Origin of the sequence: Bradyrhizobium erythrophlei (assembly GCF_900142985.1) — a bacterium.
In the GTDB taxonomy this organism is placed as follows: Bacteria; Pseudomonadota; Alphaproteobacteria; order Rhizobiales; family Xanthobacteraceae; genus Bradyrhizobium; species Bradyrhizobium erythrophlei_B.
Genome location: NZ_LT670849.1, coordinates 1,152,456 through 1,600,146 on the forward strand (window position 1 = coordinate 1,152,456; position 447,691 = coordinate 1,600,146).

General features: G+C 61.9%; 447 protein-coding genes, 2 tRNA genes and 4 pseudogenes (1 of these 453 running past the window's edge). 221 read left to right on the plus strand and 232 right to left on the minus strand.

Features of this window, described 5'->3' with window-relative positions; all coding sequences use genetic code 11:
• Positions 1-7 precede the first annotated feature (7 nt).
• The 9 genes from exbB (at position 8) to BUA38_RS37940 (ending at position 8,682) form a co-directional block, all read left to right on the plus strand.
• The gene (gene exbB / locus BUA38_RS05315) at positions 8-775 is read left to right on the plus strand and encodes a tonB-system energizer ExbB (RefSeq protein WP_072825844.1); all 768 of its coding nucleotides are present in this window, start codon (positions 8-10) and stop codon (positions 773-775) included.
• A 4-nt stretch (positions 776-779) separates the two neighbouring features.
• Complete coding sequence (exbD, locus tag BUA38_RS05320; RefSeq protein ID WP_072817025.1) at positions 780-1,214, plus strand: TonB system transport protein ExbD; 435 nt, start codon at positions 780-782, stop codon at positions 1,212-1,214.
• Entirely contained in the window at positions 1,211-1,933 is a 723-nt protein-coding gene (locus BUA38_RS05325) for a TonB family protein (RefSeq protein WP_072817026.1), read from the plus strand. The genes exbD and BUA38_RS05325 overlap by 4 nt, the downstream gene beginning before the upstream one ends.
• A 213-nt stretch (positions 1,934-2,146) precedes the next feature.
• Complete coding sequence (locus BUA38_RS05330) at positions 2,147-2,500, plus strand: hypothetical protein (protein WP_072817027.1); 354 nt, start codon at positions 2,147-2,149, stop codon at positions 2,498-2,500.
• Between the two features lie 152 nt (positions 2,501-2,652).
• Positions 2,653-5,190 (plus strand): TonB-dependent receptor, encoded by a 2,538-nt coding sequence (locus tag BUA38_RS05335; protein ID WP_072825845.1) that lies wholly within the window; start codon positions 2,653-2,655, stop codon positions 5,188-5,190.
• Between the two features lie 121 nt (positions 5,191-5,311).
• On the plus strand, positions 5,312-5,950 hold the full coding sequence (locus BUA38_RS05340) for a DUF1007 family protein (RefSeq protein WP_072817028.1): 639 nt from the start codon (positions 5,312-5,314) through the stop codon (positions 5,948-5,950).
• A complete protein-coding gene (locus tag BUA38_RS05345; protein ID WP_083587464.1) occupies positions 5,947-7,059 on the plus strand; it encodes a nickel/cobalt transporter in 1,113 nt (370 codons plus the stop codon). The genes BUA38_RS05340 and BUA38_RS05345 overlap by 4 nt, the downstream gene beginning before the upstream one ends.
• A gap of 360 nt (positions 7,060-7,419) precedes the next feature.
• The gene (locus tag BUA38_RS05350) at positions 7,420-8,391 is read left to right on the plus strand and encodes a CobW family GTP-binding protein (protein ID WP_072817030.1); all 972 of its coding nucleotides are present in this window, start codon (positions 7,420-7,422) and stop codon (positions 8,389-8,391) included.
• 96 nt (positions 8,392-8,487) lie between these two features.
• Positions 8,488-8,682: a hypothetical protein gene (locus tag BUA38_RS37940; protein ID WP_072825846.1), complete on the plus strand. Its 195-nt coding sequence runs from the start codon at positions 8,488-8,490 to the stop codon at positions 8,680-8,682.
• A gap of 38 nt (positions 8,683-8,720) precedes the next feature.
• On the opposite strand, the gene BUA38_RS05360 is transcribed toward BUA38_RS37940, so the two are convergent.
• The 3 genes from BUA38_RS05360 to BUA38_RS05370 all read right to left on the minus strand — a co-directional run bounded on the left by BUA38_RS05360 (position 8,721) and on the right by BUA38_RS05370 (position 11,013).
• A complete protein-coding gene (locus BUA38_RS05360; RefSeq protein WP_072817031.1) occupies positions 8,721-9,233 on the minus strand; it encodes a GNAT family N-acetyltransferase in 513 nt (170 codons plus the stop codon).
• Positions 9,234-9,432: 199 nt separating this feature from the next.
• Positions 9,433-10,413 carry a glycosyltransferase family 2 protein gene (locus BUA38_RS05365; RefSeq protein WP_072825847.1) on the minus strand — a complete coding sequence of 327 codons (981 nt, stop codon included), beginning with the start codon at positions 10,411-10,413 and terminating at the stop codon, positions 9,433-9,435.
• A gap of 120 nt (positions 10,414-10,533) precedes the next feature.
• Positions 10,534-11,013, minus strand: coding sequence for an NUDIX domain-containing protein (locus BUA38_RS05370; protein WP_156898921.1), 480 nt, complete (start codon positions 11,011-11,013; stop codon positions 10,534-10,536).
• A 107-nt stretch (positions 11,014-11,120) separates the two neighbouring features.
• On the opposite strand from BUA38_RS05370, the gene BUA38_RS05375 reads away from it, so the two are divergent.
• Positions 11,121-12,014, plus strand: a complete 894-nt coding sequence (locus BUA38_RS05375; protein ID WP_072817033.1) for a metallophosphoesterase family protein — start codon at positions 11,121-11,123, stop codon at positions 12,012-12,014.
• Between the two features lie 28 nt (positions 12,015-12,042).
• On the opposite strand, the gene BUA38_RS05380 is transcribed toward BUA38_RS05375, so the two are convergent.
• The 3 genes from BUA38_RS05380 to BUA38_RS05390 form a co-directional block, all read right to left on the minus strand.
• On the minus strand, positions 12,043-12,603 hold the full coding sequence (locus BUA38_RS05380; protein WP_072817034.1) for a hypothetical protein: 561 nt from the start codon (positions 12,601-12,603) through the stop codon (positions 12,043-12,045).
• Positions 12,604-12,790: 187 nt separating this feature from the next.
• Entirely contained in the window at positions 12,791-13,000 is a 210-nt protein-coding gene (locus tag BUA38_RS05385; protein WP_072817035.1) for a DUF4170 domain-containing protein, read from the minus strand.
• A 26-nt stretch (positions 13,001-13,026) separates the two neighbouring features.
• Positions 13,027-14,664, minus strand: a complete 1,638-nt coding sequence (locus BUA38_RS05390; protein ID WP_072817036.1) for an isocitrate lyase — start codon at positions 14,662-14,664, stop codon at positions 13,027-13,029.
• 277 nt (positions 14,665-14,941) lie between these two features.
• On the opposite strand from BUA38_RS05390, the gene BUA38_RS05395 reads away from it, so the two are divergent.
• The 3 genes from BUA38_RS05395 to BUA38_RS05405 all read left to right on the plus strand — a co-directional run bounded on the left by BUA38_RS05395 (position 14,942) and on the right by BUA38_RS05405 (position 18,040).
• The gene (locus tag BUA38_RS05395) at positions 14,942-16,387 is read left to right on the plus strand and encodes a helix-turn-helix domain-containing protein (RefSeq protein ID WP_072817037.1); all 1,446 of its coding nucleotides are present in this window, start codon (positions 14,942-14,944) and stop codon (positions 16,385-16,387) included.
• A 125-nt stretch (positions 16,388-16,512) separates the two neighbouring features.
• A complete protein-coding gene (sbmA, locus tag BUA38_RS05400) occupies positions 16,513-17,739 on the plus strand; it encodes a peptide antibiotic transporter SbmA (RefSeq protein ID WP_072817038.1) in 1,227 nt (408 codons plus the stop codon).
• A 25-nt stretch (positions 17,740-17,764) separates the two neighbouring features.
• Entirely contained in the window at positions 17,765-18,040 is a 276-nt protein-coding gene (locus BUA38_RS05405) for a hypothetical protein (protein WP_072817039.1), read from the plus strand.
• Between the two features lie 70 nt (positions 18,041-18,110).
• Here BUA38_RS05405 and BUA38_RS05410 read toward each other — a convergent pair whose 3' ends face one another.
• Both BUA38_RS05410 and BUA38_RS38725 read right to left on the minus strand, forming a co-directional pair.
• Complete coding sequence (locus tag BUA38_RS05410) at positions 18,111-18,656, minus strand: hypothetical protein (RefSeq protein WP_244553197.1); 546 nt, start codon at positions 18,654-18,656, stop codon at positions 18,111-18,113.
• 6 nt (positions 18,657-18,662) lie between these two features.
• Positions 18,663-19,001, minus strand: a pseudogene (locus BUA38_RS38725) (YXWGXW repeat-containing protein); the annotation flags it as partial.
• Between the two features lie 128 nt (positions 19,002-19,129).
• On the opposite strand from BUA38_RS38725, the gene BUA38_RS05415 reads away from it, so the two are divergent.
• The 3 genes from BUA38_RS05415 to BUA38_RS05425 all read left to right on the plus strand — a co-directional run bounded on the left by BUA38_RS05415 (position 19,130) and on the right by BUA38_RS05425 (position 22,341).
• Entirely contained in the window at positions 19,130-20,452 is a 1,323-nt protein-coding gene (locus BUA38_RS05415; RefSeq protein ID WP_083587466.1) for a lytic murein transglycosylase, read from the plus strand.
• 108 nt (positions 20,453-20,560) lie between these two features.
• Positions 20,561-21,064 carry a DUF1993 domain-containing protein gene (locus BUA38_RS05420; RefSeq protein ID WP_072817041.1) on the plus strand — a complete coding sequence of 168 codons (504 nt, stop codon included), beginning with the start codon at positions 20,561-20,563 and terminating at the stop codon, positions 21,062-21,064.
• A 179-nt stretch (positions 21,065-21,243) separates the two neighbouring features.
• Positions 21,244-22,341 carry an alkene reductase gene (locus tag BUA38_RS05425; RefSeq protein WP_072817042.1) on the plus strand — a complete coding sequence of 366 codons (1,098 nt, stop codon included), beginning with the start codon at positions 21,244-21,246 and terminating at the stop codon, positions 22,339-22,341.
• A 32-nt stretch (positions 22,342-22,373) separates the two neighbouring features.
• Here the strand turns inward: BUA38_RS05425 and BUA38_RS05430 are convergent, their stop codons facing one another.
• The 13 genes from BUA38_RS05430 to BUA38_RS05490 all read right to left on the minus strand — a co-directional run bounded on the left by BUA38_RS05430 (position 22,374) and on the right by BUA38_RS05490 (position 40,176).
• Positions 22,374-24,257, minus strand: a complete 1,884-nt coding sequence (locus BUA38_RS05430) for a CHASE2 domain-containing protein (protein WP_072817043.1) — start codon at positions 24,255-24,257, stop codon at positions 22,374-22,376.
• Between the two features lie 5 nt (positions 24,258-24,262).
• Positions 24,263-24,778, minus strand: coding sequence for a FecR domain-containing protein (locus BUA38_RS05435; protein WP_072817044.1), 516 nt, complete (start codon positions 24,776-24,778; stop codon positions 24,263-24,265).
• Between the two features lie 138 nt (positions 24,779-24,916).
• A complete protein-coding gene (locus BUA38_RS05440) occupies positions 24,917-25,351 on the minus strand; it encodes an acyl-CoA thioesterase (protein WP_072817045.1) in 435 nt (144 codons plus the stop codon).
• Positions 25,352-25,380: 29 nt separating this feature from the next.
• On the minus strand, positions 25,381-27,477 hold the full coding sequence (locus BUA38_RS05445) for a 3-hydroxyacyl-CoA dehydrogenase NAD-binding domain-containing protein (protein WP_072817046.1): 2,097 nt from the start codon (positions 27,475-27,477) through the stop codon (positions 25,381-25,383).
• Between the two features lie 9 nt (positions 27,478-27,486).
• The gene (locus BUA38_RS05450; protein WP_072817047.1) at positions 27,487-28,770 is read right to left on the minus strand and encodes an acetyl-CoA C-acetyltransferase; all 1,284 of its coding nucleotides are present in this window, start codon (positions 28,768-28,770) and stop codon (positions 27,487-27,489) included.
• On the minus strand, positions 28,770-31,037 hold the full coding sequence (locus BUA38_RS05455; RefSeq protein ID WP_072817048.1) for an acyl-CoA dehydrogenase: 2,268 nt from the start codon (positions 31,035-31,037) through the stop codon (positions 28,770-28,772). The genes BUA38_RS05450 and BUA38_RS05455 overlap by 1 nt, the downstream gene beginning before the upstream one ends.
• 197 nt (positions 31,038-31,234) lie before the next feature.
• Entirely contained in the window at positions 31,235-31,858 is a 624-nt protein-coding gene (locus BUA38_RS05460) for a flavin reductase family protein (RefSeq protein ID WP_072825849.1), read from the minus strand.
• 191 nt (positions 31,859-32,049) lie between these two features.
• A complete protein-coding gene (locus BUA38_RS05465) occupies positions 32,050-32,661 on the minus strand; it encodes a TetR/AcrR family transcriptional regulator (RefSeq protein ID WP_072817049.1) in 612 nt (203 codons plus the stop codon).
• Between the two features lie 90 nt (positions 32,662-32,751).
• On the minus strand, positions 32,752-35,889 hold the full coding sequence (locus BUA38_RS05470; RefSeq protein ID WP_072817050.1) for an efflux RND transporter permease subunit: 3,138 nt from the start codon (positions 35,887-35,889) through the stop codon (positions 32,752-32,754).
• A gap of 92 nt (positions 35,890-35,981) precedes the next feature.
• Positions 35,982-37,088, minus strand: coding sequence for an efflux RND transporter periplasmic adaptor subunit (locus BUA38_RS05475; protein ID WP_072817051.1), 1,107 nt, complete (start codon positions 37,086-37,088; stop codon positions 35,982-35,984).
• A 172-nt stretch (positions 37,089-37,260) separates the two neighbouring features.
• On the minus strand, positions 37,261-38,592 hold the full coding sequence (locus BUA38_RS05480) for an MFS transporter (RefSeq protein ID WP_072817052.1): 1,332 nt from the start codon (positions 38,590-38,592) through the stop codon (positions 37,261-37,263).
• A 103-nt stretch (positions 38,593-38,695) separates the two neighbouring features.
• Entirely contained in the window at positions 38,696-39,856 is a 1,161-nt protein-coding gene (locus BUA38_RS05485; protein WP_072817053.1) for a winged helix-turn-helix domain-containing protein, read from the minus strand.
• Positions 39,857-39,921: 65 nt separating this feature from the next.
• Positions 39,922-40,176: a hypothetical protein gene (locus BUA38_RS05490; RefSeq protein ID WP_072817054.1), complete on the minus strand. Its 255-nt coding sequence runs from the start codon at positions 40,174-40,176 to the stop codon at positions 39,922-39,924.
• Between the two features lie 358 nt (positions 40,177-40,534).
• Between BUA38_RS05490 and BUA38_RS05495 the strand changes: the two genes are divergently transcribed.
• From BUA38_RS05495 to BUA38_RS05505, 3 genes are all read left to right on the plus strand, one after another.
• Complete coding sequence (locus tag BUA38_RS05495; protein WP_072817055.1) at positions 40,535-41,254, plus strand: FecR family protein; 720 nt, start codon at positions 40,535-40,537, stop codon at positions 41,252-41,254.
• A gap of 2 nt (positions 41,255-41,256) precedes the next feature.
• A complete protein-coding gene (locus BUA38_RS05500) occupies positions 41,257-42,318 on the plus strand; it encodes a hypothetical protein (protein ID WP_072817056.1) in 1,062 nt (353 codons plus the stop codon).
• Between the two features lie 114 nt (positions 42,319-42,432).
• Positions 42,433-43,062: an OmpA family protein gene (locus BUA38_RS05505; protein WP_072817057.1), complete on the plus strand. Its 630-nt coding sequence runs from the start codon at positions 42,433-42,435 to the stop codon at positions 43,060-43,062.
• Between the two features lie 81 nt (positions 43,063-43,143).
• Here the strand turns inward: BUA38_RS05505 and BUA38_RS05510 are convergent, their stop codons facing one another.
• The 4 genes from BUA38_RS05510 to ggt all read right to left on the minus strand — a co-directional run bounded on the left by BUA38_RS05510 (position 43,144) and on the right by ggt (position 47,121).
• Positions 43,144-44,184, minus strand: a complete 1,041-nt coding sequence (locus BUA38_RS05510; protein ID WP_244553199.1) for an alpha/beta fold hydrolase — start codon at positions 44,182-44,184, stop codon at positions 43,144-43,146.
• 228 nt (positions 44,185-44,412) lie between these two features.
• Positions 44,413-44,928: a cupin domain-containing protein gene (locus BUA38_RS05515; protein WP_072817058.1), complete on the minus strand. Its 516-nt coding sequence runs from the start codon at positions 44,926-44,928 to the stop codon at positions 44,413-44,415.
• Positions 44,929-45,006: 78 nt separating this feature from the next.
• Positions 45,007-45,396 carry an FKBP-type peptidyl-prolyl cis-trans isomerase gene (locus tag BUA38_RS05520; protein ID WP_425304967.1) on the minus strand — a complete coding sequence of 130 codons (390 nt, stop codon included), beginning with the start codon at positions 45,394-45,396 and terminating at the stop codon, positions 45,007-45,009.
• A 141-nt stretch (positions 45,397-45,537) separates the two neighbouring features.
• Positions 45,538-47,121 carry a gamma-glutamyltransferase gene (ggt, locus tag BUA38_RS05525; protein ID WP_072817060.1) on the minus strand — a complete coding sequence of 528 codons (1,584 nt, stop codon included), beginning with the start codon at positions 47,119-47,121 and terminating at the stop codon, positions 45,538-45,540.
• A gap of 319 nt (positions 47,122-47,440) precedes the next feature.
• Between ggt and BUA38_RS05530 the strand changes: the two genes are divergently transcribed.
• Genes BUA38_RS05530 through hemE form a run of 3 tightly spaced genes read left to right on the plus strand, consistent with a single transcriptional unit; the run spans position 47,441 to position 49,475 of the window.
• Positions 47,441-48,211, plus strand: a complete 771-nt coding sequence (locus BUA38_RS05530) for a rhodanese-related sulfurtransferase (RefSeq protein ID WP_072817061.1) — start codon at positions 47,441-47,443, stop codon at positions 48,209-48,211.
• Positions 48,204-48,419 carry a SlyX family protein gene (locus BUA38_RS37465; protein ID WP_072817062.1) on the plus strand — a complete coding sequence of 72 codons (216 nt, stop codon included), beginning with the start codon at positions 48,204-48,206 and terminating at the stop codon, positions 48,417-48,419. The genes BUA38_RS05530 and BUA38_RS37465 overlap by 8 nt, the downstream gene beginning before the upstream one ends.
• Before the next feature lie 24 nt (positions 48,420-48,443).
• Entirely contained in the window at positions 48,444-49,475 is a 1,032-nt protein-coding gene (gene hemE / locus BUA38_RS05540) for a uroporphyrinogen decarboxylase (RefSeq protein WP_072817063.1), read from the plus strand.
• Positions 49,476-49,488: 13 nt separating this feature from the next.
• On the opposite strand, the gene hemC is transcribed toward hemE, so the two are convergent.
• The 8 genes from hemC to BUA38_RS05580 form a co-directional block, all read right to left on the minus strand.
• A complete protein-coding gene (gene hemC / locus BUA38_RS05545; protein ID WP_072817064.1) occupies positions 49,489-50,463 on the minus strand; it encodes a hydroxymethylbilane synthase in 975 nt (324 codons plus the stop codon).
• 73 nt (positions 50,464-50,536) lie between these two features.
• On the minus strand, positions 50,537-52,159 hold the full coding sequence (locus tag BUA38_RS05550) for a GMC family oxidoreductase (protein ID WP_072817065.1): 1,623 nt from the start codon (positions 52,157-52,159) through the stop codon (positions 50,537-50,539).
• Between the two features lie 133 nt (positions 52,160-52,292).
• Complete coding sequence (locus BUA38_RS05555) at positions 52,293-53,528, minus strand: virginiamycin B lyase family protein (RefSeq protein WP_083587469.1); 1,236 nt, start codon at positions 53,526-53,528, stop codon at positions 52,293-52,295.
• 163 nt (positions 53,529-53,691) lie between these two features.
• The gene (locus BUA38_RS05560) at positions 53,692-54,588 is read right to left on the minus strand and encodes a polysaccharide deacetylase family protein (protein ID WP_072817066.1); all 897 of its coding nucleotides are present in this window, start codon (positions 54,586-54,588) and stop codon (positions 53,692-53,694) included.
• A gap of 7 nt (positions 54,589-54,595) precedes the next feature.
• Positions 54,596-55,360 (minus strand): ABC transporter ATP-binding protein, encoded by a 765-nt coding sequence (locus BUA38_RS05565; RefSeq protein WP_072817067.1) that lies wholly within the window; start codon positions 55,358-55,360, stop codon positions 54,596-54,598.
• A 10-nt stretch (positions 55,361-55,370) separates the two neighbouring features.
• Complete coding sequence (locus tag BUA38_RS05570; protein WP_197685914.1) at positions 55,371-56,252, minus strand: ABC transporter permease; 882 nt, start codon at positions 56,250-56,252, stop codon at positions 55,371-55,373.
• A gap of 43 nt (positions 56,253-56,295) precedes the next feature.
• Positions 56,296-57,291 (minus strand): ABC transporter substrate-binding protein, encoded by a 996-nt coding sequence (locus BUA38_RS05575; RefSeq protein ID WP_197685915.1) that lies wholly within the window; start codon positions 57,289-57,291, stop codon positions 56,296-56,298.
• 308 nt (positions 57,292-57,599) lie between these two features.
• Complete coding sequence (locus tag BUA38_RS05580; protein ID WP_083587470.1) at positions 57,600-58,934, minus strand: amidase; 1,335 nt, start codon at positions 58,932-58,934, stop codon at positions 57,600-57,602.
• A gap of 129 nt (positions 58,935-59,063) precedes the next feature.
• Here BUA38_RS05580 and BUA38_RS05585 point away from each other — a divergent pair, with 129 nt between their 5' ends.
• Both BUA38_RS05585 and BUA38_RS05590 read left to right on the plus strand, forming a co-directional pair.
• Entirely contained in the window at positions 59,064-60,473 is a 1,410-nt protein-coding gene (locus tag BUA38_RS05585; RefSeq protein ID WP_072825854.1) for an MFS transporter, read from the plus strand.
• Positions 60,474-60,596: 123 nt separating this feature from the next.
• On the plus strand, positions 60,597-60,902 hold the full coding sequence (locus BUA38_RS05590; protein ID WP_072817069.1) for a hypothetical protein: 306 nt from the start codon (positions 60,597-60,599) through the stop codon (positions 60,900-60,902).
• A gap of 279 nt (positions 60,903-61,181) precedes the next feature.
• On the opposite strand, the gene BUA38_RS36180 is transcribed toward BUA38_RS05590, so the two are convergent.
• The gene (locus BUA38_RS36180) at positions 61,182-61,373 is read right to left on the minus strand and encodes a hypothetical protein (RefSeq protein ID WP_083587471.1); all 192 of its coding nucleotides are present in this window, start codon (positions 61,371-61,373) and stop codon (positions 61,182-61,184) included.
• 121 nt (positions 61,374-61,494) lie between these two features.
• Between BUA38_RS36180 and BUA38_RS05600 the strand changes: the two genes are divergently transcribed.
• A complete protein-coding gene (locus BUA38_RS05600; RefSeq protein ID WP_072817070.1) occupies positions 61,495-62,415 on the plus strand; it encodes a helix-turn-helix domain-containing protein in 921 nt (306 codons plus the stop codon).
• Positions 62,416-62,467: 52 nt separating this feature from the next.
• Here BUA38_RS05600 and BUA38_RS05605 read toward each other — a convergent pair whose 3' ends face one another.
• The 14 genes from BUA38_RS05605 to mnmA form a co-directional block, all read right to left on the minus strand.
• Positions 62,468-63,160, minus strand: a complete 693-nt coding sequence (locus tag BUA38_RS05605; RefSeq protein WP_072817071.1) for an orotate phosphoribosyltransferase — start codon at positions 63,158-63,160, stop codon at positions 62,468-62,470.
• Positions 63,157-64,242, minus strand: a complete 1,086-nt coding sequence (pyrC, locus tag BUA38_RS05610) for a dihydroorotase (RefSeq protein ID WP_072817072.1) — start codon at positions 64,240-64,242, stop codon at positions 63,157-63,159. The genes BUA38_RS05605 and pyrC overlap by 4 nt, the downstream gene beginning before the upstream one ends.
• The gene (locus BUA38_RS05615) at positions 64,239-65,525 is read right to left on the minus strand and encodes a Zn-dependent hydrolase (RefSeq protein ID WP_072825855.1); all 1,287 of its coding nucleotides are present in this window, start codon (positions 65,523-65,525) and stop codon (positions 64,239-64,241) included. Before BUA38_RS05615 ends, pyrC begins: the two co-directional genes overlap by 4 nt.
• Before the next feature lie 2 nt (positions 65,526-65,527).
• Positions 65,528-66,490 (minus strand): dihydroorotate dehydrogenase, encoded by a 963-nt coding sequence (locus BUA38_RS05620; RefSeq protein WP_072817073.1) that lies wholly within the window; start codon positions 66,488-66,490, stop codon positions 65,528-65,530.
• Entirely contained in the window at positions 66,487-67,353 is an 867-nt protein-coding gene (locus tag BUA38_RS05625; protein WP_083587472.1) for a dihydroorotate dehydrogenase electron transfer subunit, read from the minus strand. The genes BUA38_RS05620 and BUA38_RS05625 overlap by 4 nt, the downstream gene beginning before the upstream one ends.
• A gap of 20 nt (positions 67,354-67,373) precedes the next feature.
• Positions 67,374-68,606 carry an MFS transporter gene (locus BUA38_RS05630; protein WP_072817074.1) on the minus strand — a complete coding sequence of 411 codons (1,233 nt, stop codon included), beginning with the start codon at positions 68,604-68,606 and terminating at the stop codon, positions 67,374-67,376.
• Positions 68,607-68,863: 257 nt separating this feature from the next.
• Positions 68,864-69,811, minus strand: coding sequence for a GlxA family transcriptional regulator (locus BUA38_RS05635; protein WP_072825857.1), 948 nt, complete (start codon positions 69,809-69,811; stop codon positions 68,864-68,866).
• 237 nt (positions 69,812-70,048) lie between these two features.
• Positions 70,049-70,393: a 2Fe-2S iron-sulfur cluster-binding protein gene (locus tag BUA38_RS05640; protein ID WP_072817075.1), complete on the minus strand. Its 345-nt coding sequence runs from the start codon at positions 70,391-70,393 to the stop codon at positions 70,049-70,051.
• On the minus strand, positions 70,390-72,081 hold the full coding sequence (locus tag BUA38_RS05645) for an FAD-binding protein (RefSeq protein ID WP_244553200.1): 1,692 nt from the start codon (positions 72,079-72,081) through the stop codon (positions 70,390-70,392). The genes BUA38_RS05640 and BUA38_RS05645 overlap by 4 nt, the downstream gene beginning before the upstream one ends.
• A gap of 216 nt (positions 72,082-72,297) precedes the next feature.
• Positions 72,298-72,615 carry a hypothetical protein gene (locus BUA38_RS05650; RefSeq protein ID WP_072817077.1) on the minus strand — a complete coding sequence of 106 codons (318 nt, stop codon included), beginning with the start codon at positions 72,613-72,615 and terminating at the stop codon, positions 72,298-72,300.
• Positions 72,616-72,878: 263 nt separating this feature from the next.
• Positions 72,879-72,955 (minus strand) — tRNA-Met (locus BUA38_RS05655).
• A gap of 124 nt (positions 72,956-73,079) precedes the next feature.
• Positions 73,080-73,436 (minus strand): hypothetical protein, encoded by a 357-nt coding sequence (locus BUA38_RS05660; RefSeq protein ID WP_072817078.1) that lies wholly within the window; start codon positions 73,434-73,436, stop codon positions 73,080-73,082.
• 52 nt (positions 73,437-73,488) lie between these two features.
• Entirely contained in the window at positions 73,489-74,127 is a 639-nt protein-coding gene (locus tag BUA38_RS05665) for a class I SAM-dependent methyltransferase (protein WP_072817079.1), read from the minus strand.
• 18 nt (positions 74,128-74,145) lie between these two features.
• Positions 74,146-75,327 (minus strand): tRNA 2-thiouridine(34) synthase MnmA, encoded by a 1,182-nt coding sequence (gene mnmA / locus BUA38_RS05670; RefSeq protein ID WP_072817080.1) that lies wholly within the window; start codon positions 75,325-75,327, stop codon positions 74,146-74,148.
• A gap of 481 nt (positions 75,328-75,808) precedes the next feature.
• Between mnmA and BUA38_RS37805 the strand changes: the two genes are divergently transcribed.
• From BUA38_RS37805 to BUA38_RS05710, 8 genes are all read left to right on the plus strand, one after another.
• Positions 75,809-77,452: a flagellar hook-length control protein FliK gene (locus tag BUA38_RS37805; RefSeq protein WP_072817081.1), complete on the plus strand. Its 1,644-nt coding sequence runs from the start codon at positions 75,809-75,811 to the stop codon at positions 77,450-77,452.
• A 19-nt stretch (positions 77,453-77,471) separates the two neighbouring features.
• Positions 77,472-78,152 carry a flagellar hook assembly protein FlgD gene (locus tag BUA38_RS05680; protein WP_072817082.1) on the plus strand — a complete coding sequence of 227 codons (681 nt, stop codon included), beginning with the start codon at positions 77,472-77,474 and terminating at the stop codon, positions 78,150-78,152.
• Positions 78,153-78,369: 217 nt separating this feature from the next.
• Positions 78,370-78,645 (plus strand): DUF1153 domain-containing protein, encoded by a 276-nt coding sequence (locus tag BUA38_RS05685; RefSeq protein WP_002714638.1) that lies wholly within the window; start codon positions 78,370-78,372, stop codon positions 78,643-78,645.
• Positions 78,646-78,831: 186 nt separating this feature from the next.
• Entirely contained in the window at positions 78,832-80,454 is a 1,623-nt protein-coding gene (gene fliF, locus BUA38_RS05690) for a flagellar basal-body MS-ring/collar protein FliF (protein ID WP_072817083.1), read from the plus strand.
• A gap of 6 nt (positions 80,455-80,460) precedes the next feature.
• The gene (gene fliG / locus BUA38_RS05695) at positions 80,461-81,543 is read left to right on the plus strand and encodes a flagellar motor switch protein FliG (protein WP_072817084.1); all 1,083 of its coding nucleotides are present in this window, start codon (positions 80,461-80,463) and stop codon (positions 81,541-81,543) included.
• Complete coding sequence (locus tag BUA38_RS05700) at positions 81,543-82,160, plus strand: FliH/SctL family protein (RefSeq protein WP_072817085.1); 618 nt, start codon at positions 81,543-81,545, stop codon at positions 82,158-82,160. The genes fliG and BUA38_RS05700 overlap by 1 nt, the downstream gene beginning before the upstream one ends.
• 17 nt (positions 82,161-82,177) lie before the next feature.
• Positions 82,178-82,531, plus strand: a complete 354-nt coding sequence (fliN, locus tag BUA38_RS05705) for a flagellar motor switch protein FliN (RefSeq protein WP_072817086.1) — start codon at positions 82,178-82,180, stop codon at positions 82,529-82,531.
• A gap of 56 nt (positions 82,532-82,587) precedes the next feature.
• Positions 82,588-83,967, plus strand: coding sequence for a sigma-54 interaction domain-containing protein (locus BUA38_RS05710; protein WP_072817087.1), 1,380 nt, complete (start codon positions 82,588-82,590; stop codon positions 83,965-83,967).
• Positions 83,968-84,027: 60 nt separating this feature from the next.
• Here the strand turns inward: BUA38_RS05710 and BUA38_RS37470 are convergent, their stop codons facing one another.
• From BUA38_RS37470 to BUA38_RS05735, 7 genes are all read right to left on the minus strand, one after another.
• Positions 84,028-84,183, minus strand: coding sequence for a hypothetical protein (locus BUA38_RS37470; protein ID WP_172805985.1), 156 nt, complete (start codon positions 84,181-84,183; stop codon positions 84,028-84,030).
• Positions 84,184-84,199: 16 nt separating this feature from the next.
• The gene (locus BUA38_RS05715) at positions 84,200-84,982 is read right to left on the minus strand and encodes a MetQ/NlpA family ABC transporter substrate-binding protein (RefSeq protein WP_072825858.1); all 783 of its coding nucleotides are present in this window, start codon (positions 84,980-84,982) and stop codon (positions 84,200-84,202) included.
• Between the two features lie 31 nt (positions 84,983-85,013).
• Positions 85,014-85,679: a methionine ABC transporter permease gene (locus tag BUA38_RS05720; RefSeq protein ID WP_072817088.1), complete on the minus strand. Its 666-nt coding sequence runs from the start codon at positions 85,677-85,679 to the stop codon at positions 85,014-85,016.
• Complete coding sequence (locus BUA38_RS05725) at positions 85,669-86,763, minus strand: methionine ABC transporter ATP-binding protein (RefSeq protein WP_072817089.1); 1,095 nt, start codon at positions 86,761-86,763, stop codon at positions 85,669-85,671. The genes BUA38_RS05720 and BUA38_RS05725 overlap by 11 nt, the downstream gene beginning before the upstream one ends.
• Positions 86,764-86,870: 107 nt before the next feature.
• On the minus strand, positions 86,871-87,026 hold the full coding sequence (locus tag BUA38_RS37475) for a hypothetical protein (RefSeq protein WP_172805986.1): 156 nt from the start codon (positions 87,024-87,026) through the stop codon (positions 86,871-86,873).
• Between the two features lie 20 nt (positions 87,027-87,046).
• The gene (locus BUA38_RS05730; RefSeq protein WP_072817090.1) at positions 87,047-88,519 is read right to left on the minus strand and encodes a putative sulfate exporter family transporter; all 1,473 of its coding nucleotides are present in this window, start codon (positions 88,517-88,519) and stop codon (positions 87,047-87,049) included.
• A gap of 218 nt (positions 88,520-88,737) precedes the next feature.
• Positions 88,738-89,952 carry an LLM class flavin-dependent oxidoreductase gene (locus BUA38_RS05735; protein WP_072825859.1) on the minus strand — a complete coding sequence of 405 codons (1,215 nt, stop codon included), beginning with the start codon at positions 89,950-89,952 and terminating at the stop codon, positions 88,738-88,740.
• Between the two features lie 164 nt (positions 89,953-90,116).
• Between BUA38_RS05735 and BUA38_RS05740 the strand changes: the two genes are divergently transcribed.
• The 6 genes from BUA38_RS05740 (at position 90,117) to BUA38_RS05765 (ending at position 94,042) form a co-directional block, all read left to right on the plus strand.
• Positions 90,117-91,232 carry an ATP-dependent DNA helicase gene (locus BUA38_RS05740; protein ID WP_072817091.1) on the plus strand — a complete coding sequence of 372 codons (1,116 nt, stop codon included), beginning with the start codon at positions 90,117-90,119 and terminating at the stop codon, positions 91,230-91,232.
• Positions 91,233-91,415: 183 nt separating this feature from the next.
• A complete protein-coding gene (msrA, locus tag BUA38_RS05745; RefSeq protein WP_072817092.1) occupies positions 91,416-92,135 on the plus strand; it encodes a peptide-methionine (S)-S-oxide reductase MsrA in 720 nt (239 codons plus the stop codon).
• 26 nt (positions 92,136-92,161) lie between these two features.
• Entirely contained in the window at positions 92,162-92,572 is a 411-nt protein-coding gene (msrB, locus tag BUA38_RS05750) for a peptide-methionine (R)-S-oxide reductase MsrB (RefSeq protein WP_072817093.1), read from the plus strand.
• 118 nt (positions 92,573-92,690) lie between these two features.
• The gene (locus BUA38_RS05755; RefSeq protein WP_072817094.1) at positions 92,691-93,065 is read left to right on the plus strand and encodes a hypothetical protein; all 375 of its coding nucleotides are present in this window, start codon (positions 92,691-92,693) and stop codon (positions 93,063-93,065) included.
• 293 nt (positions 93,066-93,358) lie between these two features.
• The gene (locus tag BUA38_RS05760; RefSeq protein WP_072817095.1) at positions 93,359-93,523 is read left to right on the plus strand and encodes a DUF3309 family protein; all 165 of its coding nucleotides are present in this window, start codon (positions 93,359-93,361) and stop codon (positions 93,521-93,523) included.
• A 225-nt stretch (positions 93,524-93,748) separates the two neighbouring features.
• On the plus strand, positions 93,749-94,042 hold the full coding sequence (locus tag BUA38_RS05765) for a hypothetical protein (RefSeq protein WP_072817096.1): 294 nt from the start codon (positions 93,749-93,751) through the stop codon (positions 94,040-94,042).
• 32 nt (positions 94,043-94,074) lie between these two features.
• On the opposite strand, the gene BUA38_RS05770 is transcribed toward BUA38_RS05765, so the two are convergent.
• From BUA38_RS05770 to BUA38_RS05785, 4 genes are all read right to left on the minus strand, one after another.
• On the minus strand, positions 94,075-94,611 hold the full coding sequence (locus BUA38_RS05770; RefSeq protein WP_072817097.1) for a DUF4112 domain-containing protein: 537 nt from the start codon (positions 94,609-94,611) through the stop codon (positions 94,075-94,077).
• A gap of 66 nt (positions 94,612-94,677) precedes the next feature.
• Positions 94,678-95,106 carry a DUF5413 family protein gene (locus BUA38_RS05775; RefSeq protein ID WP_072817098.1) on the minus strand — a complete coding sequence of 143 codons (429 nt, stop codon included), beginning with the start codon at positions 95,104-95,106 and terminating at the stop codon, positions 94,678-94,680.
• A gap of 19 nt (positions 95,107-95,125) precedes the next feature.
• Positions 95,126-96,724, minus strand: a complete 1,599-nt coding sequence (locus BUA38_RS05780; RefSeq protein WP_072817099.1) for a hypothetical protein — start codon at positions 96,722-96,724, stop codon at positions 95,126-95,128.
• A 45-nt stretch (positions 96,725-96,769) separates the two neighbouring features.
• A complete protein-coding gene (locus tag BUA38_RS05785; RefSeq protein ID WP_072817100.1) occupies positions 96,770-98,062 on the minus strand; it encodes an adenylosuccinate synthase in 1,293 nt (430 codons plus the stop codon).
• A 392-nt stretch (positions 98,063-98,454) separates the two neighbouring features.
• Here BUA38_RS05785 and BUA38_RS05790 point away from each other — a divergent pair, with 392 nt between their 5' ends.
• The 3 genes from BUA38_RS05790 to BUA38_RS05800 all read left to right on the plus strand — a co-directional run bounded on the left by BUA38_RS05790 (position 98,455) and on the right by BUA38_RS05800 (position 101,478).
• Positions 98,455-99,429 carry a Bug family tripartite tricarboxylate transporter substrate binding protein gene (locus BUA38_RS05790; protein ID WP_072817101.1) on the plus strand — a complete coding sequence of 325 codons (975 nt, stop codon included), beginning with the start codon at positions 98,455-98,457 and terminating at the stop codon, positions 99,427-99,429.
• Positions 99,430-99,593: 164 nt separating this feature from the next.
• Entirely contained in the window at positions 99,594-100,529 is a 936-nt protein-coding gene (locus BUA38_RS05795; RefSeq protein ID WP_072825860.1) for a DMT family transporter, read from the plus strand.
• 13 nt (positions 100,530-100,542) lie between these two features.
• Positions 100,543-101,478 carry a DMT family transporter gene (locus BUA38_RS05800; protein WP_072817102.1) on the plus strand — a complete coding sequence of 312 codons (936 nt, stop codon included), beginning with the start codon at positions 100,543-100,545 and terminating at the stop codon, positions 101,476-101,478.
• A gap of 212 nt (positions 101,479-101,690) precedes the next feature.
• Here the strand turns inward: BUA38_RS05800 and BUA38_RS05805 are convergent, their stop codons facing one another.
• The 10 genes from BUA38_RS05805 to BUA38_RS05845 all read right to left on the minus strand — a co-directional run bounded on the left by BUA38_RS05805 (position 101,691) and on the right by BUA38_RS05845 (position 112,301).
• Positions 101,691-103,343, minus strand: coding sequence for a mucoidy inhibitor MuiA family protein (locus tag BUA38_RS05805; protein WP_072817103.1), 1,653 nt, complete (start codon positions 103,341-103,343; stop codon positions 101,691-101,693).
• Between the two features lie 235 nt (positions 103,344-103,578).
• Positions 103,579-105,168 carry a phosphoglycerate dehydrogenase gene (serA, locus tag BUA38_RS05810; RefSeq protein ID WP_072825861.1) on the minus strand — a complete coding sequence of 530 codons (1,590 nt, stop codon included), beginning with the start codon at positions 105,166-105,168 and terminating at the stop codon, positions 103,579-103,581.
• A 139-nt stretch (positions 105,169-105,307) separates the two neighbouring features.
• A complete protein-coding gene (locus BUA38_RS05815) occupies positions 105,308-106,480 on the minus strand; it encodes a phosphoserine transaminase (protein ID WP_072817104.1) in 1,173 nt (390 codons plus the stop codon).
• 119 nt (positions 106,481-106,599) lie between these two features.
• A complete protein-coding gene (locus tag BUA38_RS05820; RefSeq protein ID WP_072817105.1) occupies positions 106,600-106,809 on the minus strand; it encodes a hypothetical protein in 210 nt (69 codons plus the stop codon).
• Between the two features lie 230 nt (positions 106,810-107,039).
• A complete protein-coding gene (locus tag BUA38_RS38595; RefSeq protein WP_338076337.1) occupies positions 107,040-107,213 on the minus strand; it encodes a hypothetical protein in 174 nt (57 codons plus the stop codon).
• Between the two features lie 104 nt (positions 107,214-107,317).
• Positions 107,318-107,857, minus strand: a complete 540-nt coding sequence (locus BUA38_RS05825) for a hypothetical protein (RefSeq protein ID WP_338076338.1) — start codon at positions 107,855-107,857, stop codon at positions 107,318-107,320.
• 220 nt (positions 107,858-108,077) lie between these two features.
• The gene (locus BUA38_RS05830) at positions 108,078-108,911 is read right to left on the minus strand and encodes an outer membrane protein (protein ID WP_072817106.1); all 834 of its coding nucleotides are present in this window, start codon (positions 108,909-108,911) and stop codon (positions 108,078-108,080) included.
• A gap of 216 nt (positions 108,912-109,127) precedes the next feature.
• Entirely contained in the window at positions 109,128-110,381 is a 1,254-nt protein-coding gene (locus BUA38_RS05835; RefSeq protein WP_072817107.1) for an MFS transporter, read from the minus strand.
• A 187-nt stretch (positions 110,382-110,568) separates the two neighbouring features.
• Complete coding sequence (glmM, locus tag BUA38_RS05840) at positions 110,569-111,912, minus strand: phosphoglucosamine mutase (protein WP_072817108.1); 1,344 nt, start codon at positions 111,910-111,912, stop codon at positions 110,569-110,571.
• A 209-nt stretch (positions 111,913-112,121) separates the two neighbouring features.
• Entirely contained in the window at positions 112,122-112,301 is a 180-nt protein-coding gene (locus BUA38_RS05845) for a hypothetical protein (RefSeq protein WP_072817109.1), read from the minus strand.
• Between the two features lie 94 nt (positions 112,302-112,395).
• Between BUA38_RS05845 and BUA38_RS05850 the strand changes: the two genes are divergently transcribed.
• A complete protein-coding gene (locus tag BUA38_RS05850) occupies positions 112,396-113,532 on the plus strand; it encodes an alpha-hydroxy acid oxidase (RefSeq protein WP_072825862.1) in 1,137 nt (378 codons plus the stop codon).
• A gap of 137 nt (positions 113,533-113,669) precedes the next feature.
• Here the strand turns inward: BUA38_RS05850 and BUA38_RS05855 are convergent, their stop codons facing one another.
• The 8 genes from BUA38_RS05855 to BUA38_RS05890 form a co-directional block, all read right to left on the minus strand.
• Positions 113,670-114,302 (minus strand): hypothetical protein, encoded by a 633-nt coding sequence (locus BUA38_RS05855; protein ID WP_072817110.1) that lies wholly within the window; start codon positions 114,300-114,302, stop codon positions 113,670-113,672.
• Positions 114,303-114,414: 112 nt separating this feature from the next.
• Positions 114,415-114,993 carry a hypothetical protein gene (locus BUA38_RS05860; protein WP_072825863.1) on the minus strand — a complete coding sequence of 193 codons (579 nt, stop codon included), beginning with the start codon at positions 114,991-114,993 and terminating at the stop codon, positions 114,415-114,417.
• Positions 114,994-115,141: 148 nt separating this feature from the next.
• The gene (locus BUA38_RS05865; RefSeq protein WP_072817111.1) at positions 115,142-115,987 is read right to left on the minus strand and encodes a shikimate dehydrogenase; all 846 of its coding nucleotides are present in this window, start codon (positions 115,985-115,987) and stop codon (positions 115,142-115,144) included.
• Between the two features lie 94 nt (positions 115,988-116,081).
• Positions 116,082-117,827, minus strand: a complete 1,746-nt coding sequence (locus BUA38_RS05870; RefSeq protein WP_072817112.1) for a SulP family inorganic anion transporter — start codon at positions 117,825-117,827, stop codon at positions 116,082-116,084.
• Positions 117,828-117,901: 74 nt separating this feature from the next.
• Positions 117,902-118,168, minus strand: a complete 267-nt coding sequence (locus tag BUA38_RS05875; RefSeq protein WP_072817113.1) for a helix-turn-helix domain-containing protein — start codon at positions 118,166-118,168, stop codon at positions 117,902-117,904.
• 149 nt (positions 118,169-118,317) lie between these two features.
• On the minus strand, positions 118,318-120,366 hold the full coding sequence (locus BUA38_RS05880; RefSeq protein WP_072817114.1) for an elongation factor G: 2,049 nt from the start codon (positions 120,364-120,366) through the stop codon (positions 118,318-118,320).
• A gap of 174 nt (positions 120,367-120,540) precedes the next feature.
• Complete coding sequence (locus BUA38_RS05885) at positions 120,541-121,017, minus strand: DUF992 domain-containing protein (protein ID WP_072817115.1); 477 nt, start codon at positions 121,015-121,017, stop codon at positions 120,541-120,543.
• 189 nt (positions 121,018-121,206) lie between these two features.
• The gene (locus BUA38_RS05890) at positions 121,207-122,409 is read right to left on the minus strand and encodes a pyridoxal phosphate-dependent aminotransferase (protein ID WP_072825864.1); all 1,203 of its coding nucleotides are present in this window, start codon (positions 122,407-122,409) and stop codon (positions 121,207-121,209) included.
• A gap of 219 nt (positions 122,410-122,628) precedes the next feature.
• Here BUA38_RS05890 and BUA38_RS05895 point away from each other — a divergent pair, with 219 nt between their 5' ends.
• The 3 genes from BUA38_RS05895 to BUA38_RS37480 all read left to right on the plus strand — a co-directional run bounded on the left by BUA38_RS05895 (position 122,629) and on the right by BUA38_RS37480 (position 125,150).
• The gene (locus BUA38_RS05895; protein WP_072817116.1) at positions 122,629-123,882 is read left to right on the plus strand and encodes a glycosyltransferase family 87 protein; all 1,254 of its coding nucleotides are present in this window, start codon (positions 122,629-122,631) and stop codon (positions 123,880-123,882) included.
• 249 nt (positions 123,883-124,131) lie between these two features.
• Positions 124,132-124,791 (plus strand): glutathione S-transferase family protein, encoded by a 660-nt coding sequence (locus tag BUA38_RS05900; protein ID WP_072817117.1) that lies wholly within the window; start codon positions 124,132-124,134, stop codon positions 124,789-124,791.
• Between the two features lie 182 nt (positions 124,792-124,973).
• Positions 124,974-125,150 (plus strand): hypothetical protein, encoded by a 177-nt coding sequence (locus BUA38_RS37480; RefSeq protein ID WP_172805987.1) that lies wholly within the window; start codon positions 124,974-124,976, stop codon positions 125,148-125,150.
• Between the two features lie 204 nt (positions 125,151-125,354).
• Here BUA38_RS37480 and BUA38_RS05905 read toward each other — a convergent pair whose 3' ends face one another.
• The gene (locus BUA38_RS05905; RefSeq protein WP_244553201.1) at positions 125,355-125,648 is read right to left on the minus strand and encodes a DMT family protein; all 294 of its coding nucleotides are present in this window, start codon (positions 125,646-125,648) and stop codon (positions 125,355-125,357) included.
• A gap of 445 nt (positions 125,649-126,093) precedes the next feature.
• Between BUA38_RS05905 and BUA38_RS05910 the strand changes: the two genes are divergently transcribed.
• The gene (locus BUA38_RS05910; protein ID WP_072825866.1) at positions 126,094-126,909 is read left to right on the plus strand and encodes a PAS-domain containing protein; all 816 of its coding nucleotides are present in this window, start codon (positions 126,094-126,096) and stop codon (positions 126,907-126,909) included.
• A gap of 76 nt (positions 126,910-126,985) precedes the next feature.
• Here BUA38_RS05910 and BUA38_RS05915 read toward each other — a convergent pair whose 3' ends face one another.
• From BUA38_RS05915 to BUA38_RS05930, 4 genes are all read right to left on the minus strand, one after another.
• Positions 126,986-128,488, minus strand: coding sequence for an efflux transporter outer membrane subunit (locus BUA38_RS05915; RefSeq protein ID WP_072817118.1), 1,503 nt, complete (start codon positions 128,486-128,488; stop codon positions 126,986-126,988).
• 3 nt (positions 128,489-128,491) lie between these two features.
• The gene (locus BUA38_RS05920) at positions 128,492-129,721 is read right to left on the minus strand and encodes an HlyD family secretion protein (protein WP_197685916.1); all 1,230 of its coding nucleotides are present in this window, start codon (positions 129,719-129,721) and stop codon (positions 128,492-128,494) included.
• An 8-nt stretch (positions 129,722-129,729) separates the two neighbouring features.
• Positions 129,730-131,280: an MFS transporter gene (locus BUA38_RS05925; RefSeq protein WP_197685917.1), complete on the minus strand. Its 1,551-nt coding sequence runs from the start codon at positions 131,278-131,280 to the stop codon at positions 129,730-129,732.
• Between the two features lie 194 nt (positions 131,281-131,474).
• A complete protein-coding gene (locus tag BUA38_RS05930; RefSeq protein ID WP_072817119.1) occupies positions 131,475-131,810 on the minus strand; it encodes a hypothetical protein in 336 nt (111 codons plus the stop codon).
• A gap of 248 nt (positions 131,811-132,058) precedes the next feature.
• Here BUA38_RS05930 and BUA38_RS05935 point away from each other — a divergent pair, with 248 nt between their 5' ends.
• The 3 genes from BUA38_RS05935 to BUA38_RS05945 all read left to right on the plus strand — a co-directional run bounded on the left by BUA38_RS05935 (position 132,059) and on the right by BUA38_RS05945 (position 136,843).
• On the plus strand, positions 132,059-134,935 hold the full coding sequence (locus tag BUA38_RS05935; RefSeq protein WP_172805988.1) for an ATP-binding protein: 2,877 nt from the start codon (positions 132,059-132,061) through the stop codon (positions 134,933-134,935).
• A gap of 137 nt (positions 134,936-135,072) precedes the next feature.
• Positions 135,073-135,534, plus strand: coding sequence for a GNAT family N-acetyltransferase (locus BUA38_RS05940; protein ID WP_072825870.1), 462 nt, complete (start codon positions 135,073-135,075; stop codon positions 135,532-135,534).
• 367 nt (positions 135,535-135,901) lie between these two features.
• A complete protein-coding gene (locus tag BUA38_RS05945; RefSeq protein WP_072817120.1) occupies positions 135,902-136,843 on the plus strand; it encodes an aldo/keto reductase in 942 nt (313 codons plus the stop codon).
• A 192-nt stretch (positions 136,844-137,035) separates the two neighbouring features.
• On the opposite strand, the gene BUA38_RS05955 is transcribed toward BUA38_RS05945, so the two are convergent.
• On the minus strand, positions 137,036-138,544 hold the full coding sequence (locus BUA38_RS05955) for a PLP-dependent aminotransferase family protein (protein WP_072817122.1): 1,509 nt from the start codon (positions 138,542-138,544) through the stop codon (positions 137,036-137,038).
• Positions 138,545-138,710: 166 nt separating this feature from the next.
• Here BUA38_RS05955 and BUA38_RS05960 point away from each other — a divergent pair, with 166 nt between their 5' ends.
• The 7 genes from BUA38_RS05960 to BUA38_RS05990 all read left to right on the plus strand — a co-directional run bounded on the left by BUA38_RS05960 (position 138,711) and on the right by BUA38_RS05990 (position 145,588).
• A complete protein-coding gene (locus BUA38_RS05960) occupies positions 138,711-139,241 on the plus strand; it encodes a CinA family protein (RefSeq protein WP_083587475.1) in 531 nt (176 codons plus the stop codon).
• On the plus strand, positions 139,238-140,242 hold the full coding sequence (locus tag BUA38_RS05965) for a CobW family GTP-binding protein (protein WP_072817123.1): 1,005 nt from the start codon (positions 139,238-139,240) through the stop codon (positions 140,240-140,242). Before BUA38_RS05960 ends, BUA38_RS05965 begins: the two co-directional genes overlap by 4 nt.
• Positions 140,243-140,365: 123 nt before the next feature.
• A complete protein-coding gene (locus tag BUA38_RS05970) occupies positions 140,366-141,097 on the plus strand; it encodes an orotidine 5'-phosphate decarboxylase / HUMPS family protein (RefSeq protein WP_072825872.1) in 732 nt (243 codons plus the stop codon).
• A 2-nt stretch (positions 141,098-141,099) separates the two neighbouring features.
• Positions 141,100-142,560 (plus strand): aldehyde dehydrogenase family protein, encoded by a 1,461-nt coding sequence (locus BUA38_RS05975; RefSeq protein WP_172805989.1) that lies wholly within the window; start codon positions 141,100-141,102, stop codon positions 142,558-142,560.
• Positions 142,561-142,699: 139 nt separating this feature from the next.
• On the plus strand, positions 142,700-143,956 hold the full coding sequence (locus BUA38_RS05980) for a metal-dependent hydrolase family protein (protein ID WP_072817125.1): 1,257 nt from the start codon (positions 142,700-142,702) through the stop codon (positions 143,954-143,956).
• 18 nt (positions 143,957-143,974) lie between these two features.
• The gene (gene nadC / locus BUA38_RS05985) at positions 143,975-144,865 is read left to right on the plus strand and encodes a carboxylating nicotinate-nucleotide diphosphorylase (RefSeq protein WP_072817126.1); all 891 of its coding nucleotides are present in this window, start codon (positions 143,975-143,977) and stop codon (positions 144,863-144,865) included.
• A 54-nt stretch (positions 144,866-144,919) separates the two neighbouring features.
• Positions 144,920-145,588, plus strand: a complete 669-nt coding sequence (locus BUA38_RS05990) for a pyrimidine 5'-nucleotidase (RefSeq protein ID WP_172805990.1) — start codon at positions 144,920-144,922, stop codon at positions 145,586-145,588.
• Positions 145,589-145,731: 143 nt separating this feature from the next.
• Here BUA38_RS05990 and BUA38_RS05995 read toward each other — a convergent pair whose 3' ends face one another.
• Together BUA38_RS05995 and BUA38_RS06000 are read right to left on the minus strand one after the other, a co-directional pair.
• Entirely contained in the window at positions 145,732-146,925 is a 1,194-nt protein-coding gene (locus BUA38_RS05995; RefSeq protein WP_072817127.1) for an efflux RND transporter periplasmic adaptor subunit, read from the minus strand.
• A gap of 17 nt (positions 146,926-146,942) precedes the next feature.
• Positions 146,943-150,119, minus strand: a complete 3,177-nt coding sequence (locus tag BUA38_RS06000; protein ID WP_072817128.1) for an efflux RND transporter permease subunit — start codon at positions 150,117-150,119, stop codon at positions 146,943-146,945.
• Between the two features lie 155 nt (positions 150,120-150,274).
• On the opposite strand from BUA38_RS06000, the gene BUA38_RS06005 reads away from it, so the two are divergent.
• Positions 150,275-151,255 carry a LysR family transcriptional regulator gene (locus BUA38_RS06005; protein WP_156898407.1) on the plus strand — a complete coding sequence of 327 codons (981 nt, stop codon included), beginning with the start codon at positions 150,275-150,277 and terminating at the stop codon, positions 151,253-151,255.
• A 256-nt stretch (positions 151,256-151,511) separates the two neighbouring features.
• Here the strand turns inward: BUA38_RS06005 and BUA38_RS06010 are convergent, their stop codons facing one another.
• From BUA38_RS06010 to BUA38_RS06020, 3 genes are all read right to left on the minus strand, one after another.
• Positions 151,512-151,991, minus strand: coding sequence for an EF-hand domain-containing protein (locus BUA38_RS06010; RefSeq protein WP_156898408.1), 480 nt, complete (start codon positions 151,989-151,991; stop codon positions 151,512-151,514).
• 351 nt (positions 151,992-152,342) lie between these two features.
• Complete coding sequence (locus BUA38_RS06015) at positions 152,343-153,314, minus strand: hypothetical protein (protein ID WP_156898409.1); 972 nt, start codon at positions 153,312-153,314, stop codon at positions 152,343-152,345.
• A gap of 23 nt (positions 153,315-153,337) precedes the next feature.
• The gene (locus BUA38_RS06020) at positions 153,338-153,574 is read right to left on the minus strand and encodes a hypothetical protein (protein ID WP_072817132.1); all 237 of its coding nucleotides are present in this window, start codon (positions 153,572-153,574) and stop codon (positions 153,338-153,340) included.
• A 136-nt stretch (positions 153,575-153,710) separates the two neighbouring features.
• Here BUA38_RS06020 and BUA38_RS06025 point away from each other — a divergent pair, with 136 nt between their 5' ends.
• A complete protein-coding gene (locus BUA38_RS06025) occupies positions 153,711-153,950 on the plus strand; it encodes a hypothetical protein (RefSeq protein WP_072817133.1) in 240 nt (79 codons plus the stop codon).
• The gene (locus tag BUA38_RS06030; RefSeq protein ID WP_072817134.1) at positions 153,943-154,137 is read left to right on the plus strand and encodes a hypothetical protein; all 195 of its coding nucleotides are present in this window, start codon (positions 153,943-153,945) and stop codon (positions 154,135-154,137) included. The genes BUA38_RS06025 and BUA38_RS06030 overlap by 8 nt, the downstream gene beginning before the upstream one ends.
• A 6-nt stretch (positions 154,138-154,143) precedes the next feature.
• Here BUA38_RS06030 and pgm read toward each other — a convergent pair whose 3' ends face one another.
• The gene (gene pgm / locus BUA38_RS06035; RefSeq protein WP_072817135.1) at positions 154,144-155,790 is read right to left on the minus strand and encodes a phosphoglucomutase (alpha-D-glucose-1,6-bisphosphate-dependent); all 1,647 of its coding nucleotides are present in this window, start codon (positions 155,788-155,790) and stop codon (positions 154,144-154,146) included.
• A 134-nt stretch (positions 155,791-155,924) separates the two neighbouring features.
• On the opposite strand from pgm, the gene uvrB reads away from it, so the two are divergent.
• Positions 155,925-158,831 (plus strand): excinuclease ABC subunit UvrB, encoded by a 2,907-nt coding sequence (gene uvrB / locus BUA38_RS06040; RefSeq protein WP_072817136.1) that lies wholly within the window; start codon positions 155,925-155,927, stop codon positions 158,829-158,831.
• Positions 158,832-158,848: 17 nt separating this feature from the next.
• Here the strand turns inward: uvrB and BUA38_RS06045 are convergent, their stop codons facing one another.
• Both BUA38_RS06045 and BUA38_RS38430 read right to left on the minus strand, forming a co-directional pair.
• Entirely contained in the window at positions 158,849-159,604 is a 756-nt protein-coding gene (locus tag BUA38_RS06045) for an SDR family oxidoreductase (RefSeq protein WP_072817137.1), read from the minus strand.
• Positions 159,605-159,787: 183 nt separating this feature from the next.
• Positions 159,788-160,096, minus strand: a complete 309-nt coding sequence (locus BUA38_RS38430) for an SEC-C metal-binding domain-containing protein (RefSeq protein ID WP_276328159.1) — start codon at positions 160,094-160,096, stop codon at positions 159,788-159,790.
• Positions 160,097-160,225: 129 nt separating this feature from the next.
• On the opposite strand from BUA38_RS38430, the gene BUA38_RS06055 reads away from it, so the two are divergent.
• Positions 160,226-161,620 (plus strand): WG repeat-containing protein, encoded by a 1,395-nt coding sequence (locus BUA38_RS06055; RefSeq protein WP_172805991.1) that lies wholly within the window; start codon positions 160,226-160,228, stop codon positions 161,618-161,620.
• Between the two features lie 150 nt (positions 161,621-161,770).
• Here the strand turns inward: BUA38_RS06055 and BUA38_RS06060 are convergent, their stop codons facing one another.
• From BUA38_RS06060 to BUA38_RS06070, 3 genes are all read right to left on the minus strand, one after another.
• A complete protein-coding gene (locus BUA38_RS06060) occupies positions 161,771-162,757 on the minus strand; it encodes a Dyp-type peroxidase (RefSeq protein ID WP_072817139.1) in 987 nt (328 codons plus the stop codon).
• A gap of 29 nt (positions 162,758-162,786) precedes the next feature.
• Entirely contained in the window at positions 162,787-163,245 is a 459-nt protein-coding gene (locus BUA38_RS06065) for a YybH family protein (RefSeq protein ID WP_072817140.1), read from the minus strand.
• A gap of 182 nt (positions 163,246-163,427) precedes the next feature.
• Positions 163,428-165,650 carry a caspase family protein gene (locus tag BUA38_RS06070; RefSeq protein ID WP_072817141.1) on the minus strand — a complete coding sequence of 741 codons (2,223 nt, stop codon included), beginning with the start codon at positions 165,648-165,650 and terminating at the stop codon, positions 163,428-163,430.
• 366 nt (positions 165,651-166,016) lie between these two features.
• On the opposite strand from BUA38_RS06070, the gene BUA38_RS06075 reads away from it, so the two are divergent.
• Positions 166,017-166,298, plus strand: coding sequence for a hypothetical protein (locus tag BUA38_RS06075; RefSeq protein WP_072817142.1), 282 nt, complete (start codon positions 166,017-166,019; stop codon positions 166,296-166,298).
• Positions 166,299-167,061: 763 nt separating this feature from the next.
• Here the strand turns inward: BUA38_RS06075 and BUA38_RS06080 are convergent.
• From BUA38_RS06080 to BUA38_RS06090, 3 genes are all read right to left on the minus strand, one after another.
• Positions 167,062-167,361 carry a hypothetical protein gene (locus tag BUA38_RS06080; RefSeq protein WP_156898410.1) on the minus strand — a complete coding sequence of 100 codons (300 nt, stop codon included), beginning with the start codon at positions 167,359-167,361 and terminating at the stop codon, positions 167,062-167,064.
• Between the two features lie 175 nt (positions 167,362-167,536).
• Positions 167,537-167,764: a hypothetical protein gene (locus tag BUA38_RS06085; protein ID WP_072825875.1), complete on the minus strand. Its 228-nt coding sequence runs from the start codon at positions 167,762-167,764 to the stop codon at positions 167,537-167,539.
• 79 nt (positions 167,765-167,843) lie between these two features.
• Complete coding sequence (locus BUA38_RS06090) at positions 167,844-168,956, minus strand: alpha/beta fold hydrolase (RefSeq protein WP_072817144.1); 1,113 nt, start codon at positions 168,954-168,956, stop codon at positions 167,844-167,846.
• 221 nt (positions 168,957-169,177) lie between these two features.
• On the opposite strand from BUA38_RS06090, the gene BUA38_RS06095 reads away from it, so the two are divergent.
• The 5 genes from BUA38_RS06095 (at position 169,178) to BUA38_RS37485 (ending at position 171,970) form a co-directional block, all read left to right on the plus strand.
• Positions 169,178-169,447: a hypothetical protein gene (locus BUA38_RS06095; protein ID WP_072817145.1), complete on the plus strand. Its 270-nt coding sequence runs from the start codon at positions 169,178-169,180 to the stop codon at positions 169,445-169,447.
• Positions 169,448-169,628: 181 nt separating this feature from the next.
• Positions 169,629-170,063, plus strand: a complete 435-nt coding sequence (locus BUA38_RS06100) for a nuclear transport factor 2 family protein (RefSeq protein WP_072817146.1) — start codon at positions 169,629-169,631, stop codon at positions 170,061-170,063.
• An 89-nt stretch (positions 170,064-170,152) separates the two neighbouring features.
• Positions 170,153-171,118 (plus strand): hypothetical protein, encoded by a 966-nt coding sequence (locus BUA38_RS06105; RefSeq protein ID WP_072825876.1) that lies wholly within the window; start codon positions 170,153-170,155, stop codon positions 171,116-171,118.
• Positions 171,119-171,266: 148 nt separating this feature from the next.
• Positions 171,267-171,686: a hypothetical protein gene (locus tag BUA38_RS06110; protein WP_072817147.1), complete on the plus strand. Its 420-nt coding sequence runs from the start codon at positions 171,267-171,269 to the stop codon at positions 171,684-171,686.
• Positions 171,687-171,832: 146 nt separating this feature from the next.
• Positions 171,833-171,970 carry a hypothetical protein gene (locus BUA38_RS37485; RefSeq protein WP_172805992.1) on the plus strand — a complete coding sequence of 46 codons (138 nt, stop codon included), beginning with the start codon at positions 171,833-171,835 and terminating at the stop codon, positions 171,968-171,970.
• A 63-nt stretch (positions 171,971-172,033) separates the two neighbouring features.
• Here BUA38_RS37485 and BUA38_RS37490 read toward each other — a convergent pair whose 3' ends face one another.
• The 3 genes from BUA38_RS37490 to BUA38_RS06125 all read right to left on the minus strand — a co-directional run bounded on the left by BUA38_RS37490 (position 172,034) and on the right by BUA38_RS06125 (position 173,212).
• Positions 172,034-172,177, minus strand: coding sequence for a hypothetical protein (locus BUA38_RS37490; protein ID WP_172805993.1), 144 nt, complete (start codon positions 172,175-172,177; stop codon positions 172,034-172,036).
• An 81-nt stretch (positions 172,178-172,258) separates the two neighbouring features.
• Positions 172,259-172,741, minus strand: a complete 483-nt coding sequence (locus BUA38_RS06120) for a MaoC family dehydratase (protein ID WP_072817149.1) — start codon at positions 172,739-172,741, stop codon at positions 172,259-172,261.
• A 12-nt stretch (positions 172,742-172,753) separates the two neighbouring features.
• Positions 172,754-173,212 carry a MaoC family dehydratase gene (locus BUA38_RS06125; RefSeq protein ID WP_072825877.1) on the minus strand — a complete coding sequence of 153 codons (459 nt, stop codon included), beginning with the start codon at positions 173,210-173,212 and terminating at the stop codon, positions 172,754-172,756.
• A 170-nt stretch (positions 173,213-173,382) separates the two neighbouring features.
• Here BUA38_RS06125 and BUA38_RS06130 point away from each other — a divergent pair, with 170 nt between their 5' ends.
• Positions 173,383-173,676, plus strand: coding sequence for a DUF4282 domain-containing protein (locus BUA38_RS06130; protein WP_072817150.1), 294 nt, complete (start codon positions 173,383-173,385; stop codon positions 173,674-173,676).
• Positions 173,677-173,685: 9 nt separating this feature from the next.
• Here BUA38_RS06130 and ychF read toward each other — a convergent pair whose 3' ends face one another.
• From ychF to BUA38_RS06145, 3 genes are read right to left on the minus strand one after another with little or no spacing between them, the layout of a single operon-like run.
• Entirely contained in the window at positions 173,686-174,783 is a 1,098-nt protein-coding gene (gene ychF / locus BUA38_RS06135; RefSeq protein ID WP_072817151.1) for a redox-regulated ATPase YchF, read from the minus strand.
• A gap of 29 nt (positions 174,784-174,812) precedes the next feature.
• Positions 174,813-175,430 (minus strand): aminoacyl-tRNA hydrolase, encoded by a 618-nt coding sequence (pth, locus tag BUA38_RS06140; protein ID WP_072817152.1) that lies wholly within the window; start codon positions 175,428-175,430, stop codon positions 174,813-174,815.
• Between the two features lie 21 nt (positions 175,431-175,451).
• Positions 175,452-176,195: a 50S ribosomal protein L25/general stress protein Ctc gene (locus BUA38_RS06145; RefSeq protein WP_072817153.1), complete on the minus strand. Its 744-nt coding sequence runs from the start codon at positions 176,193-176,195 to the stop codon at positions 175,452-175,454.
• 803 nt (positions 176,196-176,998) lie between these two features.
• On the opposite strand from BUA38_RS06145, the gene BUA38_RS06150 reads away from it, so the two are divergent.
• Positions 176,999-177,949 carry an IS110 family transposase gene (locus tag BUA38_RS06150; RefSeq protein WP_156898411.1) on the plus strand — a complete coding sequence of 317 codons (951 nt, stop codon included), beginning with the start codon at positions 176,999-177,001 and terminating at the stop codon, positions 177,947-177,949.
• On the opposite strand, the gene BUA38_RS06155 is transcribed toward BUA38_RS06150, so the two are convergent.
• From BUA38_RS06155 to BUA38_RS06185, 8 genes and pseudogenes are all read right to left on the minus strand, one after another.
• Positions 177,897-178,805 carry a DUF4238 domain-containing protein gene (locus BUA38_RS06155; protein WP_072817154.1) on the minus strand — a complete coding sequence of 303 codons (909 nt, stop codon included), beginning with the start codon at positions 178,803-178,805 and terminating at the stop codon, positions 177,897-177,899. The two genes, BUA38_RS06150 and BUA38_RS06155, sit on opposite strands and share 53 nt — an antisense overlap.
• A 36-nt stretch (positions 178,806-178,841) precedes the next feature.
• On the minus strand, positions 178,842-179,762 hold the full coding sequence (locus BUA38_RS06160) for a DUF4238 domain-containing protein (RefSeq protein ID WP_072817155.1): 921 nt from the start codon (positions 179,760-179,762) through the stop codon (positions 178,842-178,844).
• 128 nt (positions 179,763-179,890) lie between these two features.
• Positions 179,891-181,141, minus strand: a complete 1,251-nt coding sequence (locus BUA38_RS06165) for an adenylate/guanylate cyclase domain-containing protein (RefSeq protein WP_072817156.1) — start codon at positions 181,139-181,141, stop codon at positions 179,891-179,893.
• Complete coding sequence (locus BUA38_RS06170) at positions 181,138-181,527, minus strand: response regulator (protein WP_072817157.1); 390 nt, start codon at positions 181,525-181,527, stop codon at positions 181,138-181,140. The genes BUA38_RS06165 and BUA38_RS06170 overlap by 4 nt, the downstream gene beginning before the upstream one ends.
• The gene (locus BUA38_RS06175) at positions 181,524-184,031 is read right to left on the minus strand and encodes a GAF domain-containing protein (protein ID WP_425304968.1); all 2,508 of its coding nucleotides are present in this window, start codon (positions 184,029-184,031) and stop codon (positions 181,524-181,526) included. The genes BUA38_RS06170 and BUA38_RS06175 overlap by 4 nt, the downstream gene beginning before the upstream one ends.
• A gap of 30 nt (positions 184,032-184,061) precedes the next feature.
• Positions 184,062-185,165: pseudogene (locus BUA38_RS38730) on the minus strand (GAF domain-containing protein); the annotation flags it as partial.
• A 267-nt stretch (positions 185,166-185,432) separates the two neighbouring features.
• A complete protein-coding gene (locus BUA38_RS06180) occupies positions 185,433-186,032 on the minus strand; it encodes a YdeI/OmpD-associated family protein (protein ID WP_072817158.1) in 600 nt (199 codons plus the stop codon).
• Between the two features lie 40 nt (positions 186,033-186,072).
• Complete coding sequence (locus BUA38_RS06185; protein WP_072817159.1) at positions 186,073-186,330, minus strand: accessory factor UbiK family protein; 258 nt, start codon at positions 186,328-186,330, stop codon at positions 186,073-186,075.
• 173 nt (positions 186,331-186,503) lie between these two features.
• On the opposite strand from BUA38_RS06185, the gene lgt reads away from it, so the two are divergent.
• From lgt to BUA38_RS06210, 5 genes are all read left to right on the plus strand, one after another.
• Positions 186,504-187,343, plus strand: coding sequence for a prolipoprotein diacylglyceryl transferase (lgt, locus tag BUA38_RS06190; RefSeq protein WP_072817160.1), 840 nt, complete (start codon positions 186,504-186,506; stop codon positions 187,341-187,343).
• An 8-nt stretch (positions 187,344-187,351) separates the two neighbouring features.
• On the plus strand, positions 187,352-188,485 hold the full coding sequence (locus BUA38_RS06195; protein WP_072817161.1) for a class I SAM-dependent methyltransferase: 1,134 nt from the start codon (positions 187,352-187,354) through the stop codon (positions 188,483-188,485).
• Positions 188,486-188,663: 178 nt separating this feature from the next.
• Positions 188,664-189,413, plus strand: a complete 750-nt coding sequence (gene pgeF, locus BUA38_RS06200; RefSeq protein WP_072825880.1) for a peptidoglycan editing factor PgeF — start codon at positions 188,664-188,666, stop codon at positions 189,411-189,413.
• Positions 189,414-189,520: 107 nt separating this feature from the next.
• A complete protein-coding gene (locus BUA38_RS06205; RefSeq protein ID WP_072817162.1) occupies positions 189,521-190,159 on the plus strand; it encodes a hypothetical protein in 639 nt (212 codons plus the stop codon).
• 160 nt (positions 190,160-190,319) lie between these two features.
• Positions 190,320-191,273: a ribose-phosphate pyrophosphokinase gene (locus tag BUA38_RS06210; protein ID WP_072817163.1), complete on the plus strand. Its 954-nt coding sequence runs from the start codon at positions 190,320-190,322 to the stop codon at positions 191,271-191,273.
• 40 nt (positions 191,274-191,313) lie between these two features.
• Here BUA38_RS06210 and BUA38_RS06215 read toward each other — a convergent pair whose 3' ends face one another.
• Both BUA38_RS06215 and BUA38_RS06220 read right to left on the minus strand, forming a co-directional pair.
• On the minus strand, positions 191,314-191,727 hold the full coding sequence (locus BUA38_RS06215; RefSeq protein WP_072817164.1) for a hypothetical protein: 414 nt from the start codon (positions 191,725-191,727) through the stop codon (positions 191,314-191,316).
• A gap of 177 nt (positions 191,728-191,904) precedes the next feature.
• Positions 191,905-192,426, minus strand: coding sequence for a 6,7-dimethyl-8-ribityllumazine synthase (locus tag BUA38_RS06220; protein WP_072825881.1), 522 nt, complete (start codon positions 192,424-192,426; stop codon positions 191,905-191,907).
• A gap of 432 nt (positions 192,427-192,858) precedes the next feature.
• On the opposite strand from BUA38_RS06220, the gene BUA38_RS06225 reads away from it, so the two are divergent.
• Together BUA38_RS06225 and proC are read left to right on the plus strand one after the other, a co-directional pair.
• The gene (locus BUA38_RS06225; RefSeq protein ID WP_072817165.1) at positions 192,859-193,359 is read left to right on the plus strand and encodes a YbjN domain-containing protein; all 501 of its coding nucleotides are present in this window, start codon (positions 192,859-192,861) and stop codon (positions 193,357-193,359) included.
• A 221-nt stretch (positions 193,360-193,580) separates the two neighbouring features.
• Positions 193,581-194,426, plus strand: a complete 846-nt coding sequence (gene proC / locus BUA38_RS06230) for a pyrroline-5-carboxylate reductase (RefSeq protein ID WP_072817166.1) — start codon at positions 193,581-193,583, stop codon at positions 194,424-194,426.
• A 158-nt stretch (positions 194,427-194,584) separates the two neighbouring features.
• Here the strand turns inward: proC and BUA38_RS06235 are convergent, their stop codons facing one another.
• The 4 genes from BUA38_RS06235 to BUA38_RS06250 all read right to left on the minus strand — a co-directional run bounded on the left by BUA38_RS06235 (position 194,585) and on the right by BUA38_RS06250 (position 198,136).
• Positions 194,585-194,980, minus strand: coding sequence for a thioesterase family protein (locus BUA38_RS06235; RefSeq protein WP_072817167.1), 396 nt, complete (start codon positions 194,978-194,980; stop codon positions 194,585-194,587).
• 15 nt (positions 194,981-194,995) lie between these two features.
• A complete protein-coding gene (locus BUA38_RS06240; protein ID WP_007596840.1) occupies positions 194,996-195,199 on the minus strand; it encodes a tautomerase family protein in 204 nt (67 codons plus the stop codon).
• A gap of 164 nt (positions 195,200-195,363) precedes the next feature.
• Positions 195,364-196,860 carry a histidine--tRNA ligase gene (gene hisS / locus BUA38_RS06245; RefSeq protein WP_072825882.1) on the minus strand — a complete coding sequence of 499 codons (1,497 nt, stop codon included), beginning with the start codon at positions 196,858-196,860 and terminating at the stop codon, positions 195,364-195,366.
• A 196-nt stretch (positions 196,861-197,056) separates the two neighbouring features.
• Positions 197,057-198,136: a branched-chain amino acid aminotransferase gene (locus tag BUA38_RS06250; RefSeq protein ID WP_072817168.1), complete on the minus strand. Its 1,080-nt coding sequence runs from the start codon at positions 198,134-198,136 to the stop codon at positions 197,057-197,059.
• Positions 198,137-198,633: 497 nt separating this feature from the next.
• On the opposite strand from BUA38_RS06250, the gene BUA38_RS06255 reads away from it, so the two are divergent.
• Genes BUA38_RS06255 through BUA38_RS06265 form a run of 3 tightly spaced genes read left to right on the plus strand, consistent with a single transcriptional unit; the run spans position 198,634 to position 201,312 of the window.
• The gene (locus tag BUA38_RS06255; protein WP_072817169.1) at positions 198,634-199,179 is read left to right on the plus strand and encodes a MarR family winged helix-turn-helix transcriptional regulator; all 546 of its coding nucleotides are present in this window, start codon (positions 198,634-198,636) and stop codon (positions 199,177-199,179) included.
• 11 nt (positions 199,180-199,190) lie between these two features.
• The gene (locus BUA38_RS06260; protein WP_072817170.1) at positions 199,191-199,913 is read left to right on the plus strand and encodes a response regulator; all 723 of its coding nucleotides are present in this window, start codon (positions 199,191-199,193) and stop codon (positions 199,911-199,913) included.
• Between the two features lie 10 nt (positions 199,914-199,923).
• Complete coding sequence (locus BUA38_RS06265) at positions 199,924-201,312, plus strand: ATP-binding protein (RefSeq protein WP_072817171.1); 1,389 nt, start codon at positions 199,924-199,926, stop codon at positions 201,310-201,312.
• A gap of 106 nt (positions 201,313-201,418) precedes the next feature.
• Here the strand turns inward: BUA38_RS06265 and BUA38_RS06270 are convergent, their stop codons facing one another.
• Together BUA38_RS06270 and BUA38_RS06275 are read right to left on the minus strand one after the other, a co-directional pair.
• On the minus strand, positions 201,419-201,961 hold the full coding sequence (locus tag BUA38_RS06270; RefSeq protein ID WP_072817172.1) for a DUF3617 domain-containing protein: 543 nt from the start codon (positions 201,959-201,961) through the stop codon (positions 201,419-201,421).
• Between the two features lie 38 nt (positions 201,962-201,999).
• Positions 202,000-202,290: a hypothetical protein gene (locus tag BUA38_RS06275; RefSeq protein ID WP_072817173.1), complete on the minus strand. Its 291-nt coding sequence runs from the start codon at positions 202,288-202,290 to the stop codon at positions 202,000-202,002.
• Positions 202,291-202,454: 164 nt separating this feature from the next.
• Between BUA38_RS06275 and BUA38_RS06280 the strand changes: the two genes are divergently transcribed.
• From BUA38_RS06280 to BUA38_RS06295, 4 genes are all read left to right on the plus strand, one after another.
• Positions 202,455-202,925, plus strand: a complete 471-nt coding sequence (locus BUA38_RS06280) for a hypothetical protein (RefSeq protein ID WP_072825883.1) — start codon at positions 202,455-202,457, stop codon at positions 202,923-202,925.
• A 141-nt stretch (positions 202,926-203,066) separates the two neighbouring features.
• The gene (locus tag BUA38_RS06285; protein ID WP_072817174.1) at positions 203,067-203,774 is read left to right on the plus strand and encodes a ribonuclease T2 family protein; all 708 of its coding nucleotides are present in this window, start codon (positions 203,067-203,069) and stop codon (positions 203,772-203,774) included.
• A gap of 88 nt (positions 203,775-203,862) precedes the next feature.
• Positions 203,863-204,726 carry a 23S rRNA (adenine(2030)-N(6))-methyltransferase RlmJ gene (locus BUA38_RS06290; RefSeq protein ID WP_072817175.1) on the plus strand — a complete coding sequence of 288 codons (864 nt, stop codon included), beginning with the start codon at positions 203,863-203,865 and terminating at the stop codon, positions 204,724-204,726.
• A gap of 258 nt (positions 204,727-204,984) precedes the next feature.
• Positions 204,985-205,200 (plus strand): cold-shock protein, encoded by a 216-nt coding sequence (locus tag BUA38_RS06295; protein ID WP_027581161.1) that lies wholly within the window; start codon positions 204,985-204,987, stop codon positions 205,198-205,200.
• 60 nt (positions 205,201-205,260) lie between these two features.
• Here BUA38_RS06295 and BUA38_RS06300 read toward each other — a convergent pair whose 3' ends face one another.
• Entirely contained in the window at positions 205,261-205,884 is a 624-nt protein-coding gene (locus BUA38_RS06300) for an outer membrane protein (RefSeq protein ID WP_072817176.1), read from the minus strand.
• A 282-nt stretch (positions 205,885-206,166) separates the two neighbouring features.
• On the opposite strand from BUA38_RS06300, the gene uvrC reads away from it, so the two are divergent.
• From uvrC to BUA38_RS06340, 8 genes are all read left to right on the plus strand, one after another.
• Positions 206,167-208,275, plus strand: a complete 2,109-nt coding sequence (gene uvrC, locus BUA38_RS06305) for an excinuclease ABC subunit UvrC (RefSeq protein WP_083587480.1) — start codon at positions 206,167-206,169, stop codon at positions 208,273-208,275.
• A gap of 68 nt (positions 208,276-208,343) precedes the next feature.
• Positions 208,344-208,961, plus strand: coding sequence for a CDP-diacylglycerol--glycerol-3-phosphate 3-phosphatidyltransferase (pgsA, locus tag BUA38_RS06310; protein ID WP_072817177.1), 618 nt, complete (start codon positions 208,344-208,346; stop codon positions 208,959-208,961).
• Positions 208,958-209,209: a molybdopterin converting factor subunit 1 gene (moaD, locus tag BUA38_RS06315; RefSeq protein WP_072817178.1), complete on the plus strand. Its 252-nt coding sequence runs from the start codon at positions 208,958-208,960 to the stop codon at positions 209,207-209,209. Before pgsA ends, moaD begins: the two co-directional genes overlap by 4 nt.
• A gap of 4 nt (positions 209,210-209,213) precedes the next feature.
• A complete protein-coding gene (locus BUA38_RS06320; protein WP_072817179.1) occupies positions 209,214-209,681 on the plus strand; it encodes a molybdenum cofactor biosynthesis protein MoaE in 468 nt (155 codons plus the stop codon).
• Positions 209,681-210,667, plus strand: coding sequence for a 50S ribosomal protein L3 N(5)-glutamine methyltransferase (gene prmB / locus BUA38_RS06325; protein ID WP_072817180.1), 987 nt, complete (start codon positions 209,681-209,683; stop codon positions 210,665-210,667). The genes BUA38_RS06320 and prmB overlap by 1 nt, the downstream gene beginning before the upstream one ends.
• Before the next feature lie 95 nt (positions 210,668-210,762).
• Positions 210,763-212,109 carry an aspartate aminotransferase family protein gene (locus BUA38_RS06330; protein ID WP_072817181.1) on the plus strand — a complete coding sequence of 449 codons (1,347 nt, stop codon included), beginning with the start codon at positions 210,763-210,765 and terminating at the stop codon, positions 212,107-212,109.
• Positions 212,110-212,319: 210 nt separating this feature from the next.
• Positions 212,320-213,774 carry an EAL domain-containing protein gene (locus BUA38_RS06335; RefSeq protein ID WP_072817182.1) on the plus strand — a complete coding sequence of 485 codons (1,455 nt, stop codon included), beginning with the start codon at positions 212,320-212,322 and terminating at the stop codon, positions 213,772-213,774.
• Between the two features lie 12 nt (positions 213,775-213,786).
• Positions 213,787-214,641, plus strand: a complete 855-nt coding sequence (locus BUA38_RS06340) for a TIGR01459 family HAD-type hydrolase (protein WP_072817183.1) — start codon at positions 213,787-213,789, stop codon at positions 214,639-214,641.
• Positions 214,642-214,957: 316 nt separating this feature from the next.
• Here BUA38_RS06340 and BUA38_RS06345 read toward each other — a convergent pair whose 3' ends face one another.
• A complete protein-coding gene (locus tag BUA38_RS06345) occupies positions 214,958-215,353 on the minus strand; it encodes a response regulator (protein ID WP_072817184.1) in 396 nt (131 codons plus the stop codon).
• Between the two features lie 211 nt (positions 215,354-215,564).
• Here BUA38_RS06345 and BUA38_RS06350 point away from each other — a divergent pair, with 211 nt between their 5' ends.
• From BUA38_RS06350 to mutL, 8 genes are all read left to right on the plus strand, one after another.
• Positions 215,565-216,542: a bifunctional riboflavin kinase/FAD synthetase gene (locus BUA38_RS06350; RefSeq protein WP_072817185.1), complete on the plus strand. Its 978-nt coding sequence runs from the start codon at positions 215,565-215,567 to the stop codon at positions 216,540-216,542.
• A gap of 166 nt (positions 216,543-216,708) precedes the next feature.
• Positions 216,709-219,708 carry an isoleucine--tRNA ligase gene (gene ileS, locus BUA38_RS06355; RefSeq protein ID WP_072817186.1) on the plus strand — a complete coding sequence of 1,000 codons (3,000 nt, stop codon included), beginning with the start codon at positions 216,709-216,711 and terminating at the stop codon, positions 219,706-219,708.
• Positions 219,681-220,202, plus strand: a complete 522-nt coding sequence (lspA, locus tag BUA38_RS06360; protein ID WP_072825885.1) for a signal peptidase II — start codon at positions 219,681-219,683, stop codon at positions 220,200-220,202. The genes ileS and lspA overlap by 28 nt, the downstream gene beginning before the upstream one ends.
• Before the next feature lie 97 nt (positions 220,203-220,299).
• The gene (locus BUA38_RS06365) at positions 220,300-221,076 is read left to right on the plus strand and encodes a hypothetical protein (protein ID WP_072817187.1); all 777 of its coding nucleotides are present in this window, start codon (positions 220,300-220,302) and stop codon (positions 221,074-221,076) included.
• A 170-nt stretch (positions 221,077-221,246) separates the two neighbouring features.
• Positions 221,247-222,626 (plus strand): M16 family metallopeptidase, encoded by a 1,380-nt coding sequence (locus tag BUA38_RS06370; protein ID WP_072817188.1) that lies wholly within the window; start codon positions 221,247-221,249, stop codon positions 222,624-222,626.
• The gene (locus BUA38_RS06375) at positions 222,623-223,981 is read left to right on the plus strand and encodes a M16 family metallopeptidase (protein ID WP_072817189.1); all 1,359 of its coding nucleotides are present in this window, start codon (positions 222,623-222,625) and stop codon (positions 223,979-223,981) included. Before BUA38_RS06370 ends, BUA38_RS06375 begins: the two co-directional genes overlap by 4 nt.
• A gap of 93 nt (positions 223,982-224,074) precedes the next feature.
• On the plus strand, positions 224,075-224,494 hold the full coding sequence (gene arfB / locus BUA38_RS06380) for an alternative ribosome rescue aminoacyl-tRNA hydrolase ArfB (RefSeq protein WP_072817190.1): 420 nt from the start codon (positions 224,075-224,077) through the stop codon (positions 224,492-224,494).
• Positions 224,495-224,579: 85 nt separating this feature from the next.
• The gene (gene mutL / locus BUA38_RS06385) at positions 224,580-226,406 is read left to right on the plus strand and encodes a DNA mismatch repair endonuclease MutL (RefSeq protein WP_072817191.1); all 1,827 of its coding nucleotides are present in this window, start codon (positions 224,580-224,582) and stop codon (positions 226,404-226,406) included.
• Between the two features lie 3 nt (positions 226,407-226,409).
• On the opposite strand, the gene rsmD is transcribed toward mutL, so the two are convergent.
• Together rsmD and BUA38_RS06395 are read right to left on the minus strand one after the other, a co-directional pair.
• Positions 226,410-226,964 (minus strand): 16S rRNA (guanine(966)-N(2))-methyltransferase RsmD, encoded by a 555-nt coding sequence (gene rsmD / locus BUA38_RS06390; protein ID WP_072817192.1) that lies wholly within the window; start codon positions 226,962-226,964, stop codon positions 226,410-226,412.
• Between the two features lie 3 nt (positions 226,965-226,967).
• Positions 226,968-229,112, minus strand: coding sequence for a pseudouridine synthase (locus BUA38_RS06395; protein WP_072817193.1), 2,145 nt, complete (start codon positions 229,110-229,112; stop codon positions 226,968-226,970).
• 120 nt (positions 229,113-229,232) lie between these two features.
• On the opposite strand from BUA38_RS06395, the gene BUA38_RS06400 reads away from it, so the two are divergent.
• Positions 229,233-229,691 (plus strand): nucleoside deaminase, encoded by a 459-nt coding sequence (locus tag BUA38_RS06400; protein WP_072817194.1) that lies wholly within the window; start codon positions 229,233-229,235, stop codon positions 229,689-229,691.
• 5 nt (positions 229,692-229,696) lie between these two features.
• On the opposite strand, the gene BUA38_RS06405 is transcribed toward BUA38_RS06400, so the two are convergent.
• The 5 genes from BUA38_RS06405 to BUA38_RS06425 all read right to left on the minus strand — a co-directional run bounded on the left by BUA38_RS06405 (position 229,697) and on the right by BUA38_RS06425 (position 233,866).
• Positions 229,697-230,602 (minus strand): alpha/beta fold hydrolase, encoded by a 906-nt coding sequence (locus BUA38_RS06405; RefSeq protein WP_072817195.1) that lies wholly within the window; start codon positions 230,600-230,602, stop codon positions 229,697-229,699.
• Between the two features lie 31 nt (positions 230,603-230,633).
• Positions 230,634-231,917 (minus strand): phosphoribosylamine--glycine ligase, encoded by a 1,284-nt coding sequence (purD, locus tag BUA38_RS06410; RefSeq protein ID WP_072817196.1) that lies wholly within the window; start codon positions 231,915-231,917, stop codon positions 230,634-230,636.
• Between the two features lie 81 nt (positions 231,918-231,998).
• Positions 231,999-232,304: a winged helix-turn-helix domain-containing protein gene (locus BUA38_RS06415; protein ID WP_072817197.1), complete on the minus strand. Its 306-nt coding sequence runs from the start codon at positions 232,302-232,304 to the stop codon at positions 231,999-232,001.
• 3 nt (positions 232,305-232,307) lie between these two features.
• Positions 232,308-232,868 carry a hypothetical protein gene (locus tag BUA38_RS06420; RefSeq protein WP_072817198.1) on the minus strand — a complete coding sequence of 187 codons (561 nt, stop codon included), beginning with the start codon at positions 232,866-232,868 and terminating at the stop codon, positions 232,308-232,310.
• Positions 232,865-233,866, minus strand: coding sequence for an alpha/beta hydrolase (locus tag BUA38_RS06425; protein WP_072817199.1), 1,002 nt, complete (start codon positions 233,864-233,866; stop codon positions 232,865-232,867). The genes BUA38_RS06420 and BUA38_RS06425 overlap by 4 nt, the downstream gene beginning before the upstream one ends.
• A gap of 135 nt (positions 233,867-234,001) precedes the next feature.
• On the opposite strand from BUA38_RS06425, the gene xseA reads away from it, so the two are divergent.
• Positions 234,002-235,606 carry an exodeoxyribonuclease VII large subunit gene (gene xseA, locus BUA38_RS06430; RefSeq protein ID WP_072817200.1) on the plus strand — a complete coding sequence of 535 codons (1,605 nt, stop codon included), beginning with the start codon at positions 234,002-234,004 and terminating at the stop codon, positions 235,604-235,606.
• A gap of 24 nt (positions 235,607-235,630) precedes the next feature.
• Here the strand turns inward: xseA and BUA38_RS06435 are convergent, their stop codons facing one another.
• Positions 235,631-236,467, minus strand: a complete 837-nt coding sequence (locus tag BUA38_RS06435; RefSeq protein WP_072817201.1) for a dienelactone hydrolase family protein — start codon at positions 236,465-236,467, stop codon at positions 235,631-235,633.
• A 181-nt stretch (positions 236,468-236,648) separates the two neighbouring features.
• Between BUA38_RS06435 and BUA38_RS06440 the strand changes: the two genes are divergently transcribed.
• A complete protein-coding gene (locus BUA38_RS06440) occupies positions 236,649-236,870 on the plus strand; it encodes a DUF2093 domain-containing protein (RefSeq protein WP_072817202.1) in 222 nt (73 codons plus the stop codon).
• A gap of 85 nt (positions 236,871-236,955) precedes the next feature.
• Here the strand turns inward: BUA38_RS06440 and lpxK are convergent, their stop codons facing one another.
• Genes lpxK through BUA38_RS06470 form a run of 6 tightly spaced genes read right to left on the minus strand, consistent with a single transcriptional unit; the run spans position 236,956 to position 242,502 of the window.
• Positions 236,956-237,981, minus strand: coding sequence for a tetraacyldisaccharide 4'-kinase (gene lpxK / locus BUA38_RS06445; protein ID WP_072817203.1), 1,026 nt, complete (start codon positions 237,979-237,981; stop codon positions 236,956-236,958).
• Positions 237,974-239,278 (minus strand): 3-deoxy-D-manno-octulosonic acid transferase, encoded by a 1,305-nt coding sequence (locus BUA38_RS06450; protein WP_072817204.1) that lies wholly within the window; start codon positions 239,276-239,278, stop codon positions 237,974-237,976. Before BUA38_RS06450 ends, lpxK begins: the two co-directional genes overlap by 8 nt.
• On the minus strand, positions 239,278-239,988 hold the full coding sequence (locus tag BUA38_RS06455; RefSeq protein ID WP_072817205.1) for a lysophospholipid acyltransferase family protein: 711 nt from the start codon (positions 239,986-239,988) through the stop codon (positions 239,278-239,280). Before BUA38_RS06455 ends, BUA38_RS06450 begins: the two co-directional genes overlap by 1 nt.
• The gene (locus BUA38_RS06460) at positions 239,985-240,233 is read right to left on the minus strand and encodes a DUF4170 domain-containing protein (RefSeq protein ID WP_072817206.1); all 249 of its coding nucleotides are present in this window, start codon (positions 240,231-240,233) and stop codon (positions 239,985-239,987) included. Before BUA38_RS06460 ends, BUA38_RS06455 begins: the two co-directional genes overlap by 4 nt.
• Positions 240,234-240,293: 60 nt before the next feature.
• Positions 240,294-241,115: a 3'(2'),5'-bisphosphate nucleotidase CysQ gene (locus BUA38_RS06465; protein ID WP_072817207.1), complete on the minus strand. Its 822-nt coding sequence runs from the start codon at positions 241,113-241,115 to the stop codon at positions 240,294-240,296.
• Positions 241,102-242,502 carry a TldD/PmbA family protein gene (locus BUA38_RS06470; protein ID WP_072825886.1) on the minus strand — a complete coding sequence of 467 codons (1,401 nt, stop codon included), beginning with the start codon at positions 242,500-242,502 and terminating at the stop codon, positions 241,102-241,104. The genes BUA38_RS06465 and BUA38_RS06470 overlap by 14 nt, the downstream gene beginning before the upstream one ends.
• 309 nt (positions 242,503-242,811) lie before the next feature.
• On the opposite strand from BUA38_RS06470, the gene BUA38_RS06475 reads away from it, so the two are divergent.
• A complete protein-coding gene (locus BUA38_RS06475; RefSeq protein ID WP_072825887.1) occupies positions 242,812-243,333 on the plus strand; it encodes a DUF6101 family protein in 522 nt (173 codons plus the stop codon).
• Between the two features lie 166 nt (positions 243,334-243,499).
• Here BUA38_RS06475 and ubiA read toward each other — a convergent pair whose 3' ends face one another.
• Both ubiA and BUA38_RS06485 read right to left on the minus strand, forming a co-directional pair.
• Positions 243,500-244,432, minus strand: a complete 933-nt coding sequence (ubiA, locus tag BUA38_RS06480; RefSeq protein ID WP_072817208.1) for a 4-hydroxybenzoate octaprenyltransferase — start codon at positions 244,430-244,432, stop codon at positions 243,500-243,502.
• Between the two features lie 49 nt (positions 244,433-244,481).
• The gene (locus BUA38_RS06485; protein ID WP_072817209.1) at positions 244,482-245,177 is read right to left on the minus strand and encodes a hypothetical protein; all 696 of its coding nucleotides are present in this window, start codon (positions 245,175-245,177) and stop codon (positions 244,482-244,484) included.
• A gap of 223 nt (positions 245,178-245,400) precedes the next feature.
• On the opposite strand from BUA38_RS06485, the gene BUA38_RS06490 reads away from it, so the two are divergent.
• From BUA38_RS06490 to BUA38_RS06515, 6 genes are all read left to right on the plus strand, one after another.
• The gene (locus tag BUA38_RS06490) at positions 245,401-246,174 is read left to right on the plus strand and encodes a 16S rRNA (uracil(1498)-N(3))-methyltransferase (protein ID WP_072817210.1); all 774 of its coding nucleotides are present in this window, start codon (positions 245,401-245,403) and stop codon (positions 246,172-246,174) included.
• A gap of 183 nt (positions 246,175-246,357) precedes the next feature.
• The gene (locus BUA38_RS06495; protein WP_072817211.1) at positions 246,358-247,551 is read left to right on the plus strand and encodes an ATP phosphoribosyltransferase regulatory subunit; all 1,194 of its coding nucleotides are present in this window, start codon (positions 246,358-246,360) and stop codon (positions 247,549-247,551) included.
• A complete protein-coding gene (gene hisG / locus BUA38_RS06500; RefSeq protein ID WP_072817212.1) occupies positions 247,548-248,525 on the plus strand; it encodes an ATP phosphoribosyltransferase in 978 nt (325 codons plus the stop codon). The genes BUA38_RS06495 and hisG overlap by 4 nt, the downstream gene beginning before the upstream one ends.
• 118 nt (positions 248,526-248,643) lie before the next feature.
• Complete coding sequence (locus tag BUA38_RS06505; protein ID WP_072817213.1) at positions 248,644-249,690, plus strand: glycosyltransferase family 2 protein; 1,047 nt, start codon at positions 248,644-248,646, stop codon at positions 249,688-249,690.
• Positions 249,687-250,517 (plus strand): ChbG/HpnK family deacetylase, encoded by an 831-nt coding sequence (locus tag BUA38_RS06510; protein ID WP_072817214.1) that lies wholly within the window; start codon positions 249,687-249,689, stop codon positions 250,515-250,517. Before BUA38_RS06505 ends, BUA38_RS06510 begins: the two co-directional genes overlap by 4 nt.
• A gap of 196 nt (positions 250,518-250,713) precedes the next feature.
• Positions 250,714-251,559 (plus strand): DUF2076 domain-containing protein, encoded by an 846-nt coding sequence (locus tag BUA38_RS06515; RefSeq protein ID WP_072817215.1) that lies wholly within the window; start codon positions 250,714-250,716, stop codon positions 251,557-251,559.
• 73 nt (positions 251,560-251,632) lie between these two features.
• Here BUA38_RS06515 and BUA38_RS06520 read toward each other — a convergent pair whose 3' ends face one another.
• Complete coding sequence (locus BUA38_RS06520) at positions 251,633-252,445, minus strand: L,D-transpeptidase (RefSeq protein ID WP_072817216.1); 813 nt, start codon at positions 252,443-252,445, stop codon at positions 251,633-251,635.
• Positions 252,446-252,735: 290 nt separating this feature from the next.
• Between BUA38_RS06520 and BUA38_RS06525 the strand changes: the two genes are divergently transcribed.
• Positions 252,736-253,506: a protein phosphatase CheZ gene (locus BUA38_RS06525; protein WP_072817217.1), complete on the plus strand. Its 771-nt coding sequence runs from the start codon at positions 252,736-252,738 to the stop codon at positions 253,504-253,506.
• 172 nt (positions 253,507-253,678) lie between these two features.
• Here the strand turns inward: BUA38_RS06525 and BUA38_RS06530 are convergent, their stop codons facing one another.
• Positions 253,679-254,194: a hypothetical protein gene (locus tag BUA38_RS06530; protein ID WP_072817218.1), complete on the minus strand. Its 516-nt coding sequence runs from the start codon at positions 254,192-254,194 to the stop codon at positions 253,679-253,681.
• Between the two features lie 326 nt (positions 254,195-254,520).
• On the opposite strand from BUA38_RS06530, the gene BUA38_RS06535 reads away from it, so the two are divergent.
• From BUA38_RS06535 to BUA38_RS06545, 3 genes are all read left to right on the plus strand, one after another.
• Entirely contained in the window at positions 254,521-254,817 is a 297-nt protein-coding gene (locus tag BUA38_RS06535; RefSeq protein ID WP_072817219.1) for a co-chaperone GroES, read from the plus strand.
• 171 nt (positions 254,818-254,988) lie between these two features.
• Complete coding sequence (gene groL, locus BUA38_RS06540) at positions 254,989-256,623, plus strand: chaperonin GroEL (protein ID WP_072817220.1); 1,635 nt, start codon at positions 254,989-254,991, stop codon at positions 256,621-256,623.
• Positions 256,624-256,765: 142 nt separating this feature from the next.
• A complete protein-coding gene (locus tag BUA38_RS06545; RefSeq protein WP_072825888.1) occupies positions 256,766-257,962 on the plus strand; it encodes a hypothetical protein in 1,197 nt (398 codons plus the stop codon).
• An 8-nt stretch (positions 257,963-257,970) separates the two neighbouring features.
• Here the strand turns inward: BUA38_RS06545 and BUA38_RS06550 are convergent, their stop codons facing one another.
• Together BUA38_RS06550 and BUA38_RS06555 are read right to left on the minus strand one after the other, a co-directional pair.
• Complete coding sequence (locus BUA38_RS06550) at positions 257,971-258,381, minus strand: META domain-containing protein (RefSeq protein WP_083587482.1); 411 nt, start codon at positions 258,379-258,381, stop codon at positions 257,971-257,973.
• 136 nt (positions 258,382-258,517) lie between these two features.
• Positions 258,518-260,182: an L-lactate permease gene (locus BUA38_RS06555; RefSeq protein ID WP_072817221.1), complete on the minus strand. Its 1,665-nt coding sequence runs from the start codon at positions 260,180-260,182 to the stop codon at positions 258,518-258,520.
• A gap of 379 nt (positions 260,183-260,561) precedes the next feature.
• Between BUA38_RS06555 and BUA38_RS06560 the strand changes: the two genes are divergently transcribed.
• Entirely contained in the window at positions 260,562-262,307 is a 1,746-nt protein-coding gene (locus tag BUA38_RS06560) for an ABC transporter ATP-binding protein/permease (RefSeq protein ID WP_072817222.1), read from the plus strand.
• 20 nt (positions 262,308-262,327) lie between these two features.
• Here BUA38_RS06560 and BUA38_RS06565 read toward each other — a convergent pair whose 3' ends face one another.
• From BUA38_RS06565 to BUA38_RS06585, 5 genes are all read right to left on the minus strand, one after another.
• A complete protein-coding gene (locus BUA38_RS06565) occupies positions 262,328-263,305 on the minus strand; it encodes a TorF family putative porin (RefSeq protein WP_156898415.1) in 978 nt (325 codons plus the stop codon).
• A gap of 295 nt (positions 263,306-263,600) precedes the next feature.
• The gene (locus tag BUA38_RS36515) at positions 263,601-263,972 is read right to left on the minus strand and encodes a hypothetical protein (RefSeq protein WP_072817223.1); all 372 of its coding nucleotides are present in this window, start codon (positions 263,970-263,972) and stop codon (positions 263,601-263,603) included.
• Between the two features lie 28 nt (positions 263,973-264,000).
• Positions 264,001-265,359: a glycolate oxidase subunit GlcF gene (gene glcF / locus BUA38_RS06575; protein WP_072817224.1), complete on the minus strand. Its 1,359-nt coding sequence runs from the start codon at positions 265,357-265,359 to the stop codon at positions 264,001-264,003.
• Complete coding sequence (locus BUA38_RS06580; protein WP_072825891.1) at positions 265,356-266,588, minus strand: FAD-binding protein; 1,233 nt, start codon at positions 266,586-266,588, stop codon at positions 265,356-265,358. Before BUA38_RS06580 ends, glcF begins: the two co-directional genes overlap by 4 nt.
• Before the next feature lie 11 nt (positions 266,589-266,599).
• Entirely contained in the window at positions 266,600-268,093 is a 1,494-nt protein-coding gene (locus BUA38_RS06585; protein ID WP_072817225.1) for an FAD-linked oxidase C-terminal domain-containing protein, read from the minus strand.
• A gap of 257 nt (positions 268,094-268,350) precedes the next feature.
• On the opposite strand from BUA38_RS06585, the gene cycA reads away from it, so the two are divergent.
• Complete coding sequence (gene cycA / locus BUA38_RS06590; RefSeq protein WP_072817226.1) at positions 268,351-268,743, plus strand: cytochrome c-550 CycA; 393 nt, start codon at positions 268,351-268,353, stop codon at positions 268,741-268,743.
• A gap of 80 nt (positions 268,744-268,823) precedes the next feature.
• Here the strand turns inward: cycA and BUA38_RS06595 are convergent, their stop codons facing one another.
• Positions 268,824-269,786, minus strand: coding sequence for an alpha/beta fold hydrolase (locus BUA38_RS06595; RefSeq protein ID WP_072817227.1), 963 nt, complete (start codon positions 269,784-269,786; stop codon positions 268,824-268,826).
• A gap of 293 nt (positions 269,787-270,079) precedes the next feature.
• Here BUA38_RS06595 and BUA38_RS06600 point away from each other — a divergent pair, with 293 nt between their 5' ends.
• A complete protein-coding gene (locus tag BUA38_RS06600) occupies positions 270,080-270,262 on the plus strand; it encodes a hypothetical protein (protein ID WP_072817228.1) in 183 nt (60 codons plus the stop codon).
• A 28-nt stretch (positions 270,263-270,290) separates the two neighbouring features.
• Here the strand turns inward: BUA38_RS06600 and BUA38_RS06605 are convergent, their stop codons facing one another.
• Complete coding sequence (locus tag BUA38_RS06605) at positions 270,291-270,908, minus strand: tetratricopeptide repeat protein (protein WP_072817229.1); 618 nt, start codon at positions 270,906-270,908, stop codon at positions 270,291-270,293.
• 148 nt (positions 270,909-271,056) lie between these two features.
• Positions 271,057-271,182, minus strand: coding sequence for a type B 50S ribosomal protein L36 (gene ykgO, locus BUA38_RS06610; RefSeq protein ID WP_002713372.1), 126 nt, complete (start codon positions 271,180-271,182; stop codon positions 271,057-271,059).
• A 305-nt stretch (positions 271,183-271,487) separates the two neighbouring features.
• Here ykgO and BUA38_RS06615 point away from each other — a divergent pair, with 305 nt between their 5' ends.
• Positions 271,488-272,372, plus strand: coding sequence for an amidohydrolase family protein (locus BUA38_RS06615; RefSeq protein ID WP_072825892.1), 885 nt, complete (start codon positions 271,488-271,490; stop codon positions 272,370-272,372).
• Between the two features lie 9 nt (positions 272,373-272,381).
• Here BUA38_RS06615 and BUA38_RS06620 read toward each other — a convergent pair whose 3' ends face one another.
• Positions 272,382-273,257 (minus strand): LysR substrate-binding domain-containing protein, encoded by an 876-nt coding sequence (locus BUA38_RS06620; protein WP_072825893.1) that lies wholly within the window; start codon positions 273,255-273,257, stop codon positions 272,382-272,384.
• A 163-nt stretch (positions 273,258-273,420) separates the two neighbouring features.
• On the opposite strand from BUA38_RS06620, the gene BUA38_RS06625 reads away from it, so the two are divergent.
• The 4 genes from BUA38_RS06625 to BUA38_RS06640 all read left to right on the plus strand — a co-directional run bounded on the left by BUA38_RS06625 (position 273,421) and on the right by BUA38_RS06640 (position 276,672).
• Positions 273,421-273,741: a DUF485 domain-containing protein gene (locus tag BUA38_RS06625; protein WP_072817230.1), complete on the plus strand. Its 321-nt coding sequence runs from the start codon at positions 273,421-273,423 to the stop codon at positions 273,739-273,741.
• Positions 273,738-275,261, plus strand: coding sequence for a solute symporter family protein (locus BUA38_RS06630; protein ID WP_072817231.1), 1,524 nt, complete (start codon positions 273,738-273,740; stop codon positions 275,259-275,261). The genes BUA38_RS06625 and BUA38_RS06630 overlap by 4 nt, the downstream gene beginning before the upstream one ends.
• 43 nt (positions 275,262-275,304) lie before the next feature.
• Positions 275,305-276,045 carry a haloacid dehalogenase type II gene (locus BUA38_RS06635; protein ID WP_072825894.1) on the plus strand — a complete coding sequence of 247 codons (741 nt, stop codon included), beginning with the start codon at positions 275,305-275,307 and terminating at the stop codon, positions 276,043-276,045.
• A gap of 171 nt (positions 276,046-276,216) precedes the next feature.
• Positions 276,217-276,672, plus strand: coding sequence for a YbaK/EbsC family protein (locus BUA38_RS06640; RefSeq protein WP_072817232.1), 456 nt, complete (start codon positions 276,217-276,219; stop codon positions 276,670-276,672).
• A 5-nt stretch (positions 276,673-276,677) separates the two neighbouring features.
• Here BUA38_RS06640 and BUA38_RS06645 read toward each other — a convergent pair whose 3' ends face one another.
• The 3 genes from BUA38_RS06645 to BUA38_RS06655 all read right to left on the minus strand — a co-directional run bounded on the left by BUA38_RS06645 (position 276,678) and on the right by BUA38_RS06655 (position 279,142).
• On the minus strand, positions 276,678-277,040 hold the full coding sequence (locus BUA38_RS06645) for a hypothetical protein (RefSeq protein WP_425304946.1): 363 nt from the start codon (positions 277,038-277,040) through the stop codon (positions 276,678-276,680).
• A gap of 76 nt (positions 277,041-277,116) precedes the next feature.
• Positions 277,117-278,106 (minus strand): tripartite tricarboxylate transporter substrate binding protein, encoded by a 990-nt coding sequence (locus BUA38_RS06650; RefSeq protein WP_072817233.1) that lies wholly within the window; start codon positions 278,104-278,106, stop codon positions 277,117-277,119.
• Between the two features lie 109 nt (positions 278,107-278,215).
• Entirely contained in the window at positions 278,216-279,142 is a 927-nt protein-coding gene (locus BUA38_RS06655; RefSeq protein WP_072817234.1) for a LysR family transcriptional regulator, read from the minus strand.
• 116 nt (positions 279,143-279,258) lie between these two features.
• Between BUA38_RS06655 and BUA38_RS06660 the strand changes: the two genes are divergently transcribed.
• Both BUA38_RS06660 and wrbA read left to right on the plus strand, forming a co-directional pair.
• Entirely contained in the window at positions 279,259-279,957 is a 699-nt protein-coding gene (locus tag BUA38_RS06660; protein ID WP_072817235.1) for a pirin family protein, read from the plus strand.
• Positions 279,958-280,044: 87 nt separating this feature from the next.
• Entirely contained in the window at positions 280,045-280,644 is a 600-nt protein-coding gene (gene wrbA, locus BUA38_RS06665) for an NAD(P)H:quinone oxidoreductase (RefSeq protein ID WP_072817236.1), read from the plus strand.
• Positions 280,645-280,707: 63 nt separating this feature from the next.
• On the opposite strand, the gene BUA38_RS06670 is transcribed toward wrbA, so the two are convergent.
• Positions 280,708-281,934, minus strand: a complete 1,227-nt coding sequence (locus BUA38_RS06670) for an acyltransferase family protein (RefSeq protein WP_172805994.1) — start codon at positions 281,932-281,934, stop codon at positions 280,708-280,710.
• A 1-nt stretch (position 281,935) separates the two neighbouring features.
• Positions 281,936-283,093 carry a GNAT family N-acetyltransferase gene (locus tag BUA38_RS06675; RefSeq protein WP_072817238.1) on the minus strand — a complete coding sequence of 386 codons (1,158 nt, stop codon included), beginning with the start codon at positions 283,091-283,093 and terminating at the stop codon, positions 281,936-281,938.
• 325 nt (positions 283,094-283,418) lie between these two features.
• On the opposite strand from BUA38_RS06675, the gene BUA38_RS06680 reads away from it, so the two are divergent.
• Positions 283,419-284,510 carry a glycosyltransferase gene (locus tag BUA38_RS06680; protein ID WP_156898416.1) on the plus strand — a complete coding sequence of 364 codons (1,092 nt, stop codon included), beginning with the start codon at positions 283,419-283,421 and terminating at the stop codon, positions 284,508-284,510.
• A gap of 21 nt (positions 284,511-284,531) precedes the next feature.
• On the opposite strand, the gene BUA38_RS06685 is transcribed toward BUA38_RS06680, so the two are convergent.
• Genes BUA38_RS06685 through BUA38_RS06695 form a run of 3 tightly spaced genes read right to left on the minus strand, consistent with a single transcriptional unit; the run spans position 284,532 to position 288,007 of the window.
• A complete protein-coding gene (locus BUA38_RS06685) occupies positions 284,532-285,857 on the minus strand; it encodes an O-antigen ligase family protein (RefSeq protein ID WP_172805995.1) in 1,326 nt (441 codons plus the stop codon).
• Positions 285,854-286,876: a glycosyltransferase family 2 protein gene (locus tag BUA38_RS06690; RefSeq protein WP_072817239.1), complete on the minus strand. Its 1,023-nt coding sequence runs from the start codon at positions 286,874-286,876 to the stop codon at positions 285,854-285,856. The genes BUA38_RS06685 and BUA38_RS06690 overlap by 4 nt, the downstream gene beginning before the upstream one ends.
• Before the next feature lie 33 nt (positions 286,877-286,909).
• A complete protein-coding gene (locus BUA38_RS06695; RefSeq protein WP_072817240.1) occupies positions 286,910-288,007 on the minus strand; it encodes an endo-1,4-beta-xylanase in 1,098 nt (365 codons plus the stop codon).
• Between the two features lie 238 nt (positions 288,008-288,245).
• On the opposite strand from BUA38_RS06695, the gene BUA38_RS06700 reads away from it, so the two are divergent.
• The 4 genes from BUA38_RS06700 to BUA38_RS06715 all read left to right on the plus strand — a co-directional run bounded on the left by BUA38_RS06700 (position 288,246) and on the right by BUA38_RS06715 (position 293,950).
• Complete coding sequence (locus BUA38_RS06700) at positions 288,246-289,181, plus strand: DUF6492 family protein (RefSeq protein WP_072825898.1); 936 nt, start codon at positions 288,246-288,248, stop codon at positions 289,179-289,181.
• The gene (locus BUA38_RS06705) at positions 289,178-290,674 is read left to right on the plus strand and encodes a lipopolysaccharide biosynthesis protein (protein WP_072817241.1); all 1,497 of its coding nucleotides are present in this window, start codon (positions 289,178-289,180) and stop codon (positions 290,672-290,674) included. Before BUA38_RS06700 ends, BUA38_RS06705 begins: the two co-directional genes overlap by 4 nt.
• Positions 290,675-290,886: 212 nt before the next feature.
• Positions 290,887-293,148 (plus strand): exopolysaccharide transport family protein, encoded by a 2,262-nt coding sequence (locus BUA38_RS06710; protein ID WP_072817242.1) that lies wholly within the window; start codon positions 290,887-290,889, stop codon positions 293,146-293,148.
• On the plus strand, positions 293,141-293,950 hold the full coding sequence (locus tag BUA38_RS06715; RefSeq protein ID WP_072825899.1) for a WecB/TagA/CpsF family glycosyltransferase: 810 nt from the start codon (positions 293,141-293,143) through the stop codon (positions 293,948-293,950). The genes BUA38_RS06710 and BUA38_RS06715 overlap by 8 nt, the downstream gene beginning before the upstream one ends.
• 18 nt (positions 293,951-293,968) lie before the next feature.
• Here the strand turns inward: BUA38_RS06715 and BUA38_RS06720 are convergent, their stop codons facing one another.
• The 4 genes from BUA38_RS06720 to BUA38_RS06735 all read right to left on the minus strand — a co-directional run bounded on the left by BUA38_RS06720 (position 293,969) and on the right by BUA38_RS06735 (position 297,515).
• Positions 293,969-295,249: a TRAP transporter large permease gene (locus BUA38_RS06720; RefSeq protein WP_072817243.1), complete on the minus strand. Its 1,281-nt coding sequence runs from the start codon at positions 295,247-295,249 to the stop codon at positions 293,969-293,971.
• Positions 295,250-295,267: 18 nt separating this feature from the next.
• Entirely contained in the window at positions 295,268-295,840 is a 573-nt protein-coding gene (locus BUA38_RS06725) for a TRAP transporter small permease (protein ID WP_072817244.1), read from the minus strand.
• A 1-nt stretch (position 295,841) separates the two neighbouring features.
• Positions 295,842-296,873, minus strand: coding sequence for a TRAP transporter substrate-binding protein DctP (gene dctP / locus BUA38_RS06730; protein WP_156898417.1), 1,032 nt, complete (start codon positions 296,871-296,873; stop codon positions 295,842-295,844).
• 264 nt (positions 296,874-297,137) lie between these two features.
• The gene (locus BUA38_RS06735; protein ID WP_072817246.1) at positions 297,138-297,515 is read right to left on the minus strand and encodes a hypothetical protein; all 378 of its coding nucleotides are present in this window, start codon (positions 297,513-297,515) and stop codon (positions 297,138-297,140) included.
• Positions 297,516-298,215: 700 nt separating this feature from the next.
• Between BUA38_RS06735 and BUA38_RS06740 the strand changes: the two genes are divergently transcribed.
• Positions 298,216-299,178, plus strand: a complete 963-nt coding sequence (locus tag BUA38_RS06740) for an IS110 family transposase (protein ID WP_156898418.1) — start codon at positions 298,216-298,218, stop codon at positions 299,176-299,178.
• A 224-nt stretch (positions 299,179-299,402) separates the two neighbouring features.
• On the opposite strand, the gene BUA38_RS06745 is transcribed toward BUA38_RS06740, so the two are convergent.
• From BUA38_RS06745 to BUA38_RS38735, 3 genes are all read right to left on the minus strand, one after another.
• Positions 299,403-299,633: a DUF2171 domain-containing protein gene (locus BUA38_RS06745; protein ID WP_072817247.1), complete on the minus strand. Its 231-nt coding sequence runs from the start codon at positions 299,631-299,633 to the stop codon at positions 299,403-299,405.
• A 59-nt stretch (positions 299,634-299,692) separates the two neighbouring features.
• Positions 299,693-300,202: a ferritin-like domain-containing protein gene (locus BUA38_RS06750; RefSeq protein WP_072817248.1), complete on the minus strand. Its 510-nt coding sequence runs from the start codon at positions 300,200-300,202 to the stop codon at positions 299,693-299,695.
• A gap of 99 nt (positions 300,203-300,301) precedes the next feature.
• Positions 300,302-300,427 (minus strand): hypothetical protein, encoded by a 126-nt coding sequence (locus BUA38_RS38735; RefSeq protein WP_425304947.1) that lies wholly within the window; start codon positions 300,425-300,427, stop codon positions 300,302-300,304.
• 445 nt (positions 300,428-300,872) lie between these two features.
• Between BUA38_RS38735 and BUA38_RS06765 the strand changes: the two genes are divergently transcribed.
• From BUA38_RS06765 to BUA38_RS06775, 3 genes are all read left to right on the plus strand, one after another.
• Entirely contained in the window at positions 300,873-301,589 is a 717-nt protein-coding gene (locus tag BUA38_RS06765; RefSeq protein ID WP_425304969.1) for an ABC transporter permease, read from the plus strand.
• Positions 301,586-302,413: a substrate-binding domain-containing protein gene (locus BUA38_RS06770; protein WP_072817249.1), complete on the plus strand. Its 828-nt coding sequence runs from the start codon at positions 301,586-301,588 to the stop codon at positions 302,411-302,413. Before BUA38_RS06765 ends, BUA38_RS06770 begins: the two co-directional genes overlap by 4 nt.
• Before the next feature lie 93 nt (positions 302,414-302,506).
• Positions 302,507-303,010, plus strand: a complete 504-nt coding sequence (locus tag BUA38_RS06775; RefSeq protein WP_072817250.1) for a hypothetical protein — start codon at positions 302,507-302,509, stop codon at positions 303,008-303,010.
• 69 nt (positions 303,011-303,079) lie between these two features.
• Here the strand turns inward: BUA38_RS06775 and BUA38_RS06780 are convergent, their stop codons facing one another.
• Entirely contained in the window at positions 303,080-304,567 is a 1,488-nt protein-coding gene (locus BUA38_RS06780) for an aldehyde dehydrogenase family protein (RefSeq protein WP_072825902.1), read from the minus strand.
• 117 nt (positions 304,568-304,684) lie between these two features.
• Between BUA38_RS06780 and BUA38_RS06785 the strand changes: the two genes are divergently transcribed.
• A complete protein-coding gene (locus BUA38_RS06785; protein ID WP_072817251.1) occupies positions 304,685-305,770 on the plus strand; it encodes a substrate-binding domain-containing protein in 1,086 nt (361 codons plus the stop codon).
• Positions 305,771-305,816: 46 nt separating this feature from the next.
• Here the strand turns inward: BUA38_RS06785 and BUA38_RS06790 are convergent, their stop codons facing one another.
• Positions 305,817-306,128: an HU family DNA-binding protein gene (locus BUA38_RS06790; protein ID WP_072817252.1), complete on the minus strand. Its 312-nt coding sequence runs from the start codon at positions 306,126-306,128 to the stop codon at positions 305,817-305,819.
• Positions 306,129-306,373: 245 nt separating this feature from the next.
• Between BUA38_RS06790 and BUA38_RS06795 the strand changes: the two genes are divergently transcribed.
• The gene (locus tag BUA38_RS06795; protein WP_072817253.1) at positions 306,374-306,754 is read left to right on the plus strand and encodes a hypothetical protein; all 381 of its coding nucleotides are present in this window, start codon (positions 306,374-306,376) and stop codon (positions 306,752-306,754) included.
• Between the two features lie 27 nt (positions 306,755-306,781).
• On the opposite strand, the gene BUA38_RS06800 is transcribed toward BUA38_RS06795, so the two are convergent.
• The 6 genes from BUA38_RS06800 to solA form a co-directional block, all read right to left on the minus strand.
• A complete protein-coding gene (locus tag BUA38_RS06800; RefSeq protein WP_083587933.1) occupies positions 306,782-307,387 on the minus strand; it encodes an outer membrane beta-barrel protein in 606 nt (201 codons plus the stop codon).
• Positions 307,388-307,588: 201 nt separating this feature from the next.
• Positions 307,589-308,341: an amino acid ABC transporter ATP-binding protein gene (locus BUA38_RS06805; protein ID WP_072817255.1), complete on the minus strand. Its 753-nt coding sequence runs from the start codon at positions 308,339-308,341 to the stop codon at positions 307,589-307,591.
• Positions 308,342-308,351: 10 nt separating this feature from the next.
• Positions 308,352-309,197 carry an amino acid ABC transporter permease gene (locus tag BUA38_RS06810; protein ID WP_072817256.1) on the minus strand — a complete coding sequence of 282 codons (846 nt, stop codon included), beginning with the start codon at positions 309,195-309,197 and terminating at the stop codon, positions 308,352-308,354.
• The gene (locus tag BUA38_RS06815; RefSeq protein ID WP_072817257.1) at positions 309,194-309,940 is read right to left on the minus strand and encodes an amino acid ABC transporter permease; all 747 of its coding nucleotides are present in this window, start codon (positions 309,938-309,940) and stop codon (positions 309,194-309,196) included. Before BUA38_RS06815 ends, BUA38_RS06810 begins: the two co-directional genes overlap by 4 nt.
• A 30-nt stretch (positions 309,941-309,970) precedes the next feature.
• Complete coding sequence (locus BUA38_RS06820; RefSeq protein ID WP_072817258.1) at positions 309,971-310,786, minus strand: transporter substrate-binding domain-containing protein; 816 nt, start codon at positions 310,784-310,786, stop codon at positions 309,971-309,973.
• A gap of 24 nt (positions 310,787-310,810) precedes the next feature.
• Positions 310,811-311,977, minus strand: coding sequence for an N-methyl-L-tryptophan oxidase (gene solA, locus BUA38_RS06825; protein WP_072817259.1), 1,167 nt, complete (start codon positions 311,975-311,977; stop codon positions 310,811-310,813).
• 129 nt (positions 311,978-312,106) lie between these two features.
• Between solA and BUA38_RS06830 the strand changes: the two genes are divergently transcribed.
• On the plus strand, positions 312,107-313,063 hold the full coding sequence (locus BUA38_RS06830) for a LysR family transcriptional regulator (RefSeq protein ID WP_072817260.1): 957 nt from the start codon (positions 312,107-312,109) through the stop codon (positions 313,061-313,063).
• Positions 313,064-313,078: 15 nt separating this feature from the next.
• Here BUA38_RS06830 and BUA38_RS06835 read toward each other — a convergent pair whose 3' ends face one another.
• Complete coding sequence (locus tag BUA38_RS06835; RefSeq protein WP_072817261.1) at positions 313,079-313,549, minus strand: Lrp/AsnC family transcriptional regulator; 471 nt, start codon at positions 313,547-313,549, stop codon at positions 313,079-313,081.
• A gap of 142 nt (positions 313,550-313,691) precedes the next feature.
• Here BUA38_RS06835 and BUA38_RS06840 point away from each other — a divergent pair, with 142 nt between their 5' ends.
• Complete coding sequence (locus tag BUA38_RS06840; protein ID WP_072817262.1) at positions 313,692-314,711, plus strand: 1-aminocyclopropane-1-carboxylate deaminase; 1,020 nt, start codon at positions 313,692-313,694, stop codon at positions 314,709-314,711.
• Positions 314,712-314,726: 15 nt separating this feature from the next.
• Here the strand turns inward: BUA38_RS06840 and BUA38_RS06845 are convergent, their stop codons facing one another.
• A complete protein-coding gene (locus BUA38_RS06845) occupies positions 314,727-315,869 on the minus strand; it encodes an FAD-dependent monooxygenase (protein WP_072817263.1) in 1,143 nt (380 codons plus the stop codon).
• Between the two features lie 448 nt (positions 315,870-316,317).
• On the opposite strand from BUA38_RS06845, the gene BUA38_RS06850 reads away from it, so the two are divergent.
• From BUA38_RS06850 to BUA38_RS06875, 6 genes are all read left to right on the plus strand, one after another.
• The gene (locus BUA38_RS06850; RefSeq protein WP_083587485.1) at positions 316,318-317,634 is read left to right on the plus strand and encodes a dicarboxylate/amino acid:cation symporter; all 1,317 of its coding nucleotides are present in this window, start codon (positions 316,318-316,320) and stop codon (positions 317,632-317,634) included.
• A 20-nt stretch (positions 317,635-317,654) separates the two neighbouring features.
• Positions 317,655-318,590, plus strand: coding sequence for a LysR substrate-binding domain-containing protein (locus BUA38_RS06855; RefSeq protein ID WP_083587486.1), 936 nt, complete (start codon positions 317,655-317,657; stop codon positions 318,588-318,590).
• Between the two features lie 247 nt (positions 318,591-318,837).
• Complete coding sequence (locus BUA38_RS06860; RefSeq protein WP_072817264.1) at positions 318,838-319,047, plus strand: cold-shock protein; 210 nt, start codon at positions 318,838-318,840, stop codon at positions 319,045-319,047.
• A 96-nt stretch (positions 319,048-319,143) separates the two neighbouring features.
• Positions 319,144-319,386: a transcriptional regulator gene (locus BUA38_RS06865; RefSeq protein WP_072817265.1), complete on the plus strand. Its 243-nt coding sequence runs from the start codon at positions 319,144-319,146 to the stop codon at positions 319,384-319,386.
• A 73-nt stretch (positions 319,387-319,459) separates the two neighbouring features.
• Complete coding sequence (locus BUA38_RS06870) at positions 319,460-319,696, plus strand: hypothetical protein (protein WP_244553204.1); 237 nt, start codon at positions 319,460-319,462, stop codon at positions 319,694-319,696.
• Positions 319,697-319,734: 38 nt separating this feature from the next.
• Positions 319,735-319,905 carry a hypothetical protein gene (locus BUA38_RS06875; protein ID WP_156898420.1) on the plus strand — a complete coding sequence of 57 codons (171 nt, stop codon included), beginning with the start codon at positions 319,735-319,737 and terminating at the stop codon, positions 319,903-319,905.
• A gap of 108 nt (positions 319,906-320,013) precedes the next feature.
• Here the strand turns inward: BUA38_RS06875 and BUA38_RS36520 are convergent, their stop codons facing one another.
• Positions 320,014-320,187: a DUF3606 domain-containing protein gene (locus BUA38_RS36520; RefSeq protein WP_156898421.1), complete on the minus strand. Its 174-nt coding sequence runs from the start codon at positions 320,185-320,187 to the stop codon at positions 320,014-320,016.
• Between the two features lie 517 nt (positions 320,188-320,704).
• Between BUA38_RS36520 and BUA38_RS06885 the strand changes: the two genes are divergently transcribed.
• From BUA38_RS06885 to BUA38_RS06910, 5 genes and pseudogenes are all read left to right on the plus strand, one after another.
• Complete coding sequence (locus BUA38_RS06885; protein WP_072817267.1) at positions 320,705-321,277, plus strand: flavin reductase family protein; 573 nt, start codon at positions 320,705-320,707, stop codon at positions 321,275-321,277.
• A gap of 199 nt (positions 321,278-321,476) precedes the next feature.
• Complete coding sequence (locus BUA38_RS06890; protein ID WP_072817268.1) at positions 321,477-322,910, plus strand: FAD/NAD(P)-binding protein; 1,434 nt, start codon at positions 321,477-321,479, stop codon at positions 322,908-322,910.
• A gap of 324 nt (positions 322,911-323,234) precedes the next feature.
• Positions 323,235-324,184: pseudogene (epsC, locus tag BUA38_RS06895) on the plus strand (serine O-acetyltransferase EpsC).
• Positions 324,185-324,463: 279 nt separating this feature from the next.
• On the plus strand, positions 324,464-325,408 hold the full coding sequence (locus BUA38_RS06905; protein ID WP_072817271.1) for a metallophosphoesterase family protein: 945 nt from the start codon (positions 324,464-324,466) through the stop codon (positions 325,406-325,408).
• A gap of 297 nt (positions 325,409-325,705) precedes the next feature.
• A complete protein-coding gene (locus tag BUA38_RS06910; RefSeq protein ID WP_072817272.1) occupies positions 325,706-326,668 on the plus strand; it encodes a substrate-binding domain-containing protein in 963 nt (320 codons plus the stop codon).
• A 168-nt stretch (positions 326,669-326,836) separates the two neighbouring features.
• Here BUA38_RS06910 and BUA38_RS06915 read toward each other — a convergent pair whose 3' ends face one another.
• From BUA38_RS06915 to BUA38_RS06925, 3 genes are all read right to left on the minus strand, one after another.
• Positions 326,837-328,060, minus strand: coding sequence for a M20/M25/M40 family metallo-hydrolase (locus tag BUA38_RS06915; protein ID WP_197685918.1), 1,224 nt, complete (start codon positions 328,058-328,060; stop codon positions 326,837-326,839).
• A gap of 274 nt (positions 328,061-328,334) precedes the next feature.
• Complete coding sequence (locus BUA38_RS38440) at positions 328,335-328,796, minus strand: cytochrome c (protein ID WP_338076342.1); 462 nt, start codon at positions 328,794-328,796, stop codon at positions 328,335-328,337.
• 4 nt (positions 328,797-328,800) lie between these two features.
• The gene (locus BUA38_RS06925; RefSeq protein WP_072825905.1) at positions 328,801-330,399 is read right to left on the minus strand and encodes an NAD(P)/FAD-dependent oxidoreductase; all 1,599 of its coding nucleotides are present in this window, start codon (positions 330,397-330,399) and stop codon (positions 328,801-328,803) included.
• A gap of 342 nt (positions 330,400-330,741) precedes the next feature.
• Here BUA38_RS06925 and BUA38_RS06930 point away from each other — a divergent pair, with 342 nt between their 5' ends.
• Entirely contained in the window at positions 330,742-331,503 is a 762-nt protein-coding gene (locus BUA38_RS06930) for an HD domain-containing protein (RefSeq protein WP_197685919.1), read from the plus strand.
• 467 nt (positions 331,504-331,970) lie between these two features.
• Here BUA38_RS06930 and BUA38_RS06935 read toward each other — a convergent pair whose 3' ends face one another.
• On the minus strand, positions 331,971-332,177 hold the full coding sequence (locus tag BUA38_RS06935; protein WP_156898422.1) for a hypothetical protein: 207 nt from the start codon (positions 332,175-332,177) through the stop codon (positions 331,971-331,973).
• 352 nt (positions 332,178-332,529) lie between these two features.
• Between BUA38_RS06935 and BUA38_RS36525 the strand changes: the two genes are divergently transcribed.
• Positions 332,530-332,685, plus strand: a complete 156-nt coding sequence (locus BUA38_RS36525) for a hypothetical protein (RefSeq protein WP_156898423.1) — start codon at positions 332,530-332,532, stop codon at positions 332,683-332,685.
• 48 nt (positions 332,686-332,733) lie between these two features.
• On the opposite strand, the gene BUA38_RS06940 is transcribed toward BUA38_RS36525, so the two are convergent.
• From BUA38_RS06940 to BUA38_RS06960, 5 genes are all read right to left on the minus strand, one after another.
• A complete protein-coding gene (locus BUA38_RS06940; RefSeq protein ID WP_072817277.1) occupies positions 332,734-333,696 on the minus strand; it encodes a GlxA family transcriptional regulator in 963 nt (320 codons plus the stop codon).
• A 74-nt stretch (positions 333,697-333,770) separates the two neighbouring features.
• Positions 333,771-335,231, minus strand: coding sequence for a catalase (locus tag BUA38_RS06945; RefSeq protein ID WP_072817278.1), 1,461 nt, complete (start codon positions 335,229-335,231; stop codon positions 333,771-333,773).
• A gap of 92 nt (positions 335,232-335,323) precedes the next feature.
• A complete protein-coding gene (locus BUA38_RS06950; protein WP_244553206.1) occupies positions 335,324-336,310 on the minus strand; it encodes an agmatinase in 987 nt (328 codons plus the stop codon).
• A gap of 53 nt (positions 336,311-336,363) precedes the next feature.
• On the minus strand, positions 336,364-337,005 hold the full coding sequence (locus BUA38_RS06955) for a glutathione S-transferase family protein (RefSeq protein ID WP_072817279.1): 642 nt from the start codon (positions 337,003-337,005) through the stop codon (positions 336,364-336,366).
• A 309-nt stretch (positions 337,006-337,314) separates the two neighbouring features.
• Positions 337,315-337,533 carry a hypothetical protein gene (locus tag BUA38_RS06960; RefSeq protein WP_072817280.1) on the minus strand — a complete coding sequence of 73 codons (219 nt, stop codon included), beginning with the start codon at positions 337,531-337,533 and terminating at the stop codon, positions 337,315-337,317.
• Between the two features lie 288 nt (positions 337,534-337,821).
• Here BUA38_RS06960 and BUA38_RS06965 point away from each other — a divergent pair, with 288 nt between their 5' ends.
• Positions 337,822-338,475 (plus strand): MEDS domain-containing protein, encoded by a 654-nt coding sequence (locus BUA38_RS06965; protein ID WP_072825907.1) that lies wholly within the window; start codon positions 337,822-337,824, stop codon positions 338,473-338,475.
• Positions 338,476-338,480: 5 nt separating this feature from the next.
• Positions 338,481-340,262 (plus strand): sensor histidine kinase, encoded by a 1,782-nt coding sequence (locus tag BUA38_RS06970; protein ID WP_072817281.1) that lies wholly within the window; start codon positions 338,481-338,483, stop codon positions 340,260-340,262.
• Between the two features lie 79 nt (positions 340,263-340,341).
• On the opposite strand, the gene BUA38_RS06975 is transcribed toward BUA38_RS06970, so the two are convergent.
• Genes BUA38_RS06975 through BUA38_RS06985 form a run of 3 tightly spaced genes read right to left on the minus strand, consistent with a single transcriptional unit; the run spans position 340,342 to position 345,646 of the window.
• Entirely contained in the window at positions 340,342-341,151 is an 810-nt protein-coding gene (locus BUA38_RS06975; RefSeq protein ID WP_072817282.1) for a hypothetical protein, read from the minus strand.
• A gap of 41 nt (positions 341,152-341,192) precedes the next feature.
• Positions 341,193-342,467: an efflux RND transporter periplasmic adaptor subunit gene (locus BUA38_RS06980; protein ID WP_083587487.1), complete on the minus strand. Its 1,275-nt coding sequence runs from the start codon at positions 342,465-342,467 to the stop codon at positions 341,193-341,195.
• Positions 342,464-345,646: an efflux RND transporter permease subunit gene (locus BUA38_RS06985; RefSeq protein ID WP_072817283.1), complete on the minus strand. Its 3,183-nt coding sequence runs from the start codon at positions 345,644-345,646 to the stop codon at positions 342,464-342,466. Before BUA38_RS06985 ends, BUA38_RS06980 begins: the two co-directional genes overlap by 4 nt.
• Positions 345,647-346,074: 428 nt before the next feature.
• On the opposite strand from BUA38_RS06985, the gene BUA38_RS06990 reads away from it, so the two are divergent.
• Complete coding sequence (locus BUA38_RS06990) at positions 346,075-346,389, plus strand: hypothetical protein (protein WP_072817284.1); 315 nt, start codon at positions 346,075-346,077, stop codon at positions 346,387-346,389.
• 173 nt (positions 346,390-346,562) lie between these two features.
• Here the strand turns inward: BUA38_RS06990 and BUA38_RS37960 are convergent, their stop codons facing one another.
• Entirely contained in the window at positions 346,563-346,952 is a 390-nt protein-coding gene (locus BUA38_RS37960; RefSeq protein WP_244553359.1) for a hypothetical protein, read from the minus strand.
• Here BUA38_RS37960 and BUA38_RS37965 point away from each other — a divergent pair.
• Positions 346,947-347,225 (plus strand): helix-turn-helix transcriptional regulator, encoded by a 279-nt coding sequence (locus tag BUA38_RS37965; protein ID WP_244553287.1) that lies wholly within the window; start codon positions 346,947-346,949, stop codon positions 347,223-347,225. The two genes, BUA38_RS37960 and BUA38_RS37965, sit on opposite strands and share 6 nt — an antisense overlap.
• A gap of 33 nt (positions 347,226-347,258) precedes the next feature.
• The gene (locus BUA38_RS07000) at positions 347,259-347,834 is read left to right on the plus strand and encodes an NADPH-dependent FMN reductase (RefSeq protein ID WP_072817286.1); all 576 of its coding nucleotides are present in this window, start codon (positions 347,259-347,261) and stop codon (positions 347,832-347,834) included.
• Between the two features lie 17 nt (positions 347,835-347,851).
• Here the strand turns inward: BUA38_RS07000 and BUA38_RS07005 are convergent, their stop codons facing one another.
• Both BUA38_RS07005 and BUA38_RS07010 read right to left on the minus strand, forming a co-directional pair.
• Positions 347,852-348,259 (minus strand): thioesterase family protein, encoded by a 408-nt coding sequence (locus BUA38_RS07005; protein WP_072817287.1) that lies wholly within the window; start codon positions 348,257-348,259, stop codon positions 347,852-347,854.
• A complete protein-coding gene (locus tag BUA38_RS07010) occupies positions 348,256-350,562 on the minus strand; it encodes an FdhF/YdeP family oxidoreductase (RefSeq protein ID WP_072817288.1) in 2,307 nt (768 codons plus the stop codon). The genes BUA38_RS07005 and BUA38_RS07010 overlap by 4 nt, the downstream gene beginning before the upstream one ends.
• A 243-nt stretch (positions 350,563-350,805) precedes the next feature.
• Between BUA38_RS07010 and BUA38_RS07015 the strand changes: the two genes are divergently transcribed.
• The 5 genes from BUA38_RS07015 to BUA38_RS07035 all read left to right on the plus strand — a co-directional run bounded on the left by BUA38_RS07015 (position 350,806) and on the right by BUA38_RS07035 (position 355,971).
• Positions 350,806-352,053 carry an oxalate decarboxylase family bicupin gene (locus BUA38_RS07015; RefSeq protein WP_072817289.1) on the plus strand — a complete coding sequence of 416 codons (1,248 nt, stop codon included), beginning with the start codon at positions 350,806-350,808 and terminating at the stop codon, positions 352,051-352,053.
• Between the two features lie 154 nt (positions 352,054-352,207).
• Positions 352,208-352,672 (plus strand): DUF2231 domain-containing protein, encoded by a 465-nt coding sequence (locus tag BUA38_RS07020; RefSeq protein WP_083587488.1) that lies wholly within the window; start codon positions 352,208-352,210, stop codon positions 352,670-352,672.
• A complete protein-coding gene (locus BUA38_RS07025; protein WP_083587489.1) occupies positions 352,669-354,030 on the plus strand; it encodes a PQQ-dependent sugar dehydrogenase in 1,362 nt (453 codons plus the stop codon). Before BUA38_RS07020 ends, BUA38_RS07025 begins: the two co-directional genes overlap by 4 nt.
• Positions 354,031-354,146: 116 nt before the next feature.
• Positions 354,147-355,421 carry a sulfite dehydrogenase gene (gene soxC, locus BUA38_RS07030; RefSeq protein WP_072817291.1) on the plus strand — a complete coding sequence of 425 codons (1,275 nt, stop codon included), beginning with the start codon at positions 354,147-354,149 and terminating at the stop codon, positions 355,419-355,421.
• The gene (locus tag BUA38_RS07035; RefSeq protein WP_072817292.1) at positions 355,405-355,971 is read left to right on the plus strand and encodes a c-type cytochrome; all 567 of its coding nucleotides are present in this window, start codon (positions 355,405-355,407) and stop codon (positions 355,969-355,971) included. The genes soxC and BUA38_RS07035 overlap by 17 nt, the downstream gene beginning before the upstream one ends.
• Before the next feature lie 31 nt (positions 355,972-356,002).
• Here BUA38_RS07035 and BUA38_RS07040 read toward each other — a convergent pair whose 3' ends face one another.
• From BUA38_RS07040 to BUA38_RS07050, 3 genes are all read right to left on the minus strand, one after another.
• The gene (locus tag BUA38_RS07040; RefSeq protein WP_072817293.1) at positions 356,003-357,406 is read right to left on the minus strand and encodes an ATP-binding protein; all 1,404 of its coding nucleotides are present in this window, start codon (positions 357,404-357,406) and stop codon (positions 356,003-356,005) included.
• 9 nt (positions 357,407-357,415) lie between these two features.
• Positions 357,416-358,102: a response regulator transcription factor gene (locus tag BUA38_RS07045; RefSeq protein ID WP_072817294.1), complete on the minus strand. Its 687-nt coding sequence runs from the start codon at positions 358,100-358,102 to the stop codon at positions 357,416-357,418.
• A gap of 92 nt (positions 358,103-358,194) precedes the next feature.
• Positions 358,195-358,611, minus strand: coding sequence for a hypothetical protein (locus BUA38_RS07050; RefSeq protein ID WP_072817295.1), 417 nt, complete (start codon positions 358,609-358,611; stop codon positions 358,195-358,197).
• 520 nt (positions 358,612-359,131) lie between these two features.
• Here BUA38_RS07050 and BUA38_RS07055 point away from each other — a divergent pair.
• Genes BUA38_RS07055 through BUA38_RS36530 form a run of 3 tightly spaced genes read left to right on the plus strand, consistent with a single transcriptional unit; the run spans position 359,132 to position 361,475 of the window.
• Positions 359,132-360,157: an aldo/keto reductase gene (locus BUA38_RS07055; RefSeq protein WP_276328160.1), complete on the plus strand. Its 1,026-nt coding sequence runs from the start codon at positions 359,132-359,134 to the stop codon at positions 360,155-360,157.
• A 20-nt stretch (positions 360,158-360,177) separates the two neighbouring features.
• A complete protein-coding gene (locus BUA38_RS07060; RefSeq protein ID WP_072817296.1) occupies positions 360,178-360,582 on the plus strand; it encodes a cupin domain-containing protein in 405 nt (134 codons plus the stop codon).
• Between the two features lie 17 nt (positions 360,583-360,599).
• Positions 360,600-361,475 carry a hypothetical protein gene (locus BUA38_RS36530; RefSeq protein WP_156898424.1) on the plus strand — a complete coding sequence of 292 codons (876 nt, stop codon included), beginning with the start codon at positions 360,600-360,602 and terminating at the stop codon, positions 361,473-361,475.
• A gap of 12 nt (positions 361,476-361,487) precedes the next feature.
• On the opposite strand, the gene BUA38_RS07070 is transcribed toward BUA38_RS36530, so the two are convergent.
• Together BUA38_RS07070 and BUA38_RS07075 are read right to left on the minus strand one after the other, a co-directional pair.
• Positions 361,488-361,703: a hypothetical protein gene (locus BUA38_RS07070; protein ID WP_072817298.1), complete on the minus strand. Its 216-nt coding sequence runs from the start codon at positions 361,701-361,703 to the stop codon at positions 361,488-361,490.
• Between the two features lie 332 nt (positions 361,704-362,035).
• The gene (locus tag BUA38_RS07075) at positions 362,036-362,434 is read right to left on the minus strand and encodes a hypothetical protein (protein ID WP_072817299.1); all 399 of its coding nucleotides are present in this window, start codon (positions 362,432-362,434) and stop codon (positions 362,036-362,038) included.
• Between BUA38_RS07075 and BUA38_RS07080 the strand changes: the two genes are divergently transcribed.
• From BUA38_RS07080 to BUA38_RS07090, 3 genes are all read left to right on the plus strand, one after another.
• Entirely contained in the window at positions 362,433-363,617 is a 1,185-nt protein-coding gene (locus tag BUA38_RS07080; RefSeq protein WP_072817300.1) for an efflux RND transporter periplasmic adaptor subunit, read from the plus strand. The two genes, BUA38_RS07075 and BUA38_RS07080, sit on opposite strands and share 2 nt — an antisense overlap.
• Positions 363,614-366,715 (plus strand): efflux RND transporter permease subunit, encoded by a 3,102-nt coding sequence (locus tag BUA38_RS07085; protein WP_072817301.1) that lies wholly within the window; start codon positions 363,614-363,616, stop codon positions 366,713-366,715. Before BUA38_RS07080 ends, BUA38_RS07085 begins: the two co-directional genes overlap by 4 nt.
• 114 nt (positions 366,716-366,829) lie before the next feature.
• A complete protein-coding gene (locus BUA38_RS07090; RefSeq protein ID WP_072817302.1) occupies positions 366,830-367,114 on the plus strand; it encodes a DUF2158 domain-containing protein in 285 nt (94 codons plus the stop codon).
• A 203-nt stretch (positions 367,115-367,317) separates the two neighbouring features.
• Here BUA38_RS07090 and BUA38_RS07095 read toward each other — a convergent pair whose 3' ends face one another.
• From BUA38_RS07095 to BUA38_RS36195, 6 genes are all read right to left on the minus strand, one after another.
• The gene (locus BUA38_RS07095; RefSeq protein WP_156898425.1) at positions 367,318-368,787 is read right to left on the minus strand and encodes a cytochrome-c peroxidase; all 1,470 of its coding nucleotides are present in this window, start codon (positions 368,785-368,787) and stop codon (positions 367,318-367,320) included.
• Positions 368,788-368,811: 24 nt separating this feature from the next.
• Positions 368,812-369,207 carry a hypothetical protein gene (locus BUA38_RS07100; protein ID WP_072817303.1) on the minus strand — a complete coding sequence of 132 codons (396 nt, stop codon included), beginning with the start codon at positions 369,205-369,207 and terminating at the stop codon, positions 368,812-368,814.
• A 44-nt stretch (positions 369,208-369,251) separates the two neighbouring features.
• The gene (locus BUA38_RS07105; RefSeq protein ID WP_156898426.1) at positions 369,252-369,440 is read right to left on the minus strand and encodes a hypothetical protein; all 189 of its coding nucleotides are present in this window, start codon (positions 369,438-369,440) and stop codon (positions 369,252-369,254) included.
• A gap of 145 nt (positions 369,441-369,585) precedes the next feature.
• Complete coding sequence (locus tag BUA38_RS07110; RefSeq protein ID WP_156898427.1) at positions 369,586-369,825, minus strand: hypothetical protein; 240 nt, start codon at positions 369,823-369,825, stop codon at positions 369,586-369,588.
• Positions 369,826-369,984: 159 nt separating this feature from the next.
• Entirely contained in the window at positions 369,985-370,707 is a 723-nt protein-coding gene (locus tag BUA38_RS07115; RefSeq protein ID WP_072817306.1) for a winged helix-turn-helix domain-containing protein, read from the minus strand.
• A gap of 49 nt (positions 370,708-370,756) precedes the next feature.
• Positions 370,757-370,996 (minus strand): hypothetical protein, encoded by a 240-nt coding sequence (locus tag BUA38_RS36195; RefSeq protein WP_083587493.1) that lies wholly within the window; start codon positions 370,994-370,996, stop codon positions 370,757-370,759.
• A gap of 453 nt (positions 370,997-371,449) precedes the next feature.
• Between BUA38_RS36195 and BUA38_RS07120 the strand changes: the two genes are divergently transcribed.
• The 5 genes from BUA38_RS07120 (at position 371,450) to BUA38_RS07140 (ending at position 377,091) form a co-directional block, all read left to right on the plus strand.
• The gene (locus BUA38_RS07120) at positions 371,450-374,170 is read left to right on the plus strand and encodes a PAS domain-containing protein (protein WP_083587494.1); all 2,721 of its coding nucleotides are present in this window, start codon (positions 371,450-371,452) and stop codon (positions 374,168-374,170) included.
• Positions 374,170-374,826, plus strand: a complete 657-nt coding sequence (locus BUA38_RS07125) for a response regulator transcription factor (protein WP_072817308.1) — start codon at positions 374,170-374,172, stop codon at positions 374,824-374,826. The genes BUA38_RS07120 and BUA38_RS07125 overlap by 1 nt, the downstream gene beginning before the upstream one ends.
• Before the next feature lie 166 nt (positions 374,827-374,992).
• Positions 374,993-376,222: a molybdopterin-dependent oxidoreductase gene (locus BUA38_RS07130; protein WP_072817309.1), complete on the plus strand. Its 1,230-nt coding sequence runs from the start codon at positions 374,993-374,995 to the stop codon at positions 376,220-376,222.
• A gap of 12 nt (positions 376,223-376,234) precedes the next feature.
• On the plus strand, positions 376,235-376,564 hold the full coding sequence (locus tag BUA38_RS07135; RefSeq protein ID WP_072817310.1) for a sulfite:cytochrome C oxidoreductase subunit b precursor: 330 nt from the start codon (positions 376,235-376,237) through the stop codon (positions 376,562-376,564).
• A gap of 155 nt (positions 376,565-376,719) precedes the next feature.
• Complete coding sequence (locus tag BUA38_RS07140) at positions 376,720-377,091, plus strand: response regulator transcription factor (RefSeq protein ID WP_425304970.1); 372 nt, start codon at positions 376,720-376,722, stop codon at positions 377,089-377,091.
• Here the strand turns inward: BUA38_RS07140 and BUA38_RS07145 are convergent.
• Positions 377,088-377,405 (minus strand): helix-turn-helix domain-containing protein, encoded by a 318-nt coding sequence (locus tag BUA38_RS07145; RefSeq protein WP_172805996.1) that lies wholly within the window; start codon positions 377,403-377,405, stop codon positions 377,088-377,090. The two genes, BUA38_RS07140 and BUA38_RS07145, sit on opposite strands and share 4 nt — an antisense overlap.
• Before the next feature lie 210 nt (positions 377,406-377,615).
• Entirely contained in the window at positions 377,616-377,855 is a 240-nt protein-coding gene (locus BUA38_RS07150) for a hypothetical protein (protein WP_072817313.1), read from the minus strand.
• 387 nt (positions 377,856-378,242) lie between these two features.
• Here BUA38_RS07150 and BUA38_RS07155 point away from each other — a divergent pair, with 387 nt between their 5' ends.
• Entirely contained in the window at positions 378,243-379,256 is a 1,014-nt protein-coding gene (locus BUA38_RS07155) for an NAD(P)-dependent oxidoreductase (RefSeq protein ID WP_083587939.1), read from the plus strand.
• A gap of 164 nt (positions 379,257-379,420) precedes the next feature.
• Here BUA38_RS07155 and rpoH (BUA38_RS07160) read toward each other — a convergent pair whose 3' ends face one another.
• Complete coding sequence (gene rpoH, locus BUA38_RS07160; RefSeq protein ID WP_425304971.1) at positions 379,421-380,317, minus strand: RNA polymerase sigma factor RpoH; 897 nt, start codon at positions 380,315-380,317, stop codon at positions 379,421-379,423.
• Between the two features lie 512 nt (positions 380,318-380,829).
• On the opposite strand from rpoH (BUA38_RS07160), the gene BUA38_RS36535 reads away from it, so the two are divergent.
• Positions 380,830-381,090 carry a hypothetical protein gene (locus tag BUA38_RS36535; RefSeq protein ID WP_156898428.1) on the plus strand — a complete coding sequence of 87 codons (261 nt, stop codon included), beginning with the start codon at positions 380,830-380,832 and terminating at the stop codon, positions 381,088-381,090.
• Positions 381,091-381,184: 94 nt separating this feature from the next.
• On the opposite strand, the gene BUA38_RS07165 is transcribed toward BUA38_RS36535, so the two are convergent.
• Positions 381,185-381,775 carry a DUF4142 domain-containing protein gene (locus BUA38_RS07165; RefSeq protein WP_072817314.1) on the minus strand — a complete coding sequence of 197 codons (591 nt, stop codon included), beginning with the start codon at positions 381,773-381,775 and terminating at the stop codon, positions 381,185-381,187.
• Between the two features lie 276 nt (positions 381,776-382,051).
• Between BUA38_RS07165 and hemA the strand changes: the two genes are divergently transcribed.
• The 7 genes from hemA to BUA38_RS07200 all read left to right on the plus strand — a co-directional run bounded on the left by hemA (position 382,052) and on the right by BUA38_RS07200 (position 389,038).
• The gene (gene hemA / locus BUA38_RS07170; RefSeq protein ID WP_072817315.1) at positions 382,052-383,284 is read left to right on the plus strand and encodes a 5-aminolevulinate synthase; all 1,233 of its coding nucleotides are present in this window, start codon (positions 382,052-382,054) and stop codon (positions 383,282-383,284) included.
• Between the two features lie 21 nt (positions 383,285-383,305).
• A complete protein-coding gene (locus BUA38_RS07175) occupies positions 383,306-384,727 on the plus strand; it encodes a cytochrome ubiquinol oxidase subunit I (RefSeq protein WP_072817316.1) in 1,422 nt (473 codons plus the stop codon).
• Positions 384,728-384,732: 5 nt separating this feature from the next.
• Positions 384,733-385,740, plus strand: a complete 1,008-nt coding sequence (gene cydB, locus BUA38_RS07180; protein WP_072817317.1) for a cytochrome d ubiquinol oxidase subunit II — start codon at positions 384,733-384,735, stop codon at positions 385,738-385,740.
• A complete protein-coding gene (locus BUA38_RS07185; RefSeq protein WP_072817318.1) occupies positions 385,740-385,880 on the plus strand; it encodes a DUF2474 domain-containing protein in 141 nt (46 codons plus the stop codon). The genes cydB and BUA38_RS07185 overlap by 1 nt, the downstream gene beginning before the upstream one ends.
• Positions 385,881-386,577: 697 nt before the next feature.
• Positions 386,578-387,678: a catalase family peroxidase gene (locus BUA38_RS07190; RefSeq protein ID WP_072817319.1), complete on the plus strand. Its 1,101-nt coding sequence runs from the start codon at positions 386,578-386,580 to the stop codon at positions 387,676-387,678.
• Entirely contained in the window at positions 387,675-388,220 is a 546-nt protein-coding gene (locus BUA38_RS07195; protein WP_072817320.1) for a cytochrome b, read from the plus strand. Before BUA38_RS07190 ends, BUA38_RS07195 begins: the two co-directional genes overlap by 4 nt.
• 35 nt (positions 388,221-388,255) lie before the next feature.
• Positions 388,256-389,038, plus strand: a complete 783-nt coding sequence (locus BUA38_RS07200; RefSeq protein WP_072817321.1) for a transcriptional initiation protein Tat — start codon at positions 388,256-388,258, stop codon at positions 389,036-389,038.
• Positions 389,039-389,224: 186 nt separating this feature from the next.
• Here BUA38_RS07200 and BUA38_RS36540 read toward each other — a convergent pair.
• Positions 389,225-389,380, minus strand: a pseudogene (locus BUA38_RS36540) (HU family DNA-binding protein); the annotation flags it as partial.
• Positions 389,381-389,725: 345 nt separating this feature from the next.
• Positions 389,726-389,974 carry a hypothetical protein gene (locus BUA38_RS36545; RefSeq protein ID WP_156898430.1) on the minus strand — a complete coding sequence of 83 codons (249 nt, stop codon included), beginning with the start codon at positions 389,972-389,974 and terminating at the stop codon, positions 389,726-389,728.
• Positions 389,975-390,434: 460 nt separating this feature from the next.
• Between BUA38_RS36545 and BUA38_RS07205 the strand changes: the two genes are divergently transcribed.
• From BUA38_RS07205 to BUA38_RS07215, 3 genes are all read left to right on the plus strand, one after another.
• Positions 390,435-390,659, plus strand: coding sequence for a hypothetical protein (locus BUA38_RS07205; RefSeq protein ID WP_156898431.1), 225 nt, complete (start codon positions 390,435-390,437; stop codon positions 390,657-390,659).
• Between the two features lie 118 nt (positions 390,660-390,777).
• Complete coding sequence (locus BUA38_RS07210; protein ID WP_072817323.1) at positions 390,778-391,056, plus strand: hypothetical protein; 279 nt, start codon at positions 390,778-390,780, stop codon at positions 391,054-391,056.
• A 360-nt stretch (positions 391,057-391,416) separates the two neighbouring features.
• Entirely contained in the window at positions 391,417-391,902 is a 486-nt protein-coding gene (locus BUA38_RS07215) for a hypothetical protein (RefSeq protein WP_072817324.1), read from the plus strand.
• 111 nt (positions 391,903-392,013) lie between these two features.
• Here BUA38_RS07215 and BUA38_RS07220 read toward each other — a convergent pair whose 3' ends face one another.
• Complete coding sequence (locus BUA38_RS07220; RefSeq protein ID WP_072817325.1) at positions 392,014-394,794, minus strand: UPF0182 family protein; 2,781 nt, start codon at positions 394,792-394,794, stop codon at positions 392,014-392,016.
• A gap of 325 nt (positions 394,795-395,119) precedes the next feature.
• Here BUA38_RS07220 and BUA38_RS07225 point away from each other — a divergent pair, with 325 nt between their 5' ends.
• The 4 genes from BUA38_RS07225 (at position 395,120) to BUA38_RS07240 (ending at position 397,534) form a co-directional block, all read left to right on the plus strand.
• Positions 395,120-395,386, plus strand: a complete 267-nt coding sequence (locus tag BUA38_RS07225; protein ID WP_072817326.1) for a hypothetical protein — start codon at positions 395,120-395,122, stop codon at positions 395,384-395,386.
• 100 nt (positions 395,387-395,486) lie between these two features.
• Complete coding sequence (locus tag BUA38_RS07230) at positions 395,487-396,281, plus strand: hypothetical protein (protein ID WP_156898432.1); 795 nt, start codon at positions 395,487-395,489, stop codon at positions 396,279-396,281.
• Complete coding sequence (locus BUA38_RS07235) at positions 396,278-396,511, plus strand: hypothetical protein (RefSeq protein ID WP_072817328.1); 234 nt, start codon at positions 396,278-396,280, stop codon at positions 396,509-396,511. The genes BUA38_RS07230 and BUA38_RS07235 overlap by 4 nt, the downstream gene beginning before the upstream one ends.
• Positions 396,512-396,523: 12 nt before the next feature.
• A complete protein-coding gene (locus BUA38_RS07240; RefSeq protein ID WP_072817329.1) occupies positions 396,524-397,534 on the plus strand; it encodes a hypothetical protein in 1,011 nt (336 codons plus the stop codon).
• A 78-nt stretch (positions 397,535-397,612) separates the two neighbouring features.
• Here BUA38_RS07240 and BUA38_RS07245 read toward each other — a convergent pair whose 3' ends face one another.
• Positions 397,613-398,494: a hypothetical protein gene (locus BUA38_RS07245; RefSeq protein ID WP_072817330.1), complete on the minus strand. Its 882-nt coding sequence runs from the start codon at positions 398,492-398,494 to the stop codon at positions 397,613-397,615.
• 536 nt (positions 398,495-399,030) lie between these two features.
• Between BUA38_RS07245 and BUA38_RS07250 the strand changes: the two genes are divergently transcribed.
• The 6 genes from BUA38_RS07250 to BUA38_RS07275 all read left to right on the plus strand — a co-directional run bounded on the left by BUA38_RS07250 (position 399,031) and on the right by BUA38_RS07275 (position 403,475).
• A complete protein-coding gene (locus BUA38_RS07250) occupies positions 399,031-399,792 on the plus strand; it encodes a hypothetical protein (RefSeq protein ID WP_072817331.1) in 762 nt (253 codons plus the stop codon).
• A gap of 173 nt (positions 399,793-399,965) precedes the next feature.
• Positions 399,966-401,255, plus strand: a complete 1,290-nt coding sequence (locus tag BUA38_RS07255) for a hypothetical protein (RefSeq protein WP_072817332.1) — start codon at positions 399,966-399,968, stop codon at positions 401,253-401,255.
• A gap of 126 nt (positions 401,256-401,381) precedes the next feature.
• Entirely contained in the window at positions 401,382-401,990 is a 609-nt protein-coding gene (locus tag BUA38_RS07260; protein WP_156898433.1) for a hypothetical protein, read from the plus strand.
• 38 nt (positions 401,991-402,028) lie between these two features.
• Positions 402,029-402,643 carry a hypothetical protein gene (locus tag BUA38_RS36550; protein WP_156898434.1) on the plus strand — a complete coding sequence of 205 codons (615 nt, stop codon included), beginning with the start codon at positions 402,029-402,031 and terminating at the stop codon, positions 402,641-402,643.
• On the plus strand, positions 402,640-403,098 hold the full coding sequence (locus BUA38_RS07270; RefSeq protein ID WP_083587498.1) for a DUF5681 domain-containing protein: 459 nt from the start codon (positions 402,640-402,642) through the stop codon (positions 403,096-403,098). The genes BUA38_RS36550 and BUA38_RS07270 overlap by 4 nt, the downstream gene beginning before the upstream one ends.
• Positions 403,095-403,475 carry a hypothetical protein gene (locus BUA38_RS07275; protein WP_072817335.1) on the plus strand — a complete coding sequence of 127 codons (381 nt, stop codon included), beginning with the start codon at positions 403,095-403,097 and terminating at the stop codon, positions 403,473-403,475. Before BUA38_RS07270 ends, BUA38_RS07275 begins: the two co-directional genes overlap by 4 nt.
• A 334-nt stretch (positions 403,476-403,809) precedes the next feature.
• Here the strand turns inward: BUA38_RS07275 and BUA38_RS07280 are convergent, their stop codons facing one another.
• Entirely contained in the window at positions 403,810-405,531 is a 1,722-nt protein-coding gene (locus BUA38_RS07280) for an arylsulfatase (RefSeq protein WP_083587499.1), read from the minus strand.
• A 461-nt stretch (positions 405,532-405,992) separates the two neighbouring features.
• On the opposite strand from BUA38_RS07280, the gene BUA38_RS07285 reads away from it, so the two are divergent.
• The 6 genes from BUA38_RS07285 (at position 405,993) to BUA38_RS07310 (ending at position 409,603) form a co-directional block, all read left to right on the plus strand.
• A complete protein-coding gene (locus BUA38_RS07285) occupies positions 405,993-406,538 on the plus strand; it encodes a recombinase family protein (RefSeq protein ID WP_072817336.1) in 546 nt (181 codons plus the stop codon).
• Between the two features lie 95 nt (positions 406,539-406,633).
• Positions 406,634-406,987, plus strand: coding sequence for an HNH endonuclease (locus BUA38_RS38740; protein ID WP_072817337.1), 354 nt, complete (start codon positions 406,634-406,636; stop codon positions 406,985-406,987).
• A 152-nt stretch (positions 406,988-407,139) separates the two neighbouring features.
• Positions 407,140-407,514 (plus strand): hypothetical protein, encoded by a 375-nt coding sequence (locus BUA38_RS07295; protein WP_072817338.1) that lies wholly within the window; start codon positions 407,140-407,142, stop codon positions 407,512-407,514.
• Positions 407,511-407,681 carry a hypothetical protein gene (locus BUA38_RS36555; protein WP_156898435.1) on the plus strand — a complete coding sequence of 57 codons (171 nt, stop codon included), beginning with the start codon at positions 407,511-407,513 and terminating at the stop codon, positions 407,679-407,681. Before BUA38_RS07295 ends, BUA38_RS36555 begins: the two co-directional genes overlap by 4 nt.
• Positions 407,678-407,896 (plus strand): hypothetical protein, encoded by a 219-nt coding sequence (locus tag BUA38_RS07300; RefSeq protein WP_072817339.1) that lies wholly within the window; start codon positions 407,678-407,680, stop codon positions 407,894-407,896. Before BUA38_RS36555 ends, BUA38_RS07300 begins: the two co-directional genes overlap by 4 nt.
• 606 nt (positions 407,897-408,502) lie before the next feature.
• A complete protein-coding gene (locus BUA38_RS07310) occupies positions 408,503-409,603 on the plus strand; it encodes a tyrosine-type recombinase/integrase (RefSeq protein ID WP_244553207.1) in 1,101 nt (366 codons plus the stop codon).
• Between the two features lie 9 nt (positions 409,604-409,612).
• Here the strand turns inward: BUA38_RS07310 and BUA38_RS07315 are convergent.
• Positions 409,613-409,687, minus strand: a tRNA-Glu gene (locus BUA38_RS07315).
• Positions 409,688-409,842: 155 nt separating this feature from the next.
• The gene (locus tag BUA38_RS07320; protein WP_072817340.1) at positions 409,843-410,175 is read right to left on the minus strand and encodes a hypothetical protein; all 333 of its coding nucleotides are present in this window, start codon (positions 410,173-410,175) and stop codon (positions 409,843-409,845) included.
• A 55-nt stretch (positions 410,176-410,230) separates the two neighbouring features.
• On the opposite strand from BUA38_RS07320, the gene BUA38_RS07325 reads away from it, so the two are divergent.
• The 3 genes from BUA38_RS07325 to BUA38_RS07335 all read left to right on the plus strand — a co-directional run bounded on the left by BUA38_RS07325 (position 410,231) and on the right by BUA38_RS07335 (position 412,985).
• Entirely contained in the window at positions 410,231-411,211 is a 981-nt protein-coding gene (locus BUA38_RS07325) for an RluA family pseudouridine synthase (protein WP_072825917.1), read from the plus strand.
• A 216-nt stretch (positions 411,212-411,427) separates the two neighbouring features.
• Entirely contained in the window at positions 411,428-412,333 is a 906-nt protein-coding gene (gene rpoH, locus BUA38_RS07330; protein WP_072817341.1) for an RNA polymerase sigma factor RpoH, read from the plus strand.
• Between the two features lie 298 nt (positions 412,334-412,631).
• Positions 412,632-412,985: a hypothetical protein gene (locus BUA38_RS07335; protein WP_072817342.1), complete on the plus strand. Its 354-nt coding sequence runs from the start codon at positions 412,632-412,634 to the stop codon at positions 412,983-412,985.
• An 8-nt stretch (positions 412,986-412,993) separates the two neighbouring features.
• Here BUA38_RS07335 and BUA38_RS07340 read toward each other — a convergent pair whose 3' ends face one another.
• Together BUA38_RS07340 and BUA38_RS07345 are read right to left on the minus strand one after the other, a co-directional pair.
• A complete protein-coding gene (locus BUA38_RS07340; RefSeq protein WP_072817343.1) occupies positions 412,994-413,614 on the minus strand; it encodes a peptidoglycan recognition protein family protein in 621 nt (206 codons plus the stop codon).
• A 46-nt stretch (positions 413,615-413,660) separates the two neighbouring features.
• On the minus strand, positions 413,661-414,866 hold the full coding sequence (locus BUA38_RS07345) for a GGDEF domain-containing protein (RefSeq protein ID WP_072817344.1): 1,206 nt from the start codon (positions 414,864-414,866) through the stop codon (positions 413,661-413,663).
• A gap of 852 nt (positions 414,867-415,718) precedes the next feature.
• Here BUA38_RS07345 and BUA38_RS07350 point away from each other — a divergent pair.
• Positions 415,719-416,561 carry an SDR family NAD(P)-dependent oxidoreductase gene (locus BUA38_RS07350; RefSeq protein WP_072817345.1) on the plus strand — a complete coding sequence of 281 codons (843 nt, stop codon included), beginning with the start codon at positions 415,719-415,721 and terminating at the stop codon, positions 416,559-416,561.
• Between the two features lie 133 nt (positions 416,562-416,694).
• Here the strand turns inward: BUA38_RS07350 and BUA38_RS07355 are convergent, their stop codons facing one another.
• The 5 genes from BUA38_RS07355 to BUA38_RS07375 all read right to left on the minus strand — a co-directional run bounded on the left by BUA38_RS07355 (position 416,695) and on the right by BUA38_RS07375 (position 420,796).
• Positions 416,695-417,306 (minus strand): LysE family translocator, encoded by a 612-nt coding sequence (locus BUA38_RS07355; protein WP_072817346.1) that lies wholly within the window; start codon positions 417,304-417,306, stop codon positions 416,695-416,697.
• A gap of 1 nt (position 417,307) precedes the next feature.
• Positions 417,308-418,114, minus strand: coding sequence for a lytic murein transglycosylase (locus tag BUA38_RS07360; RefSeq protein WP_072817347.1), 807 nt, complete (start codon positions 418,112-418,114; stop codon positions 417,308-417,310).
• Positions 418,115-418,241: 127 nt separating this feature from the next.
• Positions 418,242-419,030, minus strand: a complete 789-nt coding sequence (locus BUA38_RS07365; protein WP_072825918.1) for a lytic murein transglycosylase — start codon at positions 419,028-419,030, stop codon at positions 418,242-418,244.
• 158 nt (positions 419,031-419,188) lie between these two features.
• Entirely contained in the window at positions 419,189-420,073 is an 885-nt protein-coding gene (locus BUA38_RS07370) for an alpha/beta fold hydrolase (protein WP_244553208.1), read from the minus strand.
• Positions 420,074-420,103: 30 nt separating this feature from the next.
• Positions 420,104-420,796 carry an alpha/beta fold hydrolase gene (locus BUA38_RS07375; protein ID WP_072817349.1) on the minus strand — a complete coding sequence of 231 codons (693 nt, stop codon included), beginning with the start codon at positions 420,794-420,796 and terminating at the stop codon, positions 420,104-420,106.
• Between the two features lie 140 nt (positions 420,797-420,936).
• On the opposite strand from BUA38_RS07375, the gene BUA38_RS07380 reads away from it, so the two are divergent.
• Positions 420,937-421,563, plus strand: a complete 627-nt coding sequence (locus BUA38_RS07380) for a CGNR zinc finger domain-containing protein (RefSeq protein ID WP_072817350.1) — start codon at positions 420,937-420,939, stop codon at positions 421,561-421,563.
• A gap of 41 nt (positions 421,564-421,604) precedes the next feature.
• Entirely contained in the window at positions 421,605-422,288 is a 684-nt protein-coding gene (locus tag BUA38_RS07385; RefSeq protein ID WP_072817351.1) for a haloacid dehalogenase type II, read from the plus strand.
• A 10-nt stretch (positions 422,289-422,298) separates the two neighbouring features.
• Here the strand turns inward: BUA38_RS07385 and BUA38_RS07390 are convergent, their stop codons facing one another.
• From BUA38_RS07390 to BUA38_RS07405, 4 genes are all read right to left on the minus strand, one after another.
• Positions 422,299-422,694 (minus strand): cupin domain-containing protein, encoded by a 396-nt coding sequence (locus tag BUA38_RS07390; protein WP_156898436.1) that lies wholly within the window; start codon positions 422,692-422,694, stop codon positions 422,299-422,301.
• 156 nt (positions 422,695-422,850) lie between these two features.
• Positions 422,851-424,476, minus strand: coding sequence for a L,D-transpeptidase (locus tag BUA38_RS07395; protein ID WP_072817352.1), 1,626 nt, complete (start codon positions 424,474-424,476; stop codon positions 422,851-422,853).
• Positions 424,477-424,730: 254 nt separating this feature from the next.
• Positions 424,731-424,940, minus strand: a complete 210-nt coding sequence (locus tag BUA38_RS07400; RefSeq protein WP_244553209.1) for a hypothetical protein — start codon at positions 424,938-424,940, stop codon at positions 424,731-424,733.
• A 116-nt stretch (positions 424,941-425,056) separates the two neighbouring features.
• The gene (locus tag BUA38_RS07405) at positions 425,057-426,001 is read right to left on the minus strand and encodes an AEC family transporter (protein WP_072817353.1); all 945 of its coding nucleotides are present in this window, start codon (positions 425,999-426,001) and stop codon (positions 425,057-425,059) included.
• Between the two features lie 84 nt (positions 426,002-426,085).
• On the opposite strand from BUA38_RS07405, the gene BUA38_RS07410 reads away from it, so the two are divergent.
• The 7 genes from BUA38_RS07410 (at position 426,086) to BUA38_RS07440 (ending at position 431,077) form a co-directional block, all read left to right on the plus strand.
• A complete protein-coding gene (locus tag BUA38_RS07410; protein ID WP_072817354.1) occupies positions 426,086-426,790 on the plus strand; it encodes a hypothetical protein in 705 nt (234 codons plus the stop codon).
• Positions 426,791-426,863: 73 nt separating this feature from the next.
• Entirely contained in the window at positions 426,864-427,100 is a 237-nt protein-coding gene (locus BUA38_RS07415; RefSeq protein WP_072825921.1) for a hypothetical protein, read from the plus strand.
• Between the two features lie 112 nt (positions 427,101-427,212).
• Positions 427,213-427,437 (plus strand): hypothetical protein, encoded by a 225-nt coding sequence (locus BUA38_RS07420; RefSeq protein ID WP_072817355.1) that lies wholly within the window; start codon positions 427,213-427,215, stop codon positions 427,435-427,437.
• 143 nt (positions 427,438-427,580) lie between these two features.
• Positions 427,581-428,111, plus strand: a complete 531-nt coding sequence (locus BUA38_RS07425; protein WP_072817356.1) for a hypothetical protein — start codon at positions 427,581-427,583, stop codon at positions 428,109-428,111.
• 172 nt (positions 428,112-428,283) lie between these two features.
• Positions 428,284-429,117, plus strand: a complete 834-nt coding sequence (locus tag BUA38_RS07430; protein ID WP_072817357.1) for a DnaJ domain-containing protein — start codon at positions 428,284-428,286, stop codon at positions 429,115-429,117.
• 411 nt (positions 429,118-429,528) lie between these two features.
• A complete protein-coding gene (locus BUA38_RS07435; RefSeq protein ID WP_172805997.1) occupies positions 429,529-430,146 on the plus strand; it encodes a TetR/AcrR family transcriptional regulator in 618 nt (205 codons plus the stop codon).
• Between the two features lie 70 nt (positions 430,147-430,216).
• Positions 430,217-431,077, plus strand: coding sequence for a DMT family transporter (locus BUA38_RS07440; RefSeq protein WP_072817359.1), 861 nt, complete (start codon positions 430,217-430,219; stop codon positions 431,075-431,077).
• 78 nt (positions 431,078-431,155) lie between these two features.
• Here the strand turns inward: BUA38_RS07440 and rpoD are convergent, their stop codons facing one another.
• The 5 genes from rpoD to BUA38_RS07465 form a co-directional block, all read right to left on the minus strand.
• The gene (rpoD, locus tag BUA38_RS07445; protein ID WP_072817360.1) at positions 431,156-433,315 is read right to left on the minus strand and encodes an RNA polymerase sigma factor RpoD; all 2,160 of its coding nucleotides are present in this window, start codon (positions 433,313-433,315) and stop codon (positions 431,156-431,158) included.
• 385 nt (positions 433,316-433,700) lie between these two features.
• Positions 433,701-435,701, minus strand: a complete 2,001-nt coding sequence (gene dnaG, locus BUA38_RS07450) for a DNA primase (RefSeq protein WP_072817361.1) — start codon at positions 435,699-435,701, stop codon at positions 433,701-433,703.
• A gap of 152 nt (positions 435,702-435,853) precedes the next feature.
• Positions 435,854-436,246 (minus strand): gamma-glutamylcyclotransferase family protein, encoded by a 393-nt coding sequence (locus BUA38_RS07455; RefSeq protein WP_072817362.1) that lies wholly within the window; start codon positions 436,244-436,246, stop codon positions 435,854-435,856.
• A 3-nt stretch (positions 436,247-436,249) separates the two neighbouring features.
• Entirely contained in the window at positions 436,250-437,062 is an 813-nt protein-coding gene (locus BUA38_RS07460) for a transglutaminase-like domain-containing protein (RefSeq protein ID WP_072825922.1), read from the minus strand.
• Between the two features lie 48 nt (positions 437,063-437,110).
• On the minus strand, positions 437,111-437,995 hold the full coding sequence (locus BUA38_RS07465) for a transglutaminase family protein (RefSeq protein ID WP_072817363.1): 885 nt from the start codon (positions 437,993-437,995) through the stop codon (positions 437,111-437,113).
• A 104-nt stretch (positions 437,996-438,099) separates the two neighbouring features.
• On the opposite strand from BUA38_RS07465, the gene BUA38_RS07470 reads away from it, so the two are divergent.
• Positions 438,100-438,909, plus strand: coding sequence for an N-formylglutamate amidohydrolase (locus tag BUA38_RS07470; RefSeq protein ID WP_072817364.1), 810 nt, complete (start codon positions 438,100-438,102; stop codon positions 438,907-438,909).
• Position 438,910: 1 nt separating this feature from the next.
• Here the strand turns inward: BUA38_RS07470 and BUA38_RS07475 are convergent, their stop codons facing one another.
• Together BUA38_RS07475 and BUA38_RS07480 are read right to left on the minus strand one after the other, a co-directional pair.
• Entirely contained in the window at positions 438,911-439,525 is a 615-nt protein-coding gene (locus BUA38_RS07475; protein ID WP_072817365.1) for a LysE family translocator, read from the minus strand.
• Positions 439,526-439,646: 121 nt separating this feature from the next.
• Positions 439,647-441,104: an LVIVD repeat-containing protein gene (locus tag BUA38_RS07480; RefSeq protein ID WP_072817366.1), complete on the minus strand. Its 1,458-nt coding sequence runs from the start codon at positions 441,102-441,104 to the stop codon at positions 439,647-439,649.
• A gap of 130 nt (positions 441,105-441,234) precedes the next feature.
• Between BUA38_RS07480 and BUA38_RS07485 the strand changes: the two genes are divergently transcribed.
• From BUA38_RS07485 to BUA38_RS07505, 5 genes are read left to right on the plus strand one after another with little or no spacing between them, the layout of a single operon-like run.
• Positions 441,235-441,549 (plus strand): ArsR/SmtB family transcription factor, encoded by a 315-nt coding sequence (locus tag BUA38_RS07485; RefSeq protein ID WP_072825923.1) that lies wholly within the window; start codon positions 441,235-441,237, stop codon positions 441,547-441,549.
• The gene (locus BUA38_RS07490) at positions 441,542-442,012 is read left to right on the plus strand and encodes an SRPBCC family protein (RefSeq protein WP_072817367.1); all 471 of its coding nucleotides are present in this window, start codon (positions 441,542-441,544) and stop codon (positions 442,010-442,012) included. The genes BUA38_RS07485 and BUA38_RS07490 overlap by 8 nt, the downstream gene beginning before the upstream one ends.
• Entirely contained in the window at positions 442,005-442,466 is a 462-nt protein-coding gene (locus BUA38_RS07495) for an SRPBCC family protein (protein WP_072817368.1), read from the plus strand. The genes BUA38_RS07490 and BUA38_RS07495 overlap by 8 nt, the downstream gene beginning before the upstream one ends.
• A 24-nt stretch (positions 442,467-442,490) precedes the next feature.
• Complete coding sequence (locus BUA38_RS07500) at positions 442,491-442,955, plus strand: SRPBCC family protein (RefSeq protein ID WP_072817369.1); 465 nt, start codon at positions 442,491-442,493, stop codon at positions 442,953-442,955.
• Between the two features lie 9 nt (positions 442,956-442,964).
• The gene (locus BUA38_RS07505; RefSeq protein ID WP_072817370.1) at positions 442,965-443,477 is read left to right on the plus strand and encodes an SRPBCC family protein; all 513 of its coding nucleotides are present in this window, start codon (positions 442,965-442,967) and stop codon (positions 443,475-443,477) included.
• 25 nt (positions 443,478-443,502) lie between these two features.
• On the opposite strand, the gene mntR is transcribed toward BUA38_RS07505, so the two are convergent.
• Positions 443,503-443,967: a manganese-binding transcriptional regulator MntR gene (gene mntR, locus BUA38_RS07510; protein WP_072817371.1), complete on the minus strand. Its 465-nt coding sequence runs from the start codon at positions 443,965-443,967 to the stop codon at positions 443,503-443,505.
• A 343-nt stretch (positions 443,968-444,310) separates the two neighbouring features.
• On the opposite strand from mntR, the gene BUA38_RS07515 reads away from it, so the two are divergent.
• The 3 genes from BUA38_RS07515 to BUA38_RS07525 form a co-directional block, all read left to right on the plus strand.
• Positions 444,311-446,386, plus strand: coding sequence for a carbohydrate porin (locus BUA38_RS07515; RefSeq protein WP_338076344.1), 2,076 nt, complete (start codon positions 444,311-444,313; stop codon positions 446,384-446,386).
• A 68-nt stretch (positions 446,387-446,454) separates the two neighbouring features.
• The gene (locus BUA38_RS07520; protein WP_072817373.1) at positions 446,455-447,285 is read left to right on the plus strand and encodes a hypothetical protein; all 831 of its coding nucleotides are present in this window, start codon (positions 446,455-446,457) and stop codon (positions 447,283-447,285) included.
• A 111-nt stretch (positions 447,286-447,396) separates the two neighbouring features.
• Positions 447,397-447,691 carry the 5' end (the start) of a substrate-binding domain-containing protein gene (locus BUA38_RS07525; RefSeq protein WP_244553210.1) on the plus strand. The gene runs 407 nt beyond the window's last position, so 295 of the gene's 702 nt are visible here — the first part of the coding sequence; its start codon is at positions 447,397-447,399; the stop codon falls past the right edge of the window.

Below are 447,691 nucleotides of genomic sequence, written 5' to 3' on the forward strand. Positions count from 1 at the left end.
TTGGCTGATGCCCGGGATCGTTGCCAGCACTTTCGCGGCGGCCGCCATGCTCCCGTCGCCCGCGCTTGCCCAGGAGCCCAATCCGCTACTACCGCACAACCTGTCGCCGTGGGGCATGTTCCTCGGCGCCGACGTCGTGGTGAAGACCGTCATGATCGGACTCGCCTTCGCCTCGCTCGTGACCTGGACGGTTTGGCTCGCCAAGACCATCGAACTCCAGGCCGCGAAAAATCTCGCGCGCCGTCGTCTTGCAATGCTGGAGCGTGGCGGCAGTCTTTCAGACGCGGTGCGCACCTGTGAGACGAAACGGGATGCTGTCGCGCAGCTGATCACCTCCACCGCACGCGAAGCCGAGCTGTCCGATGGTATCATCGACGACGGCTTCAAGGAGCGCGTGGCGTTGCGGCTGGAGCGCGTCGAAGCGGCGATGGCGCGACAGTTGTCGCGCGGCGTCGGCATCCTTGCCACCATCGGCGCGACCGCGCCCTTCGTCGGCCTGTTCGGTACGGTGTGGGGCATCATGAATTCGTTCATCGGCATTTCCGAATCCCACACCACCAATCTCGCGGTGGTGGCGCCTGGCATCGCGGAAGCCTTGCTTGCGACCGCGTTCGGCCTTGTCGCTGCGATCCCGGCGGTCGTGATCTATAACCATCTCGCCCGCGTGATTGCCGGCTACCGTATCCTGCTCGGCGACGCATCCGCGCAACTGCTGCTGATAGTCAGCCGCGGTCAACTGCGCGCTGCGGCGACGTTACCACGGGCCGCGGAGTAAGCGGATGGCTCTGCACGTTTCCTCAGGTCGAAATAGCGATGATCTCGATGTGCTGCACGAGATCAACGTCACCCCGTTCATCGACGTCATACTGGTTCTATTGATCATCTTCATGGTTGCAGCACCGCTCGCAACCGTCGACATCGGCGTCAACCTGCCTGCCTCGACCGCGCCCGAGCAGCCGCGGCCGGACAAGCCGGTGTTCGTCACCATCAAGCCGGACGCGTCGATTGCGATCGGGGAGACCATCGTGCCGCGCGGCGAGCTTCCGGGCGCGCTCGATGCCGCCACCAACAGTCACAAGGACCAGACGATCTTCGTCCGCGGCGACAAATCCATCAGCTACGGCGAGCTGATGGAGGTGATGAACGTCCTGCGCGACGCGGGCTATCTGAAGCTCGCGCTGGTCGGTCTCGAGGCACCGGCGGCAAAGCAATGAACGCGTTCGCGCTATATCTGCCGGAAAGGCATGGCGTTTCCCGATGGATGCTCGCCGGCGTGACCATCCTGGCGGCGCACGCGGCCGTCATTGGCACGATCGCATTTTGGTATGCACGCCAGCCTGTCGAACCGAACATCCTCCCGGCGATCGCCGTGACGCTGGCGCCGGTGGAAGCCTCCTCGCCCACGATCCAGGATCAGGACATCGCCGTCGGGCCGACCATGCAACAGGCGGAAGCGACGCCGAAGGAAGAGCGCAAGGTCGAGGAAAAGCCACTGGAGCAGGTGGTGCAGCCGCCACCGCCGCCGCAACAGGCGGAGGTCACGCTGCCACAGCAGGAGCAGAAGCTTGAGAAGCCGGAGCCAATGCCCGTGGCCCCTGCACCCGAGACGCGCGCGCTGCCGAAGAATGCGCGCATCGGCGAGTTCACCGAAGCCGGCTCGAACGCCTATAACGCGCTGGTGTTCGGTCATTTGCAGCGGTTCAAGCGCTATCCGATGGCAGCGCATGGTGCCGCCGGCACCGTGCTGGTGCGATTCGCGTTGAACCGCGCAGGCGAGGTGATTTCTACCGAAGTGTCGAAATCCTCAGGCAACGACGTGCTCGACCACGAGGCTCTGGACATCCTGCGTCGTGCCAGTCCGTTCCCGCCATTCCCCGCCGCCAAGCCGGGTACACGAGATAGTTACATCGCGCCGGTGAACTTCGCGCGGTAGCGACCCTTCAATGGCACGGTGCTGGTCCTAGCGGAGGACGTTGATTGCAGTTCGCGTCACCGCACGTTGCGAGAATCACACAGACCAGTGAATTCCGTCGACCGGCAGATCGGCCTCAATTGACGCCGCGCAACATTCCCTGCGATGTTACAAAGTGACGCCGGAAAGGGCGGAGATGCCTCGGCTTTCTGACGGCACAAGGTGCGTATCGGCATGAAGTGGTTCCGATCGAACGTCAAATATGGAGCGCGAGCTGCGCTGTTTGCGCTCGCCGTCCAGCTTGGGCTTTCGTTTGGCCATTTCCATCCGATTGCGGCGCAGGCTGCGCCGCTTATCCAATCTACCCAGCAACTTCCGCCGCCGAGCCAGGATTCGGATCGGCATCCGGATGATGTTTGCGCGATCTGCACCGTGGTCGCCTTGGCAAGTACGGCCATGCCGTCACCGCCGCCGGCCCTGCCGATCCCGCAAGCTTTCGAACTTGCGCATCCGCCGATAGCTGCAACGTTCGTTCATCCGCGCTCCGCGCGCACGGCCTTTCAATCACGCGCACCTCCCGTCGCCTGACACTGACTTGAACGCTTTCTGAAAGGACTGGCCATTCGTTCGTGGCCAATCCCGAGGAAGAAGAAGCAATCAGTCCGTCGCAAGCCGGCGGCAGGCCTTTCGAATTCGCGCATCGCGACGAATTCGTTCGCGGCCTTGTTGGGATAGGAACAATGCCAGTAGCAAGACCCGTATTTATCAGACGTATCCTCGCCTCGGGGATAGCCTCGTTCGTGATCTGCGGCCTCGCCGAGACGGCGCGATCGCAGACGGCGGAGCCATCACCTGCGCCCTCGCAGGCCCCGGCACCCGCGGAGAATGCGCCGCCGGCACCTTCGGCAAATGCACCCGCCACGGTGCTGCCGCAGACCAACGTCCAGGCGCCCAAGCAAGCGGCCAAGCCGGCAAGGCAGAAGCCGCGCACAATAGCCCGTGAGGTCGCCCCCTCAGCACCAGCGCAAGCGCCGCTCTCCCCCGCGGCGCAGGCTGCCGCTCAGTTGGCCGCAAAAAATGCGGTCTTCGACCAGGCGCGTGGGAACATCTTCACGACTGTCGGCACGAACTCCAACACGATCGGTCACGACACGATCCAGGATCTGCCGCTGGGCGCCAACCAGTCGGTCGAGCAATTGCTGCTGCAAGCCCCCGGCGTTTCACAGGATTCGGCCGCCAGTGGCTCGCTTCACATCCGCAATGAGCACGCCAACCTGCAATATCGGATCAATGGGGTGCTGCTGCCCGACGGCGTTACCGGCTTCGGCAGCATTTTCGACACCAGCTTCATCGGCAGCATCTCGCTGGTCACTGGCGCCCTGCCGGCCGAGTATGGACTGCGCACGTCCGGCCTCGTCGACATCAAGACCCGCACCGATCTGTTCAATAATAGCGGCAGCGTCGGATTCTATGGCGGCAGCCATGGGACCATTCAGCCGAGCATCGAATACGGCGGCACGTTCGGAAGCACCTGCCCCACGACCACGACGACGAGCGCGCTGACATACAAGGCGCCGACCGCCGCCGCCGATTGCTTCGCCGGCGTCCAGTACTACTTCACCGGCCGCTATCTCCAGAACACGGTGGGAATTGAAAATCCGACGCCCGCCTACAATGCGATTCACGATTTCACACAGCAGGAAAGAGGTTTCGCCTATATGTCCGCAATCATCGACCCGACCACGCGGGTCAGTCTGATCGCGGGAACGGCAATCAACAACTTTCAGATTCCCAACAATCCCGGCCAGCCGATCGGACAAAACGGATTTGTCACTAACGCATTCGGCGTGACCAGTTTCAACTCGGCCGCGCTCAACGAAAACCAGGTCGAAAGGACTCACTTCAGCGTGCTGTCAGTGCAAAAGTCGGTCGACGGTTTCGACGGGCAATTGTCCTATTTCACCCGTTACAACGAGTTGCGCTTCACGCCCGATCCGATCGGCGATCTCCTGCTCAACGGCATCGCTTCGAATGTCGGCCGCATCTCCTACACCAACGGTATCCAGGGCGACGGCTCCTATAAGCTCAACGATTCACACACCCTCCGCGCCGGCTTCTCCGTCAGCGCCGAGCAGGCGTCCGTCAGCAATACGTCGCTGGTCGAGCCCTGCATTGCCTGCGACGGCTCCGATAACGGCAATCCTTTCGGCATCACCGACAACGTCTCCAAACTCGGGTGGCTCGCCGGGGTCTATGTTCAGGACGAGTGGAAGGTGACCGACAAGTTCACCATCAACGCCGGCTTGCGCTTCGACCAAATGGAGCAATTCGTCAGCGCCAACCAGTTCAGTCCACGGTTGAGCTTTACCTACAAGCCGTTCGAGGACACCACTCTGCACGCCGGCTACGCCCGCTATTTCACCCCGCCGGTGCTGGTGGAAGCGGCGCCGGCCAATATCGCCCTGTTCAACAATACGACCGGCGCGTCGTCTCCTGGTGCCTTGGTCGACCCGGTCCTGCCGGAGCGCTCGGATTACTTCGATGCCGGCGTCGATCAGAAACTCAGATTCGGATGCGGCTCAGATCCGAAAAGCTGTTCGACTCTCGAGCTCGGTGTCGATGCTTATTACAAATTTGCGCATGATCTGATCGACAACGGCCAGTTCGGACAAGCCCTCGTGCTGAGCGCCTTCAACTATGCCCGCGGCTACAATGAAGGCATCGAATTCAAAACGAAGTTCACCAGCGGCAATTTCCAGGCCTATGGCAACGTCGCCGTGGCACAGCAGCGAGCTACCGATCCGGTATCGAACCAGTTTCTGTTCGACAACACGGTTCCGCTTGCCGACCTCGGCGGCTTGACCCGACTACAATACGTCCAGACCCACTTCGTCTACACCGACCACAACCAGTTCGTGACGGCGTCAGCCGGCGCCGTCTATTCGTTCTGCGGTCGACCCGCCACCGCGGCTGAAGCCTTTGGCGATAACGGAATGTCGTGGTGCGGCGTCAAACTAAGCGCTGACATGATCTATGGCAGCGGCCTGCGCGCCGGCGATGCCAATATCGATACGGTGCCGAGCTATACGCAGGTCAATCTTGGCATCAAGCGCGAATTCCTGCTGCCGAACGATCCGAAGCCGATGACGATTCGCTTCGACGTCGTCAACCTGTTCGACAAGATCTACGAAATCAGGGATGGCTCCGGCATCGGCGTGTTCGCGCCGCAGTTCGGACCGCGTCGCGGCTTCTTCCTCGGTATTTCGAAAAAGATATGAGGTGCGCCGGGCCCGAAGTGGCCGGATTGGCGGGCAGTCTCCCAAGACCCGGCCTTTTGGCCATTGATATCAGCCTTACGGCGCTGCATTCGCAGCGCTGTAAGGTGGTGTAGATGCCTTCATGCTGCGTCTTCTTCATCTGCTATCGGTTTTGACGGCGCTCGCCCTCGGAGCAGGCTCCGCTCGGGCCCATCCCCACGTCTGGGTCACCTTCCACAGCGAGATTCTGTACGCAGCCGACGGCAGCATGACAGGTGTCCGCCACGCTTGGACCTTCGACGACATGTTTTCCGCCTACGCGCTTCAGGGCATCCCCCATGGGAAGAAGGGGCAGTACACGCGGGAAGAGTTGGCCTCGCTCGCCCAAACAAACGTGGAATCGCTGAAAGAGTATGGCTATTTCACCTTTGCGCGCGCCGACGGCAAGAAGCTGAGGTTTTCGGATCCCGTCGACTACTGGCTCGAATACAAGAACGCTACCCTCACCTTGCATTTCACTCTGCCGTTGAAGGAGGCTGCCACGGCCAAGGCCATGCAGATCGAGGTCTACGATCCCACAATCTTCGTTGATTTCGAGTTTGCCAAGGACAAGCCGGTCACCTTGAGCGGCGCACCGCAATGCCTGTTGACCTATGATTTGCCACACCAGCCGACACCGGCGGAACAGTTGCGGCTGAGTCAGCTCGATAGCAACCCGCTCGGCATATCCAGCACCTATGGAGAAATCTTCGCCAACAAGATCTTGGTGAAGTGCCCATGACCAGATCATGCTGTGTTGTCTTGACCGTACTGGTGGCGGTTCTCGTCGTCTGTTCAATCGATGTCGTATCGGCACAGGCCGCGCCATTCGGACCCCCTCATCCTGCCGGTGACATGTCGGCATCCGGCCTCACGGGCTGGGTCTTTGCCCAGCAAGCGGCCTTCGATCGTTCGCTGTCGGGCTTCATCCGGGCGAGCAAGGAGGATGGAGCCGCGATGTGGGGACTCTTCGGCACCTCGTTTCTTTATGGCGTCTTTCACGCCGTGGGCCCGGGGCACGGCAAGGCCGTAATCTCCTCTTACCTCGTCGCCAACGAAGAGACCTGGCGTCGCGGCGTTGTCATGTCATTCGCGTCGGCGGGCATCCAATCCCTCGTTGCCATCGTCGTGGTGGCCATCGCCGCGGTTCTTCTCGGCGCGACGGCGAAGACGATCGGGCTGACCGTTCATCTCGTCGAGATCGTCAGCTATGGTCTGGTCATCCTGATCGGCCTGCGGCTTTTCTACGTCAAAGGCCGCGGCTTTCTCCTCGCCTGCCGCGAACTGGCGTGGATTCCGGCGCCCGCCCTCGCTGTCACGTCAGGACGCGGTAGCAAGATCCTTCCGCTTCTGACTCCGCGCCTCGGCGCGATGACCGTGCGTGGCGGGCAATGCCTGGTCAATGGATGCGCCGGTCACGAGCACGGCTTTCACTGCCACGACGACCATCACGAGTCGGCTTGGGGCCACGCCCACGGGCCAGACCCCGCTGAGCTTGCCGGCGCGGGTGGCTGGCGCCGAGGGCTCTCGGCGGTGGTCGCGGTTGGATTGCGGCCGTGTTCCGGCGCGATCATCGTCCTCATCTTCGCGCTGACCCAAGACCTGTTCTGGACGGGCGTCGGCGCCACCTTGATCATGGGGCTTGGCACAGCGGTGACTGTTGCAGCGATCGCAACGCTCGCAATGAGTGCGCGGCAGATCGCAAGCCGCGTCGCCGAGGCCCGGGCCGGATTCGGCATGCTCATTTTGAGAGCTATCGAGGTCGGCGCCGCGGCGCTCATAGTCACGTTCGGCACATTGTTGTTGGCAGGTTACATGGCCAGCGAACAACTCTGGATGTTTACGGGATAGAGATGATGGGCAATCAGCGGACTGCGGGGTTGGTCAAAGATCCACGGGCGGCCATAGCCGTCGATCGAGATATAAAGGGAGCCAGCCTCATCATCCGCCTAGGCGATCGGAGCTGACGGAACCGACGCTTTGCATTGCGTGCCAAACGACATTTGGGTTTTCCGCACAAGATATGTAATGTTATAACATAACTATCAACTGCGAGGCCCCATGTCCGCTGCGGCCGGTCCGGCCCAATACCGTCACAAGAGCGGACCTGCGCGCGGGCCTGCCGCCCATTCCCGGGAAGATGACGCAAGGGGTGCCCGCTGCGAACCGCGGCCGCCAAAACTTCTGACCCCCTAATATAAGGACTCGCCCATGCCTGAACCTGCGACGCAGATTCCCGTCACGGTCCTGACCGGCTATCTCGGCTCGGGGAAAACCACGCTGCTCAACCGCATCCTCACCGAGACACACGGCAAGCGGTTTGCCGTGATCGTCAATGAATTCGGCGAGGTCGGTATCGACAACGATCTCATCGTCGAAGCCGATGAGGAAATCTTCGAAATGAACAATGGCTGCATCTGCTGCACGGTTCGCGGCGACCTTATTCGTATCGTCGCAGGGCTGATGCGGCGTAGCCGCTCGTTCGACGGCATCGTGGTCGAGACCACGGGGCTTGCTGATCCCGCGCCGGTAGCACAGACATTCTTTGTCGACGATGAGGTCCGCCGCAAGACCAAGCTCGATGCCATTATCACCGTGACCGACGCCAGACATCTTCTCGAGCAGATCGACCGGGCCCCGGAAGTCCAAGAACAACTTGCGTTTGCCGATGTCGTTCTGGTCAACAAGGTCGATCTTGTCGATGAGAGCGGCCTGGCCAAGGTCGAACATCGGATCCGCAGGATCAATCCCTACGCGTCGATCCGCAGGACTGAGCGCTGTGGCATCGACCTCGGCCGGATACTCGGGCGAGACGCTTTCAGCCTCGATCGTATCCTCGATATCGAGCCGGGATTTCTCACCGAGGAGCATGCTCACGAGCACGACGACGAGATTGCCAGCCTATCACTGGTCGCCGACGAGCCGATGGATCCCGCGAGGTTCGTCTCATGGATTCAGGATACCACTCAACGTTACGGCACAGACATCCTGCGCATGAAGGGTATTATCGCAATGGCTGAAGATGACCGGCGATTTGTCGTGCAGGGTGTCCACATGCTGATTGAGGGCGGCAGTCAGCGCGCATGGAAGAAAAACGAAGCGCCCCAAACACGGCTCGTCTTCATCGGCCGCGGTCTCCCAGTGGACCATCTGAAGCAAGGATTTGAGGCCTGCCGCGCCTAATCGACGGCACGGGGGCTCATGGCAATCCAGTAAATGGGCGCCCTCTCGGCCCGCGTCTATTCATTGAACGCATCTACAAACAAGGTTGGAATGCCCATGGGCAACATCGTGCGACTTGTTCCAAAATCTGAGATTGAGCGGGCTCGTTCAATTCGAGAGGCTCGCGCAATATACGACAGTATATTCCCGCCGACCGATGTTGTTGGCGAGCGGCCAGATGGTCGCGTCAGCCAAGGGACGCAGTCGGACCGAAAGGGCTTGCTTTCTCGAGAAGAAACGGTCGGACAATAGCGAGATTTCGATCTTTGCTACCGTCTCCGATCCAACTTCTATTTGGCGGAGGCCCAGTCCGGGCGGATCGCGCCGGAGACGCCGTTGAATGCGCCATCGACGAGTTCGGCAACCAAAAGGCGGCTGTAGTCGACCGGTCCGGGCATGGTCGCCCGGCCCTGCGGCACCGTCTTGAAGCCGGCCCGGCTGTAATAGGCTTCGTCACCGACAAGGAGCACCAGGCGGTGCCCCTTGGCTTTCGCATCATGGAGCGCACGTTCCAGCAGCGCACGCCCGACCCCCCGGCTGCGAAACGGCGGTTCGACCGTCAGCGGCCCCAGCAACAACGCCTTGGTCTCGCCGACAACGACGGGCAATTGCCGCACCGAGCCTACCAACAGCGTCCCGATCCGGGCCGTGAACGACAGATCGAGCAAATGATCGACGTGTTCGCGGATCCGGTAGGCGCTCAGCACAAAGCGGCCGGGACCGAAGGTACGCTCATGCAAGCGCTCGATCGCCTGCGCATCGTTTGCGGTTTCGGCCAGGATGGTCAAAGAGAGATCGCTCATCCAGTGCCCACTTTCCGAAGTTCGTGCACCACTTCCGCGCCCACCTTTGACGAACTTCGGAAAGTTATGGGCACTGGCAAATTAACGAATTCTAGTACCGCTTTATCGATCTGAAGTCCCTGATCGAACTCGCCGCTTGTGGTGCAGGGACTTCAGATCGGCGGTACTGGGCAGTTTCAACTTCGAATGGGAGGGCCCGTCAAGTCTTCTCGAGCGGAGCCTGGGCCAGATAGGCCAACAGCTTCATTTCCCGGCGCCCGCGCGTCACGGTGTCGAGCACGAGGCCGGAGGCGACCGAAAGCATCGCCAGAACCATCAAGCCCATCGACAGAACCGCGGTCGGCAGGCGGGGAACGACGCCCAGTTCCAGGTAGGTGACGAATACGGGAATCGCGAGACTGACCGAAACGAGCCCGATGAAACCACCAATCGCCGTGAAAAAGCCCAGCGGCTTTTCCGAGCGATAGAGCTTCAGGATGGTGGAGAGAATCCGGAATCCGTCGCGCCAGGTGTTGAGTTTGCTGACCGAGCCCTCCGGCCGCGCGAAATACGGCGTTTCGATCTCGGCCGTCGGCAGCGCCAATTCCAGCGCATGCACGCTCAATTCGGTCTCGATCTCGAAGCCGTCTGACAGCACCGGGAACGATTTGACAAACCGGCGCGAGAACACCCGATAGCCGGAAAGAATATCCTTGAACGCCTTGCCGAACACCGCGGCCAGAAAGCTCGTCAGAAGCCAGTTGCCGGTGCGGTGACCGGGCCGCCAGGCCGCCTGCGCCTGGTCGACCCGCAGACCGACCACCATGTCGAGATGTTCCGACGCCAGCATGTCGATCATTTTCGGCACACTTGCGGCATCGTAGGTCGCATCGCCATCGACCAGCACGTAGATGTCGGCATCGATGTCGGCGAACATGCGCCGCACGACATGGCCTTTGCCCTGGCGGCGTTCGCTGCGCACCGTGGCTCCGGCATCGCGGGCAACCGCGACCGTGCGATCGGTTGAATTGTTGTCGTAGACGTAGATCGCGGCCGAAGGCAGCGCCTTCTGGAAATCGGCGACCACGGTTGCGACCGCGGCCTCCTCGTTGAAGCATGGCACGAGCACCGCGACACGCGGCTCCGCCGGCTGGGCTTGCGGAAATTCGGACCTGGCGAATTCCGCCAAGGCCTGCGCCATTCCGGCCAGATCGCCGCGAGGCTTTTCAGGGCGCTTGGGTTGCGATACGGCGCTCATTGGCAAATCCTTAACGACCGTTAGGGTTTTGCCCGATGATACGGACGTACCTGCTAACGTTCTCTAACGCCAGGTCCGGATTTGCGGCTTGTTTTCGATTACTTCCGCGATCCGCAGCCGTGTTCCCGTCGTGGTGTCCGGCGGCAGGGCCTGCGTTTCGAAAAAGCCGCAATCGATGATCTCGCGATTCGGCGCCGGCTTGCGGTCCTGACTGAAATGACGAACCACATAGACGGCGACATGATCGCGCCTGGAAACGTGGCTGTTCAGATAGACACCGAACAGCGCCGGCTCGCCGACAAGTTCGATCCGCCCCTCCTCTGCCAATTCGCGCTTCAGCGCCTCACGCAGGGTCTCTCCGGTTTCCACCCCGCCGCCCGGCAGATGCCAGCCGCTGACATAGCTGTGCTTGATCAGAAACACGCGATTTTCGCCGTCAAGCACGACGGCGCGCACGCCGAGCGTCATGCCCCTCGCAAAGCGCCAGTAAAAATGAAACAGCTGCCGCAGCGCCGGTTCAAGACATATTCGCAGGCGCTGCATTGTCGTCGTCACGGCCATCCTTGCTCGTCAAATATTACGTTTGATCCTTGCATCCTCGCTGACAGCTTGCCAATACATTCGCCGAGCCAGTGGAGTAGATACCGTAAATGGCCGCCTTCACCGTCGCCCACGTATCGGACCCGCACCTTCCGCCGCTGCCGGAGCCGCGGCTTGCCGAACTCATGGGCAAGCGCGTGTTCGGCTATCTCAACTGGACCCGCAACCGCCACCGGTATCACCGTCGCGAAGTGCTTGATGTCCTGATGTCCGATCTACAGGCGCAGGTGCCGGATCACATCGCGGTCACCGGCGACCTCGTCAATCTGGCGCTGGAGGCCGAGTTTGCTCCGGCGAAAGCCTGGCTCGAGAGCGTCGGCCCGCCGGAAAAGGTGACCGTCGTTCCCGGCAATCACGATGCCTATGTTCGTCCGACCAGCCATCGATTTACGGAGGCGTGGCAAAGCTATCTCTCCGGCGACACGGCGCCGGATCATGGCGCGATCTTTCCGTCGTTGCGCCGGCGCGGCCCGCTGGCCCTGATCGGTGTCTCCACCGCGGTCCCAACGCCGCCCTTGATGGCGACGGGGTGGCTCGGAAAAGGCCAGATCGAAGCGCTTGAGCGCCTGCTTGCAAGCCTCGCGTCCGAGGCTGCCTTTCGCATTCTCCTGATTCACCATCCGCTGCGCTCCAGCGCGCGCGCCAAGCGCCTGACCGATGCGCCGGAATTGCTGGCGCTGCTGAAACAACACGGCGTCGATCTCGTGCTGCACGGCCACGATCACGTACATTCGACGATATGGGTGGAGGGACCGAATGGCTCGCCGATACCGGCGGTCGGCGTGCCGTCGGCGTCGGCGCGCGCCCATGGCCATTATCCCGATGCGGCCTACAACCTGTTCTCGATCGCGCGCGACGGCGATGGATGGCGCTGCCGGCAAATGGTGCGCGGTGTCAACGAAGCGCTTCAGGTCAAGGAAATCAGGCGCGTCCAGCTCCTGTAGAGCCGCGCACCTGGTTCTCGATAACCAATCAGAAGCTGCTCAGGCTCGCAATCAGCGCGAGGCAAAACAGCGCGAGCGCGCCGAATACAAAGCCGAGCGCGAATGGCCAGAACCGGCTGCGGCGCGGCTTTTCGGCCGAGACCGGAGCCAGCGCGACCGCCGGGGTCGCAACCAGCGCATGTTCGCGCTCCACCATGCGGCGCGCGACATAGTCGGTGACGGCATCGACGATGGCCGGCACGTCGTGGGATTCGGCGATCACGATGCGGCCGAAGCGCGTGTCCTGCACGAAGCGATAGGCGCGCTTGTCGCGGCCCATCAGAACGTGGGCAACCACGTCGATCCACAGCCGCGGCGTCTCGCCCTGGCTGATGCCGCGGTCGAACAAATCGACGCTATCGGGAATTTGTGCAAACAGCGGGTCCAGCGCTTCGCTCAGGATTTCGAGCCGCGCCACTTCTGCGTCCCGCAGGTCAACGACGACGCCGGTGCGATCGGCCGCTTCGATCCGCGCCTTGCGGAGCGCATCGCGCAGCCGCGTCGGTCGTGCTTCGTCAGCCTCTGCTCCGATATTTTGTGCCTCTGCCATCGCCTTCACGTCCCGTCCTGATCGCGCGCCCCCGCGGAAACTGCCGTTAACCTATCAGTAACCCTGCCATCCGCAAAGAGCCGTTGGTTCCCAATGGCTTATGGTCCCCTGAAAACGAACGCGGCCCCCGTCACCCCGAAGGGTGAGGAGGCCGCGCCCGTCCTTGGACGTCTTCTTAAAGAAACGATCAGGCCATCACGCGGGCGGGCTCTTCCACGATGGAGAAGCGCACGCCGGCCTTGTGGCGATTCTCTTCGGAGACTTCACGCCAACAATCCTCAGCCTCCTTACGGCTCTTGAACGGACCTTTGACCTGCGCCGAGCCTTCCACGAGCTTGTGGAAATTCATCGAGCCGAACTCGCCGCCGATCACCCAGAAATTGCTGCCTTTGGTCATTGTCAGTCTCCTGTCGCTGTCGCGCGTTAGCCGAACTGGTTCATCGTGTTATGGACGCCACCCGCCTTCAGGGCAGCTTCGCCGGCGAAGTACTCCTTGTGATCGTCGCCGATGTCGGAGCCAGCCATGTTCTGATGCTTGACGCAGGCGATGCCCTGACGGATCTCGGCGCGCTGGACATTCTTCACATAGCCGAGCATGCCCTGCTCGCCGAAATATTCCCTCGCCAGATTGTCGGTCGAGAGCGCCGCCGTGTGATAGGTCGGCAACGTGATCAGATGATGGAAGATTCCGGCGCGCTTGGCTGAGTCCGCCTGGAAGGTGCGGATACGCTCGTCGGCTTCCTTTGCCAGCGGCGTGTCGTCATATTCCGCCTTCATCAGTTCGGCACGATTGTACTTGCTGACGTCCTGGCCGGCTTCCTTCATGGCATCGTAGACCTGCCAACGGAAATTCAGCGTCCAGTTGAACGACGGCGAGTTGTTGTAGGCCAGCTTCGCGTTCGGGATCACCTTGCGGATCCGGTCGACCATCTTGGCGATCTGCTCGATATGCGGCTTCTCGGTTTCGATCCACAACAGGTCGGCGCCGTTCTGCAACGATGTGATGCAGTCCAGCACGCAGCGATCTTCGCCGGTGCCCGGGCGGAATTGATAGAGGTTGCTGGGCAACCGTTTGGGGCGCATCATCTTGCCGTGACGGTTGATGATGACATCGCCGTTGCGGGCATTGTCGGCCGTCACTTCCTCGCAATCGAGGAAGCTGTTGTACTGGTCACCGATGTCGCCGGGCTTGTGGCTCACGGCGATCTGTTGCGTGAGGCCGGCGCCGAGCGAGTCGGTGCGGGTCACGACGACGCCGTCTTCGACGCCCAGTTCGAGGAATGCGTGGCGACAGGCCCGAATCTTCGCAAGGAAGACCTCGTGCGGCACGGTCACCTTGCCGTCCTGATGTCCGCACTGCTTTTCGTCCGAGACCTGGTTTTCGATCTGGAGAGCGCAAGCGCCCGCTTCGATCATCTTCTTGGCGAGCAGATAGGTCGCTTCCGCGTTGCCGAAGCCGGCATCGATGTCGGCGATAACGGGGACGACATGGGTCTGGAAGCTGTCGATCTTCTCGATCAGCGCCTTCTCCTTCGCCTTGTCGCCTTCCTTGCGGGCGGCATCGAGCGCGCGGAAGACGTTGCTCAACTCGCGCGAGTCGGCCTGACGCAGGAAGGTATAGAGCTCTTCGATCAGGGCCGGCACCGAGGTCTTCTCGTGCATCGACTGGTCGGGCAGCGGTCCGAACTCCGAGCGCAGTGCTGCGATCATCCAGCCGGACAAATACAGGTAGCGGCGCTCGGTGGTGCCGAAGTGCTTCTTGACCGAGATCAGCTTCTGCTGGGCGATGAAGCCATGCCAGCAGCCCAGCGACTGGGTGTACTTGGTGGGGTCGCCGTCATAGGCGGCCATGTCGGCCCGCATCAGCGCCGCGGTGTAGCGGGCGACGTCGAGGCCAGTCTTGAAGCGGTTCTGCAGGCGCATGCGCGCCACCGCCTCGGCCGTCACCCCGTTCCAGGTCGGCTGGGTGTCGAGAAGCGCCTGGGCCGCCTCGATCTCGCTCTGATACGAAGCCGGTCCCTGGAGAGCCTGATTGCCGATCCCGCGTGGCTGATAGTTCATCTGCGTAATCCTTTCGGTGGCGACGTAACGAGGTGTCACCTCTCGCGACATTCTTGACAATGCATTGCGAAATGCGTGTCAGGAGATAAACGCGAAACTCCCGAATTCGTAAATATGGCTTGATTTTGAATGGTGATGTCATGTAACACATATACCTGTGGTATAAGTCATTTTGTAACTTTTGTCACAAAACGACGTTTGGGACGCCTTTCGCGTGTAAAATTCCAGACAAGCGGCCCGACTTCGCTGGAAGTGCGGCCGCTACCAGGACGAGGCCATGCCTGTGGATTCCGGAAAGAAACTGTTTGTCGGTCCCCGCTTCCGGCGGATCCGTCAGCAACTGGGGCTGTCGCAGACCCAGATCGCCGAAGGCCTCGGAATCTCGCCGAGCTACATCAATCTGATCGAGCGGAACCAGCGCCCGGTCACGGCGCAGATCCTGCTGCGCCTTGCGGAAGCCTATGATCTCGACCTGCGCGACCTCGCGACCGCCGACGAGGACCGTTTCTTCGCCGAACTGAACGAGATCTTTTCCGATCCGCTGTTCCGGCAGATCGAGCTTCCGAAACAGGAATTGCGCGACCTCGCCGAACTCTGCCCCGGCGTGACGCACGCGCTGCAACGGCTCTATGCGGCCTATACCGAAGCACGCCGCGGCGAGACCATGGTCGCAGCCCAAATGGCCGACCGCGACGAAGGCGCGCGCTTTGAGGCCAATCCGATCGAGCGCGTACGCGACCTGATCGAGGCCAACCGCAACTATTTTCCCGAACTCGAGACCGCGGCGGAAAACCTGCGTGACGAACTCAACGTGCCGGCAGAAGAACTGTTTGCCGCGCTCTCGGCGCGCTTGCGGGAAAAGCATTCGATTCTCACCCGCATCATGCCGGTCGACGTCATGCGCGAGACGCTTCGCCGCTTCGATCGCCATCGCCGGCAACTTCTGATCTCCGAGCTCGTCGACAGCCCCGGGCGTTCGTTTCAGCTCGCCTTTCAGATCGGGCTTACCGAGTGCGCCGGCACGATCGAGACCATCATCGGCCGTGCCGGACCGCTGGACGATGCGCCGCGCCGGCTCTACCGCATCACGCTTGCGAATTATTTCGCAGCCGCCGCGATGATGCCGTATCAGCTGTTTCAAACGGCGGCTGAAGCGCTCGGCTACGATCTCAACGTGCTGTCGCAGCGCTTCAACGCCGGCTTCGAGCAGGTCTGTCATCGCCTGACCACCTTGCAGCGGCCCAACGCGCGCGGCGTGCCGTTCTTCATGCTGCGCGTCGACAATGCCGGCAATGTTTCAAAACGATTTTCTTCCGGCACCTTCCCGTTCTCGAAATTCGGCGGCACCTGTCCGCTGTGGAACGTGCATTCCACCTTCGACACGCCGGACCGCCTGCTGAGCCAGGTGATCGAATTGCCCGACGGCACGCGCTACTTTTCCATCGCGCAAACGGTGCGTCGCCCCGCGGCACCCTACGCGCAGGCACAGCCGCGTTTTGCGATCGGGCTGGGCTGCGAAATCCGGCACGCGACAAAGCTGGTTTATGCGAGCGGGCTCAATCTCGACACCTCGGAAGGCGCGCCGATCGGCGTCAATTGCCGGCTGTGTGAACGCGAGAATTGCAGCCAGCGCGCCGAGCCGCCGATCACCCGCACCCTGATCCTGGACGAGAACACGCGGCGTATGTCGTCGTTTGTCTTCTCCAACGCGCGGGAGTTGTGAGGCCATCGGCCCCAACGCGGCAACATCCGCTGGCAATCGTGGCAACGGTTGGCTAATCCGACGGAACCGTTATGGTGTCCCACGCCTTTTCCATTTCTTAGCCATCGAAAATCGGATACCCCGACATGCTCGTTTCGTTTTTTCCTCGCCCGAGGCTGTTCTTTTGGTCGGCCGTGATCTGGATCGCGCTAGCGATGGCGCTTTGGTACGGCTATGCGAGCAATCTGGTACCGGCGAAGGAGCCCGAAATCATTGGGGTGGCGCGGTTCTGGTCGGCGCCACAGCTGTGGTTCGATTTCTATTTCGCGCTTAGCGCCGCAACATTTGCCGGCCTCTGGATGATGCTTTCGCCGCATCCCTGGGCCCGCTGGTCGATTCTCGGCTCGGCGCTGATCCTGTTCACGTCTTACTTTCAGGTCCAGACCAGCGTGGCCCTGAACGAGTGGCGCGGACCATTTTATAACCTGGTCCAAAACGCGCTGACGCCCGCAACAAAAGGTACCGTCACGCGCGAAGAGTTGTACACCGGAACTCTGACGTTCTTCGCCATCGCCACGGTCTACATCGTGGTCGCCGTGCTGACGCGATTTTTCACTCAACATTACGTGTTCCGCTGGCGCACCGCGATGAACGATTATTATGTCGCGAACTGGCAGCGGCTGCGCACCATCGAGGGTGCCTCGCAACGCGTGCAGGAAGACACCATGCGGTTTGCAACCATCCTGGAAAGCCTGGGTGGCAACCTGATCGACTCAGTCTTGACGCTGATCGCCTTCCTGCCAGTGCTGTTAGTGTTATCAAAGAGCGTCACCGAACTGCCGCTGGTCGGCACCGTTCCTTATCCGCTTGTGATTGCTGCGGTGCTGTGGTCGGTGTTCGGCACCGGCCTTCTTGCGCTGATTGGAATTCGCTTGCCTGGAATCGAATTTCACAATCAACGGGTCGAAGCCGCTTACCGCAAAGAACTGGTGCTCGGCGAAGACGATACAGCACGCGCCGAGCCGCCGACACTGGCAGCACTGTTCGCCAATGTCCGCCGCAACTATTTCTGGCTTTATCTGAATTACGTGTACTTCAATGTCGGCCGCTACTTTTATCTTCAGACTGACGCCATTTTCCCGACCGTGCTTCTCGTGCCGACCATCATCGCCGGTACAATTACGCTCGGCCTGTATCAGCAGATCCTGGGTGCATTCAGGGAGGTGCGGCAGTCGTTCCAGTATCTCGTCAATTCCTGGAGCACCATTGTCGACCTGATCTCGATCCAAAAGCGGCTGCGCGCCTTCGAGGCGACGCTTCACGGCGACCCATTGCCGCCGATCGAGTCGGAGGCCGAGCCGCAGTCATTGTAGGGACCTTCGAACGGAGGAAATTTCGATGAGAAAGCAAATCCTCGCGACCGCGGCCGTGCTGGTGCTTGCCATCGGTGCAACGACCAGCGCCATGGCCTCCAGCCACAAGGCCGGGCATGGCGCCCGTCACGCCAGAAATTCCCACACCGTCCGCAACGCTGAGAGTTGGCGGCAAGGCGATACGAGCTACCGCGGTGGCTTCATCGACCTCGGCCCGCTCGGCATCACGGCCGCTTGCGGCTCCTATCGCTCCAAACACTATTGCGGCCAGGGCTATTCCGTGTCCGCCTGGTCCTATTGAGAGCCGTCCCGGATTTCTGAAATTACAAAAGCCCGCCCGAGAACATGGCCATGCCATCTCGCTCTGTGGATCATTTCATTCCGCCGCCGCTGAGCGCACGCGCGTCATTGTTGGCACGTTGGCTGCTGCGCGTGACGCCGGGACCTGCGAATACAGCTCCGTGAGATGTTGCGGCAAGGCCCGGTTCACCGCCGTTGAGCTTCGAATAAAGCGAACGATCTTTCGCCGCCATGTCAAAATGTGCCTGCTGCTCCGCCGTAGGTGCTAGATGCGTGCCGCGAGCCAGCATCTCCTGCTCCGGAGTCGGTCGCGCCTTCGCGCCGCGCTTGCCGCCATTGAAACTCACGTGCACAGCATCGTCGTCGTGTGCAACAGGCTGATTGTAGTCGTGAGCGATTCTGAGAGATCCAAAATTGTTGACGGCGCTATTATAGAAGAACGAACCGTTGTCCCAGCGACCGCCCTGGTATCCATTACCCCCGTAGCCGTAGCCGTAATCGATGCCTCCATAAAAGCCGACCGCCTCGGCCCAATAACCGTCGTGAAAAACATAACCGTCATCGACGCGGCTCCAGTACGGCGGCGTCCAAAGCAACCCCGCGCGCGGCGGCTTCACCCACGTTCCGGGTACCCAATAATAATCGCGAATATCGTCGCGCCGGGCCCAAAAGCCGGGCATCCAGAGATAGCCCTCTTCGGGGATGGCCGGTTGGGCATAGGAGGGAAGCGGTGGCGGCGTTGACGTAACCATGTGCGCCGAGTTCGGCGGACGCGGCTGAAAGTGCGGAGGCACTTGCAAAAATCCGGGGTTCGGAAAATTCGAATCCGCCATTGAATTCGCGGATTGTGCCAACGCACAAGGTCCGCTTATCAGGGAGAGCGAAACCAGACCGGCCGCCAACTTGCGCATATCTTGTCCGACCATCACACGCGGCGCCGTGTATTGGGGCGCACCGAGCATAACGTGCCTTTGACGCTTCCGTTTGAGCGCCCGCTCCTAAAATAATTTTGAACCATAGAAGCAGCGGCGCTCGAACGGTGCTACTGGAATAACTTCCAAACAGCGCCATTAACGGTATTTCTATGCAAATGTCTTCAAGGCCTTCCTTCCTGCTCTGCACAATCGGGCTTGTGATTCTTGCAAAGGCGGCATGGGCGCAAGACGCCTTGCAGGGATTCTCCGCGCCGCCACGCACCGCACCAATACGCGCCGCGCCCGTTCCGCGCGCCGCCAGTTGCCATAACGGCGCGAGCTTCGACCGTTTTCTCGCCGATCTGAAACAACAGGCGCTCGCCGCGGGCGTCTCGCAGCGCGCGATCGGCGAAGCCTCACCCTACCTCGTCTACGACCAGGGCATCGTCAATCGCGACCGCGGCCAGCGCGTGTTCGGTCAGGTCTTCACCGAGTTCTCCGGCCGCATGGCCGCGCCCTACCGCATGCAGCAGGGCCAGGCGCACATCAAAACCTATGCCGCTGCGTTTGCGCGCGCCGAGAAGGAATATGGCGTGCCGCCGGCCGTGATCGCGGCGTTCTGGGGACTTGAAAGCGATTTCGGCGCCAACATGGGCAACCTGCCGACGCTGCGCTCGCTGGTGTCGCTCGCCTACGATTGCCGGCGCACCGAGCGTTTCGCGGGCGAGACCATCGCGGCGCTCAAGATTGTCGATCGCGGCGATCTCTCGCCCGGTGAAATGATCGGCTCCTGGGCCGGTGAACTCGGCCAGACGCAATTTCTGCCAACGCATTATTTCAACTATGCCGTGGATTACGGCGGCCGGCGCAATCTGCTCAGCAGCCCTGAGGACGTGATCGGTTCGACGGCGAACTATATCGCCACCGGACTGAAATGGCGGCGCGGCGAACCCTGGTTGCAGGAAGTCCGCGTGACGACATCAGCGAATTTCCCGTGGGATCAGGCCGACCTTACGATTCGTCTGCCGCGCTCGAAATGGGCGCAGCTTGGCGTCAAATATCCGGATGGCCGGCCGCTGCCCGACGACGATATGCCGGCCTCGCTGCTTCTGCCGATGGGCCGCAACGGGCCGGCGTTCCTCGCCTATGCCAATTTCGCCGCCTACACCGAATGGAATAACTCGCTGATCTATTCGACGACCGCCGGCTATCTCGCCACCCGCATCGCGGGTGCGCCACCGATGCTGCGGCCGAGCGCGCCGGTGGCGCAGTTGCCTGTGAACGAATTGCGCGAGCTACAGCAATTGTTGGTGCGCGCAGGCTATGACGTCGGCAAGATCGACGGCGTGATGGGTCAGCAGAGCCGCAGTGCCGTGAAGGCGATGCAAATGAAGTTCGGCCTCCCGGCAGACTCCTGGCCGACGGCCGAATTGCTGGCGCGGATGCGGGGGCCCCGTGCGCAGCCCGCGACGGCCGCGTCTATGCCGCTGCCAAGATAATATCTGGCCAGGTTTTGGCTCGAAGAGAGTTGTAATATTCCAAGGGTCATCCCATCTGTGGCACACGCCGTTCGGCGCCAGAAAATCCATGCCACGAAAGAGCATCACATGTCCTTTTACGACGCCTCCGTCCCCGCATTCCTCCAGATCCTCGGCAGCCTGTCGGGCATTCTCGCCAAAGCGGAGGCGCACTGCGCCGCAAAAAACATCCAGCCCGACGTGCTGTTGAGCGCGCGGCTCTATCCGGACATGCTGCCGCTGTCGAAGCAGATCCAGCTGGCGTGCGATTTCTCGGCCAAGGGCTGCGCCCGCCTCGCCCACGTCGACGTGCCCTCGACGCCCGATACCGAGAAGACGTTCGGCGAATTGCGCCAGCGGCTGGCCAACACCATCGACTACATCAAGAAATTCACCCCGGCCCAGTTTGAAGGCGGCAACAGCAAAGAGGTCACCTTCCCGATCGGCGCCGACAAAACCCTGACGCTGAAAGGCCAGGAATTCCTCAACCGCTTTGCCTTCCCGAATTTCTACTTCCATGCCTCGATCGCCCACGGCATCCTGCGCCACAATGGTGTCGAGATCGGCAAGCGCGATTTTCTTGGCGTCGCTTGACCGAGTGATCTCTGCCAAAAAGGGCGCCGGAAGAAGAATGGATGTGTCTTCCGGAGCCTGTTTCAAGCAAATCATACCGTCTAGCGATTTCGTGATCGTGGTCGGCTTGCCATGGCCTGCCGCAATGCACACGTCGAGTTGATTCCCGCCGCTCCTCTTAACCCTCCGAGATCACCCAAATGAGCACGTCCAAACTTCTCGAACCGTTCAAGCTTGGTCCGATCACGCTTCCCAACCGCTTTGCCATGGCCCCTTTGACCCGTAACCGCGCCGTGGCAGGCTTGGTGCCCAATGCGCTCGCGATTGAATATTATGGACAGCGGGCCTCCGCCGGACTGCTGATCTCGGAAGCCACACAAGTCTCGCAGCAGGGCCAGGGCTACCAGGACACGCCCGGCATTTATTCGAAAGAGCAGATTGCCGGATGGCGCAAGGTCACCGACCGCGTGCACGCCAAGGGCGGTCATATCTTCCTTCAGCTCTGGCATGTCGGCCGCATCTCCCACACCTCGCTTCAACCGAAAGGCGGCGCGCCGGTTGCCCCGTCGGCGATCCGCGCCAATACCAAGACCTTCGTCGGCGGCACCTTTGCCGACGTATCCGAGCCGCGGGCGCTCGAATTGTCCGAAATTCCCGGCATCATCGATGACTTCAAAAAAGGTGCAGCGAATGCGATCGCAGCCGGCTTCGATGGCGTCGAGATCCATGGTGCCAACGGATACCTGCTCGATCAGTTCGCCAAGGACGGCGCCAACAAGCGCACTGATGCTTACGGCGGTTCGATTGAGAACCGCGCGAAGCTGATGTTAGAGGTGTCCAAGGCGGTGGTCGCTGAGGTCGGCGCCGAGCGCACCGGCATCCGCATCTCTCCGGTGACGCCGGCCAACGACGTCTCCGACTCCAATCCGCAGCCGCTGTTCGACCACATCGTCGACCACCTCAATGTGCTGAAGCTCGTCTATATCCACGTCATCGAAGGCGCGACCGGCGGCCCGCGCGACGTCGCACCGTTCGACTATCGCTCGTTGCGCAACCGTTTCAAGGGCGCCTACATCGCCAACAACGGTTACGACTTCGAACTCGCCAACAAGGTACTGTCGGCCAACGAGGCGGACCTGATCGCCTTCGGGAAGCTGTTCATTTCCAATCCGGATCTCGTCGAGCGTTTCAAGCGCGGTGCGTCGCTCAATGCGTTCGACAAGAACACCTTCTATGGCGGCGGCGCCAAGGGATATACGGATTATCCGGCGCTCGAATCCGCCGACGCTGCGGAGTGACATAAAAAATCGGGGCCAGCGTCTGGCATTGTCTATGCCGGCTGGTCCCGATTGCCGCTTGTGCTGCGCCATAGCCAGATCACAAGAGATCCGGAGCGACCGCGAATCCGGGTTTCTTCCGGCCCAACCAGATCACCTGACTTGAACAAGGCGCAGTCTCGCCCCGAGGCGCGAAGCAATTCGTCGCTCACCGCAAGTTCCGCGCCGTGACTTGCCGCCACTTCCATCAGCCGGCTCGCCACGTTGACGGTGTCTCCTGTCGCCGTGATGTGTTGATAACTTCTGCCGCCGAGCCTCGAGGCAACGATCAAACCGAAATGACCGCCGACCTTGAATCCAAGATTCGACGGGGTCGTAAGCCGCAGCGAGACGAGCCAGAGCCCGACGCTGTTGCAAAGGTTCACCGCACACTGCGCCGCCCTCGCCGCATCGTCCGTTGCCGGCGCAGGCAAGCCGAACAAGATCATCGCACCATCGCCTTGAAAACTGGTGATCATGCCGCCGCAGGCGATTGCTTCCCGGTCGACGATAGCGTGAAATTCTTTCAACAGATCGCGCGTTCTGTCCGGACCGAGCGCTTCACTCAGTGATGTGAAGCCGGACAGATCGACAAAGACGATCGCCGCATTCTGGCGTACCGGCTCTGCGAGAAAGTTCGGATCCCGAGCGAGCCAGTTCTGGATGGCGGGCGCCTGAAACTGTTCCAGCAATTCGTTCCTGGCCGCAAAATATTGCGCCTGGCGCCTCCCCGACCACAGTTGCAGCGATGCGAAAAGAACCACCGGTACCGCGGCAGCGGCGACGGGGACAGCCGCGCTCATAACGATACCGGACGAAAATGCCAGGAAATTCCCCGCGGCCCAGTTCAGACCGACGACGGCTGCGAGAATAAGCCCCACAGCACTGCGCCGCCAGGCAAGCAGCCCGACAAGAATCGCCGGAAACAAGACAGCAACAATGCCGTCCGCAATCCGAACCGAACGGTCCCGCAACGGACCATCGCCGGCGAGCAAGTGGGTGATCGCCGTCGAGATGACTTCCACGCCCGGCATCAACCGGTCAAATGGGCTGGAAAAGAAATCGCTGCCGCCGCTGACGGTCGCGCCCACAACGACGATCCGGTTTCGAATATCATCGGCCGATATCTCGCCGGCGAGCACGGATGCCGCGCTCACAGTCCGGATCGTCCGCCGCGGCCCATAGAATGTAATGGGCAAGGTATGATCGAGATCCGTCGATACCGAACGTTGCCCCAACGTCAGACGGTCCGGCTCAATGGTGGGTTCTCGTCCGACGGCCAGCGCGGCGACGCGCAACGGAAACGACAGCTCGACCCTGTCAGCCGTGCGAAACAGCATCGGAACGGATCGGGGCGTACCAGCCTGGTCGGTCGCCACGTTGACGACGCCGATACTGGCATGATCGGCGAATCTCTTCAGCGGCAGCAGGAATCTTTCAGCCGCCGGCAACCGGGCAAGAGGTCCCTCGTCCTGTTCTGAAGAGATCGACTGCGTAGCTTCCGGAAAGATCGCAGCAGCAGCAATGACGGCCGGGCGCACCGATAGCGATTTCGCCAGAGCCTCATCGGCATCCGCCGCGCCGTTGTCGACCAGAAGCAGATCGACGGCGATGACCTTTGGTTCAAGCCGTGCGATCGCTTCAACGATCCTGGCAAGGTCGGTTCGGGGCAGCGGGTAAAGCCCGCGTAACTTCACGATGTCGTCGTCGATGGCGACAATGGTCACAAGATCAGGCGGCACCCTTTTGCCACGGGCGAGCGTCCTGATATCGATCGTTGCGGAGTCGATCCGATCAAGAAATCGCAGGCCTCCGCGGCTGTGCTCGAAATAGATGCCAAACCCCCAGATCGCTGCCAACGCCACGGCAATCAAAGTCTGGAGATGGCGGCCGGTCATCTGACCTATTGTCCGAGCCGCGCCAACAATGCCGAGGCACGCGCAGGCGCCCAGCGCTTCACCGCTAGCGGGTTTCCCGGCTCGACGTCCACGCCTTCGCCAGCCCGCAAGGTCACGCCACGACTGCCGCTTCTCCTGGTAACGCCGACTTGTCCGTGGACGACGAAGACCGAAGACTTGTCGCCGTTGACGTCGACGGCCCACTTCGTGCCGCGGACTGCCGCGATTGCCTGCGGGGTAATGACCTGAAACATGTTTCCGCCTGACTTCGGCGGGACCTCGACCAACAACGCCTTGCCATCCAGTTCGACCGCATCCACGCGGCCTTGACGGCCGCGGTGCAAGGTATAGTGCGCGCCATTTTCAGCGACGATCGTAATCCCTCCGTCGCAATGCAACGTTTGCGTCATACCCGGCGAGTTTTCCGAGGAGCAGCCCTGATCGGCTTGTTGTGCGGCGGCAATGTCAATTGAGGCTAGCGCACAAGCGAGCACAACAACTCCCGCCTTGAATCCTTTCATGAAAAGTCCTCCTGACTCCAACTTTACAATACAGGGGATCGAACGCCTATTCTGCCACGTTGTCATGGACACGGGTAAGGGAAAGCGCGGTGCGCGATGCGGCGGAGAAGCGCAGAAAACGAACCTGAAACGGTGCAACTACGCCGGCACCGGCGGTGGCGCCTGCTGCACAACATGCGGGTGACCGTCATCGTCGATCGCGACATAGGTGAAATTGCCATCAGTCACCAGGATCGACTGCATCTCCTTGCGGCGAAGCACCCAGGCCTCGAGATGCACCGTGATCGACGTATGGCCGATCTTTACCAGATTGGCGTGCACGGAAACGAGATCGCCGACGTAGACGGGTTTACGGAAATTCATCGCTTCGATCGCAACCGTCACCGTGCGCGATTTCGCGATTTTTGAGGCGAACACACCGCCGCCAACATCCATCTGGCTGAGCAGCCAGCCGCCGAAAATATCGCCGTTCTGGTTGGTATCGGCCGGCATGGCCAGCGTACGGATGCAGAGATCGCCGCACGGCTCGATCTCGGTGACGGGCGGGGCGTGGACGGCTTGGGAATCGGTCATGTCGGAGATGGCTCGCTAGCGAATCTAGATTATTTGAAACTATCCCACCCCGCATCCGGGGTGAACCGGCCGCCGAATTTCGCGGCCAATTTCTGCAACGTCGAGGCCACGTCCGCCGCGCCGCGCGTCCGCGCGTAGTTCAATGGACCGCCGCGGAACGGTGCATAGCCCGTGCCGAAGATCATGGCGCCGTCGACCATGTCGGCATCGTCGACAATCCCTTCGCGCAGGCAGGCGACGCAGACGTTCGACATCGGCAGGATCAGCCGGTCGATCATTTCCGCATCCGGCTCGGCCGTGCCCGAGGACGCTTGCGGCTTGTCGGCCTTGCCGTCCTTCCACACGTAGAAGCCCTTGCCCGTCTTGCGGCCAAGCTCGCCCTTGGTGACCTTGTCGCGCAGCCATGCCGGCGTCGGCGGCAGCAGGTCACCGAACTTCGAGCGCAGCATGTCGCCGACGGCAAGGCAAATATCGAGCCCGACCTGATCGGCCAACTCAATTGGCCCCATTGGCATGCCGAACTTCTCCGCCGCCCGATCGATGGTGACCTTGTCGACCTTCTCGTCGAGCAACACCATCGCTTCCAGCATGTAGGGCGTCAGCGCGCGATTGACGACAAAACCCGGCGAACTCTTGACCGGAAGCGGCAGGCGATCGATCGCGCCGACAAAGGCCAATGCCTCCTTCAAGAGTTGCGGATCGGTGCCATCATGGCTGACGACCTCGACCAGTTGCAGCCGCGACACCGGATTGAAGAAGTGCAGGCCGAGCAACCGCCCGGGTTTTGCCAGTGTCGTGCGCAAATCCTGGAGCGGAATGCTCGACGTGTTGGTGGCAAGAATCGCGCCCGCCTTCATCCGCGGCTCGACGCCGGCATAGACCTTCTGCTTCAGCTCGAGCTTTTCCGGCACCGCTTCGATGATGAGGTCCGCCGTACGTACACCCTCCCCGTCGAGATCCGGTACCAGCCGATCGAGCGCGTCGCGAACGTCAGTGCGCTTGCGAATGATCTTGCCGAACAGATCCGCCGCACGCTTGATCGCGCCCGCGATCGGTTCCGGCTTCATGTCGGCGAGCGTGGCCTTTAATCCTTGATTGGCGCACCAGGCCGCGATATCGCCACCCATGGCGCCGGCGCCGATGACATGCACATGTTCGATTCCGTTGCCGGAGCCGGCATGCTTCTTCATCTGGTCGCGCAGGAAGAACACCCGGATCAGGTTCTGCGCCGTCGGCGTCACCATCAGATGCGCGAACGAGCTCTTCTCCGCCGCCAGCATCGCGGCCTTGTTGCCGCCGTGCTTCTCCCAGAGATCGATCAGGCCGTAAGGCGCAGGATAGTGCTCCGCCGGGGCACTCTTCGCCGCTTCGCTACGCATGCGTGAAGCGAGAAAGCCGCGCACGGGACCTGAATTCAGCACCGTGTTGAGCAAGCCGGGCTTGGCGCGCTTGAGCCGGCCAAACACGGCGTCCTTCACCGCATTGCGGACGTGCCGTTCTTCCGTCACGGCATCGACGAGGCCGAGCGACTTGGCCCGGCGCGCATCGATGGTCTTGCCGGTGAGCATCAGCGTCATCGCCTGCATCGGATTGATGAGTTCGGTGAAGCGCGCGGTGCCGCCGAGGCCGGGATGAAGTCCGAGCATGACCTCCGGGAAACCGAAGCGGGCATCCGAAATGGCGATGCGCGCCTGACAAGCCAGCGCGACTTCCAGCCCGCCGCCGAGGCAAAAGCCGTGGATCACGGCCAGGGTCGGAAACTTCACCGCCTCGATCCGGTCGATCACCGCATGCGCGCGCGAAATCTGCGCCTCGACTGCCGCTGCGTCGCTCGCGCCGCGGAATTCGTTGACGTCCGCACCGGCGATGAAGCCGGAGGTTTTCGCGGAACGGATGACCAGCCCGGTCGGCCGTTCGCTTTCGAGCGCCGCCAACACCGTATCGAACTCGGTCAATACGTCGGCTGACAACGTATTGGCACTGGCGCCTTCGCGGTCGAACAGCAACCACGCAACACCATCCGTGTCGCGTGTCAGCTTGAAATGGCGATAGGGCCCGCTTGCGACGGGCTTCGGGCCGAGCTCCAGCACGCGATCGGCGAGTACGTCGAGGATTTTGCTTTCCATGACGTCCCCTTACACCGTCTCGATCAACATGGCGCCGCCCTGCCCGCCGCCGATACATTCGGTCGCAATACCGCGTTTGGTGCCGAGCCGCTTCATCGCATTGACGAGGTGCAGCACGATGCGGTTGCCGCTGGTTCCGACGGGATGACCAAGGCTGATGGCGCCGCCGTCAACGTTGAGCTTGCTCTGATCGATCTGCCCCGCGGCGCCGTCGAGGCCTAAAACCTCGCGGCAGAACTTGTCGTCATTCCACGCCGCCAGACATCCCAGCACCTGCGTGGCGAAAGCTTCATTCAATTCCCAGGTCTCGATATCGCCGAGCGCGAGCTTGTTTCGCTTCAGGAGTTCAGTCGCGGACATGACCGGCCCCAACCCCATGATCGATGGATCGAGCGCCGCCCAATGGCTGTCGACGATCACGGCCTTTGGCGTGAGGCCATGCTTTTTCACCGCTTCTTCCGAAGCAAGGATGGTCCAGGACGCGCCGTCGGTGATCTGCGAGGAATTGCCGGCGGTGACCTGGCCCCAAGGCCGCTCGAACACCGGCTTGAGGGTGGCGAGTTTTTCCGGCGTGGAATCCGGCCGCACGCCGTCATCGTGATCGTAGAACTTGCCGTCGCGTGCGAACGCCGTTTCGACCTCGCCCTTGAGGAAGCCGCTCTCTTGCGCATGCGCCAGCCGCTTGTGGCTTTCGGCGGCATAGGCGTCCGACTGTTCGCGCGTGATGCCGAAGAGATGGCCCACGACTTCCGCCGTCTGGCCCATGTTCAGCTCAGTAATCGGATCGGTCAGCCCGCGCTCAAGGCCGATGATCGGCTTGAAATAAGAGGGCCGCGTTTTGGCGATCGCAGCCAGCTTCGCCAGGATTCCCTTGGCGGTCGCAAGCCCGGCAAACCAGCGAACGCCGGCTTGCGGCCATACCAGCGGCGCGTAACTCAGCGCCTCGGTCCCGCCGGCCAGGATCATCTCCGAGATGCCTTCGCGGATGTAGCGATAGGCGGTGTCGATCGATTGCATGCCGCTTCCGCAATTGATCTGCACGGTGAAAGCCACCATCCGCTCGCCCATGCCGAGCCGAAGTGCGGCGACCCGCGCCGGGTTCATCTCGTCGGCGATGACGTTGACGCAGCCGAGGATGACTTGATCAAAGGCATCGGGCGCGAAAGGCTGTCGCGCCAGCAGCGGCCGGCCGCATTGAACGGCGAGATCGACCGGCGTGAAAGGTCCGGGACCCGTGCGTGCCTTCAGGAACGGCGTCCGGCTGCCGTCGACAATAAAGACCGGTCGCGCCATCAGCTTGCCGCCCTCTGCTCACCCAGCTCCTGAAAGAACTGGCGCACGTTCGGCTTCTTGTAGATCGGCGACAAGGCCTCCGGCGCGAAGTCATCGACCTCGATCACCTTCGCAGCCGCCTCGTGTGCGGCCTGGAGCTGTTCGCCCTCGACTTGCGTAATGACGCCGCGTTTCACCGCTTCCTGCCAATCGTGCAGATGCGCCGCACGCATGCGCTTGGAGATCTCCTCGGCGGCGGTGACGAGAAGGAACGCCTTCTCCAGCCGCGCCACGCCACCGTCGTCGTCGACATGGGCGAGATCCGGCGTCAGCCGGTCGCGCACCGCGGACGGTTCCAGCACAAGCTGGGCGCATTCATGCACCACGCGGTCGGACGGCCCGAGCACGCGCGCACCGAACGGCTGAACAACAAACTTCAGGATGATCGCCACGAACCGATTGGGCAGGTTCGCCAGAATTTCCGCAAAGCGGTTCTCGATGGTGCGGAAGCCGCTCGCCATGCACCATTCGAGCGCGGCGAAATCGGCCGTCTGCCGTCCCTCGTCCTGCCAGCGCTTGAGCGCCGCCGAGAGAAGATACAGTTCGGACAGGATGTCGCCAAAGCGCGCCGAGAGCATTTCCTTGCGTTTGAGCGCGCCGCCGAGCGTCAGCAACGCCATGTCGGCGCAAAGCGCAAACGCCGACGAATAGCCCGAAAGCTGGCGATAGAATTGCGTCGCATCGCCGGCATCGGGCGCCGGCGCGAACATCCCGCCGGTCCAGCTGCGGCCGAGAGCGCGGAACAGCGTGACCACGCTGTGCCCGACATGTTTCCAGAATGCGTCATCGAACGCATCCAGGCCCTTGGCGCGGTCCTGCTCGCCGAGCGCATTCATTTCCAGCAGGAGATACGGATGGGCGCGGATCGCGCCCTGCCCGAATACGATCAGGTTACGGGTGAGGATATTGGCGCCCTCCACCGTGATGCCGACCGGCACCGAGCGATAGAGATTGCCGAGGTAGTTCTGCGGCCCGTCGATCACGGCCTTGCCGCCGTGGATATCCATGGCGTCGTCGATCGCAATCCGCATGCGCTCGGTCGCTTGCAGCTTCATGATGCCGGAAATCACCGCTGGATGATGACCCTCGTTCAGCGCCGCGCAGGTCAGCCGCCGCGCGCCATCGAGCAGGTAAGCGGTACCCGCGATACGCGCGAGCGGCTCCTCGATGCCTTCGAACTTGCTGATCGAAATACCGAACTGCTCGCGGATGCGCGCATAGGCGCCGGTGGTGCGCGCCGCGTAGGCAGCACCTGCCGCCGACAGCGACGGCAACGAAATGCCGCGGCCGGCGGCAAGCGCCGTCATCAGCATCTTCCAGCCCTGACCGAGGCGTTCTTTTCCGCCGATGATATAGTCAAGCGGGATGAAGACGTCCTTGCCCCAGTTCGGGCCGTTCTGAAACACCTGCATCGCCGGCAAATGACGATGTCCGATGGAGACGCCCGGAAGCTCGGTCGGGATCAGCGCAACCGTGATGCCGAGCTCTTCCTCGGTGCCTACGAGATGATCGGGGTCATAGGCCTTGAACGCGAGTCCCAGCAAGGTCGCGACCGGACCCAACGTGATATAGCGCTTGTGCCAGTTGAGACGAAGGCCAGTAACCTCCTTGCCATCGAACGTGCCCTTGCAGATCACGCCACTGTCGACCATCGAGGCCGCATCGGAGCCCGCCTCCGGGCTGGTCAGGCCGAAGCAGGGAATGTCGCGGCCATCGGCCAATCGCGGCAGCCAGCGTTCCTGCTGGTCCCTGGTGCCGAAGCGCATCAGGAGTTCGCCGGGCCCGAGCGAGTTCGGCACCATCACCGTGACGGCGGCGACCAGCGACCGCGACGACAGCTTGCGCACCACTTCGGAATGCGCATAAGGCGAAAAGCCCAAGCCCCCGTGTTCCTTCGGAATAATCATCCCGAAGAACCTATTCTGCTTGATGAAGTCCCAGACCTCGGGCGGCAGGTCGCGCCATTCCCAGTTGATCTTCCAGTCGTCGAGCATCGCGCAGAGCTCGTCGACCGGACCATGGAGGAAAGCCTGCTCCTCGGCCGTCAGCGTCGCCGGCGCCTGCTTCAGCAGTTTCGACCAGTCGGGATTGCCGGTGAAAAGGTCCGCATCCCACCAGACGTCGCCCGCCTCCAGCGCCTCGCGCTCGGTGTCGGACATCGACGGCAAGACCCCGCGCGCCCAGGAGAATATCGGCTTGGTGATGAAATCGCGGCGAAAGGAGCTCATGGCGATGTCCTCAGATATCGGCGGCGCGGGCCGTAATTCTAACTGAATAAACCGGATTCGGGTGAACAGTTCGCCCCGAAAAAAGGACAAATTGATGCGGCGCCATCGGAACGAATATTTACGTTCTTGGCCGGAAACACCGGTTTTTATTGGGCTTTAGCGTTGCGATTCACTGAATGTACGGTCGGAGGAAGACCTCAATCCGGCCGCGTCATCTCGAACATCGCGTCCTCGCGAATCTCGAAATAATCGCCCCTGCGGCCCGCGCGTACGATGGGGTGAGCGAGCGCGGTCTGGTAGACGCCGTCCCGGATCATGGCCTTGTCGATGTGGACGGCAACGACCTCGCCCAGCGTCAGCCAGGCATCGGCCAGCCTGCCGTCGGCCCGCTGCAACTGAATCACCTGGGTCAGCTTGCATTCGAACGAAACCGGGCTTTCGGCGACGCGCGGCACGTTGACGATCTTGCACGGCGCAGGCGTCAGGCCGGCGATCGAGAACTCGTCGACCTCGCGGGCGACGTGGGCTGCGGTCGCATTCATCTGCTTCGCCAGATCCCTGGTGGCAAGATTCCAGACGAACTCGCCGGTTTCCCGGATGTTATTGACGCTGTCTTTCCACGAGGTCGAGGAAAAGCCGATGATCGGCGGCACGTAGCAGAAGCCGTTGAAAAAACTGTACGGCGCCAGATTGACGTTGCCCTTGCCGTCGCGCGATGAAATCCAGCCGATCGGCCGCGGCGCGACGATGGCGTTGAACGGATCGTGCTTGAGGCCGTGGCCATTCTTCGGCTCGTAATAGTGCAGATCTTTTTCGGTCACTTGTTTCCCCTCAATGGTCATCGCTGCAAGCAACGTACCCCTTCATCATGGCCGGGCGTAGCCGTTCGAAGAACGGCGTCGCTTCCGCTCGCCTATGCCCCGGCCATCCACGTCTTTGTCTCGAACGCAAAGAAAGCAAGACGTGGATCACCGGGTCAAGCCCGGTGATGACGCCGGATAGACCGGCGTTCTCACGAATGCTTGCGCGTGGCCAGCCCGACCAGCAGGAAATCGATCATCTGCTCGATCGGCGCGTGGGGCTTGGGCTTGTTGACGGCCTGGGCAATCATCTGCGGATGAAAATAACCCATCATGCCCTGGCAGATGCACAGGGCGGTTAACGGCACATCCTGCGCCTCGAATTCGCCAGAGGCGACACCTTGCGCGACCACGCCGGCGATGGATTCGACGACGGTCTGCATATGCGCAACACAGACCTCCCAGCTCTCTTCCATCGCGATCTCGACCATCTCATGCAGCTTGGAATCGCCGACAAAGCGCTCCGAGTTCATGCGATGGATCGTGGACAACAACTCCCGCAAACGCGGCGTTGCGGGGCCGGGCTTCGCCATGATGGCCTGGGCGGCCACCTCCACCTCGCCCATCAGGATGCGGGCGACGCCCTCATGGATCGCCTTCTTCGAATCGAAGAAGCGATACACATTGGCCGGGCTCATATGCAGCGCCTTGGCGATGTCGCCGACGGTGGTCTTCTGGTAGCCGAGTTCGCGGAACAGGCGTTCCGCCACCACGAGAATCCGCTCTCTCGTGTCCGGCTCCATCGTTTCGGTAATCAGCGTCATATCTCTACTCAGTCCAGCCTGCTCGGTTCGAGCAGGCCCATTTTGCAAACGCCCTCAAAGCGCCGATGTTCAATCATTGCCGATGTTCAATCATTCAGCCGCAGCTAATGGAAATACCGGCTGGACGTTGTCCTGGTGCTGCAGCGCGAGGCCAACATGAACGCTTCCGCCGCTTTCTTCAAGGCTTTTGCGGAACCACAGTGCATAGAGGCCCGGCAGATACAGCAAGGTCAGGAAGGTCGCAACGAACAGCCCTCCCATGATCGTGATGGCCATCGGCCCCCAAAACGCCGAGCGCGACAGCGGAATCATTGCCAGAATCGCAGCGAGCGCCGTCAGCACCACCGGCCTGGCACGCCGGACGGTGGCTTCGATGATGGCCTCGCGCCGGGTCAGGCCGTCGGCGACGTCGCTCTCGATCTGATCGACCAGGATCACGGCATTGCGCATGATCATGCCGGCGAGCGCGATCAGGCCGAGCAGCGCCACGAAGCCAAAGGGCTGGTTGGCGACGTTCAAGCCCAACGAAGCACCGACGATGCCGAGCGGCGCGGTCAGAAACACCAGGAACAGGCGCGAGAAGCTCTGCAACTGGATCATCAGAAGCGTCAGCATCACGATCACCATCAGCGGAAACAGCACGAAGATCGAGGCGTTGCCCTTCTCGGATTCCTCGAACGCGCCGCCCGGCTCGATGCGGTAGGCCGGCTCGAGGTGGTCGCGGATCTCCTTGAGCTGCGGCCAGATCTGGTTGGTCACGTCAGGCGCTTGCACGCCGTCGACGACCTCGGCACGCACCGTGATCGCCATGTCGCGGTTGCGCCGCCAGATGATCGGCTCCTCGTGGGAGTATTCGATCTTGGCGATTTGCGTCAGCGGCACCGCCACGCCGTTGCGCGAGGTCACGGTGAGATCGCCGACATGGCCGAGATCGAGCCGCTCCGACGGGACGGCGCGCGCCACCACGTCGACCTTCTCGATGCCGTCACGCACGGTCGTCACCGGTACGCCCGAGATCAGCATCGCGAGCGCCTGCGAGACGTCCTGCGGCGTCAGGCCAAGCGCACGGGCGCGATCCTGATCGACGACGAGCTTGAGATACGGCGACTGTTCGTTCCAGTCGAGTTGCGCTTCCCGGATATTTTTGTTCTGCCCGACGATGTCGCGCACCTTGTAGGCGATATCGCGCACGACCTGCGGATCGGGTCCGATCACGCGGAACTGGACCGGGAAGCCGACCGGCGGACCGAAATTGAAGCGGTCGACGCGCACGCGCGCTTCCGACAGATCGCCCTCTTCCGCCGCCTGCTCGATCTTCGCCTTGATCCGCTCGCGCGCCTCCACATTCTTGGCGACGATCACGATCTCGGCGAATGCCTCGTTCGGGAGCTGCGGGTTTAATCCGAGCCAGAAACGCGGCGAGCCCTGGCCGACATAGGACGTATAGGTCGCGATGTCCTTGTCGTCCTTGAGCAGCTCTTCGGCCTTCTTCACCGACTTTTCAGTCACGTTAAAGGCGGTGCCTTCCGGCAGACGGAGCTGCAAAAACAGTTCGGGGCGCTCCGACAGCGGAAAGAACTGCTGCTGGACGTGACCGAACGCAACGATCGAGAGCACGAAGACGCCGGCGGTCGCAAGCACGGTCTTGACCCGGTGGTCGACGCACCACTGGATGACGCGGCGCAAGCCACGGTACATCCGCGTGTCGTAGATCGCATGCGGATCGTGATTCTGATGCAGCCTGATGTTCGGCAGCAGCTTGACGCCGATATAGGGCGTGAAGATCACCGCGACGAACCAGGAGGCGACCAGCGCGATCGCCACGATCCAGAAAATGCCGCCGGCATATTCGCCGACCGCCGAATTGGCGAAGCCGATCGGCAGGAAGCCCGCGGCGGTGACCAGCGTGCCTGTCAGCATCGGAAAGGCCGTCGATTCCCAGGCAAAGGACGCCGCACGGATGCGGTCCCAGCCCTGCTCCATCTTCACCACCATCATCTCGACCGCGATGATGGCGTCGTCGACCAGAAGGCCGAGCGCGATGATCAGGGCGCCGAGCGTGATACGATGCAGGTCGAGCGACATCGCGTCCATCACGATGAACACGATGGCGAGCACCAGCGGCACCGAGGCCGCCACCACGATACCGGTACGCCATCCGAGGGCGAGGAAGCTGACAAACAGCACGATCGCGAGCGCTTCGACAAAGGAATGCACGAATTCGCTGACGGCATGCTCGACCACTTCCGGCTGATCGGCGATGCGGTCGACGTTGATACCCTGCGGCACTGCTTTCATGAATTCATTGGTCGCGGCCGTCACTTCCTTGCCGAGTTCGAGGATGTTGGCTCCCTTGGCCGTGACCACGCCGACGCCGATGGCGGGCTTGCCTTCCTGGCGCACGACAAAGCTCGGCGGATCGACAAAGCCGTGGTTGACGGTTGCGATATCGCCCAGGCGGAATACGCGGCCGTTGCTTTCGACCGGCGTCTCCGCGACCGCCTTGGCGCCATCGAGCGCGCCGGTGACGCGCAGCGGCACGCGTTGCGACGACGTCTCGACCGTACCAGCCGGCACCACGTTGTTCTGTTTGGCGAGCGAATCGAACAGTGCCTGCGGCGTGATGCCAAGCGTGGCGAGTTTCGCGTGTGAAAACTCAACGAAGATCTTTTCGTCCTGCGTGCCGTAGATATCGACCTTGGTCACGCCGGTGACTTTCAGGAGGCGCTGACGCAGGCCTTCGGCGGCCTTCTTGAGCTGGGCGTAATCGGCGCCGTCGCTGGTCATCATGTAGAGGATGGAATCGACGTCGGAGAATTCGTCGTTGACGACCGGCCCGAGCAGGCCTGCGGGCAACTGGCCCTGCACGTCGACGAGCTTCTTGCGCAACAGATAGAACAGGTACGGCACGTCCTTTGGCGGCGTGGAATCGCGGAAGGTGACTTGCAACGCGGTGAAGCCGGGCTTGGAATAGGTCTGCACCTTTTCGAAATAGGGCAGTTCCTGCATCTTCTTCTCGATGGGATCGGCGACCTGTTCCTGGATCTCCTTGGTGGTGGCGCCCGGCCAGAACGCCGAAACGTTCACCACCTTCACCGTGAAGAAGGGGTCCTCGGCCCGGCCGAGCTTCTGGTAGGAGAAGAACCCGGCGACGCCCAATGCGACGATCAGGAACAACACCAGCGCGGGATGACTGACCGCCCAGGCCGACAGGTTGAAGCGCTTCATCGGACTCTCCAATGCCTTATCTTTATTTTCGTCAATCTCGAGATTCCGGGTTCGCTCGCTGATGGCTCGCGCCCCGGAATGACCGTGAAAAATCAGAACGACAAGGACGATACGACCCGGACCTTCTGGCTCGGATCAAGCTTCTGCACGCCGAGCGTGACGATCTTCGCGCCCTCGTCGACGCCGCTGGCGATGATGACGCAATGGCTGTCGTACGACTTCACGACGACCGGCCTTAGGGAAATTGCGCCCTTGTCGTCGACGACGTAGAGCGAGGGATCGCCGCCCTGGTTGTACAGCGCCGACAACGGCAGCCGCGCCACGCGGTCGGACTGCGGATCGGACAGCGTCAATGTCGCGGTCATGCCGAGCGAGACGCTGTCTCCCGCCTCCGGCAGCGAAAACTTGGCAAGATAGGTTCGTGTCGCGGGATCGGCCGAGGGTGCGACCTCGCGCAGTTTTGCGGCATACGTCTTCCCGGCGTCCGACCACAGCGCGACCGTGGCAACGCCCGACTTGGCACGACTGAGAAGCGTCTCGGGGATCGCGACGACCGCTTCCTTCTCGCCAAGCCGGGCGACACGGACCGAGGCCTGGCCCGCGGCAACCACCTGGCCGGGCTCGATCGACGTCGCAGTGACAACACCACGGGTGTCCGCCACCAACGTTGCATAGGAAAGAGAGTTCTTGGTCAGTTCGACCGAGCGCTCGGCGCGATTGAGCCGCGCGCGGGCCTCGTCGCCTGCCGCCTTGGCGGAATCGAGCGTTGCATCGGTGGCCCAACCCTTGGCGCGGAGATCCTTGGCGCGCTGTTCAGCGGCGCCGGCCTGGGCCAGCACGCCGGTCGCAGCGCTGAATTCCGCCTCGGCCTGCTCGGCCTGCAATTTCAGATCGACTTCATCGAGCGTGGCGAGCGGCTGGCCGACATCGACCGTCTGGCCAACCTCGACCAGCCGCTTCGCCACTTTCCCCGCGACGCGAAAACCCATGTCGGTTTCGATCCGGGGCCTGATCGTTCCGACAAAGCTGCGCTCGGGGGATTGGGATTCATAATGGACGGTGGCGACCAAGACCGGCCGCGATTCCGCAGGCTTTTCAGCTACCGCGTTGTTGCAGCCGCCCAGGGCCACCGCCACGGCCGCCAGTGAAATTCCAGCTAAGAGCCTGGAATAGCTAGAAAAAATCCAACCAACCAGCATCACGCGCTCCTCTTGGCTCTCAGCCTGTGAGGAGTATCGATTGGTAACTGATAAAAGTCAATATTCGTTAGTCATCAGGAAAGCGTGATCGTTAACTCCGAATAACCGGTTCGGTGACCCCGAGCAGGCCGGTAGGGGGCAAGCGCCCCTTGGGACGCCTTAACGGAATTGACTAGGAAGCCTTCACCGAATTGGCGAACTCGGTCTTGCTCTCCTGGCCGCTGAGGAACACCAGAAGGCCGCCGATCAAGGGCAACACGGCGAGAACCAGTAGTCCGTTCTGGGTGTTGCCGGTTGCCTGCGTCACCCAGCCGATCAGGTACGGCCCACCGAAGCCCGCGAGGTTGCCGATCGAGTTGATCAGCGCGATCGCGCCCGCAGCCGCTGTCCCGGAAAGCCACGCGGTCGGCAACGTCCAGAACACGCCGAAGGTGCAGAACACCCCGACGGCGGCGATCGTCAGCACCGCTACGGTCGTGGAGGCGTCAAGGATGTAGCCAGACGCCGCCAAGGCGAGCGCGGTGAGCAGAAGCGGCGCGCCGACATGGACAACACGTTCCCGCGTAGCATCCGAATGCCGCGCCCAGAGAATCATCGCAATCGTGCCGAACAGATAAGGGATCGCGGTGACGAAGCCGGTCTGCGCATTCGTCAAGCCGAACGCCTTCACGATCTGCGGCAGCCAGAATTGCATGCCATAGAGCGCGCCGACGAAGCCGAAATAGACCAGGCTCAGCATGATCACTTTCGGCGACGACAAGGCCTCGCCCAGCGTCATATGTTTCGCGGCCTGCTTGGCGGTCGTTTCCGCATTGAGTTTTGCGGCAAGCCAGGACTTCTGCTCGGGCGAAAGCCAATTGGCGTGTTCAGGCCTGTCCGTGAGATAGAACCAAGTGACAATGCCGAGCAAAATCGAAGGAACACCTTCGATGATGAACAGCCACTGCCAGCCCTTGAGGCCCATCGCGCCGTCGAGCCCGAGCAGCAATCCCGACACCGGCGCGCCGATGACGGTCGAAACGGGAACGGCGATGGCGAAGGCGGCCAGAAAACGCGCACGATACTCGGCCGGATACCAATAGGTGAGATAGAGGATGATGCCGGGGAAGAAGCCGGCTTCGGCAACGCCGAGCAGGAAGCGCAGAATGTAAAAGCTCCACTCGCCGCTGACGGTCGCCATCAGCGCCGAGATGATGCCCCAGGTCACCATGATGCGGGCGATCCAGCGGCTGGCGCCGAACTTCTCCAGCGCAAGATTGCTCGGCACCTCGAAAATGAAATAGCCGAAGAAAAAGATGCCGGCGCCCCAGGCAAAGATCGTGGGCGAGAATTTCAGTTCCGCGTTCATGGTCAGCGCGGCGAAGCCGAGATTGACGCGGTCGAGGTAGGAAAAGAAATAGGCCAGCACCAGAAACGGAATCAGCCGCCACGAGATCGTGCGGATGGTCGATCGCTCCAGTTCGCTTGCGTTCGCACCGGTGACGCCTTGAGATGCGGCAGCCATGGATAGTCTCCCCCGAAATTATTGTTTTGTGCGTTTAGGCCCACGCCTCCCATACCATTCACCGCTCTCGCGCGGAATAGCCGAGCCGGGTAGCCGCAATGCCTCACTCGCCGAGCTGAAAACGCTCGAAGCGGTGCAGTTCTTCCTCGATTTTCCGCTTCAACTCCTTGCGTGGGCCCCTCGTGGCGCTCCCCACCCAATTCCATTTCTGCAACAGCAATTTCCCGTTCTGGCGATCGGTCTTGAGATCGAGCGCCGCCACGATGGCGTCCCCAACCAGGACCGGCAGCGCGAAATAGCCGAAGCGGCGTTTCTCCTTCGGCACATAGGCTTCGAAAAAATGCTCATAGCCGAAAATCAGCTGCGTTCGCTTGCGCTGGATAATCAAGGGATCGAACGGGGAAAGAACATGCACGCGCTCGCCGACGCCGTTCACGACGGTCTCGAGCGTCGCGGGCTCCGCCCAATGCTCCTGCTTGCCGGCGCCTTCCAGCGCGACGGCAACGAGCTCCTTGCGGCGAACGCGGGCCTCGATCAAACGCCGCACCGCCGCTTTGCTCGGCGCATCGAGATGGCAGATGGAATCGAGGCTGACCAGCCCCTGCGCGCGGAGGCCGCGATCCAGCAGATATCCGGAGATTTCGCGCGTTGATGCTGCTTTCGGCAACCGGTCCCAGCCAAAGTGCCGGTCCATCAGGTCATAGGTCTTGAGCATGCCGTTGCGCTCGGAGATGGTGACCCGCCCCTCATAAAAGGCGAGTTGCAGCGCCCGCTTCGACGGCTTGCGGCTTGCCCACGCATGCACCTTCTCGACCAGCACATCATCCTCGATGTCGCGAATGGTCAGTGCGCCGTCCTTCTTCAGAAGCCGCATCACCTTGCGCAAATCGGCGGGCTTTACCTCCTTGAACCATTTGTGCCCCTCGCGCCGATGCAGCTTCATCGCCGGAATAAAAAACCGGAAATCCTTCGCCGGCACGTAAGCCAGCGCGTGGGTCCAGTATTCGAACACGCTTTTGTCGATGCTCTGGGCGTGACGCAGATCGGTCCTGCGATAAGCGGGAATGCGGTTCCACAGAATATGATGGTGGCAGCGCTCGATCACATGGATGGTGTCGATCTGCACATAACCGAGATGCTCGACCGCCGCGGCCGTGGCTCGCGGGCCCTCGCCGAACGGCGCCTCGGAATCAAGCCGCTGGGCACGCAGCCAGATCGCTCTGGCGGCGGCTTTGGTCATCGGTATTGGCTTGTCGGCGGGCATAACCCAGCAACTTAACGGGATTCGCACATCTCAGGCAGGCCTTTTGGTCCGAAAGCTCTGGCGGCTCAGGGCTTGGCGCGATCGCCGATGCTGCCCGTCGCCGTCTCGGCGTCGCACACCGCCTTGCCGCGTTGCGGCGCCTTGCACCGGTAAACGCTGCCCGTGAGCCGATCGATCAGCCACACATTGTCTTCAAGCCCGCTTTCCATGCCGATGAAGCGCGTGCCCACGGCCGTCACCAGCGTCGACAGCAGGATTGCGGTCGCAATGATCGCCGAACCAACCAGCACGGCCGCGGAGGTTCCCGTCTGCCCTGGCATGGTCGGGCGATGCCCCTGATATTCGTTTGGCTTCTTTTGGGTCGGAAACAGAGACAGTTGATGGTACTCGCAGCATTCGCAGTCGCAGACCGGCCATCTTTAGAAACCCATCTGGCCAATTTTTTGTTCGCACCTCGGCGAACAAGCGACAGCTTTGCGATCCAGACATCAACTCCCGCTGAGCTTCGCAAGAGTCCAAGTCTTTTTCGCAATAGTCCAAGTTTTTTTTTGCTTCCTGGATTTGAACTGAAAGCGACGCGGCCATCACTAATTGTCGGTGTCGTAGCACGTCGCTTGTGACAAATATGCCACATGGACTGCTGCATGCGGGACAACGAAAGCGGCAGACACAACACAGATGAATTGGCGCCAGCGTGTTTTCCTCTTTTCGGTCCTGTTGCCCTTTGCGGGACTAGCCCTCAATCCAGCCCAGGCGCAGACCCGCGTCGGTGAAGCGGTTCTCGTGCAAAACCAGGTTGCCCGTGTCGCGGGCTCGCTGACCATGCCCATCGCCGTCGGCGACGGCCTCATGCGCGACGAGACCGTGCGTACCGGCACGGAGAGCGCGGCCAAGCTCGTGATGGCCGACAGCACCAATCTTTCGATCGGTCCCAATGCCTCGATCACGCTCGACCGCACGGTCTTCAACGACGAGCGTTCCTATCGCGAGATCGCCATCAAGCTCGCAACGGGTGCGTTTCGTTTCGTCACGGGCCACTCCGAGAAGGCGGCCTACACGATCAAAACGCCGATCGCGAGCATCGGCGTACGCGGCACCGTTCTCGATATTCTGTCGCAGCGGGGCAAGACCACCGTGGTGCTGCAGGAAGGCGCCTCGCGCGTTTGCGCCATCGGCGGCGCCTGCATTGAACTGACGAATCCGGGCGATACCGCCACCATCACGTCGACCGGCAATGGCGGCAAGACCACGATCAAGAAATCCGACTCCTCGAGCTGGACGTTCGCCGGGAACTGCACGGCGGCGCCGGGGCTTTGCAGCGTGACACAATTTGCCGAAGCCGCTCCGCCGCCCGTCGACAGCGGCCCCGTCGAAACCAGCGCGCTGTGTGGACGCTGACGATGGCCGCATCCCCACGCAAATTCGACGCCAGGATCTTCGTCGCCGCGGTGCTTTCCGGCGTTTCCCTCCAGGTGCTGATGCTTCCGCCGGCGGCAAAGGCCGCGGGGTACTGCCTCAACAACGGAGAAGGCCCCTGCTACAATGATTCAGGTTCCAGCAGCGGTTCGATCAAAGGGGTCGTCGATCAGCGCTTCAACCAGATCATCACCAACCGTGTGCTCGGCACCGTGTTGCTCGGCGTCAACGAACAGATCAATTGCAGCGACTGCGTGAGCGCGTTCGGCTCCGCCGGGTCGTTCTCGGCCGGCATTCACGGCCGCAAGGAAATCACGAATAACCTGTCGCTTCTGGCAGGCCTCGCCTATACCCAATACGGCGAGAGCGGATACAAGGTGACCGATGCGCCGATCGGTGCTTTCGCGTTGCGCTACGATTTCACGGATTGGGGCTCCTCGCGACCGTTCTTCGATGTCGGCACCATCCTGACGCCCTTCGAAAAGGTCAGCTACAGCCGCAGCTACAGTTACACGACAGCTTTCGGCCCCGCTGCGCCGCCAAGCATTGCGCTGCAGAGCTCGACCAATGCCAGCGAATATAGCGTGTACGGACGGGCCGGCTGGATCACCCGGCTATCGCCACGCGACGAACTCGCCGCGTCCGTCGAGGTCTGGCAGTTGTGGCAAAGCGTGAGTGGCTACAGCGATCCGAACGCCGCTTCCAATGCATTCAGCGCGAACGTCGCGGGCGGCACCGACCGAACCAATCTGGCCAAGATCGGCGCGCAGTGGACGCATCTGTTCGGCGACAATATCGAAACCAATATCAACGGCGGGTTTGTGCAGTCGTTCGCAAACCACTCCGGCCTCGTTGCCACTGTTACCGGCGAGGATGGTCTGGTGGCGCCCACAATCGGAAACCAGAGCTGGTTCGAATATGGCGGCCGGGTTGGATTCCGCATCACCAAGGGCTGGGTCGCCGATCTTTTTGTCAACGGCACGTTAGGGCCGCAACCCGTCGGCAACACGATTCACGGCGGCGTCGGGCTGCGCGTGAATTATTGAATCGTCGGCGATATCGGTCCTCGATCGCTTGCGTGAAGTGAATCACGTGATTGGAATTGAACCTCTCCTGCCGTCGGAGCATCCAACCGAACGTAATGGCGAGGATCAAAACCCATGAACGGCTTTCCCGGAATTTCCCGCAGCTTGGCGATCGCATTCGGCGCCGCGCTGATGACGGCAGGCACGGCGCTTGCGGCTGACGTCTTCGCGGAGCAGATCGTCAATGCGCTGCAACCGACGACACTGACCCGCAGCCTTTCGGCCGACCGGCCCGATCCCGCGGTCCAGACCCGGGAAGACAGCTTCATCAATAGCGTTCGCAACCGGAAAACCCGCTCGCTTTCGCTGGGCGAGCGCGACGGGATTGCGGAACTTGCGGCTGCAAAGCCCAAGATCGATCTCGATATCCAGTTTGAATATAATTCTGCGAAGATCAGCCAGGCCTCGCTGCCCGCCGTACAGGAACTCGGCAAGGCGCTTTCAAATCCGGCGTTCAAAGGCTCGACCTTTGTGGTGGCCGGTCACACCGACGCCATCGGCGGCGAAAGCTTCAATCAGGATCTTTCCGAACGCCGCGCCGATACGATCAAACAATATCTCAGCGCGAAGTTCGGCATCGCCGGGAGCGATCTCGTCGCCGTCGGCTATGGCAAGACCCGGTTGAAAGACCCCAACGCGCCGGCCGCGGCCGTCAACCGCCGCGTTCAGGTCGTCAATCTCACCGGGCAAACCGCATCCAAATAATCGACGCCGTCCAATTGCCGCCCACAAGAAAAATGGCCGGGCAAAGCCCGGCCATCAGTCAAAACCTGGATCGTCTTGTTATTATGTCGAGATCGGCGTTGGCATGGTCAGGAACGCCTTGGTCGCGTGCCAGAACAACTGCCGGTTCGTGGCCAGCACAACCGAGTGCGCCACGCCGGGCAGGATGATCAATTGGCGATCGCCGTTGGGCAATTGTCCGTAGAAATCCTGCAGGTCCGCAACGGTAGAATTTCCGTCATATTGACCGCTGATCACCAGCGTCGGCACGACGACCTTCTTGGGATCGACCTGCGGCATCTTGGACGTCATATCGAGGTAGGTGCCGGTCGGAACCTGATCGCCGAACGGCATCTCGGCGTCGGCCAACGCCTCGACAGCGGCGAGTTCGCTGGTGCCCGGCTTGTCGCGGGTGGCGATCGAGCGGATCATCTCGCGATCACGCTTGCGCATGTTGTGCGTGCGATAATAGTCGAGCTGCTCGGCACGCTTGACAAGGGTCGGTGCACCATCGCCCTTGTAAGTGAAAGCGGCAAGCACCAGACGATCGACGCGGTCGGGTTGGACTTCCGCAAAAGCGCCTGCACGGATCGCGCCAGCGGATTCACCGAGGAAGTGATACTTCTGCCGTCCGGTTTCCTTGGAGAGGACGTCGAGCGCAGCCTTGAGATCTTCGACACCGCTCTTGATGTCGGAATTGCCGGAGGTCCGGCCCGACTTGCCGTAGTTCTCGTGATCCATGGTCCAGCAATCGAAGCCGTAACGAGCGAACTCGTCCATCACGGAGTATTCGCCGCCACCTTTGACGTGAATATCGAAGCAGCGCGATGTCACCGACGAGCCATGCACGAAGAACAGCACCGGCTTGGAAGGCTCGCCGGCTTTCGGCGCGCCAACGCGCTTGCGGAACATCCACAACGGCACGTCGCCCTTCTTCGCCCAATATTCGCTGCTCCAGATCTCGCCGCCTTCGGTGGCAGCGCTCGCGCTTGGCGCGGGCAGCGTCGCCGACAGGCTTCCCGCGACAAGGCCGAGGCCGGCGCCCTTCATCAGGGTGCGCCGTCCGAGCGGTTGATTGACGAGTTGGTCGTTGGATTGCGTCACGATTCCTCTCCGAAGTTTTTGATCTTTGAATTTGGTCTTTGAATTTGATCTTGGAATTTGTATCGCGAAGTGCGGTGATGCGATTTTCATCTAATGAAATCGCATACTTATGAATCCATCAGCAATCTAGCAGACAGCTGAAAGCGCCGGAAGCTATTCCGCGCTGCGGAGCATGGCCGCAGCTTCGCCGCGCGGTAACGACGTCGTGTTTGACCGACGGTCCAGGCGTTAACTGGCGTTGGGATCGCGGTGCACGGGATCGACCCACAGCACCTTTTCCGGCTTCTCGACCGGCTCGATGTCGAGGTTGATCGCGACCGCCTCGCCGTCGCTGCGCACCAGCACGCACTCCAGCGCCTCATCGGGACTGGCGTTGATTTCCTGATGCGGCACGTAAGGCGGCACGAAAATGAAATCGCCGGGATTGGCTTCGGCGGTGAATTCGAGATGATCGCCCCAGCGCATCCGCGCCTTGCCCTTGACGACGTAGATGATGCTCTCGAGGTGACCGTGATGATGCGCGCCGGTCTTGGCGTCCGGCTTGATGGTGACGGTGCCGGCCCACAGTTTCTGGGCGCCGACGCGGGCAAAATTGATCGCGGCCTTGCGGTCCATGCCGGCGGTCGAAGGCACGTTGGGATCAAGCTGATTACCGGGAATGACGCGAACGCCATCGTGCTTCCAGCGGCTCTCGCCGTGGTGATGTGAATGCCCAGAATGGTCGTGATCGTGCGATTTCGACATGTGGGTGCCTTCCGGTTAAATCCCTGGCAAAAACGCTGGCCGAAAACCGCCGCCGCTACCTGAGCGACCGCGGGCGCGTCAGCCCTTCACGTTGAGCAATTCGACGTCGAAGATCAGGGTCGCATTCGGCGGAATGACGCCGCCAGCGCCGCGCGCGCCATAGCCGAGCTCGGGCGGAATGATCAGGGTGCGCTTGCCGCCGACCTTCATCGACGCAACGCCTTCATCCCAGCCGGCGATCACCTTGCGCTGTCCGACCGGAAATTCCAGCGGATCGTTGCGGTCGACCGAAGAGTCGAATTTCTTGCCCTTCTGGCCATCCTGATAGAGCCAGCCGGTGTAATGTACGACGCAGATCTGGCCGGGCTTGGGCGTCGCGCCGGTACCAACCTTGGTGTCGATGATCTGAAGTCCTGAAGCTGTGGTCATGGCTTTTCCCGGGGTTTGCGCCATCGCCGATGTCGGCATCGAGACTGCCGATACGGTCAGAACCGTCAACGCAATGGCGGCCAAAGTGGAAAACGTCGTGCGCATGGTGGCTTACCTTTTCAAAACGATCGGGCGCCTGTCTATCCCAACGCCCCCCGCAAGACCAGCGGGGTCGATCCTTTAATAGCCGAGCGCGCAGCCGTCCTTGCGGGGATCGGAGCCGCCGGTCAGCGTTCCCTTCTCCCAGTCGATCCAGATCGCCTGACCGCCGCCGAGCGGAGGAATAACCTTGGTGGTCTGGTGCCCGAGCTTCTGCAGGCCCGCGACGATCTCCGCCGGCACGCCGTCTTCAAGCTGATAGACGCCTTCGTAATGCAGGCCGCGCGGCATATCGATCGCCTCCTGCACATCGCACCCGTAGTCCACGACGTTGGTCAGCACGTGGGTCTGGCCGACCGGCTGGTACTGACCGCCCATCACGCCGTACGGCATGACCGCGCGGCCGCCTTTGGTCGCCAGCGCCGGCATGATCGTGTGCAGCGGACGCTTGCCAGGCGCGATGCAGTTCGGATGGCCGGGCTCGACGCGGAAGCCGGCGCCGCGATTCTGGAACAGGATGCCGGTCTTGTTGGAGACGATGGCGGAAGCCCAGGAATGGGCGACCGAGTTGATAAACGAACAGACGTTACGGTCCTTGTCGACCACGGTGATGTAGACCGTCGACGGATTCATCGGCGGTGACACCTTCGGCAGGTCCAGCATCCGGTCCATGCGGATCTTGCCGACATATTCGTCGGCGTAACTCTTCAGGATGCCGGCGACATCGACGTTGGCGAAAGCAGGATCGGCGATGTTTTGCTCGCGCATCATGTAGGCGACGCGCGCGGCCTCAGCCTCGAGATGGAAACGCTCGATGCTCATTGGCGCGAATTTCGTGAGATCGAAGTGCGAGAGAATGTTCAGCATCACCAGCATGGTGATGCCCGGTCCGTTCGGCGGGCACTGCCAGACATCGAGACCTTTATACATGGTGCCGATCGGCACAGTGGTTTCGGTCTTGTGGGCGGCGAAGTCTTCCAGGGTGTGCAGACCACCAGCGGCCCGCAGGGTCTCGACCATGTCTTCAGCAATCGCGCCCTTGTAGAAGGCGTCAGGTCCGCCCTTGGCGATGGCGCGCAGTGTCTTGCCAAGCTCCGGCTGCCTGATGACGTCGCCCGCGACGGCTGCCTTGCCATGCGGCAGCAGATAGCGCTCGGTGTTGATGCCCTTCTTCAGCTTCTCGAACCCGTTCTTCCAGTCGAAGGCAATACGGGGCGCAACGACATAGCCTTCTTCGGCAGCCTTGATCGCGGGCTGGAACAAAGTGTCGAAGCCAAACTTGCCGTGGTCGCGCAGGATCGTCGCCCAGAAATCGATCGCACCGGGAATGGTGACCGCGTGCGCCGAGGTCAGCGGGATCCCCTTCATGTTGCGCTCGAGATACCACTCGGCCGTCGCTGCCTTCGGCGCGCGGCCGGAGCCGTTATAGGCAACGATCTTGCCCTCGCCTTTCGGCTGGATCAGCGCGAAGCCGTCACCACCAATGCCGGTCGATTGCGGTTCGATCACCGCCAGCAGCGCGGAAGCCGCGATCGCCGCGTCCGCCGCGGTTCCTCCGGCTTTCAGCACCTCGATGGCCGCAAGCGCCGCCTGTGGGTGGGATGTGGCCACCATGGCGTTCTGGGAATGGACCGTCGACCGGCCGGCGAGATGGAAATTTCTCATAAGAAATGGCTCACTTTGTCGCTAGTTAAGCTGATTTCCGGGGTTTGATTTGGGGGTTACTTGGCATACTCAATGCCACCTGCGCAATGCTAGATGATGCATATGTCGAGGGTCACCCCTGCCCTTCGCAACCACCCCCTGGCTGGTGGAGTGGATTTGACATTCGCCACCACCCGCCGCGAACTCGCGACGCGAATGTCAAATCCGAAAACTCCACCAGTAACCTATATTTGCTAGTGGTCCTTTTGATTCTAACATTCGCAAAAGTGCCAGCTGAGAAGGAATGCGAATGTTAGAATCGGACCACTAGACCGCCAACATGCCAACCAAGGTAGCCGCCTTTTACCAATTCGCATCCCTGCCGGACTTCCGCGAACTGCGCGAGCCGCTGCGGACGCTGTGCGCCGATCTCGCGCTCAAGGGCAGCGTGCTGCTGGCGCATGAGGGGATCAACGGCACGCTTGCCGGCGGGCCTGAGGCGATCGACGAGTTCGTTGCCGCGCTGCGCCACAGCGATCTGTTTGGCGGCCGCCTCGACCATCTGGAGCTCAAATTCTCCAACGCGGCGTCTATGCCGTTCGGCCGCCTCAAGATCCGGCTGAAAAAGGAGATCGTCACGTTTGGCGATGAGTCCGCCGATCCGACGCGGCAGGTCGGCACTTATGTGGAGCCTCGTGACTGGAACCAACTGATCGGTTCTCCCGATACGGTGCTCATCGACACACGCAACGCGTTCGAGGTTGCGATCGGCACCTTCGAAGGCGCCACAGATCCGGCGATTGCAAGCTTCGGCAAGTTCAAGGATTTCGCCGCCCACCATCTCGATCCGGCGCGACATCGAAAGATCGCGATGTTCTGCACCGGTGGCATCCGCTGCGAAAAGGCTTCGAGCTATCTGCTCGCGCGGGGTTTTACCGAGGTCTATCACCTCAAGGGCGGCATCCTGAATTATCTCGAACATGTTCCCGAGGGTGAAAGCCGCTGGCGCGGCGAGTGTTTCGTCTTCGACGAGCGCGTCGCGCTTGGTCACGGCTTGCGCGAGCGTCCCGCGGAGCTGGAAAGCCAAACGGAGCTCGAAAGCAGTGAGTGACCTCAAAGCACTCGGCGAACGCATCGATCTCCTGGAGTCGCGGCTGGCGTTTCAGGATGATACCATCGAGACGCTGAACAAGACCGTCACCGAGCAATGGACGAAAATCGACGCGCTGACGCGCCAGCTTGTGGCTCTCCGCGAACGGTTGCAGGAAGCCGAAAGCCAGGTGCCACGGCCGGCGAACGAACCGCCGCCGCATTACTGAGAACACAAACGAGTGTCTGTGACGATGACAAAACCATTCCTGGAAGTGCTCTCCGGCCACAGACAAGCGGTGCCGCCGATCTGGATGATGCGGCAAGCCGGGCGCTATCTGCCGGAATATCGCGAGTTGCGGGCAAAAGCCGGCAGCTTCCTCGATCTGTGTTTCACGCCGGAATATGCGGCCGAGGTCACGCTTCAGCCGATCCGCCGTTTCAACTTCGACGCCGCCATCATCTTTTCCGATATTCTCGTCATTCCCCATGCGCTCGGCCGCTCCGTGCGGTTTGAGGTTGGCGAAGGGCCGCGGCTCGATCCGCTGGATACGCCAGACAAGATCGCAACACTGGCACCGCGCGCCGATTTCACCAAATTGGAACCGGTGTTCGAGGCGCTACGTCGCGTCCGGCGCGAGCTCAACGACAAGACGGCGTTGATCGGTTTCTGCGGCGCGCCGTGGACCGTCGCGACCTACATGGTCGCAGGCCAGGGCACGCCGGATCAGGCGCCGGCGCGCATGCTGGCCTATCGTCATCCCGAGGCGTTCGAAAAGATCATCGACACGCTGGTCGAGAACTCCATTCCGTACCTCGTCGGCCAACTCAAGGCCGGCGCCGATGCCGTGCAGATTTTCGACACTTGGGCCGGGGTATTGCCTCCGCGGGAGTTCGCGCGCTGGTCGGTCGAGCCGACGCGCCGCATCGTCCAAGGCGTGCGTCAGCAAATTGCCGATGCGAAGATCATCGGCTTTCCCAGAGGCGCAGGCGCCCTGCTGCCAGGTTACGTGGAGACGACCGGTATCGATGGCGTCAGCATCGACTGGGCGGCGGAGCCCGCGCTGATCCGCGAGCGCGTGCAGAGTCGCATTGCGATTCAAGGCAACCTCGACCCGCTGGCGTTGATCACAGGCGGCGCTGCGCTTGATCGCGCCATCGACGATGTCCTGGAAAATTACGCGAGCGGGCGGCTGATCTTCAATCTCGGCCACGGAATCTTGCCGGAAACGCCGATCGCGCATGTCGAGCAGATGATCAAGCGCGTGCGCGCTTACAAAGGCTAGCGATCACTTCAGATCACTTGGGCCGGCTGCGCTCGATAATGTCGGCTGCGCCCTTTGCCAGCAACTCCAATCCGACCGCACGGCCGAGTTCGCGCGGCCGATCGGCGTGCCCCTGACGCGACACCTCGATGAAGCGCTTGCCGTCTTCGTCGAGCACCGACGCCGTCAACGACATCTGGTGCCCCGTGACGGTGGCAAATCCCGCAATCGGGGAATTGCAATGGCCGTTGAGCACCCATAGCACCTCGCGTTCGGCATCGGCGCAGCGGCGCGCGGCGAGGTCGTCGATTTTCGCGAGGATACTTCGCGTCGGCCAATCATCCGCGGAGCATTCCACCGCGACGATCCCCTGCCCCGCGGCCGGCAGCATTTCGGTGACCTGAAATTCGTAAGCGATGCGGTTCGCAAGGCCCACGCGTTCGAGGCCCGAGCGCGCCATGATCAGCGCATCCGCAGGTCCCACCGCGCCGCCATCGGCAAGCCGCTGTTTCTCCAGGCGGTCGAGCTTGCGCACCCGGGTATCGGCGGCGCCGCGATAGTGGATCACCTCGATCCCGGGGAAGAGCCGACGCGCATAGGCGGCGCGGCGCACCGCGTTGGTGCCGATCTTGAAGCCCTTGCCGTGCGAAGCTCTCAATTCGTCGAGCGAGAGTCCCGCCCGCAACACCAGCACGTCGGTCGCGGGATCGCGCGCCAGCGTGGCCCCGATCACAAGTCCCGGCGTGTCTTCATTGCCCGGCATGTCCTTGAGCGAATGCATCGCCGCCTGCAATTCGCCTGATCGGACCGCATTGCGGATTTCGGCGACAAAGGCTCCGCCCTTGCCGCCATGGGGCAACAGCTTGCCGGTCTGATCGGTATCGCCTGATGTTTCGAACTTGACGATCTCGACATCGATGCCGGGAACGGCGGCCGAAAGCTGCCGCGCAATGGCCTCGGTCTGGGCCAGGGCCATGGAGCTCTTGCGCGTGCCGATCCGCAGTCGCATTGAAGTCGTTCTCGCTGTCTCGCTGCCGCCGATGCAATAGCACCCGCCCGGTATCGTGACTAGTGGACCACCGCTAGCGTGCGTCCTGCAAGATCATGTCGGAGACTTTTTCGGCGATCATGATGACCGGCGCGTTGGTGTTGCCCGAGACGAGATCCGGCATCACGGAGGCATCGACCACGCGCAAGCCGTCGATCCCGCGCACGCGAAGCTTTTGGTCGACGACGGCGAGCGGATCGTTCCCCATCCGGCAGGTCGAGGTCGGATGATAGATGGTAGAGCCGCGGGCGCGGCAATAGGCCAGCAATGCCTCGTCACTCGTGATCTTGTCGCCGGGATCGACCTCCTCGACGGTGTAAGGCTTGAGCGCAGGCGCATGCAAAATCTTGCGCAGGATCTTCAGGCCCTCGACATTGGTGGTGCGGTCGACTTCACTGGCGAGATAATTGATCCGGATTTCCGGAGGCGCGGCCGGATCCGCGCTTCTGATCCTGATCGAACCGCGGCTCTCGGGCCGCAATTGACAGACCGATGCCGTGAAGCCGGAAAACGGATGCAGCTTTTCACCCATCTTGTCGGTCGAGAACGGCAGGAAGTGAATCTGGATATCGGGCGAGGCCAGTCTTGGATTGGTCCTGAAAAACGCGCCCGACGTGCCGGCGGCGATCGTTAGCGGTCCTGTGCGGAACGCGAAGTAGCGCAACCCGGTCATCATCTTGCGGACGGGGTTATTGACGATGTCGTTCAGCGTAATCGCCTGCGAACAGCGCATCACCACGCGAACCTGCAGATGATCCTGCAAGTCACTGCCGACGCCAGGCGCATCCAGCACAACATCAATGCCGTGCTGGCGCAACAGCTCCGATGGCCCGACGCCCGAAAGCTGCAACAGCTGCGGCGAGTTGAACGCGCCGCCCGAAACCAGAACTTCCTTGCGGGCGCGCGCGGTCCGCGGAACTCCCGCGGCGCGATAGGACACGCCGACGGCGCGGCGTCCTTCGAACAGAATTCGCTCGGCAAGCGCCGAAGTCTCGATGTGCAGGTTTTGCCGCGCCTTTGCCGGACGAAGATAGGCGACCGCCGCGCTTGCGCGCCGTCCATCCCTGGTCGTGGTCTGGAAGAAGCCCGCGCCTTCCTGCGTGGCGCCGTTGAAGTCATCATTTCGGGGGATGCCGGCCTGCACGGCGGCATCGACGAACGCCTCCGACAGCGGATCGGCGTGACGCCAGTCCGAGACCGGCAACGGCCCGCCGGCGCCGTGAAAGTCGTTGGCGCCGCGCGTCTGATCCTCGGCCTTCCTGAAATAAGGCAGTACGTCGTCGTAGCCCCAGCCGAGATTGCCGTGCTGGCGCCAGCGATCGTAGTCTTCGTGCTGGCCGCGGACATAGAGCAGCCCGTTGATCGAACTCGATCCACCCAGCACCTTGCCGCGCGGCTGAAACACGTTGCGTCCATTGAGCCCGGGCTCCGGCTCGGTCTGGTACATCCAGTTGACGGCTTTTTCCTTGAACAGCCGGCCATAGCCGAGCGGGATGTGAATCCAGAGATGCTTATCCTCCGGGCCGGCCTCGAGCAGCAGCACTGAAGACTTGCCGTCGGCCGTCAGGCGATTGGCAAGCACACATCCGGCCGAGCCCGCGCCGACAACGATGTAATCGAATTCGAGGTGGTCAGAGCCTGACGCAGTGTTGTTCATGTCTTTTTCTTCGCCAGATCCATGCGGGAAAGCGGACGAGGGAGGCGAAGGATAACTTCACTGGATCGTCAGTCAATCAACGAGCCATGCGACCGGTACGCACACTCCTAGCGATGCGCGAGGCACCGAATGCCTATTTGATCTGCACCATGCCCACCTGGTTGACGAGACTGTTGGCCATCACCGGGTTGCCGTCAGGCGTAACCGACATGTTGCGCACGATGTCCCCGCCGCCGGGAATGGCCCAGCTCTGGAATTTTTCCGTCGCCGGATCGAACCGAACGATGGTGTTGGGCTTGGCGTTGGATTCGCTGTACCAGACCGCTCCCTTGGTGAAGACCATGCCATAGGGTTCGGACTTCGGGCCGCTTGGCGATGGCCACTCCTTGACCGCACCAGTCGCCAGATCAAGCTTGCCGATATATCCACGCGCGAAATCGGCGTACCACACTGCGCCATCGGGGCCGATCGCCAGTCGCCGCGGCCGGGCGGCCGCATCGGGCAGCGTGTATTCCTTGATCGCCATCGAATCGGGATCGATGGTGGCAACCTTGTTGGTGCCGAACTCGACGAGCACGGGCACGCCTTGCGCGTTGATCACGAGCCCATAGGGGCGCGACTTCGGGGTCGGTGACGTCACGAGCTTGATGTTACCGGTAGCGGGATCGAGCCGACCGATCAGATTGGCCTGCTGCACCGTGAACCAGAGAATCCCCTTCTGATCGAAATTGAGGGTGTGCGGATCCTTCGCGTTCGGGTCAGGCAGCCGATATTCGGTGACGATCCCGGTCTTCGGATCGAGTTTGCCGATCAGTCCGGCAAGATTTCCCGTGAACCAGATGTTGCCCTCCTTGTCGTCGACGAGACCATGCGGACCGGTGAAAGGCGATTTCAGCGTATACTCGCTGATCGCACCGGTCTTCGGATTGACCCGGCCGAGCTTATTGGCCAGTTGGGCCGCCCACCAAACCGAGCCATCGCGGGCGCCGAGTGGATCGTGCGGACGCGCGCCTTGGGTCGGCACGTCCCACATCTTGATGTCGACCTTTGCGGGACCATCGATGATGACCGCTTCCGGACGCTTGCGCTCCGGAAAATTCTTCATGAGGTAGTCGGACACAGTGCCCCACTCCTCGGCGGGAACCGGTGCATCCATATTCTGCATCATGCGCACGACAGTCAGCCAGCCCTCGGGGGTATAGCCGCCGCGAACACGGTTGATGTCATGACAGTTGTTGCAGGTGTCGACAAACCGTTGCTTGCCCGGGCCCTCCGGCCATTCCTTTGCGGTGTATTGCGCGTGCGCGGCCGACGATGCGAGCACAACCGTTGCGGACAGAAGGATAACCAGTTTGGCATGCGCCATCATGTTCGACTTCTCCCATTGCCCGCTTCAGCCGGGCGTCTTGATTAATTGAAACCAGCTAAGCCTCAGGCTATTCAGCCCGTCAAGCGCGGCCAATGGCGTTATAGCTGCGGGCCGTCGACGGCGGCATTCGAATTCGACCATGTGAAATTCGGACCGATTTGCGTCAGCGTGAACCATGCGCGGACTTGGGTGCAGGCTCGACCGCAGCGTACCAGTCGGCCAACTGGCTGCCGGTAAAGAAACCGACATCGGCTGAAGCGCTTAGCAGATCCAGCATGCGATCGAGCTCATGGATGCGATGCGGCACCGATATCAGATGCGGGTGCAAGCCGATGGCGAGCACGATCGCGCTGTCGCGGCATTCAGTTTCGAAGCGACGCAGCGTGAATTCCAGACGCCTCGCCATCTCGCCGGTCGCGTGCCGCTCGATCGCGTAGATGATGGAGTCGTTGACTTCAAGGTTGTACGGCATCGCAATCAAGTGGCCCGAAGTTGTCCCCATCCATGATGGCCGGTCATCGACGACCCAATCGCAAACGTAATCGACGCCCTGGCGCTTGAGGATGTCAGGCGTGTCGACGGTCTCGCGAAGACCTGGCGACAGCCAGCCGCGCGGACGCCGCCCGGTAAAGTCGGCGATCTTGTCGAGGCTCGCCGCGATGACCGCCCCCTCGCCGCCTTCGACATGGTTGATCGCCTTCTGGTGCATGCCGTGGCCGATGAATTCCCAGCCCGCATCGCGCATCGCCTTGGACGCTTCCGGATAGGCATCGATCACACCGGCATTGAAGCTCGTGGAAGCCGGCAAGCCACGCGATGCAAATGCTTTCAGGATGCGGGGAAGCCCGGCGCGCATGCCGTAATCGGCCCAGGAAAAATTCGGCACGTCGGGCACGGTCTCGCGGCCATGCGGCGGCGTGACGATCGTACGCGGCATCGGCTGGTCGAATTGCCAGTTCTCCACGTTGACGACGAGATGCACGAGAATTCGTTTGCCGGCGAGCGGCGGCAACGGCGCGCGCGCCGACGACAACACATAGGGAATGCGCGGATTTGCCATCCATACCTCAAACGGGAGCGGCGCTGACCTTCATGTCGGACATGATGCGCGCTTTGTAAGCCACGAATTCCGCGCTGGTGAGGCTCGCGATCGAACGCGGACGCGGCAGCGTGATCGGAATGGTGCGGATGATCCGGCCGGGCCGCGCCGACATCACGCAGATCCGGTCCGACAGCAGGATCGCCTCATCGATATCGTGGGTGACAAACAACACCGTCGTGCCGAGCGATTGCCAGACGTCGAGCAGCAATTGCTGCATCGACAATCGCGTCTGCGCATCGAGCGCGCCGAACGGCTCGTCCATCAGGAGCGCTTTCGGCGACATCGCCAGCACCCGTGCAATGCCGACGCGCTGGCGCATGCCGCCGGACAATTGCACCGGTAACGCATCGGCAAAGGATTCCAGGCCCACCACCTTCAGCAGGTTGCGCGCTTTGGATTCGTAGTCGGCGCGCGAGACGCCCTGAACCTGCGGCCCGAAAATCACGTTTTGCCACACGGTGAGCCAGGGAAAGAGTGCTGCTTCCTGAAACACCACGCCGCGGTCCGGCCCCGGCCGCGTCACGGTCTTGCCGTCGAACAACAACGTGCCTTCGGTCGTTTTCTCGAAGCCCGCGAGCAAATTGAGCAGGGTTGATTTTCCGCAGCCGGAAGGTCCAAGCAGCGCGACGAACTCGCCCTCGCCGATCGCGAGATTGATGCCGTCGAGCGCGCGGACTTCGGACTGGCCGGAGAAGGTTTTCGATACGCTTTCGAACGCAATCGTGCCCATCGTTACACCATCACGACTGGAATGATTGCAGGCGCCGCCATGCCAGCACCCATTTCTCGATGCCAAGAATGACGCGATCGCTGATCAGGCCGAGCAGACCGATGGTCGCCATGTCGGCAATCACGACATCCATTCGCCCGACATAATAGGCGTCCCACAGCACGTAGCCGAGACCGGATTTCACCGCGACCATTTCGGCGACGATGACCGCGGTCCAGGCGATGCCGAGCCCGATCCTAAGGCCTGTAAAGATCGACGGCAGCGAAGCCGGCAACACCACACGCCGCAGAATGGTCCATCTTCCCGCGCCCATCATCATCGCGGCACGGACGAGATTGCGCTCGATGTCGCGCGCGCCCTGCGCGGTATTGACCACGATCGGATAGAACGCGCCGAGCGCGATCAAGAACACTGCGCCCATGTCACGGATACCGAACACGGCGATCGAAAACGGCAACCATGCCGTAATCGGAATCGGGCGCAGCAGTTGCACGGTCGGATCGAGCGCGCCGGATGCGATCCGGTTCCAGCCGATCGCAAGCCCGACCGGCACCGCGACCAGGATCGCGGCGAGAAACCCCTTGCCGACCCGCTCGGCGGAGAACAGCAGATTGGTCAGCCAGGTCCCGCTATAGGGGTTGAGGCTCAGTCCGCTGTTCGAACCGAACGCCCACACCTTCCACGCCTGCCAGACCCGATCCGGCGTCGGCAGCACCCCGCCGAACAGCGAACCGCCGTTGCCTGCCCATTGCCAGAGCAGGATCACCAACACCGGAAGAATGATGGCGAGCAGGATTTGCCTCAAGCTTCTGCGGCCGGCAGGCGACAGCATCAACCGGCTCGAGGCAGACGATGCCGACCGTGAAGCCATCGGTCCGGTCGAGATCGACATCCGCAAAAATCCTTAAAAGCCCCGCGCAGCGTTGCCGCTGCCGTTACCTGCCCAAAGCCTTGTCGACGAACGAGCCATCCCAATGCGCATCGATCTCGCCCGAAACGTCCTTCTGGATCACGCCAAGATCGGCAAAGCCCTTGGCTTGACGCTTGATCTGATCGGGAGAAATGACCTCGCCGAGCTTGATGATCTTCGCGGCCTGCGCCGAGACATCTGGCGCGAGCCCGGTCAGCTTCGCATAGGCATCACCAAAGGCTGCGGGCGATTTGGTGAGTTCCTCTTCCTTGGCGAGGTAAGCCCAGACGAAGCGCTCGAGCGCGCCGCGCTTGCCGTCGATCGCCTGCTTGGTGGCCATGAACATGCCAAGCTCGGCGCCGACGGCTTTCGATGAGCCGTATTCGAGGTCCTTGGCGAAATATCCGTAGCCTTCCATCACCGGGATCGACTCAAACGGCTCCCAGGTCACGAGACCATCGACCTCGCCCTTTTTCAGAGCCTGGTCGAAATTGGCGCCGCCGCCCTGAATGTTGATGGCCTCGAAGCTGTTATAGGGAACGTTGTTTTCGACCAGCGTCGCGGCAAACTGAAACCAGACCGCCGAGCCCGGTGCGATCGCGATCTTCTTGCCTTTCAGGTCAGCCCAGTTGTCGAACTTCACGCCGTTGCGGCCGATCACATATTTGGGCGAGGAGCCGACCCCCATCAGCCCGACCACATTGGTCGAGCCCTGCGCCAGCGAGATCGCGAGATCGGCGGGCCCGACAGAAGCGACATCGAGAGAGCCCGCCAGCAGCGCCGTCCGCGCATCGGCATAGCGGACGAACTCGACCAGCTTGAGAGTGACGCCGAGCTTCTTCAATTCGTCGGCGACCAGAATGATGGGCGCCAGATGGCCGACCTTCACATAGCCGACGGTCAGTTCGACCGGCGGCGTCAATGGTGCCGGCTCGGGGCTGACGGCTTTCGCCGCCGTGGACAGTGATCCGATCGCCGCAACGGCGAACAAGAGCCCAGCAATCTGCTTCAATATCCGCACGATCTGCCTCCGTTTCGATCAGCCGTCGATCAAGCCATGGCCGCGACGTCACAAGCCGCAAATACAAGCAAAGACTGCACCAGATCACGTCTGTTGTGCAACGAGGCCAAACTCCGCTGGAAACTCATATTTGCGAGTGGCCCCATGATTCCAACATTCGCAAAGGTACCAGTTGAGAAGGGGTGCGAATGTTAGAATCGACGGACCACTAGCAAATATAGGATTCTGGTGAAGTTTAGGATTTGACATTCGCTTGGCGAGCCCGCGGCCAGGTAGGTAGCGAATGTCAAATCCACTTCACTAGCGCATCATGGCTCGCCGGCAATGTCGGAGGCGACAGCTGTCGGCACGCGCCCGTGCCAGTCGGTGCGTTCCTGCAACCCGATGGCAACCTGAAGCAACATGCCTTCGCTTCCCGGCCGTCCGATCAGCTGCAGACCGACTGGCATGCCGGTGCTGTCGAAGCCCGCGGGAACCGCCAAGGCAGGCAGGCCAAGATAATTGACAAAGCGCGTAAAACGGCTGAGCGCGTACAGCACGCGCGGATTGAAACGAGCGGACGCTGGATCGACCTCGCTCACGACAGGCGTTCTGATCGGCATGACCGGTAAGACGGCAACCTGATCCTCGCCCAGGCCGCACAAGATAAATTGATCGCGAAGCGCATCACGCGCGGCGATCGCGGCTGCAAGCTCGCTATCGGTAATCACGAGACCTTTGCTGATCCGCTTGCGCAACATGGCATCGATCGCAGGATCGTCAGCGCGCGCGCGATGCTCACGCGCGGCTTCCGCCAGCAGGACCGTGAGGGCATGAAGGTCGGCTTCCTCGGAGAAGCCATCGGTCTCCTCGATCCGCATGCCGCCCTCCGCCAGCACGCTCACGGCGCCACGGCAAACGCCGGCGATCTCGGCGTCGCTGGCCTCGAACGCATCCCGCAACAGGACCGCTCGCGGAAGATTCTCGATATTGGTGACCGGATCGCCCGAGACAACGGGCCACAGCAGCGCGAGATCCGCAGCGCTTCGCGCGAAAATTCCAAAGGTGTCGAGGCTCGGCGCCAATGCCATCGCGCCATCCAGCGGGATCTTGCCGTGGCCCGGCTTGAGCGCTGTGATGCCGCAGCAATGCGCGGGGATGCGCACCGAACCGCCGGTGTCCGAACCAAGCGCGGCAAAGCAGCAGCCGGCCGCGACCAGAATGGCGGAGCCGGTCGATGAGCCGCCGGGGATCGCGTCGAACCGCCAAGGATTGAGCGCGCGGCGTCGCGCCATGCCCGAAGGCTCGTAGGCCAGTTCCGTCATCGTCGACGCGCCGATGAGGCTCGCACCCGCCAGATCGAGACGATCGATCACCGAAGCGCGGGGCAGCGCCGGTGCTTGCGGCGCGGAACATCCCCAGGAAGGCCGGCTGCGTCCGGTCGCAAACATGTCCTTGGCGACATAAGGCAGACCCGCGAGCGGCCCCTCACGCACCGGCTCGGCGTGATAGATGTGTTCGACCGCGTGCAGCACGCGGCCGAGATGAGCCAATCGCCGGCGGCATTGTTCGAGGGCCGCCATCCGGCCAAGCTCGGAAAGCGAACTCCAGTCCGGCAGCCGAGCAGCCGATGTGGACGAAGCCGATATGGACGGCAATGTCATGGTTTCGGGCCCATCCCCTTCGTGCGCGCTTCTTGGAACTCCCGATATATGAGAGCGTCAATTGTCTGATACCGTGGCGCGCTGAACATTCGATAGCACGAGGCCCGTCGAGGCGTGAAGTCGGACGATATGAATCTTCCTCACGACGGCTTGGCCCAACCGCAACGCGGCTGGGCCATCCTGACGATTGCGATCGGCCTGATCATGTCGGTCATGGACGGCGCGATTGCCAACGTGGCGCTGCCGACGATTGCGCGCGACCTGCATGCGAGCCCCGCTTTTTCGATCTGGATCGTCAACGGTTATCAGCTTGCGATCACGATCTCGCTGCTGCCACTGGCCTCGCTTGGCGAAATCGTCGGCTACCGCCGCGTCTATATTGCGGGGCTGCTGCTGTTCACGATCGCCTCGCTGTTTTGCGTAGCTGCAAACACGCTGACGCTATTGACGATCGCGCGCATTTTGCAGGGGTTCGGCGCCGCCGGCATCATGAGCGTCAATATGGCGCTGGTCCGGCACACCTATCCGCGCGCGATGCTCGGTCGCGGGATCGGCATCAACGCCATGGTGGTCGCGGTTTCCGCCGCCGCTGGACCTACGATTGCTGCCGGCATTCTCGCGGTCGGGCCGTGGCCGTATTTGTTTGCGATCAACATTCCGCTCGGTCTCGTCGCGCTCGTCCTCGGCATCAAATATCTGCCGCACACTAGGCCGGCAGGCCACGACTTCGACTGGAAAAGCGCGGTGCTCAGCGCCCTGACCTTTGGTTTGGGACTGGCTGCAATCGACAGCATCGGCCACGGCGAAGACGCCGCCATTGCGCTTGGCGAGTTCGGCGGCGCTGTCATCGCGGGCGTTCTTCTGGTGCGTGAACAGAAACACATGGCTTCGCCGCTGCTCCCGCTCGACCTGCTGCGCATTCCGATTTTTGCGCTCTCGATTGCGACCTCGATCGCTTCGTTCTGCGGGCAGATGCTGGCCTTCGTGGCGCTGCCCTTCTATCTCGAAAGCCGGTTCGGCTATTCGGACGTCGAGATCGGACTTCTGATCACGCCATGGCCGATTGCGGTTGCCTTTGCCGCACCGCTGGCAGGACGTCTGGTCGAACACTATCCGGCCGGGCTTCTCGGCGGCATTGGACTGCTGTTGTTCGCGCTCGGGCTCGGCGCGCTCGCGATGCTGCCGACGCATCCTTCCCTGTTCGACGTGACCTGGCGGATGGCGCTCGCCGGTGCAGGGTTCGGCCTGTTCCAGACTCCGAACAACCGCACCATGATCGCGGCCGCCCCGCGCGAGCGAAGTGGCGGCGCCAGCGGCATGCTCGGCACCGCGCGCCTGCTCGGACAGACCATCGGCGCCGCGCTGGTATCGCTGTTCATCGCGCGCTTTGCGCTCGACGGCGCCCGGATCGCACTGTTCGCCGCAGTCGGGTTTGCCATCGCGGGCGCCATCGTGAGCACGCTCCGGCTGTCGCAGGCCGGCGCACGGGGCGCCGAATATGTGCGGGTCAAGGAGGACCAGCGGATGAAGGGCGAATAGGCCGGCTTTTGCGGCCAGGTGAGCCGCGTATAATTTTATAAACCAGTCTCAAATTTTGTTGCTGGCGCGCCTCGTGCGCGATATAGACAATCGCTTTCTTCGCGTCTCGAAAAGGAAAGCACCATGGGCGAGCTCCACGACTGGCTGTCGCAGCAACATCACGGGCTGAAGACCTACAAGGCCTTCCGACAGACCCTGATCGACCGCGTGTCTTCCGACGCCCAACACCGCGCGCTTTACCGTCTGCTCGCCGGACTGACCGAAGAGTATATCGCGCGCTATGACGCTGAGGCCGTCCCGGTCGAGGTCGCCGATCAGACCTACCGACATATGCTGGAGATCGTCGCCACGGCGGAAAAGGCACTGACCGCGTCAGCGCAGCAGCAGATTCAGATTTTGAATGAACTCGCCGCCGCCAAGCTCGTGTGACGCTTTAACGCCGCTCATTCAATCTTGGACCTGAGGTCCTTGGCCCACATTCCGGCGCCGCAGCCGGCCTCGCCCGCTTCCGCGGATTCGTAGAAAATCCTTGCATAAACAGGGATTTCGCGATAGAAGTGGTTGTTTCTTCTCGAGCTTCCGACGAGGAAACAACATGGTTGAGTTACATAGCTGGCTGTCGCATCAGCACCCCGGTCTCAAGACCTACGTCGCGCTTCAGCAAAAGACGAACGAACTGGCGCAGTCCGATGCGGAGCACCGCGCGGTCTACAAGCTGCTGTCCTCGATCCCTTCATCGCCTCGTTTGACGAGGAGCCGCTTCCGGCCGGCGTCGCCGAGACCACCTTCCAGCGGCTGCTCGCCGTCGTGCGCGACGCCGACAACGCCATCTCGCTGGCTCCGGATCAACAGATCGATGCGCTCAACAAGATCGCGTCCGTCGACCTCCTCTGAGCGCATTCACTGCCTGCGGCAGTTTTCAGTTGATCCCGCCGTAGGCAGCGAATTAGCGCTTCCCTGAGCGCCGAAAATCATGTACGCCTCTGTCTCAAATATGAGACGAAACCAGACAGAGGCAAAAATGAGCGCGACCAGCAACCGCTTTGCCGAAATCGGTGAAAGGCTCCGTGCCTACCGGATGGGGCGCGGGCTCGCGGCGGAGCAGGTCGCCGAACGCCTCGGGGTGTCGCGCGCCGCGGTTTACCGGATCGAGGCCGGCGAGGTCGTCAAGATCGAGACGCTCGATCGGCTCGCCGGCGTGCTCGAAACCTCCATCGGCTCCCTGCTCGGCCTCGGCGTCGAATACTACGCCAACGCCATCAGCTATTTCGAACGGATGCGGCAGATCGAGGAGAAGTCCGAGCAGGTCATCGCGCACTTCCCGCCGCTCTCCTACCTTCTGACCTCGGACGATTACGGCCGCCAGCTCAAGCAAACGCTGATCGAAGCCGCTCCGTCTTATGCCGAAGACGGCAAGGACTACGAGGCCGAGATCGACACCATCATCGCGGTGCTCGACGAGCGCAAAAACGCCCGCGACCGCCGGCACCTCAGCGTGGTCAATTTCGTCAACATGCCGGAGATCGAGCGCTGGTTGAAACTCGGCCTGGTCGGACGCTTCGACTTAGCCCCGAATGAAATCGTCGAACGGCGTCTCGCCGCGCGCGCCGAGGTCGAGCATTTGATCAAATTGATCGAGCAGGAACCGATGGGCATCCAGATCGGCCTGATCGAAGAGCCGCTGCCGAACATCACGTTCCAGCTGTTCCGTACCTCCGAGCGCACGCTTCTGGGCTTGAGCCCGTTCCGTCTCGGCGGAGAATTGCCGAACATCCGCACCGGCGTCGCCATGCTGACGGCGGACGAAGAACCCGTCCGTCTTTATGAGCAGCTGGTCGAGAAGTTGTGGCGGCGCGCCCATAAGGGACGCGAGGCCGCGCATCAATTGCGCATGATCCTGGAACGCTCGGCGATGCGGTCGCCGGCGCGAAAAGCATCTTGAGTTCGAGGGAAGGACCTTCCTCACCTCTCCCCGCCGGGGAGAGGTGAAAGATCTAACTTCTGGCCGAAAGCTTCGAACGGCCGCCATGCCGCGTCGACCAGGCGACCGGATCGGCGAGGAAACGTTCGACTTCGCTGCGATCCTGCACTGAGACGCTGTCGGCTGCCGGCGAGCGCAGGATATCGGCCCAGGTCGCGAGCGGATGCAACGACAAACCGGCTTGCGCCAGCCGCTCGGCCGCGCCGGGAAAGACGTCGTGATAGAAAACCGTCAGGACGTGCTCGACGTCAGCGCCCGCCGCGCGGAGTCCACGTGCGAAGTTGAGCTTGCTGCCGCCGTCGGTGGTGAGGTCGTCGACCAGCAGCACCCTCAGTCCATCGACATCGCCGCCTTCGACCTGCGCATTGCGGCCGATGCCGAGCGGACGCTTGCGCACGTATCGCATCTTCACATTCAGCCTGTCGGCAAGCCACGCCGCGAAGGGGATGCCCGCGGTCTCCGCACCCGCGACCGCATCGATCGAGGCTTGCGGCAACACCGCGCTCACATAGCGGACCGCGAGTTGCGTCACCGCCTGGCGCAGCGCGGGATCACCGAGAATGACGCGGACGTCGACATAGACCGGGCTCGCCCAGCCTGCCGCCAGAATAAACGGTTGCTGCCGGCTGACATGGATGGCGCCGCCCTCGAACAGCAGCCGCGCGACTTCGCCGCCGATCTCCTGCCGGATTGCTTGATCGCTCATGGCCTCACCTCTCCGACCGACCATGGCAGCGTTTGCCCGCCCTGAAACACCACGACTTCGGTGTCTTCGACGGCGACGGCGGCCATCACGGGAGACTCGCGCCGCTCCAGCGTAATCGCGCCGCTGTTGAGTTCGAGACCGTAGAACTTAGCGCCGTCGACGGAGGCAAAGCTCTCGAAGCGATCGAGCGCGCCCTCCTCGTCGAATACCTGCACATAGGTCTGCAACGCGGTGGCGCCACCGAACACGCCGGCCGAGCAGCATTCCGCTTCCTTGGCGGTGCGGCGATGCGGCGCGGTATCGGTGCCGATGAAGAAGCAGGCGTCGCCCGACGTCACTGCTTTCCGCAAAGCGAGGCGATGGTGCTCGCGCTTGGCGACCGGCAGACAATAAAGGTGCGGACGCAGGCCGCCCTGAAACAGTGACGTGCGATTGATCACGAGGTGATGTGGCGTGATCGTTCCGGCCGTATTTGAGCGATGGGCGCGCACGATATCGACGGTCTCCGCCGTCGTGACGTGCTCGATCACGACTTTCAGGCCCTCATGACGCTTTCGCATCGGCAACAGGCTCTGTTCCATGAACACGGCTTCGCGGTCGAAAATATCCACGGCCGGATCGGTCGCTTCGCCATGGATCAAGACCGGCATGCCGATCTTTTCCATCCGCTCCAGCACCGGCGCGAGCGCCGGAATGCTGGTCACGCCGTGATGCGCGTTGGTGGTGGCGCCGGCGGGATAGAGTTTTGCCGCGACCCAGACGTGATCTCTGAATCCTCTCTCGATCTCATCCGCTGAGGTCGCGTCGGTGAGATAACATGTCATCAGCGGCTGGAAGTCGGATGTCGCGGCGCGCGCCGCCAAAATCCGCTCGCGATAGGCTTTTGCCGCCGCAACTGATGTCACCGGCGGCACCAGATTGGGCATGATGATGCCGCGCGCGAATTGCGCTGAAGTGAACGGGAGCACCGCCGTAAGCATCGCGCCATCGCGCAAGTGAACGTGAAAATCATCGGGCCTGCGGATCGTGATGCTGTCGACCCGTTTGGGTGCAGCCTTGTTGAACAGTTCAGTCACGCTCATTGGACGGCCTCTTCGATCGCAGCCCGCATTACCGCGATTCCCGCGACAAAATCATCCAGATTCATCGCCTCTTTCGGGTTATGCGAGCCATTTTCGTTGCGGACGAATACCATGGCGCTGGGAACTCCGGCATTGGCAAATACCGCCGCGTCATGCCCGGCCCCGCTTGGTATCTCTTCGTCCGGCAGACCGAGCCCCTGCGCCGCCTGCCGCAGCCGCCGTACCCACTCACCATCCATCGTCGCGGGTGCCGACTCCAGCCGGCGGTCGAAAGAGAATTCCACACCACGCTCTTCGGCGATCAGATTGCATTCGGAACGGAACAGGTCGTAGAAGCCTTCGAGCGTCTCCTTGCTCTGGCTGCGCACCTCGAAGCTGAACGACACCTTGCCGGGAATGCGCGCGATCGCGTGTTCGGCCGGATCGGTGCCGAAAACACCCGAGGTCACGACCACGTCGCGCCCGCGTTCCAGCAGCGTACGCCAATGACGATCGAGGTGCATCATCAATTCGGCCACCGCAAACACGGCGTCGTGCCGCAGCCAGCGCGGCACCGCGCCGGAGTGTCCGGCCTCGCCAATGCATTCGACCGTCCGATGCCGTACATTGCCTCTGATGCCGGTGACGATGCCGACCGGTAGGTCGCGCGCCATCAGCACCGGGCCTTGCTCGATATGCAGCTCGACCCAGGCCGCAACGCGTTTGGCGTCGAGCAGCGGCTCGCCTTTTTCGATGCGCGCGACATCGGCGCCGACATCGCGCATGCAATCGCCAAGCGTGCGGCCGTCGCGGTCCCTCACCTTCAAATCTTCCGCGGTGAGTTTTCCGAACAGCGCCAGCGACCCCATATAGGCCTTGCCGAAGCGTGAACTCTCTTCGCCGCGCAGGCCAAACAGTTTTAGGGTGCGCCGGGGCACAACCTTGTCGCGCTTCAGACGCGCGAGCACGGCAAGGCCCGCGACGACGCCGGCCGCGCCATCGAAATTGCCACCCTGCGGGACCGAATCCAGATGCGAGCCGCAAGCCAAAAACGGCAGGTCCGGTTCGCTGCCGGCAAGTGTCACGACCAGATTGGCGCCTGCATCGCGGCTGGTCTCGAGGCCGAATTCACGCGCCTTGGCCTCGACGATATCCAGCGCCCTTGACTCACGCCCGCTGTAGCTTTCGCGTGTGATGCCGACGTCGTCGAACGACGCCTCGCGAAGCGCGTCAAACAACTCAGCGGCGAGCGCACGGTCCTGCGCATCGCCGGTGAAGACGTTGCGGTGTTGGGTCTCCTGCATCGTCATGTCGGCGGACTGAGCCAGGCGAGATCCTGATCGTCAGCCTCCTCGATCACGACGCCATGAACGAGATCGGTCACGCTCTTGATCTCGCGTTGCAGGCAAAACATCTCGATGCCGTCGATGATGCTGACCATCGCCGCCGGTTGCAGGAAGGTCGCCGTTCCGACCTGCACGGCCGTGGCGCCGGCGAGCATGTATTCGATTGCATCTTCGGCCGACGAAATTCCGCCGCAGCCGATGATTGGAATCTTGACCGCCTTGGCGCATTGAAACACCTGCCGCACGACGATCGGCTTGATCGCGGGGCCCGACAGGCCACCCATGATGTTGCCAAGGCACGGCTTGAAACTCTTCAGGTCGATCGCCATCGACAAGAACGTATTGGCGACGACGACCGCATCCGCCCCCGCGCCCTCCGCCGCCTTCGCGACTTCGGCAATGTCGCCCGTGTTCGGCGTGAGCTTGACCCAGAGCGGGAGCTTGGTCGCGGCGCGCAACTGCCGCGTGACTTTTTCAGCCGACTCCGCGCGCATCGCAAAGGCCTTGCCGTCCTCCTCGATGTTCGGACAGGAGATATTGGCCTCGATCGCCGAGACTCCCGGCAACGACAATTCGGACGCAAGACCGGCGAACCCCTCCGCCGTCGGCGCCGAAATACTGACGACCAGCGGCGGTTCATAGGCCACATATTGCGGAATGATTTTCTCGATGAAATGCGGCACGCCCTTGGAGGGAATTCCGATGGCGTTGATCAGGCTGCCCGGCCGCTCGACTACGCGCGGCAAGGGATTGCCTGCGCGCAACTCCCGCGTGACCGTCTTGGTCACGAAGGCGCCAAGACGGTTGAAGTCGATCACCTTGTCGAGGCCTTCTGCGAAGGTGCCCGATGCCGGCATCACCGGGTTGCGCAGTATGACGCCGCCGACATTGACGGAGAGATCGATTGAAAACGGCTTGATCATGGCAGCGCCTCCAACAGATCGAACACGGGCCCATCCCAGCAGACCCTGCGGTTGACGATTTCGCCGCCGACATTGAAGTCGCGGACGCAGCAGTAACAAAGCCCGATGCCGCAGGCCATTTGCTGCTCCATCGCCACCTGGCCCGGAAGGCCGAACTCGATGGCCAGCCGCTGTTGCACCCGCATCAGCCGGCTCGATCCGCAGGTGAAGAAGGCATCGCATTTTCCTGCCGCGATCAGGCCGCGGAGGATGCGTTCGACATTGCCGGGTCCGCTGGTCTGTTCCGAGTCCGTGACCGGCACGACGTCGGCGCCGTTGCTCTTGAAGAGATCGACCGACACCAGCAATTCGGGCCGTCGCGCGCTGAAAATCGCGGTGACCTTGGTGCCACTCGCTTTGGCAGCTTTCGCGAGTGGCGCGAGGGTGGCCAGGCCGGCGCCGCGCCCCACCGCCACGATGTGCCGCCATCTGGAATCGAGCGTGAAGCCGACCCCGAGCGGTCCCATGATGTCGAGCGTGCCGCCAGGCGGGATCAAATCCAGCCCGCGCGTTCCCGCACCCGTCACCTTGTACAGGAACTCGACCTGGCGCTTTACGGGATCGGCGCCGTAGAGGCTCATCGGACGCCGCAGGAACGGCTGTTCACCGGCCGGGTGCGGACAGAGCAATTGAAAAAATTGCCCGGGCTGCGCCGCGGCGGCGATCTCGCTGCAATCAACGACGAGATGACGATACTCGGCGTTGACCGCGGTGTTGGCGGCGACCCTGGCGACCTCGGCAACGATGCTGGGCTTCCAGGGCGCGCGGGATGCAGGCGGCGTTACCGCCGGCTGCATCGGCACAGTTGGGTGATCGAGCGACATGACAGCCTCCGATCAAAACATCAGGTGAGCTGGGCGCCGCGGCGCTCAGGGATCAAGAGCCACATCGCCAGGATGTCGAGCACGTAAAGCGCGGCAAGCCCGGCAATCGCGGTCTCGAACGAATAAGCCGTCGCAATCGCGCCCACCACGACGGGACCGAACCCGCCGACACCGCGGCCGATATTGAACAGCACGTTCTGCGCCGTGGCACGCGCCGCGGTCGGGAACAACTCGCTGATCAGTGCTCCGTAGCCGCCGAGCATGCCGTTGACGAAGAAGCCCATGATCGCGCCAACGACGAGCAACTGAATCGGATCGGTCAGGCGTGAATAAACCAGCACCATGACCGCAGCACCCAGCATGTAGGCGAAGAACGCCGGCCGGCGGCCGATGCGATCGGCAATATGGCCGAACATGAAGATGCCGAGCGCCATGCCGGCCAGCGTCACGCAGGTCCACATCGCCGACTGCGTCAGCGCGAAGCCGAAGCGGGTCGACAGATAATTCGGCAGCCAGATCATCACGCCGTAGTAGCCGAAGTTCTGAACCGAACAGAGGATGACCATGCCGAGGCTGAGCTTGGCGGTTTCACCGTCCTTCACGAGCAGGTGCAGCGCCGACTCTTTCGGCCGGTCCTTCGACTTCTCCACGAAGACTTCGGGCTCGTGCAGCGAGGCGCGGATGAAATAGGCCGCTACGGCCGGAAAGACGCCGACGGCGAACATGCCGCGCCATCCGATCACCGGCAAAAGCAAAGGCGTAGCGATGGCTGCAGCGAGCACGCCCAACTGCCAGCCCAAGCCGACATAGGATGAAGCACGGGCGCGCTTCGATGCCGGCCAGGCTTCGGCGACCAGCGCCATGCCGATGCCGAATTCACCACCAAGGCCGACGCCGGCGAGGGTGCGATAGAACAGAAGATCCCAATACCCTTGCGCGAACGCACAAAGACCGGTGAACACCGCGAACACGACGATGGTCCAGGTCAGGACGCGCACGCGCCCGAGACGATCCGACAGCATGCCGAAGCCGATGCCGCCAATCACCGCGCCAATCAGCGTGGCGGTCACCAGCGACGCCGATTGCGCCTGCGACAGACCGAGATCGGCTGCGATCGTTCGCAGCATGAAGCCGAGAATAAGAAGATCGAATCCGTCCATCGCATAGCCGAGCCCCGAACCCGCCAGCGCCTTCCATGCATTACTGTCGACGGTCGTTGGCACGCTATCCGCGTGGTCTGCCGTGATACTCATGTGTGACCCCTCCTCGTTTGAATTCCCCGACAAAAGGAAGATTGTCACAAGCTCGTATCAATTACAATATTAATCTCAAAAATTATACTACAAACTCGTATCTATCTGATATTAAATAAGTTATATTCGTATCAATAATGAGATTTGGTCACCAAATGAGCCGAATTCCAACCCCGATTGGAGAAATGAGATCGAAAAGCGATGCCTGCACGCAAGCCGCGCTTCGAGGCCGGCAGGGCCTATCGGCCCCAGCGCATTTACGCCGATCGCGCGACGCGGCGCAGCGACTGCGGCGGTTGCCCGAACGCGCGCATGAAGGCGCGGCGCATTCGTTCCGGATCGCCAAATCCGGTGCTGCGCGCAATTTCCTCGATCGGTTCGCCGATATCCTCGACCCTGCTCTTGGCCGCTTCGATGCGCAGCTTTTCGATGGCCTTGGCTGGCGTCATTCCGATTTCGGCGATGAAGGCCCGGGTAAAATGGCGCGCACTCATGTGGGCCTGCTCGGCCATTCGTTCGACCGTCAGCGGCTGATCGAGCCGTTCGCGCGCCCAGGAAAGCAGCGGCTTGAAGCGTCCGGTCGGCGCCTTTAATTCAAGCAGCATTGAAAATTGCGACTGTCCGCCCGAGCGGCGATGATAGACGACGAGTTGCCGCGCGGTTTCCCTGGCGATTTCCTCGCCGTGATCCTCGGCCACCATCGCCAGCGCCAGATCGATGCCGGCGCTGATGCCGGCCGACGTCCAGACGTTGTCGTCCTTGACGAAGATGCGATCTGGCTCCAGCCGCACCTTGGGAAACGCGGCGAGGAAATCTGCCGTCCGTCCCCAATGGGTGGTGGCGCGGCGGCCGTCGAGCAACCCGGCCGACGCCAGAACATAGGCGCCCGAACAGACGCTCGCGATCCTTCGCACCCGGCGCGCTGCGGTCTTCAGAAAAGTCAGCGTCGGTTCGGACACCATCGCGGCCGAGATCCCCTCGCCGCCGGCGACGATCAGGATATCCAGCGCGCGCGCATCCTTGACGCCCTGCGCCATCATTTCCACACCGGAAGAACTCCGGACCAGGCCAGCGTTGAGCGCCAGCGGCTTGATGGTCGTCCGCCGGCCGGCGAAGCGGCTCGCGACTTCGAACACCGAAATCGGGCCGGCCGCATCGAGCAACTGAAAATCCGGAAATATCAGGATTCCGATCGTACGGCCCATCGCGGTCCTCCTGCGTTCGACGTCCATGTCCTGAAAAGGCCCATGTCCTAAAACGAGGGAATTATGCCATTTATGACACAAAGCCAAGCATGCTTGAAGGACGGCTGTCAACTGAGCGCAGCATTCGAAGGAGCCGAACGATCAGACCGCCGCGCGACAGGCTCAACAGAGTAACGAGGTGAAGGAAAATGCGACGAGTCCGGCTCGTCATTGAGTGTCGCGAGAGCGCTCAGCCCATCATTTTCGCCGCAGAGGCCGCTCGAGCCGTTCGTCAGGTGGCGCGATTTCGGTCACGAGATCGCGGATCAGCGCCTTTTTCGGCAAGGGCGCGAGCGTGGTCGTTCCTTCCTTCAGGCGCGCGGTGCAGGCGTATTCCACCTCGCCGTCGATCAGCATCATGCATTCCTTGCAGGCGTTGGCATTGATGCAGGAAAAACGAAAGGCGAGCGACGGGTCGCGATCGCGGCGAACCATCCGCAAGCCGTCGAGCACGGACTGACCAGGCTCGAACGCGACCTCGAAGGTCTCGACGCGGGATGTCACGTCGGGCTCGCCGCGCTGAATGGAGAGCAAGGCTTTCATGCGGCGGCCTTCTCTTTCGCGGTTTTGATGTCCAGTCCGCGGTCCGTCATCGCCACAATCTGGTTGAGCTGCCAGGCATCATCGAGACCAAGATGATCCTCGCGCTGATGTGCGCCGCGGCTCTCGGTGCGCGACAGCGCCGGCAATGCCACGGCCTGCGCCACCAGCAGCATGCTTCGCAGATCGAGCCAGTCGATCAGCACGGGATCGAAGCTACCCGACGACGAAACCAGCGGCCGGTCTCCAAGATCGCGCGTCATTTCTGCGAGACGATCGATCGCGATACGGAGCTTATCTTCTGTGCGAAACGGTCCGACATAATCCGCCATCAGGGATTGCAGTGCGACGATGCTGGCGGCGACGTTCGGCGCGTCCCGCTGCTCGGCGCTGCGGAGAAAGTCGACGGCGGAGTTGGCCGCGTCCAACGACGGTATTGGCCGCTGCTTTGCTTTCAGCGCGGCACGATGACCGGCAAGCGCACCGAACACGAAACTTTCCGTGATGGCGTTTCCTGAAAGACGGTTGGCGCCGTTAGCGCCGCCGATCGCCTCACCGCAGGCGAAGAGACCCGCGATACCCGTCTCGAGCGTTTCGCCCACACGGATTCCGCCCATATGGTAATGCGCAATCGGCGCCACTTCGATCGGCTGATGCGCAAGATCGATGCCGTTGGCGGCGAGCCGGTCGACCACGGGGCCGAACGCGCGGCGTATTTCCTCCGGCGGCACATGCTGGAAGCTGAGATAGGCGCCGCCCGCCGGCGTGCCGCGTCCGGCCTCGACTTCCTTGGTGATGGCGTAAGTCGCAAGGTCGCGCGTCAGCACGTAGCGGCCGTCGCTGCGCGTGTCACGGGTGGCATAGTCGCTCTCGAATTCTCGCATTTCGGCGTTCAGCAGCTTGCCGCCGAGCTTGTAACGGAAAGGATCCCACATGATCGGGTCCATGCCAACGAGCCGCGGCGCAAGGTGACCGATCGGGAAAAACTGCACGAACTCCATGTCGATCAGCTCGGCGCCGGCGCGAAGCGCGAGCGCATAACCGTCGCCACCCATATTGGACGAAGCGCTGTTGCGGCGATAAAGCCTCGTCAGTCCGCCGGTCGCGATCACGACGGCCTTTGCGGCAATCGGGACGATGCGGCCGCTCGAAACGTGAAGCGCAGTGGCGCCGCAGGCTTCGCCGTCGCGGACGGTGATATCCGTGATCAAGAGGTCGCCGATCCGGCGAACGCCGTTGGCGTCGTTCAGTTGGGCGCGAAGGGTTTTCGACACCGCGGGTCCGGTCGACAGAAAATCCACATAGACGCAGCGCGGGCGGTCGTGACCGGGGGCCTGAACCTGCTTGATATGGCCATCTTCGCGGGCCCAGCCGACTTTCCAGTCGTCCATCTCGCGGATGCGCCGCGGACCGTCCTCGCAAAGGATGGCGGCAAGCTTCTCGTCGCAGAGGCCGCGGCCAGCGGCCAGCGTATCGGCCAGATGATGTTCCCAATGATCCGGCGTCTGCTCACCAAGCGCGACGGCGACCGTCATCTGCGCCATGACCGTGGCACCGCCACGGCCGATCAGGCTGCGGTCGGCCAGGATCACATCCGCGCCAGCCTTCGCAGCTTCGAGCGCGGCATACATCCCTGCCCCACCCGCACCGATCACGAGAACGTCGGTTTCAAGAGGGGTCGTTATTTCCAACGGCAAACTCCAATCCTTTGCGGCATTTTTCGTGGGGCATTTTCAACGATGAACCGAAGCCCGCCCAATTGAGAAAATACGTCAAAATAAAAGCACAGATCGCGGCCGTGTGGCGAACACAAAAAGAGGCCGCCCAACGGGCGGCCTCTCGCATCCAGTCGAGGCGTGACGACTATCACTCGGTCCAGTGCTCGCCCTGCGAAGCGCGAGGATGCGTCAACAGCCTCGGCAAATACCGCTGATCTTCGAGTCGATCCGAATGTTTTCGTTCTGGATTTCGGTGTCGATACGCCGGCTGTCTTGCGGTTCGAAGTTGGCGCCGACGGTTCCGCCGGACGAATTCGCGGTTCCCGGACGGTTGGTGCCAGGCGGCGAAATGTGTGCTTGATCGGAAGCGATGCCGGTCGTCGTTCGTGTGCCGGTCGAAGGAGCTCCGCCTCCCGGACTTCCACTCGTCTGGGCGAATGCAAGCGGCGAATAGAGCAGCACGCCGATCATCAGTGTTTTTGCCAGGACTGTTTTTTGCTTTTGCATGACGGTCCTCCCGATAAATCTCGCGCGGCTTCGCTGGTGCGAGCCACCTTCTCTCGACCAACGAAAATACAAGAATGCCGGTTCCGCGGCGGACGGCAGCCACCGTCACATGTGCGAGATGAACCGCCGGAAGCGTCGCTGGTTTCGCGCAACCCGCGCGCGTCGTTTGTGGTGCGGCCGATGCTTCCGATTTCGATGCGACGACAGATCGTTTGGCGGAATCGAGAATGGAAGACGTTCGGAGGCTGAAATGCGGAGAAACTTGGTAGCGGGGGAGGGACTCGAACCCCCGACCCCAGGATTATGATTCCCGTGCTCTAGCCAGCTGAGCTACCCCGCCACGGCGCAGGCAACGCGGACATTATATATGGACCGCAGTCGCTGAGCGCGCGGCATATAAGAAGTAGCTCCCTGCCCTGTCAAGCAAAGCCCGAATTCGACCGGAAATACCTGACGCAGCGGGACTATTTCGGCCGGACATTCGGGTTGCCGCCGGGGCTTCCGGGCGGCGGAATCACGGGCGTGTTGCCGGCATTGGGCGGCGTCGGCGCACGGATTTCCGGGTCAATGCCCGGCGGCGGACACAACACGCCGTCGGATCTGGCAAGCTTGTCGCCCAGCGGCTCGGCTGCCTGCCCGGTGGTGGTGCCCGGTTCGCTGTTGAAGCGCCGCATGGCCGATTTGGCGTTCGGCGCGCAGTCGTCGGCTGAGGCGGTCGCCGTCGGCGCCGGTGGCGTCGTTGCGGTAGGCGGCGCCTGCGCCGCCGCGCCCTGCACAGAAGCCATCAACACGAATGTGAAAAGAAGCGCATGTCTGGTCATGCAACGAAAACGAACGTCGCGAACGCTGGTTCCGTGCGCCGACGGTAACGCTTCAGGTTTTCCGATAACGGATCAGAGAGAAATGTCCCATCGGCGGCATCGGACGGCGTTCGGTGAGGACAACACCGCCATGTTTGGCCGCCCAGTTCACGAGCCGGTCCCACGGAAATTCCGGCCGCCAGCCGAGCCTGCGGGCGAGCGGCGCAAAGGCGAGCTCGAAGGCGCGGCGCGGGCCGCTTTCGGCGCCGATGTGGTTGACCAGGATCAGTTCGCCGCCCGGTTTCAACACCCGGATAAAGTCGTCGAGCGTTCCTTCCGGATCAGGAACCGCGGTGATGACGTATTGCGCGACCACCGCATCGAACGAAGAATCCGCAAACGCCAGATTCTTGGCGTCCATCACCGCGAGCGTCTCGACGTTCTTCAGGCGAAGCGACCGCACGCGCTGCTGAGCCTTGCGCAACATCGGCTCGGAAATGTCGACGCCGCAGATCTTCGTGGTCGCGGCATAGTCGGACAACGACAGGCCGGTGCCGACGCCGACGTCAAGAACCCGGCCGCCGATCCGATCAGCTTCCGCAATGGTCGATTGCCGGCCCTGGTCGAAGACTTTGCCGAACACGAGGTCATAGACCGGCGCCCAGCGGCCATAAGCCTTCGCGACCCCCTCGCGGTCGATATCTGACGCCATTCCCCCGCCCTGAGTTTTTTATCCGCGCACAGTCTCGACGACCGGAACTGCCCTCGACGTCTTCGCCTTGGCGCTGGCACTTTGAATGAAGCCGCCGCCGAGCACGCGCGCACGGCCCGAAGGCGCATCGTAGAACACACAGGCCTGGCCCGGCGACACGCCCTCCTCACCGGCGACGAGATCGACCGCGTAGCCGTCATCGGTGGCACGCAGCCACGCCGGCTGCGGCGGACGCGTCGAACGAACGCGCACGAAAATCTCAAGGCCCGCACCGACCGCGCGATCGAGCGGACCGTCGCCGATCCAGTTCACTTCGCGCAACGAGATGCGGTCCATGCGCAGCGCCTCGCGCGGACCGACGACGACGCGGCGGTGCGCTGCGTCAAGCTTCACCACGTAAAGCGGCGCGCCCGACGCAATCCCGAGGCCGCGGCGTTGGCCGACGGTGAAATGAATAATGCCCTGATGGGTCCCGATGACGTTGCCGTCGAGGTCGACGATATCGCCGGGTTCGATCGCATTCGGCCGCAGACGGCCGATTACATCGGTGTAGCGGCCGCTCGGCACGAAGCAGATATCCTGGCTGTCATGCTTGTCGGCGACCTCGAGGCCGAAGCGGCGCGCCAGTTCGCGCGTCTCGGGCTTGGTCATGTCACCGAGCGGAAAGCGCAGATACTGAAGCTGCTCGCGGGTGGTCGCAAACAGGAAGTAGCTCTGGTCGCGATCGCTATCTGCGGCACAAATGAGTGCACGCTCTCCATCCGCCAATTCGCGCGAGGCAACATAGTGCCCGGTCGCCAGCACGGAGGCGCCGAGTTCGCGCGCGGTCTCCATCAAATCGCGAAACTTGATCGATCGGTTGCACTCGATGCAGGGAACGGGCGTCTCGCCCGAGGCGTAGCTCTCGGCGAAGTTATCGATCACCGACTGGCGAAATCGGCTCTCGTAATCGAGCACATAATGCGGGATGCCGATCCGCTCGGCGACATTGCGCGCGTCGTGAATGTCCTGCCCGGCGCAGCAGGCGCCCTTGCGGTGGGTCGCCGCGCCGTGATCGTAGAGCTGCAAGGTTATGCCGACGACATCGTAGCCCTGCGACTTCAGCAGCGCCGCCGTCACCGAGGAATCGACGCCGCCCGACATCGCGACGACCACGCGGGTGTCCTGGGGACGGCCTTCGAGATTCAGACTGTTGCGCATGGTCTTAAGTCACCAACTTGGCGCTACTAGTGTCCCGGTTCTGACATTCGTACGCGGCCGCTGCGGGTTCTTTTACGAATGTCAGAACCAAAGGGACACTGGCAAATATGGGTTTTGAGTGGAGTTTCGGATTTGGCATTCGCTATAAGAACTCGCGGCAACAGGATATCGAATGCCAAATCCACTCCACTCCCGCCACTAGGTCAGAGGCGTCGGGGCGTTCTTTCCTGAGGCCTCACCCTCGGGGCGGCCGGAAAGCTGCACTTTAATATAGGCCGCGATGGCGCGAAGCAATCACACGGTCCCCATGCGCATATGGGACGGCAAATCTTGCCGCCGGGCAGAAAAGATGGGGCCGCGGGCGTCCCCAATCAAATCCAATCAATTATCAAGATATTGAAATATATCATGTTTTTAAAAATTACGGGGTGGCCCGGTCCTTGCTGACCTCTCGGTTAAGTTTCTCGTCGGAGGCCGTCCAGTGGTCAGTGCTACCCCAGATTCCGCAGCCGCAGCCAATGCCGCGTTCCAGGCCGCGCCTGCCTGGCTGACGCGCGCCAATACGCCGCCGGCCAACGATCTTTTTGCGGGTCTGGTCAACCAGAACACCCAAACCGGCTCCGCGGCGACCTTGCCGCCCCCTCCTCCGCCGCAGCCCCAGAACAACGCGGCTAACCAACCGCTTCCGCCCGCCAACAACGCTTCGAACAGCAACGCCAACAACAACGCGGCCGCGGCTAACAACAATGCGCCGCCTCCGCCGCCAGCTAACGGCAATTCCAATAACAACGCGGCAAATTCCAACCAGCCGTCTGACGCCAACAATGCCGGTTCCGGCACGACGGCGAACGCGAACGGCGCGACGACCGGCAGCACGAGCCAGTCGTCGTCGACGGCCTCGTCCGACTCGACGCCATCGACCGATACGAAGTCCAAGGACACAGCGACCGACACGGGTTCGACCGCGATCGACGCCACCCTTCTGGCGCAACAGGCCGCTAGCACCGCGACCACTCCGGTCGCCGTAGCGGTTCCGACATCCGTTCCTTCCACCAATGCGCCGCCGCCGGCAACGCCGACCTCCGGTGGCCCGACCGCGCCGCTTGCGATTGCCGCTGCCGCGATCGCGGCGAGTTCCCAACCGCTCGCATCGCCGGCCGGACCAACCACACCGGACAAGACCGATCCCGGCACCGCGTCCACCACGACACCGGACAACGGTGCAACCGCCAAGACCGCGGCCGTTTCCGCCATCACCTTCACGACCACCCTCCAGGCAGGAAGCACGACGTCTGCGGACACAACCGCCGTCACAGCGGCAGTGGCCGCCACCACCCCGGTCACGCCGAAGACACCGCAAGCCAAAGCTCAGGCTACGACGACCGACGCTTCCGCAAAAACGTCAGTGACGACCGACCCTACCGCGCCCGGCACGACGACTGATCCCGGCCAGAATGCCGCTGCAACTTCGACCACCGGCAAGCAGGAGACGGCGAACGTCGCCATTCAGGCTGCGGCCGCGGATGCCGGTACCCCGGCGCCCGCCGCGCGCGATCACGCCGCTGCAAACGTTGCGCACTCTGCGACGGCGGATGTGCCCGACGTCAATAGCCAGGCGGCCGGCACGTTTACCCCGCAGTTCAATTCGACGTCAGCCGTTGGTTCGGCGAACAATTTGACGGTGACATCGGCGGCCAATGGCGCGGTGCCCTTGAGCGGCGTCGCCATCGAAATTGCCGCCAACGTCAAGAGCGGCAAGAGCAGTTTTGAAATCCGTCTCGATCCCGCCGATCTCGGCCGGATCGACGTCCGGGTCCAGATCGATCAGAACGGTCAGGTCACCTCGCACCTGACGGTCGAGAAGCCGGAAACGCTGTCGATGCTGCGCCAGGACGCGCCGCAATTGCAGCAGGCACTGAACGATGCGGGCCTGAAGACCGACAGCGGCGGTCTTCAGTTCAGCCTGCGCGACCAGTCTTCATCCGGCCAGAACAGCGGCAACGACAGCAATCCCAACGCCCAACGGCTGATCATCAGTGACGAGGACGCGGTTCCTGCCGCCGTCGCGGGCCGCAGCTATGGCCGTTCGCTCGGATCGAGCGGCGGCGTCGACATCAGAGTGTAAAGAGTTTGAGGAGAATGACATGACTGTTGTTTCAGGAACGACCCCGCAGACCTCATCATCCAGCTCGAGTTCGACGGCGAACTCCGCCAACGCGCTCGCCAACCAGCAGATCGCCGGCAACTTCCAGAGCTTCCTGCAACTCCTGACGACCCAGTTGCAGAATCAGAACCCGCTCAGCCCGCTCGACACCAACCAGTTCACCCAGCAGCTGGTCGAGTTCGCCGGCGTCCAGCAGCAAATCAATACCAACGATTCGCTGTCCACGCTGGTGTCGCTGCAACAAACCGCGCAGTCGAGCCAGGCGCTGGAATTCGTCGGCAAGACGGCCGTGGTCAAGGGCAGCACCACATCGCTCACCAGCAGCAAAGCGGCCTGGGGGCTCAACATCGCCTCCGCCTCGACGGTCACCATCAATATTACCAACAGCTCGGGCGCGACCGTCTACACCAGCAGCATCAACGCCAACGCCGGCAACAACCAGACCTTCACCTGGAACGGGCTTGGCACCGACGGCACCCAGCAGCCCGACGGCTCCTACACGCTCACGGCGACGGGCAAGGACTCCACCGGCAACTCGGTTGGGGTCTCAACCGAAATCCAGGGCGTGGTCTCGTCGGTCGACCTCACGCAGTCGCCGCCGCTGTTGTCGATCGGCGGCCAGACTTTCACGGTCAACCAGGTCCAGAGCATCGTGAACTAGCGCGAAAACGAGGGCATAGAGCCCATCGCGACCCTCTCGCAGGCGTTTTGCGGCCTAACATCCGGTTAACAAACGCCGGATGGGGCCGCATTCGTGCGTCTGCACCTGGCATTTTCAAGGAGATTCGTATTGGAGCCTTGGGTTTAGGCAAATTTTAAGTCGCCGGGCGTAGTTTGTTTAGCGTGAGTTTCAGTGGTTTAGAGTTTGTGAGTACGCCATGACAGAGCCTCATCGCCCGAGGGTAAAATACGTCATCGGGCCCGACGGCAGTCCGCTGACGATTGCGGATCTGCCCGCTCCGGGAACCAAGCGATGGGTGATCCGTCGCAAGGCCGAAGTCGTTGCCGCGGTTCGCGGCGGCCTGCTCTCCCTTGAGGAGGCCTGCAGCCGCTATACGTTGACCGTCGACGAATTCCTGTCCTGGCAGTTCTCGATCGACCAGCATGGTCTTGCGGGACTGCGGACCACCCGAATCCAGCAATATCGCCAATAATCTTCGGCCCGAAGCGGCCATTGATCGGATTTAACGAAAATCGGCCTCGCGCTGCGAAGCCGATTTTTGCCGCTTCGAACTTTCACGTCGGCCATTTACCTTTGTTAACCATATCGAAACCATACCGTAGGCAATAATTGCCCAGTGGTCCGATCCCTGATGGGACCGATCTGAGGGGCGGTTGGTTTGCAGAGTCTCGTAAGCTTTCTGAGGGGCTTGGGCGCTTCGCGGCTGATGGCGATGGTGGCGGTGACAACCGCCCTGCTCGGCTTCTTCGCGTTCGTCATCATGCGCGTCACCACGCCGCAGATGACGACGCTTTTCACCGACCTCAGCCTTGAAGACTCCAACGCGGTTATCAAGGACCTGGAACGGCAAGCCATTCCCTTCGAGATCCGCAATGACGGCGCCGTGATCATGGTGCCAAAGGACAAGGTCACGCGGCTGCGCATGAAACTGGCCGAGGGCGGCCTGCCCAAGGGCGGCGGCGTCGGCTACGAGATCTTCGACAAATCGGACGCGCTGGGCACCACGAGTTTCGTCCAGAACATCAATCATTTGCGCGCGCTGGAGGGCGAACTCGCACGCACGATCCGCGCCATCGATCGCGTCCAGGCCGCCCGCGTCCACCTGGTATTGCCGGAGCGGCCGCTGTTTGCGCGCGAAACCCCCGAACCTTCGGCCTCGATCGTCGTGCGCGTCCGCGGCGCGCTCGAAGCTCAACAGATCAGGGCGATCCGGCATCTCGTCGCCTCCGCCGTCAACGGCTTGAAGCCGCAGCGGGTCTCGATCATCGACGAAGCCGGCCAGTTGCTTGCCGATGGCGCCGGCGGCGAACAGGACAATACGGTCGCCGATGAGCGCCGCAACTCCTTCGAGAAACGGCTGCGCAACGAGGTCGAGGCGATCGTGTCGTCGGTGGTCGGCGCGGGCCGGGCGCGCGTCCAGCTCTCGGCGGATTTCGACTACAACAAGATCACCCAGACTTCCGACAAGTTCGATCCCGAAGGCCGTGTGTTGCGCTCGAGCCAGACCCGCGAGGAGTCCAGCGCCACCGCCGAAACCAACGGGCAGGTTACGGTCAACAACGAACTGCCGGGAAATCAGCAGAACGGCGGCGGCCCGGTCGCGCGCGACCAGAGCAAGAAGACCGAAGAGACCAACAACTACGAGATTTCGCGCACCACCAAGACCGAAGTCACCGAGGCCGGGCGGGTCAACCGCATCTCGGTCGCCGTGCTGGTCGACGGCAGCTACGCCAAGAACGACAAAGGCGAGATGGTCTACCAGGACCGCAGCAAGGAACAGCTCGACCGCATCGCAACGCTGGTGCGTTCCGCGATCGGCTTCGACCAGAAGCGCGGCGACCAGGTCGAGGTCGTCAACTTGCGATTTGCCGAATCGCCGGTGGTAGCGCCGCTCGCCGAGCCCACGGGCCTGCTCGGGATGCTGCAATTCACCAAGGACGACGTCATGTACGTCATCGAGCTCGGCGTGATGATGCTGCTCGGTCTTGTCGTGCTGTTCATGGTGATCCGCCCGCTGGTCAAGCGCATCCTCGCCGACGAAGTCATCGCGGCTGCTGCCGAAGGCGCACTGCCGGCGATTGCCGACGGCAGCGCCCAGGCTGCGCCCACCGGCAACAGCCTCGCTCCCGGTGTCAACAACACCGCTCAAATGATCGACGTGGCCCAGATCCAGGGACAGGTCCACGCCCAATCCGTTCATCGCGTCGGCGAACTCGCCGAACGCAATCCCAATGAAACTGCAGCCATTGTCCGTCAATGGCTGTCCGAACCTGCCGCGTGATCCAGAATGGCCGTATCGCAGAACAATAACACCAACGACATCACCAGCGTGATTTCCTCGCTGGCTGCGCGTCAGGCCAACAAGGTGAAGGGCGAGCCGATCGCCGGCCCGAAGCGCGCGGCCATGCTGATGCTGGCGCTCGGCGAACAATATGGCGGCAAGGTCTGGTCGCTTCTGGACGACGACGAGGTCCGCGAACTGTCGATCCATATGTCGACGCTCGGCACCGTGGAGGCCGACACCGTCGAGGACATGCTGCTCGAGTTCGTGTCTCGGATGTCGGCGTCGGGCGCGCTGATGGGCAATTTCGACGCCACCGAGCGGCTGTTGCAGCAATATCTGCCGGCCGAACGCGTGGTCGGCATCATGGACGAGATCCGCGGTCCGGCCGGCCGCAACATGTGGGAGAAGCTCTCCAACGTCCAGGAGGAGGTGCTCGCCAACTACCTCAAGAACGAATACCCGCAGACCATTGCCGTGGTGCTGTCGAAACTGAAGCCCGAGCATTCAGCGCGCGTGCTCGCGATTTTGCCCGAGGACATGGCGCTCGACGTCGTCAACCGCATGCTGAAGATGGAGGCAGTTCAGAAAGAAGTGATCGAGCGCGTCGAGCAGACGCTCCGCGTCGAATTCATGTCGAATCTTTCGCAGACCAGGCGACGCGACGCACACGAGGTGATGGCCGAAATCTTCAACAATTTCGATCGCCAGACCGAAACCCGCTTCATCACCTCGCTGGAAGAAGACAATCGCGAGGCCGCCGAGCGGATCAAGGCGCTGATGTTCACGTTCGATGATCTGATCAAGCTCGACTCCGGCTCGGCACAGACCCTGATGCGCAACGTCGACAAGGACAAGCTCGGCGTCGCGCTCAAGAGCGCCAACGAGGAAGTGCGCGGCTTCTTCCTCAGCAACATGTCCTCGCGCGCCGGCAAGATGCTGCTCGACGACATGGCTGCGATGGGCCCGGTGCGGTTGCGCGACGTCGACGAAGCGCAGGCGCTGCTCGTGAACCTCGCCAAGGATCTTGCGGCCAAGGGTGAAATCACCCTGACCAAGAACCGCGCCGACGACGAATTGGTGTACTGATGGCCGCGCCCGCAAAATTCCTGTTCGACACGGACTTCTCGGCCCCCGACTGGGCGCGCGAGCGTGCCACCGCCGCCGAGGTCGCCCAGAAGGTCGCTGCCGCCGAGGCACGCGCCTATCGCGATGGCTACGACGTCGCCCAGCGCGAGGCCAAGGCCGAAAGCGACCGCCGCGTCGCACTGGCGCTCGAGACGATCGGCGTCGCCATCAAGGGCATCGCAGCCGGCTTGTCCGGCGTCGAGCGGCGGATGGAAACCGAAGCCGTCGACGTGGCGGTCGCCGTTGCACGCAAGCTGGCGAGTGAACTCGTCGCCCGCGAGCCGCTCGGCGAGATCACCGCGCTCGTTTCCGACTGCTTCGCCCAGCTCGTGTCGACGCCTCATATCGTGGTGCGGATCAATGACGCGCTCTACGAGACGGCGCACACCCGCATCGAGACATTGGCCAAACAATGCGGTTTTGCCGGCCGGCTGGTGATCCTGGCCGAACCCGACATCCAGAACGGCGACTGCCGGATCGAGTGGGCCGATGGTGGCGTCGTTCTCGAACGCGCAGCGATCGAAGCCAAGATCAACGAACTCGTCGGGCGCTATATCGCGTCCCGCAACCAGGATTGAATGAAGAGGAATGAACCATGAGTGACACGGACACACAGGTTCCGCTCCCGGATTTGAACAGCGCCGATACGCCGGCCGTGGGCGGCGACATCGCCTACAACGAGGACGAGAACGCCGCCCGCATCGCGGCCGATCTCGAGGCCGTGTTCGACGTGCCGGTGCAGGTTTCAGCCGTCCTCGGCCGTTCCAAGATGGACGTCGGCGATCTGCTCAAGCTTGGCCCCGGCACCGTTCTCGAGCTCGACCGCCGTGTCGGCGAAGCCATCGACATTTACGTCAACAACCGCCTGGTCGCGCGCGGCGAGGTGGTGCTGGTCGAAGACAAGCTCGGCGTCACGATGACCGAAATCATCAAGGCGGAACGCAACTAGGACTTCTTGAATTAAAGAGCGCCTGAACGGCGCGAACAGACGAACAGGAGATGAGCATGCGGCTTCTTATCGTTGGCACCTTGAAAGGGCAGCTCACGACAGCGACCAAGATCGCGATGGATAACGGCGCTTCCGTCACCCATGCGGAAGACAACGAACAGGCGATGCGGGTATTGCGCGGCGGCAAGGGCGCCGACCTGCTGCTGGTCGATGTCTCGCTCGACATCCGCGACCTCGTCATGCGGCTCGAATCCGAACACATCCACGTGCCGATCGTCGCTTGCGGCATCTCCAACGATGCCCGCGCCGCGGTCGCAGCCATTCATGCCGGCGCCAAGGAATATATTCCGCTGCCGCCGGATCCGGAATTGATCGCCGCCGTCCTTGCCGCCGTCGCCAACGACTCGCGCGATCTGGTTTATCGTGACGACGCGATGGCCAAGGTCATCAAGCTGGCCCAGCAGATTGCCGGCTCCGACGCGTCCGTCATGATCACCGGCGAGTCCGGCACCGGCAAGGAAGTGGTGGCGCGTTATGTTCACACCCGCTCCAACCGCGCCAAGCGTCCGTTCATCTCGATCAACTGCGCAGCCATCCCCGAGCATCTGCTTGAGTCCGAATTGTTCGGCCACGAAAAGGGCGCGTTCACCGGCGCGGTGGCGCGACGCATCGGCAAGTTCGAGGAGGCCACCGGCGGTACGCTGCTGCTCGACGAAATCTCCGAGATGGACGTGCGGCTGCAATCCAAGTTGCTGCGCGCGATCCAGGAACGGGTGATCGACCGCGTCGGCGGCACGCGGCCCGTACCCGTCGACATTCGCATCATCGCGACCTCGAACCGCAACCTCGCCGACGCCGTGCGCGAAGGCACTTTCCGCGAGGACCTGTTGTTCCGCCTTAACGTCGTCAACCTGAAGATTCCGCCGCTTCGCGACCGGCCGGCAGATATTCTGGAACTCGCCCAGCACTTCGCCAAGAAATATTCCGACGCCAACGGCGTTCCCTTACGGCCGCTTTCGGCCGAGGCCCGCCGCGTGCTGACCACCAACCGCTGGCAGGGCAACGTCCGCGAGCTCGAAAACACCATCCATCGGTCGGTGCTGATGGCCCAGGGCGACGAGATCGGTGTCGAAGCCATCATCACGCCCGACGGCGAGCGCCTCGATGGCCCGAAGACCGCGCCGGTGGTGGCGCACGCCACCTTCGCCGCCGAACAGGTGACGCGTGCGCTGGTCGGCCGCACCGTGGCCGATGTCGAGCGCGACCTGATCCTGGAAACACTAAAGCACTGCCTCGGCAACCGGACCCACGCAGCCAATATCCTTGGCATTTCGATCCGCACGCTGCGCAACAAGCTGAACGAGTATGCCGATGGCGGCCTGCCGATCACGCCGGCCGGCGCTGGCGAAGCGCAGCGGACGGCTGCTGCCTTCTAGGATTCGCGGGCGAGATTCCGTCCGGCGCGAGGGCAACCTCGCCTGCGGATTTCCATTGACCTAACCCAGTTCCGGCGCGTCGGGTTTGCGAAAAATATGGATGGGATCGCCGGGCTCGAAGCTACGCCCGGTGAACGCGACATAAGCGTAGAGCGCAAGATAGGCGACCGCCAACGCGCCAACGGCATAAAGGGCCCAGGCCGCAGCCCGTTTCATCGGAAAACGAGGCCGCTTACCACGACGGCAGTACCGCGCCCTTGAATTTGGTCAGGACAAATTCGCGGACTTCCGGCGTGTGATAACTGTCCACCAACGTCTTGACCCACGGCTTGTCCTTATCGGCAGCGCGCACGGCAATCAAGTTGGTGTAGGGCCCCTTCGGGTCCTCGCGCAGGATCGCGTCCTTGACGGGGTCCAGACCGGCTTGCGTGGCGTAGTTCGTGTTGATGCCGGCAACATCGACGTCGTCGAGCGTTCGCGCCGTCTGTGCGGCATCGACTTCCACGATCTTGAACTTCTTCGGATTGTCGGTGATGTCGGCGATGGTCGGCTTGAAACCGACATTGGCTTTCAGCTTCAGCACGCCCTTGTCCTGCAACAAAAGCAGCACGCGGCCGCCATTGGTCGGGTCGTTCGGGATCGACAAGGTCGCGCCCTGCGGCACCGTATCCCAGCTCTTGTACTTCTTGGAATAAATTCCCATCGGGAAATTCACGGTCAGCGCGACCGTCTCGATCTTGTAGCCGCGATCGGCCTTCTGGTTGTCGAGATAAGGCTGGTTCTGGAACGAATTCGCCTGCAAGTCGCCGGCATCGAGCGCAGCGTTCGGAACCACGTAGTCCGTGAACTCGACGATCTGGATGTCGAGACCGTTCCTGGCCGCGATCGCTTTGACCGCTTCGAGGATCTGGGCGTGCGGCCCCGGCGTAACCCCGATCTTGATGGTCTCAGAGCGGGCCGGCGTGGCGAGGGCTGCGGCAGCGACCACTGAAGCCAGAAGAAAACGGAGGGACATGATCATTCGATCCTTCTTGAGAACTCACTATTCATGATTGCCGGCTGCGCTTGTCGAGACGGCGCGCGATCATTTCGCCCAGCGTCTGCACGCCCTGCACCAGCACGATCAGCACAATCACGACAGCCGCCATCACTTCCGGCATGAAACGCTGGTAGCCGTAGCGAATGCCGAGATCGCCGAGCCCGCCGCCACCGACCGCGCCCACCATGGCCGAATAGCCGAGCAGACTGACCAGCGTCAATGTGAGCGCGAGCGTCAGCGCCGGCAAGGCTTCCGGCAACAGCACCTTGCGCACGATCTGGAACGGACTGGCGCCGAAGGCGCGCGCGGCCTCGACCAACCCCTGGTCGACCTCGCGGATCGCAGCCTCGACGACGCGGGCAATGAACGGGATCGCGGCAATGGTAAGCGGCACCACCGCCGCACGGGTGCCGATCGAGGTTCCGACAAGCAAACGTGTCAGCGGCACGATGGCGACGACGAGAATGATGAACGGCGTCGAGCGCGTCGCGTTGACGATCAGGCCGAGGATGCGGTTGGCGGCCGGCGCGGCAAACAGCTCGCCGGCGCGGCTTGTCGCCAGAAAGATGCCGAGCGGAAGTCCGAACAGCGTTCCCAACAGGCCGGAGAGCCCGACCATCACAAGCGTGTCGAGCGTCGAACTCGCGATGAGCTGGAACATTTCAGGCGACATAGCCGAGGTGCTCCACCGTGTTCTGTCCCGCCGCGAGCTGCTCCATGATGCGACGCAGGTCCGCTTCGGCGGAAACCGAGATGAACAGCGACCCGAACGGACGGCCGGCGATCGTTTCCACCTGCCCGTGCAGGATGTTGACGTCGATGCCGAGATTGCGCGACAGCCGCGACAACACCGGCTGGTCGGCGTCGCCGCCGACAAAGCCGACGCGCAGCACCGCGCTATCGCCCGGCTGGCGCTGCGGCCTCAATTTCGCGGCCAGCCATTCCGGCACTTGGGCACCGCTGATTGCGCCAATGAACCGCTGCGTCGTCTCGTGGCGCGGATGGGCAAAGATCTCATACGTCGTGCCCTGTTCGACGATACGGCCGCCCTCGAGCACGGCGACGCGGTCGGCGAGCTTTTTGACGACCATCATCTCATGGGTGATGAACAGGATGGTGAGCTTGAGCTCTGCGTTGATGGTCTTGAGCAGCGCCAGAATCTGGTCGGTGGTCTCCGGATCGAGCGCAGACGTCGCTTCATCCGACAGCAAGACCCTGGGCTTGGTCGCGAGCGCGCGAGCAATGCCGACGCGCTGCTTCTGTCCGCCGGAAAGTTCAGCCGGATAGCGGTCGCGCTTGTCGGACAGTCCGACCATCGCCAGCAAGGGTTCGACGCGCTTGGCAATCGCAGCCCTGTCGAGGCCCGCGATTTCGAGCGGCAAGGCGATGTTGTCGAACGCCGTGCGCGACGACAGCAGATTGAAATGCTGGAAGATCATGCCGATCGAACGGCGGGCCTGGCGCAGGCCGCGCTCGTACAGCGCCGTGACATCGGTGCCATCCACGACTACGCGGCCGCCGCTCGGACGCTCAAGCCCGTTGACCATCCGAATGAGGGTCGATTTGCCCGCGCCGCTCTTGCCGATCACGCCGACAATCGCGCCCTCGGGCACGTCGAGATTGACATCGGAAAGCGCGACCACCTCCGCCGCGCGGTCGCGTGACGGATAGACCTTGCTGACATCGGCAAAGGCGATCAGGGGACGGGTCTGCACGTCGCTCGGCGGCGCTCCGGGTATTGGAAATGGAGCGTTCATGACAAGGTTCTGCGCGAAATTTACGGGTTAGGCCATAGCAAAATGAAACCCGCCCGGCCAGCCCCAGTAATACCAGAGGCCGCCGGGCGGACAGGCTCGGAGGAGGGTCAAAGCTTGATGGGCACGAAATGATTAACGGCGATCAGCACGACCAGAAGCACGATACCAAGGCCGAGGCTGTAGCCGATCAGCTTCTTTTCGATCGGCAGCAGCGGTTCGACTTCCACTGCGTTGAGCTCGTCTTTGAGGTTGGATGTGGGCATGCGATGGCTCTCTCTTCAGGTTAGCTGGCAAGCGGCGGCTTGAAGCCGCTGAAGAACAGCCAGGAAATCAACAAGCCCACCCAGATCACGAACCCGAACAGGCTGACGAAATAGACCGCGGCCAGCTTGCCGAAGCCCTGCTGCCAGAGCTTGCGGAAATCCGACAGCACGCCGATCGAGAAGAAGGTGAGCACGAAGAAGATGACGCGGAACACGTTGGCCTCGCCGGCCGCCGCGGGCAGCGCCTTGGCGACATCCGGCGTCGAGCCGATCGCAAGCCAGAGCGACACGGCGAACACAAGGATGAAGCCGAGAATGAACTTCGGGAAGCGCTGCCAGATCTCGCGGGGCTTCGCCCGGTCCGGTCCTTTGTCGATGTGGTTGGTCCAGATATAGCCGAGAATGAAGGCCCAGATGCCGATGAAGATATCGATGAAGATCTTCACCGTGGTCGTGGTCGCCAGAATCCAGCCCGGCTGATACTTGATGCCTTCCGCGGCCGACTTCGCCATGATCAGCGACTCGGTAATGCCGCCGCCCGCGACTGCCGCGCCATCGGTCTTGATGGCAAGACCGATCCAGGCGCCGGCCACCAGGGGCTCCTGCCACAGGAACGTTTGGGCCAGGAACGGCAGGATCAGGACTTCGACGACCGCGAAAACGACCACCAGCGAGGACACCAGGATCGGAACCGCCGGCCGCGCCCGGATCGCCCCGCCGGTGGCGATCGAAGCCGCCACGCCGCAGATCGAAATGCCCGACGCCAGCGGCACCGACCATTCGCGGCTAAAACCGAACCATTTGCGCGCGACGTAATAGATCACCGCCCAATAGATCAGATAGGCCTCGACGATGGCGGCAGCGCCGCGCAACAGCAGCGAGGAGGCAAGATTGAGGCGTCCGGCCGCGGTGACGGCAACGGTGGCGCCGAGAATGACGATCGCGATCTTGATGTAGAGCTCGGGCCGGATCGCTTCCTTCAGCCATTCGGCAAAGCGCGGAAAGAAATTGGCGATCACGATGCCGGAAAGGAGCGCGACGATGAAGCCGCCTTCATTGGTGAGCTTGAGCGACCAATCGATGCCGAATTTCTGCTGTTCGGCCGGCGTCACCGCAGCGACATAGGCGTAGCTGCCGACGATCCAGCTCGCATAGGCGATGGCAAAGACGGCGGTGAATGCGACGGCGAATTTCCGCACGTCGGCGCCAAGCGTTGCAACACCGGCGCTCAACACGATCAACAGCGACGCGTAGGTCGCGATCAGGGCTCCGCCGCCGCCGAGCCAGGCATAGGACTTGGCAAAGGGGCCGAGCGCCCTGGTGAGATCGGTATAGACCGAGGTGGTGACGGCCCAACCCAGAATGTCGGTTCCGCTGATGCTGACCAGCGCTGCGCCGAACACCAACAGACCGATGACGACGGCCAGCCAGTCCTCGGTCAATTGCGCCCGCAGCGTCAGCGGCTCGGATGCCTTGATTGCAATGTCCGACATTCCAATTCCCCAAAATGATCAGGATGGAGGGCTGAAAAGCCCTCCATTTTTCATTGTTCAGGATGATGGCGCTGGTTTGTCCTGTCGAGGACTCGAGAAAAAAAGCGATGCCCGACCTGCTGGATTACCGGCAAACGCCAGCTTTCTTCCAACGAAGCGAGGGAACTTAGGTCAATTTTCTGCCTGGCGTCAGCCGCCCGGCAGCGGAATTGGCCCCTTTATCCTGCCGCCGCCGGGGCCGGTTTTGGCGAGCCGACATTGAGGGCGAGCTTGCCGTAACGGTCGGTGAATTCAGCAGTGTCGATCTCTTCGAGCTTGAGGCTGCCTCGCATCACGCCCGCCTTCCAGGCGTCGTGCTCGGGATCATTCTGGAACTCCGGCATCACTTCCTCGGCGAACAGTTCAAGCGACTCGCAAATATGTTCATGGCTGTTCTTGCCGGCCTGGTTGAGCAGGATGACCTGATCGATGTGGGAGGTGCGGAAGCGCCGCAGCTTTTTGCGGATTGTGTCCGGTGAGCCGATGAGACCGCTGCGAAGTGCGGCTTCCTGGGCTTCGCGGTTCTCGCGCTTCCATTTGTTGTATTCGTCCCACATGTTGACGGCGCCGGGCGCGGGACGCTGGCGGTCTTGCGACGCACCGTAAAAACGCAAGGCGAACTGAAAAAACGTGGCGCCGTCGGCGCGTAGCCGTGCTTCCTCGTCCGTTTTTGCGCACATGAAGAACGACACCAGCGCCATGTTCGGATTGATCTCGTAGTCGGCGAGCTTCTTCAAGCGTTTCGTGATCGCGTTGTAATAAGCGTGCACCCAGGCATGCGCCGCGTCCGCGCTGACAAACTGAAAGCCGAGCGCGCCAAAGCCGCATTGGCCGGCGCGTTCGATGGTCGGCAGTTGCGAACAGGCCATCCATAACGGCGGATGCGGTTTCTGCACCGGCTTGGGCACCACGTTGCGCAGGGGAATGTCGAAATACTTGCCGTGGTGCTCGCTTCCGCCATCCCGAAACATCGGGAAGATCGCAGCGACAGCCTCCTCGAACACCTCCTTCTTGGTCTCCATATCGCGGCTGAACGGCTCGAGCTCCGTAATGGAGGCGCTTTCGCCCATGCCGAATTCGCAGCGGCCACGGCTCAGGAGATCGAGCACGGCAATGCGCTCGGCCACGCGCGCGGGATGATTGGTGGTGAGCTGAAAGATGCCGTGGCCAAGCCGGATGTTTCTGGTGCGCTGGCTCGCAGCCGCGAGAAAGGACTCCGGCGACGGCGAGTGCGAATATTCTTCCAGGAAATGATGCTCCACGACCCAGGCGTGGTCGTAACCGAGACGGTCGGCGGTCTCGAGCTGGGTGAGCGCATCCTGATAGAGCTTGAGCTCATCACCCGCCTGCCACGGACGCGGCAGTTGCAGCTCATAGAAGATGCCGAACTTCATGATGCCTCCCGCAGCCAATTTCATCTTTTGGGGCAGTGTAGTGCGAGCAAAACCTTAGTCCAGCCGGGGGCTTATTCCGGGAAACGGAAGCGCCTTGCGCTACCGGCATGAATGGTTAGCTTTGGCCGTGCGCCTCGAATCGGCGCTCTCCCATCCGAGCCCTCATGACCAGCTTCTCCCCGCATCAGGATGCCGCGCTCAAGGCCGTGGCGAAGTGGCTGAAGGCCAGGCCCGGCCGCAACGGAACACCGCCGGTGTTTCGCCTGTTCGGCTATGCCGGCACCGGCAAGACCACGCTGGCCCGCCATATCGCCGAAGATGTCGATGGCGAGGTGAAATTTGCCGCCTTCACCGGCAAGGCGGCGCTGGTGATGCGCAACAAGGGCTGCGACAACGCCTCCACCATTCACTCCCTGATCTACCGCGCCCGCGAATCCGGCGTCGAGCAGCCGAGCTTTGAGCTGTGGGACGATGCGCCGGCCTCGAAAGCGAAGCTGATCATCATCGACGAATGCTCGATGGTGGATGCCGAAATGGGGCGCGACCTGATGTCGTTCGATTGCCCGCTGCTGGTGCTTGGCGATCCCGCGCAATTGCCGCCGATCCAGGGCGGCGGCTTCTTTACCGACACCACGCCCGACGCGATGCTGACCGAAGTGCACCGCCAGGCGCAGGACGATCCGATCGTGCGGATGTCGATGGATATCCGGGAGGGGCGCGAACTCGAACTCGGGCGTTACGGCGAAAGCGAAATCATCTCCCGTGGCGACCTCGATCCAGACCGGGTGATGCAGGCCGATCAGGTGCTGGTCGGCCGCAACAACACGCGCCGCGCCTACAACACGCGGATGCGGCAGAAACAAAGCATCGAAGACCCCTTGCCGGTTGCCGGCGACAAGCTCGTGTGCCTGCGCAACAACCGCAAGAAAGGACTGTTCAATGGCGGCCTTTGGCGCGTGAAGTCACGCAACGCTTCAAGATCGAAGTCGCGCATCGTCAGCCTGCGCCTCGCCCCCGACGAGGAGTTCAGCCACAAGGTCACGAAAGTTTCGGTCCGCTGCGACTGCTTCGAAGGCGGGGTCGAGCAGATCCCCTGGGAACAGCGCAAACCTTACGACGAATTCGACTACGGCTACGTGCTTACCGTGCACAAGTCGCAAGGTTCGCAATGGGATGACGTGGTGTTGTTCGACGAAAGCTTTGCCTTCCAGGACAGCCGCGCCCGCTGGCTCTATACCGGGGTGACACGCGCCGCCAAACGGCTTTCGATCGTGGTGTGAGCCGTCCCGGGTTCGGCCAAAAGCCGCGCTTTTTCACGGACTCGTGTGCTTTTCGCGGTAACAGGCGGGCTTTTGCCCCGTATCTTAGACCGAGACCCCGGGCGCAAAGTCCCGTTTTGCGAACGGGCTACGCCCGCCTTAAATTATCAGCCGAAACGACCAGGAAATCAGGAGCCAGCTCCCATGACCCGCCGTCCTCTCAGCCGTTTTCCGATATATGCCGCCGCCATCGGCCTCTTGGCGATTTCCGCCATCAACCTCACGCCTTCGCTTGCCGCCGAGGAAGCCGTGACGATTCCGCCACCGGCGGTCGATGTCCAGAACGCGAGCGGTATCCAGACCGCGGTACTGGCCGGCGGTTGCTTCTGGGGCGTGCAAGGCGTGTTCCAGCACACCAAGGGTGTCGTCAATGCGGTGTCCGGCTATTCCGGAGGCATCAAGGCGAACGCCGATTATCACCTGGTCTCGACCGGCACGACCGGGCACGCCGAGTCCGTCGAGATCAAGTATGACCCGAAGAAAATCAGCTACGGCAAGATTTTGCAGATCTTCTTTTCAGTGGTGCACGATCCGACGCAGCTGAACCGTCAGGGGCCGGATACCGGCACGCAATATCGCTCGGCGATCTTCACGACGTCAGACGAGCAGAAGAAGGTCGCGGACGCCTATATCGCGCAGCTCAACTCGGCCGGCGTCTACAAGAAGCCGATCGTGACCAAGGTCGGACCGCTGCAAGCCTTCTTCGCCGCGGAGGGTTATCATCAGGATTACCTGACGCTTCACCCTAGCCAACCCTATATTGCCTATAATGACATTCCCAAGGTCGAAAACCTGAAGAAGCTTTTCGCCGAGGACTATAGCGAGAAGCCCGCTTTGGTCAGTGATATCAAGGTCACTAACTAGGAATCTCTCGCTGCAAAGGAGGTTTCATGTCTGACGCCAAGACGACGACAAAGGTCGAAAAGAGCGAAGCCGAGTGGCGCAAGGAACTGACGCCGATGCAGTATGCGGTGCTGCGCGAGAAGGCGACCGAACGGCCGTTCTCCGGCGAATACGAGCATGAGCACCGGCCGGGCACCTATGTGTGTGCCGGCTGCGGACAAACGTTGTTCGAGTCCGATGCCAAGTTCGATTCCGGCTGCGGCTGGCCGAGCTTCACCCAGCCGGCGACCGAAAGCCATGTCGACGAGGAGCGTGACGCGAGCCACGGCATGATCCGCACCGAAGTGCTGTGCTCGAGCTGCAACGGCCATCTCGGCCACGTGTTCGAGGACGGCCCGGGGCCAACCGGGTTGCGTTACTGCATCAATTCGGCGGCGCTAAAACTTCAGCCGAAATAATTTTCTTGAGCTTGCCTCGAACGCCTTTCGCGCCCCGTGCGACCAAGAGCTGGTCGCGCGGGGTTTTTCTTTGGGCCTCCCGCCGGTCTCACGCGCACAGCCTCAAGGAAATATTCAGATGCAAATTTCCAAACGTCTGCTGTTCGGCCTCACGGCAGCAGCCCTCATCATGGAGTGCCCAGTGATTCAGCCGGTTTTGGCGGCCGACAAGGTCTCCCTGTTCAAGATCATCACCGTCAAGGACGAGATCGTTATCGGGATCCCCGACGACGAACTCGCGCAACTCGACGGAAAGGACGCCGGCGGCATCGCCAAGATGCTGATCGCGAAGGGCTCGATGAGCGTCTGGCAATATGCCGTGCATAAATCGGCTGCCGGCGACCTCGAACAGGCGCCGTTGCGCAAGATCGGCCTGATGGCCTCGGACTCGTTGCGGGTCGAGCCTTATGCGTCACCGCTGAAGGTGCTTCCGATCGACGAGACCAGGAAATAACCCCTCGACTCCGCTTGTCATCTCGCGATTTCGGTTCCGGTTATGGAACCGAAAGGCAAGTGATACCGTTCTTCTTTATCCGACCGGCGGAATCCGTCCGCCGGCGGGACGTCTAGTGTTTCGATTCCGAAGTTCGTAGCATTTTTCGGGGCCACGTTTCGAACTTCGGAATCGAAAGAACACTAGAAAACCTACTATTTCTAGTGTGGCTTTTGGTTCAAAAGTCCGCATGACGAACTCGCGGCAGAAATGATGCGGACTTTTGAACCGCCACACTAGCTGGGAGGCGCGCCATGTCGCTTGGAACGATCCTCATCATTCTCGTGATCCTTTACCTGCTTGGCGGCTGGAGCGGCCGAATCGGCGGGTACGGCTACGGCCTGGGCCACTCCGGAATGGGACTTGGCGGGGTAGTTTTGGTTGTATTGCTCGTGCTGTTGCTACTGGGCAAGCTCTAGCGGCCATAAGTAGCTGTAAATAAAGATATTTTTAGTAGACTACGGGACCTCAGGACGGATTCATCATTCGTCCTGACAGGAGTCGCAATTCCTGCGGAGAGGCCTATATTAAGGTCTGTTCACAACGGAAATGACGTGTGCCGGCGCCGCCTGATTTTTGCGCCCGTGCAATCTGTTCGCGACAAAGTTCGCGTTCTCACTAAAAAAGAACAGAGGTCCCCGATCATGGCTTTCAGCTTCAACACCGCCGCCGAACTATTTCCTGCCGCCATCCGCAAGAAAAAGCGCGCGGGCTTCGCCTATCGGCGATTTGGCACCGCGGCCGAAGCCGTTCGTTTCGCGATCGAGGAATTGCCGGCGGATTCGCTGAATGGCGCCTACTTGCAGGTCGATGAGGCCCGCTTCGACCAGATGGGCATTCGTTCGCTCTATGAGAGCAAGGATTTCCCGCTGCCGCGCACGCCCCGCGCGCCCCAGCCGGCTCCCACCGACGCCAAAACGGACGACAAGGCCGCCTAAGCCTTTCACGCACGTCGATGTGACAGCCGCGGCTAACGCGGCTGCTTGTCCAGCCAGCGCCTGAGCAGGCGCACGTTGCGCATATTGGCGCGAAACAGCACGTCAAATGCGTCGCCCGCCAGCGGCACCAATCCGACGACGCCGTCGACAGCGACGTTGCCGAGCATTCGCGCGGTGACATGCCACGGCGCGCCCAGCGCGCGCGCCTCGCGTACTAGCCACAGCGAGAACGCGGTGGCCAGCACGTCGCCGACGATCGGGATCAATCTGATAACGCCGTCAACGCCGTAGCGAATCTTCGTGCCCGGCAGCATGAAGGCGATGTCGAGCAGTTTCGCCAGCGCCTCAAACCTCGCGAGACGTTGCTCCTGCGTCAGATCGCCAAACGGATTGGCGCTGGAATGGGCGAAGTCGAATTGGAATTGCCGAAACCCGCCGCGCAACGAGCTTTGCGGAATCTCGCGGCCTTCCTGATCGATCACGGGACCAGGTTTTGCCGCGCGGGATGACGCCCGCGCGGAACTAAAGCGCGCGTCTGGAGCGATGATTTCTTCGTTCGTCATGCCCATCAGATGGGAACGCGCCAGATCAGCGCAAGTGCCAATTTCAACGGGAGAACACCGGGATCAAAGCGGTCAGGAAGGCTGCGTCGCACTTACCGGAGGATCGGCGAAACGATGGGATAGCGCGGACGATACCGCGCCGGGAACGAAACCGACCAGGCCATAGAGAACGAATTGCAGCAGACCGCTGTCAGGTCCTCGCGACCCATAAAGCAATTCGGCCGAGGCAAACCCGATCAGGGCGACGATCACGACGCGCAGGGTTGGCCCAATTCGCCTGATATGCATGACGATATCATCGACGGCCCCCAACATCAGCGCCGGCAACAAGCCAAACAGGTAGGAGTACTGCAACGTTCTTGCGAACGTCGCGAACAACTGCTCCACCTCCGACGGACTCGGCGGATGGCTCCAGAATCCGGACATCACGGTGGTTGCGAGCAGAAGCAGAAACCCGCCGAGCAGCGGCCCAAGGACGCCAAAGATCACATAGCGTTTCATCTAGCGCCCTCGCCCTCGACTACTCGCCCCAGGCCGCGAAGGCGTCGTTGAAGGCGCGTTCACCCGGCGCGCCCTTCTCGATGGCGATGATGGCGCGGCGCTGGTTGACGTAGACCAGCGGCACGTCGAACCAGGAACGTTCTTTCAGCAGTTGCATGTTGCGCGAGCGGTCGGCATCGACATTCGACAAGCCGACCAGGAAGAAGCCGTCGGTGACCTTGACGGCAAGACCCGCAAGCGGCGTTCCGCGCGCCTGCTCGTTCGACTTCATCAGGATGCCGGGCACGTTGCTGACACCGCCGCCCGAGAAGTCCGGCGGCAGGATGAAGGTCAATTCGGCCGTGTGGCTCGCCGGCAGCGATGAGTCCGTGTTGCGGCGGAACGACATCGTCATCTTGAACTTGCGATCCGGAATCTCGATGTCGGCGCGCACCGCAATGTCGGCCTTCTGGTTGCCGGTGGCCTTGATTGGTTCGGTCCGCCAGACCACGGAGCCGACATACTGCTTGCCCTTCGGATCGGACGGATCCTCGTCATACAGCACCACGCGCTGCGCCACCGGCGCCACCTGATCGCTCGACGACGGCTGGCCGACGCGGTCCGGAATCTTCGGCTTGGTGCCGGGGGCGCTCGTATCCTTCGGCGCTTCGACCACGGAGGTCGGCGACGATTTGAACAAGCCACTCACGGCGCCAACGAGCGACTTGCCCCACAGGATTCCCGCGCCGATCAGGATCAGGACGATGCCGACGGCAATCGCGCTCTTGAACGGAAATATCGCCCCGCGCTTCGGCTCACGGCCGCGATCGGGCGCGATGCGCGGACGCGGCTGGGACGGCTGCGGCGGCGCATAGCGCTCCGCCTCCTCCGCCGACTCGTCGTAGGAATACGGCGCCTCGGAATCGTAGCCGCGCTCTTCCAAGACCGGTTCGAGCCGATCGAATTCCGGCGACGGCGACGGCACGTTGGCATAGCTCTTCCGCGCGGCTCGGCTGGCCTGCGCCGCGGCGCGGCCAAGATCATCCGCATCGGCCGTGATGTCGCGAAAACCGCGTACGCCCGGAGGTTCGGGCGCATTGAGATCAGGTGGGCCACGGCGCGCGCCGCCCGGCCGCGTCGGCGGCAGCTGCGGGTCCTGCATCGAAACCGGCGGCTGGCGTGGCGTGTCCGGACGAGCGTTGCGCGCCTGAAACGCATCCTGCCCGTCCGGTGCGAAGGATGGCCGGTCATTGCGGGGCACCGGCGGCGGACCCGGCTGCCGCGGGCGCGGCGACGGCGCGGCGGCCGCAGGCTCGGACAGGCGGCCGGCGGGACGCGCAGCACTGGCGCGCAGCGAATTGCTAGCTCTCGAGCCGCCGGCACGCGTCGGGTCACCACCACCACCCGATCGCGCGTCGCGCGCCCGCTGCGCCGCCTCGGATTCGACCTTGCGCACGGCCTCCTCCAGCGACAACCGCTCGCGGGTGATTTCGGACTCGCTGAGCGGCGGCTCGACGCTGCGCAGTTGCGCGATCAGCGCCGCTCGCGCCCGCTCATAGAGCGCACGACGGCTTTCGCCGGGGGCACTGGGGTCCAGTCCGGCGATGGCACGGGCGATCAGCGGGTAGTAGTCAGCCATCTCTACTCAACATGCAGCCCTTACGGTAACATTTCGTTAATCACGTTAGGCCTCGAACGGATTCTGCACGAGGATAGTATCCTCGCGTTCCGGACTTGTGGAAAGCAAGGCAACCGGACAACCCACCAGTTCTTCGACCCGGCGAACATATTTGATCGCCTGCGCCGGCAGGTCGGCCCACGAGCGCGCATTGGCGGTCGGTTCCTTCCAGCCTTCGATGGACTCATAGACCGGCTTGACCCGGGCCTGAGCGCCCTCGCCGGCCGGCAAATGATCGATTTCCTTGCCGTCGAGGAGATAGCCGGTGCAGACCTTGATGGTGTCGAAGCCGTCGAGAATATCGAGCTTGGTCAGCGCCAGCCCGTTGATGCCGCAGGTGCGCACGGTCTGGCGCACCAGCGCGGCATCGAACCAGCCGCAACGCCGCTTGCGTCCGGTGTTGACGCCGAATTCCTTGCCGCGGCGGCCGATCTCCTCGCCGATTTGGTCATGCAGTTCGGTCGGGAACGGTCCCTGGCCGACGCGGGTCGTATAGGCCTTGCAGATGCCGAGCACGTAGCCGACCGCGCCCGGGCCGAGGCCCGTCCCGGTCGCAGCTTGCGCGGCAACGGTGTTGGACGAGGTGACGTAAGGATACGTGCCGTGATCGACGTCGAGCAGCGCGCCCTGCGCGCCCTCGAACAACATGCGCTTGCCCTCGCGCCGCTTGATGTCGAGCAGCCGCCACACGGTTTCCGCATAGGGCAGAAGCTGCGGGGCCAGCGCCGTCAATTCCTTCACGATTTGCTTGCCGTCGAATTCCGGCAGATTGAGCCCGCGGCGCAGCGCATTGTGATGCGCCAGCAAGCGGTCGATCTTGTGTGGCAGCGTGTCGAGATCGGCGAGGTCCATCAGGCGGATCGCGCGCCGTCCGACCTTGTCCTCATAGGCAGGTCCAATGCCGCGGCGCGTCGTGCCGATCGCAGTGCCCGTGTTGGAAGACTCGCGAAGCGCATCAAGTTCGCGATGTAAGGGGAGGATCAGCGTGACGTTTTCGGCGACGCGCAAGTTCTCGGGGCTGATCGCAACGCCCTGGCCTTTGAGTTTCGTTACCTCATCGAGGAAGGCCTGCGGATCGAACACCACGCCGTTGCCGATCACCGCCAGCTTCGAAGGACGCAGCACGCCGGAAGGCAACAGCGCGAGCTTGTAGGTCTCGCCATTGATGACCAGCGTATGGCCGGCATTGTGGCCGCCCTGAAAGCGCACCACGATATCGGCCTGTTCCGACAACCAGTCGACAATCTTGCCTTTTCCTTCGTCGCCCCATTGGGCGCCGACCACGACGACATTCCCCATTTCGCAGCTATTCCCTCTGCAACTTTCCTTGTTCAGGCATGATCTGTTCGAAAAAATCCGGTCTCAGCCCAATGGATCACCCATCCAGGGCGTGCCGGGGCCGACCGCAAGCGAGGCCCACAACCGGATAAAGGAAGCGGGCTACCGACGCAAGCAAGAAGGCACATTTGGCCGCCTCAAGAAGGTCTATCAACCCATTGATATCCCCCAAAAATATGCGCCCTCCCAAACCTCCACCAAGGGCTGTCCTCAAGCCTTTAGCCTATTGGGGCAGGGATAAGGCAATTGACGTCCATTCCTCTCCACCTTTCGCCGCAGTCCCGCCCCCGATCGGGCAACTTGGCGCATGCTACGTTCCATCCGAGGGTCAGGTTTCGAACGGCAAGCCATTCATGCGCAGGGATTTCGGATCGGCGGTACTGGGCGGCCTGCTGGCATGCGCGATGGGCGGCGCGCTGGAGGCCGCGCCCTACCCGGACCGGCCGATCACCATCGTGGTGCCGTTCGGGAAGGGCACCACCGCCGATCTGATCGCGGCCGTTGTTGCGGAGGCAGTGTCGAAGAATACCGGCCAGAAAGTCAGCGTCGAACTCAAGCCCGGCGCCGGCGGCGGCATCGCCATGGCGCAGGTCGAGAAAGCGGCGCCCGACGGCGCGACGCTCGCCATGATCACGCAGGGCACCCACGTCTTCAACGTGAGCCTCTACAAGTCGCTGCCCTACGATCCAGACAAGATCATCCCGATCACGCCGATATCGGCCGTCTGCAACGTGATGACGGTTCATCCGACCAATCCTGCGAACACGCCACTGGAGGTCGTCGCTGCCGCCAGGGCCGCGCCCGGCCAGCTCACTTACGCTTCCGGCGGAATCGGCACGTCGCACCATCTTGGCGGCGTGCTGTTCGCTTCGATTGCCGGCGTCGATATCAAGCATGTGCCGCATCTGGTTTCGGTCGACGGCGTCAACAAAATCGTCAACGGCGAAATCACCATGGGCTTCTTCAACCTGCCGACGGTGATCGATCAGATCAAGGCCGGCAAGCTCAAGCCTCTCGCGGTGACCTCGCTCACGCGCTCCTCACATTTACCCGACGTGCCGACGTTCGATGCTTCGGGGCTCAAGGGCTACGACCTCGTCACCTGGTTCGGCTTCGGCGCACCGGCCGGTACGCCACCCGAGATCGTGCAACGGCTTCGTGATGAATTCGCGAAGGCCGCCGCCGATCCCGTCGTGAAGGCGAAACTCGACGAAGCCGGCCTCGACCCGATCGATCAACTGCAACCTTCAGAATTCGCTCGATTGATTGCGTCCGACCGCGCCAAATGGACGCCGATTATCAAAGCTGCCGCTGCTACTTCAGAATGATGAAGCCACCCAGCGCATGGTCGCGATGCGTCCAGCACCGTTGATGCAGCGCCAGAATCCGTGTCTTTGAGATAGCCGGGCGATCAATCCACCGGCCGTGCGTGTTGTGCCGCGCGGCCGGGGCCGCGGCGTCGTGATCCATGCACTGCATTACCACCGCCGCGATGTCCGCTTCCGAAGAAATCTCCGATGCTTCATCTCGCGCATGGCTTGCCAACCGGCCTTATGCGCTGCTTTCGATCGCGGCAGCATGCTGGGCCGGCAACGCCATCGTGGGCCGGCTCGCCGCGGGCCACATTCCGCCGGTGACGCTCGCCTTCCTGCGTTGGGGCCTCGGCTTTCTGATTATCCTTCCCGTATCGTGGAGGCATCTCAAGCACGACTGGCCGGCGATCCGCGCCAAGCTTGGCTTGATGACCTTCCTGTCCGTGATCGGCATCGCCGGCTTCAACACCCTGCAATACTGGGCGCTGGAATATACCGAGGCGCTGAACACGCTGCTCCTGCAATCCACCGGACCGCTGTTTGTCGCATGCTGGTCGCTGGTGCTGTTCGGAATCCGGCTGACACTGGCGCAGGCCATCGGCATTGTCGTATCGCTGACAGGCGTGCTGGTGATCCTCCTTCACGGCGATATCGCGGCGATCACAGCGATCGACTTCAACAAAGGCGACATCATCTTCCTGGTCGCGCTTCTGATCTTCGGTCTTTATTCGGTGATGTCGCTGAAGCGGCCTGCGATTCACGACCTGTCTTTTACAGCTTTCACCTTTGCCTGCGGTTCTGCGGTCCTCGTTCCGCCGCTGATCTTCGAGCTGTTTTGGCGACCGGCGATGCAACTGAACGTGACCAATCTGCTGTCGGTAATGTACGTCGCGGTGTTTCCCTCCACGATCGCCTATCTCTGTTATAATCGAAGCGTCCACCTGATCGGCGCCAACCGCGCCGCGCCGTTCTTTCATGCCGTGCCCGTGTTCGGATCGGCCATGGCAATCGTCTTTCTCGGCGAGCGGCCGCAAGTCTTCCATTTCATCGGCTTTGCGCTGGTGCTGACGGGCATCTTCGCGGCGTCACGCAAGCCATCGGCGGCGCCAGGATGAAGCGCCCCCGCCCATGACGAAGTCAGCGCCACCGCAGCGGTCTTTAGATCCCATCGGGTGGCTCAACCACCAGCCTTATCTGCTCCTGACGTTGACCCAGCTGTTCTGGGCCGGCAACATCGTGCTCGGACGTTATGTCGCCGGCCACGTGCCGCCAATGACGCTGTCCTGCATTCGATGGATCGGCGCCTGCCTGATGCTGCTGCCGTTCGCCTGGCCGCATCTCGCCAAGGACTGGCCGGCGCTGCGCCGCCGCCTCCCGCTTGTGTTTGCATTGTCGGTGACCGGATTCGCCCTCAACAACGCCCTGTCCTATTGGGCGCTGCAATTCACCCAAGCCCTCAACGCGCTGCTGCTGCAATCCGCGGGACCGCTGTTCGTGGCGCTGTGGGCGCTGACCCTGTTCGGCCTGCGCCTGACCTGGGCGCAGTTCGCCGGCATCGCGCTATCGCTGCTCGGCGTGCTCACGATCGTGCTGCGCGGCGACCTCTCGACGCTCACGTCGATCCGGCTCAATCTCGGCGACGTCATGACCACCGGCGCCCTGATCTCGTTCGGCCTGTACTCGACGCTGATGTTGCGCCGGCCGGTCACGCATCAACTGACGCTGATCTGCTTCACCATGGCCTGCGGCGCGATGCTGCTGCTGCCGCTTTCGATCTGGGAATACACCAACGGCATTCGTCTGAAGTTCGATGCGATCACGATGGTCACGCTGGTCTATGTCGTGATCTTTCCCTCGACGCTCGCTTACCTCTTCTTCAATCGCGGCATCGCGATGATCGGACCCAATCGCGCCGCGCCGTTCTTCCATCTGGTGCCGGTGTTCGGCTCGGTGATGGCGATTCTTCTGCTTGGCGAACAGCCGCAGCTGTTTCATCTCGCCGGTTACGTCATGGTGTTCGCCGGCATCGTCATCGCCTCGCGCAGGACGGCTCCGACGACATGAGCTCCAGGCGGCGAACGGGAACCTCCCGTTCGCCGCCCGTGCTTTCTTGCTCTAGTGTCCCGCTTCCGAAGTTCGTCGCATTTTGCGGAGCCACGTTTCGAACTTCGGAATCGAAAGGACACTAGCAAACTTATTGATCTAGTGTGGCTTTGGTCCAGAAGCCCGCATGACGGACTCGCGGCAGTAATGATGCGGACTTCTGAACCGCCACACTAACCGGCCGGCACCATCACGACGCCCTTGTCCTTGGGCCAGCGTACGCGCCACGCAAACGCAATTTCCTTCGCGTCGCCAGGCGTCACTTCAACAGCCCATTCCAGGACGCCGCGCTTGTCGCGCACATTGGTCGTGGTCGGCGGCGTCGTCGCAGGCAGCATCTCGACCTGGATGTCATCGTTTTCGCTGACCGGAAGCTGATCCTCGACAGCGACCCGGATCGGGAAATCATGGCCGTTGCGAATGGCGGTCTTGAACGCGCGCTCGTCGGTCTTCGAGGTCGTGACGATCAGGCCGGTGGATCCTTCGTTGCGCTTGACGACGGAACGCACGATCTTGACCTTGTCGTCGGCGCCAAACCCCAGTCGTACCTTTTCCTCCTTGCCGGCTGCCGCCATCTGGCCGCGGCCGACGAACACGCCGTCGCGGTAGATCGAGATCCGGCCCGGCAACAACGGCGCATCCTCGCCCTGGATAAAACTCGCCTCGAGAAACGCGGTCGGATCAATCACCGGAACCGAACGCACCACGAGATCGGGCGAGATCGTCGCGTCGGAAATATAGACGCTCTTGGCACCCTCGCTGGCGCCGACGCTGACGCGGCCCGGAATCCTGAACACGACCTGGAAGCCGCTGACTTCAGCCACGGCTTTTTTCTCAACGGCCTGATCGGCGAACAGACTCTGTTCCTTGGCGACGTGCGGCTGCAAGGACCGCGCGCCTGCCGGAACGCTTGAAGGGGCCGCCGCCTGGGCAACGAGCGGATACTGCACGACCAGCGGATTTAGTTCGGGCGCCTTGCCGCCGAGCGCGGTGCGCACCGTCGAAACGCTCAGCGCAACATCCGGCCAATCCTCTCCGGTTGCTTGCGTGATTTCGGCACGGCGCACCAGTTCAAGCGCGGGCTTGCGATCCTTCGCGCCGGTGTCGAGGCGGGCATCGTAGAGCGCAGTCCAGCGCGCGGCCGGCACGGTGTAGGTCACATGCAGCATGGCTTTGGCCGGCGCGTTGGCCGCGAGGCCGATTTTGACCTCAAGCTTGCTCGGCGGTCGGGTTGCGCGATCCTGTTCCAGACGGGCAATTTCCCGATCGATGTCGCGCTGCCGGCGCTGAGCTTCGCGGATAGCGGCATTCGCCGCAGCGACCTCGTCCGCGACCGCCGCAAATGCCGCGCGCCAGTCAGCCAGCGGCCTCGCCTCGCCCTTCTCGCCAATTCCCGCGGGCGAGGTTTCGGCGAAGCGCTCGGCGAATTTTCGGCGCGCCGTGGCGGCCGCAATCGCGCCGTCGAGATCGGCACGTTCATCCTTCAGCGTCTCGATACGCTTGTCGAGTTCAGGCAGATTGACCGGCGGCGCCGCGCGGGGCGAGCGGGTGTCAATCGCGCCGATGGTGAGGCCGGCATTGGCCTCGCCTTCCACCCGCAACGACGACGGGTCGAGCTTGAGCGGAAAGTCCTTCAGCACAAGCGTGGTGTCGCCGGCGGGCAGTTCGACCGTAACGACACGGGTGACACTGGCGCCGTCGGGATAAACGGTGACGGCATCAACCGCCGATGCTGCCTCGATATCGGCGGCCTCGACCCGCGCCGCGGCAAACGCCGTCAACACGATGATGCTGGTCATAACGACACGATTTACGACAAAGCCCATGATCTTCTCCTGCAAAGCCTGTGGCGCACAGCCGGTCGGATGACGTCACGACTCGTGATGAGACGCGGCAGGGAAGGAACTGGTTCGATTGGGGTTTCCGTGCGGCACGACGGCGGCGAGAACGCGGCACACGCCTGCGGCAAATTGCGTCACGCCAACAGCAGGCGACGAAGCGATCCAATCAGTCCTTCGACTTATTGGATTGCTTCGCACACGCGCGGAAAAGAGGCGCGACCTAGAACGCGAGCACCTTGGCCTGCTTCACCTGCGGCAACGCCTTGATCTTGGTGAGCACGTCTTCCGGCACCGCGCCGTCAATCTCGACCAGCGCGATGGCATCGCCGCCCTGCTTGACGCGGCCAAGATGGAAGGTCGCAATGTTGATCCTGGCGTCGCCGAGCAGGCCGGCAAAATGGCCGATGAATCCCGGCTTGTCCTCGTTGGTGATATAGATCATCGACTTGCCGAATTCGGCGTCGACCCGGATGCCCTTGATGTCGACCAGCCGTGGTTTGCCGTCGTGATAGACCGTGCCCGACACCGAGCGCTCCTGCCGCTCGGTGGCGACCTTCACGGTAATCAGGCTTTCGTAATCGCTTTGCGCGGTGCGGACGATTTCATCGACCGCCATGCCACGCTCCTTGGCGACGACTGGCGCCGAAACGACATTGATCGCGCCGAGCATCGGGCGCAACAGGCCGGCAAGCACGGCCGAGGTCAGCGCCTTGATCTTCATCTCGGCAACATGCCCCTCATAGGTGATTTCAACCTTGGCGATGCCGGTCTCGGTGAGCTGACCCGCAAACGAGCCGAGTTTTTCGGCGAGTTCGATGAACGGCTTCAGCTTGGGCGCCTCTTCCGCCGTGATCGACGGGAAATTCACGGCATTCGAGATCGCACCATGCAACAGATAGTCGGACATCTGTTCGGCGATCTGCAGCGCGACGTTCTCCTGCGCTTCGGTGGTGGCAGCGCCGAGATGCGGGGTGCAGATCACGTTGGGATGGCCGAACAGCACGTTCGACGTCGCCGGCTCCTCGACGAAAACGTCGAAGGCCGCGCCCGCCACCTGCTTGGAATTCAGCGCATCGACCAGCGCCTGCTCGTCGACCAGACCGCCGCGGGCGCAGTTGATGATGCGCACACCCTTCTTGGTCTTCGCAAGGGCAGTCGCATCGATGATATTTTTCGTCTTGTCGGTCAGCGGCGTATGCAGCGTGATGAAGTCGGCACGCTTGAGCAGTTCGTCCAGATCGACCTTCTCCACGCCGATGTCCCTGGCGCGCTCGGGCGACAGGAACGGGTCGAACGCGATCACCTTCATGCGAAGCCCCAGCGCGCGGTCGGCAACGATGGAGCCGATATTGCCGCAACCGACCACACCCAGCGTCTTGCCGGTAATTTCGACGCCCATGAAGCGGTTCTTTTCCCATTTTCCCGCTTGCGTCGACGCATCGGCCTGCGGAATTTCGCGCGCGAGCGCCAGCATCAGGGTGATCGCATGTTCGGCGGTCGTGATCGAATTGCCGAACGGCGTATTCATCACGATGATACCCTTGGCGGTGGCCGCAGGAATTTCCACATTATCGACGCCGATGCCGGCACGCCCGATCACCTTCAGCTTTGAGGCCTTCTCGATGATCTTGGCGGTCGCCTTGGTGGCGGAGCGGATCGCAAGGCCGTCATAGTCGCCGATGATGGCGGCGAGCTTCTCCTTGTCCTTGCCGAGGTTGGGCTGGAAGTCGACCTCGACGCCGCGGTCCTTGAATATCTGCACCGCGGCCGGCGACAGCGCGTCGGAAATGAGCACTTTCGGTTTTGTCATGGGTGTGACCTTCGAATATCGAGGATGCTTTCCCGGCCGAAGCGCCGCTTGGCGCGAAGAGCCGGGATCCATACTCTGAAACGGTGGTTATGGGTCCCGGCTCGCGCTACGCTTGGCCGGGACAACAGATGCAAGAGAACTACGCCGCCTTGGCCAACTGCGCCCTGGTCTCGGCGAAAGCCCAGTCGATCCACTGGGTGAGCAACGCAACATCGCTCGCCTCGATCGTGGCGCCGCACCAGATGCGCAAACCCGCCGGCGCATCGCGATGGCCCGCAAAGTCGTAACCGGCGCCTTCCTTTTCGACCAGACCGACCATCTTCTTGATGAAGTCGATCTGCGCATCGGTCGAAAGCGAAGCAACCGCGGGATCGGTCACCTTCATGCACACCGAGGTGTTGGAGCGGATGGCGGGTGTCGCGGCGAGGAAATCGATCCAGGGCGTCTTCGCCTGCCAATCCTCGAGCACCTTGAGATTCTTGTCCGCGCGCGCCATCAGCGCCTTGAGACCGCCGACCGATTTGCCCCAGTTCAATGCATCGAGATAGTCCTCAACGCACAGCATCGACGGCGTATTGATGGTCTCGCCGACAAAGATGCCTTCGTTGAGCTTGCCACCCTTGGTCATGCGGAAGATCTTCGGCAACGGCCACGCCGGCTTGTAGGTCTCGAGCCGTTCGACGGCGCGGGGCGAAAGCACCAGCATGCCATGGCCGGCCTCGCCGCCCAGCGCCTTCTGCCAGGAGAACGTCACGACATCGAGCTTGGGCCAGTCGAGCGGCTGCGCAAACGCCGCCGATGTGGCGTCGCAGATCGTAAGACCCTCGCGCCTGGCGCTGATCCAGTCGGCGTTGGGCACGCGCACGCCCGAGGTCGTGCCGTTCCAGGTGAAGATGATGTCGGAGGCCGGGTCGACCTTGGAAAGATCGGGAATATCGCCGTAGCCCACGGCAAGCTTGGTCACGTCTTTCAGCTTCAGTTGGTTGAGGATGTCGCTGGTCCAGCCCTCACCGAAGGATTCCCAGGAAAGCGCGGTGACAGGCCGCGCGCCGAGCAGCGACCACAGCGCCATTTCGACCGCGCCAGTGTCGGAAGCCGGCACGATGCCGATCCGGTAATCGGCAGGCACCCCAAGCACATCGCGCGTCAGGTCGATCGCGCGCTTGAGCTTCTCCTTGCCGATTTTCGCACGATGCGAACGGCCGAGAGCGGCGTCTTTCAGATTTTGCGGGGTCCAGCCGGGGCGCTTGGCGCAAGGGCCGGAAGAAAAATGCGGCACGAGTGGCCGCGAAGCGGGCTTCGCTACAGTCATGATCTACCCTTCCAGATAGCAAGCCTCCCGTTGGGGGGAGGTGTCCCGCCGTCGTGGATAGGGGAATCGCCCCAAATCGTCAAGAAACTTCGAGCCAGATTCCGAAGTTCGTGCGCTACTCAGTGTGGCGCAGGAACTTTAACGGGCGGCGCGGGCTCCGTGTCCGCAGGCTCGGGCTCGGCGGCCGGCTGCAGCTGCGCGTTGAGCAATTCTGCTGCATCGGTCACGAGTTGCGCGGCGCGGCGGCGGCTTCCAACTTTCAGAATGCTCTGCTCATCGGCCTGCACGACATAGTCGTCACCGATCCGGACAATGGAATAGCTCTTCATCTGACATCCCCAAGTTAGCGTGCGCCGGACAGACGCCAACTGACACGGATCGTTCCCCGGCAAAATTCCTGATGACGGGATTAGTTTATCGCGCGTTAAGGGGAAAGAACGGCGAAACGTGTTTTGCAGCATCCGCAAAGGTGCGTTCATGCTGGGGTCGAAACTGCGGCAAAAGATAAGCGCGATTCCGGCGCGGTAATCAGCGCCGAGCCGTCAGATTTCTACCGGCTTCAGAATTTGTAGCCGAGACCGGCGCGCACGGTGTTGATGTTGGTGTCGACCGTAGTTGCCAAACGGACATATTCCCACTCAGCGCGCATGAAAAGCCCAGCATAGAGGTTGATATCGATGCCGAGGCCCATGGCGTAGCCGAAGACGAAATGGCCATTGGCATTGTCGGGCAAGCTTTGCGTTAGCCTAAGGTTTGGCAGAGTAGGCGGCGGGGTGCCTACGAAATTTTCGGTGATGTCGACGGAAGCGACACGGTCGATATTGGCCTGCCCCAGGCCTACCCCGCGAACGCATAAGGCAAGAAGCTGCTGAAAGCGTAGCCGGCGCGGACACGGAGTGAGCCGAAATCCGTCACGTTCATCGACGAGCTCGATGACGCCGTGGCCGTCGAAAAATAGTTGGTGGGGAAGTTGAATGACCGTGTCTGCGAGCCACTCGACGACCCCAGGAGATTGCCGTGGGCATAACTCAGCTCGACGCCGACCAGTACGTCAGTCCACTGAAGATTATAGCCCAGATAGCCGCCGAAGGCGCTGTTGCGCGCATGAGAGGTGCCATTCAGCGGCCATTGGGAAATATTGAACTGCTGTTGCAGGTCGACATTGTTCAACAGCTTGGCGAGCAGGTCCTGACTCGAATTGGTGAAGTCCATGTCGGCGACGCCGTAGGCTGCCTGGCCGCCGATATAAAAACCCGCCCAGTTGACCGTCGGCGCTGGCGACGATGAGAGACTTCCACGAAGGAAGTCCGGCATGTCGGCCGCCTGTGCGTGCGCCGCCATTCCGAACATCGCGATCGCCAACAGCGCTCTACGCATCGAACCACTCCCATTCGCACCTGAACTCTGGCTCGATCATCGCTCGTTAACCTTAATCAATCGTTGTCGCGCCGGCTTTCTCTGCGTGATCTTCCGCAAAAAGCGAGATCAACTTTGCGCTGACGCCTCCCCCTCAGGTCGCGATCGTGCATTCGGGAAAAACAAAACGGCGCGGGAAACATCCCGCGCCGTTAAGAAGAGTTAACTGAGTTCAGTTCGATCAGCCCTTGGTGACGAGCGGCGGCACATAGGCCGGCGGGCTGTCGAGGTTCCAGCGCACGCCGAGCTTCACGTCATGCGAGGTGATGTTGTGGAACTGGAAGACGTGGCCGCCGACGGAGTTGTCAAACGCGCTGTCGACGCCGGTGGTGCCGTTGCCAAGATTGACGTAGCTGTAGCCGAGTTCGACCGCCATGTTCGGGTTGACCTTGTAGGCGAGACCGGCGTGCAGCGCCCAGGCGAAGTTCCACTGCGAACCGTTCGCGGCCGTGACCAGGCTCGGAGTCGCGCCAGCGCCGCTGTTGTTGATGCCCGTGTCGGTGAAGTTCGAGATCGCCACGCGCGCAGTACCGATGCCGGCGCCAACGTAAGGCGTGATGCACCACCAGGTGCCGAGGTCGGCATAGGCGTTGGCGAGGAACAGCCATTCGGACTTGCTGGCATTGTAGGTGTCGGCGCCGAAGCCGCCGGGGAAGCCGATCAGATCGAGCCCGTGGAAGTTGGTGCTGCCACGATACTCGCCGGTCACGTCGACGCGGAACCAGTGATTGAACTGATAGCCGGCACCGATCTGATAGATGCCGCCGGTATCAAAGCCGGTCTTTTCCTGGAACGAGGTCAGGCCGGTATAGAGCGCGGCGTTGGTGTTTCGGATGTTGTCGACGCGCTGGTTGCTGAAGCCGATATCGCCGCGCAGATACCATCCGCCGAAATCGGCGGCAGGGGGCGGGCCATAGGACATCGGCGGGGGCGCGATGGCCATATCCGCGGCGAACGCCATCGATGACAATAAAGATGCCGCGCCGGCGACAACGAAAATTTTCACACTACGCATTGGTTTCGTCCTTTTGGCCGGTGAGGCAGACGGCCCCACATCAAAACTCACGTCGGGACGATGGCACTAAATGTTTAAGCGCCGCTTAACCCTAATTTTTAAGGTTGATTTTTCGCGAACAAAATTGTCGCCGAAAGTTTCTCTGCCCCAAAACAGGCGATGGCGGCCACAATCACTAACGAATGCTTGCTGCGTTCCGCGCGCGTGAGCGAAATGTTAACGCGTATTTTGCTTCATCTTCGGCAGGAACACCGCGAGCAATCCGATCGCCGGCAGAAACGAACAGACCTGATAGACGAAGGTGATGCTGGTGTGGTCGGCAAGCTTGCCGAGCGCAGCCGCGCCGAGGCCGCCGACGCCAAACGCGACGCCAAAGAACACGCCGGAGATCATGCCGAACCGGTGCGGCACCAGTTCCTGCGCGAACACGATGATCGACGAGGTGGTCGAGGAAATGATGAGGCCGATGAAAACGGTCAACACCGCACTCGCCTCAAGCCCGGCGTAAGGCAGCGCCAGCGTGAACGGCAACGCGCCGACGATCGAGAACCAGATCACGATCTTGCGGCCGAAACGATCCCCTAACGGACCACCAAAGAACGCGCCGACCGCGTTAGCAGCCAGGAAGACGAAGAGATAGAGCTGCGCGGCTTGCGTCGAGACGCCGAAACGGTCGATCAGATAGAAGATGTAGTAGCTCGACAGGCTCGAGACGTAGAGCTGCTTCGACAGCAGCAACACGACCAGAACCAGGATCGCAATCGTGACGCCGCGCGAGCTCGGCGCATCAGGATGGCGCTCGGCGACTGAGGTCTTCTTCGCCCTGATCTGCGGGCGGTACCATTGGCCGATACGCCACAACACGACGATCGCGAGAAAGGCGATCGTCGAGAACCAGGCGATCGAGGGCTGGCCGAACGGAACGACGATCAACGCCGCAAGCACCGGCCCCATCGCGGTGCCGAAGCTGCCGCCGAGCTGAAACACCGATTGCGCAAATCCATACCGGCCGCCGGAAGCGAGCCGCGCAATGCGCGCCGACTCCGGATGGAACACCGCGGAGCCGAGACCGATCAGCGCGGCCGCGATCAGGATCACCGTGTACCGGTGCGCGACGCTGAGCAGCAACAGGCCAAAGAAGGTCGAGGACATGCCGATCGCAAGCGAGAACGGCTGCGCCTTCTTGTCGGTGAAATGACCGACCAGCGGCTGCAGCAGCGAGGCCGTGAACTGGAACGCCAGCGTGATCAGTCCGATCTGCGCGAAATCCAGCGCGTAGTTGTCCTTCAGGATCGGATACACGGATGCGATCAGGGACTGCATGGTGTCGTTGAGGAAGTGCGAGAAGCTGATGCCGGCGAGAACGACATAAGCGGGCCCCGCGACGCTCGCCTGCAGCGCAGGCGAAGCGGCGTCGACGATTACCGGCTCGGTCAGGGTTTCCTCGGAGACGACAACAGGCTTGTTCAACGACTCATTCCCGGAGACATCAATGCGGCGTGTACTGCGCAGTTCCTACGACGGCACCGTCGCATGCACCACCGCCATTAGAAAATGGCTGCGATGCACGTGGAGAATTCTGAATGAGACACTAGCGCATCACGCCGAAAAACCGACGTGCTGCGCAGCGTCCGGGGAACGCTTTGACTGCGAGGCGTTACGCCGCGGCTTGGCCGAGCGCGGAAACGATGTGATCGACCACTTCCTCGACCAGCCGGCGATCATCGCCCTCGCCCATCACGCGGATCACGGGCTCGGTGCCCGATGAACGCACCAGGAGCCGGCCGTGGCCGTTGAGGCGCTTCTCGCCGGCGTCGATCGCGGATTTGACGTCGGCATTGTCGAGCGGCTTGCCGGAACGGTAGCGCACGTTCTTGAGAATCTGCGGCAGCGGATCGAAACGGCGGCAGACTTCCGACACCGGCCGGCGAAGTTTTTGCACCACCGCCAGCACCTGAAGCGCCGCGACGAAGCCGTCGCCGGTCGTGGCGTAATCCGACAGGATGATATGGCCGGAGGGTTCGCCGCCGAGATTGTAGCCGCCGGCCAGCATCCGCTCGAGCACATAGCGATCGCCGACAGGCGTACGGAGGAGTTCGATGCCCTGCTCATTCAGGAAACGTTCGAGGCCGAGATTCGACATCACGGTGGCGACGATGCCGGGCTTGGCAAGCCGCCCGTCTTCCTTCCAGCTCTGCGCGATCACGGCGAGCAGCTGGTCGCCGTCGACCAGATGGCCGCGCTCGTCGACCAGGATCACGCGATCGGCGTCGCCGTCGAGCGCGATGCCGATATCGGCGCGCAGCTCGCGCACCTTGCGGCTCAGTGCTTCCGGCGCGGTCGAACCGCATTCCTTGTTGATGTTGAAGCCGTCGGGTTCGACGCCGATTGAAATAACGTCGGCGCCGAGCTCCCACAGCGCTTCCGGCACCACCTTGTAGGCCGCGCCGTTGGCGCAATCGACCACGACGCGCAGGCCTTCGAGCGAGAGTTCGCGCGGCAGTGTGCGCTTGGCGAATTCGATGTAGCGGTCATGCACGCCGTCGATGCGGCGGGCGCGCCCGAGGCTTGCGCTCTGCGCCAGGCGGCGGTCGAGCGATTCATCGAGCAACTGCTCGATCTGTTTCTCGACGTCGTCGGACAGTTTGAAGCCCTGCGGGCCAAACAGCTTGATACCGTTGTCTTCGAACAGGTTGTGGGATGCCGAAATCATCACGCCGAGATCGGCGCGCATCGACTTGGTGAGCATCGCGACCGCCGGCGTCGGCATCGGGCCGAGCAGGAGGACGTCCATGCCGACCGAGGTGAAGCCGGCGACCAGAGCGGTTTCGATCATGTAGCCGGAAAGCCGGGTGTCCTTGCCGATGACGACGCGATGGCGGTGCTCGCCGCGCTGAAACACCAGCCCGGCCGCCTGCCCTACCTTGAGCGCAAGCTCAGGCGTGATCAGGCCATTGGCGAGCCCGCGAATCCCGTCCGTCCCGAAATATTTACGGCTCATGCAACCCCCAGCGTCGCCCGCACCTTACTCAAGGCCATTTGCCGAGTGCCGGGCGTCAGCCCCATGCTAACGTGGGTGCCTTATAATGCCTCGCCCGCTAAAATGAGTTCAAAAAATATGATGAATGATTTCCGGCCCGGTTCCCAGCCCCGAACTTAAGTCATTGAAAACACAAAATATTACCTTGCGACGGCAAACGGGACAAGCTTTCAGCCCTTCCGCCTGACGCGACCATCCTCCCTGGAGGGCGCCGGCTGGGTGGCACTGACGGGGTCGGAACCCGGAAAGGTCTCCTCAAGCCCCTCTTCCAGTGCCTCTTCAAGTTTCTCGTCGCGCTGCTTCTTTCCGGGCTTCTTGGCGCCGGAGGACTTGGTGTGCGGTCCGGTCATGGGCAATGTCCTGCTTTATCTTGCGCTCGCGCCTCCCATGGTAGATGACAGGCGAAACGGCAAATACAATACAGGCTGGGGCCGGAATACGTCCATGAAACACATTACCTGCATCGAGGATCTGCGGCAGCGCCATATGCGGAAGGTGCCGAAGGCATTTTTCGACTATTGCGACCGCGGCTCCTATGCCGAGGAAACGCTGCGCGCCAACCGTGAAGACTTGCAGGCCATCAAGCTGCGCCAGCGCATCCTGGTCGACGTTTCAAAACGCGATACCGCGACGACCATTCTCGGCGAACCGGCGGCGCTGCCGCTGATTCTGGCGCCGGTCGGCCTGACCGGCATGCAGCACAGCGACGGCGAAATTCACGCCTGTCGCGCGGCGCATGCAGCCGGTATTCCCTACACGCTGAGCACGATGTCGATCTGCTCGATCGAGGACGTCGCCGCCAATGTCGACAAGCCGTTCTGGTTTCAGCTCTACGTCATGAAGGACCGCGGCTTCATCAAGGCGTTGATCGAACGCGCGATCGCCGCCAAATGCAGCGCGCTCGTGCTCACCGTCGATCTCCAGGTGATCGGGCAGCGCCACGCCGACATCAAGAACGGCATGACGGTGCCGCCGGAATGGTCGCTGTCGAAACTGGTCGATTTTGCTACCAAGCCGGCCTGGGTTGCCGGCGTGCTGCGTGGCAAGCGCCGCACCTTCGGCAATCTCGCCGGTCATCTCAAGGGCGCCGATGATGTCGTTGCCCTCGGCAACTGGATCTCGACGCAATTCGACACCACGCTGAACTGGAAGGATGTCGAATGGATCCGCAGCATCTGGCCGGGCAAGCTGGTGCTGAAGGGCATTCTCGACGTCGAGGATGCCAATGAGGCTGCCAAGACCGGCGCGCAGGCGCTCGTCGTGTCCAACCACGGCGGCCGCCAGCTCGACGGCGCGCCGTCATCGATCGCGGCACTGCCCGAAATCGTCGATGCGGTCGGCGACAAGATGGAAGTGATGTTCGACGGCGGCATCCGTTCGGGCCAGGACGTAGTGCGCGCCATCGCGCATGGCGCCAGGTCCTGCATGATCGGCCGCGCCTATATTCACGGCCTCGGTGCTTATGGCGGCCCCGGCGTCACCAAGGCGATCGACATCATCCGCGCCGAGCTGATGACCACCATGGGGCTGTGCGGCGTCAACACCATCGCCGAAATCGACGACCACGTGCTGGCGGTGTAGGCCGTCATTCCGGGATGGTGCGAAGCGAACAAAATTGAAAGTCAATTTTGCGCTGAGCACCAGACCCGGAATCTCGAGATCCCGGATTCGTCGCTGTCGCGACGCTCCGGGATGACGTTTTCGCCTACGCGAAAACGTCACATCGGCGGCGCAATGCCGTCGCGGCCGACGCCGATGCGGTTGGTCTCGAGCGAGCCGTCATCCTTCTTCACCGCACCGAAGATGATGATCTTGGCGCCCGGCTTGATCTCGGATTTTTCGCCGGTGACGAAAGCGACGACCGCCGTGTCCGGCGTCACCATGACCTTCTTCTCGCCGTCCTTGTACTTGACATCGATGACCTGACCGTCGGTACCGGTCACCTGTTGCGCGACCGTCGCGTTGGTCATCGTCGAGTTCGGACGCAGATCCCAGGCGCGGAATCCTTCAGCGGCGCCACGCATCGCTTCCGGGAAGATGTGGATCGCGATCGCCTTCTGGCTGCCGTCGGGTTGCGGCATGCCGGAGACGCCGATGTAACTGCCTTGCTTAATGTCCGACAGCGAGGTCTTGGCGATGCCGATGACCGTGATGTCGTCGGTGATGTTCACCTTCACATCGTTGCCCTCGCGGGTCTTGATGCCAAGCGTCTTGCCGTCGACGCTTTCGATGGTGCCGCGGATGCGGGTCGGTGTCGGCGGCTGTTGCGCCCAGGCGCTCGATGCCAGGACGGAGATGACGGCGAGCGACGCCAGAAGCGTGCTCGGCTGCCAGGAAGAAGCTTTCGGCATGATCTTTACCTCAACGGTTTGGGGCGAACGACAAAGGGGAATACCCCGCGACTGCGGGGTTATTCCGGGCGGCTGGTGTCCCCGCCCATTTACGCTGGATGGGCGGAAATCGTTACATCGGCGGCGTCAGCCCGTCGCGGCCGACGCTGATGCGGTTGGTCTCGAACGATCCGTCCGGCAACGGCTTGACGAACGCGATGATCCTGGCGCCGGCCTTGAGGTCGGCTTTTTCGCCGGGAACGTAAGTCACGACCGGCGTATCGGGACCGACGGTGACTTTTTTCTCGCCGTCCTTGTACTTGATCATCAAGGTCTGGCCGTCAGTGCCAGCCACCTGCTGCGCGACCGTCGCATTGGTCATGGTCGAGTTCGGCCGCAGATCGTAAGGCCGCGACCCCTCGCCGGTGCCGCGCATGTCTTCCGGGAAGACGTGCACCTCGACGGCATTCTGCTGGCCATCCGGGCCCGGCACCGTGGTGGTGCCGATGAACGAGCCGAGCTTGATATCGGCGAGCGCAATCTTGACGATTCCGACAACCTTCATGTCGGCGCTCATGTGCAGCTTGACATCCTCGCCGCTGCGCGACTTGACCATGATCAGATCGCCATCGACGCCTTCGATGGTGCCGCGCACCCGTGTCGGCGTCGGCGGCTGTTGCGCGATCGCGCCAAGAACGGAGGCAGCCACCATCGCGGCGGCAATCAGCGGACGGGCAAGCGTCGAACGGGACTTCAAACGGTACTTGGGCATATCGGGTCCTCCTCTTTACCCGACACCATAGCGATGGGTGCGGACGGTTCCATGATGGGCCCGCTCACAAGCTCGCGATCATTGACGGTTAAGCACCCCGCAAATCAGCCTCGACCAAGGCGCGCAGTTCGGCCGTCACCTCGGGCCGTTGACCGAACCAGAGTTCGAAACCGCGTACCGCCTGATGCAACAGCATGCCAAGTCCATCGGCCGTCTTCAGGCCCCGCGCCCGCGCGGCTTTCAAAAGCGCGGTCTCCAACGGCACATAGACGAGATCGGCCACGATCGCTTGCGGCGACAGCAGGCCCACATCGACATCGAGCGTCGGCTGGCCGTGCATGCCGAGCGAGGTCGTGTTAACCAGAAGGCCGGCGTGTGGCAGCACGTTGTTGACTTCATCCCACGAAATCGGCCGCACCGCCGCGCCGAACTGATCCGCGAGCGCCTGTGCACGCTCGTTGGTGCGGTTTGCCAGATGCACGCGCTTGATGCCGCGTTCGATCAGACCGAACACGACTGCGCGCGACGAGCCGCCGGCCCCTAACACCAGAGCCTGCTCGACTTTATCCCATCCGTTCGCGGACGCATCGAGATTGCCGACAAAACCTTCGATGTCGGTGTTGGTCGAACGCAGTTCATTGCCGTCGTACCACAGCGTGTTGGCGGCGCCGACGGCGCGCGCCCGCTCATCCGGCGTCGTCAGCGCCAGCGCGCGCTCCTTGTGCGGAATCGTGACGTTGGCGCCGACAAAGCCGTGCGCCGCGAGGCGCTGGACGAATTCCGCAAAGCCTTCCGGCGGGATCGCCTCGATGGTGTAGCCGCCCTCGATGCCGAGCTTGCGCAGCCAGTAATGATGGATCAGCGGCGAGCGCGAATGCGCCGCCGGCCATCCGAGCAGGCATGCCACGCGAGGTTTGTTGTTCGATGCCGTCATCACTCACTTCACATCGGGCAAGGCGGAGCTTGAGTCAATGCCGACGCTCAAACGCTGGCCGCAGCGGCAACCAGCGCCGACCCGGCGGCGAACGTCAGCTCGTCGCAAGAACGGTGGCCACTGACGCTTCACGCCCGCCTTTGATGTCGACAACAGCCCGCGCGATGGTCTCGCGGTAGGTGGCGCGCGAACGGGTAACGCCGTGGGTGAGGAGCGCACGCCGCACTGCCGGCGATGCGCCCGTGATGTAGAGCCGAATGCCCTGACGCGCAGCCTTGTTTGCCACCCTGCTCATCGCATTGGCCGCAGTGGAATCCAGAAACGGCACGTCCGCAAAATCGACGACAAACGCCTTGCTTGTGTCGGCGATCCCATCGAGCACCGCACCCACCGAGGAAGCGGCACCGAAGAAGAAGGCCCCGCTGATCCGGTACACCAGGATGTCGGGGTCGGCGGCGAGACGGGAATCATAGGGAACGCGATCGCCACCGGCGAAGTCGGCTCGATCGGCGGGCACCAGCGATGTATCGGCTTGTACCTCGGTCATCTCAGCCATGCGGTTAATGAACAGCGCCGCGCCAAGCGCAAATCCGACCAGAATGCCTTCGGTCAGATCGCGAAACACCGTGAGCAGGAAGGTCGCGAGAAGCACGATGGCATCACCGCGCGAGGAGCGGATCAGAAGCGCGAATTCGTGCTTCTCGGCCATGTTCCAGGCGACCACCGCGAGCACGGCCGCGAGCGCTGCCAGCGGAATGAAGCTCGCAAGCGGCGCAGCGACGAGCATAAACAGCAGCAGAAACATCGCGTGCAACATCCCGGAGAGCGGACCGCGCGCACCGGCGCGGACGTTGGTCGCGGTCCGCGCGATCGTGCCGGTGACGCAAATGCCGCCGAACAATGCCGAGCCGATATTGGCAAAGCCCTGCGCCACCAGTTCGCAATTGGATCGATGCCTGCGCCCGGTCATGCCGTCGGCCACGACAGCCGACAGCAGCGATTCGATGGCGCCGAGCAACGCAAAGGCGATTGCATCGGGCAGAACGGCCTGCGCCTTTGCAAGCGAGAACGCAGGCCACGAGGGAAGCGGCAATTGCCGGGGAATTCCGCCGAAGCGGGTGCCGATCGTCTCCACGGGAAGCGCCAATGCCCAGGTCGCCAGCGCCGCCGCGGCCACCGCGATCAAGATCCCCGGCCAGTTCGGCCGCAACCGGCGCAGGACGACGATGATGGCGATGCTGGCGGCAGCGACCGCGATTGCCGGAAAGCTGGCGGTAGGCAGCGCATGCGCCAGCGCCTCGAGTTTCGGGACGAATTCGCCCGGCTCTTTTCCTGCAAGCGTGATGCCGAGCAGGTCCTTGAGCTGGCTTGCCATGATGATGATGGCGATGCCGGAGGTGAATCCCACCGTGACCGGATAGGGAATGAACTTGATATAGGTGCCGAGCCGCAACAAGCCGGCCGCGATCAGGAACACCCCGGCCATGGCGGTCGCAAGCATCATGCCCTCGACACCGTGTCGCTCGACGGTCAGCGCTACCAGCACGATGAATGCGCCTGCGGGCCCGCCGATCTGAAACCGGCTGCCGCCGAGCAGCGACACGATGAAGCCACCTATGACGGCGGTGTACAGACCGCGGTCGGGCGTCACGCCGGAGGCAATGGCGATCGCCATCGACAGGGGAAGCGCGACGATCGCAACCGTCAGACCGGACATCACGTCGGCGCGAAAATCCGCGACGCCGTAGCCTTCACGCAGGACCGTGACCAGCTTCGGCACATAGAGTTCGGCGAAGGTCGGCTGACGCATTTGACCCGTTCGCCTGGCGACGATGCTCATATCCACTCGTTCCATTCCGATCGCACGATCGTTCGTGCGACGATGGCCAAGCAGGTCCTCGCCCGAACCTCGTGTCAGTTTCGGCGTGGCGGCCGCGGTTCCTTCAACCGCACGCCGCGTCCGCCGTCTTCGCTGCGCGCATGGTCTCCGATCAGTTCCACCCCGGCCTGGCTCAACGCGTCGACGACCTTGGTGAGGGATTCGACGACGCCGCGGACCGTGCCGACGCTCGCTTCCATCCGCTGGATGGTTGGCAGCGAAAGCCCGGCCAGGTCGGCAAGGGTTCGCTGGTCAATTCCCAAGAGCGCCCGAGCGGCCTTCATCTGGAACGACGTAATCATACGACCATATCTCAACAATTATAAATGATGTCTGAGATAATGAAAATGATGTAAAAAACATCATCTGGCAAGCAAAAAACTGACGCCAAAACAAATCCGCCGCCCCAGGGGAGCGGCGGATCGAAGTGGATAGATGCGGAAGGGCTTGGTCAGGCCGCGACGCGATGGGCGGCGATGATCTGGTCGGCCGCCTTGCCCGTTACCTCCGCCATGCGGTCGAACTGCCGGGTGAAACTGCCGGCACCGGCGGTCGCCGATCGCAGTTCCACGATCAGCTCGCCGATCTCGGCCTCCGGCATCGTGGCCCGGACACGGTCCCATCCCGCCCAGCCTTCGCGGGTGTCGAAGCCGAGAATTTGTCCGCGCCGTCCCGACAGGATGGCGTTGATCTTCGCCGTCGCATCGGTCGGACAAACAATTTCCACGACGTGGATCGGCTCCAGCAGCACCGGCTGGCATTGCGGCAACGCCTCGCTGACACCGATCCGCGCCGCGGTGCGGAACGCAAGGTCCGATGAATCCACGCTGTGGTAGGAGCCATCGGTCAACGTCACCGCAACGTCGATGACGGGAAAACCGAGCGGGCCACGCAGCAGGCCGTCGACGACGCCCTCCTCGACTGCCCCGATGTAGTTGCGCGGCACCGCGCCGCCGACAACCTTTTCGTGGAATTCGAAACCGCTGCCACGCGGCATCGGCTTGATATCGAGCACCACGTCGCCGAACTGGCCGTGGCCGCCGGACTGCTTCTTGTGCCGGCCGCGCTGCGTGATCGGCTTGCGGATGGTTTCCTGATAACCGATCGCAGGCGCGTGCGACTTGATGTTGACGCCAAAGCGGTCGCGCAGACGTTCGAGCGCGACGCGCAGATGCATCTCGCCCTGCCCCCACAATACGGTGTCGTGGGTGCGCGGGTTCTGCACCATGGTGAGCGACGGGTCCTCCTCGTTCAGGCGCAGCAAGGCCTGTCCGAGCTTGACGTCGTCCTTGCGGTCGGCAGCCGCCAGCGCGAGCGCCAGCACCGGCGACCACGGTTCGATATGGACCAACGCCTGTGGCGCGGTCTTGCCGCCCGCGAGCGTGTCGCCGGTCTTGACCGTGTCGAGCTTGCCGAGTGCCACCGTCTCGCCGGCTTCCGCAGATGCGCGCTTGTTTTCCTGACCGACATAAAGCGCCGAGACGCCCGACACCCGGCCGCTTTCGCCGGACGAAGCGTGAATGGTGGCGCCGTCGTCGAGACGTCCGGCGAGAATGCGCGCGAACGACAGCTTGCCGCCATGTTGAAGATGCACCGTCTTGAACACGTAAGCGAGCGCGTCTTTCGACGCCGTCGCGCCGAGCCGCTTCGAGGTCTCCGCGACGCCTGGCGCCTCATGCCGCAGCGCCTTCATCAGGCGCAGCACGCCGTTCTCGCGCGCGGCCGAACCGAGCAGCACCGGACAGATCTGGCCCTCGCGCAGTTCGCGGGCGAGATCGTCGAACACGGCATCGCGCGGCGGCGTGATGTCCTCGAGCAGTTGCTCCATCAGCGCATCGTCGTGATCGGCAAGCTTCTCCAGCATCGAGAAGCGCGCCTCCTTCTCGCGATCGAGGTTGCCGCCTTCCAGCGCCACGACTTCCGACGCCTTGTGCTCGCGATAGACGAAGGCGCGCTCCAGCGCCAGGTCGACAAAACCCTCGATCAAATCGCCGTTCCAGATCGGGATCTGGCGCAGCACCAGCGGGATTCGCGATGCCGGCTGCAAGGTCGAAAGTGTTTCGCGGATGCGCTTGTTGGCGCGATCGATCTTGTTGAGAAACAGAAAACGGGGAATGTTCAGCTCTTCGAACTCGCGCAGGATGATCTGAAGCTGCGGCAGTTTTTTCTCGTCGGCCTCGCAGACCACGACGGCGGCGTCGACCGCAGGGAGCACCGAACGCATGTCGTGGACGAATTCAACCGAACCCGGACAATCGATAAACGTGTAGCTGTCGCCCATGAAGCTGGTGGTGACCGCTGTCAGCGCGACACTCATCTTGTGGCGGCGGGCTTCTGCGCTTGAATCGCCGACGGACGTACCGCCGTCGACGCTGCCGGCACGCGTGGTTGCACCCGTGCGCGCCAATATCGCTTCTAAAAGTGTGGTTTTACCGCTTTGGAAAGGGCCCACCAGCGCGATGCACCGTGGACCTCGGGGACTTCTGACGTCTTGTCCCATTGCCGCCTCCTTTGTGGAGCTCGGCCCGTGATTGGGTCGGCAACGGTGTATGCTCTTCCTCCGTCAGAGATTTGGCAAGGAAGAAAATCGCTGCGGTGCATCGACCGAAGAATCGTTCCGCCGCCCCACCAGTCAGACTGGTGGCGAGGCGGCGGCGCGACAAATTATCTCTAGTTAGCGTCCCGGACGCAGTTCCAGGCTTTCCAGTCCGGCGGCGACGCTCAACCCAACCTGGCCTTGCAAGCTGAGCGGCTGCAACGCGATCGAATTGTTGGAGCCACCGACCAGAACGTTGCCGCCGGCACCGACGCCAATCGTGGCGCTGCCCTGCGCGCCGGCGTAGTTGCCGGAGATATCGCCCGGTCCGAGCTGCCGCGTCGGCGCGAACACGCCCCAGGCGAGCGCAGTCTCCGAGGTGATGCCGAGGTCGACGCCGACCTTGCGGATGGTCGCGACGTAACGGTCCTCCGGCACGCCGTCGATCCGCAGCACGCAGCCGAGATTGGTGACCGAGCCGACGATGAAGCCGATGCTGGCCCCGCCACGGCATTCGAGCACGCCGACCTGGACGCGCTCCTGGGCATTGGCGCCACCGAGCGACGCAGTCAGTGCGGCGGCGGCAACGCCGGCAAGGATGATGAGACGACGCATGAGGGAAATCTCCGACTAAAAGTGTGATGCGAGCCGAGAACGAACGCGCGCCTCGAGGGACAGGCCTAAAAGCCGAACGTCGGCTTTCTATGGCATATCTTCGGTAGCCGTTCCAGATTTTGCCGATTGGACAAGGTTAATTCCGGCTCGCGCGAGCCCCGCGCGAACCGGAAATCCCTTGAGCGTTAACTAACGCAGATTGCCGCAGAAGCGCTGGATGCGCTTGCAGGCGTCTTCGAGGTCGGAGGTCTTGGTGGCGTAGGAGATGCGGAACGCAGGGCCCAGGCCGAATGCCGATCCCTGCACCACCGCCACGCCCTCGCTTTCCAGAAGCTCGGTGACGAAGTCCTGGTCGTCGGCGAGAACCTTGCCCGACGGCGCGGTCTTGCCGATGGTGCCGGCGCAGGACGGATAGACGTAGAAGGCGCCTTCCGGCCGCGGACAGTCGATGCCCTTGGCCTGGTTGAGCATGGAGACCACGAGGTCACGCCGCTCCTTGAACACCTTGTTGTTCGCGGGAATGAAATCCTGCGGACCGTTCAGCGCCTCGACCGCAGCCCATTGCGCAATCGACGACGGGTTCGACGTCGACTGCGACTGGATGGTCGACATCGCCTTGATCAGCGGCGTCGGCCCGCCGGCGTAGCCGATGCGCCAGCCCGTCATGCAATAGGCCTTGGAGACGCCGTTCACGGTCAGCGTGCGGTCAAAGAGTTTCGGTTCGATCTGTGCCGGCGTGGTGAACACGAAGTCGTCGTAGACGAGGTGCTCGTACATGTCGTCGGTCATCACCCAGACCTGCGGATGCTTGACCAGCACGTCGGTGATCGCCTTGAGCTCGTTGCGAGTATAGGCCGCACCGGTCGGGTTCGACGGCGAGTTGAGGATGATCCACTTGGTTTTCGCTGTGATCGCCTTCTCAAGCGCTTCGGGCTGCAGCTTGAAACCATGCTCCGCCGTGCAGACGACTGGGACCGACTCGCCGCCAGCGAGCGCCACCATTTCCGGATAGCTCACCCAGTACGGCGCGGGGATGATCACCTCGTCGCCCGGATTGATGGTCGCCATCAGCGCGTTGTAGAGCACCTGCTTGCCGCCGGTGCCGACGATGATCTGGTTCGGCTTGTACGACAGGCCGTTCTCGCGCTCGAACTTGGCTGATATCGCCTGCTTGAGCTCCGGAATGCCGTCGACGGCGGTGTACTTGGTCTTGCCGGCCTCGATCGCATGGATCGCCGCAAGCTTGATGTTGGCGGGCGTGTCGAAGTCAGGCTCGCCAGCACCAAGGCCGATCACGTTGCGTCCCGCCGCTTTCAGCTCGCGCGCTTTATCCGTGACCGCGATGGTCGCGGACGGCTTCACGCGGTCGAGGGCAGCGGACAGGAAAGGCATCATGATCTCCCGGCAAACGTCGTGTGTTGAAAACAACACGACTCGATGTGAATGGATACGCAGCAACACTGAAAGGATGACAGAGTCGCAGCGTCGGACACACTAAGACCAGGCCCGGATCATCGCAAGAAGCTTCGGCAAAGACTTGCAAACTTTAGAGATCGTTAAAGCGCAACCGCTAGCCTGCCATGCGCAACATTCATAAAATTCCGCGGCAAAATGGCTCATTTCTGGCAAGGCCTGCGATCCGGCGAGTGGCTGACGGCCGAGCGCATGCGCGGTTACAGCATGATCCTGCTCGGCTTGTGCATTGTCGCGACCGTGGGCTGGATCGCCCTCTCGGACAGCTTCATCGACCGCAACGGCAAACCCATCGGCACCGATTTCTCGAGCTTCTATGCCGCCGGCTCACTGGCGCTTGAGGGCCATGCGGCCGAGGCCTATACGCCCACCGCGCACTATGCCCGCGAGCAGCGGCTGTTCGGCGAAAAGACGCCTTATTACAGCTGGAACTATCCGCCGGTGTTCCTCCTCGTCGTCACGCCGCTGGCGGCGCTCCCCTATCCGCTCGCGCTGGGCCTGTTTCAGCTGGCGGGCCTTGGGCTCTACTTTCTGGTCATCGCGGCGATCCTCGCGCCGGCGCGACGGCGCGATCCCGTCTTCGCGCGGAACTGGCTGCCGGTGGCGGCGGCCTTTCCTGCGGTCTTCATCAATCTCGGCCATGGTCAGAACGGCTTTCTGACCGCTGGCCTCCTGGGCGCCGCTCTGGTGACCTTGGAGCGGCCCATGCTCTCGGGCCTGTGTATCGGTCTGCTTTGCTACAAGCCGCAATTTGCGCTCGTGATCCCCGTTGCGCTGCTTGTCGCCGGCTGCTGGCGTGTGATCGCGTCCGCAGCGCTGACCGTGGCCGCGCTGGTTGCCGTGTCCTCGTTCTGCTTCGGCATCGACAGCTGGACAGCATTCCTGGCCTCAACCGAAACGTCGCGCAAGGTGCTGCTCGAGCAAGGCAGCGTCGGCTTCGAAAGATTGCAAAGCGCGTTTGCGGCGGTGCGGCTCTGGGGCGGCAGCGTGCCGTTGAGCTATGCCGTACAGGGCGCGGTGTCGGCGCTGGCCGTCGTGGCAACCGCGTGGGCCTGGCGCGTGTCGGACAACCGCGCGCTCAAGGCCGCGCTGCTCGTGACCGCGACCGCGCTCACCTCCCCACACATGCTGGATTACGATCTCGTCGTGCTGGCGCCGGCGCTCGCTTTCCTGACGCTGGTCATGCAGCAAGACGGCGCGCGCGATTACGATAAAAGTTTGATGGCCCTGATCTGGATCACGCCACTGATGGCGCGCAGCGCCGCCGACCTGTTCGGCATCCCGCTTGGCCTTCTCGCGATGCTCGCTTTGTTCGTGATGGTCCTGCGCCGCCTGCGCCAGCAGCGCGACAACGTCGCCAGTGGAGTGGATTTGACATTCGCTAACCCGTAGCCGCGCATTCGCGATGCGGATGTTAGAATCGGACCATCAGGTCGTTTCGACTATCGCAAGTGCGGCTATCGCAAGTGTGATCTGATTTGTTGCGCCGTGTTGGAAAGTTGTTGTCCAACGCTGCAGTGCAGTAGAGGTTTTTGATCTATTCCAGTTTCAACCCTTGCGGCGCCTTCGCATCGGCATCATTGTTTGGCCAAGTTGCGGGTGGACAAGCCGCCCGCACGAACTGGTCGAACTGTTTTCGCAATGTACAAACTCTATTCCATGCAGCGGTCCGGGAACAGCTACAAGGTGCGCCTGGCCCTTGCGTTGCTGAATGCGCCCTATCGCGCCGTCGAGATCGATATCCTGCGCGGCGAGAGCCGCACGCCGGACTTTCTCGCGAAGAATCCGAGTGGACAGGTTCCGCTGCTCGAAGTCGCCGAAGGCCGCTACCTCGCCGAATCCAACGCCATCCTCTGGTACGTTGCGCGTGGAACGCCGCTTGCGCCGGAGTCGCCGATCGAGCGGGCCGAAGCCTTGCAATGGATGTTCTTCGAACAGCACGCGCTGGAGCCTAATATCGGCGCGGCCTATTTCTGGCTCGCGCTGGTGAAGGGTGGCCGCGACCTGCAGACACATGCGCTGGAGGACTGGATGGAGCGCGGCTACGCCGCGCTTCAGGTGATGGAAAATCACCTCAAGACCCACGACTACTTCGCAGCCGGCCAGTTCACCATCGCCGACATCGCGCTCTACGGTTACACCCACGTCGCCGACCAGTGCGACTACGACCTTTCGACCTTCCCGTCCGTTCGCGCCTGGCTGAAGCGTATCGAGCAAGTCCCCGGATTTGTGCCGATGGGCTGGCAACCGGCTAGTGGAGCGGATTTGGCGTTTGTCGCGGACCTGGCCACAGGCTCGTAGAAAAAGCGGGGACGAATTGCCGGGATAATGGGTACAACGGCGTTTTCGCCCCGATTTTGCCGCTTTTGGAGCGGTCTCGCCCCAATCTCGCCAGCGAAAATTGTCACAAACCATTCAACGCGGGTGATTCGCCCGCGAGGGCGAGATTTTGGCCCGCTTTGAGATCTTAAGGATTTGGACCCATGAACCGGTCTTCAGGCGCGGCGGGCTTTAGCTGCCCGGCGGTTGCCGTGGCATCAACCGGACTGAGGGACGCGGTTGCGGCCTCGCTGGTAATTGCCTCGCTGTCGCTTTGCCTGATCGTCACCCTCACGGTGCTATCGAACAAGCTCGGCGCGGGATTGCCGCTGCCGGCATAGGCCGATTTCATTTCATCAAGCCATTTTGTTCTGTGCAGGCTTTGTAGGCTTACGCGATGATCAGCATCGCGATCGGGTGACGATGAAGAGTCCTACCGCACTGGTTACGGCGGCGCTTGTGACGGCAATCCTGGTGGCGGCGTCGTGTCTGATTGCCGCCGGGACGCGCGGCGAGGATGCGCCACGTCCCCCCGTGAGTGTGCCTCACGACCATTCGTGAAAGATGAAGTACGCGCCGAGCGCGATAAAACCGAATCCCAATCCGTGATTCCAGCCGAGCGGCTGCTTCAGATAGAGCACCGAGAAGCCGGCGAACACGATCAGCGTGATCACTTCCTGGATCGTCTTGAGCTGCGCGGCGCTATAGACCGCGCTACCCCAGCGATTGGCCGGCACCGCCAGCCAGTATTCGAAGAAGGCAATTCCCCAGCTCACAAGGATAACCGCAGGAAGCCAGTGGTCCTTGTATTTGAGATGCCCATACCAGGCGAACGTCATGAAAATATTGGATCCGAACAACATCAATATCGGCAAGACTGCCGGCGGCACGGTGGGCATGTACATCCTTTCGGGGTTTAACGGTCTGACTTGAAACCGGACGAGATCGGCAAGTCCTAACCGTCCGAAGCGAGCGTGGGTTCCAGTGTCCCGATTCCGAAGTTCGTATTATTTCGCGGCGCCACGTTTACGAACTTCGGAATCGAAAGGACACTGGAAAGTATTGATCTAGTGCGGCTCTGGTTCGGAAGTCCGCATGACGGACGTGCGGCAGCAATGATGCGGACTTCCGAACCGCCGCACTAATCAATCGGTAGCATTCGATGCAAAAAGACCGAACAGTTGTACGGAAACAATCGACGGCTTTTTAGGGTTAGCCCAAGATCCCTCGCTGACATCCAGGTATAATCCATCAAACTGGCGGCATCATTGTTGTGTGCAAATGATGCAGCTTGACTGGCGCGCCATCCTCGGACCGGCCCTCACCCTCGCGACGGCATCGACCGCGCTCGCTGCCAATCATCTCTTGTCCCATGTTCCGAACCCGGCGCCGCTGTTCGTCTGCATCGTGGCGCTCGCCGGCTCGTTCTCGGGCCTTGGTTCGAGCCTTGTCAGCGCGGTGCTGGCGCTGGTTGCGTCCGCGCTGTTTTTCTCGGGCCACGGCGTTCCGGTCGGACTCGCCGCTCCGGAAATCACCCGCCTCTCGATGCTTGCGGTCGCTGTCGTCGGCACGGCAATCCTGACCGGGCTGTTGCGAAAGCGGCTGGTCGACACGCTGGTCGGGGAGCGCCACCACCATGCCACGTCCGAGCGGCTTTCGGCGGCGCTCGATCAGGTCGATATCGGCATCGTGCTTCTGGATTCCGACACCCGCGCCGAATTCATCAACCGTGCGTTCCGCCAGTACTTTGCGTTGTCCGACGAAAAGGCCGACAGCAAGCCGCCTTTCATCGCGCTGATGTATCACGGCCGCGACACCGGCGCCTATGAAATGCCGGAAGACGAATTGAGCACCTTCATCGCGCAGCGCACCGAAATGATGCGCGTGGGCGACTCGACGCCGATCAACATCAACCTCAGCGACGGTCAGGTGCTTCGCTTCAGCTGCACGGCGTTGCCGGACGGCGGACGAATGCTGAGCTACACGCCGGTCACCGAGCTTGTTCGCCGCACCGACGACCCCGCCTATGCCGAGTACTATCGGTTGATGCGCAAAAATACCTTGCGCGGTCCGTTTCAGAATCTTCGGGCGGCCGAATAACGATGACGCCAAAACCGGATTGATCGTTTCGCCATTGCGGCTCAAGTCGGCAGATATCCCCTCCTCGCGGCGTGCCTTACTTGCCATTGTCGATCATGTTCGTTTGCATCGGCGCGCTATCTGCACCATCGGCGACGTCCGCGACCTCCCATCCTCCCCCGAGCGCGCGATAAAGATTGACCAGATCTGTTGCGATCTGCGTGTCGCTGTCGGAAAGGTCGTTCTCGCTCTGAAGTAACTGGGCTTGTGTCGCGGTGACATCCAGAAAGTTGGTCGCCCCTTCCGAGTAACGCTGCCTTGCGGCTTGCAGCGCGGTCTGATTTTCCGCAACCGAGCGGGCGATCTCGATACGCCGGCGCTGCGCTTCGCGATAGTCCGTCAGGGCGTCGTCGACTTCCTTCCAGGCGCGCAACACCGTTTCCTGGAAGAAGATAGCCGCTTCCCGCTGTCGTGCCTCGCTCAGAGCCAGGGCGCCGCGCAACCGACCGCCTTCGAAGATCGGAATCGAGAACGAAGGTCCCACCGCAAATGCGGTCGACGTCGGTGTAAACAGATTAGCAAGGTGCAGGCTTTCGAGGCTCGCGGCTCCGTTCAACGTCACGTCAGGATAGAAGTTCGCCACCGCGACACCCGTCTGCGCCGTGGCTTCGTGCAGCCGCGCCTCCGCCTCACGCACGTCCGGGCGGCGGCGTATACTCGTCCCGGGCATGCCTACGGGAACCCTGCGTGGAACGCGCGGAATGATCCGGGGGCGGCGCAACTCGGCCTCGAGCGCGCGCGGAGCCTCACCGAGCAGCAGTCCGACGGCATTGATAAGTTTGGCTTCACGAGCCCGCAGCGGTGGCACGGTTGCGGCGATCGTGGCCTGCTGGGCCCGGGCTTGTGCCATGTCGAGCGTCGTGGCGACGCCGTTGCGGAAACGCGTGTTCACAAGCTCCACATTCTCTTCGGCGAGGCCGAGATTGCGTTTCGCGATCCCAAGGCGGTTCTGTGTCCCGCGCAACAGCATGTAACTTTGTGTCAGCTCAGCGACGGTCGCGAGCGCAACACCGTGCCGGTTCTCCACCGCCGCCAAGGCATTGGCGTCCGCAGCTTCCACCGCCCGACGAACGCGGCCGAACAGGTCCAACTGCCATGATGACGTCAAGCCATCATGAAACAGGCCGTAGTCCAAAGGTGCGCCGGGTGCGGGCGTGAGCAAAGAGAGCGTGCCATTCGGACTCTGCCGATTATAAGTGGCCGATGATTGCCCTTCGATATGCGGCAGTGCCTGAGAAACCGCGACCTGGCGCTGCGCTACGCTCTGGATTACGCGCTCGGCCGCCGTCTTGAGGTCGAGGTTCTGGGCTGCCGCCCGTTCGACGAGTGATGATAGTTCGACGTCGCGGAAGCTCTTCCACCAGGCGATGTCGACCGCCCCTCGAACGGTTCGGCTGGGCACGCCTTCTCCATCCGGCGCCGGCCGTCTGTATTCTTCTCTCACCTCGGGGCTCTGATAGTCCGGACCTACGGTGCAACCGATCAGCCCGACGGCTAGTGTCGGACCCGAGAGACATCTCGCGAGACGTAAGACACGCACACCTCAGTGCCCGGTCACGCGATCGCTTGATCTGCGTTGTTCGCCCACGATGTCCTCCAGTCCCGTATGGATGGTAGTCTCGACCGATAAACCGACACGCAGGAGTTTAGCCAAGGGTTGCCCGGGCGTCACCACGATCTTGACCGGCAGTCGTTGCACGATCTTGGTGAAATTGCCGGTGGCGTTGTTGGGCGCGATGGGCGCAAAGGCGGCACCAGAGGCCGCGGGGACGCTGACCACCGTTCCCTTGAGGTCGATATCGTAGGCGTCCACATGGATGGTTACGGGCTGGCCGCCCCTGACGTGCAGCAGATCCACTTCGCGATAGTTCGCCTCGATGTAGACCTGGTCGAGCGGCACAACGGTCATCAACGTCGTGCCGGGCCCGACGTAGTTCCCGACCTGCACGGATCGCTCACCGATCATGCCGTCGATCGGCGCCCTGACCTGCGTATAGGACAGATTGAGTCTGGCCTGTTCAAGTCGAGCCTCGTCAGCTTTGACCGTAGCCTCCGTCGCAGATTTCCGTGCCCTGAATACGTCCAGTTGCTTGCGCGCGGCATCAAGCGATGCTTCAGCGCTATCCAGCGAGGCTTGATCCTGCGCCAGTGTCGTGTCGGCCTGCTGGTGCTCCTGCATGGAGCCGGCTCCCGTCGTCGCGAGGTTGCCGAAGCGGCGCGCGTTGTCTTGCGCAAAAGCCAGTTTGGCGCGCGCCGATGCGACGGCAGCCTGCTGTTCTTTGATGATCGACGGCTGGCGCGACACCGTCGCCGAGATCTCATCGAGTTGCGATCTGTCGCTTGCAACTGCCGCCTCGGCGGATGCCAATGCAGCCTCGTTGTCGCGGGGGTCGAGAGTCGCGAGCACTTGTCCGGCCTCGACGACGTCGTTGTCGTCAACCGGAACCGTGGCGATCTGACCCGAAATACGCGGTGCGATCGCGGCGTAGTGAACCATCACATAGGCATCGCTGGTCCGGATGTCCGGCCGCGGCCGGAAAATGATGAAGAGGACCATCGCGGTGAAGAGCGCTACGATGAGTCCGACCAGAAACAGTGGCCAGCGCGGCCGAGGCGCAAGAAGCTCATCGATTTCCTGCTCCACCCTGTCACGCGAAAATACATCCTTGGGACGAGATTCGTCATCGTTCCCGCGCATCGGGGCGAGGTCCGCCGTTTCGCACGCCTTCGCCTCGGCGGGTCGCATATCCAGTTCGGCTGTATCCACTTCCATGCCGGTTCCTAGTGCTTTGCAAACACGATGCGCGGCGGCATGGTGCGGATCGGCAACGTCATCACCACGACCATCAGGAACACCGTGAGTGCTCCGAGGATCAGGAAGGTGTCGCTCGCGGATAAAATTGCTACCTGCCGCTCCACGGCGTGACTGAAGGTCTCCAGGCTGTTCGGCACCCGGGGCCGACCATCGGGCATCAACGGCGGTGGATACTGCGGCAGTACGCCGTTGCTCTGGATCACCCGCCACCGGTCCTGGCCGACCTGATCGATGATGCGATCGGAATGCAGCGCGCCGCGCCAGCGACCAATCAACCCCAGGAACCAGGCGCTCGTTGCCTCGGCGAGAGCGCGCGACGTGTTGATCAGAGCGGACACGAAAGGGCCATCTGCCGGACCGGCAACAGTATTGGTGGACATCATCAGCAGCGACATGATCACCATCGGCTGACCGATCGCCTGGAGCAGCTGCCACAGATAGAACTGATCGCGATTCCAGTAGATGGTGACAAAGGAGGAGCCGATGCAGGACGAGAGAATGAATCCTAATCCGACCAGGCTGACCACGCGCGAATCGGCCCGCTTGAAATCCAGCAACAGCGCCATCGCGGGCAGCATCACGATTTGCAATACCGAGATCTCCAGCGTGATCAGGTTCGATTGCAGCGGTCTGTAACCCTGAACTTCCTGCAAGTACCGCAAGGGCACCGTCGAACCGGACTGGCCGATGATCAAAAAGAGGAATAAGCCCAGCGCACCGTAAGCGAGGTTGCGCCGGCCAAGCAGCTGCAGTTTGAGAAGCGGCAAAGGGTGAAACCACTCGTTGGCCAGGAGCAACGGGATAGCCAGGGCGCTCACCAACGCCAGAACGCAGATCAGTCTCGAGTTGAACCAGTCCAGCCGGTCCCCCTGATACAGCATGGTACTCAGGGCTCCGGTCCCGATCACCAGAAGCAGCAGGCCGCGCCAATCCAGCAGACGGAAGCGTTCGTATTGCGGCTGGTCCTGATCCAGACAATACCAGACCAGCACCCCGGCCAGCAGGCAGAGCGGAACGGCCTGCAGGAACACGAAACGCCAGTGGACGATATCCACCCAAAACGCGGTCACCGTCGCGGCCAGCGGAGGCGTGAAGGTTGCCGTTAAAGCGTAGACGGCGAGGCCGTAAAGCCGAATGCTCGGTGTGAGCACGCGGAAAGCCGTAGTCATCAGGAGGGGAACAAGCATACCTCCCGCAAGCCCCTGCAGCAGCCGCAGCGCATAAATCGCCTCGACGTTCGGACTGAACGGGATCAGAACGCTCGCGGCTCCGCACAAGGCGATCGCAAAAAGTGTCCAGCGCCTTAATGTGAAGGTCATTGCGAACCATGGCGACACTGCCATGCCGACGATCTCCGCCGACACGTACAGGCTTTCAATCCAGGTTCCAGCATCGTGACCGATGCCGAGCGCTCCCCGGACGTCTACCAATGCAATGGCCGTGACCTGATCGTTAAACTCGGAGGTCATCACCGCGATCAGGACACCGCCGAGACCGAACAAGGGCTTGATATCCACGGGATGCTCCAGCCCTTTCCGATAACCTGAGATCGATCACCGATGAGCTTGGAGCAGATGTAAGGATCGCAAACCGCCGACCTCATTAAATTCGGGTTTAACGGATGCGGCGTCTCGGCATAGCCTGCGACGGACTTGCGAACGCGACCGCACGCCACTCGAACGACCCGAGCTACACCCGAGGCAGCCGACTTCTACGCTCGCTTCGGATCGACATCGGGGGTTGATGCATCCCTCCCTGGCGACGCCTTCTTGATCAGCGCACGGGTGCGGTTGACGATGTCCCCAGTGCGCATTCCGTCCTCGATGATACAGGCGAGCAACCGCACGACTGCTTCCGTATCTATCGGATGCGCGCCGAGCAGCCGCAGAGCGGCCTCTGCGTTCATGACGATGGCGCTGATCGCCTGGTTGATTTCAGCAATCGACGCCGATAGCTGCTCTGGGGTCGCGTCGGGAGAGTTGCAATGGTGCCTCTCGGTAGACGCGGTTGCGGCAACACCAGCGGTCTCATTTACGGCACAGGGCATGGCACACCTCCTCCGAATTTAGTTGGTGTAGCCACTCTCGGAGGCCGATTCCTTAGGACCGACCTTAAGAATTCTTAAATTGCGGCATCCGTTGAGGTTGCCTGGGGCCCGGATCGCGACTAGCGCGGATGATTGCGGTGCATAGGTACCGCAGAAGGCCGGTTTCGCCAGTAGCCGGAGGCGGTAGGAGCATTGCGCGCATCACTATGAACGGCAAAACTTCAGTCTTTGTAATCCGCGAGGCTGGGGTGCCTGAAGCAAGCGCCAGTCTGGTCTATGTGTGCGATCAATGGGAGATCGACCTCGGGCGGCGGGAGCTCAGGTCGCGCGGGATTCCCGTGCCGCTCGGCGGCCGGGCCTTCGAGATCGTCACGGTCCTGGTGCAATCGGCCAGCGAGTTCGTCACCAAGGATCATATGATGGAGCGGGTGTGGCCGGGGGCCATCGTCGGCGAAGGCACACTGCACGTTCACATCTCTGCCGTACGCAAGGCGCTCGGTCCGGATCGTGGCCTGCTGAAGACCGCCTCGGGTCGTGGCTATCGCCTGCTTGGGAGCTGGACGCCTCAGCAACGTGAGACGACCGCTTCGTCGGTCCTTTCATCTCCGGTCCGCACGTCTGGAGCGCCACCGCCGAATAATTTTCCTCCGCTCATTTCACGCCTGGTCGGCCGGGCCGCTGCTGCGCAGTCTGTCCGAGACCTCGTCTCTGCCTATCGGGTGGTGACCCTGACGGGCCCTGGCGGCATCGGAAAGACCTCGCTCGCCATCAAAGCCGTCCGTTACCTGCTCACCGACTTTGAAGACGGGGCCTGGCTCTTCGAACTCGCTTCGTTGTCCGACCCGGACCTCGTGCCATCAACGGTAGCAAGCACCCTGGGGCTGAAGATCGCGGGCGAGATTTCGGCGGAATCCGTCGCTCGCGCCGTTGGCGGAAGACACATTCTGTTGGTGCTCGACAATTGCGAGCACGTTATCGACGCGGCAGCGAACCTGGCCGAGACGATCACGCGCCTATGCCCACGCACCACGATCGTGGCGACCAGCCGCGAAGTCCTGCGGATCGACGGCGAGTGCGTCTATCGCGTTCCGCCGCTCGAGGTGCCCACTTCCGGGCAAGCGGCGCCGGATTACATCATGCAATACAGCGCGGTGGAGCTGTTCGTCGCCAGGACCAAAGCGCTGAACGCCGGTTTCTCGCCGCACGCCGAAGACCTCGCATCGATTGCCGCGATCTGTCGGCACCTCGATGGCATGCCGCTCGCGATCGAGTTCGCGGCGGCTCGCGCCGCGGTTCTCAGTGTTCAAGGGGTAGCCGCCGGCTTGCGCGATCGCTTCGCGCTGTTGACGGCGGGCCGCCGCACGGCGCTTCCGCGGCACCGGACGCTGCGCGCGACGCTCGACTGGAGTTATGAGCTGCTGCCGGAAACAGAGCGGCGGTTGCTGCGGCGCCTGGCCGTATTCGCCGGCGGATTCACCGTCGATGCCGCCGTCGCCGTCATGACGGACACCGGATTCGATGCTTCGGCGGTGCTGGACGGCATCGCCAATCTCGTCGCGAAATCATGGGTCGCGCTGGACAAATCGGGCGGCAACGCCCACTGGATTCTGCTGGAGACGATCCGTGCCTACACGATCGAGAAGCTTGCCGAGCACGCAGAGGCCGACGTCGCCGCGGAACATCATGCAAGGCATTTTCGCGATCTATTCGTACCACAGGAGCGCGGCGCCAGATCGTCTTTGTCGGATGAGGACCTGGCGCGACGGGTCCGAGAGATCGACAATGTTCGCGCGGCGCTCGACTGGTCGTTCTCACCGGCCGGAGATCACGCGATTGGCATCGACCTCACAGCCGCCTATGCGCCGGCCTGGCGACACCTGTCGCTGATGAGTGAATGCCGCGAGCGATGCGAACGCGCGCTGCTCAGTCTTCAATCGGATGCGACCGCGAACACGCGTTTGCGAATGGAGCTGCAGATCGCCCTCGCGGCTTCGATCTTCATCACGATGGGCCCCCCAGATCAGGCCACAACGCTCCTGACCGAGGCACTCGAAACCGCCGAAGCGCTGAATGATCTCCATGCGCAGGCGGGCGCTCTGTCGATGCTGTCGCCCGTTTATGCCTTTCGCGGGAAATACGCTCGGGCGCTGATCGCGGCGGAGCAGATCGAGCAAATCGCCCGTCGTATTGGCGACCCGATACAACTCTTTTTACCCAATCAGCATATGGGCGCCTCGCTTTTCGTGAGCGGGAGGCCTCACGAGGCCCAGCAGTATTTTGAACGCGTTCTTCGATCTCCGGCCGCGCCGGAGGATCGCCGAGATGCGTTTTATTCTAACTCGAATGACCATGCGGTGGCCCGGGCGATGTTGGCCCGGGCGCTTTGGACGCAGGGTTTTACAGACCAGGCGCTCAATGAAGCTCGCCTTAGCCTGAAAGAGCAAGGCACAGATCACCCGCTCCGGCTTTGCCGGATACTGAATCACGGCATCTGCCGCATCGCGATGGTGGCAGGCGACTTCGCAACCGCCGATCGGGAGATCGCGCGCTTGATCGAGGTGGCCACAGGTTTGAACGCTCTCCTCTGGGAGACCGCGGGTCGCCTGCTGAAGGGGAAATTGTTGGTCGAACGCGGCGAGTTCGCGCAAGGCCTGCTGGTGTTGCGCGATGCCTTCAAGACGTGTGACCGAACCGGATGGCACATGTCATATGACGAGTTCAAGGGCGCTCTCGCGTTGGGACTTGCGGGAACGGGGTGGCTCGACGAGGCTCTCATTGCCGTGGACGACGCGATGGCGGCCGACCGCGAGGGCGCGGACGGGCGCGGCTGGTATGCCCCCGAATTGCTCCGCATCAAGGGAGAATTACTGCTCCAGAAGGCGGCGGATCAGGCCACGCTGGCGGCCGAAGATTGCTTCAACCAAGCGGCCCAAATGGCCCGCGAACAGGGCGCTTTATCCTGGGAACTGCGGACCGCGCTCAGTGTTGCGCGTTTGAGGGTGAGCCAGGGGCGCCGCCACGAGGCGAGAGCGCTGCTTGCATCGGTTTATGGTCGGTTCACCGAAGGTTTCGCGACCACGGACATGCAAGCAGCCCGCACCTTGCTTGACGGGTTGCCGCCATAACGTATGACGTTGGAAGAGGCTGCGCGAGCTAACAAGAATCGACCGTGGCTCAAGGCCTAACTTGCACGCGTTGGGCACCTCGAAAAATCGAACCAATTCAGCTAAGTTGCGAGACAACCCGTCCGATGACCAACCCCATGTCCGACTCTCTTCTTGTCCGCCCAGTCCACCGATCCGACTACGCGCGATGGTTGCCGCTGTGGGACGGATACAATGCTTTTTATGGCCGCTCGGGCGAAACCGCGCTGGCGGGCGAAATCACGGCAATGACGTGGGCGCGCTTCTTCGATGCCTATGAGCCTGTGCATGCGCTGGTCGCCGAAAGCGGCGAGCAGCTGGTGGGGCTGGTGCACTATCTCTTCCACCGTTCGACCACCGCGATCGCGCCTGTTTGTTACTTGCAGGATCTCTTCACCAGTGCTGCCGCACGCGGAAAGGGAATTGGCGGGGCGCTGATCAGCGAGGTCTACGAGCAGGCGCGCCAGGCCGGCGTGTCCCGCGTTTACTGGCAGACGCACGAGACCAACCACACCGCGCAAACGCTGTACGACAAGGTCGCCGAGCGCTCCGGCTTCATCGTCTACCGCAAGGTATTTTGATGCAGCTAGCTCTTGAGCACCTGGCGTTGCCTGGGCGTTGGCGGCCGGCGACGGCGAAAACCACAGGTTGAACAACGCCTGTGGATAAATGTCCCTGTCATGGCTGCGTTACAATGCAGGACTAGCCTTTGCCTGCGTTTGATCCGGCCCCCCGTCGACGATCTCACGCGCCCCCAGCGGTCCCCGTCAGTCGCCGCGTCTGACCGGGGCCGCACTTTTTTGTTCCACGCATCTGTTTGCCCCGGCATCGACGATTTTTGGCTTTTTGCGGCCTCTTCCGGCGCTTTTCGGCGCTTGCGCCTGCCTTGCGTCCCATCGCTTAAGGGTCAAAGATGACGCGCTTTTTCAAACGCGGACAGGATGATCCATGGAAATTCGTAACCTCGGCAGCTCGGGCCTTCGCGTCTCTGCCGTCGGTCTCGGCTGCAACAATTTCGGCCAGCGCACCGATCTCGAAACCTCGCGCAAGGTGATCCACAAGGCGATCGATCTCGGCATCACGCTGTTCGATACCGCCGACATCTATGCCGACATGGGTGGCTCCGAGACGGTGCTGGGCGTGGTCCTCGGCGACCGCCGCAAGGACATCGTGCTCGCGACCAAATTCTCCAAGCCGATGAGCAACGACGGCACCAGGCAAGGCGCCTCGCGCCGCTACATCATGTCGGCGGTCGAAGCCAGCCTGAAGCGATTGAAGACCGACTACATCGATCTCTACCAGCAACACGACTATGACCCGCTGACGCCGATCGACGAAACGCTGCGCGCGCTCGACGACCTGATCCGGCAGGGCAAGGTGCGCTATATCGGCAATTCGAACTTTCCGGCATGGCGGATCGCCGAGGCTGAGCATGTCGCCCGCGCCATGAACCTCAACCATTTCGTCTCGTGCCAGGACGAATACAGCCTCGTGGTGCGCGACATCGAAAAGGACCTGCTGCCCTGCGCGCAGGAATACAAGCTGGGATTGCTGCCGTTCTTTCCGCTGGCGAGCGGCCTCCTCACCGGCAAATACAAGCGCGGCCAGGCTGCGCCCGACGATACGCGCTTTGACAAGATACCGCGGCTGCGCGACCGCTATGTCACGCCGCGCAACGAGGAAATCGTCGAGAAGCTGCAATCTTTCGCGCAATCGCGCGGGCACTCGATGCTTGAACTCGCTTTCTCCTGGCTCGCCGCGCGGCCGCAGGTTTCAAGCGTGATCGCCGGCGCCACCCGCGTCGAGCAGATCGAGCAGAACGTCAAGGCGATCGCCTGGAAGCTGGGCACGGAAGAGATGGCGGAGATCGACAAGATCACGACGGGGTAGAATGACAGATCGCCTGGACATGCCGCCTCCCCGTCGCGTCGCCTGCTCGCGGTGCGGAACGGAGTTTTCCTGCACAGGCTCGGAAACATGCTGGTGCGCGGAAGAAGATGTCCGACTGGCGATGCCGCGCGACGAAGAGGATTGCCTGTGCCGCGAATGCCTGCGCAAAGCAGCGGCGGCGCAAGCCTCGCGCTAAGTCGGCGCCAGTGGCGCTCGCGCGAGGCTGGGGCTGGGGCGCGACACTCCGTTTGATTTCAGCGCCTCCTCGAGACGATCGATTCCGGCCTTGACCTGATCTTCCGACAACGACGCATAACCGAGCAACAGCCAGTTGGTCTCGAAATGCGATCCGTCATATTCATGCCCGCCGCCGGACTGCACGGTGTAGACGCCGATGTTCCGGGTGCGCGCAATCGCCTTGACATTGTGTGCCGGCATCAGCGACGACGGCAGCCGCCAGCCGATATGCGTGCCGGCCTCGGTACCCAACAGGTCGACGTCGCCGAAACGCTCGCGCAGCCGGCTGATCAAGGCATTGCGCCGTGAAAAGTAATGCTGCTGGCAGCGCCGCAGGTGGCGGACAAAGCCGCCGCTCTGCATGAAGCGCGCCAGCGCTGCCTGCTCGAGCCAGACCTGGCCGTTGTCGAGCAAAGCCTTGGCGGTTGCGGCGGCATCGACCAGGTGTTCGGGGAAAATCGCAAAGCCGGTACGCAGTCCCGCCCCGAGCGACTTCGAGAACGTGCCGAGATAGATCACGTGATCCGGGCTGAGCGCGGCCATCGCCGGCAGCGGCGCGCCATCGTAGCGATACTCGTTGTCGTAATCGTCCTCGATCACATAGGCGCCGGTGCGCTGCGCCCAGCGCAGGATCGTCCGCCGCCGGTCGAGCGACAGCGTCGCCCCCATCGGAAACTGATGCGACGGCGTCAGGTAGACGAGCCGCGCATCGGTGGCCGCCACCGCCGTGGCGTCGATTCCGAAACGATCGACCGCAATCGGGCGCAGCCGCATGTGGTGGCTCTCGAACAGATAAGCCGCACCCTGGTTGCAGGGATTTTCAACCGCGATCTCGTCGCCCTCGGAGGCCAGCAGGCGTAGCGCCAGATTGAGCGCCAACTGCGCGCCGGCGAGGATGACCACTTGTTCGGGGCGCGCCTGAATGCCACGGGTATTGCCAATATGCTCGGCGATGGCGACGCGCAGCGCCATCAATCCGCAGGGGTCGCCATATTCGGTGAGGTTATGCCCGGCCGATGCCAGCGACTGCATGATCAGACGCCGCCAGGTTTTCAGCGGAAAGGCACGCGGGTCGGTACGCTGGGTCCAGAAATCGATCGGAATATTCGAATTGTTGAGAATGCCGTGCTGACGCCCCGAAAACACCGGCATCCGACGCGATTCCGGATTTTCAGGGAGATCCGCGAGCCCGTCATTTTGGCCGGTATCGACGGTTTGATCCGGCAGGACGTCGGCGACGAAGGTGCCGATCATCGGCTTGGCGACGAGGTACCCCTCGTTGATCAGACGCTCATAGCCGAAGATCACGGAATTGCGTGACACCTTGAGCTGCGTGGCGAGGATGCGCGACGACGGGACCGGAGATCCCGGCCGCAGAATGCCGGTGACGATCTGCTCGCGAATGCGCGAGAAAATCTGCTCTTGCAGGCTTTCGGGGCTGTCGCGGTCGACGGTGATCAGCATATCTGCTCTCGAAATCTGGCACCCTCAGCAAAGACCAAATCGGGCCGCGCGGCAACACATTCGGGTCCAGTTCATGACCACTTGCTGGAACCACGCACCGCAGCGGTTGACTTCAAACCGGTCCGATATCAATCGTCTGCGATAACCAACGATAAGAGTGGAGCCCATGTCGTCATCCCCTCACTTCCTTAACGACAGCGAAACCATTTTTCCGGAAGAGCTGTTGGCGGCTGCGGCTGCGGCGCTCGATGCGGCGAAGAAAAAGGGCGTTCGTCTGGCAACCGCCGAAACCGTCACGGCCGGCCTCGTCAGCGCCTGCCTGACCTCGGTGTCTGGCGCCTCGCAGATCTTCGACCGGGGATATGTCCTCTACCATGAATCTGCCAAGGCGACGGGGCTGGGCGTCGCCGAAGACGTCTCCAAGCAACATGGCGCGGTCAGCGCCGAGGTGACGCAAGGCCTCGCCGAAGGTCTGTTGTCGAATTCCGGCGCGACGGTCACCGTCGCCATCACCGGCTATGCCGGTCCCGGCGGCGGCAATGCCAAAAACCCCGTCGGCACCATCTTCGTCGCCGCGGCGCGCAACGGCGTTCCGCTGCTTGCCGAGCGGCACGTCTTCCCCGGCAGCCGCGACAACGTTCGGCTTGAAGCCGTGGCGGCGGCGATCCGCCTGCTGCACCAACAGATCGACGCATGAATCGCACGCCGCTGGTTTTGCTGACGGGATTTCTCGGCGCCGGCAAAACGACGATGCTAAATACGCTGCTCGCAACGCCGGAATTTCGCGACACCGCCGTCGTCATCAACGAGGCCGGCGACGTCGGGCTCGACCATCTCCTGGTGGAGCAAGGCTCCGATTCCATCACCATGCTGGAAGGCGGATGCCTCTGTTGCCGCGCCAAGGGCGCATTGGCGCCGGCGCTGGCCAACCTGATGCGGCGCACGCGCGACGAAAGCCTACCGCCGTTCAAACGCGTCGTGGTCGAGACCAGCGGATTGTCCGATCCAGCACCCCTGCTCGAAGGCTTGATCACGGACGCTTACTTCAATCGCTTCTTTGAACTGGCGGGTGTTGTCACCGCGATCGATGCGCGCGCATTCGCGGCAACGGCCGATCGGCATCCGGAGGCGCGCATGCAAGTGGCGCTGGCCGACCGGCTGCTGCTGACCAAGACCGACCTTGCGACCTCTGGCGAGATACGAAAGGTGCAGCAAGCGCTGACCAACCTCAATCCCCACGCCCGGCAACATCTGGTGCAACCGGGAATGGCAACGATGTCGGCGTTCTGGCCTCAAGCGCTCGATCTGCCGCGAGCGCTTGCCAGGCCGAACATGATCTGCTCGCCGGAGCCCGCGGCGATCGCGTCCGCATCGCTTGTCTTTGAGGGCGCAATCGAACCGGATGCGCTGGAAGCCTGGCTCGATCACACCATCAATCTGCTCGGCCCCATGCTGCTGCGGATGAAGGCAATACTGAACGTCGCCGACACAACGCGGCCGACCGTTCTGCACGCGGTTCAGGGCCTGCTGCACCGTCCGCTCGATCTCAAGGCCTGGCCAAATGGCGATCGACAGAATCGCGTCGTCCTGATCGGTCGCGATGTCGAAGAGCAGATTCTGATGGACGCGTTGGCGCGCTTGTCGACCATCGCTAGAGCTCCGATTCAGAAGTTCGCAAAAGTCTCGCACCAGTCATAAAAGCTTCTTCGCTCGTTTCATGGGTCCAGTCGAGGCTGGTACTATCAACGCGTCACGCCGCGGACCTTGGGGATCGCGAGGCTCCCACCTAGCTTGCCGCTTCAGTTGACCAAAGAGGTTTCCATGGCAAAAAAACTCAAGGGCGATATGGGCATCGTGCCGGCGCTCGATATCGATTCCCACGAACACCTCGAACGCGTCGTGCGCGAAACCACGAAGCGCGAAGGCGTCGCCGGCTACAAGCTTGGCCTGACCTCGGTGCTGCATTTCGGCTTGCGGGAATCCGTGCGCCGCCTGCGCGACCTGACCGATTTGCCGATCATCTATGACCACCAGAAAGCCGGCCCGGACATGCCGGACATGGCGAAGAAATACACCGCGCTTTGCAAGGAAGCCGACGTCGACGGGCTGATCCTGTTTCCCGTCGCCGGCCCGACCGCGGTCGACCAGTTTGTCGGCGAAGCCATTCGTGCCGACCTGACGCCCTTTGTCGGCGGCGAAATTCCGGTGCCGGATTACGGCGTCTCCGGTGGCGGCTACATGCTGGACGATGCGCTCGATCGCATCCTGGCCCGCGCCGCGCAGAACAAGTGCGATCATTTCGTGCTGCCCGCCCACGACGTGACAAAGATCAGGCGTTGGTCGAAGTGGATCGCATCCAACGTCTCCTCACCGCTGCTGCTCCTGACAGGCTTTGGTGCGTTGGGCGGCAGCGTCGAGACTTCGTTTGCCGCGGCCGCGGCCTGCAAGCGCCGCTTCGCCATCGTCGGCCGCCTGATCACCGGCAGCCAGGCGCCCGGCGATACCGCCGCACGCATGTATGAAGAAATGCAGGCCGTGAAGCCGGCGGCATGAACATGCAGGCCACGCTCCCAACGCTTCGGCTGACGCCTTTCATCGACGGCGCGTTCGAAGCGTCCGCCGTTGCCGGCGATCCGTTGCTGGATCCGGCGACCGGCGAAGTTGTGGCAAGCGTTCAGCCGGCAAGCCGCGAACAGGCCCTGAAAGCGATTGCCGCCGCGCGCCGCGCCTTCGACGAAGGCGACTGGCCGCGGATGCCGGTGTTCGAACGTGGCCAGGTCTTGCACGCGATTGCCGACGGCATCCTGGCGCGATCGGAAGATTTTGCGCTCCTGGAAAGCGTCAATGGCGGCAAGCCGATTACGGGCGCACGCCGCGAGGTTGCGGGAGCAGCCAAGGTCTTTCATTACTATGCCGGCGCGATGGACAAGTTTTTCGGCGACACCGTTCCAGTGTCCGAGCCGCTGCTGAACTTCACGCTGCACGAGCCGCTCGGCGTCGTCGCGCAGATCACGCCATGGAATTTTCCGCTGCTGGCGGCCGCCTGGAAATTGGCGCCGGCGCTGGCGGCCGGTTGCGCCAGCCTTTTGAAGCCCTCGCCGCTGACGCCGCTCTCCACGCTGCTGCTTGCCGAAATCATCGCCGAATGCGGCGTGCCGAAAGGAATCGTCAACATCCTGCCGGGCGGCGCCGAGATCGGCCAGCTGCTGGCGACGCATGAAGCGATCGACGGCATTTCGTTCACCGGCTCGACCGCCGTCGGCAGCGAAGTGATGAAAGCCGCCGCCGGAACCGTGAAGAAGGTGGCGCTGGAACTGGGCGGCAAGAACGCCTGCATCGTGTTCGACGATGCGGACATCGTGAACGCCGCAAAAAGCGCGATCGCGGGCGCCTTCGGCAATGCCGGCCAATCCTGCTCGGCACGCTCGCGGTTTCTGGTGCAGAAATCGGCTGTGGCGCCTTTCACGGAAGCGCTGCTCGCCGAACTCGCAAAATTACGGCTCGGCTCGCCGCTCGATCCGACAACTACGCTCGGTCCGTTGATCTCACTACCGCACTGGCAACGCGTCGAGCGCTCCGTTCGCCGCGCGATGGAGGATGGCGCGAAGCTTCTGTCCGGCGGTCGTCGCCCTGACGATCTGAGAAGCGGCAATTTCTTTCTGCCGACGGTGTTCGGCGACGTCTCGCCTGACATGCCGCTCTATAGCGAAGAAGTTTTCGGCCCGGTGTGCAGCATCACGCCGTTCGAGACCGAGGCGGAGGCGATCCGCAACGCCAATGATTCCCTCTACGGATTGAACGGCTCGGTATGGTCGCGCGATATCGGACGTGCGTTGCGGACCGCAAAAGCCGTGCGCACCGGCATGATCGCCGTCAATGGATTGCCGAGCGCGAGTTCGACCAGCCTGTTCGCCCCGTTCGGCGGCTACCGGCGCTCGGGCGTGGGGCGCGAACTCGGGATGAACGCGCTGGCGTTCTACACCGAGGTGAAGACGGTCACCGTCGATCTGTCCTGAGGCAATTGGCGTCTCGACAAAGCTGCTATGGAATTGCAGATATACTGAGTGAGTGGACCCATGAATTGAACGGCCTTTGGCACTTCGCCCTGGTTTTTGGGCTGTTAGCTTTTCAAATTGGCTGCAAAGGCGTGCGGGAATGTTGACGGCGATTGTCGGTGGTACCCTGATCGATGGACTTGGCGGCGAGCCGGTTCAGCGCGGCGTTGTTGTCATCGAGGACGGGAGAATAATTGCCGCGGGATCGGAGCGAAACGTAGCAATTCCTGCCAAGGCGACGCGTCTCGACGCAGCGGGCCGCACCATCCTCCCCGGCTTCATCGATTGTCATGTTCACGGCACCTATCGTGCACGCGACATGCGGCAGCATTTGCTGAACACGCCGACCTACAATGTGCTGCGCTCGATCGACATCTTTCGCGAGACGCTGGCCTGCGGCATCACCACCGCGCGCGACATGGGCGGCGCGGATGCCGGTTTCCGTACCGCGATCGAGGAAGGCCTGATCGACGGCCCGCGGCTTTTGATCTCGCTCGGCATGATTTCCCAAACCGGCGGCCACGGCGACTACTGGGTGCCGGCGGACATGCGGATCAAGAAGCGCGCCTGGTTGCCCGATACCGTGGCCGACGGCGTCGAGGAAATCCGGCGTGTCGTGCGCGAGCTGCTGATGCGCGGCGCCGACTTCATCAAGATCTGCGCGACCGGCGGCATCACCTCCGTCACCGACAGTTGGGACGAGCCGCAATTCACCATCGAAGAAATCCGCACCGCCGTCGAAGAGGCGGCCGCCAAGCGACGCCGCGTCGCGGTCCATGCCGAAGGCATCGACGGCATCCGCAATGCCGTGCAGGCCGGTATTCATTCGCTCGAACACGGCTGGTTCATCGACGAACAGGCCGTCGACAAGATGCTCGAAATGAAAACCTGGTGGGTCCCGACGCTGGCGCTGGTGCCGCTGTCGGTGAAGAAACGCGGCAGCGACAAGTCCTGGGCCGGTCACCAGATGGGCCAGGAAGACGTCAAGGACAAAGAGATCTACGGCCGGATGCAGGAGCAGATTCCGATCTGGAAGGAGGCCGTGCGCCGCGGCGTCAGGGTGGCGATGGGCACCGACCAGTCGCACCGGCTTCTGGTCGGCGAGAACATGGTCGAACTGGAGTTCATGGTGAACTGGCTCGGCATGACGCCGATGCAGGTGATCGTGGCCTCCACCAGCAAGGCGGCCGAATGCATCGAGCGTCCCGAACTTGGCGCGCTCGCCGCCGGCAAGGCCGCCGATATTCTCGTGGTCGACGGCAATCCGCTTGACGATATTTCCGTCATGCAGAAGCGCGACAAGCTGCACCTCGTGATGAAAACCGGCAAGGCATTCACCGACAAGCTTTCTTCGTAAGTCAAAAGGATCGATCCGATGAGACTGAACCGATTCATGATCCGGCCGCTGGTCGAACAGGCATTGCGCGAGGAGCTCGGCCCGGGCGACACCACCGGCGGATTTCTCGTCGGCGACGACCCGGTCCAGACCGCGCAGATCTACGCCAAGGGCACCGGCATCGTGTGCGGCCTCCTGCTCGCCGATGAAACCATCAAGCAGATCGATCCGGAAGCGCAGATCGAATATGCGGTGCAGGACGGCGATCCGGTCGGACCCGGCACCGTGCTGTTGCGCATCAAGGCGCGCGCCTCGACCTTCTTCATCATCGAACGCAACGCGCTCGACTGGATCCAGCAGATGTCCGGCATTGCGACCAAGACCCGGCGCTACGCCGATCTGGTCAAGCACACCAAGGTGCGCGTCACCGACACCCGCAAGGGCTGGCCGGGCCTGCGCATGATCATGAAATACGCCGTGCGCGTCGGCGGCGCCCACAATCACATCTTCAGCCTCGCCAACTGCATCCTGGTCAAGGACAACCATATCAAGATCGCGGGTTCGATCACCAATGCGATCGAGACGCTGCGCGCCACCGCGCAGCACACCTTCAAGATCGAGGTGGAATGCGAGACGCTCGAAATGGTCGAGGAAGCGCTCGCTTGCGGCGTCGAGATCATCATGTTCGACAATATGGACCTCGACGAAATGAAGGCCGGCCTGAAACTCGTCAACGGCCGCGCCATGACGGAAGCCTCGGGCGGTATCAACGAGCAGACCATCGTGCCGATCGCCGAGACCGGCGTCGACATCATCTCGGTCGGCGACCTCACCCACTCGATCCGCGCGCTTGACATCAGCCTCGACGTACAGGACATCAAGCCGAGCGCGCAGCGGACCATCCGCCGGCTCAAGGAGGCCGCTCGCTAAATCGCGGTTACCTGTTTGGATCTGGATGACATTAAAGCCGGAACGCTGGCTGGCGTGCGCGAGTCATTCGCGCATGTCGATACCTGGGTGTTCGATCTCGACGACACGCTCTACCCGCGATCGGTCGACCTTCATGGCCAGATGCGGGATCGCGTCGTCACCTTCATCGCCAACCATATGAAGATCGATCGCACCGCGGCCGAAGCGGTTCATCGCGATTACTACGAACGCTTCGGATCGACCTTGCAGGCCATGGTCCAGTTGCACGGCGTTTCGCCGAACGCCTTTCTGGACTTCGTTCACCAGATCGATCTGTCGGTACTGGTGCACAACGAGGATTTGATCGGCGCGCTGCGGGCGCTGCCGGGACGCCGGATCATCTTCACCAACGCGCCCCGCGGTCACGCCACATCGGCGCTCAAGGCCATGGGCATGGCCGATCTGTTCGAGGCCATCGCCAGCATCGAAGACAGCGCGTTCATCGGCAAACCGAACCTGAGCGCCTTCTCGGGCTTTTTCGAAGCCCACGGCGTCGACCCGAAGACCGCCGCGATGTTCGAGGATCGCCCGGGCAATCTCTTGGTGCCGCACGAACTCAGCATGAAGACGGTGCTGGTGGTCGACCCCTTGTTCGAGGATGCCGATCGTGTCGCGAAGCCGGCGCATGCCGACCTCATCGTCACCGATTTGACGGGATTTTTGCGTCAACTGGTCCGCGATTAGAACCCGTACTCATAAAGCCGGCTGAAAAGTAACCCCGGGCCGCGATAGCCGGTATCCGCAGTCCAAGGTAAAGCGGGCCTCGAAGGCCGGAATTAGGCATGTCAGTTAATGACCCGAATCGGACATTGCGTGGCGCGCGCCCCTCATCTCCGGCCCGGTGTCGAGGATGACGCCGAACTCGCGGCGCGCGGCGTTTCGGCGGCAATGTGAACCCTATCGCCTTCCGTGAGGGTTTCCGGCGGATTATCGACGATCCGGTCGAACGGCGACAGGCCGGCAATGACTTCCACACTGTCACCGAAATCGCGGCCTAGCTGTACGCGTTTGATGACAATCTTGTCGTTGCTGTCGAGGGTGGCGATCTGCGTGCCCCGATTGCCGATCACAAGGGCAGTAGATGGGATTCTCACCAAATTTGCGTCGGCCGGGATTTCGAACTGCACATTGCAATAGCTGCCGGCAAGAAACTTGCCGGCTGAATTGTCGGCCTGAAGCTCGACCTGCATGCTGTGGGAAGCCGGGTTCATGGCCCCTGAAACATGCGAGAGCGTTGCATCGAATTGGACGCCCGGATATTGCGGCATCTCGAACGTCGCCCTCAGTCCCGGCTTGAGTCCGGCCGAGAGGGATTGCGGCACCTGGACGTAGATTCGAACCCGATGCAAATCGGATACCTCGAAAAGCGGCAGGCCGGAACCTCCCGAATTGATCAGCATTCCGAGTTCCACGTTTCGGGCAGTCACGACGCCGTCAAAAGGCGCTGCCAGCGTCTTGAACGATTGCATGGCTTCGAGCTGCCGGACGTTGGCCGCGTTGGCGTCGACGACCGCTTGCTTTGCTTTGGCGTCGGCGGTGGTCTGGTCCGCAAGCTGCTGCGCCACGATCTGCTTTTGCAGCAGGATGTTGTTCCGGTTCGCGGTCAGCGTTGCGATCTGCTCATTGGCCTCGACGCTCGCGAGCGTGGCTTTCGCCTGACTAAGTTGCTGATCAAGATCGGGCGCATCGATGGTGGCCAACACTTGCCCTTCCTTGACCGATGATCCGATGTCGTGGTCCCAACTCTTCACGTATCCGTTCACGCGCGCGTAAATCGCCGCCTTGTTGAAGGGTTGGATGTTGCCGGGCAGCGTCAGCATTTGATGCGGACTGCCGGGAATGGGTTGGGCAAGCGCAACGGTCGGCATCGCCTGCGCGTCGGTCCACTGTATGACTTCCTGCTTGCTCTCCGCCCGTTGCGTGAAACCATAAGCAACCACGACGGCGGCAAGCAGAACCGCGGCGGCGGCGGCCGTGACCAGGCTTCGCTTGCGGGGAGGGGTGATTTCTTCTGAGGGCATTCTGTTCTCCTCTTGATTTACGCGGCGGTTGCCGCTGCTGCCTGATGCGCGGAGCCCTGCTGGCCGCCGTGCACCAGGCTGAAGATAGTTGGCACCAAAACCAGGGTGGCGCAGGTGGCAAAGATCAGCCCACCGATCACGGCGCGGCCCAGTGGCGTGTTTTGTCCGGGTTCGATCGCCATCGGCACCATGCCAATGACCATCGCCAGCGCCGTCATCATCACGGGACGAAACCGCGCGCGACCCGCTTCGAAGGCCGCCGCGGTCGCATTGAGACCGGCCGCCATCTGGTCGCGCGCAAAGCTGATCACCAGGATGCTGTTGGCGGTCGCGACCCCCATGCACATGATGGCGCCGGTGAGCGCCGGAACGGAAAGCGTGGTTCCGGTCGCAAACAACATCCAGACGATGCCGGCCAGGGCGGTCGGCAGCGCCGTGATGATGACGAACGGATCGGCCCAGGACTGGAAGTTGATGACGATCAAAAGATAGATCAGCATAATCGCCGCTGCGAGCCCGACATAGAGCTGCTGATAGGCGCTCGTCATAGTGGTGACTTGACCGCGCAGTGTCACGCTCGCCCCACGGGGAACGTCTTGCGCGGTCGCGTGGATCGTCTTTTGAATGTCCGACGCAATGGCGCCGAGATCGCGTCCCTGTGGCGCCGCATAGATATCGATCACGGGCTGAACGTTATAGTGCGATACTACGGCGTTGCTGTTGGTCCGCTCGACACGCGCCAGTCCGCCGAGCAGCTGGGTGTTGGCGGAAGGAGAGCTAACTGGAATGTTTTTCAAGCCGCTCATGGTGTCGATGTCGCGCTGCGGGGTCTGGACCGAGACCGCATAATTGACGCCATTGGCGGGGTTCAGCCAGTAGGTCGGGGCCGATTGCGAGCTTCCCGACAGCGTCGTCAGCATGGCATTGGCGACATCCTTCTCCGAGAGGCCGCCAAGCGAGGTAAGCGAGCGGTCGACATTGACGTTAAGTGTCGGCTGCGCAAACGCCTGCTGGATGCGCGCATCGGCGATTCCTGGAATTTGCTTGACCTTCGCCAACAGCGCGTTGGCATATTTGCGGTCCGCCGCAAGGTCTCTGCCGGCCACCTGCAGGTCGATCGGCGCCGGGGCGCCGAAATTCAGGACCTGACTGACGATATCAGCGGGCAGGAAGGCGAACGTCGTGCCGGGAAACTGCCGCGGCAATTTTTCTCGCATGGTTTTGACGTAGTTGTCGGTCGGCGCATGTTTGGGTTTGAGGCTGATCAAGATGTCGGCATCGCCGATGCCGATGGTACCGGAATTATTGTACGCCATGTTGATGCCGCTGACGGTGAGCCCAATGTTGCTCACAACGCCGTCCAGTTCGGTTGGCGGAATAATGCCCTTGATCGCCGTAGCGATCCGGTCAGTGAGGGCCGCCGTCACCTCGAACCGGGTTCCCGTCGCGGCGCGAACGTGAAGTTTGATCTGGCCGCCATCCACCGCCGGGAAAAAATCCTGGCCGAGTGAGGGCGCAAGCCCGAGCGACAGCAGGCTGATGCACAGGAATCCGACGATCACCTTGATACGATTTTGCAGCGCGAGTTGCAGGAGGCCGAGATAGGCTTTGCGCAGATTTTCGAAACGACGCTCGAACCCATGCTGGAAGCGCGTAAGCGGATTGCGGCTGGGCTTTGTCTCGCCACCGTGCTCGGCCGGGCCGTGACCGTGTTGATTGCGCAGAAGATGGTTCGCCAGCGTGGGCACCAGAGTCTGTGACAGCACATAAGAGGCGGCCAGCGCAAGGATCACCGCCTCGGCGAGCGGCCGAAACAGATAACCGGCGACACCGCCAAGCCAGAACATTGGCACGAAGGCAATGGAAATGCAGAACAGCGACACGGTCGCCGGCACGATGATTTGAGACGCGCCATCGAGAATGGCTGGCTTGATCTCTTTGCCCTCTTCAAGGTGACGGTTGATATTTTCGATGGTGACAGTGGCGTCGTCGACGAGAATTCCGACGGCGAGCGCCAGACCGCCGAGCGTCATGACATTAATGGTCTCGCCGAGCAGCGACAGGCCACTCAGCGCCGCCAGGATCGCAAGCGGAATCGAGATCGTGATGATAAGGGTCGAGCGCCAGCTGCCGAGGAACAAGAGAATCATCATCCCGGTCAGCGCCGCCGCGATCACGCCTTCCCTGATCACGCTGGATACGGCGTCGGTGACGTAGACCGACTGATCCCCCACGGCCGTCAATTTCAGGCTGGCGGGAAGCGTCTGCGAGATCGACGGCAGCAGGTTCTTGACGCCATTAATGATGTCGAGCGTCGAGGTGGCGCCTGCCTTGACGATGGTCAGCAGTACGGCGCTGGCGCCGTTAACATGCACGGCGTTGGTCTGCGGCGGACTGCCGTCGTGCACATAGGCGACGTCGCGCATATAAATGACCGTGCCGTTGACGGTCTTGATGGGCAGATCGTTGAACGCTTTGACCGCTGTCGGTGAGTCGTTCAGGTTCACGGTATATTCGTAAGTGCCAATCTTCTGGGTTCCGACCGGGACGATCAGGTTCTGCAGCGAGAGCGCGTTAATGACGTCGTTCGCCGAAACCCCATATTGGTGCAGGGCCTGCTGATTGAGGTCGGCCTGGACCTGCCGCACCTTGCCGCCGAACGGAAGCGGCAGGGCTGCGCCCGGCACTGGCGCCAAGGCCGGGCGGACGAAGTTCAGCGCGTCGTCGAATATTTCGGTTTCCGACAGCTTATCGCTCGAAAGCGCAACCTGCAGAATTGGAACACTCGAGGCATTGAAGCTGAGGATCAGCGGCGGCGTGATGCCAGGGGGCATCTGCTTCAGCACCGTCTGCGACATGCCGTTGACCTGCGCCAATGCGGCGTTGATGTTCACGGTCGGCTGAAAGAAGATCTTGATGATGCCGTAATTGGCGATCGATTGGGATTCGATGTGTTCGATGTCGTTGACGGCGTTGGGCAACGAGCGCTCGTAGAACGTGACCACGCGGCCGGCCATGTCGTCGGCTGGCAGGCCGGTGTAGCTGAAAACCACGCTGACGACGGGGATGTTGATGTTTGGGAAAATGTCGGTCGGCGTCCGCAGGGCCGCCGTCGTTCCGAAAATCAGGATTAACAGCGCCATGACAACGAACGTGTACGGCCGCCGCAGCGCGAGTCGGACGATTCCAATCATGACTTTCCTCCTGCGCCAACGAGTTTGTTCGTAGTGTCCGCCAAGCGGGCGAGGCGGTTTGGACTCTGTGTCCGGTCGAGCCTTGCCTCTGGTTAAGGCGAACTGCCAGGGAGCAACTCAGACTCTAGGGTTGAGTTTGCCATTCGAAAAATGCATTGTCTTCATTTGAACATGTTAAATCTGAATATCGATGGAGCGGCAGTCGCTTGAACAAGCAAGCTCCCAAGTTAGGCGCGATCGATCTGAACCTGCTGGTGGTGTTCGACGCCCTCATGCGGGACAGATCCGTCACGCGGGCGGGACAGAGGCTGGGGCTCAGTCAGCCCGCCGTGAGCCACGCGCTGACCCGCCTGCGGCACATGCTAAAGGACGAGCTGTTTGTCCGGAGCCCAAACGGGATGATGCCGACGCCGCGAGCCGAACAGCTCGCTACGCCCATCAGAATAGCCCTGGACGGACTGCAACAGTCACTGGAGCCCACGCAGTTCGAACCGGCAACGGCGACGGCGACCTTTCGCATCGCGGTCGACAATTATGCGGCGATCGTTCTGGTGGCACCGATAGCAGAGCACATTGCGAGAAACGCTCCCGGGGTGACGCTGGATTTTCGGCCGAGCGGAACACTAAACATTCCCGATCTGCTGGATCGAAGCGAACTGCATCTGGCGATAGGTCCGCCCCGTGTCCAGGCCGAGCGGTTTTCGCTCAGGCGCTTGCTGCAGGATCAATTCGTCGTCGTGCACCGAAAGGGCCATCCGGCCGCAAGAGCACGGGAGTTCTCGACCGAAACGCTGGCAACTCTTCCGCAGCTTGAAATTTCGTCCGCTCAATTTGGCGCCGACTTTGCAGAGGCCAGCCTTGGAAAATCAAAGCCTGTCCTCAAGCCGGCGATGCGTGCGCCGTTCTTGTCAGCCGCGCAGATTCTGGCGACGTCGGACCTGGTATCGGTGTTTCCCCTGAATATCGCCAGGCACATGACAAAATCTCACGGCCTTGTTCTTCATCGGCTGTCGCGTCCGCCAAAGCCGATTGAAGCGGCCATGATTTGGCCGCGACGTCTCGACAACCAGCCAGCACATGCCTGGCTGCGCGAGCTCATCATCGGTGTCGTAGCCAATGACTTCCGTCGCACATAAGGGCAAGGCAGGCGGAAGTTTGCGAAAGCGCGGAGCTGAAAGGGTATGGCCTCCGAGTGACAAGGCCAGTTCACGACTCCCGGGCATTTGTCTGCGGCTATTGCTGTTGGCGACCTAAACGCGCGGGTTTTTTCGTCTTGAGAAATGCCGCCTCCATGTCCGCCATTGGGCCCTCAGCGGAGTTCGAAACGTGGCCCCGCAAAATGTTCCGAACTTCGGAATCGAGACACTGGCGCAGCGATTGCGAATCCGAAGCTTAGTGAAACCGGTCGCGCGGCCGTTCCTGCGGCCCGCCCGTCGGTTGCGGCGTGGTCGCGGCTTTCAGTTCTTCCGGCGTCACGCGGCAGTCGCCGTTCTTGTCGAAGCGCAGGATGAAGACGCTCGGCTTTTCGACGAACTCCTTGCGCGAGACCTTGCCGTCCTGGTTTTCGTCGAAGTAACCGAAATCGGCGTCAGCGAGACTGGGATCGGCCTTCTTGATCGAGTCGAATTCCTGCCGCGTCAGAAAGCCCTTGCGCCCCTTGTCACCGGAGACAAAGAGCTGCTCCATGAACTTCTTCCATTCGTCGCAGGTGAAGATGCCATCGTGGTTGGCATCCCAGACCGGCGGCCCGGCGTTGAGCAGCGGATCGCTACGGCCGGACTGCGCCATTACCACAGATAAGCCGAGCGCGCTGCCAACAACCAGCACCGCCAAAGTCGCGCCGATGCGAAGCGCCAAAATCCCGTCACGCAAGTTCTCGTCTCCCTGTCGTTAGACGCCAGTACCGCCGATCTGAAGTCCCTGCACCACAAGCGGCGAATTCAATCAGGGACCTTAGATCGATAAAGCGGTACTGGAATCAATAAGTTTGTGAGTAGCCCATGACTTTCCGAAGTTCGTGAAAGTGGTTGCTGCGACGGAGCACGAACTTCGGAAAGTGGGCACTAGGCGGGCGCAACAAACAGAAATAAGCCCGCCGCTTGATCCACTCTGGATCATAAAGGCGGGTTTGTCATCGACGGCGACACGCACGCTTGCGGGCAAGCTTTGGCTATTAAAAAGCTATTTCACCACCGCTGCGGCGTGATGCGGGTCACGCGGGCGTCAGTTCACGGCAGGCGTCAGCGTAGTCGTCCGCGCGTCGGTCTGGATCAGGTTCTGTTCCATACCGCGAAACACCGTCGTTGATTTCTCGGCGACCTTCCGCGTCATGCCGTCTTCGACGTCGAATTCGGCGCGCTTGTCGAACGAAAACACCATTGAACTGACGAGCCGGTTGACAAGTGCCGGCGTGACGCTGTCGCCGGAAGCGGCAAGCAAACTCCGGGCAAAGTCCCGCATGAACTCACTCAGCGCCGCGGGGTCGACGGAGGTGACGTTGACGAATTTGAGCCGGCTCCCGTCCGTATCGGCGTCGACCAGTTCGAAGCGCACGTTCGATTTCAGCGCATCGCCACCGAGCGGATTCTCCGCGGGCTTGATTACCTGCCTGAACTCGCCCGGTTTCATGCCGGTGTTTTGCGCAACGGCGAGCGTGCCGAGCACATCGAGATAAACCGTGGCGGCGCTGCCGGCATCGACCTCGACCAGTTCCGCCATCAGCTGGTCGAACAACGCCCGCGCCGCCGGACGCTGGTCGAATTGCCCGACCAGTTCGCTGGCGACGCTGCGCATCTTGTCCCTGGCCTCATCGAGATTGTCGATGCGCAACGGCTTGCCGCTGGCATCGGTGCTGGCGCGTATCACCACATTCTCCAGCACCTTCATGTAGGCACGGCGCAGCGGCACACTGCGCGCGTTGCCCTCGATGGTCGCGCCGCGATGAACGTAGGAAATGCGAAATCCATCCGCCGTCTTCTGCTCGATCGTCAGTTCAGCGCGCGTCCTCACCAGCGACGTCACGGTGCCGTCGGGCCGCACCTCTTCGCCGCGCGTCTCGGTCTCGACAATCCAGCGGCTGCCGGCTGCGGGATCGTAGACCTTTTCGGCGGCCAGGCCGGGTGTGGCGTCGAACATCGCGAGCGCCGCAACGACAACCGCAAGTGTTCTAACGCGCGCGAAAGCAGGCGTGTTCATCGCCTTATCCCCTAAATCCGTGATCAGCTGATGCGGCCGTGCGCGCGCAGCCATTTCCGGCCGTCGTCGGTGACGACGACCATGGCCTGAGAAGCGGTAGCGCCGGCGCGGGTGACATATCCGGAATCGACGGCGTCTTCCCAGATGGTGAGACGCGGACATGAGGTCCGCCAGGCCGCGATGACCTCCTGATAGGGACGCGGTTCCCGGGCAATCCACTCGACCAGGTCAAGAACCAGCGAATCCGCGGCCTCCACCATCGATTTCTCCTGTTGTGCGCCGCTTATATAGGTTTCCGGAGCCCTAACATCGAACTTCTCCCGAAAGTGTGAACCAGTTCACAGTCGTCCGGAGCGGTTCGTGGTTTGATTCCGTCTAAATCGGCGGGATGCGCGCATGACCTATAACGGCTTTAAAATCGACGCTTTTGAACTCGGCAAGGGACTTTGGCACGCCAGAATCCGGCGCGAGGACTCCGAACCCGTCGTCATCGACGGCGTCTCGTTTCCCGAACTCGAGGTCGGCTTCGCCTGGTCCGACGCCGAGGCCGCCATCGCCGACGCCAAGACCCGCATCGATTACCTCAACCGGCGATCGGTACTGCCGGAGCAAAAGCGGAGGACGGCTCATGCATGAAACCAGGACGAACTCTTCCGCCGACGTCCGATCCAACTGCCCCGATTGCGAAGGCCAGCTCCGCGTGCTGCGCGTGATCGGCGGGCGCGCGGGCGCCGAATACTGGACCATGCGCTGCACCCACTGCGGCGGCATTCACCTCGACATCGTCAACAGCTCCTCGACGACGCCGGCGCCGGCCGCCTGAAGGCCTTCAGGCGCCGAATACGCGCGCGATCGCCGACTGCGCCTCCTGCTGAATCTGGCGCAGGTGCGCTTCGCTGCGAAAACTTTCCGCGTAGATCTTGTAGACGTCTTCGGTGCCCGAGGGGCGTGCCGCGAACCAGCCGTTGTCGGCTACGACCTTGATACCGCCGAACGACTGCCCATTGCCGGGCGCAGCCGTCAGCGCCGCGATGACCCTCTCGCCGCCAAGTTCTTTCATCGCAAGCTTCTCGCCCGTCAGCGACTTGAACAGGCTCTTCTGTTGCGGCGTCGCCGGCGCATCGATCCGCGCATAGAACGGCATACAGAGTTCTTTGGTCAGCTGTTCGAACGACTGGCTTGGGTCGCGGCCGGTGCGGGCGGTGATCTCGGCAGCCAATAGCCCCATGATGACGCCGTCCTTGTCGGTGGTCCACACCGATCCGTCCTTGCGCAGGAACGAGGCCCCCGCACTCTCCTCGCCGGCAAAACCAAAGCCGCCACTGAGGAGCCCGTCGACGAACCATTTGAATCCGACCGGCGTCTCCACCACCTTGCGGCCGATCTTGCCGGCGACGCGATCGATGATGGCACTGGAGACGATGGTTTTGCCGACCGCGCTGTCCTTGCGCCATTGCGGGCGATGCTCGAACAGGAACGCGATCGCGCTTGCCAGAAAATGGTTCGGGTTCATCAGGCCGTTGGAGCGGGTGACGATGCCGTGGCGGTCGGCGTCGGTGTCGTTGGCGAAGGCGACGTCGAACCTGTCGCGCATGCCGATCAGCTGCGCCATCGCGTATGGCGAGGAGCAGTCCATCCGGATTTTGCCGTCCCAGTCGAGCGTCATGAAACGGAAGGTCGGATCGACCTCGTCGCGGATCAGCGTCGCATTCAGACCATAGCGCTCGATGATCGGCTGCCAGTAATGCACCGCCGCGCCACCGAGCGGATTGATGCCGATTTTGACCCCGGAGGATCGGATCGCCTCCATGTCTAGGACATCAGCGAGATCCGCGACATAAGGCGTGATGTAGTCGTAACGGTGCACGCATGATGCCTTGCGCGCGCGCTCATACGGCATGCGCTTGACGCCGTCGAGGTTGTTTTCGAGATAGCGGTTGGCCGCGCGCTCGATCGCGCCGGTGACATCGGTGTCGGCCGGGCCGCCATTCGGCGGGTTATATTTGAAGCCGCCGTCTTCCGGCGGATTGTGCGAGGGCGTGACCACGACGCCGTCGGCGAAACCTTCGGTGCGCCCCTTGTTGTAGGTCAGGATCGCGTGCGAAATCACCGGCGTCGGCGTGTAGCCGTTTCGGTCGTCGATCATCACCGTGACGCCATTGGCGGCGAACACTTCCAGCGCGCTCGCCAGCGCCGGCTCGGCGAGCGCATGGGTGTCGATGCCGATGAACAGCGGACCGGTCAGATTTTTCTCAGCCCGGTGATCGCACAGCGCCTGGGTGATCGCCAGAATATGGGACTCGTTGAAGGCATCGTTGAGTGCCGAGCCGCGATGGCCGGACGTGCCGAACGCCACCCGCTGCGTCGCGACCTTCGGGTCGGGCTTGCCCGCGAAATAGGCCGTCACCAGCCGCGGAATATTGGCGAGCATCGACGGCGCAACGGGTTTTCCGGCGAGCGGATGAATGTCGGGCATTGAATCCCCCAAAAATGACGTCCGGCACTTTGCGGTTTCGCGCACGTGCTGACAACTACTGACAGTGCAACAGATCGTTGAGCTGGTGGTTCCTGACCCTTTTCTCCGACCCGGACTCGTCCCATATTCCGGCCATGGCGAAGTCCCCGAATTCCCCGAAAAAACCCGGCAAAGCCCTCAAGTCGAAAGCGCCAAGTTCTAAGGCTTCGAGGCCCGAGGTGCAGCCGATCGGCCCGGCGCTTGCGGAATTGCTCAATCCGGCAATCAATCGCGGCGAAAGCGGGCTTGGTTCCTCCACCGGCTTGCAGCCGCCGCCGGACAATTCCTGGGACCGCCGCGCCGGCGGCGAAGCGGCCGCGCACCGCGCCCGCGCCTCGACCAAAGGGTTTGAGGAAACCCCGCAGGCCAACTACGGCACCGCCGCCACCATTCCGACGCTCGATCCCGAACTGGCGCGGCAGCTCGGCCTGCCGACCGCCGAGGATGACGAAGAGGCGCTGGCGCGTCCGCCGCGCAGCAAGATGGAGGCGCTCGGCGTCGCCGCCACCGCCGAGGCGCTGGAAGCGCTGATCCGCGACGGCCGGCCCGAATTTAAAGGCGACGACGGCTCGACGAAAATCTGGACGCCGCACCGCCCGCCCCGCCCAGAAAAATCCGAAGGCGGCCAGCCGTTCGTGATCAAATCTGAATATGAGCCGAAGGGCGACCAGCCCGTCGCGATCGCTGAACTGGTCGAGGGCATCACCCGCAACGACCGCACCCAGGTGCTGTTAGGGGTCACCGGCTCGGGCAAGACCTACACCATGGCCAAGGTGATCGAGGCGACGCAGCGCCCGGCGCTCATTCTGGCGCCGAACAAGACGCTCGCCGCGCAGCTTTATGGCGAGTTCAAGAATTTCTTCCCCGACAATGCGGTCGAGTATTTCGTCAGCTATTACGATTACTACCAGCCGGAAGCCTACGTCCCGCGTACCGACACCTATATCGAGAAGGATTCCTCGATCAACGAGCAGATCGACCGCATGCGCCACTCGGCGACACGCGCGCTGCTCGAGCGCGACGACGTCATCATCGTCGCCTCCGTCTCCTGCATCTACGGTATCGGCTCGGTCGAAACCTATACCGCGATGACCTTCGCGCTGAAGAAGGGCGAGCGCATCGACCAGCGTCAGCTGATCGCCGACCTCGTCGCATTGCAGTACAAACGCACCCAAGCCGATTTCACCCGCGGCACCTTCCGCGTCCGCGGCGACGTCATCGACATCTTCCCGGCGCACTATGAAGACCGCGCCTGGCGCGTGAACCTGTTCGGCGACACCGTGGAAAATATCGAGGAGTTCGATCCGCTCACCGGCCACAAGCAGGACGAGCTCGAATTCATCAAGATCTATGCCAATTCGCACTATGTAACGCCGCGCCCGACGCTGGTGCAGGCGATCAAGTCGATCAAGGGCGAGTTGAAACTGCGCCTCGACCAGCTCAACAACCAGGGACGCCTCCTGGAGGCGCAGCGGCTGGAGCAGCGCACCACTTTCGATCTCGAAATGATGGAAGCCACCGGGAGCTGCGCCGGCATCGAAAACTATTCGCGCTATCTCACCGGCCGCCGCCCCGGCGAGCCGCCGCCGACGCTGTTCGAATATGTGCCGGACAATGCGCTGGTGTTCGCCGATGAAAGCCACGTCACCGTGCCGCAGATCGGCGGCATGTTCCGCGGCGACTTCCGCCGCAAGGCGACGCTCGCCGAATACGGCTTCCGCCTGCCCTCCTGCATGGACAACCGCCCGCTGCGCTTCGAGGAATGGGACATGATGCGGCCGCAATCGGTCGCGGTGTCGGCGACGCCCGGCGGCTGGGAGCTCAATGAAAGCGGCGGCGTCTTCGTCGAACAGGTGATCCGTCCCACCGGCCTGATCGATCCTCCCGTCGATATCCGCCCCGCGCGCACGCAGGTCGACGACCTCGTCGGCGAGGTCCGCGCCACCGCGCAAAAGGGCTATCGCTCGCTGATCACGGTCCTGACCAAGCGCATGGCCGAAGACCTGACCGAATATCTGCACGAACAGGGTATTCGCGTGCGTTACATGCACAGCGATATCGACACCATCGAGCGCATCGAGATCATCCGCGATTTACGTCTCGGCGCGTTCGACGCGCTGGTCGGCATCAACCTGCTGCGCGAGGGCCTCGACATTCCCGAATGCGCGCTGGTGGCGATCCTCGACGCCGACAAGGAAGGTTTTCTGCGCAGCGAGACCTCGCTGATCCAGACCATCGGCCGTGCCGCGCGCAACGTCGACGGCCGCGTGATCCTTTATGCTGATCAGATGACGGGCTCGATGGAGCGCGCCATCGCCGAAACCAACCGCCGCCGCGAGAAGCAGGTCGAGTACAACACCGCCAACGGCATCACGCCGGAGAGCGTGAAAAAATCGATCGGCGACATCCTCAATTCGGTCTACGAACGCGACCACGTGCTGGTCGAGGTCGGCGACGGCGGCATGGCCGACGACGTGATCGCGATCGGGCACAATTTCGAGGCGGTGCTGGCCGATCTGGAAACTCGGATGCGCGAGGCCGCCGCCGACTTGAATTTCGAGGAAGCCGCGCGCCTGCGCGACGAGGTCAAGCGGCTTCGTGCGACGGAAATGGCCGTCGTCGACGACCCCACCATCAAGCAGCGTGGCGTCGCGACCAAGGCCGGCACTTACGCGGGCGCAAAGAAATATGGCGAGGCCGCGAACCTGCCGGCAGCGGCGATGAAGAAACGGGGCGGCGGCTCGCGCGAGCGCGATCCGCTGTTGCCCTCGGGCGATGAAATCCGCGGCGGCTCCAAAGTCCACAAGCCGCATCTCGACGAAATGCACGGGCCGGAATCGCTGCCCTATCGCGGCAACCGCGCGTTACCCGAAAAACCCTTCGGCGACACCAGCAAGATCTTCCAGCCAACCAACTCGCAGCAATCCGGCCCCGAGTTCGGTCCTTCCCCTCGCTCGTCCGGCGGCGCGCCGGGCAAGCGCGGCAGGTGGAAGAAGCGGTAACGTTCCAAAACAGCGGATCAGGCTGCGGCCCGTGAGCGGCGGAACCATTCGTCGAAACCGATGCGGCCAAGACGCGCTTGGCCCAACGGCACCAGCGACTGCTCCTCGACCCGGCCGCCCCAGTACAGGGCTCCGGGATCGCGAACGACTTCACGCGGGTCGCCGACAGCTTTCAGATAGCGGGCGATAATTTCGTTGAACGGCGCTCGTTCCGGGCCGGCGATTTCGACAATGCCGTTTCGCGGCGGCGCGAGCGCCACATCGGCAACGATCCCGGCAACATCATCCGCCGCGATAGGCTGGAACAGGCCGGGCGCGACCCTGACCACGTTTCCATCTGCACTCGAAGCGGCGATGGCACCGAGGAATTCCATGAACTGGGTGGCGCGGATGATGGTGTAGGGAATGCCGGAAGCCGCGATCAGTTTCTCTTGCGCAACTTTGGCGCGGAAGTAGCCGTTTTCAGACGTCCGGTCGGTTCCGACGATAGACAGCGCGACATGATGCCGGACACCGACCGCGGACTCCGCCGCGACAAGGTTACGGCCGGAGGTCTCGAAGAACTTCAGCACCGCCTTGTCTTCGAAAGAGGGCGAATTGGCGAGGTCGATCGCCACCTGCGCGCCCACCATCGCCTCGTTGAGCCCCTCGCCGGTGATCGTGTTGATCCCGTTTTTGGGCGAGGCAGCGATGACCTCGTGGCCAGCCTGGCGCAGAATAGCGCCGGTCTTCGCGCCGATCAGGCCGGTGCCGCCGATCACGACGATCTTCATGGTTGACCTCCTTTTTCGATGACAGGAATCCTTAGATAACCGGTGATCTCAAAATGGGTTCGAATGCCGAAGAAAAAAACGCGACCGGAGTACGGCTTTCGCAGAAATCGCAGGGAATGACAGCCGCGAATTCGGAAGCTTCGCGCTCCTACTCCCTGAAAGTAGTAATGGCGGTTGCTGCCGTCATACGTCCCCGACTTCAAGCAGCAGGCTTTGAAACCTGCGTCCGGAGCCGCATGGGCACAGGTCGTTGCGGCCGAGCTTTTCAGTCAACTCGACATCGCCATGGACGACGCGACGTCCACGCTTGACCTGGGTTTCTGAAGGGTAAGACTTCCGCCGCTTACGCGAGATGCTGAAAGCTGGGGAGGTTTTCGAAATCGTCGAGCTTGCGCATGACGGCCTCCATTTGAAAATGCGGCAAGATCGCCGCAGCGCTTCGCTACCATATCGCCTTTTGCGATGGAAGCGCCGACGCTCACCCCTGACCACGCCTGCACCGGCCGATGGGCATGGTTAACACCATCGCGCGACCGACGACGGCAACACGAACAAAAAATCGCAATCCGGCGGCCGAACCGTTTCGGCGCTCTCGCCGACAAAGAACTATTCGGAAAAACGATGTTTCCCATGCGCCTGATGTTCGCCATCCTTGCTGCTGCAACCCTTGTGAGTGCCACGCCTTCACTCGCGCAAACCTGCCGGCCGATGGACAATTCGGCGGTGGGTATCGACACCGGTGTGACGGACCTGATCCCGCAGCGCTGCGACGATCAGCGCAAATGCCAGATGTTCGCGATGGATGGCCGGCCGATCGGCGAGCCGGGCGACCGCGTCGTGCCGCGAACCGCGACCGCCAATGGCGTGGTCGCGGTCGAAAAGAAACAAAGTGGCTTGCAGGGCTACATGAGCGTCGACGGCGCCTGGAAGGTCGAGCCGCAGTTCAAGCAGGCGGGACCCTATTGTGAGAATCGTGCCGCCGTGCAACGCGTCGACAGTCTCTGGGTCTATCTCGACCCGAAGGGTGAGGAAGTCGGCAGCCCCCGGGATGCTGCGGAAGCCTTCACCGAGGGCCTCGGCCTCGTGACGTCTTACAAGGGCGGCCACGATTTTCGCCACGGCTACGTCGACACATCGGGCAAGGTCGTCATACCGGTTACGTTCGCCGGCGCGCGGCTGTTTTCGGAAGGCCTTGCCGCCGTGCTGGTCGACGGCAAATGGGGTTACATCGACCGCGACGGCAAGATGATCATCCCGCCGCGTTTCGCGGAGGCCGACACCTTTCACAACGGTCGCGCCGTGGTGAGCATCAGCGCGAGTTGGGGCAAGAGCGGCCTGATCGATCGCAGCGGCAAATTCGTGGTCGAGCCGCGTTACGAGCAAATCAGCAAAGTCGGTGAAAAATTCTGGAGCGTCGGTGGCATCGATCGCAGCTATCGCGGCAATGGCGAACCGCCGGCTCTCGTCCGGCTGGTCGATGCCGAGGGACACCTGGTTTCGAAGCAGGTCTACAATTCATTCGGCGCAGTGCAGGACGGGCTGATGTCGGTCTGCCGCGACGACCGTTGCGGTTTCATGGATACGTCAGGCAAACTCGTCATTCCCCTGAAATACAAAGGCGCAGGGGATTTTCAGGAGGGGCTCGCCGCGGTCACGTCGGACGGCGACAGCTACGGCTTCATCGATCGCAACGGCAAGACTGTGCTTGCGGCGCGCTACGAAAGCCTCGGACCCCACAAGGAACACTTCACCCCGGGGCCATTCGTGAATGGTCTCGCGCCCGCGGGCTGCAAGGGATCATGGGGGTTCATCGACAAAAGCGGCGCCTGGGCGATCCCGCCGGTCTATCGGTTTGCGGAATCGTTCGACAACGGCTTTGCCAGCGTCGAGGTCAGAGGCGGAACAGCGCATCTGCGCCCCGACGGCAGCGCGATCGACTTCACTCCGGCCGAAATCGACGCCGCAGCGCCGCCCACGCGTCCGTGCGGTGTGCCGCTGGCACGCGCGCCGCATTGACTGGGCTTCTCCTGCCGCCTGTCCGGATACTGCGCAGCGCGTCAGCGATGCGCTGCCAAGCCGGGGCCCAGTTTATCACCAATGGGTCCCGGCTTCGCGAAGCGGTACTACGCACCGCATCGCATCCGGGACACGGCCCTCACCAAGCTTTCACCTGTCCACCGCAAGCTTCTCCTGCGCGGCTTCAACCAGTTTTTGCAGCGTCGGACGGGCTGGCGCGAAGAACGTGGTGCCGGTATGCGGCGTCGAGAAATCGAGCAGCCGGTCATAAGCCCCCGGCGGGTCGCCGATATACATTCGCTGCAACATCTTTTCGATCACCCAGAGATACCGGGAATAGCCGATGAAGTAGGTTCCGAATTCCTGCTTGCCCGGCCGGCCGAAAGGCATGTTGTCACGCAGGATATCGAATTCGTTGCCGTCGGCGTCCGTGATGGTGGCCAGAGACTTGTGCGACTTGCGCGGCGCATCGTCATCGTCGATCTCGATATTATCGATCTTGGTGCGGCCGATGATCTCTTCCTGAAGATGAGTCGGAGTCTCTTTCCAGGCGTTCATATCGTGCAAGTACTTCTGCACGACGACATAACTGCCGCCGGCAAAGTCTCCATCCTCGTCGCCGACCAGCGCCGCGGCCGGCAGGTCGAGGCCGGTCGGATTGGCCGTCCCGTCGACAAAGCCGAGAAGATCGCGCGCATCGAAATAGCGAAAGCCTTCGACTTCGTCGACGACCGTGACGCTGGCGCCAAGATTGTCGAGCAGCATGCGTTCAAACTCGAAGCACATGTCCGCCCGTTCGGCGCGGATATGAAACAGAAGGTCGCCGGCTGTCGACGGCGCCGTGTGAACAGATCCCTTGATCGGTGCGAACGGTTTTAATTCCTGCGGCCGCCGGTCCAGACCCAGTCGATCCCAGAGATCGCGGCCAATTCCGGCAATGCATGACAGCCGGCCCGACAGATCGCGAAAGCCGACGTTCTTGACGAGATCGTCGAGCTCGCCGAGCACCGAGGCGGCTTTCGAGAGCGCCGCTTGGTCGCCACCGACAGTGACCACCAGAAACACCGCCGACGACGATAGCGGCGCATCGACGCTCTGCGCGTCGATCGGCACCCTGTCCCAATTTTTCCCGGACATCCCGAGTTTCTCCGCCTACTGGAAATAACCTACCACGCCTTCACCGGCCGGTTGGCGTGGCTTAGCTGCGGGACGCCGCGGTTGAGCGACATGTGTGAGTGGGTGCAGAGCCACCCCTGCCCATTCCTGGAGAAAATCATGGTCGCGCGTCCCGGCCGCGGGAACGGCTTGCCGTCCTCGTGATAGCCGGTCGAGGTCCAGGGCGCGATCACGATCGCGGTGCTGCCGTCGGGCGAGGCCAGCACCTGCGTCTGATCGAGCGTGAAGCGGAAGTCGGTCGTTTTCGGCCAGACGTTATTCCACTGCGTCTTGAGCCACTGGTCGAGGCCGGGGATGACGTCATTGTGGGTGCCGAAGGCGAGCACATCGGGATGAAACAGCGGCCTTGCCGAGGCGTAATCGACCTCACGCACATAGCCGGAAAAAGTCTCCAGCCAGCCGTGGAAGAATTTCGTGATCTCGGCATTCGCGATCGGCAAGGGATTCATGTGGTCTCCGTGTTCGTGCCCCGGATGCTGCGCAGCGCGCCAGCGGCGTGATGCGCTGCTGAGCCGGGGCCCACGCACTTTTAATCATGAGGTCCCAGATCTGCGAAGCGGTACCATAGCGCGTCGAAGACGCGCGTGAACGCGCTTATGGCACCGCATCGCGTCCGGGACACGAGATACCCTCAGCACTTCGGCTGATTGGGCGGACACTTCTTGGCCGGCGCCGGTGCAGGTCTAGGCGGCGGTGGCGCGGGCCGTGGGGGCGGTGGCGGCGCGGCCCTTGGCGGAGGCGGCGACGCAACCCTTGGCGGAGGCGGTGGCGCAGCCCTCGGCGGAGGCGGTGGTGGGGGCGCACGCCGCATCTCAGGCTTCGGAGGAGGAGGTGGCGGCGGTGCGCGCCTCATCTCCGGCTTCGGCGGCGGTGGTGGCGTCGACCGCGATGGAGTGGTCGTCGTCGCGCCGGATGGCGGAGGCCCACGCCTGTCGCGCTCGCGCACGTTCGGCGAGGTCGTCGGCGCAGTCGGGGTCGTCTGATTCTGCACGACCGGCGGCCGGCCGGGCCCGCTTGGTGCAACCCTCTCCTCGCGCAAATTCGGCTGGCCCGGCTGTGTCGGCGTCGTCAGCCGGTTCGGAGCCGTGTTGGTCGGCGCTGCGGTGCCGGGCGATGGCGGCGGCGCGCCCTTCTGGCCGGGAACGGGCAGCGCGTTGCTTCTTGGCAATTCCTGCCGGAATTCTCTGCCGCCCTGCGGAAGATTGGCCGGCGTTGTACCGGGCGCGGCCCGCGGGTTGATCGACGCGCTCGGCGGCGGCGGCAGCTTGCCCTGCTGGATCAGCGTGGCGCGCTGCTCGACCCGGTTGGGCAGGCTGGGACCGAGCACGCCGCTCCGTGGCCCGCCGGCCGCCGTCACGGCCGCGGGAGACGGCGTCGGATTGTTGATGACCGTGTTGATGACGGTGGTGTTGTGAATGTTGTTGAAGATGATGTTGCCCGGCGGCGACCGCACATATACCGGCGGCCGTACATAGGCCGGGAACGGCACGAAGGCCGGCCGCGGGAGAACAAACAACCCAATTCCCACGCCCACGCCGATCCCAATCGCCACGATCGGCGGGGGCAGCACCACGAAATCATCGGGCGGCGGCCCCAGGAAGTACACCGGCGGCGGCGGTGGCGGCGCGAAAGCAAATTCGGGATCGCCGAAATAAAACACCGGGCGGTCCACATAGGCGAACTCATCCGGCGGCGGCGGCGGCAGGTCGTAGTCCATCACCGGAAAGGACGGCGGCGGCTCCAGCGCCGCGGATAGATAAGAGAGACGCCGCCGCGCATCCCATGCATGCGGTCCTTGCGGATAGCGCCGCAGATACGACCAATAGGCATCGGGCGTATCGGCCAGATAGGTGCGGCGCCACGTGATCGCCTCGCGCCGCGCCGCCAGGATCGCCCTCACCCGCTTCGACAGCGGATCGCCGGCATAGGCGGCCAGAAAATCCTCGTAACCCTGCATGGTGTCGCGCGTCAGCGCGGCGGTGAACGCCTCCTGCGCACCGAGATCGCGGAGCGGCCGGGTGCGAATGGCGGCAACCTGGTCGGGTGAACCCTGCACCGGCGGCGCGTCGGGGGCGCGGTCGAAGAAGGAGAACGGCGCCTGGATCTTCTGGTCGTCCCACGGCACCTGCGCGCCCTTGCTGTTCTCGCTCACGCGCAGCCGCACGCGATCGAAGACGTCGGGCAGCGACAGTCCGCCGGTGCGGATCATTTCGGCGAGCGCTTGCGCGTAGACGCCGTAATTGCCGGTCTCGGGTGGCGCGACGGTGCCGGGCGCCGCGTTGAAGGCAATCAGCATGTTCGGCGACGCGTCCACCAGCGCGAGCCCGCCGGCAATCGGGTTGCCGCCTTCGATAAAAGGCTGCGGCCCCGCCGAATCGAGCACGATGATGCTCGCCTTGAGCGGAAGCGACGCAAGCTGGCGCGTGTAATCGCTGATCCGCAATCCCTCGATCGGGATATCGGTGTCGCGGCCGATCTTCGCATCGACCGGAATGTAGTAGTTTTCGCCGGCGAGTTGGACCACGTAGCCGGACAGATAGATCATCGCCACCGTGTCGGCGGGAGAAGCCTGGACCTTCTCCATGAAATCGCGAAAGCTGTTACGCAAGGCATCCGCATCGAGATCCCGCGCCCCGATGACATCGAATCCCGCGGCCTGAAGCGTTTGCGCGATCAGGCCCGCATCGTTGGCCGCGGTCGGAAGTGGCGCCTTTTCATAGTTGCCATCGCCTACCACCAGCGCGATGCGCTTCTCCTGCGCTGGCTGTTGCGCCGCGGCCGGACCGGCCAATCCCGCGGCCAGGGCCAGCCAAAAAAGCGGCAGAGACAAGAAAATGCTTCTTGCGCGTCGCATCACGTTTCCCCTCACTTCTCAAAGAAAGCAGCTTGAGCGGACGCTCGCTGAATGTCCCCTGAACAGACCGATATAAAGCGCATAAACGAGGCCGTTATGCGCTTCCGGCCATGTGCCCATTATCGGCCATCAAAGTCAAAGCGCCAGCAGCGCCCCGAAGGATCAGCCATGCCGGGGACGGCGGGGAGTGGGTTTCGGTTTCACACACCACCCGCCGAAAGAACGCGAGGCGATTCTTACTTGACGCTTACACGATCTCGTCTTCGCCACTGCCGACAGAGTCTACTGAGGCGCGGCGGAAGGCCCACCCTATCCGGCCCCGGCGCCCGCGTATTCGGGTTCCATCCGATTTCAAACCGGTTCCCATTGAACCTGATCGCTGCGGCGGAAAACAAAGAGATGGGCAGGGCATTCGACCACACGCATTGCAGATACGAGGTCCGTTTCATGTCATCGCTTGCTTTAAGAGAAGATATCCGCCCGGCCACTGACGCCCCCGGAATTTCAATTTCAGCCCGCGCAGCGAGCCGATCAAAGCCCGCGAACGCGTCGCTCGAAGGCATCCTGCTGTTTTCCGGAATTGGCCTCGGTCTGTTGGTCCTTGCCGCGATCTTCAGCTACCTGGAATTACCCCCGCCCTATTTCTGAAAACAGGCATTCGCAGCGCGCCCGCGATGCACTGCTGATCCGGGGCCCATAGTCATGGGATCGGCTCTGCGAAGCGGCACTGTGGCGTCCAAGACGCGCGTGAACGCGCTTGTGGCGCCGCATCGCGTCCGGGACACGAAATTCCGTTTGACATCGCTTCAACGCACACGAGGTGATTTGCCCGTCGCGCCAACATGTCGCAGACGCATTCGCTTGCGGCGTCGGGCAAATCAAAAGCATTTTTCCGCGCGTCCCGCTCTCCTCACAAGGGGCGTTTCGCGATCGTCACGGACGTTGGAAGCGGGATGCGATGGACGCTCGCGATGCGCAGACGAACGCATCGGCAGCGGATGGCGAAGTCGTGTGGTCCTGATGTCTCGACGCTGACATCAAGTTCTCAAGAAGCTGACGCTTCTCGGGAATGACGGTGGCAAGAAAGCCCGTTCACCGGGGAGAGCACGAAGGAAACCGTAAAACCACTCGCGCAGGGAATGCCGGATCGTTCGGCGAACCTGTGGTGGACTTACTCGTGTGCTTTTTCCTTTCGCACGCGAGGCTGCGGGTGAGTCTGATCACCCGGCATTCCCTGCGCCCTCTCGATACGGGGCGAGCGATATTGCGAAACCTCGGGCGTGGGACGTCGCGGGAACGCGGAGTCGCGCCCGTTAGGACAACGTCATTGCGAGGAGTGAAGCGACGAAGCAATCCAGTCTTATCCGTTTCGCTGGATCGCTTCGCTACGCTCGCGATGACGGAAAGGATTTCACCCGCCGTCGGACCCCGAGACCTTGCGGTCCGGATCCTCGTCGATCGGAGGCGGCCATGTGCCGCAGTCGAAGCTGCGGCCCATGCCGGGACAGACCGTGCGACGGAAAGACGGCGCGACCGTGCCCGTGGTCCCGACATCGTTGAAGCCGTAGCTGTTACGGTAATGATGGCTCATTCGCTGATGATGTTTTTTGATGTGCTGGCTGCTCGCTTCGGCCTCGCTCGCCGCAACGACAGCGGTCACCGCCGTCGCACAAACGGCCAACGTCAAAAGCCCGTTCCTCAAGTGGCGCATGCGCACCTCCCGCAAATCTTCAAGTCGGGGAAGGTTGAGCCGCTTCGGCACGTCTGTCGCGTAAATTTAAATTTAAGCGTTTTGCACTGCGGATGCGGGAATATTCCGCTCACCCGCTGCGGCTGTTGCTGCTGTTCCGCACGAGATTGCCGTGCGCGGCCTCGCGCCCGCGCACTTACATCCGGTTCTGGCCGTTATCCTGGCTCTGCTGCAGGCGCTGCTGCTCGTTGGCGCGATGGCGTCCGTAGAGACAACCGGCGGCCGCGCCGAGCATGCCGTGATGGCCGGCATAATGACCGGCGACGCCGCCGACCACGGCCCCCTTCAGGCAGCCCTTGGCCTCGGCGCTTCCGGCTGCGCCGGCGAACGCAACAATGACGAGCAGTGCGGTGGCAATCTTCATGACGATCATTCCCTCGCGGATTCCAGTCAGCATGTGCTGTGCTGACCGGATAATCCGCGACGGGCGTTCGAGTTCCATATCACCGCGCGGCGCCGGGCCTCACACTCTGCAGAAACGCCGCCGTTTCGCGATTCAAAAACTCCACATCGGCCGCGATCGCGCCGCCCGCGGAAGCGTGACCGGTGATGGTGCCGGGACTGATCGTCATCATCTTGACGCCGACGATATTCTTGCCAGTCTCAAGCGGCTCGAATTCCGGATTGAGCAGATCCTTGGTGCCGGTCATGATCAGGGTCTTCGCCTTGATCGAGGCCAGCGCCTTGGCGGTGTCGCCGTTGAATCCCGGCGTGGTGCCGACGTCATGACGCTCATAGGCCCAGGTCTGGTAGATCCAGTCGTTGGCATCCATCGCCTTCAGCATCGCGGTTTCCTGTTGCTCCATCCAGGGCAACGCATCCATGCCGTTCTTGAATTGCGCCGAATACATGTCCGGCGTGCGCGCCGAAATCAGATTGAGGATGTCGCGCATCAGGCGAATGCCCTTCTCCGGCGGCGCGTCGTAATTGCCGCCATTCCAGGCCGCGTCGTTCATGATCGCCTTGCGCGAGGCTTCGACCACGGCGACGCTCCAGGCCGGCGTCTTGGCCAGCGGCACCATCGCCACCAGCGCATCCATGAAATCGGGATGGCTGACGCCCCATTGCAGCGCCTGCATGCCGCCCATCGAAGGACCGACCACGGCGATGACGTGGTCGATGCCGAACTTTTCCTTCAACAGCCGGTATTGCGATTCCACCATGTCGCGCATGGCGTATTTCGGAAAGCTCATCCGCGGCTGCGATTTGGAATTGCTCGGCGACGTCGTCAGCCCGTTGCCGATCGCGTCCGTGCAGATGATGAAGTACTTGTCGGGGTCGAGCGCCTTGCCGGGCCCGATCATGAAATCGATGCGGTGGTGGTTGCCGCCGAGCGCCGTCACCATCAAAATCGCGTTGGACTTGGCGTCGTTCAGTTTGCCGTGGGTGACGTAGGAGATCGCGAAGTCCTTGATCACCTCGCCGCTTTCAAGCTTGAGGTCACCTTCACTGTAGGACTGGTGCGGCGGTTGCTGGGGCGTGTGCGCCGCGGCCGAAAACGACAACAGCAAGCCAAGTCCTGCAGCAAGGCCGGCGGCATGGATGATGCTCTTCACGCGTCTTTCCCCCTGATTGTCCGGCTTCGCGGCCGGTTGCGCGGGACGATAGACAAGCGGGTTCGCGCTGTGAAGGCTTCGAGGTTGTCGGATACCGGGATGCGGCCTTGTGGCGCGCATGTCGGGCGCTCCAGCCGGCAAACCTTCATGCCCGCCATGAACCTTCCGTGCCGTCCGCCGACTACCGAAGGGGCATCCCGCCCCCTCGGACCAGGACCATCATGAAAATCGCGCTATTCGCCCTGCTCGGCCTGATGTTGGGGGCGATCGGAGGGGCGGCGCTCGGCATCGGCGCCGGGCTGGCGTGGATCGAAGTCTTCAAAACCACGGATTTTGAAGGCTATAGCGGCATGCTGGTGTTTTTCAGCTTCATGCCGGCCGGCGCCATGATCGGCGCACTCGGCGGCGCCGCCTGGTTCGGCATCATGGCGGCGCGCGACGATGAAATCGCTGTGGAGTCCGAATCAGTGATGCATCAGGAGCGGAGGTAGGACCCTCGCAATTGTGCAATGCATAATTGCATTTGCATTTCGGCGAACTTCGACTATCTGAAAACTTCAAATTCGGTGCGGCTATGATGCGGCGTAATCAGCGTTCCAGGCACGGCGTCGCCAATGACGCCCACCAGGGCCGGCCGCTGACGAAAAAATCCAGTCGGGAAGAATTTAAGCCATGACAGAGCATAGTCTCTGGCGTTTCTCGCGTGCATTGCATCGCGCAATCAACGACCGCCAGCACGAAGACCTCGAAGCGCTGATCGACGACGATATCGACTGGGCCGTCTACGGCCCGATCGACATGTTTCCGTTCTTCGGCGCCCGCCGTGGCAAGGCCGCTGTGCTTGAGGTGATCCGCCGCGTCGCGGACAATATCCGCGTACACCGGTTCGACCGCGAGTCCATCATGCTCGGCACGGATACGGCCGCCTCGATGATGCGCTATTCGCTGACCATGCTCGACGCCAACAAGCCGATCAGCCTGCGGCTGGCGCAATTTGCTCAGTTCAAGGCCGGCAAGCTCGCCAGCATCCGCATCCTGGTCGATACCTTTGACCTGGTGGAGCAGGCGCTGGGCCATCCCATTCATCTGCCGCGCATCGCCTCTTAAGTCTAATCGGCGATCGGCCTTGCGGCGGCTTGTCCTGCACGCCACCTTTCGGCAACGATGGGATGCCATCGTTGGTGTGGGCGGGATCGATGATTTCGAAGGTCGGATACGGCTTGGCCGGGTTGCTTTTGCTGGCCGCAAACGGTTGGCCCGCTTACGCCCAGACTAATTCCCCCGATGCCAAATCTCTGCAGCTGAAATCTCTGGAAGACGTGCCTTTGCCGGCCCCTCCGAAGGTCTCGCCCTGGCCGGAGGCCGATCCGCAAGCCGAGGCGAAGCGGTCCGACGCTCCTGACATGGAGGACCCGGCTGAGGCGGCCGACGATACCGAACTCGCCGATCTCGATATCGACTGGAGCCTGCTCGACGTCGATGCTTCCACCCTGATGACGACGAACCCCAAACCGCTGCATGCCGGCCCGCGCGCGGCGTCGTCCGGCGAAATGTCGTGGTCAGCTCAGGACAAGGCCTTCGGGTCCGCGGTCTCGGTCAAGCAGCCGGTTTCGCCATTTCTGGATACACGGGTCGGCGCGGACATGACCGTTGTCCGGCAACCGCAGACCTTCGCCGAATTGCTGGCCGAGAAAGCCGCCAATGGCGGCAGCGAGCCGCAATCCTCCGGCTCGGCATGGGCCTCCGTCACTGTGCCCGGCGTTGGCTCGATCTGGGACAAGACGGCGGTTGAAGCGCGGATCGATCCGGCGCAGGACCAAGGCAAGCTCGGCACCTCCTTGAGCAAGTCGCTCCGGCTCGGCGATCAATATTCGCTGACGCTGGAGAACGGCTACAACATGACGCAGGGCTTTGCGCCGATGCCGGGCGCGGCCAGCCGCGCGACCTATGGGACGGAACAATCCGCCAAACTCGGCATCGCCGACACCGGCACCAGCTTTTCGGCCGGCCAGTCGCTTTCGACCACCGACGACAAATGGCTGCGCAAGATCGGCGCCGAACAGAAGATCGTCGGCGGCTTCAATATCTCAGGCTCGATCGCGGAAACTCCGCTCGGTATTGCGAATAAAAGCATTTCCGCCGGCTTCAAACAGAGCTGGTAGCGGTCACCGACCGGTCTCGCGAAAGCACCTTCATTGCCGCATATTGGCCGCGATGCGGTCAAAATCGGAAGCCCTGATGGACCCGTCAACATCGACGTGCGGGGGGACACCCGCGGGTCGCGACCAACGCGAAACAGGGAAGCAGCCGATGAACGCCATTCGTTCCGAGAAGATTGATTCGATCGAAGAGGACACCAACATTGACGCGGCCTCCGAAGTCGAGGCCGGCATCCGCGACTTTGTCCGCAACGACATCGCCTATCTGCGCCGTCCGGCGCCGCCGAGCATGGTCGGAGGCACCGACGTCGCCGATGCGTCCGCGGACGCCACGGTGACCAATGTCAACTCGCTGATCCAGCGCGTGGCGGGCACCTCGCTGGCCGAGATCGAGAATCTGATCTCGGAGCTCGAGAGCCTGCGTGATGTTCTCCATGCCGAAGGGCAGCGCGTTCAGCGCGAGATTTCGGGCTACGCCCAGCTCAGCCAGGCGGCGATGAAGTCGACGCGCATGATCGCCGACAACGTGGCGCAGTGGAAGCGCGCCGCGGACGGTTTGCGCAACAGCTGATCGGTTCGCCAACGATTGCGGGATTTCGGGCCGGGCATGTCCCGGCCCGACGTTTTTCGGATCACGACGTCATCATGGAACGGCGCGCCTTGAACCTTTCGGCCCCGGGTCACGACCAAGTGCAGGTAACTTTGGGGATTTCCTGCATGAAGACCGTTCGGCCCGACAACAGCGATCCGATTCCGTTGCGCGCGCAACCCCAACATGTCGGGACTATCATGATCCGCTTTGTCGGGCTGCTGCTGGCTGCGGTCGTGGTGCTGGCGCTGATCTGGAGCAGGTAGCCTACCGCTTTCGGCAGCCGCGTTTTCAGCAGGTCTTTTGCGAGTATGGTTAGCGGAAGCTGACTATCTGAACGCGACCTGCTCGCTCTCGAGCGAATAAGCGCCGTCGGCATAGCCCTTCACCACCATTCCGGTGGCGAACATCACCGCGACCGTAACGGTCGCAAAAATAAAGCCCAGCAATTTCAATCCGCGGCGGTCGGCCATGATCATCCCTCTCGTGCCCAGCATTGGTTTGACAGGCACTGGTTCATAATACGTTAGCGAGGATTTGGTTTCGCCCGCGCGCTAGGCCACACGGCTCCGCCGCGGCACGAACGCCGTCGCCAGCATTGAGAACACGAGCTCCCCCCGCTGGTTGGTTCCGCGGTGGCGCGCTTCCAGAATTCCCCATTCGGGCCGGCTTGCCGAGGTGCGCAGCGTTTCGACCTCGCTCGCAAAGCTGATCGTATCTCCCGCCAGCACCGGCTTGATCCAGCGCAATTCGCGAAAACCCGGCGATGGTCCCCAGACTGCGACCTCTTCGCCGCGGGCGATGGCTTCGCGCGCCCGGCGCTGGCTGTCATCCACGAGCAGCCTCATGCAGGCCGACCCGACATGCCACCCAGACGCCGCCAGACCGCCGAACAGCGACTTCCGCCCTTCCTCTTCATCGAGATGAAAGCGCTGCGGATCGAATTGCACCGCGAAAGCCTTGATGTTTTCGGCGGTGAACGCGAACGAGCCGAGTTCAAGCCGCTGCCCGATCTGGATGTCTTCGAAGAAATTCATCGACAAAACCTGTCAGCCCGCCGCCGCGTCGCGGCGTTCAACGATGATCGGCGACGTCATCTCGCACAGCGCCTGCCCCGCCGTATTGCTCGCGGTCATCTTGAACATCACGATGCCGGTGGTCGGACGGCTCTGCGAGACACGCGCTTCCATCACTTCGACATCGAGCGTGATGTCGTCACCGGGCCGAAACGGCGCCAGCCAGCGCAGCTCATTGACCCCCGGCGAACCCAAGGATGCGGTGCGGCCGATAAAACCATCGAACATCATGCGCATCGTGATCGAGCAAAGATGCCAGCCCGAACCGGCGAGCCCTCGGAGCATCGAACGCGAGGCGGCCGCTTCGTCGAGGTGCATGGGTTGCGGATCGAACTCGGCGGCGAAGGCGCGGACTTCCTCGGCCGTGACATGCCGCGGTCCGAAGCGGCCCAAATGGCCGAGCTTGAAGTCTTCGAAGAAAAGCTTGTTCATCTCGGGGGACATCTTGCCGAAAGCCAGATTGTGGCCGCACTTTGTGGCAATCTCAACCCAATCCACGCGCATGGCTCGCCTTCACCTTGCCCGAACCTGCGTTCGGCGCTAGCCATTTGTTGAACGAGACGGATCGTGCGAATCACATTCGACTTCCCGGGGGCAAACTGATGTTCGACTTTCAGGATCTGTTTCAGTGGGACCGCTTTATTACGCCTACGATCATCAAGACATTTTACTGGCTGGTGATCGCGCTGATCTGTCTGTTTGGCATCGCCGGCATCTTCTCAGGTTTGGCCGCAATGGCGATCAGTCCCTTCGGCGGCTTCATCCAGCTGTTGTCTTCGATCGCCAGCGTCGTCGTCGGCATCATCTTCTCGCGCATCGCGGCGGAATTCGTCCTGATCGTGTTCCGGATCAATGAACACCTCGGCGCGATCCGCGATCAGGGCACGGGCCACTAGCGAATAGCGTCAGTTGTTGAACCTGAAATGCATCACGTCGCCATCGGCGACGACGTATTCCTTGCCTTCCAGACGCAACTTTCCGCCATCACGCGCGCCGGCTTCGCCGCCAAGCGCGACGTAATCGGCGTAGGCGATCGTTTCGGCGCGAATGAATCCCTTTTCGAAATCGGTGTGAATGACGCCGGCCGCCGCCGGCGTCTTGGTGCCGCGATGGATCGTCCAGGCACGGGCTTCCTTCGGGCCGACCGTGAAATAGGTGATGAGATCGAGCAACTGGTAGCCGGCGCGGATCAGGCGGTCGAGGCCCGCTTCCTCGAGGCCCAGCGTATCGAGGAAATCCTTGCGCTCCTCGCGTGACAGCGTCGCGATTTCAGACTCGATCTTGGCCGAGATCACGACCGCAACCGCGCCTTCCTGCTTGGCACGCTCGAAGACCTGCTTCGAGAAGTTGTTGCCGTCCTTTGCCGAGGATTCTTCGACATTGCAGACGTAAAGCACGGGTTTTGAAGTCAGCAATCCCAGCATGGCGAAGGCGCGCTCTTCTTCCGCCTTGCGTTCGAGTGCACGCGCCGGCTTGCCATCGCGGAGCAACACCAGGGCGCGGTTGACGAGATCGAGCTGCTCCTTGGCATCCTTGTCGTTGCCCTTTGCCTTCTTGGCGAGGCTGTCGACGCGCTTCTCAAGGCTGTCGAGGTCGGCCAGCATCAACTCGGTCTCGATGGTGTCGATATCCGCCAGCGGCGCGATCTTGCCTTCGACATGAGTAATGTCGGAATCTTCAAAACAGCGCACGACATGCGCGATCGCGTCGGTTTCGCGGATGTTGGCAAGAAACTGATTGCCGAGCCCCTCGCCCTGCGACGCGCCACGCACCAGCCCGGCGATGTCGACAAAGGTCAGCCGCGTCGGAATGATCTGCGCGGACTTGGCGATTTCGGAAAGCTTGTCGAGCCTCGGATCCGGAACCGCGACCTCACCGACATTCGGCTCGATGGTGCAGAACGGATAGTTGGCCGCCTGCGCCGCCGCCGTTTCGGTCAGTGCATTGAACAGCGTCGATTTGCCGACATTGGGCAACCCGACGATACCGCATTTAAATCCCATTGATCTGTCCTGAAAGCCGATTGAGTGGACTAGACGGCGTCACCGTCATCCTTGTCGGAAAATCCCTCGTCGAATCCCTTGGCCTGCATCGCCAGGTGCACCTTGTTCTGGAACGTCGAATCCCTGGCCGTCGCAAGCAGGCCGGCGTTGTCTGCGATCGCGCCGCACAAGGCTTCGACCCACGGCCCGTCGGCTTTGGAGAAATCCGACAGCACGTAGCCGTGGACCAGTTCCTTGATGCCGGGGTGACCGATCCCGAGCCGCACGCGGCGATAGTCGTTGCCGATATGCGCCGAGATCGACCGCAGACCGTTGTGGCCGGCGATTCCTCCGCCGACCTTCACGCGCAGCTTGGCGGGAGGCAGTTCGAGTTCGTCCTGAAACACCACGACGTCGTCCACGCCGAGCTTGAAGAAATTCAGAGCCTCCTGAACCGCGCGGCCGGATTCGTTCATGAACGTTTCCGGGCGAAGCAGGATAACCTTCTCCTGGTCCAGCGAACCTTCCGACGTCATGCCCTGAAAGCGACGGCGCCATGGTGAGAAACCATGACGCCGCGCGATTTCGTCGACGGCCATGAAGCCGACGTTGTGGCGGTTATGCGCGTATTTCGAGCCGGGGTTGCCGAGACCAACAAACAGGCGCATGGCGCGGCATCCCGTCTCCTCTTACTTCTTCTTGTCGCCACCCGCGGGCGCCTTGGCACCCGCCGCAGGAGCGGCGCTACCTGCCGCAGGCGCAGCAGCACCGGCCGCGGGAGCGGCAGCCGCGGCACCAGCCGCAGGCGCCGCGGCACCGGCCGCGGGAGCGGCGGCCGCCGCAGCAGCAGCCTTCATTTCTTCGGCGTAGCCGGACGGCGGCACGATGGTGACGAGCGTTGCGTCTTCGCGCGTCAGCGACTTCACGCCGGCAGGCAGCTTGATGTCCGACAGATGGAGCGAGTAGCTGATCTCAAGGCCGCTGACGTCGGCCTCGACATATTGCGGGATGTTGTCGACCTTGCACTCCAGCTCGATGGTGTGGGTCACGATGTTGACGGTGCCGCCACGCTTCACGCCCGGCGAAGCTTCGGCCTTCACGATGTGCAGCGGAATGCTGACGCGGATGGTTGCGCCTTCGCCAAGCCGCAAGAAGTCCACATGCAGCGGGAAATCACGCACCGGATCGAGATGGAAGTCGCGCGGAATCACGCGGTGCTTCTTGCCTTCCAGATCGATGTCGTAAACCGTCGTCAGGAACCGGCCGGCCAGGATGCGCTGGCGCAGGTCGCGGTCATCGACCGAAATGGTCACCGGGGGCTGGTTGTTGCCATAAATCACTCCGGGCACTCTCCCGGCGCGACGCTCGGCCCGGGCGGCCCCCTTGCCGCTCTTCGGACGCGCGGTCGCCTTCAATTCCTTGACGGTCGCCATTGCGTTAAGTCCTTGTTTTCTAAAAAGTTAAAGGCCGCATCGCGGCCCGTTTCCGTCTCGCAGCAAGCCTCCAGGGGTGCGGGGGCCGCGAACGTGGCGGCGTTCTAGCCCCAAAGGGCCGAAATGACAAGGAAATGAAGCGATATTTCTCTGGCGGGCTCCCTGTGCCCCGACGGGTAGGCCGGCCCCCAAAGTTAAAGAAATCGTCCTCCGTCAGCGTATAGCCCCAGCGTTCTCGCGACGAGATTCGCCCGAGCTTTAAACCTGTCGTTGTCCCCTCGATATCGGAGGGAGCAGGGAATGCCGGGCGTTTGGCTCGCCCGCAGCCTCGTGCGCAAAAGTAAAAAGCACACGAGTAAGTACACCACAGGTTCGCCGAAACGATCCGGCATTCCCTGCGCGATGGCTTTACGACTTATTCCGCGCTCTCTCCGGCGATCGGGCTTTCTTGTCACCGTCACCCCTGAGAAGCGTCAGCTTCTTAAGAGCTTCACGCCAGCGTCGAGGCGTCAAGACCACGCGGCTTTGTCGTCCGCGACCGGCGCATTCGTCTGGTGCGCCATCCGCGGCCATCGCCTCCCGCGTCCAACGTCCGTGACGATCGCGAAACGCCCCTTGTGTCCGCAAATTTTGGCAAGATGTGCGAACGGGCGGTTGGATCAAAACCGCCCGTTGCTGGAACTGAGCCCGTAGCGCCCCAAAGGCGGCAAAACCTGTATCAGAGCGAGGGACAGCTCCGGTGTCTTCCTCAACCCGAACAGTTGCAAGGGCTTCGAGCCCGAACCGAGCAAGGAAGGGAGTGGATGATGGCACAAAATCAACTCGCTGTCGTGGGCATCGACGTCGCCAAAGACAAGGTGGACCTGTGCATTCGAGCATTGGCGGTGCGGCAGACCTGTCCGAACACCGCCCAAGGTCGCCGCAAACTGGTGGCCTGGCTTCGCAGGCACCAGGTAGGCAAGGCGGTGATGGAGGCGAGCGGCGGTTACGAGCGTGAATGGCGCAAGGTGCTGCACGATGCCGGCATCGAGGTACGGATCGTGGACCCAAAGCGGGTTCGTCACTTCGCTCAATCGGCCGGACGGCTTGCCAAGAGTGATACGATCGATGCTGAGATGATCGCCTGGTTTGCCGAGACGCCGAGCCAGACACATGATGCTGCGCAAGAGGAACTGGCGGCCCTGGTGAAAGCACGCCTAGCGCTCGTTGAGTTGAAGATCCGATTGCAAAGCCAAAGCGCACATGCCTCGCCGGGGCCGGTTCAAAAAGCACAAGCCCGCGTCTTGAAGAGTCTGGCGACCGAAATTGAAAAGCTCGAGACTGCGATCGCAGCCAAGGTCAAGGCGACACCGCACCTTGCCGAGCGTGCCGAAATTATCGAGAGCGTGCCGGGCTTTGCCGAAACGACCTCCGCGATCCTCGTTGCAGGGATGCCAGAACTCGGGCAAGTGAACGATAAGATCGCCGCCGCTTTGGTAGGCATCGCTCCTTACGACGATGACAGTGGAAAGCGCCGGGGCGAGCGCCACATCAAGGGCGGCCGCCGCTGGATCCGCAACGCCATCTACATGCCTTGCCTCGGCGCTGCCACGCAGAACAATCCAGTCGCCAAGGCCTTCTATCGCCGCCTGATCGCCAAGGGAAAGGAGCCGAAGGTGGCCCTCGTGGCCTGCATGCGCAAGCTGATCTGCATTCTCAACGTCATGATCGCTCGCCACCAGAAATGGGACACCGCTCGCTACGCACCCGCCTGATCGAGCGAACCTTTATCGCGCCCAGGCCCTCGTCTATCTGAATGAATCGCAACTGCGCGTCATCAGTCCCCCAAACGTAAGTGCGCGCCTGGCGCACAACCCTATCGTTCATGGCAGCCATCACGTCGAGCGGCTCAAGCCTCAGAAACTCCTGCTGGGACTTTTCGGTAGCGCAGGCAATGAACACATGCCTAGGCGTAATCGGCAGGCATATGTGGTTCGCACTGATCGGAAACAGATTTGAGACGACCGCCCGATCGGACGTAAGTAAGTTGTGCTGATAGTTCTTGCACTTCAGAACGCCCCAATGCATGCCGAAGAGGAGGCGTCCCATTTTAGAATCCTGCATCAGGTCCATCAAAAGACGGCCGTGCCCACGCCCCATATCATTAGTGGCATGCATCGCCTCGTATTCCTGAAATGTAGGTGGTTCGTCCTCCTTGCGAGTTTTCTCGTATATTTTCTGTACGTTGTCGCGAAGCTGCTGCTTCATATTAGCGACGGCTTCTGGATAGCCCATCATCAGGGACAGAATGAAGCGCGCCCACGAAAACCGCAGTTGAGATTTGGGAAATTCCCTCTCTTCGATAAAGCACTGAAGGGCGTCGGCGGCGAGCCCGTCGCTCGGCTTCATGTAAAGGGTCTCGACAGCATTAACGACGTATGGGTCGATATCGTCTAATGCGTACAACCCAGGCACGTACCCTGTGCCCTTCGGCGAAGTAGGCCGCGGTTTGACGGCGCGTACGGGACCTTGCCGGCTAAATTCGATCAGCCGCTTACGATCATTGGCCCACTGCTTTAAATAGAAGACGGGAATGTAGTGGTGATGTTGTCCCTCAGGCTCGTTTGTCATCTCGGAGCACAGTACCCAACCGTTCCCCGAGCCACGTTAGACAAAACGACATTCAAGCGGCGTTGACGGCCACTTTCTTCCAAGCCGTTTCTCGACAAAACGAAGCTGCCTGTCGTCGGTCCCGTATACGTACTTTCGCGCTTGTGAGGCGACACGGTCGTTAACCTGGGCGATAAGCGCGTTAGTATCTACGCGGCGGATGTTATTCTCCGTCTCTTCGTTGTTGGTGGCAACAAAGAGCATTCGCGGGCCGATCGGAATGGCCAAGTGATCGCCAGGATTCATGAGGCCGTTGGTCATCAAGATCGGTCGATCGGACGTGAGAAGCGGATAGCGTTCGCCCTTGAACGTGACGACAGACCACCGCATCGCGTTCAAACGACCTCCCATGAGCGGGCTGTCGATCACCTTTTGAATGGCGATGACGCTAGCGCGTCCAATCGGCCGGAAGTTACTCAGCGCCAGATGCTGCGCATAGGTTTCCGGGTCATCCGACTTTCTGATCTTTTGATACCGCTCTTCCGCATCTGCGGCGCTGAAGAACTGCGCGACTTCGGCCGCCAAGCGCGTGATGTGCTCTGGATTCCGAAGCATGATCGAAATGACAAACCGCGACCAAGCGCTCCGGGTATCGGTATCCCAGTTGATATTCTCGCCGGCACGTATGCGCTGTAGAACGCGCGCCGCCTGATCATCTGTTACTTTGAAGAACTGGTGCTCGATGAACTCGGATACTTCGGCATCGTTCTTCGGCACATTGTAAAGACCCCGAACGTAACTAGTCCCGTCCGGATGGGTGCGCCTCGGCTTCACTTCTTTGTGGGGCCGGCTGTATTCGCACAAGCGATCATCGTCTCCCGTCCATGCGCAAGTGCAGAGGGACGGAATGTAGTGGTGTTTTTCGCCTTCGCCTGCCGCCGCGCCGATAACAAGCTCGGCAGCGTTGAACTGAAGCACAGCACAACCTCATAGACAGGGGGCGGGGTAAGTACACAGGGATTCGCACAAGGAGTCTACGTCAGCGTCTCTGACCTATACAGTAAATTAGATCAGGACTTCGTTTCCGCTGCGGAGTCGGGGCGAGGCTACTCCAATTGAATGCGCGCGCTGTTAGCCCCGTTCAACAGCCGCCTGAGATGAAAGCCGGCCAGCGCGTCGCCGGCATGCAATCCGATCAGCGCCGCAAAGGCCGGCATCGCCGCGGCGTCTCCGGCCTCCAGCTTGGCAAAGGCGTCGCAGTATTGCGCCGTCGCCGCCCCTTCAAATGCGGCCGCCGCCAGCGGCTGGTAGGCCCGCAGCGGCTCGCTGCGCCCGCGCAACAAGAGATCGCCGACCGGCCTGCCGCGAAAAGCCTTGGTGCCGTCGGCGACCACGGCGCTGGCGCAAATGCGTGTGCCGAGAAACTTGTTGGCGGCCTCGAGCCGGGCTGCCGTGTTGATGGTATCGCCATAAGCGGTGTAGTCGAAGAAGCGGCTGCCGCCGAAATTGCCGACCAGCGCGGGGCCGGCGTGAACGCCGATCCGGGTTGCGCCGAAATTCACGCCTTTGGATTTCCAGCGCTCGCGAAACGCCTCGGCCCAGTCATCCAGGGCATGTGCGCAGGCAATGGCGCGGGCCGCATAATCCGGCTGGTCGCCCGGCGCGTTGAAGAGAATCTGGATGGCATCGCCGATGATCTTGGCGACGGTACCTTCATGCGCAAAGACGACATCGGTCATCCCGCCCACATATTCGTTGAGCAGCGTGCCGAGCACGTCGGGCGCAACATTTTCCACCAGCGACGTAAAACCGGCGATGTCGGTGAAGATCACCGCGACATCGCGCCAGTGCACCTCCATGCCGTCGCCTTCGCCGGCGGCAGCAAGCCTTGAGGCGATCTGGGGCGAGAAATAACGCGAGAGCGATGCATGCGCGCGCTCGGCCTCGGCCTGGCGGCGGCGCGCCTCGCGCATCGCCTCGACGTGACGAATGGTTTTATCGATGGTCGTTTCGAGATCGGTGAAGTCGATCGGCTTGGTCAGGAAATCGAACGCTCCGCGGTTCATCGCGGTGCGGATATTGCTCATGTCGCCATAGGCCGAGACGATGATGGTCGACTTCTTGTCTTCGGCCTCCTGCAATTTCTGCAACAAGGACAAGCCGTCCATCCGCGGCATGTTGATGTCCGAGACGACCAGATCGACATGCGGATGATTTTCGATCGACTGCAATGCCTCCACGCCGTCATGAGCAAACATGAAGCTCACCGCGCCATCGCGAATTTGCTTGCGGAACTTCTGCAAGACAAGAGCCTCAAGGTCCGGCTCATCATCGACGACGAGGATGGTCGCGGTCATGCGGGCTGCCCAAGCCGAACATCGATCTCGTGGCGCAACAACACAAAATCGATCGGTTTGGTCAACAATCCCACCGCACCGCCCTCGATCGCCTTGCGGCGCGTATCTGCATCGCCATAAGCGGTGATCATGATGACGGGAACGTCGGGCCGTTCGGCGCGCACCTTTGGCAGCATGTCGAGCCCGCTCATCCCGGGCATGTTGATGTCCGACAGGATCAGGATCAGCGACGGATCCCTGATCTCGGCGGCGCGGATCAGCGCCGCGGGCGCCGACGGCGCAAACTCCATCGTGAAGCGCCCGGATTTCAGGTCACGCCGAAATTGTTGGCGGAACAGCTCTTCGACATCCGGCTCGTCGTCAACGACGAGTATGTAAACGCTCAAGTTCGGCCTCCAGTCTGTACTGCCGCGCGAGGCAGCGTAATGATGAATTCGGTAAATGCGCCGGGTTCGGTTTCGACGTCAATCTTGCCGCCGTGCTGTTTCACGATGATGTCGTGGCTCATCGACAGGCCAAGTCCGGTTCCTTCGCCTGCGGGCTTGGTGGTGAAGAAAGGATTGAACATCTTGTCCTTGACCTCAGCCGGGATGCCGGTTCCGTTGTCGCGGATCCGGATTTCGACCTTGCTGCCGAGGTTTTTCGTGGTGGCCGTCAGCAAAGGCTCGAAACCGTCGCTAGCAGCTTCCTTGCGCTTGTTGGCTGCATAAAAGCCGTTGGAAATGAGATTGAGGAACACCCGCGTGATCTCCTGCGGGTAGAGATCGATGATTCCGGCGGATGGATCGAGGTCGCGCTGCAGTGTGATATTGAAACCGGATTTTTCGGCCCGCGCTCCGTGATAAGCGAGATTGAGGCTTTCCTCGACGATCGTATTGATGTCGGCGGGACGACGGTCGCCCGAACCTTCGCGCGAATGCAGCAGCATATTCTTGACGATCGAATCGGCGCGCTTGCCGTGTTGCACGACCTTGTCGAGGTTGCCCTTGAGCATCTGCGTGAGTTCGTCGACCTCCTCGCGCGTCTTGCCGTCGAGCTTGGCCGATTGGAGCAGATCATTGAGCTCGTCGATCAATTCGCCCGACAGGGACGAGAAATTATTGACGAAGTTAAGCGGGTTCTTGATTTCGTGCGCGATACCGGCGGTGAGCTGGCCGAGCGAAGCAAGCTTTTCGGTCTGCACCAGACGATCTTGCGCCGTGCGAAGGTCCTCCAGCGACAGCGAAAGCTCCCTGGTGCGCGCCTGGACCTCATCGAACAGCCGAACGTTTTCGATGGCGATCACGGCCTGGTCGGCGAAGGTCTGCACGAGTTCCTGCTGGCGCTGGCCAAACGGTCCAGGCTCCGGTCTTCCCAGCAACAACACGCCTTCGACCGCGCCGTCGCGCATCAGCGGCACCGCAAGCACCGCCCTGTAGGCGCCGATCGTCGGCGCGTTACCAAAATTATATTCCGCGTCGAGCTCGACGTCCGGGACGTGAACCGGCGTGCCATCCACGAAGACGCGGCCGGTGATCGTTTCGCGGCCTGGCTTGATCGGGTGGGCCTGCATGAATTCGACGAAAGCCGGCGTGCAGCCGGATTCGGCTTGCAGCCGCATCACCTCGCCGTCGCGCAGGCAAATGATGCCCAGTGACGCGCCGCACAGCGACTGCGCGGACTCGGTCAGCGTGGTAAGGACCGATTTCAGATCGAACGCCGACCGGCTGATGACCTTGAGCACGTCGGCGGTCGCGGTCTGCTGCTGCAGGGATTCGCTGAGATCGTCGGTGCGTTCGCGCAATTCGCTCAGCAGGCGGGCATTTTCAATCGCGATCACGGCCTGGCTGGCGAAGCTCGTCACCAGGTCGATCTGCTTTTCCGAGAACGCTTGCACGGTCTGCCGGAAGATGGCTAGCACGCCGACGAGTTTGTCTTCCTTCAACATCGGCACCAGCAGAACCGTCCTGGCGCCGCCGAGTTCGACAAGATCCACGATCGGCGGGAAACCGGTGAGGTACGCCGGCTCCTGCGCGACGTCGAGGATATGAACAAGTTGCCGGGTTGCGATCAACCGCCCCAGCGGATCGATCGGCGGCGGGTAGATCACGGGATTGCGTGAAAAGGTTTCCGCGAACGCTGCTGGTAAACTGAACACCGAGGCACAGCGAAGACCACCGTCTTCGTGGAGAACGAACAGATTGCCGAATTGGGCGTCGCAGATGCCGGTCGCACTGGCCAGGATCGTCTGGAATACGGGGTCGAGCTCACCGGGCGACCGACTGATGACCTTGAGTACCTCGGAGGTCGCGGTCTGGTGCCGAAGGGATTCGCTGAGATCGTCGGTGCGTTTGTGCAATTCGCCGAGCAGGCGGGCATTCTCGATGGCGATCACGGCCTGACGGCCGAAGCTTGTCACCAGATCGATCTGCTTGTCGGAGAACGCGTGAACGTTTTGCCGGAAGATGGCGATCACGCCGGCAATGTCGTTTTCCCTAAACATCGGTACGAGCAGAAGCGTGCGTGCGCCGCCGAGTTCGACCAGTTCCACAATCGGCGGAAAGCCGGTGAGGTAGGCCGGCTCTTGTTTGACGTCGACGACATGGACGAGCTGCCGGGTTTCAATCAGCCGTCCCAGCGGATCGATCGGCGGCGGGTAGATCACCGGATTACGCAGGAAGGTTTCCGCAAACGTCGGCGGCAGATTGAAGGTCGAGGTACAGCGAAAGCCGCCATCCTCGTAGAGAAGCAGCAGACCGAATTGGGCGTCACAGATTCTGGTCGCGCTGGCCAGAATGGTCTGGAACACGGGATCGAGTTCGCCGGGCGAGCGGCTGATGACCTGCAACACCTCGGAGGTCGCGGTCTGGTGTTGCAGCGATTCCTCCAAGTCGGCTGTCTTGGTCTGCACCTCGTCGAACAGGCGGGCGTTTTCGATCGCGATCACGGCCTGGTCGGCAAAGGTCTGCAGGAGTTCGATCTGACGTTGAGGGAATGGCCCGGTTTGCGAACACCCGATCACCATCACACCGACCACGGCATTGTCGCGTGTCATCGGGACGGCGAGCGTCGAGCGAATTTGGCTGATGCTCGAACCCGAACTGTCCGCATTTAGAATTGCATCCCGGATCTTGGGATCCATTTCGGGATCATCGAGGAAGCTGGTGATGCTCTGGACTTCTCCCGTCAAGATCACGCGTTCTCCGGCGGTGCCGCGACCTGCCCGTATCGGGCGTCCCCTGAACAGGCGGCTCGCTTCCGTGACGCCGGCGCCGGCGACCGCCTTGCATTCAAAGGCCTCCTCGCCGCGCAAATAGAGCAGGCCCACTTTGGCGCCGCAGAGTTTGTATGCAGCGTCGACGAGCGTATCGAGAACCGGTTGCAGGTCGAACACCGAGCGGCTGATGACCTTCAGCACATCGGCGGTCGCGGTCTGCTGTTGTAGCGATTCCGAAAGGTCGGCAGTTTTAGCCTGCACCTCGTCGAACAGGCGAACGTTCTCGATCGCAATCATGGCCTGGTCGGCAAAGGTTTGCACCAGATCGATCTGGCTTTTGCCGAAAGGGCCGGGCTCCGGCCGCGTCAGCACAATGACGCCCTCGACCTTGTCGCTCCGGAGCATCGGCACGCCGAGCGCCGCGCGAATCCTGTTCAGCGAACCCGCGGGCATCTCCATGTCCGGGTCCTCAAGCACATCGGGAATAACTTCGATCTTTCCCGATGCGATGACCCGTGAGGTCGCCGAACCGCGGCCCGCTTTCGGCGGATTCGCCGCCCAATATTGCAGGAACTCGGGCGTGGTGCTGGACGCCGCCTTCAACGGAAAGAGATCGCCGTCGCGAAGGAAGATCGAGCCCCTGTCAGCACCGCTCAACTCGACTGCGGACTTGATCAGCGTTTCGAGAACGGTCTGGAGGTCGAAGGTCGAGCGGCTGATGATCTTGAGTATGTCGGCAGTGGCGGCCTGCTGCGCAACCGACTCGTCAAGCCTGCGTTGCAGATCATCGACAACCTGCTGGGAAACCTCGGCAAGCTTATTGGTCACAATCAATGTTCCAGAGTAACGGAGATGCCGGATGTCATCTTCATTTCGCGCCTGAATACATCAAAGCATGACAGCCCGGCGCCAGCTAGAGGTAGCCGGCTCCAACTGACCAAAATGTCAGCCTCGGGCGTCTCGATCCATCATTTCGCCTGCAAAGCCCGGCGGCTACGACAATAGTCGCGCATTACGCCGCCTCGCCGAGCTTCGTCTCCAGCACGGTCCGCTAGAGACGATGGCGATCCGCATCAGGCCTCTATGACCCGCGTCCTAGCGTTTGGATTTCGACGGATGGATGGTTTCCCCGGCCGCCAGCATCGCGACGAATTTTTTGACATGCGCCGCCCGGGTTTCGGGCTTCTTCGCATTATGGATGCGGTAAAGAATCGAGTAGCGGTTGACTCGGTCGAGAGCTTCGAAAAACTTGCTCGCCTTCTTGTTCTTTGCCAGCGCCGCCCGAAGATCGTCGGGGACGTCTGCCGTGCTTTGCGGCGCATAGGCGGCTCCCCAACGCCCATCTTTTTGGGCGCGTTCGACCTCCTTCATGCCGGCAGGCAGCATCTGTCCCAGCTTGATCAATTCAAGCGCGCGGCTGCGATTTCTTTCAGACCACTTGCTGGCTTGACGGCGCGGCGTGAAGCGGACGAGCGAATACTTGTCGTCAAAGCTATCGAGCTGGCCGTCGATCCAGCCGTGACAAAGCGCGGTATCGACGGCTTCCGATTTTGAAACACTGGCAATGCCGGAGGACTTCTTCGCCAACTTGAGCCAAAGGCCCTCCGAATCCGCAGCCTCGGCTGCAAGCCAGTCATTCCAGGCCTGCTGCGATTCAAACGCAATAATGGGCCGATCGCTCTTGGTCTTCGCCATTCGACGAGAAGGACGGGTTGATCGTTTCAATCCGTCGGTGTCATGAGGCGCCGCCGAGCTTGGCTTCGAGGGCCGCAATACGTGTCTTCAGCGCCTCGTTTTCCTCACGCGCCAGACGCGCCATGTCCTTGACGGCCTCGAACTCCTCGCGCTTGACCACGTCGAGATCGCGCAGGATTTTTTCGGCCTGGTTGCGCACCACGGTATCGACCTCGCGCTTGACGCCCTGGGCGGCACCGGCCGCATCGTTCATCAAACGCCCGATCTCGTCGAAAAATCGATTGCTGGTCTGGGTCATCCCTCACCTCCGGCCGGTTTGTGCAGTCCTGCATAGATAATGGCGATCCACAGCCTGCGGTTCAAGAGCGCTCTCACTTTTGATCCTGCATTCGCAAAAGTGCCTGCCAAATCGGGATACGAATGTTAGAAGCAGGCTGTTGGTTAACAGCGCCACGAGCCCGCGACCCGCGAATGCCCTTACTCACCATCGCTTTTCCTGTCTTCGATCCCGTCGCCTTCGCGATCGGCCCGTTCGTCGTTCGCTGGTATGCGCTCGCCTATATCGGCGGCATCGTGCTCGGCTGGATCTATGCGCGCGCGCTAATCAAGAACGTAAAGTTCTGGGCCGGGCCTTCGCCGGTCACGCTCCCGCAGCTGGATGATTTCATACTGTGGGTGACGATCGGAATCATCGTCGGCGGCCGCACAGGCTATGTGCTGTTCTACAATCCGATGTTCTTCATGCAGCATCCCGCCGAGATCTTCGAACTATGGAAGGGCGGAATGTCGTTTCACGGCGGCTTTCTCGGCTGCGTCGCGGCCGTGATGCTGTTTGCGCGACGAAACAACATCTCGATCCTGTCGCTTGGCGACATCGTCACCGCGGTCGGACCGATCGGGTTGTTTCTCGGCCGGATCGCGAACTTCATCAACAGCGAGTTGTGGGGCCGCGCGGCCGATCCCACCTTGCCATGGGCGATGATATTTCCGAATGGCGGGCCAATTCCACGTCACCCGAGCCAGCTCTACGAGGCTGCGCTTGAGGGCATCGTCCTGTTCACTATTCTGGCGGTGATGATTCGGATGGGTGCGCTGAAACGCCCCGGCTTGATCCTCGGCAGCTTCATCACGATCTATGGAATTGCGCGTATTATCGGTGAGTTTTTCAGGGAGCCCGACCCACAGCTCGGATTTTTGTGGGGCGGGCTTACCATGGGCATGCTGCTTTCAGTGCCCATGATTATTGCCGGAGCTATCATTATTGCAGCGGCGCGGCGCCGAAAGGCGGCTGAAACGGTAGCGCCAATTTAGGAAATCTCGTGACGGAAACTTCCCCGCTGCTGGCGGAAATCAAGAAGCTGATCAAGTCGTCTGGCCCGATCCCGGTATGGCGTTACATGGAGCTGTGCCTGATGCATCCCCAGCACGGCTATTACCTTTCCAAGGATCCGCTCGGGCGCGAAGGCGATTTCATCACCGCGCCCGAAGTGAGCCAGATGTTCGGCGAGTTGCTCGGATTGTGGGCGGCCTCGGTGTGGAAAGCGATCGATTCACCGCCGCTGCTGCGGCTGATCGAAATCGGCCCCGGGCGCGGCACCTTGATGGCGGATGCATTGCGGGCGCTTCGTGTCCTGCCGCCGCTTTATCAGGCGTTGAGCATCCATCTGGTCGAGGTCAATCCGGTGCTGCGCGACAAGCAGAAGTCGGCGCTGTCAGGTTCGCGCAACATTACCTGGCATGACACCATCGACGACGTGCCCGACGGCCCTTCCGTGATCTTCGCCAACGAATATTTCGACGTGCTGCCGATCCATCAGGCGGTCAAGGCCGAGAACGGCTGGCATGAGCGCACGGTCGAACTCGACGATAGCGGCAAGCTCGCCTTCGGCGTGGCGAGCAATCCCATTCCGCGTTTCGACGTGCTGTTGCCCTCGTGGGTGCGTGCAGCTCCCGTCGGCGCGGTGTTCGAGTGGCGGCCGGATGCGGAAATCATGAGGATCGCAAGCCGCGTCCGCGATCAGGAAGGTGCGGCGCTCATCATCGATTATGGCCATGTCCGCAGCGATGCCGGCGATACGCTTCAGGCCATCGCCCGCCACAGCTTTGCCGACCCTCTGGAAAATCCGGGGCAGGCCGATGTGACCGCGCATGTGGACTTTCAAGCGCTGGTACGTGCCACTGAGGATCTCGGCGCTGGCGTTCACGGCCCGGTACCACAAGGTGATTTTCTCAAGCGGCTCGGGATCGAGACCCGCGCGGTGAATCTGATGGCGAAGGCGACGCGCGAGGCCTCCGAAGACGTCGCCAGCGCGCTGAAGCGGCTGGTCGGCGGCGGCCGGAGCGGCATGGGACAGATGTTCAAGGTGCTCGGCATCTCCGAGCCCAATCTCACCACGCTGGCAGGCTTCGCCGACGAGACACCTGAGGACAAGGCTGAAGCGAAAACATCATGACACTAGTGATCTGATTCTAACATTTGCACCCCGGTCTGGTTGGCGCTTTTTGCAAATGTTAGAATCAAAGGATCACTAGCAAATATCAATCTGTAGTGGAGCTTTGGATTTGACATTCGCATCAGAAGTACGCGGCCAGGAGGGAGCGAATGTCAAATCCGCTCCACTACAATCTGCCCTGCTCTCGGCCGTGCCCGGCCTGCACCATGCCTTCTTCAGCCGCGAGGGCGGCGTCTCCGAAGGAATCTACGCCGGACTGAACGGCGGCGTAGGCTCCGACGACAATCCGGCGCATGTCGCGGAAAACCGCCGTCGGATGGCAACGGCGCTGCGCGTTGCGCCGGAGCGCCTTCTCACCGTGTTCCAGATTCATTCGCCTGACGTCGTCACGGCATCAGCCCCGTGGGACACCGCGGCGCGGCCGAGAGCCGACGCCATCGTCACCCGCACCGAGGGGCTGGCGATCGGCGTCACGGCCGCCGATTGCGGCCCGATTTTGTTCGCCGATCCGAAGGCGCGCGTGATTGGCGCGGCGCATGCGGGCTGGAAGGGCGCGCTGACCGGCGTGATCGAGGCCACGGTGGAGGCGATGGAAAAACTGGGCGCCGATCGCGCCAATGTCGTCGCGGCGGTCGGGCCGCTGATCCGCCAGCAGTCCTACGAAGTCGGCAACGAATTCGTCGAGCGGTTCGTCGAGGCCGACGCGGAGAACACGCGCTACTTCGTGGCCGCGGCGCGCGAAAGCCATGCGATGTTCGATCTGGCCGGCTTTATCCGCAAGCGGCTGGAGAATGCCGGCGTGCTGTTCGTCGATGATACCGGCATCGACACTTATGCCGACGAGCGTTTTTTCAGCTACCGCCGTTCCGTGCACCGCAAGGAGGCCGATTACGGCCGCCACGTTCACGCCATAGTTCTTGAAAGCTAGGCCACGAACAGATCAAGCTCCAACGGTGAACCGAACGCGCATCGGCGTGATCGCGTCATTGCTGTGCCCTAGACGTTAATCGATTTTAACGATATCGCTCTTAGTTCATGAGCGACCTCATTTTGTCCCGCGTTTTTCGGATCGCATCCCGCCCCGCAGCAGCAGCGCTTCTGCTGATGACGGCTTGCGGCCTCGGCGGCTGCGCTGGTGGTGCGGCGAACAATTCCTTTGCGATGGCCAGCAACAGCACAAGCGGCCCGACGGTTGCGTTCGAATCCATCGACGGGCCGCCACCCCAGGTGTTCGAGCGGATGGTGAGTATGTTGGACAGCGAGTCCAAGCTGCGGAGCCTTTCGATCGTGTCCCGTGAAGGCACGGCCGCGTACCGCGTGAAGGGCTATCTCGCGGCGCAGATCAACCACGGCCGCACCACCATCGCCTGGGTGTGGGACGTCTACGACCAGAACCAGCAGCGCGCCCTTCGCCTTTCCGGCGAGGAGCCGGCCGGCAAGGCCGGCCGCGACGCCTGGGCCGCAGCGGACGACCTGGTGTTGCGCAAGATCGCACAAGCCGGCCTGGGCGGTCTGACCAGCATGATCAATGGAACTTCTCCGGCCGATGCGCCCCAGCCTGCACCGCCTGCGGCCCCCGCCAGGCGCGGGCCGGCGGTCGCCAGCGCGGACGCTTCTCCGGCGCCGCATGAGGGCGAAATCGCCGTCGGCGCCCTCGCCTATACGAGCTATTAGCCAAAGCCACGTGGAAATGGGCATTTTTGCCCGGGAAAACCGGGCGGCCGGGTTGCCAGCCGGGTTAGGCTCTTGATATCAACCCGCTATCGGAACGCGCTTTCGTAGGGTTTGCGATATGCTGAATGTAGTCTCCAGCAAGGCGCGGGGAGAAATCTCGATGTCGGCCAAGAACGGCTCGATCAAGCTTGTCGCCGGCAACTCCAATCCGGCGCTGGCGAAGGAAATCGCCAACGGGCTGAACCTGACGCTGACCAAGGCGATCGTCCGCCGCTTTGCGGACATGGAAATCTTCGTCGAAATCCAGGAAAACGTCCGCGGTTCCGACGTCTTCGTGATCCAGTCGACCTCGTTCCCGGCCAACGATCACCTGATGGAGCTCCTGATCATCACGGACGCGCTGCGCCGTGCTTCGGCGCGCCGCATCACCGCCGTCGTGCCCTACTTCGGCTACGCCCGGCAGGACCGCAAGGCCGGACCGCGCACGCCGATCTCCGCCAAGCTGGTGGCGAACCTGATCACGCATGCCGGCGCCGACCGCGTCATGACGCTCGATCTGCACGCCGGACAGATCCAGGGCTTCTTCGACATTCCGACCGACAATCTCTATGCCTCGCCTGTCATGGTGCGCGACATCCGCGAACGGTTCGACCTTGCCAATGTGATGGTGGTGTCGCCGGACGTCGGCGGCGTGGTGCGCGCCCGCGGACTGGCCAAGCGCATCAACGCCCCGCTCGCCATCATCGACAAGCGCCGCGAGCGCGCCGGCGAATCCGAGGTGATGAACGTGATCGGCGACGTTGCCGGCTATACCTGCATCTTGGTGGACGACATCGTCGACTCCGGCGGCACGCTGGTGAATGCCGCCGATGCGCTGCTCGCCAACGGCGCCAAGGAAGTCTACGCCTATATCACCCACGGCGTGCTGTCGGGCGGCGCGGTCACGCGCGTCACCTCCTCGCGGTTGAAGGAACTGGTCATCACCGACTCGATCCAGCCGACCGAAGCGGTGATCAAGTCCCCCAACATCCGCACGCTGCCGATATCGGCCCTGATCGCTGAAGCGATCGGCCGCACGGCTGCCGAAGAGTCGGTATCAAGCCTGTTCGATTGAACTGGAAATCGGAGATCGATCACACGATCTCCGGCCCGCCTCAATAACACCTGGTGATGTTGACCTGCCCCGTCCCGCCACGGCCGTCGGGGACCGTCACGGTTTCAGCGCCGCAACTCGAAACGTAGGGACGTCCAGACGGGGTAACCACCGGCGGATAGCGATGGGCCCAATCCCAGGGAATATCGCTGGCGTTGGAATTGCGGACCTCGCCGGTCAGCGGTGCGCCATCCAGCGGAGTATCCGCGGTCGGCCCATAGAAATAGCCGTCGTCACCCCAGACAAATCCGTCTTGCGACCTGTGGTGATGGAAGCGGTGCGCCGCCGATCGATGCGAGGTCGAATGCGCGGAGGCACCGCCCCCACGCGAAGCGGCAAAGCTCTCGTTCGCGGTAACTGTCAGCACGATCGCACCGACCGACGCAAGCAGCGTTCCGTACATTCTGGTTTTCATGACGCACACACCCGTTACTGTTTACGAAGCAGTCTTTGGGGCACGCTAGGCAGCGGTTTTCGCACCCGCAAACGCATCCTTAATACTTAGTTAAGACGTAATCTTAACCGGGAACCGGGCAAAACGTCGCGCACGCGGCGGCGTCCCATGGCCGGACACCTCGTCGATGAGGGGGCTTCAGACGATCCCGGCGGCGACCTGTCCGCGCAACCGCTCGAGGCTGAGCAGCGTGTTGGCGCAGGCCACCGCTACGCCCACACCCTTGGCCGCGAAATGCCGGTGCAGGAAATCCGCATCCGCGGTTTCGCGGAATTGCTGCGGCGTCACCACCGCCGAAAACACCGGAATCTCGGTGCGCAACTGCACGTCCATCAGCGCCCTGATCACGGTCTCGGCGACATACGCGTCATCGACCACGAGGCCGGCCGCCACGATCGCGGTGTAACGGCGCGTCTTGGCGAGCAACTGCACATGCAACGGAATCTCGAAGGAACCCGGCACCTCGAACACGTCGATATGGGCGCGCGCGATGTGACGCGCCTCGATCTCGGCGAGGAAGGCTTCGCGGCATTCGGCGACGACGTCGCGATGCCAGGCCGACTGCACGAAGGCCACGCGCTGCGGTTTTGTAAATCGCGGATGGACCGGTGCCTGTTCAGAAGCATCAGACGTTCCGGCTTCCTGCGTCGTTTGATTCATGGTGCCCTCGTTCCGCGGCAAGGGCTGCAAACTACGCCCCGCGCCAGGCGAATATGGCGAGCGGCGGCGACAGCGGCAAGAACCCTTGTTGGGGTCATGGTCGGCGCCTCTCGCGATGCTTCGCAGCGGTTCCCGAGGATTCAAAAGTTAACGATTGGGCCGGCGGGCTATTCTGATTCCGATTTGTTCTCCTCGCAAAAGTTAACGCGCAAGAAGAGCTGTGGACGATTTGGCCCTAGCCTGTGGATGGACTCACCACGCCGTTGCGCCGATTCCGCAAATCACATCACTTCGTCCCGGCAAGCCCTGATCCCGACGATACGGATCATCGGGGCGTGCGAGCCGCCACGGCGCGCTAGAAGAGTGCGCATGTCGGCGTGCCGTGTGCGTATCGCTCGTATCCGAATTTTGAAAAGGCAAGGTCGAGACGGCATGTCCCTCCTCGAAGGCATCATCGATTCCCCGAACAATCCTCTTGCGGTCGTTGAGGATGTGGCCACCGACAATAACCTGTCGTTCGAGCGCTCTGGCGAAGACGAGGTCACGATCGTCTCCAGGGGCAACTGGACCGACTACCAGCTTTCCTTCACCTGGATGAACGAGATCGAGGCGCTGCATCTGGCCTGCGCCTTCGACATGAAGATTCCGGAACCAAGGCGCGCCGAAGTGCAGCGGCTGATCGCCGCCATCAACGAGCAGTTGTGGGTCGGGCATTTCGATATCTGGACCCACACCGGCATGATCATGTACCGTCAGGCGCTGGTGCTGCCCGGCCGCCTCCCCGCCTCGACCGCGCAATGCGAGACCATGCTGGTCAGCGCGCTCCACGCCTGCGAGCGCTACTATCCGGCGTTCCAGTTCGTGGTCTGGGCCGGCAAGAGCGCTGCCGAGGCCATGAGCGCCGCGATGTTCGACACCGAGGGCGAGGCGTAGGGCCACTCTCGCGTCGTCCCGGACAAGCGAGCGAAACGAGCGCGATCCGGGACCCATATGCCGCGGCAGCATTTTGTCGCCCGACGGTTGTTGCAAAAATCCCGATAGACTACGAACATCTGTGGCTATGGGTCCCTGCGTGCCGCCTTCGCTAAAGCTTCGGCGCCCCAGGAGCCCTACCCCGGCGAAGCCTTGGCGGAGACGGGTCGCAGGGACGACGGATGATTTGCGGTGACAGCGTGAGCGGCACAAACAGTTTGAAGAACACCTCCGGCACCATCGTTCTCGCCGGCGCGGGAAAGATGGGCGGCGCGATGCTTTCGGGCTGGCTCGCGCAGGGGCTTGATGCGCGCCACGTCGCGGTGATCGAGCCGCAGCCGTCGGAAGAAATCCGTGCGCACCTTGCCAAAGGCGTGCGCCACAACCCCTCGCCGCAGGATTGCGGAACCGTCGCCGCTTTCATGGTGGCGCTGAAGCCGCAGGCCTTTCGCGAGGCGGGACCCGTGTTGAAGCCCTATGTCGATGCGACGACGCTCGTCGTCTCGATCATGGCCGGGACGACGATGGCTTCGCTGAGCGAAGTCCTGGGCGGCCACGTCGTGCGCGCGATGCCCAACACGCCGGCTGCGATCGGGCGCGGCATCACGGTTGCGGTGGCGGCGAAGGATGTCAGCGCCACGCAGCGCGACGTCGCCGACGGCCTGCTGCGCGCGACCGGTTCGGTTGAATGGGTCACCGAAGAAGGCCTGATCGATGCGGTGACCGCGGTCTCGGGTTCCGGCCCGGCCTATGTGTTCCTGCTTGCGGAGGAACTGGCACGCGCCGGCGTTGCGGCCGGTTTGCCCGAAGAACTCGCGACCAAACTCGCGCGTGAAACCGTCGCGGGCTCGGGCGAGCTGTTGCATCGCTCGGAACTTAGCGCCGCGACGCTGCGCCAGAACGTCACCTCGCCCGCCGGCACCACGGCCGCCGCGCTGGAAGTGCTGATGGGCAAAGACGGGCTGCAATCGCTGATGACGCGCGCGGTCGCAGCAGCGACGCGCCGTTCGAAGGAATTGGCGAAATAGTTTTTCTCTTCCGTCATGGCCGGGCATAGCCGTTCGAAGAACGGCGTCGCTTCCGCTCGCCTATGACCCGGCCATCCACGAATCTTTTTGCCATCGGCGCTAAAGACGTGGATGCCCGGCACAAGGCCGGGCATGACGAACGGAGGATAGGGTTAGTTCTAAATCCCGCCGAACTGCTTGGTAAAAGCCTCGATATTGACGAGGCCGCGGGCGTGACGTCCCTCGCCGATCCGGCGTTTGTCGTCGAACGCCTCGACTTCAAAGCGGATCACCCGCCGCTCGACGCCGACAACGCGCGCGAGGGTTCGTACCGTCGCACCGACCGGCGTCGCGGCAAGATGACGGATATCGACTTCAGTGCCGACCGTGACCCAACCCGGCTCCAGGCAGGATTTGATGGCGTCGCCGGAGACCAGCTCCATCTCCAGGATCATCATCGGCGTCGCATAGACCATCGGCATGCCGGGAACGAAATGCCCGACCGTGCGCTCGGGCGGCACGATCAGGCTGCGTTCGGCGCTCATGCCGACCTTGATGACGTCACGTGCGTCCATGGACGACGCTGCGCGTCACTTCTTCGCCGCGGCGGCGCGCTCGACGAAAGTCTTGCCGCCCTTCATCTTGTGGGCGAGCGGCGCCTCGTTGATCTGAATAACGACGGCGTCGGCATCGACGCCAAGATTCTTCACCAGCGCCTGCGTGATATCGCGCATCATGCCGGCCTTCTGCTCATCGGTGCGGCCGACGGCCATGCTGACGGTGATTTCGGGCATTTCTTTCTCCTCATTTCCACTTCTACTTGCCGTCATGGCCGGGCATAGCCGTCTGAAGGACGGCGTCGCTTCCGCTCGCCTATGTCCCGACCATCTACGTCTTCTCTATCAAACAGGACGTGGATGCCCGGCACAAGGCCGGGCATGACGCCTGAATGTATTAGCTAACCCCATGTCACGGCATGCCGTGCCAATATTTTGCGCACAGCCGTCACGAGTTCGCTTTCGTCGACCTCGGTTTGCGCCTCGGCCTGCTTTTTCAGATATTCCTCGCGGTCTTCTGTGTCGGTGAGGCCTGCGCCGAGGATGAGATCCTTGACCTGAACCTTGCCCTTCGCCTTCTCGTCCGAGCCCTGGATGATCACGCACGGCGCATTGCGGCGATCGGCATATTTGAGCTGGTTGCCCATGTTCTTCGGGTTGCCCAGATAAAGCTCGGCGCGGATTCCGGCGTTGCGTAGTTCTGCGACCATTTTCTGGTAATCGGCGACGCGATCGCGGTCGAACACCGTGACAACTACGGGGCCGGACTCAGCGCGCGTATCGAGCTTGCCGAGCAGCGTGAGCGCAGCCTGCAAGCGCGACACCCCGATGGAAAATCCGGTTGCCGGCACCACCTCGCCGCGGAAGCGCGAGACGAGGCCATCGTAGCGTCCGCCGCCACCGACCGAGCCGAAGCGCACGGGGCGGCCTTTTTCGTCTTTGGTGTCGAGCAGAAGCTCAACCTCGAAAACCGGACCAGTGTAATATTCGAGGCCACGGACGACCGAGGGATCGATCATGATCCGGTCCGAGCCGTAGCCGGACGCCGCGACAAGTTTGCCGATGTCTTCCAGCTCTTCGCAGCCCTGCTGTCCGATCTTGCTGTCACGCAATCGCGGATCGACCGGCCCATCACCCTGTTCGACCGATGAGACCACGAGCGCGATGTCCGCTTCCTTCAGCCCGGCGCCCTTGGTGAAATCGCCTGACTCGTCCTTGCGGCCTTCGCCGAGCAATTGTTTGACGCCGGCGATGCCTAGCCGATCGAGCTTGTCGACCGCGCGCATCACCGTGAGCCATTGGCCGTCATCTGAAATGCCAAGCGCATCGCGCACCCCGTCCAGCACCTTGCGGTTATTCACCTTCACCACATAGGAGCCGCGGGGAATGCCGAGCGCTTCCATGGTATCGGCGGCCATCATGCACATTTCGGCGTCGGCCGCCGCGCTCGACTGTCCACCGGCAGCGGTGCCGATCGTGTCGGCATCGAACTGCACGAACTGGCGGAAGCGGCCGGGACCGGGCTTCTCGTTGCGATAGACATAGCCGAAACGATAGGAGCGATAAGGCAGCACCAGGTTTTCGGTGCCGTAGCGCTCGGCGACGTAACGGGCGAGCGGCGCGGTGAGATCATAGCGCAGCGACAGCCATTGCTCGTCGTCGTCCTGGAACGAGAACACGCCTTCGTTGGGCCGGTCCTGATCGGGCAGGAACTTGCCGAGCGCGTCGGTATATTCGATCGCGGGCGTCTCGACCGGCTCGAAACCATAGCGCTCGTAGACGGCGCGGATCTTCTCCACCATCTGCCGCGTCGCGTTGATCGCGGCGGGGCCGCGGTCTTCCAGCCCGCGCGGCAGGCGCGCCTTCAGCTTTTGCGGCTTTTTTGGTTTGTCGGCCATGATGCGCGCGTTGGTATCAGCCGAAATGCGAGGCGGCAACTGTTGCTGCGTTCTCCGGATGCTGTGCAGCGCCCTTCGCGGTGCGCTGCTGATCCTGGGTCCATTGGGAGCTACGTAGGTCCCGGCTCTGCGGAGCAGCGTTGCACGCTGCACCGCGTCCGGGACACGACAGTCCTGCGCCGTACCGTCTCCGTCCTCACAAAACCTTTTTTATCCAGTTATGCGGATCGTTGGTGCGGCCGTACTGGATGTCGACCAGCTTCTTGCGCAGCCCCATGGCGACCGGACCGGCCGCGCCGCCGCTGATCGCAAAATCGCCGTTCGCCGAGCACACCTTGCCGATCGGCGAGATGACGGCCGCGGTGCCGCAGGCGAAGGCTTCCTTGAGCTTGCCGCTGGCGGCATCCTTGCGCCACTGGTCGATCGAATAGGCTTCCTCGCGCACGCGCACGCCGGAATCCTTCATCAGCGCGATGATGGAGTCGCGGGTGATGCCGGGCAGGATCGTGCCGAGCGGCGGCGTCAGCATCGAGCCGTCGTCGAACACGAAGAAAATGTTCATGCCGCCGAGTTCCTCGATGTAGCGGCGCTCGATCGCATCGAGGAACACCACCTGGTCGCAGCCGTGGTCGATCGCCTCGGCCTGCGCGCGCAGGCTGGCCGCATAGTTGCCGCCGCATTTGACGGCGCCAGTGCCGCCGATCGCGGCGCGCGTGTAATTCTCCGACACCCAGATCGACACCGGCGCCGGCCCGCCCTTGAAATAGGAACCGACCGGCGAGGCAATGACGGAAAAGATGTATTCTGCGGACGGTTTGACGCCGAGGAAGACCTCGCTCGCGATCATGAACGGCCGCAGGTAAAGACTGCCCTCGCCGCCCGGGATCCAGGCGCGGTCGATGCGCACGAGTTGTTCGACCGCCTCGATGAAGACGTCCTCCGGCAATTTCGCCATCGCCATGCGCTCGGCCGAATTCTGGAAGCGCCTGGCATTGGCATCGGGCCGGAACAGGTTCACGCCGCCATCGTCGCGCCGGTAGGCCTTGAGGCCCTCGAAAATCTCCTGTGCGTAGTGCAGGACGGCGCCGGCCGGATCGAGCGGGAAATTCGCGCGCGATTCGATCCGCGCGCTGTGCCAGCCCTGCCCTTGCGTGTAACGGACGATGGCCATGTGATCGCTGAAAATGCGGCCGAAGCCGGGATTTTCGAGCTTGGCCTCTCGCTCCTTCTCGGGCGTCGGATTGGCGGAAGGGCGGATATCGAATTTCAAACTCATAGCCTCGTTTCCCGTTATTCTCGACCGGCGCGATCGCCGGCTGGCCCCGGCCATGCCTCTTTCGGGCACGCTGGTTCAATAGGACCGGAACTGCCCCTCACCTGCCGTGCGGCAAGCCGTCCACCGGGCACGTCGTTAGGACATGCTTTTGTGAGGCGCGGAAGTCCAGTATGTTTGCCGAAATGCCGCTCGACAATCGTAGGGTCAACCCATTCGAAGGCTCGGTCGCCTTCCGGCCTCCTTCGGCCGCTAGTGCCCGCTTTCCGAAGTTCGTGCTACGTCTCAGCGGCACCTTTCACGAACTTCGGAAAGTCACGGGCACTAGCAAATTTATGGTTCTAGTACCGCTTTTCCATTTGAAGTTCCTGAGAGAATTCGCCGCTTGCGCCGCAGGAACTTCAAATGGGCGGGACTAGCAGCATCACGACCCGCTTGAAACGACGCAATATTTCGTCGCGGGCGACGGTTTTGTAACATTGAACCCAAGATATGTCAATATGGCTGACATAATTTTATCACGCCCATCGTCGGCTGCCGGCTCCAAGCCGAACGAGACGCGTTCGGCGGCCGCCGGGCTGCGCTGGGACATCATCGAGCTCCTGTTTTTCGCCTACCGCGATTTCGTCGGCGACGCCGACCACGAGCTCGAGGCGTTCGGCTTCGGACGCGCGCATCACCGCGTGATGCATTTCGTCTACCGCTACCCCGGCCTGAAGGTCGCCGACCTGCTCGACGTGTTGCGCATCACCAAGCAATCGCTCGGGCGCGTGCTGAAGCAACTGCTCGACGAAGGCTATATCGTGCAGAAGGCGGGCAACAACGATCGCCGCCAGCGCCTTCTTTTCGCCACCGCCAAGGGCGAGGCGCTAGTGACCAAGCTCGCAGGATTGCAAACCGAGCGGCTCAACAACGCGCTAAGTGGCATCGAGCCGGCCGGGCTCGAGGCCGTCAAGCAATTCCTGCGCGCGATGATCGATCGTGACGATCCCGACAAGGTGCTGGAAGCCATCTTTGGCGCCACGCCTTCGACCGGCAAGACTTGAGGGAACCAGACGTGGCCGAAGCCGCAACCATCGCACGCACACGGCGAGAGCCAGCCGACGACGCGCCGCATCTTCTGCTGGTCGACGACGACCGCCGTATCCGCGATCTGTTGTCGCGTTTTCTGTGCGGCGAAGGCTACCGAGTCACCACCGCGATGAGCGCCAAGGACGCCCGCGCCAAGCTCAACGGCCTGCATTTCGATCTGTTGATCCTCGACGTGATGATGCCGGGCGAGACCGGCTTCGATCTCGCCCGATTCATCCGAACTTCGTCCTCGGTTCCGATCGTCATGCTGACGGCGCGCCACGAAGCCGAAAGCCGGATCGAAGGCCTGCAGATCGGCGCCGACGACTACGTCGCAAAGCCGTTCGAGCCGCGCGAGCTTTCGCTACGGATCAACAACATCCTCAAGCGCACGGCCCCGCCGCCGGTCGAGACGCTGGAGCAGATCGCGTTTGGGCCGTACGTCTATCATCTGGAGCGCGGCGAGTTGCGCCAAAACGAGGAAGTCATTCGCCTCACCGATCGCGAGCGCGACATGTTGCGGGTTCTGGCGCTGGCGCGCGGCGAAACGGTGCCGCGCAATGCGCTGACGGGCGATGGCACGGTGAACGAGCGCGCAGTCGACGTGCAGATCAACCGCCTGCGCCGCAAGATCGAGCGCGATCCGGCCAATCCGTTGTTCTTGCAGGCGGTGCGCGGCATCGGCTATCGCCTGGTCGCCTCTCCCTGAGCCGATTAGAATGAGCACGCTCGATACGGGATTGACGCTGATCCGCACCGCCGCAGGGCGGGTGTCGGCGGCCAATGGCTGGATGGGCAACGCGTTCAAGAGCTGGATGCCGACCGGCCTCTATGCCCGCGCGCTGCTCATCATGATCGTGCCGATGGTGATATTGCAGTCGGTGGTCGCCTTCGTGTTCATGGAGCGGCATTGGAACACGGTGACGCGGCATCTTTCCGCGGCGGTCGTGTCCGACATTGCCGCACTGATCGACGTCTACAAGACCTATCCTCAGGACAAGGACCACGCCCAGCTCCGGCGCATCGCCCAGCAGCGTCTCGGACTGGTGGTGGATTTCCTCGCCACCGGCGACATGCCGCCCCCCGGACCAAAGCCGTTCTTCTCGCTGCTCGACCAGACGCTTTCCGTGCAGCTCGGCCGGCAGATCGCCAAACCGTTCTGGATCGACACCGTCGGCCGCTCTAACCTGGTCGAGATCCGCATTCAACTCGATGACACCGTGATGCGCGTGTTCGCCCAGCGCAGCGCCGCCTACGCTTCCAACTCGGAGATTTTCCTGTTCTGGATGGTCGGCACCTCCTCGATCCTTCTGATCGTCGCCGTGCTGTTCCTGCGCAACCAGATCCGCCCGATCCTGCGGCTGGCGGACGCCGCCGAGAGTTTTGGCAAGGGGCGCGAAGCGCCGAACTTCCGCCCGCGCGGCGCGCGCGAGGTGCGCCGCGCCGCGAACGCCTTCCTGGAAATGAAATCGCGCATCGAGCGTTCGATCGAACAGCGCACGGCGATGCTCGCCGGCGTGTCGCACGATCTGCGTACCATCCTGACCCGCTTCAAGCTCGAGCTCGCTTTGATCGGTGACAGCCCCGAGGTCGACGCGATGCGCAAGGACGTCGACGAGATGTCGGGCATGCTCGAGGACTATCTCGCCTTTGCGCGCGGCGACAGCGGCGAAGTGGCCCAGCCCACCGACATGACGCTCGCGCTGGAGGAACTGCGCAGCGACGCCGAGCGCAATGGCCATACCGCAACGGTGGCGTTCCAGGGGCTTCCCGTCGTCACCGTCAAGCCTGCCGCCTTCAAGCGTTGTCTCGCCAATCTCGTCTCCAACGCCGCGCGCCACGCCGACTCGATTTCGATCACCGGCCAGCGCGACCATCGCTATCTGACGGTGACGGTCGACGACGACGGTCCGGGTATTCCGCTCGCCATGCGCGAGGAAGTGTTCAAGCCGTTCCTCCGGCTCGACGACGCCCGCAACCAGGACGAAGGCGGCACCGGGCTTGGCCTTGCGATCGCGCGCGACATCGCCCGCTCGCACGGGGGTGACATTACGCTTGGCGACAGCCCGATGGGGGGCTTGCGCGCGGCGGTGCGGGTTCCGGTGTAGAGGCGCTGCTACGAGTGGAGTGGATTTGACATTCGCTACACACTTGGCCGCGAGGTTCGCAAGGCGAATGTCCGCTGCGAGGGATGCGAATGTTAGAATCGGACCACTAGGGTTTGGCGCCGGGCAGCAGGTTTTGCAGCTTCGCCGCATCCTTGACGTTGAGCTTGAAGCCGCCGCCGGGCATCACGATGTCGCCGGGCTTCTGGTCCGGTTTGCAGGCCCCTAACCATTTCGCCTCGATCTTGGTCACGGTATCGCGCGGCGCGCCTTTGTTCCCGAGGTCGCTGTGCGAGGTAGTCGTGACCGTATAGGCGGAATTGAAGTCGCCGACGATGTCCGAATGCGACGCGATCGAGACGCCGGCGACGCTACAGACGGAATCAGTTGCGAAGCCGGTTGCTGTCTTCTGAATGTCCTGTTTCGAGCAGATTTGCTTGGCCATCGGCGAGACCATGTTGTTCATCTCTTTGTCGATGGTCTCGTCGGTACAGTGCTGCATGGTCATTTCCGGCAAGGGCGAGCCGGTCCTGACCATCTTGACTTCCCACAGGCCGGCCTTGCGGACCGGCAGATCGTCGGCGCGGGCATGATCGGCCGGCGTGGCCAGCAGACACAGACTTAACCCCAAAGCAGCCAATTCACGTGTCATCGGTCACGTTCCGGCTTGCGAACTTCGGAATCGGAACTCTAGTAGAGCGTGCGCAGCGGCGCCTGGTTGGCGCCATACGGCACCCAGCGGCAGGCGAACGAGACATATCCGCCATAATGCGGATCGACGGCGAGAAACTTCACCACCTTGCCGTACGTCGCACAGTGGGCGACCGCGAGCTGACGGGCGTCGGCGCGCTGCGCCAGCTCATAGGCAATAATGCCGCCGGTATCGTTGCCCTTGACCGGCGGCACGATGTCGGCCCGCGCCGGCGCCCAGGACAGCATGACGCCAGAGGCGATCAGAACGGCGGCCTTGATGATTCGCATCGCTAACTCCGTTTATTTTGGACGACACCTTAGAGCGCATCCCAGGCCGTGAAAAGCGCGGCTGACCACAGGAAATGGAGTTATTGGCAGGTGTTGCCGCGCTGCACTTGACCTCGGAGAGGCTTCGCGGCACGGTTCGCAACTTGATCATCGGCGGACCCGCTATGCGTGACATCATTTCAATTGCGAGAAAAACTGGCCTTGGCGCGACGCTTGGGGCTGCACTTGGCCTGTTGGCATTCGGCCAGGCCGCCCAGGCGGCCAATCCGCTGGAGCTGAACTTCTGGCTCAACGGCCCGCAATATGACGGCCGGTTGAAGACCTGCGAGGCCGCGCTCGGGACCGTCACCTCGCAATTCCAGGAAAAAGAAAGCACCTTCTGGAATTCCGCCCTGACCATCACCGGTTACGGCCGGATTCACGAAGTCGCCTTCCGGCCCTGGCAGTCGGACAACATTCCGCGCCGGTATTGCAGCGGCGATGTGATGCTCAGCGATGGCCGGGTTCACGGCGTGCATTACTCGATCATCGAGGACGGCGGCTTCGCCGGCTATGGCCAAGGCATCGAATGGTGCGTGACGGGTCTTGATCGCAACTGGGCCTATAACCCGTCCTGCGCGGGCGCCAAGCCCTGATCCGCAAGCCGGCTTCACGGCTTTTTTCAAGATCTCCGACTCAGGCCGCCCTCCACATCGGGCGGCCTTTTAATTTTGTTCTTGAAATGTTCTCAACCCATGCTAGGTTCCGGCAACCGATGGTGGCGTGAGGGCAGCGATATGTTTCGGCGTTCCTTGTTTGGGCGGATGTTGACCAGCTTTGCCTGTCTCTTGCTGGCCGCCGTGATCGGCTTTGGCGCCACGACAAGCGCCTCGGCGCAGGACCGCCGGCAAAATGCGCCCGGCGAATTTGATTTCTATGTTCTGTCGTTGTCCTGGTCGCCGTCCTTCTGCGAGGGCGCGGCTGAGCGCGGCAATGGCGGCGGACGCTCGCAACAGCTTCAGTGCGGGGGGCGGCCTTTCTCGTTCGTAGTCCATGGGCTGTGGCCGCAATATGAGCGCGGCTATCCCGAATATTGCGACCGCGATTCCTGGCTGGACCGCAACATCATGACCTCGATGCTGGATCTGATGCCGGCGCCGGGCCTGATTTTCAACGAATGGAAAAAGCACGGCACCTGCTCCGGCCTCGGCCCCCGTGGCTATTTCGAAACCATCCGCAAAGCACGCGCGGCCGTGAAGATCCCGCCCGAGTTCATCGATCTCGCCAACCCGAAGACGGTCTCGCCGGCCGAGGTCGAAGATGCCTTCATCAAAATCAATCCGGGCCTTCCCGCCAACGCGATCGCGGTCACCTGCAACCGCTCGCGGCTCAGCGAGGTGCGCATCTGCATGAGCAAGGATTTGCAGTTCCGCGGTTGCGACGAGGTCGATCGTCAGGCCTGCCGGCGCGACCAGCTGACGATGCCGCCGGTGCGCGGCGGGTAAGGACGCGGGCGGGCTCGGCAGCTTCCGCCTTCGCTAAGCTACGGCGGACAAGTCGCTTCGCCCCTGATGACGTGGTAACCCGTCGTCCATGAACTACCGCCACGCCTTTCACGCCGGCAACTTCGCCGACGTCATCAAGCACATCGTGCTGGTGCGCATCCTGCTTCATCTGCAGGAGAAGGACGCCGCCTTTCGCGTGATCGATACCCATGCCGGCGCCGGCATCTACGATCTCACCGGCGAAGAGGCCGCGCGTGGCGGCGAGTGGCTCACCGGAATCGCACGCATCATGCAGGCGCGGTTTTCGGAAACCGCGCTGCCGCTGGTCAAGCCCTATCTCGATATCGTCCGCTCGTTCAATTCGCATCCCGCCAGCCTCGAGCGTTATCCGGGATCACCCCTGATCGCCCGCGCGCTTCTGCGTCCGCAGGACCGCATGACCGCCTGCGAGGTCGAGGGCGGCCCGCGCAAGGCCCTGATCGATGCGCTGCGCCGCGACACCCAGGCGCGCGTCGTCGATCTCGACGGCTGGACGGCGCTCCCCGCCTTCGTGCCGCCGAACGAGCGGCGCGGCCTCGTCCTGATCGATCCGCCCTATGAGCAGAAGGACGAGTTCGAGCGGCTGGCCACGGGCTTCAGCGAGGCCTTCGCGAAATGGCCAACCGGCAGTTACCTGTTGTGGTATCCGGCCAAGAGCCGCCGCGCCACCGACGAACTGGCGCGGCAGGTCGCTGACGCCGCTGCCGCTTCACGACCGCCCAGCAAATGCCTGCGCCTTGAATTCAGTATCGCCCCGGAAACCACGGGTGCGGGTCTCACCTCGGCCGGCCTTCTGGTCGTCAATCCGCCGTGGACGCTGGCCGCCGAACTGAAGGCGATCCTGCCCGAACTGGAAAAGCCGCTCGGTCAGGGCGGCGGCGGCCGCTTCCGGCTGGAAACGCCGAAGACTTGAGCCTTCACGTGTGAAAAGTCCGATAGGCAATGGGGCGGGAACCGTATTATGCTTGCCCTATTGGGATCGGCTTTACGTTCCGCTTCCGCGAATGGTAGCGGCGGAGTGAGGGCCTCTTCTGATTATGGGCGAGCCTGCCATCACGCCGGCCCGCCTGGATGGCCAAAACTTCCGGCGGAAAATGTCCGCAACGAAGGCCCGGTCGGCCGATACGCGAGAGGGGCGTAACGGCGGAGCAATGCGGGGGGAGGTTTCCCGATGGCCATGACTGGGACGGTCAAGTTCTTCAACGGAGAACGCGGCTACGGCTTCATCAAGCCCGACGACGGCGGCCGCGATGTGTTTGTTCACATCACGGCGGTCGAGCGGGCCGGACTGAAGGATCTGACCGAAGGACAACGCATCACATTCGACGTCGAGCCGGACAAAAAGGGCAAAGGGCCCAAGGCGGTCAATCTCGTGATTTCTTCCTAGGGAATTAGAAAAAAATCCCGGCCGCGAGCGGCCGGGAGTGTTGTCCGGTATTTTCTTATCTTAGAAGTGATAGTTCACGCCGGCACGCAGCAGGCCGAAGTGATAGCCGTTCTGGTTCCCGGTAATCGTGAAATTGCTGTCGTTGAGATCGACGTAGAGGTACTCGACCTTGGCGCTCCAGTTCCGCGCCAGACCGACTTCGGCGCCCAGACCCACCGTCCAGCCGGCATTGGTGTGACTCTCGGAGAGCCCGAACGTCTGGCCGGTCAGCTCGCCGAATGCGAGACCGCCGGTGCCATAGAGCAGGACATTGTTGATGGCGTAGCCGGCGCGTCCGCGAACGGTGCCGAACCAGGGGTTGGAGAATTTCCACGGCGCAAAGGTGTCGGAGGCGCCGTTGCCCTGAATATCGCCCTCGAGACCGAACACCCAGGGGCCATTCTGCCAGTTGTAGCCGGCCTGCGCACCGCCGACGAAGCCCGATGGCTTGGTCGGATTGTTGTCCACACCGCCCCAGTTCCAGCCCAGATTGCCGCCGATATAGGGACCGGCCCAGCTATAGATGTTGAGCGGCTGCGCGACGGTGTAGGGCTGCCGATATCCATAAGGCAGATCGGCAGCCGGTGCTGACGACGTGCAAATTGCGGCGACCAGTGCCACGGCGACCAAGACGATCCTGCTCATCACGCATACTCCACACAGAAAGTGCAAAACCCGGTGGCCGTCGGCGTGGTTACGGATTTGCACTTTTTACTGATCGAATTTATCGAGACTTTTAAGTTAAAGGGTTGTTAAGGCCTGCGACTCGCTGCTTCTTAGTCTTAAGAGAGCGTTACCGGCGTCTTCTCCCCCATGACATGAGCCTTCCGCTGTCGATGATTTCTGGCTCGGAACGGCGCGCAGACGGCGCTGGCAAGCGGGGGCGGCGACGCTTAAATCTGGAGATCTCTCGAGATCACACGAGCTATGGCCCGCGAATCCACCAATCCGGCAAAAACCACCGGGGAGGATCCCTCCTCTTCCCGGCCCGACCCGTTGCGGCCTGAACAGACAACGCCGGAACCGGTCACCGGGGCGCCGCCGCAGGACCTCGTGGCCGGCGACGTCGATCCGGCGACCGTCAATGTCGATGAAGAGGACGAGGGCCGGCTTCCGGACGTCACGGAGGACGGCAACGAAGTCATCGCCGAGGGGCCGCTTGCGATCGGACATGCCGCAATCGAAAACGCGGTCAAGCTGGCGCCGACCTCACCCGGCGTCTACCGTATGCTCAATGCGGCCAACGACGTGCTCTATGTCGGCAAGGCCAAGAACGTCCGCAAGCGCCTGTCCTCCTACGCGCGCGCCAGCGCGCCGCTGCCGGCGCGCATTCTGCGCATGATTGCGGCGACCGTTTCGGTCGAGATCATATCCACCACGACCGAAACCGAAGCGCTGCTGCTTGAAGCCAACCTGATCAAGCAGTTGCGCCCGCGCTTCAACGTGCAACTGCGCGACGACAAGTCATTTCCCTATATTCTGATCACGGGCGATCACTGGGCGCCGCAAATTCTCAAGCACCGCGGCGCGCAAACGCGGCCCGGACAATATTTCGGCCCGTTCGCATCGGCCGGCGCGGTCAACCGCACCATCACCGCGCTTCAGCGCGCCTTTTTGATCCGTTCCTGCACGGATGCGTTTTTCGAAAGCCGCACGCGGCCCTGCCTGCTTTACCAGATCAAGCGCTGCGCCGGACCCTGCACGCGCGAGATCGACTTTCCCGGCTATACCGAGTTGGTCCGTGAGGCGAAGGATTTTTTGTCCGGCCGCAGCCAGGCGGTCAAGCAACTGCTCGCGGCCGAGATGGAAAAGGCGTCCGGCGAACTCGAATTCGAGACCGCTGCGCTGTACCGCGACCGGCTGGCGGCGCTGTCGTCGATCCAGTCGCAGCAAGGCATCAATCCGCGCACCGTGGAAGAAGCCGATCTGTTCGCCATCCATCAGGAAGGCGGATATTCCTGCGTCGAGGTGTTTTTCTTCCGCACCGGGCAGAACTGGGGCAACCGCGCCTATTTTCCGCGCGCCGAGAAATCGTTCACGCCGGAAGAGGTGCTGGCCTCGTTCCTCGCCCAATTCTACGACGACAAGCCGCCGCCCAAACTCATTCTGTTGTCGCACGGAATCGAGGAAGCCGAGTTGATGGCAAGCGCGCTGTCGATCAAGGCGGGCTTCAAGGTCGAGGTCACGACGCCACAGCGCGGCGAGAAAAAAGAACTGATCGCGCATGCGCTGACCAACGCGCGCGAGGCGCTCGGGCGCAAGCTGGCCGATACCGCAACCCAAAGCCGGCTGCTCACCGGACTTGTGACCACGCTCGGCCTGTCGCAGGCGCCGCGCCGCATTGAAGTCTACGACAACAGCCACATCCAGGGCACCAATGCGGTCGGCGCCATGATCGTGGCGGGGCCGGACGGCTTCATCAAGAACCAGTATCGCAAGTTCAACATCAAGTCCGAGGGACTGACACCTGGCGACGACTACGCGATGATGCGCGAGGTGCTGCAACGGCGATTCAAGCGACTGCTGGCGGCGTCCGCCGAGGGAGAGGCGAAAACATCGCAAACCGAAGACGACGTGCCCCAGTGGCCCGATCTCGTGGTTATCGACGGCGGCCGCGGCCAGCTCAACGCCGCCAAGGAAATCTTCGATTCGCTCGGGCTGGCACAGATCTCGCTGCTCGCCGTCGCCAAGGGACCGGACCGCGACGCCGGGCGGGAAACCCTGTTCATGCCGGGCCGCGAGGCGATCAAGCTCGAACCGCGCGACCCCGTGCTCTATTTCATCCAGCGGCTGCGCGACGAGGCCCACCGATTCGTGATCGGATCGCACCGAAAGCTGCGCAAGAAGGATATTCGCGAGGCCGGCTTGCAGGAAATTCCCGGCATCGGCCCCTCGCGCAAACGGGCGTTGCTGCACCATTTTGGAACCTTGAAGGAGATCGAGCGGGCCTCGATCGCCGACCTCGGCAAGGTCCCCGGCGTCAGCGCCGAGAGCGCGCGCAAAATTTTCGAGTTTTTCCACACCCAACCCAGTTAAGAATGTCACCTTAAGGTCATATGTGTCGCATGGTTGACCTTCAGGATTCGGCGGTATTGGTAGGACCAATGAACATCGCAACGACCAGGGGACTGGCAAAGGGTTCGCTGTCCCTGCCCAACATTCTGACCTTTGCGCGGATCGCCGCCATTCCGCTGGTGGTCGGCTGCATTTATGCCCAGGCGATACTGGACTGGCCGCTGTGGCTGCGATGGGTGGCGCTCGCCGTGTTCATTGCCGCGGCCGTAACCGATTTCCTCGATGGCTACTATGCACGGATGTGGGATCAGCAATCGGCGCTGGGACGGATGCTCGACCCGATCGCGGACAAGCTTCTGGTCGCCTCCTGCCTTCTGATGCTGGCCGCCGACGGCATCATCCACGGCTGGACGCTGTGGGCCGCGATCGTGATCCTGTGCCGCGAAATCCTGGTATCGGGCTTGCGCGAATATCTGGCCGGCCTGCGGGTCAGCGTGCCGGTAACCAAGCTCGCCAAGTGGAAGACGACCGCGCAGCTCGTCGCGATCGGATTCCTGCTCGCCGGCGAAGCGGGCGACCAGGTCATCCCGCATACCACCGAGATCGGGCTGTTGCTGCTGTGGATCTCGGCGATCGTCACGATCTATACCGGCTGGGATTATTTCCGCGCCGGCATCCATCACCTCATCAAGGAGGATGAGGGATGAAGCTGAAATATTTTGCCTGGGTGCGCGAACGGATCGGCAAGCCCGAAGAGACGATCGAACCGCCCCCAAGCGTCAAGACTGTCGAAGAGCTGATCGCCTGGCTTGCGGCACGCGGCGAGACCTATGCCCACGCCTTCGAGACGCCGCGCGTGATTCGCGCCGCCATCGACCACGCCCACGTCAAACAGGATGCGGCGATTGCCGGCGCCCGCGAGATCGCCTTCTTTCCGCCGATGACCGGCGGCTAATATCATGACCGCCAACGTGACCATCCGCATCCAGGAATCCGATTTCGACGTTGCGCGCGAGATCGCTTCGCTTTCGGCCGGGCGCAACGATATTGGCGCCGTGGTCTCGTTTACCGGCATTTGCCGCGGCAGCGAGGGCGGCGCTGATATCGCGGCGCTGACGCTCGAGCACTATCCCGGCATGGCGGAGGCCGAGATCGCGCGACACGCCGAGACCGCGATGGCGCGCTGGCCGGTGACCGGAATCCGGGTCGTGCATCGTGTCGGCCGCATTACGCCGGGCGAAAACATCGTGCTGGTCGTCACCGCCTCGAAACATCGCCAGGCCGCGTTCGAAGCCGCCGAGTTCCTGATGGACTATCTGAAAGCCAACGCGCCGTTCTGGAAACGCGTCGACCGTCCCGATGGCACGAGCTGGGTCGAGGCGCGTGACCACGACGACGCGGCCGCGGCGCGCTGGACCAAGTCCTGATGGCCAAACGCGCCAAAACCTCACGCACGCGCTCCCGCACCTCGCCGAAACTTCCAAAGGTCTCAGTCGGCGAACTTGTGACGCTGCTCGATTTTGTCCGGTACGCGGTCAGCCGCTTCAACGAGGCGAAGCTGACGTTTGCGCACGGCACCACCGATCCGGTGGCGGAGGCCGCATTCCTGATTTGCGAGACGCTGCACCTTCATCCCGATCAATTCGAGAATTTTGCGACCGCGCGCGTAACCGCAGGCGAGGCGCGCGCAATCCTCGACGTGATTTCCCGCCGCGTCACCTCGCGCAAACCGGCCGCCTATCTCGTCAACAAAGTCTACATGCGCGGCCTGCCGTTCTATGTCGACGAGCGCGTGATAGTGCCGCGCTCGTTCATCGGCGAACTGCTCGATACGCATTTCAGCGGGCAGGATGGCGAAGGCCCCTCGCTGATCGAAGACGCAAGCGCACTGGAAAGCGTACTTGAGCTTTGCACCGGCTCCGGATGCCTTTCCATTCTGGCTGCCCGCGCCTTTCCGCACGCCGAGATCGATGCGGTCGACATCTCCAAAGGTGCGCTCGACGTTGCCGCGCACAATGTCGGAGACTTCGGTCTGGACGACCGGATCATGCTGCATCGCGGCGACCTCTACGCACCGGTTGCCGGCAAGCGATATGACCTCATCATCGCCAATCCGCCCTATGTCGATGCGGAAGGCATGGCCGGCCTTCCGCCGGAATGCCGCGCCGAGCCGAAAATTGCCTTCGATGGCGGTGCCGACGGAATTGATGTCGTCAGGCGCATCCTGGATGAGGCCCCAAAGCACCTGACTGCCGGCGGAGGGCTGCTATGCGAGATCGGCCGCTGCCGCGAAACGCTGGAGATGGCCTATCCGCGCGCCGAATTTCTCTGGCTCGACACCGAAGATTCGACAGGCGAGGTGTTCTGGATCGCCGCTTCCGACCTTGCAAATCTGCATAAGCGCGGCGATTGACCGCTCGGAAAAAGTCGGCCTCTGGCATTCCAGTACCTAGGCGAAACTGCTAACGTATTGGGCAACGATCCACCGAAAACTCGAAGAGGCCCGCCATGCTGGACAAGAGCCCGCACTCCGCCGCCGTCAACGTTCCCAACGACCTTGCGGCGCACTGGATGCCGTTTACCGCCAACCGCGCCTTCAAGAAGGCGCCGCGGCTGCTCGCCGGCGCCAAAGACATGCATTACTTCACCGTCGATGGCCGCAAGATCCTCGACGGCGCCGCCGGCATGTGGTGCAGCAACGCCGGCCACGGCCGCACGCAGATTGCGGAAGCGATCGGCAAGCAGGCCGCGACGCTGGACTACTCGCCGCCGTTCCAGTTCGGCATTCCGCAGGCGTTCGAACTCGCGAGCCGTATCGCCGATCTTGCGCCGAAAGGCCTCGACCACGTCTTCTTCTGCAACTCCGGATCGGAAGCCGCCGATACCGCGCTGAAGATCGCGCTTGCCTATCACCAGATTTCCGGCCAGGGCGGCCGTATCAGGCTGATCGGCCGCGAACGCGGCTATCACGGCGTCGGCTTTGGCGGCACGTCCGTCGGCGGCATGGTCAACAACCGCAAGATGTTCGGCTCGCTGCTGACCGGCGTCGACCATCTGCCGACGACCTATGACCGCGAGAAGCAGGCGTTCTCGCGCGGCGAGCCGGAATACGGCGCCCATTTTGCCGACGCGCTGGAAAACCTCGTCAACCTGCACGGCGCCAACACCATTGCCGCCGTCATCGTCGAGCCGATGGCGGGATCGACCGGCGTGCTGCCGGCACCGAAGGGCTATCTCAAGCGGCTGCGCGAGATCACCCAGAAGCACGGCATCCTCTTGATCTTCGACGAAGTCATCACCGGCTTCGGCCGCCTCGGCTACGCTTTTGCGGCGGAGCGTTACGGCGTGCTGCCGGACATGATTACCTTTGCCAAGGGCGTCACCAACGGCGCCGCCCCGATGGGCGGCGTGATCGTGCGCGACACCATCCACGACGCCTTCATGAGCGGTCCCGAGCACGTCATCGAACTGGCCCACGGCTACACCTATTCGGCGCATCCGCTGGCCTGCGCGGCTGGCCTTGCCACGCTCGACATCTACCGCGACGAGAAGCTGTTCGAGCATGCCCGCGCGCTGGAGCCGAAGTGGAACGATGCCATCTTCTCGCTGAAGAACGAGCCGAACGTCGTGGACATCCGCACCGTCGGCCTGACGGCGGGCATCGACCTCGCCTCGCGTCCGGATCAGCCGGGCAAGCGGGGCTTCGACGCCCTCAACAGCGCCTTCTTCGACAACGACCTGATGATGCGCATCGCGGGCGACACCCTGGCTTTGACCCCGCCTCTGATCGTCAGCGAAGAACAGGTTGGCGAGATCGTCGACAAGGTCGCCAAGGTCATCCGCGCGGTCGCCTGACGGCGCCTCCCCGTACAACCACGGGCTGCGGCTTCTTCACGAGAAGCCGCAGTTCCAGCCGCTGATCTCAGTTCCGCGCCCGAATAAATATCCCTACCCTGTCGAATCAACATTAGTGGTAATGTTGAGTGGCTTGGGGCCAGAACCGGACGGCGCGAACCGTCTCCCCCGGGTGAGAAATGCACGGGGGCTGAGGGGCTTTAGGCGCACATGATCCGCATTTCCACGATCTTCATTGCCATCTGCATGGTGCTGGTCGCCGCTTCCCTTGGCCTCGTCCTGTATTCGGTGGCCGGATTAAGCGGCCTGGAATCGGCCATCGTCGCCCTCACCGCCCTGACGTTCCTGATCCTCTACAACGCCGTCTCGATGCGGTTGCGCGACCGCACCGACGTGGGTGGCCAGATCGCCGATCTGTCGCGCGGCACCGCCGACCTCGCCCGTCAGGTCGCCGAATTCGGCCGCAGGCTGACCGCAGTCGAGGGCAAGCTCAATTCACTCAATCATGCCGGCGCCGATCGCATTCAGGCGGTGGTCGGCGAGATCAACGAACTCGGCGGATTGGTGAAACAACTCGCGGTATCAGTGGCAAGCCACGACGACATGCTCGCTGCCAACGCGGCGGCCGCAGCAGCAGCGCCAACGCCGCCCCCGTCCGAGCCCGAGCCGCCGGCCCGCCACGAACCGTCCTTTGCGCCCGCGGCTCCGAAACTGGTCGCCGCCGCGCCACCGATCGTCGTCAGCGGTCCCGAACCCCCCGCCGCCCGCCGCGGCGAAATGCAGACGTTTGCGGCCGTAAAGACCGCTATCGAGGAAAACCGCCTCGACATCTACTTGCAGCCGATGGTGACCCTGCCTCAGCGCAAGGTTCGTTTCTACGAAGCCGTGACGCGGATCCGCGACGAGCACGATCGCGTGCTCGCAGCCGACGATTTCCTGCCTTTCGTGGAAGCGACCGGACTGATCGGACGCGTCGATCACGCCGTGTTGCTGCGCTGTGTGCAGGTGTTGCGCCGCCTGATGGTCCGCAACAAGGACGTCGGCGTGTTCTGCAACATGGCCGCAGCGACGCTACGCGATCCAGCGACCTTCGCGCCGTGCCTTGATTTCCTGGAAGCCAACCGTGCGCTGGCCCCCTCATTCGTCATCGAGTTCAAGCAGGCGATGTTCCGCCATCTCGGCAGTGCCGAGAGCGAGCATCTCGCGGCACTCGCGCAGCGCGGCTACCGTTTCTCGATCGACAACGTCACCGACCTGCGGATCGAGCCGCGCGAACTTGCCGACCGCGGTGTCCGCTTCATCAAGGTGCCGGCCGCCTTGCTGCTCGATCCCAAGGTGTCGTCGACGTCGGACATTCACCCATCCGACCTCTCCGACCTGCTCGGCCGTTTCGGCATCGACCTGATCGCCGAGCGGATCGAAGGTGAGCGCGCGGTGGTCGATCTGCTCGACTTCGATGTCAGGTTCGGACAGGGCTTCCTGTTTGCGCCGCCGCGGCCGCTGCGGCCCGACAATGCGCCGGCCGCCGATGGCCTGCCCGCGGGCAAGGCATCGGAAACCAATGGTGCGGTCAAGTCTGCGGCCGTCGAGACGACGATCATCGATCCGCCGACCCGTGTCACCGGCAATGCGGCGCTGGCGCGGCGCGCGGTCGGCCCGAACTAATCAACGCCTGAGATGACGACACTGAAATTTGCGGAAGGGCTGCGCGACCTCGTCAGCGACGTCGATGTGCTGCTCAGCGACATCTGGGGCGTCGTCCATAACGGCCTCGTCGCATTCCCCGACGCCTGCGCGGCACTGCGGAAGTTCCGCGACCAGGGCGGCACCGTTATCCTGATTACCAACGCGCCGCGTCCGGCGGATTCAGTACAGCGACAGTTGCGCAAGCTCGAGGTCGCCGACGACACCTATGATGCCATCGTCAGTTCGGGCGACCTGACGCGGAATTTTATCGCCGGCCATCCCGGCCAGAAGATCTTCTGGATCGGCCCCGAGCGCGACAGCGCGATCCATCGCGGCCTCGATGCTCCGTTGGTGCCGCTCGAACAGGCCGACTACATCGTCTGTACTGGATTGTTCGACGACGAAACCGAATCGGCGGAAAACTATCGCGCGATGCTGCTCAAGGCGCGCGAGCGCAAGCTCACGCTGATCTGCGCCAATCCCGACATCGTCGTCGAACGCGGCGACCGCCTGATCTACTGCGCGGGCGCCATCGCCGAACTCTATGCGGAACTCGGCGGCGAGGCGATTTTCTACGGCAAGCCGCACCAGCCGATCTACGAGCGCGCCATGACGCTGGCGACTGAGCGGCGGGGCCAGGCGGCTCCGCTCGGCCGGGTGCTCGCTATCGGAGACTCCGTGCGAACAGACCTCACCGGCGCGCATGGCTTTGGCATCGATTGCCTGTTCGTCGCGCGCGGCATTCACTCCGAGCAGTTCGAAGGTCTCGATCAGCTCGATCCTGCTTCGGTCAAGGAATTGTTCGGCCATCCGCCCCGCGCGCTAATGCGCGAGCTCAAGTGGTGACACGTCCGCTCCCCGGACGCTGCGCAGCGCATCAGCGGTGCGCTAGTGTCCCGGTTCTGACATTCGCATCTTGTCGCGGAGAATTCGTTTGCGAATGTCAGAACCAAAGGGACACTAGTAATAATTAGATTCTAGTGCGGTTTTGGATTTGACATTCGCTATTCGAGGACTCGCGGCAGCACAGAAGCGAATGTCAAATCCACCGCACAAGTGATCCGCGGTCCATGAAATCTAGCGATTGAAGTGAACAAGATGGGTCCCGGCTCAGCGCCGCGTCATTGCATGATGCGTCGCGTCCGGGACACAAACGGCCGGTTCAGGCGTTCGCGAGATCCGGGAACACCGCCTCGATCTTGGTCTTCAAGGTGGCGGCGTTGAACGGCTTGACGATGTAATTGTTCACGCCGGCCTTCTTGGCCGCAATCACGTTCTCGGTCTTGGACTCGGCCGTGATCATGATGAAGGGCGTGGTGGCGAGATTGGGGTCGGCACGAACTTCCCGCAGCAGGTCGTAGCCGGTCATCGGCTCCATGTTCCAGTCGGAGATAACCAGGCCATATTTCTTGGCGCGCATCTTGTTGAGCGCGGCCGATCCGTCGGCGGCGTCATCGATATTCTCGAAACCGAGCTGCTTGAGGAGATTTCTGATGATGCGAATCATGGTGTTGTAGTCGTCCACCACCAGAACCGACATCGATAAATCCACCGCCATCTTCAAATCCCCTGAGCAACACACGAACGCTGCCGGGCCAAAATGGGCCCCGCAATCCAGCCCAAGGACTATCATCAGCCGTTAAACAGCCCGTTAACCGACGCCCGCTTGCCGGCCCTTAAACATCCCGAAAAGCCCCTCAGAGGCGGCTTGACTTCGTGCTCCGCCCCAAGCCACGGTCCGCCGCGAAAACTCAGCTAAGACTTTGTAAATGGCCTCCGATTTTACCGTGATCCGCGATAGCAGCCCGCCCGCTTCCATTCCGAAGGGAATGGTCGTGGCGATGGGCAATTTCGATGGCGTCCACCTCGGCCATCGCGCCGTCATTGATGCGGCCCTTCGCATGGGGCTTGCCCATCGCAAGCCGGCTTTCGCGGTCACCTTCGAACCCCACCCGCGGAGCTATTTCAGCCCGAACAGCCCCCAGTTCCGCCTCACTGGCGAGGCCGCAAAACTCCGCCTGCTGGCCGCGACCGGTCTTGCCGGCGCCGTGGTGATGACCTTCGACAAACACCGCGCCGAGACGACGGCGCAAGATTTCATTCACCATGATCTGATCGAACGGCTCGGCATCAGCGGCATCGCGGTCGGCTACGATTTTCATTTCGGCAAGGGCCGGGTCGGCTCGCCGAGCCTGCTGGTCGCGGAGGCGCCGCGGCTCGGCATCGAGGTCGACGTCCAGGCGCATGTCGACATCGCCGAGCGGCCGGTCTCTTCCAGCGTCATCCGCATGGCGCTGGCTGAAGGGCAGATCGACGAGGCGACCGCGATGCTGGGTGGCCCCTGGTTCGTCAACGGCGAAGTCATCCACGGCGAGAAACGCGGCCGCGACCTCGGCTTTCCCACCGCCAATATCCGGCTCGACAAGAATTGCAGCCTCAAGCACGGCATCTATGCGGTGCGGGTCGGCCTTGGCGAGGCGCGTATCGACGGGGTTGCCAGCTTCGGCCGCCGCCCGACCTTCGACAATGGCGCGCCGCTGCTGGAAGTTTTTCTGTTCGATTTCAAGGGCGACCTCTATGGCCGGCACCTCGACGTCGCCTTCATCGCCTTCCTTCGCGACGAATTGAGGTTCGACCATATCGACGCGCTGGTCCGCCAGATGAACGAAGACAGCCGGCTTGCCCGGGAAAAGCTGGCGGCTTCGCCCGATGCCTTCCCCCGATTGGGGTCGCCGGCCGGCATTTGAGAGGCTTTGCGATTGCGCCTCCCCCTGCTATGGAAGGCCATGTTTGCGCGGCGCACCATCGGCATTAGCGGCCCGGCTTCCGCCTGAGCTTTGAAGCTCGGCAGAGGACCGGGATTTGTCGTCCTTCCGCCATCCGCCCCCTCTTCGACCGCGTACCCGAGCTCCCATGTCCGAAAAGCCGCAAAAGTCAGACGCATCAGACTATTCAAAAACCTTGTTCCTGCCGGAAACGGAATTTCCGATGCGCGCCGGGCTGCCGCAGCGCGAGCCGGAAATCCTGAAAAGCTGGAACAGGATCGGCCTCTACGAGCGCTTGCGCGAGACGTCTCAAGGGCGGGCTAAATTCGTCCTTCATGACGGCCCGCCCTACGCCAACGGCAATATCCATATCGGGCACGCGCTCAACAAGATCCTGAAAGACGTCGTAACCAAGAGCCAGCAGATGCTGGGCTTCGATTCCAACTACGTGCCGGGCTGGGACTGTCACGGCCTGCCCATCGAGTGGAAGATCGAAGAAGAAAACTACCGCTCCAAGGGCAAGGCCAAGCCGGACTTCCGCGACTCCGCGGCGATGGTGGCGTTCCGCAAGGAATGCCGGGCCTATGCCACGCACTGGCTCGACGTGCAGCGCGAGGAATTCAAGCGGCTCGGCATCATCGGTGACTGGGACCACCCCTACGCCACCATGAGCTATCCGGCCGAAGCGCAGATCGCGCGCGAGCTGATGAAGTTCGCCGCCAACGGCACGCTCTATCGCGGCTCCAAGCCGGTGATGTGGAGCGTGGTGGAGAAGACCGCGCTCGCCGAAGCCGAGGTCGAATACGAGGACTACACCTCCGATACCGTGTGGGTGAAATTCCCGGTCACTTCACCGGCCCATGGGGCGCTTGCTGGCGCCAGCATCGTGATCTGGACCACGACACCCTGGACGCTCCCGGGCAACCGCGCGATCAGCTTCTCGCCCAAGATCGCCTATGGCCTCTACAAGGTCACGGATGCACCGGCCGACAACTGGGCCAGGAACGGCGACCTTCTGATTTTGGCGGATGCGCTCGCCGAAAGCGTGTTCAAGCAGGCGCGCGTCACGGCTTACGAGAAAGTGCGGGACATTCCCGGCGATACGCTCGATGCGGTGGAATGCGCGCATCCGCTGAAGGGCCTCGACGGCGGATATCAATTTATCGTTCCGCTGCTGTCGGGCGATCACGTCACCGACGACACCGGCACCGGCTTCGTCCACACCGCGCCGGGCCATGGCCGCGAGGACTTCGACGTCTGGACGGCGAGCGCGCGCGAACTGGAAGCGCGCGGCATCAACACCACCATTCCCTATACCGTCGACGAGAACGGTGCGCTGACGGCGCAGGCTCCCGGCTTCACCGGCAAGCGCGTGATCAACGACAAGGGCGAAAAGGGCGACGCCAACGAAGCCGTCATCAAGGCGCTGGTCGAGAAGGGCATGCTGCTGGCGCGCGGACGGCTGAAGCACCAGTACCCACATTCCTGGCGCTCGAAGAAGCCGGTGATCTTCCGCAACACGCCGCAATGGTTCATCGCGATGGACAAGGACATCGTCCAGAACGGCAAGGCAAAACCCGGCGACACCTTGCGCGCCCGCGCATTGCAGGCGATTTCCGTCACCCAGTGGGTGCCGCCGGCGGGGCAGAACCGCATCAACGGCATGATCGTCAACCGCCCGGACTGGGTGATCTCGCGCCAGCGCGCCTGGGGCGTGCCGATCGCCGTGTTTATTCGCGAAAAGAGCGACGGCTCAGCAGAAATCCTGCAAGACGAGTTCGTCAATCAGCGGATCTGCGAGGCCTTCATAGAAGAAGGCGCGGATGCCTGGTATCGCGACGGCGCACGCGAACGATTCCTTGGGTCTCGCGCCAGCGAAGACTGGAAGAAGATCGACGACATTCTTGACGTCTGGTTCGATTCCGGCTCGACGCACGCCTTTGTCCTGGAAGATCGCCAGAACTTTCCCACTCTCGGCCACATCGTCCGCAAGATCGACGGCGGTCAGGATACCGTGATGTATCTCGAAGGAAGTGACCAGCACCGCGGCTGGTTTCATTCCTCGCTGCTGGAAAGCTCCGGCACCCGCGGCCGCGCGCCGTTCGACGTGGTGCTGACGCACGGCTTCACGCTCGACGAGAACGGCCGCAAGATGTCGAAGTCGCTCGGCAACACCGTCGAGCCGCAAAAGGTGATCGCGCAATCCGGCGCCGACATCCTGCGGCTGTGGGTTTGCGCCACCGACTATGCCGACGACCAGCGCATCGGCCCCGAAATCCTCAAAAACACCATCGAGACATATCGCAAGCTGCGCAACACCATCCGCTGGATGCTTGGCACGCTGCATCACTTCAAGCCGTCGGACGCGGTTGCGTATGACGATATGCCCGAGCTCGAGCGGCTGATGCTGCATCGGCTAAGCGAGATCGATACCGTCGTGCGCGAGGCTTACGCGGCCTTCGACTACAAGACGGTGGTGGCGTCGCTGACCCATTTCATGAACACGGATCTGTCGGCGTTCTATTTCGATATCCGCAAAGACGTTCTCTATTGCGACCCGCCGTCGTCGACGACCCGGAAAGCGGCGCTGACCACGGTCGACATCATTTGCGATGCGATCCTGAAATGGCTGGCGCCGGTCACAAGCTTCACCGCCGACGAGGCCTGGTTCATGTACCGGCCGGACGGATCGCCTTCGGTGCATTTGCTCACCTTCCCGAATGATCTGGCCGGCTTCCGCGACGACGCGCTGGCGGCGAAATGGGAGACCATCCGCGACGTGCGCCGCGTCGTGACCGGCGCACTGGAGCTGGAACGCGCCGCCAAACGCATCGGCTCCTCGCTTGAGGCCTCGCCACTGGTCTATGTGGCCGACAAGGCTGTTTTCGCCACCCTGTTCGATATTGACCTCGCGGAAGTCTGCATCACCTCGAACGCGATGGTCACCAACGAGGAAGCGCCGGCAGGCGCCTTCCGGCTGAACGACGTGCCCAATGTGGCCGCCGTCGTTGAAAAGGCTGTGGGGCGCAAGTGTGCGCGGTCGTGGAAGATCCTGCCGACCGTCGGCGACGACGCCGAATACCCCGACGTGTCGCCGCGCGACGCCATTGCGTTACGCGAATGGAAGGCGTTGGGAGTGACGCCTTGAGCCAGCATCTGCGCCTCGGCGTAATCGCAGCCGCGATTACGCTTGTGCTCGATCAGGCTTCCAAGTTCTGGCTGGTCAGGGTGTTCGACATCGCGCAGCGCGGCACTGTCAGGCTCACACCGTTCTTTGATCTGGTGCTCGCCTGGAATCAGGGCATCAGCTTCGGCTGGTTTCAAAACGATGGCCCGACGTCCCAAATCGTCCTGATGGCGATCAAGGTGGTGGCGGTCGTGGTCCTGGGCGTCTGGATGGCCCGATCGCATACCGCCTTGGCGACGTTGGCGCTCGGCCTCATCATCGGCGGAGCGATTGGCAACGGCATCGACCGCCTGGCCTATGGCGCGGTGGTCGATTTCGCCCTCTTTCACGTCCGAATCGGCGAAAATACCTTTAACTGGTACGTGTTTAACTTGGCGGACGTGGCGATTGTTGCCGGGGTGGCAGCACTATTGTATGACTCGTTCTGGGGAGTACCCGCCGCAAAAGCGCCCTGATCCGGCTAATAGTAGCCGTGGAGCGTGAGGCTTTTGCAGGCCCCGACCCTGGCCCAAGGGCTTGGATGATAACGCGATTTTTTGACGGGAAAGCGCGATGCATAAGACGGAAGCTAGCGGTTTGATCGGACGGACCCTCGGTCTTGCGGTCCTCTCGGTGAGTCTCGGCCTTGCTGTCACCGCCGGCACGGCGCGTGCGGAGGACAACGACGGCAGGACCATGTCGGAGAAGATCTCGGACGGCTTCTACGGCATGATCCGCGGCACCAACATGGACAACCGCGGCATCGACTATCGCGAGCGTTCGCCGCTGGTGGTGCCGCCGACCCTCGATCTGCCACCGCCGGCCAAATCATCGGGTGACGCGCAAATCGCGAACTGGCCCAAGGATCCTGACGAGCGTGCGCGCAAGGCCGTTATCGCGGCCAAGAAGAAGAATGCACCGCCCGTGGCCCGCGTTCAGGTTACCGCCAATGGCGGTCAGGCCCCCCAGGCGATCAACATTGCTCCTCCGGTCGAAGAGGCTCCGGTCCCCGGCACGACGCGACCGGCCTACGCAAGCGACCGCAACGGCACGGCAACGACCGACCCGGTCTACGACAAGCCTGGCGATCTCTTCACCGGCGGCGCATCGGACTTGGCCGACAAGATCGGTCTCGGCGGCGACTGGTTCGGCAACAAGAAATCCGCAGCACCATTGGAGCCTGGCACAGAACCAGCGCGCGAAGCCCTGACGCAGCCGCCACTCGGCTACCAGACGCCAGCGGCCGGCTATGCCTATGGCGAACAGAAAAAGAGCGTCTGGGATGGCACGGCGAATCCGGACAAGAACCCGCTGGCCCAGTCGTCCAGCGCATCGAGCGTCGTTCACTGAAGTCTGAAGTCCGGTTGCGTTCTGATTTCCCGACCTGAATGGGTCGCCGCATAGCGGCGGCCCAGGCTCAAGCGATAAGGATTCCCGGTGGAGTGTTGCACTTTCGCTTTTGGGGCTTGCTGTCGAACCGGTGGCAAGCGCCTCCTCTCCGCCGCGCTTCCAGACCGCTCATGAAAATATCGGCGAGATTGCACTCCTTGCTGTTCGCCGGCCTGCTTGCCGGGCTCACTGTCTCCTCCACGATCGCGCCGGCCCAGACGACAGCCCCGGCCACCTTCACCCTCGCCAACGGACTGCAGGTCGTGGTGATTCCGGATCACCGCACGCCCGTCGTCACGCAGATGATCTGGTACAAGGTCGGCTCGGCCGACGAGACATCAGGCAAGTCCGGCCTGGCGCACTTTCTTGAACACCTGATGTTCAAGGGCACGAGCAAGCATCCAGCCGGCGAGTTTTCGCAAACCGTGCTGCGGGGCGGCGGCAACGAGAACGCCTTCACTTCTTCCGACTATACCGGGTACTTCCAGCGTGTGCCGCGCGAGCAACTCGGCAGCATGATGGAGTTCGAGGCCGACCGCATGACCGGCCTTGTGCTGAAGGACGAAAACGTGCTGCCCGAGCGCGACGTGGTGCTCGAGGAATTCAACATGCGGGTTGCCAACAATCCCGAAGCGCGGCTCACCGAGCAGATCATGGCCGCGCTCTATCTCAACCACCCCTATGGCCGGCCGGTGATCGGCTGGCATCAGGAAATCGAGAAACTCGATCGCGAAGACGCGCTCGCCTTCTACCGGCGTTTCTATGCGCCCAATAACGCCATTCTGATAATTGCCGGCGACATCGAGGCGGACGAGGTCCGTCCGATGGCGGAGCGGACATTCGGCGTCGTCGCCGCGCAGCCCGCAATCCCGCCCAAGCGTATTCGTCCGCAGGAACCCGAACCAGCCGCGCCGCGCACCGTGACCTTGTCCGATCCGCGTGTCGAGCAACCGGGCTTGCGGCGCTACTATCTGGTCCCGTCTGCCGCCACGGCGGCTGCCGGCGAGAGCGCAGCGTTTGACGTGCTGGCGCAATTGATGGGCGGCGGCAGCAACTCCTATCTCTATCGCCGGCTGGTGATCGACCGGCCACTGGCGGTGAGCGCCGGCGCCGCCTACCAGGGCGCGGCACTCGACGCGACGCAATTTACGATATCGGCCTCGCCGCGGCCCGGCGTGACGTTCGCCCAGGTCGAGCAGGTGATCGACGACGTGATCGCCGACATCGCCCAGAACGGAGTTCGCGCCGAAGACCTCGAGCGGGTCAAAACCCAGTTGATCGCCGAGACGGTCTACGCCCAGGACAACCAGGCGACCCTGGCCCGCTGGTACGGCGGGGCGATGACGACCGGGCTCAGCATCGAAGACATCAGGAACTGGCCCGAGCGTATTCGCGCCGTCACCGCCGATCAGGTGCGCGCGGTCGTGCAGAAATGGTTCGACAAAAAGCGCTCGGTCACCGGCTATCTCATCAAGGATGCAACGCCCAAGCAGGTGGAGAAGCGGTCGTGATTTTTCTGAAGATCGGCGCCGCACGCTTGTGGTTCGCGCTTGGTGCCTGCTTGACGATTGCCGCAATCCCGGCGCCCTCGCAAGCCGCCGCCAAGATCCAGCACCTGATTTCGCCGGGCGGCATCGAAGCCTGGTTCGTGCAGGACGCCACCGTTCCGCTCGTCGCCATGGAATTCGCCATGGATGGCGGCGCGGCGCAGGATCCCGACGGCAAGGCCGGCACCGGCAACATGGTCGCCGACCTGATCGACGAGGGTTCGGGCGATCTGGACTCGCGCGCCTTTCATGAACATCTCGACCGGCGCGCGATCGAGCTGAGTTTCAGCGTCACGCGGGATTATTTCCGCGGCTCCATGCGCACGCTCAAGGACAACAAGGACGAGGCCTTCGAGCTGCTGCGGATGTCGCTGACCTCGCCGCATTTCGACAGTGCCGACGTCGAACGTATCCGCACCCAGCTCATCTCTGGCCTGAAGCGCGAGACCTCGAACCCGGGGTCGCTCGCCAGCCGCAAATTCCTTGAGATCGCCTATGGTGACCACCCGTACGGGCGCGCCAGCGGCGGCACGCTGGAAAGCGTTCCGAACATCGCGATCGCCGACCTGAAAGACTATGTCGGCCGCGTGCTGACCAAGGAACATCTGAAGATCTCGGTGGTCGGCGACATCGATGCCGCTTCGCTCGGCGCGTTGCTCGATCGCACCTTCGGCGGACTGCCCGCAAAATCAAACCTCGCGCCAGTACCCGACATCACGGCCACCAGGCCGCCGCAGCGCGAATTCATTGCGCTCGACGTCCCGCAAACCGTAGTGACCTTCGGTGGCCCCGGCATCCGGCGCAACGATTCGAATTTCATGGCGGCCTATGTCGTCAATCACATTCTCGGCGGCGGATCGGGATCGCGGCTCTATCGCGAGGTTCGCGAAAAGCGCGGCCTTGCCTATTCGATCTCGGACTCGCTGGTCTGGATGAACCACTCTGCCCTGTTCGTCGGCTCGACCGGAACGAGGGCTGATCGCGCGGGCGAGACGGTCGAGGCCCTGACCAGCGAAGTCCGCCGCATGGCGCAAGATGGCCCGACCCAGCAGGAACTGGACGAGGCCAAGTCCTACCTGAAGGGCTCGCGGCTGCTCTCGCTTGATACGTCGGCGAAGCTGGCATCCGCCATGCTGCAATATCAACTCGATCACCTCTCGATCGACTATCTGGAGCGGCGCAACGCGCTGGTCGATGCGATCACGATCGAGGACGCCAAACAGGCCGCGCGCACCTTGTGGGGCGACGGCCTGCTGACGGTCGTCGTTGGCCGCGCGGCCGCGCAGCCGGTGGCCGCCGCGCCACTGAAAGCGAACTAGCTCTTCCCCGCGCCCGCGCAATTCACGCACAAAACCGCTATTGTCGGGCAAATCGCGATTCCGTTGTGGAATCGCTTGCCGCCCGGTGAAGTCATGCTGCGGATTGCCCGCGATCTATCGATCGACGAGAACGATCTCGATATTTCCTTCGTTCGGGCGTCGGGTCCGGGCGGGCAGAATGTCAACAAGCTCTCGACCGCCGTGCAATTGCGGTTCGACACCCGGCGGGTCACACTCCCCGAAGATGCCGCGTTGCGGCTCGCCCGGCTCGCCGGCCAGCGCATGACCAAGGACGGCGTGATCGTCATTCACGCGCAGCGCTTTCGTACCCAGGAACGCAATCGAAGCGACGCCATCGAGCGCCTCGTCGAGCTGTTGCGCGAGGCCATGATCCGCCCCATTCCACGGCGCGCCACCCGGCCGACGCTGGGGTCGAAAAAGCGCCGCCTCGAGGGCAAAAAGCGCCGCAGCGACATCAAGGCAAAACGCGGCTCGGCCCGCTTCGACGATTGAAGCAAAGCGTGGACTTCTCAGAAAGCGCCCTCCCGGAAGACAGCAAAAGCCTCTAAATTAGCGGTCATCCCACGAGTGAGCCCGAATGCCCGTCCGACAATTGCCCGAACAGGTCGTCAACCGCATCGCCGCGGGCGAAGTGGTGGAGCGGCCGGCGAGCGTGGTCAAGGAACTGGTTGAAAACGCCATTGATGCCGGCGCGAGCCGGATCGACATCTTCACCGACGGCGGCGGCCGGCGCAAAATCGCCATCACCGACGACGGCGGCGGCATGACCCGTTCCGATCTGGCCTTATCGGTCGAACGGCACGCGACCTCCAAGCTCGACGATGAGGACCTGCTGCGCATCCGCACGCTGGGGTTCCGCGGCGAGGCGCTGCCCTCGATCGGCGCGGTGGCCAGGCTCGGCATCGCCACCCGCCACGCCAGTGAACCGCACGCCTGGTCGTTGTCGGTGGAAGGCGGGGCAAAGTCGGAGGTCGGGCCCGCGGCCTTGTCGCAAGGTACGCGCGTCGAGGTGGCCGATCTTTTTTACGCGACGCCGGCGCGCCTGAAATTTCTCAAGACCGACCGCACCGAGGCCGAGGCGATCCGCGAAGTCGTTCGGCGATTGGCCATGGCGCGGCCCGACATCGCCTTTACGCTTGCCGGCGAAGAACGCAGCCCCGTCACCTGGGCCGCGGCGCTGCCGGGCGCACCCGGCCAGTTGACGCGGCTCGGTGATATTCTCGGCGCAGACTTTCGCACCCATGCGATCGACGTCCGCGCCGAACGCGACGGCGTCATCGTCGAAGGATTTGCCGCAAGTCCTTCGCTCACGCGCGCCAACGCGCTCGGCCAATATCTCTTCGTTAACGGACGGCCGGTGCGCGACAAGCTCATTCTCGGTGCGGTGCGCGCCGCCTACGCCGATTATTTGCCGCGCGACCGCCATCCTGTCGTGGCGCTGTTCGTGACGCTCGACGCACGCGAAGTCGACGCCAACGTTCATCCAGCCAAGACCGAGGTGCGCTTCCGCAACGCCGGCCTCGTGCGCGCCCTGATCGTGCACGCGCTCAAGGATGGCCTTGCGCGCGAAGGCAAACGCACGGCCGCCAACAGTGGCACTGCTGCGATCGAGGCGCTTCGTCCTGCGTTCACGCCAAGGCAGACGAATGGCGGGCAAGCAAATTGGGACTGGCGGCGCTCGCCGGCTTTCCCCGTCGGACCGTCATCGGGGTTCCAAACCGCCGCAGCGATGGCGCTTGCCGAGCCTGGTCAGGCAGCCTTCGACGTCGGCGCCCCGACGGCGGACGTCCGCTTCCAGGAACAGCCTGCGGCCGACCTGCTCGACCGGCCGCTCGGCGCGGCGCGGACACAGATTCACGAGACCTACATCGTCGCGCAGACCCGCGACGGCCTCATTGTCGTCGATCAGCACGCCGCGCATGAGCGCATCGTCTACGAGAAACTGAAAGCGTCGCTCGCAAAAAACGGCGTCCAGCGGCAAATCCTGTTGATTCCGGAAATCGTCGAAATGGACGAGGCCACGGTGGAGCAGTTGTTGGCGCGCGGCGACGAGCTCGCATCCTTCGGGCTCGCGATCGAATCCTTCGGACCCGGCGCGGTCGCGGTGCGCGAGACACCGTCGCTGCTTGGCAAGGCCAATGCCGGTGGGTTGCTGCGCGACCTCGCCGAGCACATGGCGGAATGGGATGAGGCCTTGCCGCTGGAACGCCGGCTGATGCATGTCGCGGCCACCATGGCCTGCCATGGCTCGGTGCGCGCCGGACGCCGCCTCAAACCGGAAGAGATGAACGCCCTGCTCCGCGAGATGGAAGACACGCCCAACTCCGGCCAATGCAATCACGGCCGCCCGACTTATGTGGAACTAAAGCTCGCCGACATCGAGAAGCTGTTCGGGCGGCGCTGAGATTCATTCGGCGCGCAAGAACACAAACTCGGTATCGTCATAGACGCGACGTTCCAGTTCCGAAAAACCTTCGGGAGCCTTGAAGCCGGCGGCCTTGGCCTCCTCGACCACAAGCAGCGCATTTGGCGTGAGCCAGCTGCCGTCGCGCAACGAAGCAAGCGCGGTTTCCGCAAGACCCTTGCCATAGGGCGGATCGAGAAAGACAAGCGCGAACGGCTCGACCGGGTGCGCCGGCCCAAGGTTCGTCGCGTCGCGACGATAGACTTTTGTGACACCACCGAGGCCAAGCGCCTCGACATTGTCGCGCATCAAAGCGCGCGCCTCCGCGCCATTGTCGACGAAGAGCGTGAACTTCGCGCCGCGCGAGACCGCCTCGATGCCGAGTGCGCCGGTACCGGCAAACAGGTCGAGCACGCGCGCATCTGAAATCGGATCGTCGTAGGCGTGGATCAGGATATTGAACAGCGACTCGCGCAGGCGATCCGCCGTAGGGCGAATGTCGCGCGAGGCCGGTGACGCGAGGTTGCGCCCCTTCAGCCTGCCGCCGACGACACGCATGACCTACTCATCCTGCGGCTTGAGATCGCGCTTGCCATGATAGCCGCGCTTGGGGCGGCGCGGCGGGCCGTAGCCGTTGGCTTCCTCTTCGTTACGTGCGCGAGCTTCCGCGCTGCCGGTGCGCCGCACCAGCACGCGGCGACCCTTGCTGTCGGCGATCAGCGCACTTTTACCTGCCGGCTTGAACGGCTTCTTGCCGCGCGGCGCGTCAACCGCTTCATCGGCAGGTTTTGCGGCCGCTTCGCCCGGCATTGGCCGGTTGAAATCGGCGCCGGCAAGGGCCGCGATCTTTTCGCCGAGTTGCTCGCGAAGCACGCGCGTCCTGACCTCCTCGACCGCGCCTTCGGCCAATTCCTGCAACTGGAAAGGACCGTAGGACACGCGGATCAACCGGTTCACCTCCAGCCCAAGATGCGCCATCACGTTGCGCACCTCGCGATTCTTGCCCTCGCGGATCGCGAACACCAACCAGACATTGGAACCCTGGTCGCGCTCCAGCGTCGCATCGATCGGCCCGTATTTGACGCCGTCAACCTCGACGCCTTTCTTCAGCTCGTCGAGCTGCGCCTGCGTCACCTCGCCATGGGCGCGGACGCGATAGCGCCGCAGCCAGCCGGTGTCGGGCAATTCGAGCGCACGCGCCAGCCCGCCATCGTTGGTCAGAAGCAACAAACCTTCGGTGTTGAAGTCGAGCCGGCCGACACTGATCAATCGCGGCAGGCCCTCCGGCAGATTGTCGAACACCGTCGGCCGCCCTTCGGGATCGGCGTGGGTCGTCATCAAACCGCGCGGCTTATGGAACAGAAACAACCGCGTGCGCTCGCGCGGCGGCAATGGCTTGCCGTCCACCGTGACGACATCGTTTTCGGTGACGTCGAGCGCGGGTGAATTGATGATGCGGCCGTTGACCGTGACACGCCCTTGCACAATCCATTCCTCGGCATCGCGGCGCGAGGCAAGCCCCGCGCGCGACACGACCTTGGCGATGCGCTCACCGGATTTCTTGATCTTTGGCGGACGCGCGGGCCGGCGCTCGTCGTTGTCGCGCTCGCGATAGGCGCCACGGCCGCCGAACGCCGGGCGTTTGGTAAAGATCCTGCGGTCGTCCTCGTTGTCGCGGCGGGGCCGATCGAAATCCCCGCGTGGCTCGCTGCGGGGATGCTCCTGCCAATCGGTGCGGCCTTCGGGGCGCCCAGAGTCACTGTTGCGATCCCGACGCGGACGGTCAAATTTTGGACGGTCTTCGCGCGGACGGTCGAACTTCGGACGCTCACGAAATGGACGCTCGCCTTCGGGCCGATCGTTGCGCGAACGGGAAAAACGCGGACGTTCATCGCCGCCTGGCGCGCCATCGCGGTCGCGCGGACGGTCGTAGCGCGGCTTGTCGAATTTTGGACGGTCGAAATTCCGCGCGCCCTCGCGGGAGGGACGCGAGTTGCGCTCCGCTCGATCCGGCGAGGCGGCATCCCGTTTCTGCCACGGTTTGACGTTGCCGCGGTCCCGGCCAAAATCCCTGTCGCGAGCCGGACGGTCGCCGAAATCCTTGCGGGGACCGCGATCACCGCGCGAAAACTTCTTGTCGCCGTCGAATTTTCTTTCGGGACGTCCGGCAAACGGTCGATCGCCACGCGGACGATCACCGTCCCGCGGTCGGGCATTGAACGGACGGTCGCCACGCGGACGATCACTATCCTTGCGGAACCCTTCACCACGCGGCGTGTAAGGCCGCTTCTCGCCGTCCTCGCGCGGAGCGTAAGGCTTCTTGAATTTCCGGTCCTGAAATCGCGTCGCCGGTCGCGCGTCATCGCCGCGACGGTCCGGGCGATCTCCGCGCGGTGCATATGGACGCTTGTCACCGCGATCCTCGCGCGGCCGGAACGAACGCTTCTCGCCGTCGCCACCGCGGGACGGCCGATCGCCAAACGGCCGATCGCCGCGACCACGCGGCGCATCGCGATCCTCGCGGCGCGGTGGCCGATCTTCACGGTTGCCTGCATAAGGACGCCGTTCACCGTCGGACTTGCCACCAAAGCCGCGCTTGGCAAATTTCTTCTCGGGCCCCCGAGCAACGCCCGAACGTCCCTTGCCACCTCCCTTGCGGTCGCGCGGGCCGCGGGAATCGTTGTTTTTATCGCTGTCGCGGGGCATGAAGGAGGCTCTTTTCGGGTATAGGAACGTTCACGCGCGATCTGAAAGACCGAGGCGCATTCTCACGCAAAGACGGTATCGACTTTTGCTGAAGGCGCACCTCTTAGCAGGTTTATTCTGATGATACGAGGCAAGATGGCGCCCTCTTTCATGGATTTGGCCCTCAAAGCAGCCGAAAACGCCGCAAAATCGGGCGAAGTTCCGATCGGATGCGTGATCGTCCGCGGCGACGAGGTGATCGCCAGCGCCGGCAACCGGACCCTGACCGACCGCGACCCGACGGCGCATGCCGAGATCCTGGCGATCCGGCAGGCCGCCAAAGCCGTCGGCAGCGAGCGGCTGACGGACTGCGACCTCTACGTCACCCTGGAGCCCTGCACCATGTGTACAGGCGCGATCTCGTTTGCGCGGATCCGCAGGCTCTACTTCGGCGCCGCCGACCCGAAAGGCGGCGCGGTGGAATCCGGCGTGCGCTTCTTCGCGCAACCGACCTGTCATCACGTGCCGGAAGTGTATTCCGGCGTCGGCGAGCAGGAAGCAGCTAACCTGCTGCGGGAGTTTTTCAAGGCGCGGCGTTGATTGAACTATCCCGCCAGGAAAAACTCCCGCAACAGCTTCGCCGTCACATCTGGATTTTCTTCCGTGAGGAAATGCCCGGAATCGACCGGCGAACCCGACACATTGGTCGCCCAGTTCTTCCAGGTGTCGAGCGGCGTCGCGGCCGCGCGCGCGATGCCGACATCGCCCCATAATGCCAGCATCGGGACCGTGATCTTCTTGGCCATGTCGCGATCGGCCTTGTCGATCTCGTAATCGGCGTAAGCGCCGGCGCGATAATCCTCGCACATCGCATGCACACGCGACGGATCGCGAAATGCCGCGAGATAATGTTCGAGCGCTCGCGGGTCGATCGCCTCCAGGGTCTTCGACTTGGTCTGGCTTGCCATCTTGAAGCGCAGGAAGAAATCGGGATTACCGCCGATCAGCGTTTCCGGCAGCGGATAGGCCTGCGCCAGAAACGTCCAGTGGTAGATCTTCAGCGCATACGGACGGTTGATGCGCTCCCAGTAATCATAGGTCGGCAGGATATCCAGCACCGCAAGCCGCGACAGCCGCCCGGGGTGATCGAGCGCGAGACGATAAGCAACGCGGCCACCGCGATCATGTCCGGCGAGTGCAAAATGCACATAGCCAAGCTGCTCCATCGCCTCGATGATGGTTTGCGCCATCGCGCGCTTGGTGTAAGGCGTGTGATCCTTGTCGCTTTCCGGCATATCGGACCAGCCGTATCCCGGCAGGTCGGCGATGATCAGCGTGAAGCGGTCGGCGAGTTGCGGCGCAACGCGGTGCCACATCACATGCGTTTCGGAAAAGCCGTGCAGCAGCAAGAGCGGCGGTCCCTTGCCGCCGACGCGGGCGAAGATGCGGCCCGAACTGGTATTGATCCACTTGGCATCAAAGCCGGGGAACAGGTCGGCAAGGTCAGACATCGTCGCGCACTCCACACTTGAACTTGGCAGATTACTTCTGCGCCTGTTCCTGCTCCACCGCCTGCCAGCCGATATCGTGCCGGCAAAAGCCGTCCGGCCATTTGATCCGATCGATTGCGGCATACGCGCGTTGCCGCGCCTCGACAACAGTCTTGCCCGAAGCACAGACGTTGAGCACGCGGCCGCCATTGGCGAGGATGACGCCGTCGTTTGCCATCGTGCCAGCCTGGAAGATTTCAACGCCCTCGATTTGCGCCGCTTCGTCCAGCCCGTCGATGCGGGTTCCCTTGGCATAGTCGCCGGGATATCCGTTCGCGGCCAACACGACCGTCAACGCCGGTTCCGGATACCAGCGCAGATCGAAATGCTTGAGCTCACCGTCGCACGCCGCAAGCATCGCCGGAATGATGTCGGACATCATCCGCAGCATCAGCACCTGGCATTCGGGATCGCCGAAGCGGACGTTGTATTCGAACAGTTTCGGACCCGTAGCTGTCAGCATCACGCCGGCATAGAGCACGCCGCGGAACGGCGTGCCGCGTTTCTTCATGCCGGCAACCGTAGGCCCGATGATATCAGCCATGATGGCCTCGTGAATCTCCGGCGTCACGAAAGGCGTCGGCGAATAGGCGCCCATGCCGCCGGTATTCGGCCCCTGATCGTTGTCGAAGACGCGCTTGTGATCTTGCGCGGACGCGAGCGGGATCGCGGTCTCGCCGTCGCACAGCGCAAAGAAGCTGATCTCGCGCCCCGTCAGATATTCCTCGATTACGACCTCGGCGCCGGCCGCGCCGAACGCGCCCTCGAACATCATGGCGACAGCGGCTTCCGCCTCGCCAAGCGTCATCGCCACCACGACGCCCTTGCCTGCCGCAAGCCCGTCCGCCTTGACGACGATCGGCGCGCCTTGCTGGCGGACATAGACAAGCGCATCGGCGGCATTATCGAAACAACGATAGGCGCCGGTCGGAATGTTGAACTCGGTGCAGAGATCCTTGGTAAAACCTTTCGAGCCCTCAAGCCGTGCCGCCTGCTTGGTCGGTCCGAACGCCTTGATGCCGGCGCGTGTGAGATCGTCGACGATGCCGGCAGCCAGCGGCGTTTCCGGCCCGACCACGACGAGATCGACCTCGTTGCGTTGGCAAAACGCGATGACCGCCGCATGGTCGGCGACGTCGAGCGCGACGCATTCGGCTTCACGGGCGATACCGGCATTGCCGGGCGCGCACCACAGTTTGGTCACCAGGGGGGAAGCCGCAATCTTCCAGGCGAGAGCATGTTCGCGGCCACCGGAGCCCAGCAAAAGAATATTCATGAGAACGCCAATCGGTCCCAGCGCGATCTCACTGTCGGTCGCATAAAACTCCTCATACCTGCAAGGGGCTAAAGATCAGAACTAACCGTTTCCCCCGGAGGCGGCGATGATCTGCTGGAGCGAGGCGACATGGCGGGCAAAGGCGCTACGGCCGGCCGCAGTCGCAGTCACCGTCGTCTGCGGCCTCTTGCCGACAAAGGCCTTTTCGACACCGACATAGCCGGATTTGGCTAGCGTTTCGATATGCGCGCCGAGATTGCCATCGGTCGCGCCGGTCATTTTTTTCAAACGGGAAAACTCAAGCCCCTCGCCTGCCGGCAGCGCATTCAGCGCCGCCATGATCCGCAAGCGCAGCGGCTGGTGAATGATGTCGTCGAGTTCGGCCATCGATCAGATCCTGCGCATCCACAGACCGGACAGGATCAGCCCACCACCATTGACGGCCGCCATCCACAACAGAAACGCGGCGCCCTCGACGAAGAAATAGCCGATCAGCGTCAGCACGATGATGGCAAGACCCATGGCGGTGAAAGCGCGGCCGAACCAAAGCCCCGCGAGGCAGTAGAACAGCATGAAGTAGATCGACCAAAACGCGCCAAGCTCACGTGGCCCGAAATGGCCAAGCACAACGGTGCTCAGGATGCCGAAGCCATAAAACAGCATGAACGCGCCAAGCACCCGGAAATCGAATGTCTGCACGCCGGGCATTTTTGCGCCCGTGGTTGAGAGCGCAGCCGCGCTCGCAACGGTCAGCACGTTGACGGCAACCCAGATGAAACCGGCGTAGCGCGGCACAACGAAGTTCGCGAGATTGCCCGCCACCACGAGGACTCCCGCCGCGATCATGATCTGGCTTGAGATGTCGTAGATGCGAGACTGTCGAACGCGCTGAACGATATGTTCAATATCGTTCAGCGCCTCTACGGCTTCCTGTGGACCGATGCCGGTCATGATCCTGTCCGTGTGCTGGCGACGTAATCGGCGACCGCTGCGACCCCTTGCGCGTTACAGACAATGCCCATGTGATCGACGCCGTCAATCAGCCTGACCTCGACGGACGGCGCGACCGCATGCACCGCGTCGGCATAGTTGCCGGGCAGCATCAGTTCGTCCGCGGCGCCTGAAATCAGCGTGATCGGATGGCGCGCGCCGGCGAGATCATGCTGATAGCTGCGCGTCGCGAAATTGCGCATCAGGCGATACGAATAGGCCCGATTGACGTTGCGTTCCGAGTTTGCCGGCACCGCGAAGGCCAGCGTCGGCAAGGATCCGCAGCAGTCGATCCCGAGCCTCTGCAGAGCCACCAGCGCAAGGAAACGCGGAATGTCGGCCTTCGCCCAACCGCCGGAATCAGCGCGGGTAGAGGGCGCGTCATAGCCGAGATAAGGCGCGAGCAGCACAGTGCGCGCAAACAGGTCCTGGATCTGCGACCCCGCGACCCGTAGCGCAAAGCCTCCACCGGAAGAGTGGCCAAGCAGCGTCAGGGGCTCGTTCGGCGACGTCTTGCGTACCACTGCGACGAAGTCTGCCATGTCGTCTTCGAGCTGGCCGATGAAGCCAACGTCGCCGCGGCTGCCGGAACCACCATGGCCGCGAATATCGGGCGCGTACGTCTCCACCCCGCGCGCGGCGAGCGCGTCGGCCAGCGCGTGGACGGCGACGCTCGAGCCGGCAGAGCCGTGCACGAGAATCGCGATCTGGCCGGTCGAGGGGCCCCGCGCCGGGTAATGGCGAAAAGCGAGCTCGGTGCCGTCGCGAGCGGAGAACCGCGACAGCGGTGGCATCGCGCTGCGGTCGACCGCGCGCACGGTCTGCGAGATCGAGGTCAGCTCAGGCAGGCGCTCCAAAGGAGCTGCGATCATGGCCGTCAACGTCAGCGCAGCGATGCCGACAAGGCCGATGGCCCAGCTCAAGACGTTCAAGGGAAAGCGAATGATCCATTTCGACATGATCTGCTCCTTTTTGATCGAGTATAGATAACTCTATATTACAGAGTAATCTAATAAGCAAGCCCCTTATTGGCGGTCGGCGACGAAAATCCCTAACTTCGAATGAACCCGAATTTCCCGAATCAGTAGTCCGAAATGCCTGCGACCGAGGCCCTGCTCAACGCACCCGAATTCACGGTGACCGAACTATCGTCCGCGCTGCGGCGGACGGTGGAGGACGCCTATGGCCATGTCCGGGTGCGCGGCGAAATCACAGGCTTCCGCGGCGCCCATGCGTCCGGCCATTGCTATTTCGCGCTGAAGGATGACGGCGCCAAGATCGAGGCGGTGATCTGGAAAGGCGTCCATTATCGGATGCGCTTCAAGCCGCAGGAAGGGCTTGAGGTCATCGCCACCGGCAAGCTCACGACCTATCCGGGCTCCTCCAAATACCAGATCGTCATCGAGGCGCTCGAGCCTGCCGGGATCGGCGCGCTGATGGCGCTGATGGAGGAGCGAAAGAGGAAGCTTGCCGCCGAAGGCCTGTTCGACGAAGCGCGCAAGCAGCTGTTGCCCTGGCTCCCGGAGGTGATCGGCGTGGTCACCTCGCCGACCGGCGCCGTGATCCGCGATATCCTGCACCGGCTCGAAGACCGCTTCCCCCGCCGCGTATTGGTTTGGCCGGTGCGCGTGCAGGGTGACGGCTCGGCCGAACAGGTCGCCAATGCGATTCGCGGTTTCAACGCCTTGCCGGAGGGCGGCAGGATTCCGCGGCCCGATCTGCTGATCGTGGCGCGCGGCGGTGGTTCGCTGGAAGATCTCTGGTCGTTCAATGAAGAGATCGTGGTCCGTGCCGCGGCCGACAGCATGATCCCGCTGATTTCGGCGGTCGGCCACGAGACCGACATCACGCTGATCGATTTCGCCGCCGACAAGCGCGCACCGACGCCGACGGCTGCGGCCGAGATGGCCGTTCCGGTTCGCAGTGAACTACTGCTTGAAGTGGCCTCGCTCGCACGGCGGTCGATGCTGTGCTGGCAGCGCGGTCAGGAGATGCGCCGCAACGAGCTGCGCGCCGCGGCCCGCGCGTTGCCCTCCTTAAGCGAGTTGCTCGGCATTCCCCGTCAACGGCTGGACGGCGCTGCCTTCGCGCTGCCCCGCGCGTTGAAAGCCAACACCCACGCCCATTTCCGGCACTTTGCCAGCCTCAGCGGACGGCTGACGATGCGGGTGCTGCGTGGGCAGCTCGCGCATGCGCGACAACGCCTCACGACATCGGGTGAGCGGATCACGATTGCCACGAGAACCCTGCTGCGAAACCGCAAAGATCGTTTCGCAAGCCTTGCGGTGCGGCTGAAGGCCTCGAAGCTTTCGAACGCCGAAGCTCAGCGCCAGGCGATCGCACGCGACCGCGAACGCGTGCTTCGGCTGGCCGAGCGCGCCCGCCGCGCGCTGGCGACCTCGACGCAGCGGCTTTCGGCAAGGGTGGCCCATAGCGGACAATTGCTCAACGCCCTGTCGTATCGCGGCGTGCTGGCGCGGGGCTTTGCGCTGGTGCGCGATGAAGCCGGCCATCCCTTGCATGCGCGGGCCGATATCGCGCCGGGCGAGCGGATGAGCCTCGAATTTTCAGATGGGCAGGTCGGGGTCACCGCAGATGCCGGCGAAGCCGTCGCCGAGCCGAAGCCTGCGGCGCGAGAGACGAAGCCCGCCGCGCCCAAGCGTACGGCCAAACCGGTCGATCAGGGCAACCTGTTCTAGATTTGCAAGGCCGGCGATGCGCAGCTACCGCGCCAGCCACTCGGCGACGCGCTTTTGCGAATCGGCACGCGCTTCCGCATCAGTGCCGACATGACCCTTTTCCGGATCGGCAGCGTCCGGATTCGGACCGATCGCCTGAACGGGCAGATTAGGCCGATCGAAGTCGTGATAGGCGCTCGGATAGACCACGATGCGCGTCAGCGCACTGCGGCCGTGAGCGCCCTCCACCATCTGACGGCAGGCCGGTGGCGAACTGACGTCATCTTTGGCGCCGATCAGCACCAGCGTCGGAACGCGCGCGCTCCAGCCGAGTCCCGACGACAGGCGGCAGTCAGGATAGAAGGCGACAGCCGAGCGGAAATCCGGCTCGGCGCGATGCAGCAATAGTTGCGGACGAACCGCCCACAACAGCGCGCTCGCGCCATTGGCCCAGCCCATCAGGCTGATGCGGTCGCGCGCCGCCCAGGACTGCTGTATCAGCCATTGCCGCGCCGCCAGAATATCGGTGACCCGCTCGCGGCGCGCGGTGACGCGGCGTTCCCTGACGCGACATTGCGGGCCGAGCTCGCGCGAGCCATAGCTATCGGGAAACAGGACGGCTTTCCCATCCTTGAGCAACTCTTCGGCCCAGTCGCGATAGCGAACCTGGACCGGCTCGGAATGGCCGCCCAGCCCGCCACACCCATGCAACGCGATCACGACCGGAAACGGGCCGTTGCCTTCCGGCTTGAAAAGCTGGGCGTGCAGCGTCGTCGTCCCGGACGGAATCTCGACGGCTTGCGGCGGTGGCAGCGAAGCCGCGCGTGCCGGCAAAATCGCGGCCAGGAGCGTGAGTGCGATAACTAGCGATGGAAGACGCATGGCTTTGCCGGACCGGAATGGTTCCTGACTTTCGCTTCCCGTTTCCGCTGACACGGCAAAAAGCTAACACGCGCTCAGCCGCCGATTCATCACAAATCGGTGGGTTTGACGGGCGGACACGCGCACTTATCTATGATAATCCTCATCTGGAAACAGACAGAAATTTTCGGAGAGCTTTCAGGTGCTCAATAAATCCGGTCCGCCGGGCCACGGCGAGGCGCAACTGCAATATCTGGATGGCGATTTCCGCGTGATCTCGCCGGGAACCTACGTGCGCTGCGCCGTGACCGACGTGCGGATACCGCTCGACGAATTGAAGTATTGGAGCGTCGATTTGCAGGAAGCCTATGCGCAACCGACCGCCGTGCTCCAGCGGCATTTTCCCAGCGCGCTGAAACGCTAGTGGCCGGATTCCAACATTCGCATCCCTTTGACGTTCGCCTTCCGAATTTGCGGCCGGGCTTGTCGCGAATGTCAAATCTGCTCCACTAGCGTTTCCGAAATTTCCCGTCCCGCGCGCGAAGCAACCGGTCGGCGACGAACCGCCGCAGTTTGAGCGCGCTGTCGAACTCCAGCTTCACCGGAAAGGCCACGATGCCTTGCGCCCATGGCGGCAGTTCTCCGCCGACGCCGAGCCGCGCCAGATCTTTTTCGGTCGTCACGGGTATCAGAGCCTCACTTTTGGCCTCCGACAGCAGCGCTTCGATTTCGCTTTGCGTAAAGGGATGATGATCGGCAAAGGCGCGTTGGCGTATCACCTCGACGCCGTTGCCAGCTAGCGTTCGGAAAAAGCGATCGGGGTCGCCGATGCCGGCAAAAGCCAACACCCGCTGGCCGCGCAGCGACGACAGTGTGGCTTCGTCGGCCTTGATTTGCGCGGTCAGAACCGGCTTGTCCTGCGCCGCGATCGCGGCAGCGACCGCTTCAGCCGCTTTTCCCTCGCCGACGACAATGAGCGCGTCGCTGCGATCGATTTGCGGCGGCAGCGGCGCCCGCAACGGACCTGCGGGAAAAACGCAGGCATTGCCAAGCCCGCGATGGCCATCGATCACGATCAGCGAGGCGTCCTTGGCGATCGCCGGATTCTGAAAACCATCGTCCATCACGATCACGGTTGCGCCCTGGGACTTGGCAAGCGCCAGCCCGTCGAGGCGCTCACGCGCCACCGCGACCGGCACCGTTTGCGCCAGCATCAGCGGTTCGTCGCCAACATCAGCCGCAAGATGCCGATCCGGCCCGACCATGACCGGTCCGCGCAACCGCCCGCCATAGCCGCGGCTGAGCACGACCGGCGTCTCGCCGAGATCGCGCAACAACTTCACGAGCGCTAGCACCGTCGGCGTCTTGCCGGCTCCTCCCACGTGATAGTTGCCGACGCAGAAGACGGGGATGCCGGCGTCAAAACCCTTGCGCCGCATTCGCCGCGCTGCGATCGCGCCATAGATGGCGGCGAGCGGCGACAGCAGCAACGACATCCCCGATGATGGCCGGTACCAAAAGGCCGGCTCATGCATCGGCCGCCCCCATTTCGAGGCGCAACTGCAAGATATAGGGCTCGAGTGCCGCAAGCGTCCGGTCGAGCGCGCCGCCAAGCTGCGACACCACGCGTTCGGCAGCGCCGAGCACACGACCGCGCGCGCCGGGATCGGCGAGCAACTGGCCGAGCTGCTTCACCAGCGCCTCGCGCGTTGCCGCAAGCCGCGCGCCGCCCGCGCCATCGAGCGCCTCGTAAACGTCGGCGAAATTGAAGATGTGAGGCCCGTGAACGACCGATGCGCCGAGCTTGACGGCTTCGATTGGATTCTGTCCGCCATGTTCGATCAGCGATCCGCCCATGAAAACGACCGGCGAGAGGCGGTAGAACAGTCCCAGTTCGCCCATGGTGTCGGCGACGTAGATATCGGTGGCAGCGATCGGCAGTTCATCGCGCGAACGCAGACTGGCGTGCAGGCCTGACGCTTCGATCATCTGCGCGACCGCCTCGCCGCGGCCGGGGTGCCGCGGCACGATGACGGTCAGGAGCGACGGAAACGGTCCGGCCAGCGCGCGGTGCGCTTCGAGCAGAATTTCTTCTTCTCCCGGATGCGTCGACGCGGCCACGATGATCGGCCGGCCACGCGTCACCGACATCAGCCGTTCCAGCTTGGTGAAGTCGGCGGGAGGCGCCGGAACGTCGAGCTTGAGATTGCCCGTGACGACGACATTGCGCGCACCGAGCGTGGTAAAGCGCTCCGCGTCGATGCGGGACTGTGCCAGGCAAACTTCGAACTGGCTGAGCAGGGCCGAAATCGTGTTGCTGACGCGCCGCCAGCGTGGAAACGAGCGATGCGACATCCGTCCGTTGATCAAGACCATCGGCAGGCGCCTGCCGGCGCTCGACAGAATGAGGTTCGGCCACAGGTCGGATTCGATGAACAGCGCCAGGCTCGGCCGCCAGTGATCGAGAAAGCGCGCGACATAGCGCGGCGAGTCGTATGGAACGTATTGATGAATGATGTCGGGGGGAAAGCGCTTGGCGACGATGGCCGCCGAGGTGACAGTGCCGGAGGTCAGGAGGATGCGGATATCGAGCGCGCGAAGCTTTTCGATCAGCGCGGCAGCCGCCAGCACCTCGCCGACGCTCGCGCCGTGAATCCACACCAGCGGTCCTTGCGGCCGAGGATCGCCGCTCACGCCCCGCCGCTCGGCGACGCGCTCCGGATCTTCCTTGCCCTGCTTCAACCGCCGTTTGATCAGCGCCGGCGCAAGCGGGACTGCGACCGAGGATAACCGCCGGTAGACCCGCAATGTCATCGGCAGGGCGTTAGCCATCAAGGGGCCCCATCGGGACGGCCGACTTGCGCGTAGGCGCGCACCGTGGCGTTATTCAGCGAGGCCTCCAGCCGCACGCGCAACGCTTCCATGACCTCGGGCGTGGCGTCGGGTGGAACCATGATTATTTCGCCTCCCACCAACGCCCCCCGGCTGAACGGCAGATTGATCGTGGTCCGGTCCCAGTTCTTCAAACGCCAGTAGCGGCTGGTCACCATCGCGAACGGCATGATCGGCCGTCCGGATTCGCGCGCCAGCATGATGATGCCAAGCCCCGCAATTCGCGAACGCTTCGGCACATCGGCGGTCAGCGCAACGTTATAGCCCTGTTCGAGCGCGCGTACCATCTCCTTGAACGCACCGACGCCGCCCTTGCGATGAAACGCCGAGCCATGGTCGCCGGAGCCGCGGATGGTGCCGATCCCGAGCCGCTCGGCAGCAATGGCGTTGTATTCGCCGTCGCGATGCCGCGAAATCAAAACCTTGACGCGCTGGCTTTCCTTGGTCTTGACGAAAGCGGTCATGAAGTGCTGGCCATGCCAGAAGGCGAAAATGGCCGGCATCTGCGGCTCGACGATCTCATAGACATCGGACGGATCGAAGCTGAAGCGGCTGGTGCGCCAGACCAGCCGCAGGAATCCGGCCGCGAGCGAACCCACCGCGCGCTGAAGCCAGCTGCTGCGCAGCAGATCGCGAATCTGTTTCTTCAACGGGCAGGCTTCGTGTCTTGATCGGGATCAAGCAGCCGATGGAGATGGACGATGAAGTACCTCATCTGGGCGTTGTCCACCGTCAGTTGCGCCTTTGCCCTCCAGGCTGCGTAGGCGGTCGCGTAGTTGGGATATAGCCCGACGATTTCCACCTGCGAAAGATCCTTGAACGTATTGTGCTCAAGGTCGTTCAGTTCGCCGCCGAGGACGAGATGCAACAACTGTTGTGGGGCACTATCTGGCATGGTCTTTCTTCCTAAAGCTGCGCCCGCTGTGCAAGCCTTTCGAGAAACATCGGGACATGTTCACGGCAAGGGACTGCTTCGAAATTGCTCGACAATGCTTGCATGACGATCGCGCCCCGCAGCCACCAAAACTCCGTGCGTCACCTCGCGGCGATTGTACAGAATGGTGTCCCCCGACAACGCAGTCATGCTACCATTCGCTTCCTGCACGATCAAATTGGCCGCCGCAAGGTCCCAGTCCCGGCTTTGACCGCCCGCAAAAGCGGCGTCAAGCTTGCCGTCTGCTACACGGCAGAGGCGAAGCGCGAGTGACCCGATGCGCGGATGAAGCGAAATTTCGCCAGCGTTGCGATTGAGCCGCTCGACCAGCGGCTTCGGGCCCGCAATGCGGGGAAAATCCAGCGCGGTGCCGGACGTCGCATGGATTGCGGTCCCATTGAGCTGCGATCCGCGCCCGCGCTCCGCAAAAAAGAACTCGTTGCTGGCCGGCGCAAATACCGCAGCCAGCACCGGCTGCGCATTTTCGACCAGCGCGACGCTGACGCACCAGTCTTCACGGCCGGCGAGATAGGCGCGCGTGCCGTCGATCGGATCGACGATCCATACGAGCTTGCTGCCGAGACGCGCTTCGTCGTCGGCGCTTTCCTCGGACAGCCAGCCATAGTCCGGCGTTGAGGATCGAAGTTTTTGGGCAATCAGTTCGTTGACCGCGATATCGGCTTCCGACACCGGCGACGACGCGCCCTTGATCCAGTTCTTCAATTCGGTACGGAACAGGGAAAGCGCGAGGGCGCCTGCCTCCCGCACCGTGTCGGTCAGAAGGGCGGCGTCGCGCGCAAGAATTCCCGGATGCACATCGTGTGCGGCATCACCGTCCGCCAAGCGTCAATCCCTCGACCCGTAGCGTCGGCGCGTTGACGCCGTAGCGAAATGAAAGATCGTTGGCTGCTACCAGCGATTTGAAGATATCGAGAAGGTGACCGGCGATGGTCACCTCGCTCACGGGATAGGTGATCTTGCCGTTCTCGATCCAGAATCCGGATGCGCCACGGCTATAGTCGCCGGTCACGCCATTGACGCCCGAGCCGATCAGGTCGGTGACATAAAAGCCCTGGCGGATATCGGAGATGAGTTCCTCGGGCGTCGGCTCGCCGGCCTCCAGGTGCAGATTATACGACCCCGGCGACGGCGAGGACGACACGCCGCGATGCGCGTGGCCGGTGGTGGTAAGCTTGAGTTCGCGCGCGGTCGCGCAATCCAGAAGCCAGGTGGTCAGAACCCCCTGATCGATGAGCGCGATCTTCTTGACGCTGACCCCCTCGGCATCGAAGGGCTGCGAGCGCAAGCCTCGACGCCGCAACGGATCATCGATGATGCGGATGTTGCTGGCGAAGAGCTGTTCGCCGAGGCGATCCTTCAAAAAAGAGGTCTTGCGCGCGATCGATGCGCCGTTGATGGCTCCGACCAGATGACCGACCAGAGAGCCCGACACACGCGGATCGAACACGACAGGTACCTTGCAGGTCTCGACCTTGCGCGGATTGGCGCGGGCGACCGTCCGCTCGCCGGCGCTGCGGCCGACGCTTTCCGGCGAAGCGAGATCTTCGGCATGCGGCGCCGACGTGAAATCGTAGTCGCGCTCCATCGAGGTCCCCTCGCCGGAGATCGCCGTCGTCGAAATACCCTGGCTCGAACGCAAATAGGCGCCGTGAAAGCCGGTGCTGGTCACGAGCACCATGCCGCCAATTCCGGCCGATGCCGACGCGCCGCCCGATTTGGCAACGCCGTTGACGGCGAGCGCCGCAGCTTCGGCCTCGCACGCGCGGCGTTCGAGTTCGGCGGTCGTCGGAACTTTGGGATCGAGCAGATCGAGGTCGGGGAAATCGCGCGCCAGCAGCGAGGGGTCGGCAAGGCCGACAAACTGGTCATCGGGCGCCACGCGCGCCATCGCCACCGCGCGCTCCGCAAGCCGCTCCACCCCATCGCCGCCGACGTCGTTGGTCGAGACCACCGCCTGACGCTTGCCGACGAGCACGCGCAAGCCGACATCGTCGCCTTCCGAACGCTCGGATTCCTCGACACGGCCGTCGCGGACTTCGACCCCTTGCGAAATGCCGCGCACGGCAACCGCATCCGCCGCGTCGGCGCCCGCGCGCTTGGCCGCCTCGACCAGCCGCTGCGCCAGCGTCGTCAGCGTGGATTGGTCGAACAGCCGGGCGGTCGCCGCGTCAGCCGAAAGCGAAGATGCACTCGATGGTGAAGAGTTCACGAACAAAATTCCCGCAGATTTACGGAGGGGCTGCGTGCTTTCGCGTGAGAAGCGAAAGCAGGCTACGAACTGCATGAAATGTGCCTGATTCACTTGGAATTCAAGCGCTTTCACGCAGCCAAAAGACAGCAATTTCAGCAATCGCGCAAGGTCTCGTCAATCATGCGAGCCAAGGTGTTGTCAATCATGTCGACCGAAGCAAGGGCGGTGACGGCGGATTAACCAGCCTTTTTAAGCCAATGCGGACAGCGCTCTGGCATGCTCTCACGCATCGACCGGGAACATAATTCCGGCGGGGAGACTGAAGCCGTGAGGCGTCAAACAGCAACAAGCGGGATCAATCCCGCCGGGTCGAGCCGCGGCTTGCGGCTCGACCCTCTTTCTCTACCCATCAGCTTCGATGCGCATGACGTTCGCGCCGACAACGGCGTGCGCCATGTCGAACTTCACCGCGAGCGCGTCGTGCTGCGGCGGGCAATCCACGGCATGCGGATGGCGATCAACCTTCGGGTCAGCGATTTCCGCGGCATTGCGCTGCGCGACGGCGACGACGCCCAGATGCTGGTGCTCCTGCATCGCGACCCGTCGCTGAACATTCCGCTTTGCGTGAGCTCCGACCACGACGAGATCGCCGCGGCCTGGCAAACCTGGAGCGATATCTTCGCGTTGCCGCAGCTTGCGGAAGAAACGCGTGAGCCGGCGCCACGGCGGCGGCGACGCAACGCGGTCTGGGCGCGGCGTCCGAAGTTCTTGGTGCGGCGTCGCGGCGGTGGCGCACTGGACGGCGCCGATGTCCACCGTGGCGAACGCGAGATCATTGCAAGGAACTAGAGCCTCAGGCCGCCCGGATCAGTGGAGTGGATTTGACATTCGCTACCCACCTGGCCGCGAACTGGCAAAGCGAATGTCAAATCCAAAACTCCACTGGAAATATATTCTCTAGTGGTCCTTTGATTCTAACATTCGCAAAAGCGCCAGCTCAACGGGGATGCGAATGTTAGAATCGGACCACTAGCGCGTCTATTACCAATCCAGCAAACAGCAATAACCCGGCGTCGCGGTTGGACTTGAAGACACGCAGACAAAGCGCGGGATCGTCGATGTTAAGCCGCGCGATCTGCCAGCCAAGATGAACGGCGAACGCGGTCAGTCCAATCCAGGCCCATACGCCCACCCCTGACAGCGCGAGCGCCGCGCCGATCAGGATCACCGCAAGACTATAAAACACGACAAGCGCCCGATGCGTCTGCGCGCCGAACAGGAGCGCGGTGGATTTGACGCCGATCAACGCGTCATCTTCGGCGTCCTGATGGGCATAGATCGTGTCATAACCGATCACCCAGGCGATCGAGCCGGCATAGAGAAGGAGCCCGGGCAAACCAATCCGTCCCTGGACGACCGCAAAGCCCATCAGCGCGCCCCACGAAAAGGCCAGCCCAAGCACGACCTGCGGCCACCATGTGATGCGTTTCATGAACGGATACACCGCCACGATCCCAAGCGACGCGATGCCCGCGATGATCGCAAAACGGTTGAACTGGAGCAGCACCACAAGACCGATCAGGGCCTGCGCAACCAGAAAGGCCAGCGCCTGCCCCACCCCGACCTGCCCGGCCGGTATTGGGCGCGATCGCGTGCGTTCGACCTTGGCGTCGAGATCGCGATCGGTGATGTCGTTCCAGGTGCATCCGGCGCCGCGCATCGCGAAGGCGCCGACGAAGAACAAGCCAAGGATGATCGGCAAGCGGCTGACATCGCGAGCAAGCGCCGAGGCAAGCGCGGCCGACCACCAGCACGGCAGCAAAAGCAGCCACGAACCGATCGGACGATCGAGCCGCGCAAGCCTGAGGTAAGGCCGCGACCAGACCGGCGCGCGGGTGTCGACCCAGTTGCCGATCGCGTCCGCTACGCGCGCCGCAAGCTCGCTCATGGGAAGCCGGCCTTTGCAGCCAAAGTCTGGCGCGGACCGGAAACCCCGATCATCGCGTCAGCGCGTTGCCGCTCAACGTGTCGAACGTGGTGCCGCCGCTCTTCTTGGCAGCCGCCGCTTCAGGAAGCGTCGCAGCGGAGCCGAGAACCTCGCTCAAGCTCGGACCTGCCGGACCCTGCGGCGCATTCTTCATCTGTTCGGCTGCGCCGCAGATTCTCTTCTGCATCCCCTCGGAGCCGACGTGGCCCTTCTTGAGCTGCTCGCCGATCTGCGGCGGGATTCCGCATCTCGCTGAGTTCACCTCGACATATTTGATCATTTTGACTTCGGCCTGGATGAAACTGGTGATCAGCTTGCAGGCCTCGTCCGGGGTGGCGCGTCGCTCACCCGCAACTTTCAGGAGATGGCCGCGCTTCTCCGCTTCCTGGCGCAACGGCAGGAAATTCTTCATGCAATCGTCGCCACCACCTTGCGTGGGAGGTGCTGCGAAGGGCGAACTCGCCATCGGCGCCTGTCCCGGGAATGAAGCTGGCCCAGGCGCATTGCCGAATGCCCCTGGGGGCGGGGGTGCATTGCCGAAGGCGCCCGGCGGCGGCGCGGCCCCATTCACGGGCGGGAAAGCCGGATCGTTCGCCGTTCCGGCCTTGCCAGGCAGCGGCGCGGGAAACGCGCCTTGCGCCCAAGTCTGTCCGGCGTAGAACGTGACAACGGCCACCAGAAATGGCGCGATCAATCGGCGGATCATCAAAGCTGTTCCTTCAGGGCCTGCAAGCTTGTTTCCGACGGGAGAGCGACTCCAGGCCGGTATTTTACGATTGCTGCCAAGGGTTAACAACCCGTGGAATTGGGCAAGAGCGCGGCGCGACGTCGCCCCAGACCGCCAATAATCGCGCAATTTCTTAATTCTTTGGGCTAAAACGCCGGCCGCGTAAGAGTACGAACTTCGAAATCGGGACTCCAGACCCATAATGCCTTCGCACGACTTTCGCAGACCCCGCCTGTTCGTGGACACAGCGCTCGAAAGCGGCATTACGGTCACGCTCGAGCGCGACCAGAGTAACTATCTCGGCAACGTGCTGAGGCTTGCAGCCGGCGACAGCGTTCTCGTCTTCAACGGGCGGGACGGCGAATGGCAGGCCGCGATCTCGGGCCGCAAGCGGCCCGACAGTCTGGAAATTACAACGCAGACCCGGTCGCAGGATCGCTTGCCGGATCTCGCTTATATTTTTGCCCCACTCAAGCACGCCCGGCTCGATTACATGGTCCAGAAGGCCGTGGAAATGGGGGCTTCAAAGCTGCAACCCGTGTTCACGCGATTTACGCAAGTGACGCGCGTCAATACCGAACGGATGCGCGCCAATGTCATCGAGGCCGCCGAGCAATGCGGCATTCTCGGCATCGCTGAGGTCGCAGGGCCGGTTGCCCTAGACCGCTTCCTCGGCCAGCGCAAGGCCGGGCGCCTTCTGGTTTTTTGCGATGAAGCGACCGACGTCGCAGACCCGTTGCAACTCCTGTCGGGCGAAAAAGCGGCTTCAGGAATCGACGTCCTGATCGGGCCTGAAGGCGGCTTTGCCGAGGAGGAGCGCGCCATCCTGCAGCGCCAGCCACACACCTTAAGGCTTTCGCTCGGGCCCCGCATCCTGCGGGCCGATACCGCAGGCGTCGCGGCGCTCGCGCTGGTGCAGGCAGCGCTCGGCGACTGGGGCAGCGACCCGGCGGCGGACCGGGAGGCCAATCGTTAAGTCATTTGGCCGATCCCGGTCGAAACCGTTGGCACGCCATGCTAAAGGGCTGCGGCCGGCGCCATCTCGCATGGACAGGCCTAATTGGCCGAGGACCGCCCGCTCAGTAAAATGCAATTGAGTCAAAGACTTATTTGTATATCGGTGTAACGAACCCGCTCTTCGGGGGATTTGGACTGCAAGATGACTGCAACCGCGCCTCTTCGTGCGACCGGGTCCGCCGCGTGGGCGGATACCCTGCTATTGTCGTTCGCCAAGGCCGGCTACGCCCTGGCCGAGCCCCCGATCCTGCAGCCGGCCGAGCCCTTTCTCGATCTCTCCGGAGAGGACATCCGAAAGAGCCTGTACCTCACGACCGATGCGACCGGTGAGGAGCTTTGCCTTCGCCCCGACCTGACCATTCCGGTGGCGCGCCAATACCTCGCCTCCGGCGAGGCCGGACAGGCCGCAGGCTTCAGCTATCTTGGACCGGTGTTCCGCTATCGCGACGGCGCACGAAGCGAATTCCTGCAAGCGGGCATCGAGTCGTTTGGCCGGCTCGACCGGCCGGCGGCGGATGCCGAGATGCTGGCGCTGGCGCTCGAAGCCACGCGCGCCTTTGGCGTCAAGGATGTCGAGATTCGGACCGGCGATGTTGCCCTTTTCACGGCGCTGCTCGACGCGCTCAATCTCTATCCGGTATGGCGCCGGCGGCTGATCAAGGACTTCAACCGCAAGATCAGCCTCGAACAGGATATCGAACGCCTGACGGTCTCTAGCGCTACGGCCCGCAACGAATATGAAGGCGTGCTGGCCGCTCTCGCGGGCTCCGACCGCAAGGCGGCACTGGCACTCGTCACCGACATGATGTCGATTGCGGGTGCGACCAATGTCGGCGGCCGCACGGTCGCGGAGATCGCCGACCGCTTCCTCGAACAATCAACCCTGAAGGCCGGCGCGCTGCCGCGCGACGCGCTCGGAATTATCAAACGTTTTCTCGCCGTCTCCGGCGATCCGCGCGATGCAATCAAGCAATTGCGCGCGCTCGCAGCCGACGCCAAACTCGACATTGGCGCAGCCATCGATGCCTTCGAAAGCCGGATCGGCTTTATGGCGACGCGCGGCATCGACGTCGCGCAGACGCGTTTCTCGACGGCATTCGGACGCGGACTCGATTACTACACCGGCTTTGAATTCGAGTTGCACGCCAAAGGCAACGGGATCGAACCCCTGGTTGCCGGTGGCCGGTATGACGGCCTGCTGACGCAGCTCGGGGCAACCACGCCGATTCCTGCGGTTGGATTTTCGGTTTGGGTCGAGGCGCTCGCCAGGATCGGCCAACCCGCCAAGTCCGAGCCTGCCAAATCCGAGCCTGCCAAGTCCGGGAGGCGGTCGTGACCACACCCTTCGTTCTCGCCGTGCCCTCAAAAGGCCGCTTGCAGGAGCAGGCGGAGGCGTTCTTCACGCATGCCGGACTCGCACTGGCAAAGCCGCGCGGCGCGCGCGAGTATCGCGGCACCATCATGGGCCTCGACAATGTCGAGATTGCCTATCTGTCGGCGAGCGAGATCGCCTCGCAGCTGGCGCGCGGCGCAGTGCACATGGGCGTCACCGGCGAGGATCTGGTGCGCGAAAGCATCGTCGATGCCGACAGGCGCGTGCTCCTGATCGACAGCCTCGGCTTTGGCAGCGCCAATGTCGTGGTGGCGGTGCCGCAGGCCTGGATCGATGTCCGGACCATGGCCGACCTCGACGACGTCACGTCAGGCTTTCGCGAGCAGCACAACCGCCGCATGCGGGTGGCGACCAAATACATCAACCTCACCCGCACCTTCTTCGCCACACATGGAATCGTCGACTACCGTATCGTCGAGAGCGCCGGCGCGACCGAGGGCGCACCGGCCGTCGGCACCGCGGAGATGATCGTCGACATCACCACGACCGGCGTGACCCTTGCCGCCAACGGGCTCAAGGTGCTCGACGACGGCGTGATCCTGCGCAGCCAGGCCAACCTCGTCGCCTCGCGCGAGGCCGACTGGTCGAGCGAAGCGCGGGAAACCGGACGCGTGATCCTCGACCACATCGCGGCACGTGCCCGCGCCAGAAAATTTCGCGAAGTCCGCACCCGTTTCACCGGCTGCAACGCCGCCCTGCTCGCCGAGGCGCAGAAACGCTTCGGCGTCGAATTGCCGTTCGGCGGACCGACGTCGTCGGGCATGGTGACGCTGCACTGCCCGCCCGCCCAGCTCTATGGGCTCGGCAGCTTCCTGCGCGACCACGGCGCAGAGACGGTTTCGGTGGCGTCGCTCGATTACGTGCTCGGCCGCGAAAATCCCCTGTTTGCAAGGCTCCAGGCATTTCTCGGGTCCTAAGAGCAAAAAGCCGCAGGTTCCCGCACGTGGCGACATTTCCCGGCAATTGCCATATGTTGCGCCACAGGGCTTATTTTCGAAGTTGATAGCGGACGATGCTGAGACTGGAAGCTGATCGATGATGCTGGGTACCGACGTATCGAGCCTGTCGACGACCACGGCCACCGCCGCGGCGCAGGGCCTGTCGATCGTTGTGCCGCTGTACAACGAAGCGGCCGGCCTTGCATCGCTGCACCAGCGGCTTTGCGAGCTCGCGAGGCGGCTCAAGGCGAAATACCGGCTGCCCAGCGAAGTCGTCTATGTCGACGATGGCAGCGCCGACGCCACCCTCTCGATCGCGCTCGGTCTCAAGGCTGACGGTATCGACGTTCAGGTCGTGTCGCTGTCGCGCAATTTCGGCAAGGAAGCCGCGCTGATGGCCGGCCTCGATCACGCCAAACGCGGCGCCGTGCTGTTCATGGACGGCGACGGCCAGCATCCGCCGGATCTGGTCGAAAAACTGGTCGGACACTGGATCGAGGACGGCTATGACGTCGTCTACACGGCCAAGGCCCACCGCGACAATGAATCGTTCCTGCGGCGACTGTCGGTGCGCGGCTTCTACGCGCTGATCAACTGGGGAGCCCGGCAGAAAATCCCGGAAGATGCCGGCGACTTCCGCCTGCTGTCGCCGCGCGCCGCCGCCGCCTTGCGGCAGCTGCCGGAGCGCAACCGCTTCTTCAAGGGGCTCGCAAGCTGGATCGGCTTCCGCCAGATCCGCGTCGACTACGAGCCGGCTGCGCGCGAGCACGGCATGACGACGTTCAGCCCCGGCCGGCTGGTCGGGCTTTCGATCGAGGGTCTCACCTCGTTCTCGGTCGCACCGCTTCGCTTTGCGAGTTTGCTTGGCGTGTTGCTCGCATCCGCCGCCTTCCTGTTCGGCCTCTCGATCCTCTGGGAAACGATGATCGACGGCAAATCGGTCCCCGGCTATCCCTCGCTCGTCGTCGGGTTGATGACGATCGGCGGCGTGCAACTCATCATGATCGGGATTGTCGGAGAGTATATCGGCAAGATCCTCTCCGAGCTGAAGGCGCGGCCGATCTATTTCGTCGCCGAACATTCCGACAAGCGCGCCGATGCGCGCGCCGACAACGAGGCAGGCGAAAGGACCGCGGCCGAATGAACAGGCGCATCTGGTTGTGCGCCGACGACTACGGCATCAGCCCCGGCGTCAACCGCGCCATCCGCGATCTGATCGAGAAGCGCCGCCTCAACGCCACGTCGGCGATGGTGGTGGGTGCGGCCATCGGCCGCGACGAGGTGAATGCGCTCAAGGAAGCTGCGAAAGCCAATCCGTGTTGCGCGATCGGCCTGCACGTAACCCTCACGGCGCCGTTTCGTCCCCTGACCATGCACTTCAGGCCCGTCGAAGGCGGGTTGTTTCTGCCGCACACCACGTTGTTGCGCCGTGGCCTGATGGGACGATTGGACGGGGAGCTCATCCACACTGAAGTGATGGAGCAGCTCGCAGTCTTTGCCGATCTGTTCGGCCGCGCACCCGATTTCGTCGACGGCCATCAACATGTACAGCTCTTTCCAGTCGTGCGCACGGCGTTTGTCGCGGCCGTCAAGCAAGCCGCGCCCGACGCCTGGATCCGTCAATGCGGCCGCGACCAGCCGTGGGCCCAGCGTCTCGGCTCACCGAAAGCGCTCGTGCTCGACGTTTTGAGCACGCAGTTCCGAAAGCGCGCCGCGCATGCCAGGCTTGCCTTCAACCCGGCGTTTGCCGGCGCATATGACTTTACGCAACAGCCCGACTTCGGCGCGCTGATGCGACAGTTCGTTCAGGGAATGCCCGAAGGCGGCCTCGTGATGTGTCATCCGGGCTTCGTCGATGACGTGCTGACCAGTCTTGATCCGCTGACGGTCCAGCGCGAACGCGAATATGAATTCCTCAAAGGCGAACAGTTCCTGCCTCTTCTGGCTGCCAACGACGTGACGCTTGGCTGAAGACACGAAACTCAGACCGGTCTTGCGGCTGCGACAATTGGGCACTTGCGGATTTCGGGGCCCGATCAAGGGCTTGCATGCAAGCCCGCCGCGTCGGCAGCTGCCTACCTAAATTTAATCTCGGCCCATACTACCTGCGACATGAACGCCGCCTACATTTCAGCAACGCTTTTGTGGAAAGCGAGGGAGATCCCTGATGACACCGCAAGAACGCCAATTGGTTGACGATCTTTTCGACCGGCTGTCCAAGATGGAGAGCGCGCCGCGTGATCCCGATGCGACGGCCGCGATCGCGCAAGGCCTGCGGGTTGCGCCCAATGCGCTCTATCCGCTGGTGCAGACGGTGCTCGTGCAGGACGAGGCGCTTCGGCGCGCCAATGACCGCATTCAGCAATTGGAAGATCAACTCGACGGCCCACAGCAGCAGCAACGCCAGAGCGGCGGCTTCCTTGATTCCATGCGCGGCGCCATCTTCGGGCAAGGTCAGGGCGGCGGTTCGGTTCCAAATGTACGGCCGCCGGATCTCGGCAGCCGTCCGGTCTGGAACAGCGGTCAGGTGCTGCAACAGGGTGGACAACATTACGACCAGGGCGGGTACGGCCAATCTCAAGGCGGCTACGGTCAGTCCTATGGCGGCCCTCAGGGTGGTGGTCCCATGGGTGGCGGCATGATGGGCGGTGGAATGATGGGAGGCGGCGGCGGTTCATTTCTGGGAACCGCAGCGGCGGCCGCCGCCGGCGCTGTCGGCGGATCGCTTCTGCTCAACAGCATCCGCGGGATGATGGGCGGCAGTCACCAGGCTTTCGGCGATACCGCGGCCAGCGGCAATCGGAGCCCGTGGAGCGACCAATCCCGCAGCGATCTCGCACGTGATGCCGGCGTCAACAATGTCGGCGCGAACGACCTCGCCGCGCAAGATCGTGCCCAGGATCTCGCTCAGGATCGAGAGGACGACGATTTGCACGCAGCTGACGAACGCGACGACATGGAAGCAGACGCGAACGACGATTTTGGCGGCAACGACGACAGCGACTTCGCCTGACATCGATCGAGGCTCATGAACGAACAACGGCCGCCTGTTTGGGCGGCCGTTTATTTTTGCAGATATCTGTCGTTCAAATCACAACGACCCGGGTGCCGACATTGACGCGGCCGTAGAGGTCGATCACGTCCTCGTTGCGCATCCGGATGCAACCCGACGACACGTTGGTGCCGATGGTCCAGGGCTCGTTGGAGCCGTGGATGCGGTAGAGCGTGGAGCCGAGATACATCGCGCGCGCACCGAGCGGATTTTGCGGGCCGCCTTCCATATGCCGCGGCAGGTCGGGCCGGCGCGCCAGCATCTCCGAGGGCGGCGTCCAGTCCGGCCATTCCTTCTTGGCTGAAATGGTCTTGATGCCGGACCAGGTGAAGCCGGGACGGCCGACGCCGATGCCATAGCGCATCGCCTTGCCATTCCCCTCGACCAGATAGAGGAATTTGTTCGGCGTATCGACGACGATGGTGCCGGCGCTTTCCTTGCCGCTGTAGTCGACCATCTGCTTCTCGAATCTCGGATCGAAGGCCGGGCGCGCGGGTTCGCCCATCATCGGCTGCTGCATGGTCTGCTGCGGCTGATAGCCCGACTGATACGGTTGCTGCTGATAGATTTGCTGCTGCGGATAGAGCGGCCTTTGCCGATCAGCCTGGTCGTGCGGCTGATAACCCTGCCCCTGCCCGTCACCGAACAGGAACTCGATGAAACCGCCGCCCATGTTGGGCCGATCGGCCGAGGCGATCCGCACCGGCGCGGGAGCGGGTGGCGCGGACTGATCGGGGTGAAGGGCGACGGGCGCGGTGACGAAGTCGGCTTCGTTGGCGGCGGCTTGCGGAATTCCAGAGCCAAGCCAGCAGGCGCTGGCGAGCAGCGCGAAATACATTTTCTTCATCGACGTACTCACACTATTTTCGTCGTGGGTGCGCCGGAGCGGCGCCTTTGCACACGAACAGCTAAGAGCGAAACCGCATCGGTTTGGTAAACGGAATCGGCGTTTCGATTCACCACGTCGTCAAATCGGCCCGGTTTTGTCCGGTAGTGTTTATTTTCCGTGAACGAAAAGGCACATGGTTAATCGTTGGTGTGCGGAGTCATCTCTTGCATGCCGGTTCCGGCGTGAACCTCATGTTAAATCTGGTCTGCTTTAAAACACGTCGGAATAAAGGGGTCAGGGACATTCCTATGCCGGTTCATCGCAGACGTTTTCGCATCGAGGAAGCTATCTCCGGGGATATTCAGTTGCCGCCCGAGGTCGATACCGAACTAGGCCCCATGCACCGCGAGGTCATGAACGAATTGCGCGCAATCCGCGCCCAGATGGCCGCACCACGCGCGAGCGCCATGGCTGAGACAATCGGCGAAGCCGCAACGCGCGAAGCCGCAGAGGCACAGGCAATGCTTGATTCCTATAGGGCCCAGATCGAACAGTGCGAGAAGCTGAAGGTCGAACTCGACCTGATCTATGACGCCATTACCCGGACCAAGCGCGAAATCGCCGTGCTGCACGGCAACAGCTTCAACGGCGAGGAAATGGCCAAGGTCAACGGCGAACTCGGCGCCGTCGTCGGCGGCACCGAAGAAGCCACCCAGCAGATCCTCGAGGCCACCGAAGCGATCGACAATGCCGCCACGGCGCTCAGCAAGGTCACGTCGCCGGATCAGCAGAAATTACTGAGCGAAGAGATCCAGGAGCGCGTCGTCTCCATTTTCGAGGCCTGCAACTTCCAGGACCTCACCGGCCAGCGCATCAAGAAAGTGATGACTACGATGAAGTTCATCGAGCATCACATCACCGTCATGATGGACATCTGGGGCGGCGTCGACGCCATCAAGGCGCATGCGCCGCCGATCGTCGATACCCGCGAGGGCGATGCCAAGCTGCTCAACGGTCCGAAGCTCGAAGGCGACGTCGGCCACGCCTCGCAGGACGATATCGACGCGCTGTTCGACTGAACGAATTTCCCGACTGCCAAAGAAAAACGCCGGCGTGAAGCCGGCGTTTGTGTTTCGGGCACCGCCCTCTCCCCGTCATTGCGAGGAGCGAAGCGACGCGGCAATCCAGAGTCCCATGCACGGATCTGGATTGCTTCGCTTCGCTCGCAATGACGTAAGAGATTGCCCGCCGTCAGGCGCGCGGCGCGCAGCGGACGTAGACCATGTTGCCGTAACGGGTCGCCGCGTCCTTGTCGATGAAGCGGGTGATCAGGACCCGGCCGTCGAAAGAGACGATCTCGCGGTCCTGTTCGCCGCCGGCAGGTCCGGGTGGACCGATGTAATTCTTGCCGCTCGGGCTGCCCTTCAGGCGCAACTCCTGCGGCGTTGCCTGATCGGCGAGGTGCATGATGACGCCGCCGCTGCCGCCGGCTCCAATCACGTAAGGCTGCTTGCACTGCGCCTTTGCGGCGGCTTCCGTGCGCGCACGGTCGTTGGGATTCTGGAACGAGGCCAGCCCCCATTTGCCGACGATCTCGTCGCCGCGAATGCTCGCTGGCATTTCAGGCGTAGGCGCCGGCTCCGGCGCCACCGACGGGGATGAGGAAAAGGAGGGCAGACTCATGCTGCTGCACGCCCCCAGGAAGACCGTCATCATCGAGACGATCCCTAGATTGGCAGCCGTCCGCGCGCCACCTGAACTGATCATGTTCTCCCCCAAGCAAATCCGCGGCCGCACCCGGCCCGCAGCCAAGCGCAAAAACCCTGACCTAGCAACGACGTCATGCAAACTACGCCGACACGCCGATATGGTTTCCCAAAGCATACCTATATGAGCCTCACCAACGCCTTAATCTCCGTTTGCTTGACAGGATCGCGGCGAGGCCATATTGCCCAGTCGCGCAATTGGCAGTCTAGACGCTTGATTGCCAGGATAACAGAATAGGCTGCCTCGACGGTATCGAATACGCACGTATTCCAAGGCTGCTTTCGACGGCAGATCACCAGCAGAATCAGGCCTCCAAAGGAACCGTCATGGCTAAAACCACATTTCGCCCACTGCATGACCGTGTCGTGGTCAAACGTATCGACGCTGAACAGAAGTCCAAGGGCGGCATCATCATTCCCGACACCGCCAAGGAAAAGCCCTCGCAGGGCGAAATCACGGCGGTGGGACCCGGCGGCCGCGACGAAGCCGGCAAGCTGATCCCGATCGACCTGAAGGTCGGCGATCGCGTCCTGTTCGGCAAGTGGTCCGGCACCGAGGTCAAGATCGACGGTGAGGAACTCTTGATCATGAAGGAAAGCGACATCATGGGCGTGCTGGCCTGAGCCACCGCTTTCGATTGTACCCGCCTCGGCGTGCACTTTAAGGCGTCGTGCCCGGCCCTCATAGCCGGGCATCCTCCCTCTCCAATACAGGATTGCCGGCTCAAAAGGGCGGCAATGACGATGTGAACGACGCGGCAAGAAACAGATCTTCCAATTTGAGGAGTTAGGATCATGGCTGCCAAGGACGTCAAATTTTCCGGAGACGCGCGTGAGCGTATGCTGCGCGGCGTCGATGTTCTCGCCAATGCCGTCAAGGTGACGCTCGGCCCCAAGGGCCGCAACGTCGTCATCGAGAAGAGCTTCGGCGCCCCGCGTATCACCAAGGACGGCGTCACCGTCGCCAAGGAGATCGAACTCGAGGACAAGTTCGAGAACATGGGCGCGCAGATGCTGCGCGAGGTCGCCTCCAAGACCAACGACACCGCCGGTGACGGCACCACCACCGCGACCGTGCTGGCCCAGGCCATCGTGCGCGAAGGCGCCAAGGCCGTTGCCGCCGGCATGAACCCGATGGACCTGAAGCGCGGCATCGACACCGCGGTGATCGCCGTCGTGAAGGATATCGAGAAGCGCGCCAAGCCGGTTGCCTCCTCTGCCGAAGTCGCCCAGGTCGGCACCATCTCCGCCAACGGCGATGCCGCGATCGGCAAGATGATCGCGCAAGCGATGCAGAAGGTCGGCAACGAAGGCGTCATCACGGTCGAGGAAAACAAGTCGCTCGAGACCGAAGTCGACATCGTCGAAGGTATGAAGTTCGACCGCGGTTATTTGTCGCCTTATTTCGTCACCAATGGCGAAAAAATGACCGCCGAGCTCGAAGACGTCTACGTGCTGCTACACGAGAAGAAGCTGTCCGGCCTTCAGGCGATGCTGCCGGTGCTGGAAGCCGTGGTGCAGTCGGGCAAGCCGCTCCTGATCATCGCCGAAGACGTCGAGGGCGAAGCGCTCGCGACGCTGGTCGTCAACCGCCTGCGCGGCGGCCTCAAGGTCGCGGCCGTCAAGGCGCCGGGCTTTGGCGATCGCCGCAAGTCGATGCTGGAAGATATCGCCATCCTCACCGGCGGCCAGTTGATCTCCGATGACCTCGGCATGAAGCTCGAAAACGTGACCGTGCAGATGCTTGGCCGCGCCAAGAAGATCGTGATCGACAAGGAGAACACCACGATCGTCAACGGCGCAGGCAAGAAGAAGGACATCGAGGCCCGCGTCAACCAGATCAAGGCCCAGATCGAGGAAACCACCTCCGACTATGACCGCGAGAAACTCCAGGAGCGCCTGGCCAAGCTCGCGGGCGGCGTCGCGGTGATCCGCGTCGGCGGCGCGACCGAGATCGAAGTCAAGGAAAAGAAGGATCGCGTCGAGGATGCGCTGAACGCGACGCGTGCCGCCGTGCAGGAAGGCATCGTGCCGGGCGGCGGCGTGGCGCTGCTGCGCGCCAAGAAGGCTGTAGGACGCATCCACAACGACAATTCGGATGTGCAGGCCGGCATCAACATCGTGCTCAAGGCGCTGGAAGCTCCGATCCGGCAGATTTCGGAAAATGCCGGCGTCGAAGGTTCGATCGTCGTCGGCAAGATTCTTGAAGAAAAGTCGGAGACGTTTGGCTTCGATGCCCAGACCGAAGAATATGTCGACATGGTCGCCAAGGGCATCATCGACCCGGCCAAGGTGGTGCGCACCGCGCTGCAGGACGCCTCCTCGGTGGCTGGCCTCTTGGTGACGACGGAAGCCATGGTTGCGGAATTGCCGAAGGAACCGGCTCCCGCGGCGCCAGGTGGCCACGGCCACGGCGGCATGGGTTTCTGATCGCCGACCCAACACCTGCTCACGAAGAAGGCCGCCTCGGGCGGCCTTCTTTTTTGGCGATTTGCCGTGAGCTTTGCTAGGAAGGGTCGAGTTGGCCCGATTCAACTGCGGCCGAACCTGTTTCCCCCTCGAGGAAGTGCTGATGCGCGGGCCTTTGCTTCTCCTGACCGTTCTTGTTGCAGCTTCGATCGGCACCGCCCACGGCCAGATGAAGCTCTCGCCGAAGGCCGCGCCCGGCGCCAACGATGTCCGGTATTTCACCGCGATCGACGGGTTGATGGACGGCAATGCCGACGTCGTCCTGAAGGAGACGCGGCAGGGCAAGACGCTCACCGCCGCCACGCTCGATGTTTGCTATCCCGTCGCCAAGGGCTCCGACCGCAAGGACCGCTTCGTCGTCAGTCTTGCGATCAACGGCCAGACGCTGACCGGCACCAGCCAGAGCATCGGCGCCAAACTGCCGGTCACGGTCAAGCTGACGCGAAAGCCGACCGGCGACAATTTCGAATTCAAGGGCCAGATCAGCATCGGGCCTGTCGTCACCGAAGTGAACTCGACCGACAATTCCGATCTCAGCGAACGCGAATTTCAGGAAAGCCAGTCGAGCGACGACGGCATCACACCGCAGCCGAAGGATTTCACCGAAGTATCGCCGGAAGCGATCGGCGTTCGCGTCAAGCTCGATGCGGTCGCAGATTTTCTCAAAAGCCTGAAGGGACAGGACACCGAGATTTCGCTGAGCAGCCTCGGTGTGACCTGCGACGTGCTGCGCGCGGGTGAACAGACCATCACGCTCAGCGCCGATCCGGATCGCGCCGCGGGACTGATCGCGAAGTTCAAGCAGGCGCCGGGCGTGGTCGCCGTCGGCTGGACCAGCGGCATCATCGAAATGGACCGCACGATTCGCTTCGCAAGCGCAGGCTGGCGCGACGGCGAGCGGCTCAACAAGGACAAGCTTGCCGCGACGATTGCCAATGTTCTGGCGGGCGCGTTTTCGGCAAAGCCCGCGAGCTCAGCCTGGAATTCGTCGAACGGCAAATTGAAGCTGACCTTCAAGCGGCCCAACGAACTCTATCCGACGCTCGGTCTCACCGACACGCTCGAGGTGACGGCGCTGGTGGCCGCCGAGAAGCCCGGCGCATCGGACCGTCTGATCCTGTGGGTCAGCAGTCCCTCAATCACGACCGCCGACGAGACCTCCGGCCCTGCCCTCACCCTCGCCAACGATGCCAGTGGCGACGAGGAAGGCACCCAGAAGGACGACAACGGCGTCATCGATGCCTTGGCCAAGGAGTTCAAGGCGCAACGCTGGGACGCCGACAAGTCGCTGTGGAAGTAGCTCAATCGTCAGTTGGTGTTGAGGCGGAATCGCAGCGTTTTGGTGCCCGTAAAGGAAACTGAATCGCCGCGCCGGCGCCAGGTGGTGGCTTCGCCCAGCGAGGCGATCAGTTCGTCATCGGCCTGCGCGCGCGCCGGCACGCAGCCTCGGTCCTGCAACGGACCGGGAACGAAGATCACGGTATTGCCCGCCACCGAGAACTGGCCGGTGCCGCTCTTGCACCACAGATCAAGCTTCGCCTCACCGTTGTCGCCGATCTCGAGCGTCGGAATTCGTTTGGATCCGGCTTGCGGAAGCGCGTCCAGCGTCATCTCGAAACCGAACGGAAAGCCTTCTTCCGAGGCGGCGGGAAAAGCCGGCAAGGCGGCGAACGTGGCGGCTGCGGCTGCCAGCCTCAAAAAACCTCGCGTCGAAAACATGCAGTGCCTCGGGGGTGGTCTGGAATCGTGCGCGGTTGTAGTCGGCCGGCGTGAGCTTGAACAGAATTGACAAAGGCAAAAAAATCCCCCGCTTCCGGACCCGGACGCGAGGGATTTGAGCTGACGAGGTCCTACTCTACTTCAGAACCATGGCCGTGAACGGATAGACATAGGCCTGCAACATCACGAACAGGCCGACCAGGCAGGCCAGCGCGATCGAATGCTTGAACACGAAGCGCAGGATCGAGCCTTCATGCCCGTACCAGTTGGTGGCGGTGGAGGCGACGACGATCGACTGCGCATCGATCATCTTGCCCATGACGCCGCCCGACGAGTTCGCTGCGGCCATCAGCACCGAGGATATGCCCAATTGCTCGGACGTGATCTTTTGCAGATTGCCGAACAGGATATTCGAGGCCGTGTCCGATCCCGTCAGCGCCACACCCAACCAACCGAGCAGGGTGCCGAAGAACGGATAAAGGACTCCGGTTGCGGCGAAGGCGAGACCCAACGTCGCATCGATGCCGGACAGCCGTGTCAGCGTTCCGATCGCAAGCATCGCCGAGATCGTGATCAACGAAATCGCGCAAAGCTTGATCGTGCGGCCGTATTCCGTGACCATCCTGACTGGCGAAAAGCCCGCCAGGAAACCGGCGATGATGGCCGCGAGCAGCATGCCCGTGCCGGTGAAGGAGAGGTAGGTGAAGCCGAATACGGCGGCTTCCTTGGTGGGCGCAGCCGCAACCGGGGGCACCTTGTTGATCATGTTGTGCAGTTCGGGAACGGGATAGTTCCAGGTGAAGATCGAGTTCGCCCAGGTCTTGAACGACCCGTTGCCCCAGATCAGCATGACGATACAGACGATGATCCACGGCAGCAGCGCGCTGAAAAGCTGCGCGGTCGAGAGCGGCGCTTTGTCCAGCGGCTTGGCCGGCGCCATCGTTGCCATTGACTCATCGTTGCCGCGCAGCGCCGGCGACAGCCAGAGCTGCTTCGGTTGCCAGACCTTGAGGAACAAAATGAGCGCGCCCATGGAAATCAGCGACGCACCGATGTCGACGATCCAGGGATTGATGTAATTCGAGATCGCGAATTGCGGGACCGCAAACGAGATGCCGGTGACGAGGATGGCGGGCCAGACGTCCTTCATGCCCTTCCATCCGGCAAAAGCCCACACCACCCAGAATGGCACGATCAGCGAGAACACGGGCAGTTGGCGGCCAACCATCGCACCAAGGAGATAGGGGTCGAGCCCTGTCACCTGGGAGAGCCCCTGGATCGGCGTGCCAAGCGCGCCATACGCGACGGGGGCGGTATTGGCGATCAACGACAGGCCCGAGGCCGCAAGCGGCGAGAAGCCGAGGCCGATCAGGACCGCGCCGGTGACCGCGACCGGGGTGCCGAAGCCCGAAGCGCCTTCGAAGAAGGCCCCGAAGGAAAAGGCGATCAGAAGCAATTGCAGCCGGCGGTCTTCGGTGACGCCGCCAACCGCGCGCTTCAACAGCTCGAACTGACCGGTCGCAACCGTGATCTGGTAGAGAAAGATAACATTCAGCACGATCCAGCCGATCGGGAAGAACCCTGCCACCACGCCGAGCACCGAAGCGCGGATCGACAGGTTGGCCGGCATCGTGAAGACGAAGATCGCGATCAGGTTGGTCAGGATCACCGCGATGATGGCAGCGATGTGCGCCTTCACCTTGCCGCTTGCGATCAACACCAACAGCGTAACGACAGGTATCGCCGCGGCGACCGTCGAAAGCACCGAATTGCCAAAAGGATTATAGACCTGATTCCACATTATGATTCCTCCCCACGCCCTTTTTTGGCGAGCCAGCCCGCGTGAACGGCTGCCTCGCTGGCGCGAATTCTTGAGGGGCTTTCAGCAAAAGCGCGACTTCCGCCCGCGGATTTGGTCTCTGCCAAATCCGCTCACAAACGCGCGAAATGTGAGAGCCCCCCGCCACCCGCCATTGACCGCATGCTAGAATTGACTCGGAGGCGGCGACAAGCGAACCCATCCCGCCAATGTTACAACTTTAGTCTAGTTCCAGAGACCGACATTCGCGTAAGGTGTTGCGGATGCTGGAAAAGGATCGCGGCAAACCAGCAGCGAACATCAATCTCCCAGCCAGCCCAACACCTCACCCGCGCAGCTATTCCCCCGGAGACCACGATCTGTGAACAATATGCGCTCGACGCTTGCGGCCGTGTGGCGGATCGCAGCCCCCTACTTCCGTTCGGAAGACAAGTTCGCAGGCCGCCTGCTGCTTGCGGCGGTGATTGCGATCGAACTCACGGTGGTCGGGATCAATGTTCTGCTCAACCAGTGGAACAACCGCTTCTACACCGCGCTGCAGGACAAGAGCTGGGACGCCTTCGTTCGCGAAATGGGTATCTTTTGCATCCTTGCGTTCGCCTATATCGGGCTCGCCGTCTATCAGCTTTATCTCAATCAATGGCTTCAGATCCGCTGGCGCAAATGGCTGACTGAACGCTATCTCGGCCAGTGGCTGCATGGGGCCAACCACTACCGCATGCAGCTTCAGGGCGATGCCGCCGACAATCCGGACCAGCGCATCGCCGAGGACGTCAGGATGTTCGTCGATCAGACACTGAACATCGGCGTCGGCTTCTTGAACGCGGTGGTGACGCTCGGCTCCTTTGTCGTGATCCTGTGGGGCCTGTCGGCGGCGTCGCCGCTGACGATGTTCGGCAACGAATTCCACATTCCCGGCTACCTGGTGTGGGGCGCGCTGATCTATGCGACCATCGGAACCTGGCTGACGTTCCTGATCGGTCAGCCTTTGGTGCAACTGGCTTTCCGGCAGCAGCGATACGAAGCCGACTTCCGTTTCAACCTGGTGCGGGTGCGCGAAAACTCCGAGCAGATCGCGCTGTTGCGGGGCGAGAGCGCCGAACGGGAGCGACTATCGGACCGCTTCGCTCGCGTGGTGCGGAACTGGTACAAGATCATGACGACCACCAAGCGGCTGACCGCGTTCTCTTCGAGCTACGCGCAAGCCGCGGTGATCTTTCCCTACGTTCTGACGGCACCGGCCTATTTCGCCGACAAGATCCAGCTCGGCGGCATGATGCAGACCGCATCCGCCTTTTCCAGCGTGCAGCAAGCGCTATCGTTTTTCATCACGATCTATCGTGCCCTCGCCGACTGGCGCGCGATAACCGCGCGCCTCGACGGCTTCGAGGAATCGATTGCCGGTGCGAGCCGGCTTGCCGAGAGCACGTCTTCGATCAAGGTCGCTGCTTCGGACAGCGGCGATGCGATCGAGCTGCGGCAGTTTCTGGTCAAACTGCCCAACGGCAAACCGCTCGTTGCAGTCGACGGTCTGCGCATTCAGGGCGACGAGCACGTCCTGGTCACCGGGCCATCTGGTGCGGGCAAATCAACGCTGTTTCGGGCGATTGCCGGCATCTGGCCATTCGGCGGCGGCGTGGCCACGATTCCCGCCAGCGCCACGCTCATGATGCTGCCGCAGCGGCCGTATTTTCCGATCGGTACGCTGAAGGCGGCGATCGTTTATCCGGCGAAGCCGGATGCATTCAGTTCGGTTCTGGTCGAAGAGGCACTCACCGCCGTCGGTCTGCCGCAGCTTGCACCGCGGCTGACGGAAGAAGCCCATTGGAACCGGATGCTCTCGCTTGGCGAGCAGCAGCGGCTCGGCATTGCCCGCGCGCTGCTGCACCAGCCACAATATCTTTTCCTCGACGAGGCGACCGCATCGCTCGACGAACCGTCCGAGGCCGCGCTTTATCGGCTGCTTGCCGACCGCCTCAAGGGCACGACCACGGTCTCGATCGGGCATCGCAGCACGCTCGAAGCGTTTCATGACGGCCATATCGTGCTCGAGCGCGAGGGCGACCATTTCGCCGCACGGGCGCGGCAGAAGCAGACGGCACCCTGACCGGGCCTTTGCCGACGAGCTCACTTCAGATTGGTCATCGCCGTCAGGTCAGCCGAAAGCTTGACGATGCCCGTCGCACCACACCAGTTGGAACCAAAGCCGTTGGGATTGATCGCGGTGATGTTGCCGGGGATGTCGGCATTGAAGGCGCTGGTCAGCGCCGCGCAATCGCCCTTGCTCAGGTTGGTGTCGGAATAGCGCAGGTCGAGCGTGAACGCCTTGTAGGTGAACGCGATGCCGATATTCCAGGTGTTGTAGCTCGGATAAGCGATCCCGACTGGCGCTGCCGTGACGCGATAGAAGGCGTCGGTGGTGCCGAACCACTGCCGTCCCACTTCGGCCGACAGATAGGCCCCGACCCCGCTCGACCCGAACCATTTGGCCGGCGCGGTCGCCTTGGCGGTGACCGAGGCGTAGTCGCCCCAGGCCCCCGAATTCAGGAAGCTCGGCGTGTAATATTCGTTGGCGCCGAGCGCAAAGCTGTCGTTGATCGTCCAGTTGATCTTGGCATAGCCCTCGTAAAAGCTGAGGTCTTTCTTGATCTGCGTGAAATCAGGACCGTTCGCCAGAGGTGAACCCGGCGGGCAAACCGCAACCCCGCCGGGGAAACTCTCCTGGCACTGCCCGCCCGGATAGAGATAGCCCCACAGACCGAAGTCCAGCGCCACGGCGCCGAAGGTAGGACGAACGCCGCCGTAAATATCGATCTCCGCGGCGGCATGGTTCGCAAAGGAAATGCTCTCGGCGGAGGTGCCGATATAGAGCTGCAGGTCCTTGTTGACGTTGTAGCGCGGCTCGAAATAGGCGGCGACCGACGGCTGGTGGTTCGACTGCGTGATGCCGCGGAAGACATAGTCGCTCATGACGGCGCCGCCGAACGCAATATCCCAGGGATCGAACGCCGGCACCGGCGCCTTCGCGGCCTTCAGGGGCAAGTCGGCCGCCAAAGCCTGCCCCGACATCGCAACCAACCCGGCGGCCATCACGAACATTCTCATCAGCAGCCCATCCGTGGTTGTCAGCGTTGGCGCCCGGAATCGAAACGCAGAGCCATCCCGCGAACTCATCCGGCACAGGATTGCTATGATTAATAAAGATTAAAACATAATCATCTGCATCGTTTTTCGTCCATTTGGCGGATCGGCGGAAATTACAGCAAGCTGTTGTAATCTGAACACAAATCGCCGCTCGAGGAACGACGGCCGCCATCGAGGGGCAGCAAAAGACAAAAGATAAAGGCCGCAGCGACGAGACGCTGCGGCCCTTCAATTTTTGTCGGCGATGGCCGGCTAACTAGTTTCCGTGGTCGTCACCCGACGAGTGGTGGCTGGAGTGTTCCCACGATGGTGCAGCTGCGGGCTCCTCGTGGTGGGTTGGCGTCGCCCAGCTGTGGCTCGGGGTCGGCGTCTCGTGTTCCGGCGCGTGCGTCACGGCGGGCGCGGCCTTCGTCGCCGCAGCCTTCTTTTTCGGAGCGGCCTTTTTGGCTGCTTTCTTGGCGGTCTTTGTCGCGGCCTTCTTGGCCGACTTCTTCACGGCCTTCTTGGCCTTCTTCGCAGATTTTTTCGCGGACTTCTTCACCGCTTTCTTCGCGGACTTCTTCTTTGCGGCGAGAACCTTTTTCGCTTTCTTCGCCTTCTTGCCTTTCTTCTTCTTCGCTTTAGCCATCTAGTCCTCCTGTTGCGCTGAGCCGTGTCTATCGGGCGTTCAGGCTGTCGTTGCGCACAAGCCTGTCGGGACCGCTCGATTTCGGCTGCGGGCCGCCCGTCGCCCAATCGAGAAGCTCAATCGTGTGCATCACAGGAACTGACGTACCGCTGGCAATCTGCACCATGCACCCGATATTGCCCGCAGCGATCATGTCCGGCTTGACCATCGCAATATTGGCGACCTTTCGATCGCGCAATTTGTTCGCAATGTCAGGCTGGAGAATGTTGTAGGTCCCCGCCGAACCGCAGCACAAATGGCTCTCGGGTACATCTTTCACCACGAATCCGTTCTTGGAAAGCAATTCTTTCGGCAGTTGCGTGATTTTCTGCCCGTGCTGAAGCGAACAGGCGGAGTGATAAGCGACGACGATGTCGTCGTGACGCTGCATTGGGGGCGGAAGATCGAGGCCGCTGACATACTCGGTAATGTCCTTGGCCAGTGCTGAAACCTTCGCGGCGCGAGCGGCGAAATCGCGGTCCTGACGCAGCATGAAACCGTAGTCCTTGATGACGGTGCCGCAGCCGGAGGCCGTCACCAGGATGGCGTCGAGGCCGCCGCGATCGGCCTCGGCAAGCCAGGCCGCGGTGTTGGCGCGGGCGAATTCGAGCGCCGCATCCTCGCGCCCCATGTGATGGGTCAATGCGCCGCAGCATTGCTCGTCCTTGACCAGCACGACCTCGATGCCGTGGCGGGTCAAGAGGCTAATGGCAGCCTGATTGATCCTTGGCGCCAGCACCTGTTGCGCGCACCCTTGCAGCAGAGCGACCCGCCCGCGCCGTTCGCCCTTGGCTTCAAAAACGCTGCCGGCAACGGGCCCCATCTCGGGCAGGCCGCGCGGTGACAGCGACAGCATCGCCTTGATCCGCCTAAACAAACCCGGCGTCGCCGATGCGCCGCCGGACGGCAGGAGGCTCGCGAAAGGACGCGCCAAGCGCGCCAAGATCATGCTGGCGCGAAACAGTTTCGGCCGTGGCAAAACGAGTGCGAGCACCGCGCGCAGCAACCGTTCGAGCAGCGGCCGCTTGTAGTCCCGCTCGATCCTTACCCGCGCCTGATCGACGAGATGCATGTAGTTCACGCCCGACGGGCACGTAGTCATGCAGGAAAGGCAGGAGAGACAACGATCGATGTGCTTGACCACCTCCGCGGTCGGCGGACGGTCTTTTTCCAGCATCTCCTTGATGAGATAAATCCTGCCGCGCGGACTATCGAGTTCATCGCCGAGCAAGACATAGGTCGGACAGGTCGCGGTGCAGAACCCGCAATGCACGCACTTGCGCAGGATCGTGTCGGCTTCCGCTATGTTGGGATCGGCCAGCTGCGCGGCGCTGAATTCGGTCTTCATGTTCCCCGCCTCATCCGGCCACGATTGAGAATGCCCTTGGGGTCGAAGCTTTGCCGCACGCGTTCACCTAACGCCGCGACGCCCTCGGATGCGGGGTGAAACACGTCGACCTGCCGCCTCACCTGTTCGGACGCGCGCAGCAGCGTCGCGTGCCCGCCGGCCGCATTCGCGTGCTGGCGCACCAGCGCCGCCTGCGCATCCGGTTTTGGCGGCAGCGCCGCCCAGATCAGGCCGCCGCCCCAGTCGTAGAGCACGTCGCCCCCGGTTTCACGGGCAAGGCGTTCGCCCAAGGCCGCGCCCGTGGCAGGCGGGCAGACGATGCGCCAGACCGGCCACGCACCGAGCGGCCCCTTGGCCGCAAAGGGTTCCACGTCGCGAACGCATTCCCACACCGCCGCCGAACGCTCGTCCTCGATCGTCTCGGTGGTTCCGAACCGCGCGAGCTGCCTGGCCAGCGAGGCCGCGCGATGCGTGGCAGAGGCGGTGATCCCCTCCAGGCGTACCAGCGTCAGCGCCTGGCCGGGCGACCTGAGGCTGCCAAGCGCTGCGGCCGCATCGCGCAAGGCCGATTTCGGCAGATGCGCCGCGCCCGACACATCGAAGGGGGAACCGAGCGATGCGGTCATTGCCTGATTGGCCGTGGCATCGTCGAGCCCGCGCAGCACCAGCGTGCGCTCGCTCTCCGGCCTCGGCATCACCTTCAGCGTCACTTCGGTGACGACCGCGAGCGTGCCCCAGGAACCCGCGAGCAGCTTGCAGAGGTCGTAGCCGGTCACGTTCTTCACGACCCGCCCACCGGCCTTGAAACTGTCGCCAAATCCCGAGACGGCATGGGCGCCGAGCAGATGGTCGCGCGCGGCGCCGGCCTGGATCCGGCGCGGCCCGGCAAGACCCGCGGCGATCATGCCACCGATCGTTCCGGTTCCAGGCGCGCTCAGCAATGGCGCCGTGTCCATCGGCTCGAAGGCAAACCGCTGGTTCTTTGAATCGATCAACGATTTGACGTCGGCAAGCGGCGCGCCCGCCTCCACCGTGATGATCAGTTCATTCGGCTCGTAGGATTTCACGGCGTTAAGCGCCGACAGATCGAGCAACGCGTTGGTCGCCATCGGCTGACCAACCATCCGCTTGGTGCCATGGCCGACGATCTCAAGCGGCTGTTCGCCGGCGATCGCGGCCCGCACCACCTGCTCGACATCCTGGGCGTCACGTACCTTGAGGGTATCCACGCGGGCCACGCTCAAAATCGCGGGAGGTCGGGAAAAGCGAGCTTGCCCGCATGCACATGCATGCGGCCAAGTTCGGCGCAGCGATGCAGCGTCGGAAACACCTTGCCCGGATTGAGCAGCCCCTGGGCGTCGAAGGCGCATTTGAGCCGCTGCTGCTGATTGAGGTCGATTTCGGAAAACATTTCCGGCATCAGGTCCCGCTTCTCGATACCAACGCCGTGCTCGCCCGTGAGCACGCCGCCGAGTTCGACGCAGGCCCGCAGGATATCGGCGCCGAACGCTTCGGCGCGCTCCATCTCTCCGGGCTGGTTGGCGTCGTAGAGAATGAGCGGATGCAGATTGCCGTCACCGGCGTGAAACACGTTGGCGCAGCGCAGGCCATACTTCTGCGAGAGTTCGCGAATTCTGGCGAGCGCCTTCGGCAACGCACCGCGCGGGATGGTGCCATCCATGCACAGATAGTCGGGCGAAATCCGTCCCACGGCGGGGAACGCCGCCTTGCGGCCGGCCCAGAACAGGTTGCGTTCGGCCTCCGAATTGGAGATCAGGCAGACCGTGGAGCCGCAGCCTTGCGAAATCTTCTCGACCCGCTTGATCAATTCATCGACCTCGACGCCGGGACCATCGAGCTCGATAATCAGCAGCGCCTCGACATCGAGCGGATAGCCGGCGTGAACGAAGGCTTCGGCGGCGTGGATCGCGGGCTTGTCCATCATCTCCATGCCGCCGGGGATGATGCCGGAGCCGATGATCTGCGCCACGCATTCGCCGGCCGCCTCGACCTCGGAAAAGCCGACCATCAGCGCGCGCGCCGTCTCCGGCTTTTGCAGGATGCGCACCGTGATCTCGGTGATGACGCCGAGCAGCCCCTCCGAACCCGTGATAATTCCCATCAGGTCGTAGCCGGCATTCTCGGCGGTCTTGCCGCCGATGCGAAGCACCTCGCCCGATATCAGCACGATCTCGCATCCGAGCACGTTGTTGGTGGTCATGCCGTATTTCAGGCAGTGCACGCCGCCGGAATTTTCCGCGACGTTGCCGCCGATCGAACAAGCGATCTGGGACGACGGATCGGGCGCATAATAGAAGCCCGCATGCGCGACCGCCTGGCTGATCGCGAGATTGGTGACGCCGGGTTCGGTGACCACTGCGCGGTTGTCGAAATCGATCTCGCGGATACGCTTGAACTTGCCCAAGCCCAGCAGCACCGCATCCGCCAGCGGCAACGAACCGCCCGACAGCGACGTGCCGGAACCGCGCGGCACCACCTTGATGCCCTGCTCGAAGCAATATTTGAGCACTTTCGAGACCTGCTCGGTGGTGTCGGGCAGCACCACCACCATCGGCGGCTGGCGGTAGGCCATCAGCCCGTCGGACTCGTAAGGGGCCATTTCGGCGGGCGTATCGATCACGCCCTCACCCGGTACGATGGCACGCAGCGCCTCGACGATTGTCTTGCGGCGGGCCAAAACCGCCTGATCCGGCGCGGGCATCATGATGGTCATTGCGAGCTCTCCGCGGCGATCCCTTCAGCGATTCCGACATTGCCGATTTCCCGTGAGGAATCAAGCACGTCCGGTTGGATCGCGAGAACGAGGGCACTAATCGCCGAACGGCGCGTTTTCATAGGGTGGAAGCCGCGTGCGAACTTGAAAAACCCACCCCTCGCGGCCCTTGTCCATCGCCCGCGCCCTATGCCACAACGGGCTGTTCTCCCGTCCCAAGCAAGCTGTTCTCCCGTCCCAAGCAAAAAGAGCCGAGAATGAAAAAATTGATACTTAGCACCGTGATCGTCCTTGCATCGTCGGCAATCGTACCGGCCGCGCTGGCGCAGGACGCCGCCGCCGGCAAGAGCTCCTTCAACAAGTGCCTGGCCTGTCACGCGATCGGCGAGGACGCCAAGAACAAGGTTGGACCGGAGCTCAACGGCCTCGACGGCCGCAAGGCCGGCACTGTGCCGGATTACAACTACTCCGAGGCCAACAAGAATTCCGGCATCACCTGGAACGAGGCCAACTTCAAGGAATACATCAAGGACCCGAAGGCCAAGGTGCCCGGCACCAAGATGTTCTTTGCCGGCATCAAGAACGAGAAGGAGGTCAACGACCTCTGGGCCTTCATCTCGGGTTACGACAAGGACGGCAAGACCAAGTAAGCGCCGTCAAAAGACATCTCGTACTTTCTCAGTGGCCGGGCTTCGTCCCGGCCATTTTCTTTTGAAGTGACGCTCTCGTATCAATTCGAGGCCGTCGCAGGCTTGGGAGATCCGATCGTACCGATGGATTCGATCTCACGGACCACGAGATCGGTGGCGGCGTTTTGCACCATGTGACCGACGCCCGGCAGCACGATCAGCCTGGCGTTCGCCACTGCGGCAGCAAAGGGCCGGGAATGAATGTTCGTCGACACGGTCTTGTCGACATCGCCGGAGATTATGACGGTCGGCGCTGAAATTTCGCCATAGCGCGCTACCTGGTCCCTGACCGCCTGTTTCAGTCGCACCAGATCGCGGGCATTGGCGAGAAACTCACGCGGGCGCAGCAGCAGCGGCGTCGCGGTATCGTCAACGAAATCATCCGGCATCACTTGCGGCAGAAACACCGCGCGCGCGCCGCGCTCCGTGAGGAAATACCCGAGCGGAAGCGTGATCGTGTAAGCGAGCAGCGGGCCGATGACGGGCTTTGCCACCAGTGCATTGTACCAGCCGACGCCGCCCTCCCAGGGATGGGTGACGGGCGCCAGCATCACGAGACCTGCGACACGCTCGGGATAGTCGATCGCCATCCGCGCGCCCAGCGCTCCGGCCCACGAATGCACCACCAGGATTACGGGACCGACGCCGAGCTTGTTCAGTGCTTCCTCGATCAAGCGCCCCTGCGCGGCCGGCGTGGAGTTGTCCATAGCGGAGCCAGAACTCCAGCCGTGACCGGGCCGGTCGATCAGGATCACGCGGTGGCGCGCAGCAAGCCTGTCGCCAAGCGGCCGGCGCATCGCCTCCAGATTCGAGCTTGCGCCATGAACCAGGACGATGGGCGGGCCTGACACCTCTTTTGGGCCGATATCGAGCACATTCAGCGTCGCGCCAGCCACCTCGACCGGCTTTCCGTGCGCCGGGAAACGGTGCTGAAAAATGACGACGCCGGCTTGTGTCGCCAGCGTCAAAATCACGAGCGCGGCGGCGAAAAGCACGGGCAGCATAGGGAAAATCCGGTTCGGAATGGGCACACGGCAGTTACGCGCCAGGCAGGAGGGCGGTTTCGGCCAATCATGGCCGGACGAGTTATCCACCGCACCCCACAGGGGGCCCTCGCCTCTTCATACAGCCGTCACCGCCGGCTTCCTATAAGCAAACGCGGCACTTTTCGTTTCTTCTTGCTTCCGGCGGCTACGCGTCATTGGGGAATTTCGCGGATCCGGCCTTTCCACATAATCCACAGCAACCCGTGGATGCCAACGCAGTTGTCATGCGGGGAATATTTGGAGGCTTTTCGATGAGTTCCGGATCACATGAGGCCGCGATCGATGAAATCGTGGCACGGTGCAATGGCGATATTCGCGGTGCTTTGAAGGCGCTTTTGCTGGTCAATGAACAGCTTGAGGCCGAGCTCGCCGAACTTCACGCCGCAGTCGCGGATGGCGGACCGGCTGGCGCAAGGCGCGGCGTCCTGCACTAGCTGCCGCTCTTCCCTGGATACCGCGCAGCTAGATGTCGCGACCCTCGACTTTTTCGGTCAGGGTCTTGACCAGGTCCGGCACCTTGTCGAGGTGCGGATTGACGGCGAGCGCTTTGCGGAAGGCATCCAGCGCGCGCTTCTCGTCGCCAAGATCCTGCATGATCATGCCGAGCCCGGCGAGCGCCCCGAAATGGCGCGGCTCACGCGCCAATACCTGCTCGATATCCGCAAGCGAGTGCGCGTAGTCGTTCCTCAGGTAATAGAGCGTCGCGCGGCGGTTCCAGCCTTCGACATAGTCGGGACGTAACTTGACGACCGCATCAAGCAGCTTGAGCGCGACGTCGGAATTTTGCGCCTCCATCGCCGTTTTGGCGCGTGTCATCAAAAGCGCAACGGTATCGCTCGGCGTCTGTAGCCAGATCGCCCATATCCGCCCCTCGACGTGCTTGGCGCTGGCTTCGTCCGGGGCCGCCTTCAGCGCGCCAAACAGGAAGTCGAGCCCACGCGTCTTGTCGGCCGAAACCTTCGGGAGTTTCGCCGGCGCGTCCGGCAGCTTCTTCTGTTTTGGGTCTTGCGCGAACGAGGCGGTCGGCGCCGCGCTGATGATCGCGGCGAGGAGAATGGCTAGATGGAATCTGGTGGCCATCGGCAAAGTCTAGACGCAGCAAAACCCGCTTGCAAAGCGGCAAACGTCAAAGACCTGTGATGAACGAAAAACGGGCAAAACCGGCTGCAAAGCCGGTTTCGGGAACCAAATTTTGCAAGCGGGTGTGAGGTCAGAGCCGCCGTCAGAATCAGCCCTGGCGCGCCTTGAAGCGGCGCTGAACCTTGTTGATCACATAGACCCGGCCCTTGCGGCGGACCAGACGGTTGTTGCGGTTACGACCGCGCAGCGATTTCAGCGAGTTACGGACCTTCATGGGACATTCCTGATGCTTTGAAAGGCCGTGTGCGGCACGATCATCCGGGCAACCCGAAAAATACCTCCGGGCGACCCCAACCATGGAAAAAACGATTTTACCCGCCGGCGGCGATGCCGCCCGGGACGCGCGGTTTCTAAGGCAAACCGCGGCCAAATGTCAATCCAAGCGCGCTTCAGCCGGAAAAAAGGGCCATGGAAGGTCGCAAACCAGCGCCTTTACCGCCGCCCATGACCGCAAAATGGTTATATAATATAACCAATTGCGGAACTGGCCCGGAGCCCGGGGCCGGCGGGGAGGAAAAGATGCCAAAGCCAAAGCTGCCCAATCTCGACGACGCCGTGGCGATCGATATCCACACCCATGCCGAGGAGCCCTGCGGCCTGCATGGCGATGACGGTTACGACGACTTCCAGGCGCAAATGGCCAGCTATTTCAAATCGCCGAACAAGCATCCGCCGACCGTTGAAGAGACCGCCGCCTATTACCGGGCCAAGAAAATCGCCGCCGTGATCTTTCCGGTCGATGCCGAGCGCGAGACCGGCTTCCGCCGCTACAACAATGACGAGATGCTTCAGGTTGCCGCGGAAAATTCCGACGTGCTGATCCCGTTTGCCAGCATCGATCCGCACAAGGGCAAGCTCGGCGTCCGCGAGGCGAAACGGCTGATGTCGGAGTTCGGCGTCAAAGGTTTCAAATTCCATCCGACCATGCAGGGCTTTTATCCCAACGACCGCATGGCCTATCCGCTCTATGAAGCGATCAGCGACGGCGGGGCGATTGCGCTGTTTCACACCGGCCAAACCGGCGTCGGCAGCGGCATGCCGGGCGGCATGGGCATGCGGCTGAAATATTCCAACCCGATGTACATGGACGACGTCGCGGTGGATTTCCCCGACCTCAAGGTCATCCTCGCGCATCCGTCCTTCCCCTGGCAGGAAGAGGCGCTGTCGGTCGCGACCCACAAGCCGAACGTCTATATCGATCTCTCCGGCTGGTCGCCGAAATATTTCCCGCCGATTCTCGTGCGCTACATCAACTCGATTTTGCAGGACAAGATGCTGTTCGGCTCCGATTGGCCGGTAATCACGCCGGACCGCTGGCTTTCGGACTTCGCCAAGCTCGATATCCGCGACGAGATCAGGCCGAAAGTGCTAAAGCAAAACGCGCGAAAACTGCTGGGCATCTAGGCGTTGCGGCTAATGGGGTGGACGCGGCGCGCCCACATTTGTCAGGCTATCGATGAGATAGTTGGCGAGTTCGCCGACAACGCGAGAATTGCTGCGCCGGCCGAATGAATATGCCAGCTCCACCGCGGGCAACTGCGGCAGCCGCACGCCGTGGCGAACTACGCGCAACGGCGCGGTAACGAGCGCGCGCGCCAGCACCGTGATGCCCATGCCCTCCACGGCCGCCGACTTCAGGCATTCGAAACTCGGGCTGACAAAGCTGACATGCCAGGGCTGCTTGTGGTCCTTCAGCGCCGCAATCGCGCAACGGCGATAGGCGCACCCTTCGGGAAAAAGGATCAACGGCATTGGGCTCGTGGCGTCAGGCGAATAGTTCGGACCGCTGACCCACACCAGTTGCTCGCGCAGGGCGACGGTGCCGCTCTTCGCACCGGCCGGCTGCTTGAAAAAGGCAAGATCGAATTCGCCCCGCGCGCTTCGTTTCATCAGATTTTCCGATTGGTTGGCCTCGATCTCCAGGCCAACCATCGGATGCCTGTTCCTGAATCTCCCGAGCCAGGTCGTGAAGTCGCGACCGAAGAAGTCGAGCGGCACGCCAAGTCGTACGGAGCCGGTCAATACGTCGTCGGACATCGAGGCATAGGCCTCATCGTTGAGTTGAAGGATGCGCCGCGCATATTGCACAAGCTTGCCGCCCTCCGACGTGAGGTTGATCACGCGGCCCTTGCGTCGCGTCAAAAGATCCCTGCCAACCTGAGCTTCGAGCTTGGCAATCTGTTGGCTGACGGTCGATTGCGACCGGCCTACACTTTCAGCGGCGCGCGAGATGCTCATCGCCTCGGCGACAAACAGAAACGAACGCAGGCAATCGATATCGAAATTCATCTTGCGCTCCATAATCGCAAATACCGATACTGGTCATCGCGATTATTCATTTTGTCTCTTTAGGGCTTGCGGGTAAAGAGGCAGTGTCGGCTATGTTCGCGACTCGTTTCGCGGACCACCAATCCGCCGCAGAGCGGAAAATAATCAAAACATGGGGAGGCACATGGCTCGCGACGAGGCGGCGCTGGAGGCAGCGCACGGCTTGGTCAGGCAACTGATCGCCGAAAAACTGAAATACCTGGTTCCGATGACAATTCTGTTCATGACCAGTTATATTGGCCTGACGGTTCTCGCAGGCTTCGCCCGGGATCTTGTTGGAACCAGGATGATCGGTTCGGTCAATCTCGGCTTTTTCCTGATCGCGTTGAACTATCTGTTGTCCTGGATACTCGCGATCGCCTACGGATATGTTGCCGCCGGCAAGTTCGACGTGCTGGCAGCAATCGCGGCGACGCAAGCATCACGCGCGGAGGCCAAGCGATGAGCCCCACGCTCGGTATCTTCGTCGTCATTCTGCTGATCACACTCGCCATCACCTATTGGGCCGCGAAGCGCACTTCGACGACGGCTGATTTCTACGCAGCCGACAGCCGCCTGACCCCGGCGCAGAACGGCTTTGCGCTGGCCGGCGATTGGTGCAGCGCCGCTGCCTTTCTCGGATTCACCGGACTGACTGCACTCTATGGTATGGACGGCGCGTTTTATGCGCTCGGTCCCCTGGTTGCGTTCTGCACCGTGCTGTTTCTGATCGCCGAGCCGATGCGCAACACCGGAAAATACACGCTCGGTGACATTATTCGCAGCCGCATGCAGACGCGAGCCTCGCTGTTGGCGGCAATCGCCGGCACCGTGGTCGTCAACTTTGCCTATCTGATGCCGCAGATGGCAGGTGCCGGCGTGCTGGTGCGCCTTTTGACCGGCATCTCCTACGACTGGGCAGTCGTCTTCGTTGGCGTCAGCATGATAGTCTATGTCGCGTTCGGCGGCATGCTGGCGACGACCTGGGTCCAAATCGTCAAAGCCGTTTTGATGCTCTCAGCCGGCGCGATCATTATGGCGATGATCCTGGCGCAGGTGCATTTTGATCCGCTCGCCCTGTTCGCGGATGCGGAACAAAAATACAGTGCCAAGTATCTGCTGCCCGGCAACTACCTGAAGAATCCGTTCGATCAGATTTCCCTCGGACTGGGTTACACGCTGGGGCTTGCAGGACTGCCGCATGTCATGACCCGCTTTTATACCGTACCCGATGCCAAGGCGGCGCGGCGCTCGGTGGTCTGGGTCATGTTTCTGGCCGGCAGCTTCTTCGCAGGCACTAGCTTGTTTGGTCTCGCGGCGGCCGACTTCGTCGGACAGGACGCCATTCGCGCGGCGGACAAAGGCGGCAATCTGGCACTGCCGCTGCTGGCGCAATATCTTGGCGGCGGCAAGGGAACTCTCGGCGGCGATCTCATGCTGGGCTTTGTCGCTGCGGTTGCGGTTGCAACCATCCTCGCGGTCGTATCGGCTCTGACATTATCGACGTCCGGCGCGATCGCCCACGACTTCTACGTTAACTGGGTCAAGCACGGCGAGGTGGAAGGCACGAGGGAAGTGTGGATCGCCCGCGTGACGGCAGTGGTGATCGGGGTGCTGGCGATTGTGCTTGGCATTCTCGCCCAAGGCGTCAACGTCGCGGTGCTGGTTATCCTGGCCATTTGCGTAGCCGCGAGCGCCAACTTTCCGGTCCTGATCCTGTCGTTGTTCTGGCGCCGCTTCAACACCGGCGGGGTCGTCGGCGGCATGGCCGTCGGGCTTGTGTCATCGGTAGCGCTGGCGATGATCGGACCGGCGATGCGCGGGGCTGACGCGCTCTGGCCGTTGGTCAATCCGACCATCGTGTCGCTGCCGCTGGGATTTTTAGGGGCTGTGCTGGGCACCCTGATCTGGGGCCGTGACATGAAAAACGAGGAGCGCTTTGACGCTTTCCTGTTGCAGGTTCATACCGGCATCACATCGAAGTAGAAGAGGCCCGGAATCATCCGATCAGATGAAAGAGAAAACTCCCGTGACAATCAATGCCGTTGTCTTTGATGCCTATGGCACGCTCTATGACATTCAATCGGTCGCTGCCGTGACCGAACAAGCCTTTCCCGGCTACGGCGACATCATCACGCAGATCTGGCGCATCAAGCAGCTCGAATACACCTGGCTGCGCTCGTTGATGCGCCGTTACGAAGATTTCTCCGTCGTCACACGCGACTCGCTCGCTTATACGCTGCGCGTGCTCGGGCTGAGCTATGATGCAACAGCATTCGATCGCATCATGGAGAAATATCTCCATCTCGATCTCTATCCGGATGCGTCGGCGGCACTGGCCTCTCTCAAGGGCAAAAAGCTCGCGATCCTCTCCAACGGCTCCAGCGACATGCTCAACGCGCTGGTGAACAACACGGGATTGGATCGCGTGCTGAATGCGACCATCAGCGTCGATCGAAAACGTGTCTTCAAGCCGGCGCCGGAAGCCTACACGCTGATCGAGGAAATCCTCGGCGCACGCCCGGACGAGGTGCTCTTCGTTTCGTCCAATCCGTGGGATGCTTGCGGCGCCAAGAGTTTTGGCCTGAACGTCGCATGGATCGAACGGGTGACGCCGCAGGCGATGGCGGAAGCCTGCATCAAAAGCGACGTCGTTCCGCCATTGACGATGTTCAAGGCGCTGCGTACGCAGATGGACGAACTTGGTGTAACACCCGACCACCGCATCCGCGCTCTGTCAGAATTGTCCGGCATAGTGCGGCAAACTTGAAGTTCCTTCAATGCCGCGGCAAGTTCTTTATAGGAACTTCAAATTCAGTGCCGCACTAAGAACCATAAGTTGCTAGAGCTCCCTTGATTTCGAAGTTCGCATCAGAGGTCGCCGCGAGGGTTTGCGAAATTCGAAATCGAGCTCTAGTCGCCCGCCACCCGTGAGCCTTGAATGAGTCTTGAGTCCGTCCGAGCCTTCTTCGCCGAGAGGGCGCCTGAAATCACCGTGATTGAATCATCCAAGAGCTCGGCGACGGTGGCACTCGCCGCCGAAGCCTATGGCGTCGAGCCCGCGCGGATCGCAAAGACCTTGAGCCTTCGCGTTGGCGAGCAGGTGATCCTGATCGTCGCCAGCGGCACCTCGCGGATGGACAATAAAAAGGTCAAGGCGCGCTTCGGCGGCAAACCGAAAATGCTCGGCCTCGATGAAGTCGCCGACATTACCGGACATGAAGTGGGCGGCGTCTGTCCGTTCGGACTGAAGACCCCGCTGCCTATCTATTGCGACATTTCGCTGAAGGACTTTGACGAGGTCGTGCCCGCAGCAGGTTCGATCAACAGCGCGGTGCGGATTGCACCATCGCTCATGGCCGAGCTCGTCGCCGCCGAGTGGGTCGATGTGTGCTAGGCGCGTTAATATTGATAGCCACGCCGGACCGACGGCTGCCGCGAAGCCTGCGGCGGTGGAGCGTTGTCGCTGTCGCTTGATTCGAACACGGCGCGGCATGGCGCGCTGAGCTGTGGCGTGTTCGCTTGCAAACAGGCCACAATCCGGTTCTCGTCAGGTATCGCGGCTCCGCACAGGCGGAACACATCGGGAGTGCAAGCCATCTGCTGCTCCATGGTACCGCGATGTTCCTGAGCCAGGGCCGTCGTTCCGGCGGCAGCCGTGGCCGCCAATCCGACCAAAGCAAATATCTGGAAAAATCGGTGCGTTCGCATGATCGCCCCCTTCCTCTTCAGCACGTGAGTCATCGTCCCGGCGAACCGGTTCATCCAGCAAACTAAATCAATGAGGCTAGGACGGGTTCGCGCCGAACAAAAAAATGTGAGCGAACATGAAAAATGGCGCCTATTCCACCCTGCCGATGCGTTTGACCGCCGCGACGAGGCGAGCACTGTCGGTCTCGACGAATTTTGCAAATTCCGGCGCGTCCATGTAGGCGACCGGACTTCCCGCAGTCTCGAAGGTCTTGATCACCTCGGGATTTTTCACGCTTTGCGCCATCGCTTCGCGCAGCCTTGTCATGATCGGTTGCGGCAGCGCCTTCTGCGCAAAGAGGCCGGCCCAGATGTAAAACTCGACGTCCTGGTAGCCGCGTTCCTTGAACGTCGGCAGATCGGGGAAACTCGCGATGCGCTCGGCGCCCCAGTTGGCGAGCACACGCATCTTGCCGTCATCGACGAGCTGGCGCAGCGTCCCCGGCGCCGAGGCGACCGCATCCACCGTCCCGGTCAGGATCGCATTCAGCGCAGGCGCCGCGCCGCGATAGGGAATATGTTGCAGTTTAATGCCGGCCGAAGCCGCGAACATTTCCATCGCGACATGCAGCGTGCCGTAAGGGCCGGACGAGCCGTAGCGGATTTCACCGGGGCGCTTCCTGGCATCGGCCACGAATTCTTCCAGCGTCTTCCATGGCGCCGATGCCGGGATTGCGAGCAAGGTCGGATCAGCCAGCACGCGCGCCACCGGCGCAAATTGCGAGACTTCATAAACCGCCGGGCGATCGAAAAGACGATCGGCCTCGGGCAGCACCGCAAGCGACGACAGCGTCATCAGCAAGGTATAGCCATCGGGTTCGGCACGCGCCGCCGCCGCGTTGCCGATCGCACCGCCCGCCCCGCCGGCGCGGTTGTCGACGATCACCGATTTGCCGAGGATCTGCTCGAGTGCGTGCGCGATGGGACGCGCCGCCAGGTCAGCCTGCCCGCCGGCCGGAAACGGCACGATCATCGAGATCGTGTGCGTCGGCCAGTCCATCGCCACCATCGCGGACGATGGCCGCGCGGCGGACAACAGCGGCAGCGCGGCGGTCGCTTTCAGCAATTCACGTCGGTTCATCGGCAGTTTCCCCCCAAGTCTTGTTTTTCTGCTCGACTGGTTACACCAACCGAGGCGGAGGGTGAACTGCGCAATAGGTTGGACGGAGCGCAAAAGCGCTCCCCTGCCCTTATGCGCGGCGCGATGACTTTGGTTTTTTCACCCTGCCGAAATGTTCGGCGAGAAAATCGCCCAAGGCCTCGACGCGCGCGGGACGCGGCCCGCCCGGCGGCATCACCAGATGCACCGCGCCTTCCGGCTGTGACCAGCCTTTCAGAATGACTTCGACCTCGCCCGACCGGATGGCGTCGCCGGCGATGAAATCCGGCAGATCGGCAATCCCCAGGCCTGCGATCACAGACGGCAACACCGCTTCGCCGTTGTTGACACGAAGCTGGCCCGCCGGGCGCACGCTCACCTCGTCGCCTTCTGCATTGCTGTAGTGCCAGACGTCGGCGGTCGAGAGGTAGGCGTAACTGAAGCATTTGTGTTGCGCGAGGTGCATCGGATGGGTCGGCCGGCCATGGCGTTTCAGATAGGAAGCGGCGGCCACCGTATGACGCGGCATCGCACATAGCCGCCGCGCGATCAGCGAGGAATCCGGCAGCCGCGCAATCCGCAGCGCGGCGTCAAAGCCCTCGCCGATCAGATCGACCGTCGCATCGCTCAAGTGGAGATCGATGGAAACGTCGGGATAGGCTTCGAGAAATTTCGGCAGGATCGGCGCCACCGCCTTCACCCCGAAGGTCATCGGCACCGCGAGGCGAACGAGCCCGCGCGGCACGATCGACTGCGCCAGCGCCTCGTTCTCCGCTGCCTCGCCGTCGGCCAGCAGCCGCTGGGCGCGTCCGGAGAGTTTCTGTCCGGCGTCGGTGAGTGCAAGCCGGCGCGAAGTGCGGTTGAACAGCCGCGCTCCGAGCCGCTCCTCGAGGCGGGTAACTGCCTTGGATACCGTGGCCTTCGACAGCGCCAACTCGCTGGCCGCCGCGGCAAAGGAACGTAACTCGACGACTTTGGCGAAAATCGCCAGCCCCTCGAAATCCGGAAGTTTGGCCATGGCCCCTCAAGGTTTAAAAACAGAAACCATATGTTTCAATTGTTTCTATTTATAGATGAATGCAGGGGGTTTATCCAGATGGCCATGTGAACTTTCAGAACTTGATGGAGTACCTCATGCTTGACCTTCGACCTTTCAACCGCCTGGGCGCCGCCGATCACGGCTGGCTGAAGGCGAAACACCATTTTTCGTTCGGCTCTCATTACGATCCCGACAATATGGGCTTCGGTGCACTTCGCGTCTGGAACGACGACGAGATCGCGCCCAACACCGGCTTTCCTGCGCATCCCCACGCCAACATGGAAATCATCACCTATGTGCGCGAAGGTGCGATCACGCATCAGGACAGCCTCGGCAACAAGGGCCGTACCGAAGCCGGCGACGTCCAGGTGATGAGCGCGGGAAGCGGCATCCGTCACTCCGAATACAATCTGGAGCCCAAGCCGACCAAGATTTTCCAGATCTGGATCCAGCCGACCACATCGGGCGGCGCGCCGACCTGGGGCGCCAAGCCGTTTCCCAAAGCGGATCGATCCGGCCAGTTCGTTGCGATCGCGAGCGGACAGGCGGACGACAAGGACGCACTGCCGATCCGTGCCAATGCGCGCGTACTGGCTGCGACATTGAAGGCAGGCGAAAGCGCGCAGTACACCCCGACCAAGGCGCGCCGTCTCTATCTCGTGCCCGCCGTCGGCAAGGTCGAAGTCAACGGCGTCAACGTCAATGCCCGCGACGGCCTCGCGATCAGCGACGAAGCGCAGATCAAGATCACCGCGCTGGAAGATTCCGAACTGGTGCTGGTCGACGCGGCGTAACAGCCCCTTCGCTTCTCACCCCAAACCAGGCATTGCCGGCACAAGGCCGGCAATGCTCTCCCGCCCCGAACCTCTCTGGAGATCCCCATGACCAAAGTTCTCGTGCTTTATTATTCGGCCTACGGCCATATCGAGGCGATGGCGAACGCCGTAGCCGAAGGCGCGCGCGAAGTCGGCGCTACTGTCGACATCAAGCGTGTTCCCGAACTGGTGCCGTTGGAAGTCGCGAAAGCCTCCTACTACAAGATCGATCAGGCGGCGCCGATCGCCAAAATCGACGATCTCGCCAATTATGACGCGATCGTCGTCGGCACCGGCACGCGCTTCGGCCGCATGGCATCTCAGATGGCGAACTTTCTTGATCAGGCCGGCGGCCTCTGGGCCAAGGGCGCGTTGCACGGCAAGGTCGGCGGCGCCTTCACCTCGAGCGCGACCCAGCATGGCGGCCAGGAGACCACGCTGTTTTCGATCATCACCAACCTGCTGCATTTCGGCATGGTCATCGTCGGCATGAATTACGGCTTTGCCGGCCAGATGAAGCTCGATGAAGTGACGGGCGGCGCGCCCTATGGCGCCACCACGATCACTGGCGGCGACGGCAGCCGCCAGCCATCCGAGAACGAGCTCGCAGGTGCGCGCTATCAGGGCCGCGCCATCGCGGAGGCCGCGAAGAAGCTGCACGGCTAAACGCGATGGGGCGGCACCTTCAACGAGGAACGCCGCCCCATCAAGTTTGTCAGCACTCGAATTCTACCGCGCGAGACCAACGGGGCGAGCGCTGGCGGGCGATTGGCGCCATCGCCACTGCGCCAGGCGCGCGAACAATTTCTGGCCCGGCCGCTCGATCAAATAATAGCTCGCGCTGGCGACGGCGACGAGAAACACAAGAAAGAGCAGCGTGGCCACAATCGGCAGGACCTGACCGCCGAGCACGATCAGCTTGCCGGCTTCTCCTCCCAGCGCCGAGCTTACGCCTTCCGTCGTCGTCAGCACCCGGCCTGTGATCTTCTCCGCGATCGAAACCGGCCGATCGACGAAGTTGAAGATGATGAACGCCTGCCACATGTAGATCGAATACGAAACCTTGCCGAGCCAGTCGTTGCCCCGGTTCGACATCAGACGCGAAACCGGTCCGGCCTCGAACGCAAACACGAAGACCACGGCCGAAAATACCAGCGGCGCGAAAAACGAAGTGCCGCCGCGCCCGGCCGTTGACAGATATTCCACGATGAGGATCAGCATCGCCAATTCCGGAAATCTGGAATCAAGCATGGCTTTGGGCGTGACCTGGAACAGCCGGTAGGTCAGGTGGCCGACCAGAAAGCCATACAGGCAGCGAACAAACCCGAGGTCGTAGCTCGCATCCATGCCATGCTGCGAAAACAGGATGAGGATCAACACGCTGAACGCCAGGATGAGCACGACCAGGACCAAGGCCGCGAAGCGAAATCGCGCCAGCCAGGTCGAACTGACGACGAGAACCGCGGCGAATACCAGATAGGTCCAGAACTCCGCGCAAATGCTCCAGCTCGGCGGATTCCAGGTCAAATGCGGGATCAGGCCGAATGACTGGCCGAAAACCAGATTGATCGGAAGGGTGTCGAGCGAGTTGGCGCCGGTGAACGGCGGCAGATAAAAAGATGCGCCGCGCGATGCGAGCACCGCCTTGGCGCTTTCGGCCGCCACAAACGCCAGCAACACCACCACGTGAAGCGGCCAGAGGCGGCCGAACCGGCGGATGGCAAACACACCCCAATCGTCGAGCGTCTTCAGCCGGTCGGCATAGCTGTAGGTAATGACAAAGCCGCTCAGTACGAAGAAGAAGTCGACAAAGAGATAGCCATTGCGAACGAAGTCGAGCGGATAGATGGCGCTGTAGAGATTGAGATGAAACAATGCGACGAGCAGCGCGGCAACGCCACGCCAGCCGTCAAGCACGCGAAAATGTGCTTTCGTCGCTCCGGGAGACGAAGCCATCTCATTCTTCATGTGACGGCCTGCCCAGCACACGCTCCACCAGGTGCGAAAGCCACGGATAGCGCCGCAACCCTTGCGCGGTATGATCGCGCAAAACGTAAGGGACGCCGCGCCAGCCGAGCGCGATGCTCGCGTCAGTCAGCGGAATTTGGGTAGCGCCGAAGCGCCGCTTGAAGGCGTAATTGCCGACGCTGAGATCGAAGCGACGTACGCCCATTTCGTGAAGTGCCGCCATGGTGCGCTCGACGACGAGCTTGCTCGGTGAACAGTGCGACCAGCGCGCACCGGCGTTGCTGATCCTCAGGACGGCGAAATAGTCGCCGTGCCTGACGCCCAGCATGGTCGCGACGACGCCCTCATCGCAAGTCAGCTCTGAGACGACCACATAACCCTTCGGCAGCCCGCGCCTGACGAGATCGCGATAAAAGCCGCCGTGAACACCATCATTGAGGACGAATTTCAGACCGAGCTTCTGCATGCGCGCGCGTTGCTGCGCATCCATCACGTCGACGGTCTTCAAGGCCGCATCGACCGATTCGATCATGCGAAACGCCGCACCGGGATTGCGGTTGAAGACGCGCCAGTATCGGGGCATCTGGATTCGCTTGATCGAGGTACGATAGACTTCGAAGTCGTCTCCGGTTTCGATGATGTTGCCGTTGAGAGAGCTCGAACCCTCGCGACCGAGCAAGGCGAGCGGATTGATCACGCCGGCGATCTTGCCGGGCATTTTTCGCATGCGAACAAGATCGGCACCGCCCGGCACCTTGCGCAGCTCCGCAACCAGCGCCTTTGCGATGGCACGCGCTTCCGAGATGTCGAATGCGACGCCCGCCCGCAACAGCGGCGCGTTGTAGTCGGTGACGTTCAGATCGGCGAATTCGACGATACGCACGCCGCGGCGCACGTGGCGGATCATTGGCACGAGCGCAACCTTGCGTCCGGTCGTGGCGTCACTCACGATTGCAATGAGCGGCGATACGTTCGCGAAGGCGCTGTACCAGGCATCGAACCACAGCGGATGCTGGAAGGCGGTTTCCTGGCCGTCGGCAGACCAGCACGCAGCGGCCTGTTTCCAGTCATCTACAAAATCGATCTTGAATCTCGCAGGCGGAGATGAGGCGCGCGCGACGGTTTGTTCGGCTTCCACAACCGTCATCGTACGCCGACTTCCTTCGGCCGACCCTTCCTGCGAAGATTCGACAGCAAGAGGCCGCCATCGCGGTTTGGAGGTCTTTTCAAGCTCGCCGCTGATTGCCGCCAATTTTGCACACGGCCCGGTTGGGTCTCTTCGTTATAGCGATGTGGAGCGAACGCCCGATCTTTCGCTGTTTATCCCGCAAAAACGGGGCTTAAGGCAATCGCGGGAGCTGATAGTAAGACAATCACAGGGATATATGGCTAACGTCGAAGCCGATGGAACCGCGCAAGAAGAACAGGACGCGCCTCTTTTTCGAAATCCTTAACACAATCCCGCAAGCAGCATGACCGCAGAGACAAAATACGAGGCGCTGTTTCTCGGCGCAGGGCCGCAGATGCAGTGCGGGGTCGGCCAATTCACGCGACTGTTATATCAGGCCATCGAGAAGCTCGATCCGGGCAGCAGTGCTGCGTTAACCTTGACGCGATCCGAAGGTTCGGTCGCCGAGATCTGGCGCGCGGCCGGCTCGGTGCGATCAGTGGTTTGCAATTTCCCGATTGTGGCGTGGAAGCGCGTCATCCTGAGGCCACTCGTCGCGCTCGCGTTCGCCCGGATGCGCGGACGCCGCGTCGTGCTCGTTCAGCACGAATGGGCGAGCCTGCACTGGCTGCGCCGCCTCACCTACCTCCCGGCTCTGCTGCTCGCCGATACGATCGTGATGTTCTCGCCGCAGGTGCGCCGCGAGCTCGCGCGTGACCCGGTCGTTGGCTGGACCGCGGCGAAATGCGTGCTGGCGCCGCTGCCGCCCAATATCGAGGCTCCCTCGCAAACGGCCGACTCCCCGTTGCGCCAGCGGCTCGAGGCCGCGCGCCAGGACGGCCGGCTGGTGATCGGACATTTCGGATCAATCTATCCCGGCAAGCAGCCCAACACGCTCCTCAATGTCACGGCCGTTCTCAGGGAGCGCGGCCGCAATCCGCTCACCGCCTATATCGGCTCCTTCATCAAGGCTTTGGATAATGTCGAGGAAGATTTTCAGGCGTGGGTGAGCGAGCTGAAGCTTTCGGAAGATGTCATCGTCTCGGGCTATGTTGATTCAAGCGCGGAGGTATTCGGACTGTTTGGCGAGGTCGACGCCTTTTGTTATCCGCTTGAAGAAGGGCTGACAGCGCGCCGCGCCAGCATCCTAACCGCCGTGCAAACCGGCCGTCCGGTGATCGTGACCGGCCCTGCCGAGGCGGACGAATTCGATCATCACGCGCGCTTCAAGGAATTGATCGAGCATGGCGCCATCGTGCTGGTGCCGCGCGGATCGGACGATGCGGTCTATGCGGACGCCATCGTCACTTCGCTCAAGCAATCGAGGACATATCCTCCGTTTGATTTCGCGGATTGGTGGCGTGACGCTGCGAATGCCATCAAGGCGCAGCTCTAGAACGTGCAGCGTTCAGTAGCGTCACTCGGCGAGGCGAAACCGCGCCAGATAGTGCAGCCCGAACATGGCCACCAGCATGGTGAACCACATCGGATCGGCGCGGTCGAAGAAGAAACTTTCCAGCGAGGAGAGATATAGTCCGAACAGCCAGACCTGGAGCAACGCCTGCGCCAGCGGCCCGTTGTTGCAACCTTCATCGGCGGCCTGAAAATCGCGCAAGGGTCCGACGACAAATGCCGCGATCAGCAGCGCCAGACCCGGAAGCCCCAAAGCAAGCGCAATATCAAGATATCCGTTGTGGCTGTGGGCGGCGGTAGCGGCCCACTCCATGCCCTGCGGCAGATTTCGAACAGCGCTGCTGCCCCAGAACGCCGAGAACCCATATCCAGTCCACAGCTTCAGCCGCGCCACCTCCAATCCGAACGTCCAGATGTCGGTACGGCCGGTAAAGCTCGCGTCCAACGGCAACGCCTTGGAGATCGCCGCCAGGGTTTCGCTCACCACGCTGCCAATGCCGATCATGTTGAGCAGCACGAGCGGCATCAGCAACACCACCGCGCGGAACCAGAACGAGCGGATCATCGCCGCGAGCGACGTCAACACCAGTACACCGAGACACAGTGCCAGCGCGCTTTTTCCCTCGGTGTTGATCAGGAACAGAAGTGTCAAGCCGACGGCGATCGCCCCGGCCAGCCACGAACCGGCACGCATGACGTAAATGCCAAGGAACAACAGCATCGCCATCATGCCCGCGGCCATGTTCTTGTGCCCGAACACACCGCGCCAGGCCCCGGCCAGCGCCGGTTCTTGTGGATCGGTTGCCAGATGAATTGAAAGATTCGGAACCAGCAGAATGCCGAGATAGCAAACCGCCAGCAGCGTCAGGATCGCAACTGCGAGCCAGTTCCTCAATTCGGTCTGGCTTTTGGGCAGCAACATCAAAGATGCGGCAACTGCTGCGACGCTAAGCGCCAGCACCAGGCGGCGCGCTGACGTGCCGGGCTCGATCGACATCACCACCATCACGGCAATCCAGGCACCGAGCGCGAGATAGGCTGCCGAGAGTAGCGTCGCAAAGCCTCGTGCGCCGTCGCGCATGGCGAGTGCAACCGTCAGCACGGCAAAGCCGCCAAAGGCCGCATAGGTCCATACTTCGTTGCCCATCTGCACGTCGGTGAGCAGCATGTCGCTGAGGTCGATGAACGGGCGCATCGATATCCATGCCAGCAGCAGCGCGCCGATAAAGGCGCCCGCCCGCATGAGGTCAATGACTTGCTGGCCGCGCAGCCCATCGGCGACGGCCCGGAAATCGGATGTGACGGCGAATTGGCTCAAGATACGGCTCAAGCGGTGATCTTCGATGCTTTATAGGGTTGAAGTTCGATTCCGATGGCCGCCAGCAGACCGCCGGCAGCGACAATCATCGGATGCAGGGCGATCAGCGGCCTCCACTCGGTGAAAAGCAGACGAACGGCACGGATCACCGATAGCGGCAACAGCGCTAACACCTTGGCGGCAAGTCTGATGCGCGACCACCGCGTCTCGGCGACCTTGCGCTGGACGCGATAATTGATCGCACCGATGCGAAGGCCACGCAGCGCAATCCACGACAGCCGCGTTCTGACATCCGGAACGGTTTCGGCAATAACTGCGTCAGCAACCCAGTAAAACTGCATTCCGGCGCGACGGCAGCGGGTGAAAAAATCGACATCGCCGCCACCGAGAAAGTTGAAACGCAGATCGAAGGCAGGACACCCAAGCCTTTCGAAGGCCCGCCGCCGGATCAGACAGTTTCCGCAGCCATAGATGATCGGCACGGGACCGCTGGTGTCATAGGCCGGACGAAATGCGGGATGACGCTGCAATCCGCGCTTCGCGTCGTCATTGAAAAGCTGCAGCACCGGCCCGCCGACAATATCGGCGTCGGTCACCATCGCGGCTTGTACCATCCGCTCCAGCCAATCCGGTGATGCGACCTCGTCGTCGTCGATCATCAGAAAGTCGGTCGCGTCGGGAAAAATGGATCGCGCGGTTTCGAATGCCGCATTGATCGCCTGGCAGTTGCCTTGCCGCGGCTCGACCACGCAAAGGCCGGTCAACTTTCCACTCCGAAGGAATTCGTTGGCAACCGGCACGCTGCCGCAGGCCGACGCGTCGTTTTCAACCATCACGACGGCAAAGCGGCGGTTCGTGCGCTGATCGACCAGTGACTGAAGTGTCTTTCGCAAATGATCCGGACGACGAAAGCAGGGGACGCAAACCACGATCCCGATCGTCGGATCGAGCGCGGGCGACATCATCACGATCGCGCGCGAAGGATCTCGGGAGAGGTGATTATCCTCTGGCATGGTCTCAACAAAACTCATGATACAATCCAGGAAGGCGCGTCACCGCGCGGCTTAAGCAAATTTTCGGCGATATTCTTCAATCACGTCGAACAAAGGCTTTGGCTTAAACTCGGCGTCAAGTGGTAGCGGCCGGTTCGGCATACCATCGGCGCGCTTAAAGAAGGTTGGTACCCAGGTGTATCGATCGGTCAGGCCCCACGTCAGGATCGCCTTTGGCCGGACGACCTCGCAACACGCGTCAAGGAATTGGGCAGCCATTGCGGCGACAAGAGCATCGCGCTCCCCGATTTTTCCAGGCAGATCTTTGTCGACCACATCGAGCTCCGTGATCAGGACGTCGAGCTTGAGGGCGACAATCTCCGCCAGAAGCGCTTGCAAACCGTCGCGATCGATGGTCCGGCCGGCAAACAGATGCGCTTGCAGGCCAACTGCGTGCAGCGGCACGTCGCGGTCTCGCAGCCAGCGCAGCAATTGAATCAGCGCCTTGCGCCGCGCCTCGAAGCGCGCACCATGGTATTCAACGTCATATTCGTTAAGCACGAGTTTCGCATCCGGATCAGCCGAGGCGGTGGCCTTGAACGCAATCGGCAGGTATTCCGGGCCCAGCCGGTTCATCCAAATCGAAGGCCGTAGTGAAAACCGGTCCTGCGGCCAATCCGCGAGCGGTTCGTTCACCACGTCCCACGACGGGACGGTGCCCCGGTATCGGGACACAACTGTCTCAATATGGTCGACCAGCTCCCGTTCGGCTTCAGCGCCGTTGGCAAACTCCGAGGTCCATGCCGGCAGCGCGCCGTACCAGGCGAGCGTGTGGCCGCGAATCTCGATACGGTTCTGCCTCGCAAAATCGACCAACGCGTCGGCGTTCTCAAACCGGTACTCGCCCCGCTTGGGGTGAATGTCCGACCACTTCATTTCCCCTTCCGGGACGATGATCTCGCACATTGCGGCGACAGCGGCGCGATAAGTCGGATCAGAAGCCAGTGCACCGGCACGCACCGCAGCTCCGTATGGAATCGGCGCTGCCCCAGCCGCGCGCGAAAGATGCGGCGGTTCTGCCGCAAACGCGGAAAGGCCCGAGAGACCGAGAGCGAGGCTGCCGGTCGTCTGAGCCAGAAATTTGCGCCGGGACGGCAGCAGTGTCGTCATGGTTTCCCATCAGGAGGCATGAGCAAGTTGGCCGCTTGAGCCATCGCGCCACTGAGCAGCAAAATCCGGTCCAACGGAAGTGATCAGGAGCGTGCCTGTCGACGATGTAGTTAACGTCCGCGATTAACTACCTTCGACACACCCGAGCAAAAGCGCGCATCCCGGCATTGATCTTGCTCTCTTGGCCCTGCCATAGAATTGTCTGCAGGAAACCATGAATTCTAACGCCTTCGAACAGATGCCGGAGCAAAGCAGTGTCGCGCTGTTAACGCCGACCTATGCGCGCGACCTGTCGCTCTGCGCGTTGCTTTGCGAAAGTGTCGACCGCCATGCCCGGTCGTTTTCGAAGCATTATCTGCTCGTACCCGATTCCGACCTCGCGCTGTTCTCCCACTTCGAAGGTCCGCAGCGAACGGTGCTGTCCGCAAGCCAATTCCTGCCAGGGTGGCTGCGCCCCCTGCCCTCTATCATCCGTCGCCAGCGTCGTCAGCATTGGTGGTCGCTTCGCGCCAGGCCCGTGAGCGGCTGGCATATTCAACAGATTCTCAAGATTGCGGCGGCGGCGACACTGGCCCATTCGCGCTTTTGCATATTCGATTCGGACGTTGTGCTTTTCCGGGATTTCGACCTGGCGCCATATCGATTTCCGGAACTGCTGCCGTTGCACAGGGTGCCGAACGGCATCACGCCGGGGCATGTCAAGCACGCGCGCTGGATCGAGACCACGCATCGTATGCTTGGTCTACCGACGCCTTCCCTTCCAGCGACAGACTTCATCGGCCACATCATATTTTGGGATCAACTGGCCATCCGCGGCATGATCCGGAAAATCGAAAGCACGACGGGTCTTGGCTGGATTGAGGCGCTCTGCCGCACCCGGGAGTTTTCCGAATATCTGCTGTATGGCTATTTCGTGCAGAGCGAGGCGCCGTTGCGCGCCATGCACGAGCCAACCCTGAGCACCGGCTGCATCAGCTATTGGGATCAGTTCAAACTCGATAAAGCCGCGCTCACTCGCCTACTCGGCGCGGCGACCGCGAACGATTTCGCCTTTTCCGCTGCGTCGTTCTCGGAAACCTCGCCCGCCACCATCCGCGAGGTCATCGACGACCAGCGAGGTCAGACCAGAATGCCCATCCAACTGCGGGAACCCGCGGGACTTGGCGCGCGATGATGATCGGCCTGGCGAGCATCAACCTGACCGCAAACGCCCTCTCGGCGGGCCTTGGACTGCTGGGCGTCTTCATTTTCACGCGGCTGTTCGCGCCACACGAATACGGCGTCTATCTTCTCGGGGTCGGGTTTGCTTCCGTGGTCAGCACTTTCCTGGCCGGCTGGTTCCGCAATTTGATCTTGAGCGAGCACGCGCGGGACAACGGCGCCGACATTCGCGGCGTCGTTCTTCACGGTTACCTCTTGTGCTGCCTCACTGCGCCGGCCGCGTACGGATTGGGACGCCTCGTCGGGCTTGATGCGGCGCCTGCCCTCGCCGCCGTATCGCTGGCCATTGCCGTCGGCCTGTTCGAACTCACCCAGGATCTTGCCCGTGCGCGGCTTCGTGCGCTCACGGCGCTGAAGGGAACATTGGCTCGCGCGACGTCGTCGCTCTGCCTCGGCGTGACGGTCGCCTTCGTCGCTCCCGAAGGATCGTTCCTGCTAAGCTCCGCGGCGCTCGCCTGCGTTGTTGCGGTGATTGTGCAATGGTCAACCACTTGGCGCGGAACTAAGAGCAAATTCGAAACGCCCATTCGATCCGTCGCGCTCCAGGGCTTGCCACTCACACTGTCGCTCACTTTGCTTGCGATCTCGAGCGTGACCGACCGGTTCATGATCGCAAACCTGATCGGGTCTGCGGATACCGGCAGGTATATCGCCGGCCTCGATCTAGTCCGCCAGACGCTGATGCTGCCCGCGATGAGCGCCGCCGCCGCTTTCATTCCGATGGCTGTGCAGATCCATGCAAGCCGAGGCCGCGCCGCTGTGCGATCGCATCTGGCCGAATGCGTCGAGCTGCTTTTCGGCGCTACGTTGCCGGCCTGCCTCGGCTTCGCTGCGATCTCCCCGCATATTGCCAACGTCGTCTTCGGCGCCGATTTCCGGGAAGTTGCCGCGCAAACGATGCCGATCCTGGCGGTCGCGGTGGTCTTCCAGATTTTGACGCAGCAGTACCTTCACTCAAGTTTCCTGCTGTCGGGGCGAAACAGCTTCTATCTGATCAACATCGGCGCGATCATCGCGGCCAACGTGGCGTTGTCTTATGTTTTCGTGAGTGACTACGGTCCTCTTGGTGCGGCATGGGCCAGACTTTGCGCTGATGCCTTCGGATTTTTCGTGGCGCTTGCGCTTTCGAGGCGGGCCTTTCCCGTTCCCATGCCGATCGGCCGGCTGACGCTGACCATGATCGCCGGCCTGCTCATGGCATCCGTAGTCGTCGCGACCGACAGAATCCTTCACGTCTCCGATTTCGTCGCGTGTGTCGTTCTGGTGGCAACGGGAATGACGAGTTACCTGGCTTTGTGCTGGCTGCTCGACATCTGCCACGCGCGCAGACGTTTGCGGGCCGCCTTCGCATTTTCCCGCCAGAGGTTTGCAAACATTGCCGCTCGATCGGCGCGCCAATGGAAGCGATCAATCGCAACAGGTGTGCGGCGTCATGTCGAAGAGTAACGATCGATTAACCTTTGCGTCATGGCGCGCCGTCGTCGGCGATCAGAGCCGCGTGCACCGCTATGACTTAAACGGTTTCTTTGCTAATTCGGTGAATAGTCCATCAAAGAGTATGGTTAATTTTTGCTGTTGCGTTCGTTCCTTGCCCGACGTGACCCGAGAAGTAGCCGCTCAGCCGACGCGTTCGGCGGTTCGAATGGAAACCGGGGTTCATGCTGGCGTATGACCAACCTATAACGCGATCCAAGCCGGACGCCGGGCCAAAGCCCGCGCGACCCTCCGCCGGCTTGAACGTGTTGCAGCTCGTGCAGTTGCTGTGGCGGCGCAAGACCGCGATCGCGGCCGCGGGCTTGATCGGCGCCTGCGCGGCGATCGCGATCGGCAAAAGCCTGACGCCGAAATATTTCGCGACTTCCCAACTTTACGTCGACCCGCGCGAGTTGCAGCTCGTCGATCGCGAACTGACGCCGCGCTCGCAGGACATTTCCGGTCTTGCGATGGTGGTCGAAAGCCAGGCCCGCGTGATTACGTCCAACAGCGTTTTGACGCATGTCATCCAGAACACGCAGATCGACCGGGATCCCGAATTCGGCGGCGGCGCGAACGGAATGACGTCGAATTTGCTCGGCCTGTTTGGACTTGAAGCGCGGCAGACCAAAGCACCGGCGAACGGTCAGACCGCGGCGCTCGACGCACTCAACCGCCATATCATCGTCAAGAAAACCGATCGCACGTTCATCGTCGACATCGACGTCTGGTCCGAGGATCCCGCCAAGGCGGCGATGCTCGCCAACGCGATCTCCAGCGCCTATCTGATCGAAACCAAGAACTCGCAATCCATCGCCGCGCGGCGCGCCACTTCCGATCTGTCGGGCCGGCTGAAGGAATTGCAGGAACGGCTGCGCACCGCCGAGAACACGCTTGCGGTCTACAAGGCGCAAAACAATTTTGTCGGCACGCAGGACACGCTGATCACCGACCAGCAGTTGCTCGCAAGCAATCAGCGTCTCGCCGCGGCGCATGCCGCGACCCTCGATGCGCAAGCCAAACTTGATCAGATTGAAGCGAGCCGCCGCGCCGCGAGCGACGCCGGCGCTATTCCCGAAGCCCTGCAATCGCCGACGATTGCCAATTTGCGTGCGCAATATGCCGAAGCACGCCGGCGTCTCGCCGAGATGACGAGCGAGCTTGGGCCCCTGCATCCGTCGTTGCGGCAGATGGGAAAACAGGTCGAGGACCTGCATCGCACGGTCAGCGAGGAAATCGATCGTTACGCCCAGTCGGCGAAAAACGATCTCACGCGCGCCCGCGACTACGAAACTTCGCTCACCCGGTCTTTGGAAGCGCAAAAACGTCAGAGCGTTCAGCTCAGCCAGGCTTCGGTGCGGCTCCGCGAACTCGAGCGCGACGTCGAGGCGAGCCGCGACGTGTACCAGTCCTTCCTCAAGCGCTCGCGCGAAACCGAGGAACAGGAGAGCCTCAATACATCGAACGCGCGCATCATTGGCGAAGCCACGGTGCCGCAGCGGCGCTCGTTCCCGCCGGCCGTAAGTCTGCTGGCGGCGATCGGGCTCGTGCTCGGCGCGCTGGCGGCGGCGATGTGGTTTGCGGCGCTCGAACTGCTGTCGATCAATGCTGCCGCTGCTCCTGCCGGCCAAGTGGCCGCCGAGACTGCGACGCAACCTTCGCCGGCAAAGCCGCTGGAGAACAAGCCTGTCGCCCCCGCCACCGAGAAGCCCGGCATCGCGCGCTTGCAGGAATCCGACATGATCCGCACGCTTGGCGGCATTCTTGCGACCGGCGGCATTCCCGATTTGACGCGCCTCGGGTGGCCGACGCTGCGGGCCACCTTCCCGCTCACGACCTTCCTCAACGCGATGCGCGACATGCGCGACGCGCTCGGCCGGCGCGCCGCCGCCAACGCCGCACCGGTCGTGGCCGTCATCGGCCAGGGCGCCAGCCGCGATCGAAGCATCGTGACCTTGAACGTTGCACTCGCCGCCGCCCGCGATGATACAAGGGTGCTGGTGATCGACGCCGATCACGCGAACCGTCTGCTCTCCAACAAGCTGCAAGGCCCGCGCAAGCCGGAAGCAAAACGGCTCGGCTGGCTCTCGATCGGCAGCAAGGCCCAGCGCGCGATCAAGACCAAGAACAACATCGATGTGCTGCCCGCGATCGGATCGGGCACCGCCGAGGCCATTCGAAAGGCGATTGCGCAGGCGCGCGCCAGTGGCGACCACGACCTTATCATTATCGACGGCCCGGCGCTGCCGTTCGGCACGGATGACCTCAAGCTGATCGGCGTAGCCGACGGCCTGATCGTGACACTGCCGGCCAGCCTCGATATCAATGGCTGCATGGACGACATCATCGCCAGTCTCGGCGGCGCAGAGCGCAAGCTGATCGGTGTGGTCATCAACGAGCTGCATGCGGCTCCTGTTCAATCGGTCCGGAGCGCGCAATATGCTTGAGCGGCGCGCAAACTCGGTCGGCAGGGCCGCCACGGCCAGCATTCCCAGGATCACGCTCGGCGGGCTTCGCATCGCCGTGCTCAACCTCGAGCAAACCGCCGACTTCATGATTGACGCGGTGTTCCCGCATCGCCGGGTGACGCGCCCGATCTATCTGACCTCGGCCAACGGCGAAGTGCTGGCACGCTGCTCCACCGAACCGATGACAGACCGGCTGTTCCGCTCTGCTGATCTTATCAACGCCGATGGCCAGCCGCTGGTCGCGGTGTCGCGGCTGAAATCGCCGATGCGGCTGCCCGAACGGGTTGCGACGACCGACCTGTTCCATGTGGTGGCCCGCAAGGCCGAAGAAGCCAACCTCTCTTTCTATATGTTCGGCGCGGACGAAGCCGAAAACGCCATTGCGGTCGCCAACGTCCGCAAGATGTATCCGAAGCTGCGGATCGTCGGACATTCTCACGGCTATCTCCGGGGCGACGCATTGCGCGCCAAGGTCGACGAGATCAACGACCTCGCGCCGGACTATCTGTGGGTGGCGCTCGGCGTGCCCTATGAGCAAGCCTTCGTCGCCGAATACACATCGCGACTGACCAAGGTCGGCGTCATCAAGACCTCCGGCGGCCTTTTCAATTTCCTGTCCGGCAGCCGTGCCCGCGCGCCGCGATGGATGCAGGACGCGGGCCTGGAGTGGGTCTGGCGCATCTGGCTCGAGCCACGCCGGCTGTTCTGGCGATACTTCACCACGAATCCCCGCGCGCTTTACCTGCTGCTCAACCGCAGCCGCAGCGCGAATGCGGACTGACCGCAAAACACCTCGCGCTCAATTTCCGTAGATCGCGTGCGGCAGCCACATCGTGAGCGTCGGCACGTAGGTGATGATCATCAGCACCATCAATAGCAAAATGAGGAACGGCAACACGCCACGCACGACCTCGCCGATCGGCGCGTGCGAAATCGTCGACAGCACGAAGAGATTCAGGCCCACCGGCGGGTGAACCAGCGCAATCTCCATATTGTGGGTGAAGATGATCGAGAAGTGCACCGGATCGACGCCGAGCGCCGGCAGCACCGGCGCCAGTATAGGCAGCACCAGCAAGAGCGTCGCGATCACTTCGAGGAAACAACCGAGCACGAGCAACAGCACGTTGATCGCGAGCAGGAACTGCCACGGCGCCATGTTCTGCGCCAGCACCCATTTGACGAGTTCGGCCGGAATGCCTGAGGCCGTCATCCAGTGACCGAAGGCAAGCGCCGTGGCGACGATCAGCATGATCGCGCCTGCGCTCTTGAGCGCATCCGCCACCACCCACAGCGTTTCCGACCAGCGGAAACCGCGGTAATAAATGAGGCTCACCAGCAGCGACACCACCGCGGCAATCGCGGCGGCCTCGGTCACGGTGACGACGCCGCCATAAATGCCGACCAGCACGATCACAGGCACGATCAACGCCGGGATCGCTCGCGCAGTCACCCTGAGACGCTCGGCAAGCGGCAGGCTCGGCTCGATCGGGAATTTGCGCCGCCTGGCGTCGTACCAGACCCAGACAAAGAACACCGCGGCCTGCAACAGGCCGGGCAGTACGCCTGCGAGAAACAGGCGCGGCACCGACTGCTCGGCGACGATGCCGTAGAGGATCAGCGCCAGCGACGGCGGGATGACGATGCCGATGGTGCCGGATGCACCGACCACGCCGAGCGCAAAGCTGCGCGGATAGCCCTTCTCGATCATCGCTGGCAACAGGATCGTTCCCATCGCCAAGGCCGTTGCGACCGACGAGCCCGAGATCGCCGCAAACAGCGTGCAGGCGACGACCGTGACGAGCCCTAGCGAACCGCGCACACCGCCGAGCCAGGCGGCAGACAGGTCGACCAGCGCTTTCGCGACGCCGCCGTAGCGCATGAATGTCGCCGCCATCACGAACAACGGCAGCGACATCAGCGTCGGTGAGTTCAGGTGATCGATCATGACCTGCGCGACGCCGATCAGCGGTTCGCCGGAGGCGAAATAGAGGATTGCCGCGCACAGCCCGAGCACGAGGAAGATCGGCATGCCAACCGCGAGCAGGCCGAAGAACATCACCAGGAACAGGATCAGGAGCATGACGGGTCCGCTTCGCCTTCAGTCGACCTGTGACAACGTCGCGCTCGAGCCGGTCTGCTCATGCGCGGGGATGTGGCCGACCGTCATGGTTTCGGGATCGAAGGCGAAGAGATAGCGATAGAGCCGGATCAGGTAACGGCCGGACATCAGCGCCGCGCCGGTCGGCACCGCCGCCGAATAAAGCCACATCGGAAACTGCACGTCCGACGAGGAGCGCTCGTCCAGCATCCACGAGGTCTCGACGATGCTGTAGCCGTACCAGGCAAGGCCTGCGCAGAACGCCAGCGCGACAAGGCAATTGGCCACCTCCATCCAGCGCTGGACCCGAGGCGACACCGCGCGCAGCACCAGATCCGGCCGAACATGGCCATCGCTGCGCACGAGCTGCGAGGCCGCAAGCATGATGCCCCAGACGACGAGATAGACGATCACCTCCTCGGCCCAGGAGATCGCGTAGCGCGGCGCGATATAGCGACCGACCACCTGCACGAGGCCAACGATCATCGCGGCAAGACCGAGCAGGCCGATCAGGAGCCGCTCAGCCTTGTCCCACCATCCATCACGTCCCGCTGAACCGCCCCCACCAGCCATGTTAGCTGTGACTGCCGACAGTATCCGTCACCAGCTTGACGATGTCGGCCGACAGCTTGGTGTCGCGGATCAGATCGGCCTGCGCGGCGATCATGCGCTTGCGATCGGCAGCCACTTGATCCGCCGGCGGATCGAAGAAACTCACGCCGTTCGATTGCATGGTCTTGCGCGCGTCGGCCTGTGCCTTCGTCGACATCGCGCGGTAGCGCTCGATATTCGCGGCCCAGATGTCACGCATCAGCTTGCGCTCGGCCTCACCCAGCCTGGACCAGAAGGCGTCGCTCACCATCGGGATGTAGTTGGCGTAGAACTGATGGTCCGCATAGGAATATTTGACGCCGGCCTCCCACAGTTTGGCGGAAGTGACGCTCTCGTCGCTGGAGACAAAGCCGTCGAAAGTGCCTTGCGACAGCGCCAGCGGCACATTCGGCCACGGCGTGACGTTGGGAATGCCGTGCACGAAACCGATGCGCCAGGAAGTGCCGGCGCCGCCGGGGCTGCGGATCTTCAGCCCGTTCAAGTCTTCCAGCGAGCGGATCTCTTTCTTCGTCGTGTACCAGTTCTCGTTACCGAGCTCGAGCCAGTTGCCAAGAATGTGCGAACGCAGCTTGCCCTCGAGCAGCCTGGTGACGTGCTCGCCCGGCGCGCCGTCGCTGCAACGGCGGTACACGTCGACCGCCGGACTATAGAGCGCCGGCAACTGGCAGAAATCGACGTCGGGCACGAGCCCGGTCATGGTCCAGGTGCCGGGCGTGGCCATGTCGACCTGACCCTGAATCAGAGCCTTGGTGACGTTGAGATCGGCGAACAGCTGGCCGGAATGGAACACTTCGGCCTTGATCTTGCCCTGAGTAGCCTCCTCGATCTTGGCGAGATAATCGACAACCGCCTGGTTGCGCGGGTGCGACGGCGCGGTGTCGAGCGAACAGCGCAGCTTGATCGCATCATCCGCCAAAGCATTTCGCGACAGATACGGCGCCGTGATCGCGCCGGCGGCGGCGGCCACAAAGGCGCGCCGGTTCAACCGTGTCATCGTGTCCTCCCGAACTTTTCCGACCTGTTTTCCGGCCTCTTCGTCGGCGCAAGGATCGCGCCTGTTTTGATGGTTGGCAACCGTAATCGGGGCGATTTCTTGCGCGTTCCGGCTCAGACTTTTGGCGTTGGCCGCTAGCGCTCGCAATGACGCGACAATACCGCCCCGCGAGGTGGCCCGTTCAAGGCTTCTTGGGCGGCGTCGTTGCCGTGGTCGTAGAGCGGGTAACGGTCGGCGTGGTACTCGTCCGAGTCACGGTGGGCGTCACTGTTGCCGTCGTCGTCGATCGCGTGACGGTCGCGACGGGACCGGGTTGGTGTGCAGATGTTGAGCCGGCTTGTAGCCGGGACTGCTTGCCGTCGAGTTGACCTGCTGCCCGACCGGGTTCGGCTTTGATCCGGTATTGGCCTGGACCGGATTGGCCGGCTTTTGCCTGCCATCGAAGACATGGTTGGCTTGCGCCGTGCCCTGGTTGGCATAGTTACCCTGCTGTATCGCGGCCGGCTTTTGCTGAACCACAGCCGGCTTCTGCGTCTGATTCTGATTTTGGTTTTTGTTCTGGTTCTGATTTTGAGCCAGCGTGGCAGTGCTCAACAGAGGCCACGCACAAAGCACGAGAAAGCAAGCACGATAGTATGACATCGACCCCTCCCCAATGAACGATTGCAATAAACGTCAAACCAAACGGCGAAGCCTAGCTCCCAATGCCCGCGCGAGTCGATGGGAGATCGATCGAGGCGAGGCCGCGCCTGCCTTGATTGACGACAGCGCTCACCTTCCCGCGGCACGTTTCGCGCCCGAGTGATGCATCGTCGTGTCCCTCGTAAGAAGAGGGCACAGGGAATGCCGGTGCGCGAACGCACCCGCAGCCTCGCGTGCAAAACAAAAAAGCACACGAGTTAGTCACCACAGGTACGCCGAAACATCCGGCATTCCCTGCGCGATGGTTCTTGCGGCTTATGACGCGCTCTCCCCGGTGTCCGGGCTTGTTAGCCACCGTCGTTCGCGGGCTCGTCACCCGCAAACTTGATCCCAGCGTCGGGAGATCAGGACCACACGATTTCGCCGCACGCTTCCAGCCAGCGCCCGTCTTGCGCTGCCGAAAGCGTCCATCGCATCCCGCGCCAACGTCCGTGACGATCGCGATACGCCCCTTGTGTCCAGGAAATCTGGCAGAACATGCGAACGGGCGGTTGGATCAAAACCGCCCGTTGCTGGAACTGAGCCCGTAGCGCCCCAAAGGCGGCAAAGCCTGTATTAGAGCGAGGGACAGCTCCGGTGTCTTCCTCAACCCGAACAGTTGCATGGGCTTGGAGCCCGAACCGAGCAAGGAAGGGAGTGGATGATGGCACAAAATGATCTCGCTGTCGTGGGCATCGACGTCGCCAAGGACAAGGTGGACCTGTGCATTCGAGCATTGGCGTTGCGGCAGACCTGTCCGAACACCGCCCAAGGTCGCCGCAAACTGGTGGCCTGGCTTCGCAGGCACCAGGTAGGCAAGGCGGTGATGGAGGCGAGCGGCGGTTACGAGCGTGAATGGCGCAAGGTGCTGCTCGATGCCGGCATCGAGGTACGGATCGTGGACCCAAAGCGGGTTCGTCACTTCGCTCAATCGGCCGGACGGCTTGCCAAGAATGATACGATCGATGCTGAGATGATCGCCTGGTTTGCCGAGACGTTCGGCGAGACGCCGAGCCAGACACATGATGCTGCCCAAGAGGAACTGGCGGCCCTGGTGAAAGCACGCCTAGCGCTCGTTGAGCTGAAGGTCCGATTGCAAAGCCAAAGTGCACATGCCGCGCCGGGACCGGTTCAGAAAGCACAGGCCCGCGTCTTGAAGAGTCTGGCGACCGAAATTGAAAAGCTCGAGCTCGCGATCGCAGCCAAGGTCAAGGCTACACCGCACCTTGCCGAGCGTGCCGAGATTATCGAGAGCGTGCCGGGCTTCGCCGAAACGACCTCCGCGATCCTCGCTGCAGGGATGCCAGAACTCGGGCAAGTGAACGATAAGATCGCCGCGGCTTTGGTAGGCATCGCTCCTTACGACGATGACAGTGGAAAGCGCCGGGGCGAGCGCCACATCAAGGGCGGCCGCCGCTGGATCCGCAACGCCATCTACATGCCTTGCCTCGGCGCTGCCACGCAGAACAATCCAGTCGCCAAGGCCTTCTATCGCCGCCTGATCGCCAAGGGAAAGGAGCCGAAGGTGGCCCTCGTGGCCTGCATGCGCAAGCTGATCTGCATTCTCAACGTCATGATCGCTCGCCACCAGAAATGGGATGCCGCTCGCTACGCACCCGCCTGATCGCGCGAACCTTTATCGCGCCCAGGCCCTCGTCTATCTCGACACAGTTGCTCTTGCGGGCGCGAGATGCGCGGGCTTCTAAAGGTGATTTGCCCGTCGGGGCAAGGGGAATTTGTTGAACGGGAGCAATGCATCACGGTTTGAGTGATTTGCCCGTCGGGCAAATCACTCAAGAACGAATGAAGCGCGGTGCTTGAGGACGCCAAGCCGTGGCTAAGTTATTTCTATTCTTCCTCCATGGTCACGGCGACGGCGCCAATGGCGGATAGCCGGACCTTGTTGCCTTCAACGTCGGCAACCAGGCCGCGGTCGATATAGTGGTGATGGCCCTTGTGCGATCCCTCTCCGCTGTCCTTCTTGGTCAATTTGATCCGGCTGCCCTCGATCTTGTCGACCGTACCGACGTGCACGCCGTCGGCGCCGATAACTTCCATGTGTTCCTTGATATCGCTCATGATCCATAGCTCCCTTTTACGGCTCCCTTGAATAGCCGATGCGGCGTCCTGACTCCGTTTCAGGCCGCCAGATCGTGTTCGGCTTCGACGTTGACGAGGGATTCGGCAAGCTTGGTGAGGGCTGCGTCCGTCGCCTCCTCTTCGTCAAGCGTCGCCTGCAAAAGCGTGGCCGCGTCAGCCATTCCAAGTTCCTCGGCCCATGTACGCAGCGTGCCATAACGCGACATCTCGTAATGTTCGACCGCCTGAGCTGCCGCGAGAAGCCCGGCATCGAGCGCAGGCATTCCCTTGAAGTCTTTCATGATCTCGGCGCCTTCTTCCGCGATACCGTTGATCGCCGCACAGGTTTTACCGCGTGGCGGCTTGCCGATGATCTTGAAGACCTGATTGAGACGCCTCACCTGGCCTTCGGTTTCACGAAGATGTTTCGTGAAGGCCTTTTGCAGTTCCTTCGACTGCGCGGCCTTCGCCATCTTCGGAAGCGTCTTCAGGATCTTGTTCTCGGCAAAATAGATATCCTTGAGCGTCTCGTGAAAGAGGTCGCTCAGCAGCATCGACTTCTTGGCCATGTTCGTTCCAATCCCGGTTGAAAATACCCGTGAGGGCTATCGGGATAAAAGGCGGACTGAACAATGGTTCCAAAACACCGCGATTTGTCAGCAACCCGCCTAGCGTCCAAGCGCCCGGCAAAAGCCGTCCACGTCCGTAAAGATCGCATCTCCAGCGAATTTCAGAGACGCAACGGAGCGTTCGGCAGCTTCGGCATGTCCGCTGCCGCAGGCGTCCTCCACCACAATCGGAATGATACCAAGGTCGGCTGCGTGACGGGCCGTCGGCTCGATGCCACGCCGTCGCCAAGCGATAGCAGAAGGTTCCCATCAACTCCTTGGGCAGTGACATATGTCGCATGAAGAATGTGCGCACTCCCGCAGCTCGCGCCGCTTGCAAGACGCGAGACACCCTGGAGACGACCACGTGCGGGTCCTTGATCTGCTTCAAGATGCCGACTTGCATGTCATAGACCACCAGCGCCATCCGCTGCGGATCGCATGCATCTTCGAGCGTTTGAGGAATGTCCAGGCCGTGGATGCGTTTCATGTACTGACACCTAATGAGATCCTGCGGAGCGGCCCGGCTGCGTTCCGTAAGTACGCGCCGGGCCTAACCAGCCGCGCGGTCAGTGCACCCTCGCGGATGGCTTTCGACAGATTACCCGCTAGACCCGATCTGCAAAACCTGATTGACAGATTTGGGCATCGCTTACTTTCAGGGCTCTGTTACCGGATCGGCTACCGCTTGAACGACTTCCTGGAGATTGTCGGACTTTCGATCGGCGTTAGTCTGGCCGCGACGGCCATAGCGGCTGGCATCGGCGTGCTCTTCGGGGCCGCGCTCGCCATTTTCGCATTTCCCGGGCGCCAACTGGTCATCGTTCTGATCAACGCGCTCTTTGGCTTGCCGCCGGTCGTTGTCGGGCTCGTGTTGTATCTTGCTCTGTCTCGCTCAGGTCCGCTCGGCTCCCTCGAACTGCTCTTCACCCCGACCGCGATGGTGATAGCGCAGACGATCCTCGCCGCACCTATCATCACGGCACTTGTGCACCGCGCCAGCGAGAGGGCCTGGGCGCGCTACGGAGATGAACTTGTTATGGATGGTGCGACGCGGTTACAGCCCATTCCGCAAATTCTGATGATCATTCGCGCCGACGTCGTGACCGCTGTACTGGCGGGCTTTGGCCGCACTGTTTCGGAAGTTGGAGCGGTGATCCTGGTCGGCGGCAACATTCGCGGATTGACCAGAACGATGACGACGGCCATCGCTCTTCAAACCAGCCAAGGCGACCTGTCATTGGCCTTGGCTTTGGGCATAGTGTTAGTCGGGATCAGCATCTCGATCAGCGCGACAGTTTTCGCGCTGGCGGGACGGGCGCGCACAGCAGGGAGCGACGAAGTATGACCGGACTTCGCAACGCCTTGGCTCTGGTTATAACCCTCGCTGCCATCAACACGAGTGCTGCCGAAGGGCAATCAGTCGTATTGGCCTCGACAACCTCGGTAGAAGCATCCGGACTGTTAGCAAACATTCTCCCGCAGTTCACCGCCAAGACTGGCATCGTCGTGAACGTGGTCGCGCAAGGAACGGGTCAAGCGCTGGACACCGCGCGTCGAGGTGATGCCGACGTGGTGCTGGTTCATGACCCGGAAGCAGAGCGCAAATTTGTAGACGAAGGATATAGCTCCACGCTTCGGCAAATCGCCTGGAATGACTTTGTTATCGTTGGGCCATCGAGTGATCCGGCGCACATTCTAGGCAGCAAGGACAGCGCGGCGGCTCTGAAGGCGATCGCGTCCGCAAGGGCTTCCTTCGTTTCGCGGGGGGACCGCAGCGGCACCAACGCCGCCGAGTTGCGGTTGTGGAGCAGTGTTGGCCGCACATCGGAAGCGCTAAAACCCGAAAAATGGTATCACGATATCGGCGGCGGAATGGGGCAGGCCCTCAATGCGGCCAGCGCCATGAACGCTTACACGCTAACCGACCGCGCGACGTGGCTCAGCTTCAATAACAAGGGATCGCTTATTATCATCGTCGAAGGCGATCCGCGTCTGATCAACCGTTACGACGTGATTGAACTGAACGCTGGCAAGCACGGCGCTGCGCGGCTCGACGCAGCGAAGGTTTTTGCGGAATGGCTGGTTTCGACCGAGGGGCAGCAAGCCATCGGCGCCTACCAGGTGAACGGACAGCCGTTGTTCAAACCCTCCGCCGCCTCGCCCAGATAGCCCACTTCCAAATTTGTGATCATGGGTCAACGGTCTGGATATTTTGTCGCATTTTCGTCTTGCCGGCTGGTTCAGGTTCACCGATAAATCCGTATGATTTTCGAGCCGAGATATGTCGTTGCTGCCTTTGGGCTGATCGTTTCCTCGCCACTGGTTCATGCGGAAGAGAAAGAGCCGCTCGCCGTCATAGAACTAGGTGCCGCAACGGAGCGCAGCATCCAGGACGGAACCTATAGCGCGGGACCGTCAGCCGCGGTCGAATTCCCGGTTATCAAGGACTGGCTGGAAATCGAGACGGGTATCTCGCCCTTGTTCCGCGCCGGGCAGACGGAATGGCAAGCCGACGTTCTTTTCAAGAAGCCATTCACGATCAACGAGCATGTCGAGTTCATGGTCGGTGCGGGTCCGCAGTTGAGTTATGCCACGGCGGGAGGCGGCACGAAGGTCGCGGGTGAGTTTGCGATGGAATGGATGATCTGGCCGACCAAAGACCGCAAATTCGGCTGGTTCATTGAGCCCACTTATAGCGTCACGTTGAACAAGGGACACGAACAGGCGATCGGCCTGACCGGCGGCCTTATGATTGCGCTATACTGAGGCCCACTTCAGACGCCGAACTTCACGTTCCAATCTTGATCGGCCGGATTCCCAAAGGGGCGCCTTTTATCAGGCGCTGAGGTTCACCCAGACCGCCTTCGGTTCGGTGAAATTCTGGATCGCTGCCGTTCCATGTTCGCGGCCGAGGCCGGAGTCGCGCTCGCCACCCCACGGCAACCGCACATCGGTATAACCATAGGTGTTGATCCAGACGGTGCCGGCGCGGGCGCGTTTTGCAAAACGCTGGGCGCGGACCACGTCCCGGCTCCAGACCCCGGCGGCAAGGCTATAAGCCGTGCCGTTGGCGATCCGCAGCGCATCAGCCTCGTCCTTGAACTTGATGACGCTGACGACCGGTCCGAAGATTTCCTCCTGCGAGATCCGCATCTCGTGCTTCACATTGGCAAACACGGCCGCGCTGATGAAATAGCCGCGTTGGCCGACCCGCTCGCCGCCGGTCACCAATGAGGCGCCTTCCCTCTCACCGATATCGACATAATCGAGGATCGACTTCATCTGCTTTTCCGAGATCACCGGCCCCAGCGACGTGTTGCGGTCGAGGAGATCGCCCATGCGAAGCGACTTGGCGCGCGCCGCGAGGCGCTCGACGACTTCGTCGTAGGCTCCTTCCTGCACCAGCACGCGGGAGCCCGCCGAGCACACCTGGCCGGCATTGAAGAAAATGCCGGCAGCGGCCGCCTTGGCCGCAGCTTCGAGATTGGCGTCGTCGAAGATCACGTTGGCGGATTTTCCACCGAGCTCGAGCGAGACGCGTTTGAAGTTGCCGGCCGCGCCCTTCATGATGCCGCGGCCGACGCCGGGCGAGCCCGTGAACGTCACCTTGTCGACATCGGGATGGTTGACCAGCGCGTCGCCGACGACGCGGCCCGGGCCGGGCACGATGTTGAGCACGCCGGGCGGAATGCCGGCTTCCAGCGCCAGCTCACCGATCCGCAGTGCCGACAACGAGGTCAGTTCGGCAGGCTTCATGACGATGGTGCAGCCACACGCCAGCGCCGGCGCCAGCTTCCACATCCCGATCATCAGCGGGAAATTCCACGGCACGATCGCCGCCACCACGCCGACCGGCTCGCGCACCGTATAGGTGAGCGCATCGTCGCGGGTCGGAACGACGTCGCCGGTGATCTTGTCGGCCCAGCCGGCATAATAAGTCAGCGTGTCGATCGCGGCGGGAAAATCCTGACGCAGCGTCGCCGAGACCGGCTTGCCGCCATCGAGACTCTCGATCTCGACGATTTCGTCGGCGTGGCGCTTGAGCAACTCGGCCCATTTGAGCAGGAGATGGCCGCGCTCGGCGGCGCGCATCGTCCGCCACGGTCCCTCGAAGGCGCGGCGCGCCGCGGCGACTGCGCGATCCACGTCGGCTTCGTTGCCCTCGGCAATCGTGGCGATGACCTCTTCGGTCGCGGGATTGAGGGATTTGAACGTCCGCCCCGAGGAGGATGGCACGCGCTTGCCGTCGATCAGAAGCTGGTGCGGTTTGCGCAGGAATTCGGCTGCGGCCGTTTCCGGGGTAAAGTCATATGCAACGGACATCATATTTCCTCCAAAGCTTGTCCTTGAACGTAGGAGGTTATTTGCTGCCGTAAATATGATATTGATTGCCTATGGCGCCTTCATATATGAACTAGATTTCATAATTAGGGTGGGAACGTGCTGCATATCGAGATCGAAACCGTCTGGCGATTTCAAAAGGAGGACAGCCCGCAGAATGTCGTCGTGATGCTGGGTGTGCTCAATGAAATCCGCAAAACCGGCAAGCTCACCAGCGCCGCGCGGGATGCGCATCTGTCCTATCGCCATGTCTGGAACCTGGTCGAGCAGTGGTCGCAGTTCTTCGGCGTGCCGCTGGTCGAAACCCAGCGCGGCAAGGGCTCGAAGCTCACGCCTTTCGGAGAGAAACTGGTCTGGGCCGGCGAACGGATGCAGGCCCGGCTCGGTCCGCAACTGGAAAATCTGGCGCAAGAACTCGCCACCGAGATCAAGCCGTTCCTGCATCAACGGCCATCCGTCATTCGCGTTCATGCCAGTCACGGTTTTGCGGTGTCGAAACTCCGCGAATTACTCGACCGCGAACCCGGCATCGGCGTCGACCTGCGTTATATCAGCAACCAGCATTCGCTGGTCTCGCTGGCCCAGGGCGCCTGCGACCTGTCCGGCGTGCATCTGCCGCGCGGCGAATTGCGCGCAAAAGGCATCCAGGCCTGCAAGGAATGGCTCGACCCGCGCCAGGACCGTATCGTCAGCTTCGTGACGCGCGAAATGGGGCTGATGGTCAAGCGGGGCAATCCGCTGAAGATTGCATCCCTCAAGGATATCGTCCGCACCAAGGCACGCTTCGTCAACCGCGACCATGACTCAGGCACCCGCCTGCTGTTCGATCAGCTGCTGGCGCTGCACGGGATCGACGAGGCGAAGATCAACGGCGCGCAACAAATCGAGTTCACGCATGCCGCCGTTGCCGCCTATGTCGCGAGCGGCATGGCGGACGTTGCCTTCGGCGTCGAAGCCGCGGCGCGTCAGTTCGGTCTCGACTTCATCCGCCTCCTCACGGAGGACTATGTCTTTGCCTGCAAGCAGACATTCCTGGAAACCGAACCGATGCGGCGGGTGCTCGACATCATGAAGGGCCGGGAATTTCAAAAGGCCGTCGCGGCGCTACCGGGATACAAGGCGACCGATACCGGCACGGTGTATTCCGTGAAGGATTTTCTCGATCGGCTTGAAGGGAGCAAGTAAAGCGCCGGATCATTGGCTGGCGCGACGACGGCCTTGACTAGAGGTCTCAGTCCTGCGGACTGAGCACGGAATCCTTCGCCACCTTCAATGGCGATGCCTTCACCGACTTGCTCGCGGGCTTGGCGGCAAATTCCATCGGCTCCTTGGTAAAGGGATTGATGCCGGTCCGGGCTTCTTTCGCCGGCTTGTTGACGACCGACAGCTTTGCAAAACCCGGAATCACGAACTCGCCGGATTCGTTCAGCTCCTTGTAGCCAACTGCCGTCATCGCCTCGATGACGGCCTTCACTTCACCTTTGGAAACCTGCGTTGCTTCTGCAATCGCGTCAATCAACTGAGTCTTTGTCATCTTGGCCATCGTGGCGACCTTATCTCTGAGGGGAACGCGACCAGGCCGCGCATTATCGCTGTAAGCGATGTTGTCCGGATTCCGCCCTGGCGAACGGTCCGCACACGTTCGTTAGAACAAAGAGCGGGCCGCGTTCAAGTGCAGAGTGAATATGGCGGTGGGTAGCCAAAATACCAGCAATTTCAACCAACACTGGACGGCCCCGCCGGATATCGCTATATTTTAATGAATATAACGATCTGGAAATAGCATCAATGGATATCGAATCGCAATCGCTGACGACCTGTGAAGTCGCTCCGGATGGCAGCACGGTTGTCCTCGGATTTACCGATTCAAGCGGGGCGGCCGCCACGATACGGCTGCCCTTGAACCAGGTTGGGGCATTGGCCATGACCCTGCCCGAATTGATCAACAAGGCGCTGCAGTCGCGATTTGGTGATCACACCTTGCGATACGCCTATCCGCTGGCGTCCTGGACCGTGGAACAGTCGTCTGATCCCGGCACCGGAATGATGACATTGTCGACCACAGACGGCTTCAGCGTTTGCTTCTCCATGGAACGCGAGTTACAGCACACGCTTGCCGAGGCGCTGGCCTCCGACGGCCAAGGCGAACCGGCCAGGATCGTGAACTAGAGCTTCGACGGGGCGACCGAAGCCCCCTCACCTTCCGCGGAAGCCAAACGGTGAGGCGCCGGGCAGAAGCGAGGAATTGATGTCGTTCGGCTGCTGCGAGAAACTCGCGCCGACCGACAGGCTGAGGTTCGAGGTCGGGCGGAACTCGACGCCGGCATTGACGCGATAGCCACCGGGCACGTTGGCCGACGAGGAGTCGAGCGCGGAAAATGGGCTGCCGACGATCGGGGCGTTGTTGTACTTCAGCGTATCGAGACCGGCATAGATCGAAACCGGCGCGCTCTTGAAGTTGTAGCCGACCTGGCTGCCTTCATAAGAGTAGGCACTGGCGCTGCCGAAGGCCGAGACGGGGCTGAAACTGTTTGCACCAAAACCAGGATTGCCAAAACCAAGGTTGCCGCGTTCCGTGCCGACAAACCAGCCGTTCTCGAAATTGTAGCGCGAGGAGAAGTTGCCGAAGGCGTTCGCGTTCGCATTCGTCTCCGAGGTCAGGTTTGAACTCAGGTTGGAATTGAACCCGGTGGTGGACGTCCAGTACGGCACTGATTGCGCCTGTGCGGCCGGCGCACCGAGACCAAGCAGCGCCAGTGTTGCCGCAAGGGCGGTTGCGAAACCTGATTGGCCTGAAGTCATGAACATCCGCGCACAAATAACCTGTGACGAAACTATAAAGCGAGGATGTCGGGAATGCTAGTCACCGTCATACTGGTCCTTGAACCAAACGATCGGCCGGTGGCCGTTCAGAAAACGCGAACTCCTTGAGGTTTCTGTCCAATCCCGGGGGTTTAATCGTCCCTTGCCGGTGGTCACGCCGCTGGCCCGGCTCCCGCAGCCTCAAAGCACCTGCGACAGGAAGCGCTGCGTGCGCTCGTCGCGTGCCTCGGTGAAGAAGGTCGCCGGCGGGCCGTGCTCGACGATGACGCCATGATCGGTGAAATAGATGTGGTCGGCGACCTCGCGGGCAAATCCCATTTCGTGCGTGACCAGCATGCAGGTCATGCCTTCTTCCGCCAGTTCGCGGATCGTCACCAGCACCTCCTTCACCGTTTCCGGGTCAAGCGCCGCGGTGACTTCGTCAAACAGCATCACGTCGGGACGCATGGCGAGCGAGCGGGCGATGGCGACGCGTTGCTGCTGGCCGCCGGACAATTCGCCGGGATAGCTGTTCTCTTTTCCCGAAAGGCGCACCTTGGCGAGCAACGCCCTCGATCGCGCCTCGACGGCGCTGCGCTCCTGACGGAGCACGTGGATCGGCGCCATCATCACGTTCTCAAGCGCGGTCTTGTGCGGAAACAGATTGTACTGCTGAAACACCATCCCGACCTTGCGCCGCAGCGCGAGCTTGTCGAGCCTGGGGTCGGTGACGTCGATCCCCTCGACGTGAATGGTGCCCGATGTGATCGGCACCAGCGCGTTGATGCAGCGGATCAACGTCGACTTTCCCGAGCCGGAGGGGCCGATGATACAGATCACCTCGCCTTTGCGGACAGAGAAGGTGATGCCCTTGAGCACCTCGAAGGTGCCGAATGATTTCCGCACATCGGTGCACGTCACGATCGGTTGATCCGCGGTCCAGGCAGCTGTCATGTTTCTTACCTCAACCGGTTTGGAAGCGCCGCTCGAGGCGGGCCGTCCACAGATTGATCGGATAGCAATAGAGAAAGAAGCAGAGCAGCGCGAAGCCATAGAGCGGCGCGAACAATTCGGGGCGTCCGCCCTCGGCCGCATGCACTTGTGCTGTGAGGGTCAGCATCTCGGAAACGCCGACGATCGAAGCCAGCACCGTCGACATCGCGACGATGCAATAGATGTTCATCCAGGGCGGCAACATCCGCTTGATGCATTGCGGCAGGATGATGCGCCACATGATCTGGCGGCGGCTGAAGGCAAGCGCCTCGGCTGCCTCCCACTGGGTTGCGGGCACCGAGCGAACCGCGCCCCGCACCACCTCCGCGACATTGGCCATGACGGGAAGCGCAAACCCCGCCGTCGCCTTGACCCAGTCGGGAAAGGGAATGCGCAGGCCGAACACCGTGACCTGGAACGGCACCAGAAACATCACGAAGAACAAGAGCACCAGCCATGGCGCGTTCCGGAAAATTTGAGTCACGACCCAACTGACTTGCCGGATCACGCGCAGCTCGGACAACAGCCCGAGGCCAAGGCCAAGCCCCGCGATCGTTCCGAGCAGCATCGCCAGCGCCGAGATCAGGATGTTGAAGCCGAAACCCGTGAGCAGGAGCGGCGCCCATTTCACGATCACCTGCATGGTCGACAACGTCACCTTGCCGCCTTGCGCCGACGCGCTCGACACAAACAACAAGAAGCTAGCGCCCAGCAAGACACAGGACACCACGCCGGGCCGAAGCTGTCTCGGTTGCCGCTTCAGCCGAAACGGCAGCAGCACCGGCATGCGCGCGCTTGAGACCTTCGGCATCGTCATCGGTGATAACCCGGAATATGCATCGCACGCTCCCAGCGCTGCATCAGCCAGACCAGCACGCCGACCAGCACGCCATAGGTCGCGAGCAGCAGGATCATCATCTCAAGCACGTTCTGCGATTCCGACCAGATTTGCTTCAGCGCATAGAGCGTCTCAGGCACCGCGATCGCATAAGCCAGTGTCGTGGTCTTCAAGAGATTGACCAGGTTGTTGTTTAGCGCCGGCAGGCAGACGCGGATCGCCAGCGGCAGAACGATATGACGGTAAGCCTTGAAGCGCTTGTAGCCGAGCGCTTCCGCGGCCTCGATGGTTGTCTTCGGCACGGCTTCGATGCCGGAACGAAAGATTTCGACATTGAAGGCAGCGGCAAACAGCGACAGCGAGATGATGGCCCATTGCACGTTGTTCAGCAGCGGCTCCCGCATTCCACTCGCCGTCTCGGTCGCCGGCAACATGGTGCCGAGGCCGAAATAGAAGAAAAACAGTTGAACCAGAGGCGGCGTGTTGCGGAATATCACGACGAAGCCGTTGACGAGACCACGCAACAGCCGCGACGGGCCGCTCTGGATCAGCGCACCGATGGCGCCGATCACGAGACTTAAAAGGATCGTGGTGACGCTGAGAAGCAGCGTCATTTTCAAACCGCTGACGTAACGATTCCAGTCGTAGGCGTCATAGAAGACCGTGAAGTTCAGTCCGGTCGATTGATAGAGCTCCCTGAACCAGTCCGGAATGGCGTCCATCGCGCGACCTCTCGCCCTAGAGGCCCAGCTCTACTTGGCGCCTTTATATTTCTCATGCATCGATTGCGAGTATTCCGTCGGCTGGACGCCCCACTTTTTCTCCTCGTCGACGATGAAGCCGGTCTTCATCCAGTCCTTCGTGGTGTCTTCCAGCATCGTTTGCAGACTGGCGTTGCCGAGCGCGACCGCCATCATCCAGGGCGCTTCGAGGATGCCCTTGAGCGGCAGCGCGTAGTCATCCTTCCACTCGTCGTCGAGCAGCTTGCCCTGCAAAAAAGTCTGATCGTAGACATAGCCGATGCAGTTGCCCTGCTTCATGGCATAAAGCGGCTTTTCCGAGCCATCGAATGAAACGATCTCCGGACCGTATTGCCGCGCGACGTCCTTGTTGTACCAGGCGCCGGACGTCGCACAGACCGCCTTGCCCTTCAGTTCGCTCCAATCCTTGATGCCGGCCTTCTTGTTGAGCAGGATGTTGACATAGTCGGCGTAATAAAGCGGCTCGATGGCCTGCACGACGCGGCGACGCTCGGGCTTGTCCGACATGGTCGCGATCAGCATGTCGATCTTGCCCTGTTGCAGGAATTCGATGCGGTTGGAGGCAGCAACCGGTACGAGCTCGATCTTCACCCCTAACCGCTTGGCGACGTCACCGGCGAGATCCGGCTCGAGCCCCACGATATTGCCTTGCGGATCGCGGAAGCCGAACGGCTTGTAGTCGGCCTTGACGCCGACGATCAGCGTTCCCCGCTGCTTGATGGCATCGACGCCATCGGCGGCCTGCGCGCTCGCGAGCGACAGGACGCTCAAGATGCCGATGATCGGAAGGCGGATGATAGTTCGCATGGGACCTCGCCTCTTGATTTCGAATTATTCAAATCGCGCGACCGAAAAGCCGGTCAAATCGACCTGCCGTTGTCCGCCGGTCAATCGCTCGGCAACGGCTTCGCCGATACCGGCCGAGTGCTTGAAGCCGTGGCCCGAGCATGCCGAAACCACGAACACGTGGTCAAGACGCGGGTGGCGATCGATGATGAACCCCCGATCGGGCGTGATCGTGTACAGACAGGCGGCCGCCTGACTGACGCGAGCTGTAGCGCCCGCCAGCCGGCCCTTGACGTGCTTTCGGTACATCGCGTCCGACTCGGCAGGGTCGACCTCGCGGTTGACGGTATCCGCGGTGGTCTGTGTCTCGTATTGCTCGGTCGCGATCTTGATGCTGCGATCACCGCGAAGCGGCGGAAAGCCGTAGAAATAGTCGACATCCGTCGCGCCATGCATCCAGATGAAGGCCGGCGCACCAGGGCCGTAAGCGGCGAGATCGTCGAGTTCGTACCAGTGAAGCACCTGACGATTGACCGTGAGCAGGCGATCGAAGGGCGCGCCCAACAAAGGCGCGGTCCAGCCACCCGCCGTGACCACGGCCTGCCGCGCCTCGATCACGCCGGCGGAAGTCTCGAGGCGAACCGTACCGCGCTCGGTGATGGAAAGGACCTCGACGCCGGTGCGTATCTCTGCACCCAACTGCGCGGCGCGGCTCAATTGCGCCGAGATGCAACGTTCCGGAAAGACATAGCCGCCACCGGGTTCGAAGTAAGCCTTCTCGGTGCCTGCGAGGCCCAGGAACTGCGGAAAACGACGACCGACCTCGACGCCGTCAATCGTCTCGTGCGCGATGCCGAATTCCCGCGCCACCTGGATCGAGCGTGCGACAAAGTCCGGCTTGCCGTGGTGCGAGGTTGGGCCGGAGCCTGGCCCCATGACCAGGACGCCGCAAGCGTTCAGCAGCTTCTCTCCGGTTTCGGCTTCGAGCTCGCGCCAGATCCGATGCGAATTGAGAACCAGCGGCGCGTAGTCGCCGCCCTCGCCGACCGCCTGCCGCGTGATCCGGGTTTCGCCATGACTCGACCCCATCCGGTGCGGGGGCGCAAAGCGATCAATTCCGATGACGTCCACGCCGCGCTTGGCCAAGTGATAAAGGACCGCGCTGCCCATGGCGCCGAGACCGACGACGACGAAATTGGCTTGTTCAGTCATGGATGGCGGCCCTGCTCAATCGATGGACATGAATTGGAATTGACCAGAAGTGGCAAATTCGACAAGATTTTTGTCACTTCTGAAGTGAAATTAATGATCAAAGTGAATTTCGCTTAAGTTGAGGCGCCCATGACCGATCAGCTGGACCTCCGAAGCTTGCAGATCGTCGCAGCCGTGGCCGAGACGGGCAGCATGCTGGAAGCCTCCCAGCGCTACGGGATTACGCAATCGGCGGTGTCCCAGGCGGTTCGTCGCGCGGAGGCCGCCACGGGCGTCACGCTGCTGGATCGAAGCCGGCGGCCGCTCAAGGCGACGAGAGCCGGCCGCATCCTCGCCAACCGTTTTCACGACATCAATCGCGACTTCGGCAGCCTGCTTGACGCGCTGCGCGCCGCCGCGATGTTACCGGAGCGGGTCGACCTGCGCCTTGGTCTTGTCGATTCCTACGCCGGAACGGTGGGTGCCCACCTGGTCAAGGAACTCGCGACCGGTTCGATGGCGCTGAGCCTGACGGCATGGTCGGGCCTCGCCGGCTCGCATGCCGAAGCTCTGGTGCGTCACACGATCGATGCCGCGATCACCTGTGATGCGATGGAGGATCTGGACGACATCGAACGGATTCCGTTTTACCGCGAGCCTTATTTGCTCGTCGCTCCGCGCAACCTTGCCGCCGAACTCGGCGAGCTGGAGCTCGGAAAGATCCTCGAGCGCTGTCGCCTGGTGCGACATAGCGAGCGCTCCTATGTTGGCGCCCAGGTCGAGCGGCATCTCAATCGGCTGGCGATTCGTGCGCCGCGCGCTTTCGAGTTCGACACGTCCGACAGCCTGATTGCGATGGTCTCGATCGGCATGGGGGTGGCCATCACCACGCCGCTCTGCCTGCTTCAAGGAATAGCGCACGCGGCAAACGTCGCCGTGCTGCCGCTGCCCGGCCCCGGCTTCTCCCGCGAACTTTTGCTGGTCACGCGCCGGGGCGACCTGTCCTCGCTCGCGCCTCGGATTGCCGACATTGCGCGCAGCACGATCTCGGCGCAGGCCATGCCCCGCATTTCAACGCTCGTGCCGTGGTTCACGGCGGCGAGTTGAGGCTGGCCGCCTCAGCTAAAAGTCGAGCGGCGCCCCGTCGACGACTTCCTTCATGACGAAGAAGGTGCGGGTTTGCCGGACGCCGGGAAGCGCAAGCAATTGCTCGCCATGCAGTCGTCTGAAATCGGCGATGTCTTTCACGCGGATCTTGAGAAAGAAGTCGAAGTCACCGGCCACCAGGTGGCAATCGAGCACAAACGTCAACTTCCTGACCGCCGCTTCAAAAGCGGAAAAACTCTCCTGGGTCGAACGATCGAGCACCACGCCGACGATGACGAGCGTCCCGCGATCGACCTTGGCCGGAGATACTTCGGCGCGCACAGAGCGGATGAAGCCTTCGTCGAACAGCCGCTGGGTCCGCCGGTGGCATGTGGCGGGGCTGATGCTGACCGCCTTGGCCAGTTCGGCGTTGGTCATCCGCCCGTTGCGTTGCAGACGGCGCAGGATGCGCTGGTCGATCCGATCGAGCTCGGAAGATTCTTTCATACTATGGCTTATTTTTCGAAGTAATGAACTACCATCATCTCTTTCATAGAGCATCCGGCTTAAAATCTGAAGAAAATTCGAGAGCACCTTTTCCGTGATTTTGGCTACATCTTCGCCACCGTTTACCTCCGCGGAGATCGACATGCTCAGGCTCGACAAGTTCGAACGCTATTCCTTGACCTTCGGCCCTACGCCGATCGAGTACCTGCCGCGCCTGACCGAAGCGCTCGGCGGAAGGGTGCAGATCTACGCCAAGCGCGACGACTGCAATTCGGGCCTTGCGATGGGCGGCAACAAGCTGCGCAAGCTCGAATACATCGTTCCCGACGCGATCGCTTCAAACGCCGATACGCTGGTCTCGATCGGCGGCGTTCAGTCGAACCACACGCGCATGGTTGCGGCGACCGCGGCCAAGATCGGCATGAAATGCGTCGTCATCCAGGAAAGCTGGGTGCCGCATGAAGACGCGGTGTACGACCGCGTCGGCAATATTCTGATGACGCGATTGATGGGCGCCGAGAGCCGGATCGTCGAGGACGGATTCGACATCGGGATCCGCAAGAGCTGGGAAGACGCGATTCAGTCGGTGAAGGACGCCGGCGGCAAGCCCTACGGCATCCCGGCCGGCGCGTCCGTGCACAAATATGGCGGCCTCGGCTATGTCGGCTTCGCCGAAGAGGTTCGCGCCCAGGAAAAGCAGATGGGCATCACCTTCGACTACATCATCGTCTGCGTCGTCACCGGCTCGACCCAAGCGGGCATGATCGTCGGCTTTGCCGCGGATGATCGCGCACACCGCGTGATCGGCATCGATGCCTCCGGCACGCCGGCGCAGACGCGCGCGCAGGTGCGCGAAATCGTCGATGGCACCGCCGAACTGGTCGAACTCGGGCGCAAGGTGCGCGACGACGAGATCGTCATCCTCGAAGACTACGCCTATCCGGCCTATGGCGTGCCGAGCAAGGAAACCAGCGATGCGATCCGCCTCGCGGCGCGGACCGAGGCCATGATTACGGACCCCGTCTACGAGGGCAAATCCATGCAGGGCATGATCGATCTGGTCAGGAAGGGTTTCTTTCCGGATGGGGCCAAGGTGCTCTATGCCCATCTTGGCGGCGCGCCGGCGCTCAACGGCTACAGTTACACGTATCGGAACGGGTAAGGCGTCGACCGCGCCTCAAACCAGTTCCAGATCGGCGAGCGGTTCGTTCCACGCATCGTAGCCATAGACCCAATCCGGATTGGTCGGGCCTTTGAGCCAGGTATTGGTGCGGGAACTGAGCTGAACGCGCGAGGTGCGCTGCTTTCGGGTGGCCTCGAAACGCCGGAACGCGTTCGCCGCGCCGTCGCGATCGACCCCTTTGAGACAACGCGACAGGATGGCCGCATCCTCGATCGCCATGGCCGCGCCTTGCGCCATATAGGGCGTCATCGGATGGCAGGCGTCGCCGAGCAGCGTCACGTTGCCATCGCACCAGCGCGACAGCGGATCGCGATCGACCAGCGCCCATTTGTGCACCGACGGGCACGACTCCAGCACATGGCGCACCTGCGGATGAAAATCGGCAAAGGCATTTCGAAGCTCGCGCACGTCGCCCATCGCCGACCACGATTCGACCGTGAAGCCGGGTTCGGGCTGGCTGGTCACGAAATAGACCTCGCTGCGGTCCGGCTTCACATAATAAATGACGATGTGGCGATCCGGCCCCCACCATTTGGTGCAATCGTCGATCTGATATCCGTTCAGAAGCGATGCCGGATACACCGTGCGGTAGGCGATGCGGCCGGTGAAGTTCGGCTCCTGGCGGCCGAACAGTTCGTCCTTCACAAAGGAATGCACGCCGTCCGCCGCCACCACCGCATCCACGATCGTTGTCACCCCGTTTGCAAATGTCAGCCTGACGCCGCGATCGGCTTGCTGCTCGATCCCGACCAGCTTGTGGCCGAGGCGAAGGCATTCGGCCGGCACGGCGCTGGCGAGCGCTGAGTGCAGATCGCCGCGGTGGCCGAGCAGATAGGGCGCGCCGTATTTGTCTTCGGCCACCGGGCCGAAGATCATGTCAAACCGGATCTCGCCCGTATCGTATTCCCGGTTATTCCATGAGCGCGGGTAGAAGGCTTCGCGGCGAAGCATCGGCTCCAGGCCCCACTCGCGCAGCACCTTCACGGCATTGCAGCCGATCTGGATGCCGGCGCCGAGGCGAGCGAATTTGGTGGCCTGCTCGTAGACCGTCACATCCAGGCCGGCGCGCGTGAGCCCTGCGGCGACGGCAAGGCCGCCCATCCCTGCACCAATCACGGCGACCGACATCCTGCTCATCGTTGCAACCCGTCCTCTGTAGTGGTCATGACCGCACAGCCACGCTGGCCTTGGACCATGCTGGCCTTGGACGGTTTTCGTGGAACGACATCATCGTCGCAACCGAGTAATTCTCACCGGCCGTGACTAATTCTCACGAACGCACCGCAGCAGAACTAGTGGTCCGATTCTAACATTCGCCCCCCTTCGCGGCGGGCACCTTTGCGAAGGTTAGAATCAAAGGACCACTAGCAAATATAAGCTTCTAGTGGAGTTTCGGATTTGACATTCGCTCGACGAACCTGCGGCTTGATGGATAGCGAATGTCAAATCCACTCCACTAGCTGTGAGTTCTCCTCACGCTGCCTGATCTTAACTCGTTTGCACCGGCAGCCCGGGCCATTCAATTCTAGGAGCCAATGACGCGCTGGTTCGAGCCAGCCGAACCGGGCGGGAGACACACCACGATATGACGTCGATCGAGAGCGACCGCGCCATCCAGGGGCAAGAGGTGGCCGCGCGCTGGCACACCAAACCCTACATCCGGGTGCTGATCGCGATCGCGATCGGCGCGCTGGTCGGCTATCTCTGGCCGGACGTCGGCGTGAGCCTGAAGCCGATCGGCGATGCCCTGATCAAGATGATCAAAATGATCATCGCGCCGATCGTGTTCCTCACCGTGGTTCAGGGCATCGCGAGCCTGGACGACATGGGCAAAGCGGGCCGCATCGGCCTGAAGGCGCTGATCTACTTCGAAGCCGGCACCACCATCGCGCTGCTTTTTGGATTGCTGGTGGTCAACCTGGCGCAGCCAGGCGTCGGCATGCACGTCTCGCCGGCCTCGCTCGATACCAAACTGATCGAATCCTATGTCACGCAATCACATGAGCAGTCGGTGGTCGGGTTCTTGATGAACGTCATCCCCTCGACGTTCGTGGGTGCGTTCACCAATGGCGATACCTTGCAGGTGCTCTTCATTGCGGTGCTGTTCGGCATTGCCCTGCAACGGTTCGGCGCCCGCGGAAAACCGGTGCTGCAATTTGTCGAAGCGACGTCGAAGGTATTCTTCATCGTGATCGGAATGATCATGCAGATCGCGCCGATCGGCGCCTTCGGCGCGATGGCCTTTACCGTCGGCAAATATGGCGTCGGCGCGATCGTGACACTGTCCGGCTTCATGCTGACGTTCTACGCAGCATGCCTGCTGTTCATCTTCGCAGGGCTCGGCCTTGTCGCCCGCGTCGCCGGATTCAACATCTTCAAACTGATCCGCTATCTCCGCGAAGAGCTGCTGCTGGTGTTCGGACTTTCCGGATCGGAGCCGGTGATGCCGCGCTTCATCGCCAAGATGACCGCGGCGGGCTGTTCGGAATCGACCGTCGGCCTCGTCATCCCGACCGGCTATACCTTCAATCTGGACGGCACCTGCATCTACCTGACCATGGCCGCCGTATTTCTGGCGCAGGCGACCGACACGCCGATGTCGATCTGGCAGCAGGTCGTCCTGGTCGTGGTCTGTCTGCTCGCGTCAAAAGGCGCGGCCGCCGTGCCGGGCAGTGGCTTCATCGTACTGGCGGCGGCGATCGGGGCGACCGGCCATGTGCCGGTGGCGAGCATTGCGCTCCTCCTTGGCATCGACCGTTTCATGTCGGAAGCCCGCGCGCTCACCAATTTCATCGGAACCGCGGTGGCAACGATCGTCGTCGCGGCGTGGGAAGGGGAACTGGACCGGGCCCGCTTTTCCGAAACCCTCGACAATCCCGACGCCTCCAAGCTATCTTTTTAGCTTGAGGAGACTTCGCCCTGATGAGGAAATTACCGCCGCTCAACGCGGTAAGGGCATTCGAGGCGGCTGCGCGATATATCAGTTTTACCAAGGCTGCCGACGAACTTCGTGTGACGCATGGCGCCATCAGCCGGCAGGTGGCGCTGCTGGAGGACTGGTTCGGCGTCAAACTGTTTCGGCGCGCGCCGTCGCAACTCACATTGACCCCCGCCGGCCATATCTATTACCGCGAAGTCACCGCCGTTCTGGACCGGCTGGCGCTGGCGTCGATGAACCTCAAACAGCACGGCTCGAACTCGGTGTTGAGGATCAGCGCGCCGCCAACCTTCACCATGCGCTGGCTGATCCGCCGCATCTCTTCCTTTCAGCGGCTTCGGCCTGATGTCGAACCGCTGCTGACGACTTCGATTGCCCCGATCAATACCCATGACAACAGCTTCGATGTCGCGATCCGCGGCAACGTCGGCGACCCGCCGCAAGGCTGGCGCTCGCAGCATTTCATGACGGAGATGATAGCGCCGGTTTGCCACGTCGATTTGCTGTCGCGACAGCGGCTCGGCAAGCCGCAGGATCTTAAAGATCACACCCTGATCACCTATCTCACCGAGCCTTACCCCTGGCGCCAATGGTTTTCGCAAGCCGGCGTCGAAATCGATGCGGCGCAGGAAACGCTTCGCTTCGAACAGATGTTCTTCGCGCTCCAGGCGACGCAAGAGCGGATGGGCATCGGCCTGTTTCCCCTCTTCCTGGTGATCGACGAACTGATCAGCGGACAACTCTGCTTGCCGTTCGGCGAACTCGGCTTGCGGAAGCGCGAATATCAGTCCTATAGCCGGGTGGAGAACGATGGCAGCAACTCACCGGTCCGGGACTTCGCCGCCTGGCTGATCGAGGCCGGTCATGAGACCGAACAGTTCATGCTGAACTGGGCCGGGTCGATGGGGTGGCGTTTCTAGCCATTTTCCGCCGCGGCCAGGGCCGCAATTAACGATTGAACAGGGGGCGCCCGCCCCTGATCTGGTCGTCAAAAGCCGGACTATTCGTCATAGTGCCCTTGTGCTTTGCCGCCAAAGCGCCTACGTTGCTGGGGTTCAATTCGCCGCAGTGCCTTTCCGAACGCGCCTGCGGGCCCCTTCCCAAAGACATCCGACCAGTTGGATCTAAATCGCGTGACGTCACGCGAATACGCTTTGGAGAAGAGAAATGCCGACAGGTACTGTCAAGTGGTTCAACGGCCAGAAGGGTTTTGGCTTCATTCAGCCGAACGACGGCGGAAATGATGTGTTTGTGCACATCAGCGCGGTCGAACGAGCCGGTCTTTCCGGTCTCGCTGAGGGCCAGAAGGTCTCGTTCCAGCTCAAGACCGACAAGATGCGTGGTAAAGTAAGCGCCGAGGATTTGTCGCTGGCTTAAATCGCGACGCCATTTCACGGATGTACTGAAATGGCAGTGTTGCCCGCTCGATCTCGGGATTGAGCGGGCATTTTGTGTTGCAAATCTGGATGGAGCATGAACGACAAGCGAGCGGCCGGTCCTTCTCCTGAAAGCATAGCGCGCGCCAACCGGCAGCGTTTGGCGCGGGAAGAAGGTTTGCGCGCGATGGCGGATGCGGAAAAACAGGCCGCTGAAACCCGAAAGAACATGCAGCGCCTTCGCGCTTTGCGGGAAGCCAGGGAAGCGGACGAGACCAGTGCCCGGGCGGCGCTCCCACAGCCGGCGAAGAAAAAACGCAAGACACGGATCGCGAGATGAGTTGCTGACCCGACGGTCGACCTCGCGCAACGCGGAAGCCAGCGTCTCTGTCACAGGCTGGGGAGATGGCAACATGCCGAAGAGCGTGCGGATCATGCCCGACATCGAGTCACCCGCCGGACAATCGATCAGCTTCGTTCTGGCAATCGGCGCGGTCCGGCAGGCGTGCCGCCTTCAGACGACATTCCGAACCCAGAACCAGGCATTTGCCTATCTGCACAAATACCGGACGGAATTCGAACGCGTCGCTCGCGAACGATTTGTGCGAAGCGAAATCGAAGACGGCGTTATCAATCTCACGATGCTGTAGGTTGAAAAGGGCATATGCACTTGTCAACGGAGAGTGCCTTGCGAGCGCGTGCGCGAAAGCTTGGCTATGCCATTCGCAAATCGCGGTCCCGTTCGATTCACGAAGACAACCTCGGTCAGTACGCGCTGGTCAAGGAAAGCAACAACGAGGTTGTGCTCGGCGAGCGCTTCGATGCCTCGCTTGAGGACATCGCGGAGTATCTCAACTAGAGCTCCGATTCCGAAGTTCGTGACCTCTGATGCGAACGCCGCACTCAAGCGTATCAGTCAGGGGGACAGGGCGACCAGCGGTCTCGTACAGCGGCGGCTGCCGGTTCGTCACTTCACGGTAGCGGCCTCCTTGGTGATCGCTGAGATCGAACTTCCGGACTTCCGAACGACGCTGGCGAATTGGTCGTCCGACAGCCTGAGTCGCTTGCGCAGGACCTTGACCTGCACTTTATCTCTCATATCCAGCGAATTGCGGAAATAGGTGGGCTTGCGCGTTTTCATGTAATTGGCTCGCGATCAGAGGGAAGTGATTGCCACCAAGCTGGCGTTGCGCCGCTCCGGTCGCGGACGGTGTCCGTCCCGCTCGTTGCGAAGATTCCGCCTCCTTGATGGCAACATTCGCCGGGGTCCGACGTTCCGTCGGACCAGTACTAATTTCAGCAACGTCCGGCGATGCTATCCGTTGGTGTCGATGGACGGATTTCCGGAGCGGAGTTTGCGCCGGATTAAGGCTGACAAGTGCTCCTTCGACGAAGACGTTCCAAAAAGAGCGCCAACTGTCGAACAATCATATTTCGCCGCGACGAACTTCAAAATTGACGCTGACAATCATAAAGACCTAGCCTCGTCATACGGGCTGGGTACTTCCTCTGTTTTCAACTTCTCTCCGCTAGCGTTGCGAGAATGAACCGAACAAGTGTCCAGCCCACCCGACATGCTGTCGCAGATGCGCGCGGCGCGCGGAATCCGCCGAGAGCTTTGCTGATCAACAACACTGGTAACGCCGGAGAAGAACCGGATGGCAAGATCTGATCTTCATCTTGTTGGAGAGATCGACGAAGACGAACAGCAATTCCGCTTGATCATGCGGCGTCTCGCCGGCGGCGTCAGCGTGGTTACAGCCGGTCGAGACGATGATATTTCAGGGATGACCGTTACCTCCCTGACGTCGTTGAGTGCTTCGCCCCCACGTGTTCTGGTCAGCGTCAACAGACAGGCATCCTCCTTCGCCTTGATCCAGCGCCACGGGCTGTTTGGCGTCAATATCCTCGGCTCGGACCAGCTGGATCTGGCAAAGCGCTTCAGCAACAACTCGCTCAAAGGCCGTCAGCGTTTCGACGGCGTCGATTGGGTAACCGGTGTGTCCGGCGTACCGATGCTTAGTCGCGCCCTGGCGACAATGGAGTGCCGCGTTGAGGAAGTCATCGAACGTCACTCGCACGGGATCATCATTGGCAGGCTGATCGATTTCGACCTGTCCTCGAGAGTATCGAGCCTCGTCTATTGGAACGGTCAATATGTCGAGATTTCCCATGATGACGATCTCGATTTGCTGGCAGACGTGAGCATTCCCCTTGCTCATGCTCGGTGATTGACCGCCCTCATTCGCCGGCCCGGCAATCTCCTCGATGAGATTCATGCCGCCGGGCGATTCCTGTTCGGAACGTTTAATCTGTCGAACAGCCCTTGCATGGCATGATCTTGTCATTTGTACCCGTGAGTGAACGCCGCACATTATCGCCGCGTTTATGAACAACGGTTCATTCCGGTCACGAGCGGGGAAGCGTCAGATGATCAGGCGGCATGCGATCGTTATCGGTGGCGGCGCGAGCGGCGTACTTCTCGCCTATCAGTTGCTTCGTCTCGGGCGCCGCGCGTTCCGCGTGACGATCATCGAACAGCGTCCCGAGATCGGACGTGGACTAGCGTATCACACCGGCAATCCGGATCATCTGCTCAACGTACGCGCCGCCAATATGAGCGCGTTGCCGGAGGATCCCGATCATTTCTGGCGCTGGCTGACCGGGCGCGATCTCTGCCAATGCCCGGACCGCTACTGCTTCGTGCCAAGACGCGCTTACGGCGACTATATCGCCAGCTTGATCAAGCCGCTGATTTCACGCGGTGATGAAAACGACGGCTTGAGAATTCTGAACGGCGAATGCGTCTCGATCCGCGACAACGCCGATGGCGTCGTTGCGGAATTGGCGAGCGGCGCGCAACTCGCCGGCGATGTTGCCATTCTGGCGACAGGACACGATTCCCGCAAATCCCCAGCTGCGTGTTATACCGATCCTTGGGCGCCACCATCCGCCGCTGGAATCGACCGGGACGCCTCCGTCCTGGTCCTCGGAACCGGCCTCACGATGGTCGACTACGTGCTCTCGATGTTGCGCGATGGCCATCGGGGACCCATCGTCGCCATGTCACGCCGCGGATTGATGCCGACGGCACACCGCCGAGTGCCGCCGCTGCGGATCGACGAAGCGCAGATACCCTTCGGCGCCAACGCCAGTCAATTGCTGCGCTGGCTCCGACACCTCGTCGATGTCCAACGCGCGCAGGGCGGTAACTGGCGAGGCGTGATCGACGGACTTCGTCCTTTCACACAACGCCTCTGGCGCGAACTTCCGCCCGACTCCAGGCGGCGCTTCCTTGAGCATGCACGGGCCTGGTGGGACATCCATCGCCATCGAATGGCGCCTGAAATCGAGTTCAAGATCACAAAAGCCATCGCGGAGCGCCGATTGACCGTGATCGCCGCCAAAACCGTCGATATCTCGGCGAATCCCACTGGCGCGAATGTCCGATATCGCCGCCGCGGCCAAACCGCGATCGAGAACCTCCGGGTCGGAGCTATCGCAGACTGCACCGGAATCGCAAAGGATCCGGCTGCGACAGTCAATCCGGCGATGCGCAGCCTGCTTGACCAGGGACTGGCGCAGATTGATCCGCTGCGTATCGGCATCGAGGTTGGGTCGGACTGCGCGATCGTCAACCGCTGGGGCGTGTCTTCGCGGCGGTTATTTGCCGTTGGTCCCCTGACCCGTGCGGCTTTCTGGGAGATAAGTGCGGTCCCGGATATCCGAAATCAGTGCATTCAACTCGCCGAACAGCTGATCAAGGAAGCGAACCGAACGTCGCTCCCCGTTCTCGACCCGCCCGCCGTGCCACGCGGGGTTCACGAGCCAAGAGCGAGAGCAGCCCTTGTCGGTCATCACTAAGCTTTGACTGCGCCTCATAGCGCGTCGCCTCCTCACCCGGTGACGCCGGCCCACTGCCGCTTCAAAGGCTTCAAAATCATTTCATCGCGAGCCGGCGCATCCGTGGACTTGCGCGAACTCCTCGGCAGCGGCGGCGATCCTGCATAGGCCTTGTCTGGCGAAGATTTTCTTTGCTGATCGGCCGCCTCGTGGAAAACCATCACACTGCCCGGCAAAGCGTAATTGGAATACGGAACTATTCCTGTTTTCACCCCTCCATGGGAACATCGGCGCCGGCCGACAACGCGACGGCGGCCAGCTTCCACTCACCCATGACGGTGGCACATGAAACGTGAAATCCCGCCGGAAGAGGATCTATCCGAGACCGACAGCAGCGGTACGGCGCTCAAGCGTTGGCAACTCGACCGCATTGTCGCCGAGCTACGAATATCCCGCGAAGAGACCCACAGCATCCGCCGCGACGGCGAGGCGCGCCGCGCGCCCTCCCGCGAGGCACTGGAGGACATCCTGAACAGGCTGACGGAGGCGCTGTTTCCGCGCCACTATGGCCGGTTCGATCTCGACGGCGAAAATATCGATTACTTTGTAGGCCACACGCTGAGCATCGCGCTCGACAAGCTCTCGGAACAAATTCATCGCGGCGCGCTGTTCATCGGGGACGAACTGTCGCCGGGATTTCATCGCGATGACGCAGCGCGCCTGACGCGTCAGTTTGCGTCTGAACTGCCGACCGTACGGGGTCTCCTCATCAGCGATCTCCGCGCGGCCTTCATTGGCGATCCCGCCGCGCGGAATTTCCCGGAAATTCTGATCGGATATCCCGGCATGACGGCGATCATTCATCACCGGCTTGCCCATATCCTTCATCGATTGAAGGCATCGCTATCGCTCGTCTGTTTGCCGAGATCGCGCATGCCCGGACCGGAATCGATATCCACCCGGGCGCCAGCATCGGATCCGGTTTTTTCATTGACCACGGCACGGGCGTCGTGATCGGCGAAACGGCGGTCATCGGCGATAATGTGCGCATCTATCAGGCGGTGACGCTGGGCGCCCGTGACTTCCCCAGCGACGACGACGGCAAGTTGATCAAGGGCGATGCGCGGCACCCGATCCTGGAGGACGACGTTGTGATCTATGCCGCCGCCACAGTTCTGGGACGGATCACGATAGGTCGGGGTTCGACCATCGGCGGCAACGTCTGGCTGACCCAGGACGTTCCACCCAAAAGTATCGTGACGCAGGCGACCGCCCGCAACAAATCGGGCCGCTAAGCCGAAGCTCTCCTGTCAAACGGGTTTTCTAATCCCGACATGAGCGCCGCTATGGTGTCGTTCAACAGATGTTGACCCATCTCGACGCGTTCGCTGAGCTGATCAAGCGATGACCATGAACATCCGGGCGCGATTGGCGGCGGACGCTCGTTTCAGGTTCAGGTGCGATCGAGGACACCTCACCCCTTCGTGTACGCCGCAAGGAAATATTCTTCTCGTGTCCTCAGTCTGACGTTTTGGCTGGCCCAATGCTGGTCAAAACAAAAATGAGGAAACGCTATGTCAGATTACGATGACCATCACGAAGATGGTGTCAGTCGCCGTCATGCCCTCGAATGCATGCTCTGGGCGGGCACTGGTGTTTTGTGGACAGTGAGCGGCGGCATTCCACGATCGAGCCTGATCGGATCGGCGCAGGCGGCTGAAGGCAGCGGCTTCACCTTTCTTCAGATCTCCGACAGTCATGTCGGTTTTGACAAGAAGGCGAACCCGAACGCGCTTGGAACGCTGCAAGAGGCCATCGCCAAGGTCAAGGCACTTCCCAACAAGCCGTCTTTCATGCTGCACACCGGCGATATCACCCATTTGTCGAAACCAAAGGAGTTCGACGACGCCGCGCAAGTCATCGGCAGTTCGGGGCTCGACACGCACTACGTGCCGGGCGAACACGACAACCTCGATGATGTTCCGCTCAAATCCTACCTCGAGCGTTACGGCAAAGGCACCAAGGGCACGGGCTGGTATTCCTTCAACCAGAATGGCGTCCATTTCATAGGTCTCAACAATGTGATGAACATCGAGGCCGGCGGCATGGGCAAGCTTGGACCTGAACAGCTGGCGTGGCTGGCCGATGACGTGAAAGGTCTTTCCGCCTCCACGCCTATCGTCGTCTTCGCCCACATTCCGCTATGGACGATCTCCAAGGAATGGGGCTGGGGCACCGAAGATTCCGAGAACGCGCTATCCATGTTGAAGCGCTTCGGCTCGGTGACGGTGCTCAATGGGCACATTCACCAGCTGATGCAGAAGGTTGAAGGCAGCGTCAACTTTCATACCGCGAGGTCCACGGCGTTTCCTCAGCCGGCGCCAGGTTCGGCTCCTGCGCCGACGCCCCTGGTCGTTCCGGCAGAAAAATTGCGCTCGGTGCTGGGCATCAGAACCGTCATCTACACGCAGGGCAAGGAATTGCTCGCCGTCACCGACCAACCTTTGGCAACGGCCTGAGCAGACTTCGCACCGCTGGCATTTCGATTCTTTGTCATCGCCTCTAGGAAAGAATCTGACTGTCGGTGGTACGGCGACCGTGTCACCGGTGCCTGTCCCTTCGCCGAACTCCCTGGAGAAGGTTGGGCCTCGGTGGCACGACGCTGCATATGCAAGACGTGCGTTCGCAAGCGATCGAAGCGAGTTGCCGAATTTGGCACGACACGAATTTTGACACTGCCGCGCCTGCGGAACGCGAGATCCCACGATCTCCCGTTCGATACAAACGACGCGAAGCCCCAAATCAGGAGAGAGATAATGAAGAAGATAGGTCTTATCGCTGGCATCCTTGTCAGTGTTGCGCTTTTATCACCCGCCTTTGCTCAAACCAAGCCAACGATTCCCGTGATCGTGACGGACTTGAGCTCGCCCTATTGGCAGGCTGTCCTCGCCGGCGCCCGCAAGGCGGGTGCCGACCTCGGCGTCAATGTCGTGGGTCTCGGTCCGCAATCGGCAGCCGACGTAAACGGTCAGATTGCGGTGCTGGAAAAAGCCGCAGCAGCCGATGCGGCGGCAATCGTGATCGCGCCGGCGCAATTTGCCGCCCTCGGAAAGCCGATCGAGGAAGCGGCCAAAAAAACCAAGGTGATCGGGATTGACTCTGCAGCCGACACCAAAGCGATGACGTCGCTGCTTGCGATCGATAATCTTAAGGCGGGCGGCGTTGCAGCCGACACGCTTATTGCTGCCATACAGAGAACATATGCCGATGCGGAGGGTGACGTCGTGATAATCAACCTCACGTCCGGTGTCCCCTCGCTGGATCAGCGCGCCAAGGGCTTCAAGGATCTGGTTGCCGCGAAATACGGTGCGATGAATGTCGCTGCCGAAAAGGTCGCGGACGGCAAACCCGCAACGGGCATCGAGATCATGAAAGGATTTATTTCCGGCATGGAGGATCTGCGCGGCGTATTCGTCTCAGATCCAGTCATGACGCAGGCGATAGGCCAAGCGGTGGCTGAAAAGACGACAAAGGACAAGATCCACGTCGTCGGCTTTGGATCGGACGAAAAACTGGTCAAATTCCTGCAAGACGATGTGATTACCGGACTGATCGTCGAGGACCCGTTTCGCATGGGTTATGATGGCGTCAAGACGGCGTTCGCAGCCTCAAAGGGCGAGAAGGTGCCGGCCAATATCGAAATTGAGGCAACGCTGATCACCAAGGCGAATTTGAGTTCTGCGCGCGCGCAAGAACTCCTCAAGCCGAACGTCAAATAACTGTCTGGAACAAGCTTGGAGCGGGATCGCCCTGGCAAAGCCATCCCGCTGCCAACGCTCCTGAACTCGCTCGGTACTGGCGCGACCCATGATTTGTGACCGGCGGCCTGTCGATAGCCGGCCGCATCGCTGGATCAATTTGCTCTCGCAAGCTGGCCTGGCGCGCTGCTATTTTGCCGTCGATGCCAGGCTTCTGAAATCAACACCCGATGTCGCGGAAAGGTAAGTGAAAGCGGTCCACACCGCGACGGCCTGCTCGAGCCGTTTCGGATCTATCTTGTCGAGCGTGTCGTCTGCGGTGTGATGGGTATCGAAATAGTCAAGACCATCCTGCCTCAGTGAGCTTGTCGGAACGCCCGCTCGGTGCAGATCGCGAATGTCTTCGCCACCGAAAAGGGCCGGCCGACTGTCAACATTAGCGCCGAGCGGCGCGATGACCCGCTGCAACAAGCGACCGAAATCACTGCCGGCAGCGCCGGGCGGCAGCTGCACGGAATAGACATTTCCAGCCCCGAAATCCGCCTCAGCAGCGACGACGATGTTGCCGATCTCCCCTTGGTGAGCCTGGGCATAAGCGGCGCCGCTGAAATCCATCTCCTCAGCGCCGAACAAGACGACACGGATCGTTCGGCTTGGGCGTTGCGGCAGGCTGCCAATAAGTCGAGCCGCACCGAAGGCTATGGCGGTTCCGGCCCCGTCGTCGGTCGCACCGGTGCCGAGATCCCAGGAATCGAGATGTCCGCCGATGAGGACGATCTCATCCGGACGCTCGTTTCCCTTCAACTCGCCGACGACGTTCCACGACGATGCATTCTCTTCAACCGTTGGCCTTAACACAAGACGAATCCTGACCGGACCAAGAGCCGCCAACCGCTCAAGCTGCTCGGCATCCGGCACGGCCAGTGAAGCAGCCGGAATCCGCGGAGCGTCATCCTTGTAAGTCAGAGCACCAGTATGAGGCAGGCGATGGCTGTCGGTACCAAGCGAGCGCAGCAGATAAGCTACGGCGCCGCGCTTTGCGGCCTCCGACGGACCAGAACGCCGGATCGGGTTTGCGGCACCATAGCCGCTCCCGTCCTGGGCCCTTACCATGCGCTGGGTCACTATTGCGATCTTCCCGGCGAGCGATCCCGGAGCCGCTGCCAGCAGATCATCGTACGTTCGGAACAATGCGATCTCGGCCTCGATACCGTTGGCATCCGTGGCGATCGAGCCACCCAATGCCGTAATGGCGAGATGCTGGGGGATTGGGGCTACGATCTCCGCCTTCTCCTCGCCCCGAATCCAGGCTGGGAAGGTAAAAGGTTCGGAATGCACGTTCTCGAAGCCCGCTGCTTTCAACCGTGCTTCAGCCCATGCGACCGCCCGCTTATGGGCAGCAGTTCCGGCCAAGCGCTGCCCGATTTCGGTCGTCAGGGATCGTACGAAATCGAAAGCAGCGGGATCGCTGAGCGCCCGTTGCCCGAGGCTCGATGCGGTCGCAAGCCAGAGCTCGGAAGGTTTTTCGTCAGCCTTGCTGGCACTTCCTGCGGCACTCGACACGAGAGCGAGCACAACGACCAGAACGCCTAACCTCTTGCTCATCGAATTACTCCTCCGCCAAGCCAAATTCCGCGGACCGACACAATCTCGAGGGCCACCTCGATTCGCTGTTGTCGCGGATGGACTATGGCCGGACCAGCTTGACGTCTTCGACCGTTACCGTGTCTTGATACTGATTGCCAAAATGCGTTCTGAGATAGTTGACGACTTCGGCGACCTGGTCATCACTCATCATCGAGCCGACCGGAGGCATCGCACGCTGCCCTCGAACCACGACATAGACCGGATAGGCTTTGGCTTCGAGGTTCTTGTTGTTGACGAGGGACGGGTAATAGCCTGCCCCTGCCGCGCCTCTGCCGTCCGGCATGTGGCAGCCCTGACAGATACCCGCAAACAATTCGGCGCCATTCGATTCCGAAAATCTGGAGCCCGGACTCAAGATCGCACTGGACGGCGAATTGGATTCGGCAATCGCGCGCCCTACCGAAGGGGCCAATGCAATCAAGGCCAGACATACAGCGGTTGAACAATAGCCGTACGATGTCATCGAATTTTGTCTTCGCTCGTTGCGCTGTATCGGTCGCATCGGATTACATCTTTACGACGCGCTCGTGTAGCCGCGTGATCGCATCGAGCGCCGACAAGATTGCACCCTCCTGCCAGGCGGGAATGTAGGACGCATGTTCGCCCGCAAGAACGAAGTGGCCGTCGATCTGGCACAGATCGTCGTAATGATCTTCTCTCGCCTCATCCGTCCAGCTTCCGGCGCAACCTAGCGTAAAAGGCATTCGATGCCAGGCCACCGCAATTCCGTTTTCGAATTCGGTTCGATATTGGGGGTGAATACTGGATCCCAATTCGACGGCACGCGCGATCCGGTCCGCTGGCGCCATGGACGTGAATTCAAACGAATTTGCCACGTCAAAAACATAGGCGCCCAACAACACGCCTCGTCCGTTACGATTGAACCCGCTGCTGGGGTACGAGATCTGGCGAATTGGCAGGTCCGTATAGGTGATCCCCCCGTAAATCGCTTCGTCCTCTTCCCAGAACCTGCGCTTGAATTGGAGGCCGATTTTGACAGACGAAGCGTAGGGAACTGCGTCGATGGCGGCCTTCATGCGCGAGCCCACATCAATGGGGATCTGACTCAGGATCGAAAGGGGAATCGTGCAGACGCACCAGTCGGCTTTAGCAACTTGCGTCATTCCTGGCGTCCTGGAATTGACATAGCTTACGGCCACGCCGCCATCGTGTTGTTGGATACGAGTAACTTTCGCATCGTACTGAATGAGGTCGCCGACTTCCCTGGCGAACGCTTTGCCTATCATGTCCATGCCGCCGACGGGCTGGAACATGGTGGTCTGGAATTGGTACAACGCGAAATTCTGCAGATACCGCCAGAGCCTGGATTCCAGAATGTCCGACAGGTTCGCGGGTTTGCCTGCAACCGGTCTCGCGGCGAGTCCGCCTCCGGGATCCCGGGCGTAGCCGCGAAAATTCGCCGAAACAAGACTGGCGCTATAAGCGTAGTTCTTGTCCAACGCGCCCCACGATCTCAGCGCCTGCAGCAAGATCTCTTTGTCTTCCGTCGACACCGCTTCGTCGAGCTTGCTCTGCTGAGTAGCTTTGGCCAATAATTCCGCAACCTGGCCCTGAAAGTCGGACTTGATCTCGCGAATGCGCTGTGGCCGACCGTTAAAGGCGGCGGACGAGTGCAGAAAGGCGTTGTGATTAAGTTGGATGAACGGCTCAAGCGTGACGCCGAGACGCCTGCAATAATCGAGCACGGCACGATGATGAAAGGGAATGCGCCACGGGCCGGGGTTCAGATAAAGACCTTCCTCAAACCCACAAGTCTGCTCGGCACCGCCCAGTTCGGTAAACTTGTCCCCTCCCCTTATCGTCCAGTTGCGTCCTCCCGGACGGTTGTTGAACTCCAATACCTGGACCCTGTAGCCGGCCTTGCGCAATTCGAGCGCCGCCGTCATCCCGGCAAGTCCCGCGCCAAGGATCAGGACCGATGCGCCCTTCGCGTCTCCCTCCAGCTTGATCGGGCCTCTATACCTAGACTCAGCGGCGAAGCCGAGGCTGGTCATGGCCTGATACATTGCGGCACTTCCGGCGACCGATCCTACGAGCGCAAGCAGACCTCGCCTGGTCAAAACCGCCTCGGTATCGTTGTGCATAGCCACCTGTTTCCGTCCCGACAGCGTGAAGAGCATAAGAGCAGTTCGCCACCGGCGCAAACCTCGGTTTCCAATCAAACTGGCTCGGCAAAGGCGTAGGCGGGTCGGAAGATCCGGTACCTGAAAAGCCGGTGGCGGCTAATGTTTCTTACGAGACCTGCTCAACGCAATTAAGTTCCGCTCCGCCTGGATAACGGTGGGTAGCAAAGTGAAATCGTTTCGAGGCCTGCCAGTCCCAAAAGACGACTCAGATAGACTGAGCTCATTGCAACGCGGCCTGCGATTCAGACGTCTGAAACCTTCCAGACACGCTTCACGTCGCCGCACAGCGAGGACGTCAAAATGGCTGGTCACGCAGACGCAATGACTTTATCCGAGCGCGCCGATGCGATCGAGGAGCACATGATGCACGAGCTTGAGCACCTCGTCATCAAGTCGGCGCTTTTCAACCTAGCCGACGGAAGGCTGGATGACGACACCGCCCTGATTGCAAGAAATCCAGGCAAGTATCTTCTCATGAAGGAGGACCCGCGCCTCCCCAAAACGCCGCCCAAACCAACCTTGATCGACTATTTCAAATGCCGCTTTGCATCGACGTCGCACTTGCTGCAGAGCGCAGCGCACGCCAAAAAATCCGGCCACGGCGAGAAGGTCATTATGGCTTGCCTCCTGCACGATATCGCGGTCGCCGGTTTCATCAGGTGCGACCATGGTTATTGGGGCGCCCAGATGATCGAGCCTTATGTCGACGAAGAGGTGAGTTGGGCCGTGCGTGCCCATCAGGCGCTCCGCTTCTTTCCGGACGAAACGGTCGGCTACCAATATCCCGAAGCTTACGTGAAATGGTTTGGTCCCGACTTCCAGCCCGAGCCCTATATCGTTGACGAGTACAACCGCGCGCTCAACCATCGGCACTACATGACGGCGCGCTTGATCACCCTCAACGACCTCTATTCCTTCGATCCAAATGCCTCGGTCGACATCGAGGAGTTCACCGACATCATCGGACGTCATTTCAAGCAGCCGAAAGAGGGGCTTGGACTCGACAGCAGCCCATCCGCGCATATGTGGCGCACGATGCTATGGCCAACCCGATTTCTCTAGGACAGCCCCGCTCCGGCGCGGGTTTCGCGCGCGGACCGACGTTCATTGCAATCGCCTAAAGACGATGGCTTCGCTGATGTTCGCCGTCAGGCGGCGTGAAACATGGCTTTGTTTCGTAGCCAGTTGGGGCGCCGGCATCGGTCGCATTATTCTGCGCCGACGCGCTTGCCCACGGTCCGTGAAGACTGAAGGGTCCTCCCTTGGCGTCCACTTTTTCAAGACCCGCAACAGATAACCACAGGCCGATGGCGGCGCACGTGGTCAAAAATCTACTCATACAAATCCTCGCGACTTTAGCCATTGGAGTGCTTCAGCACCTGCCCATGGCGCAGTGACAAAGCTTCGCGGCGATGTGCCCGGAGATCGCATCGTCCGGATCGGCACTGGCAGATTATCCCAGACTGCCGAATACGATGGCGATGACAGCACCGACTGCGATCCAGGCGCGCAGCATAATATTCTCAGACTCAGTTGAATCCAGTCATGCTGCCCCAACCACCCATACCGCCACCGGCCTGAGTCGCGGGTTCCTCGGCAGCGTTCGAGTTCATGAAGCGCTCGCTGCTGTACTGCCGCTCGTGACGGACGTGGTGATGGCTTTTGGCAAACGCGACCTGCGTGGTCGAGCCGGCTATCAACGCAACACCAAGAAGTGCAAGAACGATCTTACGCACAGTTATCTCCATCCTTGATGGTTCAACGATGTTCGTGTCGAACCTGCTCAAGGAAGTAAGGAGAGAGGTTTCTGTTGATAGTGCTGACGGTGCGACACCCGGTCACAACGAGCATCAACTAAGGGTGAGTGGTTCGATCGCGCGCCGAATGAGGCTGACCCGCACGCAGGGTCTGTGACGAAGGGCTTCACTCTATCCGGTTCACGCGGGCTTGAAACGTCTGACACGGAATTTAGCCGCCGGCGGCGGACCGCATTCATACCTCAGCAGTACGAGGAGCCAATATCCCGGCGCAAGGCCGCAAGTACTCGTTTGCGACAATCCATCCTTCGCCGGCAAAGGAGAACCTGTCATGACGAACTTCACACTGCTCGTCGCGACCGCGGTTTCGCTGCTGGCAGCAGCGCCCGCGATCGCGACGCCGCGCCATCATAGCTACGGCTATTCCCGGGCTTATACTTCCAGCAACTACTCGGGCGATTTCGCCCGCAGAAACACCTTCAACTGAGCATGACGAACTCGCGGCACCAACGTTGCGGACTTCCAAACCGCCGCGTTAGCCGCGAAATCGTTCGCGATATTCACTCGGACCGACGCCAATGCGCCTCATAAATGCACGGCGCATGGTGTCCGGGTTGGCAAAACCGCAGCTCGACGCTACCCGCTGCAACGGCTTATCGGTATCCTCGAGCGACCGCCGCGCCGAGTCCACGCGCGCCATCTCGACGAAATCGGCGGGCGTCATGCCCGCCTCCTGCTGAAAGACCCGCGTGAAATTGCGCACGCTCATCGCAGCCCGTGAGGCGAGGTTTCTGACGCTCAGTTCGAGCGGAAGGTGATCGAGTATCCAGTGCTGCACCGCCTGGATGCGCTCTTCGGTCGCGACCTGGGCCGCAAGGTGCGCGCTGAATTGCGACTGGCCGCCCGGCCGCTTGAGAAAGACGACAAGGCGTTTTGCAACCGACAGCGCCACATCGCGCCCGTGATCGTCCTCAATCAGCTTCAGCGCGAGATCGATCCCGGCCGTGACGCCGGCCGAGGTCCAGAGCGAACCGTCCTGCACGAAGATCTGATCCGAGACGACCTTGGCTACGGGAAACCTCTCCGCCAGTTCCGCAGCATGCTGCCAGTGCGTCGTCACATTGAGGCCGTCCAGCAGTCCGGCGCCGCCCAGGAAGAAGGCGCCAGTGCAGACCGAGCCATGCCGGCGGCTGCGCGGCGCATGGCGCCGCAACCAGACGTGCAGAGGCGATTCGGTATAAGCGTCCGCGTAGTTCGGCGTGCCCGCGACGAGCAACGTGTCGATCGGCGCCTCGTCGTCGAAGATCGAGCTATCGGTCACGAGCGACATGCCCCCGACCTTGACGATACGATCCCGAGCGGTCGACAACAATCGTACGGCGTAACTGCATTTGCCGGGGGCCTGCCGGTTGGCTTCGAGAAAGGCATCGAGCGGACCCGCAATATCCAGCGATTGCGCATCGTGCGGAACGATGATGGCGATCGGCTTGCTGTCCATTTCGTTCTCCCGGTGGCAGCCTCGCCGCGCGCGAAGGGGCCCGCGCTTGTTGCGCGGACCCCCCGCTTCTTGGGCTAGAGCTTGCCGGCGGCAAATCTGACTAGCGCGTCCGCCACGCCTTTGCCATACGCCGGGTCGGCCTTGGTGCAATTCGCAACGTGCCGCTGCTGCACCAGAGGGGACGCCTGCCCGACCTGCCGCGCCGTGTTCTCGCACAGGATCTGCCGCTGGTGAGCAGTCATCTTGCGGAAGAGATCGCCGGGCTGCTGAAAGTGATCCTCGTCGACGCGATGATCCCAATGCGCCGCGGCGCCGTCGATCTCGAGCGCCGGCTCGTTCAGCTGCGGTTGGTCGGTCCACTCGCTGTGGCTGTTCGGCCAATAGGTCAGCGTGCTCCCGAGATTGCCGTCGGTGCGCATCGCGCCGTCGCGATGGTAGCTGTGGAACGGGCATTTCGGCGCGTTGACCGGGATCTGGTGGTGGTTGACGCCCAGGCGATAGCGCTGCGCGTCGCCATAGGAGAACAAGCGCGCCTGCAACATCTTGTCCGGCGAATAGCCAATGCCGGGAACGACGTTGGCGGGCGTGAACGCCGCCTGCTCGGTCTCGGCAAAGAAGTTCTCCGGGTTGCGGTTGAGCTCGAAATAACCGACCTCGATCAGCGGATACTCCGCCTTCGGCCAGACCTTGGTCAGGTCGAACGGATTGAACGGGAATTTCTTCGCCTGCGCCTCCGTCATGACCTGGATAGACAGCGTCCAGCGCGGAAAGTCGCCCTGCTCGATGCTGTCGAACAGGTCGCGCTGATGGCTCTCGCGATCCTTGCCGACCAGGGCCTCGGCCTCAGCGTCGGTGAGATTCTGGATGCCCTGCTGGGTACGGAAGTGGAACTTGACCCAGACGCGCTCATTGTTCGCGTTGATGAAGCTGTAGGTATGGCTGCCGAAGCCGTGCATGTGACGGAAGCTCTTCGGAATGCCGCGATCGCTCATCACGACGGTGACCTGGTGCAGCGCTTCCGGCATCAGCGTCCAGAAATCCCAGTTCATGTCCGCGTCGCGCATGCCCGTACGCGGGTGCCGCTTGATCGCGTGGTTCAGGTCGATAAACCGCAAGGGATCGCGGAAGAAGAATACCGGAGTGTTGTTGCCCACCACGTCCCAGTTGCCCTCCTCGGTATAGAACTTCAGCGCGAAGCCACGGATATCGCGCTCCGCATCGGCCGCGCCACGTTCACCGGCCACCGTCGAGAACCGTGCGAACATCGGCGTCTGCTTGCCGATCTTCGAGAAGATCTTCGCCTTGGTGTAGCGCGTGATGTCATGGGTAACGGTGAACGTACCGTGGGCGCCCGCGCCCTTGGCGTGCATGCGCCGCTCCGGAATGACCTCGCGGTGGAAATGCGCGAGCTTTTCGATCAGCCAGACATCCTGCAGCAAGGCCGGCCCGCGCGGCCCGGCGGTCATGATGTTGATGTTGTCCGACACGGGAGCGCCGGAAGCGTGGGTCAGAAATGGCGGTTTGGTCTTGTCCATTGGAACTTTCCTTTCATGCGTTGGAGATCAAGTGGGGAGCTCGTCGGCGCTCACGTCGAGCGCCAACATTCTGTTTTCCTCGAAGCGCGCTGTTACGATCGGGATTTCCGTTTGGCGCGCTCGTGAAAGATCGATCCGATGAAATCGAGGCTGGTGCGGGCGGCCAGCAGCGACGTAATCCCGGACGGGTCGTATGGCGGCGAGACCTCGACGAAGTCGGCGCCGACGACGTGGAAACGCCGGGCGACCTCGCGCAGGAGATCCTTGGCCTCGTAATAGGTGAAGCCGCCATGGCTGATCGTCGCCGTGCCCGGCGCAATCGAGGGGTCGAAGCTGTCGATATCGATCGAGACGTAGACGCGCTCGCCATCGGGAATGTGCGCAAGCGCCGCTGTCGCGCCGATCGTACGGAACTTCCGCAACGGAACCACGTGGGTCCCGTAGGCCTTTGCCGCCTCGTAGTCCTTCTTGCTGACCGAGGCCATGTTGTGGGGCCCAAGCGTGGTGATGCCTTTCACATGCGCCATCTCGGACGCCCGGCGCATCGGACTGCCGTGTCCCCAGCTGATGCCGTTGCGCTCGTCGATGAAATCGAAGTGCGCATCGAGATGCACGATGTGGATCGGCTTCTCGTTGGAATAGGCTGCGACGGTCGCCATGGTGATGGCGTGGTCGCCGCCCAGAATGTAGGGCATCGTTCCGGCGTCGAGCAGCGCGCGCACCGCGAGTTCGGCATTCGCCAGGCTGCGCTTGGTGTCGGCATAGATGACGTCGCTGTCGCCGGCGTCGACGATCTTGACTTCGTCCCGGGTGAGGTACGTCACCTCGTCCTCGAAGTCGAAGACGCCCTCCGGCCCGAAGCCGTGGAACATCGACACTTCGCGGATCGCGCGCGGCCCAAAGCGCGTTCCGACGCGATAGCTCGAGGCCGTATCGATCGGGATGCCAAGTACCGCGACATCCGCGCCATCGAGCTGGTCCCAATCGGTGCAGGCGGGCTGGCCCGCAAAGGTCGCCAGACCGACAAACGGCAGATCCATTCGAACCGGCATGTTCCGGCTTGCACGCTGTGTATCCATCGTCATCTCCTCTTCTAAAAAACGCGGATCGGCGATCCGCTCCGTTCGTGGGTTCAGCAGATCTCGCTCGTGACGCCCTCGCGCTCGTAGGCGCGGCGGACCGAAGGCAGCGCCGTCACCATGTCGAGCAGCTTTGCGATGTTCGGCCGCGAGCGAGGCGGATTGGTCATGGGACGCGCCCAGCGGGCGAGCATGACCAGGTAGAAGTCGGTGGCACTCAGCGTCTCGCCGAGAAACAGCGGACCGTTGGTCTTGAGATGCTGCTCGACCACATCGAGATAGGCTTCGGCGCGTTTCTCGGCGCCCTGCTTGACGACCGCGGTCGCGGCGGCGTCCGTGCCGGAGAGCCGTTCCGGATACTGCCAGATCATCAGCTCTTCCTGCAGCGAGTTGGTCAGGAAGGCCATCCACTGGTAGAATTTGGCGCGCTCCGGCGTTCCCACCTTGGGCGCCAGGCCTGCTTCCTGATGCTGGTCGACCAGGTGAAGAACGATTGCGGCGGACTCGAACAGCACCAGGTCGCCGTCGACCAGTACCGGAATGCGGCCGTTGGGATTGATCTTCAGGTACTCCTTGGATTTTTGGGCGTTCTTGGCGCGGTCGACCAGAACGAGCTCGTAGTCCTGGCCGGTCTCTTCGAGCACCATGTGAGGTGCGGCGTTTGCATTGCTGGGGAAGTAATGAAGCTGGTACATCGGCGCTCTCCGTTTGTGTTTCACAACCCCAGAATTAGAAATCTCACTGACTGGCCACAACGAGTGAAGTCCGTCAGTCCTGGCCAAAGCTCCGTCGATATCGGCCATTTGCCGCTGCGCCTTCGGATCAGAGATATCGGCCGGCTACGCGCGTCGTGGCGCGATACGCTTTTTGAAATTCGGATTGTCGTTTCAGTCCCGCCCCGCGGCTAGCGAGGCTGGCGATGCTGGAATGGCGCTGGGATTAAGCAGCGCGTCTTGAATCGGATTCAATACGATCGGTTTAAATCGGGAGGGCTGATCTGGCCCTTACGCCTCGTGACGCGGGACATAGGTCCCAACGACGCACCTGTAGCCCTGCAGCTTCCAGTCCTGATACGGCCCGTGGGCAAGCCAATCGGCGATGCCCGCCTGCGCATTCATCTGACAGCCGGCCATGGTGATGCTCGACTGTTCGCTGTTGGTAACGACCTTTTCCAGACAAAGCTGACTGCTGTTGCAGAGAATGGCGACGAGGGTGATGAGCATCGTGACCTTCCTAGGTGAGGATCGCTCTTTCGTGTTCCCACCTTGGGTGGGTGATCCAAGACCTAGGTTGGTGCCGTCAGGAATTCGATTGAACGGAAGTAGACGGACTTACTCCGAAGGGATTGACGGCCTATACCAAGGTTTGTGCGGCATGCCCGCGCATCGGGCTGCGCAAACTCAGCCGCCAAATGGGTTCTGGAAGCCCTCGGGCAAGTATATTATAGTCAACGACGCTGAATGACGGCACGGGTATCGGGGGGCGGCGATCCGTTTTTGCGGAGGTTGATCATGCATTTCCATGAACACCCCATCCACGTAGCTAACGGCGTGCTCGGCAAAAAGTGTCACATCTGCGCGTTCTTCAACGGCTTCGACGAGCAGCATCGGGTACTTCGCTCCTTCATCAAAGAGGGGTTCGAGCGGGGTGACAAAGCCTTTCATATCGTGGATCCGGAGCTACGGGCGGATCACCTGAAACGACTGGCCCAGGCCGGCATCGACGTCGAACAGGCCATGGCGACCGGACAGCTGGAGCTGCGGCGCTGGCAGGACGCATACCTGCGCGACGATCAATTCGACCAGGATGGGATGCTCGCCTTGCTGGAGGAGATTCTCGGATCAGGACGAGCGGCCGGCGACACACGCGTCAGGTTTGTGTCACGTGTGGAACCGTCCCTGGTAGAGAAGGCCGGTGAAGATAACTGGCTGGAGTACGAGACGCGCGTCAACTACGCCGTCTCCAAATACAGCGATCCCGTCATCTGCACCTACGATCTGGCGAACTTCAGCGCCAGCCTAGTGATGGACATGTTGCGGGTTCACCCTGTCGTCATTGTTGGAGGGGTGCTCCAGGAGAACCCCTTCTTCGTTCCTCCGGACCAGTTCCTCCTTGAACTCCGGGAGAGAAAGTCGGCTCGGCCCGGCGCAATCCAAGCACTCTGACTGTGATGGCCAACGAAAATCTCCGGCTGCGATCCGCGCTTCGAGATCTGGTTGCGCTTTCGACCATCCCGGCGGGATGGATCGGGATCGAACCGCGCACGATTGCTACCGGACTTGCCGATATTCTGGCAGGGTCTTTGGGTTTTGATTTTGCATTCGTACGCATGCTCGATCCCACCGGAGGGGTAACGATCGACGTCACGAGTGGACGCGCTACGCGGTCATTTTTGGACTGGCTGCAGACTCAACTTTCCACTCTCGATGAGTCCTTGCGCAGGCAAACCATTCAAAACATCGCAGGCTTTGATGAGCGGCCGATATCGCTCCGCGGGATGATTGTTCCTATTGGCTTCAACGCATACGCCGGCCTGGTAGCCGTCGGCTGTGAACGCAGCGACTTCCCGACCGAAGCCGACAGGATGCTGCTCACGGTCGCAGCAAATCACGCAGCGACAGCTTTTCGCAGCGCCAACCTGGTCAATGAACGACGCCAGGCCGAGCAGGAGGTTTGCAAGGCCCGCGACGAACTCGAGATGAAGGTGGCAGAAAGAACGGCCGAACTGCAGCAGGCCATGGTCGAGCTGGCCCGAAGCGAAGCAAAATTGATCGAAGCGCAGCGGGTGAGCCAAACCGGCAGCTTCGTCTGGAATGTCTCGACCCACGAACGAATAGGCTCCAGGGAATTTTTCAGAATTCTTGGATTCGACGAGCCGCATTCCGTCACCTGGGAAATGGTTCTTGAGCGTGCTCATCCGGAAGATCGGGCGCAGGTTGTGGAGACGGTTCGCCAGGCATCCCGCTCCGGAAAGGACCTCGACTACGAGCATCGATTGCTGATGCCGGATCGCTCGGTGAGGCATGTCCATGTTGTCGCTCACGCCGGCAGGAATTCCGCGGGCCAGCTGGAGTACGTGGGGGCGGTGGTCGATGTCACCGCGGCCAAACACGCCGAGGAGAAGCTGCACAAGACCCAGTCGGAGCTCGCGCGGGTAACGCGGGTGACGACGCTGGGAGAGTTAACGGCCTCGATCGCCCACGAAGTGAACCAGCCGCTCGCCGGCGTCATAGCCAACGCCGAGGCCTGTCTGCGCTGGCTGGATCGCGAAAATCCCGATCTGGAAGCAGCGCGTCGATCGGTGGACTGGGTAATCAAGGATGGCAACCGGGCGACGGAGGTGATCCGCCGCCTTCGGTCACTGGTGAACAAGACCGACAGCGAGAAGACGCCGCTCGACATCAATGACGTCGTTAACGAAGTCGTTGCTCTGGTGCAGCGCGAACTGGCCAGCCATCAGATATCATTGCAAATGAAGTTGGCGCCAGCTCTGCCCATGATCCTGGGCGATCGGGTCCAATTGCAGCAGGTGATTATCAACCTTGTGGTGAATGGCATTGAAGCCATGCAACCGGTCACGGATCGGCCTCATGAATTGGTGATCCGATCGGGGCTGGACGACACTCAACAGGTTTTTGTGAGTGTGACGGATTGCGGCGTCGGAATCTCGGCCGAAAATGAGGAGCGGATGTTCAATGCCTTCTTCACCACCAAATCCAGCGGCATGGGCATTGGACTTTCGATCTGCCGTTCGATCATGGAAGCCCATGATGGCCGACTGTGGGCCACGGCTTGCAGTCCCCACGGCGCTACATTTCAGTTCACTCTTCCAATGAACGCTGACACAGCGTCGAATGTGCAATCGTTCTTGTCCTCGGCGGGCGCCGCGATGCCGAACCCGGCGAGGCGAACGCGTCGACCTATCTCGCCGGCACCGCCGGGTGTCCACTGACCGCTCGAGCGCGCCATGTTGCGCTCGTCGACTTTTGCCAGCCGTGTAGCTGGATCAATTACTTCGAAAAAATCACAGCCTAGCAACCCTGCGGCATCGCGCCAGGGGTGGCCGACGCCCCGGTCGCATTTGCCGGCGCCATCATGGCGGGATTGGCAAGGTTGAACGAAACGTTTTCGTTGCATGCGGCCGAATTCGGCGTCGGGATCACGGTCATCGCAGGCTCGATATCGGTGCTGGCGAGATTGTCGACAGGCGACGGAATAGATCCGGGCGGCGGGCTCGGCGGAACGTCGCTGATAGCGAGCGGCGAGGCCGCAGAGTTGGTCAGCGCATTGCCCGGCGCCGCCGTACAGGTACTGCCGGGACTCGCGGTCCCGAGCGGAGGCGCCGGCGCGATCGTGCCCGTCGTGCTGCCGCCGACTGCGCCGAGGATCATCACCGGCATCGCCGGCGGCAAGGTAAGCGGCTGACTTGTGGTCGGCGTCGTCGGCATCAGGCTCGAAGACATCGACGTGACGCTCGACCCGGGAATGGCGGGAGCGCCAATCGGACTCATGGTCGTAGATGCAGAGGGTGTTGTCGTCGCGGTCACGCTCATCACGGAAGGCGAAAGCGCCACCGTGGTCGGCGAACAACTCAAACTCGTGCCGGGAATGGTGGGATCGGTGGCCAGCGGCGGCGAGGCAAGTGTGGTTGCGGGCGCTCCGGGGACCGTCGACGGGGAAAACAGACTGACGAACGGGCCCGGTCCGCCAAGCGGAGACGAGACGATGGCCCCCGGCGTCGTCGGGAGTGCCATTTGCGTTGTGCCCATGGTCGACATCTGGGCCAGGCACGGACCGCCACCGAGCAAAAGCATCGCAAGGCTTGCGAGAAGGATACGCATTTTCGAAGCTCCGGCTAAACGTTGCAGCGGTCCCGCGGCCGTCACGAGTTCGCCGGCTGGGTCTGCGGCGCGACCTTGCTGCCCTCGGCGAGATCCACAATCGGATTGAGAATAACGACATCCCCTCGCCCGAGACCTCGTTCGATCAGAACTTCCTTGCCGAAATCGCGCGCAATCGAAACCTTCTGCAAGTGCACGATCCCGGCCCTGACGAGCGCGACATGCAGGCCATTCTGGTCGAACACGACCGCGTCAGCCGGCACCACAAAGGACGGCGTCTTCCGCGGTATCTTCAGGTCGACGATACAATAGATGCCGGGACTGAGCGCACTATCCGGATTCGGCACGTCGATTTCGGTGAGCAGCGTGCGGCTGCCGGGCTGCAAGGCGCGCGCAAAGCGGGTGACCGTGCCCGCAAAGACGCGGTTCGGAATCTCCGGAACGTGCACCTCGGCCTTGACGCCGGGTTCGATGCCGATGGCTTCGTCCTGCGGCACGTAAAGCTGGATACGGATCACGTCGCTGTGCATCATCGTGTACATCATGGTCGATCCGGACTGCACCAGGCTGCCATTGTCGATGTAGCGCTGGGTGACGACGCCGTCGAAGGGCGCGATGACACGCTGATAGGACTTCTCCTGACCGAGCACCTTGATCTGCGCTTCCTGCGCCGTGATGTTGGATCGCGCAACGCCGAGCGCGGCTTCCTGCGCCGCAAGCGTCAAGCGGTCATTGTCGCCCTGCTGCTGGGTCAGCCATCCCTTTGTCACCAGGCTTGAGTCGCGGGCGTTGGTCACACGCGCGAGTTCGTGGCTCGCCTCGGTCTGACGCAGCGTCGCCTGATACTGCGCAAGTGTCGCCTGGGCCTGCGATATCTGATGATCGAGCTCGGGCGCGGTGATTTCGGCCAGCAGTGTACCCGCCCTGACCTGATCGCCGATGTCGACATAGCGCTTTTCAATGTAGCCGCTGGTGCGGGCGAAAATATTTGCGGCCTCGAATGCGGTTGTCGTCGCCGGCAGCGACACCGTCATGATGCCGTCGCTTGGCCGCACCTGCGCAACGCGCACGTTCGGCACGAACTCGCGCCGCTGCTGTGCCGTCGCCGCGACGCCCTGCCCCGCCTGGTAGTGCCGCACGGCGCCCGCGACCAGACCGCCCGGCAACAGCAGGAGCAACATGGCGCCGATAGACGCGCCGCCAAACCGGCGGACGGACTTTCGACGCGGCTCGGCCCGCGACGTCTCGTCCGCCGCCGCATCACGGGCGTATGGGTCGACGCCTGCTTCCACCGGGGTTATCTCTGCTTCGCTCATTCGAGTGGTCCTTCAAATACGCCATGATGGGATTTGCCGTCGTTTCCCTTGCGCAGCATCGCGAACAGGTAAGGCACGACCAGTAGCGTCGTGGGCGTCGCAAACAACAGCCCGCCGATGACGGCTCGCGCCAGTGCAGCATTCTGTTCCTCGCCAGCGCCGCCAATTGCCATCGGAATCATGCCGACGATCATCGCGGCCGCGGTCATCAGCACCGGCCTTATCCGGGTGTGTCCCGCGCTAAGCGCGGCTTCGAGCGCGGAATGGCCGGCGAGTTGCTGTTCGCGCGCAAACGTCACGAGCAGGATCGAGTTCGCGGAGGCGACGCCCACCGCCATGATCGCACCCATCAGCGAAGGCACGTTCAGCGTGGTTCCGGTGATGAAAAGCATCGTGACAATCCCGCACAGCGTTACGGGCAAGGCGAGGATCACCACGAACGGATCGCCGAAATTCTGATAGTTCACGACCATCAGCAGATAGACGAACACCGCGGCGAACACCAAGCCGATGCCGAGATTCCGGAACGAATCGTTCATGCTCTGAACCTGGCCGAGCAGCTGGATCCGGTTGCCAGGCTGGAGCTCCTTCTGCAGCGAGGCCGTCACCTTGTTGATGTCGGCTGCGACGCTACCGAGATCGCGCCCCTGAATGCTCGCATAGACCTCGAATACCGGCTGGATGTTCGACTGGTTCGAATTGGTCGGGACGGTGTCACGCTTCAGCTTGGCGACATTGCTGAGCATTCCCGGCACCGGCTGGCCGCCGACCGTCAGCAGGCTCGAAACCGGCGTGTTGTTCAGCGCGTTCAGCGAATTGACCCGATACTCCGGAGTCTGCACGGCGAGATAATAGGGAATGCCCGAAGACAGATCGGTCCAGAAATTGGGCGACACCTGGACGGAAGATGAGAGGCTAACATTGATGTTGGTCGCGACCGTGCTGGCGTTGACTCCGAGCTGCGCGGCGCGGGTGCGATCGATTTCTGCATAGAAGTCCGGTCCGTTCGTCTCCTGTTGAAGGTGAACGTCGACGAGACCGGGAATATCGGCGAGGCGCTTGCGCATTTCCTTCGCAACCTGGAGGTTGTTCTTGCCATAACCCATGGTGCGGACGTCGATTTGCGCGGGGAGCCCGAAGTTGAGAATCTGGGTCACGATGTCGGCGGCCTGGAAGTAGAAAGTGTCTTCCGGGAACGCGGCCGGGAGCACTTCGCGCAGCTTGCGAACATAGTCCGCGGTCGGTTTGTGGCCTTCCTTCAGTCCCACCAGGATCACGCCGTCGTTGATGCCGATCGTGGATCCGTCGGCAAACGCCAGATTGTAGGCACGCGCCGGAAGACCCATGTTGTCGACGATCAGCGCCCGCTCTTTTTCGGGAATGATTTCGCGAATCTTATTTTCGACCGCCTGAAAGATGCGTTCTGTGTTCTCGATCCGGGTGCCTGCGGGGGCACGGACGTGAAGCTGGATCTGGCCTCCGTCGATGAAGGGAAAGAAGTCGCGGCCGACAAAGATGGTCAAGGTACCGCCCAGGACAAGTACACCGGCGAGCGCGACCGGCACGATCGCCCGCCGATGCAGGAGGATCGTCAGCAGCTTGCGGTACCCCTCCCGCAGCCGTTCGAAGGAACGTTCGAACGTCTTCGAAATGCGGGCAAACAATCCCGGCGCGGCCGAATCCGGCGCGTGATGTTTTTCTCCCCGCAGCAACAGCCCGATCGTGATCGGCGTTAGCGTACGCGACAGCGCGTAGGACGCCAGCATCGCGAACACCACCGCAAGCCCGAGCGGCGTGAACAGATATTTGGCCGGCCCGTCGAGAAATACCACCGACGTGAACACGCAACTGATCGCAAGCGTGGAAACCAGCGTCGGCACGGCGATTTCGGCCGCGCCGTGCAGCGTGGCCTTTGCCAGCGGCATGTGCTCTTCGGTCAACAGGCGGTGCGTATTCTCGATTGTCACGGTGGAATCGTCGACAAGGATGCCGACTGCGAGCGCGAGACCGCCGAGGGTCATCGTGTTCAGCGTTTCTCCGAGAAAGTACAGGACGATCAGCGACGACAGGATCGCGAGCGGTATCGAGATCATCACCACCAACGTCGAGCGCCATGAGCCGAGGAAGACCAGGATCATCAGCGCGGTCAGACCTGCGGCAATCGCGCCCTCGCGCAGCACGCCCTGCACCGCCGCGGTGACGAAGACCGACTGGTCGAACAGCTGGCTGATCTTGAGACCGGGCGGCGCCGCCGTCTGCATCTCCTTGAGAACCCGCTTGACGCCGTTGACCACCGTCAGCGTCGAGGCGTTGCCGTTCTTGATGATGCTGAGCAGGACGGCGCGTCGGCCGTCCTCGCGCGCGATATTCTGCTGCACCATCGCTCCGTCGCGCACCTGCGCGACATCCTTGAGGAAGATGGTCGACCCGTTCATGAACTTGACCGGCATCATGTTCAGGTCGTCGATGGTCGCCGGCGTCGCGTTGGTGCGCACCGTGTATTGCTTGTCGTCGATCTTGGCAGTTCCGGACGGCAGCGTCAGGTTTTGCGTGTTGACGGCATTGACGATATCGAGCGGCGTGAGGCCTCTCGACAACAGCTTGTCCGGATCGATGTCGACCATGATCTGGCGGTATTTGCCGCCGGCAGGCGTCGGCAACGTGACGCCCGGCACCGGTGCGAGCTGCTGCCGTACCCGATAGATGCCGTAGTCGTAGAGCTGCTGCTCGTTCAGCCTGTCGGAGCTGAGGCTGAGTTGCAGAACGGGGACGCTCGATGCGTTGAATTGCACGACGATCGGCGGCTGGATGCCCGGCGGCATCAGCGCACGGATCGAATTGGTCGCCGATACGATCTGGGCAATCGCGAGGTCCAGGTTGACGTCGGGCTGGAAGTAGATCTTCTGAATGGACAGCCCATTCAGCGTCTGCGCCTCCATGTCCTTGATGCCGTTGACGTTCGAGCTGATCGAATACTGGCTGTAGGTGGTGACCCGCTGCTCCATCTCGGGCGTGCTGAGGCCGGTGTACTGCCAGATCACCGTGACGACAGGGATTCTGATTTCAGGAAAAATGTCCGTCGGCATGGTGTAGATCGTCGTGATCCCGAGAAACAGGATCAGCGCCGCCATCACGTAGAACGTGTGCGGAAACCTGAGAGCGAATCGAACAATTCCCATCTTGCATCCCAAAATGTTGATTCAAGGCCGATCGTTCGACGAAAACGACCGCTCCAGATTGCGCGGTTCCGCGCCTCTCGATGTCGGTGAGATGTCTGGATTCGATGCTCCCCGAGCACGCCAATTGCTCCGGTCGGGAAACATCGGCTGGCTCGAACGGAACTAAGCACTGTCCCGCCACAGCCCACTAACTTTTGGTTTATCTTCGTTCACGCCTGTCGTGATGAAGATTGATGGAACGTGTGCTGTTCTTGCGGATGAACAACCATTTCGATCGGGGACGACTGCGATCTCGTGCCGGCGGCGGCGCGACGCCAACCTTCGTATAGGTCTGCGAACCCTTGAGATGAAGCCGGGCTACCCCTGTAGGATAGCGCCGAGGCCTCCCGCTCTGACATCATGGTCAGCGAACACAGAGGTCTCGGAAAATGAAAAAAACTCTGGCTATCGGTATTGCGATTGGTCTCGGCATTTGGAGCCCGATCGCCTTCGCGCGCGGCGGAATGAGCGGCGGCATGGGCGGCATGGGAATGTCGCACACGATGGGAACCAGCAGCATTGGCGCCGGCGGCAGCTTCGGTACCAGCGTCTACGCGCCTGGCACCAACTCGCTCGGCACGGCGCTGCCGTCGTCAGGCGTCGGCAAACCCATGAAGGGTGCGCTGCTCGGCACAAGCCCCGCGATCGATCGCGAGGAGGCCAAAGTCGAGAAGATGCTGAATTCGGTCTGCCGGGGCTGCTGAGATAACAGACCCTTAAGATCGCTCGCCGCGAAACGCGCAGGCCATCCATGAAACGCAATTTAATCGGACGAAGCGCTCAACGACTTATATCTGCAGCTGAACACCCGATCGACCGGGTGTTCGCGGAGCGATAGTCTTCGGAGGTTCTGGTGACAGACGGCAACAGATCAGTCCTATTCGGGTCTCGCTCTTTGGAGCCAGACAAATCCGCATCCGAAGAAATCGGCGCCACGGACGACGGTCTTGTCGTTGCGCGAGATATCCCCGACCGCGGCGGCGACCACATCATCAGATCGCTGACCTGTGCCCTTGAAGCTGTTGTGCTTGAACATGACGAGCATTGCGCCGAAGCTCTGAGGCGGACGATCGAGGCCAGGCTCGCCGGGCTGCGTCCGGCGATGCGCGCCACAGATTGTCGCGGCGATGCCGACTTGAGCAGGCAGCCGGTCCGGGCGCTGCAGAAATGGCGCCTCAAGCGGGTTGTCGAATATGTCGATACCAACCTGTCGAGCAAGGTCAGCCTGCTCGATCTCGCTGCCGTCGCCGGCCTCAGTCGAATGCATTTCGCATGTCAATTCCGCGCCGCGACCGGTTTGCGGCCACACGAATTTCTGCTCCAGCGGCGCATCTGCCGCGCCAAAGAATTGATGAGAGGGACTTCAATGACAATCGCAGAGATCGCACTCACCGTGGGTTTTCTCACCCAGGCTCACTTCACGACCGTGTTCAAGCGCTTCGTGGGATACACGCCGCGCCAGTGGCGCACGGTCAACCAGGTCGCGTCCGTGCCGCGCACGCCGGATGCTACGGGTAGCGAGACGACAACGGCGCTGTGACGCCGGCGCAACCAATGACGCACGGCCACGACCATGCTTGAAATCCTTTCTCCCGTCAGACTGCTTGGACTACCGGGGAGTCTTCGCCAGGCATCCTTTTCCCGCGCCACGCTGATCGGACTGCGCGACAGTCTGCCCGAGAAGGTCACGCTCGAGATCCACGAGCCGCAACTTCCTCTCTACAACGAGGACGACGACCGATCGAACGGGCCGGAGCAGGTTCTCAAGTTTCGCGACGCGATCAAAAACAGCGACGGCGTCGTGATCGTGACGCCGGAATACAATCACGGGGTGCCGGGCGTGCTGAAAAACGCGCTGGACTGGGCATCGCGTCCCTTCGGCCGCTCGGTGCTGGCGAAAAAGCCGACGCTGGCGATCTCGGTTTCTTCCGCCTTCACAGGCGGCGTGCGCGCGCATGCACAGCTCAATGAGACGTTGCTGGCCATTCCGGCGCTGGTTGCCGGAGGACCGCAGATCGTCATCGGCAATATCGGTGAAAAAATCGCAGACGGCGTGCTCGTCGATCAACCGAGCCTGCACTTTGCATTGGCGGCGTTGCGGCAAATGATCTCTATGTGCCGGCTCTCTTCATCGCGGTTGATGGCCTGAACGCGTTTTAACAAGGTTCAGGCCAAAACCCTTTCCCGCACGCCAAAGCGCTGTTCAAATTCACGCAGGTTGACGATGCCGCGGCGGTGGGTTCCGTCCCCTATTCTGCGCTCGTCGTTCCAGGCCTCGATCCGGAAGAAGACGCTTCTCTCGTCCATATCCGTCACTTGCGCAATCGCACGGACCTTGCGGCCGACGGCAGTTGCTGCGAGGTGGCGCACGCTGATCGCCATGCCGACGCTGACAAAACCTGCCGGCAAGACAGACGAAATCGCCGATCCTGCGGCCATTTCCATGTGCAGGACCATCACCGGCGTCGCATAGACGAGCGGCATGCCGGCGACGAAATGCCCGATCGTCATCTCCCTGGTGACGATAAAGTCCGCCTCGGCCGACAGGCCTGTCAGATGATCCAGCGGGTTCATGCGCTGACCATTTCTGCGACTGCGGCGGAGCGCTCGATCCGGACCGGAATGCCCTTTGAAGACGGCGTGAAGCTCATGGGATCGTGCGCGTACAGCGGCACCAGCGGATTGGCCTCCGGATAATAGGCCGCGCAACAGCCGTTCGGCAGCGAATAGCCGACCGCGCGGAAGTTACGCACGCGCCGCTCGATGCCGTCGGTCGATTGCGTCACGAGATCGATGCGGTCGCCGTCCTGCAAACCGCGCTTGTCCAGCTCGGACTTGTTGAGAAAGACGACGTCGCGCTGGTTGTAGACACCTCGATATCGGTCGGACATCGAGTAGACCGTGGTATTGTACTGATCGTGGCTTCGGATCGTGCTCAGCCAGAGCGTTTCCACGTCGTCGTTGCGCCGGTCTTCATGGAGCCCGTCATAGACGAGGAACTGCGCCTTTCCCGACGGTGTGTCCCAGATCCGCTGCCTGGCGTTTGGGATGAGGTGAAAGCCGCCGGGAAGGCGGATGCGCTCGTTATAGTCCCAGAAAATCGGAAACACGTCTTCGATCGCATCGCGGATGCGGTCGTACTCCGAGACGAAGCTCTCCCACTCGACCACCGAGCGATTGCCAAGCGTGGCGCGCGCCATACCGGCGACGATGGCGGGCTCGCTCAAGAGATGTTCCGACGCGGGCTTGTTGCGGCCGGCGGAGGCATGAACCATCGACATCGAATCCTCCACCGTAATCGACTGCGGCCCGGAGGCCTGAATATCGATTTCGGTGCGGCCGAGACAGGGCAGGATCAACGCGTCCCGCCCGTGAATGAGGTGGCTGCGGTTCAACTTGGTCGATATCTGCACCGTGAGATCGAGGTTTCCGAGCGCCTTCTGTGTCCGCGGCAAATCCGGGATCGCGGCGGCGAAATTCCCACCCATGGCGACGAAGACCTTCACCTCGCCGCGGATCATCGCTTCGAGGGCCGTCACGACGTTGTGGCCGTGCTCTCGCGGCGGCTTGAAACCGAAGCGACGCTCCAGCCGCTCCAGAAAATCCGGTGAGGGAATTTCCGTAATTCCGACCGTGCGGTCGCCCTGGACGTTCGAATGGCCGCGAACCGGACAAATGCCGGCGCCGTCGCGGCCGATGTGGCCGCGCAGCATGGCAAGGTTGGCAAGCTGCTGCACGTTCTGCGCGCCCCGCCTGTGCTGGGTGATGCCCATGCCGTAGACGACAATGGCGCGTTCGGCCTTCATGTAGACCTGCGCCGCGTATTCGATTTCCTGGCGCGCAAGTCCGGAGGTGCGCTCGATGTCCTCCCAGCGGGTTGCCGCGAGATCGCTGACCAGCGCCTCGATTCCGAGCGTGTGTTCACGGATGAAGTCCCAGTCCAGCACGCCCGGCAGACCATTGGCGCGCGCGGCTTCGTCCGCTTCCACCAGCACCTTCATCATTCCCTTGATGGCGGCCGCATCGCCGCCCACCCGCACCTGATAAAGCTTTGAGCTGATCTGGGTGGAAGACAGCGTCGCCATCTCCACCGGGCTCTGCGGATGCTGAAAACGCTCGAGCGCCCGCTCGCGGAACGGATTGAACGAGATGATCGCAGCGCCGCGGCGCGACGCCTCGCGCAAATCCGTCATCATCCGCGGGCTGTTGGTGCCGGGATTTTGCCCAAAAATCAGAATGCAATCGGCCTTTTCGAAATCTTCCAGCACGACCGTCCCCTTGCCGACGCCGATCGACTGCGGCAGGCCGACGCTGGTCGCCTCGTGGCACATGTTGGAGCAATCTGGAAAATTGTTCGTGCCGTATTCCCTGACGAACAGCTGATACAGAAACGCCGCCTCATTCGAGGTCCGGCCCGACGTGTAGAACTCAGCCATGTCGGGATCGGGCAGCGCGGCGAGATGCGCACCAATCATTGCGAATGCCTTGTCCCAGCTCACGGGGGCGTAACGGTCGGTCACCGCGTCATAAGCCATGGGATGGGTGAGCCGTCCGACCATTTCGAGCTCGTAGTCGCTCCAACTCGCAAGCTCCGTGACGCTGTGTTGCGCAAAGAAGTCGGGCGTGCAGCGCTTTGACGTCGCTTCCCATGCCACTGCCTTGGCGCCGTTCTCGCAGAACTCGAAAGACGAGGTGTGCTTCGGATCCGGCCAGGCGCAACCCGGACAGTCGAATCCGGACGGCTGATTCATGCATCGCAGCGTCGCCGCGCCTTTGACCGGGATGTGCTGCTCGACCAGGTGCTCGCCGACGGCCTTCAGCGCCCCCCAGCCGCCTGCCGGATGATGGTAGGGATGAACGGCTGCTCGATCGGACATCGAAAATTTCCTTCAGCGAAAGACGAATGACCTTGGAGGAAATGCGCGCAGTCAGCGCAAAGTCTTTCGAAAAGCAGCGTCAGTTGTCCAAATCGCACTGACAGGACCGCGTAGCGGCCAGCGCAGTGCATTCTGACAAACAGCAGCGCGTTTCAGGAAAGCGATCGCTTGCGGGCTGCCTAGTTTCATTTTGAAGACCGGGAATGAACCGACACAATCAACAGCAATCACAGGACAGAAATCATGATCTCGAGACGAAACCTGCTGGCCGCATCAGGACTGGGAGTCGCGGCGCTATCGACCGCCAAGGCCGCTTCCTTCGGCAATCCGGACGAGCCGGCGCAGGGAGCTATCAATGCCAAAGGACCGGGAAATCTGATCGATCCAGGGCCGCAGAATCCCGTGATCGCCAGCCAGTTTCCAGCCGCTCAGTCGCCGCCGGCAACCGACGTCGGCGGAATGCCGATGACATGGGCCTCGTTCAACAACGCAGCCAAGCGCATCCAGAACGGAGGCTGGGCGCGCGAGGTGACGGTGAACGACTTTGCGATTTCAAAGGAGATCTCAGGCGTCAACATGCGGCTGACCGCCGGCGGCATCCGCGAGCTTCACTGGCATCAGGCGGCCGAGTGGGCGATCATGACCTATGGCAACTGCCGCGTCACCGTGCTCGACGCGGAGGGACGCCCCTATGTGGCCGATGTGAAAGCCGGCGATCTCTGGTATTTCCCGCCCGGCGCCCCGCATTCCCTGCAAGGCCTCGGGCCGGATGGCTGCGAATTCGTCATCTGCTTTGACGATGGTCATGCCGACGAATTCAACACGCTGCTGGTCACGGATTGGCTCGCGCACACGCCGCCGCCGGTTCTGGCAAAGAACTTCGGCGTTCCGGTCGAGACCTTTGCGAAGATCCCGCTGCACAATCTCTGGATATTCCAGGGCGAGGTGCCGGGCGACCTCGCGGCGGATCGCGCCGCCATCCAGAAGAATGCGCCCGCTCCCACGCATCCGTTCATTTTCCCGCTGCAATCGACCGAGCCGAGGAAGGCATCCGCAACCGGGACCATCCAGGTTGCAGACAGCACCAACTTCAAGGTTTCCACCGCGATCGCCGCAGCGCTGGTGACGATCCGCCCCGGCGCGGTGCGCGAGATGCACTGGCACCCGAATGCGGACGAGTGGCAATATTACATCAAGGGCAAGGGCCGCATGACGGTCTTCAACACCGGCCCCAACGCGCTGACGATGGATTTCACCGCCGGCGACATCGGTTACGTCAAGCGCAACTACGGACACTATGTCGAGAACACCGGAGATACCGATCTCCAGTTCATCGGCGTGTTTCGCGCTCCCCGCTATGAGGAAGTCTCGCTTTCGAACTGGCTTGCGCATACGCCGCCGAAACTGGTGGCTCAGCATCTCAACATCGATGAGGAGACCATCGCGAAATGGCCGGGCGACGCGCCCGGTGTGGTGCCGAAGGCCATCTGAGCCTTCGATAGCCGCTCGGCTTTGCGTGCGAACTCGAAAGAACATCGTTCGCCCATGAACGATGTTCTTTCAATGTTGGCCGGTTCAGGAACCAAAAACCGGACGAAGCGTCCTCTCCTGAAGCGTGCCCGAAAGAGTACGAATAGGAGCAAACATGAACCATACTGCAATCGCAGGAACCTTCGAGCCCGTCGCCGGCCAAAGGCCGGTGGCCCGGGCTGGCGCCAGACCCATTCATCAGGTGTTGGCGCCATTTCCGGTGGCTTATTTCACGGCGGCTCTCGCCACCGACCTCGCTTATTGGCAAACCGCCGAAGTGATGTGGGAGAGATTTTCGATCTGGCTGATCGCCGGCGGACTGGTGATGGCTGCGCTTGTGGCGTTGGCGGCCGTCTCCGATCTCGCTTTCGGCAGGCAGCGGCCGGTCTGGTTCCGGGCGTTCGGCTACCTCGCCGGAGTTTTGATTTCGCTCCTCAACGTCTTCGTTCACAGCCGCGACGGCTATACCGCCGTGGTGCCGACCGGCCTGACACTGTCGGCGGTCGCCGTCGTCATCCTGCTCCTGTGCGCGGTCACCGGGGGCTGGAACCTCACCACTCGTCGGGGAGCGCGCTCATGAACCGCTTTAAGTTAAGTCCGAAAAGGTTGCCGCGCCTCGCTGCCGTGGTTGCAGTCGGGGTCGCAAGTCTTGCGCTGGCAAGCTGCGACGATGCCGGCGGCGATCCGAAAGTGCAGATCGGCGCCAATCCCGTTCTGCCCGCGATCCAGCAGTATCTCGTGCCGCCGATCCGCATCGCGCAACCGGTGCCATGGGGGAACGACTCCCCGAAGGTGGCGCAAGGCCTGCAGATTCACGCGCTGGCCACGGGATTTGAGCATCCGCGATCGCTTTACGCTCTTCCGAACGGCGACGTGCTGGTGGTCGAGAGCAACGGGCCGAAAGCGCCGGTGTTTCGTCCAAAGGACCTGATCACAGGCGTGGTGCAGAAGCTCGCCGGAGCCAAGGCAAGCAACGCGAGCCGTATTACGCTGCTGCGCTACGGCAATGGCGACAGCGCTCCGCAGTTGCGGACCGAATTTCTCGACCACCTGAACTCGCCGTTCGGTGTCGCGCTGATCGGCCATTATCTCTATGTGGCCAATACCGACGCCATCATGCGCTACCCCTACGAGGACGGGCAGACGAAGATCACGGCGGAAGGCACCAAGCTGACCGATCTGCCGGGCGGCCCGATCGACCATCACTGGACCAAGGCCATGGTTGCAAGTCCGGACGGCAGCAAGCTTTATGTTGGCGTCGGATCGAACAGCAATGTCGCCGAAAACGGCATGGAGGCCGAGCGCGAGCGAGCCGCCATCTGGGAGGTCGACGTCGCGACCGGCGCGCACCGCATCTATGCCAGTGGCGTGCGCAACCCGACCGGACTGCAATTTGAGCCCGAGACCGGCAAGCTCTGGGCAATCGCCAACGAGCGCGACGAGATCGGGCCCGATCTGGTGCCGGACTATCTGACCTCGGTCAAGGACGGCGGCTTCTACGGCTGGCCCTACAGCTATTATGGCCAGCATCTCGATCCTCGCGTCATGCCGCAACGGCCTGACCTGGTGTCGAGCGCCATCAAACCCGACTATGCGCTGAGCTCTCACGTGGCGCCGTTGGGACTGGCGATATATACGGCCAACGCCCTTCCTGCGCATTACCGCGGCGGCGCTTTCGTCGGCGAGCATGGAAGCTGGGATCGCACCCCGCTGAACGGCTACAAGGTTGTGTTCGTGCCGTTCAGCGGCGGTACGCCTTCCGGTGCGGCGGAAGACGTCGTCACCGGTTTCCTCGACCAGAACAGCCACGCCCGCGGCCGCCCGGTTGGGCTCGCCGTCGATCGGAGCGGCGCGTTGCTGATCGCCGATGACGTCGGAAATACGGTGTGGCGCGTGTCGTCCGCGTCCGTGTCCACCGCTTCGACACAAGGCCACTAACACCAGCTTCCGGCGGCCCCAATTCCGCGCGAGCGGATTGATGCCGCCGGTTCAGCGACGGAAAACGTTGGCGCGCCTTCGATGAAGACGCGTGATGGTCCGGATGAGAACGCCGAATGCCTCACAGCAAGATAGGCCATAGCGATCCTGACCGACCATCGCGCCGCTCGCTTCTGCGCGGCGCGGCTGCGATCGGCGGCGCGACGCTGGCCGGCCGCGCGATCGGAAGCGCAAGCGCTTCGAGCAATCTTCCGCCTGACGTCCCGGAATGGATGAAGACGCCCGGCGACCCCATGGGCAGCCAGCCTTACGGCAGCCCGTCTCCGTTCGAAAAACACGTCGTCAAGAATATTCCGAAAGACCTGCCGCAGTATCTGTCGGCCTCTGGACGCGCGCCGCTGCAGGATCTCGACGGGATCATTACGCCGAACGGCCTGTTCTACGAGCGCCACCATGCCGGCGTTCCCGCTATCGACCCGGCGCAGCATCGCCTGATGCTGCATGGCCTGGTCGAACGTCCGATGATTTTCACCGTCGACGACATCAAGCGCTTCCCTTCGACGTCGCGAATCCACTTCCTCGAATGCTCCGGCAATCCCGGCTACCAGAAGCCGTTCGGCAAGACCGCCTCCGATCTCGTCGGACTCCTGAGTTGCGCGGAATGGACCGGCGTCAGCATGAAGCTCGTGCTGGAAGAAGCCGGGCTGCGGCCGGAAGCCAAATGGGTGATCGCCGAGGGCGCGGATGCGGTCGCCATGAAACGAAGCATCCCGATCGACAAGTGTCTCGACGATGCGATGATCGTCTACAGCCAGAATGGCGAGCGGTTGCGGCCGCAGCAGGGCTATCCCCTGCGGCTGATCCTGCCCGGCTTCGAAGGCAACATGAACGTGAAGTGGCTGAGACGCCTCCACGTCACGGCCGAGCCGGTCTATTCGCGCGAGGAGACTTCGAAATATACCGACCTGATGCCCGACGGCGTTGCGCGCGAGTTCTCGTTTGTCATGGAAGCAAAGTCGATCATTCTGCGTCCCTCCGGCGGCCAGCGGCTGTCAGGAAGCGGATTTCACGAGATCTCCGGTATCGCCTGGAGTGGGCGCGGCAAGATCAGGCGGGTCGACGTGTCGGTCGATGACGGCAGCTCTTGGCAGGAGGCCGAGTTGCAGGAGCCGGTGCTGACCCGCGCACTCACGCGCTTCCGTCTGCCCTGGCGATGGAACGGCGAGCCGACCGTGATCCAGAGCCGCGCGATCGATGAGACCGGCTACGTCCAGCCCACGCTCGCCGAATTGATCGCGGTGCGCGGCGAGAACTTTTTCTACCACAACAACGCGATCTGGCCGTGGCGCATCGCAGTCGATGGCGAGGTAAGCAATGCGGCAAACAGCTAAGAGCAACGTCGTCCTTGTCACCGGCATCCTTTTGGCGACGATCGCAGCTTCGAGCGCCCAGAGCCCCTTCGGTATCGGACGGACGGCAACGCCGGCCGAGATCGCCGGCTGGAACATCGATGTCGGACCTGACGGACGCGGGCTTCCGGCGGGCAGCGGCAGCGTCAGCCACGGACGCGAGGTCTACCAGAATCAATGCGCCGCGTGTCACGGCGACCAGGGCCAGGGCGGCGTCGGCGACAGGCTGGTGGGCGGCCAGGGAACGCTTGCGACGTCGAAACCGATCCGAACCGTCGGCAGCTACTGGCCCTATGCGCCGCCTTTGTTCGATTACATCCACCGCGCGATGCCGCAAAACGCGCCGGGGTCGCTATCGAACGAGGATGTCTATGCTGTTTCCGCCTATATTCTGCACTTGAACGGGTTGTTGCCTGCGGATGCCGTCCTCGACGCCAAAACGATGACCGCCATCAAGATGCCGAACCGCAAGATGTTCGTCGACGATGCGAGGCCGGACGTCAATAATTCCGCCTGCATGGCCGGTTGCTGAGACGGACGAAGCCAACCTGGCAATCGATCGTTCACGCGGCGCAAGAAACCGCATTCGTTCTCGCTGCCCGGTCCAGCCGCCGGTCGGGACACAGGATCTCGATGCAGCCGCCGGGCCCGGGATGGATCATCAGCCGAAATCCATGCAGCTTGACGATCGCCGCCACGAGATTGAGCCCGAGACCAACACCCGCGGTGTGACGCACCTTGTCGGAACGGTAGAACCGCCGCAGCACCGCTTCCGTTTCCTGACGCGGGATGCCCGGCCCGGTGTCGGTGATGCGCACGACAGCGCCTTGTTCGGCCTGCGCCAGCTCAATCATCACCTTGCCGCCTTCGGGGGTGAACTTGACCGCATTGTCGACGAGATTGACGATCGCCTCGAACAGGAGATCGCGGTCGCCACGCACTTCAAGATTGCCGGCGATGTCGACGCTGAGATTGATCTCCTTGTCTTCGGCAATCGGCTCGTAGATATCGCAGACCTGACGGAGCAGATCGGGGACGGCAACGTCGCCGAACGCGGCGGAGCGCCGGCTGTTCTCGATGTCGGCGAGCCGCAGCAGCGCCGTGACGATGGAGAGCGCCTGATCGATGCCCGCGACAGTCTTGTCTGCGGCCGTCTGAAATTGCTCGAGACTGGTCGCATTGGATCGCCCGCGCTCCAGTATCAGCCGCGCCCGCGTCAGCGGCGTCCGCAGTTCATGCGCGATGTCGTTCCCGACGCCAGCAAGCGCGTTGATCATGGTCTCCATCTCGTTCAGCATGCCGTTGACGATGACGGCAAGATTCGAGAACGGCTCGTCGACGTCGCGATGCGGAAGACGCTCGCGCAAATCTCCGGCAATAATGCGCTGGACCCGCTGGTTGACCTCCTCGACGCGCCTTTGCGCGCGCAGGCTCAACCAGGCGCCGGCCAGCAGGCAGAGGCAAAAAGCCGGCAGCAGTCCCAGCGCCAGCGCCTCACCGACAACGTGGGAGATTTCCCATGTTTCGTCCACGACTCTGCCTACGAGAGCGACGTTGCCGTTCGCCAGACGCCGCGCCGTGGCGCGGATCAGCGGATCAGTCGATTTGCCGCCGCTTGACTGCATGACGCGTACGTTCTGCGGCGGCGCGCCGATCGCAATGTCTTTCGGAAATTGATCGAGATTGCCGGCAAGCCGCTTTCCGCTGGAATCGAACAGTCCGGCAAACTGGACACCTCGGTCATCCAGCCTGAGATGATCCTCGATCACGTGTACGCCGTGCTCGAACGGCAGCGACGCCAGAAACGCAGCTTGCGTTTCGAGCAGGCGGTCGGATCGCGCCACCAGGTAGCCGTCGATGTTGAAATAGATGAAACCGAACAGGATGACGACGAACGTCGCGAACAGGCCCGCGACCGCGGAAGCCCATCTGAAGGTGTTCGAGCGCAGGAATTGAACCTGAAGCATCCGGTTTCGTTACCCGAGCTGGTCCACGGTGCGCAGGATGAACCCTGCGCCGCGGACGTTATGGATCATCGTCGCCTCACCCGGCCCGTCGACCTTGTGGCGGACGCGCCCCATATGAACGTCGACCAGATTCGTCGTCGGAACAAACTTGTAGTTCCAAACCTCCTCGAGCAGCATCGCTCGCGTCAACAACTGGTCGCTCCGCCGCATCATGTATTCGAGAAGACGGAATTCCCGCGGCAGCAAATCGATGTCGCGCTCGCCACGCCTTGCCGTGCGTTCGATCAGGTCCAGTTCGAGCTGTCCCACCCGCAAAATCGTCTCGCGCGATTCCGAGGGGCGGCGCAACAGCGCCTCTATCCGCGCCACGAGTTCGACGACCGCAAACGGCTTGGTCAGGTAGTCGTCGCCTCCCATCCGCAAGCCGCGTACCCGATCGTTCACGGCGCCAAGCGCGCTGAGCACCAGAACCGGCGTACGCACCTGATCCTTCCGCAAGGTGTCGATGACGGACAAACCGTCCATCCCCGGCAGAAGACGGTCGACGATCAACGCATCGGGCCGCAGCGATCGCGCCTTGTCGAGACCCTCGATTCCGTTCGACGACCACTCGACCTCGAACCCGCGCCCGGTCAGCTCGGCGGATATTTCCTCCGCTGTCTCATCGTCGTCTTCGATCAAAAGAACCTTTGTCATCTGCGTTCTCTCGCATCGCCGGAACGAAGGGGAGCACCTGTCTCCCCTTCGCCGCGGACGACTTAGTTGCTAAGGTACCAACCGACGATGCATCAGCCGCAATAGCCATAGGGCGACACGCTGTCGGCCGGATGCGAGAGGTACCAGTCGTAGCAGTCCACGCCGTAGCCATAATACGGATGACTGAACCGGTGCATGGCGTGTTGATGGATGCCGCCGGTGCGCGCGCCTTCGCCAAACGCGAAGCGCGAACCATCGAAGCGACCGACACCGCCAACATGGCCGATGCCACCGATGTGCTCACCGCCGCCGAAGCCACCAACGTGCGCGCCGCCACCGAAGCCGCCAATGTGCGCGCCTCCGCCGAAGCCGCCACCCATATGACCGCCGCCGCCGAAGCCGCCGCCTCCGTGTCCACCACCGCCTCCGCCGCCGCGCGCATCGGCTGGCGCAATCGCCAAGGTCGAAGCCAGCAGGGCCGTCGCCAAAATCGTGATCGTCTTTCTCATCGTTTACTCCATTCAGTTGACGGAACGGAGCGCGCCATTTTCCAAACTTGCGCGCGCCGACGCTTCCGATGAGTTGGAGATAGGAATTCTCCTTCGTTCGACCATTAAAATGACTTTCAGGCATTTCACGGCGCCGCGAGCACCGTTCGCGCGCTCACCCGGTGCCGCAACAACGGCTGCGCGAAGCTTGAAGGATTTCGCAAAGAGCGGATTTTGAGAATTCGAGAGCTCGCCATCACATATAGTTATTGCCGCTGCGAGCCGCTTTCCAAAACGCACGATCTCCCGCTGGCGTCGCCGGCGCCTGACGCTTCCTAACGGCCAATTTAGTGGCGGCGCGCCGCAGCCCGCTTATGTCGGCAGGTAACGACGTCAGCCGGAGAGCCCGGTGCCTTTTCTCTCCATGACGATCGCGGCTGCAGATCCGATTGCGGGCGTCCCTTCCGCAGTTCGGAACTGCAGCCAATCTCCGCGTGGCAAGACCCGCAAACAACAAGAACGCAATAACGAGAGTTTCAAGATGAACCAATCACAAGCAAGCCAGGCCGACATGGAATATGTCGATATCTCCGGCACCACGATCCGCGCTTCGCGAATTGCGCTGGGCACATGGGCCATCGGCGGCTGGATGTGGGGCGGCAGCGACGAACGCGAGGCCATCAAGACCATTCACAGCGCGCTCGACCGCGGCATCAATCTGATCGACACCGCACCTGTCTACGGTTTCGGGCATTCGGAAGAGATCGTCGGAAAGGCACTGGCGATGGACGGACGGCGCGAGCGCGCGCTCATCGCGACCAAAGTCGGCCTCAACTGGAAGGACAGCAAGCCGTTTCGCGACGCGCGAAAGACCCGCATTGTCGAAGAAGTCGAGAATTCCCTGCGCCGGCTTCGAACCGACGTGATCGACCTCTACCAGGTTCACTGGCCCGATCCCGACACGCCGATCGCCGAAGTCGCCGAATCCATGGCCTCCTTGCATCGCGCTGGAAAGATCCGCGCGATCGGCGTCAGCAATTTCAGCCCCGCCCAGATGGACGAATTCAGCAAGGTGGCGCCGCTTCACACCGCGCAGCCGCCGTACAACCTGTTCGAGCGCGCGATCGAGCAGGACGTGCTTCCCTATTGCCGCGATCGCGATATCGCGGTGCTCGCCTATGGTTCGCTCTGCCGCGGGCTTTTGTCGGGCCGCATGTCGCCGACCACCCAGTTCACCGGCGACGACCTTCGCAAGAGCGATCCGAAATTTGTCGCCCCGCGGTTTGGCCAATATCTCGCCGCCGTCGACGAGCTCGACCGTATCGCGAAAGCGCGCTTCGGCAGGCGGGTGATTCATCTCGCCGTGAGATGGGTGCTCGACCGCAACAAGATGAACATCGCCCTGTGGGGCGCCCGGCGCGCCGATCAGCTTTCGCCGATCGCAGGTGCCCTCGGATGGCGCCTCGACAGCGAGGTGATGGCCGAGATCGACAGCATCCTCGACAAGACGATCGAGAATCCGATCGGGCCCGAGTTCATGGCGCCGCCAAATCGTGTGGCTGCCTGAACGACGACGGAGGTCGCATCATGAGCAACAGCAACCCGATCCGAATCGTTCGTCCCGATCAATTCGATCTCGGGACGGCGCAGACGTCCGGCTCGCAGCGCCGCGCTGCGATTGCACCGGAAGTTGGCGTCACCTCCGCGCTGTGGGGCGGCATTTTCGAAGTCGAGCCTGGCGCGCGGACCGGCGTTCACCATCACGGAAGCCAGGAGACGGTTGCCTTTGTGCTTTCGGGAAGGTGCGAGGTCCGCTGGGGAGAGAACGGCGAATTCACAGCGCTGGCGTGCGCCGGCGATTTCATTCATGTCCCCGCTTTCCTGCCGCACATGGAGATCAACCCGTCGAAAGTGCATCCCTTCCGCTGGGTCGTCGTTCGAAGCACGCCAAAGCCCATTGTCGTCAACCTGCCGGACGCCGTCTGGCCGTGAGCCGCATGGAGCACACCGTGAGACTCTTCTTGATCGCTGCGGTCCCTGCCCTCCTGTATTGCAGCAGCCCGGCGTCCGCCCAGCAGCTCGACTACGTTCCCGAAGTGAACGACATGTCCACGGTTCCGATCGGCGCCACCTCACCGCTTGGAATCGACTCGAGTTCGATGGGTGGCACCGGAATCCCGCTCGGCGCAATCGAAATCAAATCTGCTGGTGTCAGTCCGCTGGCTACCTACTCGTCAGGCACCATTGCCTTGTCGGGCTCCGGCACGACCTGCCCGACGCCGATAATGTCGCAACCGGGAGTCACGGGATCAGCCGACGCCTATGACGGCGGTGGAATGGCGATGGGATCGACGGCAACGGCGACGGCGGGCTCCACGACGATGACACCTAACGTGACGGCATCCGGCAGTACGGCTGGAATGTCCGCACCAAACGTCGCACCGACCGACCCGGGCACGTTGCCAATTTCCGGGATGTCGACAACCTATGCCACGGGAACGGTGGGAGTGACCGGAATGTGCAGCGCCGACTCGAACGGGCTCGCCGCATCGCCATCGACTCCAACGTCGACGGCCGCCACGACGCCCGGCGGCAATCCGAGAGTCGGCATTCCACTGGGTTCCTCGGAGATTGCCAATCTCGGCGTCGGCTCCTGGGCTACGATACCGACGCCGCTTGTATCGCCGTTTGCAGCCACGCCAGGCACAACGCTGCCGACGGTTCCGACCATGCCTGTCGCTACGACTCTGCGATCGACTCCGACGACCACCACAACCGCGCCGGCGAGCCTTGCGGCATCGACAGCCTCGATCAGCGGCGCTTCAGGATTCCAATCCAGCATTTCGGGCATCCCGATTCTGGTGCCGGGCCTTGCAGGCAAATAACCCGTCCAGACTTCAGATTCGCGACTGCTGACTGCGCTCCTCGCCGCCGAAGGATTCGATCTGTGGCGCAAGCCGTCGCCTGGTCGTGCGATCCGGAAAAAGAGCCTCGGGCGAGGTTCGCTGCATGAATCCTAATTTAATGGCAATGGCGGGGACCCTCGCCACCTTGAGAGAGAGATGAATGCATGCCGTGTTTGAATGCGGCGCATGGCAGGTCTGGCCCGTCATCAGGCGGAAACGATCTCCGGCGCGGCCAATCTGCTTATCCGGGGAGTCCTCATGAGGCCGTTGTTCATCGTCGCGGTGGTTTCCATCTGCTTTTGCGGTGGCCCCGCTTTCGCCCAGATGGGCATGGGCACAACCTTGCCTCCGCTCAACACCACCTCGCCGCTCGGAAGCAATCCCGGCACGCCGATCGCCGGGACCGGAATCCCGATGGGACCCGCGCTCTCCTCGGCGTCCGTGGTCAGTTCGCTGCCGAGCTACCCGACAGGCGCCGGCAACACGGCATGCTCGACGTTGGGAACTCCGCCAGCGGCAATGTACGGCTCACCCTCAAGCTATGACGGTGGAGGCGTCACGCTGAACGGAACTGCACCCCCCGCGACCGCGTCCCCGGCTCCGGCAACGTCCGCCATTCGGTCAGCATCGAGAATATCGGCGACCTCGGGCGTGTCAGCGATCTCCGGAATGACGACAACGGCTGGCTCATCGGGAATGTGCGGCTCGGGCTCAAGCACCGTTGCCTCGTCATCCAGTCCAACTTCGGCGGCGCCCACGACACCCGGCGCTCGCAGCGGAATTCCGCTCGACTCTACCGAGATCGGCAATCTGGGCGTCACCTCCTGGGCGGCGGTGCCCGCGCCGAGCGTTTCGCCAATGACAGGCACCACGGGAGCGAACGCGGCGACCAGCACGACGCCGTGAACCAATCCTGATTCATAAAAGAGAGCGATCATGAAAAGGAAGACCATTATTCCCGCTGCCCTGGTCATGACTGCCGTCGTGGCCGGCGGTCTTTTCTACCTCCTGCACGTTCGGCCTTTACAGGAGGCCGTAGCTGCGCCCATTCCGCCGGCTCCGGTGCCGGTCGTTGCCACGACCGTCGCCCAACATGACGTCCCGGTCTATCTCACCGGCGTTGGAACCGTGATCGCCTACAATACCGACGTCGTGCGCGCCCAGATCCAGGGACAAATCATCAGCATCAACTTTACCGAAGGCCAGAACGTGCACGCCGGCGACCTGCTCGCGCAGATCGACCCGCGTCCCTATCAGGCGATGATCGATCAATACACCGGGCAACTGGAGCGCGATCAGGCCCAGCTGATGAACGCCCAGGCCAATCAGAAACGCTACAATCAGCTCGGAAACCAGGGCTGGGCCACCCAACAACTGGTGGAAACACAGAATGCGCAGGTCGGCGAACTACAGGGAGCGATCAAGACCGACCAGGCCCTGATCCAGGCCTCGAAGGTACAGCTCAGCTACACGCAACTGACGGCACCGATCGATGGCGTCGTCGGCATTCGTCAGATCGACATTGGCAACATCATCAGTCCGTCGACTGCAAGCGGCCTTTGCGTCGTGACGCAGATCGACCCGATTTCCCTGATCTTCACGCTTCCCGAGACGGTGCTGCCGCAGATTCAGGAGCAACAAGAGAAGACCAAGGGCGCGCTCAAGGTTCTCGCCTACAGCCAGGACAATACGATCAAGCTGGACGAGGGCGAGCTCGGCCTCGTCAACAATGAAATCCTGCAGACGACCGGCTCGATCCAGCTCAAAGCGAACTTTTCCAACAAGGGCAACCGGCTTTGGCCGGGCGAGCTCGTCAATGCACGGCTGCTGCTCGACACGCGGCATAATGGCCTGACGATTCCGGCCGCTGTGGTGCAACAAGGTCCGAAAGGACCCTACGCCTGGGTCATCAAACCCGACAACACCGTAGCAATCCGTCAGATCAAGGTCGCGCAGATCAGCGACGGCCAGGCGCTGATCGACTCCGGGCTCGACGCTAACGAGCAGGTCGTCGTCGACGGACAATACAAACTGCAGCCGGGCGCGCATGTCCAACTGCTGCACGGCAAAGCCGCTGAAGAAGCTGCTGCCCAGGACGCAATGCAGGCTCCGATCCCATGAATATTTCCGCACCCTTTATTCAACGGCCGATCGCCACCGCTTTGGTCATGATCGGACTGCTCGTAAGCGGTCTGGTCGCCTATCCGCTGCTGCCGGTGGCGGCGCTGCCGAACATCAACTACCCGACGGTCACCGTGACGGCCCAGTTGCCGGGCGCCGACCCGCAGACCATGGGCGCCACCGTGGCATCGCCGCTGGAACTGCAGTTCGGCGAGATTCCTGGCCTCACGCAGATGACATCCTCGAGTGCGCTTGGCTACACCCAGATTACCCTGCAGTTCGAATTGAGCCGCAATCTTGACGGCGCGGTCAGCGATACGCTCTCGGCAATCCAGACCGCGAGTGCCTACCTGCCCAAGAACATGCCGTACCCTCCGATGATCCGGAAGGTCAATCCGGCCGACACGCCGATCCTGGTGCTCGGGATTTCCTCGGACAGCCTGCCGATCACGACGGTTGACGCTTATGCACAGAATATCCTGTTACAGAAGATCTCGCAGATCTCCGGCGTCGGGCTTGTCGGTATCGGCGGTCAGCAGCAACCGGCCGTGCGCGTTCAGGTCGATCCGACCGCGCTGGCGGCCCGCGGCATCAACCTTGAGGATGTCCGCACGGTGCTCGGCCAGGCGAATGTCGATCTTCCAAAAGGTCAGCTCAACAGCCCGCGCCAGACCTTCACGCTCAATACCAACGACCAACTCTTCGACCCTGCCAAATATGCCGACCTGATCATCGCGTACCGTAACGGATCGCCGGTCCGCATCCGCGATGTCGGCCGCGCCGTCAGCGCGGGACAGAATGAACTGATCGCCGGTTGGGAAAACAACAAGCGGGCCATCACACTCGCGGTGCAGCGCCAGCCCGGCGCCAACGTCATCGAAACGGTGCGGCGCATCAAGGCCATGATGCCAGTGCTGCAGGCTTCGATTCCGGCCGCCGTCAAGATCGATGTCATCTCCGATCGTACCCAGACCATCCGCGCGTCGATCGAGGACGTGCAGTTCACGCTGCTGTTGACTATCGCACTGGTCGTCATGGTTATCTTTGTTTTCCTGCGCAGCTTCTGGGCGACCATTATCCCGGCCGTGACGGTGCCGCTCTCGTTGATCGGCACTTTCGCGATCCTCTACGAGATGGGCTACACGCTCGACAATCTTTCCCTGATGGCTTTGTCGATCGCGGTCGGCTTTGTGGTCGACGATGCGGTCGTCGAAATCGAAAACATCTCGCGGCACATCGAGGAAGGCCTTTCGCCTTACGATGCGGCCATGAAAGGCTCCGGCGAGATCGGCTTCACGGTCATGGCGATCACCTTCTCCCTGATCGCCGTGTTCATTCCGCTGTTCCTGATGAGCGGCTATGTCGGCCTGCTGTTCCGCGAATTCGCGATGACCGTCAGCGTCGCGCTCGTGCTTTCACTCATCATTTCACGGACGCTGACGCCGATGATGTGCGCCTACCTGCTGAAGCCGGAGAGCCATGACCACGGCCGACTCTACCGGTTCTCGGAGCGCTGCTTTGACGGTCTGCTCAACCTCTATGAGGCCGGCCTGAAGATCGTGATGCGGCACCGCTTCATCACGCTGATGGTGATGCTCGGCACGGTGGTCATGACCGGGTATCTTTACGTCATTATTCCCAAGGGCTTCTTTCCCCAGCAGGACACCGGATTGATCATCGGTCAGTCGGAGGCGGCGCAGGACATCTCTTATCAAGCGATGACCCAGCGCCAGCAGGCCATGCTCGATGTCATCATGAAGGATCCCGCCACGCAATCGGTGGGCGCGGCAACGGGCGCCGGCGGTGGCCTCTACACGATCAACGACGGCCGTCTGTTCATCCAGCTCAAGCCGAAAGCCGAGCGCGGTCCGATCGATCAGGTGATCCGACGGCTGCAGACCAGCCTCGCAAAAATCCAGGGCATTACCCTTTATATGCAGGCCGCGCAGGACATCACGATCGGCGCGCGGCTGAACAAGACCCAGTTCCAGTACACGCTGAACGATGCCGATCCCGGCGAGCTCAATCACTGGACAGATCTGTTCTATCAGAAGATCAAGGCACTCCACACCGTCACCGACGTCGCCACCGACCAGCTCAATGGCGGGCCGCTGCTCGATATCACCATCAAGCGCGACGTCGCATCGAGCTACGGCATCCTGCCCTACACGATCGACAACACGCTGGACGACGCCTTTGGCCAGCGCATCGTCTCGACCATCTACACCACGCTGCAGCAGTACCATGTCATCCTGGAAGTTACTCCGAACTTCCAGTATTCGCCCGACGCTCTGCAAAACATCTACGTCAAATCATCGAGCGGGCAGCAGGTGCCGATATCGACGCTGGTGGACTCGGCCATCAAGGTCGCGCCGCTTGTGGTCAACCATACGGGACAATTCCCGTCGGTGACCATCTCGTTCAACCTTGCGCCGGGCGCTGCCATCGGCCAGGCCGTCAGCGATATTCAGGCGGTCGAAAAGGGGCTGCATCCGCCGCTGTCGCTGCAGACCAGCTTCCAGGGCAATGCGCAGGCTTTCGGAGCGTCGCTCAAGAGCACGCCGATCCTGATCCTTGCCTCGCTGTTCGTCATCTATCTGATCCTTGGCGTACTATATGAGAGCATAATCCACCCCATCACCATCATCTCGACATTGCCGTCGGCCGGCGTCGGCGCGTTGTTACTGCTGATGGCGGCTCATTTCGACCTCAGCGTCATCGCGATCGTCGGCATCATCCTGTTGATCGGAATCGTCAAGAAGAACGGCATCATGCTGGTCGATTTCGCGCTACAAGCCGAACAGGTCGACGGTTTGAGCAGGGAAGAAGCGATCTATCAGGCGTGTATCAAGCGCTTCCGCCCGATCCTCATGACCACGATGGCGGCGCTGTTGGGCGCGGTGCCGATGATGATCGGCACCGGCGTGGGCTCGGAGATCCGCCAGCCACTCGGCTATGCCATCGTCGGCGGTCTCGCGCTGTCGCAGGTGCTTACCCTCTACACGACGCCGGTCGTCTACCTCTATCTCGACCGCCTGCAGACCTGGCTGTTCGGCGAACGGCACCAGGCCGCAGCACTGCCAGAGCCGGCGGAATGATGCCGCCATTCCCGATCCTGTCTGGTCGGCGGCGGAACGCCTCGTGAAAGAGAATTTACTGGGCCGGCCAGCAGACGTGCTTACGTAGCAGGTAAGAGCAAAATGGAGTTCAACATGTTCCGGACCAAGCAACTTGCGATGATGGCCTTGGCGGCAATGGTGGTGCTGAGCCAGCCCTTTGCCCGTCCTGCCTACTCGGCCCCAGCGATTTCGGAGCACGCGGCTGACGAGGCCAGCGCCTCTCCCCTGCTGCAGGGCGATCTCGTGCGTCTGCGCTCGGGTGGACCGCTGATGACGATCGAAACCGTCAGGGGCGCCGTCGTTGACTGCATCTGGACCGATCCGAACGGCCAGACCAATGAGGCGACTTTCCCCGCCAAGGTGCTTCAGAAAAACTGAGCCGCCCTAGAGCGTTTTCGAGCGAAGCCGCCTTCGCTAAAGCTTCGGCGGCCGAGTGAGCTAGTGGCCCGGCGAAGCCCTGGCGGAGACGGGTGGACACCGGTTCGCGTGAAGAAAGCGCGTCAAACAAGAATTTAGAGCCCGGTTTTTGCTTCAATCAAACCGGATAGGCTCTGGGCGCGCGATACAGGCCACGCCAGAGACTACTTTCGTTCGGCGGGATGAAATCCGTCGGTCAACGTCTGCAGGAACGCCACCAGCGCGTCTTCTTCCTCGTTCGACAGCTGCAGATTGCCGACCTTGCTCTTGTTGAGGTTATCGGTGGTTTCCGGCGCCGGCCAGCAGGCGGTGCCCTCGCCCGTGCCGCGCGCCGAGCAGCGCGGCAGCACGTCGCGCGTATTGTAGAAGTGCACAATCTGCTTCAGGCTCTTGAAGTAGCCGTTGTGGCCGTACGCTTTGACGAAGTCAGCGCTCGGACGCTTGTCGACGTTGCGCAGCGTCGGCACCTTGAAGTGGCCGCGGTTCTGGGGCGCCAGCGGTTTCCAGCGCGCATCGACCGCCGAAGGCTGGCTGAGCGGGTGGCCATCCGCCAGAAAGCCGCCCACGCCGAAATCGACGAAAGCAGCGCCGCTCCTGTTGGCGACGTAGCCACGATCGTCGGGTTTGCCCTCGGCATAATACGGCAGGTCAGGGTTTGCGGGGGTGCCGATATTGCTGGCGGTGTAATCGGTGAACATCGGCTCCTCGCCTGGTCCGCCGTCACGATGACAGAGGTTGCATTTCGCCTTGCCTCTGAACACGTCATATCCCTGCTGCTCGAGGGCGGTGAATTGCGCCTTGCCGGCCTGAACCGCGTCGTACTTCGAGGAGAACGGCGACACCTCGTGCGAGGCCTCGTAGCTCGCGATGGACTGCGCCATCTGGTCGAACGTTGCGGCGGCCCGCCCCCGGTCGGCCGGGGTCAGATGAACCGGCAACGGATCGTCGGCAGCCGGCGGTCCAGGACTGTCGCAGACGGCGGCCGTATTGGCCGGCCAGGCGACCTCGAATGCCTGAGGACCCCAGACCCTCTCAAACAGAGTCCGGTAGGGCCGACTGGAGGCACGGTAAACCGCGCAGGAAAAGTCGGCCAATCCCATTTCGACCGGGTTTGTCGGCGGCCCTTCAGCCTGTTCGGCGGCGGGATTGCCGAGACGCCTTCCGGTCGCGCGCATATCCCAGAAATTGCCGCCGACCAGGTCGTCCTTCAAATCATCGTAGTGAAGCACCGGAGACAGCGGCGCATAGCTATGCGTCTGCGGGATACGCTCGCTGAATCGGGTCCTGACCGATCCGGGATAGGATCCCGTGGTTCGGTTGATTTCGGAGACTGGCCCCGCGAAGCCGGCTTCCGGCATATGGCAGAAGGCGCAGGCTTCGTTTCGATTGACCGAGAGCTCCTTGTCGAAGAGCAGTAATTTCCCAAGCAATTCGATCTGCTGCACCTGATTCTCGGGAGGCGACGTCAGGCGATCGATGCTTTCCTGCTCGATGCGCTCGATCTCGTTTTCGACGCGTGCGATCTCTTGGAGAGCTGTCGTAGAAAGCGGCGTGGCGCTGTCGCGCGCCGAAAGCATTGCCGATCCCAATAGCGGGACTGCGGCAGCAGCGAGAACGGAAAGTGCTCGTATCATTTTCCGATCCCCCGATCAGGAAAGTCAGGTCATGGTTCCGGGCATGAAGCATCGAATTGTCACAGGCCCAAGGCCGTAAAGCGGCCACACCATGGTTCGCCCCGCTCTGTTGGGCTCGGTGATCACGGCTTCGTCGGGCACGTCGACCCAAATCGCGTCGGCAGCGTTGGCAGCGACGGGTACACGCACGCGATAGTGGCCGCCCCTGGTCTCCCAGTCGGCGTCCTCCACCATATAGCCGTCGGCAAACGAGCAGCAAAGGCCCTTGCCGCTCGCCAGATGTTCGAACCAGTCATGCAAGGGAGAGTCACGATAGCGGCCGTCGAGGTCACGGCCCCAGACCGGCAGCGCTTCTGCCAGAAGCAAGGCGACAACGATCCCCAAAACGCTCAGCAGCGATACTGCGCCAGTCTTGCCCATTCTACGTCTCCGGCGAATTCGCGAAATGACGTCGAAAGCGGTCTTCAATCGGACTTCGCCAACCTCGGCGATGATCCAGCGCGGTCGGCCGCGGGCGCCAACGCCGCCTTGTGGACCCTGCGCTCGTAGTCCGCGGCGAGCACCATCAGGCGGTTTGCAATCGTTTCATCCGTGATGCTCTTGGCACTACGGAGCAACGCCTGAGCCGTATGCAGATATTCCTTACCGATCATGGGAGCGCTCTTCCTCATTCATCAAGAAACAAACGGGCTGCCGCGGGTTCACAATATTGCGAGATTGCCCGAAGCAGCGGGCCGCTCGAGCACGGCCCACCTGGTTTGTTGATCGGCACTACGCCGGACAGACCGGCGTCGGAAATCAGTCGATGAGACGAGAGCGGCCATCCTCGCAGACATTGTCCGGATAGCGCCCGTCGCCATACAGACCGCCATAGCCCGAGTGATAGCCACATGCGCCGCCGCCGTAACCGAAATGCAGCGCGTCCACGACTGGCGTCTCACGCTCGCTGCGGCGCTGCTCGTTGTGGCGCGCTGCCATCGCTGGGCCGGCCAGCAGAACCGACAGCACCACGGCTCCAATCAATTTGACCTTTGTCATCACACTCTCCATCTCGTTTCATTTGACGAACGCGATCGGGCCGCAGTTCCTGCAGAGTCGATTGCTTCGCTTTTCTTTCACAGTTGACGTACGGCTTCGTTTTGGTTGCGCCACTAAATTACTGTTTAAGGCACGCCGGTCTTCTCTTCGTTCCTGGCATCAGCTTTGAATGAGAGGATTGGCGCTCAGAACGAAGCCGGCACCGCGAACGCTGCGAATCATCGCCGGTTCATTTGGTCCATCCACCTTGCGCCGAAGCCGTCCCATGTGAACGTCGACCAGATTCGTTTCCGGAACGAACTTGTAGTTCCAGACCTCCTGCAGAAGCTTTGCTCGCGTCAGTAGCTTGTCGTTGCGCTCCATCATGTAGCGCAGCAGGCCAAACTCCCGCGGGCGCAGCGCAATCACGCGATCGCCACGCCTGGCCGTGCGCTCGAGAAGGTCAAGCTCCAGGGGCCCGACGCGCAGCACGGTCGGAGCCGCGGCCATTTGCGGAACCGAGGCGGCTTCTGCGTCCAAAACAGTCTCCGTCACGGCCGGCACCGGCTGCGCCGAAAGGCGTGACGCCGGCTGGCTCGATCCGCGAATAACCGTCTCCAACGCGCTCAACAGCAATGACTGGGTTTCCGCGGCGAGGCGTCCGGATCCTCGCTTCGCCGAAACGCCGTCGGGGAAAAAGCGGACAACGACCGAAAAGCCGTCGACGTGCAAATTCAACTCCGTCAAATCGCCCGACCCAGGCGAAGTCCGCAAGGTGTCGCGCAGCTGGCGACGGCCTCTCCGCGTCGCCAGCGCGTAGTGTTTCGCTGGCGCGAGCACTGTGGCGGCTGGATCGGCACCTCGTCGTTCGACCATATCGCGGACGATATTTTGATTTCGCATTCGATTGTCCCTTTTCTGTGCGATCGACGCACCACCTGCTGCCAGCGCCCTATGTCGAGGCCGTCAGATCCCCCTCGGCCGAACGCTTGTTGCGGACGGGCGCAAGCCCGACCGGAGCGACCTTAAGAGTCAGCGCCGCCTTCACGCAGTGCTCGGAGTAACAGCTCTGATCGCAGTAATAGAGGTGTGTCGTCATCTCTCGCAGATAGGAATTGCTGATGGCTTCACCGCACTTCGCGCAAGTGAACCGTCCGAACGGTGTCCTGCCATTTACCAGAATGAATCTCATGGCCTTCCTCGCGGTGTTCGTAACACATCCGTTATGAGAATCGTCGACCGTCTCACGGTTTCCGGAGTCGTTTTTCCGGGCTCGCAGACGCTCTCATCACGTGCTCTCGGGAATTCCGATCTGCCATGGTAGTTAATCGGAGCGAGGTCATTCGCTCAATCGTACCCGTGGTCGGCCGGCGCATAGAAAGGAATAGCGGGACTATACCAAGGTATGCGGAGACGTCCGCGCGGCGAAACTGCAACCTCGGAACGAATTGCTGATGCGGTTTCAAGGTGCTTTAATGCACTCCCGTGAGACGTCCGCAGCGCGAATTCGGCCTACCGGGCCAATTAATTTCCTGAATAGGTCGATGCTTTTTTCCTCTTGCCGGCCGTATGGCGAACGCGGGCATGGTTCGGAAACTAATCGGCAGATTGAGAAGGTTTAGCTTGGTTGGAACGGACGAATAGAATGATGCGTTCTGAATCCCGCCCGCCATTGTCGGCGACGCACGGTTGGTTCGCCTACGCGGTTCCTATCCTTTCGGTCGCAATCGCGACCGTGGCGACTGCGATCATGTCCTATTTCTTCACGCCCGAGCCGATCGGACTACTGCTGCTCAGCGCCGTGATCGCAACGGCATGGCTTGCAGGGCTTGGTCCGGCGCTTTTTGCGATCCTGCTCGCGCTAACTGTTTTTCAGTACAACATCGCACCACCCGCCAATCTATTTGTCTGGAAACAGACGTTCTTTGAAGTTAACTTCTCGGAAGCGCCGCGTCTGGTGATGTTCACCATCGTTTCGCTGATTGTTTCCTTCGTCATCACCGCACAGAGCAGTGCCACGGAAGCTCTTCGACGCTCGCGCGATGATCTGCAGACGGCGCTCGAAGGCTTGAGGCGCACTGAAACGGCATTGCTAAAGACCGAAACATATCTGACCGAGGCCCAAAGACTGAACCAGTCTGGCAGTTTCGGATGGAAGGTGTCGCGCGGCGAGATTTTCTGGTCTGAGCAGGCATTTCGAATCTTTGGCGTCGATCCGGCGACGACGCCAACCCTCGAATTAATCCTGCAGTGCACGCATCCCGATGATCGAGCCGCTGTTCAAGCGATGATCGACCGGGCCTTGAGAGATGGCGGCGATTTCGAGCATCAGTATCGACTATTGATGCCGGACGGCTCTGTGAAGCACGTCCATGCGATGGCTCACGCGACGGAGACTGCGTCAGGAACCGAATTTGTCGGGGCAGTAACCGATGTGACGGCCACGCGGGAAGTCGAGCGGAAATTGAGGCTTAGCGAATCTTATCTGGCCGAGAGCCAGCATCTCAGCCATACCAGCAGCTGGGCCTGGGATCAGCGTCAAAAGGAATTCGTCTATACGTCGAACGAAATCGTCCATTTGTTCGGGTTCGAGCAGGTCGAAGAGTCCCGTCGGCTGAAGGCCTATCGCGATCGCATCTTGGACGAGGATTTGCCCAGCGTGAAGGAGGCCACGCGGCGCGCCTTCATCAACAAGACGGACCTCAACGTCACCTACCGGATCAGACTTCCCGACGGATCGGTCAAGCACATCCAGACTGTCGGCCATCCCGTGCTCGACAGCGAGGGGACAGTGATCCAGCTGGTCGGCACAAACGTCGACATCACGGAGCAGCACGAAGCAAAAGAGAAGCTGATAAGTGCTTTTGACGAGATCAAGAGATCTCAGGATCACCTGCAACTGGTGACCGATACAATTCCGATCCTGGTCTGGCGCGCGCGCGCCGACGGGGTTCCCGACTTTCTCAACAAGCAAGCCCTCGATTTCACAGGCCTGGTGCCAGGTGAGATCGAGCTGGACTGGCCGCGCGCCTTCCACCCCCACGACAAGAAGGACATGTATGTGAAGTGGACCACGATCCGGGAATCCGGAAAGCGGGGCAGCCTTGAAGCTCGCCTGCGGCGCTTCGACGGCACCTATCGGTGGTTTCTGTTCGAGGCGGAGCCGCTGCGCGATCAGACGGGCAATATCGTCAGCTGGTACGGCTCGGCAACCGATATCGAGGACCGCAAGCTTGCCGAGTTATCCCTTCGCGAGAGCGAACGGCGTTTCCGTGACTATGCGGAGACGGCATCCGACTGGCTCTGGGAAACGGGGCCGGACCACCGGATCACAAGGATATCGGAGCACATCAATGTTGTTGGTTTGACCAGATCACACCTGCCGGGCATAACGAGGTGGGAGGTTGCATCCGACGTGGAGGCCGAGCCGGAAAAGTGGCGGCGACATCGGGAGACGCTGGATGCCCATTGGCCATTTCGGGATTTCGTCTACGGCATCATCAACGAAAGCGGATCCCAGGTCTACGTCCGGACCAGCGGCAAGCCGGTATTCGACGCCGAAGGCCTTTTCATCGGCTATCGCGGCACCGGGAACGACATTACCGCGTCGATCCGCGCCGACCAGGCCGAGCAGGCCCTGCGCAAGGCGCAAGCCGAGCTCGCGCATGTGACGAGGGTAACGATGCTGGGCGAGCTTACCGCTTCGATCGCCCACGAAGTCAACCAGCCGCTTGCCGCTGTCGTTGCCAATGCGGAGGCTTCGCTGCGCTGGCTCAATCGCGAAACACCCGACCTCGCGGCCGCGCGCCGCTCGATCGAATGGGTGGTCAACGACGGTTGCCGCGCCAGCGACGTGATCCGGCGCGTTCGCGCGCTCGCCACGAAATCCGACATTGAAACCGCCAGGCTGAATCTCAATCAGGTCGTCGACGAAGCCATCAAGCTTGTCGAACGTGAGTTGATCAAGAACGACGTCTCGCTGCAAACCGAGCTTGCGCCGTCGCTGCCCGAGATACTCGGTGACCGCGTTCAGCTGCAACAGGTGATCATCAACCTCTTGATGAACGCCATTGAGGCGATGGAGCCGCTCACCGGTCGGCCGCGGGAACTTTTGGTTCGCTCCGCCAGCGGCGACACCGGCCAGCTGATTGTGAGCGTCACGGACAGCGGCGTAGGCATTTCAGCTGAAAACGCCAACCGTCTGTTTAATGCCTTCTTCACCACCAAATCGAGCGGGCTCGGCATGGGACTGTCGATCTGCCGGTCGATCGTGGAAGCTCACGGCGGACGCATGTCTGCATCAAGCAATGAGGGACCTGGGGCAACCTTTCAATTCGCCCTGCCCATTCATCAAGAGGATGTGTGATGAACGATCGTCTGAAATCATCGCCCGGGAAAGAGACAAGCAAACCGACCGTACTCGTGGTTGAAGATGACGAGTCGGTGCGTCGCGCGCTTGCCAACCTCTTTCAATCAGTTGGGCTGGAGGTAATGCTGTTCGGATCGGCGTCCGAAATGCTGCAAAGCGGGCTTTCCGCCAGTGCCAGCTGCCTCGTGCTGGACGTCCGATTGCCCGGCTTGAGCGGACTGGACTTTCAGTCGGAACTGGCCAAGGCCAATACGCACATTCCGATCATCTTCATGAGCGGTCACGGCGACATTCCGATGACCGTGAGAGCCATGAAAGGTGGCGCCGTCGATTTCCTGACCAAGCCGTTCCGCGACCAGGACATGCTCGATGCCGTGTCCACAGCGATCGAACGCGACCGCAAGCGCCGCGAGGCCGAGACCATCGTGTCGAAGTTGCAGACGCGCTTTGAGACCCTGACGCCTCGCGAGCGGGAGATCTTCGCGCTGGTTTCATCCGGGCTCATGAACAAGCAGATCGCCGCCGAGCTCGGCCTTGCCGAAATAACGGTGAAAATCCACCGCGGCCATATCACGAGAAAAATGGGCGCGAAATCGTTGGCCGAACTGGTGAGACAGGCAGAAGCCCTTGGCATTTCCCGCACCAAGGCCTGAGCGGCCGTCAGGGTGCGGTGCACCAGTTCCCGCGGCGAGCAAACCAAGGTTTGCACCCGCGCAAACCAAAATCCGGTCTCCATCAACCTTGGCATATCAAGCGCTCGACCACCTACTATAATAATGTGCAGTCAAGCTGGTTCGGCACACACCGGGAGGTCCAGACATGACAGGTCGTGGCGCTTTTGCGGATTCGATCACACGGCGGCAACTGCTTGCGACGGCCGCGGCCGGCGCGATGTTTTCAACGGTTGCGAAAGCAGAAAAACTTGTCGACCTTCCGTTGCCCGGCGGCCCCGATGCGCGGACGATCACCACTGCGTTTCCGCAGAAGGGTCCGATGATCCTGCAGCGGACGCGTCCGCCGCTCCTGGAAACGCCGTTTGAGGCCTTCGACAAGGGCACGCTCACCCCCAACGACCAGTTCTACGTGCGTTGGCATTGGGCCGTCATTCCAACCAGCATCGATCCCGAGAAATTCAAGCTGGCCGTGCGTGGCCACGTCAACCAGCCGCTATCGCTGTCGCTTCGCGACATCCTCGATTTGCCGCGCTTTGAACTGGTCGCCGTCAATCAATGTTCGGGCAATTCGCGCGGCTTCTTTCAACCCCGGGTCCCCGGCGGTGAATGGGCAAATGGCGCCATGGGCAATGCGCGATGGACGGGTGTCCGTCTCAAGGACGTGCTCGACAAGGCGGGCGTGAAGCCGGGCGCGCTCAATGTCAGATTCAAGGGAATGGAGTCTCCCGTGGTGGAGGATGCGCCGCCCTTCATGAAGTCGCTGGACATCGAGCATGCCCGCGACGGCGAAGTGATGCTTGCCTATGCCATGAACGGGGATCAGCTGCCGCTGTTGAACGGATTCCCGCTGCGTCTGGTCGTGCCGGGCTGGTATGCGACCTACTGGGTCAAGATGCTCAACGACATCGAGGTACTGGATCAGCCGGACACGAACTACTGGACGCAGGTGGCCTACAAGATTCCGGATACGCCGCGCGCCAACATCGAACCCGGTCAGGCCAATGTCACGATGATTCCGATCAACCGGATGGTTCCGCGGTCCTTCGTCACCAACTTCGCATCGGGCGGCACGGTGAAAGCCGCAGCCCCGGTGTCGCTGCGGGGGATCGCCTTCGGCGGCGACTGTGGCGTCGCCCGGGTCGACATTTCGACCGACAGCGGGAAGACCTGGCGCCCAACCCAGCTCGGCCAGGATGAAGGAAAGTACGGCTTCCGCAGGTGGGAGACGCAACTGACATTCGCGAGCCCCGGCGAGCACAGTCTTCAGGTGCGCTGCACCAACAGCAATGGCCTACCGCAACCTGACGTGCCGAACTGGAATCCGGCCGGCTTCATGCGCAACGTCATTGAATCGACCCGTATCGTCGCAATCTGAAGGGGTTTGGAGATGTTTCGTCACCTGCTTCCGTCAGTCGTGATCCTCACCATCGTCGCGACGCCCGCCGTTGGCGTGGCCGCGCCGATCGAATTCAAATCGGTCAACATCGACCTTCCCGACAGCGACAAAATGTTTCCGGACGGGCCGGGATCCGACACGATCAATAACAACTGCCTGGCCTGCCACTCGGCCGACATGGTGTTGAATCAACCGACGATGCCGAAAGACGCCTGGAAATCAGAGGTCAACAAGATGATCAGCATCTACAAGGCTCCGATCGCCGCCGAAGATGTCACGGCGATTGTCGACTACCTCGCCGCGGTCAAGGGCACCAAGTAGATTCCGACCTCGGGAAAGCGTTAGCGACTGGGAAAGAAGCACGCTTTGGCAAGCGCCGCGCCCGGCGCGGTGCAGATAAACCAACGTATAGTTTCGCTGACCAGTTTTAGAGCCCACTGTCGGAGTCAGGCGAGTGAGGAAGGCGTGCCTTGGAAGTGCAGGTAATTTCGGTCATTGACGATGATCCGTCAGTTAGGGCCGCCGCAGATAATCTTCTCAGCTCGCACGGGTACGAGGTACGCACGTTTGCGTCCGCGGAAGCTTTCCTGCAGTCGGCTCATACGGACGATTCGTCATGCATCGTTACAGATGTGCAAATGCCGGGAATGAGCGGCCTGGACCTTCTGGTGGCGGTTCGCGGTTACGGCAATCAAACGCCGTTCATTTTCATTACGGCATTTGCCGATCCAAGCGTGCAGATACGGGCGCAGAAGGCCGGTGCCGCCGGCTTTCTCGAAAAGCCATTCCCCAGCTCCGTGCTGATCAAATGCATCGAAGCCGTTCTGAGGGGCAAGCAGGGCATCTAATCGCGCCGGCGGTCACTCGGCGTGACGCCGGCATACCTGCGGTAGGCCCTGGTAAAGGAGCTGGTTTCGCTGAAGCCGACCCGGAGCGCGATCTGCGTCACCGGCAGTGTCGACTGGGTCAGTAACTTTGTGGCCCGCTCCATTCGGCGCGCCAGATGGTAACGATGGGGCGGCACGCCGAACGTCTGCCGGAAGGCCCGCGCAAAATGATAGCGGCTGAGATCGGCGAGCTTTGCCAGCCTGGCGAGGGAAATTTCCTCTGCGATATTGGCTTCGATAAAGTCGACGACAAGCTTCTGCTTTCGGGCAGACAAGCGACCGCGAAGCGGTGTCGGAGGCAAGGTAACGCTCTCCTGGAGCGGTGGTTTCATCAATCGGCAAACAGGTCGGCGCTCTCGTAAAAGCGGCGGCCTGAAACAATTGCGCCACGGCCGGCACGTACCGGTCCGGGCGTCAATTCGGATCGTTCGAAAGGTGGACGGGTGACACGTCCTGCGCGTCACCCGTTGCCTTCGTGGTCCATATCAGCTGCCGGACGGATTGAGCGACGGATCCCAGCCGCCAACGCGCGACGGATCGCGGCCGCTGAAGCCGAAGTTCTGAATGTTCCGCTCGGCCTGCGATGACGGCACAGCGAAGGACTGGTCGGTCATCTGATCGTAGGCGCTGCGAAAGTTCTTGACGTGATGGGTCGCGGCGAACGCCGGCGCAGCGACAGCCACGGACAGAATCACCGCGGCGCTGATGGTCTTGGTCTTGGTCATCGGGTTTCTCCAAATTCCTCAGTTTGCGCTTATGCGCACACAGCCGATGTAGGCGAAGCATTCGCCGGGACCATTAAATTCAATGTCATTCGAGAGCATCGTCCTCGCACCGTCGTGAAGTCACGCGCCGCATTTCTCCTGACGACGTGACATCGCCGCATGACGTCGCGCACCAACGAATCCTTTCGCTGCCCGGCGCACGAGCTGCCGTTCGATCGCACCGATCGGCGACGGCGTCGCTATCCGAAATGCACAGCTCGTTTTCAAAACGCACTGACAAAGCGCGGCGCGCAGCAAGGCGGGACAAGCACTCGTGGCGGTCGTGACGATATCTGGACTGAAACGCTTTCAGATGAGAGCAAACATACAATTCAATCAGGTGCTGCAATGTGCGAATTCGAGTCGACTATTCTCTCGGCGAGCGCGGCGCCTGCGGGCGGCGACAAGTCCCGCGCCGACGCTCCGCCTCGCGTTCGACCGGTCAAAGGCGAAATAGGCTTCATCGGTCTTGGCCGCATGGGCACGGCCATGGCCGCAAATCTGACTGCCGCCGGACGGCCGGTGATTGCCTATGTCCGCCGGGAAAATCAGGTGGCGAGGTTGAAGGAGCTCGGGCTCAAGCCGACGACCGACTTTGGCGATCTCCTCGACTGCGAGCTTGTCATCAGCATGCTGCCCGACGATGACGCCGTACGCCACGTCGTGTTCGGCAGCAAGGAAGACCATTCGGGCGGCCTCGCCGACGGTCTGATGCAGGGCGCGATCCATCTTTCGATGAGTACGATCAGCACCGCCTGCGCCGCCGAGCTCACCGCCGCCCACGCCGAAGCCGGCCAAGGCTACGTGGCTGCGCCGGTGTTCGGAAATCCGGAGGCCGCCAGGACGCGGCAATTGTTCGTCGTGGCGGCCGGTGCGCCGGGCGATCTGGTGCGATGCCAGCCGATTTTCGATTGCCTCGGACAGCGGACATTCGCGGTTGGCGAGAACCCGCAGGAAGCCAACTTGATCAAACTGCTCGGCAACATGATGACCGCAACCGCGATCGAGATGATCGCGGAATCGGTTGCCGTGATACGCAAGCGCGGCCTGGATCCCCAGCCGTTCATCGATATCATGACAAGCACGATGTTCGGCGGGCGCACGCACAGGATCTATGGCGAAAAGGTCGTCCGGCGCACTTACGCAGCTGGGTTCATATTGCCGCTCGTGCTCAAGGACGTTCGCCTCGCGCTTGCCGAAGCGGAGAAAGCCAGTACGCCGATGCCATCCGTGGGAGTGGTGCGCGACCGATTGATTACGGCGATTGCGCGCGGTTACGACGGGCTCGACTGGACCGTTCTTGGCAAAGTCGCCGCCGAGGAAGCGGGCCTCGCCGACCCCTCTGAAACCGACATTGAATGAGGCAGGGCGGACCGGGAGATGTCCGCATCATTGTGGCCCGTGCGTTCGTCTTGCGGACTTCTGAACCAAAGCCGCACTCGATCAATAAGTCCTCCAGCGTCCTTCCGATTCCGAAGCTCGAAACGTGCTTCCGCAAAATGATAGATAACTTCGGAATCAGGGCACTAGTTCGCCGGCACCAGGGACGGAGCATTCGCGATGAAATTCCGTGTCGCCTTTCTCACTTTCTCGAACGCGCGCACTTCGATCTGGCGAATGCGTTCGCGCGAGACGCTGAATTTTTCCGCCAGCTGCTCGAGCGTTTCGGGTTCGTCGGCCAGATGCCGCGCCTCGAAAATCTGGCGCTCGCGCCCGCTGAGGACTTCCACCGCCGCTGCCAGTGCGTGGAGGCGGTGTTCCTTCTCGTCCTGTTCGACGACAATTGTCTCCGGCGACGGCGATGCGTCAACAAGCCGATCCTGCCATTCGCCGGCCTCGCCGTCTTCCTTGATAGGTACATTGATCGATCTGTCGCCAACCAAGCGGCGATTCATCTCGACGACCTCTTGATCCGCGACATCGAGGTCCTTTGCGATCTTGGCGACGTGTTCCGGATGCAGGTCACCGGTCTCGAGCGCCGCAATCCGGATCTTGGCCGAGCGCAGCTTGAAAAACAGTTTGCGCTGCGCGGCGGTGGTTCCGATCTTCACCAGCGACCAGGAACGCAGGATATAATCCTGGATCGACGCCTTGATCCACCACATCGCGTAGGTGGAGAAGCGAACGTCCCGTTCGGGTTCGAAGCGATTCAACGCCTGCATCAGGCCGACATTTCCCTCGGAAATGATTTCCGCCATCGGCAGACCGTAGCCGCGATATCCCATCGCGATCTTGACCGCGAGCCGCAGGTGGCTGGTTACGAGTTGATTGCCGGCTTCACGATCGCCCTGCTCGCGCCAGCGCTTGGCGAGCGTGTATTCCTGCTCCCGTTCGAGAATCGGGTAACGGCGAATATCCGCCAGATAGTCCTTGCCGAGCCCGGCGTCGGCGAGCGCCATGCTGCGCCCGGCTCGCTTCGTGATCTCGCGGACTTGTCCTTCGATACCCATGCCAATCGCTCCCGCTAAAAGAGTTTCAAGTCGCCGACTTCGACAACTCAGCGTCATGCCCAAAAGATAGGGGAATTGGCCGGCAGGCTATTAAATTGCCGGTTAGGAAACTAACTTCGGATTCAATCGCGCGCACGTTCGTTGGCTACATACAGCGCCCGCCCTGCGATCCTCGACCCGAGCCAGCCATAACGGATCAGCGATCGATCGGCTCCTTTTGATCGAAAGCACGACACCAATCCGCGCGCGCGCGCGTTCGCAATCACGTGCTGCTCCATGCAGGCCGCACGCCGTGATGTCTAAAACCGTATTTAATTGTGCAGTGCGATGCGCTGCCTAGATCACGTCTGGAGCACAGCAAGGCTCTCGACACGCGCGATGCACGTCGCATCGGAACGCACCTCTCGGTCTTCACCCGGAAGCGAACGCGCCTTCAGGCGCGGCGGCATCGCGCTGCCTGCACAATTGAATCTATGGAGATGACAATGCGAAAGACGATGGTATCCGCGCTCGGCATTCTGCTGATTGCCGGATCGGCAGCCCTGACCACTTCAGCCTCTGCGCGACCGGCTCACCGGACGGCTGCAAACGAGCTGTTCCAAAACAGCTACAATTCGATTGATGGTACTGCCAGCACTTCCTGCAGCCACGAACCGGGAAATCCCTACACTCCCGAAACAGACTACATGGCCTGGTCGGCCTGGCGCGCTCACGGTGCCTGGGATAGCCGCAACGATTGTCGATAAGCGGCATATCAGGACCCGGGCGCAATTCCGGCGGAATAAAAAAGGGCGGCCAAAAGGCCGCCCTTTTTGTTTTCGAAAGATCAACGACAGGCGATCACTTCGATGCGGTCTTTTCCGCGGCAAGTTTCGACGCCCGATCGCGGTGATCCACGATCTTCGGCAACGTCGCCCGCGCAAAGTCCTTGAGCGCCTGATCGCTACCATTCTCGATCTCATTGCGGAACAGCGCCTCGTTTCCCTTCTGGTAGTCGACCTGGCCTTCGATGTAATCGCGGTCGAGCGCGCGACCACGCTCCGCCTTCAGCGAGGCGATCATCGTGTCGTAGGCGCCGTGCAGAAGGGTATTTGGGGGCGCCTCGACATTCTTGTTCGCCAGAATCTTGTTTAACGCATCGACGACGGGGATATGGGTGACCACCATCAGATGGGCATAGTCGCGAATTTCCGCTGTCGTGGCGCCCTTCTCGGCAATACGGCCGGAGTCGACCTGGAAGGGAGCTCCGAGATTGGCCTGGGCCACGAAGTTGTAATCGACCGGGCTGAGCGCTGTCGCGGCGGGCTGTGTGGACGAGCCGCTACTTTGCGCCTGTGACGGGATCGCGCCGGTGACGAGGACGAGCGCGGCCAGCGCGCTCGATATCACGACGGCCTTCTTGCAGCGGGTTAAGGGATTTTTGATCGGCATTACAGCCTCCTTGTTGCGGGTTACGGACATTCGAAAATGTAATTCGGCGACACGGCAGCTTTTTCGAATTCGACCGACCGCCCGATCAACGCGTAACCCGATCGCGTGATTGACGCTTCAGGCCTCGGCCACCACGTCCACCTGCACGGTTCGCCGGACTATTGTCGGATTTGCCCGATCCCGGTGCGATCCGTTGCGCGCGGCACATTGTCAGCCGGCCTATCCGGACCGATATCGACACCGAATTGTGATCAAACGCGGGGGAATCCGGCGAACATGACCAGCACCTTTGACTTCAACGACAGGTTTTCCCAGCTCATCGCGGAGATGAAGCTGGATGGCCGCTATCGCACGTTCGCCCAGCTGGAACGGATCGCGGGCGAGTTCCCGCAGGCCCTCTGGCGCCACCCGGACGGTTCGAGTCGCCGGGTGACGGTGTGGTGTAGCAACGACTATCTCGGCATGGGCCAGCACGGCGACGTGACGGCGGCCATGCACCGCGCCATCGACCGTTCGGGCGCGGGCACCGGTGGCACCCGCAATATCTCCGGCACCAATCTGGTACATGTGCAACTGGAGACCGAACTCGCCGATCTGCACGGCAAGGAAGCCGCCCTGATCTTCACTTCGGGGTGGGTGTCGAATCTCGCCGCCCTCGGCACGCTTGGCCGCCTGCTGCCCGGCTGCGCGATATTCTCCGACGCGCTCAATCATAATTCCATGATCGAAGGTATTCGCCGCTCCGGAGCGGAACGCTTCATCTTCCGCCACAACGATGTCGCCCACCTCGACGAGCTCTTGGGCGCCGTCGATCCCGCGCGTCCCAAGATCGTGGCTTTCGAAAGCGTCTACAGCATGGACGGCGATATCGCGCCGATTGCCGCGATCTGCGAGGTTGCAGAGAAGCATGGGGCGATCACCTATCTCGACGAGGTCCACGCGGTCGGCCTGTACGGCCCGCGTGGCGGCGGTATCGCCGAACGCGATGGCGTAACCCATCGCGTGACCTTGATCGAGGGCACGCTTGCGAAGGCCTTCGGAGTCATGGGAGGCTATGTCGCAGGCTCTGCACTCATGATCGATATTATCCGCAGTTTCGCCGACAGCTTCATTTTCACGACCTCGCTCTCGCCGCATCTCGCGGCGGGCGCGCTCGCCGCCGTGCGGCACCTCAAGAACAACGGCGACCTGCGGTTGCGCCAGCGACGCAACGTCGAAAAGCTCAAGTCGATGCTGCTCGACGCCGGGATGCCGGTGCTCGACAGCCCGAGCCACATCCTGCCGCTGATGATCGGCGATTCGCACCGCTGCCGCCTGACAAGCGAGTTGCTTCTCGCCGAGCACGGCATCTACATTCAGCCGATCAACTATCCGACGGTCCCCCGAGGGCGGGAGCGGCTGCGCATCACACCCTCACCGTTTCACGCGGATGAACACATGACGCATCTATTGAATGCGTTGCTGGCTGTCCGTTCAAGAATCGACTGGCCGCTGGCGAAGGCGGCCTGATTTCAAAAGAAGCGAGGAACCATGTTCGGCCTGACAGCTCTGGAGCTCGCACGAATCCAGTTCGGCTTCACGATCTCTTTCCACATTATTTTCCCGGCGATTTCGATCGGGCTCGCAAGCTATCTGACCGTTCTGGAAGGCCTGTGGCTCTGGAAGAAAGACGACGTATACCTCGAACTCTATCGTTTCTGGTCGCAGATCTTCGCGGTAACGTTCGCAATGGGCGTCGTATCCGGCCTGGTGATGGCCTATCAGTTCGGCACCAACTGGAGTCATTACTCGGCTTTCGCGGGAAGCATCACCGGGCCACTCCTCAGCTACGAGGTGTTGACCGCCTTCTTTCTAGAGGCGGGCTTTCTGGGCGTCATGCTGTTCGGCTGGAAAAAGGTCGGACCTGGCCTGCATTTCTATGCCACGATGATGGTCGCGCTCGGGACACTTATCTCCGCGACGTGGATTATCTCCTCCAACAGCTGGATGCAGACGCCGCAAGGCTTCGAGGTCATCAATGGGCGCGTGGTGCCCGTTGACTGGCTGAAGGTGGTCCTCAATCCATCGTTTCCCTATCGCCTTGTCCATATGACGATAGCCGCCTATCTGGCCACCGCACTCATTGTCGGAGCATCGGGTGCGTGGCACCTGCTCAGGCGCCGTGACACACCTGCCGTACGCACGATGCTGTCGATGGCCATGTGGATGGTCCTTGTGGTTGCACCCGTGCAAATCGCTGTTGGCGACGCGCACGGAATCAACACACGCGAGCACCAGCCCGCCAAGATCGCCGCCGTCGAAGGCCACTGGGAGAATACGCCCGGCGCGAGCGTGCCATTGATCCTGTTCGGCTTGCCTGACATGACGGCTGAAACCACGCGCTATGCGCTCGAGCTGCCCCATCTCGGCAGCCTGATCCTGACGCACAGCTGGAACGGCCAGATTGCCGGGTTGAAGGATTTTGCGCCGGAAGATCGTCCGAACTCGACGATCGTGTTCTGGACCTTTCGTATCATGGTCGGACTGGGTTTCCTGATGCTGCTGCTCGGCCTTTGGGGCGCGTGGGCGAGATGGCGCAACGCGCTGTTCGAATCCAGAATGTTTCTGCGCTTCGCCCTGGTTATGGGCCCGGCCGGCCTGATCGCAATTCTAGCCGGCTGGTTGACCACGGAGATCGGCCGCCAGCCCTGGGTTGTCTATGGCGTAATGCGGACCAGGGATGCCGTTTCGAACCACTCGGCCCTTGAGATGTCGGTGACGCTGATCTTGTTCATCGTGCTCTATACCGGCGTGTTCGGAACCGGTATCCGCTACCTGCTGCAGCTGATTGCGCGAGGCCCCGAACCGCTCGACGGTCACGAACCGAGCCCCGAAACCGGCAGGCCGGCCCGTCCGCTGTCCGCGGTTCCGGATCGTCTCGACACATCGATTATGGGAAGCGACGGGAGATAAATGCGATGGGAATCGATCTTCCGCTGATCTGGGCGCTCATCATTGCCTTCGGCCTGATGATGTATGTCGTGATGGATGGTTTCGATCTGGGGATCGGCATCCTGTTCCCGTTCATCCGCGATCGGGTCGACCGCGACACCATGGTGAACACGGTGGCGCCGGTCTGGGACGGCAACGAAACCTGGCTGGTGCTCGGCGGCGCGGCGCTGATGGGCGCCTTCCCGCTCGCCTATTCGGTGCTGCTCAGCGCCCTCTACATCCCGCTGTTCTTCATGCTGATGGGATTGATCCTGCGCGGCGTCGCCTTTGAATTCCGTTTCAAGGCGCATGAAGCGCACCAGTCGCTGTGGGATATCTCCTTTGCTGCGGGCTCCTACCTGGCGGCGTTTTCCCAGGGCGTAGCCCTTGGAGCCTTCATCAACGGCTTCAAGATGTCGGGCACGACCTATGTCGGCGGCAGCTTCGATTGGCTGACGCCGTTCAGCCTCTTTACAGGCTTCGGCCTCATCATCGCCTACGCGCTGCTTGGCAGCACCTGGCTGATCATGAAGACCGAGGGAACGCTGCAGCATCGCCTGAAATCGATGACGCGTCCGATCTCGCTTGGCGTGCTTGCCGCGATCGTCATCGTCAGTCTGTGGACGCCGGCCCAGCATCCAGACGTGGCGGCGCGCTGGTTCTCGTTCCCCAACATCATCCTGTTTTCGCCTGTGCCCGTCCTTGTCGTCGTCACCACGTTAGCCATTCAGCGTGTGATCCGAGGCGAAACCCACGCGGCTCCGTTCGGGCTTACGCTGTTCCTCCTGTTCCTGGGCTACACCGGCCTTGCGATCAGCCTGTGGCCGAACATCATTCCACCGTCGATCTCGATCGACGAGGCGGCTGCGCCGCCGCAAAGCATGGGCTTCGCGCTCGTCGGCGCGCTCTTCGTCATCCCCTTCATTCTCGGCTACACCGCGATGACGTACTACGTCTTCCGCGGCAAGGTTAAGGCCGGCGAGGGCTACCACTGATGCCGGCGCTCGCGACATGGAAGCTACAGCTCCGCCGCGTCGGTTGGCTTGTGGTCATCTGGGCGTTGAGCGTCATCACGCTGGGTGTGGTTGCGGGCCTGTTCAGGGGATTGATGACGCTTGCAGGCCTGACGCTTTGACGGCAACGCCCCTGTCCGATCGGATCTGAAGCGCCAGCGAGAAATCGCGAAACCAAAGGATAGTCTTCCGATCCCAATGGCTGCTCGAACAACACCTCCGCTTGATTGAGGCGACGGCCGGCGCTGTGTAGCTTTTTCCATGAAGCTTGGCGCTCATCGGGAACTAGGCTCCGAGGGAAAACCGCGCCAGGCCGTTTCGGCCAGAAGAACAACATATCGCAAGCGACAGCGAGAGGAGACGAAGATGATCCGTAACTTCCCAGTTCGCAATTCGAGCCGCTGCACGGTTTGCAGCGGAAGGTTCGGTCTCGTCCGGTATTACTCGTGGCAGACCGCCACTTGTTCCAGAACGTGCGCCGGACGCCTCAGAGACCGCTGCGAGAGCGACCGCAGATGGCTCGCGTATGCGACGCCGATTGCCCCGCTGTCTTGCCTCGCCTCAGGATCGGTCCCCGAAACATACCAAGGTATGTAGTCTCTCAATCCATGAGTTGGCTGGACGGACCCCATCACAGACAGGACATTAAGCGTAGTTCAAGTGCGGTTCGAAGTTCTCCGGCGCTGGCATGGAAATCGAATTCCCAAGTCGGTTTTCCCCTCCCCCTGCCCCCCACAATCGACTTGGGCGCGGCCGGCCATCACGACCCCCTGATGGCCGGCTGCCCTTTCGCCGCAAGTAGCAGACCTTCGAGCGCAGATGTCCGAACAACCGTTTCTCACCCACCAGGTTCAGCTTTCGACTTCCGCCATTCTGGGCCGCTTCGCCCTGATCGGCGGTGTCGTGTTCGTTGCCGCGCTCGCGTTCGCCTACGCAGGCGGCTGGCTCAGCCCGGGACGCCTGACACCGGCGAGGATGGTCGCGGCGCTGAGTGCGCGCGGCGGAAATCCGCTCGGCCATCGGCGCAACCATTCCAAGGGCGTGTGCTTTACCGGCGTCCTTGACGCAAACGGCGCGGCTTCCCGTTTCTCCGCAGCGCCGATGCTGGCCGCGGGCCGCTATGCCGTCGTCGGTCGCTTCGCGATCGCGGTGGGCGATCCGGATGCTCGCGATGCGACGGGCCGCGTCAAAAGCATGGCGATCCGTATCACTTCCCCCAACGGCCAGGAGTGGCGCAGCGGGATGAACAATTCGCCGGTGTTCGTGGTCTCGAACCCGCGCGACTTCTACGAACTGACGACGGCCCAAAAAGTCGACCCGGCATCCGGCAAGCCCGACCCTGCGGCCGTCAAACATTTCTTCGCAACCCATCCTCAATCGGCTCCGTTTGCGGAGTGGGCGCAGGGCGCGCCCTGGACGGTGAGCTTCGCCGATCAGACCTATAACAGCCTCAATGCCTTCCGCTTCATCGACGCCACCGGCAACAGCCACCTTGTGCGCTGGTCGATGAAACCAACCATTCCGCCCACATCCGTTTCGCACGACGCGCTGGCGAAGCTGGAACCGAACTTCCTTGAGTCGGACCTCAACGGCCGTCTCGCGCAAGGCCCCCTGACGTGGCACCTCGTCGTGACCCTCGCCGCGCCCGGAGATCCCTCGAACGATGCGACGAAAGCCTGGCCCTCAGACCGGCAGGAAATCGATGCGGGGACCCTGATCGTGCAGAAGGCCGAGGCGGAGGCTGATGGGCCTTGCCGCGACATCAACTACGATCCGACCATTTTGCCGCAGGGCATTGCGGTTTCCGATGATCCGCTTCTCGCAGCGCGATCGGCGGCCTATGCCAGATCGTTCGACCTGCGAACCGGGGAGTCCGCCGACTATCCGCGCGGTGCGTCAGCCGCGGGAGATCGCCGATGACGGCTCACCCGCATTCATTCTCGTTTCTGCAACGGACGCTGCACTGGCTGATGGCAATCCTGGTGCTCGCAATGCTTTTCATCGGCGTGACGATGGTCTCCACGCTCAGGCCGCGCTTCCTCACTCTGCTCGCGATCCACAAGCCGCTCGGCATCGCCATTCTCGTGCTGGCGCTCCTGCGGCTTGGCGTGCGCCTGAGGCGCGGGGCCCCGCCATTGCCGGCCGAACTGCCATCCACCCAGATCGTCGCAGCCAAACTCTCGCACCTCGTGCTTTACGCACTGCTCGTCGCGATGCCATTGATCGGCTGGGCCATGCTTTCGGCGGGCGGATATCCGATCGTCATGTTCGGCTCTTTCCATCTGCCGGCAATCCTGCCCCAGAACGATCACCTCTACGCGCTGTTGCGGACGGCGCACACACTGTTCGCCTACGCGTTCTTTGCAACCATCCTGCTGCATGTCGCAGCCGCGCTGTTTCATGCCTGGATTCGCCGGGACGGCGTGTTTCGAACCATGACGGGGCGAGGCATTCGAGGCTGACGCCTGAAACGGACCCTGCGACGAAGGAGAAAAAAATGGCCATCTGTAGTTCGCGGCGATCCGCACTCTTCGGTTTCGGATCACTGGTCGTCGGCGCGAGCGCTTACGCCGCGGACCGCGCGCACGCCGCAACGGACCATACCGTGACCGCGCCCGGTGCGCGGAAGCTTGCCGAGCTGGTGGAGCAGTTGCGCCGCTCGCCCCGCCGCCGCGACTTCAAGACCGTCCCGATGATTGTCCATGAGCCGGATTTCTGGGACGACGAAGCGCTCAGGCACGTCATCGCCTATCAGGGCAACCGCAAGCAGGTATGGGATAATACGCAAATCGCCGGCCCCTGGCTCAACCTGATGCGCAACGCGCTGAATGCGCAGATTTTCGCATTCGACCACGCGGATTATCTCGCGGTCTCTGCTACGCATGGCACAGCTCATCTCGCGCTGTTCGATCAATCAACCTGGGACAAGTATGAGCTTGCGGCATTTTCCGACATCAAGTTCAGGACCAACACGCTGATCGCGCCCAACACCGCACCTGACGGCTTTTCGGAATTTGAGAATCCTGCGAGCATTTTCGGAAAAAGCGGCAACACCATCACCGCGCTGCAAGAGCGCGGCGTCGTTTTCCTGGCCTGCCATAACGCGATCTGGGAAATTGCCGCGAGACTCATCGACTCCAGCCGGAACCCGGATCAGAAATCGCACGAGGCGCTGGCCGCCGAACTGACCAACCACCTTGTCGAAGGCGTGGTGCTCACGCCCGGGATCACGGCGACGATCCTTGAGTTGCAGCAGGCCGGTTTTCACTACGCGGCGTAGCAGCCTGCCGCAGACGTCTAGTCCGGATATTGATAGAGCGGCCTGAAGCAAATCAGCTGCCGAAGCGATTCTTCATAGTCTAAGGAGCAGGGTTAAACTTATGCACCTCGGCCGTGCCCGAGAGGGCAAATGCTATTGCCAGCGCGATTATCGAAGTTTTCGTGGCACTGCGGTCCGTCTGTGATCTCAGTGCCCGGATCTGAAATAGCCTCGTATCGTCGCCAGACTATGGCGATTGATCCGCTGTTTCAGACTGGCCGAGGGTTTGAACACCACAATCCGGGTAGCCGGCACTTCGGTGCCGGTCTTCGGGTTACGGGGGCTGAGACGCTGACCTTTCTTAAGATCATCTTTCGTCATGGGTCATTTTTCCTTTGCTCCCCGACCAACGGGAAATGCGCATCACAGCACAGGAATGCGATACCTGTTCACGCATCCGTTTATAGAAGTGAAACAGAAGGAACCCCGATCTGCCTGAAAGTCGCCCTCCAAGTTGCAGTCAGACGGCGCCGCGCGGTTAGCTCCACTTGAAAACGCTGTGGCCGCCGCCGAGCAGATGCGTGGGGCCACTGGGCCGCCTACCACGAGCCCATGACCTCAGCAGGCGCTGGCGGTAGGTGAAACCGCCGATATGGCAACACTGTCGTCGACCTCGCGCAACGCATTGCGTCTTTGCCAGTGCGCTCGTCAACCGCCATGTGGGTTTATGTCGTAATAAGGAATCGGCTGTTCGTCTCGGTACACGTTTGGGTCGCTGCTCCTGATGTCCCCGCCCATGTCCATTGGATTGCCAACCGTGCTCCATATCTGCTGATGTACTGCAACGTTATCCTTCACTCTCGGGTGGTGTGGTTTGGCCGCAGCTGCTTGCGCGGTCACGGCAACAACTATCGGGACAACAAGCGTCGCAAGAGTTTTGAGAATTCCTTTTGGCATTTTAATCTCCGCTGTCGGACTATTCGGGACAAGTTCGTCTCGGTCTGAAATGGCAACGGAGGTTGCTCTCGATAATTACCCAAAGGGGTGTGGGCTTAGGGCCATGGTATGATCGCTTCACTCTTTGGTATGTAGAGGCTTTGAATAGGCGGCTGCGAACACGCAAACGACTAATAGCGAAAGCGCGCATCTTCTCGGTTTCAACCGGCTTTTAGCCGGCTGCGCCGGCAAGTCCTGCAATAGCGGACAAACATCGGGAACGGTGCCAGCGCGACGCAAATCATCGGCGATATCTTCCGCTCAATCGTACACGACCGCTTGAAGCATCTAACAAGCAATTTAGTCGTCGTGACGAAATGCGTTCATATGTCTGCTGCACGGAACATCAACATCTCAGCAGATCACGCGGGCCACGCTTGCAACGATGGCTGATCAACTTCCCCTTCGTCCGACAATGGAGATGACCATGCAGAAGAAACTCCTCACCGTTCTTTTCATTCCTCTAGTGGCCGCATTAACGGCGCAAGCGGCCGTCGCTTCCGAACACCGCCACGTGCGAGCGAACGACCGCGCCGTATTGAGCGAGCAGGTCCGCAACAGCAACGCTTATGCTGCACCCGGTGATTTCGGCGGCCGGCGCGATTATGACGAGGGCGCGATGACCTCCGGGATCGCCGGCCATTGATATATGGAGAAGGACACCGGCAAACGCCGGTGTCCTTCTCCAGCTAATGCCTTAACCGTCGGCATGCTTTCGGCTTGCGCTGGCATTCGGCTGCCCAGAATACATCAGGGGTTAAACTGTGCGCGCCAAGAAACGGTCTGCATTGACCAAGCCTTCGTTTCTGCTGGAAATCGCCAGTCACACCGCGATGGGAGTCGCCATCGGTCTCGCCTTTGCGCTCCTTGCAATCCACATGAGACCATTGGGCATCGCAGCGCTGATCCGTTACAGCCACGCTCCGCGTGACACAATGCTGATGTTCGTCGGCACGTGCGCGATAGCCTTTGGTATCGGAGCAACCCTGACAGGGTTGGTAATCAGCTTGACTGAAAATTCCGAAAACAGCGACGCTAAATGACCACCCCGAGATGCTGTTTCGAGGTTGCCAAGCTGTGCCGGCGGCACACCAACGCCGTGCTTCGCTGGCCAGACCTCTTAGCGCTCTTCATGCGGCGAGCTACCGAGGCACGAAACAGCCAACCAATGCATTGCCGCACACAAGTGACGAGCGTCACCAACATTTTCAAAGGTCCGTCCGGGTAGTTGCTCCAGACAGCGTGGATCCGAACGCCACCTGAGATTCCGGCCGACCTGCATCCGGCTCTGTCCACGTTTCGATTGCGCCTGCCTTGGACACCGCCGCGGCCGTAATCATGCTGGCGCTACCGCTGCCCTGCGAATTATTTCCGGTACCGAAATCGTCGACGAGGATGCCAGCTTGACCCACAAGCGCGACAAATACGGCCGCAATTGCAAGTATCAATTTGTGCCGATCGTTCCTTTGAATGTCCATCTACCTGTCTCGCCAATCCTGGATGATACCGCCAACAACAACAACAACAACAACAACGTAGGCATCGCTACATCAGCGATCCAATTTATTGTTTTTGCCGTTTCCATCGAAAAAATCGATCAAAGCCGGATGGCCGCAATGGACCCGTCAAGAACCCGTTGCGTTCCTCAATATGAGCTGGCGCAGGATCAGGTTGACGACCGCGGGCGCGGCGCGCTGGCAATGATCGACAAACTCACAGGATTCAATAATGGCTCATTGTGCGAGTTGAGTCCGTCAAGTCGCGATCATCCGTTGATGCACAGCCCGCGGCGAGCAATTCGAGCGGAACAGCGCTGCCTGATAGAGGCGGGATCTTACAATGTCATAGAACGTCGCGGAAAAGGCGGCATGGCGCGCCACTCAGAATAAAACTGCGAACTCTTTGATTGAGATTGCGATATGATTTTCGCAATCGTGGTGCCGCGTCCCTGTTCGCAATTTTCCGCGTCGGAGGCAGCGCCAGATTGCAGATGCCCGGCTCTAGTGGCCGGCGGATGGCCTGTTCATCTTTTCCAGGATCTCACGCATCGCATCGAACTGCGTGCCGAAACCCTTCCAGTCCCCGGCCTTCAATCGCTCCACAGCTTGATTGTAGCGATCGAGCGCTTGCTGTGCCGGACTCACCCGGCCCGCAGGGAACATGTCTTCCGTTGCGTTTGAAAACGCAGGCACCGCACCGGGCTCTGCGAACAACGCGGCCAAAGCATCCGCGAGCGTCTCCTTCATCACCACATGTTCACCGTAGGCTGCGATCACGCGTTTCAACTCCGGCAGGTGTCCATGCTCCGCTCGCAAATAGAGTGGCGATACATAAAGGATCGAGTTCTCGATCGGGATCACAAGCAGGTTCGCACCACGGATCACCCGAGAGCCCATCTGATTCCACAACGTCAGTTGCTGCGAGATCTCGGTATTCTGATTGATCCGCGCCTCGATCTGGAACGGCCCATAGACGAGCTTGTCCTTGGGGAACTCGTAGACGATCAGTTTGCCGTAGTCGGGCGCGTCACAGCGCGCGGCGAGCCATGCGATCATGTTGTCGCGGCGGCTCGGCACCATGGGAAGCATCAGGAAGAACTCGGCCTGCGGCTCGCCGGGCAGCCGCATGATGATGTAATAAGGGGTCATCACTGAAGTGCCGTCGCCGCCCGGCTGTCGCGGAAACTGCCAGAAGTCCTCGCGGTTATAGAAGATTTCGGCCTGCTCCATGTGGTAGGTTTGATAGAGCCGCGCCTGAATCAGGAACAGATCCTCCGGATAGCGAATGTGCTTCTGCAAATCCGCCGGCATGACCGTGAACGGCTTGAACAGGCTGGGAAAGATAAGCTGGTACGTTGCTGCAATGGGGTCGCGTGGGTCGATCAGATAGAAATCTACCGTCCCGTTATAGGCATCGACAACAATTTTCACCGAATTGCGAATGTAGTTGAGAGCGAGCTCTGTCACGGGCTGCGCCGAGGGGAAATAAGAGCTCGTGGTGTAGGCATCCTGCATCCAGAACATCCGCCCGTTGCTGATGACCAGATAGGGATCATGATCGAGCCTGAGGAACGGAGCGATCGTGCGCACCCGTTCCGTGATATTGCGCCGGATCATGATCCGGCTGTCGTCCGTGATGTAGCTTGAGAGAACCAGGTTCGGGTCATTGAAGTAGTAGGCGAACAGCGTTCTCCATCCCACTGCTCCGATCGGCACGCCGCCACTGCCGTCATAGGCCGCATAGACGTTGTCTTTGCCCTTCGGATAATCGAACTCCGGCGTGCTGGCCTTGACGATGACGTAGTCGTCGCTCTCTTCGCCGAAGTAGATGCGCGGTTCGTCGATCCTGGGGCCGCCATCCGCAACGGGCGGGATGTCCCGCAAATAGAAGAACGGCAGTCCTTCCGTGCTCTTGCGCGTGACCGGGCTCATCACCGCGCCGTTGCCGTGCGTAAACAGCAAATGTCGGTTGACCCAGGTCTGGGCGTTCGCCGGCAGCAGGGAGGCCCGCAGTTCGCGGGCCGAGAGCATCACGCTCTGATAGAAGCCGTCGAGCCAATAGCGATCGACGTCAAGATCGTGGAATTTGTAATAGGTGCGGATCTCCTGCAGCTGCGCGTAGGTATCCGACAGCGGCAGCCAGTCCCATAGCCGGATATTGTCGATGGTCGCCCTGTTTGCTTCCAGCGTTTTGAAAGTCAGCCTTTGTTCGGCGGCAAACGGCTTGGCCGTGATCCGGTCGAGATTGTAGGCCTGCCTGGTGAGGGCAATGTTGCGTTCGATGTATGGCTTCTCCAGTTGCAACTCCGTCGGCTTAACGACGAAGTGCTGGAACAGCGAAGGGAGGAGGCTCAACAGCACGACAGAGCCGGCGCCGACGAGGATGAACCCGGCGGCCAGAAGCCGCCAGGAGCGCGCCCGCAAATTGGCCCATGCGATGAAGGCGGCGATGATCGAGAGCCCGATCATCAGCCACAGAGCCGGTAGTCCCAGATATAGGTCGGTGTAGCTTGCCCCGACCACGACACCGTTGTCGCCGTAGAGCAGTAGATAGCGGTCGAGGCCATAGGACCAGGCCTTCGCTGCGAACAGAAGGCCAACCAGCGCCGAGCCATGCGCTATCACCGTCGGCGAGATTGATCGGTTGTGACCATCGTACTCGATATCGCCACGCGCCCAGTAGATCGCGCCGGCAAACAGCGCGCTCAGGACGATTGCGAGCAGCATCCAGTTCTTGATCGCGATATAGGCAGGTAGCGAAAAGAGATAGAAACCGATGTCCTTGTTGTAGAGCGGATCCTCCGCGCCATAGGGCACCTGGTAGAGAAACCGCAGCAAGACACCCCAATTGCCGGCCTCGCCTGCGGCAACCAGCACGCCGAGTAAGCCTGCACCGAGCGCGATAAACCGGGGCCGGGTCAGTCGATCGCGCAGTATTGCGAACGGATCGGGCGGCGGCGTAATACCGGCCACCATCCACGGGCCGGCGAGGATCTGCAGCGGCGGCTGCATGGCAAACCGCGCGGCCAACACTCCGTTCAGCCAGAGGACGACGGTGGTCGCGGCCAAGACAACGAAAAAGACGATCCCCTTGGCGCCGATCGCCGTCAAGAAAACCTGCAGGTAGCCGATCGAAGAAAACCACAGCCAATCGACGAGGAAGTCGCTCGCGAGCGAGAGCAGGAACAGGCAAATCCCAACAAAGACGGCCGCAACAATGAACCGGGCCAGGGCACTTTGCCTTGGTACCTTCCGTTCGGGTCCGGTAATCCCGATCGTCATGGCTTGATCATAGCGGAAATGAAGGACGCCTGCCGCTTGATTCGTAGCCGGGATTACTCCGCAAAGACGGGTGATGCGTGCTCGAAGCTTCGTCGCCGGGACCACGCTCGCGAACCGCGCGGCATCGTACAATGTCGTGGAACAGCGCGCAGTTGGCGCTCCCTAGGGGCGCACCCGAACTAACTGAAACCAACGACTTACCCCGAAATTTGGGAAAATCGTCCGGCATTGCTTTGCAAGGCGTTTCAGCTCCGGTTCCCAAACTAATCGTTCAGCTCGCCCATGCTGGCTCACCCAAAAATGTAGCCGCGCAGCAGGCGCCGGCATGACCAGCACCGTGATCGTTCCGCTCAATGCTGCCGACTTCAGAATAGTTGTGATGTCGTCAGCCGACTCGCAGGAATTTGTCCTTGAGGAATGGCGCGACGGCGACGGCCTTTGGCGAGAGCGCACGCGATGCCGCTCTCGGGATGTGTTGGAAAAAGTGATTCCGCTTTACGTGGAAAACTTTGATGCGCTCGCACTCGCGGCGCTACCCCCCGAAACATCCGCGACGAAAAGGCGGCGATCGAAAAAACGCAGCGCCGGGTAGCTCAAAAAAGATGAGGCCGTCAGTCCTGTGAAAACTGACGGCCTCTAAGGATCTTCATCATCATCAACCCACAACCCAACCCCACAACAGGAGGGCCGCAGTGGCCACACCGTTAGCACACGACGCTAAGATCATCAACCTAAACGAAGCGCGCGGACCCGATATCGGATTCCGCTACCGCTGGCTTGACCGTCTGCACGAAGATCCAGAGCGCCGGCATTCGACCTTCGCAGTTGCTTACGCGCTTGCTCGCCGGATCGATGCAAAAAAAGCCGCGCCGGAAGTGTGGCCCGGTATCGAGTGGATCGCAGCCAAGGCCAAGGTGTCAGTCTCGACAGCCAAGAGTGAGCTGAAATGGCTGCATGACCGTGGCTGGTTGAGACTCGGAAAGCGTCGTCCGAAGTACGTCATCCGAGTGCTGACGATGCCTGAGGTAGCCGATCAACCGGCTACCGTGGTAGCCGACCAGCCGGCTACAATCACTACTACTGGATCATCACCATCAACCAAGGAAGATAACATTCATAGCGCAGCTTGCGCTGCGCCATCGAGCGAACCCAACCAACCGGGTGACCGATCTCAGAAGTCCGATACCGACATTGCCAGACTCCTTGCTTCCTTTGAGCAACGCGTCAAAGAGCGGTGTCCGAGGATGTACCAGCAAAGCCCAGCGGAAGCGGCGCGTGCGTGGAACGAGCTTAGGCAGCTCGATTGGCCGGAGGTCTGGGGCAATGACGAGATGACACATTGGCACGCGTTGCTTCGCAAGGGCTATGCGGCCGACGATATCGCTGACTTCGCCTTGAATTTTATGTGGAGTGTTCCGCAACACGACGTGCCGTCGCTTGGCGACTTCCTCCAGTACTTCGATTGCTATCGAAGGGAAGCAGCATGACGATCATGATCACCACGCCATCGCCGCTTCTTGCTGATGAGTTTCGCCGTCGCGACCCCGACGCGTTCGAAATTCTTGCGAGGCTCGATTGCGAATTCGGCGATCACCCGTTCAACTTGCGCTCTGAATTCCTCCGGTATCTCGATTGGCCGGAGCTGCGCGTTCTCGGCGCGATGACGAGACTTTTTGCGCACGAAATTCTAATCGAGATCCCTGAGAGCGTGCACTAAAGGAAGTATGGCATGAGATATTATTCGATCGAGATCGAAGGGCAGCCGCCGTTCACCAGCCTGTTGAACGGGGTCACCAACCCGAACGCGCTTCAGGTCGAGTTCGATATTCCGGTCGCGCCGTTCGCGTCGCCGGCATCGACCGGCACCTTCGTCAAGATTTGGGGAATCCCGCTCTCAACCGTCAGCCAAGCGAACAACCTTCGCTTCAAGAACATCAAGGTGTTCGGCGGATTCCAGAAGGGACTGCCACTCGCCAAGCCGGCGCAGGCTGGGCTTCTTGTCAGCGGCTATATCTTTCAGGCCTTCGGCAACTGGATCGGCGTCGATCAATCTCTCGATTTGATCATCCTGCCCGGCATGGCACCATCCAACACCGCACAGCCCACGACGCCGCCCAACCTAGTGCTCAACTGGCCGCAGGGTCAGCCAATGTCGACCGCGATCCAGAGCGCGCTATCGGCTGCGTTTCCGGGGACGACGTCCAAGATCAACATCAGTCCGAACCTGATACTTCAGGCGCAAGAGGCTGCCTATTTCAATTCGATCGACGAGTTCGCGCGCTATGTGAAGGCGACGAGCAAATCGATCATCAAGACGACGACTTATCCCGGCGTGGACATCGTCCTGAAGGGCATGACGTTCACCGTGTATGACAACACGCCGGCCGCGCCGTCGACAACGCCAGCCGCGTCGACGGCGGGAAAAATCGCCTCCGCTTCTCCGCAGAAATCGGTGCTGTTCCAAGAGCTGATCGGGCAGCCGACATGGATCGAAGCGCCATCGATCCAATTCAAAACCATGATGCGAGCTGATCTAACAGTCGGCGACGTCGTCACCTTGCCGAAGACCATTGTGAGCAACAGCGCGCAGGCGCAATCGTCCATCATCAATCAGCAAGTCGCATTTCAGGGCGGATTCCGAATTCAATCTATTCGGCACGTCGGCAACTTCCGACAACCGACCGCTGACGCTTGGGTGACCGTGTTCGACGCTGCCCCATTGCAGATACAGGCGCTATGACCCGCAACCGCTCGCTGCGGGCTGATCCGCTCCGAGCTAGGGAGAAGCGCCGTGTGGGCGCGCGCGGCTTGGGCCGCACTATTCAGTGTAATTATACTCTCGTCCGCCATGCTGGACGAACTTGCTGGTTGTCTGTTCATATCGCCAGCAAGCGCTCGTTTTGTGCCCCTCACTGAACGGCCCGTCATAGTAGACGATGACTCGGAAGTAGAGTTCATCAGGCGGTTTCAGGCTAACTGTCGCAATGCGATCGCCATAGATTTCGTCCTCCGACAGATCGACAATGATGTCTCCGCCAACAAGGTTGTCAGGGCACATCTGGTTGACAGTGCGGACGTCGCCGGGTGGGAGAACGGGTGACGTGTAAAGCGGGTGTTCCGCTTCTACGCCTATCGGCGCATGAACTGCGCCATCTTGTCGGATAATAAATTCTGCCCCGACACTTTTTATCACTGCGGGCGTTTGGCCGTAGTTCGCAACCTTGTATTCGAGGATGGTCGTCGGGACCGTGAATTGGTTCTTTTGCTTGGTTTCCAACCGAAATGCGCCGAAGACAAAGGCGTAGGGGCGCTGGACCTTTTCGAGCGAGTCACGCGCGATCCTAGCTTGTGCCACCGTAGCCTTTGCGGATCGGCTGCTAGCCCGAGCTGCCACGGTTGCGTCGTCCATTCCCCGTCGCATGTACTTCAACTGGATGAAAAACATGAGGACTTGAACGCCGCCGACAAGCACAAGGCCGAAAGTAAAAAACCCGGAAGCGTCCTTCGTCAGCCAAGTAGACCCAGTGAGTTCGGCATCTGGGCTTTGGGACTTCTGACTATCGGAGGAGGCTTCGTGCTTGGGTATGGATTGGTTTGGATTGGGGGGCTGTCTTCCCCTCTCAAAAATCATTCCCATCGAAAAAACAGCGATGGTCAGGAAGCATCCTAAGAAAATCTCAGGCACTCGAAAATGCTGCATCTGCCCCCGCCGCCCTAAATCTCCTCCAATACTACCTTTTCAAGTTCTAGGGCCGCAACACGCCCTGTGGTTTTTACCACGTCATTTCGACCATGACTTACGCACACAAACGGCCCCGTATTTTAAGGGCTCGGCGATTTGTTCGTAACTCACGAATATTGCACAGCGGGCCGCTGCGTCTTGCGACGGCCCCGCCAGAGTATGCCCTCTCTGGCGAGGCCATCACGCGATCGACCGGCAAGTACATCCGTCGCGCGGTCTCTCACTTAAAAAAACAACCCCGCAGTCTGCGAGGGCTGCGGGGTTGCTCTGACACCAACGGCGCGAAGACCCGATCACATCACTGATAGACCTCGCGCTGCATCTTTGCCGTAACGCGCGGTCCATTGCAAACGAGAAGCGCAGTTAGAGGGGAACAGCCTGCGAGGGTAACAAGCCTTGTCCACACGTAGAAGTGCGCGCCGAAAAAAAATGGTGTAGAGCTAATCGCGACGCTCGACGACGCAGACCAACCCACCAACTGGAGACGTTCGAAAATGCCGATGTCTGAAGATGAACTCCTCGCCGCTGTGAGGGAAATTGCTGAGTCTTTAAAATCCGACCTGAGCGGAAGCATCGCCAAGCTTGATGAAAAGTGCAGCGCGCTCGCCGACTCCGTCGCCAAGATGAAGGCCGACGCCATCGTCTCAAGCTCGATGGGCATGCAGGACGACATGCGCCGCGGCAAGCTTAAGGCCGATGACGATCGGAGAGATCCCGACAACTACGCTCAGGATGGCCGGGCCGGCCCGATGCTCACGGCAGCCGACGCAGTGGATCCTGCTGCGTTCGCCGTGTTGGCGTCGACGGTCGCGGACATGAAGATGCGGTCGTTGAGGACATCGGTTGATCGAAACGCCGTAGCTGACCTTCAGGCGAAAGCCGACGCCGTCATGCGTGTTCACGGCGATCGGGCCGAGCCCGCAATGCCTGGTGAAAGCGTCGTGGACTACAGCATCAGGCTCGCCCGGAAGATGCAGCCGTACTCGAAGACTTGGAAAGGCGTCGACCTCCAACTGATCGCTGCGGATCAAAAGGCGCTGGGCATCGCTCTCGATCAGATCAGACACGATGCGTATGCGGCCGGCGAGAGTGTCGAGGGCATGAAGCCGTTCATGCACCGCGAGATCGTCGAGCACGGGCCCGGCGGCCACAAGGTCACAAGGTTCATTGGCAGAGGTTCTATGTTCAAGCAGATGACGCGCCCGACGCGCAACGTCAGCTACATCGGCACGCGCGCCTCGCAACAGATCCGCTAAACGGGCTAGCAAAAGCTGGCCATCGGCGACGTGTCGCCGGTGGCCTCTGTCTCCTCAACATCAGATCGCGTCATGTTCGCGCTCGTCTTCTTTATCGGAAGGCTGTTCGGTTTCGCCGAACGCTTCGCGCGCCGCGTCCGCTCGCGTCGACGAAGTAACACCTCGGGGCAACAATGATTCTACTTTTCGCCAACAACGCAGTGAGCACGATCGCGAGCCCGCTCACGCCGACATCAGTTTCGGTGCAGGTTGCTCCCGGAACCGGCGCTCTGTTTCCGCAGCCTATTGTAGGCCAGCAGTTCTTTAAGCTGACATTCGTTGATGCGCTGACCGGTCTCGAAAACGAGATCGTTCATGTCACCCAAGTCGTGGGTGACGTATTCACGATCGTTCGCGGTCAGGAAGGCACACAGGCTCTTTCGTGGCTTGTCGGTGACGCCGCCAGGAACATGACGACGGCTGGCACCCAATCTAATTTCATTCAGGTGCAGCAGGCTCAAGCGGGCGCGACCAACACCGCTGTCGACACCGGAACGCCGAATAGCTATGTCGCCGCGCTGTCGCCGGTTGTCACGACACGCATCTTCGGCTTGTTAGTGCGGATCAAGGCGGCTAACTCTAACACTGGCGCGAGCACGCTCAACATCGGAGCGGGTTCGTTCCCGATCACCAACCCTGATGGAAGTGCCCTTGGCGCGGGGGCTATCATCGCTGGCGGCTTCTTCGAAGTGGTCGACGACGGCGTTGAAAACTACCAGCTCATATCTTCGTCTCAGCAGGCGCAATCGACTGCCGGAGCGGCGACCACGGGCGACATCAAATTCCGTCCGACCAGCGAATCCATCGCCGGCTGGATTGTCGCCAACGCCACCACGATCGGCAACACCGGCTCGAACGCGACGCAGCTTGCTGGTCCCACGGCAGCGAATCTATTCGCGTGGCACTGGAACAATTTCTCGAACACACAGGCTCCGGTTTTTACCAGCGCTGGCGTTCCTACGACTCGCGGCGCGAACGCTGCGGCCGACTTCGCGGCGCTCAAGCAAATTGAGGTGCTCGATCTGCGCGGCACTGCGATGTACGGCATGGACACCATGGGAGCGGGAGCGACGACGCTTCTCTCCGGCGTCCCTGTCGTATCCGGCGCTGCCAACTTGGCGGGCTCGATCCTCGGCGAAAACCTGCATGCTCTGATTAAGGCAGAGCTTGCCGCGCACAACCATGGCGGCGCGACCGGCGGCATGAGCGCGAACGATCCTCATAGTCACACGGTGAACGCTTACAACAACGGAGGCGGAGCCGGCATCACTACCGGTGGCGTTGCTCAACCCATAACGCCGCAGACTCTTGGCACTACGACTGCAAGCGTGGCCCACACCCATTCAATCTCCAACGATGGTAGCGGCGCTGCGCACAACAACGCGCAGCGCGGCATCGTCGGCTTCGTGTACATCAAACTTTAGGAGTCGCTCGACATGACCAACAAGATCAACAAGTCCGCCATCGCTGCGGCAAAGATCGGCGACTTCGACGCTGCCGTTCAATCGCACATCAAGGAACTGACGGACTGGTCAGAGCGAGAAGCTGCGGTGAAGGCGCAGCCGCAGATTGGATCGCAGCCGAAGTGGGGCGACTTCGGGCATGAGAAGGATCAGGGTAAAGCCTACCTGACGGCAAACGAGAAATGGCAGAACGCGAACAAAGGGCGTCTTGCTCCCTACCCGCGCCCGACAGCTCACCCCTATGTCGAAGCGTCGGTGACAGAAGCCGACGGGAAATTCGTCGCAGACTTCGAGATCATCAACGATGATCCGACCGATGCGCAGGTGTTGCGCGACAAGAAGAACCAGCTCTTGGACAAGATCGCGTATGCGGAGAGGATGGCGATCGACGCCGTGCTTCCTCCGCTCGGGAAACGCCGCCTGTTCAATCTTCAGGAGGCCGACATCAACGCTGCTGATGCGGCGATGGCGCAGACGATCCATGAGCAAACGCCGGAATCTTCGCGCGCCACGCTCAACGTCATGGCCGAGGTCGAGAAGCGGCGCGATCCTCTGTCGACAAAGCATCTTCAGGAACAAGCCGCGTGCCGCGCCAAAGCGAATCAGATCATGCGCAACGCCGCACAGGCCATGAGCGAGGTTGAAGACTTGACGCTCGACAACATCGATCACTATCAGATGCCGAACTTGGGCTAACGGCGCGCTGAAGAAAATAAGCCCGGAGTGCGCTTTCCGTGTTCGACAAGACGTGTGCGATTTGCGGCGGACCGTTCAAGGCGAGAACACGCGGCACAATGACCTGTTCGCCCAAGTGTACGAGCGTAAAGATCAGCAGGTCGCGACGGACGTGGGCGGAACGAACGATCGGCGACCCGCGATGGGATTTCTGGTCGGAGACCGACAACCGTTATTGCGACGTCGTCGCGCGGCTCAATGATGAGTGGCGCGTGATTCGAACTCGCGATGAAATGTCATGGGCGCTTCAGCACCGATTGCCAGCGCCTACGTCTAACAGCGAAAGCCGCCGATCGCCCCGGATGAACCCCGGCAGGCCGCCCAAGGCGTTCGTGCCTTACAGCGACGCTTGGCGCGGAGTGAGCTACTTCACGACATCGGAAGCGCTTCGCCGCAGTGTGCGCGAGCGCGCGGGCAAGATTGATCCCCATGCCGTGTTCGCCTTGGCCGCGCTGCCGCCCTCGATCGGCGCGCCACGCAAGGCACCACGCCGCGAACCTGATGCAGCGGACCCGCTGGCGCGGCTGCATTGGACGCTCACCGCAAAGCCGCCGGCCGGAAACAGACGAACGGGCGAGGCCTCTGGGGCTCGGGAACAAGCCATCCAACGATGACCGACGCCACAGCAAATGCGCCGCCTGCAAAAAGCAGGGCCAATGCCGGCCAATTCGTGAAGGGCCGCAGTGCAAATCCGGGCGGCAAGAAGCCGGGCACCAAAAACCGCCGTACCGTCCTTGCCGAAAAGATGCTGGCCAACATCGACGTGCCCGGCATTCTGGCCAAGATGGAGCGGCAGGCCAAGAAGGGCGACCACGCTGCGGCCAAGCTGATCCTCGATAGAACGGTTCCGATCCGACGCGGTTGCCCTATCGCTATCAAGCTTCCTCCGATCGCCAACGCGTCCGACTGCGTTGCCGCTATGGGCGTCGTGATTGCCAAGCTGGCGAGCGGTACCCTGTCGACGATCGAAGCGGCCGAGTTGTCGAACGTCATAGACGCGGAGCGCAAATCAATCGAGCTGCTCGACGTCGAGCGCCGGCTCGCAACACTAGAGGAAAAATTCAAATGAGCAGCGAACTGGAGAAACGCATGGAAAAACTGGAACGCCTTCTCAATGCCGAACGGCCGGCGGGCATGATCGGCGGCGAGTTTCTCGCTGTGTTGGTGTACGGCGGACTCACACCTCTACCGGTTGTCGCGAGCGATGACACCGGGCGCGAGTGGATAAGGGCCGCCGGAGAATCGGTCGAAGACTTCGCCCAGCGGGCTGCGAGCGAATCACGCGCGGCCGGGGCGCGGCTGTGCACCATCGGCGGCATGGGCTCTGGGACACCCTCGCAAAATGAAGCGCTTAGCGCGGCATGGGACGAATACTTGCTGACCGGATATCCCGATGTGCCGCCGGTGACGCATCCGGGGCCGGCGCGATCGCAGCTTGCCGACTGAGAGGCGCGCCATGCGAAAGAAACGCGAAACCGAGGAGCCGAAACACCGATTTCACGACATCGGCGCGCCGATCGCTGAAGCCGATTTCCGGCCGGGCGTCCATACGATATTTCCGATCGGCGCGGGTTGACGGCCTAAACCAAGCAAAACGCACCAGCGAGGCTCGCAAGCGGTCTACAGGGTGGACATCCAGACCATTCCCAGCACTTGGGCGGCCTCCTTTCCGGCCGTCAGTGCAGAAATCAAGAATTTCGCTGCGGGCGCCAAGTCCGTTTCTTATCGCATAACGGACTCAACTCGGACATCGCGCCATGTCCGTTTCGTGCCATTTGCATCAGTCATTGTGGGCCTTGGCGGCGTTTATTGCCATTTCGACCTTCTCCTTCAGGTCGCCAACGGAAAAGCTCGCACCCGCCTGCATCGGAGGATATTCGACAAAGCTCGGTATGTGCTTCGCGATCACCTGCGCCGAGATTTGGTACCGCCACATTTCGTGCTTGAAGGAATCCCAGTAGGCGACCGAACCTTCGGCGAAGCCGTTGTTCGGCCAATTCATGCGCTCGAACGGGTCGTGCCGAAGGTTGGTCAGTTTCGGCATGTTGGGGTGAACGACATTGCCGACCCAGCCCTTCGGCTGTTCGATGAACTGGAACTTGTAGTTGTCTACTCGCAAGGCGCCCAGTTTGGTCTGAGCGAAGTACCACACCTCGTGCCGATTGGAGGGCCCTTTACCGGTGATCAAGTCGGTCTGGTCATATCCATCGAGATGAACCTTGTAGGTCCGATCGCCCATCTGTTTGCCCTTGAGCAACTCATCCTTGATGTTGGGGTTGCCAGCTGCTGCCACCAAGGTCGGGAACCAGTCGAGACCCGACATGATGCCGTTCGAGACCGAGCCAGGTTTCACGCGGCCCGGCCAGCGAACGAGGCAAGGAACGCGGAACGAACCTTCGGTGACCTCGCCCTTGCCACCAGCGAACGGCGTGGTGCCGCCATCGGGCCAAGTGTAGAGTTCGGCACCATTGTCGGTGGTAAAGATAACGATGGTATCTTGTTCGAGGCCGTTGTCCTTCAGCCAGCCGAGGACGACACCAATGTTGTCATCCATCTGCTTCAGTGCGGCCTCTTCCATGCCGAAACCTGTCTCGATGTTCTGGGTTGCTTCGTATTTGGGCGACAAGTGGGTGTTGACGTGCGCCCGCGTGGGATTCATCCACACGAAAAATGGCTTGTTGTCTTTTTTGGCCTTGTCCATGAACGCAATGGTGGACGCGCTGATCACCTCGTCGAACGTGGTCATGTCGTATTTGATGCCGGCTACCGGGTCGGGAGGCAACGGCCCCTCGTCCACGATCTTCTGCTTGCCGACCTTGCCCCAGCGAGGCTCGACGGTCGGATCGTCAACATCCGTCGCCCAGCTATGGATCAGGTTGCGCGGACCGACCGTGCCTTTCCATTCTGGAGGATAGGTGCGATTGAACGGATCCTCCATCGCGTTCAAGTGATAGAGGTAGCCGAAGTATTCGTCGAAGCCGTGCATCGTCGGCAGAAATTCATTGCGGTCACCGAGGTGGTTTTTGCCGAACTGCCCGGTGGCGTAGCCCATGGACTTGAGGGCGGTGGCAATTGTCGGCGCTTCCGCAGGCATCCCCAGTGCCGAGCCCGCCTGACCGACCGTGGTCATTCCGGTGCGGATCGGCAACTCGCCGGTGATGAAATTCGCACGGCCGGCCGTGCAGCTTGCTTCAGCGTAATAGTCGGTGAATCGCATGCCCTCGGTTGCGAGTTTGTCGAGGTTTGGCGTCGCGTTGAGCATCAGCCCTTGGTGATACGAACCGAGATTGGTCCAGCCTATGTCGTCGCCCATGATCACGACGATGTTGGGCCGCCGGCCGCTTGGCGGTGCCGGTTGGGCCTGCGCGGATGCCGTAATCCCGGTGTTCGACAGCACCGATGCAGCCAATAGCGAACTGCCACTCAACAACAGATCGCGGCGCTTCAGGCCTCCGTTCGGGCTGCGATCATCGGGCATTCCATGCTTTTGGTCCTTGCTCATAAAGCGCTCCTTCTCCTTGAGGGACGCAACAAAATGCGACCTTACTTGTGGATGGGATCGACCGGTTCAGCACAGTGCGTGGCCAAGAGCGGCAATGCGGGGGCCACGGGGATTTTCCGTGTAATGCAAACCCTTCGGCGCTTCGCCTTCGTGTTCGGGCGAGTAAGCGGAGGGGTACCAGTAGGAGGGGAGCTTACACCTTTTTCCGACCGGGGGTTGTGCAACTCGGTCGCAGGGCAGACCCTTTACGGTTCGCCATAGGGCGACTTCGGGCTTCCGTGCGATGACCGTTGTGGGTCAAACTGAGAAGTGGCGCTGCGGTTCTTGAGAGTCCGTTCCACCCCTCAGAACGGACATCGAGCGGCCGGTGCGAAAATCAAAACTTTTGCACTGAAAAATTGACGCTGAAATCCCTCAGCTTATTGTGTGCGGAAGTTGTGCACAAAAGTGGGGAACGGACCATGACCACATACGGCTATGCGAGAGTGAGCACCGACGGCCAGACATTGGCCGCCCAAGACGCGGCGCTGCATGCAGCGGGCTGCGCCAAAGTCTATAGCGAGACGGCATCAGGCGCGAAGACCAACCGGGCCGAACTGGGCAAGGTCGTGAAGCGGCTCGGCAAGGGCGACGTGTTGATGGTGACGCGGCTCGATCGGCTGGCGCGCTCGACGCGCGATCTGCTCAACACGCTCGACGAGATCAGCAAGCGCGGCGCGGGCTTCAAATCGCTGGCCGATCAGTGGTGCGACACCACGACACCGCACGGCAGGCTGATGTTGACCGTCCTGGGCGGGCTGGCCGAGTTCGAGCGCGAGCTGATCAAGGCGAGAACTGGCGAAGGCCGGGCGCGGGCCAAGGCGCGCGGCGTGCACATGGGAAGGCCGCCCAAGCTGGACGCGTACCAGCGGCGTGAGGCCCTCAAGCGCCGCGACGATGATGGCGAGTCGCTGACGGCCATCGCCCGCACCTATGGCGTTAGCCACACCACGATCGGCCGGCTGTAGGATTGACCATGAGGAACCGTGCGGACGTTACGAAGACGACACGGCGATATTCGATCGGGTAGAACCTGAGCTGGCACGACCACGCGAGTTATGCGATGCCCCGTAGCAACTGGCAGGAGCACAAATGGCGTAGGGACCGGCTGTGGGAGCTTGGCCTGAAGCGGGACGAGTATGGGAAGTATCTCGAAAGCCCGCACTGGCAAGAGTGTAGGAAGCTCAAGCTTGACGAGCAGAGAGACGTAGTCGGCTATAACTTCTGTGAAAAATGCGGCAGACGCCCAGAGGCGACAAGGAAGACCGCCCTCAACGTACACCATCTTACGTATGAACGGTTGGGCAACGAACTGCTTGATGACCTGCAAATTATCTGCCGGCCCTGCCACGACAAGGAACACGGACGCGATCTAGAGACGCAGAAGAGGTGGTACGATCCACGGCGTTTCGAGTGACGGCGCGCGCGTGGCGGGTGTGCCTCCATCCTGCTCGGGGAGTCGTGTTGGACGCCGAAATTTTACAACCGTCCCAACTCATGCATAAATGTGCGAGCCGAAGGGAAGGCGCAACCTCCCTCCGGCTCTAACCAAGACCAAGGAGAGCACCCATGGCCAAGGCTACCAGCACGTCTACCATCTGCGAATCCCATCTGCACGTTCAAACAGACCTCGCCGAATTGCGAGAGGCCGGCGTCAGACCACTGTTTCACTTCTTCTGTTTTTTGGTTTCGCTAGACGAGGAGCTACGCGCCCGCGATCGCTCCACCTTGCCGATCTATACCCACCGTGATCGCAATGATCGCGTGTGGTTTCGCGTCGACCGAGGCCCGCGCATTGCGATGCCGAGTGATCCCACGTCGCCAGAATTTGATCGCGCCTATCATGCGGCGCTGGTCGACGCTGGCGAGCAGCATGATCTCGATGACTGGAGCGAACTACGGCGTTTCCATGCCGAGCAGAAGCGAGCGAGGATTCGCGCGTGAGTGAACCGGGCACTGTCGAACCTATGACAGACGAACTTGATGATCTGTTTATGGACGCGATTGAGAATTTTCCGGAAGACCAGCGCGAGGCTGCGCGCGATTGGTACGCCAACGCGTGCGCCGCGCTGCATATCATCGCAAAGCTGAAAAAAGGCGTAATGCCATGAGCGACGACGTAATCACGGTCGAACGTCTCGAACGGGCGCTTGCTGTCTCTGCGTACCTCGTTGAGCTGGACGGCCCAAAGATGGTTCCGATTTTCGAGCGCATTGAGCGCGAGCTGTCCGCGCTTCGATCGCAACAGGACGCCACCGAACGCGCGAGGCGGCTTCTGGAAAGCTATGGCCAGCCCCGCGCGATCGAGCCGCCTCTAGGGCTCTAACAACCGACAACAAGGAGATCTGAAAAATGAGAGCGGTGTGCGTCAACACACCGCTCGCCATTCGGATTTTGTCGGAGCGACATCACACTACGGTGAGCTTGTTACCCACGCTTGCTGGAAAATCAAAAGCTTAGCTTCGTGTGGACTCGCACCACACGCACGAGTCTGTAGATGCAAAAATTCCAATTGACTGGAACAACAACTTGTCCACTGGATCGCAGTCAAGATTTCCGCTTGGCCAAGCGCGTAGTCGCGAAAACCTTTCCCTGTTCATCTGGGCCTCGGTTTTCGAATTTTTTCGAAACCACGATCGCACTGTGGCTTGGCCGGCCGAGTGCTCAGATGGAGCCTTTCTAACTTGCCACGGCAGTCCGCACTTCCTCCATCTCTGGCGCCGCGTATGGTGTCCCGCGAGATCGTTGCGGCCTACACTGGCGTCTCTGCAAACACTTTTGACAAGATGGTAGAGACTGGGGTGATGCCGAAGGCTCGCACCATCCCGGGCACTACTCGCAAAGCGTGGGATCTAAGGGAAGTTGACATCGCCATCGATGCGTTGCCCCGTGACGGCGAGGAACTGGCCCCAGCAGATGAGGGGTGGTCCTGATGCCACGCAAGCTGCCACCTCACGTCGAACCCAATCACGTCAAGGGCAAAACCTATCTGTCGTTTCGCATCCGCAAGGGGAAGGGAGGGCCGCGCATTCGGCTGCCCGACGATCCGACATCGCAAGAGTTTCGCGATGCTTACGCCGCCGCGATGGCTGGCGAGACCTTGATCAGGCCGAAGATCAAGAAGGATGCTCCCGGCTCAATCGGTGCACTGATCGCTAGCTACAAGGCAAGTGGTCAATTCAAGGCGATGAAGCCCTCATCGAAGGCCGGCTATATGTCGCGCCTCGAAACCATTCGCATCGATCACGGCCACCGCGCCGTCGCCGGTCTCACAAAGGATCGCATTAACAGCAAAATTCTTACCCCGTTGGCGGATCGGCCGGGCGCTGCACTCGACACGTTGAAGAAGCTTCGCATCCTGATCAAGCACGCCATCGAGAAGAAATGGCTCGCACATGATCCATCCGTCGGCATCAAGCGACCCAAGAGCAAAGAGATCCGCGCTTGGACCGATGCCGAACTGGCCGCCTTTGAGAGGCGCTGGCCGATCGGCACGAAGCAGCGCACTGCCTATGCGCTCATGCTCAACATGGGCACGGCGCGCGTCGACACACATCTGTTGACGTGGCGTCAGGTCGACGATGGGGCCGGCTATACGCGGCACAAGACCGGAATCGCAGTCGACATGGCGGTGAGCGAGGAGCTTCAGAAGGCGCTAGCCGCAACGCCGCGCAAGCACGTCACCGTCATCAACACTGAATACGGCAAACCCTTTAGCGTTGATGGATTCAGCGGCTTCATGCGTGACGCGATCACCAAGGCCGGACTGCCTCTCGATTGCCAACCGCACGGCCTTCGCAAGACGCTCGGCAGGATGCTCGCCGATGCAGGAGCATCGACTCACGACATCATGGCCGCGCTCGGTCACACGACGCTATCTGAGGCCGAGAGATACACGCGCGAAGCCGATCGGCGACGAGGCGGGAAGCGCGCGGTGACGAAGCTCGACGAACATCGGGCGAACAAACTTTCCCAAACCGCGCCTGATAGTTTGGGAAAAGCCGTGAAAACAGAAGGGAAATCAGAGCGGTGAGGATCGACATGGCGCTCCCTAGGGGAATCGAACCCCTGTTTCAGCCTTGAGAGGGCCGCGTCCTAACCGCTAGACGAAGGGAGCGTAATGCCGAAGGGATAGCCTTGAAATCCGCTGGCGGCAAGCCGCAACAACACCGAAGGTGAACGCCTCGCTTGTGGATTTCCGGGCCTGCGCCTTGGCGGCGCATCCCGGAATGACGAAGGCAGCGACCTATCCGCCCGGGAAAGCGGGGATCATCAGGGCTCGTTCACGAACCTCAGGCGGCCCACGGCCTTGAGACTATGCGCATCGAAGGTGCGGATTTCGGTCACCCCGCCGACGTCGAGCGTCACCACGATCCGGTCACCGGCGACCGTTGCCGAAACGATCTTGGCACCCTTGGGCAGAACGGCCGTGATCTCGGCGGTGTTAACGCTTCCCTCTGCCTTGAAAAGACGATAGCCGATGGCAATCAAGACGGCCGCAATCGCGACCCCCGTGGTGAGGCCTGCGATCAGCATCAAGCGCCGCACCCGCGCAAACAGCGCGGCCTGTTCGGGGGTCGGTTCGGGCGCGACGGTGTCGGTCATTTTGCTTTTTGGAACGGAAATTTGAGTAACGGTCATCTTGGGTAACAATCAAAGGCTGGAAGTTGTCGTCGAAGGCAGCGAGGGATCGCCCCGGCTCGACCGCGTGCTCGCGGCCCGCGTGGCCGAGCTGTCGCGGTCGCGGCTGAAAGCGCTGATCCTCGACGGCCGGGTCACGGTGAAAAACGCGCCCGTCCGTGACCCCGCTTATCATGTCGTCGCCGGGGATACGATCACAATCGACGTGCCGGCGCCGGTGGCCGCGGAACCGAAAGGCGAAGATATCGCGCTCGATATCGTCTACGAAGACGACGACCTCATCGTCATCGACAAGCCCGCGGGCCTGGTCGTGCATCCGGGCGCTGGCCACGAGACCGGAACGCTCGTGAACGCGCTGATCGCCCATTGCGGCGACAGCCTTTCCGGCATCGGCGGGGTGAAACGGCCGGGTATCGTGCACCGGATCGACAAGGACACTTCCGGCCTGCTTGTCGTCGCCAAGAACGATGCGGCGCATGCGTCGCTGTCGGCGCAATTCGCCGATCACGGCAAGACCGGCGAGATGCGGCGCGGCTACCTGGCTTTCGTCTGGGGGGTGCCGAACCGCGTCCGCGGCACGGTCGACGCGCCGATCGACCGCCACCCGCATGCCCGGGAAAAAATGGCGGTGCGCGAAGGCGGTCGGCACGCGGTGACACACTGGGAGATCGTCGAGAGCTTCAAGGGGCCGGACGGCAAGCCGGTGGCTTCGCTGATTGCCTGTCAGCTCGAGACCGGCCGGACCCATCAGATCCGCCTGCACCTTGCCCATATCGGCCACCCCCTGATGGGCGATCCGGTCTACGGCCCGCACTTCAAGACCAAGGCCACTCACCTCGGACCCGAGAGTCAGGCGGCCTTGGCGGCCCTCGACCGCCAAGCGCTACATGCATACCTTCTGGCCCTGGAGCACCCGAAAACCGGGGCGATTCTGGAGTGGAACTCGGATTTGCCCGCCGATTTGCGATTTTTGGAGCATTCGCTCCAAGCGGCGCTATGACGCAGGGTCTCTGAAAAGCTGTGATATGCCAGACGGTTATGGCTGCCACACTGTAACGTGACGGGGGTTTAACTTTCAAACCCGGTCCCGTTTGGTGTATGTTGCGCCTGCGTTGAATATCCAACGCGGAACATCGCAGAGCGACTGGCTTTAACAAAAGGAGCCGCCTGCCTGGCCCGCCGCTATCGGGGGCCTGAACATCTGGAGGGCGCAAGAATGGCCCGCACAGCTACCCTGCCGATTCTCAATGGAGAATCCGGCCTGTCCCGATACCTCGCCGAGATCCGCAAATTTCCGATGCTGGAACCCCAGCAGGAATACATGCTCGCCAAGCGTTTGCGCGAGCATGACGATCGCGACGCGGCATCCCAACTTGTCACCAGCCATCTCCGGCTCGTGGCCAAAATAGCCATGGGCTATCGCGGCTACGGATTGCCAATTTCCGAGGTCGTCTCGGAAGGCAATGTCGGCCTGATGCAGGCGGTGAAGCGGTTCGAACCCGAAAAGGGGTTCCGGCTCGCTACATACGCCATGTGGTGGATCAAGGCCTCAATTCAAGAGTACATCCTACGTTCCTGGTCGCTCGTAAAAATGGGCACCACCGCGAACCAGAAGAAGCTGTTCTTCAACCTGCGCAAGGCCAAGAGCAAGATCTCGGCGCTTGAAGAGGGCGATCTGCGCCCCGATCAGGTGAAGATCATCGCCAAGCGCCTCGGCGTCACCGATCAGGACGTGATCGACATGAACCGCCGTCTCGGCGGCGATGCCTCGCTCAACGCGCCGATCCGCGACGACGGCGAAGCCGGCGAATGGCAGGACTGGCTGGTCGATAACTCGCCCAACCAGGAAGCCATGATGGCCGAGCACGAAGAGTTCGACCATCGCCACCAGGCGCTGACGGGCGCGATCGGCGTGCTCAACGCGCGCGAACGCCGCATCTTCGAGGCGCGGCGTCTGGCGGAAGAGCCGATGACGCTGGAAGACCTTGCCGCCGAATTCGGCGTGTCGCGCGAACGCGTGCGGCAGATCGAGGTCCGCGCCTTCGAGAAGGTGCAGTCGGCCGTGAAGGGCACGATCGCCAGGCAGGAAGCTGCCGCGCTCGAGGCCGCCCACGCCGCCTGATCGAGGCAATCGAGACAAGAACAAGGAAGCCGGCGGAAACGCCGGCTTTTTTGTTGTCTACACTCTTGTCCCGGACGCAGCGCGGCGCGAAGTGTCGGGCTGCTGAGCCGGGACCCGCGGCCTGTGAGACCCCGGATCAGCGGCGCACCGTTTCACGCTGCGCAGCATCCGGGGAACGGGGACGGAAGCCGACGAGGCGCTGCGCCCCTGTGAACCCAGAGGGCGACTGCCGCCGACCAAGGGAGGACGGGCGGCATCTCGCGGCGCCCCACAGACTAACCAGCCAGGCGTCACTGCCATGCCGATCACCTTGCAATCGACCATCAGTTTCTCTGGCGAATTCATGCGCAAGCTGCCGGCGCTCGAGCAGACCATGATCGCCCACGGGCTCGACCCATCCGGCTTCGTGATCTCCAAGGATCGCGCCACGCCATCTTCGGTGGTGCCATTCGTCGGCCCGTTCTTCTACGACTACACCGTGTTCGTCGACGGCGAGAGCTTTACCCTCACCGAGCCGAACGACATGGTGTTTCTGGATTACTTCCTCAAACTCTGCACCGCCGAAGAGGAAGACCGCCCGCTGCCGCAGCTGCGCCGGACGGGCCCCGGGGTCGCCCGCCGCTTTCTGAACTGGATGACCCAATCGATTTGAGAGGCGCTCTACTCCCCCCACTCCCGCGCCATGGTTGCGAGCGTGCAACCCTCGCAGTAGCGCGCGTCCTTGAAGTCGATCCAGTTGTGCGCATAGACGTGATCGAGCGGAATCCGGTAACGCGCGCGCAAGACCTTCACCAGGATCCGCCAGGCTTCGATCTGCGCTTCGGTGGCAGGCTTCGTGACATCCGGATAGTTGCCGGCGAACTCGACGCCGATCGAAGTATCCTTGTTGACCCGATGAAAAGTCTTGCTGTTGTCGATGTACTTGTTGTCGTTGCGGTCGGCGCCGTCGGTATGCGTCGGAACGAGATGATCCGCGACCGCCCAGTAGACCGTGCCGTCGGTCTCGACCCACACCATGACGCCGCGGCGCGTCGGATTTTTTGACTGTAGCGCAGCGCCGCCGCGCGCCGAGCCCGCCGGCCCCTCGGTCTGATGCACGATGATGTTAGCCCAGGGATGGGCCTTTTCGACATCGCCCCACGGCGCGAGCCAAACCATCTTCAGGCCCGGAATATCCGGCGTGCCGGAGGAGCGCGCGATCGCCTCGAGCGAAGGCTCGCCGGCAAAGGCCGGAGACAACACCAGTGCAAGGACGGCACTCAGGCAAAAACGCAAATTCATGTCCGGCACTATGCGCCGGACCGAATTCTGATCAAGCGGGGAGATTTCAGGCGTGAAGCCGTAACGGCGGCAGCTCCGGCACCAGCGATGGCCCCGGCTCATAGACCGAGAGGCGATCCCGGCCCTCTTTCTTGGCGACATAAAGCGCATGGTCGGCCGCGGCAATCAGCCGGTCCGGGAACGCGCCGATGTCGCGGGTCCATTGCGCGACCCCGATCGAAACCGAGAGCGGGACCTCGTTGCCGACACAGCCAGCGGCATCCTCGCGGCAGACCTCGATGATGCGGCGGCCGATCACCGCGCCCTCGCGCAGCGTGGAAGCCGGCAGCATGACGCAGAACTCGTCGCCACCGGTACGCGCCAAGAGGTCGCCGGGCCGTAGCCGCGTCTGCGCCATCAGCGTGAAATGCTGCAAGCAGGCGTCGCCCGCGGCATGGCCGTGGGTGTCATTGATGGTCTTGAAGTTGTCCAGATCGATCACCAGCAGCGCAAACGGCTGGCCGGAGCGATCGGACCGGGCGCATTCCTCGCCAAGGCGTTGCAGCAATTGCCGGCGATTGCCGACGCCGGTCAAGTCGTCCATCAGCGCGAGATCGGCGACCTCGTTGCGCAGCCGGTCCATCGCCATCAGGAGGAAGCCGAAGTTGCAGACCATGGACAGGAAGATCAGCGCCAGGATCATGACCGATTGCGGCGCGCTGGAATGGACAATGGTGAAATTGCTGCCGGCCTGAAGCAGTCTGTCGACCACGCGGAACGCACAGACGGCGATGATCACGATGACGACGAAGCCCGCAAGTCGCGCGCCGGCATTGACCTGGCCGTCTCGCTTCGGCAGCAGCAACGGCAGCGAGAGCGCGAGCGGCACCGACAGACCCGCGGAATAGATCAGGATGCGGATGGTCGCGCTATCGTAGGCAAAGATGAAGACCGAGAGGCCGGCAAAGGTCAGCGCCGCGATCGCGGCCGTCTGCCCCCAGGGCACGGTCTCGCCGTAAAACCGCCGGACGCCCATCGCCGCAAGGCAAACCGCCAGAACCGCCGTCGTACCGGCAAACAACAGGGGGACGAGCGACTCCGTGACCGTCGTCCCCATCGCCAACACGGCCGCACCGACGATGGTGAACGCTGAACCGGTCCAGTACCGCGCTGCCTGAAGGGTCGGATAGCTGTGCAGGATGTAGGCCCAGATCAGACCGAGCGCGAGGAAATTGATAATGAACGCCGCCCAGAGCGTCGGAACGTTCAACATGTAAATCCCAGAGCGATCATCCGCCCTGTCTCCCCGTTTTCAACCTGCCCAGCCACACGCGTGGCGGTTCAGAAGTCCGCATCATTGCTGCCGCGAGTTCGTCATGCGGACTTCTGAACCAAAGCCACACGAGATCAATAGGTTTGTTAGTGTCCTTTCGATTCCGAAATTCGAAACGTGGCTCCGAAAAATGCTACGAACTTCGGAATCGGGGCACTAGGACTATCCCCGTAGTCTTGTGGACCAAGATGCAACCGAGGCGCTTAACGGAGTCTCACCTTGGAAACCAAATCGGCGTCTTGGTTGTGAAATGCTGAAGGCGGCGGAAGGCGCCGTCACCGCCTTGCGGCGGCGGCCGCGTTAACCCAGGACTCACCACGAGAGCGTCACAGCCGGCACGTTTTCACGGCGCGCGTGACGCGATTTGAAACACACGGCACTGCCGCCTTGCGCCAAAACACGCCAAAACGCGTAACTTCTGTGGATAACGAATGACACACGCGTGACAGCACGGGGCAGCGGCCTCCGAATCTGCTGGGATTACAGTTGAGGATATTGCGAGGCTGGCCCTCCGCCGAGCATGCCTCGTGTCGCGTTTCAATCCATTAACTCAAATGAGGATGCTATGGCTAAGAAAGCGAAGAAGGCAAAGAAGGCGAAAAAGGCCAAGAAGGCGAAGAAGAAGTAACTTCGATACTTCTTTCAGCCCGGGTGGAGTTTAGCTCTGCCCGGGCACCTAAAAAAACGGCGGGCCTGTGGCTCGCCTTTTTCGTTTCGGCCTTGATGGCCCTTGATCCCGCCTGCCCGATCGATTTCAGTGGCACACCTCGCCTCTGTACGGAGTGATCCTTGATGACTGCGATCCCCGGAGCCACCGTGGCTGTCACGGGAGCCGCGAGCGGCATCGGCCGCGCGCTCGCGATCGAGCTGGCCGCACGCGGCGCCGACCTTGCGCTCGCCGACCGCGACGAGGGCGGACTTCAATCGACGGCGGCCGAAATCGCAAAAGCCTGGCAGCGAAAAGTCAGCATTCACCGCGCCGATATGGGCGATAGCGAACAAGTCGCCGGCTTTGCGCGCGAGGCGATCGCCGCCCACCCTTCTCTGAACATCCTGATCAACAATGCCGGCGTCTCGCTGCTCGGCCTGTTTCACGAAATCGATCAGGCGCAGATGGAGTGGCTGTTCAACATCAACTTCTGGGGCGCGGTGCACGCGACCCGCGCGTTCCTGCCGCATCTTTCAGGCCAGAAGGCCGCCCATATCGTCAACGTCTCCTCGATCTTCGGCATCATGGCCCCGCCCGGCCAGACCGCTTATTCGGCGGCGAAATTCGCCATTCGCGGCTTTTCGGAAGCCTTGCGCCACGAACTTCAGGCCTCTAGCGGCCCGGTTCGGCTCTCCGTGGTTCATCCCGGCGGCATCAAGACCAATATCGTGCGCAATTCACGTACGGGTTCAGCCATCACCGACAACGAACGCCGCTCGCAAGCGATTGAACGGTTCGACGTCATCGCGCGAACGTCGGCGAAAGATGCGGCGCTGCGGATCATCAAGGGTATCGAGAGGAACGAGCCGCGCATCCTGATCGGCGGCGACGCCCGCTTCATGGACATCCTGCAGCGTTTCCGCCCCGCCACCTACTGGAGCGTGATGGCCAGGCGCATCGAGAAGATGTCGAAGCGGGGGAAGTGACGTAGGCGCATTTTGGCGCCTACGTCATCCCGGGGCGTGAGCAAAGCGAACGAACCCGGGATCTCGAAGTTGCGGCACGATGGATTCCGGGTTCAGCCCTGCGGGCTGCCCCGGAATGACGTCTTTCGTGGAGTCACCTCTCCGCGAAAGCGAGCTTCACGCCCAGCAGCGCAAAGCCGCCGGCAAAGGCGCGGCGCAGCCACGCCAGCACGGTCGGCCGGCTCACGACGTGGTCGCGAACCCCCGCCGCGAACAGGCCGTACAGCACGAACACGACGAAGGTCATGACCATGAAGGTCGTGGAGAGTTCGAGCATCCGTGCCAGTGGATGCACCTCGTCGGCCGAAATGAACTGCGGCAGGAAAGCGAGGAAGAAAATCGAGAGTTTTGGGTTGAGGATGTTGATCAGAAAGCCGCGCACGATCACCCGCGCCTCGGCTGGCCCGCTTTTCGACGCATCGACCGACAGAGCTCCCTCCTCGCGTAGCGACTGCCAGGCCATGTACAGGAGATAGCCGACGCCGAGCCATTTCAACGCCGCAAAGGCGAGAGCGCTGGCGTGCAGCACCGCCGCAAGCCCGACCATCGCGGCCATCATGGCCGGCAGGATGCCGAGCGTGCAGCCGATGCTGGCCGCGACCGCGGTGCGTGCACCACCTTTCAACCCCGCGGCCAGCGTATAGAGCACGCCGGTGCCGGGCGAGACCACTACGATCAGAGAGGTCAACAAAAAGGCCCAGGACATCTCATCTCCCAACTAACTGGTCAGCAAAATACGCAATCGTCTTGCGATAGATCACCGCGTGATTCCACTCGCGCATCGCCTCGAAATTCGCCGAACCCTCGCCGTAGGGCGCACCCATCTTGAAGCCGTTGGTGTGCAGAAGGTTGGCGGTCGACGCCAGCACATCGGCGACGCTATGGCGCAGGTCGACGCGGCCGTCGCCGTCGAAATCGACGCCGTATTTGATGTAGGACGATGGCAGAAACTGCGTCTGCCCGATCTCGCCGGCATAGGCCCCGATCATCTCACGCAACGGAAGATCGCCGCGCTGGAGGATTTGCAGCGCCGCCAGCAGTTCGCCCTGGAATAGCTCGGTGCGGCGGCAATCGTGCGCCATGGTCGCGAGCACGCGAAACACCGGCAGCTTGCCCATGTCGCCCTTGCCGAAGTCGCTTTCGAGCCCCCAGATCGCAACCAGGATCTGCCGCGGCACGCCGTATTTGGCCTCGATGCTCGAGAGCAGTCCGGCATAGCGTTGCAGCATCGCGCGCCCGCCATTGATACGGCCGGAGCCGACGCGGGTCGAAACGTACTGCTCGAAGGTTTTCGTGAAGGTGCCGCGCTGGCGGCGGTCGAAGGCGAGCACGCCCAAATCCTGCTGCACGCCGCCGAGCGCTTCCGCAATCGTGGCTTGCGAGATGCCGGCGGAGGTTGCCTCAGTGGAGATGTTCTGGACGAAGGCGCGGAAATCCCCGCCGCAGCGCGCGGCGAATGCGGGGGTGGCAAGCGTCAACGCACACGCAAGCGTAGCGAGGCGAAATTTCAACATTTTACGTTTCGCTCCAATTCGGAAATGATTTGCCTGTCATTGCGAGCGAAGCGAAGCAATCCAGAAGCGCCCAAAAGACTGGATTGCTTCGTCGCTCACGCTCCTCGCAATGACGGCTGACGAACCCTCACTCGCCGTCGATCTGGCGTCCCATCAGCGCGATCGCCTGTTGATAGACGCTGGCCGCATTCCATTCCTGGATCGCCGCGAAATTCGGTTGGCCGGGCTGATAGCCGGCGCCGGCCCGCCAGCCGTGCGCTTTCAGGTAATTCGCGGTCGAGGACAGCGCGCCGGATGCGCTTTCGAGGTTGCCGACGCCGTATTCCAGCATCGTCTTGGGCAAGAACTGCGTCTGGCCGATCTCGCCATGCATCGAGCCGCGCTGGCCCGCCGACAGCGTGCCGCGATCGATCAGCTTCAGCGCCGCGTAAAGCTGGTCGGTGAAATATTCCGGCCGGCGGCAATCGTAAGCCAGCGTCGCGATCGACGAGAGCATGTTCTGGTTGCCATGCTGGCTGCCGAAGGCGGTCTCCATGCCCCAGATCGCGATCAGCGGCCCTGCCGGCACGCCATACCGCTGCTCGATCGACGCGAACAGCGCCGCGTTCCTTTGCTTCATGGCGCGGCCGCGGGACACGACTGCGGCCGCCCCGCGTTTGACCATGAACTGATCGAGCGACAGCTTGAAACTGTGCATGCTGCGATCGGCGTTGATGGTCGCTTGCGCATAATTCGCCGCCATCAGCGCTGAAATCCCGGTGGCGCCGATGCCCTTGGCGCGCGCCTCGCCGGCAAACTGCTGCTTCCAGCCCTCGAAACCGCTCGCCCCGTTGCCGCATTGGGCGGCCCCGGCCTGCGAGCTGAGGCATGCGAGCACGGTGAGTGCAGAAAAAGCAGCAGTCAGTCCCTTGGTCATGGTCATCAGGAAGGTTCCTCACGTGGACGCGGGCGCACCTTACGTCATCCTGAAGCCTAACGGAAATGCCGGTTCCGCGGTATGACAGCCGCCTTGGTTTCGGTATCGAGATGCATCGCCATCGGGCGATGCATCTCGATGGGCTCGTGAGAGCCGCTTCATCGCTTCAGAAATTTGCGAATCTCTTCTCCGATCTCGTGCGCATGCGTTTCCAGCGCAAAATGACCGGTGTCGAAGAAGCGTACCGTCGCATCGGGGATATCGCGCTTGAACGCCTCCGCGCCCGGCGGCAGGAAGAACGGATCGTTCTTGCCCCACACCGCCAGGAACGCCGGCTTGTGCTTTCGGAAGTAGTTCTGGAACGCCGGATAGAGCGCGATGTTACTCTTGTAGTCGCCCATCAGATCGAGCTGGATTTCATCCGCGCCGGGACGCGCGAGATAGAAGTTGTCGAGCGAGTGGCCATCCGGCGATACAGCGGCCTCGTCAGTGACGCCATGGGTGTATTGCCAGCGCGTCGTTTCCGGCGCGAGAAAGGCGCGCAGGCCATTGCGATTTTCCAGGGACGGGTTTTGCCAATAGGCGCGGATCGGATTCCAGCCCTCGCTCAGACCCTCTTCATAGGCGTTGCCGTTTTGCGAAATGATCGCAGTGATCCGCTCGGGATGGCGTATCGCGAGGCGGAAGCCGGTCGGCGCGCCATAGTCGAACACATAAACTGCGAAGCGATCGAAGCCGATCACTTCGGTAAAGCGCTCGATCACCTCGGCAATATGATCGAACGTGTAGCTGAACTTTTCGCGTGGCGGCATGTCGGACTGGCCGAAGCCCGGCAGGTCCGGCGCAACGACGTGAAAGTCATCCGACAACTCCGGAATCAAATCGCGGAACATGTGGCCCGAGCTCGGAAAGCCGTGAAGCAGCAGAAGCTTTGGCGCGCCTTCCTGGCCGGCTTCCCGGTAAAACACCTTGAAACCGTCGACGTCGGCCTTCTTGTACCGCACGACTGACGTTGCATTTGCCGACATTGTATTTTCTGACATGGGATTTCTCCTTCTTGCTGGATTGGATGCTTACGCCGCCACGCTGCGGATGGCCTCACGGATGATTTCGACGACGATATGGGGCGCGGTGACGATCGGCGCGTGATCCACCGCATGCGCCCTCACCGTCGCTCCCATCCGCTTCGCCATGAAGCGCTGCGTTTCCGCGAGAATCATGCGGTCGTCTTCCGCGAGCAGGAACCAGCTCGGCACATCCTTCCAGAGCGGACGGCCGACCGGCACCGTGATGCAGGCCGGCGAGATCGGCCGCTGCACGGCCGACAGCACCGCCAGATCGTCCGCGCTCGCTTGCTGCGCAAAGGCATTCTTGAACGCTTCGTCGGGCAGCCAGATCAGACCGTTGTCGTCAGGGGCAAGCTTCGGCGCCAGCGGATGCGGGGCTGCGCGATAGAAGACGTCGGCGACTTTCTCGCCTTCATCGGGCGCAAGGGCTGTGACATAGACCAGCGCCTTGACGTTCTTTGCTTTGGTTTCGGCGATGACTGCGCCGGCATAGGCGTGCCCGGCCAGCACCACCGGTCCTTCGAGGCGCGCCAGCGAGCGATCAAGCGCTGCGACATCATCGGCCAGCGAGGTCAGCGGCAGCGGAGCCGCCACCACATTCACGCCTTCCAACTTGAGCGCCGCAATGACGCGCGCCCAGCTCGATCCATCCGCCCAGGCTCCGTGCGCCAGCACCACGTTCACGTTCTTGGCTGCCATTTCGAGCTCCTTTTCGTAACCTGTTAATTGCCTATTGACAGGTTACTACCATCGGGCTAGTAACTGGTCAAGTAGTATTTTAAAGGTTACTTTCCGAGACGCTTTCGGAACTTCAGCAATCAAGGGAAACGTTTTTGCCCATGAGCCATCACCCGCCCGCCATTTTCATCGCCGATTCCCGCGGCCTTGATTTCCTCAACTCGGTCGCAACGCCCGTGGACACGCCGATCGACTGGATCGCAGATGGCGATGGCCTGATGGACTGGCTCGCGCAGGCCAACTATGTCCCGGCAAACGTGCTGGACGAGATCAAGGCACGTGCGAAGCCGGCCGATCTGGACCGGGTGGCCCGGCAAGCCAGGGAATTGCGGGAGTGGTGCCGCGGCCTGGTCCGCAAGCACATGGGCAAGCCGTTGAAGCCGGCGGCGACCTTACGTGAACTCGATCCCCTGAACAGCCTGCTCGCGCGCGACGAAGGGTTCAACGAGATCCGCGTCTCCCGTGACGAGAGCGGCGACCGCCTTGAATTGCATACGACGCGCCGCTGGCGATCGGCGGAATCCCTGTTGCTGCCGATCGCCGAAAACCTGGTGCAGTTCATCTGCGAGGAAAATTTCTCCGACGTCAAAGCGTGCGAAGGAGCGAGTTGCACGCTGATGTTTGCCGATCACACGCGAAGACGCGCGCGCCGCTGGTGCAGCATGGCGATCTGCGGCAATCGCGCCAAACAGGCCGCACACCGTGAGAGGCTGAAGAACCAGCACTAGAAACCGCCGTTTACGTCTCAAAAAAAGAAGGAGTCCAGCTCATGGCCAAACTACCCCTGATCGTTTTCGACGTGAATGAAACCCTGCTCGATCTCGAAACGATGGAGCCGACCTTCGAGCGCATCTTTGGCAGAAGGGACGCCATGCGGCTGTGGTTCGCCAATTTCATCATGTATTCCGCGGCGCTCACGGTTGCCGGATGCTACGTGCCCTTCACCGACATCGGCGGCGCCGTGATGAAGATGCTGGCCGATGCAAACCACATCAAGATCACCGACGCCGACCGCAAAGAGCTCACCGAAAAATTCTCGACCATGCCGCCGCACGCCGAGGTGCCCGCGGCGCTGCGCAAACTGCGAAGCGCTGGCTTTCGCCTGTTCACACTGACCGACAACCTGATCGAAGTGCAGACGCGCCAGCTGACGCATGGCGGCATTGTCGATCTGTTCGAGCGGCGTTTCAGCGCCGATGGCGTCAAGCATCACAAGCCGCCGCGCGAGGCCTATGGCTATGTCGAGAAGGAGCTCGGCACTGGGCCGTCCGACATGTGCCTGATTGCCTGCCACACCTGGGATACGCTCGGCGCCGTGGCCGCCGGCTGGGAAGGCGTGCTGATCAGGCGCCCCGGCAACGACGTGCTCGGCGTCGGTCCGCAACCGCACATCGTTGGCGACACGCTTGATGATGTCGCCAACCAACTGATCGCGCGCCACAAGGCTGGATAGTCACGCCCCCTTACGGCGCAGGCACCGTCATCGGCTTGCCTTTGTCAACGATATGCACGGTCAGGATCTTCAACGCCTTGTCGCCGACCACCTTGTAGCCGGCATGCGGTACGTCGCGCACGTTGACGCCCGCCTGCCCGGCCGGACGATCAATCTCCTTGCCGTCGGGCATCTGCAATTTCGCACCTTCCAGCACGTAGGTCGCTTCCTCGCCCGGATGCGTGTGACGCGCGATGGTCACGCCCGGCGGCACTTCGAGCACGGCGATGATGATTTCCTTGTCAGTGCCGGTGAGATCGGCCGTTTTCAGAACGACGCGGTGGGGTTCTGCGGTCTGGGCAAAGACTGACGGCGCGAGCAACAAGGACCAAAGGACGACCAGGCAGGCGGCGGCGAGACGTGACATTCATCTTCTCCCTTTTTGCGGCCGGCCTTCGCGAGGAATGAAGTGGGCTGGCTTTGAGGGGAGATAGTTTAAGCGCAAGCACGCGACGTCGTCGCCTGAATTACCGGCGCAACAGTCATGCGGCTTGCGCCATCGAGCGCCGTCGCCGCCTTGCTGTCACCAGCCGGGTGGGCCGCCCCAGCCCTGCTGCACCTGCTGGCTCTGTTGCGGCGGATAATAAGGCTGGCCGCTGCGCCGGCGAATGCCAGGTTGGGGTTGCGGCGCTGGTTGAGGCTCGCTCTGCTGGAAGAAGGAGCCAAAGCCGCTGTCATTACGGCGGAACATGCCGCCGAAGCCGTTGTCGATAAAGGCCTCGCCGTTCGCAACGAGGTCGGCCGGGGGCGTCGGCTTGCGCGTGATGAACCCGCCCTGGGGCTGGTTGCTCAGCACCACGACGAACTCGGTGCGATAGTTGGTCTCCTTGCTCAGCGGCTCGTCCGAGATGACGATCGAGGAGCGCGGCAACGCCGTCGGCCCGATGCGATCGATCAACTCCTGCGGAATGGTGATGCGGTCGAGCGCTTCCTTGGCGTCGTCGCTGTCGTCGATCGTGACCGCAGTCCAGCGCAGACCCGTGTCGTTCTTCGCCACCGCGGTGAAAATATGCGTGCCGAGCGGCCGGCCGGGATCGCGGATCGTGACCGGCACTTCGATGGTCGTATCGAACACCTCGCCGCCGCCATCCGGCGCCGGTTTGTGGGTATCGCGCCGTACGTAGAGCTTTTGCGTCGCGCGGCTGATGTAGACGGAGACCGGCTCGACCGCGAGCTTCGCGTCCAGCGCTACCCTGGCGGTGTCGGCCTTCCTGGTCGCAGCCGATTTGAAAGCTTCCTTTGCGGCGGCCGCAGCATCGAGCTTCGACTTTGCGGTGGCATTGGCGGCATCGAGCTGCGTCGCGACTTCTGCGGCTCTCTGGGCGAGCTTGTCCTTCAGTTCCTCGGCCTTCGCCCTTGTCTCGTCAGTCTTTGCGTTGCCGACCGCCTTGTCGGCAAAGGCGAGTTCGGCGTCCGCACGCTTCTTGGCCAGTTCCAACTTGCGCAGCAAAACCGGGATTGCCTTGGCCTCAGCAGCCGCGACGGCAGCCGTCCTTTTTGCTTCCTCGGCCGCCTGCGCGGCCTGGTCAGCCTCTCGGGAGAGCGTCCCGATGCGGTCGGGCGCTGCCGCGATCGCCTGCGGGTTCGGCACGAACAGCGAGGGATGCGAAAAATCGACCGGGGCCGCGTCGTTTGGCGCGATGATCACGCGCATGCCGATCCGCGTCCTGTCGAACAGGTTTTCAGCAAAATCGTAGGGCATGCGCACGCAGCCGTGCGAGGCGGCGTATCCCGGCAGCGGCCCGCCGTGCAGTGCGAGCCCATTCCAGGTGATGCGCTGCATGTTCGGCATCCAGGCATCGTCATACATGGTCGAGTGGTGGTCCTTGTCTTTCTCGACAATGGCGAAGACGCCCGCCGGTGTTTCGCGCCCCGTGGTGCCGCTCGATACCGGCGCGCGGTAGATCCAGCCCTCGGCGTCGTAGAAGGTAACCTTCTGGGCGCTGATCGACACGATCGCCATGATCGGCTCGCCGGCGGGCCGCGACACGGTCGCCTCGTGGGTTGGCGCGGGACGCGCGCCCTTCGCCGCAACGCCACCCGTCACCGTTATCGCGGCTAAGGCCGTGAGCGCGAGTGCCGCAGTCGCGATAGAGTTCCACCGCCGCACCGCCACGTTGGAGTGTGCCGTCGTCAATCGAATTGCCATGCCATTCCCCGGTCGAAATGCCTGTCCGCGCGTTGCGTCAATCAAAGTGTCACAATCGTTATTATTGGCTTAGCTATCGGCCACCGCCGTTCATATCGCCGGCCATTTTCGCCGCCATCGGGCACATTCCGGAGGCCACCTTTCATATACGAGAGACCGCCGGGGCGAAAGAGTCGTTCGCCGCAAAATGGCGCGTCGCAGCTGCGCCCGCGTCCTGATCAAGCGGGCCCGTGCCGAAGCGATTTGAGCTTAAATCAGAGGTGCGCGGAGCCGCGCGCCGTCTCAACCGCGGCCTGGCTGTTCGGAAGCTCGACGATCTCGACGTCGAACCAGCCCATATCGCGAAGCTCGTCGGCTTTCTTCTGGGCGGCCTCGCGCGTGTTTCGCCGCAGCACGATCATCGCTGTGCCGTCGCGGGCGTGGATCTCGAAATTCGGTTCGGCTCCCATGTCATTTGGATACATACGAGGGTGGGTTCCCGCAATATTTTCCGTAATACAACGGGGTTGACTGCGACGATTTAGCCTAGCGCTGTTGCGCAGAAGTCTCACCGTCAGCGCTGGCGCTGGCTCCAACCATCCTACTTTACCTCCACCGCAGCGCGAAGGATGGTGAGCCATCCGAGCAGCGTCGCGACCGACAGCACGGTGGTGATCGAGACCGTGCTTGCGACCAGTTCTTCCTCCACCTTGTACTCGCCGGCCAGAATATAGGTCGTCTTCGCGGTCGGCACCGCGGCGCAGATGACGGCGGCGATGGTGTAGAGCGGATTGAGACCCGTCGCCACGCACAGACCGTAGACGATCAGCGGCATGACCAAGAGCTTCACGGCAGAAAGCACGATCGACGCCGCAAGGTTCGAGGCGATCCCGTCCACCGAGAGACCAAGCCCGATGGCAAACAACGCGCACGGCGTGAGCGCGCCCGCGAAGATGTTCAGGTAAGCCGCGAGCGGGGCCGGAATCGGCCAACCGACAATCGCCCAGCCCAGGCCGATCAAGGTCGACAGCACCATCGGGTTGAGCACGATCTGCTTCATCAGCATCAACGGGTGGGCGATTCTGCCATGCTCGCCGCTCTCCTCGCTCTCCAGCAAAACGACAGCAAGAGGAAACATCACGGCCGCCACGAACACGGTTGCGACCGCGGCTGGCAAGACGGCCGGCTGGCCATAGATCGAATGCAGGATCGGCAGCGCCACAAAGCCGGTATTGGTCATGGCCGCTGCCATTCCGTACATGGTGCTGCTGGTGGTGCTGCGTCCGAGCCCTGCGCGCAGCACCAGAAATACCGCGAGGAAGCAGAGGATGGAGCCGCCGCCGAAGGCGAGCAGAAAGCGCCATTCCAGAAAGCTACTCGCAGATTCCTGCGCGATCGTCACGAACAGCAGCGCCGGCATCGCGACGTTGTAGGCGAAATGCACCAGCGCGTCGGCCAGCGATCGCGAGACGTAGCCAAGCCATCCGGCGAGCCACCCGGTGACGATGATGGCAAAGACGGGCAGCACGAGATCGGCGACTTGCATTTCCCTCTTCCCCCTTCTCGCGCTCGATGAACTGGATCGCGACCCGCGCGACTAATGCGAGACCGGCCTTTGAGGAGCCAGGACATGAAGGTTAAACCATCTTTGATCGGGTTGCTCGTCGTTTGCGGGATCGGGCTTGTTTGCAGCATCGAGCTCGCGGCCGCAGCGCCGCCTTCGGCGCCACCCGCCGGCTACAACATCGATCCGGAATTCACCGAGAAATCGGCGGACGGTGCGATCACCATCGAGCAATACGTGAGCAAGGATACGGAGTACGACTGGAAATGGCAGTTCTGGGTGCGCCAGCCGGGCGCCTTCGTGCTGCTCGATCCGGAGCCGGCCGAATACCCCGCGGGATTTCGTTTCACGGGCGATCTGAAATGGATCGTTCGCGCGCAGAAGACTGGCTCCGGCGAGCAGTCGCTATATCTCTATCGCGTCACGCCGCAGGGCGCCGTTGCTGCGAGCAAACAACCGTTCGGCGATCTCGCATGGGCCTACTTCAAGACGCGTCCGGAGTGGCGGAAGATCAAGAAGGCGCCCGAGTATCACATCACGGCGGCTCTCCTGAAAGGAATTGACGACAACTATCGCTGGCTCGGCGTCGATTGGCCCGCGAACCGTTATCTTCTGGTCACGCTGTCGGGCGATGCCGACGTCAAGGGCCGCAAGCCGATGCAGACCGGCGTCGTGAACGGCTGGCGCTGCCGATACGATTTGCAGACCGGCAAGTTCGACGCACCGGCGCTTTTTTCCGAGGGCAATGCAAAGGCCGTCGTGCCGGAGTGAGCGAACATTTGCCGGGCGGGCAAATCAGGCGATTTGTTTTGACAGCGGCGTCCTGATCGGGGACAAGCCGCGCATGCCTAAGAAACCTGGAACCAATCCCAAAGGCGAATTCGCCTTCTTCAACGTCATCTACGAAGACGATTCCCAGCGCTCCAACCGCCGCGTGCCTTCCGAGCTTCTTGGCGGGCTGGACGGTGACGAGCCGGCACGCGCGTTCATTGCCGAGCAGGACCGCGAAATCGCCGAAAAATCCGGACGGCCGGTGCTTGAAATCAAGACGATCAGCCGCGTCGGGGCCAAGAAGAAATAGCGCTCAAAAGAGCGCCTGAAAAATAACGCTGAAGACAGCGGCCCGGACCGGCTTGACTCCAGAAGAACAAAAGAAGAACATATGCGCCTGCCCGCCAATCAGGACCCCCGTCATGTCTTCGGACCCCGCACTGAGGCCGCAAGGCAATGACCAGGACAAGGACGGCGAACTCGATGCCGCGATCGGTCAGGCGATCGCCGCATGCGACGGCGATTTGCGCGCGGCCATCGGCGCGCTCATCGTCGCGAACAATTATCTGGAGACCGAGGTCGAGGAACTGATGAAGGCGGTGTCCCACGCCTTCGTGCGCGGAAGGTTCGGGACGTATACGGGGTGAACGGCGCGACTGCCGATTAGCATTTCGTTCATCGTAATTATTAGACTGAGATTCAAATTTTCCGCCGATGGTGGCCGCGCTAACGAGATTTCGTTGCAAGCGGCGGCCGCAACCTGTCTCGCCTCGAACCGGAACGATTCCGTATGGCGATGATGCATCCCGCGCACGATGCAGGTGACGGCCGCGAATTTGCGAGCACAAGGTTGCCGCTGAACCGCACGTTGTCACCGCGGCCAAAGTGGCTGACGCTTTCTGCTATCGCCCTTGCGATGGGGCTCGCCGGATGCGCGCGCGAACCAGCGCACCGCGAATTCACCCCAGTTCAGCGACAGATCAAGGCGAGCCAGGTTCGCTCGACCTTGCACGCCCGCACCCACACCAAACCACAGCAGCAGACAGAACTGCACGTTCACCGGCCCGACCCGGCGCTGCTCGCGCCCCAGGTGGCGCCGAACTGCGAGTTCAGGCGCGCCGATGTAAAGACAGTGGACCCGGGCGAATGGGCACGCCTGAAGGCCGAGTATGAGCGGCAGCGCTATCAGGATGCCGAAAAGGCGGCGCGCGACCGCCTCGGCCAGTTGCAGGCGTCGAGCCTGTGCGAAGTCGAGCGCGTACCGCGAGAGCGGCCGCGAGATAAGGCGCACCCGGCCGCGATCGGCGCCTTGAAAAATTAACTATATCTGGTTGCTCGAATCCCGCGCACTCTGTGACGGCTGGATGACGGCCCTCTCGGCCTGCTCCCAAGATTAAGCCAATTTGCTGCCACATCATGGCACGTTTTTCCCGCGAGATTCCTCGAATTATGGAAGGGGGCAATTTTGAAAGTCATTCATTACGAGGGATATCGTGCCAACCCTTTACGAGTTACTCGGTGCGCTTCCGGAAGATGATGCCGACAGCCTGAGGGCAGCATTCCGCAAGGCCGCCAAGGCCAGCCATCCCGACAACAATCCCGGCGATCCCGATGCGCCGCAGAAATTCAGACAGATCGTTCGCGCCCATTCAATCCTGAAAGACGAACAGCAGCGGGCAGCCTATGATTCGTTGCTGACGGAGGCCGAGGGACGGCAAGCTCCGGATACGAGACGCAACGTCCTCTCCGAAGTCAGACTCCCGGGCCCGATCGGCAGCATGGTGATTGCGTCGATCTCCATCGGCGCGTTCGTGGGTCTTGAGCACGTTTTGACGGCACCCGTGGTTTCCGCGCAAGTGCAGGAACTATCCACGCCGGCCATGGCGCTGACCGCTGCGATGCCGACGCAGGCATCCAGCACGCCTGCATCCAGCACGGTCGGCCGCGCCAGCGAACGCACGGCCGACAAAATCTTGCCCGCCAAGGAGCCGGAAATTCCGAGCGCCGTCGAGGAGATTGCAGCTCCGGCCGTCGCGACAACTGCCGACAGCGGAGCCGTTGCGGCAACGCCTGAGCCCACAATACCTGAGCCCGCAGTACCCGCGGTGAAGGACGCCAGATATTATCTGGAGCGGGGCGATGCTGCCTATCGCAGCGGCGACTTTCCCCTTGCACTGACCGACTTCGATCTGGCGATCAATCTCGATCCGAATTTGTCCGACGCTTATGTCAACCGCGCCATCGTCTTCCGCCGGATGGGCGATTTGAAGCGCGCATTTGCCGATGTCAGCCAGGCCAGGCGCATCGACGAAGGGAAGCGTCAATAAGCGAGGGCGCCGTACGCTTTGGTCCGCGGGAGGTTTGGGACGCATCGCGGCGACCAGCGAAGTTAAACTCATTTTAAATCGCTCAACGTGATTTTAGTGTCGAATCCGAACGAGATATGGGAAGCAGTACGGGCAGCCTGGTAACTGCACCCCAACTTACTAACGGCGAAGGCCTCAGTCTCCAAAAGCTGGGGCCTTTGTTGTTTCCGCGTGCTTTCGGATTCGCGGCCGGCCACTTCAGGCCTGTGACACGTTGGAACCGGTCCACCGGTTTCGCCGTTTCGCTTCGCTTTGGAGCTCCTCCACCGCCTGCGAGCCTCCAACGGACATCGCCTCCAAGGATATCGATTTCGGGTTCGTGATCCAGACGGCCACTTGCAATATATGGACCGATTGGTCTATATATTGGCAATGAGCCCCCGAACCGCCCCAGTGCAGTTGCCCCGCGGCCGGCCTAGAGGTTTCGACGTGGAAGCCGCCGTCGAACGTGCGATGGGTGTGTTCTGGTCGCGCGGCTATCACGCCACGGCGCTTCCGGACCTTCTTCGTGCGACGAAGCTCTCGCGCGGCAGCCTTTACGCCGCTTTCGGTGACAAGCACTCGTTGTTCCTGCGTGCGCTGGATCGCTACATCGCCGATGCCGTGACGCGCATGGATGTCGAACTCGCCCCTCATCGAGATCCGGTTGGCGGCCTGCGGGCCTACTTTGCCGGTTATGTCGACCGCAACAGCGGCGCCAATGGCCGGCGCGGCTGCCTGCTGGTGGCTACAGCCATGGAGCTGGCTGGCCAGGACGCCGAGGTTGGCCGGCGCGTCGCGGGCTTTTTCAAGGTCATGGAGGCGAGACTCTCGGATACGCTTGCGCGCGCGAAGATCGCGGGCAAGTTGGCCGATGGTGTCGAGCCTGCAAGCGCCGCCCGAATTCTCGTCTGTTTCGTCGAGGGGATGCGCGTGGTCGGCAAAACCACAACGGCACGGACGACGTGGCAAGCCACCGCTGACGCGCTTCTCGAGCGCTTCATTCAGTAAACAATCCAGGGACGCCTCCGCCGCCGTCGCGCCCATATCTAGACCATTCGGTCTTGAAAGGAAGGATACCATGTCTGCCATCCAGATCATCTGCGCGGTGGCCGTTCCCCTGCTCTGGGGCTATCAGTTCGTGGCCATCAAGGTGGGCGTGACGGAGTTTCCGCCGCTGTTCTTCCTCGCCCTGCGCTTCCTGGCGATCGCGCTGCTGCTTGTTCCGTTCGTCGAAAGGCCGACGCGTCAACAATTCGGCCCTGTCGCGGCGATTTCGCTGTTCCTTGGCGGACTGAACTTCGGGCTGTTCTATGTTGGCCTCGGGCTCGGCTCGGGAAGCCTGTCGGCTGTTGCCTATCAACTCGCCCCGCCCTTCACCGTCCTTTTGGCCTGGCCGCTGCTCGCGGAAAGGCCGTCTCTCGTCACATCCGCCGGCGTGGTGCTTGCATTCGTCGGCGTGGCCGTGTTGGCGGCGGGGCCTGGTCTGTCGGCAAACGCGCTTCCGCTGCTGCTGGTGGTCGGAGCCGCTTTCTCGTTCGCGGTGTCCAACGTCCTGACGAAACGCTACGGCCCTTTTGACCCCTTGATGTTGATGGGGTGGTCGTCGCTGCTCACGGTGCCGCAGGTCATGCTGATGTCGCTGCTGCTTGAATATGGGCAACTGGCGAGCCTGGCCACGGCGGATGGACGTGGTTGGCTGGCACTCGCCTACACCATTTTCATCGGAGGCATTGTCGGGTTCGGCCTTTGGTTCTGGCTGATCGGGCGTTGCTCGATGGGCCGCGTCGCCCCCTTCGGTCTGCTGCTTCCGGTGTTTGCGTTGATTTCGAGCGTGCTGTTCCTTGGCGAGCACGTAACCCCGAAGCTTGTTGTCGGCGGGCTGCTCGCGATCTCCGGCGTCGCCATTACACAATTGCGACCGCGCGCTCGGCCGATTTGAAGTCCGCTTTCGAAGATCAGGCCAAACAAAAACGGCGGGCTTTCGCCCGCCGTTTTGTTTCGATGGATTGCTTCAAAGCTAGTTATCGAGGAAGGAGCGAAGTTTGCGGCTCCGCGACGGATGCTTCAGCTTGCGCAGCGCCTTCGCCTCGATCTGGCGGATACGTTCGCGGGTCACCGAGAACTGCTGGCCGACTTCTTCCAGCGTGTGGTCGGTGTTCATGCCGATGCCGAAGCGCATGCGCAGCACGCGCTCTTCGCGCGGGGTCAACGAAGCCAGAACACGCGTGGTGGTCTCGCGCAGGTTCGACTGGATCGCCGCGTCAATGGGCAGGATCGCGTTCTTGTCCTCGATGAAATCGCCGAGGTGCGAATCCTCTTCGTCACCGACCGGCGTTTCCAGCGAGAGCGGCTCTTTCGCGATCTTGAGAACCTTGCGAACTTTCTCAAGCGGCATGCCGAGCTTCTCGGCGAGCTCTTCCGGGGTCGGCTCGCGGCCGATTTCGTTGAGCATCTGCCGCGAGGTGCGCACGATCTTGTTGATCGTTTCGATCATGTGCACGGGAATGCGGATGGTGCGGGCCTGGTCGGCGATCGAACGCGTGATCGCCTGCCGGATCCACCACGTCGCATAGGTCGAGAACTTGTAGCCGCGGCGGTATTCGAATTTATCGACCGCCTTCATCAGACCGATGTTGCCTTCCTGGATCAGGTCGAGGAACTGCAAACCGCGGTTGGTGTATTTTTTCGCAATCGAGATCACGAGGCGAAGGTTGGCTTCCACCATTTCCTTCTTGGCCTGCCGGGCCTCGCGCTCGCCCTTCTGCACGCCATGCACGATCTTGCGGAATTCGCCGATCTCAAGACCGGTCAAGGCCGCAAGCTGCTGAATCTCGCCGCGCAGTTCCTTGATGCGGTCCTTCTCGTGATGGACGAAATTCTTCCAGCCTTTTGCCGAGAGTTTCGAGACGCGGTTGAGCCAGCGCGGATCGAGTTCCGATCCCTGATAGTTGCGCAGGAAGTCCTCGCGCGCGACGCCGTGGCTGTCGCCGAGGCGCAGCAGGCGGCCTTCGAACGAAACCAGCTTCTTGTTGATGTCGTAGAGCTGCTCGACCAGCGAGTCGATACGCGCCTGGTTGAGGCGCAGCGACTTCACCTCGACGATGATCTCGTCCTTCAGCTTCTTGTACTTGCGCTCCTGCGCCGGCGACAGCGTCTCGTTCTGGAGCTGGTTGGAGATGTCCTGCTCCTGCAGGCGCCGCAGCTTCTTGTAGTTGTCGGCGATCTTGTCGAAAGTCTCGACCACCTTCGGCTTCAGCTCGGCCTCGATCGCGGCGAGCGACATCTGGTTTTCGAACTCGTCGTCGTCCATGTCGGACTCGGCGGCGGCTTCAGCGGGATCCTTCTCCTCGCCTTCCGCAGCCTCGCCACCTGGCACAGCGCGGAACGGCGTCGCCGACGGCGGGGCCGCAGGCGGAGCGACGGCAGCCGGCATCGCGCCGCCATTGCCGTTGCTGTGACCGTTGGCGGCAGCGCCTTCCGCCGCGATCGGCTGGCCGTCAGGACCGACGGCGGCGCCGATCATCGCCGGGTTCATGTTGTTCTTGGCGTCGGGGCCGGCATAGGTGGCCTCGAGATCGATGATGTCGCGAAGGAAGATCTTTCCTTCGTTGAGTTCGTCGCGCCAGATGATGATGGCCTGGAAGGTCAGCGGGCTTTCGCAGAGACCTGCGATCATCGCCTCGCGGCCGGCCTCGATGCGCTTGGCAATCGCGATTTCGCCCTCGCGCGACAGCAGCTCCACGGTGCCCATCTCGCGCAGATACATGCGCACGGGATCGTCGGTGCGTTCGCCCGGCTCGGATTTCTTGACTTCGGTGACGGCCTTCGAGGTGACCTCGACGAGTTCGTTATCGGTCTCGTCGTCGGCCGCGTCTTCCTGCTTGTCGTCGTCGGAATCTTCCTCGGCCTCGGTGACGTTGATGCCCATGTCCGAGAGCATCGACATGATGTCCTCGATCTGCTCGGGCGAGGTGGTGTCGGAAGGCAGCACTTCGTTGAGCTGGTCGAAGGTCACGAAGCCGCGCTTCTTGGCCTGCTTGATCATCTTCTTGACGGCAGCATCGGACAGGTCGAGCAACGGCGAGGGCGCGTCGGGCGAGTCCTTCTCGGGCGCGTCGGCGACCTTCTCGTCCGTTTCCTTTTCCTTCACCTGAAGCGTCTTTGCCTTGCTGGCCATTCAGTGCTCTCCAACCGCGTCTCGCTCGCTAGGCTTTCTCGCCCATCGCAAAACGCTTAAAACCTCAACTCACTCTTATGACGCGAAAGGGCGGCGCCAAGTTTCGCCACCCCCAGTCGCTTTCGGCGGATTTCACACAAATGGCCTGATGCAAATTGCGGAAATCGCGCGCGCTGGATACTCGAACAGAGTGTTCAGATGTTTATTCCGAACGCTTCTTTTTCGGTCGATCTCCAGCCGTCGCTAGTTTGCGAAAATGCCTCAAAGCCATTAAGCGTTGCTTAACCCTGTTTTTGCCGCCAAACCACGGGTTTGGCGAGTCTTTTTGCGGTTCCGGCCACCGCCGTCCGCACAAATTTTCCGCTCAGGCGGAGCCCTTTTCTACTCAGGCGGAGCCCTGGAACCGGCCGGATAATTCGCCAAATCCCTCGATGATGGCCTCCGTCCCGTCCATTTCGGACAACCGGGTCTTGATGTCGCGCAACCAGGCCAGATTGGCCTCGCTCGCATCGTCGCCCAACGCAAGCTCGGCGTCCTTTAGCTCCCTAAGTAAGGAGTGGTACTGGCGATGCAAGGAGACGAGCTGGTGCCAGGTGGAAAGAACATCGTCCCGCGCCGCGCCGGCTTTTGCCGCCCACACCGCACCGGTTGTGATCGCGCCATCAACCCTTTGAAGAACTTGCGAAAATCCGCTCCTCTCAAGATCCGCGCGGAGTTTTTCGCTCTGCTCGGCGACGTCAGGCGAATGGTGATGGTCGGCCGCGAACGCCGCGATGATAGCGGCGCGCAGCCGGTGCGCTTCCGGGTGCGGCAGCTCGAGTGCGGCCGCCTCCTCTAGATGGTCGTGCAACAGCCAGGGGTGGTTGAGCAAGCATTGCAGGATCAGGGCTTCGCGGCGGGAGATCGCGCTGCGTTGGCCGCGCATCAAGGAGCTTGCCGCCAGCTGCGAACTCGCCGCCTGGTAGGGTCCCCGAAAAGCAGAGGCGGCCACCTGCGGACGGCCGGACCGGGAGTCGAACCGGCCCGTATTTTGGCCCCCACGGGGGGCAAAACGGCGGGGTGATTCGCCATAATTTCCGCCTCCGCGACCCCCGCCATAGGGGCTGCGCGCCAGTTCCGGCGCGAACATGCGCGACAGCCGCTCGGCGAAATCCTGGCAATAGTAACGCCGAACCACTTCGTCACGGATGGCGTTGGACAATTCGCCGATGCGTTTCTCCAGCGCCGCGCGGCGCTCGGGCGTATCGAAATTGCCGCCCTCGATCTCGCGGGCCCAGATCACGTCGACGAGGCCGCGCGAGGCCGCGATCACGTCCTCGATCGCGGCGCGGCCGCCTGATCGCGCGAGATCGTCAGGGTCCTGACCTTCCGGCAGCAGCGCAAAGCGCAAACTCTTTCCGGGCGCGAGATGCGGCAGCGCGAGCTCTGCCGCGCGCCACGCCGCCTTCTGTCCAGCGCGGTCGCCGTCGAAACACAGGATCGGCTCGTCTGCCATCTTCCAGAGCAGCGCGAGCTGGTTTTCGGTGAGCGCGGTGCCAAGCGGCGCGACCGCTCCTGGATATCCTGTGCCGACCATCGCGATCACGTCGACATAGCCCTCGACCACGACGATGGGACTGCCGTCATGCGCGGCCTGCCGTGCCGTGGCGATGTTGTAGAGATTGTCGCCTTTGTGAAACAGCGGGGTTTCCGGCGAGTTCAGGTATTTCGCCGGCACGTCTTTTTCGAGCGCGCGGCCGCCGAACGCGATCACGCGGCCGCGGGCGTCGGTGATCGGAAACATCACGCGATCACGAAACCGATCATAGGGCACCGGGATATCGTCGCCGCCGATCAGCAAGCCCGTCTCGACCATGTCGTGGACCGGGATGCCCTGATTGCCGAGATGCTCTTTCAGCGCGAAGCGATCGGGCGACGCATAACCGAGGCGAAACTGCAGTTGCGTGTTGGGCAAGATTCCGCGATCGGCGAGATAGCCGCGCGCCTTGGCGCCGTTTCGCGAGGCAAGCGTGTCGGCGAAGAATTTCGCCGCGAGTTCCATCACGTCATGCAGCGTCTTGCGCCGCGCCTCGTGGCGCGCCGCGTCGGGCGTCGCAGCCGGCAGCGGCAGGCCGGCCATCGAGGCCAGGCGTTCCACGGCTTCCGGGAACGTCACGCCTTCGGTTTCCATCAGGAAGTCGAAGATGTTGCCGTGCTTGCCGGTCGAGAAGTCGTGGTAGAATTGTTTCTGATCGTTGACGGTGAACGAGGGCGTCTTCTCTTGTTGAAAAGGCGACAGCCCCTTGTACTCGCGACCCGCCTTCTTCAGCTTCACGCGCCGACCGACGACTTCCGACACCGGAAGCCGCGCCTTCAGCTCTTCAAGGAATTCGGGCGTAAAGCGCATGGGCCTCTAAGTGGCGGTGAGTCGGGGCTAACCGATCATCGATATAGGGTTGGCCTCCCGAAAGAGCCAAGAATATGGGCTTTCTCGCCACTATTCACAGGGCTATCGTCATTCCGGGGCGCACCGCCAGGTGCGAACCCGGAATGACGGCGTTACAAAAAACGCCCCGACTCAATCCAGGCCAGCCCTGCAACCGGCCAGTTGTAGATATAGGTCCAGGCCTCGCGCCTGGCTCCGTCGGGAAGCGTGACTGACAGCATCTGCCGCACATATTGCGTCGGTTCCGCAAAACCCTCGCCGCAGGCCTCGTACATGTCGAACTCGCGCAGGAGATCGTCAACCGCGCGCAAGCGATAGAGCTCGCCATAGACGACGTCGGATGCGTCATCCGACAGCACCAGGCCCGGATAATGCTTCACCTTGTAAAGCCGGCCATGACAACTGGCTTCCCCGAGGAAATCGGCATTGGCCGACAACAGCCGCGCCATCGGATGCGAATAGCCGCGCATCAACGTGCCGTAGACGAACAGAAGGTCGGAGGTCATACGTCAGGTCGCCGTCACTTCGTCGCTGACGACAAAAAACTTGGCGAGGTTCATGCGGCCAAAACTCGTCGACAGCGCGACGTCGGCGGCATCGCGGCCCGTCGCCATCAGGATGCGACCGATGCGCGGCACCACGTGGCGCGCATCGAAGGTGTACCATTGGCCGGAAAGATAAGCTTCGAACCAGCCGGAGAAATCCATCGGCATCGGTTCGGGCGGAATGCCGATGTCGCCCATATAGCCGGTGCAGTAGCGCGCGGGAATGCCCATGCAGCGGCAAAGCGTCAGCGCCAGATGCGCGAAGTCGCGGCAGACGCCGGAACGTTGCTCGTGCGCGTCGAAGGCCGACTTCATGTGGTGGGCATGCTCGTAGCCGAAAGTGATGCGGTCGTGCACATATTGGCAGATCGCCATCACCCGCGGCCAGCCGGGCTTCGTACTACCGAACAGCGACCACGCAAGATCGACGAGCTTGTCGGTTTCGCAGTAGCGGCTCGCCATCAGATAGACGATCACATCGTCCGGCAGTTGCTCGATCGGAATCTGCTGTGCGTCTTCGGCGATCACGTCCGGCAATCCGCTGTCGCGCACCAGCGCGTTGCCGCGCAGCATGACGCCGCCGGCGGGTGCGAGCAGGCGTCCGCAGATGTTGCCGAAGGTGTCGTTGTAATAGTGGATGGGCACATCAGGTTCGGCGACGATGGTCTCGGTTCCGATGATGTCGTGGCGGCGCGAGGGATGGATCGAGAGCATGATCACCATCGGCGTCGGCTGCGGCGCGGTGTAGGCGATATCGAATCCGAGCTTGATCTGGATCACTAGCGTCCACTTTCCGAAGTTCGTGCTGCACGTCAGCACCCGGCACTAGGCCTCCACCACATCCTCTGCGGCGACGACGCGGATATTGACCTCCATGCCGATGAAAGCATCCGCCGGTCCGAGATAAGTGCCGTGCAGCGGAATGGCCTGGCGCGGATCGCGCGCCACCGCGACACGAACGAGATCGCGCGTACCAACGATGCCGTTGGTCGGATCGAACTCGATCCAGCCCGCGCTCGGCAGGTAGACCTGCACCCATGCATGCGTCGAGCCGCCGCCGAGATAGCCTTCGTCCGCAGGCACGAACAGATAGCCCGACACGAACCGCGCGGCGATGCCGAGCTGGCGCAACGCCTCGATCATCAACAACGCGTAATCGCGGCAGGTGCCGGAGCCCGTTTGCAACGTATCGAGCGGGTGCTGGGTGCCGTGCTCGTGGCGCTTGCGATAGCTGAAGGCATCGCGGATGCCATGGGTCATCTGGCTCAGGATATTGAAGGTCGGTGTCGGCGATTCCACGTCAAGGAATTTCCGCGCCCAGTCCGCCAGCTCGCCGTTCGGATCGCTGTATTGCGGCGTGATGAACTGGCGAAGATCCGGAAACTCCTCCGCATCGTAGAGGAACGGATAGAAATAAGCAGGTTCGTCCGGGGTTAACGCAAAGGCTTCCGCCGGGTTGTGCTCGACGGTCGCGGTCCAGGTGACGACGAGGCGATCGGAACGCTCATCGAAGGTCGCGATCGCCACGCTGTTGCCAAACACGTCGTGAATCCAGCGGAGCCGCATCGGCTCCGGCTCGATTCGGAGATCGCCCGACAGCACGCGTAAATCGTGCCCGTCGCGGGGTCGAAGCATGATCCGGTGCTCGCCGAATGCGACGGGGTGCGCATAGCGGTATTCGGTCTTGTGGTGGATCGTCAGACGCGGCATCGTTAACTACAATTATTATGACTTGGTGAGCAGTAATCTATACCTATCGCCGCACATTTCGAGATCGTGGATGCCGTTAGAAGAGGCAAAAAGGGCAAGAAAAGATGGCCTTGGTTGACACCGGCGACACATCGTTACTCCTGGGAAGCACGGACGAGCCGCCGGTCGTGGAGCACAATCCGCAAGGCCCCTCTCCGTTCCTTTTGACCTCGGATCATTTTGGCCGCGCGCTCCCCAAAAGCCTCGGCGGCCTTGGCCTGCCGGAAAGCGAACTGACGCGGCACATCGCCTGGGACATCGGCATCGCCGGCGTGGCACGCGCGCTGTCCGAACGGCTGAATGCGCATCTGATCGCGCAAGCCTACTCGCGGCTCGTGATCGACTGCAACCGCCCTTTCACCTCGCCAAGTTCGATCCCGCTGATCAGCGAAGCCACGACGATCCCCGGCAATGAGGGCCTCACCCGCGACGCAATAGATGCACGCCGCCGCGAGGTGTTCGAGCCCTATCATCGCCGCATCGCCGAGGTGATCGAGCGCCGCGCGGCCGGTGGTTTACCGACCGTGCTGGTGTCGCTGCACTCTTTCACGCCGATCTATGCGGGCATCAAACGGCCATGGCATGTCGGCACGCTGTATCAGCGCGACAGCCGCCTGCCGCCGTTGCTCTTGAAAGCGTTACGCGCGCAAGGCGACCTGGTCGTCGGCGACAACGAACCCTATGCGGTGAGCAACGAGACCGACTACACCATTCCCGTGCACGGCGAGGCGCGCGGACTGATGAACACGGGAATCGAAATCCGGCAGGATCTGATCGGCAACCAGGCCGGTGAAGCGGAATGGTCGGACCGGCTTGCGAACGTCTTTGGCGACATCGAAGCCACACTGCGGGCGCAGGCCTTGCTGTCGATATGATTTATCGCGCGCGCGTGAGCGCGAGCCAGACACCGCCGCCAATCATGACGCCGCCGGAGACCCGCGACATCATTCGCGTCCGCCGCGCCGAGAAAAACGACCGCACACGACCCGCAAGCAAGGCATAGGTGCCGTCGGTGAGCCCTGCGACAACCATGAAGGTGATGCCGAGAATGGCGACCTGAGGGAAATGATCCCGGCCCATATCCACGAACTGCGGAATGAACGCGCCAAAGAACACCAACAGCTTCGGATTGGAGAGCGCGACCAGAAAACCCTGGAGGAAGAACCCGCCGCGCGGCGGCGGTGGTGCTTCCGCTTCGACGCCCTCGACCGGCGAGCGGATCAATTTGATGCCGAGCCAGACCAGATAGGCGGCGCCGGCAAAGCGGACCCAGTCAAACCAGTAGCCCATCGTCGCCATCAACGAGGTCAGCCCGATCGCGACGATGCCGATCACGATCATCATCGCCGCCTGCACGCCCGCGATATTGGTCAGCGCCGCGCGGGTGCCGTGACGCAGGCCATTGGCGATCACGAGCGTGACGATGGGCCCGGGCAACAGCGCGAGCCCGACGCAGGCGGCGATATAGGCGAGATAGACTTGAAGGGACATGGGAGAACTTACCTGACCCGTCGTCATGGCCGGGTTCATCCCGGCCATCCACGTCTTGTTTCGTCGAGTTAGCTAAGAAGACGTGGATGCCCGGGTCAAGCCCGGGCATGACGGTTGATGTCTACGGCAGCCCAACAATCTTCCGCGCCTCACCCGTCAATTCGAGGATGTGCATGCCGGTATTGGCGCGGTCGACGATGTAGATATAGCCGCGCTCGTCGGTCTCGAGATTGTTGGTCTGGATCGCGACCTTGCAGCGATCCTTGCCGTCGATCTTGACGCAACGCTTGTCGGTGTTGGCCGTGATCGACGGGATGAAATACCCGACCTCGGTCGGGTGATACGGATCGCGGATGTCGAGCGCGCGAACGCCGGCGTTGAAATAGGAGATGAAGGCCATCTTCTTGTAGTAGACCGGCGCCATGCTCTCGTTCGAGGAATGCGCGCCAAAGCGCCCGCCCCGCTGACAGAAATCGCCGTCTGCTTCCTTGGCCGTGTAGCTCGAAATCACCATCGGCGTCGCCTCAATCGTCACGTCGACGAACCACACCATCTGCCGCGGCTCGGCGCATTCGTTGACGATTTCCTCGTCGACGATCATGACGATGTCGCGCGTCGGCTCCTTGTCATGGGCGAACTCGGCGATCGGCATCTTCAGCATCGGAAATGTCGTGTGCGCGCCGTTGAAGGCGGACATCGACATGCGCGAGATCTCGGGATAGCGCAGGTTTTCCGGCGTCGGCTCCTTCGGCCCGTTCAACAGCTTGTCGCGATCGACGATCTGCAAAAAGCCGCCCTTGTCGGTGCCGTAGCCGAAATAGACGCGATTGCCCTCGGGACCTGCCGAGATCGGCCCGTGCAATTCGGTCGGCACCGCGCCTGACGCCCCCGGCTCCTGACCGGGAAGTCCGAAATCCCTGATCTTCGTCGGGTGCGCGGGATCGGAGAGATCGTAGATCATGGTCATGCGGCGCGTGCGCCAATCAGGCTTGCCCGACACGAGGTAGGCGACGCCGGTGTTGCATTCCCACCAGTTCTTGTGCGTGTCCTTCAGCCCCTCGCCGATACGGCTGACCAGCACCGGATGGGCGGGATCGGCGGTGTTCCAGACCTCGTGTCCGGCGCTACCGATCGCGCGCAGCATGTAGACCGCGTTCGGATCGCCCTTCGGCAATTGCTTGCCGTCGCACACGCGCACCATCTGCGCGCCGCCGCTTTCGTACTTTCCTTCCTGGCCCGGAATGTGAACCAGATATTTCGGGTTCGCGGGATCGGTGACGTCGATGATCGAGGTGCCGTTCGGCTCCGCCTTGCCGGTCATCGAATTGACGGGATCGGGAATTTCGTCGGTGCCGCCGTGGTGGCCGACATAGGCGATCCAGCGATCGCCCTGATGATGGATGGTCGGCTGATAGGCGCTGCGCGCCTGCAAGTCGTTGTAGCCGACGAGCTTCATGTTGGAGGCTTCGGGCGGCGCGCCGATTTTCTGTTGTGTGATCTTCTGGCTCTGCGCATCCGCGCTGCCGCAGAACAGGAACAAGGTTGCGAAACAGGCTGCCGGCTTGACGTAACGGTTCATGTTTTTCCACCCACGCTTTAGAGGCCAATCTCTCGCTGGCTCGTCCCTCCCCTAGCACAGCCGAACGCGTCGGCCAAAACACCCCCTTGACATGCAACCAATTGGTTGCCTATTATTTTCACCTATGGAAATGGACGACGTGTTCAAAGCCCTGGCCGATGCATCGCGACGGTCGCTGCTCGACAGGCTTCACGCCAGAAACGGACAGACACTGAACGAACTCGGCGAGGGCCTCGCCATGACGCGGCAGGCCGTCACCAAGCACCTTGTCATTCTCGAGGAGGCCAACCTGGTCACCACGTACAAGCAAGGCCGCGAGAAGCTGCACTACCTGAACCCGGTGCCGATCCATCAGATCGGCGAACGGTGGATCAAGAAATTCGAGCGCGGAAAACTCACCGCGCTCAGCGAGTTGAAACGGCAACTGGAGAAGCGTGATGAGTAAACTGGAATTCGTTTACGTGACCTACATCGAAACCACGCCGGAGAAACTTTGGCAGGCGCTGACCGATGGAGATTTTACCGAGCGCTACTGGTTTGGCCATCGCATCGCCTCCGACTGGAAGGTCGGCTCGGTCTATCGCTTCACCAAGCAAGGCATGCCGCACTCCGACGGCAAGATCTTGATCTCTGACCCGCCGAGGCAACTCGCCTACAGTTTTGATGGCTGCTCGCCGGAATCAAGACGTGAATGCACCTCGCGTGTGACCTTCGACATCGAACCGAGCGGAGGATCCGTCAAGTTGACGGTGACGCATGACAATCTCGACGAAGGCGGCGTCACCTATTGCGAGATTTCCGGTGGCTGGCCGATGGTTCTCTCCGGCCTGAAGAGCCTGTTGGAGAGCGGCCACGTCCCTTCGATCGAGCTGCCGCCAGCCACGAAGAGGGAAACGGCCGATGCCTAAGCCCGAATACGTCTACGTCATCTACATCGAAGCACCCTGCGAGAAGGTCTTCGACGCCCTGATCGATCCGGAAATGAACAAGGAATACTGGGGCCGGCACTGCAACCTGTCCGACTGGAAGACGGGTTCGTCCTGGCAACACGCGGACTATGACGATCGCTCGAAGGTCGTGGTTGCGGGCACCGTCATTGAAAGCGATCGCCCGCATCGCCTCGTGCTGTCCTGGGCGCGACCGGAGAGCCTCGGCGATCCCGACAAGACGTCGCGGGTGACATTTTCGATCGACGAGCAGTTCGGATCGACCAGGCTCACGGTAGTCCACGATGAACTGGATTCCGAGATGCTTCGTGCCATCAGCGGCGGCTGGCCGCCGATCCTGTCCAGCCTGAAGACGTTGCTGGAGACCGGCGCGTCGCTGCCGATGACGCGCCGCCGCTGGAAGAGCGGCAACTGACAAGCTGAACAGGGAACGAAAATCATGTCCAAACCCGAATTCATCTACGTCACCTATATCGAGACTACTGCGGAAAAACTCTGGCATGCGCTGACCGACGGCGAGTTCACCGCGCGCTACTGGTTCGGCGCGCGTCTACGGTCGGACTGGAAGGTCGGCTCTTCGTTCGAGATGGTTCGCAGCGACGGCACCGTCTCCGATGCCGGCAAGGTCGTCGAATGCGATCCGCCGCGCCGGCTCGCCTACACCTTCATCAACCTCTCGGACAAATACAAAAACGAATTCCCGGCGCTCGCAACCTTCGTGCTCGAACCCTATGGCAAGCTCGTCAAGCTGACGCTGACCCAAGAAGGTTTTGTTGAAGGCGGCAAGTTCTACGCAGGCATCTCAAAGGGTTGGCCGGCGATCCTGTCGAGCTTGAAGAGCCTGCTCGAGACCGGCGAGCCGCTGCAAATTCCGTTCGAAGCGCTGAAGATGGAAGAGGCTTGAGCTGACGCCATGAACATCGACCACTTCAAGCCGCTCACCGTCTACACGAACTACATCGCCTCCACGCCCGAGAAGGTGTGGGAAGCGCTGACCTCGGCCGAATTCAGCCGAAAATACTTCTTTGGCAATGCGGTCGAGATCGATCTGCGGGTCGGCGGCGCCTACATCGTGCGGACACCCGACGGTAGCCTGCATATCTCCGGCGAAGTGGCCGAGTGCGTTCCGTATCGCAAGCTCACCTTCACGTTCAACGTGAACTGGCCGGAGCTGATCGAAAAGCTGGGACCCACGCTCGTGACTTACGACATCGAGCCCGCAGGCGATGCCGTGCGGCTCACCATGACGGAATCGCATGATCGGCCACTCGACGACGACATCCTTTCCGGCGGACGCCAGGGCTGGCCCGCGATCCTCTCGAGCCTGAAGAGTCTGCTGGAAACCGGCGAACCGCTCGTCGTCAAAATGGCACCACCAGCGCGAATGCTGGCGGCACTGAAGAAGCTTGGCATCAAGACGCCGTAGGCTCGGCCGGCTTCTCAAACCCCGGCTAGCGGGATTTGAGAAACTGCGCGAACGCCCGCAGCGTCACATCCGAAACATGATGCTCCATACCTTCGGCATCAGCTTCTGCGGCCTCGACCGGAACGCCGACGGCACGTAGCAGATCGACCACCAGCCGGTGGCGTGCATGCGAGCGTTCCGCTAATTCATGCCCCTTCTCGGTGAGAAATACGCCCCGATAGGGGCGCGAAGTCGCCAATCCGGCCCGCTTCAAGCGTGAGATCGTCTTGATTGCCGTGGCGTGGGATACGCCCAGCCGCCGCGCGATGTCCGTCGGCCGCGCCTCACCTGAGTTGGTCAACAGACCTGCAATCAGCTCGACATAGTCCTCAAGCAACGCTGTCGATTGCGCCGAGCGGGTTTTTCCGAAGCGGCGCGCTTGAACCAGCTCCGTAGGCAGCCCCGCTTCAGCGCTGCCCCGCCGTGCCTTACCTGGTGCCGACGGCTCCATAGCTGGCGATCCTGATCCTGTGGAATCTCTTCCAGTCGACAGACCACATACCACCCAACGTGTCAAAATGTAGCCATTGCTACATCAATCAGGTTGACAGCCTTTCTCGGCCGCATGTAGCATTAGCTACACTTTCATGTATCTGCTGGATCGAATCTTATCGTCGAAGTCGCCGCTAGCGGGAATCACCTGACGATTCCACTTCGTGGAATGAAATTTGCTGCCGGGATGCGGATTCGGAAGGGCAAAACCTTCCAGTCTCCAAAGTCATCTGGGCTTCAGAAATTTGCGATTGATTTGGCTGCCCTTTCGTATCACAGCAGGGCAAGTGGGGATGGGGTTGGTGCTGGCAATCAGGTTACTCCTGTCGGGTTTGGTATCGGCAGCGTTGGTAGATTCGGCCCGCGCCGCCGATCTTCCTGTCATGCTGCCGGTGAAGGCCCCGCCTGTTGCCGCCGGTTACGACTGGACCGGCTTTTATGTCGGCGGTCATATTGGCCTTGCGACCGGAAACTCGCCCTGGACGCTCGATCCGGTCGGCGGCGGCGCGCCGGCGGCTGGTTCCTTCAGCCTTTATCAATCGCCTAACGCCTTCAAGGACAGCGGGAGCTGGTTCGAGGGCGTGCAGGCCGGTTACAACTGGATGCTCCGGAATCGCCTCGTGGTGGGTATCGAGGTCGACGGCTCGTTTCCACCTTTTCCCGACCCCATCACCGGTATGACCATCGGCGGGACTTCGAACTTTGCCTCGCCCAGCTTCGGTACCGGAACCTTCAGCGAGAACGTGCTGGCGTCCGGCACGGTGCGCGGCCGCATCGGCTACGCGCCGGGCCCCTGGCTGTTCTATGCCACCGGCGGCCTCGCCTGGAGCTACAATCAGCAAACGCTGACCCAGAACGCGACCGGCAATACTGAAGACCGCTTCCTCTACCGCTTCGGCTGGGCCGCCGGCCTCGGCATCGAGACCGCCATCGCGCCACACTGGACCGTGCGCGGCGAATATCTGTGGACCGACTTTCCGACTGTCGCCGAAAACTTCCCGGTGTCGGGTCAACGGGTCTCTTCCGGCTTTTCGGAGCAACAGTTCCGGCTCGCCCTCAACTACCGCTTTGATGATCCGTCAACGCCGCCCGCGTTCGCACCGTCGCGTTTCATGCAAAACGCCGATATTTTCTCGGTTCACGGACAGGCCACTTATGTCCAGCAGAGCCATCCTTCGTTCCCATCGCCCTACGAAGGGACCAACAGCCTCTCCGGCGGGGCGTCATCGAAAGAGACTTTCGACATCACACTCTCCACCGGCGTCAAGCTGTGGCGAGGTGCGGAGTTCTGGGCCAATCCGGAAATCGACCAGGGCTTTGGCTTTAACGATACCCATGGCGTCGCCGGCTTTCTCAGCGCCGAAGCCTACAAACTCGGCTCATCCACGCCTTACGCGCGCCTGCAACGCGCCTTCCTGCGCCAGACGATCAATCTCGGCGGCGAGACCGAAAACGTCGACGACGATTTCACCCAGTTCAAGGGGACGCGTTCGACCGATCGATTGGTCATCACCGCAGGCCGTTTTGGCGTCAACGACATCTTCGACACCAACCGCTACGCCAACAGTCCGAAGTCCGACTTTCTCAACTGGTCGCTGATCAACGCCGGCACCTTCGACTACGCGGCCGACGGTTGGGGCTACAATTACGGCGCGGCGGCGGAATGGTACACCGGACCCTGGACATTCCGCGCCGGTGTGTTCGACCTCTCCGTTATGCCGACGGGCGGCAATAGCCCCGTGGGCGTAGCACTCGACCCGACCTTCCAGCAATTCTCGCTGCTCGGCGAAATCGAGCGGCGATACGAGTTGTGGGGCCAGCCGGGCAAGATCAAGATCACGGGCTTTTTGAACCGTGGCAGCGCCGGCAATTTCTCCGATGCGGTCGCGCTGTCGCAGGTCACGGGAATGCCGGCCGACATCAATGCCGTACGCGCCTATACCAGCCGCCCCGGCGTCAGCCTCAACGTCGAACAGCAGGTGAACGATAATTTCGGACTGTTTTTCCGTGCCGGCTGGGCGGACGGCCAGATCGAGCCGTGGGACTTTGCCGACATCGACCGCACCGTGTCCGGCGGCGTTTCGATCAACGGCAAATCGTGGGGCCGGCCCGACGACACCATCGGCATCGCCGGCGTCGTCAACGGCATCTCCAACGCGCACGTCGCTTTCCTCAATGCAGGCGGGCTCGGCATCCTCATCGGCGACGGACAGTTGACGAACTACAGCACCGAGAAGATCTTCGAGGCCTACTACACGTTCTCGCTGAATGCCTCGACCAAACTTACCTTCGATTATCAGTTCGTCGCCAATCCCGGCTACAACGCCGACCGGGGTCCGGTGAACGCCTTCGCAGCCCGCGCGCACTGGCAGTTCTAGGCAACCTTGCGGCCACCACCACTTTAGACTAGTTCTAAATTAGACTGGTTCTAAGGTGGGTGAGCACTATGCCGCGATTGAAAAATGCAACCAAAACAGCAATCGCAGCACTCTTGTTGCTGGTTTTCTGGTCGGTGAGTGCTTCAGCCCAGACCGACGAGATCCAAGTCTACGACGCGCAGATCGCCGAACCTGGCGTCTTCAATTGGATGGTCCATAACAACTTTACCCCTGAAGGGTTGAAGACACCGCGTTTCCAGGGCGGGCTTGTCCCCAATCAAACACTCAATGGCGTACACGAGTGGGCCTACGGGATGACCGACTGGTTCGAGCAGGGCCTGTACTTGCCGCTCTACAGTGTGGCCGACGGCGAAGGACCAACGCTGAACGGGTTCAAGGTACGCGAACTCTTTGTCGTGCCCCATGCGGCAGAACAAACCTTTTTCTGCGGCATCAATTTCGAGTTCAGCTACAACGCCGCGCATTGGGACCCCTATCGGTCCACTTCGGAGATAAGACCCATCCTGGGCTGGCACTTGGGTCAATTCGATTTCATCATAAACCCGATCCTCGACAACACGTGGACTGGATTTTCTAACCTCGATTTCGCGCCGTCGGTTCGGCTCGCGTACAACGTCTCGAAGACGTGGGCTGTCGCCGCGGAAGTGTATTCTGACTACGGACCACTGAAGCATTTTGTGCCAACGGAGCAGCAATCACAGCAACTCTTTGGCGTCATCGATTATAAAGGCGCAGATTTCAACATCGAGGCGGGCGTCGGCTTCGGTTTGACTCCCGCATCCGATCGCTGGGTTGTGAAGTTGATGATCTCTCGCGATCTCTACAAACCCCCGCAGAACGTGAAGAAGGATTATTCGCTTCAGGCCGCAAAAAATTAAGGTTCTTGCCGGGGTTGTTACAGCTAGGGAGGCTGAAAAATGCTGAAACGCGCGCTCGTCGTTCTAGCCGCTACTCTTGCAATGTCGCTTGCGACATCTGAAGGAGAGACAATGGAAAATCTGACAGTCATGATCTCCGGCGGCTTCTCGCTCGCCTACAAGCAGGTGTTGCCGGAGTTCGAACGCAGCACCGGCATCAGCGTGACCACGCTGTCCGGCGCATCGCAGGGAACCGGTCCGAAGACCATCAAGTCCCAGCTTGAACAAGGCACCGAGGTCGATGTGGTCATCCTCTCGGGCGAGGGCCTCGACGAATTGAAGGCCGCGGGGCGGATCACTGCCGGCTCGGAGATGAAGTTGGCGGGCGTCGCGTTGGGCGCGGCGGTGCGCCAGGGAAGCGCCAAGC

Excerpts from the sequence above, each read along its gene's own strand:
- exbB (WP_072825844.1), top strand. The coding sequence starts at position 8 with ATGCCCGGGATCGTTGCCAGCACTTTCGCGGCGGCCGCCATGCTCCCG.
- exbD (WP_072817025.1), top strand. The coding sequence starts at position 780 with ATGGCTCTGCACGTTTCCTCAGGTCGAAATAGCGATGATCTCGATGTG.
- BUA38_RS05325 (WP_072817026.1), top strand. The coding sequence starts at position 1,211 with ATGAACGCGTTCGCGCTATATCTGCCGGAAAGGCATGGCGTTTCCCGA.
- BUA38_RS05330 (WP_072817027.1), top strand. The coding sequence starts at position 2,147 with ATGAAGTGGTTCCGATCGAACGTCAAATATGGAGCGCGAGCTGCGCTG.
- BUA38_RS05335 (WP_072825845.1), top strand. The coding sequence starts at position 2,653 with ATGCCAGTAGCAAGACCCGTATTTATCAGACGTATCCTCGCCTCGGGG.
- BUA38_RS05340 (WP_072817028.1), top strand. The coding sequence starts at position 5,312 with ATGCTGCGTCTTCTTCATCTGCTATCGGTTTTGACGGCGCTCGCCCTC.
- BUA38_RS05345 (WP_083587464.1), top strand. The coding sequence starts at position 5,947 with ATGACCAGATCATGCTGTGTTGTCTTGACCGTACTGGTGGCGGTTCTC.
- BUA38_RS05350 (WP_072817030.1), top strand. The coding sequence starts at position 7,420 with ATGCCTGAACCTGCGACGCAGATTCCCGTCACGGTCCTGACCGGCTAT.
- BUA38_RS37940 (WP_072825846.1), top strand. The coding sequence starts at position 8,488 with ATGGGCAACATCGTGCGACTTGTTCCAAAATCTGAGATTGAGCGGGCT.
- BUA38_RS05360 (WP_072817031.1), bottom strand. The coding sequence starts at position 9,233 with ATGAGCGATCTCTCTTTGACCATCCTGGCCGAAACCGCAAACGATGCG.
- BUA38_RS05365 (WP_072825847.1), bottom strand. The coding sequence starts at position 10,413 with ATGGCGCAGGCCTTGGCGGAATTCGCCAGGTCCGAATTTCCGCAAGCC.
- BUA38_RS05370 (WP_156898921.1), bottom strand. The coding sequence starts at position 11,013 with ATGCAGCGCCTGCGAATATGTCTTGAACCGGCGCTGCGGCAGCTGTTT.
- BUA38_RS05375 (WP_072817033.1), top strand. The coding sequence starts at position 11,121 with ATGGCCGCCTTCACCGTCGCCCACGTATCGGACCCGCACCTTCCGCCG.
- BUA38_RS05380 (WP_072817034.1), bottom strand. The coding sequence starts at position 12,603 with ATGGCAGAGGCACAAAATATCGGAGCAGAGGCTGACGAAGCACGACCG.
- BUA38_RS05385 (WP_072817035.1), bottom strand. The coding sequence starts at position 13,000 with ATGACCAAAGGCAGCAATTTCTGGGTGATCGGCGGCGAGTTCGGCTCG.
- BUA38_RS05390 (WP_072817036.1), bottom strand. The coding sequence starts at position 14,664 with ATGAACTATCAGCCACGCGGGATCGGCAATCAGGCTCTCCAGGGACCG.
- BUA38_RS05395 (WP_072817037.1), top strand. The coding sequence starts at position 14,942 with ATGCCTGTGGATTCCGGAAAGAAACTGTTTGTCGGTCCCCGCTTCCGG.
- sbmA (WP_072817038.1), top strand. The coding sequence starts at position 16,513 with ATGCTCGTTTCGTTTTTTCCTCGCCCGAGGCTGTTCTTTTGGTCGGCC.
- BUA38_RS05405 (WP_072817039.1), top strand. The coding sequence starts at position 17,765 with ATGAGAAAGCAAATCCTCGCGACCGCGGCCGTGCTGGTGCTTGCCATC.
- BUA38_RS05415 (WP_083587466.1), top strand. The coding sequence starts at position 19,130 with ATGTCTTCAAGGCCTTCCTTCCTGCTCTGCACAATCGGGCTTGTGATT.
- BUA38_RS05420 (WP_072817041.1), top strand. The coding sequence starts at position 20,561 with ATGTCCTTTTACGACGCCTCCGTCCCCGCATTCCTCCAGATCCTCGGC.
- BUA38_RS05425 (WP_072817042.1), top strand. The coding sequence starts at position 21,244 with ATGAGCACGTCCAAACTTCTCGAACCGTTCAAGCTTGGTCCGATCACG.
- BUA38_RS05430 (WP_072817043.1), bottom strand. The coding sequence starts at position 24,257 with ATGACCGGCCGCCATCTCCAGACTTTGATTGCCGTGGCGTTGGCAGCG.
- BUA38_RS05435 (WP_072817044.1), bottom strand. The coding sequence starts at position 24,778 with ATGAAAGGATTCAAGGCGGGAGTTGTTGTGCTCGCTTGTGCGCTAGCC.
- BUA38_RS05440 (WP_072817045.1), bottom strand. The coding sequence starts at position 25,351 with ATGACCGATTCCCAAGCCGTCCACGCCCCGCCCGTCACCGAGATCGAG.
- BUA38_RS05445 (WP_072817046.1), bottom strand. The coding sequence starts at position 27,477 with ATGGAAAGCAAAATCCTCGACGTACTCGCCGATCGCGTGCTGGAGCTC.
- BUA38_RS05450 (WP_072817047.1), bottom strand. The coding sequence starts at position 28,770 with ATGGCGCGACCGGTCTTTATTGTCGACGGCAGCCGGACGCCGTTCCTG.
- BUA38_RS05455 (WP_072817048.1), bottom strand. The coding sequence starts at position 31,037 with ATGAGCTCCTTTCGCCGCGATTTCATCACCAAGCCGATATTCTCCTGG.
- BUA38_RS05465 (WP_072817049.1), bottom strand. The coding sequence starts at position 32,661 with ATGACGCTGATTACCGAAACGATGGAGCCGGACACGAGAGAGCGGATT.
- BUA38_RS05470 (WP_072817050.1), bottom strand. The coding sequence starts at position 35,889 with ATGAAGCGCTTCAACCTGTCGGCCTGGGCGGTCAGTCATCCCGCGCTG.
- BUA38_RS05475 (WP_072817051.1), bottom strand. The coding sequence starts at position 37,088 with ATGCTGGTTGGTTGGATTTTTTCTAGCTATTCCAGGCTCTTAGCTGGA.
- BUA38_RS05480 (WP_072817052.1), bottom strand. The coding sequence starts at position 38,592 with ATGGCTGCCGCATCTCAAGGCGTCACCGGTGCGAACGCAAGCGAACTG.
- BUA38_RS05485 (WP_072817053.1), bottom strand. The coding sequence starts at position 39,856 with ATGCCCGCCGACAAGCCAATACCGATGACCAAAGCCGCCGCCAGAGCG.
- BUA38_RS05490 (WP_072817054.1), bottom strand. The coding sequence starts at position 40,176 with ATGCCAGGGCAGACGGGAACCTCCGCGGCCGTGCTGGTTGGTTCGGCG.
- BUA38_RS05495 (WP_072817055.1), top strand. The coding sequence starts at position 40,535 with ATGAATTGGCGCCAGCGTGTTTTCCTCTTTTCGGTCCTGTTGCCCTTT.
- BUA38_RS05500 (WP_072817056.1), top strand. The coding sequence starts at position 41,257 with ATGGCCGCATCCCCACGCAAATTCGACGCCAGGATCTTCGTCGCCGCG.
- BUA38_RS05505 (WP_072817057.1), top strand. The coding sequence starts at position 42,433 with ATGAACGGCTTTCCCGGAATTTCCCGCAGCTTGGCGATCGCATTCGGC.
- BUA38_RS05515 (WP_072817058.1), bottom strand. The coding sequence starts at position 44,928 with ATGTCGAAATCGCACGATCACGACCATTCTGGGCATTCACATCACCAC.
- BUA38_RS05520 (WP_425304967.1), bottom strand. The coding sequence starts at position 45,396 with ATGCCGACATCGGCGATGGCGCAAACCCCGGGAAAAGCCATGACCACA.
- ggt (WP_072817060.1), bottom strand. The coding sequence starts at position 47,121 with ATGAGAAATTTCCATCTCGCCGGCCGGTCGACGGTCCATTCCCAGAAC.
- BUA38_RS05530 (WP_072817061.1), top strand. The coding sequence starts at position 47,441 with ATGCCAACCAAGGTAGCCGCCTTTTACCAATTCGCATCCCTGCCGGAC.
- hemE (WP_072817063.1), top strand. The coding sequence starts at position 48,444 with ATGACAAAACCATTCCTGGAAGTGCTCTCCGGCCACAGACAAGCGGTG.
- hemC (WP_072817064.1), bottom strand. The coding sequence starts at position 50,463 with ATGCGACTGCGGATCGGCACGCGCAAGAGCTCCATGGCCCTGGCCCAG.
- BUA38_RS05550 (WP_072817065.1), bottom strand. The coding sequence starts at position 52,159 with ATGAACAACACTGCGTCAGGCTCTGACCACCTCGAATTCGATTACATC.
- BUA38_RS05555 (WP_083587469.1), bottom strand. The coding sequence starts at position 53,528 with ATGATGGCGCATGCCAAACTGGTTATCCTTCTGTCCGCAACGGTTGTG.
- BUA38_RS05560 (WP_072817066.1), bottom strand. The coding sequence starts at position 54,588 with ATGGCAAATCCGCGCATTCCCTATGTGTTGTCGTCGGCGCGCGCGCCG.
- BUA38_RS05565 (WP_072817067.1), bottom strand. The coding sequence starts at position 55,360 with ATGGGCACGATTGCGTTCGAAAGCGTATCGAAAACCTTCTCCGGCCAG.
- BUA38_RS05570 (WP_197685914.1), bottom strand. The coding sequence starts at position 56,252 with ATGTCGATCTCGACCGGACCGATGGCTTCACGGTCGGCATCGTCTGCC.
- BUA38_RS05580 (WP_083587470.1), bottom strand. The coding sequence starts at position 58,934 with ATGACATTGCCGTCCATATCGGCTTCGTCCACATCGGCTGCTCGGCTG.
- BUA38_RS05585 (WP_072825854.1), top strand. The coding sequence starts at position 59,064 with ATGAATCTTCCTCACGACGGCTTGGCCCAACCGCAACGCGGCTGGGCC.
- BUA38_RS05590 (WP_072817069.1), top strand. The coding sequence starts at position 60,597 with ATGGGCGAGCTCCACGACTGGCTGTCGCAGCAACATCACGGGCTGAAG.
- BUA38_RS36180 (WP_083587471.1), bottom strand. The coding sequence starts at position 61,373 with ATGCGCTCAGAGGAGGTCGACGGACGCGATCTTGTTGAGCGCATCGAT.
- BUA38_RS05600 (WP_072817070.1), top strand. The coding sequence starts at position 61,495 with ATGAGCGCGACCAGCAACCGCTTTGCCGAAATCGGTGAAAGGCTCCGT.
- BUA38_RS05605 (WP_072817071.1), bottom strand. The coding sequence starts at position 63,160 with ATGAGCGATCAAGCAATCCGGCAGGAGATCGGCGGCGAAGTCGCGCGG.
- pyrC (WP_072817072.1), bottom strand. The coding sequence starts at position 64,242 with ATGAGCGTGACTGAACTGTTCAACAAGGCTGCACCCAAACGGGTCGAC.
- BUA38_RS05615 (WP_072825855.1), bottom strand. The coding sequence starts at position 65,525 with ATGCAGGAGACCCAACACCGCAACGTCTTCACCGGCGATGCGCAGGAC.
- BUA38_RS05620 (WP_072817073.1), bottom strand. The coding sequence starts at position 66,490 with ATGATCAAGCCGTTTTCAATCGATCTCTCCGTCAATGTCGGCGGCGTC.
- BUA38_RS05625 (WP_083587472.1), bottom strand. The coding sequence starts at position 67,353 with ATGTCGCTCGATCACCCAACTGTGCCGATGCAGCCGGCGGTAACGCCG.
- BUA38_RS05630 (WP_072817074.1), bottom strand. The coding sequence starts at position 68,606 with ATGAGTATCACGGCAGACCACGCGGATAGCGTGCCAACGACCGTCGAC.
- BUA38_RS05635 (WP_072825857.1), bottom strand. The coding sequence starts at position 69,811 with ATGGGCCGTACGATCGGAATCCTGATATTTCCGGATTTTCAGTTGCTC.
- BUA38_RS05640 (WP_072817075.1), bottom strand. The coding sequence starts at position 70,393 with ATGAAAGCCTTGCTCTCCATTCAGCGCGGCGAGCCCGACGTGACATCC.
- BUA38_RS05650 (WP_072817077.1), bottom strand. The coding sequence starts at position 72,615 with ATGCAAAAGCAAAAAACAGTCCTGGCAAAAACACTGATGATCGGCGTG.
- BUA38_RS05660 (WP_072817078.1), bottom strand. The coding sequence starts at position 73,436 with ATGACCAGACATGCGCTTCTTTTCACATTCGTGTTGATGGCTTCTGTG.
- BUA38_RS05665 (WP_072817079.1), bottom strand. The coding sequence starts at position 74,127 with ATGGCGTCAGATATCGACCGCGAGGGGGTCGCGAAGGCTTATGGCCGC.
- mnmA (WP_072817080.1), bottom strand. The coding sequence starts at position 75,327 with ATGCGCAACAGTCTGAATCTCGAAGGCCGTCCCCAGGACACCCGCGTG.
- BUA38_RS05680 (WP_072817082.1), top strand. The coding sequence starts at position 77,472 with ATGACTGTTGTTTCAGGAACGACCCCGCAGACCTCATCATCCAGCTCG.
- BUA38_RS05685 (WP_002714638.1), top strand. The coding sequence starts at position 78,370 with ATGACAGAGCCTCATCGCCCGAGGGTAAAATACGTCATCGGGCCCGAC.
- fliG (WP_072817084.1), top strand. The coding sequence starts at position 80,461 with ATGGCCGTATCGCAGAACAATAACACCAACGACATCACCAGCGTGATT.
- BUA38_RS05700 (WP_072817085.1), top strand. The coding sequence starts at position 81,543 with ATGGCCGCGCCCGCAAAATTCCTGTTCGACACGGACTTCTCGGCCCCC.
- fliN (WP_072817086.1), top strand. The coding sequence starts at position 82,178 with ATGAGTGACACGGACACACAGGTTCCGCTCCCGGATTTGAACAGCGCC.
- BUA38_RS05710 (WP_072817087.1), top strand. The coding sequence starts at position 82,588 with ATGCGGCTTCTTATCGTTGGCACCTTGAAAGGGCAGCTCACGACAGCG.
- BUA38_RS37470 (WP_172805985.1), bottom strand. The coding sequence starts at position 84,183 with ATGAAACGGGCTGCGGCCTGGGCCCTTTATGCCGTTGGCGCGTTGGCG.
- BUA38_RS05715 (WP_072825858.1), bottom strand. The coding sequence starts at position 84,982 with ATGTCCCTCCGTTTTCTTCTGGCTTCAGTGGTCGCTGCCGCAGCCCTC.
- BUA38_RS05720 (WP_072817088.1), bottom strand. The coding sequence starts at position 85,679 with ATGTCGCCTGAAATGTTCCAGCTCATCGCGAGTTCGACGCTCGACACG.
- BUA38_RS05725 (WP_072817089.1), bottom strand. The coding sequence starts at position 86,763 with ATGAACGCTCCATTTCCAATACCCGGAGCGCCGCCGAGCGACGTGCAG.
- BUA38_RS37475 (WP_172805986.1), bottom strand. The coding sequence starts at position 87,026 with ATGCCCACATCCAACCTCAAAGACGAGCTCAACGCAGTGGAAGTCGAA.
- BUA38_RS05730 (WP_072817090.1), bottom strand. The coding sequence starts at position 88,519 with ATGTCGGACATTGCAATCAAGGCATCCGAGCCGCTGACGCTGCGGGCG.
- BUA38_RS05735 (WP_072825859.1), bottom strand. The coding sequence starts at position 89,952 with ATGAAGTTCGGCATCTTCTATGAGCTGCAACTGCCGCGTCCGTGGCAG.
- BUA38_RS05740 (WP_072817091.1), top strand. The coding sequence starts at position 90,117 with ATGACCAGCTTCTCCCCGCATCAGGATGCCGCGCTCAAGGCCGTGGCG.
- msrA (WP_072817092.1), top strand. The coding sequence starts at position 91,416 with ATGACCCGCCGTCCTCTCAGCCGTTTTCCGATATATGCCGCCGCCATC.
- msrB (WP_072817093.1), top strand. The coding sequence starts at position 92,162 with ATGTCTGACGCCAAGACGACGACAAAGGTCGAAAAGAGCGAAGCCGAG.
- BUA38_RS05755 (WP_072817094.1), top strand. The coding sequence starts at position 92,691 with ATGCAAATTTCCAAACGTCTGCTGTTCGGCCTCACGGCAGCAGCCCTC.
- BUA38_RS05760 (WP_072817095.1), top strand. The coding sequence starts at position 93,359 with ATGTCGCTTGGAACGATCCTCATCATTCTCGTGATCCTTTACCTGCTT.
- BUA38_RS05765 (WP_072817096.1), top strand. The coding sequence starts at position 93,749 with ATGGCTTTCAGCTTCAACACCGCCGCCGAACTATTTCCTGCCGCCATC.
- BUA38_RS05770 (WP_072817097.1), bottom strand. The coding sequence starts at position 94,611 with ATGGGCATGACGAACGAAGAAATCATCGCTCCAGACGCGCGCTTTAGT.
- BUA38_RS05775 (WP_072817098.1), bottom strand. The coding sequence starts at position 95,106 with ATGAAACGCTATGTGATCTTTGGCGTCCTTGGGCCGCTGCTCGGCGGG.
- BUA38_RS05780 (WP_072817099.1), bottom strand. The coding sequence starts at position 96,724 with ATGGCTGACTACTACCCGCTGATCGCCCGTGCCATCGCCGGACTGGAC.
- BUA38_RS05785 (WP_072817100.1), bottom strand. The coding sequence starts at position 98,062 with ATGGGGAATGTCGTCGTGGTCGGCGCCCAATGGGGCGACGAAGGAAAA.
- BUA38_RS05790 (WP_072817101.1), top strand. The coding sequence starts at position 98,455 with ATGCGCAGGGATTTCGGATCGGCGGTACTGGGCGGCCTGCTGGCATGC.
- BUA38_RS05795 (WP_072825860.1), top strand. The coding sequence starts at position 99,594 with ATGTCCGCTTCCGAAGAAATCTCCGATGCTTCATCTCGCGCATGGCTT.
- BUA38_RS05800 (WP_072817102.1), top strand. The coding sequence starts at position 100,543 with ATGACGAAGTCAGCGCCACCGCAGCGGTCTTTAGATCCCATCGGGTGG.
- BUA38_RS05805 (WP_072817103.1), bottom strand. The coding sequence starts at position 103,343 with ATGGGCTTTGTCGTAAATCGTGTCGTTATGACCAGCATCATCGTGTTG.
- serA (WP_072825861.1), bottom strand. The coding sequence starts at position 105,168 with ATGACAAAACCGAAAGTGCTCATTTCCGACGCGCTGTCGCCGGCCGCG.
- BUA38_RS05815 (WP_072817104.1), bottom strand. The coding sequence starts at position 106,480 with ATGACTGTAGCGAAGCCCGCTTCGCGGCCACTCGTGCCGCATTTTTCT.
- BUA38_RS05820 (WP_072817105.1), bottom strand. The coding sequence starts at position 106,809 with ATGAAGAGCTATTCCATTGTCCGGATCGGTGACGACTATGTCGTGCAG.
- BUA38_RS05825 (WP_338076338.1), bottom strand. The coding sequence starts at position 107,857 with ATGCGTAGAGCGCTGTTGGCGATCGCGATGTTCGGAATGGCGGCGCAC.
- BUA38_RS05830 (WP_072817106.1), bottom strand. The coding sequence starts at position 108,911 with ATGCGTAGTGTGAAAATTTTCGTTGTCGCCGGCGCGGCATCTTTATTG.
- glmM (WP_072817108.1), bottom strand. The coding sequence starts at position 111,912 with ATGAGCCGTAAATATTTCGGGACGGACGGGATTCGCGGGCTCGCCAAT.
- BUA38_RS05845 (WP_072817109.1), bottom strand. The coding sequence starts at position 112,301 with ATGACCGGACCGCACACCAAGTCCTCCGGCGCCAAGAAGCCCGGAAAG.
- BUA38_RS05850 (WP_072825862.1), top strand. The coding sequence starts at position 112,396 with ATGAAACACATTACCTGCATCGAGGATCTGCGGCAGCGCCATATGCGG.
- BUA38_RS05855 (WP_072817110.1), bottom strand. The coding sequence starts at position 114,302 with ATGCCGAAAGCTTCTTCCTGGCAGCCGAGCACGCTTCTGGCGTCGCTC.
- BUA38_RS05860 (WP_072825863.1), bottom strand. The coding sequence starts at position 114,993 with ATGGTGGCTGCCTCCGTTCTTGGCGCGATCGCGCAACAGCCGCCGACG.
- BUA38_RS05865 (WP_072817111.1), bottom strand. The coding sequence starts at position 115,987 with ATGACGGCATCGAACAACAAACCTCGCGTGGCATGCCTGCTCGGATGG.
- BUA38_RS05870 (WP_072817112.1), bottom strand. The coding sequence starts at position 117,827 with ATGAGCATCGTCGCCAGGCGAACGGGTCAAATGCGTCAGCCGACCTTC.
- BUA38_RS05875 (WP_072817113.1), bottom strand. The coding sequence starts at position 118,168 with ATGATTACGTCGTTCCAGATGAAGGCCGCTCGGGCGCTCTTGGGAATT.
- BUA38_RS05880 (WP_072817114.1), bottom strand. The coding sequence starts at position 120,366 with ATGGGACAAGACGTCAGAAGTCCCCGAGGTCCACGGTGCATCGCGCTG.
- BUA38_RS05885 (WP_072817115.1), bottom strand. The coding sequence starts at position 121,017 with ATGCGTCGTCTCATCATCCTTGCCGGCGTTGCCGCCGCCGCACTGACT.
- BUA38_RS05890 (WP_072825864.1), bottom strand. The coding sequence starts at position 122,409 with ATGCCTTTCCTGTCCGCTGCCCTCGACCGCGTGAAGCCGTCCGCGACC.
- BUA38_RS05895 (WP_072817116.1), top strand. The coding sequence starts at position 122,629 with ATGGCTCATTTCTGGCAAGGCCTGCGATCCGGCGAGTGGCTGACGGCC.
- BUA38_RS05900 (WP_072817117.1), top strand. The coding sequence starts at position 124,132 with ATGTACAAACTCTATTCCATGCAGCGGTCCGGGAACAGCTACAAGGTG.
- BUA38_RS37480 (WP_172805987.1), top strand. The coding sequence starts at position 124,974 with ATGAACCGGTCTTCAGGCGCGGCGGGCTTTAGCTGCCCGGCGGTTGCC.
- BUA38_RS05905 (WP_244553201.1), bottom strand. The coding sequence starts at position 125,648 with ATGACGTTCGCCTGGTATGGGCATCTCAAATACAAGGACCACTGGCTT.
- BUA38_RS05910 (WP_072825866.1), top strand. The coding sequence starts at position 126,094 with ATGCAGCTTGACTGGCGCGCCATCCTCGGACCGGCCCTCACCCTCGCG.
- BUA38_RS05920 (WP_197685916.1), bottom strand. The coding sequence starts at position 129,721 with ATGGAAGTGGATACAGCCGAACTGGATATGCGACCCGCCGAGGCGAAG.
- BUA38_RS05930 (WP_072817119.1), bottom strand. The coding sequence starts at position 131,810 with ATGCCCTGTGCCGTAAATGAGACCGCTGGTGTTGCCGCAACCGCGTCT.
- BUA38_RS05940 (WP_072825870.1), top strand. The coding sequence starts at position 135,073 with ATGTCCGACTCTCTTCTTGTCCGCCCAGTCCACCGATCCGACTACGCG.
- BUA38_RS05945 (WP_072817120.1), top strand. The coding sequence starts at position 135,902 with ATGGAAATTCGTAACCTCGGCAGCTCGGGCCTTCGCGTCTCTGCCGTC.
- BUA38_RS05955 (WP_072817122.1), bottom strand. The coding sequence starts at position 138,544 with ATGCTGATCACCGTCGACCGCGACAGCCCCGAAAGCCTGCAAGAGCAG.
- BUA38_RS05960 (WP_083587475.1), top strand. The coding sequence starts at position 138,711 with ATGTCGTCATCCCCTCACTTCCTTAACGACAGCGAAACCATTTTTCCG.
- BUA38_RS05965 (WP_072817123.1), top strand. The coding sequence starts at position 139,238 with ATGAATCGCACGCCGCTGGTTTTGCTGACGGGATTTCTCGGCGCCGGC.
- BUA38_RS05970 (WP_072825872.1), top strand. The coding sequence starts at position 140,366 with ATGGCAAAAAAACTCAAGGGCGATATGGGCATCGTGCCGGCGCTCGAT.
- BUA38_RS05975 (WP_172805989.1), top strand. The coding sequence starts at position 141,100 with ATGCAGGCCACGCTCCCAACGCTTCGGCTGACGCCTTTCATCGACGGC.
- BUA38_RS05980 (WP_072817125.1), top strand. The coding sequence starts at position 142,700 with ATGTTGACGGCGATTGTCGGTGGTACCCTGATCGATGGACTTGGCGGC.
- nadC (WP_072817126.1), top strand. The coding sequence starts at position 143,975 with ATGAGACTGAACCGATTCATGATCCGGCCGCTGGTCGAACAGGCATTG.
- BUA38_RS05995 (WP_072817127.1), bottom strand. The coding sequence starts at position 146,925 with ATGCCCTCAGAAGAAATCACCCCTCCCCGCAAGCGAAGCCTGGTCACG.
- BUA38_RS06000 (WP_072817128.1), bottom strand. The coding sequence starts at position 150,119 with ATGATTGGAATCGTCCGACTCGCGCTGCGGCGGCCGTACACGTTCGTT.
- BUA38_RS06015 (WP_156898409.1), bottom strand. The coding sequence starts at position 153,314 with ATGAACACGCCTGCTTTCGCGCGCGTTAGAACACTTGCGGTTGTCGTT.
- BUA38_RS06020 (WP_072817132.1), bottom strand. The coding sequence starts at position 153,574 with ATGGTGGAGGCCGCGGATTCGCTGGTTCTTGACCTGGTCGAGTGGATT.
- BUA38_RS06025 (WP_072817133.1), top strand. The coding sequence starts at position 153,711 with ATGACCTATAACGGCTTTAAAATCGACGCTTTTGAACTCGGCAAGGGA.
- BUA38_RS06030 (WP_072817134.1), top strand. The coding sequence starts at position 153,943 with ATGCATGAAACCAGGACGAACTCTTCCGCCGACGTCCGATCCAACTGC.
- pgm (WP_072817135.1), bottom strand. The coding sequence starts at position 155,790 with ATGCCCGACATTCATCCGCTCGCCGGAAAACCCGTTGCGCCGTCGATG.
- uvrB (WP_072817136.1), top strand. The coding sequence starts at position 155,925 with ATGGCGAAGTCCCCGAATTCCCCGAAAAAACCCGGCAAAGCCCTCAAG.
- BUA38_RS06045 (WP_072817137.1), bottom strand. The coding sequence starts at position 159,604 with ATGAAGATCGTCGTGATCGGCGGCACCGGCCTGATCGGCGCGAAGACC.
- BUA38_RS06055 (WP_172805991.1), top strand. The coding sequence starts at position 160,226 with ATGTTTCCCATGCGCCTGATGTTCGCCATCCTTGCTGCTGCAACCCTT.
- BUA38_RS06060 (WP_072817139.1), bottom strand. The coding sequence starts at position 162,757 with ATGTCCGGGAAAAATTGGGACAGGGTGCCGATCGACGCGCAGAGCGTC.
- BUA38_RS06065 (WP_072817140.1), bottom strand. The coding sequence starts at position 163,245 with ATGAATCCCTTGCCGATCGCGAATGCCGAGATCACGAAATTCTTCCAC.
- BUA38_RS06070 (WP_072817141.1), bottom strand. The coding sequence starts at position 165,650 with ATGCGACGCGCAAGAAGCATTTTCTTGTCTCTGCCGCTTTTTTGGCTG.
- BUA38_RS06080 (WP_156898410.1), bottom strand. The coding sequence starts at position 167,361 with ATGCGCCACTTGAGGAACGGGCTTTTGACGTTGGCCGTTTGTGCGACG.
- BUA38_RS06085 (WP_072825875.1), bottom strand. The coding sequence starts at position 167,764 with ATGAAGATTGCCACCGCACTGCTCGTCATTGTTGCGTTCGCCGGCGCA.
- BUA38_RS06095 (WP_072817145.1), top strand. The coding sequence starts at position 169,178 with ATGAAAATCGCGCTATTCGCCCTGCTCGGCCTGATGTTGGGGGCGATC.
- BUA38_RS06100 (WP_072817146.1), top strand. The coding sequence starts at position 169,629 with ATGACAGAGCATAGTCTCTGGCGTTTCTCGCGTGCATTGCATCGCGCA.
- BUA38_RS06105 (WP_072825876.1), top strand. The coding sequence starts at position 170,153 with ATGATTTCGAAGGTCGGATACGGCTTGGCCGGGTTGCTTTTGCTGGCC.
- BUA38_RS06110 (WP_072817147.1), top strand. The coding sequence starts at position 171,267 with ATGAACGCCATTCGTTCCGAGAAGATTGATTCGATCGAAGAGGACACC.
- BUA38_RS37485 (WP_172805992.1), top strand. The coding sequence starts at position 171,833 with ATGAAGACCGTTCGGCCCGACAACAGCGATCCGATTCCGTTGCGCGCG.
- BUA38_RS37490 (WP_172805993.1), bottom strand. The coding sequence starts at position 172,177 with ATGGCCGACCGCCGCGGATTGAAATTGCTGGGCTTTATTTTTGCGACC.
- BUA38_RS06120 (WP_072817149.1), bottom strand. The coding sequence starts at position 172,741 with ATGAATTTCTTCGAAGACATCCAGATCGGGCAGCGGCTTGAACTCGGC.
- BUA38_RS06125 (WP_072825877.1), bottom strand. The coding sequence starts at position 173,212 with ATGAACAAGCTTTTCTTCGAAGACTTCAAGCTCGGCCATTTGGGCCGC.
- BUA38_RS06130 (WP_072817150.1), top strand. The coding sequence starts at position 173,383 with ATGTTCGACTTTCAGGATCTGTTTCAGTGGGACCGCTTTATTACGCCT.
- ychF (WP_072817151.1), bottom strand. The coding sequence starts at position 174,783 with ATGGGATTTAAATGCGGTATCGTCGGGTTGCCCAATGTCGGCAAATCG.
- pth (WP_072817152.1), bottom strand. The coding sequence starts at position 175,430 with ATGCGCCTGTTTGTTGGTCTCGGCAACCCCGGCTCGAAATACGCGCAT.
- BUA38_RS06145 (WP_072817153.1), bottom strand. The coding sequence starts at position 176,195 with ATGGCGACCGTCAAGGAATTGAAGGCGACCGCGCGTCCGAAGAGCGGC.
- BUA38_RS06150 (WP_156898411.1), top strand. The coding sequence starts at position 176,999 with ATGATGGCACAAAATCAACTCGCTGTCGTGGGCATCGACGTCGCCAAA.
- BUA38_RS06155 (WP_072817154.1), bottom strand. The coding sequence starts at position 178,805 with ATGACAAACGAGCCTGAGGGACAACATCACCACTACATTCCCGTCTTC.
- BUA38_RS06165 (WP_072817156.1), bottom strand. The coding sequence starts at position 181,141 with ATGACCGCGACCATCCTCGTCGTCGATGATGAGCCGGACCTTGAGGCT.
- BUA38_RS06180 (WP_072817158.1), bottom strand. The coding sequence starts at position 186,032 with ATGGCGAAGACCAAGAGCGATCGGCCCATTATTGCGTTTGAATCGCAG.
- BUA38_RS06185 (WP_072817159.1), bottom strand. The coding sequence starts at position 186,330 with ATGACCCAGACCAGCAATCGATTTTTCGACGAGATCGGGCGTTTGATG.
- lgt (WP_072817160.1), top strand. The coding sequence starts at position 186,504 with ATGCCCTTACTCACCATCGCTTTTCCTGTCTTCGATCCCGTCGCCTTC.
- BUA38_RS06205 (WP_072817162.1), top strand. The coding sequence starts at position 189,521 with ATGAGCGACCTCATTTTGTCCCGCGTTTTTCGGATCGCATCCCGCCCC.
- BUA38_RS06210 (WP_072817163.1), top strand. The coding sequence starts at position 190,320 with ATGTCGGCCAAGAACGGCTCGATCAAGCTTGTCGCCGGCAACTCCAAT.
- BUA38_RS06215 (WP_072817164.1), bottom strand. The coding sequence starts at position 191,727 with ATGAAAACCAGAATGTACGGAACGCTGCTTGCGTCGGTCGGTGCGATC.
- BUA38_RS06220 (WP_072825881.1), bottom strand. The coding sequence starts at position 192,426 with ATGAATCAAACGACGCAGGAAGCCGGAACGTCTGATGCTTCTGAACAG.
- BUA38_RS06225 (WP_072817165.1), top strand. The coding sequence starts at position 192,859 with ATGTCCCTCCTCGAAGGCATCATCGATTCCCCGAACAATCCTCTTGCG.
- proC (WP_072817166.1), top strand. The coding sequence starts at position 193,581 with ATGATTTGCGGTGACAGCGTGAGCGGCACAAACAGTTTGAAGAACACC.
- BUA38_RS06235 (WP_072817167.1), bottom strand. The coding sequence starts at position 194,980 with ATGGACGCACGTGACGTCATCAAGGTCGGCATGAGCGCCGAACGCAGC.
- BUA38_RS06240 (WP_007596840.1), bottom strand. The coding sequence starts at position 195,199 with ATGCCCGAAATCACCGTCAGCATGGCCGTCGGCCGCACCGATGAGCAG.
- hisS (WP_072825882.1), bottom strand. The coding sequence starts at position 196,860 with ATGGCCGACAAACCAAAAAAGCCGCAAAAGCTGAAGGCGCGCCTGCCG.
- BUA38_RS06250 (WP_072817168.1), bottom strand. The coding sequence starts at position 198,136 with ATGAGTTTGAAATTCGATATCCGCCCTTCCGCCAATCCGACGCCCGAG.
- BUA38_RS06255 (WP_072817169.1), top strand. The coding sequence starts at position 198,634 with ATGGCTGACATAATTTTATCACGCCCATCGTCGGCTGCCGGCTCCAAG.
- BUA38_RS06265 (WP_072817171.1), top strand. The coding sequence starts at position 199,924 with ATGAGCACGCTCGATACGGGATTGACGCTGATCCGCACCGCCGCAGGG.
- BUA38_RS06270 (WP_072817172.1), bottom strand. The coding sequence starts at position 201,961 with ATGACACGTGAATTGGCTGCTTTGGGGTTAAGTCTGTGTCTGCTGGCC.
- BUA38_RS06275 (WP_072817173.1), bottom strand. The coding sequence starts at position 202,290 with ATGCGAATCATCAAGGCCGCCGTTCTGATCGCCTCTGGCGTCATGCTG.
- BUA38_RS06280 (WP_072825883.1), top strand. The coding sequence starts at position 202,455 with ATGCGTGACATCATTTCAATTGCGAGAAAAACTGGCCTTGGCGCGACG.
- BUA38_RS06285 (WP_072817174.1), top strand. The coding sequence starts at position 203,067 with ATGTTTCGGCGTTCCTTGTTTGGGCGGATGTTGACCAGCTTTGCCTGT.
- BUA38_RS06290 (WP_072817175.1), top strand. The coding sequence starts at position 203,863 with ATGAACTACCGCCACGCCTTTCACGCCGGCAACTTCGCCGACGTCATC.
- BUA38_RS06295 (WP_027581161.1), top strand. The coding sequence starts at position 204,985 with ATGGCCATGACTGGGACGGTCAAGTTCTTCAACGGAGAACGCGGCTAC.
- BUA38_RS06300 (WP_072817176.1), bottom strand. The coding sequence starts at position 205,884 with ATGAGCAGGATCGTCTTGGTCGCCGTGGCACTGGTCGCCGCAATTTGC.
- uvrC (WP_083587480.1), top strand. The coding sequence starts at position 206,167 with ATGGCCCGCGAATCCACCAATCCGGCAAAAACCACCGGGGAGGATCCC.
- pgsA (WP_072817177.1), top strand. The coding sequence starts at position 208,344 with ATGAACATCGCAACGACCAGGGGACTGGCAAAGGGTTCGCTGTCCCTG.
- moaD (WP_072817178.1), top strand. The coding sequence starts at position 208,958 with ATGAAGCTGAAATATTTTGCCTGGGTGCGCGAACGGATCGGCAAGCCC.
- BUA38_RS06320 (WP_072817179.1), top strand. The coding sequence starts at position 209,214 with ATGACCGCCAACGTGACCATCCGCATCCAGGAATCCGATTTCGACGTT.
- prmB (WP_072817180.1), top strand. The coding sequence starts at position 209,681 with ATGGCCAAACGCGCCAAAACCTCACGCACGCGCTCCCGCACCTCGCCG.
- BUA38_RS06330 (WP_072817181.1), top strand. The coding sequence starts at position 210,763 with ATGCTGGACAAGAGCCCGCACTCCGCCGCCGTCAACGTTCCCAACGAC.
- BUA38_RS06335 (WP_072817182.1), top strand. The coding sequence starts at position 212,320 with ATGATCCGCATTTCCACGATCTTCATTGCCATCTGCATGGTGCTGGTC.
- BUA38_RS06340 (WP_072817183.1), top strand. The coding sequence starts at position 213,787 with ATGACGACACTGAAATTTGCGGAAGGGCTGCGCGACCTCGTCAGCGAC.
- BUA38_RS06345 (WP_072817184.1), bottom strand. The coding sequence starts at position 215,353 with ATGGCGGTGGATTTATCGATGTCGGTTCTGGTGGTGGACGACTACAAC.
- BUA38_RS06350 (WP_072817185.1), top strand. The coding sequence starts at position 215,565 with ATGGCCTCCGATTTTACCGTGATCCGCGATAGCAGCCCGCCCGCTTCC.
- ileS (WP_072817186.1), top strand. The coding sequence starts at position 216,709 with ATGTCCGAAAAGCCGCAAAAGTCAGACGCATCAGACTATTCAAAAACC.
- lspA (WP_072825885.1), top strand. The coding sequence starts at position 219,681 with ATGGAAGGCGTTGGGAGTGACGCCTTGAGCCAGCATCTGCGCCTCGGC.
- BUA38_RS06365 (WP_072817187.1), top strand. The coding sequence starts at position 220,300 with ATGCATAAGACGGAAGCTAGCGGTTTGATCGGACGGACCCTCGGTCTT.
- BUA38_RS06370 (WP_072817188.1), top strand. The coding sequence starts at position 221,247 with ATGAAAATATCGGCGAGATTGCACTCCTTGCTGTTCGCCGGCCTGCTT.
- arfB (WP_072817190.1), top strand. The coding sequence starts at position 224,075 with ATGCTGCGGATTGCCCGCGATCTATCGATCGACGAGAACGATCTCGAT.
- mutL (WP_072817191.1), top strand. The coding sequence starts at position 224,580 with ATGCCCGTCCGACAATTGCCCGAACAGGTCGTCAACCGCATCGCCGCG.
- rsmD (WP_072817192.1), bottom strand. The coding sequence starts at position 226,964 with ATGCGTGTCGTCGGCGGCAGGCTGAAGGGGCGCAACCTCGCGTCACCG.
- BUA38_RS06395 (WP_072817193.1), bottom strand. The coding sequence starts at position 229,112 with ATGCCCCGCGACAGCGATAAAAACAACGATTCCCGCGGCCCGCGCGAC.
- BUA38_RS06400 (WP_072817194.1), top strand. The coding sequence starts at position 229,233 with ATGATACGAGGCAAGATGGCGCCCTCTTTCATGGATTTGGCCCTCAAA.
- BUA38_RS06405 (WP_072817195.1), bottom strand. The coding sequence starts at position 230,602 with ATGTCTGACCTTGCCGACCTGTTCCCCGGCTTTGATGCCAAGTGGATC.
- purD (WP_072817196.1), bottom strand. The coding sequence starts at position 231,917 with ATGAATATTCTTTTGCTGGGCTCCGGTGGCCGCGAACATGCTCTCGCC.
- BUA38_RS06415 (WP_072817197.1), bottom strand. The coding sequence starts at position 232,304 with ATGGCCGAACTCGACGACATCATTCACCAGCCGCTGCGCTTGCGGATC.
- BUA38_RS06420 (WP_072817198.1), bottom strand. The coding sequence starts at position 232,868 with ATGACCGGCATCGGTCCACAGGAAGCCGTAGAGGCGCTGAACGATATT.
- BUA38_RS06425 (WP_072817199.1), bottom strand. The coding sequence starts at position 233,866 with ATGTCGAAATGGATCATTCGCTTTCCCTTGAACGTCTTGAGCTGGGCC.
- xseA (WP_072817200.1), top strand. The coding sequence starts at position 234,002 with ATGCCTGCGACCGAGGCCCTGCTCAACGCACCCGAATTCACGGTGACC.
- BUA38_RS06435 (WP_072817201.1), bottom strand. The coding sequence starts at position 236,467 with ATGCGTCTTCCATCGCTAGTTATCGCACTCACGCTCCTGGCCGCGATT.
- lpxK (WP_072817203.1), bottom strand. The coding sequence starts at position 237,981 with ATGCATGAGCCGGCCTTTTGGTACCGGCCATCATCGGGGATGTCGTTG.
- BUA38_RS06450 (WP_072817204.1), bottom strand. The coding sequence starts at position 239,278 with ATGGCTAACGCCCTGCCGATGACATTGCGGGTCTACCGGCGGTTATCC.
- BUA38_RS06460 (WP_072817206.1), bottom strand. The coding sequence starts at position 240,233 with ATGCCAGATAGTGCCCCACAACAGTTGTTGCATCTCGTCCTCGGCGGC.
- ubiA (WP_072817208.1), bottom strand. The coding sequence starts at position 244,432 with ATGAGCGAGCTTGCGGCGCGCGTAGCGGACGCGATCGGCAACTGGGTC.
- BUA38_RS06485 (WP_072817209.1), bottom strand. The coding sequence starts at position 245,177 with ATGATCCGCCGATTGATCGCGCCATTTCTGGTGGCCGTTGTCACGTTC.
- BUA38_RS06490 (WP_072817210.1), top strand. The coding sequence starts at position 245,401 with ATGCCTTCGCACGACTTTCGCAGACCCCGCCTGTTCGTGGACACAGCG.
- BUA38_RS06495 (WP_072817211.1), top strand. The coding sequence starts at position 246,358 with ATGACTGCAACCGCGCCTCTTCGTGCGACCGGGTCCGCCGCGTGGGCG.
- BUA38_RS06505 (WP_072817213.1), top strand. The coding sequence starts at position 248,644 with ATGATGCTGGGTACCGACGTATCGAGCCTGTCGACGACCACGGCCACC.
- BUA38_RS06510 (WP_072817214.1), top strand. The coding sequence starts at position 249,687 with ATGAACAGGCGCATCTGGTTGTGCGCCGACGACTACGGCATCAGCCCC.
- BUA38_RS06515 (WP_072817215.1), top strand. The coding sequence starts at position 250,714 with ATGACACCGCAAGAACGCCAATTGGTTGACGATCTTTTCGACCGGCTG.
- BUA38_RS06520 (WP_072817216.1), bottom strand. The coding sequence starts at position 252,445 with ATGAAGAAAATGTATTTCGCGCTGCTCGCCAGCGCCTGCTGGCTTGGC.
- BUA38_RS06525 (WP_072817217.1), top strand. The coding sequence starts at position 252,736 with ATGCCGGTTCATCGCAGACGTTTTCGCATCGAGGAAGCTATCTCCGGG.
- BUA38_RS06530 (WP_072817218.1), bottom strand. The coding sequence starts at position 254,194 with ATGATCAGTTCAGGTGGCGCGCGGACGGCTGCCAATCTAGGGATCGTC.
- BUA38_RS06535 (WP_072817219.1), top strand. The coding sequence starts at position 254,521 with ATGGCTAAAACCACATTTCGCCCACTGCATGACCGTGTCGTGGTCAAA.
- groL (WP_072817220.1), top strand. The coding sequence starts at position 254,989 with ATGGCTGCCAAGGACGTCAAATTTTCCGGAGACGCGCGTGAGCGTATG.
- BUA38_RS06545 (WP_072825888.1), top strand. The coding sequence starts at position 256,766 with ATGCGCGGGCCTTTGCTTCTCCTGACCGTTCTTGTTGCAGCTTCGATC.
- BUA38_RS06550 (WP_083587482.1), bottom strand. The coding sequence starts at position 258,381 with ATGTTTTCGACGCGAGGTTTTTTGAGGCTGGCAGCCGCAGCCGCCACG.
- BUA38_RS06555 (WP_072817221.1), bottom strand. The coding sequence starts at position 260,182 with ATGTGGAATCAGGTCTATAATCCTTTTGGCAATTCGGTGCTTTCGACG.
- BUA38_RS06565 (WP_156898415.1), bottom strand. The coding sequence starts at position 263,305 with ATGAGAATGTTCGTGATGGCCGCCGGGTTGGTTGCGATGTCGGGGCAG.
- BUA38_RS36515 (WP_072817223.1), bottom strand. The coding sequence starts at position 263,972 with ATGGCTAAAGCGAAGAAGAAGAAAGGCAAGAAGGCGAAGAAAGCGAAA.
- glcF (WP_072817224.1), bottom strand. The coding sequence starts at position 265,359 with ATGAAGACCGAATTCAGCGCCGCGCAGCTGGCCGATCCCAACATAGCG.
- BUA38_RS06585 (WP_072817225.1), bottom strand. The coding sequence starts at position 268,093 with ATGACCATCATGATGCCCGCGCCGGATCAGGCGGTTTTGGCCCGCCGC.
- cycA (WP_072817226.1), top strand. The coding sequence starts at position 268,351 with ATGAAAAAATTGATACTTAGCACCGTGATCGTCCTTGCATCGTCGGCA.
- BUA38_RS06595 (WP_072817227.1), bottom strand. The coding sequence starts at position 269,786 with ATGCTGCCCGTGCTTTTCGCCGCCGCGCTCGTGATTTTGACGCTGGCG.
- BUA38_RS06600 (WP_072817228.1), top strand. The coding sequence starts at position 270,080 with ATGAGTTCCGGATCACATGAGGCCGCGATCGATGAAATCGTGGCACGG.
- BUA38_RS06605 (WP_072817229.1), bottom strand. The coding sequence starts at position 270,908 with ATGGCCACCAGATTCCATCTAGCCATTCTCCTCGCCGCGATCATCAGC.
- ykgO (WP_002713372.1), bottom strand. The coding sequence starts at position 271,182 with ATGAAGGTCCGTAACTCGCTGAAATCGCTGCGCGGTCGTAACCGCAAC.
- BUA38_RS06615 (WP_072825892.1), top strand. The coding sequence starts at position 271,488 with ATGCCAAAGCCAAAGCTGCCCAATCTCGACGACGCCGTGGCGATCGAT.
- BUA38_RS06620 (WP_072825893.1), bottom strand. The coding sequence starts at position 273,257 with ATGAATTTCGATATCGATTGCCTGCGTTCGTTTCTGTTTGTCGCCGAG.
- BUA38_RS06625 (WP_072817230.1), top strand. The coding sequence starts at position 273,421 with ATGGCTCGCGACGAGGCGGCGCTGGAGGCAGCGCACGGCTTGGTCAGG.
- BUA38_RS06630 (WP_072817231.1), top strand. The coding sequence starts at position 273,738 with ATGAGCCCCACGCTCGGTATCTTCGTCGTCATTCTGCTGATCACACTC.
- BUA38_RS06640 (WP_072817232.1), top strand. The coding sequence starts at position 276,217 with ATGAGTCTTGAGTCCGTCCGAGCCTTCTTCGCCGAGAGGGCGCCTGAA.
- BUA38_RS06645 (WP_425304946.1), bottom strand. The coding sequence starts at position 277,040 with ATGAACCGGTTCGCCGGGACGATGACTCACGTGCTGAAGAGGAAGGGG.
- BUA38_RS06650 (WP_072817233.1), bottom strand. The coding sequence starts at position 278,106 with ATGAACCGACGTGAATTGCTGAAAGCGACCGCCGCGCTGCCGCTGTTG.
- BUA38_RS06655 (WP_072817234.1), bottom strand. The coding sequence starts at position 279,142 with ATGGCCAAACTTCCGGATTTCGAGGGGCTGGCGATTTTCGCCAAAGTC.
- BUA38_RS06660 (WP_072817235.1), top strand. The coding sequence starts at position 279,259 with ATGCTTGACCTTCGACCTTTCAACCGCCTGGGCGCCGCCGATCACGGC.
- wrbA (WP_072817236.1), top strand. The coding sequence starts at position 280,045 with ATGACCAAAGTTCTCGTGCTTTATTATTCGGCCTACGGCCATATCGAG.
- BUA38_RS06670 (WP_172805994.1), bottom strand. The coding sequence starts at position 281,934 with ATGGCTTCGTCTCCCGGAGCGACGAAAGCACATTTTCGCGTGCTTGAC.
- BUA38_RS06675 (WP_072817238.1), bottom strand. The coding sequence starts at position 283,093 with ATGACGGTTGTGGAAGCCGAACAAACCGTCGCGCGCGCCTCATCTCCG.
- BUA38_RS06680 (WP_156898416.1), top strand. The coding sequence starts at position 283,419 with ATGACCGCAGAGACAAAATACGAGGCGCTGTTTCTCGGCGCAGGGCCG.
- BUA38_RS06690 (WP_072817239.1), bottom strand. The coding sequence starts at position 286,876 with ATGAGTTTTGTTGAGACCATGCCAGAGGATAATCACCTCTCCCGAGAT.
- BUA38_RS06695 (WP_072817240.1), bottom strand. The coding sequence starts at position 288,007 with ATGACGACACTGCTGCCGTCCCGGCGCAAATTTCTGGCTCAGACGACC.
- BUA38_RS06700 (WP_072825898.1), top strand. The coding sequence starts at position 288,246 with ATGCCGGAGCAAAGCAGTGTCGCGCTGTTAACGCCGACCTATGCGCGC.
- BUA38_RS06705 (WP_072817241.1), top strand. The coding sequence starts at position 289,178 with ATGATGATCGGCCTGGCGAGCATCAACCTGACCGCAAACGCCCTCTCG.
- BUA38_RS06710 (WP_072817242.1), top strand. The coding sequence starts at position 290,887 with ATGCTGGCGTATGACCAACCTATAACGCGATCCAAGCCGGACGCCGGG.
- BUA38_RS06715 (WP_072825899.1), top strand. The coding sequence starts at position 293,141 with ATGCTTGAGCGGCGCGCAAACTCGGTCGGCAGGGCCGCCACGGCCAGC.
- BUA38_RS06720 (WP_072817243.1), bottom strand. The coding sequence starts at position 295,249 with ATGCTCCTGATCCTGTTCCTGGTGATGTTCTTCGGCCTGCTCGCGGTT.
- BUA38_RS06725 (WP_072817244.1), bottom strand. The coding sequence starts at position 295,840 with ATGGCTGGTGGGGGCGGTTCAGCGGGACGTGATGGATGGTGGGACAAG.
- dctP (WP_156898417.1), bottom strand. The coding sequence starts at position 296,873 with ATGACACGGTTGAACCGGCGCGCCTTTGTGGCCGCCGCCGCCGGCGCG.
- BUA38_RS06735 (WP_072817246.1), bottom strand. The coding sequence starts at position 297,515 with ATGTCATACTATCGTGCTTGCTTTCTCGTGCTTTGTGCGTGGCCTCTG.
- BUA38_RS06740 (WP_156898418.1), top strand. The coding sequence starts at position 298,216 with ATGATGGCACAAAATGATCTCGCTGTCGTGGGCATCGACGTCGCCAAG.
- BUA38_RS06745 (WP_072817247.1), bottom strand. The coding sequence starts at position 299,633 with ATGAGCGATATCAAGGAACACATGGAAGTTATCGGCGCCGACGGCGTG.
- BUA38_RS06750 (WP_072817248.1), bottom strand. The coding sequence starts at position 300,202 with ATGGCCAAGAAGTCGATGCTGCTGAGCGACCTCTTTCACGAGACGCTC.
- BUA38_RS06770 (WP_072817249.1), top strand. The coding sequence starts at position 301,586 with ATGACCGGACTTCGCAACGCCTTGGCTCTGGTTATAACCCTCGCTGCC.
- BUA38_RS06775 (WP_072817250.1), top strand. The coding sequence starts at position 302,507 with ATGATTTTCGAGCCGAGATATGTCGTTGCTGCCTTTGGGCTGATCGTT.
- BUA38_RS06780 (WP_072825902.1), bottom strand. The coding sequence starts at position 304,567 with ATGTCCGTTGCATATGACTTTACCCCGGAAACGGCCGCAGCCGAATTC.
- BUA38_RS06790 (WP_072817252.1), bottom strand. The coding sequence starts at position 306,128 with ATGGCCAAGATGACAAAGACTCAGTTGATTGACGCGATTGCAGAAGCA.
- BUA38_RS06795 (WP_072817253.1), top strand. The coding sequence starts at position 306,374 with ATGGATATCGAATCGCAATCGCTGACGACCTGTGAAGTCGCTCCGGAT.
- BUA38_RS06800 (WP_083587933.1), bottom strand. The coding sequence starts at position 307,387 with ATGACTTCAGGCCAATCAGGTTTCGCAACCGCCCTTGCGGCAACACTG.
- BUA38_RS06805 (WP_072817255.1), bottom strand. The coding sequence starts at position 308,341 with ATGACAGCTGCCTGGACCGCGGATCAACCGATCGTGACGTGCACCGAT.
- BUA38_RS06810 (WP_072817256.1), bottom strand. The coding sequence starts at position 309,197 with ATGACGATGCCGAAGGTCTCAAGCGCGCGCATGCCGGTGCTGCTGCCG.
- BUA38_RS06815 (WP_072817257.1), bottom strand. The coding sequence starts at position 309,940 with ATGGACGCCATTCCGGACTGGTTCAGGGAGCTCTATCAATCGACCGGA.
- BUA38_RS06820 (WP_072817258.1), bottom strand. The coding sequence starts at position 310,786 with ATGCGAACTATCATCCGCCTTCCGATCATCGGCATCTTGAGCGTCCTG.
- solA (WP_072817259.1), bottom strand. The coding sequence starts at position 311,977 with ATGACTGAACAAGCCAATTTCGTCGTCGTCGGTCTCGGCGCCATGGGC.
- BUA38_RS06830 (WP_072817260.1), top strand. The coding sequence starts at position 312,107 with ATGACCGATCAGCTGGACCTCCGAAGCTTGCAGATCGTCGCAGCCGTG.
- BUA38_RS06835 (WP_072817261.1), bottom strand. The coding sequence starts at position 313,549 with ATGAAAGAATCTTCCGAGCTCGATCGGATCGACCAGCGCATCCTGCGC.
- BUA38_RS06840 (WP_072817262.1), top strand. The coding sequence starts at position 313,692 with ATGCTCAGGCTCGACAAGTTCGAACGCTATTCCTTGACCTTCGGCCCT.
- BUA38_RS06845 (WP_072817263.1), bottom strand. The coding sequence starts at position 315,869 with ATGAGCAGGATGTCGGTCGCCGTGATTGGTGCAGGGATGGGCGGCCTT.
- BUA38_RS06850 (WP_083587485.1), top strand. The coding sequence starts at position 316,318 with ATGACGTCGATCGAGAGCGACCGCGCCATCCAGGGGCAAGAGGTGGCC.
- BUA38_RS06855 (WP_083587486.1), top strand. The coding sequence starts at position 317,655 with ATGAGGAAATTACCGCCGCTCAACGCGGTAAGGGCATTCGAGGCGGCT.
- BUA38_RS06860 (WP_072817264.1), top strand. The coding sequence starts at position 318,838 with ATGCCGACAGGTACTGTCAAGTGGTTCAACGGCCAGAAGGGTTTTGGC.
- BUA38_RS06865 (WP_072817265.1), top strand. The coding sequence starts at position 319,144 with ATGAACGACAAGCGAGCGGCCGGTCCTTCTCCTGAAAGCATAGCGCGC.
- BUA38_RS06870 (WP_244553204.1), top strand. The coding sequence starts at position 319,460 with ATGCCGAAGAGCGTGCGGATCATGCCCGACATCGAGTCACCCGCCGGA.
- BUA38_RS36520 (WP_156898421.1), bottom strand. The coding sequence starts at position 320,187 with ATGAAAACGCGCAAGCCCACCTATTTCCGCAATTCGCTGGATATGAGA.
- BUA38_RS06885 (WP_072817267.1), top strand. The coding sequence starts at position 320,705 with ATGGCAAGATCTGATCTTCATCTTGTTGGAGAGATCGACGAAGACGAA.
- BUA38_RS06890 (WP_072817268.1), top strand. The coding sequence starts at position 321,477 with ATGATCAGGCGGCATGCGATCGTTATCGGTGGCGGCGCGAGCGGCGTA.
- BUA38_RS06905 (WP_072817271.1), top strand. The coding sequence starts at position 324,464 with ATGTCAGATTACGATGACCATCACGAAGATGGTGTCAGTCGCCGTCAT.
- BUA38_RS06910 (WP_072817272.1), top strand. The coding sequence starts at position 325,706 with ATGAAGAAGATAGGTCTTATCGCTGGCATCCTTGTCAGTGTTGCGCTT.
- BUA38_RS38440 (WP_338076342.1), bottom strand. The coding sequence starts at position 328,796 with ATGCGACCGATACAGCGCAACGAGCGAAGACAAAATTCGATGACATCG.
- BUA38_RS06925 (WP_072825905.1), bottom strand. The coding sequence starts at position 330,399 with ATGCACAACGATACCGAGGCGGTTTTGACCAGGCGAGGTCTGCTTGCG.
- BUA38_RS06930 (WP_197685919.1), top strand. The coding sequence starts at position 330,742 with ATGGCTGGTCACGCAGACGCAATGACTTTATCCGAGCGCGCCGATGCG.
- BUA38_RS36525 (WP_156898423.1), top strand. The coding sequence starts at position 332,530 with ATGACGAACTTCACACTGCTCGTCGCGACCGCGGTTTCGCTGCTGGCA.
- BUA38_RS06940 (WP_072817277.1), bottom strand. The coding sequence starts at position 333,696 with ATGGACAGCAAGCCGATCGCCATCATCGTTCCGCACGATGCGCAATCG.
- BUA38_RS06945 (WP_072817278.1), bottom strand. The coding sequence starts at position 335,231 with ATGGACAAGACCAAACCGCCATTTCTGACCCACGCTTCCGGCGCTCCC.
- BUA38_RS06950 (WP_244553206.1), bottom strand. The coding sequence starts at position 336,310 with ATGGATACACAGCGTGCAAGCCGGAACATGCCGGTTCGAATGGATCTG.
- BUA38_RS06955 (WP_072817279.1), bottom strand. The coding sequence starts at position 337,005 with ATGTACCAGCTTCATTACTTCCCCAGCAATGCAAACGCCGCACCTCAC.
- BUA38_RS06960 (WP_072817280.1), bottom strand. The coding sequence starts at position 337,533 with ATGCTCATCACCCTCGTCGCCATTCTCTGCAACAGCAGTCAGCTTTGT.
- BUA38_RS06965 (WP_072825907.1), top strand. The coding sequence starts at position 337,822 with ATGCATTTCCATGAACACCCCATCCACGTAGCTAACGGCGTGCTCGGC.
- BUA38_RS06970 (WP_072817281.1), top strand. The coding sequence starts at position 338,481 with ATGGCCAACGAAAATCTCCGGCTGCGATCCGCGCTTCGAGATCTGGTT.
- BUA38_RS06975 (WP_072817282.1), bottom strand. The coding sequence starts at position 341,151 with ATGCGTATCCTTCTCGCAAGCCTTGCGATGCTTTTGCTCGGTGGCGGT.
- BUA38_RS06980 (WP_083587487.1), bottom strand. The coding sequence starts at position 342,467 with ATGAGCGAAGCAGAGATAACCCCGGTGGAAGCAGGCGTCGACCCATAC.
- BUA38_RS06985 (WP_072817283.1), bottom strand. The coding sequence starts at position 345,646 with ATGGGAATTGTTCGATTCGCTCTCAGGTTTCCGCACACGTTCTACGTG.
- BUA38_RS06990 (WP_072817284.1), top strand. The coding sequence starts at position 346,075 with ATGAAAAAAACTCTGGCTATCGGTATTGCGATTGGTCTCGGCATTTGG.
- BUA38_RS37965 (WP_244553287.1), top strand. The coding sequence starts at position 346,947 with ATGCATTTCGCATGTCAATTCCGCGCCGCGACCGGTTTGCGGCCACAC.
- BUA38_RS37960 (WP_244553359.1), bottom strand. The coding sequence starts at position 346,952 with ATGCATTCGACTGAGGCCGGCGACGGCAGCGAGATCGAGCAGGCTGAC.
- BUA38_RS07000 (WP_072817286.1), top strand. The coding sequence starts at position 347,259 with ATGCTTGAAATCCTTTCTCCCGTCAGACTGCTTGGACTACCGGGGAGT.
- BUA38_RS07005 (WP_072817287.1), bottom strand. The coding sequence starts at position 348,259 with ATGAACCCGCTGGATCATCTGACAGGCCTGTCGGCCGAGGCGGACTTT.
- BUA38_RS07010 (WP_072817288.1), bottom strand. The coding sequence starts at position 350,562 with ATGTCCGATCGAGCAGCCGTTCATCCCTACCATCATCCGGCAGGCGGC.
- BUA38_RS07015 (WP_072817289.1), top strand. The coding sequence starts at position 350,806 with ATGATCTCGAGACGAAACCTGCTGGCCGCATCAGGACTGGGAGTCGCG.
- BUA38_RS07020 (WP_083587488.1), top strand. The coding sequence starts at position 352,208 with ATGAACCATACTGCAATCGCAGGAACCTTCGAGCCCGTCGCCGGCCAA.
- BUA38_RS07025 (WP_083587489.1), top strand. The coding sequence starts at position 352,669 with ATGAACCGCTTTAAGTTAAGTCCGAAAAGGTTGCCGCGCCTCGCTGCC.
- soxC (WP_072817291.1), top strand. The coding sequence starts at position 354,147 with ATGCCTCACAGCAAGATAGGCCATAGCGATCCTGACCGACCATCGCGC.
- BUA38_RS07035 (WP_072817292.1), top strand. The coding sequence starts at position 355,405 with ATGCGGCAAACAGCTAAGAGCAACGTCGTCCTTGTCACCGGCATCCTT.
- BUA38_RS07040 (WP_072817293.1), bottom strand. The coding sequence starts at position 357,406 with ATGCTTCAGGTTCAATTCCTGCGCTCGAACACCTTCAGATGGGCTTCC.
- BUA38_RS07045 (WP_072817294.1), bottom strand. The coding sequence starts at position 358,102 with ATGACAAAGGTTCTTTTGATCGAAGACGACGATGAGACAGCGGAGGAA.
- BUA38_RS07050 (WP_072817295.1), bottom strand. The coding sequence starts at position 358,611 with ATGAGAAAGACGATCACGATTTTGGCGACGGCCCTGCTGGCTTCGACC.
- BUA38_RS07055 (WP_276328160.1), top strand. The coding sequence starts at position 359,132 with ATGAACCAATCACAAGCAAGCCAGGCCGACATGGAATATGTCGATATC.
- BUA38_RS07060 (WP_072817296.1), top strand. The coding sequence starts at position 360,178 with ATGAGCAACAGCAACCCGATCCGAATCGTTCGTCCCGATCAATTCGAT.
- BUA38_RS07070 (WP_072817298.1), bottom strand. The coding sequence starts at position 361,703 with ATGACGGGCCAGACCTGCCATGCGCCGCATTCAAACACGGCATGCATT.
- BUA38_RS07080 (WP_072817300.1), top strand. The coding sequence starts at position 362,433 with ATGAAAAGGAAGACCATTATTCCCGCTGCCCTGGTCATGACTGCCGTC.
- BUA38_RS07075 (WP_072817299.1), bottom strand. The coding sequence starts at position 362,434 with ATGATCGCTCTCTTTTATGAATCAGGATTGGTTCACGGCGTCGTGCTG.
- BUA38_RS07085 (WP_072817301.1), top strand. The coding sequence starts at position 363,614 with ATGAATATTTCCGCACCCTTTATTCAACGGCCGATCGCCACCGCTTTG.
- BUA38_RS07090 (WP_072817302.1), top strand. The coding sequence starts at position 366,830 with ATGTTCCGGACCAAGCAACTTGCGATGATGGCCTTGGCGGCAATGGTG.
- BUA38_RS07095 (WP_156898425.1), bottom strand. The coding sequence starts at position 368,787 with ATGATACGAGCACTTTCCGTTCTCGCTGCTGCCGCAGTCCCGCTATTG.
- BUA38_RS07100 (WP_072817303.1), bottom strand. The coding sequence starts at position 369,207 with ATGGGCAAGACTGGCGCAGTATCGCTGCTGAGCGTTTTGGGGATCGTT.
- BUA38_RS07105 (WP_156898426.1), bottom strand. The coding sequence starts at position 369,440 with ATGATCGGTAAGGAATATCTGCATACGGCTCAGGCGTTGCTCCGTAGT.
- BUA38_RS07110 (WP_156898427.1), bottom strand. The coding sequence starts at position 369,825 with ATGACAAAGGTCAAATTGATTGGAGCCGTGGTGCTGTCGGTTCTGCTG.
- BUA38_RS07115 (WP_072817306.1), bottom strand. The coding sequence starts at position 370,707 with ATGCGAAATCAAAATATCGTCCGCGATATGGTCGAACGACGAGGTGCC.
- BUA38_RS36195 (WP_083587493.1), bottom strand. The coding sequence starts at position 370,996 with ATGAGATTCATTCTGGTAAATGGCAGGACACCGTTCGGACGGTTCACT.
- BUA38_RS07120 (WP_083587494.1), top strand. The coding sequence starts at position 371,450 with ATGATGCGTTCTGAATCCCGCCCGCCATTGTCGGCGACGCACGGTTGG.
- BUA38_RS07125 (WP_072817308.1), top strand. The coding sequence starts at position 374,170 with ATGAACGATCGTCTGAAATCATCGCCCGGGAAAGAGACAAGCAAACCG.
- BUA38_RS07130 (WP_072817309.1), top strand. The coding sequence starts at position 374,993 with ATGACAGGTCGTGGCGCTTTTGCGGATTCGATCACACGGCGGCAACTG.
- BUA38_RS07135 (WP_072817310.1), top strand. The coding sequence starts at position 376,235 with ATGTTTCGTCACCTGCTTCCGTCAGTCGTGATCCTCACCATCGTCGCG.
- BUA38_RS07150 (WP_072817313.1), bottom strand. The coding sequence starts at position 377,855 with ATGACCAAGACCAAGACCATCAGCGCCGCGGTGATTCTGTCCGTGGCT.
- BUA38_RS07155 (WP_083587939.1), top strand. The coding sequence starts at position 378,243 with ATGTGCGAATTCGAGTCGACTATTCTCTCGGCGAGCGCGGCGCCTGCG.
- BUA38_RS36535 (WP_156898428.1), top strand. The coding sequence starts at position 380,830 with ATGCGAAAGACGATGGTATCCGCGCTCGGCATTCTGCTGATTGCCGGA.
- BUA38_RS07165 (WP_072817314.1), bottom strand. The coding sequence starts at position 381,775 with ATGCCGATCAAAAATCCCTTAACCCGCTGCAAGAAGGCCGTCGTGATA.
- hemA (WP_072817315.1), top strand. The coding sequence starts at position 382,052 with ATGACCAGCACCTTTGACTTCAACGACAGGTTTTCCCAGCTCATCGCG.
- BUA38_RS07175 (WP_072817316.1), top strand. The coding sequence starts at position 383,306 with ATGTTCGGCCTGACAGCTCTGGAGCTCGCACGAATCCAGTTCGGCTTC.
- cydB (WP_072817317.1), top strand. The coding sequence starts at position 384,733 with ATGGGAATCGATCTTCCGCTGATCTGGGCGCTCATCATTGCCTTCGGC.
- BUA38_RS07185 (WP_072817318.1), top strand. The coding sequence starts at position 385,740 with ATGCCGGCGCTCGCGACATGGAAGCTACAGCTCCGCCGCGTCGGTTGG.
- BUA38_RS07190 (WP_072817319.1), top strand. The coding sequence starts at position 386,578 with ATGTCCGAACAACCGTTTCTCACCCACCAGGTTCAGCTTTCGACTTCC.
- BUA38_RS07195 (WP_072817320.1), top strand. The coding sequence starts at position 387,675 with ATGACGGCTCACCCGCATTCATTCTCGTTTCTGCAACGGACGCTGCAC.
- BUA38_RS07200 (WP_072817321.1), top strand. The coding sequence starts at position 388,256 with ATGGCCATCTGTAGTTCGCGGCGATCCGCACTCTTCGGTTTCGGATCA.
- BUA38_RS36545 (WP_156898430.1), bottom strand. The coding sequence starts at position 389,974 with ATGCCAAAAGGAATTCTCAAAACTCTTGCGACGCTTGTTGTCCCGATA.
- BUA38_RS07205 (WP_156898431.1), top strand. The coding sequence starts at position 390,435 with ATGACCATGCAGAAGAAACTCCTCACCGTTCTTTTCATTCCTCTAGTG.
- BUA38_RS07220 (WP_072817325.1), bottom strand. The coding sequence starts at position 394,794 with ATGACGATCGGGATTACCGGACCCGAACGGAAGGTACCAAGGCAAAGT.
- BUA38_RS07225 (WP_072817326.1), top strand. The coding sequence starts at position 395,120 with ATGACCAGCACCGTGATCGTTCCGCTCAATGCTGCCGACTTCAGAATA.
- BUA38_RS07235 (WP_072817328.1), top strand. The coding sequence starts at position 396,278 with ATGACGATCATGATCACCACGCCATCGCCGCTTCTTGCTGATGAGTTT.
- BUA38_RS07240 (WP_072817329.1), top strand. The coding sequence starts at position 396,524 with ATGAGATATTATTCGATCGAGATCGAAGGGCAGCCGCCGTTCACCAGC.
- BUA38_RS07245 (WP_072817330.1), bottom strand. The coding sequence starts at position 398,494 with ATGCAGCATTTTCGAGTGCCTGAGATTTTCTTAGGATGCTTCCTGACC.
- BUA38_RS07250 (WP_072817331.1), top strand. The coding sequence starts at position 399,031 with ATGCCGATGTCTGAAGATGAACTCCTCGCCGCTGTGAGGGAAATTGCT.
- BUA38_RS07255 (WP_072817332.1), top strand. The coding sequence starts at position 399,966 with ATGATTCTACTTTTCGCCAACAACGCAGTGAGCACGATCGCGAGCCCG.
- BUA38_RS07270 (WP_083587498.1), top strand. The coding sequence starts at position 402,640 with ATGACCGACGCCACAGCAAATGCGCCGCCTGCAAAAAGCAGGGCCAAT.
- BUA38_RS07275 (WP_072817335.1), top strand. The coding sequence starts at position 403,095 with ATGAGCAGCGAACTGGAGAAACGCATGGAAAAACTGGAACGCCTTCTC.
- BUA38_RS07280 (WP_083587499.1), bottom strand. The coding sequence starts at position 405,531 with ATGAGCAAGGACCAAAAGCATGGAATGCCCGATGATCGCAGCCCGAAC.
- BUA38_RS07285 (WP_072817336.1), top strand. The coding sequence starts at position 405,993 with ATGACCACATACGGCTATGCGAGAGTGAGCACCGACGGCCAGACATTG.
- BUA38_RS38740 (WP_072817337.1), top strand. The coding sequence starts at position 406,634 with ATGCCCCGTAGCAACTGGCAGGAGCACAAATGGCGTAGGGACCGGCTG.
- BUA38_RS07295 (WP_072817338.1), top strand. The coding sequence starts at position 407,140 with ATGGCCAAGGCTACCAGCACGTCTACCATCTGCGAATCCCATCTGCAC.
- BUA38_RS07300 (WP_072817339.1), top strand. The coding sequence starts at position 407,678 with ATGAGCGACGACGTAATCACGGTCGAACGTCTCGAACGGGCGCTTGCT.
- BUA38_RS07310 (WP_244553207.1), top strand. The coding sequence starts at position 408,503 with ATGCCACGCAAGCTGCCACCTCACGTCGAACCCAATCACGTCAAGGGC.
- BUA38_RS07320 (WP_072817340.1), bottom strand. The coding sequence starts at position 410,175 with ATGACCGACACCGTCGCGCCCGAACCGACCCCCGAACAGGCCGCGCTG.
- rpoH (WP_072817341.1), top strand. The coding sequence starts at position 411,428 with ATGGCCCGCACAGCTACCCTGCCGATTCTCAATGGAGAATCCGGCCTG.
- BUA38_RS07335 (WP_072817342.1), top strand. The coding sequence starts at position 412,632 with ATGCCGATCACCTTGCAATCGACCATCAGTTTCTCTGGCGAATTCATG.
- BUA38_RS07340 (WP_072817343.1), bottom strand. The coding sequence starts at position 413,614 with ATGAATTTGCGTTTTTGCCTGAGTGCCGTCCTTGCACTGGTGTTGTCT.
- BUA38_RS07345 (WP_072817344.1), bottom strand. The coding sequence starts at position 414,866 with ATGTTGAACGTTCCGACGCTCTGGGCGGCGTTCATTATCAATTTCCTC.
- BUA38_RS07350 (WP_072817345.1), top strand. The coding sequence starts at position 415,719 with ATGACTGCGATCCCCGGAGCCACCGTGGCTGTCACGGGAGCCGCGAGC.
- BUA38_RS07355 (WP_072817346.1), bottom strand. The coding sequence starts at position 417,306 with ATGTCCTGGGCCTTTTTGTTGACCTCTCTGATCGTAGTGGTCTCGCCC.
- BUA38_RS07360 (WP_072817347.1), bottom strand. The coding sequence starts at position 418,114 with ATGTTGAAATTTCGCCTCGCTACGCTTGCGTGTGCGTTGACGCTTGCC.
- BUA38_RS07365 (WP_072825918.1), bottom strand. The coding sequence starts at position 419,030 with ATGACCAAGGGACTGACTGCTGCTTTTTCTGCACTCACCGTGCTCGCA.
- BUA38_RS07370 (WP_244553208.1), bottom strand. The coding sequence starts at position 420,073 with ATGTCAGAAAATACAATGTCGGCAAATGCAACGTCAGTCGTGCGGTAC.
- BUA38_RS07375 (WP_072817349.1), bottom strand. The coding sequence starts at position 420,796 with ATGGCAGCCAAGAACGTGAACGTGGTGCTGGCGCACGGAGCCTGGGCG.
- BUA38_RS07380 (WP_072817350.1), top strand. The coding sequence starts at position 420,937 with ATGAGCCATCACCCGCCCGCCATTTTCATCGCCGATTCCCGCGGCCTT.
- BUA38_RS07385 (WP_072817351.1), top strand. The coding sequence starts at position 421,605 with ATGGCCAAACTACCCCTGATCGTTTTCGACGTGAATGAAACCCTGCTC.
- BUA38_RS07390 (WP_156898436.1), bottom strand. The coding sequence starts at position 422,694 with ATGTCACGTCTCGCCGCCGCCTGCCTGGTCGTCCTTTGGTCCTTGTTG.
- BUA38_RS07395 (WP_072817352.1), bottom strand. The coding sequence starts at position 424,476 with ATGGCAATTCGATTGACGACGGCACACTCCAACGTGGCGGTGCGGCGG.
- BUA38_RS07400 (WP_244553209.1), bottom strand. The coding sequence starts at position 424,940 with ATGTATCCAAATGACATGGGAGCCGAACCGAATTTCGAGATCCACGCC.
- BUA38_RS07405 (WP_072817353.1), bottom strand. The coding sequence starts at position 426,001 with ATGCAAGTCGCCGATCTCGTGCTGCCCGTCTTTGCCATCATCGTCACC.
- BUA38_RS07410 (WP_072817354.1), top strand. The coding sequence starts at position 426,086 with ATGAAGGTTAAACCATCTTTGATCGGGTTGCTCGTCGTTTGCGGGATC.
- BUA38_RS07415 (WP_072825921.1), top strand. The coding sequence starts at position 426,864 with ATGCCTAAGAAACCTGGAACCAATCCCAAAGGCGAATTCGCCTTCTTC.
- BUA38_RS07420 (WP_072817355.1), top strand. The coding sequence starts at position 427,213 with ATGTCTTCGGACCCCGCACTGAGGCCGCAAGGCAATGACCAGGACAAG.
- BUA38_RS07425 (WP_072817356.1), top strand. The coding sequence starts at position 427,581 with ATGGCGATGATGCATCCCGCGCACGATGCAGGTGACGGCCGCGAATTT.
- BUA38_RS07435 (WP_172805997.1), top strand. The coding sequence starts at position 429,529 with ATGAGCCCCCGAACCGCCCCAGTGCAGTTGCCCCGCGGCCGGCCTAGA.
- BUA38_RS07440 (WP_072817359.1), top strand. The coding sequence starts at position 430,217 with ATGTCTGCCATCCAGATCATCTGCGCGGTGGCCGTTCCCCTGCTCTGG.
- rpoD (WP_072817360.1), bottom strand. The coding sequence starts at position 433,315 with ATGGCCAGCAAGGCAAAGACGCTTCAGGTGAAGGAAAAGGAAACGGAC.
- dnaG (WP_072817361.1), bottom strand. The coding sequence starts at position 435,701 with ATGCGCTTTACGCCCGAATTCCTTGAAGAGCTGAAGGCGCGGCTTCCG.
- BUA38_RS07455 (WP_072817362.1), bottom strand. The coding sequence starts at position 436,246 with ATGACCTCCGACCTTCTGTTCGTCTACGGCACGTTGATGCGCGGCTAT.
- BUA38_RS07465 (WP_072817363.1), bottom strand. The coding sequence starts at position 437,995 with ATGCCGCGTCTGACGATCCACCACAAGACCGAATACCGCTATGCGCAC.
- BUA38_RS07470 (WP_072817364.1), top strand. The coding sequence starts at position 438,100 with ATGGCCTTGGTTGACACCGGCGACACATCGTTACTCCTGGGAAGCACG.
- BUA38_RS07475 (WP_072817365.1), bottom strand. The coding sequence starts at position 439,525 with ATGTCCCTTCAAGTCTATCTCGCCTATATCGCCGCCTGCGTCGGGCTC.
- BUA38_RS07480 (WP_072817366.1), bottom strand. The coding sequence starts at position 441,104 with ATGAACCGTTACGTCAAGCCGGCAGCCTGTTTCGCAACCTTGTTCCTG.
- BUA38_RS07485 (WP_072825923.1), top strand. The coding sequence starts at position 441,235 with ATGGACGACGTGTTCAAAGCCCTGGCCGATGCATCGCGACGGTCGCTG.
- BUA38_RS07490 (WP_072817367.1), top strand. The coding sequence starts at position 441,542 with ATGAGTAAACTGGAATTCGTTTACGTGACCTACATCGAAACCACGCCG.
- BUA38_RS07495 (WP_072817368.1), top strand. The coding sequence starts at position 442,005 with ATGCCTAAGCCCGAATACGTCTACGTCATCTACATCGAAGCACCCTGC.
- BUA38_RS07500 (WP_072817369.1), top strand. The coding sequence starts at position 442,491 with ATGTCCAAACCCGAATTCATCTACGTCACCTATATCGAGACTACTGCG.
- BUA38_RS07505 (WP_072817370.1), top strand. The coding sequence starts at position 442,965 with ATGAACATCGACCACTTCAAGCCGCTCACCGTCTACACGAACTACATC.
- mntR (WP_072817371.1), bottom strand. The coding sequence starts at position 443,967 with ATGGAGCCGTCGGCACCAGGTAAGGCACGGCGGGGCAGCGCTGAAGCG.
- BUA38_RS07520 (WP_072817373.1), top strand. The coding sequence starts at position 446,455 with ATGCCGCGATTGAAAAATGCAACCAAAACAGCAATCGCAGCACTCTTG.